General features: G+C 57.8%; 446 protein-coding genes, 7 tRNA genes, 2 other RNA genes and 2 pseudogenes (2 of these 457 running past the window's edge). 222 read left to right on the top strand and 235 right to left on the bottom strand.

Features of this window, described 5'->3' with window-relative positions; translation table 11 throughout:
• The 10 genes and pseudogenes from Q8N04_19785 to Q8N04_19740 all read right to left on the bottom strand — a co-directional run.
• A protein-coding gene (locus Q8N04_19785) for a DMT family transporter (protein MDP3092919.1) crosses the window boundary here: on the bottom strand, nt 1-790 show its 5' portion. Its footprint begins 128 nt before the window's first position; the window shows 790 of its 918 coding nt (coding positions 1-790); its start codon is at nt 788-790; its stop codon lies beyond the left edge, outside the window.
• 64 nt (nt 791-854) lie between these two features.
• Nucleotides 855-1673, bottom strand: coding sequence for a TVP38/TMEM64 family protein (locus tag Q8N04_19780; GenBank protein MDP3092918.1), 819 nt, complete (start codon nt 1671-1673; stop codon nt 855-857).
• 241 nt (nt 1674-1914) lie between these two features.
• A complete protein-coding gene (locus tag Q8N04_19775) occupies nt 1915-2928 on the bottom strand; it encodes a hypothetical protein (GenBank protein MDP3092917.1) in 1014 nt (337 codons plus the stop codon).
• Between the two features lie 485 nt (nt 2929-3413).
• Entirely contained in the window at nt 3414-4061 is a 648-nt protein-coding gene (locus Q8N04_19770) for a tetratricopeptide repeat protein (protein MDP3092916.1), read from the bottom strand.
• 82 nt (nt 4062-4143) lie between these two features.
• Complete coding sequence (locus Q8N04_19765) at nt 4144-4392, bottom strand: hypothetical protein (protein MDP3092915.1); 249 nt, start codon at nt 4390-4392, stop codon at nt 4144-4146.
• 204 nt (nt 4393-4596) lie between these two features.
• Nucleotides 4597-5193 (bottom strand): acyloxyacyl hydrolase, encoded by a 597-nt coding sequence (locus Q8N04_19760; protein MDP3092914.1) that lies wholly within the window; start codon nt 5191-5193, stop codon nt 4597-4599.
• 299 nt (nt 5194-5492) lie between these two features.
• Nucleotides 5493-6044 (bottom strand): hypothetical protein, encoded by a 552-nt coding sequence (locus Q8N04_19755; GenBank protein MDP3092913.1) that lies wholly within the window; start codon nt 6042-6044, stop codon nt 5493-5495.
• Nucleotides 6041-7069 (bottom strand): annotated as a pseudogene (locus Q8N04_19750) (DUF3179 domain-containing protein). Before Q8N04_19750 ends, Q8N04_19755 begins: the two are co-directional and overlap by 4 nt.
• Nucleotides 7066-7647, bottom strand: a complete 582-nt coding sequence (locus Q8N04_19745) for a hypothetical protein (GenBank protein ID MDP3092912.1) — start codon at nt 7645-7647, stop codon at nt 7066-7068. The pseudogene Q8N04_19750 and the gene Q8N04_19745 overlap by 4 nt, the downstream one beginning before the upstream one ends.
• Nucleotides 7648-7691: 44 nt before the next feature.
• Nucleotides 7692-7946: a hypothetical protein gene (locus Q8N04_19740; protein MDP3092911.1), complete on the bottom strand. Its 255-nt coding sequence runs from the start codon at nt 7944-7946 to the stop codon at nt 7692-7694.
• Nucleotides 7947-9124: 1178 nt separating this feature from the next.
• Here Q8N04_19740 and Q8N04_19735 point away from each other — a divergent pair.
• The gene (locus tag Q8N04_19735) at nt 9125-9322 is read left to right on the top strand and encodes a hypothetical protein (protein MDP3092910.1); all 198 of its coding nucleotides are present in this window, start codon (nt 9125-9127) and stop codon (nt 9320-9322) included.
• Nucleotides 9323-9385: 63 nt separating this feature from the next.
• Here the strand turns inward: Q8N04_19735 and Q8N04_19730 are convergent, their stop codons facing one another.
• Complete coding sequence (locus tag Q8N04_19730) at nt 9386-9982, bottom strand: lytic transglycosylase domain-containing protein (protein MDP3092909.1); 597 nt, start codon at nt 9980-9982, stop codon at nt 9386-9388.
• Nucleotides 9983-11150: 1168 nt separating this feature from the next.
• On the opposite strand from Q8N04_19730, the gene Q8N04_19725 reads away from it, so the two are divergent.
• Entirely contained in the window at nt 11151-11528 is a 378-nt protein-coding gene (locus Q8N04_19725; GenBank protein MDP3092908.1) for a hypothetical protein, read from the top strand.
• Nucleotides 11529-11746: 218 nt separating this feature from the next.
• The gene (locus Q8N04_19720; protein MDP3092907.1) at nt 11747-12682 is read left to right on the top strand and encodes a GGDEF domain-containing response regulator; all 936 of its coding nucleotides are present in this window, start codon (nt 11747-11749) and stop codon (nt 12680-12682) included.
• A 12-nt stretch (nt 12683-12694) separates the two neighbouring features.
• Here the strand turns inward: Q8N04_19720 and Q8N04_19715 are convergent, their stop codons facing one another.
• Nucleotides 12695-13483, bottom strand: coding sequence for a right-handed parallel beta-helix repeat-containing protein (locus Q8N04_19715; protein MDP3092906.1), 789 nt, complete (start codon nt 13481-13483; stop codon nt 12695-12697).
• A gap of 250 nt (nt 13484-13733) precedes the next feature.
• Between Q8N04_19715 and ybgF the strand changes: the two genes are divergently transcribed.
• Entirely contained in the window at nt 13734-14234 is a 501-nt protein-coding gene (gene ybgF, locus Q8N04_19710; GenBank protein ID MDP3092905.1) for a tol-pal system protein YbgF, read from the top strand.
• A gap of 35 nt (nt 14235-14269) precedes the next feature.
• Here ybgF and Q8N04_19705 read toward each other — a convergent pair whose 3' ends face one another.
• Nucleotides 14270-14779, bottom strand: coding sequence for a DUF2726 domain-containing protein (locus Q8N04_19705; protein MDP3092904.1), 510 nt, complete (start codon nt 14777-14779; stop codon nt 14270-14272).
• A gap of 17 nt (nt 14780-14796) precedes the next feature.
• Nucleotides 14797-15978, bottom strand: a complete 1182-nt coding sequence (locus tag Q8N04_19700) for an anhydro-N-acetylmuramic acid kinase (protein MDP3092903.1) — start codon at nt 15976-15978, stop codon at nt 14797-14799.
• A gap of 188 nt (nt 15979-16166) precedes the next feature.
• Here Q8N04_19700 and Q8N04_19695 point away from each other — a divergent pair, with 188 nt between their 5' ends.
• From Q8N04_19695 to Q8N04_19680, 4 genes are all read left to right on the top strand, one after another.
• Nucleotides 16167-17072 carry a metal ABC transporter substrate-binding protein gene (locus Q8N04_19695; GenBank protein ID MDP3092902.1) on the top strand — a complete coding sequence of 302 codons (906 nt, stop codon included), beginning with the start codon at nt 16167-16169 and terminating at the stop codon, nt 17070-17072.
• Between the two features lie 46 nt (nt 17073-17118).
• Nucleotides 17119-17910, top strand: coding sequence for a metal ABC transporter ATP-binding protein (locus tag Q8N04_19690; protein MDP3092901.1), 792 nt, complete (start codon nt 17119-17121; stop codon nt 17908-17910).
• A gap of 14 nt (nt 17911-17924) precedes the next feature.
• On the top strand, nt 17925-18749 hold the full coding sequence (locus Q8N04_19685) for a metal ABC transporter permease (GenBank protein ID MDP3092900.1): 825 nt from the start codon (nt 17925-17927) through the stop codon (nt 18747-18749).
• Between the two features lie 278 nt (nt 18750-19027).
• The gene (locus Q8N04_19680; protein ID MDP3092899.1) at nt 19028-19669 is read left to right on the top strand and encodes an outer membrane beta-barrel protein; all 642 of its coding nucleotides are present in this window, start codon (nt 19028-19030) and stop codon (nt 19667-19669) included.
• 172 nt (nt 19670-19841) lie between these two features.
• Here the strand turns inward: Q8N04_19680 and Q8N04_19675 are convergent, their stop codons facing one another.
• From Q8N04_19675 to Q8N04_19625, 11 genes are all read right to left on the bottom strand, one after another.
• A complete protein-coding gene (locus tag Q8N04_19675; protein MDP3092898.1) occupies nt 19842-20273 on the bottom strand; it encodes a GNAT family N-acetyltransferase in 432 nt (143 codons plus the stop codon).
• 338 nt (nt 20274-20611) lie between these two features.
• Nucleotides 20612-21034 (bottom strand): hypothetical protein, encoded by a 423-nt coding sequence (locus Q8N04_19670; protein MDP3092897.1) that lies wholly within the window; start codon nt 21032-21034, stop codon nt 20612-20614.
• Nucleotides 21035-21081: 47 nt separating this feature from the next.
• Nucleotides 21082-22047, bottom strand: coding sequence for an RluA family pseudouridine synthase (locus Q8N04_19665; protein MDP3092896.1), 966 nt, complete (start codon nt 22045-22047; stop codon nt 21082-21084).
• 258 nt (nt 22048-22305) lie between these two features.
• Nucleotides 22306-22722 (bottom strand): PilZ domain-containing protein, encoded by a 417-nt coding sequence (locus tag Q8N04_19660; GenBank protein MDP3092895.1) that lies wholly within the window; start codon nt 22720-22722, stop codon nt 22306-22308.
• 241 nt (nt 22723-22963) lie between these two features.
• The gene (locus Q8N04_19655) at nt 22964-23386 is read right to left on the bottom strand and encodes a F0F1 ATP synthase subunit epsilon (GenBank protein ID MDP3092894.1); all 423 of its coding nucleotides are present in this window, start codon (nt 23384-23386) and stop codon (nt 22964-22966) included.
• 131 nt (nt 23387-23517) lie between these two features.
• The gene (gene atpD / locus Q8N04_19650; protein ID MDP3092893.1) at nt 23518-24960 is read right to left on the bottom strand and encodes a F0F1 ATP synthase subunit beta; all 1443 of its coding nucleotides are present in this window, start codon (nt 24958-24960) and stop codon (nt 23518-23520) included.
• A 27-nt stretch (nt 24961-24987) separates the two neighbouring features.
• The gene (atpG, locus tag Q8N04_19645) at nt 24988-25866 is read right to left on the bottom strand and encodes an ATP synthase F1 subunit gamma (GenBank protein MDP3092892.1); all 879 of its coding nucleotides are present in this window, start codon (nt 25864-25866) and stop codon (nt 24988-24990) included.
• A gap of 50 nt (nt 25867-25916) precedes the next feature.
• Nucleotides 25917-27434: a F0F1 ATP synthase subunit alpha gene (gene atpA / locus Q8N04_19640; GenBank protein MDP3092891.1), complete on the bottom strand. Its 1518-nt coding sequence runs from the start codon at nt 27432-27434 to the stop codon at nt 25917-25919.
• Nucleotides 27435-27436: 2 nt separating this feature from the next.
• Nucleotides 27437-27976, bottom strand: a complete 540-nt coding sequence (gene atpH / locus Q8N04_19635; GenBank protein ID MDP3092890.1) for an ATP synthase F1 subunit delta — start codon at nt 27974-27976, stop codon at nt 27437-27439.
• Between the two features lie 129 nt (nt 27977-28105).
• The gene (locus tag Q8N04_19630) at nt 28106-28897 is read right to left on the bottom strand and encodes a mechanosensitive ion channel family protein (GenBank protein ID MDP3092889.1); all 792 of its coding nucleotides are present in this window, start codon (nt 28895-28897) and stop codon (nt 28106-28108) included.
• A gap of 11 nt (nt 28898-28908) precedes the next feature.
• A complete protein-coding gene (locus Q8N04_19625) occupies nt 28909-30558 on the bottom strand; it encodes an AsmA family protein (protein ID MDP3092888.1) in 1650 nt (549 codons plus the stop codon).
• 217 nt (nt 30559-30775) lie between these two features.
• Between Q8N04_19625 and Q8N04_19620 the strand changes: the two genes are divergently transcribed.
• A complete protein-coding gene (locus tag Q8N04_19620) occupies nt 30776-31003 on the top strand; it encodes a DUF433 domain-containing protein (protein MDP3092887.1) in 228 nt (75 codons plus the stop codon).
• 268 nt (nt 31004-31271) lie between these two features.
• Here Q8N04_19620 and Q8N04_19615 read toward each other — a convergent pair whose 3' ends face one another.
• Nucleotides 31272-31760: an RHS repeat domain-containing protein gene (locus Q8N04_19615; protein ID MDP3092886.1), complete on the bottom strand. Its 489-nt coding sequence runs from the start codon at nt 31758-31760 to the stop codon at nt 31272-31274.
• A gap of 109 nt (nt 31761-31869) precedes the next feature.
• A complete protein-coding gene (locus tag Q8N04_19610) occupies nt 31870-32664 on the bottom strand; it encodes a hypothetical protein (protein ID MDP3092885.1) in 795 nt (264 codons plus the stop codon).
• A 721-nt stretch (nt 32665-33385) separates the two neighbouring features.
• Here Q8N04_19610 and Q8N04_19605 point away from each other — a divergent pair.
• From Q8N04_19605 to Q8N04_19580, 6 genes are all read left to right on the top strand, one after another.
• Nucleotides 33386-33475: transfer RNA gene (locus Q8N04_19605), tRNA-Ser, on the top strand.
• 310 nt (nt 33476-33785) lie between these two features.
• Nucleotides 33786-33885: signal recognition particle sRNA small type (gene ffs, locus Q8N04_19600), an RNA gene on the top strand.
• 122 nt (nt 33886-34007) lie between these two features.
• Entirely contained in the window at nt 34008-35885 is a 1878-nt protein-coding gene (gene dnaX, locus Q8N04_19595) for a DNA polymerase III subunit gamma/tau (protein ID MDP3092884.1), read from the top strand.
• Entirely contained in the window at nt 35882-36205 is a 324-nt protein-coding gene (locus tag Q8N04_19590; GenBank protein MDP3092883.1) for a YbaB/EbfC family nucleoid-associated protein, read from the top strand. The genes dnaX and Q8N04_19590 overlap by 4 nt, the downstream gene beginning before the upstream one ends.
• 51 nt (nt 36206-36256) lie before the next feature.
• The gene (gene recR, locus Q8N04_19585) at nt 36257-36859 is read left to right on the top strand and encodes a recombination mediator RecR (GenBank protein ID MDP3092882.1); all 603 of its coding nucleotides are present in this window, start codon (nt 36257-36259) and stop codon (nt 36857-36859) included.
• 91 nt (nt 36860-36950) lie between these two features.
• Complete coding sequence (locus tag Q8N04_19580) at nt 36951-37436, top strand: TraR/DksA C4-type zinc finger protein (GenBank protein MDP3092881.1); 486 nt, start codon at nt 36951-36953, stop codon at nt 37434-37436.
• A gap of 21 nt (nt 37437-37457) precedes the next feature.
• Here the strand turns inward: Q8N04_19580 and Q8N04_19575 are convergent, their stop codons facing one another.
• Entirely contained in the window at nt 37458-38615 is a 1158-nt protein-coding gene (locus tag Q8N04_19575) for a hypothetical protein (GenBank protein ID MDP3092880.1), read from the bottom strand.
• A 628-nt stretch (nt 38616-39243) separates the two neighbouring features.
• A tRNA-Val gene (locus tag Q8N04_19570) sits at nt 39244-39318 on the bottom strand.
• 160 nt (nt 39319-39478) lie between these two features.
• Here Q8N04_19570 and trmFO point away from each other — a divergent pair.
• The 5 genes from trmFO to Q8N04_19545 all read left to right on the top strand — a co-directional run bounded on the left by trmFO (nt 39479) and on the right by Q8N04_19545 (nt 44421).
• Nucleotides 39479-40795 carry a methylenetetrahydrofolate--tRNA-(uracil(54)-C(5))-methyltransferase (FADH(2)-oxidizing) TrmFO gene (gene trmFO / locus Q8N04_19565; GenBank protein ID MDP3092879.1) on the top strand — a complete coding sequence of 439 codons (1317 nt, stop codon included), beginning with the start codon at nt 39479-39481 and terminating at the stop codon, nt 40793-40795.
• On the top strand, nt 40768-41724 hold the full coding sequence (xerC, locus tag Q8N04_19560) for a tyrosine recombinase XerC (protein MDP3092878.1): 957 nt from the start codon (nt 40768-40770) through the stop codon (nt 41722-41724). Before trmFO ends, xerC begins: the two co-directional genes overlap by 28 nt.
• Before the next feature lie 190 nt (nt 41725-41914).
• Nucleotides 41915-42808 carry an acetylglutamate kinase gene (argB, locus tag Q8N04_19555; GenBank protein MDP3092877.1) on the top strand — a complete coding sequence of 298 codons (894 nt, stop codon included), beginning with the start codon at nt 41915-41917 and terminating at the stop codon, nt 42806-42808.
• A 27-nt stretch (nt 42809-42835) separates the two neighbouring features.
• The gene (locus Q8N04_19550) at nt 42836-43690 is read left to right on the top strand and encodes a M28 family peptidase (GenBank protein MDP3092876.1); all 855 of its coding nucleotides are present in this window, start codon (nt 42836-42838) and stop codon (nt 43688-43690) included.
• Entirely contained in the window at nt 43687-44421 is a 735-nt protein-coding gene (locus tag Q8N04_19545) for a hypothetical protein (protein ID MDP3092875.1), read from the top strand. The genes Q8N04_19550 and Q8N04_19545 overlap by 4 nt, the downstream gene beginning before the upstream one ends.
• Here Q8N04_19545 and Q8N04_19540 read toward each other — a convergent pair.
• A complete protein-coding gene (locus tag Q8N04_19540) occupies nt 44411-44947 on the bottom strand; it encodes a gamma carbonic anhydrase family protein (GenBank protein ID MDP3092874.1) in 537 nt (178 codons plus the stop codon). The two genes, Q8N04_19545 and Q8N04_19540, sit on opposite strands and share 11 nt — an antisense overlap.
• A gap of 86 nt (nt 44948-45033) precedes the next feature.
• Here Q8N04_19540 and rimO point away from each other — a divergent pair, with 86 nt between their 5' ends.
• Nucleotides 45034-46497 carry a 30S ribosomal protein S12 methylthiotransferase RimO gene (gene rimO / locus Q8N04_19535; GenBank protein MDP3092873.1) on the top strand — a complete coding sequence of 488 codons (1464 nt, stop codon included), beginning with the start codon at nt 45034-45036 and terminating at the stop codon, nt 46495-46497.
• A 66-nt stretch (nt 46498-46563) separates the two neighbouring features.
• A complete protein-coding gene (gene purU / locus Q8N04_19530) occupies nt 46564-47430 on the top strand; it encodes a formyltetrahydrofolate deformylase (protein ID MDP3092872.1) in 867 nt (288 codons plus the stop codon).
• Between the two features lie 64 nt (nt 47431-47494).
• Here the strand turns inward: purU and Q8N04_19525 are convergent, their stop codons facing one another.
• The 4 genes from Q8N04_19525 to Q8N04_19510 all read right to left on the bottom strand — a co-directional run bounded on the left by Q8N04_19525 (nt 47495) and on the right by Q8N04_19510 (nt 52960).
• A complete protein-coding gene (locus Q8N04_19525) occupies nt 47495-48994 on the bottom strand; it encodes a DegQ family serine endoprotease (GenBank protein ID MDP3092871.1) in 1500 nt (499 codons plus the stop codon).
• A gap of 110 nt (nt 48995-49104) precedes the next feature.
• Entirely contained in the window at nt 49105-50508 is a 1404-nt protein-coding gene (locus tag Q8N04_19520) for an ATP-binding protein (GenBank protein MDP3092870.1), read from the bottom strand.
• On the bottom strand, nt 50508-51179 hold the full coding sequence (locus Q8N04_19515) for a response regulator transcription factor (protein MDP3092869.1): 672 nt from the start codon (nt 51177-51179) through the stop codon (nt 50508-50510). Before Q8N04_19515 ends, Q8N04_19520 begins: the two co-directional genes overlap by 1 nt.
• 110 nt (nt 51180-51289) lie before the next feature.
• Nucleotides 51290-52960 carry an FAD-binding protein gene (locus tag Q8N04_19510; GenBank protein MDP3092868.1) on the bottom strand — a complete coding sequence of 557 codons (1671 nt, stop codon included), beginning with the start codon at nt 52958-52960 and terminating at the stop codon, nt 51290-51292.
• A 181-nt stretch (nt 52961-53141) separates the two neighbouring features.
• Between Q8N04_19510 and gcvP the strand changes: the two genes are divergently transcribed.
• The 4 genes from gcvP to arfB all read left to right on the top strand — a co-directional run bounded on the left by gcvP (nt 53142) and on the right by arfB (nt 57554).
• Nucleotides 53142-56030: an aminomethyl-transferring glycine dehydrogenase gene (gene gcvP / locus Q8N04_19505; protein MDP3092867.1), complete on the top strand. Its 2889-nt coding sequence runs from the start codon at nt 53142-53144 to the stop codon at nt 56028-56030.
• Between the two features lie 16 nt (nt 56031-56046).
• Nucleotides 56047-56634 carry a hypothetical protein gene (locus Q8N04_19500; GenBank protein MDP3092866.1) on the top strand — a complete coding sequence of 196 codons (588 nt, stop codon included), beginning with the start codon at nt 56047-56049 and terminating at the stop codon, nt 56632-56634.
• Nucleotides 56635-56822: 188 nt separating this feature from the next.
• A complete protein-coding gene (locus Q8N04_19495) occupies nt 56823-57047 on the top strand; it encodes a hypothetical protein (GenBank protein MDP3092865.1) in 225 nt (74 codons plus the stop codon).
• Nucleotides 57048-57143: 96 nt separating this feature from the next.
• Nucleotides 57144-57554: an alternative ribosome rescue aminoacyl-tRNA hydrolase ArfB gene (gene arfB / locus Q8N04_19490; protein MDP3092864.1), complete on the top strand. Its 411-nt coding sequence runs from the start codon at nt 57144-57146 to the stop codon at nt 57552-57554.
• Between the two features lie 163 nt (nt 57555-57717).
• On the opposite strand, the gene Q8N04_19485 is transcribed toward arfB, so the two are convergent.
• The 4 genes from Q8N04_19485 to Q8N04_19470 all read right to left on the bottom strand — a co-directional run bounded on the left by Q8N04_19485 (nt 57718) and on the right by Q8N04_19470 (nt 60873).
• Nucleotides 57718-58497, bottom strand: coding sequence for an enoyl-ACP reductase (locus Q8N04_19485; GenBank protein MDP3092863.1), 780 nt, complete (start codon nt 58495-58497; stop codon nt 57718-57720).
• A gap of 179 nt (nt 58498-58676) precedes the next feature.
• Nucleotides 58677-59324: a hypothetical protein gene (locus Q8N04_19480; protein MDP3092862.1), complete on the bottom strand. Its 648-nt coding sequence runs from the start codon at nt 59322-59324 to the stop codon at nt 58677-58679.
• Between the two features lie 187 nt (nt 59325-59511).
• Nucleotides 59512-60216: a hypothetical protein gene (locus tag Q8N04_19475; GenBank protein ID MDP3092861.1), complete on the bottom strand. Its 705-nt coding sequence runs from the start codon at nt 60214-60216 to the stop codon at nt 59512-59514.
• Between the two features lie 150 nt (nt 60217-60366).
• Nucleotides 60367-60873, bottom strand: coding sequence for a mismatch-specific DNA-glycosylase (locus Q8N04_19470; GenBank protein ID MDP3092860.1), 507 nt, complete (start codon nt 60871-60873; stop codon nt 60367-60369).
• Between the two features lie 264 nt (nt 60874-61137).
• Between Q8N04_19470 and Q8N04_19465 the strand changes: the two genes are divergently transcribed.
• The gene (locus Q8N04_19465; GenBank protein MDP3092859.1) at nt 61138-61356 is read left to right on the top strand and encodes a hypothetical protein; all 219 of its coding nucleotides are present in this window, start codon (nt 61138-61140) and stop codon (nt 61354-61356) included.
• Nucleotides 61357-61431: 75 nt separating this feature from the next.
• On the opposite strand, the gene Q8N04_19460 is transcribed toward Q8N04_19465, so the two are convergent.
• The 12 genes from Q8N04_19460 to Q8N04_19405 form a co-directional block, all read right to left on the bottom strand.
• Entirely contained in the window at nt 61432-61947 is a 516-nt protein-coding gene (locus tag Q8N04_19460) for an NUDIX hydrolase (protein ID MDP3092858.1), read from the bottom strand.
• Between the two features lie 10 nt (nt 61948-61957).
• Complete coding sequence (gene gcvT, locus Q8N04_19455; protein ID MDP3092857.1) at nt 61958-63058, bottom strand: glycine cleavage system aminomethyltransferase GcvT; 1101 nt, start codon at nt 63056-63058, stop codon at nt 61958-61960.
• Between the two features lie 12 nt (nt 63059-63070).
• On the bottom strand, nt 63071-63445 hold the full coding sequence (locus tag Q8N04_19450) for an FKBP-type peptidyl-prolyl cis-trans isomerase (GenBank protein ID MDP3092856.1): 375 nt from the start codon (nt 63443-63445) through the stop codon (nt 63071-63073).
• A 74-nt stretch (nt 63446-63519) separates the two neighbouring features.
• Complete coding sequence (locus tag Q8N04_19445; GenBank protein MDP3092855.1) at nt 63520-64746, bottom strand: FIST N-terminal domain-containing protein; 1227 nt, start codon at nt 64744-64746, stop codon at nt 63520-63522.
• A gap of 16 nt (nt 64747-64762) precedes the next feature.
• A complete protein-coding gene (locus Q8N04_19440; GenBank protein MDP3092854.1) occupies nt 64763-64990 on the bottom strand; it encodes a hypothetical protein in 228 nt (75 codons plus the stop codon).
• Nucleotides 64991-65172: 182 nt separating this feature from the next.
• Entirely contained in the window at nt 65173-66366 is a 1194-nt protein-coding gene (locus Q8N04_19435) for a P1 family peptidase (GenBank protein ID MDP3092853.1), read from the bottom strand.
• The gene (locus Q8N04_19430) at nt 66356-67753 is read right to left on the bottom strand and encodes an MBL fold metallo-hydrolase (protein MDP3092852.1); all 1398 of its coding nucleotides are present in this window, start codon (nt 67751-67753) and stop codon (nt 66356-66358) included. The genes Q8N04_19435 and Q8N04_19430 overlap by 11 nt, the downstream gene beginning before the upstream one ends.
• A complete protein-coding gene (locus tag Q8N04_19425) occupies nt 67750-68601 on the bottom strand; it encodes a TIGR00730 family Rossman fold protein (GenBank protein ID MDP3092851.1) in 852 nt (283 codons plus the stop codon). Before Q8N04_19425 ends, Q8N04_19430 begins: the two co-directional genes overlap by 4 nt.
• 67 nt (nt 68602-68668) lie before the next feature.
• Nucleotides 68669-69094 carry a hypothetical protein gene (locus Q8N04_19420; GenBank protein MDP3092850.1) on the bottom strand — a complete coding sequence of 142 codons (426 nt, stop codon included), beginning with the start codon at nt 69092-69094 and terminating at the stop codon, nt 68669-68671.
• Nucleotide 69095: 1 nt separating this feature from the next.
• Nucleotides 69096-69458 carry a hypothetical protein gene (locus Q8N04_19415; protein ID MDP3092849.1) on the bottom strand — a complete coding sequence of 121 codons (363 nt, stop codon included), beginning with the start codon at nt 69456-69458 and terminating at the stop codon, nt 69096-69098.
• Between the two features lie 39 nt (nt 69459-69497).
• Nucleotides 69498-70013, bottom strand: a complete 516-nt coding sequence (locus Q8N04_19410; GenBank protein ID MDP3092848.1) for a GNAT family N-acetyltransferase — start codon at nt 70011-70013, stop codon at nt 69498-69500.
• Nucleotides 70010-70564: a DUF502 domain-containing protein gene (locus Q8N04_19405; protein ID MDP3092847.1), complete on the bottom strand. Its 555-nt coding sequence runs from the start codon at nt 70562-70564 to the stop codon at nt 70010-70012. The genes Q8N04_19410 and Q8N04_19405 overlap by 4 nt, the downstream gene beginning before the upstream one ends.
• A 239-nt stretch (nt 70565-70803) precedes the next feature.
• On the opposite strand from Q8N04_19405, the gene Q8N04_19400 reads away from it, so the two are divergent.
• Nucleotides 70804-71064 (top strand): Trm112 family protein, encoded by a 261-nt coding sequence (locus Q8N04_19400; GenBank protein MDP3092846.1) that lies wholly within the window; start codon nt 70804-70806, stop codon nt 71062-71064.
• 787 nt (nt 71065-71851) lie between these two features.
• Here Q8N04_19400 and Q8N04_19395 read toward each other — a convergent pair.
• The 4 genes from Q8N04_19395 to Q8N04_19380 all read right to left on the bottom strand — a co-directional run bounded on the left by Q8N04_19395 (nt 71852) and on the right by Q8N04_19380 (nt 77727).
• Nucleotides 71852-72220 carry a hypothetical protein gene (locus Q8N04_19395; GenBank protein MDP3092845.1) on the bottom strand — a complete coding sequence of 123 codons (369 nt, stop codon included), beginning with the start codon at nt 72218-72220 and terminating at the stop codon, nt 71852-71854.
• Nucleotides 72221-72300: 80 nt separating this feature from the next.
• On the bottom strand, nt 72301-72630 hold the full coding sequence (locus Q8N04_19390) for a hypothetical protein (GenBank protein MDP3092844.1): 330 nt from the start codon (nt 72628-72630) through the stop codon (nt 72301-72303).
• Nucleotides 72631-72914: 284 nt separating this feature from the next.
• Complete coding sequence (locus Q8N04_19385) at nt 72915-74204, bottom strand: nitrate oxidoreductase subunit beta (protein ID MDP3092843.1); 1290 nt, start codon at nt 74202-74204, stop codon at nt 72915-72917.
• A gap of 85 nt (nt 74205-74289) precedes the next feature.
• The gene (locus Q8N04_19380) at nt 74290-77727 is read right to left on the bottom strand and encodes a molybdopterin-dependent oxidoreductase (protein ID MDP3092842.1); all 3438 of its coding nucleotides are present in this window, start codon (nt 77725-77727) and stop codon (nt 74290-74292) included.
• A 555-nt stretch (nt 77728-78282) separates the two neighbouring features.
• Here Q8N04_19380 and Q8N04_19375 point away from each other — a divergent pair.
• A tRNA-Gly gene (locus Q8N04_19375) sits at nt 78283-78357 on the top strand.
• Between the two features lie 421 nt (nt 78358-78778).
• Here Q8N04_19375 and Q8N04_19370 read toward each other — a convergent pair.
• The 3 genes from Q8N04_19370 to Q8N04_19360 all read right to left on the bottom strand — a co-directional run bounded on the left by Q8N04_19370 (nt 78779) and on the right by Q8N04_19360 (nt 84833).
• A complete protein-coding gene (locus Q8N04_19370) occupies nt 78779-82363 on the bottom strand; it encodes a DEAD/DEAH box helicase (GenBank protein ID MDP3092841.1) in 3585 nt (1194 codons plus the stop codon).
• Nucleotides 82364-83464: 1101 nt separating this feature from the next.
• Nucleotides 83465-84544 (bottom strand): tyrosine-type recombinase/integrase, encoded by a 1080-nt coding sequence (locus Q8N04_19365; protein ID MDP3092840.1) that lies wholly within the window; start codon nt 84542-84544, stop codon nt 83465-83467.
• A gap of 16 nt (nt 84545-84560) precedes the next feature.
• The gene (locus Q8N04_19360) at nt 84561-84833 is read right to left on the bottom strand and encodes a helix-turn-helix domain-containing protein (GenBank protein MDP3092839.1); all 273 of its coding nucleotides are present in this window, start codon (nt 84831-84833) and stop codon (nt 84561-84563) included.
• 228 nt (nt 84834-85061) lie between these two features.
• Here Q8N04_19360 and Q8N04_19355 point away from each other — a divergent pair, with 228 nt between their 5' ends.
• Together Q8N04_19355 and Q8N04_19350 are read left to right on the top strand one after the other, a co-directional pair.
• Nucleotides 85062-85355, top strand: coding sequence for a DUF1778 domain-containing protein (locus tag Q8N04_19355; GenBank protein ID MDP3092838.1), 294 nt, complete (start codon nt 85062-85064; stop codon nt 85353-85355).
• Nucleotides 85352-85870: a GNAT family N-acetyltransferase gene (locus Q8N04_19350; protein MDP3092837.1), complete on the top strand. Its 519-nt coding sequence runs from the start codon at nt 85352-85354 to the stop codon at nt 85868-85870. Before Q8N04_19355 ends, Q8N04_19350 begins: the two co-directional genes overlap by 4 nt.
• A 485-nt stretch (nt 85871-86355) precedes the next feature.
• On the opposite strand, the gene Q8N04_19345 is transcribed toward Q8N04_19350, so the two are convergent.
• From Q8N04_19345 to Q8N04_19320, 6 genes are all read right to left on the bottom strand, one after another.
• On the bottom strand, nt 86356-87153 hold the full coding sequence (locus tag Q8N04_19345) for a metallophosphoesterase (protein MDP3092836.1): 798 nt from the start codon (nt 87151-87153) through the stop codon (nt 86356-86358).
• Nucleotides 87154-87328: 175 nt separating this feature from the next.
• A complete protein-coding gene (locus Q8N04_19340) occupies nt 87329-87685 on the bottom strand; it encodes a helix-turn-helix transcriptional regulator (protein ID MDP3092835.1) in 357 nt (118 codons plus the stop codon).
• Nucleotides 87686-88178: 493 nt separating this feature from the next.
• A complete protein-coding gene (locus Q8N04_19335) occupies nt 88179-88358 on the bottom strand; it encodes a hypothetical protein (GenBank protein ID MDP3092834.1) in 180 nt (59 codons plus the stop codon).
• A 463-nt stretch (nt 88359-88821) separates the two neighbouring features.
• Entirely contained in the window at nt 88822-90027 is a 1206-nt protein-coding gene (locus Q8N04_19330) for a site-specific integrase (protein MDP3092833.1), read from the bottom strand.
• Nucleotides 90011-90331, bottom strand: a complete 321-nt coding sequence (locus Q8N04_19325; GenBank protein ID MDP3092832.1) for a hypothetical protein — start codon at nt 90329-90331, stop codon at nt 90011-90013. Before Q8N04_19325 ends, Q8N04_19330 begins: the two co-directional genes overlap by 17 nt.
• A gap of 113 nt (nt 90332-90444) precedes the next feature.
• Nucleotides 90445-91209: a hypothetical protein gene (locus Q8N04_19320; protein ID MDP3092831.1), complete on the bottom strand. Its 765-nt coding sequence runs from the start codon at nt 91207-91209 to the stop codon at nt 90445-90447.
• A gap of 350 nt (nt 91210-91559) precedes the next feature.
• On the opposite strand from Q8N04_19320, the gene Q8N04_19315 reads away from it, so the two are divergent.
• Nucleotides 91560-92216 carry a hypothetical protein gene (locus Q8N04_19315; protein MDP3092830.1) on the top strand — a complete coding sequence of 219 codons (657 nt, stop codon included), beginning with the start codon at nt 91560-91562 and terminating at the stop codon, nt 92214-92216.
• A 201-nt stretch (nt 92217-92417) separates the two neighbouring features.
• On the opposite strand, the gene Q8N04_19310 is transcribed toward Q8N04_19315, so the two are convergent.
• The 10 genes from Q8N04_19310 to Q8N04_19265 form a co-directional block, all read right to left on the bottom strand.
• Nucleotides 92418-92843 (bottom strand): hypothetical protein, encoded by a 426-nt coding sequence (locus Q8N04_19310; GenBank protein ID MDP3092829.1) that lies wholly within the window; start codon nt 92841-92843, stop codon nt 92418-92420.
• A gap of 99 nt (nt 92844-92942) precedes the next feature.
• Nucleotides 92943-93371: a hypothetical protein gene (locus Q8N04_19305; GenBank protein ID MDP3092828.1), complete on the bottom strand. Its 429-nt coding sequence runs from the start codon at nt 93369-93371 to the stop codon at nt 92943-92945.
• Nucleotides 93372-93701: 330 nt separating this feature from the next.
• Complete coding sequence (locus Q8N04_19300; protein MDP3092827.1) at nt 93702-94481, bottom strand: hypothetical protein; 780 nt, start codon at nt 94479-94481, stop codon at nt 93702-93704.
• A 38-nt stretch (nt 94482-94519) separates the two neighbouring features.
• Nucleotides 94520-94972 (bottom strand): ankyrin repeat domain-containing protein, encoded by a 453-nt coding sequence (locus tag Q8N04_19295; GenBank protein ID MDP3092826.1) that lies wholly within the window; start codon nt 94970-94972, stop codon nt 94520-94522.
• A gap of 29 nt (nt 94973-95001) precedes the next feature.
• Nucleotides 95002-98019, bottom strand: coding sequence for a type I restriction endonuclease subunit R (locus Q8N04_19290; protein MDP3092825.1), 3018 nt, complete (start codon nt 98017-98019; stop codon nt 95002-95004).
• 523 nt (nt 98020-98542) lie between these two features.
• Nucleotides 98543-100039, bottom strand: coding sequence for an ATP-binding protein (locus Q8N04_19285; protein ID MDP3092824.1), 1497 nt, complete (start codon nt 100037-100039; stop codon nt 98543-98545).
• A complete protein-coding gene (locus Q8N04_19280; GenBank protein ID MDP3092823.1) occupies nt 100036-101469 on the bottom strand; it encodes a restriction endonuclease subunit S in 1434 nt (477 codons plus the stop codon). Before Q8N04_19280 ends, Q8N04_19285 begins: the two co-directional genes overlap by 4 nt.
• The gene (locus Q8N04_19275; GenBank protein ID MDP3092822.1) at nt 101469-102389 is read right to left on the bottom strand and encodes a DUF4868 domain-containing protein; all 921 of its coding nucleotides are present in this window, start codon (nt 102387-102389) and stop codon (nt 101469-101471) included. Before Q8N04_19275 ends, Q8N04_19280 begins: the two co-directional genes overlap by 1 nt.
• A complete protein-coding gene (locus Q8N04_19270) occupies nt 102386-102904 on the bottom strand; it encodes a hypothetical protein (GenBank protein MDP3092821.1) in 519 nt (172 codons plus the stop codon). Before Q8N04_19270 ends, Q8N04_19275 begins: the two co-directional genes overlap by 4 nt.
• A gap of 44 nt (nt 102905-102948) precedes the next feature.
• Nucleotides 102949-105093: a class I SAM-dependent DNA methyltransferase gene (locus Q8N04_19265; protein MDP3092820.1), complete on the bottom strand. Its 2145-nt coding sequence runs from the start codon at nt 105091-105093 to the stop codon at nt 102949-102951.
• A 527-nt stretch (nt 105094-105620) separates the two neighbouring features.
• Here Q8N04_19265 and Q8N04_19260 point away from each other — a divergent pair.
• Nucleotides 105621-106580, top strand: coding sequence for a pyridoxal-phosphate dependent enzyme (locus Q8N04_19260; GenBank protein ID MDP3092819.1), 960 nt, complete (start codon nt 105621-105623; stop codon nt 106578-106580).
• Nucleotides 106581-106606: 26 nt separating this feature from the next.
• On the opposite strand, the gene Q8N04_19255 is transcribed toward Q8N04_19260, so the two are convergent.
• The 4 genes from Q8N04_19255 to Q8N04_19240 form a co-directional block, all read right to left on the bottom strand.
• A complete protein-coding gene (locus Q8N04_19255; GenBank protein ID MDP3092818.1) occupies nt 106607-108799 on the bottom strand; it encodes a DUF3488 and transglutaminase-like domain-containing protein in 2193 nt (730 codons plus the stop codon).
• Nucleotides 108789-109907 carry a DUF58 domain-containing protein gene (locus tag Q8N04_19250; protein MDP3092817.1) on the bottom strand — a complete coding sequence of 373 codons (1119 nt, stop codon included), beginning with the start codon at nt 109905-109907 and terminating at the stop codon, nt 108789-108791. Before Q8N04_19250 ends, Q8N04_19255 begins: the two co-directional genes overlap by 11 nt.
• A 39-nt stretch (nt 109908-109946) precedes the next feature.
• Nucleotides 109947-110888 (bottom strand): MoxR family ATPase, encoded by a 942-nt coding sequence (locus tag Q8N04_19245; protein ID MDP3092816.1) that lies wholly within the window; start codon nt 110886-110888, stop codon nt 109947-109949.
• A gap of 135 nt (nt 110889-111023) precedes the next feature.
• Entirely contained in the window at nt 111024-112343 is a 1320-nt protein-coding gene (locus tag Q8N04_19240) for a hypothetical protein (protein MDP3092815.1), read from the bottom strand.
• Between the two features lie 132 nt (nt 112344-112475).
• Here Q8N04_19240 and Q8N04_19235 point away from each other — a divergent pair, with 132 nt between their 5' ends.
• From Q8N04_19235 to Q8N04_19225, 3 genes are all read left to right on the top strand, one after another.
• A complete protein-coding gene (locus Q8N04_19235) occupies nt 112476-113480 on the top strand; it encodes a ChaN family lipoprotein (protein MDP3092814.1) in 1005 nt (334 codons plus the stop codon).
• Between the two features lie 105 nt (nt 113481-113585).
• Nucleotides 113586-114506: a hypothetical protein gene (locus Q8N04_19230; GenBank protein MDP3092813.1), complete on the top strand. Its 921-nt coding sequence runs from the start codon at nt 113586-113588 to the stop codon at nt 114504-114506.
• A gap of 125 nt (nt 114507-114631) precedes the next feature.
• On the top strand, nt 114632-114823 hold the full coding sequence (locus Q8N04_19225) for a hypothetical protein (protein ID MDP3092812.1): 192 nt from the start codon (nt 114632-114634) through the stop codon (nt 114821-114823).
• A 64-nt stretch (nt 114824-114887) separates the two neighbouring features.
• Here Q8N04_19225 and Q8N04_19220 read toward each other — a convergent pair whose 3' ends face one another.
• Nucleotides 114888-115577, bottom strand: a complete 690-nt coding sequence (locus Q8N04_19220) for an arylesterase (protein MDP3092811.1) — start codon at nt 115575-115577, stop codon at nt 114888-114890.
• A gap of 74 nt (nt 115578-115651) precedes the next feature.
• On the opposite strand from Q8N04_19220, the gene Q8N04_19215 reads away from it, so the two are divergent.
• Together Q8N04_19215 and Q8N04_19210 are read left to right on the top strand one after the other, a co-directional pair.
• Nucleotides 115652-116335 carry an ABC transporter ATP-binding protein gene (locus Q8N04_19215; GenBank protein MDP3092810.1) on the top strand — a complete coding sequence of 228 codons (684 nt, stop codon included), beginning with the start codon at nt 115652-115654 and terminating at the stop codon, nt 116333-116335.
• On the top strand, nt 116332-119004 hold the full coding sequence (locus Q8N04_19210) for an FtsX-like permease family protein (GenBank protein ID MDP3092809.1): 2673 nt from the start codon (nt 116332-116334) through the stop codon (nt 119002-119004). The genes Q8N04_19215 and Q8N04_19210 overlap by 4 nt, the downstream gene beginning before the upstream one ends.
• Nucleotides 119005-119037: 33 nt before the next feature.
• Here Q8N04_19210 and Q8N04_19205 read toward each other — a convergent pair whose 3' ends face one another.
• From Q8N04_19205 to Q8N04_19145, 13 genes are all read right to left on the bottom strand, one after another.
• Nucleotides 119038-119538 (bottom strand): PilZ domain-containing protein, encoded by a 501-nt coding sequence (locus Q8N04_19205; GenBank protein MDP3092808.1) that lies wholly within the window; start codon nt 119536-119538, stop codon nt 119038-119040.
• A 145-nt stretch (nt 119539-119683) separates the two neighbouring features.
• Nucleotides 119684-119875 (bottom strand): hypothetical protein, encoded by a 192-nt coding sequence (locus Q8N04_19200; protein ID MDP3092807.1) that lies wholly within the window; start codon nt 119873-119875, stop codon nt 119684-119686.
• A gap of 47 nt (nt 119876-119922) precedes the next feature.
• Nucleotides 119923-120291, bottom strand: a complete 369-nt coding sequence (locus Q8N04_19195) for a VOC family protein (GenBank protein MDP3092806.1) — start codon at nt 120289-120291, stop codon at nt 119923-119925.
• Nucleotides 120288-122882, bottom strand: coding sequence for a M1 family metallopeptidase (locus Q8N04_19190; protein ID MDP3092805.1), 2595 nt, complete (start codon nt 122880-122882; stop codon nt 120288-120290). The genes Q8N04_19195 and Q8N04_19190 overlap by 4 nt, the downstream gene beginning before the upstream one ends.
• A 146-nt stretch (nt 122883-123028) precedes the next feature.
• Entirely contained in the window at nt 123029-123730 is a 702-nt protein-coding gene (gene rpiA, locus Q8N04_19185) for a ribose-5-phosphate isomerase RpiA (GenBank protein MDP3092804.1), read from the bottom strand.
• Entirely contained in the window at nt 123727-124800 is a 1074-nt protein-coding gene (glk, locus tag Q8N04_19180; GenBank protein MDP3092803.1) for a glucokinase, read from the bottom strand. Before glk ends, rpiA begins: the two co-directional genes overlap by 4 nt.
• 21 nt (nt 124801-124821) lie before the next feature.
• On the bottom strand, nt 124822-125574 hold the full coding sequence (pgl, locus tag Q8N04_19175; protein ID MDP3092802.1) for a 6-phosphogluconolactonase: 753 nt from the start codon (nt 125572-125574) through the stop codon (nt 124822-124824).
• Between the two features lies 1 nt (nt 125575).
• Nucleotides 125576-127279, bottom strand: a complete 1704-nt coding sequence (locus Q8N04_19170) for a glucose-6-phosphate isomerase (GenBank protein ID MDP3092801.1) — start codon at nt 127277-127279, stop codon at nt 125576-125578.
• Nucleotides 127280-127384: 105 nt separating this feature from the next.
• Nucleotides 127385-128023 (bottom strand): hypothetical protein, encoded by a 639-nt coding sequence (locus Q8N04_19165; GenBank protein ID MDP3092800.1) that lies wholly within the window; start codon nt 128021-128023, stop codon nt 127385-127387.
• Between the two features lie 27 nt (nt 128024-128050).
• Complete coding sequence (locus Q8N04_19160) at nt 128051-128716, bottom strand: L,D-transpeptidase (protein MDP3092799.1); 666 nt, start codon at nt 128714-128716, stop codon at nt 128051-128053.
• A complete protein-coding gene (locus Q8N04_19155; GenBank protein ID MDP3092798.1) occupies nt 128700-129845 on the bottom strand; it encodes a L,D-transpeptidase in 1146 nt (381 codons plus the stop codon). The genes Q8N04_19160 and Q8N04_19155 overlap by 17 nt, the downstream gene beginning before the upstream one ends.
• Before the next feature lie 14 nt (nt 129846-129859).
• Nucleotides 129860-130483, bottom strand: a complete 624-nt coding sequence (locus Q8N04_19150) for a hypothetical protein (protein ID MDP3092797.1) — start codon at nt 130481-130483, stop codon at nt 129860-129862.
• A gap of 121 nt (nt 130484-130604) precedes the next feature.
• Nucleotides 130605-130850, bottom strand: a complete 246-nt coding sequence (locus Q8N04_19145; protein MDP3092796.1) for a hypothetical protein — start codon at nt 130848-130850, stop codon at nt 130605-130607.
• A 416-nt stretch (nt 130851-131266) separates the two neighbouring features.
• On the opposite strand from Q8N04_19145, the gene rpmH reads away from it, so the two are divergent.
• The 12 genes from rpmH to mnmA all read left to right on the top strand — a co-directional run bounded on the left by rpmH (nt 131267) and on the right by mnmA (nt 142021).
• Nucleotides 131267-131404, top strand: coding sequence for a 50S ribosomal protein L34 (gene rpmH, locus Q8N04_19140; GenBank protein ID MDP3092795.1), 138 nt, complete (start codon nt 131267-131269; stop codon nt 131402-131404).
• A gap of 222 nt (nt 131405-131626) precedes the next feature.
• Entirely contained in the window at nt 131627-131962 is a 336-nt protein-coding gene (rnpA, locus tag Q8N04_19135) for a ribonuclease P protein component (protein ID MDP3092794.1), read from the top strand.
• Nucleotide 131963: 1 nt separating this feature from the next.
• Complete coding sequence (yidD, locus tag Q8N04_19130; GenBank protein MDP3092793.1) at nt 131964-132176, top strand: membrane protein insertion efficiency factor YidD; 213 nt, start codon at nt 131964-131966, stop codon at nt 132174-132176.
• Nucleotides 132177-132207: 31 nt separating this feature from the next.
• Entirely contained in the window at nt 132208-133878 is a 1671-nt protein-coding gene (yidC, locus tag Q8N04_19125; GenBank protein ID MDP3092792.1) for a membrane protein insertase YidC, read from the top strand.
• A 72-nt stretch (nt 133879-133950) separates the two neighbouring features.
• Entirely contained in the window at nt 133951-135384 is a 1434-nt protein-coding gene (gene mnmE, locus Q8N04_19120) for a tRNA uridine-5-carboxymethylaminomethyl(34) synthesis GTPase MnmE (protein MDP3092791.1), read from the top strand.
• Nucleotides 135385-135394: 10 nt separating this feature from the next.
• Nucleotides 135395-137281 (top strand): tRNA uridine-5-carboxymethylaminomethyl(34) synthesis enzyme MnmG, encoded by a 1887-nt coding sequence (gene mnmG / locus Q8N04_19115; GenBank protein ID MDP3092790.1) that lies wholly within the window; start codon nt 135395-135397, stop codon nt 137279-137281.
• Between the two features lie 128 nt (nt 137282-137409).
• Nucleotides 137410-137997, top strand: coding sequence for a 16S rRNA (guanine(527)-N(7))-methyltransferase RsmG (gene rsmG, locus Q8N04_19110; protein MDP3092789.1), 588 nt, complete (start codon nt 137410-137412; stop codon nt 137995-137997).
• 58 nt (nt 137998-138055) lie between these two features.
• A complete protein-coding gene (locus Q8N04_19105; protein ID MDP3092788.1) occupies nt 138056-138832 on the top strand; it encodes an AAA family ATPase in 777 nt (258 codons plus the stop codon).
• A complete protein-coding gene (locus tag Q8N04_19100) occupies nt 138810-139658 on the top strand; it encodes a ParB/RepB/Spo0J family partition protein (GenBank protein MDP3092787.1) in 849 nt (282 codons plus the stop codon). The genes Q8N04_19105 and Q8N04_19100 overlap by 23 nt, the downstream gene beginning before the upstream one ends.
• Before the next feature lie 165 nt (nt 139659-139823).
• A complete protein-coding gene (locus Q8N04_19095) occupies nt 139824-140324 on the top strand; it encodes a polymer-forming cytoskeletal protein (protein ID MDP3092786.1) in 501 nt (166 codons plus the stop codon).
• A 90-nt stretch (nt 140325-140414) separates the two neighbouring features.
• Nucleotides 140415-140858 (top strand): polymer-forming cytoskeletal protein, encoded by a 444-nt coding sequence (locus Q8N04_19090; GenBank protein MDP3092785.1) that lies wholly within the window; start codon nt 140415-140417, stop codon nt 140856-140858.
• Nucleotides 140859-140893: 35 nt separating this feature from the next.
• Complete coding sequence (gene mnmA, locus Q8N04_19085) at nt 140894-142021, top strand: tRNA 2-thiouridine(34) synthase MnmA (protein ID MDP3092784.1); 1128 nt, start codon at nt 140894-140896, stop codon at nt 142019-142021.
• Between the two features lie 261 nt (nt 142022-142282).
• Here the strand turns inward: mnmA and Q8N04_19080 are convergent, their stop codons facing one another.
• A complete protein-coding gene (locus Q8N04_19080) occupies nt 142283-142642 on the bottom strand; it encodes a hypothetical protein (protein MDP3092783.1) in 360 nt (119 codons plus the stop codon).
• Between the two features lie 192 nt (nt 142643-142834).
• On the opposite strand from Q8N04_19080, the gene Q8N04_19075 reads away from it, so the two are divergent.
• From Q8N04_19075 to Q8N04_19045, 7 genes are all read left to right on the top strand, one after another.
• Complete coding sequence (locus Q8N04_19075) at nt 142835-144619, top strand: hypothetical protein (GenBank protein ID MDP3092782.1); 1785 nt, start codon at nt 142835-142837, stop codon at nt 144617-144619.
• Nucleotides 144616-145116, top strand: a complete 501-nt coding sequence (locus Q8N04_19070; protein ID MDP3092781.1) for a Rab family GTPase — start codon at nt 144616-144618, stop codon at nt 145114-145116. The genes Q8N04_19075 and Q8N04_19070 overlap by 4 nt, the downstream gene beginning before the upstream one ends.
• A 270-nt stretch (nt 145117-145386) precedes the next feature.
• Nucleotides 145387-146937: a sigma 54-interacting transcriptional regulator gene (locus Q8N04_19065; GenBank protein MDP3092780.1), complete on the top strand. Its 1551-nt coding sequence runs from the start codon at nt 145387-145389 to the stop codon at nt 146935-146937.
• A 230-nt stretch (nt 146938-147167) separates the two neighbouring features.
• Complete coding sequence (locus Q8N04_19060) at nt 147168-147833, top strand: response regulator transcription factor (protein MDP3092779.1); 666 nt, start codon at nt 147168-147170, stop codon at nt 147831-147833.
• Nucleotides 147834-148600: 767 nt separating this feature from the next.
• Nucleotides 148601-149686, top strand: coding sequence for a DUF481 domain-containing protein (locus Q8N04_19055; GenBank protein MDP3092778.1), 1086 nt, complete (start codon nt 148601-148603; stop codon nt 149684-149686).
• 52 nt (nt 149687-149738) lie between these two features.
• Nucleotides 149739-150152, top strand: coding sequence for a large conductance mechanosensitive channel protein MscL (mscL, locus tag Q8N04_19050; protein ID MDP3092777.1), 414 nt, complete (start codon nt 149739-149741; stop codon nt 150150-150152).
• A 56-nt stretch (nt 150153-150208) separates the two neighbouring features.
• Nucleotides 150209-151378: an OmpA family protein gene (locus Q8N04_19045; GenBank protein MDP3092776.1), complete on the top strand. Its 1170-nt coding sequence runs from the start codon at nt 150209-150211 to the stop codon at nt 151376-151378.
• A gap of 171 nt (nt 151379-151549) precedes the next feature.
• Here the strand turns inward: Q8N04_19045 and Q8N04_19040 are convergent, their stop codons facing one another.
• Nucleotides 151550-152791, bottom strand: coding sequence for an ABC transporter substrate-binding protein (locus tag Q8N04_19040; GenBank protein ID MDP3092775.1), 1242 nt, complete (start codon nt 152789-152791; stop codon nt 151550-151552).
• A gap of 255 nt (nt 152792-153046) precedes the next feature.
• Here Q8N04_19040 and Q8N04_19035 point away from each other — a divergent pair, with 255 nt between their 5' ends.
• The 7 genes and pseudogenes from Q8N04_19035 to Q8N04_19005 all read left to right on the top strand — a co-directional run bounded on the left by Q8N04_19035 (nt 153047) and on the right by Q8N04_19005 (nt 158751).
• Nucleotides 153047-153406, top strand: a complete 360-nt coding sequence (locus tag Q8N04_19035) for a hypothetical protein (protein ID MDP3092774.1) — start codon at nt 153047-153049, stop codon at nt 153404-153406.
• A gap of 3 nt (nt 153407-153409) precedes the next feature.
• A complete protein-coding gene (locus Q8N04_19030) occupies nt 153410-155056 on the top strand; it encodes an N-6 DNA methylase (protein ID MDP3092773.1) in 1647 nt (548 codons plus the stop codon).
• A 12-nt stretch (nt 155057-155068) separates the two neighbouring features.
• Nucleotides 155069-156121: pseudogene (locus tag Q8N04_19025) on the top strand (type ISP restriction/modification enzyme).
• Between the two features lie 230 nt (nt 156122-156351).
• Nucleotides 156352-157410 (top strand): DMT family transporter, encoded by a 1059-nt coding sequence (locus tag Q8N04_19020; GenBank protein MDP3092772.1) that lies wholly within the window; start codon nt 156352-156354, stop codon nt 157408-157410.
• Between the two features lie 166 nt (nt 157411-157576).
• A complete protein-coding gene (locus tag Q8N04_19015) occupies nt 157577-157798 on the top strand; it encodes a DUF433 domain-containing protein (protein MDP3092771.1) in 222 nt (73 codons plus the stop codon).
• The gene (locus Q8N04_19010) at nt 157795-158115 is read left to right on the top strand and encodes a DUF5615 family PIN-like protein (protein ID MDP3092770.1); all 321 of its coding nucleotides are present in this window, start codon (nt 157795-157797) and stop codon (nt 158113-158115) included. The genes Q8N04_19015 and Q8N04_19010 overlap by 4 nt, the downstream gene beginning before the upstream one ends.
• A 150-nt stretch (nt 158116-158265) precedes the next feature.
• Entirely contained in the window at nt 158266-158751 is a 486-nt protein-coding gene (locus Q8N04_19005) for a universal stress protein (protein MDP3092769.1), read from the top strand.
• A gap of 386 nt (nt 158752-159137) precedes the next feature.
• On the opposite strand, the gene Q8N04_19000 is transcribed toward Q8N04_19005, so the two are convergent.
• Nucleotides 159138-160220: a HEAT repeat domain-containing protein gene (locus tag Q8N04_19000; protein MDP3092768.1), complete on the bottom strand. Its 1083-nt coding sequence runs from the start codon at nt 160218-160220 to the stop codon at nt 159138-159140.
• A gap of 335 nt (nt 160221-160555) precedes the next feature.
• Here Q8N04_19000 and Q8N04_18995 point away from each other — a divergent pair.
• From Q8N04_18995 to Q8N04_18970, 6 genes are all read left to right on the top strand, one after another.
• A tRNA-Leu gene (locus Q8N04_18995) sits at nt 160556-160638 on the top strand.
• Nucleotides 160639-160697: 59 nt separating this feature from the next.
• Nucleotides 160698-162020 (top strand): trigger factor, encoded by a 1323-nt coding sequence (tig, locus tag Q8N04_18990; protein MDP3092767.1) that lies wholly within the window; start codon nt 160698-160700, stop codon nt 162018-162020.
• A gap of 66 nt (nt 162021-162086) precedes the next feature.
• Nucleotides 162087-162725, top strand: coding sequence for an ATP-dependent Clp endopeptidase proteolytic subunit ClpP (gene clpP / locus Q8N04_18985; GenBank protein MDP3092766.1), 639 nt, complete (start codon nt 162087-162089; stop codon nt 162723-162725).
• Nucleotides 162726-162738: 13 nt separating this feature from the next.
• Nucleotides 162739-163995: an ATP-dependent Clp protease ATP-binding subunit ClpX gene (gene clpX, locus Q8N04_18980; protein MDP3092765.1), complete on the top strand. Its 1257-nt coding sequence runs from the start codon at nt 162739-162741 to the stop codon at nt 163993-163995.
• 183 nt (nt 163996-164178) lie between these two features.
• Nucleotides 164179-164697 carry a TIGR02266 family protein gene (locus tag Q8N04_18975; protein MDP3092764.1) on the top strand — a complete coding sequence of 173 codons (519 nt, stop codon included), beginning with the start codon at nt 164179-164181 and terminating at the stop codon, nt 164695-164697.
• 52 nt (nt 164698-164749) lie between these two features.
• Entirely contained in the window at nt 164750-165277 is a 528-nt protein-coding gene (locus Q8N04_18970) for a TIGR02266 family protein (GenBank protein MDP3092763.1), read from the top strand.
• Between the two features lie 772 nt (nt 165278-166049).
• Here the strand turns inward: Q8N04_18970 and tatA are convergent.
• Both tatA and Q8N04_18960 read right to left on the bottom strand, forming a co-directional pair.
• Nucleotides 166050-166853, bottom strand: a complete 804-nt coding sequence (gene tatA / locus Q8N04_18965) for a twin-arginine translocase TatA/TatE family subunit (GenBank protein ID MDP3092762.1) — start codon at nt 166851-166853, stop codon at nt 166050-166052.
• Nucleotides 166854-166984: 131 nt separating this feature from the next.
• The gene (locus Q8N04_18960; GenBank protein MDP3092761.1) at nt 166985-168241 is read right to left on the bottom strand and encodes a M24 family metallopeptidase; all 1257 of its coding nucleotides are present in this window, start codon (nt 168239-168241) and stop codon (nt 166985-166987) included.
• A 30-nt stretch (nt 168242-168271) separates the two neighbouring features.
• Between Q8N04_18960 and Q8N04_18955 the strand changes: the two genes are divergently transcribed.
• The 4 genes from Q8N04_18955 (at nt 168272) to Q8N04_18940 (ending at nt 171602) form a co-directional block, all read left to right on the top strand.
• On the top strand, nt 168272-168718 hold the full coding sequence (locus tag Q8N04_18955; protein ID MDP3092760.1) for a hypothetical protein: 447 nt from the start codon (nt 168272-168274) through the stop codon (nt 168716-168718).
• Between the two features lie 150 nt (nt 168719-168868).
• Complete coding sequence (locus Q8N04_18950) at nt 168869-169285, top strand: hypothetical protein (protein ID MDP3092759.1); 417 nt, start codon at nt 168869-168871, stop codon at nt 169283-169285.
• A gap of 1 nt (nt 169286) precedes the next feature.
• Nucleotides 169287-170027 carry a gamma-glutamyl-gamma-aminobutyrate hydrolase family protein gene (locus tag Q8N04_18945; GenBank protein ID MDP3092758.1) on the top strand — a complete coding sequence of 247 codons (741 nt, stop codon included), beginning with the start codon at nt 169287-169289 and terminating at the stop codon, nt 170025-170027.
• Between the two features lie 69 nt (nt 170028-170096).
• Nucleotides 170097-171602: an amino acid permease gene (locus tag Q8N04_18940; protein MDP3092757.1), complete on the top strand. Its 1506-nt coding sequence runs from the start codon at nt 170097-170099 to the stop codon at nt 171600-171602.
• 21 nt (nt 171603-171623) lie between these two features.
• On the opposite strand, the gene Q8N04_18935 is transcribed toward Q8N04_18940, so the two are convergent.
• The 8 genes from Q8N04_18935 to Q8N04_18900 form a co-directional block, all read right to left on the bottom strand.
• Nucleotides 171624-172079, bottom strand: coding sequence for a hypothetical protein (locus tag Q8N04_18935; GenBank protein MDP3092756.1), 456 nt, complete (start codon nt 172077-172079; stop codon nt 171624-171626).
• Between the two features lie 62 nt (nt 172080-172141).
• On the bottom strand, nt 172142-172609 hold the full coding sequence (locus Q8N04_18930; protein ID MDP3092755.1) for a phosphate-starvation-inducible PsiE family protein: 468 nt from the start codon (nt 172607-172609) through the stop codon (nt 172142-172144).
• Between the two features lie 78 nt (nt 172610-172687).
• The gene (locus Q8N04_18925; protein ID MDP3092754.1) at nt 172688-173074 is read right to left on the bottom strand and encodes a hypothetical protein; all 387 of its coding nucleotides are present in this window, start codon (nt 173072-173074) and stop codon (nt 172688-172690) included.
• Between the two features lie 9 nt (nt 173075-173083).
• Entirely contained in the window at nt 173084-174367 is a 1284-nt protein-coding gene (locus Q8N04_18920; GenBank protein MDP3092753.1) for an MFS transporter, read from the bottom strand.
• Nucleotides 174364-175467: a beta-N-acetylhexosaminidase gene (nagZ, locus tag Q8N04_18915; protein ID MDP3092752.1), complete on the bottom strand. Its 1104-nt coding sequence runs from the start codon at nt 175465-175467 to the stop codon at nt 174364-174366. The genes Q8N04_18920 and nagZ overlap by 4 nt, the downstream gene beginning before the upstream one ends.
• Nucleotides 175468-175775: 308 nt before the next feature.
• Complete coding sequence (locus Q8N04_18910; GenBank protein MDP3092751.1) at nt 175776-177284, bottom strand: leucyl aminopeptidase; 1509 nt, start codon at nt 177282-177284, stop codon at nt 175776-175778.
• A gap of 51 nt (nt 177285-177335) precedes the next feature.
• Entirely contained in the window at nt 177336-178004 is a 669-nt protein-coding gene (queE, locus tag Q8N04_18905) for a 7-carboxy-7-deazaguanine synthase QueE (GenBank protein ID MDP3092750.1), read from the bottom strand.
• Nucleotides 178001-178690: an HAD family hydrolase gene (locus Q8N04_18900; protein MDP3092749.1), complete on the bottom strand. Its 690-nt coding sequence runs from the start codon at nt 178688-178690 to the stop codon at nt 178001-178003. The genes queE and Q8N04_18900 overlap by 4 nt, the downstream gene beginning before the upstream one ends.
• A 326-nt stretch (nt 178691-179016) precedes the next feature.
• Here Q8N04_18900 and Q8N04_18895 point away from each other — a divergent pair.
• The 6 genes from Q8N04_18895 to Q8N04_18870 all read left to right on the top strand — a co-directional run bounded on the left by Q8N04_18895 (nt 179017) and on the right by Q8N04_18870 (nt 191738).
• Nucleotides 179017-179100 (top strand) — tRNA-Leu (locus Q8N04_18895).
• Nucleotides 179101-179562: 462 nt separating this feature from the next.
• Nucleotides 179563-186717, top strand: coding sequence for a PAS domain S-box protein (locus tag Q8N04_18890; protein ID MDP3092748.1), 7155 nt, complete (start codon nt 179563-179565; stop codon nt 186715-186717).
• Nucleotides 186671-187327: a response regulator transcription factor gene (locus tag Q8N04_18885; GenBank protein ID MDP3092747.1), complete on the top strand. Its 657-nt coding sequence runs from the start codon at nt 186671-186673 to the stop codon at nt 187325-187327. The genes Q8N04_18890 and Q8N04_18885 overlap by 47 nt, the downstream gene beginning before the upstream one ends.
• A 235-nt stretch (nt 187328-187562) precedes the next feature.
• A complete protein-coding gene (locus Q8N04_18880) occupies nt 187563-190886 on the top strand; it encodes a PAS domain S-box protein (protein ID MDP3092746.1) in 3324 nt (1107 codons plus the stop codon).
• Complete coding sequence (locus Q8N04_18875) at nt 190864-191235, top strand: response regulator (GenBank protein MDP3092745.1); 372 nt, start codon at nt 190864-190866, stop codon at nt 191233-191235. The genes Q8N04_18880 and Q8N04_18875 overlap by 23 nt, the downstream gene beginning before the upstream one ends.
• Before the next feature lie 89 nt (nt 191236-191324).
• The gene (locus tag Q8N04_18870) at nt 191325-191738 is read left to right on the top strand and encodes a hypothetical protein (protein ID MDP3092744.1); all 414 of its coding nucleotides are present in this window, start codon (nt 191325-191327) and stop codon (nt 191736-191738) included.
• A 4-nt stretch (nt 191739-191742) separates the two neighbouring features.
• Here Q8N04_18870 and priA read toward each other — a convergent pair whose 3' ends face one another.
• Together priA and Q8N04_18860 are read right to left on the bottom strand one after the other, a co-directional pair.
• Nucleotides 191743-194046, bottom strand: coding sequence for a primosomal protein N' (priA, locus tag Q8N04_18865; protein ID MDP3092743.1), 2304 nt, complete (start codon nt 194044-194046; stop codon nt 191743-191745).
• Nucleotides 194047-194173: 127 nt separating this feature from the next.
• A complete protein-coding gene (locus tag Q8N04_18860) occupies nt 194174-195745 on the bottom strand; it encodes an OmpA family protein (GenBank protein ID MDP3092742.1) in 1572 nt (523 codons plus the stop codon).
• Nucleotides 195746-196350: 605 nt separating this feature from the next.
• On the opposite strand from Q8N04_18860, the gene ndhC reads away from it, so the two are divergent.
• The 16 genes from ndhC to Q8N04_18780 all read left to right on the top strand — a co-directional run bounded on the left by ndhC (nt 196351) and on the right by Q8N04_18780 (nt 214610).
• A complete protein-coding gene (gene ndhC, locus Q8N04_18855; GenBank protein MDP3092741.1) occupies nt 196351-196734 on the top strand; it encodes an NADH-quinone oxidoreductase subunit A in 384 nt (127 codons plus the stop codon).
• Nucleotides 196725-197252: an NADH-quinone oxidoreductase subunit B family protein gene (locus Q8N04_18850; protein MDP3092740.1), complete on the top strand. Its 528-nt coding sequence runs from the start codon at nt 196725-196727 to the stop codon at nt 197250-197252. The genes ndhC and Q8N04_18850 overlap by 10 nt, the downstream gene beginning before the upstream one ends.
• 10 nt (nt 197253-197262) lie before the next feature.
• The gene (locus Q8N04_18845; GenBank protein ID MDP3092739.1) at nt 197263-197760 is read left to right on the top strand and encodes an NADH-quinone oxidoreductase subunit C; all 498 of its coding nucleotides are present in this window, start codon (nt 197263-197265) and stop codon (nt 197758-197760) included.
• Nucleotides 197761-197775: 15 nt separating this feature from the next.
• The gene (gene nuoD / locus Q8N04_18840) at nt 197776-199020 is read left to right on the top strand and encodes an NADH dehydrogenase (quinone) subunit D (protein MDP3092738.1); all 1245 of its coding nucleotides are present in this window, start codon (nt 197776-197778) and stop codon (nt 199018-199020) included.
• 25 nt (nt 199021-199045) lie between these two features.
• On the top strand, nt 199046-201739 hold the full coding sequence (locus Q8N04_18835) for a molybdopterin-dependent oxidoreductase (protein ID MDP3092737.1): 2694 nt from the start codon (nt 199046-199048) through the stop codon (nt 201737-201739).
• 39 nt (nt 201740-201778) lie between these two features.
• Nucleotides 201779-202366, top strand: a complete 588-nt coding sequence (nuoI, locus tag Q8N04_18830) for an NADH-quinone oxidoreductase subunit NuoI (GenBank protein ID MDP3092736.1) — start codon at nt 201779-201781, stop codon at nt 202364-202366.
• Between the two features lie 9 nt (nt 202367-202375).
• A complete protein-coding gene (locus Q8N04_18825; protein MDP3092735.1) occupies nt 202376-202897 on the top strand; it encodes an NADH-quinone oxidoreductase subunit J in 522 nt (173 codons plus the stop codon).
• A gap of 3 nt (nt 202898-202900) precedes the next feature.
• Nucleotides 202901-203203 (top strand): NADH-quinone oxidoreductase subunit NuoK, encoded by a 303-nt coding sequence (nuoK, locus tag Q8N04_18820; protein ID MDP3092734.1) that lies wholly within the window; start codon nt 202901-202903, stop codon nt 203201-203203.
• Nucleotide 203204: 1 nt separating this feature from the next.
• Nucleotides 203205-205181 (top strand): NADH-quinone oxidoreductase subunit L, encoded by a 1977-nt coding sequence (gene nuoL / locus Q8N04_18815; protein MDP3092733.1) that lies wholly within the window; start codon nt 203205-203207, stop codon nt 205179-205181.
• A 36-nt stretch (nt 205182-205217) separates the two neighbouring features.
• Nucleotides 205218-206777, top strand: a complete 1560-nt coding sequence (locus Q8N04_18810; GenBank protein MDP3092732.1) for an NADH-quinone oxidoreductase subunit M — start codon at nt 205218-205220, stop codon at nt 206775-206777.
• 5 nt (nt 206778-206782) lie between these two features.
• On the top strand, nt 206783-208459 hold the full coding sequence (locus Q8N04_18805; protein MDP3092731.1) for an NADH-quinone oxidoreductase subunit M: 1677 nt from the start codon (nt 206783-206785) through the stop codon (nt 208457-208459).
• A gap of 16 nt (nt 208460-208475) precedes the next feature.
• On the top strand, nt 208476-209972 hold the full coding sequence (locus tag Q8N04_18800; protein ID MDP3092730.1) for an NADH-quinone oxidoreductase subunit N: 1497 nt from the start codon (nt 208476-208478) through the stop codon (nt 209970-209972).
• Nucleotides 209973-210080: 108 nt separating this feature from the next.
• Nucleotides 210081-211577, top strand: coding sequence for an ATP-binding protein (locus Q8N04_18795; protein MDP3092729.1), 1497 nt, complete (start codon nt 210081-210083; stop codon nt 211575-211577).
• Complete coding sequence (locus tag Q8N04_18790) at nt 211574-212029, top strand: response regulator (protein ID MDP3092728.1); 456 nt, start codon at nt 211574-211576, stop codon at nt 212027-212029. The genes Q8N04_18795 and Q8N04_18790 overlap by 4 nt, the downstream gene beginning before the upstream one ends.
• 21 nt (nt 212030-212050) lie before the next feature.
• On the top strand, nt 212051-213667 hold the full coding sequence (locus tag Q8N04_18785; GenBank protein MDP3092727.1) for a response regulator: 1617 nt from the start codon (nt 212051-212053) through the stop codon (nt 213665-213667).
• A 43-nt stretch (nt 213668-213710) separates the two neighbouring features.
• Complete coding sequence (locus tag Q8N04_18780; protein MDP3092726.1) at nt 213711-214610, top strand: phosphodiester glycosidase family protein; 900 nt, start codon at nt 213711-213713, stop codon at nt 214608-214610.
• Here Q8N04_18780 and Q8N04_18775 read toward each other — a convergent pair.
• On the bottom strand, nt 214607-215032 hold the full coding sequence (locus tag Q8N04_18775; protein MDP3092725.1) for a rhodanese-like domain-containing protein: 426 nt from the start codon (nt 215030-215032) through the stop codon (nt 214607-214609). The two genes, Q8N04_18780 and Q8N04_18775, sit on opposite strands and share 4 nt — an antisense overlap.
• 43 nt (nt 215033-215075) lie before the next feature.
• On the opposite strand from Q8N04_18775, the gene Q8N04_18770 reads away from it, so the two are divergent.
• The gene (locus tag Q8N04_18770; protein ID MDP3092724.1) at nt 215076-215411 is read left to right on the top strand and encodes a hypothetical protein; all 336 of its coding nucleotides are present in this window, start codon (nt 215076-215078) and stop codon (nt 215409-215411) included.
• A gap of 13 nt (nt 215412-215424) precedes the next feature.
• On the opposite strand, the gene pyrE is transcribed toward Q8N04_18770, so the two are convergent.
• The 26 genes from pyrE to Q8N04_18640 all read right to left on the bottom strand — a co-directional run bounded on the left by pyrE (nt 215425) and on the right by Q8N04_18640 (nt 234353).
• Nucleotides 215425-215997 (bottom strand): orotate phosphoribosyltransferase, encoded by a 573-nt coding sequence (pyrE, locus tag Q8N04_18765; protein MDP3092723.1) that lies wholly within the window; start codon nt 215995-215997, stop codon nt 215425-215427.
• Between the two features lie 43 nt (nt 215998-216040).
• Entirely contained in the window at nt 216041-216586 is a 546-nt protein-coding gene (locus Q8N04_18760) for a DUF2878 domain-containing protein (GenBank protein MDP3092722.1), read from the bottom strand.
• Nucleotides 216580-217872 (bottom strand): cyclopropane-fatty-acyl-phospholipid synthase family protein, encoded by a 1293-nt coding sequence (locus tag Q8N04_18755; GenBank protein ID MDP3092721.1) that lies wholly within the window; start codon nt 217870-217872, stop codon nt 216580-216582. Before Q8N04_18755 ends, Q8N04_18760 begins: the two co-directional genes overlap by 7 nt.
• Nucleotides 217873-217880: 8 nt before the next feature.
• Nucleotides 217881-218672, bottom strand: a complete 792-nt coding sequence (locus tag Q8N04_18750; GenBank protein ID MDP3092720.1) for a DUF1365 domain-containing protein — start codon at nt 218670-218672, stop codon at nt 217881-217883.
• On the bottom strand, nt 218669-219931 hold the full coding sequence (locus Q8N04_18745; GenBank protein ID MDP3092719.1) for an FAD-dependent oxidoreductase: 1263 nt from the start codon (nt 219929-219931) through the stop codon (nt 218669-218671). The genes Q8N04_18750 and Q8N04_18745 overlap by 4 nt, the downstream gene beginning before the upstream one ends.
• 104 nt (nt 219932-220035) lie before the next feature.
• Nucleotides 220036-220539, bottom strand: a complete 504-nt coding sequence (locus Q8N04_18740; GenBank protein MDP3092718.1) for a lipocalin family protein — start codon at nt 220537-220539, stop codon at nt 220036-220038.
• Nucleotides 220540-220573: 34 nt separating this feature from the next.
• Nucleotides 220574-221245, bottom strand: coding sequence for a DUF6134 family protein (locus Q8N04_18735; protein MDP3092717.1), 672 nt, complete (start codon nt 221243-221245; stop codon nt 220574-220576).
• Complete coding sequence (locus Q8N04_18730; GenBank protein ID MDP3092716.1) at nt 221238-222047, bottom strand: DUF1295 domain-containing protein; 810 nt, start codon at nt 222045-222047, stop codon at nt 221238-221240. The genes Q8N04_18735 and Q8N04_18730 overlap by 8 nt, the downstream gene beginning before the upstream one ends.
• Entirely contained in the window at nt 222044-222595 is a 552-nt protein-coding gene (locus Q8N04_18725) for a DUF2878 domain-containing protein (protein MDP3092715.1), read from the bottom strand. The genes Q8N04_18730 and Q8N04_18725 overlap by 4 nt, the downstream gene beginning before the upstream one ends.
• On the bottom strand, nt 222592-223656 hold the full coding sequence (locus Q8N04_18720) for a cyclopropane-fatty-acyl-phospholipid synthase family protein (GenBank protein ID MDP3092714.1): 1065 nt from the start codon (nt 223654-223656) through the stop codon (nt 222592-222594). Before Q8N04_18720 ends, Q8N04_18725 begins: the two co-directional genes overlap by 4 nt.
• 51 nt (nt 223657-223707) lie before the next feature.
• A complete protein-coding gene (locus tag Q8N04_18715) occupies nt 223708-224217 on the bottom strand; it encodes a CbiX/SirB N-terminal domain-containing protein (protein MDP3092713.1) in 510 nt (169 codons plus the stop codon).
• A 29-nt stretch (nt 224218-224246) separates the two neighbouring features.
• On the bottom strand, nt 224247-224618 hold the full coding sequence (locus tag Q8N04_18710; GenBank protein MDP3092712.1) for a hypothetical protein: 372 nt from the start codon (nt 224616-224618) through the stop codon (nt 224247-224249).
• Between the two features lie 12 nt (nt 224619-224630).
• Nucleotides 224631-225584: a DUF523 and DUF1722 domain-containing protein gene (locus Q8N04_18705; GenBank protein MDP3092711.1), complete on the bottom strand. Its 954-nt coding sequence runs from the start codon at nt 225582-225584 to the stop codon at nt 224631-224633.
• Nucleotides 225581-227026, bottom strand: coding sequence for a deoxyribodipyrimidine photo-lyase (locus Q8N04_18700; GenBank protein ID MDP3092710.1), 1446 nt, complete (start codon nt 227024-227026; stop codon nt 225581-225583). The genes Q8N04_18705 and Q8N04_18700 overlap by 4 nt, the downstream gene beginning before the upstream one ends.
• The gene (locus Q8N04_18695) at nt 227026-227448 is read right to left on the bottom strand and encodes a hypothetical protein (protein MDP3092709.1); all 423 of its coding nucleotides are present in this window, start codon (nt 227446-227448) and stop codon (nt 227026-227028) included. Before Q8N04_18695 ends, Q8N04_18700 begins: the two co-directional genes overlap by 1 nt.
• A 9-nt stretch (nt 227449-227457) precedes the next feature.
• Nucleotides 227458-227991 carry a hypothetical protein gene (locus tag Q8N04_18690; protein MDP3092708.1) on the bottom strand — a complete coding sequence of 178 codons (534 nt, stop codon included), beginning with the start codon at nt 227989-227991 and terminating at the stop codon, nt 227458-227460.
• Nucleotides 227992-228000: 9 nt separating this feature from the next.
• Nucleotides 228001-228447 (bottom strand): PDZ domain-containing protein, encoded by a 447-nt coding sequence (locus Q8N04_18685; protein ID MDP3092707.1) that lies wholly within the window; start codon nt 228445-228447, stop codon nt 228001-228003.
• Between the two features lie 34 nt (nt 228448-228481).
• Entirely contained in the window at nt 228482-228946 is a 465-nt protein-coding gene (locus Q8N04_18680) for a DUF4149 domain-containing protein (protein ID MDP3092706.1), read from the bottom strand.
• A 13-nt stretch (nt 228947-228959) separates the two neighbouring features.
• Nucleotides 228960-229898 carry a TIGR01777 family oxidoreductase gene (locus Q8N04_18675; GenBank protein ID MDP3092705.1) on the bottom strand — a complete coding sequence of 313 codons (939 nt, stop codon included), beginning with the start codon at nt 229896-229898 and terminating at the stop codon, nt 228960-228962.
• 26 nt (nt 229899-229924) lie between these two features.
• Nucleotides 229925-230251, bottom strand: a complete 327-nt coding sequence (locus Q8N04_18670) for a hypothetical protein (GenBank protein MDP3092704.1) — start codon at nt 230249-230251, stop codon at nt 229925-229927.
• Nucleotides 230252-230293: 42 nt separating this feature from the next.
• The gene (locus tag Q8N04_18665) at nt 230294-230425 is read right to left on the bottom strand and encodes a hypothetical protein (protein ID MDP3092703.1); all 132 of its coding nucleotides are present in this window, start codon (nt 230423-230425) and stop codon (nt 230294-230296) included.
• Between the two features lie 222 nt (nt 230426-230647).
• Complete coding sequence (locus tag Q8N04_18660; GenBank protein ID MDP3092702.1) at nt 230648-231493, bottom strand: SUMF1/EgtB/PvdO family nonheme iron enzyme; 846 nt, start codon at nt 231491-231493, stop codon at nt 230648-230650.
• On the bottom strand, nt 231490-231858 hold the full coding sequence (locus Q8N04_18655; GenBank protein ID MDP3092701.1) for a hypothetical protein: 369 nt from the start codon (nt 231856-231858) through the stop codon (nt 231490-231492). Before Q8N04_18655 ends, Q8N04_18660 begins: the two co-directional genes overlap by 4 nt.
• 51 nt (nt 231859-231909) lie before the next feature.
• Complete coding sequence (locus tag Q8N04_18650; protein MDP3092700.1) at nt 231910-232965, bottom strand: SUMF1/EgtB/PvdO family nonheme iron enzyme; 1056 nt, start codon at nt 232963-232965, stop codon at nt 231910-231912.
• Between the two features lie 65 nt (nt 232966-233030).
• On the bottom strand, nt 233031-233999 hold the full coding sequence (locus tag Q8N04_18645; protein ID MDP3092699.1) for an SUMF1/EgtB/PvdO family nonheme iron enzyme: 969 nt from the start codon (nt 233997-233999) through the stop codon (nt 233031-233033).
• A gap of 54 nt (nt 234000-234053) precedes the next feature.
• Nucleotides 234054-234353 carry a hypothetical protein gene (locus tag Q8N04_18640; protein ID MDP3092698.1) on the bottom strand — a complete coding sequence of 100 codons (300 nt, stop codon included), beginning with the start codon at nt 234351-234353 and terminating at the stop codon, nt 234054-234056.
• A gap of 137 nt (nt 234354-234490) precedes the next feature.
• Here Q8N04_18640 and Q8N04_18635 point away from each other — a divergent pair, with 137 nt between their 5' ends.
• Complete coding sequence (locus Q8N04_18635) at nt 234491-235414, top strand: MerR family transcriptional regulator (protein MDP3092697.1); 924 nt, start codon at nt 234491-234493, stop codon at nt 235412-235414.
• A gap of 122 nt (nt 235415-235536) precedes the next feature.
• Here the strand turns inward: Q8N04_18635 and Q8N04_18630 are convergent.
• A tRNA-Leu gene (locus Q8N04_18630) sits at nt 235537-235622 on the bottom strand.
• A gap of 67 nt (nt 235623-235689) precedes the next feature.
• A complete protein-coding gene (locus tag Q8N04_18625; protein ID MDP3092696.1) occupies nt 235690-237150 on the bottom strand; it encodes an AAA domain-containing protein in 1461 nt (486 codons plus the stop codon).
• A gap of 158 nt (nt 237151-237308) precedes the next feature.
• Here Q8N04_18625 and rplI point away from each other — a divergent pair, with 158 nt between their 5' ends.
• From rplI to Q8N04_18590, 7 genes are all read left to right on the top strand, one after another.
• Nucleotides 237309-237779 carry a 50S ribosomal protein L9 gene (rplI, locus tag Q8N04_18620; GenBank protein MDP3092695.1) on the top strand — a complete coding sequence of 157 codons (471 nt, stop codon included), beginning with the start codon at nt 237309-237311 and terminating at the stop codon, nt 237777-237779.
• A 23-nt stretch (nt 237780-237802) separates the two neighbouring features.
• A complete protein-coding gene (gene glyA / locus Q8N04_18615) occupies nt 237803-239065 on the top strand; it encodes a serine hydroxymethyltransferase (protein MDP3092694.1) in 1263 nt (420 codons plus the stop codon).
• 30 nt (nt 239066-239095) lie between these two features.
• Entirely contained in the window at nt 239096-239560 is a 465-nt protein-coding gene (gene nrdR / locus Q8N04_18610) for a transcriptional regulator NrdR (GenBank protein MDP3092693.1), read from the top strand.
• 111 nt (nt 239561-239671) lie between these two features.
• The gene (locus Q8N04_18605) at nt 239672-240781 is read left to right on the top strand and encodes a sensor histidine kinase (protein MDP3092692.1); all 1110 of its coding nucleotides are present in this window, start codon (nt 239672-239674) and stop codon (nt 240779-240781) included.
• Complete coding sequence (locus Q8N04_18600) at nt 240768-241439, top strand: response regulator transcription factor (protein MDP3092691.1); 672 nt, start codon at nt 240768-240770, stop codon at nt 241437-241439. The genes Q8N04_18605 and Q8N04_18600 overlap by 14 nt, the downstream gene beginning before the upstream one ends.
• Nucleotides 241440-241585: 146 nt before the next feature.
• Nucleotides 241586-242548 carry a UDP-3-O-acyl-N-acetylglucosamine deacetylase gene (lpxC, locus tag Q8N04_18595; protein MDP3092690.1) on the top strand — a complete coding sequence of 321 codons (963 nt, stop codon included), beginning with the start codon at nt 241586-241588 and terminating at the stop codon, nt 242546-242548.
• A 104-nt stretch (nt 242549-242652) separates the two neighbouring features.
• Nucleotides 242653-243609 (top strand): IS5 family transposase, encoded by a 957-nt coding sequence (locus tag Q8N04_18590; GenBank protein ID MDP3092689.1) that lies wholly within the window; start codon nt 242653-242655, stop codon nt 243607-243609.
• A gap of 328 nt (nt 243610-243937) precedes the next feature.
• Here Q8N04_18590 and Q8N04_18585 read toward each other — a convergent pair whose 3' ends face one another.
• On the bottom strand, nt 243938-244450 hold the full coding sequence (locus Q8N04_18585) for a winged helix-turn-helix domain-containing protein (GenBank protein MDP3092688.1): 513 nt from the start codon (nt 244448-244450) through the stop codon (nt 243938-243940).
• A gap of 314 nt (nt 244451-244764) precedes the next feature.
• Here Q8N04_18585 and Q8N04_18580 point away from each other — a divergent pair, with 314 nt between their 5' ends.
• From Q8N04_18580 to Q8N04_18570, 3 genes are all read left to right on the top strand, one after another.
• A complete protein-coding gene (locus Q8N04_18580; GenBank protein MDP3092687.1) occupies nt 244765-245601 on the top strand; it encodes an inositol monophosphatase family protein in 837 nt (278 codons plus the stop codon).
• 214 nt (nt 245602-245815) lie between these two features.
• A complete protein-coding gene (locus tag Q8N04_18575; GenBank protein MDP3092686.1) occupies nt 245816-246019 on the top strand; it encodes a hypothetical protein in 204 nt (67 codons plus the stop codon).
• Nucleotides 246020-246086: 67 nt separating this feature from the next.
• The gene (locus Q8N04_18570; GenBank protein MDP3092685.1) at nt 246087-246419 is read left to right on the top strand and encodes an arsenosugar biosynthesis-associated peroxidase-like protein; all 333 of its coding nucleotides are present in this window, start codon (nt 246087-246089) and stop codon (nt 246417-246419) included.
• Nucleotides 246420-246456: 37 nt separating this feature from the next.
• Here Q8N04_18570 and Q8N04_18565 read toward each other — a convergent pair whose 3' ends face one another.
• On the bottom strand, nt 246457-248316 hold the full coding sequence (locus tag Q8N04_18565; protein MDP3092684.1) for a RiPP maturation radical SAM C-methyltransferase: 1860 nt from the start codon (nt 248314-248316) through the stop codon (nt 246457-246459).
• A 39-nt stretch (nt 248317-248355) separates the two neighbouring features.
• Nucleotides 248356-248706 (bottom strand): 4a-hydroxytetrahydrobiopterin dehydratase, encoded by a 351-nt coding sequence (locus Q8N04_18560; GenBank protein ID MDP3092683.1) that lies wholly within the window; start codon nt 248704-248706, stop codon nt 248356-248358.
• A gap of 172 nt (nt 248707-248878) precedes the next feature.
• On the opposite strand from Q8N04_18560, the gene Q8N04_18555 reads away from it, so the two are divergent.
• Nucleotides 248879-250240 carry an amino acid permease gene (locus Q8N04_18555; protein ID MDP3092682.1) on the top strand — a complete coding sequence of 454 codons (1362 nt, stop codon included), beginning with the start codon at nt 248879-248881 and terminating at the stop codon, nt 250238-250240.
• A 741-nt stretch (nt 250241-250981) separates the two neighbouring features.
• Here Q8N04_18555 and Q8N04_18550 read toward each other — a convergent pair.
• From Q8N04_18550 to Q8N04_18540, 3 genes are all read right to left on the bottom strand, one after another.
• Nucleotides 250982-251284 carry a hypothetical protein gene (locus tag Q8N04_18550; protein MDP3092681.1) on the bottom strand — a complete coding sequence of 101 codons (303 nt, stop codon included), beginning with the start codon at nt 251282-251284 and terminating at the stop codon, nt 250982-250984.
• Between the two features lie 149 nt (nt 251285-251433).
• Nucleotides 251434-252252: a polyphosphate kinase 2 family protein gene (locus Q8N04_18545; GenBank protein MDP3092680.1), complete on the bottom strand. Its 819-nt coding sequence runs from the start codon at nt 252250-252252 to the stop codon at nt 251434-251436.
• Between the two features lie 126 nt (nt 252253-252378).
• Nucleotides 252379-252726: a hypothetical protein gene (locus Q8N04_18540; protein MDP3092679.1), complete on the bottom strand. Its 348-nt coding sequence runs from the start codon at nt 252724-252726 to the stop codon at nt 252379-252381.
• A 252-nt stretch (nt 252727-252978) separates the two neighbouring features.
• On the opposite strand from Q8N04_18540, the gene Q8N04_18535 reads away from it, so the two are divergent.
• A complete protein-coding gene (locus Q8N04_18535; GenBank protein MDP3092678.1) occupies nt 252979-253464 on the top strand; it encodes a macro domain-containing protein in 486 nt (161 codons plus the stop codon).
• 46 nt (nt 253465-253510) lie between these two features.
• Here Q8N04_18535 and Q8N04_18530 read toward each other — a convergent pair whose 3' ends face one another.
• The 3 genes from Q8N04_18530 to ssrA form a co-directional block, all read right to left on the bottom strand.
• Nucleotides 253511-254749 carry an SUMF1/EgtB/PvdO family nonheme iron enzyme gene (locus Q8N04_18530; protein MDP3092677.1) on the bottom strand — a complete coding sequence of 413 codons (1239 nt, stop codon included), beginning with the start codon at nt 254747-254749 and terminating at the stop codon, nt 253511-253513.
• 235 nt (nt 254750-254984) lie between these two features.
• Nucleotides 254985-255548 carry a heme-binding beta-barrel domain-containing protein gene (locus Q8N04_18525; protein MDP3092676.1) on the bottom strand — a complete coding sequence of 188 codons (564 nt, stop codon included), beginning with the start codon at nt 255546-255548 and terminating at the stop codon, nt 254985-254987.
• A gap of 398 nt (nt 255549-255946) precedes the next feature.
• Nucleotides 255947-256296, bottom strand: a transfer-messenger RNA (tmRNA) gene (ssrA, locus tag Q8N04_18520).
• Between the two features lie 160 nt (nt 256297-256456).
• On the opposite strand from ssrA, the gene Q8N04_18515 reads away from it, so the two are divergent.
• Nucleotides 256457-257128 (top strand): methyltransferase domain-containing protein, encoded by a 672-nt coding sequence (locus Q8N04_18515; GenBank protein MDP3092675.1) that lies wholly within the window; start codon nt 256457-256459, stop codon nt 257126-257128.
• A 70-nt stretch (nt 257129-257198) separates the two neighbouring features.
• On the opposite strand, the gene Q8N04_18510 is transcribed toward Q8N04_18515, so the two are convergent.
• From Q8N04_18510 to Q8N04_18460, 11 genes are all read right to left on the bottom strand, one after another.
• Nucleotides 257199-258533, bottom strand: coding sequence for a hypothetical protein (locus Q8N04_18510; protein MDP3092674.1), 1335 nt, complete (start codon nt 258531-258533; stop codon nt 257199-257201).
• Between the two features lie 95 nt (nt 258534-258628).
• A complete protein-coding gene (locus Q8N04_18505; GenBank protein MDP3092673.1) occupies nt 258629-260587 on the bottom strand; it encodes an N-6 DNA methylase in 1959 nt (652 codons plus the stop codon).
• A gap of 1832 nt (nt 260588-262419) precedes the next feature.
• Nucleotides 262420-264057, bottom strand: a complete 1638-nt coding sequence (locus tag Q8N04_18500) for a hypothetical protein (GenBank protein MDP3092672.1) — start codon at nt 264055-264057, stop codon at nt 262420-262422.
• 9 nt (nt 264058-264066) lie between these two features.
• The gene (locus tag Q8N04_18495) at nt 264067-264705 is read right to left on the bottom strand and encodes a DNA-3-methyladenine glycosylase 2 family protein (GenBank protein MDP3092671.1); all 639 of its coding nucleotides are present in this window, start codon (nt 264703-264705) and stop codon (nt 264067-264069) included.
• A gap of 33 nt (nt 264706-264738) precedes the next feature.
• Complete coding sequence (locus Q8N04_18490; GenBank protein MDP3092670.1) at nt 264739-265125, bottom strand: RidA family protein; 387 nt, start codon at nt 265123-265125, stop codon at nt 264739-264741.
• Nucleotides 265126-265149: 24 nt separating this feature from the next.
• On the bottom strand, nt 265150-266100 hold the full coding sequence (locus tag Q8N04_18485; protein ID MDP3092669.1) for an NmrA/HSCARG family protein: 951 nt from the start codon (nt 266098-266100) through the stop codon (nt 265150-265152).
• Between the two features lie 15 nt (nt 266101-266115).
• Nucleotides 266116-266847, bottom strand: a complete 732-nt coding sequence (locus tag Q8N04_18480) for a glucose 1-dehydrogenase (GenBank protein ID MDP3092668.1) — start codon at nt 266845-266847, stop codon at nt 266116-266118.
• Nucleotides 266848-266859: 12 nt separating this feature from the next.
• Nucleotides 266860-267465, bottom strand: coding sequence for a nitroreductase family protein (locus tag Q8N04_18475; GenBank protein ID MDP3092667.1), 606 nt, complete (start codon nt 267463-267465; stop codon nt 266860-266862).
• A gap of 4 nt (nt 267466-267469) precedes the next feature.
• The gene (locus Q8N04_18470) at nt 267470-268885 is read right to left on the bottom strand and encodes an efflux transporter outer membrane subunit (protein ID MDP3092666.1); all 1416 of its coding nucleotides are present in this window, start codon (nt 268883-268885) and stop codon (nt 267470-267472) included.
• Nucleotides 268878-272057 (bottom strand): multidrug efflux RND transporter permease subunit, encoded by a 3180-nt coding sequence (locus tag Q8N04_18465; GenBank protein MDP3092665.1) that lies wholly within the window; start codon nt 272055-272057, stop codon nt 268878-268880. Before Q8N04_18465 ends, Q8N04_18470 begins: the two co-directional genes overlap by 8 nt.
• A gap of 3 nt (nt 272058-272060) precedes the next feature.
• The gene (locus tag Q8N04_18460; GenBank protein ID MDP3092664.1) at nt 272061-273257 is read right to left on the bottom strand and encodes an efflux RND transporter periplasmic adaptor subunit; all 1197 of its coding nucleotides are present in this window, start codon (nt 273255-273257) and stop codon (nt 272061-272063) included.
• A gap of 194 nt (nt 273258-273451) precedes the next feature.
• On the opposite strand from Q8N04_18460, the gene Q8N04_18455 reads away from it, so the two are divergent.
• Complete coding sequence (locus Q8N04_18455) at nt 273452-274321, top strand: lysophospholipid acyltransferase family protein (protein ID MDP3092663.1); 870 nt, start codon at nt 273452-273454, stop codon at nt 274319-274321.
• Nucleotides 274322-274338: 17 nt separating this feature from the next.
• Here the strand turns inward: Q8N04_18455 and Q8N04_18450 are convergent, their stop codons facing one another.
• The 9 genes from Q8N04_18450 to smpB form a co-directional block, all read right to left on the bottom strand.
• Nucleotides 274339-274575: a CDGSH iron-sulfur domain-containing protein gene (locus tag Q8N04_18450; protein MDP3092662.1), complete on the bottom strand. Its 237-nt coding sequence runs from the start codon at nt 274573-274575 to the stop codon at nt 274339-274341.
• Nucleotides 274576-274596: 21 nt separating this feature from the next.
• Nucleotides 274597-275043, bottom strand: a complete 447-nt coding sequence (locus tag Q8N04_18445) for a VOC family protein (GenBank protein ID MDP3092661.1) — start codon at nt 275041-275043, stop codon at nt 274597-274599.
• 55 nt (nt 275044-275098) lie between these two features.
• A complete protein-coding gene (locus tag Q8N04_18440; GenBank protein ID MDP3092660.1) occupies nt 275099-276205 on the bottom strand; it encodes an NAD(P)H-dependent oxidoreductase in 1107 nt (368 codons plus the stop codon).
• Nucleotides 276206-276299: 94 nt separating this feature from the next.
• Nucleotides 276300-276734, bottom strand: a complete 435-nt coding sequence (locus tag Q8N04_18435; GenBank protein MDP3092659.1) for a VOC family protein — start codon at nt 276732-276734, stop codon at nt 276300-276302.
• A complete protein-coding gene (locus Q8N04_18430; GenBank protein MDP3092658.1) occupies nt 276734-277384 on the bottom strand; it encodes a DsbA family oxidoreductase in 651 nt (216 codons plus the stop codon). The genes Q8N04_18435 and Q8N04_18430 overlap by 1 nt, the downstream gene beginning before the upstream one ends.
• Nucleotides 277385-277522: 138 nt before the next feature.
• On the bottom strand, nt 277523-278410 hold the full coding sequence (locus tag Q8N04_18425; protein MDP3092657.1) for a pirin family protein: 888 nt from the start codon (nt 278408-278410) through the stop codon (nt 277523-277525).
• Nucleotides 278411-278425: 15 nt separating this feature from the next.
• Nucleotides 278426-279283, bottom strand: coding sequence for an NAD(P)H-binding protein (locus Q8N04_18420; GenBank protein MDP3092656.1), 858 nt, complete (start codon nt 279281-279283; stop codon nt 278426-278428).
• A 23-nt stretch (nt 279284-279306) separates the two neighbouring features.
• Entirely contained in the window at nt 279307-279750 is a 444-nt protein-coding gene (locus Q8N04_18415; GenBank protein MDP3092655.1) for a DoxX family protein, read from the bottom strand.
• 184 nt (nt 279751-279934) lie between these two features.
• Entirely contained in the window at nt 279935-280408 is a 474-nt protein-coding gene (gene smpB / locus Q8N04_18410) for an SsrA-binding protein SmpB (protein MDP3092654.1), read from the bottom strand.
• A gap of 58 nt (nt 280409-280466) precedes the next feature.
• Between smpB and Q8N04_18405 the strand changes: the two genes are divergently transcribed.
• Entirely contained in the window at nt 280467-280973 is a 507-nt protein-coding gene (locus Q8N04_18405) for a DUF721 domain-containing protein (GenBank protein MDP3092653.1), read from the top strand.
• Here Q8N04_18405 and Q8N04_18400 read toward each other — a convergent pair.
• From Q8N04_18400 to hisS, 9 genes are all read right to left on the bottom strand, one after another.
• On the bottom strand, nt 280897-281511 hold the full coding sequence (locus Q8N04_18400; protein MDP3092652.1) for a hypothetical protein: 615 nt from the start codon (nt 281509-281511) through the stop codon (nt 280897-280899). The two genes, Q8N04_18405 and Q8N04_18400, sit on opposite strands and share 77 nt — an antisense overlap.
• 32 nt (nt 281512-281543) lie before the next feature.
• A complete protein-coding gene (gene gyrA, locus Q8N04_18395) occupies nt 281544-284012 on the bottom strand; it encodes a DNA gyrase subunit A (protein ID MDP3092651.1) in 2469 nt (822 codons plus the stop codon).
• Nucleotides 284013-284053: 41 nt separating this feature from the next.
• On the bottom strand, nt 284054-286519 hold the full coding sequence (gyrB, locus tag Q8N04_18390; protein ID MDP3092650.1) for a DNA topoisomerase (ATP-hydrolyzing) subunit B: 2466 nt from the start codon (nt 286517-286519) through the stop codon (nt 284054-284056).
• A gap of 96 nt (nt 286520-286615) precedes the next feature.
• Nucleotides 286616-287740, bottom strand: coding sequence for a DNA polymerase III subunit beta (gene dnaN, locus Q8N04_18385; protein ID MDP3092649.1), 1125 nt, complete (start codon nt 287738-287740; stop codon nt 286616-286618).
• Nucleotides 287741-287767: 27 nt separating this feature from the next.
• A complete protein-coding gene (gene dnaA, locus Q8N04_18380) occupies nt 287768-289108 on the bottom strand; it encodes a chromosomal replication initiator protein DnaA (GenBank protein MDP3092648.1) in 1341 nt (446 codons plus the stop codon).
• 338 nt (nt 289109-289446) lie between these two features.
• Nucleotides 289447-289680, bottom strand: a complete 234-nt coding sequence (locus tag Q8N04_18375; GenBank protein MDP3092647.1) for a hypothetical protein — start codon at nt 289678-289680, stop codon at nt 289447-289449.
• A gap of 22 nt (nt 289681-289702) precedes the next feature.
• Nucleotides 289703-290044 (bottom strand): hypothetical protein, encoded by a 342-nt coding sequence (locus Q8N04_18370; GenBank protein MDP3092646.1) that lies wholly within the window; start codon nt 290042-290044, stop codon nt 289703-289705.
• 21 nt (nt 290045-290065) lie between these two features.
• Complete coding sequence (locus tag Q8N04_18365) at nt 290066-290386, bottom strand: DsrE family protein (protein ID MDP3092645.1); 321 nt, start codon at nt 290384-290386, stop codon at nt 290066-290068.
• Nucleotides 290387-290493: 107 nt separating this feature from the next.
• On the bottom strand, nt 290494-291756 hold the full coding sequence (gene hisS / locus Q8N04_18360; protein MDP3092644.1) for a histidine--tRNA ligase: 1263 nt from the start codon (nt 291754-291756) through the stop codon (nt 290494-290496).
• Nucleotides 291757-291900: 144 nt separating this feature from the next.
• Between hisS and Q8N04_18355 the strand changes: the two genes are divergently transcribed.
• From Q8N04_18355 to Q8N04_18335, 5 genes are all read left to right on the top strand, one after another.
• Complete coding sequence (locus Q8N04_18355; GenBank protein MDP3092643.1) at nt 291901-293388, top strand: FAD-dependent thymidylate synthase; 1488 nt, start codon at nt 291901-291903, stop codon at nt 293386-293388.
• A 13-nt stretch (nt 293389-293401) separates the two neighbouring features.
• Nucleotides 293402-294439, top strand: a complete 1038-nt coding sequence (locus Q8N04_18350; GenBank protein MDP3092642.1) for a tetratricopeptide repeat protein — start codon at nt 293402-293404, stop codon at nt 294437-294439.
• Nucleotides 294440-294819: 380 nt separating this feature from the next.
• Nucleotides 294820-295359, top strand: coding sequence for a hypothetical protein (locus Q8N04_18345; GenBank protein MDP3092641.1), 540 nt, complete (start codon nt 294820-294822; stop codon nt 295357-295359).
• A 260-nt stretch (nt 295360-295619) separates the two neighbouring features.
• Entirely contained in the window at nt 295620-295859 is a 240-nt protein-coding gene (locus Q8N04_18340; GenBank protein MDP3092640.1) for a hypothetical protein, read from the top strand.
• A complete protein-coding gene (locus Q8N04_18335; GenBank protein ID MDP3092639.1) occupies nt 295856-296248 on the top strand; it encodes a putative toxin-antitoxin system toxin component, PIN family in 393 nt (130 codons plus the stop codon). Before Q8N04_18340 ends, Q8N04_18335 begins: the two co-directional genes overlap by 4 nt.
• Before the next feature lie 292 nt (nt 296249-296540).
• Here the strand turns inward: Q8N04_18335 and Q8N04_18330 are convergent, their stop codons facing one another.
• The 5 genes from Q8N04_18330 to Q8N04_18310 all read right to left on the bottom strand — a co-directional run bounded on the left by Q8N04_18330 (nt 296541) and on the right by Q8N04_18310 (nt 303824).
• The gene (locus Q8N04_18330; GenBank protein MDP3092638.1) at nt 296541-296810 is read right to left on the bottom strand and encodes a hypothetical protein; all 270 of its coding nucleotides are present in this window, start codon (nt 296808-296810) and stop codon (nt 296541-296543) included.
• 398 nt (nt 296811-297208) lie between these two features.
• Nucleotides 297209-297550, bottom strand: coding sequence for a P-II family nitrogen regulator (locus Q8N04_18325; protein MDP3092637.1), 342 nt, complete (start codon nt 297548-297550; stop codon nt 297209-297211).
• Between the two features lie 48 nt (nt 297551-297598).
• Nucleotides 297599-300820, bottom strand: coding sequence for a DUF2309 domain-containing protein (locus Q8N04_18320; protein MDP3092636.1), 3222 nt, complete (start codon nt 300818-300820; stop codon nt 297599-297601).
• On the bottom strand, nt 300808-302070 hold the full coding sequence (locus tag Q8N04_18315; protein ID MDP3092635.1) for a proton-conducting transporter membrane subunit: 1263 nt from the start codon (nt 302068-302070) through the stop codon (nt 300808-300810). The genes Q8N04_18320 and Q8N04_18315 overlap by 13 nt, the downstream gene beginning before the upstream one ends.
• Before the next feature lie 47 nt (nt 302071-302117).
• Nucleotides 302118-303824: a proton-conducting transporter membrane subunit gene (locus Q8N04_18310; protein ID MDP3092634.1), complete on the bottom strand. Its 1707-nt coding sequence runs from the start codon at nt 303822-303824 to the stop codon at nt 302118-302120.
• Nucleotides 303825-304198: 374 nt separating this feature from the next.
• Here Q8N04_18310 and Q8N04_18305 point away from each other — a divergent pair, with 374 nt between their 5' ends.
• The 12 genes from Q8N04_18305 (at nt 304199) to Q8N04_18250 (ending at nt 318131) form a co-directional block, all read left to right on the top strand.
• Complete coding sequence (locus Q8N04_18305) at nt 304199-304570, top strand: DUF2294 domain-containing protein (GenBank protein ID MDP3092633.1); 372 nt, start codon at nt 304199-304201, stop codon at nt 304568-304570.
• Entirely contained in the window at nt 304570-306045 is a 1476-nt protein-coding gene (locus Q8N04_18300; protein MDP3092632.1) for a YdiU family protein, read from the top strand. Before Q8N04_18305 ends, Q8N04_18300 begins: the two co-directional genes overlap by 1 nt.
• A 122-nt stretch (nt 306046-306167) precedes the next feature.
• A complete protein-coding gene (locus tag Q8N04_18295; GenBank protein ID MDP3092631.1) occupies nt 306168-307682 on the top strand; it encodes a PQQ-dependent sugar dehydrogenase in 1515 nt (504 codons plus the stop codon).
• A 109-nt stretch (nt 307683-307791) separates the two neighbouring features.
• Nucleotides 307792-311028, top strand: coding sequence for a hypothetical protein (locus tag Q8N04_18290; GenBank protein MDP3092630.1), 3237 nt, complete (start codon nt 307792-307794; stop codon nt 311026-311028).
• Nucleotides 311029-311038: 10 nt separating this feature from the next.
• The gene (locus Q8N04_18285; GenBank protein ID MDP3092629.1) at nt 311039-311758 is read left to right on the top strand and encodes a hypothetical protein; all 720 of its coding nucleotides are present in this window, start codon (nt 311039-311041) and stop codon (nt 311756-311758) included.
• Nucleotides 311755-312510, top strand: coding sequence for an alpha/beta fold hydrolase (locus Q8N04_18280; GenBank protein ID MDP3092628.1), 756 nt, complete (start codon nt 311755-311757; stop codon nt 312508-312510). The genes Q8N04_18285 and Q8N04_18280 overlap by 4 nt, the downstream gene beginning before the upstream one ends.
• 10 nt (nt 312511-312520) lie before the next feature.
• Nucleotides 312521-312688: a hypothetical protein gene (locus tag Q8N04_18275; protein ID MDP3092627.1), complete on the top strand. Its 168-nt coding sequence runs from the start codon at nt 312521-312523 to the stop codon at nt 312686-312688.
• 126 nt (nt 312689-312814) lie between these two features.
• Entirely contained in the window at nt 312815-314500 is a 1686-nt protein-coding gene (ettA, locus tag Q8N04_18270; protein ID MDP3092626.1) for an energy-dependent translational throttle protein EttA, read from the top strand.
• Nucleotides 314501-314593: 93 nt separating this feature from the next.
• The gene (locus Q8N04_18265; GenBank protein ID MDP3092625.1) at nt 314594-315751 is read left to right on the top strand and encodes a hypothetical protein; all 1158 of its coding nucleotides are present in this window, start codon (nt 314594-314596) and stop codon (nt 315749-315751) included.
• Between the two features lie 4 nt (nt 315752-315755).
• Nucleotides 315756-316415 carry an NAD(P)H-binding protein gene (locus Q8N04_18260; GenBank protein ID MDP3092624.1) on the top strand — a complete coding sequence of 220 codons (660 nt, stop codon included), beginning with the start codon at nt 315756-315758 and terminating at the stop codon, nt 316413-316415.
• Complete coding sequence (locus Q8N04_18255; GenBank protein ID MDP3092623.1) at nt 316412-317287, top strand: SDR family oxidoreductase; 876 nt, start codon at nt 316412-316414, stop codon at nt 317285-317287. The genes Q8N04_18260 and Q8N04_18255 overlap by 4 nt, the downstream gene beginning before the upstream one ends.
• A gap of 25 nt (nt 317288-317312) precedes the next feature.
• Entirely contained in the window at nt 317313-318131 is an 819-nt protein-coding gene (locus tag Q8N04_18250; GenBank protein ID MDP3092622.1) for a DUF1295 domain-containing protein, read from the top strand.
• Here the strand turns inward: Q8N04_18250 and Q8N04_18245 are convergent.
• The 4 genes from Q8N04_18245 to Q8N04_18230 all read right to left on the bottom strand — a co-directional run bounded on the left by Q8N04_18245 (nt 318101) and on the right by Q8N04_18230 (nt 321506).
• Nucleotides 318101-318430 (bottom strand): PilZ domain-containing protein, encoded by a 330-nt coding sequence (locus Q8N04_18245; GenBank protein MDP3092621.1) that lies wholly within the window; start codon nt 318428-318430, stop codon nt 318101-318103. The genes Q8N04_18250 and Q8N04_18245 overlap by 31 nt on opposite strands.
• Before the next feature lie 132 nt (nt 318431-318562).
• Entirely contained in the window at nt 318563-318787 is a 225-nt protein-coding gene (locus tag Q8N04_18240; GenBank protein ID MDP3092620.1) for a hypothetical protein, read from the bottom strand.
• Nucleotides 318784-319155 (bottom strand): hypothetical protein, encoded by a 372-nt coding sequence (locus Q8N04_18235; protein MDP3092619.1) that lies wholly within the window; start codon nt 319153-319155, stop codon nt 318784-318786. Before Q8N04_18235 ends, Q8N04_18240 begins: the two co-directional genes overlap by 4 nt.
• A 173-nt stretch (nt 319156-319328) precedes the next feature.
• Nucleotides 319329-321506, bottom strand: coding sequence for a hypothetical protein (locus Q8N04_18230; protein MDP3092618.1), 2178 nt, complete (start codon nt 321504-321506; stop codon nt 319329-319331).
• A 174-nt stretch (nt 321507-321680) separates the two neighbouring features.
• On the opposite strand from Q8N04_18230, the gene traT (Q8N04_18225) reads away from it, so the two are divergent.
• The 8 genes from traT (Q8N04_18225) to Q8N04_18190 all read left to right on the top strand — a co-directional run bounded on the left by traT (Q8N04_18225) (nt 321681) and on the right by Q8N04_18190 (nt 329693).
• On the top strand, nt 321681-322391 hold the full coding sequence (traT, locus tag Q8N04_18225; GenBank protein ID MDP3092617.1) for a complement resistance protein TraT: 711 nt from the start codon (nt 321681-321683) through the stop codon (nt 322389-322391).
• Nucleotides 322391-323143, top strand: coding sequence for a complement resistance protein TraT (traT, locus tag Q8N04_18220; GenBank protein ID MDP3092616.1), 753 nt, complete (start codon nt 322391-322393; stop codon nt 323141-323143). The genes traT (Q8N04_18225) and traT (Q8N04_18220) overlap by 1 nt, the downstream gene beginning before the upstream one ends.
• 105 nt (nt 323144-323248) lie before the next feature.
• Nucleotides 323249-324706 carry a TldD/PmbA family protein gene (locus tag Q8N04_18215; GenBank protein MDP3092615.1) on the top strand — a complete coding sequence of 486 codons (1458 nt, stop codon included), beginning with the start codon at nt 323249-323251 and terminating at the stop codon, nt 324704-324706.
• Nucleotides 324703-326046 (top strand): TldD/PmbA family protein, encoded by a 1344-nt coding sequence (locus Q8N04_18210; protein ID MDP3092614.1) that lies wholly within the window; start codon nt 324703-324705, stop codon nt 326044-326046. Before Q8N04_18215 ends, Q8N04_18210 begins: the two co-directional genes overlap by 4 nt.
• 221 nt (nt 326047-326267) lie before the next feature.
• Nucleotides 326268-326948, top strand: a complete 681-nt coding sequence (locus Q8N04_18205; GenBank protein MDP3092613.1) for a hypothetical protein — start codon at nt 326268-326270, stop codon at nt 326946-326948.
• 21 nt (nt 326949-326969) lie between these two features.
• On the top strand, nt 326970-327329 hold the full coding sequence (locus Q8N04_18200) for a hypothetical protein (protein ID MDP3092612.1): 360 nt from the start codon (nt 326970-326972) through the stop codon (nt 327327-327329).
• Nucleotides 327330-327402: 73 nt separating this feature from the next.
• Entirely contained in the window at nt 327403-329001 is a 1599-nt protein-coding gene (locus Q8N04_18195) for a hypothetical protein (GenBank protein ID MDP3092611.1), read from the top strand.
• 149 nt (nt 329002-329150) lie between these two features.
• Nucleotides 329151-329693 carry a hypothetical protein gene (locus Q8N04_18190; GenBank protein MDP3092610.1) on the top strand — a complete coding sequence of 181 codons (543 nt, stop codon included), beginning with the start codon at nt 329151-329153 and terminating at the stop codon, nt 329691-329693.
• 7 nt (nt 329694-329700) lie between these two features.
• On the opposite strand, the gene Q8N04_18185 is transcribed toward Q8N04_18190, so the two are convergent.
• A complete protein-coding gene (locus tag Q8N04_18185) occupies nt 329701-330171 on the bottom strand; it encodes an LEA type 2 family protein (protein MDP3092609.1) in 471 nt (156 codons plus the stop codon).
• A 99-nt stretch (nt 330172-330270) separates the two neighbouring features.
• Here Q8N04_18185 and msrA point away from each other — a divergent pair, with 99 nt between their 5' ends.
• The 3 genes from msrA (at nt 330271) to Q8N04_18170 (ending at nt 332113) form a co-directional block, all read left to right on the top strand.
• Nucleotides 330271-330894: a peptide-methionine (S)-S-oxide reductase MsrA gene (gene msrA / locus Q8N04_18180; protein MDP3092608.1), complete on the top strand. Its 624-nt coding sequence runs from the start codon at nt 330271-330273 to the stop codon at nt 330892-330894.
• 3 nt (nt 330895-330897) lie between these two features.
• Nucleotides 330898-331338 (top strand): hypothetical protein, encoded by a 441-nt coding sequence (locus tag Q8N04_18175; protein ID MDP3092607.1) that lies wholly within the window; start codon nt 330898-330900, stop codon nt 331336-331338.
• Between the two features lie 178 nt (nt 331339-331516).
• Nucleotides 331517-332113 carry a lytic transglycosylase domain-containing protein gene (locus tag Q8N04_18170; GenBank protein MDP3092606.1) on the top strand — a complete coding sequence of 199 codons (597 nt, stop codon included), beginning with the start codon at nt 331517-331519 and terminating at the stop codon, nt 332111-332113.
• 106 nt (nt 332114-332219) lie between these two features.
• Here the strand turns inward: Q8N04_18170 and Q8N04_18165 are convergent, their stop codons facing one another.
• Complete coding sequence (locus tag Q8N04_18165) at nt 332220-332579, bottom strand: PilZ domain-containing protein (GenBank protein ID MDP3092605.1); 360 nt, start codon at nt 332577-332579, stop codon at nt 332220-332222.
• 182 nt (nt 332580-332761) lie between these two features.
• On the opposite strand from Q8N04_18165, the gene Q8N04_18160 reads away from it, so the two are divergent.
• Together Q8N04_18160 and Q8N04_18155 are read left to right on the top strand one after the other, a co-directional pair.
• Nucleotides 332762-334027: an aminotransferase class I/II-fold pyridoxal phosphate-dependent enzyme gene (locus Q8N04_18160; GenBank protein ID MDP3092604.1), complete on the top strand. Its 1266-nt coding sequence runs from the start codon at nt 332762-332764 to the stop codon at nt 334025-334027.
• 88 nt (nt 334028-334115) lie between these two features.
• Nucleotides 334116-334586: a hypothetical protein gene (locus Q8N04_18155; GenBank protein MDP3092603.1), complete on the top strand. Its 471-nt coding sequence runs from the start codon at nt 334116-334118 to the stop codon at nt 334584-334586.
• On the opposite strand, the gene Q8N04_18150 is transcribed toward Q8N04_18155, so the two are convergent.
• Together Q8N04_18150 and Q8N04_18145 are read right to left on the bottom strand one after the other, a co-directional pair.
• Nucleotides 334583-335449, bottom strand: a complete 867-nt coding sequence (locus tag Q8N04_18150; GenBank protein ID MDP3092602.1) for an NAD(P)-dependent oxidoreductase — start codon at nt 335447-335449, stop codon at nt 334583-334585. The two genes, Q8N04_18155 and Q8N04_18150, sit on opposite strands and share 4 nt — an antisense overlap.
• A 21-nt stretch (nt 335450-335470) precedes the next feature.
• On the bottom strand, nt 335471-336265 hold the full coding sequence (locus Q8N04_18145; protein ID MDP3092601.1) for a 3'(2'),5'-bisphosphate nucleotidase CysQ: 795 nt from the start codon (nt 336263-336265) through the stop codon (nt 335471-335473).
• Nucleotides 336266-336356: 91 nt separating this feature from the next.
• Here Q8N04_18145 and corA point away from each other — a divergent pair, with 91 nt between their 5' ends.
• The gene (corA, locus tag Q8N04_18140; protein ID MDP3092600.1) at nt 336357-337412 is read left to right on the top strand and encodes a magnesium/cobalt transporter CorA; all 1056 of its coding nucleotides are present in this window, start codon (nt 336357-336359) and stop codon (nt 337410-337412) included.
• Nucleotides 337413-337448: 36 nt separating this feature from the next.
• On the opposite strand, the gene Q8N04_18135 is transcribed toward corA, so the two are convergent.
• From Q8N04_18135 to leuC, 3 genes are read right to left on the bottom strand one after another with little or no spacing between them, the layout of a single operon-like run.
• Entirely contained in the window at nt 337449-337805 is a 357-nt protein-coding gene (locus Q8N04_18135; GenBank protein MDP3092599.1) for a hypothetical protein, read from the bottom strand.
• Between the two features lie 16 nt (nt 337806-337821).
• Nucleotides 337822-338445: a 3-isopropylmalate dehydratase small subunit gene (leuD, locus tag Q8N04_18130; protein ID MDP3092598.1), complete on the bottom strand. Its 624-nt coding sequence runs from the start codon at nt 338443-338445 to the stop codon at nt 337822-337824.
• An 8-nt stretch (nt 338446-338453) separates the two neighbouring features.
• Complete coding sequence (gene leuC / locus Q8N04_18125; protein MDP3092597.1) at nt 338454-339857, bottom strand: 3-isopropylmalate dehydratase large subunit; 1404 nt, start codon at nt 339855-339857, stop codon at nt 338454-338456.
• A 133-nt stretch (nt 339858-339990) separates the two neighbouring features.
• Here leuC and Q8N04_18120 point away from each other — a divergent pair, with 133 nt between their 5' ends.
• Together Q8N04_18120 and Q8N04_18115 are read left to right on the top strand one after the other, a co-directional pair.
• Complete coding sequence (locus Q8N04_18120) at nt 339991-340206, top strand: hypothetical protein (GenBank protein MDP3092596.1); 216 nt, start codon at nt 339991-339993, stop codon at nt 340204-340206.
• Between the two features lie 44 nt (nt 340207-340250).
• Nucleotides 340251-340721 carry an MEKHLA domain-containing protein gene (locus Q8N04_18115; protein MDP3092595.1) on the top strand — a complete coding sequence of 157 codons (471 nt, stop codon included), beginning with the start codon at nt 340251-340253 and terminating at the stop codon, nt 340719-340721.
• Between the two features lie 81 nt (nt 340722-340802).
• Here Q8N04_18115 and Q8N04_18110 read toward each other — a convergent pair whose 3' ends face one another.
• Nucleotides 340803-341417, bottom strand: coding sequence for a CBS domain-containing protein (locus Q8N04_18110; protein MDP3092594.1), 615 nt, complete (start codon nt 341415-341417; stop codon nt 340803-340805).
• Nucleotides 341418-341467: 50 nt separating this feature from the next.
• Entirely contained in the window at nt 341468-341752 is a 285-nt protein-coding gene (locus tag Q8N04_18105; GenBank protein ID MDP3092593.1) for a DUF1653 domain-containing protein, read from the bottom strand.
• A gap of 39 nt (nt 341753-341791) precedes the next feature.
• On the opposite strand from Q8N04_18105, the gene Q8N04_18100 reads away from it, so the two are divergent.
• Genes Q8N04_18100 through Q8N04_18085 form a run of 4 tightly spaced genes read left to right on the top strand, consistent with a single transcriptional unit; the run spans nt 341792 to nt 344566 of the window.
• Nucleotides 341792-343183 carry an FAD-dependent oxidoreductase gene (locus Q8N04_18100; protein ID MDP3092592.1) on the top strand — a complete coding sequence of 464 codons (1392 nt, stop codon included), beginning with the start codon at nt 341792-341794 and terminating at the stop codon, nt 343181-343183.
• The gene (locus Q8N04_18095) at nt 343180-343869 is read left to right on the top strand and encodes a tetratricopeptide repeat protein (GenBank protein ID MDP3092591.1); all 690 of its coding nucleotides are present in this window, start codon (nt 343180-343182) and stop codon (nt 343867-343869) included. Before Q8N04_18100 ends, Q8N04_18095 begins: the two co-directional genes overlap by 4 nt.
• A gap of 32 nt (nt 343870-343901) precedes the next feature.
• Nucleotides 343902-344138 carry a hypothetical protein gene (locus tag Q8N04_18090; protein ID MDP3092590.1) on the top strand — a complete coding sequence of 79 codons (237 nt, stop codon included), beginning with the start codon at nt 343902-343904 and terminating at the stop codon, nt 344136-344138.
• Nucleotides 344139-344182: 44 nt separating this feature from the next.
• The gene (locus tag Q8N04_18085; GenBank protein MDP3092589.1) at nt 344183-344566 is read left to right on the top strand and encodes a hypothetical protein; all 384 of its coding nucleotides are present in this window, start codon (nt 344183-344185) and stop codon (nt 344564-344566) included.
• A 22-nt stretch (nt 344567-344588) separates the two neighbouring features.
• Here the strand turns inward: Q8N04_18085 and Q8N04_18080 are convergent, their stop codons facing one another.
• Nucleotides 344589-346136: an HDOD domain-containing protein gene (locus Q8N04_18080; GenBank protein ID MDP3092588.1), complete on the bottom strand. Its 1548-nt coding sequence runs from the start codon at nt 346134-346136 to the stop codon at nt 344589-344591.
• A 90-nt stretch (nt 346137-346226) separates the two neighbouring features.
• On the opposite strand from Q8N04_18080, the gene Q8N04_18075 reads away from it, so the two are divergent.
• A complete protein-coding gene (locus Q8N04_18075; protein MDP3092587.1) occupies nt 346227-347054 on the top strand; it encodes a mechanosensitive ion channel in 828 nt (275 codons plus the stop codon).
• A gap of 70 nt (nt 347055-347124) precedes the next feature.
• Here the strand turns inward: Q8N04_18075 and Q8N04_18070 are convergent, their stop codons facing one another.
• Nucleotides 347125-348198, bottom strand: a complete 1074-nt coding sequence (locus Q8N04_18070) for a cytochrome c peroxidase (GenBank protein MDP3092586.1) — start codon at nt 348196-348198, stop codon at nt 347125-347127.
• A 117-nt stretch (nt 348199-348315) separates the two neighbouring features.
• Between Q8N04_18070 and Q8N04_18065 the strand changes: the two genes are divergently transcribed.
• From Q8N04_18065 to xth, 3 genes are all read left to right on the top strand, one after another.
• On the top strand, nt 348316-349233 hold the full coding sequence (locus Q8N04_18065) for a LysR substrate-binding domain-containing protein (GenBank protein MDP3092585.1): 918 nt from the start codon (nt 348316-348318) through the stop codon (nt 349231-349233).
• Between the two features lie 127 nt (nt 349234-349360).
• Nucleotides 349361-349774 carry a hypothetical protein gene (locus tag Q8N04_18060; protein ID MDP3092584.1) on the top strand — a complete coding sequence of 138 codons (414 nt, stop codon included), beginning with the start codon at nt 349361-349363 and terminating at the stop codon, nt 349772-349774.
• 192 nt (nt 349775-349966) lie between these two features.
• Nucleotides 349967-350740 (top strand): exodeoxyribonuclease III, encoded by a 774-nt coding sequence (gene xth, locus Q8N04_18055; GenBank protein MDP3092583.1) that lies wholly within the window; start codon nt 349967-349969, stop codon nt 350738-350740.
• Between the two features lie 88 nt (nt 350741-350828).
• Here xth and Q8N04_18050 read toward each other — a convergent pair whose 3' ends face one another.
• A complete protein-coding gene (locus Q8N04_18050) occupies nt 350829-350999 on the bottom strand; it encodes a hypothetical protein (GenBank protein ID MDP3092582.1) in 171 nt (56 codons plus the stop codon).
• 159 nt (nt 351000-351158) lie between these two features.
• Here Q8N04_18050 and Q8N04_18045 point away from each other — a divergent pair, with 159 nt between their 5' ends.
• The 16 genes from Q8N04_18045 (at nt 351159) to Q8N04_17970 (ending at nt 366064) form a co-directional block, all read left to right on the top strand.
• Complete coding sequence (locus Q8N04_18045; protein MDP3092581.1) at nt 351159-351473, top strand: metalloregulator ArsR/SmtB family transcription factor; 315 nt, start codon at nt 351159-351161, stop codon at nt 351471-351473.
• Between the two features lie 68 nt (nt 351474-351541).
• A complete protein-coding gene (gene arsB, locus Q8N04_18040) occupies nt 351542-352630 on the top strand; it encodes an ACR3 family arsenite efflux transporter (GenBank protein MDP3092580.1) in 1089 nt (362 codons plus the stop codon).
• Between the two features lie 50 nt (nt 352631-352680).
• On the top strand, nt 352681-353148 hold the full coding sequence (locus tag Q8N04_18035; protein ID MDP3092579.1) for an ArsI/CadI family heavy metal resistance metalloenzyme: 468 nt from the start codon (nt 352681-352683) through the stop codon (nt 353146-353148).
• A gap of 5 nt (nt 353149-353153) precedes the next feature.
• Entirely contained in the window at nt 353154-353594 is a 441-nt protein-coding gene (locus Q8N04_18030) for an arsenate reductase ArsC (GenBank protein MDP3092578.1), read from the top strand.
• Between the two features lie 169 nt (nt 353595-353763).
• A complete protein-coding gene (locus tag Q8N04_18025) occupies nt 353764-355047 on the top strand; it encodes an NAD(P)/FAD-dependent oxidoreductase (GenBank protein MDP3092577.1) in 1284 nt (427 codons plus the stop codon).
• Nucleotides 355048-356036: 989 nt separating this feature from the next.
• The gene (locus Q8N04_18020; GenBank protein ID MDP3092576.1) at nt 356037-356849 is read left to right on the top strand and encodes a zf-HC2 domain-containing protein; all 813 of its coding nucleotides are present in this window, start codon (nt 356037-356039) and stop codon (nt 356847-356849) included.
• Nucleotides 356850-357337: 488 nt separating this feature from the next.
• The gene (locus Q8N04_18015; GenBank protein ID MDP3092575.1) at nt 357338-358354 is read left to right on the top strand and encodes a metallophosphoesterase; all 1017 of its coding nucleotides are present in this window, start codon (nt 357338-357340) and stop codon (nt 358352-358354) included.
• A 16-nt stretch (nt 358355-358370) separates the two neighbouring features.
• A complete protein-coding gene (locus Q8N04_18010; GenBank protein ID MDP3092574.1) occupies nt 358371-358883 on the top strand; it encodes a hypothetical protein in 513 nt (170 codons plus the stop codon).
• A gap of 68 nt (nt 358884-358951) precedes the next feature.
• Nucleotides 358952-359593, top strand: a complete 642-nt coding sequence (locus tag Q8N04_18005; protein MDP3092573.1) for a hypothetical protein — start codon at nt 358952-358954, stop codon at nt 359591-359593.
• A gap of 2 nt (nt 359594-359595) precedes the next feature.
• The gene (locus Q8N04_18000) at nt 359596-359880 is read left to right on the top strand and encodes a hypothetical protein (protein ID MDP3092572.1); all 285 of its coding nucleotides are present in this window, start codon (nt 359596-359598) and stop codon (nt 359878-359880) included.
• A gap of 356 nt (nt 359881-360236) precedes the next feature.
• Nucleotides 360237-361805, top strand: a complete 1569-nt coding sequence (locus Q8N04_17995) for a hypothetical protein (GenBank protein MDP3092571.1) — start codon at nt 360237-360239, stop codon at nt 361803-361805.
• Between the two features lie 72 nt (nt 361806-361877).
• Nucleotides 361878-362366, top strand: coding sequence for a hypothetical protein (locus tag Q8N04_17990; GenBank protein ID MDP3092570.1), 489 nt, complete (start codon nt 361878-361880; stop codon nt 362364-362366).
• A gap of 241 nt (nt 362367-362607) precedes the next feature.
• Complete coding sequence (locus Q8N04_17985; protein MDP3092569.1) at nt 362608-363528, top strand: hypothetical protein; 921 nt, start codon at nt 362608-362610, stop codon at nt 363526-363528.
• A 30-nt stretch (nt 363529-363558) separates the two neighbouring features.
• Nucleotides 363559-364470, top strand: a complete 912-nt coding sequence (ccsB, locus tag Q8N04_17980; protein MDP3092568.1) for a c-type cytochrome biogenesis protein CcsB — start codon at nt 363559-363561, stop codon at nt 364468-364470.
• 216 nt (nt 364471-364686) lie between these two features.
• The gene (locus Q8N04_17975) at nt 364687-365673 is read left to right on the top strand and encodes a hypothetical protein (GenBank protein ID MDP3092567.1); all 987 of its coding nucleotides are present in this window, start codon (nt 364687-364689) and stop codon (nt 365671-365673) included.
• 46 nt (nt 365674-365719) lie between these two features.
• Nucleotides 365720-366064 (top strand): hypothetical protein, encoded by a 345-nt coding sequence (locus Q8N04_17970; protein ID MDP3092566.1) that lies wholly within the window; start codon nt 365720-365722, stop codon nt 366062-366064.
• 146 nt (nt 366065-366210) lie between these two features.
• Here the strand turns inward: Q8N04_17970 and Q8N04_17965 are convergent, their stop codons facing one another.
• The 5 genes from Q8N04_17965 to Q8N04_17945 form a co-directional block, all read right to left on the bottom strand.
• Entirely contained in the window at nt 366211-367767 is a 1557-nt protein-coding gene (locus tag Q8N04_17965; GenBank protein ID MDP3092565.1) for a ferredoxin--nitrite reductase, read from the bottom strand.
• Between the two features lie 24 nt (nt 367768-367791).
• Nucleotides 367792-368226: a response regulator gene (locus Q8N04_17960; protein MDP3092564.1), complete on the bottom strand. Its 435-nt coding sequence runs from the start codon at nt 368224-368226 to the stop codon at nt 367792-367794.
• 161 nt (nt 368227-368387) lie between these two features.
• Nucleotides 368388-369632, bottom strand: a complete 1245-nt coding sequence (locus Q8N04_17955) for a nitrate/nitrite transporter (GenBank protein MDP3092563.1) — start codon at nt 369630-369632, stop codon at nt 368388-368390.
• Between the two features lie 22 nt (nt 369633-369654).
• On the bottom strand, nt 369655-369972 hold the full coding sequence (locus Q8N04_17950; protein ID MDP3092562.1) for a P-II family nitrogen regulator: 318 nt from the start codon (nt 369970-369972) through the stop codon (nt 369655-369657).
• Between the two features lie 23 nt (nt 369973-369995).
• The gene (locus Q8N04_17945) at nt 369996-371132 is read right to left on the bottom strand and encodes a molybdopterin-dependent oxidoreductase (GenBank protein ID MDP3092561.1); all 1137 of its coding nucleotides are present in this window, start codon (nt 371130-371132) and stop codon (nt 369996-369998) included.
• A gap of 820 nt (nt 371133-371952) precedes the next feature.
• On the opposite strand from Q8N04_17945, the gene Q8N04_17940 reads away from it, so the two are divergent.
• From Q8N04_17940 to Q8N04_17915, 6 genes are all read left to right on the top strand, one after another.
• Nucleotides 371953-372411, top strand: coding sequence for a hypothetical protein (locus tag Q8N04_17940; GenBank protein MDP3092560.1), 459 nt, complete (start codon nt 371953-371955; stop codon nt 372409-372411).
• Between the two features lie 616 nt (nt 372412-373027).
• Nucleotides 373028-373477 carry a transcriptional repressor gene (locus Q8N04_17935; protein MDP3092559.1) on the top strand — a complete coding sequence of 150 codons (450 nt, stop codon included), beginning with the start codon at nt 373028-373030 and terminating at the stop codon, nt 373475-373477.
• Between the two features lie 172 nt (nt 373478-373649).
• Entirely contained in the window at nt 373650-375854 is a 2205-nt protein-coding gene (gene katG, locus Q8N04_17930; GenBank protein MDP3092558.1) for a catalase/peroxidase HPI, read from the top strand.
• A 278-nt stretch (nt 375855-376132) separates the two neighbouring features.
• A complete protein-coding gene (locus Q8N04_17925; GenBank protein MDP3092557.1) occupies nt 376133-376555 on the top strand; it encodes a rubrerythrin family protein in 423 nt (140 codons plus the stop codon).
• A gap of 63 nt (nt 376556-376618) precedes the next feature.
• Complete coding sequence (locus tag Q8N04_17920; GenBank protein ID MDP3092556.1) at nt 376619-377890, top strand: anaerobic glycerol-3-phosphate dehydrogenase subunit C; 1272 nt, start codon at nt 376619-376621, stop codon at nt 377888-377890.
• A gap of 10 nt (nt 377891-377900) precedes the next feature.
• On the top strand, nt 377901-378488 hold the full coding sequence (locus Q8N04_17915) for a DUF3501 family protein (GenBank protein MDP3092555.1): 588 nt from the start codon (nt 377901-377903) through the stop codon (nt 378486-378488).
• Nucleotides 378489-379034: 546 nt separating this feature from the next.
• On the opposite strand, the gene Q8N04_17910 is transcribed toward Q8N04_17915, so the two are convergent.
• Nucleotides 379035-379955 carry a hypothetical protein gene (locus Q8N04_17910; protein MDP3092554.1) on the bottom strand — a complete coding sequence of 307 codons (921 nt, stop codon included), beginning with the start codon at nt 379953-379955 and terminating at the stop codon, nt 379035-379037.
• 311 nt (nt 379956-380266) lie between these two features.
• Here Q8N04_17910 and Q8N04_17905 point away from each other — a divergent pair, with 311 nt between their 5' ends.
• Nucleotides 380267-380791, top strand: coding sequence for a PilZ domain-containing protein (locus tag Q8N04_17905; GenBank protein MDP3092553.1), 525 nt, complete (start codon nt 380267-380269; stop codon nt 380789-380791).
• Nucleotides 380792-380847: 56 nt separating this feature from the next.
• Here the strand turns inward: Q8N04_17905 and Q8N04_17900 are convergent, their stop codons facing one another.
• Nucleotides 380848-381153 (bottom strand): hypothetical protein, encoded by a 306-nt coding sequence (locus Q8N04_17900; GenBank protein MDP3092552.1) that lies wholly within the window; start codon nt 381151-381153, stop codon nt 380848-380850.
• A 99-nt stretch (nt 381154-381252) separates the two neighbouring features.
• Between Q8N04_17900 and Q8N04_17895 the strand changes: the two genes are divergently transcribed.
• From Q8N04_17895 to Q8N04_17835, 13 genes are all read left to right on the top strand, one after another.
• Complete coding sequence (locus tag Q8N04_17895; protein MDP3092551.1) at nt 381253-381858, top strand: LemA family protein; 606 nt, start codon at nt 381253-381255, stop codon at nt 381856-381858.
• Nucleotides 381859-381887: 29 nt separating this feature from the next.
• On the top strand, nt 381888-382766 hold the full coding sequence (locus Q8N04_17890; protein ID MDP3092550.1) for a TPM domain-containing protein: 879 nt from the start codon (nt 381888-381890) through the stop codon (nt 382764-382766).
• Complete coding sequence (locus tag Q8N04_17885; GenBank protein MDP3092549.1) at nt 382753-383415, top strand: TPM domain-containing protein; 663 nt, start codon at nt 382753-382755, stop codon at nt 383413-383415. Before Q8N04_17890 ends, Q8N04_17885 begins: the two co-directional genes overlap by 14 nt.
• A 49-nt stretch (nt 383416-383464) precedes the next feature.
• A complete protein-coding gene (gene murJ, locus Q8N04_17880) occupies nt 383465-385081 on the top strand; it encodes a murein biosynthesis integral membrane protein MurJ (GenBank protein MDP3092548.1) in 1617 nt (538 codons plus the stop codon).
• Between the two features lie 8 nt (nt 385082-385089).
• Nucleotides 385090-385614, top strand: coding sequence for a methylated-DNA--[protein]-cysteine S-methyltransferase (locus Q8N04_17875; GenBank protein ID MDP3092547.1), 525 nt, complete (start codon nt 385090-385092; stop codon nt 385612-385614).
• A 3-nt stretch (nt 385615-385617) separates the two neighbouring features.
• Entirely contained in the window at nt 385618-386070 is a 453-nt protein-coding gene (dtd, locus tag Q8N04_17870) for a D-aminoacyl-tRNA deacylase (GenBank protein MDP3092546.1), read from the top strand.
• 117 nt (nt 386071-386187) lie between these two features.
• The gene (locus Q8N04_17865; GenBank protein ID MDP3092545.1) at nt 386188-386754 is read left to right on the top strand and encodes a hypothetical protein; all 567 of its coding nucleotides are present in this window, start codon (nt 386188-386190) and stop codon (nt 386752-386754) included.
• On the top strand, nt 386751-387689 hold the full coding sequence (locus tag Q8N04_17860) for an isoaspartyl peptidase/L-asparaginase family protein (protein ID MDP3092544.1): 939 nt from the start codon (nt 386751-386753) through the stop codon (nt 387687-387689). The genes Q8N04_17865 and Q8N04_17860 overlap by 4 nt, the downstream gene beginning before the upstream one ends.
• 17 nt (nt 387690-387706) lie before the next feature.
• Nucleotides 387707-388696, top strand: coding sequence for a WYL domain-containing transcriptional regulator (locus tag Q8N04_17855; protein MDP3092543.1), 990 nt, complete (start codon nt 387707-387709; stop codon nt 388694-388696).
• A 77-nt stretch (nt 388697-388773) separates the two neighbouring features.
• Nucleotides 388774-390051, top strand: a complete 1278-nt coding sequence (locus tag Q8N04_17850) for an ATP-binding protein (protein MDP3092542.1) — start codon at nt 388774-388776, stop codon at nt 390049-390051.
• A 38-nt stretch (nt 390052-390089) separates the two neighbouring features.
• Nucleotides 390090-390419 (top strand): hypothetical protein, encoded by a 330-nt coding sequence (locus Q8N04_17845; protein ID MDP3092541.1) that lies wholly within the window; start codon nt 390090-390092, stop codon nt 390417-390419.
• 98 nt (nt 390420-390517) lie between these two features.
• Nucleotides 390518-391804, top strand: coding sequence for a PD-(D/E)XK nuclease family protein (locus Q8N04_17840; protein MDP3092540.1), 1287 nt, complete (start codon nt 390518-390520; stop codon nt 391802-391804).
• Between the two features lie 843 nt (nt 391805-392647).
• Nucleotides 392648-393079 carry a VOC family protein gene (locus Q8N04_17835; GenBank protein MDP3092539.1) on the top strand — a complete coding sequence of 144 codons (432 nt, stop codon included), beginning with the start codon at nt 392648-392650 and terminating at the stop codon, nt 393077-393079.
• 34 nt (nt 393080-393113) lie between these two features.
• Here Q8N04_17835 and mtgA read toward each other — a convergent pair whose 3' ends face one another.
• Nucleotides 393114-393848 (bottom strand): monofunctional biosynthetic peptidoglycan transglycosylase, encoded by a 735-nt coding sequence (gene mtgA / locus Q8N04_17830; protein MDP3092538.1) that lies wholly within the window; start codon nt 393846-393848, stop codon nt 393114-393116.
• Nucleotides 393849-393929: 81 nt separating this feature from the next.
• On the opposite strand from mtgA, the gene yihA reads away from it, so the two are divergent.
• Nucleotides 393930-394532, top strand: a complete 603-nt coding sequence (yihA, locus tag Q8N04_17825; GenBank protein ID MDP3092537.1) for a ribosome biogenesis GTP-binding protein YihA/YsxC — start codon at nt 393930-393932, stop codon at nt 394530-394532.
• Here the strand turns inward: yihA and Q8N04_17820 are convergent.
• From Q8N04_17820 to rfaE2, 4 genes are all read right to left on the bottom strand, one after another.
• Nucleotides 394522-395487 carry a peptidyl-prolyl cis-trans isomerase gene (locus Q8N04_17820; protein MDP3092536.1) on the bottom strand — a complete coding sequence of 322 codons (966 nt, stop codon included), beginning with the start codon at nt 395485-395487 and terminating at the stop codon, nt 394522-394524. The two genes, yihA and Q8N04_17820, sit on opposite strands and share 11 nt — an antisense overlap.
• A gap of 80 nt (nt 395488-395567) precedes the next feature.
• Nucleotides 395568-396437, bottom strand: coding sequence for a peptidylprolyl isomerase (locus Q8N04_17815; GenBank protein MDP3092535.1), 870 nt, complete (start codon nt 396435-396437; stop codon nt 395568-395570).
• Between the two features lie 43 nt (nt 396438-396480).
• A complete protein-coding gene (mfd, locus tag Q8N04_17810; GenBank protein MDP3092534.1) occupies nt 396481-399954 on the bottom strand; it encodes a transcription-repair coupling factor in 3474 nt (1157 codons plus the stop codon).
• A gap of 3 nt (nt 399955-399957) precedes the next feature.
• On the bottom strand, nt 399958-400440 hold the full coding sequence (rfaE2, locus tag Q8N04_17805; protein MDP3092533.1) for a D-glycero-beta-D-manno-heptose 1-phosphate adenylyltransferase: 483 nt from the start codon (nt 400438-400440) through the stop codon (nt 399958-399960).
• Between the two features lie 198 nt (nt 400441-400638).
• Here rfaE2 and Q8N04_17800 point away from each other — a divergent pair, with 198 nt between their 5' ends.
• Nucleotides 400639-405030, top strand: a complete 4392-nt coding sequence (locus tag Q8N04_17800) for a PAS domain S-box protein (protein MDP3092532.1) — start codon at nt 400639-400641, stop codon at nt 405028-405030.
• A complete protein-coding gene (locus Q8N04_17795) occupies nt 405030-407336 on the top strand; it encodes a PAS domain S-box protein (protein MDP3092531.1) in 2307 nt (768 codons plus the stop codon). The genes Q8N04_17800 and Q8N04_17795 overlap by 1 nt, the downstream gene beginning before the upstream one ends.
• On the opposite strand, the gene Q8N04_17790 is transcribed toward Q8N04_17795, so the two are convergent.
• The 5 genes from Q8N04_17790 to Q8N04_17770 are packed head-to-tail and all read right to left on the bottom strand — an operon-like array spanning nt 407333 to nt 411088.
• The gene (locus tag Q8N04_17790; protein MDP3092530.1) at nt 407333-408010 is read right to left on the bottom strand and encodes a SprT-like domain-containing protein; all 678 of its coding nucleotides are present in this window, start codon (nt 408008-408010) and stop codon (nt 407333-407335) included. The genes Q8N04_17795 and Q8N04_17790 overlap by 4 nt on opposite strands.
• 54 nt (nt 408011-408064) lie before the next feature.
• Nucleotides 408065-409057 (bottom strand): hypothetical protein, encoded by a 993-nt coding sequence (locus Q8N04_17785; GenBank protein MDP3092529.1) that lies wholly within the window; start codon nt 409055-409057, stop codon nt 408065-408067.
• Nucleotides 409041-409619, bottom strand: coding sequence for a D-sedoheptulose 7-phosphate isomerase (locus tag Q8N04_17780; protein ID MDP3092528.1), 579 nt, complete (start codon nt 409617-409619; stop codon nt 409041-409043). Before Q8N04_17780 ends, Q8N04_17785 begins: the two co-directional genes overlap by 17 nt.
• 55 nt (nt 409620-409674) lie before the next feature.
• Nucleotides 409675-410625: a stomatin-like protein gene (locus Q8N04_17775; GenBank protein MDP3092527.1), complete on the bottom strand. Its 951-nt coding sequence runs from the start codon at nt 410623-410625 to the stop codon at nt 409675-409677.
• A gap of 28 nt (nt 410626-410653) precedes the next feature.
• Nucleotides 410654-411088, bottom strand: coding sequence for an NfeD family protein (locus Q8N04_17770; GenBank protein ID MDP3092526.1), 435 nt, complete (start codon nt 411086-411088; stop codon nt 410654-410656).
• 149 nt (nt 411089-411237) lie between these two features.
• Between Q8N04_17770 and Q8N04_17765 the strand changes: the two genes are divergently transcribed.
• The 3 genes from Q8N04_17765 to Q8N04_17755 are packed head-to-tail and all read left to right on the top strand — an operon-like array spanning nt 411238 to nt 413291.
• Nucleotides 411238-412494: a TIGR02710 family CRISPR-associated CARF protein gene (locus Q8N04_17765; GenBank protein MDP3092525.1), complete on the top strand. Its 1257-nt coding sequence runs from the start codon at nt 411238-411240 to the stop codon at nt 412492-412494.
• Nucleotides 412495-412503: 9 nt separating this feature from the next.
• Nucleotides 412504-412830: a hypothetical protein gene (locus tag Q8N04_17760; GenBank protein MDP3092524.1), complete on the top strand. Its 327-nt coding sequence runs from the start codon at nt 412504-412506 to the stop codon at nt 412828-412830.
• Complete coding sequence (locus Q8N04_17755; GenBank protein ID MDP3092523.1) at nt 412824-413291, top strand: YbgC/FadM family acyl-CoA thioesterase; 468 nt, start codon at nt 412824-412826, stop codon at nt 413289-413291. The genes Q8N04_17760 and Q8N04_17755 overlap by 7 nt, the downstream gene beginning before the upstream one ends.
• Before the next feature lie 205 nt (nt 413292-413496).
• On the opposite strand, the gene Q8N04_17750 is transcribed toward Q8N04_17755, so the two are convergent.
• The 3 genes from Q8N04_17750 to Q8N04_17740 form a co-directional block, all read right to left on the bottom strand.
• Nucleotides 413497-413895: a hypothetical protein gene (locus tag Q8N04_17750; protein MDP3092522.1), complete on the bottom strand. Its 399-nt coding sequence runs from the start codon at nt 413893-413895 to the stop codon at nt 413497-413499.
• A gap of 38 nt (nt 413896-413933) precedes the next feature.
• Nucleotides 413934-414305, bottom strand: coding sequence for an antibiotic biosynthesis monooxygenase family protein (locus Q8N04_17745; GenBank protein ID MDP3092521.1), 372 nt, complete (start codon nt 414303-414305; stop codon nt 413934-413936).
• 160 nt (nt 414306-414465) lie between these two features.
• Nucleotides 414466-414822, bottom strand: a complete 357-nt coding sequence (locus Q8N04_17740; GenBank protein MDP3092520.1) for a thermonuclease family protein — start codon at nt 414820-414822, stop codon at nt 414466-414468.
• 331 nt (nt 414823-415153) lie between these two features.
• Between Q8N04_17740 and Q8N04_17735 the strand changes: the two genes are divergently transcribed.
• Nucleotides 415154-415384, top strand: coding sequence for a hypothetical protein (locus tag Q8N04_17735; protein MDP3092519.1), 231 nt, complete (start codon nt 415154-415156; stop codon nt 415382-415384).
• 195 nt (nt 415385-415579) lie between these two features.
• Here Q8N04_17735 and hemL read toward each other — a convergent pair whose 3' ends face one another.
• Nucleotides 415580-416863, bottom strand: coding sequence for a glutamate-1-semialdehyde 2,1-aminomutase (gene hemL / locus Q8N04_17730; protein ID MDP3092518.1), 1284 nt, complete (start codon nt 416861-416863; stop codon nt 415580-415582).
• A gap of 265 nt (nt 416864-417128) precedes the next feature.
• Here hemL and Q8N04_17725 point away from each other — a divergent pair, with 265 nt between their 5' ends.
• Nucleotides 417129-417392 (top strand): hypothetical protein, encoded by a 264-nt coding sequence (locus Q8N04_17725; GenBank protein ID MDP3092517.1) that lies wholly within the window; start codon nt 417129-417131, stop codon nt 417390-417392.
• A 31-nt stretch (nt 417393-417423) separates the two neighbouring features.
• Here Q8N04_17725 and Q8N04_17720 read toward each other — a convergent pair whose 3' ends face one another.
• Genes Q8N04_17720 through Q8N04_17710 form a run of 3 tightly spaced genes read right to left on the bottom strand, consistent with a single transcriptional unit; the run spans nt 417424 to nt 418802 of the window.
• A complete protein-coding gene (locus tag Q8N04_17720) occupies nt 417424-417816 on the bottom strand; it encodes a YidB family protein (protein MDP3092516.1) in 393 nt (130 codons plus the stop codon).
• A 5-nt stretch (nt 417817-417821) separates the two neighbouring features.
• The gene (locus Q8N04_17715; protein MDP3092515.1) at nt 417822-418376 is read right to left on the bottom strand and encodes a barstar family protein; all 555 of its coding nucleotides are present in this window, start codon (nt 418374-418376) and stop codon (nt 417822-417824) included.
• Between the two features lie 15 nt (nt 418377-418391).
• On the bottom strand, nt 418392-418802 hold the full coding sequence (locus Q8N04_17710; GenBank protein ID MDP3092514.1) for a ribonuclease domain-containing protein: 411 nt from the start codon (nt 418800-418802) through the stop codon (nt 418392-418394).
• Between the two features lie 227 nt (nt 418803-419029).
• On the opposite strand from Q8N04_17710, the gene Q8N04_17705 reads away from it, so the two are divergent.
• From Q8N04_17705 to Q8N04_17675, 7 genes are all read left to right on the top strand, one after another.
• Nucleotides 419030-419644, top strand: a complete 615-nt coding sequence (locus Q8N04_17705; GenBank protein MDP3092513.1) for a hypothetical protein — start codon at nt 419030-419032, stop codon at nt 419642-419644.
• Nucleotides 419641-420288 (top strand): HAD-IA family hydrolase, encoded by a 648-nt coding sequence (locus Q8N04_17700; GenBank protein MDP3092512.1) that lies wholly within the window; start codon nt 419641-419643, stop codon nt 420286-420288. The genes Q8N04_17705 and Q8N04_17700 overlap by 4 nt, the downstream gene beginning before the upstream one ends.
• Nucleotides 420285-421874 carry a pitrilysin family protein gene (locus Q8N04_17695; protein MDP3092511.1) on the top strand — a complete coding sequence of 530 codons (1590 nt, stop codon included), beginning with the start codon at nt 420285-420287 and terminating at the stop codon, nt 421872-421874. Before Q8N04_17700 ends, Q8N04_17695 begins: the two co-directional genes overlap by 4 nt.
• Nucleotides 421871-423340, top strand: coding sequence for a pitrilysin family protein (locus Q8N04_17690; GenBank protein MDP3092510.1), 1470 nt, complete (start codon nt 421871-421873; stop codon nt 423338-423340). Before Q8N04_17695 ends, Q8N04_17690 begins: the two co-directional genes overlap by 4 nt.
• Before the next feature lie 174 nt (nt 423341-423514).
• A complete protein-coding gene (locus tag Q8N04_17685; protein MDP3092509.1) occupies nt 423515-424357 on the top strand; it encodes an MBL fold metallo-hydrolase in 843 nt (280 codons plus the stop codon).
• Nucleotides 424358-424365: 8 nt separating this feature from the next.
• Nucleotides 424366-425292 (top strand): site-2 protease family protein, encoded by a 927-nt coding sequence (locus Q8N04_17680; protein MDP3092508.1) that lies wholly within the window; start codon nt 424366-424368, stop codon nt 425290-425292.
• A 288-nt stretch (nt 425293-425580) separates the two neighbouring features.
• Nucleotides 425581-426129 (top strand): hypothetical protein, encoded by a 549-nt coding sequence (locus tag Q8N04_17675; protein ID MDP3092507.1) that lies wholly within the window; start codon nt 425581-425583, stop codon nt 426127-426129.
• A 49-nt stretch (nt 426130-426178) separates the two neighbouring features.
• Here Q8N04_17675 and Q8N04_17670 read toward each other — a convergent pair whose 3' ends face one another.
• Nucleotides 426179-426778, bottom strand: a complete 600-nt coding sequence (locus Q8N04_17670; protein MDP3092506.1) for an acetate uptake transporter — start codon at nt 426776-426778, stop codon at nt 426179-426181.
• Nucleotides 426779-426933: 155 nt separating this feature from the next.
• Here Q8N04_17670 and Q8N04_17665 point away from each other — a divergent pair, with 155 nt between their 5' ends.
• Together Q8N04_17665 and Q8N04_17660 are read left to right on the top strand one after the other, a co-directional pair.
• Nucleotides 426934-427419 (top strand): DUF1566 domain-containing protein, encoded by a 486-nt coding sequence (locus Q8N04_17665; GenBank protein MDP3092505.1) that lies wholly within the window; start codon nt 426934-426936, stop codon nt 427417-427419.
• A gap of 13 nt (nt 427420-427432) precedes the next feature.
• Nucleotides 427433-428602: an outer membrane beta-barrel protein gene (locus tag Q8N04_17660; protein MDP3092504.1), complete on the top strand. Its 1170-nt coding sequence runs from the start codon at nt 427433-427435 to the stop codon at nt 428600-428602.
• On the opposite strand, the gene Q8N04_17655 is transcribed toward Q8N04_17660, so the two are convergent.
• From Q8N04_17655 to Q8N04_17645, 3 genes are read right to left on the bottom strand one after another with little or no spacing between them, the layout of a single operon-like run.
• Entirely contained in the window at nt 428594-429349 is a 756-nt protein-coding gene (locus Q8N04_17655; protein MDP3092503.1) for a hypothetical protein, read from the bottom strand. The two genes, Q8N04_17660 and Q8N04_17655, sit on opposite strands and share 9 nt — an antisense overlap.
• Entirely contained in the window at nt 429346-430278 is a 933-nt protein-coding gene (locus Q8N04_17650) for an NAD(P)-dependent oxidoreductase (GenBank protein ID MDP3092502.1), read from the bottom strand. The genes Q8N04_17655 and Q8N04_17650 overlap by 4 nt, the downstream gene beginning before the upstream one ends.
• A 4-nt stretch (nt 430279-430282) precedes the next feature.
• Nucleotides 430283-430750, bottom strand: a complete 468-nt coding sequence (locus Q8N04_17645) for a hypothetical protein (protein MDP3092501.1) — start codon at nt 430748-430750, stop codon at nt 430283-430285.
• Between the two features lie 105 nt (nt 430751-430855).
• Between Q8N04_17645 and Q8N04_17640 the strand changes: the two genes are divergently transcribed.
• Nucleotides 430856-432226 (top strand): M20/M25/M40 family metallo-hydrolase, encoded by a 1371-nt coding sequence (locus Q8N04_17640; protein ID MDP3092500.1) that lies wholly within the window; start codon nt 430856-430858, stop codon nt 432224-432226.
• Nucleotides 432227-432393: 167 nt separating this feature from the next.
• Here the strand turns inward: Q8N04_17640 and Q8N04_17635 are convergent, their stop codons facing one another.
• The 6 genes from Q8N04_17635 to der form a co-directional block, all read right to left on the bottom strand.
• Complete coding sequence (locus tag Q8N04_17635; protein MDP3092499.1) at nt 432394-433029, bottom strand: response regulator; 636 nt, start codon at nt 433027-433029, stop codon at nt 432394-432396.
• 284 nt (nt 433030-433313) lie between these two features.
• Nucleotides 433314-435035: a hypothetical protein gene (locus Q8N04_17630; protein MDP3092498.1), complete on the bottom strand. Its 1722-nt coding sequence runs from the start codon at nt 435033-435035 to the stop codon at nt 433314-433316.
• 178 nt (nt 435036-435213) lie between these two features.
• Nucleotides 435214-435513, bottom strand: coding sequence for a zf-HC2 domain-containing protein (locus Q8N04_17625; GenBank protein ID MDP3092497.1), 300 nt, complete (start codon nt 435511-435513; stop codon nt 435214-435216).
• A gap of 2 nt (nt 435514-435515) precedes the next feature.
• Complete coding sequence (locus Q8N04_17620) at nt 435516-436157, bottom strand: RNA polymerase sigma factor (protein MDP3092496.1); 642 nt, start codon at nt 436155-436157, stop codon at nt 435516-435518.
• 64 nt (nt 436158-436221) lie between these two features.
• Complete coding sequence (locus Q8N04_17615) at nt 436222-437193, bottom strand: hypothetical protein (protein ID MDP3092495.1); 972 nt, start codon at nt 437191-437193, stop codon at nt 436222-436224.
• A gap of 153 nt (nt 437194-437346) precedes the next feature.
• Nucleotides 437347-438723, bottom strand: coding sequence for a ribosome biogenesis GTPase Der (der, locus tag Q8N04_17610; protein MDP3092494.1), 1377 nt, complete (start codon nt 438721-438723; stop codon nt 437347-437349).
• Nucleotides 438724-438788: 65 nt separating this feature from the next.
• Here der and Q8N04_17605 point away from each other — a divergent pair, with 65 nt between their 5' ends.
• On the top strand, nt 438789-439475 hold the full coding sequence (locus Q8N04_17605) for an HAD-IA family hydrolase (protein ID MDP3092493.1): 687 nt from the start codon (nt 438789-438791) through the stop codon (nt 439473-439475).
• Here the strand turns inward: Q8N04_17605 and Q8N04_17600 are convergent.
• Nucleotides 439444-440100 (bottom strand): class I SAM-dependent methyltransferase, encoded by a 657-nt coding sequence (locus Q8N04_17600; protein ID MDP3092492.1) that lies wholly within the window; start codon nt 440098-440100, stop codon nt 439444-439446. The two genes, Q8N04_17605 and Q8N04_17600, sit on opposite strands and share 32 nt — an antisense overlap.
• Nucleotides 440101-440256: 156 nt before the next feature.
• Here Q8N04_17600 and Q8N04_17595 point away from each other — a divergent pair, with 156 nt between their 5' ends.
• From Q8N04_17595 to holA, 4 genes are all read left to right on the top strand, one after another.
• Entirely contained in the window at nt 440257-440982 is a 726-nt protein-coding gene (locus Q8N04_17595) for an OmpW family outer membrane protein (GenBank protein MDP3092491.1), read from the top strand.
• Nucleotides 440983-441108: 126 nt separating this feature from the next.
• Nucleotides 441109-443544 carry a leucine--tRNA ligase gene (gene leuS / locus Q8N04_17590; GenBank protein MDP3092490.1) on the top strand — a complete coding sequence of 812 codons (2436 nt, stop codon included), beginning with the start codon at nt 441109-441111 and terminating at the stop codon, nt 443542-443544.
• 31 nt (nt 443545-443575) lie between these two features.
• The gene (locus Q8N04_17585; protein MDP3092489.1) at nt 443576-444298 is read left to right on the top strand and encodes an LptE family protein; all 723 of its coding nucleotides are present in this window, start codon (nt 443576-443578) and stop codon (nt 444296-444298) included.
• 18 nt (nt 444299-444316) lie between these two features.
• A complete protein-coding gene (gene holA / locus Q8N04_17580) occupies nt 444317-445426 on the top strand; it encodes a DNA polymerase III subunit delta (GenBank protein MDP3092488.1) in 1110 nt (369 codons plus the stop codon).
• Here the strand turns inward: holA and rpsT are convergent.
• On the bottom strand, nt 445398-445676 hold the full coding sequence (gene rpsT / locus Q8N04_17575; GenBank protein MDP3092487.1) for a 30S ribosomal protein S20: 279 nt from the start codon (nt 445674-445676) through the stop codon (nt 445398-445400). The genes holA and rpsT overlap by 29 nt on opposite strands.
• Nucleotides 445677-445764: 88 nt before the next feature.
• Between rpsT and pyrF the strand changes: the two genes are divergently transcribed.
• Together pyrF and Q8N04_17565 are read left to right on the top strand one after the other, a co-directional pair.
• Nucleotides 445765-446478 (top strand): orotidine-5'-phosphate decarboxylase, encoded by a 714-nt coding sequence (pyrF, locus tag Q8N04_17570; GenBank protein ID MDP3092486.1) that lies wholly within the window; start codon nt 445765-445767, stop codon nt 446476-446478.
• Nucleotides 446479-446560: 82 nt separating this feature from the next.
• Nucleotides 446561-446637 (top strand) — tRNA-His (locus tag Q8N04_17565).
• A 548-nt stretch (nt 446638-447185) separates the two neighbouring features.
• Here the strand turns inward: Q8N04_17565 and Q8N04_17560 are convergent.
• From Q8N04_17560 to Q8N04_17550, 3 genes are all read right to left on the bottom strand, one after another.
• Nucleotides 447186-447527, bottom strand: coding sequence for a hypothetical protein (locus Q8N04_17560; protein ID MDP3092485.1), 342 nt, complete (start codon nt 447525-447527; stop codon nt 447186-447188).
• 217 nt (nt 447528-447744) lie between these two features.
• Nucleotides 447745-448608, bottom strand: coding sequence for a universal stress protein (locus tag Q8N04_17555; protein MDP3092484.1), 864 nt, complete (start codon nt 448606-448608; stop codon nt 447745-447747).
• 14 nt (nt 448609-448622) lie between these two features.
• Nucleotides 448623-450110 (bottom strand): SulP family inorganic anion transporter, encoded by a 1488-nt coding sequence (locus Q8N04_17550; protein MDP3092483.1) that lies wholly within the window; start codon nt 450108-450110, stop codon nt 448623-448625.
• 583 nt (nt 450111-450693) lie between these two features.
• On the opposite strand from Q8N04_17550, the gene Q8N04_17545 reads away from it, so the two are divergent.
• From Q8N04_17545 to Q8N04_17530, 4 genes are all read left to right on the top strand, one after another.
• Nucleotides 450694-451788 (top strand): glycosyltransferase family 4 protein, encoded by a 1095-nt coding sequence (locus tag Q8N04_17545; GenBank protein ID MDP3092482.1) that lies wholly within the window; start codon nt 450694-450696, stop codon nt 451786-451788.
• A gap of 52 nt (nt 451789-451840) precedes the next feature.
• Complete coding sequence (locus Q8N04_17540) at nt 451841-452464, top strand: XRE family transcriptional regulator (protein MDP3092481.1); 624 nt, start codon at nt 451841-451843, stop codon at nt 452462-452464.
• A 139-nt stretch (nt 452465-452603) separates the two neighbouring features.
• On the top strand, nt 452604-452867 hold the full coding sequence (locus tag Q8N04_17535; GenBank protein ID MDP3092480.1) for a TraR/DksA C4-type zinc finger protein: 264 nt from the start codon (nt 452604-452606) through the stop codon (nt 452865-452867).
• Nucleotides 452868-452896: 29 nt separating this feature from the next.
• A complete protein-coding gene (locus tag Q8N04_17530; GenBank protein ID MDP3092479.1) occupies nt 452897-453949 on the top strand; it encodes a methyltransferase domain-containing protein in 1053 nt (350 codons plus the stop codon).
• Nucleotides 453950-454128: 179 nt separating this feature from the next.
• Here Q8N04_17530 and Q8N04_17525 read toward each other — a convergent pair whose 3' ends face one another.
• Nucleotides 454129-454578 (bottom strand): hypothetical protein, encoded by a 450-nt coding sequence (locus Q8N04_17525; protein ID MDP3092478.1) that lies wholly within the window; start codon nt 454576-454578, stop codon nt 454129-454131.
• Nucleotides 454514-455233, bottom strand: a complete 720-nt coding sequence (locus Q8N04_17520; protein MDP3092477.1) for a DUF433 domain-containing protein — start codon at nt 455231-455233, stop codon at nt 454514-454516. The genes Q8N04_17525 and Q8N04_17520 overlap by 65 nt, the downstream gene beginning before the upstream one ends.
• A 655-nt stretch (nt 455234-455888) precedes the next feature.
• Here Q8N04_17520 and Q8N04_17515 point away from each other — a divergent pair.
• From Q8N04_17515 to Q8N04_17505, 3 genes are all read left to right on the top strand, one after another.
• A complete protein-coding gene (locus Q8N04_17515; protein MDP3092476.1) occupies nt 455889-456242 on the top strand; it encodes a hypothetical protein in 354 nt (117 codons plus the stop codon).
• A gap of 171 nt (nt 456243-456413) precedes the next feature.
• The gene (locus tag Q8N04_17510; GenBank protein ID MDP3092475.1) at nt 456414-456959 is read left to right on the top strand and encodes a hypothetical protein; all 546 of its coding nucleotides are present in this window, start codon (nt 456414-456416) and stop codon (nt 456957-456959) included.
• A 69-nt stretch (nt 456960-457028) separates the two neighbouring features.
• A protein-coding gene (locus Q8N04_17505; GenBank protein MDP3092474.1) for a lipocalin family protein crosses the window boundary here: on the top strand, nt 457029-457566 show its 5' portion. It continues 14 nt past the right edge of the window; only the first 538 of its 552 coding nucleotides appear in the window; it begins with the start codon at nt 457029-457031; the stop codon falls past the right edge of the window.

The raw sequence follows: 457566 nt of genomic DNA, 5'->3' as shown, positions 1-457566 counted from the left end.
CCCGAGGATCGCCACGGTGGCTATGCCCTGGCGCAATGTAATGGGTTCGCCCAAAAATGCGACGCCACCGAGCGCCGCAAGGACCGGCACGATCAATTGCACTGTGGCGGCGCGGGTGGCAGTCAACCCGCGCAACGCGGCGTACCAGACCGCATAGCCCACCCCGGAAGCGAGTGCGCCGGACAGTATCGCGTACGCAATGCCCGGCCCATCCATTCGCACCCACGACCATGTTATCAGGCTCAACAGCCCCGTCAGCGGAAGCGTCCGTAAAAAGTTTCCCGCCGTTGCGCCGGCCCTGTAACGAATAAATCCCCCAGGCGAGACCGGCTGCGAGTATCAAGACCGACCCGCCGAGGGGCGGAGCGGACAGCCCCGGCAGCAGCAGGGCAACCAGGCCGACCAGCGCGAGGACGAACCCTCCCCATTGCCCTGTGCTCATCCGTTCGCCGGCCCACAGTCCTGCGCCGATCATCGTGGCTTGTACGGCGCCAAAGAGCAGCAACGCCCCCGCACCAGTCGGCAACGTCACGTAGGCAAACGAGAAGGCGGCGGCATAGACAAACAGCGCGCCGGCCGACGACCAGGATCCCCCAAGCTCCGAGCGTCCGCGGCGACACCGGACGATCAGCCAGAGCGTGACGGCCCCCGAGACGAGGCGGATGCTGGAAAAGCTCGCCGGGTCGATATCCGTGCTGGTCAGAGCCAGTCTGCAGAACACCGAGTTGCCCGCAAAGGCGGCCAGCGCGAGCAGGGTCAGGATTGTCGTATGCAGCAGCGACGGAGCCATCGGCGGTTCGTGAGCGCCCAAGGTTGATGATTCGCAGGCCGGACGATGGAAAACCGCGACCGCCTTAGCGCAACGGTCCGCCGCAGGAATCGCATCGTGGGGCGCCGTCTACGGCCGCAGCCACCGGTTGCATAAACGGAACCTGCACATGGACCGCGACCGACATCTCGCCGCGCAAGAGACGAACCCACCGCGCGGTGGGGTACCGGAGCACCAGCATCGGAAGGAGCAGCATCACGGCCACCATGGCCAGACCCGACAGAATCAACAGCCACGCGCCTGAGACAACTTGACTGCCCGCATAGGTCAGCGCGAACGTCGGCGGAATCATCCCCACAAAGGTCACCACAGCAAATGTTCGGAGGGACATGTTCGTCAGGCCGGCGCCGTAGCTGACCACATCGAACGAAAAGAGCGGGACCAGCCGAGCCAGGAACACAAAGATCGCCAGATGGCGGTCCGAGCATCGCTCGCAAAACACGACGTTCGTGCGCAGCAGTTTGGTCAGGACCTCATGCCCCAACGCGCGTCCGATGAGAAAGCTTGCGATCGCACCGATCTCCGCGCCGATAACGGAATAGGCTGTTCCTAATGCCATCCCAAATGTGGCGCCGGCGGCGATGACCAGCGGCAGGTCCGGGAGCGGACTGATGACAACAGAGGTCGCCATCAGCGCCATAAAGATTAGCGGCGCCCATGGTCCCGCTTGCTGAAGCCAGCCGGTAATCCGTTCCGGATGCAGAAGTTCGCTGAAATCGAACCAGAAGCTGAGCCCGTACCCGCCAAGGATGAGCAGGAGAAAGGCGGCCCCTTTGAGAAGCGTACGGGGTGGCAGCTGTTTCCGCAGTCGGGTGCGAGCGGAGAGTAAATCCGGACGGGGCATGGAGATCTCCTCAGTAAGGCGTGTCACAATTCTATAGCACGAGTGAAATCGGGATAATTAGCCTGCTTTCGCGTGGCGTCGAGCTCAAACTGGCATGCTTCAAGTCTCTCGGGGGCATTAAGACCTATCCTGCACGATCTCGTGCGTTGGTAACTGTCATACAACTTACAGGACTTGGAATATTGTAGAAACCTAGGGCAAGAAGTTGCCTGGCTCAGCACGATCGCAGGCCATACATCACTCAAAACTTGAAATCGCCACCAAGCCAGAGGTTGGTATTGTTGACCGAGGTGGGTTCGAAGCTAAACTTCCGACTGCCATGTTGACAGCCAAACTTCAGGGTCATCGCGTCGGTGAAACGGTACTGAAATTCCAGGTCGCCTTGATAGACGTTCTCATGGGCGCCGCGATGCACATCGTCCGCCAAGCCGCTCGTAAAATTATTACGCTCATAGTCGAATCCGAGAAGGACGCTGACCCTGTCCATCGCCTGTGCAACCAGTTCGGCTGAGGCATAGTGATTGACATAGGAGATGTCATCATGGAGCTGTGATTGGCGCCGCCCATCGGCTAGACCGCGCTCGTAATGGTACCCCATCAGCAATTGAACCCGCGGAGTGATACTCCATTCGACGTGTGGACCGACCGTCCAGAAGCGTGTGTCGCGTTCGCTGAAGGCTTCGTTGTATTGCCGCAGCCCGTAGCGCCCAAGAAGCCGCACCGTCACGTTCGTGGCCACGCGGCGCTCCAGGTGGGCGCTCCAGAAATGAGTCGTCACGCGTTCATCGACCAGCAGTTCTTTCCCGGAACGGCGTTCATCATTTTTGCCGACGAACAAGTTAGGCCCGTAGAAATAGTACAGCCGTATTGCCGTGTCAGGCGCAACGTCTTGTGTCAGACGCAGACGGTAGGACCCATGGTTGAAGACCGGATTCTCGGCAAAAATGAAGCCTTGCGCCTGCGCCGACAATTCAGTGCGTCCCCAGCGTGATTCGAAAGTCCGCCGGACGTCGATGGACGGCTCATAGACCATGTCGCTCCCCTGACCGGTTCGATCCACGACTGGCTGAGTGGGGTCATTCTGCAAGGACAGTCTGCGTGTGGCGGAGAAAAGACCAACATCGTCGGTGTAAAAAAGGTTGTTCTGGATCTCGCCTGACCATTGAGCTGAGGCGAGCGGGGACTGTAAGAGCACTCCAGCCAACACAAGCGTGCATCGCACAAGGTTCACAAGAGGGCGATAGCGACAGGACACCGTCACGCTCCTGTCTCGCCGGAGTCCGTTGTTTCTTCCCGCGTAAGAGCGCTTGCGCAGACGGCCTGCAGACCGTAGGGCTCATCAGTTCGATTGAATCGGGCACGACTCACACCTGGTTCAAGACCCATCCCCGCACTCATCCTCGTATCCATGCGCAGCAACCGTTTGTCTTTGAATTATCAACCGGCAAGGGCGCCATAAGTATGATGGCTGGTTTTTCATCGGGCAGGGACAGCCGAAATCTTCCCCACAGGTCTTCACAGAGACTCCTGCAAGCCGAAGAACCATCTTCACAAACACGGCGCCGTGATTCTAAGTACGTATCCGAATATGAGGCTTCTACGACGGCGCGTGATGCGCGGCTTCGTGATCGACGTCGAATACTCCCTCTGGTTGCGGTACAGCGAATACGTTTCCGGCCATGATAAGCATCCAACTGACTGCCAGGACAATCTATGGGTGCGACATCCTCATCGGCATCCTCACATCAACGAAACAGAAAGGTACGCTTGCTGCCGGGCTGCAAGCACTCTCAAAATCATGTCGGCGTGGTTGAGGGCCCGGACGCTCCAATGTCGAACCGTTTGAAGATCGGCGAGGTCCGCGTAGTGCGGATCCAGGTGAATCGCCTTCCGATAACTCTCACTTGCCTGGTCCCCGTGACCACCGGCGAACAGGCCGAGCGCCAAACCGGCCCAGGTGCCGGCCATCTGCTGGTTGAGGTCCACGGCAATCCGCCAGGCCTCCATTGCAGGGATCAGCTGCTCCAACTCAAAGAAGGCAAAACCAAGATTGCTCCAGGCCGGCGCAGAGCCGGGATTGAGCGCAACGGATTCTCGGAACTCTACGAGCGCGGCTTCGGGCTGCCCTTGGAGATGGAGAATCATGCCAAGGTTGTTATGGGGCATGGGATTGAGAGGACTGAGCCGGATCGCTTCACGAAACTCCCGGGCCGCACCCTCCAGGTCTCTTTGCTCGAACAACCGCCCTCCGGCGTCAATATGAAGTAGGGACTCATCCTGTGCGGCACGAATCGTCGGTTCTGAAGCCACCTCGAAAGACGCCTCTGCGTGAGAGACGGTGCACCCAAACGTTATCGTGAGCACCACCGCTGCACTCCAAGCAGACATGTACGTCATATCGCTCCCTTCATCACTCACTGATCATTGCAACGGAGAAACACCTATGGGCGTTCGCACCATTGATGCCGCCTCAGCGGCACGCCGTCATGGTCCGTGTCAGCAGCAACACTGTCGCCAGTGCGAAACTCGCAATCCCGACAATGCTACTCCAGAACGCCAGAAAGAGGAGTCGAATATACCCCCCGAGCGTATCTGCTCCATGTGCGAGCGGGAGATAGAGGTCCATCCCTAGGCCGATCACCAGCATGATCGCGGAGAGTTTAATGAACATCCACGCACTCCCTCCAGACAAACATTTCCACTGCATCTCGTGTGTCATAGCGTTCTCCTTTCCTTGGCACCCTGTCGTGTATCCCACTCCCGTCGATGTCTATGCCATTGAGCGCATCTGAGATTCATGAGATTTGCCGCCTTGGTCGACAATTCCCTGATCACATTGCCTTCCTTTGCGGAACTTTCCGAGAACTTGGCGATCTCAAAGCGCCTGCACGAGCAGCGTTCTCACGCCACGATTCCCCAGAGATCAGAAGAATCCCGGCGTGAAGAATGAAATCCCGACATACGGCAGCACGCCGTTGATCCCGGTATTCCGGTCGCCGAGACCGCCGTTCGAAATGTGGTGCAGTCGCACCCCCATCGTCCAGGTGAGGCGATCCGTCACGAAATAGTGGACGCCAGGCCCCGTTTCCAATGTGAACTCGAACTGCGTGCTCTGTTCCGAGATCCGCGGCGCCAGGTTGGTCCAGATCATGCCCGCGCCGGCATCCCAGAACGGCATCCATCGGCCGAAGGAGAGAAAGTTATACTGGATAAGGAACGATCCGCCTGCAGCTTCCGCCGCAAACGGTTTGGTGAATCGGGCAAATACCGGCTGCACCAGGAATTCGACATTCCCTTGCCACCAGCCGGTTCCCAACGGATCTGTCAGCACCACGCCGACTCGCGGCATGACGAAGACGGCGCTTCGATTGGCTGATGACGCATTCCCTAAGGCCGTGGTGGCCTGCGCGTATCCTACGGTCCCGCCGAGTTCAACCGTCCCCTTGGTCATCACATCGCGGGCGGCAAACGACGATTCTGCCGCAGCCTCACCACCATTGATCCAGATCATCGCGCCCATGACCAACACGGCAAAGCGCGCGGCGCAACTCCGACTCCATGCTTCGTCTATTCTTGTTCCCGGATGTCTCTGCCCGCTTAATCTATGGCATCGATGGTTTCTCGTTTCCGTCGCTCGCATGGCCTGCTTCCTCACCTTTCTCATCCATCATTGGATGATGCCATGCTACGTCACGTTCATGGCGTGGGTCTGTGACGTATCTTACAAACGGCTGAACAAATCTCCGGCGGAGACGGTCGAATAAAGATGGAATCTCGGGTTGCGGGAAAAAGGAGATGGCGGAGATTGTCGAGCCGGTTCTAGCCTTGCCGGTCACGGTCCAACGCACTGACCTGCGTGTGACCGGGCACACAGGGAGCGGCATAGCCCATGGCATGCGAGACGGTCGGGAACATACGGGAGACGGCGATGGCCATGGAAAGCTCGACGATGCCGATTTCACCGTAGCGACGAAAGATGGCCTCGCGCCAGATATCTTCTTCACCACAGCCGGTCGCCACCGCTTGGGCAAAGAAATACACCTCTGCCAAATCTGAGGGCAACGCACAGGGGGCTTCATCGAGAAGGGTATGAATCAGGGCCGCACTCACGCCGGCTTGTGTTGCCAGGTGCACTTCCATCGCCATCCACGTACCGCAATCTTCATGTCGAGCGGTGACGATTCGCGCCAGATGATACGCCTCAGGCGAAAGGGCCCGCCGAAACCGTGCAAGAGGCATGACCTTCATGAATGCGAAAAAGTGCGGAAGCGAGACGCGGAGTATGCCGCGCAGATAGGCGAGTGAGATCCCCTGCGCCCGTTCAACCGCACAGAGCCGCCGTTCGAGGAACCAACGGATCACTCGGATCATGGGGACCTCTGTTCAGGCCCTTTGAACACCTGTGTGTCGGGATGAAAGGCATACCAGGCAAACCAGAACGCCATGAGTGAAGGGAGGGGCGTACCGTCGGCATCGAAGACTAAGGCGCTGCGTGATCGCTCGTTGAACTGTATGGTAATGGAACGGCCTCCCACCTGATCGCTGACGGGAGGACGGGCCTTCTTCAGCTCTGAAATGGGATAGGCCTTGGCGATGCCATTGATCTCCACCCCGACGACCCATTCTTTGGGATGATAGCGTGGATCGACATGCGTGGTGTCGAAATACAGCTCTCTATTCTCGGCATAGCCTGAGTAGGGATCTCGATCGTAGTTTCGGAAAGACCCTGTTTTCGTGGAAAGGACAAGTGTTGACGGATGGGCCGCGTGCCATTCCTTCCAGGTTGTATGTTCGAGAACCTTCGGCGTGAGTGTTTCTCCAGTGAGCGGGCCCGCCACCGCATGCATTCCGACCTGCGATCAGAGGCTTTCCGTTTGATGGTCATACATCAGCAGATCGCTCTGATAGAGCAGGCCGGACACGCCAAATGTATGCCGGCTTCCTCGCACATTCGCGTCGAAGGCAATCCCGGTCCCACAGAGCGGACAGTAGGTGACAACAACCGGCTTGCCGCCGACCACATCATTCACGATTTCGTGCCAGTTGAGAATCTTGATTGGATAAGCCTTGGCTTCAGCTCCCTGGGTGAGTCCCAAGACGCGATCAGCATCCTGGAGGAACGTCGCCTCCTCGGCAGAGACGAATCGTGGAGCGAGCAAGGCAGGAATCCCGTCTTTCCCAGGCCCTCCATCGACAATCTGGTCGAGCGGTACGCTGTGCTTGGTCAGATCGAACGAGGTCGCCGGTGTCTTTCCAAGTCCCAGCCAGGCGGAGCAAATAAGCACGGCGCCGATGCCGACCAGGAGCAGCAATCGCCACCGAGGTGGAACGAGATAGGGCCAGAAGACTGTTCTGGTCGGCCGTGGGGGAGAAGGCGATGGATCGATCTGTGTCATGTGACGAACAGATAGATGGCTGCCGCAATCGGTAGCAGCAGAAACAGGATGATCAATGCACCAACGAGCCATGCGCCCCTTGGCCGAAACGCTTCTCTCGATGGTCCAATATGGGTCGGAGTCGTCTCTTTGAAACCTTCGTATTCGTCGCGCAAACACGCGCTCACACACGCCGGAGTGTCTGGGATGTAAGAGGGCATGACTCCGGAAAGGTATCGGTCAAAAGCCTTGAAAAATCGGATGGTCGACACGAGCTTGCGGTATGTTGCCTGATCGAGCGCATTCAACCGGAACGCGTGGGGCAACGCCGTGGCAAAATACATTCCTGCCTCATTTGTGGTAATGGCCAACGCGATGATGAGCTTGGTGCTGTGATCCAGATGTTCGAGATAGAGCTCTTCTTTGAACAGTTCCCAAGCCGTTTCCAGATAGGCCGGTCGATCGCTCATCCCCAGAAATAGATCCGGCACAAACGAGACACCGAGAGTCTGAGTGATATCCAGAAAGACGGTCTGGGTGGCGGTGATCCGTGAGAGGTCAGAACTGATTCTTTCCGGCTGAGTATCCGTTACTGACATGGTCTTCACCCTAGAGTCGCTCTCCCGGCCGGCAACCGGCCTCATCAGGAGTTACCCCTTTCCCATTCTTTGAGTCTCGCCAGCAACCATTCCTTCCGTGGAATACCTGTGGCAAGGATTCGTCCATCTAGGAGAAAGGCAGGAAACACCAGAACCCCGAGTGCATCACAGTTTTCTTTGCTGGCCGCACGGATATCAATATGCCAATCCGGAAGTTCTTGCTGAATTTCTTGGGCTAACGTCCGAGCCGATCGCTCGGACAGGCACCCCTGATGAACCAAAATATCAAGACGGGCCATGGGGTGATTCTAGAGAAATACCTCATGGCAATCTGTGAGGCGGCTTACAATAGGAGGCTGAAACTTGGCAGGAGTAAATGTACGTCCCTCATGCCCCCCTCACGATCCAAGCCCTGGTGAATCAGCTCTCACCATCACGCCGGCTTGATTCGCCATTCATGGTGCGGCATGCCCCTCCCCGAACGACCAATCACCTTTCACTCTTCCAGTACTCTGCTGTTTCCATCACACGCCAGTCTCCTCTTTGGGCTTGACACCCGTGATGGTGACGGCTTGAATACTATCGAGCTACAAACTATAGTATTCGTTCTCTTCGCACACTGCCCTGGAGCCCTGCTATCTTGTGAGCAAGGCCCCGATGTCCCACAACCTCTACTGCTTATTGAACGTGAACACGAAGGCAAGGATCGTGTCGGGACAGTTCAGACGAATTCTTCGAAGTAACTAGGCCGCAGCAGACTATTGGGCTGAATACAGGGGGAAGCTTTGGGCTGGCTTGGACCTGTCTTTGGTGGTGTTACGGCTCTTCTCCTATGGGGAACAGGCCAAACGGTCTTGATAGTACTCGCTGTTCTTAGCGGCATCGGCTGTTTATGGTCGTGGGGAGTCATGCACAACCGATACATAGACTTATGGACTAGTGCGGGGATTGCCCAAGCTACCAACAGCTGAACAACCCCCGGTGATTCACTCTTAATCAGGGCGCACCATGTGTCATGTAGTGACTTGAGTGAAACGCCATAATCAGAATGGATAACCTATGCCGGAGCAAACTTAAGTAGACCAAGAGACAATCCCCAAAACCAGGTACCGTAAAAGGTACCGCTGTACCTTCTGTTTTTCCGTTTACGCATCGTTTACAGTCGATCGCGTAACTAGTTTACGCGTATCAGTCAATCGAAGAAGCGTAAACAACTTTACAGCCCTGGCAGGGAGACTGCATTAAGTTATATATAAAACAATGGGTTCGACAAGTACTGTTTGAAGGAATCCAGTCCCCGCAACCAATCGGCACTCCCCTCCCTGATAACCACGTCACCCATAGAATCCTGGATCCTCTCAAGGCGTCTCTACCGCAAAACTCCTCCCTGGCATGCGAAGATTCGCAAGTTCCTTGGGAGGTCTCTCCATTTGCGATAGGATCACCTTACGCTGACTGGCGGGAAGGGAGCGGGGTCGTGAACTTTATTCGAATCGGCAACCGCGCACTGAATCTTGATCGCGTCACCCATTGCGAAGTGCAGATCTGGCAAGACGCCATATCCGTAAAGATTTACATGGCCGGGACTGCGAATAACACCCCTGTAGTGCTGAATGAGGAAGAAGCCAAAGAATTCTGGAAGTATATTGAGTATGTCGCTGAAAAACCGGTGTGAACCCGCCCTAGCGCCACCCTACCTCTGACTCATCTATCCATTCCCTCAATCGTAGGATCGTGCTTATCGGTAGGCCGTCCCACCCGCCGTTATCAGAAAGTCTGGCTCCTGGGAGCGATAGTCTCGATAGTAGCCCATGACTTTCCTCACATATAACTGGGTTTCTTTGAACGGGGGAATCTGCCGGTACCGATCGACTTTTTTCTCTCCAGCGTTGTAGGCCGCGAGTGCCAGCCGAATATTCCCGTGAAAGCGATCCAGGAGGTAGCGAAGGTGTTTCGCTCCACCGCCAATATTGTCGCGGGTATCATAGAGGTTTCGCACACCATGACGAATTGCCGTTTCGGGAATCAGCTGCATCAATCCCACCGCTCCGGCTTTTGAAATCACAGTTGGGTCAAACGACGATTCGGCCTTCATGACCGCGAGGAGGAGTGCAGGGGACAGCCGATATTCCCGCGCGTAGCGGATCACCGCTTCTTCTAACTCTTGATCTGAGACTGCCGTATGGTATCGAGGCTTGAGGATGATTTCCCCAAAGCGCTGATCCGCCGGGACGTTGGTCACATGTACTGTTCCAGTAGAACTCACGTACCCGTAGAGTTCCCCGTCTGCGAGAACAGCGGGCGCTGCAACGGCAACCATAAACAGGCCGACCATGAGCCTAATCCCGATCCGTCGAGCCCAGACGCCATTCCCGGACGTTTCGGCTCTCCGCCTACAGTTAGAATCATTGAGAGTTGTGGGAATCATTTGCGCTCCCTCCGGTGCTCAGCTTGCCATGGGGGCCCGTTGCGTCAGGGCTCCTCACGCCTGGTCTATCCGCATGGATTGTGCCATTACACAAGAACCATCCGTCAATGAACTATTCAACACTTTCAACCAGATAGATACGCCTACACCTCCAGACTTATGTAGGGGAAGACGTCCATGGAGTAGCCGCTTTTCGTCATTGCGCCACACTTTGTCGCTTCGATGAAATGGCCCGAATATTGTCCAATGAGTGGCCGCGATATGCTCGATCAATGACTCCCGTTGTGCTACGGTTGCTTTGTGATTCGCAAGCTCGGAGACGCACTGGCAAGAGGGTTGAGTAAAAAAGGGGGCATGATGAATCAGCGACCACGGTTCCTTCGAGCCATTGCCCTGTGGGGGGTTCTCTTTTTCATAAATGGCTGCGCGAGTGAATATAATGCCTTCCATACCCAAACGGGAGACCCCATCCTCCTTTCACGGCGAGCCTACTCAAAGGAAACCTGCCTGCAAAAGATTCAAGCAGAGGGTGCTCGCCTTGGAGTTACCTTTCGCTATGTTCATGTGCGAGGCTCATTTTTTGGTCAATCCCTTCTGTGGCCGTTTGAAGGTGGGTATGCCTGTGAGGCAGCCATAGGACCGGAAGGGAAACCTAGGGGCATTTACCCGCTCGAAGACTCGCCGCTGCTTGCGCACAGTGAGTGAACTTCTCCCGCATCCACTACTCAAACGACTGGCACGAAAAATATTTTCCTTCCATACTCACGATTAGTAAGAATTCTTCTCTTTCAGACAAAGTCTCTGTTGACAACACTCCCTATAGCGCAGTAATACTCGATCCTCCACAGAATATGGGGGCGTGCGGGCACAACGCTCCTTCTCGCACTTCTGCTCATGGGAATGCGGGCAAGTCGAAGGGAGGTGGACCCAGGACTCTGGCACAAAGGGGTACAGGCCAGGTCCATGAACAACAGAACAAGAGTGCTGTACCGTCAGCATATGCATGCAGAAAAATCTGTGGTTCTTGCGCCATCCGTTTTACAAAAATCTGTTGGATTAGAAACAAGGAGTACGTATGGAAGACTTGGTGATTGAAGAAGAAGGCACCTCCTCCGCATTGACCATTACTCTCGGTGATTTTCTCGTCTTTATTAATTGGATGAATCAAACTGAAAAGGCTCTTGAGCGCGCGGAAGCTTTACCCACAATGCCTCAGCTCGATTCAGGTAAGGTGCGCGGCTGGATTCAATTGGTTCAGCGCCTGGAAGAGCGCTTCCGTCGGAGCGAGGAAAAGAAATTGGCGATGGAAGCGAATGTCATCGCGCAGGAAGCCCAACTTGGCCAGCTCTTGTCACATCTCCACTCAAATATCGCTTCCTTATATGAAAATCTCGGGCAGTCACAAAAAGCCGAAGAAGTCCGCCGGCGTGCTGAAGCCCTTCATTCCGCATAGCCCCACATAGGACATCCCGGAGAAGCAGCAACACCGCTTACTTCTCCGGGCCCTCCTCACAGTCGCCGCTCCCTAGGTATTCGGCTTTCATCACTCCCTACTATTTCTGACATTTCCTTGTGAAGACATAGACTTTGGCTATACTTGAGCCAGCGCTGCTGACGCCTTGATCGGAAAGGCGCAACTCGACACTGTTTTCTTGCACAGAGGGATCAGGATTGAGCCCTTCAATAATCAAATTGCTGCTCGTCGAAGACAATGATGTCGATGCCCACCTCACTCGGGATATCCTGGCTGAATGGAGCATTGAGCAATTCGACATCACGCACGTCACGCAACTCAGCGAAGCGTTTGCCCATCTTGCACGAGATCGCTACGATGCCATCCTGCTAGATCTGTCCTTGCCCGATGCCTATGGCTTGCCCACCCTGAAACAGGTTCAAGCAACAAGCCCCACCATCCCCATTATTGTCCTCAGCGGAGTCAGCGACCAGGCCCTATCCCTCCAGGCTGTGCAACAAGGCGCCCAGGACTATCTCGTCAAGGGGCAGGGCCATCCTGAATTGCTCGCTCGCTCCATCCGCTATGCCATCGAACGGAAGCGGGCAGAAGAACGGATGACGTACCTGGCGCAGTACGACCAGTTAACCGGCCTGGTCAATCGGACCTTATTCCGCGATCGGCTCATCCAGGCCATGGCGCGAAGCAAACGACTCCAACGCCCGCTCGGCTTGATGTTGTTAGATCTCGACCGGTTTAAAGCGGTCAACGATACGATGGGACACGATGTTGGCGATTTGCTGCTTAAGTCAGTGGCAGACCGGCTCAAACTCTGTGTCCGAGAAGTAGATACAGTAGCCCGAATGGGTGGAGACGAGTTTACGATTATCCTGGAAGGTTGCTCAGCGGAACAGGACATCACGATCGTGGCTCAACGGATTACCGAATCCCTGAGCGAGCCCTTCGAACTGGGCCAGCACCGCCCATCGATTGGCGTCAGCATCGGGATCACCATCTACCCCTCTGACGATCACGATATCGACGACCTCCTGAAACACGCCGATGCCGCGATGTACCGCGCCAAACAAAAAGGTGGCAGCACCTTTCATCTGCACACATCCGATGCCAAGCCGCACTCCCCGCTTGTCTCGTAGCAGTCACCTCTGCTAGCGACCGATGTCTTCCAACGGTTGGTCCGTCACCACATACGCTCCTCGGGGATTACGCACAAGATCATTGGCGGTGACCAATTCGGAGGGAGCCGGATTGGGATGCGCATCAGGCGTTACCACGACCCCCCAGTGCTGATTATCCCGGCAAACATTATCCGCCAACAGGGCGCCTCCATGATGAAACAGCAGGATGCCGCTTAGCATGTTCCCCTCACATTGATTGCGGACGATATCGGGGCAAGTCCCGGCATCACGGACGGCAATACCAAAATGATGATTGTCGAAGCACCGGTTGTCTACTACCCGAGGTTGAGCTCCAGCAAACACGAAAATCCCTGACTCCCGGTTCAGACAAACTTCATTGCCGGAGAAGGTTGCCCGACATTCCGGGCCATACAGCACCACACCTGACAAAATCCCTTCCATGGCGCGACAGTCGGAAATCACGCAGGTGCTATCCAGAACGTTGATGGCCGAATGTTGATCGCTCCCCACATAACGAAATGCGATGCCTGAAACTCGCCCAGATGGAACCCGCTGCATGTATAAGGGCCCACCGCGACGGGAAAAGATCTGCACCTGATCGCGCCCGGCACCAATCAACCGCACCGGACGGTCGGAGATGAAAATCTTATCTTCATAAATGCCTGGTCTAATATAGATCTGATCCTGCTCCTCCGCATGACGAAGCGCGTCACTTGGGAGGGAATAGCAACGCGGATCTCTTGCATCGACAATCAGCGTTTTGCCGCCAGCTGGATTGGATGGTACCGGCTCATCCATGCTTAGCTCCTTCTTTTTGCTCCAGCCGTAACAGCGTAGCATTAAAGTCACACTGGGCAAAAATGGACTCGTACAATTCTGTCATCATTCAGAGCCTCCGGCCGAATTGTGTCAGAATAGTTCTGATCTGAATGCCAGAACACCTCTATTTTTCACCGTTTTGAGGACTCTGCTCTATCTTCCTCGTGGCATACCGATTGCGTTATCCCCCTCTGAAGACCCGAGGGGGCTGGCTAGTTGGAGGAAAACCATGAAGAAGCAATTGCGCATCGGAATCCTCGTTGCAGTGAGCGCCCTGCTCTTTTCGCCAAATATCCCACTGGCGGCTCAAGGCCAAATGCAAGACAGCTCCCGCCGCCTATATGATCGAGTGATGGAAGAATTCAAGCACCGGGACTATGAAGCGGCGCTCGCAGGATTTCGTTTCTTTATCGAAGTGCATGGGCACTCCGCCCTTGCTGCAAATGCCCAATATTGGATCGGAGAATGCCAGTATCGATTGGGGCGCTATAAGGATTCGCTCGCCTCGTTCTATAATGTCGTCTCGTATTATCCACTCAGTCCGAAGCTGGCGGCCTCCACTCTGAAAATCGGGCAAGCCTATACGAAACTCGGCGACCAGGATAAAGCCCGCATGATGTTTGAACGCGTGGTCGACCAGTACCCCGACAGTTCAGAAGCCGAGCTTGCCAGGAAGGCTATCGACACCACCAACGCCAAATCTGACCCGGTCTCACACACGCTTGAATAACACGGGTCCAAGTCCGCCTACGGCCCCTCCAACCACTACAACTCATCCGCCTCGCATCCGAGCATGGATGCGAGCGCTGGAACGGTATAGGACTTCTGCACACGGAGAGTTACAAGCTTAATCCCGGCAGCATCTAGCACCGACTCGATCACCCGCTGTCGGCTTTCTTGACCGCCCCGCGAAGCAATATCTTCCACTTGCACAACCTGCTCAACCTGCCTCGTCCCCGGGTGTACCAGGACAAACGCCACACGCTTCAGCGCAATCTGTCGAAAAGCCTGTGCCCGAACTTCTCCAACCGCCTCAATTCGAACAAAAGCCCAGAGCGGGACTTGCGAAAAGACAAGATACTGATCCTGAACCGCTAGCCGGATAAGGTTATAGAGCAAGACTTCTTGCTCCGTCAGCAACGGAGCGGGGACTACCTTAGTCCCTGCCGGAAAGACTGGGCCCTGACTCTTCCCCTTGTCTGACGAAGGGCTCCGTTTCCATAGCAACAATGCCAGCACAACCACTGCGAGAGAACCAATGAGAATGACTTCCATGCGCTACGTGCGGCCCTTCAAGATGAGATTTTCAGCCGGCGCATCCACCCCGGTCCACCGGGAACAATGCAGCCCAGCAAAGCCAGGTGACTCGCGCCAGTGACAGCAGGAACATTGCCGCACTGGTCCATCACTGTTTGATACGCCAGAATGGCAAACGCGACCGCCTCGAACGCTTTACTATCCCACCCAATCGCGTCGAACGTCGTGACAGGGGCCGGTGAAAATACGTCGGCAAGATGCGTCATAATGGCCCGGTTCCGCACGCCGCCCCCACCGACGATTACTTCGTCGATTCCACCATGAATCCATCGCCTTGCCGTCCCTACAGACTCGGCTGTCCAACGACTGCAGGTAGCCAGGAGGGTTTCGATCGAAAGCTGTCGCGCCTCCTGAATGGCCAGAAGCTCCTCTACCATCGGTGCGCCAAATAGTTCTCGTCCAGTCGATTTGGGAGGATGCTTTGATAAATATGGATGCGCCAGCAACTTCGTCAGCAACCGACCGTCCGGCTTCCCGCGGGAGGCCAGGCGTCCGTCACGATCCATCGAGACCCGTCCGTCCGTCGCCCGGTACATGAGGCCGTCCAAAACCATATTGGCCGGACCGGTATCAAACGCGATGACACCGCCCACTCCTTTCCCGCGCGGCAGATAGGTCACGTTGCTGATGCCGCCAAGATTCACTACCAATCGTGCACGCCGGGGATGGCGGAACACGAGCGCATGCACGCCGGGAGTCAACGGTGCACCCTGGCCACCGGCAGCGATGTCACGCGGGCGAAAGTTAGCCACCGTAGTAATGCCCGTTCGCTCAGCAATCACGGCAGGCTCGGCGATCTGCAGGGTAGACCGGATGGCTCCAACCCCGGCATCCTTCACTCCATGAGGCAAATGGTGAACCGTCTGGCCATGAGAACCGATTAAGTCGATGTCCTTGGGCCGAAGCCCGGCGGTTCGAATCGCACCGAGAGCCGCATTGGCAAACCATTCGCCGAGCAAGGCATTCAAGTGACAAATTTCTGCAACAGACCCCGAGGCCGAGGCCGCAAGAATCCGCTGTTGTAGAGATCGCGGGTACGGCAATGCGTGGAAGGCGATGGTGTGTATATCCAGACCCTTCCGTGATCGCGTGATCTCGACTAGTGCGGCATCAACTCCATCACCAGACGTACCAGACATCAGTCCTACCACTTTCATAATCTTGCTTCCCTTTCTCGATAGGCCTCGCGCAGACGCCGCCGCTACGCTAATGGAAGTCGGGCATGCGGTCAAGCCATTGCGCCACCAGTCCATTTTATGTGAGCGTCGGACCAATTCGTTGACATCACAGAACCCCGATGCTACCGTCCCCGCCCATGTTTGTCCTATTTCGAATGTCTTTCACAATGATTCGCACAGCCGTATGCTGCCTCGTGGCGTTCATGCCGTCGCATGCCCTGGCAACTTCCCTGCCCCCCTTGAACGTCGTCGTCACAATCCCGGTCCTGAAGGATCTCACGCAACAAGTAGGCGGTCCGTACGTCCATGTCACGTCCCTCCTGAGCGGCTATGAGAATGAACACACCTATGCACCGAAGCCCAGTGATTTGATCGCGGTCAGAAAAGCCCGGGTGCTTTTTGAAGTCGGCATCGGGCTAGAGATCTGGGTTTCAGCCCTGGTGAAGAACGCCGGAAGCCCTTCGCTGCTTGTCATCACAACCTCCGATGGCATCGGGTTGATCCGTGATCATGCCGATCTGGAGGTTGTCCAACCGGGCGATCATCAGCATGCCAACGGCGGCAATCCCCATGTGTGGATGGATCCGGAGAGTGTCGCCACGATGCTCCGTCACATTACGGAGACTCTCATCAAGCTAGACCCGGCGCATGCCAACGAGTTTCGCGACAACCAGGCCAAGTATCTCCGACAGTTGGATCAACTTCGGAAAGAGTTGTCCGAACGAGTCAAGCAGCTGACCGATCGGCGTTTTATCGCCCACCATCCGGCCTGGCCCTATCTGGCTAGACGGTTCGGGTTCGACATTGTGGCCACGATTCAAGCCCAATCGGGCACAGAACCATCGGCCCTTCAGATTCAGTCGCTCGTCGCCAAAATTAAAAAGGACCGTATCAAGGTCATCGTCTCCGAAATCCAGTTGAGCCAGCGGATCCCTGAACTCTTGGCGAAAGAAGCCAAAACCCGCGTGATTGTCCTCACAACACTACCGGGCGGACTCCCCGGCACCGAGACCTACCTCGACATGCTTCGCTATAATGTGCTCCAATTGGCCAACGCACTGGAGGCGACATAACGATCGTCCTTGGTGCGGCTCAGCGCCGGAAGGAGCCTAGTTTTCCGTGTCCGAATCATCCAACCCGATTATCCAATTTGACCACGCGACCTTTGGCTTTCCCGGAGTCATTGCGCTCCAGGATATTTCGCTCTCCATCGGCATGGGAGAGTTTGTCGGCGTCATCGGGCCCAACGGCTCAGGCAAGACTACGCTCTGCCGTGCGGTGTTGGGCCTCATGGCGCCACTGAGCGGACATTTGCGTATATTTGATTGCGCCTGCGGCGAGCTACGTTGCCACCACCGAGCCCAGATCGGCTACCTTCCTCAGAAGGGCGTCGTCGATCGGAACTTTCCGGTCACCGTCCTTGAAACCGTCATGATGGGTCGCTACGGCACCTTGGGCCTCTTCAAACGAACGACCAAGAAGGACCAGGCCATTGCCCTCGATGCCCTCGCCCACGTGGGTATGGACGCGCATCGAGATTCAGCACTCGGCCATCTGTCCGGCGGCCAGCAACAGCGGGTATTCATTGCCCGGGCCCTGGCTCAGCAACCGAAAGTCCTTCTGCTTGATGAGCCGACCACCGGCCTTGATATCACCACCCAGCACAACGTCATAGAACTCGTTGCCCATCTGCATAAGGAACTAGGCTTGACCGTGCTCTTGATCACACACGATATCAATATGATTCGCCCGCACGTTGACCGGCTCGTGCTGCTCAAGACCCGCCTGTTTGCCGCCGGTCTCCCTGCCGAAGTGCTGAAACCCGACATCCTCCGACAGGTCTACGGAAAGGATCTGGTGATTACCGAGAAAGATCTCGTGATCGTTGAGGACTATCATCACCGTCATTGAACCGCCTGCTTTCTATGCTTGAACTGTTTACCTATGATTTCATGCAGCGTTCCCTCCTTGCGGCGGCGATGGTGGGAGGGCTCTGTTCGGTTATCGGCGTGTTTGTGGTATTGCGCGGGCTCGCATTCGTCGGGGCGGGAACCGCCCATGCCGCGTTTGCAGGAGTAGCGCTCGGCTACCTGATGGGTTGGCCACCACTGCTCCTTGCGATTATTTTTGGCTTGGCCACGGTCTGGATTACCGGCTGGGTGGAAGAAAAAGGCCGAATGAAGCTGGATGTGTCGATTGGGATTCTCTACACCACCACCATGGCGCTGGCGATTCTCTTCATCGGACTGATGAAAACCTACAACGCAGAGGTCTATGGCTACCTATTTGGCAGTGTATTGTCCGTCACGAGTGAAGAGCTGCGGACTATCGGGGGGCTCAGCATACTGGTGCTGGGCCTGATCCTCCTCTTTTCGAAAGAGCTGTACTTCATCGCCTTCGATCAGGAAATGGCGGAAGCCTCTGGCGTCCCCGCTCGAAAGATCTTTTTCCTGCTCTTAACGTTGGTCGCCCTTACGGTGGTGATTTCGCTCAAAACCGTCGGGGCCATCCTGGTATTTGCCATGATTCTGATTCCGGCTTCGACGGCCTACCAACTCACTCACAGCCTGCGCACCCTGACGATCTACTCCATTCTCATCGGCATCTCGACCTCGGTTTCCGGCGTCCTGATTTCCGCAGTCTGGGATATTCCATCCGGTCCAGCCATTGTACTGTTGGCCACTTCTATCTTCTTTCTCGCAATCTTGTTCTCCCCAAAACGTGAACGGCCCTTGGCTCCGGCCGCCTAAGATCATCAATATCAAGTTGTGATCTTCAAGAATGTCCATTCGACGCTCCCCTAAGTGAAGGCCCATGACTACAGTGACTGTGTTGTTATGGAATCACTCGACAGGCGTCACGCGGGGCCCCTGCCCCGAAATATTCTGATAAGGTGTGGCCGGTGAAGTAAATTGAGTATAAGTTGCGCATTTCTTCTTCCGTTGGTAATTCGGTATAGGATTTGCGAATTAGTCGGTTAGATTATCGTATTTGTCTCACAAATGTTTCAGGGAGAATCTACATGTCTATGAAGTTTCGTCGACGGGTCATGGTCGGTATGTTGCTTGCGTCATGCAGCCTGATCGTTCTTTTAGGCAACCCTGTCTTCGCGCAAGACAGTAAAGACAATTTCGGTGGCATCGAGCCGGGGAAATGGGTCCTCGGAATGCGCGCTGGCTTCGCCCCATTGACACAAAGTCTGACGGCGAATTCCTCTACCGATGTCGGTTCGTTGGTGAACTTTCAGGCCATGTATAGCTTAAATAAATGGCTGCTCGTCGGAATGATGTTGGAGTGGGAACGTCATGCGATCGACCAAGATCGTCCGCAGCGCGACCTGGGACATCAAGACACAGTATCACTGCTGCCAACTGTAGAGCTCCGGCCAGTGAACTTTGGCTCGCTGAGCCCTTATGTCAACATGAGCTTCGGCGTGAATGTGAATGGCTTTGGTGGGAATTCTGGATCCAGAATTAGTCCCAGCAACACCTTGGCCTGGCGATTGGGATGGGGAGCGGATTACATGATCACAAAGCAGTTCGCTTTGAATGCGGAAATGGCCTACAAACGAAATGACGGGCATACCACATCGCCAGTGAATGGAGCGCGGAATGATGACTGGAACGCCTCGTCCTTTGGGTTCCTCTTCGGGGTGAAGATGTATTTCTAAAAGCCGAGAGCATCAGCAGATCATACAAGGCAGGATGTCTTGAACAATCAGACATCCTGCCTTTTCTTTTCTGCAAACGACCCGTTCGGTCAGCCTGCCGTGGCGCGTTCTAACGCGATCCTGAGACAACGATACAGTATCACTGGGTGAAGCGGAAGGACGTGCTGGCGGGTTATTCCATCCGAGCGTTTTGGTTGCGGTTCCAGACCATGCCGGTCTGTTCCTTCGAACTGAATCCCAGCTTTTCGTAGAAGCCCGGCCGGCGGGTGCAGAGCCAGAAAAGCTCCACTTTCTTCAACCGCGGATGATGAAGAATCCGTTGGACGATTTCAGCTCCGATGCCCTGCTTCTGATAGGCTTCGTCCACGATCACATCCCAGATGGTTGCGCGATAGACGAAATCCGTGAGGACGCGGCCAAAGCCAACCAGGTGATCGCCGTCCCAGGCACACAAGGCTACATCGGTGTGGCGAAGCATGTCGCGGGCATCATTCAGCGTCCGCCCCTTGGCCCAGGGTGCCTGCTGAAACAAGGTCAATAATTGTTCTGGTTGGAGAGACTTCTTCTCTGAAAATGTTACCGTGGTCTTGAGCGTAGGGGGCATTGTGTACTAGAGTATCTCCTGTTGAGCGACTGCTTTTGAATTTGAAGTGTACGAGGAAACCGATGTCAACGCAAGTCCGTAGCTGTCCCAAATGCTTCCAGTTGATGTGGCTCAAACAGAGCGAGTTTGAACTCGTCGACGTGGAAACCGTGAGGGCCAAATGTCCCCACTGCGGCTCTACTGTCCGTTTTCGGCTTGTCAGCGAAGGCGACAATGCGGCGGGCCCGAAAATGGGTCACTAAGAGGGGCCGCGACTCGTTTCATCGTTCCCTCCACGGTCACCCAGGCCCCTCTAATCAGATTGGTTTTGCTCTGAGCATTTCAGCGCCCGGCGGGAGCTATAACCCTCGTCCTGAGCCATCCAGTTCAGGTTTGTTTCCAGGAAGTATTTTGTGGAGAGCGGCGCGGTATTCTGCAACCCGCTTTTCGTCTATCCGGCCCACTTCGATTTCTTTATCCCGCTGCATACGCTCCACATGATCGAGCACCGCGAGTAAGGGCTGTACGGCTCCTATTAAATTCCCGACCTCAAAGGCTTCCAATGAGGCCACGAATGATTCGTTCAAGCCTTTGTAGGGCGTACCCGTACTCTGACCGCGCACGCGAGAGACATTCTCTTCATAATCCTCCACAGCCTCTAGCTTGGGCTTCACACCAGTTGGCACCGCCGATAGGTGCACAATGGGCGGCAACTTCGCGGCATAGGCTTTCAGCTGAGCCGAGAGGGCGCCGATTGCATCAAGAATATCAGCAGTTTGCATACCATTCTCCTCTCAGGAGTGGGTGTTCATCCGGTGCAGATCACCACTCATGATTCTTTGTTCACCTTCGATGCTCGTATCTGTTGAAGCGCTTGGGTCACCGTCTCCATATCGGATGGGAACGGGCGAGTAAAGTCCTGTCGCATCCCGGTCGTGGGGTGCGTGAAGCCGAGTGTTCGAGCATGGAGCATGACACGCGGAATCTCCACCTCATCAATCGCGCAGACCTTTCGGCCACCGTATGTCGGATCCCCAAGTATGGGGTGACCGAGGGAGGTGAGGTGGACCCGGAGCTGATGTGTGCGCCCCGTCCGAGGGTAGAGGAGGACATGAGATGCCACTTTGCCATACCGGTGATCCACCTGATATTCCGTCGCAGACTCCCGTGGACTGGTGGTTCTCGTGGATATCTTTTTGCGCTCTTTGGTGTCCCGACCGATCGCCAATTCGATAAGGCCGTGGCCTTTTTTAGGAATGCCCCAGATCAAGGCCTCATACACCCTTGTAATCGTATGCTCCTTGAACTGTGCGGCGAGATGTCGATGCGCTTGATCCGTCTTGGCAATCACCATGACGCCGGAGGTTTCCTTGTCCAGGCGATGGACGAGTCCCGGGCGTTCTTTTCCCCCGATCGCTGAGACGGTTCCTCCGGATGTCTGAAAGTGATGGAGCAGCGCATTGACCAGAGTCCCAGTCCAATTCCCCGGCGCCGGGTGAACCACAATGCCGGACGGCTTGTTGAGCACCAGGAGACTGTCGTCTTCAAAGAGGACTTCCAGGGGGATCGCCTCTCCCTGAAGTGCAAGCGGCTCGGGCTTCGGCACATCCATGGTAATTCTGTCGCCCGGCTTGATCTTCTGGCTTACCTTGACGACCTGCTCGTTGATGCGAATGCGCCCAAGTTCGATCAGGCGCTGCAAGGCGGATCGGGAAATATCTCGTTGATGATTGGCGAGAAAGATATCCAGACGTTTAGGCTGCTCGCCGACAGTGACGATGAATTCTGTGTGCATGAGAGAGAAGCTACTGGAGCCTCTGACGAAAATCAATGTGGCCTATCAGGATATTGCTTACTCTCTTCCTCGGGGACTTCGCACTATCGGCTACCCCCTTCCGGTTGGGCTACCGCCATCTCTCTTTACCAGGGAGCAGGCGCATTCCGCATTCATCCACAAGCACAAGCCTGGCAGTGACAGAGATCAGATTGGAATCGAGATCATTGAAGAGCACGCCGTTGCCATTCTCTGATCCGTCTTGGATGAAGATGGCATCTACATTTTCAACCGGAGACAGATTCGTTCGTGCCCTGCCGGCGCATTGAGTTTCTTAGAGAGTAAGAAGTGATCGAGTCGGAGTCGTGACCGCGGATCGATGAGAACTGACTCCACCCCAAAGCGGCTGCCTTTGATCCACACCACGCGGACCTCATCAATGAAGAGCGGCCCTTCATCGTCAGGCAAGGCAAGACAGAGCGTTAGGCGCATTCCTAGTTCCACTGGCTGATTGCCTTCGATCCCGACGCCTTCTTGAGATATATCGATAGCCGTCCCTTCCCCTACAATCAACAGGTTCTCGGTGAATCCAGAATAGGTCAGATGGCAAGAAACGGTCACTCGTTCTGACCGACGAAGCTCTTTGGCTACATCCGCATACATAACTGCGGTCAATCCTTGAGTTGCGATTCCCATATCCGTTCCCCCTTCAGCTTAGTTATGAATCATCCTCAATCAAAGGATGCCATGCGAACCACCTCCTGTCTGTGACACAAAGGTGGGTAGGGGGTCGCGCGGGTCACGATTCGTCCAGACCCATTCCTATCGGTTATGTTTGGATAGTGAACGGAGAATCACAAATGCTACGCCAGCGAAAGTGAACGTGAGTCAACCTCGACTGTCTGGAGAAGAAATGAATCGAGAAGGTGAGAGCGGTCTAAGCGTGGCTTGGTTTGCGAGCGCGTTCGGCGATCTTCTTACGAAGACGGGCTTTCTCAAGGCTGATTTCGGCTTCTTTGACTTCCGAAGGAAGGCCGCCGGCCTTGAGCCGCTGTTCGGCTTTCTCAACCGCGGCTTGAGCGCGACCGACATCAATATCCTCGGCCTTCTCCGCGATCTCTGCCATGACCGTGACCTTAGTCGGAGTGACTTCGGCATAGCCCCAGAGAATCGCCATGTGGTGAGTCTGATCGCCGACACGATATCGAAGCTCGCCGATCCGAAGCGTGGATAGGAAGTAACAATGGCCTGGCAACACCCCGAATTCGCCTTCCGAGCCAGGCGCGATGACTTCATCCACCTGCTGACTCAGCAGCTGCTTCTCCGGAGTCACCACCTCTAATAAAATCTTTCCAGCCATCTCTTCCTGTTTCCTCGCTCTCTACTCAGAAGGCGGGAGGATCGATGCGTCCTCCCCTGCGCGCATGCAACGAGGGTCTTCCGAGACCGCGCGTTGCGCGAGCAAGGAGGACGCTCGATTCACCCGCCGCCCTATACCTTCACACCCATCTTTTCGGCCTTTGCCACGGCTTCCTCGATCGGACCCACCATGTAGAACGCCTGCTCCGGGAGATGGTCGTACTTCCCCTCGAGGATTTCCTTGAAGCTGCGCACCGTATCCTTCAGCTTCACATACTTGCCTGGCGATCCGGTAAACGCTTCGGCGACATGGAACGGCTGCGACAGGAATCGCTGGATCTTCCGCGCACGAGCCACCGCCATCTTGTCGTCTTCGGACAGTTCGTCCATACCGAGAATCGCGATGATGTCTTGCAGATCCTTATACTTTTGGAGCACGGACTGGACGCCGCGGGCGACCTTGTAGTGCTCTTCCCCGATGACTTGCGGATCGAGAATACGTGAGGTGGAGTCCAGCGGATCGACCGCCGGATAAATACCCAATTCCGCCAACTGCCGGGACAACACGGTGGTGGCGTCCAAGTGGGCGAACGCCGTCGCCGGCGCCGGGTCGGTCAAGTCGTCGGCAGGCACGTAGATGGCTTGCACCGAGGTGATCGATCCACGCTTCGTCGAGGTAATACGTTCTTGTAGCTGTCCCATCTCGGTCGAGAGGGTGGGCTGATAGCCGACGGCGGACGGCATACGTCCGAGCAAGGCCGACACCTCTGAACCGGCCTGGGTGAACCGGAAAATATTGTCGACGAACAGGAGCACGTCCTGATTTTCTTCATCACGGAAGAATTCCGCGACGGCCAAACCGGTCAGTGCCACGCGAAGACGGGCTCCGGGCGGCTCGTTCATCTGGCCATAGATCAATGAGACTTTGGACTTGGTGAAATCGTCCGGATCGATGACTTTCGACTCCTGCATTTCGTGCCAGAGGTCGTTACCTTCACGGGTCCGTTCACCGACGCCGGCAAACACAGAGAAACCGCCGTGATGCAGCGCGATGTTGTTGATCAGCTCCATGATAATGACGGTCTTGCCGACACCGGCGCCGCCGAAGAGTCCGACTTTTCCACCCTTGCTGTACGGCTCCAGCAAATCGACGACCTTGATGCCGGTCTCGAGCACTTCAGTCTTAGTGTCCTGATCTTCGAGTTTCGGAGCGGGTCGGTGGATCGGATAGGTCTTCTTGGCGTTGATCGGACCCTTTTCATCGACCGGTTCACCGAGCACATTGATGAGGCGGCCGAGCGTCTCACGGCCGACGGGCACAGAGATCGGCGCGCCGGTGTCATGGACATCCATTCCGCGCGTCAGACCATCGGTGGTCGACATGGCGATACCGCGGACCCGGTTTTCACCGAGGTGCGTGGCGACTTCCAGCGTGATCCGAACAGCCGGCTTACCGGCAGCCTTATTTTCTTCCTGGATCACTTTCAGCGCGTTGTAGATGTTCGGCAGTTGGCCGGGAGGAAACTCCACGTCCACCACGGGCCCGATGACTTGAACGACTTTTCCTGTGCTCACGGCTGACTCCTTCTTCAACGTAACTGACTATTGCAACGCTTCTGCGCCGCCGACGATATCCATGAGTTCTTTCGTAATCGCGGCCTGCCGGGTCTTGTTGTAGTAGAGCGTGACTTTCTTGATGAGCTGGCCGGCATTCCGTGTCGCGCCATCCATCGCGGCCATACGTGCGCCATGTTCGGCCGCGGCCGACTCCAACAGAATACGATAGGCCTGCACTTGAAAATGCTTCGGCACCAGCACATTCAGCAAATCGGCTTCGTCCGGTTCGTACAGGTAACTGCCGCCGGTCGTCCCCTCGGCTTGAGCTGCGCCGAACTCGGTGGCCGCGTCAATGGGGAACAATTTCTCGACAATCACTCGCTGCTGGATGGCCGATTTAAATTCGTTGTAGACGACGTAGAGCTCGTCAAATGTGCCCTTCACAAAGTTGTCGGTCAGATCGCCGCCGATATCGAGCGCGTGCTCGAAGCTGAGCTTATCGAAGACCCCGGTCCACTCCTGCCGGATCGGCCAGGTCCGCCGTCTGAAGTAATCGCGCCCCTTGCGGCCGACGATGCCGAGATTGACCTGAAGCCCGCGGGCTTCGCACTGACGGACGAACTCGACGGTCTTGCGCGCAATGTTACCGTTGAAGCCGCCGCAGAGTCCGCGATCGCTGGTGATCACCAGCACTTCAATCTTCTTCCCCTCGCGCTTCTGCAAGAGCGGATGGGCCGAACGGTTCACCCGCTGGCTCAGGTTGCTCAAGACTCCGCGCATCTTCAATGCGTAGGGACGCGCCGCCAGGATTCGATCCTGCGAACGCTTGAGCTTCGCCGCGGCCACCATTTTCATGGCCTTGGTAATCTTCTGCGTATTTTTGAAGGCCGCAATCTTGCGGCGCAGACTTTGTAAACTCGGCATCGTCTACTTTTCTTGGCTATCGGCAAAGCGCGCGGGCGCTTCAGCGAAGATTATTTCGCGCCGTATCCCATCTTCTGTTTGAACGTCGTGATGATTTCTTTCAGCCGGGCTCCCACCTTGTCGTCGATCTTGCCGATGCTGGCAATTTCCTTCTTCAAATCGGGATGATGCTGCTGCACATAGTGGAGATAGTCCGCTTCGAACTGCAGCACCTTGTCGACGGGCACATCGTCGAGATACCCGTTGACGCCGGCATGGATCGAGAGCACCTGATCGGCCACCGGCATCGGCTTGTACTGGCCCTGCTTGAGCAACTCGACCATGCGCACGCCGCGCGCGAGCTGCATCTGCGTCGCCTTGTCGAGTTCGCTGCCGAACTGCGAGAAGGCCGCCATTTCGCGATACTGCGCCAGATCGAGCCGCAAGGTACCGGCGACCTGCTTCATCGTCTTGATCTGCGCGGATCCGCCGACGCGGGAGACCGACAAACCGACGTTGATGGCCGGTCGAATACCTGAGTAGAACAAATCGCTGCCGAGATAGATCTGGCCGTCGGTGATTGAAATCACGTTGGTCGGAATGTAGGCCGACACGTCGCCGGCTTGCGTTTCAATGATCGGAAGAGCCGTCAAACTGCCTCCGCCGAGCTTTTCGCTCAACTTGGCCGCCCGCTCCAGCAAGCGTGAGTGCAGATAGAACACGTCGCCCGGATAGGCTTCGCGTCCCGGCGGTCTGCGGAGCAACAACGACAATTGCCGATAGGCCACCGCATGCTTTGACAGATCGTCGTACACGATCAGCGCATGCTTGCCGTTATCGCGGAAATACTCTCCGATCGCCGCGCCGGCGAACGGCGCCAGGAACTGCATCGGCGCCGGATCGCTGGCGGTCGCCGCGACCACGATGCTGTATTCCATGGCGTGGTTTTCTTCGAGTGTCTTGACGACGCGGGCGACGGTCGAACGCTTCTGGCCGACCGCGACATAAATGCAGAATACGCCCAGGCCCTTTTGATTGATGATCGTATCGACCGCGATCGCGGTCTTCCCGGTCTGCCGGTCGCCGATGATCAACTCGCGCTGGCCACGCCCGATCGGGATCATGGCGTCGATCGCCTTGATGCCGGTCTGCAGGGGCTCGCGGACGGATTGACGGGTATTCACACCCGGCGCGACGACTTCGATACGGGACGAATGCTCTGACTTGATCGGTCCTTTGCCGTCGATCGGTTGGCCGATGGCGTTGACCACGCGGCCGATCAGGGCTTCGCCGACCGGGATTTCTGCGATGCGGCCCGTGCGCTTGACGGGATCGCCTTCCTTGATCGCGGTGTCTTCGCCCATCAACACGGCGCCGACGTTGTCTTCTTCGAGGTTCAGCGCGATGCCATAGAGTCCGCCGGGGAACTCCAGCATTTCTCCGGCCATGGCTCCATCGAGCCCGTAGACCTTGGCAATCCCGTCGCCGACCTGGATGACCGAACCGGTCTCCTTGACATCGACTTGCTTGTCGAAGCCCTTGATCTTTTCCTTAATGATCGCACTGATTTCATCTGCCTTGATCTGCATGGCTACTCCTTCGTCAACAGGCTCTGCATGGCGCGCAAGCGACCTCGGACGGTACTATCGACGACCGTGCTGCCGATAGAAATCTGCAGGCCCGCGAGGTGACTGGCGTCGGTCTGAAAGGTGATATCCACGTCTCGCTTCAGGGTGTCGCGAAGGCGTGCTTTGATGCGGTCTTGTTCTGCCGTGGGTAACGCAGCCGCACTCGATACGGTCACTTGCTGAGTCCCCTTGGATTGATCGACGAGTTTCCCGAAGGCGTCGGCGATTTCCGGTAGAAACCCGATGCGATTCTTTTTCACGAGCTGTCCGATGAACGCCTTGCCGGCCGGAGGACAACCGAATCGGCCGCCCAGTTCGGTCAGCACGGCAATCTTTTCGTCCATGCCGAACACCGGGGACGCCACCACGTGTCGGAGAGAGACAGAGTCCTGCATGGCCTGTCCCAGGCCGTTCAGAGTACCCCGCGTCGCTTCGATGGTGGAGGAATCAAGAAGCTCGAAGAGGGCTTTAGCGTAACGTCGCGCAACTGCCGTCTTAATCACGGTCCTTGTCCAATCACTTCCACAATGGGCACACGGATAATTGTCGTGCAGTCCGCACTAAAATAAGCGCGCCAAGCTACCATTGCTTGCGAGGAACTGTCAACTCTTCAGGAAGCCTTTCCGGGAATTTCACCTGATAGGCACAGGCTGCGGAGGCGAGGGGAATTCAATCTGCACCCCGCGAAACCGCTCCACGATCGCCTTGCTGAGTTCGCCCTGCAGCGATCCGTAGTGCACGACTTGAGTCCAGGGCTCGACAGCAATCGTAATGGCTGGCTGTCCCAGCCGGCTCACACCGATCGCCGCTTGCGGATCTTTGAGCACATGTGAGTGGCTCTCCACAATCTCCCGCACAATCGCCAGCGCCTGGTTCAAATCGGTCTTATAGGACACATCCACTGTGAAATGCAGCTGCCGGATCGTGCCGAAGTTGTGCAGAATTTCTCCGACCACTTTGCGGTTCGGAATGACGATCCGCGAGTGATCGGGATGCATGAGGATGGTGGAAAAAATATCGATCATTACGACATCGCCATGGACGCCCAACAGTGAGATGTGCTCTCCGACCTTGTAGGGCTTCGTAAAGATGATCGAGAGTCCCGCCATGACATTGCTCAAGACACCTTGCAGCGCCAGACCGATCCCCACACCGGCCACACCGATTCCTGCGACCAGCGGCGCAATCGGCACACCGAGCGCTTCCAGCGCGATGACGGCCGTAAACAAGAGGACGATGATTTTGACAATGCGGACGAGCAGCATCCGCACCGGCGGCTCCAGTGTCTGCCGCTCAAGCGCCTGCTGCATCAGGTTCCCGGCCCAGCGCGCGCCCAGCGAACCGGCGGCAAAAATGCCGATGGCCACGAGCGCCTGCAGGCCGTACTTCACCGCGTATTGCGTGAGGGTATCCATTGCGAGCATATGTCCCTTCCTTAACGACCGAACAATCCCTTCAGTAACTGCTTCCCTTCCTGCTCCAGATCTTTCGGCTTGGTCGTGCCTTTGAGCAAGCCGCCGATGGCTTCTTCCGCTTTCTGTTTGATCTGCTCCTGCACTTTTCCCGTCAATCCCTTCATATCGAGCCCGTAGGATGGCGCTTCGAGCGTACCGCCAATCAGGAGCGGCAACGTCAGACGACCCTCCTTTACCGCCAGTCGCGCAACCGGGGAAGATCCGGCCACTTGCTGACTCAAAGCCTCCGACAGGCGCAGATTCACCGTCATGTTGAGGGCGTGATCAAATCCGATCGTCCCGCCGCCGGTCGCTTGAAAATCGTGACTATCCATCAAGAGATTTTGCAACATCACGACGCCCTGTCTGATCGCAAGGTCCGTCTCGATGGTCGAGAACGCCGTGGCCTTGGCGTCCCCAACAGAAACGCCGGCGACCTTCAAAATCGCCACGGCTTCCTGAAGAAGATTCACTCCGTCGATCTTGCCGTCTTTCACCGCAACATGGCCGGCGCCGTCCAGCGCCCTTGTCAGGTCCGGCATGGCAAAACCCTGACCCTTCACGGAAAGATCCGCCCCGGCTGTTCCACTGATCGAAACCGGTGTCTCGGCGACTGCATCAATCGCGGGGCCCAGCTGCAGTCCATTGAGGGTCAGCTTCCCGTTGAATGGAGGAGCCACAGCCCCTGACGTGAGCCCGCCCTGCGCAACGACCTTCCCCTCAAAAAGCTGAAAAGAGAGATCGGACAGACGCATATCCTGCCCCTTCACCTCCGCCGCGATCTTGAAGTCTTTCACCTCGACCGGCTTCTTGAGCGGCAACGTCATCGGCAAGTTGGCAGTATTGATGGCCGGCGCCGTCACCGTCAGAGTCATATGCTGCCCTGCGGTCTTTCCGGCAATCGCGAAATTCGTTTTCCCCAGTGCCAATTGCAGATTGATCACATCCAGGTCCGCCGTCTCCTTGAGCGGGCCGAACGTGCCATCGAGCGAAACCGGGAGATTTATAGGATGAACCGTCAGCCCCAGATGGAGACTCGGGCTGCTGCCCAGATGAACGGACTGCAACAGAAACTCCATGTCTTGGAGTACATATTCGACCGGCTTCGCCTGGGAGAAATCGCGGTACGTGACCTTTCCACCGACCAGAGACACCCGATCCACCGCCAGAAGCGCGAGAATTTTCAGCGGCCCATCCGGAGACGGCACCGGTGCGCGCGACGGCGCCTCCGACGCAGCCACTCCCTTGCGCCCCAAGGTCGCGGCATTCAACACTCCGTTCTTATTCTTGATGACCGTGATCACGGGTTCGCGCAGCGTAATCTCCTCGACCTCGACCTGGCCGCTCAACAAGGGCATCAGCTTGACTCCGACATCGACCGAGGTCAGAGAGGCAAACGGACCGGTCCCGAAGGCCGGATCCTCGATGACCGTGAATCCCGCCACCCGCGCGCCCAGCCTGGGCCAAATCGTCAACCGAATATCCTGAAGAGTCACCTTGCGATTCAACGCCTCTTCGATCAGCGGACGATACTGCTCTTGATATTTGTTCAGATCGACGATGAACGGGAGGAGCAGTGCCACCCCGACCAGCACCGCGATCACCACACCGATACCGATCATGATTTTCATCCTGCACCTCCAATTCCAACCTGCAGTATAGGAAACACCCCCTAGAGGGTCAAATGCGAGGGTGAAAGACGTGCTCGCTACGAAGCTGTGGCGCCGGTGCGGGCGGCGAAGGAAATCTGAAACGTGGCAGTGAGGGAGGTCGGGGCAACCCCAACGTCAGCCCCGTTTGTTTCTCCCTTTCTTGATCTTTCCCTGCCCCTAAGCTAGGCTTCTATGCATGTCGTACCAAGACCGCATCACCATTGATCCGAATAAGCGCGGGGGTAAGCCTTGCATCAGAGGCCTTCGAATCACCGTGTACGACGTATTAGAGTACCTCGCATCCGGCATGAGCGAGGCGGATATCCTTCAAGACTTTCCCGATCTCACCCGCGATGACATCCGCGCGTGCCTTGAATTTGCCGCCGACCGTGAGCGCAAGCTCGTCTCGCTCCCACGATCGTGAAGCTGCTCTTTGATCAGAATCTCTCCTTCCGCCTCGTCAAAGCCCTACAAGTCGAATATCCCGACTCTCAACATGTACGCAATGTTGGTCTAGGCGACGCGTCGGATGACGCGGTGTGGCGCTATGCCGCAGAACATGGGTACACAGTGGTGACGAAAGATGCCGACTTCCACCAGCGGAGCTTCCTCTTCGGCGCGCCGCCTAAAATAGTCTGGCTGCGATGCGGAAATGCTTCAACCGGGGTAATCGAGACTCTCTTGCGTCGGCATTACGAGGACTTACTCCGATTCTCCGCCGATGAAGAAGGTTCCTTCCTCGTCATTTGAATAGGCATAGTCTCGGCGCCGGTGCGGGCGGCAAAGGAAATCTGGAAGGTGGCGGTGAGGGAGGTCGGAGTTGTGAGCACGTTGCAGACAAGGATGCCGGGATTGTCCGTCGCCAAAGCCGCGCCGGTCAGATTGGTGCCGGTGAGCGAGACCGTGACCGACGCGCCCGCGTTGCCAGTGTTCGGCGTCAGACCCGTGATCGTCGGCGCGCCGACGCCGCCGGTGTTGCGCGTAATCGACAGCAGATTCCCGACGGCGTCGTACGTATACGTCGCGACATTCCCCTGCCCGTCGATCACTTGCGACAGACGGCCCAAGTCGTCATAGATGTACTGCGCCTGATCGGCCACCGCTAGCGTCGGCATCAACGCACACAGCATCAGCACACAGGCCACGATCGTCAGCACTTTTGAGAACGCCATCTGCTTCATCACAGGTCTTTCATCACCGAGTTGGACTCATTCGCGCTTCACTGGACCGCACCATCCTCGTGTATCTGTCTGAGTGCACAGTCAAGAACGGGCCCCATCTCTCTTCCCGCTATTCTTTAATTTGATGAATTGCGTCTTCCAACTGAAGCCGAAATAACTTGCCCTGATCGGGATCATACTGCAGACCATTTTTCACAAAATACCGAATCGCAATTCTAGGGAAGCGCTCCTTCAGGCTTTCAACGAAGGCAATCTCTGTACTCGTCACAACTCCCACAGACCTGCGTTCTTCCTTGTATGGCAGAGGAATCACTCCATGGAAACTTGATCGAGCCCACTCACGAGAGCGATCGCTGCGCATGAGCTGTAAGATTGTCACGTCCGTTCCCAAAAGGCCTGTCCCATCACTGACACGAATGAGGGATTGAGAATGGCCGTTGATAGAGGGCACCAGATTGTATGGCTGGCTGACTAGCTGATATTCACGTGCTTGCAAGTGCGAACTGCGGTCTGCAACGTACCCCAGTCCTTTGCCTAACATGGGCCACCACCCTGTGTAGCCCCTGTCAAAATCTGCGGGTGGCTCAGGAATGGGACTTTTTTCACTGTCATGCTCCTCGAGAATCCCCCATCGAGTGAGCACCAACTTCCGAAGTTCCTCTCGAACGCTGTCGTAATCCATACTCATGAGAGCGATCACATGATCCGCCCTATAGACTGGAGTTTCTGCGTTCATCAGCAATAACTTTTCTCCCTGTTCACGCAGGATGGAACTCGCCCCCTTAAAGGCATAGGAGTAGGATGGTATCCAGGGAGAAGGAGGGTCATAGTACGGCAGATCCTCCGCATTGACGTTCATCAGTGTTGCCGAGAAGAGAATGGTTGAAATAAGGGCTATACTCATTGGCAAGCCTTTCTCCCATGCAGTTCTTGAGTTTGCAAATCCGGGGTCAGTTCTTGAGTTTGCACCCTCTCCCTACTGATTGGCCATCGGGAGTGCAAGATCAAGAACTGACCCCCATAGTTCACTGCTGACCCAGTTTGCCTCACCATCGTCTTCAATATTGTATTGGCCATTCGATACCACTGACTGCCGAGAGAATCATAAGTGCCCCAGCCAGAAGAGACGTTGCCGCTACGATTTTCACAATCGCCCCGCCTATTACCCAATAGGCTTTCTCTGGTTTAGGATCCATTTCTAGCTTGCTCCGTCTCAAATTATCCGCATCAATGATGCTCCGGATAAAGCTTTTCCAATGCATCAGAACTAAAACTCCAGTAGCGCAAGACATTAGTCCATAGATCACAAGTTGCGAAGTAGCCATCTGCATATGAACCTGCCTATTTGTTTTGCTCTGCGCACTACGTTTGCATTTACTCTCAATCGCCGGGTACTCCCCGAGGGTACAGTCAAAAACCGTCTACTTCCATCCGGCTATTGATAGGTAGGCTTACAGACTTGAATCGCTTGCGTCAAACTCCGGCGGGTCTTCGGCGAGAAACTGACTATAGCTTGGGCTGTACTGGCGTGCTGGTATCGATCAACCGAGTGCGCCAGCGGTGACGGGTCTCGCCTTGCCGCGTACCGGACCGCAGTGCTACAATCCCGCCTCTCGTATGGGCGCGGAGAGGTGCGAGAGTGGTCGAATCGACATGCTTGGAAAGCATGCGTCTCAGCAATGGGACCGTGGGTTCGAATCCCACCCTCTCCGCCATACAGCAAACCGGTGCGCGAACTCCCGAACGTTCACCGGGGATATAGACGTGACGAAGAAATAGGGCGGGGTGGGAGTCGAACAGGGGGATCGTGGGGGATGCGTCCCCCGCGTGGGGAGTGTACGAGGGGGCTGGCCATCTCGTAGGAGCGCGTGCGAAGCACCTCGACGCGACTTCGAATACCCACCCTCTCCGCCATACCATTGACACGTGATGGGTGACGCGTGACGAGTAGTCAGACTCGGAACGTTTGAATCGAATGGTCGTCCCCCTGTCACCAGTCACTTTTCACTGATCACGGGCTTAAGGGGCCGGGCCCTGTGCAACAGAACCCTGTGAACCCCGCCAGGTCCGGAAGGAAGCAACGGTAAGCGGTCAGTTTTGTGTGCCGCAGGATCACCTGGCCCCGCTTTTTTGAGGAATGTGACAAGTGACGGGTGAAGAGTGACGAGAACACTACTTCCTGAGGAACGTCCTAGCCCGCTATAACCCATACTCGTCACGCGTCACTCATCACGGATCACGGTTTTTATGGATTATCAAGTCTCCGCCCGCAAATACCGGCCCGGCACATTCGACGATGTCGTGGGCCAGTCGCACGTGGTTCAGACCTTGATGAACGCGGTCGATACGAAACGCATCGCGCATGCCTATCTGTTTTCCGGCACCCGCGGGGTGGGCAAGACGACGGTCGCCCGTATTCTGGCGAAAGCACTGAACTGCGAACAGGGACCGACCGGCCATCCCTGCAATACCTGCGTCAACTGCGTCGAAATCACCCAAGGCACCTCCGTCGATGTGATGGAGATCGACGGCGCCTCCAATACCAGCGTCGACGACGTGCGGGAGATTCGCGAGAACGTGAAGTTCTCGCCCTTTCGCGGGCACTACCGCGTCTACATCATCGACGAAGTCCACATGCTCTCGAATTCGGCCTTCAACGCGCTATTAAAGACGCTGGAAGAGCCGCCCTCCCATGTGGTGTTCATCTTCGCGACGACGGAAATCCACAAGATTCCGGCCACCATTATGTCCCGCTGCCAGCATTACAATTTCCGGCGGATTGCGCGCCAGGAGATTATCGACCGCCTCCGCCACGTCGCCACACAAGACGGCATGACCATCGAAGACCGCAGTTTCACCGCGCTCGCGCGCGCGAGCGAAGGCAGTATGCGCGACGGGTTGAGCCTGCTCGATCAGGCCGTCGCGTTCGGCGGGAAGACGATCGCCCACGCCGATCTGGAAGTGCTGCTCGGCGCCGTGCCGCAAGAACTGGTGCAGGGCATGAGCGCCGCAATTCTCTCGCAAGACAGCCCGGCCGCGCTGGCAATACTCGCCAACCTGCTCGATCAGGGCCATGACCTGAAGGCCTTTTGCTCCGATGTGGTGGAGCATCTCCGCAACCTCCTGGTCGCCTCAGTCGTCTCTGCCGGCCCTGAATTGCGCGGCCTAATCGAAGCCACGGAAGAAGACATTCACCAATTGGCCCTGGAGGCCAAGAAGCTGACGCCGGAACAACTTCAAGAGCTCCTGACGATCTTTTCGCAGGCTGAAGATTCCTTGCGCTACAGTGCTCATCCGCGGTTCGTGCTGGAAGCGGCGGCGGTACGCGCCACCAGACTTGTCCGGCAGCAGGAGAAGCGCACGGAAGCTCCATCCCAGGCGGCGACTTCGCCGTTGGCACAAAAACCAAGCACCACATCGTCGGCCATACCGCCAACAGCGAAACCTGCATCCGGCACGACTGTCGCCATGACTCGCCCTGCCCCGCTAGTTGGATCAGCACCACAGCCCCCGCGCACCGGCCCGTCATCTGCCTCTGCACGCCCGGCAACGTCGGTTGCATCGAAGCCGGTTATGGCAACTCAAACGGTGCAGGCCACATCGCCTCTCACGCCCAAGCCGGACAAGGCCATGGCGCCTCCGACACCACCAAATAGGACGCAAGCGGCGGCGGTCGATGCCTCCGTCCCTACTAATTCACCGGAACAGCCCGCGCTCAAATGGGAGCTGGTGCAGGAAGAAGTTGCGGCCTCGTTCCCGAATTTCGCTCCGTTTTTAGAGGCCGGCCGGTTTGTCGCTCTGGAAGGAGGGCAGGTCACGATCGGCTTTGCGAAACAGGCGACACTAGCTCGATCCATGATGGAAAAGGAAGATAATCTCCGTGCCTTGTCGACGCTCTGCGAGCGGCAAGTCGGGCAGCCTATTCGCATCCGGGTGATCGAGCTGTCCGCATCGGATCCCCCGGGACTTACGATGGCCCAGGTACGGGCGGCCAAGGAACAGGAACAGCGCATGGTGTTGTTTGAGCGGGCACGAGCGACTCCGGTCGCAAAACAGGCCTTGGACATTTTCGGTGCAGATCTCGCGGCGGTACGCACCGTGGCACAGAAGGAGACCGGCGAATGAAAAATCCCTTTGGCGATATGTCGAACATTTTGAAGCAAGCAAAAGCGATGCAAGATCAGATGGCCAAGATCCAAGAACAGGCCGCGACTAAGATCGCGACCGGCACGGCGGGCGGCGGCAGCGTCACCGTGACGGCCAATGGCGCCATGCAGATTGTGAGCGTGGCCATCGATCCCGAAGTCGGCAAGAGCGGCGATGTGGAAATGCTCCAGGACCTTGTGCTGGCCGCGTCTAACGATGCGCTCCGGAAGGCGAAGGACTTGATGGAGCAGGATATGAAGGCCCTGACGGGCGGGATGAAAATGCCGGGGCTGTTCTAACGCGCCGGATTACGCTCGATATCGTCTCAACGGAATACCACCGATTCAAATATGTCAATCGATCAACGTGGGTTACTCGCTCGGCTCGTGAAAGAACTGGTTCGCCTTCCCGGTGTAGGACAGAAGAGCGCACAACGACTGGCCTTTCACTTGCTCAAGGCAGAACGTGAGGACGCGCTCCGGTTGGCTGATGCCATCCGCGCGGTCAAGGACGGGCTGGCATTCTGCCGGCAATGCCGCAATATTGCCGAAGGCGAGTTGTGCGAATTCTGCCTCGATCCCAAGCGGGACCGGACCAAAATCCTCGTCGTGGAAGAGCCCAGCACGACCTACGCGATTGAACGGGCCGCCGGCTATCGCGGTCTCTATCATGTGCTGCTGGGCACCCTCTCTCCCCTCGACGGCATCGGCCCGGGCGATATTCGGGCAGAGGAACTGGTTGAACGGGTGAAGCTCGGCGGCGTGGATGAAGTTATTCTCGCCACCAGTCCGACGATTGAAGGGGAAGCGACCGCGATCTATCTCACCAGATTGCTGAAGCCCTTTGTCACCCGTGTGTCCCGTATCGCCTACGGTATCCCGGTCGGCATGGATATCGAGTATGCCGATGAAGTCACGCTGCTGAAGTCGATTGAGGGCCGCCGGGACCTGTAGGCTTCATATCCTTCAGGATCATTCCCGTTGACCCATTCTTTGGACGGCTGCTATAGTTCCTCCTCGGTTGGGACTATCGGAGCCAGCATCCATGAAGGCACCTGCACCCCGAAAAAAAACCTCTGCGTCACGGACGACCTCTTCACGCAAGAAGACTGCCGCTCGCACGGTATCCGCCAAGACCAAGAAACCGGCTTCTCCCAAGAAATCGGCTTCTTCAAAAAGTCGTTCGAAGTATCCTGACATTCAACGAGCCCTAGAGCGACAGCGCGCTGATCTGCTTGAAGAAGTGGGAGAAGTGCTGACACAGCACAAAACCCCGGAAGCGTTACCGGATGTGAGCGATCAGGCGTCGGCAGAAGAAGATCAGCGCTTTTCCATGCGGATCATGGAACGCGAGCAGAAGCTGCTCAAGAAGGTCAATGAAGCCTTGGATCGGATGAAGAAGCAGACCTACGGCATCTGCGAGCAATGCGGTGAGGACATTCCCTACAAGCGGCTCAAAGCCCGTCCCGTCACAACGTTCTGTATCGAGTGCAAAACCCTTCAGGAACAGAAAGAACGGGTCCGCCGGTAATCCGGGCTCCCCATCTCTCCTTCACGGTTTTTTCAGAACTTTCAATCGCTCCTTGACCCGGGCAATTCTCCCCTCCTCTTCGGGAATTCCTTCGACAAGCGCCAGAAACGTTTCATATTCGGCGAGTGCCCGTTTCGGATTCGTCGCCTCGTAGGCCTCTGCCAGATTGTAGCGAGCCATGGCGTAGTTCGGCCGTAGGATCACCGCCTTTTCAAACAGACTCATGGCCGCAGCTTTCTCCCCGAGTTTATTGTGGACAGCCCCGAGATTGTTCATCACCTCCGGAACATTCGGCCGGATGGCGAGCGACTGAAGCATTTCAGCCTTCGCCTTTTCAAATTGTCCTTTCGCATCCAACGAGACGCCCAAACGATGGTGGGCTTCTGCCATCCACACTTTGTTGGCGAAGCCGCTTGTGATCGACTTCTGGTAGGCATCGGCCGCAATGTCGTAATGCTTGTCTCCGCAATAGGCTAATTGCGCCGTCTGACCGCGGGCGAACTGCTGCAAGGAGGCAAACGGCTCTTTGTCTTCGCTTCCCTGACTCTCAATCTTCATTCCCGACTTGCCGCCAGCCGGCTCCCGGAGCCTGTCGAGAAATTCCCGCCGGTAGGGCGAAAAGAGTCGGACATAGGGGTCAATCGTGAACGAAGCCGTGAGGAGAATCATATGCTCCCGGTTGCCGGTCACCAGATACTCGACCGTCGTTTTCTCATCGCCGGTATCGAAGATGGCGCTGGAGTCCATATTGGCCTTGGTCGCTAACTGCGAGACGTTCAGATAAAACTCCAATTGTGGCTTCAAGGCTTGCAACGTTTTTCTCAAGACTGGATAGGGTTCGAGATCCAACCCACTCGGGAACATAAAGATCGCTCCCACGAGCATTCCGTCCTCATCGAAAAAATACGATTCATCTGCATGTGAGGGACTGTGCGCAGAGGGATACAGTAATTCCTGACCGCTTCCCCAGGGTCTTACCGTGAATGTTTGGGGCGGGACTTTTTTCAGGACCTCGGGTTTACGATCGCACAACGCAGCCGTCGTCTTGAGCAGAACGAGATCGCTCTCGGATGGGGGAAGATTGGGTCGAATCGGAGGAGGCGGACCGCTACATCCGGCTATCAGACTCAATAGGATACTGCTTATTGCGAGAGTGCCGAATCGGCGGTGCAATGGCATACGGTCTCCGGTCAAGAATCCAGAGTCTGAGGCCAATGAAACTTACACGAATTCGGGAGGCTTTGCGAATAGGCAAGAAAAAGCCCGCTCCGGATGAGGGAACGGGCTTTATGTTTCGATGGGGAGAGTCGACTCAGCGACGTAGACTATCTTGCATGCTATCTTCAGCCGTGTAACCAAATAGGTAGGGGAACGAACTCGTCAAGGCATAGATTGGCCGATTCACCGCGTAATCGACCGCGTGGCCAATCGGGTGAAACAAAAAACCGAGCCAACGAATGGGATTGTCATTTATCGGACTGCCTGCACGAGGATCTGAGTACACCATTGCGGTACTATCCAGCACATTGTAGATACTAGTCGCAGGCGTGTACTCGCTTTCTGCTGCCGTGCCTGCTTGATTCGTCGTCGTACACCCTGTTGCAAGCACCGCTATCAGCACCGCACCAATTGCCCATGATGTTGGTCGCATACGTAACCTCACTTTGTTCGATCCCATCGACAGTGGCCTAAGCGATCCCCGAAATACAGTGTGAAGTGTAGCCGACATCCCTGATTCTGTCCAGAAACTGGACAATTACCTTACGAACCTGGCCGAGCGGCGATGGGGTGCGAAGCAGAAACAGCATGGTGGGCGATACAGGGATCGAACCTGTGGCCTCTTCCGTGTGAAGGAAGCGCTCTACCACTGAGCCAATCGCCCATGCGGGCCAAGTCTAGCACGGAGCAATTCGCGGGTTCAATTGCAAGAGCACCATGATACGAGCCGTAGGCATAGAACCGGCGGCGGCGCCTTGACTTCCCCGAAACTCGGTTTCTAGAATGCGGCCTTCCTATTTTCCCTGAGAGGAGCATGTGTGGGCATGAGAGATGACATCGTCATCATAGGGGGTGGTCTGGCCGGCTCCGAGGCAGCCTGGCAGGCGGCTAACCGGGGCGCGAAGGTGACGCTCTATGAGATGCGTCCCAAGGAGATGACGAAAGCGCACAAGACCGGTGGCTTGGCGGAACTGGTCTGTTCCAATTCCCTCGGGTCAGCCGATCCGCTGAACGCCCCCGGCATCCTCAAAGAAGAAATGCGGCGGCTGGGGTCGCTGATTATCGCCTCGGCCGAACAGGCCAGGGTGCCGGCTGGCTCAGCACTCGCCGTCGATCGCGACCAGTTTTCACTCAAAATCACTCAAGCACTGGAAAGCCATCCGAATGTCCGCATCCTGCATGAGGAGATCACCGAGATCCCGACGGATTGCCTCTGCATCATTGCCACAGGCCCCCTCACGTCGGACAAACTGTCGGCGGCGATCCGTGCGGTGACGCAATCCCACCATTTGTATTTCTTCGATGCCATCTCCCCGATCATCGACGCGGAGTCGATCAATATGGATATCGTCTTCGCCGCCTCGCGTTATGACAAAGGAGGCGCCGACTACCTGAACTGTCCGATGGATGAGGCTCAATACAACGCTTTTTACGACGCCCTGATGGCGGCCGAAAAAGTCCAGCCGAAAGAATTTGAGAAGACCCCCTATTTTGAAGCCTGTATCCCCATAGAAGTCATGGCGGAACGGGGCCGGCAGACCATGCTCTTCGGCCCGCTGAAACCGGTTGGACTCGAAAACCCCAAGACCGGCAAGAGACCGACAGCGGTCATCCAGCTCCGGACCGAAAACATCCATAAGACCTGCTACAACATGGTCGGCTTTCAGACGAAGCTCACCTACCCGGAACAGAAACGGGTGTTTCGCATGATCCCCGGCCTGGAACAGGCGGAGTTCCTCCGCTACGGCAGCCTGCATCGGAATACCTTTATCAACTCCCCCCAGTTGCTCTTGAATACGCTGCAGTTCAAGTCGCGCGGCACCTTATTTTTTGCCGGCCAATTGGTCGGGGTGGAAGGCTATACCGAATCTGCCGCCATGGGTGGCTTCGCGGGTATCAATGCGGCACGCGCCATCGCGGGCCAGCCGCTGGTCACTCCGCCGGCCACGACCGCCCACGGATGCCTGGTGGGCCATGTGGCCTCATCCGACCCGAAACATTTCCAGCCGATGAATACGAATTACGGACTCTTCCCGCCCCTCGCCCAGCCGACCAGGGACAAAGAAAAGAAACGGCAACTCATCGCCCAGCGGGCTCGCGAGGATTTTGAGAGATGGATGACGCAATCCGCGCTTTCATGACGTTTCTCACCGTCGAGCGTCAGGCCTCACCGGAAACCATCCGCAATTACCATTCTGACCTCCAACAGCTGACGACCTTTCTCGCGCAAGCCCGACCGTCGCCGCAGCCGCAGTCCATAGTCGCCATAGGCGACGTGACCGCGGATTCATTGCGCGCCTATCTGCACTGGCTTGACCGCAAGGGTGAAAAGGCCTCCTCTCTCGCACGCAAACTCGCCTGCCTGAGAAGCTTCTACAGATTCCATGTCCGCGAAGGGACGGTCGAAAAGAATCCGGCCGAAGACATTCGAAGTCCCAAGCTCCCGAAGACACTGCCGCGGGTACTGACGAAGGATGATGCGAATGTCTTGATGGAGTTCCCCGAGGGGCGCACGTCGTTGCCGTTGCGAGACCGGGCTATCCTGGAAACGCTCTATTCCACCGGCGCCCGCGTCAGTGAAGCCGTCGGGCTCAACCTCGGCGATCTCAACCGATCCGACGGGCTCGTCCATCTCCGCGGCAAGGGCCGGAAAGAACGCATCGTTCCGATCGGCGATGTCGCGCTCCAGGCAATTCAAACCTATCGGGCCTCGCTGAAACATGCGGCGGGCGATGATCGACCTGCGACCCCTCTGTTCCTCAATCACCGGGGAGGTCGTTTGACCTCACGGAGTGTCGCCCGCCTGGTTGCTCGTTATTCAAGTCGCCTGGATGGCGGATCCGTCAGCCCCCATGCACTCCGCCACTCCTACGCGACCCATCTCCTCGACGAAGGCGCGGACCTGCGTTCTATTCAAGAGATGTTGGGACACGCCTCGCTCAGCACGACACAAAAATACACGCATCTGGCCACCGACCAACTCCTGGCTGTCTATGACCGCGCCCATCCCCGGGCCAAGACAAAGACGGCCAAGACGCCGCCGGCCGGGCAAGACGGTCCCGCAACGTGAACACTGGCTCAACGGCCTCCGATTCAGCCCGAGATGACCATAAACTTGCGAGAAAATTGATACCGGTTCGAGCACAACAGGATTGTGTTTCTGGAGGAAATTGATATAGTCACGGCCCGCAAGCCTGTGCGCGCCGCGGTGAAGGATCGGAATGTGATCCGGGACATCCTCTGAGAACTAGGAGCAGCCCATGAATCGACTGATTAAGAAAGCCAATATCCTCATCGAGGCGCTGCCCTACATCCGCACCTTCCGAGGCAAAACGGTGGTCATTAAGTACGGCGGGCATGCCATGACCGAGACGGCGCTCAAGGAACGGTTCGCGGAAGATATCGTCCTGCTCAAATACGTCGGGCTCAATCCGGTCATCGTGCATGGCGGAGGACCGCAGATCGACAAGATGCTAACCAGACTGGGCATCGAAGCCAAGTTCCGCCATGGCGTCCGGATCACCGACGAAGCCACCATGGAAATCGTGGAGATGGTCCTGGCCGGCAAAATCAATATGGAAATTGTGGAACTCCTGAATCGCCACGGCGGCCGGTCCGTGGGCCTCAGCGGAAAAGACGGCGGGCTGCTTATGGCTCAACCACTCACCGCGAAATCCTGGGCGAAGAGTTTAGGTAAAGATTTAGAAGGCGACGACCAGGGTGATTTCGGGCTGGTCGGCGAAGTACAAGCGGTCGATCCCAGTCTCGTGCTGAAGCTCCAGCAAGACCACTATATCCCCGTCATCGCACCGATCGGAACAGACAAGGAAGGCAACACGTACAACATCAATGCCGACCTCGTGGCCGGCGCCATTGCCGCGTCGCTCCATGCAGAAAAACTCGTGATGATGACCGACATCAAGGGAATCCGTGACGCCAACAACCGCCACCTTTCGACGGTCTCACGAAAAGATGTGCAGCGAATGGTAAAGAAGGGCGTGATCGGCGAAGGCATGTTGCCGAAAGTGCATGCCTGCCTCGACGCCCTGGCCGGGGGGGCCGGGAAAGCGCACATCATCGACGGCCGCATCCCTCATGCCCTCTTGCTGGAAATCTTTACCCGCAAGGGCATCGGCACCGAGATTGTGTCGTAACCCTTTCCAAGCACGAGCACCAGCCGCGTGACTGACGAATTGACGACCCACCTCGCTGCGCTTACCCGCGAGCGCCATCCCGACACATCGCCGGTCGCATTGCGGGAGACAGCCGTCTACTTAACACAGCAGTTCATCCGCTTGGGCCTTGAGGTCACCACGCACCGATTTGAGACCTTGGGACAGACCTACGACAACGTGATCGGAACTAGGGCTGCGCAAAATAGCGCGGCCGCTCCACCGCTGATTCTCGCTGCCCACTACGATACGGTCATTGGATCGCCCGGCGCCGACGACAATGCCAGCGCGCTCACCATCCTTCTCGAAGTCGCCCGTCGACTCACGCAGACCGCACTGGCGCGACCGGTCCGATTCATAACCTTCTGCCTCGAAGAAGAAGATCTGCTGGGCAGTCGCGCGTATGTAGCCCACCTCGCCGAGACCGGCCAGTCCGTCTATGGGGCCATCGTCCTTGAATGCGTCGGATATGCCAACGAGCAGGAAGGCTCGCAGCGAACGCCCCCCGGTATTCCCGTCGCCGTACCTTCTGTCGGAAACTTTCTCGCGCTGATCGGAAACCAGGCGTCAGCCTCCCTGACCTCCGCGTTGTCGCAAGCCATGGCTCCCGCCATCCCCGTCGTTCCGTTGGTCGTACCTGGTAACGGGGAACAGCTTCCCGACACCAGCCGAAGCGACCATACGGCCTTTTGGGAACAGGGCTTCGCTGCCGTGATGGTGACCGACACCGCTAATTTTCGAAATCCGCACTACCATCGATCCACCGATACGGTCGACACCCTTAACCTGAAATTCCTCGCATCCGTGGCTGACGCCGTCACGAATGCAGTGCTGGCGCTTGCCGCCATGCCGGAAAGGCCATGATGCCCAAGCCCCTTAGCCGGCCGACACGAGCCGCCGTCTCCCAGCTCTTTGCCCATTTAGACTATAAGGCGCTCGGCCCGGTCTATTGTTACGAAGGCGGCGATGAGTTCTGGCAAGCCAAGAGAAAGCCCTGTGAGCGACTGGGCAACCGGATCGCTCGTGCGCTCTACGATCGCCTCGACCCGCATGGCCGGAGCCTCTATGTGGGAGCGGGTGTCGCGGAGCTCCCGCCGCTTCTCATGGAAACGCTCGACCTCCAACGAGAAGTCGAGCCCTATAATCTTCGCCGAACCGAGGTCGCCGCCATCAATCGAGCCTGCCGATCCCTGCTGGTTCGATTTCATAGCCTTGATGCAGCCAAGGCCAAGGGACGCTTCGATCATCTCTGGATGGTGAGTGTGCTCAATGATCCGGAACGATTCCCTCACTTGGCCCCGCTGTCTTACGGAACCGCCGATCCGGTGACATTCGACCCGCGCCAATTTGAGCAGCAGCGCCGCATCGTGCGTTCCATCGTCGATGGCGTTATGCCGAAACTGAGCCTGCCGGGTTTGGTGACCACCTCAACGGAAGAAGTGGTCTGGATCGCCGACTGGTGCCATCGCAAGAATATCCCGTACCTCGTTGAACGAGAACAATTTCAGACCGCCCTGGTTGGCGATCCAGTCTGTTTTATGAAGATTGGAGGTGCGGCAGCGAGAACTCGAACCGTACGCCAGGCTAGATCTTAAATCCGGTTCGCTTCGACGAGTCGTCCATGTACTGGCAAGCGTATTTCACGTAATTGGCAGCCGACTCCTTGATCCAGGCGAGTTCGGCATCCGAGACCCCACGCCGCACCCGGCCGGGCGAGCCGAGAATGACGCTCTTCGGCGGAACCACTGTCCCCTCCACCACCAACGCGCCGGCGCCCACGACCGAGTCCTCCCCGATCACGGCGCCGTCCATGATGATCGCGCCCATGCCCACCAGCACCCGATCCTTGATCGTACAACCATGCAAGACCACGCTATGGCCGATGGTGACCTCATTCCCGATGACCAGCGGGTGAGTATCGTGCGTCACGTGCAGCATGCAAAGATCCTGCACATTGGTCCGATTCCCCATGCGGATATAATGCACATCGCCCCGGATCACGGCATTGAACCAGACACTACACTCCTCACCCATGACCACATCGCCGATAACGACAGCGGTGTCCTCGATGAAGCAGGAGTCCGGAATGGTGGGCTTAATACCCTTGAATGTTCGAATCACGGTGCGCACTGTAGGTGAAGCATGGCCTGGATTTCAAGACCAAGACGCGTTGACAGCCTTTTCAACCCTCCCGTAGACTGCCGCTCATGTCTACACCGTTGATCCAGCTTGATCGCAAGAAAGCCACCAAGAAAGCCGCGCAAACCAAGGCACCCGTTGCCGCCCGTAAAACCACCGTCGGTTTTGTCAATCTGGGCTGCTCGAAAAACCAGGTGGACTCCGAGCTCATGCTGGGCACGCTGGTTCACGACGGTTTCCAGCTGACCGACAACCCCAAGAAAGCTGAAGTCGTCATTATTAATACCTGCGGCTTTATCGAAGAAGCCAAGCAGGAATCGATCAATTCGATTCTCGAACATGGCAAACTGAAGAAGAAAGGCGCCTGCCGGGTCCTCATCGCCGCAGGCTGTCTGGCTCAACGCTATCAAGGTGATCTACTCAAAGAACTGCCGGAATTGGACGGCGTGGTGGGCACCGGGGAATTCGGGAAGATCGCAGAAATCTGTCGTAACCTCCTCACGCCCAGCAAACGCCAGCAACGACTCTGGATCAGCGAACCGCCCTACCTCTACGACGCGGACTCTCCGCGCCTACGGCTCGGCAAGCCGCACAGTGCCTATGTGAAGATCGCCGAAGGGTGTAACCGAAATTGCGCCTTCTGCGCCATTCCTATCATGCGCGGGAAACAGCGGAGCCGGTCGATCGAATCCATTGTGGCCGAAGCGGAGCGCCTCGCCGGCGAAGGCGTGAAAGAGCTCAACCTCATTTCCCAGGATACGATCAACTACGGCGTGGACCTGGGTATTCGAGGCGGTCTCACCTCGCTGCTTCGCGCGCTGGTGAAGATTCCGGACATTCGCTGGATCAGACCGTTCTACCTCTATCCCCAACAAGTCACCGATGATCTACTCGACCTCTATGCGGGCGAGGAAAAGATTACCAAATACATCGATATGCCGCTCCAGCACATCAACGACCGAATGCTGAAGCGCATGCACCGTCTGGGGAATCGAGCCGCCATCGAGAAACTCGTGGACCGCATTCGCACCCGCATTCCCGGCCTGACGTTCCGGACCGCCTTCATCGTTGGATTTCCCGGTGAAACGGAGAAGGCTTACCAGGAACTCAAGTCCTACGTGGCGGAATCCGGTTTCGACCGAGTGGCCGCATTTCTCTACTCGGACGAGGAAGATACGACAGCGGTGTCGCTGGACGACAAAATCGAGCGCAGCGTCATGGAAGAACGACGGAACGAACTGCTCGCCATCCAGGAAGGGATTGCCGCGGCACGCGGGCAGGATCGTATCGGTTCGGTCATGGAGGTCCTTGTGGAAGGGCCTTCGGAGGAAACTCCGTTGCTGCTGGAAGGCCGGCACGAAGGCCTCGCACCCGAGATCGACGGCGTCGTCTATATCAACGACGAGCCCGACCTTCTCACCCGCCCGCCCCGGGCGCGCCGAGACGCGCCCCGTCCCGTGCCTGGCGACCTCGTCAAGGTCGAGATCACGGATGCAGCCACGTACGATCTCGTCGGCCACATCGTCTCCTGACCTCACGCCACACCCGATTCCCGATCTGTGACACTCTTTGAAAACTGACGAAAGGGGCGTATCCGCATGGCAGCCACTCGTAAAGATTCCGTGGTGATTCTCATCCACTGCAAAGACCGGAAGGGCATTGTCGCCCGCGTGTCGGGATTCATTCACGACTTCGGCGGCAACATTCTCGACTCGGATCACCACACCGATGAGGAAACGAACGACTTCTTGATGCGGATGGAGTTCGCCACCGAGGGATTGCAGATTCCTCCCGACGAGATTTCCGCCGCCTTCGCCCCCATCGCCAAAATATTTGAGATGCGCTACGAGGTGCATCACTCCAGCCACCGCACGCGCGTCGGCATGCTCGTCTCGAAACAAGATCACTGCTTGGCGGACCTCCTCCAACGGCACCGTCGAGACGAGTTACGCATCGATGTTCCGGTCATCATTTCCAATCATGACACCTGCGCGGAGTGGGCCCACCTGTTCAAGATCCCTTTCGTGGTCTTACCGGTCACCAAGGAAACCAAGCCCCAGCAAGAGCAGCAAGTCATCTCGGCGTTGAAATCTCACTGTGTTGAACTCGTGGTCATGGCCCGCTACATGCAGATTCTGAGCGCCGACTTCCTCGCTCAAATCGGCTGCCCGGTGATCAACATTCATCATTCGTTTCTCCCGGCGTTCATCGGCGCGAACCCCTATCGGCAGGCCTACGAGCGGGGCGTGAAGATCATCGGCGCAACGGCCCACTATGCCACCCAGGACCTCGACGAGGGACCGATCATCGAACAGGATGTGATTCGCGTCGGACACCGGGATACCGTCGATGATCTGGTAAGGAAGGGACGCGACCTGGAAGAGATTGTCCTGGCACGCGCGGTGCGCCGGCATATCGAACATCGGGTGTTGGTGTATGGAAAAAAGACCGTCGTCTTCGATTAGGCAGGATACTGAAAGAGTCTGCTAGCGGGGGATGAGGCGAGCGCCCCATCCCCCGGTCTCTCACCTACACTTTCGCGGTCAGAAATAACGCATTGCCATGGCGATTGATCAAGATCAGAACATGGTCGCCCTTCTTGATCGCTGATGAGGCCTTCTCAAATTCCTTGACCGACTTGACCGGCTGGCGATTGATCTCTCGAATGACATCCCCTGCCATCAAACCGGCCTTTTCGGCGCCGCTCTCCGGCTCGACGCCCGTCACCACCACTCCCTGCGCCTTGCCTTTGATGCCCAACTCCTTCGCGGTCTCCCGGTCGAGATCCTGAACCGCCACTCCGGCAAAAGCATAGTCCGCTTCACCGGCTTCGGCTTTCGCAACCTTCGTCGTATCCAACTGTTCCCCGATCGTCACCGTGAGATCTTTCTCATGGCCGTCACGGATCACCTTGACGGGCACTTTCATCCCGACCCCTGTTCTGGTCACCAGGCGCTGGAGCGCCACCGCATCCTCGACGGATGCGCCTTGATACGCGATGATCACATCGCCCTGCTTGAGACCGGCCTGGTCAGCCGGCCCCTCTTCCTTCACGTCACTGACGAGCGCGCCCTTCGCGCTCTTAATTCCGAATGACTTGGCCAGGTCCTGACTGAGGTCCTGAATCCCGACACCCAGGTACCCACGCACAACCTTTCCGCTCTTGATCAGGCTTTCATAAATCGGCTTGCTCATGCTGGTCGGTACGGCAAATCCCACCCCCTGATACCCGCCGGTCTGTGAAAAGATCGCCGTATTGATCCCGACCAGTTCCCCGCGCGTATTCACCAAGGCACCGCCTGAGTTTCCTGGATTGATGGCGGCATCCGTCTGAATGAAGTCTTCGTACTGCGTGATGCCCATCCGGCCCCGCCCCAGTGCGCTCACGATGCCGAGCGTCACCGTCGAATTCAGCCCGAACGGGTTCCCGACCGCCAGCACATACTCACCGACTTGCAGCTTGGTGGCATCGCCCCACACCACCGTCGGCAGATTCTGTCCATCGATCTTCACCACCGCCAGATCGGTCTTGGGATCGGTTCCGACAATCGTGCCTTTGAAGTCGCGTTTGTCGGGCAAGGTGACCGTGACTTCCTGCGCGCCTTCGATCACATGGTTATTGGTCAGCACATACCCATCCGACGACACAATCACCCCGGAGCCCTGGCCGCCCCCACGATGTCCACGAGGCTCTCCCGGACCCTGCGGCCCGCGATAACCGCGCGGGCCGCCAGGCCCGCCGAAGAACTCTTCCATCCGATCGCGCAGTTCATCGGGAATCTTCCGCCCGTCGGAGACTTTCTCGCCCGTGATCGTCGTAATGTTGACCACCGCCGGGGTGACCGCCTTGGCGACCTCTGTAAACCCGTTCGCCCCCGGGGCGATTGGCAGCGCCACGGCGGTTGCCGCGGGCTGGATTCCGCTGGAGGCGTGGGAAGAGGGCAACGATTGACCACCCCAGGTCAGGACCGCTCCCACCGCGGCAATGGCAAGACCCGCAACGACTGCCTTCTGAACCAACTTCTTCATGGTTTCCTCCTCATGACAATGATACCGGTGAATAGATCGTTCTCGTCTTGATGTACGAGTGACCGTACCAGCCGGTGATGAGAAGGGGATTAGCTGCGAATTAGAAGTCGTTAAGCGGATGGGGTCGCTAGTGGGAGCGTAACCGTAAACGTCGACCCGACGCCCGGCTCACTGGTCACGTCGATACGGCCCTTGTGAGATTCGGCAATCCAGGTGCAAATCGCGAGTCCAAGACCCGTACCTTTCTTCGTATGGGCCCGGGCCCCATCGGTCCTGAAGAAACGATGGAAGATACGGGACAGATCATCGAGCGGGATGCCGATCCCTTGATCTCTGACCGACAGGCGCGCGCTCGGTCCTTCTGTGACGAGCGAGATCTCGACCTTTCCGTTGGGATGAGAGTACTTGATCGCATTCTCCACCAGATTCAGCAACAACTCGCGCAGCCGGAGTTCGTCGCCTTGGACGACGGCCGGCTGCACCGTGCCAAGCGTGACGGCGATGTTGCGATCCTGTCCGAGCAGCGTCGCCTGCCGGTGGATGTCTTCGACGAGCGACTCCAGGCCGACCGGCAGCGCCTCCATTCTCACCTCTCCCATGTCGGCACGGGAGAGGAAGAGCAGCTCGTCGACGATGCGCGTCATGCGATCGATTTCTTCCAGATTGCTTTCGAGGACGACTTGGTAGTCGCCCAACGGGCGGGAGCGCCGGAGCACCAATTCCGTCTCTCCCTTCATGACGGTCAACGGAGTCCGGAGCTCGTGGGACGCATCGCTGGTAAATTGTCGAATCTGGCGGAACGACACATCGAGCCGGCCGATCATGTCGTTGAACATGCTGGCCAAGCGCCCGATCTCGTCGGGAGAGGTCGAGACCGTCAAACGCTGGCTGAGATCGCCGGCGGCGATACGCTGGGCCGCCAGCGTGATGGCGTCGACCGGCCGCAGCGCACGGCCGGCCAGAAACCATCCGCTGGCCAATGACACCGCCAGCGCAATCGGCATCGTCACCAGCAACACCAGCAGCAGCCGGCGCAACGTGTCTTCGATCGATTCCATCGACGTCCCGACTTGTACAATGTAAAGCAAGGTTCCGCGATACATGATCGGCACGGACACGAGTCGGAGCGGCGGCTCCTTCGGATACTTCGCCGATTCAAACATGGATTTCCCGCTGAACGTCATTTCGAGCGCCGTGCGGCTGAGCGGCACTTCATGCTGCTTGATATTGGGAGAACGGAGCGTGATCGTTCCGGAAGGGCTGAAGATCTGGAAGAACTTGTCGATGCGCGCGAGCTCGGGAAACTGCGAGAGTAATTCCTCTTCGTCGATGAGCGGGAGAAACCCCCGCTCCTCAAGCGACCGGACCGCCGTGTTCGCGGTCTCTTCTAAGGATTGATCCACCGCATCGCGAAGACTCCGTGCCGTCACATTGTACAAGACCACGGAGAACACGATGAGGACGAGAGCCAGCGTGCTCCCGTACCAGAGCGTGAGCCGAAGTCGCAGTGGCATCAGTCGACTTTCAGCATATAGCCGCTGCCACGGATCGTATGGATAAGTTTTTTCGACCGGCCCCGGTCGATCTTGTTGCGGAGATAATTGACGTAGACATCGATGACATTGGTGAAGGTGTCGAAGTCCTGATTCCAGACATGCTCGGAAATCATCGGCCTCGTCAGCACCCGCCCGGTGTGCCGCATGAGATATTCCAGCAACGCATATTCCTTCAGCGTCAGCTCAATGCGTATCCCGCCCCGCGCGACCTCGCGGGTCGCCGGATTCAGCACCAAATCATCGATTTGCAGAATGCCGGGGCTCTCCGTCGCGCCCCGGCGCAACAACGCCCGGACTCGGGCCAGCAATTCATCGATCGCAAACGGCTTGGTGAGATAATCGTCGGCACCGGCGTCGAGTCCTTTCACTCGTTGATCGACCTGGGACTGCGCTGTCAGGATCATTACCGGCGTTTGAATCCGCTCACGACGAACGGCTTTAAGAATATCCATCCCTGACATCGACGGCAACATGAGATCCACGACGATCAAATCGTAGTTGGTCGCCAGGGCCATCTCAAGTCCCTTGGCCCCGTCCTCACAGAGATCGACGGCATAACTTTCTTCCTCAAGCGCGCGCTTGATGAAACAGCCGACCTTCGTTTCGTCTTCAACCACGAGGACACGCATACGCACCCCTTATTCGGACGGATTATAACAAACCTACGGGTGATGTTCTCGGCTAGTTGTCGTGTAGGGGATAGGGAGCAGCCCCTCGCTCCACGAAGGGCCGGAATTGACTACTTGGGCGTGTAACGAGTCACCGTCACGGGAGCGTAGGACAGCCGCACCCCGTCGGGCGCCCTGTGAGCCACCGTATGCCGCAGCCAGACGGCGTCGTTGCGGGTGGGAAAGTCGGCCCGATAATGCGCGCCGCGGCTCTCCTCGCGCGCGAGCGCTCCTGCGACAATGGTTTCCGCCAGTTCGACCAAGCATTGGAGCTCCAGCGCCTGGATCAAATCGGTGTTGAAGACTCGCCCCTTGTCCTGCACCGAGACCGCGGCCGCGCGCTGCTGCAGTTCACGAACCTTGCTTCCCGCCGCCGTCATCGACTCCTTTGTCCGGAAGATCCCGAGGTTCGTGCTCAAGGCCTCCCCCAGCTCCTGCCGCACCTGCCAGGCACGCTCTCCCCCACTCTGAGAGAGTAGCCGCTCAACTCTGGCTTGTTCGTCAGCGAGATGCTGCGGCGCCGGAGTCTCATGCCCCGTAGTTCCGGCATATTCACCGGCTCTTGTCCCGGCCCGTCGCCCGAACACGATCGTTTCCAACAGCGAATTGCCGCCAAGGCGATTGGCTCCGTGCACGCTGACGCAGGCACATTCCCCAGCCGCGAAGAGGCCCTGGATCGAGGTCTCGCCCCACTGATTGGCTCTGACTCCGCCCATTTGATAGTGCGCACCGGGCCGGATGGGAATCGGCGTTTCAACCGGATCGAGCCCGGCAAACTCCATTGCGATCTGACGGATTTGCGGGAGCCGTTCTAAGATTTTGTCCCGCCCGAGATGCCGGAGGTCCAGCAACACACACCCATCCACTCCTCGACCTTCGAGAATTTCCTGCCCGATCGCCAGGGAGACCGTCGAGCGGGTCGCCAGCTCCATTTGCTCCGGCGCATACCGCTTCAGGAACCGCTCCCCCAGCGTGTTGAGCAGATAGCCGCCCTCACCCCTCGCCCCTTCCGTAATCAGAATGCCAGTGTCTTTCAATGTGGTCGGATGAAACTGGACAAACTCCATGTCCATGAGCGGCGCCCCGGCGCGATAGGCCAACGCCATTCCGTCGCCGGTATTGATCACGGCGTTCGTGCTGGTCAAAAACACACGGCCGCTGCCGCCGGTCGCAAGGATGACGGCCTTCGCCTGCAGCATCCGTAAGCCGCCATGCACCAGATCCCACGCGATGACTCCCCGACAGACCCCGGCTTCGACCACGAGCGCGGTGACGTACCATTCTTCATAGACCGTAGTGCGCCGTTTGAGAATTTGCTCATAGAGCGCATGCAGCAGCGCGTGTCCGGTGCGATCCGCCGCGTAGCACGTGCGCGGAAAGCCGGCCCCTCCGAACGGTCGCTGGGCGATGCGGCCGTGGGCATCACGACTGAAGATCACGCCCATTCGCTCCAGCTCGAGGATATCTCCTGGAGCCTCCCGGCACATCGCCTCGATGGCATCCTGATCGCCGAGATACAACCCCCCTTTCGCCGTATCGAAGGCATGGGCTTCCCACGAATCACTCTCGCCGAGCGCGGCGTTGATCCCGCCCTGAGCTGCCACCGAATGGCTACGGACCGGATGGACTTTTGAGATCAGGACTACATCCAAATTAGTCGGGGCCGCTAAGGCCGCGCGCATCCCTGCCAGACCGGCTCCGACGATGAGAATGTCATGCACATGTGTTCGTTGAGTCGTCATCAAGCCCCACAGGAATGGGAAGAATGCCCTTTATCTCCTGTACTTACAGAACTATCCACCCCCAAGGCAAGCAGCGGCGACGTCGGGCCGTGGGATATTGGAAATGGAGCAGCGCCATGGTACTCTCCTCCGGCTCATGTGCCATTCGTAAACTATCTGATAGCGAGCGGATCGAACGACCATGCCTCAACCTGATTTTCTGCAACCGACCGATCTCTTCCCGCAGCGCCATATCGGCCCGTCGGAAGACGACATCCGCGACATGCTGGCCGTAGCCGGCATGCCCTCGCTGGAACATCTCTGCGATGTCACGGTCCCCCAGGACATCCAGCTGAGAAAGCCGCTGAACTTGCCGTCGCAGCGAGGGGAGCAGGCCGTGCTGGGCGAGCTGAAACAGATGGCCGCCAAAAATCGTGTCTACCGTTCGCTCATCGGCACGGGCTATTACCATTGCATCACGCCCGGCGTGATCCAGCGGAATATTCTGGAAAACCCCGGCTGGTACACCCAATACACGCCCTATCAGGCCGAAATCGCCCAAGGCCGCCTCGAAGCGCTGGTGAATTTTCAAACGATGGTCGGAGATCTGACCGGGTTGCCCCTGGCCAATGCCTCCTTGCTGGACGAGGCGACTGCCGCCGCAGAAGCCATGGCCATGTGCTTGGCTATCACTCGCTCCCGGGGAGAGGAGCGGACCGAATTCTTTGTCTCGCAGGATTGCCATCCGCAGACCCTCGCGGTGCTCCAAACCCGCGCTGAACCCCTAGGGATCACCATTCGCTCAGGCCCCAATGCCTCGATCAAGTGCACGGATAAAACCTTATGCGGATTGTTGCTCCAATACCCGGGGAGTGACGGCTACGTCGGTGACGTCAGCGGCCTGGTCGCTCAAGCCCATGAGGCGGGAATACTCGTGGTCGTCGCCACAGACCTACTGGCCTTGACACTCTTGCGTGCACCGGGAGAGTTCGGCGCCGACATCGCCGTGGGCTCCAGCCAGCGGTTCGGTGTTCCTATGGGATTCGGCGGACCACATGCCGCGTTCTTAACCACCAAGGAAGAATTCAAGCGCCAGATGCCCGGCCGCATCGTCGGGGTCTCGAAAGATGCGACTGGCAATACGGCCTACCGGTTATCCCTCCAAACACGCGAACAACATATCCGGCGGGAAAAGGCCACGAGCAACATTTGTACGGCCCAGGTGCTCTTGGCCGTCATGGCCGGCATGTACGCGGTGTATCACGGCCCCGACGGTCTGCGCCGCATCGCGCAGCGCGTGCACGGATTGACACTGATGCTCGCCGAGGGCTTGCGCCGTCTCGGCTTCGACGTAGGTCCGGAATTGTTCTTCGATACGTTGCGCGTCCGCGCGCCCAAGAACCAGGCCGATCTGATCCGCGTCAGAGCGACTGAACGGTACATCAATCTCCGGACCCATGAAGACGGATCCCTCGGGCTCTCACTCGATGAAACCAGCACCGAGCACGAAGTCGGAACGCTCTTGGAACTCTTCGTCGGCCATGACCGCCTGCCCTTCCAGGTCATCGACCTCGCCAGCGCGGTTGAGACCGGCTATCCCAATCCATTGGCACGGACTAGTTCCTATCTCACACATGAGATTTTCAATCGCTATCATTCCGAGCATGAGATGTTGCGCTACTTGCATCGGCTTCAGGGGAAGGATCTGTCGCTCACGCATTCGATGATTCCGTTGGGCTCCTGCACCATGAAGCTGAACGCAACAGCGGAAATGCTCCCCGTCACCTGGCCTGAATTTGCCCATCTCCATCCTTTCGCGCCGGTAGAACAGACGCAGGGGTACCAGGAATTGTTCCGGCAGCTGGAGTCCTGGCTGGCGGAGATTACGGGATTTGCCGCCATCTCGCTCCAGCCCAACGCCGGCTCCCAGGGTGAATATGCGGGACTGATGGTGATTCGTGCGTACCACCGGGGACAGGGTGCGCCCCATCGGGATGTGTGCCTCATTCCTGTGTCGGCCCACGGCACCAACCCCGCGAGTGCGGCGATGGCCGGGATGACGGTGGTCGTCGTGGCCTGCGACAAACAGGGAAATGTGGATCTCGCCGACCTGGAAGCGAAAGCCGTGCAGTACCGCGACCGGTTGTCGGCCTTGATGCTGACCTACCCCTCAACGCATGGGGTCTTCGAAGCGGACGTGCGGCGGATCTGCCAGATCGTCCATACTCATGGCGGGCAAGTCTACATGGACGGGGCCAACATGAACGCACAAGTGGGACTCTGTCGGCCCGGCGACATCGGCGCCGACGTCTGCCATCTGAATTTGCACAAAACGTTTTGCATCCCGCACGGCGGCGGCGGCCCTGGCATGGGGCCCATAGGCGTCGCCAGGCATCTCGCGCCCTACCTCCCGGGGCACCCGGTGACGGGGCAGGGAAGCCGCGAGTCGATCGGTCCCGTGTCCGCAGCCCCGCACGGAAGCGCAAGCATTCTGCCCATCTCCTGGGTCTACATCGCCCTCATGGGCCAGGACGGTCTCAAGAAGGCCACGCAAGTCGCCATCCTCAATGCCAACTACATGGCCAAGCGGCTGGAGAAGCACTACTCCATCGTCTATACGGGAACGACGGGACATGTCGCGCACGAATTCATCCTCGATCTGCGCCCCTTTAAAGAAACCTCCGGCGTCGAAGCCATGGACGTCGCCAAGCGCCTCATGGATTACGGCTTCCATGCACCGACCGTATCGTTCCCGGTCGCCGGCACCTTGATGATTGAACCGACGGAGAGCGAAGGGAAAGCGGAATTGGACCGGTTCTGTGACGCGATGATCGCGATTCGTGCGGAGATCCAAGACATCACCGACGGGCGTCAACCCCGTACCAATAATGTGCTCAAGAATGCACCGCACACGGCAACCACCGTCACAGCCACGGACTGGAATCGTCCCTATACGAGAGAGCAAGCGGCATTCCCAACTCCAACTGTCAGAGCCAACAAATTCTGGCCGGCAGTCAGCCGCATCGATGAAGCCTACGGGGATCGCCATTTGATCTGCACCTGTCCTCCGATGGACAGCTACCAACCTTGATCCGTGGCATGGGTTCTTGCCTATACATGGAATGACCGTCACGATCTCCACCCGCACAGCCTTGGCTATCCTGTGTTGTCTCGTGCTGGGGGCACCAGGCAGTTGGGCACAATCCCCGCCGGCCCGCACAACCACTGTCGACATGCAAGCGGGGCAGAGCTATCGCGCCGGCACCCGCGTTCGCGTGCCAAACGGCGTCGCTTCTTTTCTCATTCCAACAGGATGGCGCGGTGAGCAACTGGACAACCTGGCCGCCGTCCTCCTGGTCTCAGAAAAGGAGGCGGGATTTGTCCTCGCCTTCGCAATTCTCAACCAGACAGAGGATGACCTCTTTGCCCTACTCGGAGAACCGCAACCAATTTCCGAGACACTGGTGTTTGAGCCGGCAGGACCCGTCGCCCGCAAGGGGAGCACATTCACGGCAACCTACGTGGCAGGCTCCTTAACTGGTCGAGGCATGGCGATCATGGGACCAGACTTGCAGGGAATTCTTTTTCTCCATGCAAGGCCGCAAAAGGAACCATCGATACCCCTCTCCCTCCTCGACCAACTGGCTGATCATGTGCAATTCATCCCGGCCGCGGGCAGCTCACCGTCTCCGTAAGTTCGCCCTCACCGCGAACGGCCTAACAGTTCTGCCACTCCCGGACAGCCTGACAAACTGCATTCACCCGTTGGCCCCTTCAATTGTACAAAACTGTCGCTTGCCGCTCCCCTTCTTTTGGGGCATTGTGCGATCGACCCCGCTTCGGCGATAACGGATCTTCACCACAGGGAGATGTTGAGACCATCATGCCTCAAATATTGAATTTCAGCGAGCACGCCAACGACGAAGAAGTCAGCTACCTCACCACGCTGTTGCTCTATCATCTCGTCGAGCGCTGCGGCGGTCAAATCCAATTCACCGTGAACGACGTGAATCAAGTCCGCGAAAACCTTTCGACCAAAATGGTTCAAATCCAACTCGGCGACGACGTCCGACTCCGCATCATCGATCGTGTGCCGGAACTGCAATAGTCACAGGTTTCGGCGCCACCCTCCCCATAGTTGTCCCGCGACGGCTCCAAAGAGAACATGACGACTAGGAGCTGACTACAGTAGACTATAGTTCCTATGCTGCACATTTCCTCACACGTCATTATCCCTGATTCAGAAATTCAGCTTCACGCGATGCGTTCGCAAGGAGCCGGCGGACAGAACGTCAATAAGGTCTCGACCGCGATCCATCTCCAGTTTGATATCAAGGCGTCTTCCCTGCCTCCGTTTTACAAGCAGGAATTGTTGAAGCTCAAAGACCACCGTGTGTCGCAGGATGGGGTTATTACGATCAAAGCTCAGCAGCATCGGACGCAGGAACGGAATCGGGAGGATGCGCTGGAACGGCTCTGCCTCTTGATCAAGAGCGTGGCCGTCCCTCGCAAGACGCGACGAGCCACAAAACCGACAAAGGGTTCTCAGACCAGGCGGATCGAAAGTAAAAAGAAGCAGGGACGGCTGAAGGCACTGAGAAGCACGATTGAGTAAGCTACCTCAACCGGAACATCAGAAGCCAGTTATACCCTCGTAGGATGTTCAAAAAGGCCGTTCAGCAAGGCCGCAGCGAGTGAAGGACCGAGGCGTACCCTCTGGGGTACGTTGAGGGTCTGAACGATGCGAGAACGCCGCTGGCGGCCTTTTTCAACATCCGTCAGTCCACCGATGCCAGCGACCCAAGAATGTTATACCCACCATCCACGTAGATCACCTCACCGGTAATACCTCGCCCCAGCGAACTGACGAGAAACAACGCGGTGTCACCGACTTCCCCTTGCTCGGTTGCGCGGCGCAACGGGGCAAACTCTTTGTGGTGATCGACCATTTTGCTGATGCCGGACACTCCCCGGGCAGCCAATGTTTTAATCGGCCCGGCAGAAATCGCGTTCACGCGGATGTTCTTAGGACCGAGATCGTTCGCCAAGTAGCGGACAGTGGCTTCCAGCGCGGCCTTGGCCACGCCCATGACATTGTAGTGCGGCACGACACGTTCTGCGCCGAGGTAGGTCAGCGTGACGACGGACCCGCCATTGGTCATAAGAGGCAGCGCGGCGCGTGTCACGGCGACCAGTGAATAGGCGCTGACGTCTAACGCCGTCGCGAACCCCTGACGCGTGGTGTTCACAAATTGCCCCGTGAGTTCTTCACGAGGGGCAAAAGCAATGGAGTGAACGAGGAAATCGAGCGTGCCGACTTCTTTGCCCACGTTCTGCATCATGGTCGCAATCTGCGCGTCATCGCCGGCGTCACAGGGAAACGCCTTTGCGCCGGGCATCGTCGCGACGAGTTCTTCCACATTCTCCCGCAACCGTTCATTCTGGTAGTTGAACATGAGCGTGGCGCCTTGACTGGCGGCAGACTGGGCAATGGCCCAGGCGATACTGTGCTTGTTGGCGACGCCAATAATGAGCCCTTTTTTGCCACTCAATAACATAATTGTGGGTACTCCTTGCGCTTAACGAGAAGACGACTGTTGCGTGGCACGCCTGAAGGTCTTCACCTCATGACCAATTACGATTGATGTGTGACGATCGAGAAAGCCAGGCAACCGATGGCTGAAGATAGCACGATTTGCGGAGCGGTTCTAGGAGGGTGGGTTGAGAGGGGGGCGACTTAGTTTCCTTTGTTTCCCACGGCATGGAGCTGTGCGACCACCTTGGAGGCTTCCGGAATAAAGTCGTCGAGTTGTTGCGCCCTCGCCAGCGTCAATGCCTCCGTCGCGAGCGTCACGGCATCCTGATGGCGGCCTCGCTTACAATAGCTCTTTGCCAGGCTGATCCGCGCGTTGACGGCTTCCGGCACCTCGTGAATGACATGACGAAGCACCTGTTCACCCTTCTCCGGATCGCCGCCCAGCATAGAAGGAAGTCGTACCAGTAGCGTTCCTCTGGCAGAGAGGGCATCGAGATGATCGGGCTTGAGTTCGAGAGCCCGATTGAGCTCCTTCATCATGCGTCGAAATCCAAACACGGAAGACAGGCTCATCTCGCCGTCGATGCGCATCAATTCCCCGAGATTGCAGAACAAGGCAAAGTGGGCATCGGCAGACTGCTCGTCAGCCGCAACGGCTTGCTCCCCCAAGGACTGCCCCTTCTCGTAGAGAGCCGCTCGAGTAGCTCGGTCCGGCGCAATCCGCCCGTCGTGGCAGGCTTGCAAGGCTCCGGCAATGAAGTCCTGGGTAGTCGGCTGGGCCTCGCCGGAGGTCATGCTCCCAATCCAAAATGCGATTGATGCGAAGATGACAAGACCGACTCGCTGCATGACTCCTCCTAGAGCGGGAAGCACAATCGTCGGTTTTTATACAGCAAGGCCGGTGCCAGGGACAAGCGAGAAAAAGCATCTGAATTTGTTTCATTTTACCATCCGGCTCCGTCTAACTCCAGACGTCCTGTGGCAGGAAGAAAACAGGCTGCGGTGAAAATACAACAACTAGGGGGTGAGGCAAACGTTATCGTGACGTGATGACAAGGGTACTATTCTCAACGTGGACCGATGAAATCTGCGGGGGGAGCTGGAATTTTTCACGATTCTGGGGGGACTCAAACAGCTGGGCAACCACATGGCCGAGCGTAGCTTGTGGAATCGGTAAGGCTCCGAGCTTCCCCGCCGTCGGGGTCAGACGCACATATCCATCTCGGGTCTCCAAGGTCCCATCAAGCTGTAGGGAAATATCTTTCCGGTAGATGTGAAACAGGGCGTAGGCTTTGAGTTGATTGCCGGCCAGATTCATCCGGACGTCTTTCAGCGCGGACTGGACCTCTTCAACGGTCGCCGCACTTCCGGCTGGGACAGAGAGCCCGGCCTGCTGGGCTTGATGGGCTGACGCAATAGCAAGGTTGTCGCGCATCCATTGATTGAGCTCGGCTTCACTCAGCGCGACGTGGGCCGCGCGGTTGGTCTGGATCGACTGTTGGAGCAAGGCCATTTTCTCGGCCACTCGGTCGGCAGCCTGGGGATCCGATTGTATCGGCAAGGCCGGGGCTTGCCGGAGAATCGCGAGCAGCACCCCGAGGGTCATTGTCAGGGACATCCACGGAAGCACGCGGAACATCCGGCCGATCCTATTGCGCTGGGGAGAGACGATATCGACTGGTTCGCTGGTCTCCAGGGAAGCCCGCACTGATGGCGCTGGAACCTTGTACTTCGCAAACACGATCCCGCACCGGAGACACTCAAGGTCTCCCTGCTGATCGACTCCGCACCTCGGACAGGTCCTCACGGGATGCGGTGTGAGTGGCAATGATGCATGCATGCCTCGACTGTAGTCGAGACTGATTGTCCTGACAAAGAAAACGATAAAAACTCACATGTCGGGAACCGCCGATTGGCCGGCGAGGGATTGAAGCGCTCGAAACGCGGCGAGCATGTCTGCATACCCGTAGTGGGCATTGCGGCCGCTGGGATTAGGCAAGAGAAAGATTGGCACCCCGGCAATATCGCTGCTGGTGGGGCCCAAAGGAATCCGTGCCGGTAAAGATAGTTCTGACCCGTACATGATGCGGTAGATCGTGATGCCCAGCAGCGCCACAATGCGTGGCCGATACTTCCGAACTTTTCGGGTCAGGGCCGCCATACCGTTACGATATTCTTGGGGCGAAAGACTGTCGATCCCGCGGCTTGGGCGGCCGACGATATTCGTCAGGCCAAGTCCCCAATCAGGAAGTCTTTGATCTTCCTTGAACGTCAGTGGCTCTGTGACCAGCCGAGACTCATGGAGCAGCTTCCAGAAACGATTGGAAGGGCCGGCGAAATGATGTCCCATCTGAGCAGACCGCAGACCAGGATTGATCCCGACAAAGAGGATCCTCACGCCTGGTTGAATACGGTCGGACAGTCTCGCTCCTCTGTCCACGTCACCCCCGATCTTGATTGAGGCAGTTTAGTGGGGACTCAGCCAATCCGCCACAGGAATAAGAAGGAATTCCCCTTCATTGCTGGATTAGAGGAGCTACGGAACTATCTGAATATATAGATAAACTACACGCGTAGAACATTCGGCATGCGGCTTGCTCAATACCTGGGCAGTGCCCGATTAGCGGCACGAATCTCAACAACCTTTCTGGAGGGATTTACTATGAAGAGCATGTTGATGACAGTCATGGCAGTGGCAGTGGCCGTTTCGTTCAGCGCCCCTTCCTTCGCCGGCGAAGAGAAGAAGGACAAGAAGGATGAGAAGAAGGGTGGCCACGTGATGGTCTATGGCGAAGAGAAGAAGGACAAGAAAGACGAGAAGAAGGGCGGCCACGTGGTGTTCGGCGAAGAGAAGAAGAAGGACGAGAAGAAGGACAAGTAACTTCCGTCCATTTGGCGAGGCTAGCTGGCTTGAGAGGTTTCCCGCTTCACGCGGGAGACCTCTCGGGCGGTTCCCCTACCGCATCGACTCTCTGATATAGACCGCCTGCAATCCCACAATCGTCTTGGCATCCCGGATCGTCCCGTCTTCAATCTTTCTGATCGCGCCGGCCAACGACATCTCAATCACGTCCAGTACTTCATCCCGATCGAGCTGTTGCCTTCCCTGCATGAGCCCCGTCGCTTTGTAGACGTGAATCACTTCGTCGGCAAACCCCGGCGCGGTGAAAATGCTGGAAAGCAGCGAGAGCGTCGTCGCCCGATAGCCGATCTCTTCTTCCAATTCTCGCGCCGCACAGCTCAGCGGATCTTCTCCTGGATTGAGCTTGCCCGCGGGAATCTCATAAATAAACCCGCCGGCTGCGTGGCGGAACTGACGGATCAGCACCACCGTGCCATCGTCTTTCATCGGAACGACGGCCGATGCGCCGGGATGGCGAATCGTTTCCAGATCGACCGTCACGCCGTTCGGCAAGGTGACCGTATCGATGTTCAGCGTGACGATCCGGCCTTTGTAGATATGCTTGGTCACGGCCTGTCCGTTACGTGCTCTTGGGCTTTCGATAGAACGGTGTTTTCACAATCTGCGCGGGGACGGCTTTCCCTCGAATATCAATCGTGATCCGCGTGCCGATGGCCGACAGTGCACATGGCACATAGCCCAGACCAATCCCCTTCTGCAGGATCGGTGAAAGATTTCCGCTGGACACCTCACCGATGGGTTCGGAGGAGCGGGCATCCAGAATCTTGCACCCATGTCGAGGTACAGCCTTTTCCAATAATTCAAATCCGACAAAGCGCTTGGCCGGTCCGCCGTCCTTCTGCGCAACCAGTTTCGCACGCCCGGCGAAATCACCCTTCTCGACGCTCACCGCCCACTCAACGGCCGCCTCGATCGGAGTGGTCGTTTCATCGATGTCGTTGCCGTAAAGGAGATAGCCCATCTCCAGGCGAAGCAGGTCACGCGAGCCTAATCCGGCCGGCTTCAGTCCTTTCGAAGCTCCTGCTTCAACGATCCGCTCCCACAGCAGCCCGATACGATCGGACGGGGCATACAACTCATACCCAAGCTCACCGGTATAACCGGTCCGCGCGATGAGAGTGGGAATCGACGCCAGCGTCGCCTCGCAGGTGTGGTGCAGCTTCAGGGTCGTCACCGCCGCACCGCCCAAGGCAATCATAATCTCCTTGGACAAAGGCCCCTGAAGAGCGATTTGGGCCATCTGATCCGAATAGTCTTCCAGCACGACATTCGTATCTCGCGGATGTGCCTGCAGCCAGGTCAGCACCTTGCCACGATTCGACGCATTGACACAGAGCAGATAGTCCTCCTGCTTCAACCGGTAGACAAAGATGTCGTCCTTGATGCCACCCTCGTCGTTGCACACCATGGAATAGTGCGCCTGGCCGACCGCCAGCTTGGCCGCATCATTCGTCGTAACCGATTGGAGAAACGCCAGTGCGCCGACTCCCGATACCATCAGCCGGCCCATATGGCTCACGTCAAAGAGTCCGGCCTTGCTGCGGACGGTATGGTACTCGTCCAGTACGCCCGAATACTGGATAGGCATCTCCCAGCCGGCAAAATCGACCAACTTAGCCCCGGCAGCGCGATGTTGCGCAATGAGTGGCGTCTGTTTCATCGGTTTGACCGGTTACTGCACTCCAAGTAATTCGACATCGAACACGAGCGTGGCATGAGGAGGAATGAGCCCACCGGCTCCACGTGCCCCGTAGCCGAGGTTCGAGGGGATCGTCAGCTTGCGCTTGCCGCCTATTTTCATCCCTTGCACACCCTCATCCCAACCCTTGATCACCTGGCCCACACCGAGCCGGAACGAGAAGGGCTGTCCACGGTCCACGGAACTATCGAACTTCTTTCCATTCGTGAGCCAGCCGGTGTAATGAACGGAGACCGTCTGTCCCGCCTTCGCGGTGTCACCGGTCCCCACAACTTGATCGATGTATTGCAAACCGGATGGCGTCGTAATCTCTTTCCCTTCCGATGCCGATGATTCGCTCCCGCTCATGCTGCCTCCTACTCCCATAGATGGACTACACGTCACGATGATTGCGCCGAACACGATGGCTCGAAATAGTTTATTCATTGCGCCCCTGCCTTGGATGCCGGTTGGGCAAACAGCGCCATGCTGGCGGTGTACCCGTGAAGAAAGTTGCGCCCGCCGACCGGGCCGATCTCGCCTTGAGCAAAAAACCCGGCCACCGGAATCTGCCCCAATCGCTCCGTCAGTACGCCCGAATCATGATGCGGACGCCCGAACAGCCCCTGACCACGCCCGCAGCAGCTAAACACGAGGGCCCCGAGCGGTGCGTTCGGATGCCGCGCGCGATCGGCCGCGAGTAGCAAATGGAGATCTTCGCTCGCCGACTTGGCATCGCGAAGGTGAAACTGGACCGTCTGTCCTTCCTGCACCACATCGCCGATGGCCACCGCACCGGTCGTTTGGTCGGCGCCCACCAAATTGCGGACGAGAAAGTCGCCCAGTTCAAACCGATTGCGATGCTCGTCGATCACGATGCCGACGTGAAGTGCCCGATGCGCCCGGCGCCGATCGTCGCCTCCGAGAGACTCGAAGACCGTTTGAAGCCGCGTCAATGCCGGCGTGCCGCCCATCTCGTGCACGAGATTGTGCTCCGCTTTCGTGACCACGTAGCGCTCGCCGATCGGGCGGCAACCTTGCGAGATGACCGGTCGCACCTCAATCGGGCCGCTGATCCGAACCCCAACCAACCCGCTCTCAAAGGTTTGCCGTCCGAGAAACAGCCGATTCTCACCGGCATCTTGCCCGCCGCCGGCCAATCCGCCGATCGCCGCTGTGCCCGGATAGCGCTCTTCCAAGAGACTCAGGACATCCTGCATCGGAGTGGAGAACGGATCTGCGAGGAGGAGAAACGTGCCCTCTTGCCCGTCGGACTCAGGCCAGCCTGGCAACGAAAATTGATCCTGGGTTTGCGAGAATGACAGTCGGACGGGAGTGAGGCTGACACCGGGAAGGCAGGCCGTCCACAGGGTGACGGCGGGAGACGTTTCCAATTCCTCCGCCCCGGCAATCACGCCTTCGCCGCTACAGCCGAGCGACACTCTCGCGCCCAACACATCCGTCATCGTCTCGGCGAGCAACTCAGCACGAGACACATGGTGCGAAGAAAAGAACACGAACGCAAGATCGGGCGTGACGCCGCCCAACTTGGCACTCACCTCATCCACCAAATCACGAGCGGCGGCTTCCGTATCGGGATTGCGGGACACCGCGGAAACGAAATGGAACGTTGCGGCCTGGATGGGGGATGTCGGAGACAAGCTGGGCATGGAGATCGTTGTCCCGTTACACGCCGGGATTCATGCGTTCGGATCGGTCACTCGCCAATTTCTTGTAGTACCGCCAGAGATACGAGTGATAGTCGTCGAGCTGCGCCAGCAAGTAATGCAATTCGGTGGGATCTTCCGTCTCCAGCGCACGCGTCATCCGCGTCTTGAGAAACTCGGCAAAGGCCTCCGTCTTCTCCACCGCCGTCAGAAGACGCAATCCGCCGCCAATTTGATACTCATTCATCGAAGCACACTCCTCGGCTCTATAGTTTCAAGGCAGGATAACGAGCCACCGGCGAGAATTGCAAGCGCCCAATTTCACCATATCTATCCGGACTCGCTTCGCGGGCGATGGAGCGCGCTCGTCTAGATCAACTCAGCATTCAGAGGCCTGCGAAGCCCCTCCATTATCCCTTCCCCCGAATATCAGGGTCGTGATCCGGAGGCTAAAGCCCTGAGCCGATCCAGATTGATGGCCTCTACGCGATGGTCATCGCGTCCGACCACCGTCGTCGCCATGGTGAGGGCGTTGAGAATGGCTTCTTCAGTGGCTTCAACCGTCGCCGCGATCATGGGGTTCAGATGGGTGTCGGCGAGATGGGTCAGTGTATAGGTGGGTTCTTTGGGATAGTGCGGGATGACATTGGCAGTGGAGAAGGCGAGGATGAAATCACCGCTGCCATGGCGTGCGGTCGAACCCGTGCGGGCGAGGCCGAGTGCGGCCCGCTTGGCCAGCCGCGTAAGCTGGCGACTATCGAGCGGAGCATCGGTGGCGATGACGATGATGATCGAGCCTTCGCTCTGGCCGGGCGAGAGGGCTTCCGCTACCGCTTGGGGCGCTGCATACTGTTTCCCAACGGGCACACCTCCCACGACAAGTTCCGGTCTCCGGCCGTGGTTCGCATTGACCAACACGCCAATCGTATAGCCGCCTTCTTTTTCAGGCAATGCGCGCGATGCCGTGCCGATTCCGCCTTTGAACCCGTACGAGACCATGCCAGTGCCGGCCCCGACAGTTCCTTCTTTGACCGGGCCGCTGTTCGCGCTGTCGAGCGCAGCGATGACGTCCTGCTCAGACACGTGACGGCCTTGAATGTCATTCAGGCGCCCGTCATCGCATTCGGCCACAACCGGCGTGAGGGTATCATCCTCGATACCGATCGCCGGATATTGTTTGATCATCCAGCTCATGACGCCGTTCGCCACCCGTGGCACATTGAGCGTGTTCGTCAGCGCGATAGGATATTCCAGAAAACCCGACTCCGCTACCCAGGCCAGACCGGTCATCTCTCCCGTGCCGTTGAGGACGAAGGAGCCGGCCGCCACCTTCTTATGCCACACATCTTCGCGCGGAACGATGACCGTCACGCCCGTGCGGACCGGCCCCTGTCCCGGCTTCAACGCCCCCTCCCCGGAGATGAGGGTCTGGTGCCCAACTCGGACGCCAGGCACATCCGTGATCGCGTTAAATTGACCGGGCGCATAGTTCCCGACAATGATTCCCAACTCGCGCACTCGCTGTCGCGCGTCGGTCCCCTCTGCCGCGCCGGCCATCGACCAGCCGCTTAGTCCGGCGAGGCAAACGGCTACTGCCAGCGCCACTCGCCTCCTAGATCTCATAGCTCGATCCTCGATGCGGAATAGTCACGTCGATGGAGGGATGTTCACTCTGAATCGCCACGCCTAACGACAGGGCCTGCTTCTCTTCGCCGTGAACGATAAAGACTTTGCTGGGGAGCGGATTGATGGCACGTACGTAGGCCAGGAGATCGTTACGGTCAGCATGGGCCGAGAGTCCGTTGAATTTCACGACCTGCGCTCGCCGTTTCGTCGGCACCCCAAAGATCGGCACCACGTCCCAGCCTTCGACGAGCTTGCGCCCCAGCGTGTGCTCGGCTTGAAAGCCGACGAACACGATGACGTTGGCTTCATCTTCAATGGCGTGTTTCAAATGATGGAGGACACGGCCTCCCTCACACATGCCTGAAGAGGAGATAATAATCATCGGCCCCTTCATCGCATTGAGTCGTTTGCTGTCGTCCGGCGACGAGACAAAGCGGATATAGCGCGATGCGAAGGGATCGCCGTCTTCCGTAAACGTGCGGTAGGTTTCCTCGTCATAGCATTCAGGATGACGGCGAAACACCTCGGTGGCCCTGGATGCCAGCGGAGAATCAATATAGATGGGGATCGGATCAATACGATCCTCGGCGACGAGTTCTTTGATCCGCATGACGAGCTCCTGCGTTCGCCCGACGGCAAAGGCCGGCACGATGATCTTGCTCTTGTGCGCTTTGGCGTGGGCGATTAGTTCCTCAGCCTTTGTTTTCATCGCCTCGCCGGCTTGGTCGTGCAGACGGTCGCCGTAGGTCGATTCTAGAATGAGCACGTCACAGGAAGGTGGCGGTTCGGGATCGCGCAGAATCGGCATATGCGATCGGCCCAGATCGCCGCTAAAGAGGACGGTGGCCGTATTTCCTCGAACCGTATACTTCACACGGACCGCGGCCGATCCGAGGATATGCCCGGCATCGTGAAACGTCGCCGTGACTCGGGGGGCAATCTTGACCGCATCATGATAACGCTCGCCGACAAAACGCCTGGTGATGTCCTCGACGTCATCGCTATCGAATAGGGGCTGCACGCACTTCTTGCCCCTCCGCCGCTCTTTTTTATTCACATAGCGGCAGTCGCTTTCCTGAATCCTGGCCGCATCCTGCAACATGATCGCGGTGAGATCCGCGGTCGCGCGCGTGAGGTGGACTTTGCCGGAAAAGCGCTGTTGCATCAACATCGGCAGGGCACCGGAATGATCAATGTGAGCGTGCGAGAGGAGGACGGCGGACAATCCCTTGGGGTCAAAGCCGAGTTCACGATTCTGGATTGCCGCTTCTTCCCGCCTGCCTTGAAACATGCCGCAATCCAACAGAAGCCGGCAGATGGACGTCTCGATCAGGTGTCGGCTCCCAGTCACCGAACGCGCCGCGCCATGAAAGGAGAGTTTCATTCCTTCGGCCTCACATCATGATTACGGGCAATTAAATCCCATGCTTCCTGCGCAGTTTCCGCATAGTGGAAGAGCCTCAGGTCTTGAGGCCCAATCAGTCCTTCATCCACAAGGAATTCCCAACTGATCAACCGCTCCCAGAATGCCCGACCAACCAGCACAACGCTGACCCCGGTCACTTTGCCGGTTTGGATGAGAGTCAATGTTTCAAACAATTCATCGAGCGTGCCGAACCCCCCGGGAAATGCAACCAGGGCTTTCGCACGAATGAGAAAGTGCATCTTACGAAGGGCGAAATAACGAAACTGAAAACACAACTCTGGTGTGATGTAGGGATTCGGTCGCTGCTCGTGCGGCAGGGTAATGTTCAACCCGATGGACTTGGCCTGCACGTCTGCCGCTCCACGGTTAGCCGCTTCCATAATGCCCGGCCCCCCGCCGGTCACGATGGCATAATCACATCGCCCGTCGATCTGGCAGGAACTGGATACTAGCCGGGCAAATTCTCGGGCGACATCGTAATACTTGGAGAGCTCTCGTTGGCGCTTGGCGACGGCAACTTGTCGATGGCGTGACGGATCCTCCGGATGTTCAGCCAATTCTCGTTCGGCAGTACGCAAGGCCACCGCTGCGGCGACGGGCTCCTGCAATCGTGCGCTGCCGAATACCACGATTGTGGATTGAATCCCCTGCTCCTTCTGAATGAGTTCGGGCTTGAGCAATTCAAGTCCGAGCCTCAGAGGGCGCAGCTCTTCCCTCTGCATGAATTCGGTATCACGATCGGCAGGGATATAAGACGAAGAAGCGAGAATGTCGTCGGAGAGGGAATGATCTTCAGGAGAATCCATGACCGGCATTATAAACGGAGGAGTAGGGGGGCAGCAAATGGAGAAACGGTCGTGCTCGGGCAAGGGTTCAAAAGGGATACGGATTGAATCGTGGGCCGGAAAGCTGGCGGAGAAAACTTTGATGTGTCACAACCCAATTCTGGTCACAAAGAAGCTCGAACGCATCAACCCCGAAACCGCTGCGAGAGATGATCAAGTCAGGGTCGACTGGAGACCAGGGCTTTACCAACCACCCAAAGTTTACCCGTGAATACTTCATGTCGAGGAAACGATAGGTGGCCACGACTCCAAGGTAGGAGTCGGTAAGCGAATCCGGCGCGCCGAGCTTTCCGATGACATCGCTGAGAGTGGTTTTCCCTGGTTCGATGAACGCCACATCATCTGGAGTGATTGGCGTATTTAACTTAACCCGGATGACGTTACAGCCGGCTGCGGCGAGGCACAAGAGCACGATCAAGAGGCTATGGCAAGCCCACCATCGACGAGTGGCCATATCAATCTCCGAACGGCCAGAACCGAAACTCCATCCCATCTGTACGCTTGGAGACAATGACGTCCTCGACGGTTCCTTCTCGATTCAGAATCACAAACAAATCGTCGCTTTTAATAGAGAGTCGTGAAAAGTTGACAAGAATCAACAGGAGGCTTCCTGCTTTGGCATCGTACCGATAATACTGATAGACATCTCGTCCGTTGACTTGCAGCAATCGATCAGGCGCACCAAGTGCTGCGAGCACCTCGGCTTTTGACGATGTGCCCTTCTTGATGGAGGCGACGGCATCGGCCCTGATTTCATCGCCGAGGGTGCCTCGGCTGAAAGCACATCCTTGCGTGCACATGAGGCCTATGAGTGCCATTCCAAGAACACGTCTTACTGACATATAGCACCTTCCTCCCTACGCTTCGTCCGGACGATCTTTTAGGCTGTGGACATGCCCCAGTACAAAATCGGTTTCAAAGACGGAATAGGATGACGGCTTGAGACCAACCCGTCGATAGACGTCTTGGGCGACGCTGTTTTCTGACTCCACATAGAGGCGTACGCCGCAGACACCAGGATCGGCCCTCGCTCGTTCAATCACCTTCGCGTGCATGGTCCGAAAAACTCTCTGTCGCCGCCAGGACGGATCGACATACACGCTTTGGATCCACCAAAATGTGGCATTGCGCCAATCGCTCCATTCATAGGTGATCATCAGCTGACCGACTACCCGCCTGGTCTGTGGCTGCTCTGCCACCATGAAAAATCCGTGAACGGTCGAGTTCAGCAACGCCCGCGTTCCCCGTTGAAGGCGATCGGCATCCAGTTGCCTCCCCTCAGTTTCTAAGGCCATCGCTTGACTAAATGCGACGAGTCGTTCGAGATCCTCGAGACGCCCCTGCCTGATAGTCCATTCTTGATGAATTGTCATACTGATCGGGGTGGGTGAGGAGGTTGTAACCAGCCGGCCGCTGGCTTGAACAATCCTGCAGAGAATTCCATCTTCATCGCATCCTCTGCTGGCAGATTGAGGGCACGCAATTCCTTTTCCGGGACAAAGGCAAGGTAACCGGTAAACGGATGGATTGCTGTCGGAACAAAAACCATCAATAATCGATCGATCCGTGCGACTTGAAGGACGGAGGGAGCGGTTCCCATAACAAATCCCAACGCCCAGAGTCCGTCACGAGGGAACGGGAAGGCCACCACTGTGCTTTGACCGAATCTCGACCGAAAGTTCAGGATATCGGTCATGCCCTTCATCGTCAGATAGATGCTGCGCACGAGAGGGATTTGTTCCAACTTCTGCTCCACATAAGAGACCAGTCGTTGGCCAATGACATGCGTCGTGAGCGCACCTACTATCAACACTAACGAAACAAGTATGATAAGCCCAAGACCAGGGACGTGGCGAGACACATGATCCCCCACCACGTTATTCAGTACTTCGTCGAGTGTCTGAAAAAGGGCAGCAAGAATCATATAGGTCGCCCACGCTGGCAGGAGCAAGAAGAGACCGGTCGCAAAGACTCGCCAGATATCGCGCAGCATGGCATTCCACTGGGATGAAGTTGGCTGACAGTTGCGCTCAAGTGTAACAGAAACGACAACCCTACAGAAGAACTCCGTGTGCTCTTGAACTCACTGTACGCGGTGCACTATTCTTAGTGATCGCTGGAATTCTCAACGCCATTGTCTGCGCTTGATGAAGGGGAACCGTGATGGCCATAGACAAAGATCTGTTAGCAATTCTTTGCTGTCCTGAAACGAAACAGCCTGTTTCGCTGGCAGATGAGGTTCTCGTTCGACGAATCAACGAGGCGATTGGTCGGGGAGGGCTACAGAATAGGGGCAAACAAGGCGTCACGCAACGAGTCGACGGCGGTCTCGTACGCGCCGATGCGAAGATCTTCTACCCCATTCGTGAGAACATTCCAGTGATGCTGATCGAGGAAGGAATTACCCTCGAACAAGTGGGATGAAGCGGGTTTCTTGCCGGAGTTAATCCAACCCCGTCTAACTGCAGGCGAAGCAACTTGCCGAATTCTCTCCCAAGGGAAGGTGCGCCTTTTCCTTCGGAGCCGTCCAAACTGAGACAGCTTTAGCCTCTTGAAATTCCGAGATCTACACTGTGGGTATCGGTCTTGGAGCCGGTGGAAGTCCCGCAGTGCTGACAGAGGTATTCATAGAGATTGCCCGATGGCAAGACGAGCAGAAGCCGCTCTCTCGTGGGTGTGGCAACGCGACAACGGGGGCAATACAAGAGCGACGCCTGGAGTGCGCCGAATTGATCAGCCGGTTGCGACGCTTTGGCGGGTGAGTTCCTCATCGGCGTGCCGATCGGCCCGGATTTTCTTGGAAGCCATTTGGGCGGAACAGACATAGGATGATTCTATGCAAGGAGAAACCGAGGGTCAACGGAGTCAGGCAGACTCTTGATTGATGTTTGGGATAAATAGATAGAAGGGAATGGCCGACTAGTCACCGGCATCCTGTTCTAGCTCAGATCGTTTGGTATGGACCCGTGACCAGAGGAAGCGCACCGCTTGCACGAGAACGTAGATGAACAACCCGCTGAGGAGACCATACAGGCCAGCTCGGCTCCAAGGCCATATGTCTGGAGCGTGCAGGACAAAGCCTAGCGCGAGATGCCCCCCTGCCCCAAGGCAGAGGGCGAAGATAATCCACTCTCGAGCCAAGGCCATACGACGCGCCTGTAGAAGGGGGGAAGAGGACGTGAACCGGGAAGCACACGCCCCGCACAGTAATCTAGACGGATGTCTTAGCTGACTCGATCTCGGTCGCAGTGATGAGACTGGACAGGTAATCCGATACAAAATTCAGGGCTTCTTCCCTGCCATCCGCTCGGCGCCCTTTTTCACGTCTCTGCACCGACAATTCATGATCGAGATCGGACTTCACTTCACCCAGCACACGCTGAAGCGACGACGGCGTCAGATTGGTGTCCATATCTTCGAGTTCCTGGCACCGATCGAGCACCCAGTTGAGACCTTCGATACGCCCGGCATAGTGCTCTTGCTCCGCTGTATCGATACGGGCCATCGCCGTCGCAAAGGTTTGGGCCTCATAAATGAGGTTGTAGAAGCTAGTGACGGCTCGCTGCAGGCTTGAGTTCATGATGCTCCTTCATCTGAAAAAGTTTAACCTCTCAATTATACATGAGAACCTGCTAGCAACAAGGAAAATTTTCTCGACGGCTAGGTAAAGAGAAGGGAATGGAATTCGTTCATAAAGCCATAGTAGAGCGGCGCAAAATCTTTCAGGCTGTCGGGGCTGGTTTCTTTCAGGCGCTTGAAGAAAAACACCTGGGCACGCGGGTCAAGCTGTTCAAGCAAATGGCTCAATTGCGCCATCGTGTAACTACCTGCCGGAACGCTGAGAATATAGTGAACCAGCCGCTCCACGAACTGTTGCCCTAAATACTCAGTGGCTACGTATTCTTGCGGAATTTTCCCTGACGCCAAAAGCTCATCAAAGGGGACCGCTTGTGCAGCGAATGGAACAGATGGTTTTGGCTGACCAGTCACCCAAGTTCCTCCACGATCATCGCGAGAATAGGAAGCATTTTATGACTGTACGTGAGGCCTGGTAACCCGTCAAGTGTACAGATGGGCCAGTTATCTGGACCAAAAGGCTGATATGGCATGGACAGCGGGGTCAAAGAGAACTACTTCGACAGTCCATTGAGTGACTCCTCAAAAATATGAGGATGAATGAGCAGGAAAGTCCGACCACAGACTTCTCTCAAAATAGGTGAGGGGCGGAGTTCCCGAAGGAACCCCGCCCCTCACTGAAGCGATCCTGACTTAAATTACAGCCAGGTTACGCGCTCGGCCGGCCGAATGTAGATCGGCTCTTCGACCTGAATACGCGCCACTTCCTTGCCCGACTTGTTGAAGCCCAGCACGGTATCGTTATACATCTCGAAACGCTTACCGTGGATCTGGGTCTCGAACACCTTCGGACCAGGGATGACGTCGTACCGGAAGACGATCTGCTGACTGGCTCTCCAGAGCTGGAGCACCGCCAACAGTTCGCGGCTGGGCACGAGATACTTCTCGATGGCGTTGTCCACGCCCGGGCCAAACATCTGCCGCGCATAGCCACGGGGGCTGTGCCGCGGTGGGATGTAGAAGCCGTTGGGCTCAGTGCCCCACTGTGGGTACAGCGGGAGCGCCACCTGCTCCACACGAATCGTGTAGTACAGGGGATGCCACCGATCTTCCGCCCAGAGACCGTCCTCACCGATGCGCACCAGGCTCTGCATACGGATCTTTCCGACGCAGGCCGCCATACAGCGCGTTTCCATCGGCTCGCCACCGGTCAACGGGTCCTTCCCTTCGATGCGCGGATAGCACGCGATGCACTTTTCAGACACGCGTGTCGTGCCACGATACATCGGCTTCTTGAACGGGCACTGCTCCACGCACTTCTTGTACCCGCGGCAACGATTCTGGTCGATCAACACAATGCCGTCTTCCGGCCGCTTGTAGATCGCCTTGCGCGGGCAGGCTGCCAAGCAGCCCGGGTAAGTGCAGTGGTTGCAAATCCGCTGGAGATAGAAGAAGAACGTCTCATGCTCCGGCAGACTGCTGCCCGTCATCTTCCACGGTTCGTCCCGTGAAAATCCGGTCTTGTCGATGCCTTCCACGAGGGCGCGCATCGAGGTCGCCGTATCTTCATAGATGTTCACGAACCGCCACTCTTGGTCCGTCGGAATGTACCCGATCGCCGCCTGGCCCACTTTGGCGCCGGCGTCGAAAATGGTCATACCTTCGAACACGCCGTAGGGCGCATGGTGCTTCCGTCCCACGCGGACGTTCCACACCTGGCCACCCGGGTTCACCTGCTCGATGAGCTGGGTGATCTTCACGTCGTAGAACTGTGGATATCCGCCGTAGGGCTTCGTTTCCACGTTGTTCCACCACATGTATTCCTGACCCTTCGAGAAGAGCCAGGTCGACTTGTCGGCCATCGAACAGGTCTGACAAGCCAAGCACCGATTGATGTTGAACACAAAGGCAAACTGCCACTTCGGATGCCGTTCCTCGTAGGGATACAGCATCTTCCGTCCCAGTTGCCAGTTATAAACTTCTGGCATTGTGAATCCTCCTTGTAGTCATGATCCGAATGTAGTGACTCATTGTTACTGACACATTTCCATTCAAGTTGTCCGACTCGCGGCCTTACACCTTGATCTTGATGTGTTCGCCCTTGAGCCACTTGATCATGAACTCGTTTTCCTGACCCGGCGTGAAGCCTGTCCGGACCGGTTCCCACGGACCACGTGCACCGATACCGCCGTCTTCCGCCTTGGTGATGCGGATGAGACATTCCTTCGGTACCGTGTTGATCGCGTGGTGGTCGACCTGATAGCCCCACTTAAACTTCCAGGCAATCGCGTGCTTACCCGGGAGTGAGTCGGTTTGGTGCATCGGCATCAACCAGTTCCGGGTAAAGGACTGTTGGGCCCCATACCGGAAGTTGGACTGATAACCGGTGTCCACCGCGATGGCGCGTCCGTCCGGACGTGTCTCGTGGCCTTTCACCGACTTCGGCGTCGCCACGTACGGGGCGTGCTTCGCCATCGTCACGTGGTACGGATAGGAGGGGTTGTACTTCGCCCGGATCATCAACCGCGCCACCTTGTAATAGGGATCGCTCGGCTTCCAGCCGCGGTACGGCCGGTCCACCGGGTTGCCGTCCACATAGACGTAGTCGCCGTCGTTGATGCCGCGGTCTTTCGCGGCCTGCGGGTTGATGTGCAACTGGTGTTCGCCGACACCAGGCGTCCGCTTGTCCATGCGGTACGGATCGCCGAAGTTCGACTCATAGATCTGTACCCAGTCGTTCACCGACCATTGGCTGTGCACCCGGTGACGGGTCTTCGGGGTGACGCAGTAGAACTGGTACCCTTTTTCCCACAACGGGTTGCTGTGACGCTTGATCTCGTGCCAGGACAGCTTGATGTTCCGGACGGTCTTGTCATCGTGATGTTGCGCCGTGATCGGAATACCGTAGTCATCCGGACGAACATAGGGGTTCGTCGTAAAGATGGCGTTCGGCAGGTACGGTGTCGCTTCCGGTCCCTCACGGTGAGAGATGAAGTTTTCGCCGTACTCGATGGCTTCCGGCTCGATACGATAGTTCTCGTACCGGCCGCTGCGGGTCCACATGGGCTTCGACTCGTTGGTCTCTTCCCAGAAGGGGTGCCGCGGATAGGTACGGACCATGACCATCCAGCCCTTTTCCGACTTCAGCATGACGTCTGCTGAGTAGCCATAGAAGGTCGAGGAGGCATCGAGCATCCGCTGCGCATAGACGTCAACGCGGTTGGTATAGACCATCGCGAAGTAGTCTTTCATGCGCTTGTCGCCGGTCATGTCCGACAATTTCGCCGCCACGCCTGCGAAGGTATCGAGGTCGTTGCGGGTGTCGTACAAGGGGCGAATACCACCCTTCCAAATCTGCACCCACGGATTGGACACCGTCACGGTCATTTCCGGATAGGTGAACTCCATCCATGAGTTACAGGCAAAGGCGATATCGTTGTGGTTGACGTCCGAGGTCATCTCGATGTCCTGAGTGATCAGGGTCTCGATGTTCGGATCCACGTTGCGCACCATGTCGTAATGGTGCTTGGCGTTGTTGAGCACGTTGACGTTGGTCACCCAACGGAACTTGCTCGGGGTTGGCATATGGGTTTTCCCTGTGAAGACCTTTCGTCCATACTTGGGAGTATTGACGATCAAGGCGGTATCACCGTGGTTCCAATACCCGACCTCTTCGCCGTAGTAGTACGACTTGGTCTTAATTTCCTTACCGTGCGCGTTCGGATCCGTCGTGATGTTGAACGGATCTTCACCGGTGTGCACAGCCAGACCAGCGCCGGACCAGGGGGTGGCGGTCCATGTTCCGGCTTTGTAGTTCCCGGCCCAGGTATGCTGTCCCGTTCCGAACTTCCCGACGTTCCCGGTGATGATGAGCACCATCGCGGCGCCGCGGGCGTTAATGGTCTGATGGAAATAGTGACAGGTGCCTTCACCGTTGTGGATCGCGGCAGGCTTGATCGTGCCTGAGTCGCGGGCCCACCGGACGATGAGGTCCTTCGGAGTACGGCAAATCTGATGCGTGGTATCCAGGTCGTAGTCCTGGAAGTGCACCAGGTACATCTGCCACACCGGCATCGCATCGATCTCACGACCGTTGAGCAGCTTCACGCGGAAGGTGCCGTTGAGGGCTGCGTCGATACCGCTGTTCGTATAATGCCATCCCACCTGTTCACGATGGAGGGGCACCGCCTGCTTCTTGTTGAGATCCCAAACCATCATGCCGCCGAGCCGTTCGATCTGCTCCGGCTTCAACGATTGCATGCGGCCCGAGTAGCTCTTCGAGAAGTCGGGGAAGGCATAGTCCTTCACCACATCCCGCGGATCCAGATACTGGAGGGTGTCGGTACGCACCAGGATGGGCGCGTCGGTGAATGACTTCAAGAAGTCAATGTCGTGCATGTTTTCATCGACAATGATCTTCATGGCGCCCAGGAAGAGGGCGCCGTCTGACTCCGGACGCAACGGCATCCAGTAGTCGGCACGATAGGCGGTCGGATTGTATTCGGGCGTGATGACGACCACGCGGGCGCCGCGCTCGATACATTCCAACTTCCAGTGCGCTTCCGGCATCTTGTTTTCAACGAAGTTCTTCCCCCAGCTGGTGTTCAGCTTGGAGAAGCGCATGTCGGACAGGTCGATGTCGGAACCCTGCGCCCCGGACCACCAGGGGTGGGCTGGGTTCTGGTCGCCGTGCCAGGTGTAGTTCGACCAATAACGGCCGCCCTGCGCCTGTTCCGGGCTGACCTTCCGAATCCAGGTGTCCAACAACGCGTTGATACCACCGTTCATACGGGTGTTGCCCATCTTACCGAGAATACCGAGCACCGGCATACCAGCGCGATGCTTGAAGCACCGGGTACCTGCGCCCTTCATCATTTCGATCATTTCCGGAGCATAGCCCTGCTCGCGGAGACGACGCGCACCGGCCTCACCGCTATACCGCGTGGCAATGATCACCATCGCCTTGGCCGCATAGGTAAAGGCCGTATCCCAGGACACGCGAAGCATGTCGTCCAGGAAGCGGCTGTCAAACTTGTATTTCCGCTTGGTGTCTGGCGTCAGCTCGGGGGAGCCGTCGTCCATCCACGCCTTCCAACCTTTCCGCATCAACGGACCCTTCAAGCGATAGGGACCGTACACGCGGCGATGGAAGGTGAACCCCTTCAAGCACATGCGCGGATTATGTGCGAACGTGCCGCGGTTGCCGTAGAGGTCTTCGTAGGTTTGGTGGTCGTAGTTCTGCTCGACGCGCATCACCACACCGTTCCGGACGAAGGCCCGGATGCGGCAGGCGTGCGTATCGTTCGGCGAACAACACCACGTAAAGGATGAATCGTACCGATATTGGTCGTGATAGACACGCTCCCACGAACGATCCGGGTAGTCACCCAGCGGGTTCCCGACTTCGATGACCGGCTGGAGCGCGGTCAACGCCAGGACCTTGTCTGCCACCGCCACCGCGGCGACCGTTCCCGCAGAGACTTTCAAAAACTGTCTGCGTGACAAAAACATTGTGAACACCTCCTAAGTTGAGGGCTCAAAGAGCCCGCGTACCCTTACTTCCGCACAACTGAACCCCACCACCCCCCTTCCTGATGGATCTGCCCAAGAACCCACTCTCGTGCTTAGCTAAATCAAGCTCGTGATTCTTGATCCCGTTAGACATCTGGTGAATGTTCTTGGACATAGCAGGACTTCAGTATCGCAATATCCAAACCATCGCATTTTCCAAAAACCGCAATGCAATCAAATCTTCAAACTACTGTTATATAAAATGAATATGATCAACCGTCGCAGTAAGATCAGAATTCAATGTAACGCCATCAATGAGTAGTTCATGTACCAATGGCCTTAGTATGGGTAAGGCATACTCGCAACACACTCCATAAAAACAATGTGTTGTATATTATTCAGACTGCAAATATAGCGCGCTACCATTTGGTAACGACTTAGCCCTTTGTGGCCCAATTCATAAGCTGCTTGATTCAACCAATTTCTTGGAATGAGCTGCTTGACAGTACATGCCCGTCTCAGTAGAATCCCCCCTCTTCTTGAGTCCTCTTGAGAGCGGGAATAGCTCAGTGGTAGAGCATCGCCTTGCCAAGGCGAGGGTCGAGGGTTCAAATCCCTTTTCCCGCTCCAATTTTTCCTACACTTACACTTCATCACATTTCCTCCTGAACGTTTATAGACAGTGTTATAGACAGTCTCTTGCCTCAAAAGGCTGGTCTTCTCGGCTCTATCCGCGTTGAAACCTGATCGCAGCCTAGCCTCATCCAACGGGTTTCTTCATCATCATGAAGAACAATAATATTAGCTAGGATGTGGCGCAAAGAGAGGAAGAGGGTCTCATACGCTCTGGAACGGAGCCGGTATCAAGAGAGGCGCAAAGCGATCAAAAAATTAAACTCAACGGTCGCGCTAGACAAACTAGCAATTCATCATCTCCGGAGGGGGGGGTGCACCTTCAACTGCATGCTCTTATGAGACTCTACACTTGACCGGGACAGCGTTGGGCTAGGCGATTATGTTGTGCACAGGACTATTCGGTGGACTCTCACAGCTACGTGTGTCGGAGATAAGGATGGCCCACAATTCTGGTATCTAGGGCATCGAGCTCAAACTCGAAAGTCGAAATATTGTCTGGCCAATCATGAGGTTTCTCGCTTCGCGCAACCATGTAGCCGGCGGAATTGACCCAAATCAGCTGGCCTTCATCCTCAAGCGGCGATACTAGAAGACGAGGGAGTCGATATTCGGTCACCGGGCGCACAAGATCAACAGCGATGACAAATTCTCGGACTGTCTGAGTTCCTTCTAAAGCCAGGCGTCGAACGTCAAACCAGTCACGCACTGTACGCGGATCCAAGACATCGTTGGCATCAGTGTCCTCTGGGAAACGGTCATAGTAGCCACGAGCTACCTCCTCAGCTTGAGAGCGATCAACGGCATCTCCCCGGGCAAGCAAGAATGCGGCGACAGGATCGAGCGTACCCCAAGTAATCAATTCCTTAATCCAGAAGGCGATCCAGGGTAGGCCACTTCGTGGCCAATCGCCGATTTCAAGGGCGTGTATCGGCTGCTCCGCTTCAGCTTCGTCTAGTAAAACACCGATCAGACTGCCTAAACCCCAAGCCCCTCGGTAAATGAAATTCTGCGCGACGAAGTCGTACCAGCCCGGAATCTCATTTGGTTGCGGCTGAGTCGACAAGGTAGTCTTTGCCAACCACCAGCGTAGTAATTTTGGCCAATCTTCGAAGTTCCGTCTACGTCCTAAGGCAGTTGAGATTCGGAAGGAGGGCACCTGCGAGAGAAGAGCGAGAATGTCACGAATGAAACTAAATCGTCGTTCGGGCGCCCACCGAGCATAGTCTGCGCCACTCTGAAGCGCGACGCGAACGGTTTCGACAAGATCCAGAAGACTCGTCGCTGAACGCGGTGACAAACTTGTCTTGTAGATGCGGCGGCGTTGGATTGTGTCCGGGTACTGCGCTTTGATCACACGACCACGTGCCAACCATATCGCAGCCAGGCGTGACTCCTCTTGGGCTGACGCGAATGCATATGTTCGGCGCCAAATTGCGGCGAGTTCCGCCTCAAGTTGATCAGGTGCCAACTCCACAAGCCGCAAGTCCTCCACCTCTTGAATCGCTGCGATCAGGAAGGAATCGAGTGTGTCTAGATATTTGTAAGCCGAGCCAGCTTCTCCATCAATGCCGATAACGGCCGTGCGTTCCAGCCAGGTCGTGAAGTCCTCGGAGTTGCCGCCGCCCGTCAGTTGTATCCATGCGGCTTCAAGGGCACGAAGCAGGTGGGCAAGGGGACTTGATGCTTCATCCTCCGGTGTCCCTTCCCTGGATGCGATGGTCGTCTCCTCGATGCCGGCTACCAATCCTTCATAACCGTCCCATTGTCGGCTGGGAGCCAGCCTGGGGCGGCCAAGGCGACCCCGAATCACAGTCCGCTCTGGCAGGACGACAAGCGCACTACCTTCGGCAGAAACCCCAGGACGTCCAGCTCGACCGATCAGATTTGTAAATTCTTGCAGGCTCATTACTGTTGGCCCGCGATAGACGCTGGGGATCAACAGGAAGTTCACGGGAATATTTACGCCTTCGGAAAGCGTCGAGGTTGCGATGACGATGCGTACAAGGCCTCGATCAATAACGGCCTTTAGCCGTCTAGCGAGAAGGCCAGGCATCTTCCCATGATGGACAGCTATCCCCCGACGAAGCAGTCGATACTCCACAGATTGCGCCGTAAAGTAATCCTCTGCGCAGGCAAGACACCGAACCCATACTTCATTGGTCTCGTCAAGGGTTCGATAGTTGGGAAGCGTATTCTCCGACCAATACTCCATGAGGTCTGCGCATGTTGCAGAGAATGCTTCAACGTTCTGCGTCAATGAGATCAAGACAGACGGTTTCGATCCATCCGGTCTCTCAGCAGCAAGTTGCAGAGCAGCCCATAGGGTTGGAGCCCGCATCTGTACCTCAGGCCCTTGATTCTCATCGATCCCGCCGGGCAGCTGAGGAAACGGACTGAGGACATATGGTGTATCTCCCGGACGTTCGTCGTCGAACTTTAGGGATCGACCATCCATCAAATCATAACGGATGGTGTATTGGCCTGCAGCGCTTACCTCAAGTCGTCCAAGCATCTGCCTAGTGCTGCGATAGGACGATGTGGTCGGGATTGCATCCGTCGAGCTAGTGATCCATCGGGCCAAAGCTGGAGCTGCCCGAGCCGCGACTGCCGAGAGGGCCAGTACCCTAAAGCCGTAATCGTTGCGGGCCCGTAGCAAGCGGGATCCTAGATGTTCAAGACGGAACGCGCGTGACGAGCCATCTTCAAGTCCAGTGAGACGAGCCCGATCTTGTTCGACCATGTGTGCTTCATCAATAACCACCATGCGAACTCGGCCAAGGAAGAGGATGCCGAGATAACGTAACAGGGCGTCAGCCTTCTCGAATGTGCAGATGACGATGGTGGCCCGATCTGTCTGCAGCCAGACGTCGGTTGGACCCCAGTCGACGCCGCCGTAGAGGCCTGTCACCATAATTGGTTCCGCAGCAATACCTTTTAGATCCTGTGCAAGCCTACCTTCGACTTCAGCTGCAAGTGCGCGTGACGGCACAAGATAAAGGACTAAGTTTCCCAGTCCAATCTGAGCAAGCCCAAGCGGAACTTCGGGCGGCGCGGCAAACAAGCCCTGTACCAAGGCTAGAGTCGCAACGGTAGTCTTACCCGATCCGGTCGGTGTGCAAAGAACGAACGAGGAGTTCTCACGCAAGCGTTCGATGCCTGCAGCTTGCGCCGGCCAGATGAGTGCGCGGCGGTTGACAAAGGCGGATCGTGCAAACTGGGTTAATGCCGCGCTAGCTGCAACTGTGGAAACTTCGCGGAGGCGCTCAACCTGAGGCCAGAGGCTAGACTCAACAAACTGTCGGCAGCTTGCAGCTGTGAGTACCGCAAGGAGATACGAATAAGGATCATGGCTGTGGAGAAAGCTCGACGCAAGGTTCTCGAGCTTTGTAAGAGCTCGATCCGTCATGCTTTCTCTACCCATCCGTAGATAGTTACATACTGTTCCGATGCACATGAGAACGTGCTGAAAAGTGTGGGCCGTCAGATCTGCTGCGTCGATCCGATTCGTGCCTCCAAATGCTCGTTGATTCAGCCAAAAGCCGTGCGTCGCTTCTAGTGTCGCCGGAAAATCTGCCCGTAAAAATTCCCGCAATATGATGGACATCGGCTCATCGTTTGGCACATAGCGGAGGTGGCCAAGTGCCATGGCTGGATAGTCTGCGAGCTGATAGGCCGCCCCGGCAAGAAGATGCAGCGGTGCCCCAGGTGGCTTCAAACTGGATTGAGATAACCACTCCAAGATCTCTGCCGCCCGTTTTATGGAATCGCGCCAGCCGCTCGCCCGGTCTGCACGCCGTTCAAGTAGGCCACAATGCAGTAGCAGTATTGCTTCGTCGAGATAAGCATCTACGTCTGCAGGCGCAAAGCTTGCTAGGCCCTCACGCCCCATGTCTCGGCGCAAACGCTGACTGTAGAGCTTGGCTTGTCTTTCGGTCAGGGCACTACCCGCGAGCCTGTGACGGACCTCGCGCGCAACCTCGATAGTGGCTGCGTTCGGCATCTCAAGCTCCTCGGTAGAGCGTGTCGATGATGGTGGTCAGGTCTTCGAACTGGAAACTCCATGCCCTCAAGTCTTCGTGCCTTGGTATAGGCTGGATGGGGTGCGTCTACGGGTAACCACGCCACACGGCCATTCCGAACGGGAATACTCCCACAGGTATATCCGACAGCGTCGTACCGCTTCGCACCCCGATAACCATCCCGCCACAGTTTGAGCAACGCTTCGTGCCACGCCTGAGCATCGGTCGTGGCATACTCAGCTAGGAGATTGATAAGTTCCCGGACACCCGAGGGTCTCATCGAGCCCGCTGCGAGCTTCTCGTGTGCTTCTCGGATCTTATCGTTATTATTTCGAGCAAGACACTTGGCCTCAATGGTCAGAACATCGGTGACGGTGTTCTCACCGTTCACGCGGAACGCTAGGCCGTCATCGCCCGTACGGCCAGGGCGTCGCTCAGCAATGCGATCAGGGTCGTAGGTCTCCCCGGCAAGAACGCGCTCATTGATCGACTCGAGATGCTGAAATTCTTGATCGTGTAGACGGAAGAGAAACGCTGGAACTCTCCAATCTGTATGGCCGTGAGCCCCCCAATGCTCGACCGCGAGAACCGCGAGAGTTTCCCCCCAATAGCCTTGCAGCGTGATGCGATGAAGTAGCGCAGGATAATTCGCTGCTGGATCTGTCATGGGGTCGTTAAAGGGCGAGAGGTTGTCTTCAAACCCGCGCCGGACCCGCCGACGCGCGTCATCGAGCGCTTCCTCTATGTAGGCAATTAGCTCGGCTCGGATCGCAGCCAGACCAGAACGATTCTCGCGCCAAACCCTCAGTCGGTAATGCGGATGCGTACTGACAATGCCTTGATTAATTAACCAAGCGTCGAGAAGCTGGCCCGTAAATCGCCTAAATCGAATCATTGGAAGATGGAAATGCCCAGACGAATCATGTGTCTCTTCCGGCCGCATGGCGGCCTAACTATTCGATAGACCGAATAGCCAAGTTGGGACTAACGGACACGCACAAGTTCGCGATTCTTGCTTGTGCCCAATTACTTGTCAATGGTGTCAACAAGGTCGCTGCGAATTACTAACAGGAATTTATAGATTATTCCCTTTCGAGGACGAACTGCTTATACCGATCGCCCAGCTGCTCCACCGCCCGACGCAGCTTCTTGGCCCACCCTTTTGATCGAACCAAATAGTGCCGTTCCAGTGTATCGGCAGGTTGATGCCCGAGAAGGTATTTCACGACCTCTCTTGGAACCGCCTCTTCCTCCTCTCCGTCACCCAAGTCTTCCAAAATCGATGCAAACCATCGCCGCAAATCATGGAATCGTAGATCTTCAATCTCTGCCGCATCTGTCGCTCGTGACCATGCCTTGCCCAGGGCATGTTTGTCCGACCACTCATAGAACACGCGGTCATCGTTTGGTGACGGCTCGCCGGCAGTGAGCGCCGCATAGGCGAAGCGGTTCAAAGGGAGCAACGTGGGATTCCCTTTCTTTTTGGATCTTGCAGGCGGCAACTGCAGCCAGGGCCCATCGGCTTTCTGCACAATCCAACTTGGCCGGATCGCCCACACTTTTTCTTCTCTCAACCCACAGTTCATCGCCACCATCGCAGCGCGTTGAAGCCGATCCGTCGCGACGGCGAAGATACGAGCGATTTCTTCGGCGGTCGGCATGCGATCGCGCACCCCACTCTTTGGCGCCGAGACCCCTTGCAGGGGATTGGCCGGGATTTCTCCAACTTTCGCAGCAAAGTTCATCAAACTCAGAAGAATCGTCCATTCGCGGGCAATGGTGCCATCCGATGCGCCTTTCTTGCGACGCTTCGCGATATAGGCCTGTCCGTCGCTGTACGAGATGTCCCGCATGGGCTGGGGAAAGGCGGGAACGAGATAGGTCTCGAGCACCCGCTCCGGTCTCTTCAGATCCAGCACACCCCGTTCCTTGAGCTCCGACAGATAGCTCGCCTGAAAGTCGGCCATGGTGGTTCCACCGCTACGCGTGCACCCTCCATTGAGCTGGCCAGTTTTAATGCGCTCAATCATTTTCCCCGCTTCGATCATCTCTTCTGCAGGGTCCAGGTCATAACCAAGGGTGGGCCGGTAGCGTCCCTTCTTCCACCAGAAGTCAAGGTCGCTGGCGAGCCCTTTCTTTGTCGTGCGGTGCCGGATAACCATCGGAGGGAGTCCTTTTTTAGCGATAGCGTGAACTGCGGCGACGAAGCACCGGGCGCGGTGCCTGCGGATTCTCTGCGGCAAGTTGGGGTGGCTCATGCTGCGGCTCAAGACGTTGGGGCACAGCAGATGCGGCCCAGGCGAGGAGCGCTTGTTTCTCATAGCGCCAGTCTTTTGATCCGGGTAATTTTATTCGTGGGATGTCCGCACGCTGATAGAGCGTGCTAGGGGAGTAGCGGAGAAAGGCCGCAGCCTCTTTGAGGGTCATGAATGGGCTGCTCTGGTCAGACATCACAGGCTCCTTCCGCAGTAGGGAAGATGTTCCCTCTAGGAACGAGTATGTGTTGGACTGAGGGGTCGTGGGGATCATAGACACTGCCACCTTGAGGCTATTGCTGGCAGTGTTTTCAGAGGGTGGCTCGGGCCGTGGGCTCAACAGGGGGAGTATCTTCCCATCCGGTCATGTATTTACAACGTGTGTACGGTCATGTACACTTGTCGTATACACAAGGAGGCGGCCATGGTTAAGACGGGAGCACCGGGGACAACAGGGCGAAGTGAAACGATCAACCTGCGCGCCAGTCAGAAACAGAAAGGGCTGATCGACCGGGCGGCGGAAGCGCTGGGAAAGAGTCGCTCTGATTTCATGCTCGAAACCGTCTGCCGGGAAGCGGAAACGGTCCTGCTCGACCGGCGCTACTTTGCCCTCTCCAAGGACGCATTCGAGCGATTTACAGCGATGCTCGACCATCCTCCGGCGAGCAATCCGAAGCTGCGACGCCTCCTTCACACACGTGCACCCTGGGAGCGATGAGCCGCCCCGCTGAAATACGTCCGCCAGAAAAACTGTCTGCGAAGCATGACGTGTCCGCCTTTGAGTCCGGCGAGCCGGTCCTGGATGAATGGCTGCGGCGCCGCGCGCTCAAGAATGAAGCCAGCGGGGCTTCGCGCACCTATGTGGTCTGTGCAGATAAAAAGGTCGTTGGCTACTACACCCTCGCCGTTGGCGCCGTCGCGTTGGTGGAAGCGACGGGGCGCGTGCGGCGCAACATGCCGGACCCTCTGCCGGTCATGGTGCTCGGCCGGCTGGCCGTTGATAAGGAACATCAACGCCGCGGCATCGGAACGGGCCTGCTGCGCGATGCGATTCTGCGGACCGTCCAAGCTTCGGAGATCGCCGGTATCCGAGCTATTCTCGTCCATGCCCTCTCGGAATCAGCGAAGCACTTTTATGAGGAATGGGGGTTTGTGGCATCACCAGTCGATCCATTGACCGTCATGATTACTGTCACCGAGGCGGTCACCATGTTGGGAATGAAGGGACAATAAGACTATTAGGCAGGCTCGCCCCGATCGCTCGTGAAGGTGCTGTGACGGTCAGAGGGGCGGGACCGTCGATCCTGAGGTCTTTGGCTCTGGGATGAGGTTCGAGGGGACTGAGGCAAGGAAACGGGAGCGACTGAGGAGAAGAGAGCGATTACGGATGGCCCATCGGCACAAGGCCGATACCCGCGAGAGTTTAACTGAAGACGCACGTACTCCATACGCCCCAGAGTCGTGGGCACCATCTGGAATCCACGGTCTGTCTTAATGGCTTCCAACGGGGTCCGATTCTCACGCAGTCGATTGGAACGATTGAGCCATTGAGCGGCTTTTCCCGGCTCCCCATACACGTCTTCAGCCTGAGCCTGGATACTTCGACACGTTCCTCTGGAGAAAGGGTGTTGTCGCAAGGCAGATTCATGATCTCCAATGGCACCTGGAATTAGGCTGCAGTCCATCGCCATGTATCTACAAGGGTGAATGCGAGGCGTTCACTGAACCTCGATCACCGCATTCACCTGTGGCATCCCATACTCTGCGGCACCCGTGAAGACGGTGAGATTTGGCAGCACCTGTGCGGTACCGCTATGGTGCGTGTGCCCGCAATACACGGTAAGCTGACAATGCGGTCTCCCCCGCATGGTCTCGAGCAACACATCCCCAACCGCCTGGCAGGCAAAGAACGGGAGCCACTCGTCAGTGCTCACCTGCCCCTGATACCAGCAGGATTCTCGAAAGGGAGGCACATGGGTGAGGAGAATCACGTGCGAATAACGCTCACAAGCCTGGGGTAAGGTCTGACGAAGATACAGGGCAGCTTCGTCACCTAGGCGCATTAGTCGTTCCTGAAGTTGAGGCGATGTCAGCCCCGTCAGCTCCTTGATATAGCGATGGTCGTTCAGCTCCACCGGGGATGTCGCATAGTTCCCGTACCGGCTATCACCCCAGCCATCATGGCCCACTAACGCGGTTGATGGAGTCAGAGGAACAATACCGGCCTCCGGCAGATAGGTCAGCAACGGATGTCCGTGCAGGCGTGCTCGAACAGCCATGCGCACCTCTGTGATCGACCCACGATAGAAGTCGTGGTTCCCAAGAACAAAATAGATGGGTCTATTCAGAGCCTGGTTCATCGCCTCGAGATGACTTAGCAGCGAGGGCGCAATAGAGATATCCCCGGTCACAAAGATGATATCCGGACTGTCCCCTACGATAGAGTCGAAGAAACTCGCGCACTCCGCGTGACTCAAGAAATCCAGATGTATATCAGTGACCCAAACCGCACGCATGGTGCCCTCACGGTGTACATGACCCTACGAAGAGAAGGGCGGGCCTCTCCCCACCCGCCAACCAGAGAATCCGTTTCAGATTGTGGCGGATCCTATTGGGAATAGCTTCGCGGGGTGGCACGGTGTTCGGCTTCATCCTGCTCGCGTGTGACGCTCGCCCTCAGTCGCCCCATGATTAGGCCAGCGTGGGTCTGCGGCCTGAGGGCTTCGACTCCGGGTCGTCTTTGGCAATACCGGATAACACCACCGGCTCACGGTCTGGAAATTGGGCGATCAGAGACAGGTTCCCGCCCATCGCCTCAATGGCCTTTCTGAGCGTGGACAGTAAGAGATCGCTTCGTTGCTCGAGGCGCGACACGCTATCCTGCGTGATCCCCAACTTCTTGGCCATCCGAACTTGCGTGAGCTTGCGCGCGTGCCGCAGTTCACGCAAGGTCATCTCCTCGGCCATCAACTCGGCAGCACGGCTCTCCACCTTCTTGCGTTGGATCGGGCTCAACGGCTTGATTTTCTCATCGACGTTCGTCGCCATGGTTATGCCCTTCCCTTCTTCCGCCGCCCCACGTGCGGTCCGAAATGCTGAAGGAGACGCGTCAACGCTAAAAGCTCCGTTTGCACGTCTTCGTGGAGCGTGTCGAACTCCGGCTCAAGCTCGTCGCCAACTCAACCATCCAACTCACGGCTACAATATGGCATAGAGAGCATATGCCTTAAAAGCCATATTAACGAGGGACGGAACTCCACGACTGCGAAAACCACTCCACTGCTCTCCGGCATGGGTAGGACGTATATGGAACAGGGAGCGAGACAGGGGCGCAGCGACGCCCGTCAACGATCCGCTCGTGTCATGGCCCGTTCCTCAGACACAGGAATGGGTGTGTTGTGAGAGTCGGGGCGCTCACTTCATGAGCTGGGCGCGAACCTTCTTAGGTACAAGGTCGCGCCCATTCTCCAAATAACTGGCAACGGCGGGAGGCAGATCACGCAGGACGAACCCACGCAAGGCCGTCACAAAAATGCTCCCGTCACGCATGTCTGGTGCGCTTCCGGCGTGGTACAGCCGTGAAGTCGTCGTACCATCCGGCCAGCAAGATCGCTTCGTAGAATTGGGCAGCGCCCTCATACGCGCAAATCCGCCAGCGAGTCTTATTGTCCGCGCAGCGGACCGACACCCGAAACCGACCATCCATCAATTGTGTAATCACCGTCTGTTCTCCTTTCGTTCTGTGATTCGTTTGAGCGGGCCATCTCGCCTAAGGCCGATGCGTAGTCCCCGCCGTTTAATGAGATCTTCGATCAGGCTATGCTATTTCTTGCGTAGGTACCGCGGTAGCAATCTGTCCACAGACCCACCGGCACGGTGAGCGTTCAGGCCCAGTGGCCTGCGGAGTCATGATCGGATGCCTGTTACCCGCCGCCGTCGTACGGGCGCCCGTTTCAACGGAGAGGCTCTCAGGCGCACGGTCTGCCTGGTGTCAGCTCTCCACCTCGCCGGCGGATGGCCTCTGCCTGACGGACGCACACCACAAGGGCAGGCAGCCTATAAATGATGGGATCACCCGCAGAACCCAGCACCCCCAACTCAAGCCGCCTTGTGGCACAGAGTGGGGAACTGCCCACCAATGACAGATCGTCCACGGTCAAAGTAGTAATGGAGTTCCGTCAAGCTCAGGGGACCGCCCAGGGGGCAGGCGAGAGATCCGTGTCCAGCGGGCGCCGGCACGCGGGACAGGTCTGGAGGGGAAGGGGCCGTGCACTCGCAACTCCGATATATTTGACGATCTCGTCATGTGCTTGGTCTAACAGGTGGCAATACGTCCGGTACGTGAAGCCCACATCCGTATGGCCGAGCCAACTACTCACTAATTCAATGCGGGCTCCAGCTAGTAGGACGGAGGTGGCAAAGGTATGGCGCAAGTCGTGAATGCGGCGATAGCGGATGCCGAGATCCGCCAGCAGGACTTGCCACACGTCCCGTCGGAACGCGGCGAGACTGAGGGGGGTCTCTCGGTTTTTTCCCGGGAACAGCAAGACGGTTGGCGCCAACCAGCTGGTTTGTTCTTCATACTTGAGAAATTTGACATAGGCTTGCAAGACGAGGAAGAGGTCATCGGTGATGGCAATGACCCGGTCCGACTCGTATTTGGGCGTGTCCTCGATCCCACACGTCCAGGTGGCCTTGATCCGGATCTTTCTCAGTTTCCAATCGATGTCCTCGAGTTTTAAGGCCAACGCTTCGCCAATCCGCATGCCTGTCCTGAGCAAGAGTAACAACAGGCAATGGTAGCGCGGTGCCAGAGTTTTAAACGCTTCCACCAGCTGGCACTCATCTTCGGCGCTAAAGGGGGTAGCACGAAATTTCTTCCACTTTTTCTGTTTCAACAACTTTCTGGCCTGCTTAAGGGGGTTCTTCTTGATCAGATCCCGAGCGATGGCCGCATCGTAGAGCCAGACCAGGACAGAAATGCGACTACTGATGGTCCCGCGCTTCAGTGCGCTCTCCCGCCACTCGATAATGAGGTCTTCAATCAGCTCCAAATCCTCAAGGGCCTCAAGGGGCAGGTGGCCCAGGGCTGGAAAGATGTTGTACTTGAGAATATTGGTGTAGTTGACCATCGCACTGTGCTTCATCCCGCCCCAATACCGACGTTTCACAAACAGTCCTAAGTCGGCCACGGTGGACTGCGGCGTGAGACGCCCCGCTGACTCATCGGGGTCATCGGATGACGGGAAAAGCGGGATGATGGGTGCGGGTTGTGCCTGTACACTCCCCTCGTGACGAGACGCTTGACCAGAGTTCGTGGGCATGTCGTCTCGACCTGGCGCCACGACCTGGTGCTCGGGAGTGAAAACGGGGTTAGTCTTCGGTTTCATTGTCTTGTTCCCTTTCTCCTACATCCATGAGGCTGTCCTGCTGTTGAGGGTCACAGAGATCGTCGGTATGCCGGTCTCGTTTGTACAACGCGGTGACTGCGGGGTAGGACAGCATCTCTCGACACTGGGCGATCTGATCCGTCGACACCAGGCTCTGGGCGTGGGCCGCTTCCAGTAATTCCAGAAGCGTATATGCGGCGAGATGACCGCTCACAGCTGACTCCTTTAACACAAGATCGTTGAGCCACTTCTGAATCATTCCGACATCGAGCCGTGACAGCAATAGAGAGCCAAGTGAGGGCATGATTTGACTCAGGCTACACCGCCGGATGCGACGACCTCTGGATGGACTCCATGTACCCGCATGCCTGAGAAACCATCTCCGACCGAATTCGTTGAGCGTCAGCGATACCGTCATCATGGTTGTGTGACCTGTCCCGTGCGACACCAGGCGTAGGAGGCTGGATGGCTCGTCCGCAACCCGTCGACGATCGTCGAATGCAGAATTTTCGCAAGGGCCCGGCGAATCTTGGTCCGACGTTTCTGGGTGACCTTGTGGCTTGCCAGCATGGCGTCCAGTGTCTTGAGATGGCCTTCGCTGACAGCGATCACAGGTACCGTCTCTAAGACCGGATTTAAGAAGCGTCTGACTGCAGACCGATATTCATAGAGCGTCCAGGCTGCCCACAACTCCTTCCGGGCCTGATACCAACGATAGGCGTAGTCCACAAACAGAATGTCGGCTGGCGGGGAAGGATCCATCCTCAACTCGGCCCCCAACGGCTTGTGTTTAGGCAACGGCTGGGTGGTCGGCCGGAAGGTCAGATCGCCCGCATTGATGTGCTCCAGCCAGGCTGTCCGCGCCGCAATCGCTTCCACTTTCGTGAGAAAGGATTGCACGGAGTCCCTCTTGCGTTTGACCGTGACATTAATGTCGTAGACGATCGTGCCATCGATTAGGGACCGCGACGTAACCCCCTCATCCCCCACCTGCATTCTCGGCACCGGCGGGGGACTCGGCCGTTGGCCTTGCTTCAGAAGCTTGTAGGCCTCACGCTGGCCCTTCTTGGCGTCCTGTTCTTCACAAAATCTCCCGATGTAGATGGTCTTCCCCTTGTACCGAACATTGGCCTCATAGGCGATCCGGTTCTTGAGTACCCGCAGCACGATATGTCCTTTCATAACCCCTTCTCCTTGGTTGACGACCCACGTGGGGCTCACGAGGGTGGCTCGTCTTAAAACCTTCTGTGCAACACTGCTTCTCAATATGAGACGCGCTGGTCAAAAAGTGGGATGGCTCGTCCTGCCAACATCGCGGACCTGTTGGCAGTGTTTTCACCAGGAGAACGTTGGCCTTGCAGGGCACGGCGGAGGGGTCTGGGGAGGGGCAGGGAAAGCCCTAAACACGGTGTCAACCACGTTCCGGGGCAGGCATCCCCACGCGCTGCCGGAGTTCATGTTTCTGGGGACACTCGCCGATAGAGTGGAACGCGTTTTGGATTGGTACGGCAGGAACCACGGAGAGCAGACCGATGAGCGAGCACCACCTGATCCCTGAGCTGCAGGCGCTGTTGGAGGTGGTCGAGACGAAGGAGGCCAACCGACAAGCTCGGCTCAAGATCAGTTCGACTCGACTGAACGACCGTGGTGCCGCCTTCGTCCTTTTACCTGAAGAGACACAGCGTGCCATCGTGAACCTGGTCCGGGAGACGACCAGACTTCCTCGTGATCCCGCCATCAAGGATCTCCAACGGCAACTTGATGAAAAGGATGTTGCTCTTGAGCCCTTGAGGCAAACAAATGAGGAGTTGGCGCTCCTCCTAAATAACAGAGACAACCAACTGAGTGATCGAGGAAAGGAAATTGCGGAATTGCGGGCGATGAACACGAAAATGGAGCGTGAACTAGTTGAGTGCCGAAAACAGAAGAATGTACCGCGGGAACAGCAGGAGGCGACGCTCACTAAAGAACGTCAAGAAGAGCGAGCCAAAACGCGGGAGGCAACCGTAACGTGGACTATTGACCAGCGATATGAAGCTTTTCTCCAGTCAGCGGAGCTTTACAAAGAAGCCGTCTGCGAATGCAAGACTACCCAGATCAATTGCCAGGGCGTTACAAAGCAGGTCGCGAACATTCGCCATAAGCTGTCCGTCATCGACAAAGCAATAAAGAATATTCAGGCACCCTAAGAGGCGAGGGTTGGCCCATAACTACAGTCCCTCTCTCCAACGTCAGTTAGATAGGGTAATCGAAAGTGCTCATCCGCGAAGGCAACGCCTCTGGCAGCAACCATAGGTCGATTATCCTGCCCCCCTCATCTGCATGAGACTCTTCGCTGTGATGCATTCCGCATCAATACGTGGTCGACTGATTCTCATGGAACACCCGTCTCACAAGAGGGGTTGTTCCGGACAGAGCACGAGACGTAATTGCTCAACCAAAACTGCCACGAGATGTGCCTGCGTTAACTCACGATAGCTCAGGTGCCGAACGCTACAATAGAGAGGATAGCGGCCACCTTGAATACTGGTCAGCACCTCATGGTCGGTCAAGGATGGATAGATCCAGAGTGTGGTGTGTGGCGTATCCACTTCGAGTCCGATATACGGGGTGACCTCGTCCATGGCCATTAGTAGATGCGCCGTTACGCCTTCAAGACAGAGTGTATTCACCAGCTCTCTCAAAACTGGCGCCGCGATCTCAGACGCCAGGACTTGAAAGCGCCGGCCTGCGTCTGCGTCGTCCGGTAAGACCCCCCGATCCTGACTCTCACGGATCGCTGCTCTCAAACCCATTAACTCACTGCAGTCGTTCATGTTTCTCCTCCTTCCTCAGATCATTATTCTTGTTGGCTCGAACGGCATGGGAGACGGTGACGCGACTCTCCCGTGAAACTCGCGTCACCATCCTCGGCGTTACTGATTCACGGCGTTGGCTCGGCGTGGCCCGAGAAGACGCAGTAACGCCTCCTCCATCAACCGGCGGAGCGACTCTGGCTTTGCCCGCTTATAGAGAAAGCGGCTTTCATAGCCTTGTTCCTTTCCCGTGAAACGCCGAGCCAGGAAACAGACCGTCATGCCATCTTCTGCAGGCGAAAAAAACAAGCCAACGTCGTTGACGTAGAACCCGAGGCTGCGGGTCTCCTCGTCCGGACCGGTGATCGTGACCTCCAGTCCTGCATCCTCTAAGGCTTCTTTGGCTTCATGAAGCACTGGGAGAATTTGAGCTGTCGCAACTTCTTGAAACCGCTCCCAGCTCACCGCGGATGGCATGAGCAGATCGTTGGCCTGCCATTCCAAAAGCTTAGATCGCAAATAGGTGAACGATGTGGTCGTGGATTCCATGGGGAACCTCCTTCTGTGGGGTAGTGCCGCGTGGCGGTCGGAGATAACGCGGCAATTGTTGTTCAGCCCGACCGCTTCACGCGCCCCAATGGGTGGCCCGTCTTCTGGTGTCCCGGCACGAAGGAGCTTTCAGCAATGGCATGGCGGGAGCGTGTGACTCGGCGGAGATCAGTCGAGGGATGCACTCACGATGAGGAATGTAGGACGATGCAGTTGCGCCGGCTGGGACGGCCTAGTGCATGTATGGGGCGAGCGGGACAATCAGCAGAAAACAGCATGGATGATGATGGCCCGAGCCGAATAGACAACAGGGAGGCAAGGGGGAAATTCCTACACGGTGCGCTCTATAGCTCGACGCAGTCGGTGAGCTTCGTCATCGAGCTTTGCTTTCTGCAGGGCATAGATGGCGTCCCACACGAGGCGTTCGAGTTGCTGAATCTTCGCCTCGCGCTGCGCGATGGCCGCATCCAGTCCCACCCATTGTCGAATGATAGCCCAAGATGCCCTATATTCGTTCAGTAAGCCGACAATGTACTCACCTCCGGGCTGGGATGCCTTCTGAGTCCATTCGCGCTCGGTCGCTTCAATAGGCACGAGCACGGTACTCGGTTCGGCAGCGCAAAATGCCTTGGCAATTTCAAGAGCTTCGGCAAACGGAATATGGACTATTCCGTGCCGATCAACATACGCATAGGGATGCGCTTTGTTCTGATCGACACGGGCACGAACTTTGAGTCGTTCTATAGAATCGGGAGGTCCGGTAAGGACTCCTCTATAGCCACTAACGCCCGGCTCTCCTATAGACTCACATATCTGTCCCAGGACATTGTCCAAGGGCGATGAGGCTTGATACCCATTCTGCTCGTTATGCACCTGAAGCTGGCGTTCGCGTTCTTCGTCTCGCAGCAACGCCTTATGATCTTTCCATCGGACAATGAGGTTCTGAGATTCGACGTAGTCGACGAGGCCTGGGTTCGGCTCGATCCACTCAGCCTTCCATTTCTTTCCTCGTACAAATTGGAGGATGCGCACACGCTGAAGAGGCGCATTGGCCTTGCGAGACTCACGAAGGGCGTAGTCTTTGCCAACCTCAATTTCGGACTTCTGCATAGGCAGCCTCTGTACGCAGGGCTACATAAAAAGTCAGTTCAGTTCTGTGCCCCAGTAGATCCATGATCCTGGTCGGACTTCTTATTCGCTTCCACTAGAGAAAGTAACCGCTCAACTGCATTCTTCGCCTCAAATCCTCTATAAATTTCCTCTTCCCGCACTTGTATCGGCGAGGTTCCATCCGTCTTCTTTGCTCCCATATGCGTGAGTAATTCAACTACATGCGAATGGTCATAGTAGAGTGCTAAATCCAGGGGAGTATTTCCATCTTTGTCTTTCCGATTAATATCGGCCTTCGCCTCGATAAAGACTTGCGCAATGAGAGAGTTTCCTTGCTTGGCTGCTTCATGAAGACCGGTACTACCATACTCATCTGCGGTGTCTGGAGATATGCCTGTTAAAAGCAATTGTCGAACTAGTTCAGCCCGACCGTCAAACGACGCAGTGACAATAGCATCTGGGTCATTAATGTATGAGGGAAGGTCACTCATGATGGGCACTCCAAAAAGAAAGATACTCGTCAGGGTGTAGGGCCGGGGGGATTGTTATACGTGATCCGAAAAACGGTATCGGTCAACCAGCGCTTGAACGACTCGTTGTCCATGAACTGCTTGAAGAGCTCCGTGTCATCTTTGAGCACGGCGGTCATGACTCTCGCCAGCGCCTTGTCATGTTCGATCCGGGCGTTTTGTTTGTCGGAATGCTGGCGAGCGTTTTGATAAGCGCTGTCGGCGGCAACCTTGGCGGGGATTTCTTCGGTAATCAGCTTGTGCACCCGATCTGCGTCGGTCCACGGGATGTTGCCAAATTGGTCGTTAAACGCTTTGAGGATATTGGAGAGCCGGTCGAGTTCAGGCTCAGACTTATGACCGCCTCCACTCGTCGGCACCGGCTCGATCTCGGCATTCTCGTCCGGCAACTGAATCTTCATCACCGCTTTTTTCTCAACGCGGTAACTGTCCATATCAATCGCGTCGAGAATCCCCTTCGAGAGATCTTCCTCCTTTGGAGCCGGCAATTTGGGCACAAGGAAGTTTAGGAAGATCGACAATTTCTCCCACCCGGCGTTGGTGTAGGGCAGAATGGAAGCGAGAAACCCATAGGTGCGCGTGAAGGCCTTGGCCTTTCCCTTAAAATCTACTTGCCCATTCTCGTTGAGCTGCTCTTTGTAGACAGCGACGCAGGCATCCAGGATCGGATCGAGCTTATCCCGATCTGCCCCGCCCAGGTAAAGCGCGACGAGTTGGCCGATCTGTCCTGAATCGTAGACTTGATACCCATCGAGCACGGCCTTCAGATCGTGCAGCTTGTTGGGATCGGTCTCTTCGGCAAGGATCGTCGTGCGGTAGTAGTCGGCAAACGCTTCTTTGATCGTGTCGCTGTCGTTCATGAAGTCGAGCACGAACACGTCATGCTTCTGCGGATGGGCACGGTTGAGGCGTGAGAGGGTCTGTACCGCCTTGATGCCGGAGAGGACCTTATCCACATACATCGTGTGCAACAGGGGTTCGTCATAGCCGGTCTGGAACTTGTCAGCACAAATCAAGAAGCGGTACGGGTCCTCTTGAATCTTGTCCGCGATCTGGCTTGAGGGAAAGCCGTTAAGCGAGGCTTCTGTAACCTTCATCCCGCCGTAGTCATGTTCGCCTGAGAAGGCGACAATAGGATGGTGCGGACTTTTGCGCTCGGCCAGATAGTCTCGGAAAGCATGGAAGTATTCGATGGCCCGATCGATGCCAGTCGTCACCACCATGGCCCTGGCCTGCCCCCCGATCTTATTCAGTGCCAGCACTTGCTCATGAAAATGGTCCACCATAATCTCGGCCTTCAGCCGGATGGCGTGATCGTGGCTCTCGACGTAGCGACGCAGCTTCTTCTTGGCCCGCTTCGTGTCGAACTCCGGATCGCCCTCGACCTTTTTCACGAGCTTGTAGTAGCTCTCGACCGGCGTGTAGTACTTGAGCACGTCCAGGATAAAGCCTTCCTGGATCGCCTGCTTCATCGTGTAGCTGTGGAACGGGCGGTGCCGCACCTTCCCCTCGGCATCCGGCGGCAGCGCCTCGCCGAAGATCTCCAGCGTCTTGTTTTTGGGCGTCGCGGTGAAGGCAAAGTAGCTCGCGTTCGGCAGGAGCTTCTTAGCCTCCATGATTCGGTTGATCTTGTCCTCCGTCGTCTCGTCGTCCTCTTCGGCCCCGGCAGTCGACAGCGCCATGCTAATCGCGGCCGAGGTGCGGCCACCCTGGCTTGAATGGGCTTCGTCGATAATGATCGCAAACTTCTTCCCGCGCTGCTCGCTGCCGATTTCCTCCAGGATGAACGGGAACTTCTGCACCGTGGAGATGATGATCTTCTTCCCCTCGGCAATGAACTTGCGGAGGTCTCCAGAATGCTCGGCATGCCCCACGGTCGCCCCCACCTGGGCAAACTGCTTGATGGTGTCACGGATTTGTTTATCGAGAATACGGCGGTCGGTCACCACGATGATCGACTCGAACACGAGGGTGTCGTCCTTACGCAAGCCGATCAGCTGATGGCCGAGCCAGGCAATGGAATTGGACTTCCCGCTTCCGGCCGAGTGCTGAATCAAATACCGTTGGCCCGCGCCATGCTGCCTTGCATCCGCGAGAAGCCTCCGGACGACATCAAGCTGATGATAGCGCGGCCAAATCTGCACGGCCTTCTTCTTGCCAGTCCTCTCGTGCTTTTCCTCCACCACCTGAGCGTAATTCTCCAGGATGTCGGTGAGGCCGTTGCGGGTCAGAACTCGCTTCCAGAGATAATCGGTCTTGATGCCGTTCGGATTCGGGGGATTCCCGGCCCCATCGTTCCAGCCTTGATTGAAGGGCAGGAACCAGGAGCCTTTTCCTTTCAGGTGAGCACAGAACCGCACTTCGTGATCGTCGAGGGCGAAATGCGCCACACAACGGCCGAACTCGAACAGCTTCTCGCGCGGATCGCGGTCGCGCTTGTACTGCTCCACGGCGTCTTCGACCGTCTGTTTCGTCAGGCTATTCTTTAGCTCGAACGTGGCGATGGGGAGTCCGTTGATAAAGAGACCGAGGTCCAGCGCCCGCTGGGTTTCGTCACGGCTATACCGTAGTTGTCGCGTCACCACAAAACGGTTCGCCGCATTGAGAACCTGCGCCTTCTCATTCCCCTCTGAAGGGGTGCCGAAGAACAGGTCGATATGGTTCGGCCCGTCCTTCACACCATGACGCAGGACCTGGATCGTGCCGTGCCTGGAAATCTCGCCTTGCAGCCGGGCCAAAAACTTCCGCCGAGTCGGGCTGTCATGGTCGAGATCAAGCGCCTCGGCGATGTTCGGCTGGGTCTCGATCAGAAAGGTTCGAAGTTGGGGAAGATCGACACAGAACTCGCGGTCGTAGTCGTCAGAGGAACCAGCAATCCAGCCGCTACCTCCATAGACTGCTTTGGGGTGACCGACGACTGGGTCTTTCAAAGAAGGCTCAATCGGGACACCAGTCATCGCCGCGAAGATAAGACTCTCCAGGCCCTTCTCGCTGGTGTCGGTCTTCATCCTGGTATCACTCCCGCCCCTCACACTCTCCCATCATAGAGCAATCATTTCCTACTGAGACTACGGATCAGACCAGTACTCCTTTGTTAAGTCCTTTGCTAGAACGTCGTCATTCGCCGACATTTAGCAAAGGAATACAGCCTGTTCCGTCAAAGCGTTGGGCAATCCACCTGCAATAGACTATTGTTCTTAAACTTCTCTTTGCTTAATCATGGGATGCCGCTGTCATGGTCTATTCGGGATAAGGCCTCGTACTAAGGATGGACGATGCTATTCGAAAGTCTTAGTTCCTGCAGCACGTCATCTCACCTATTTCGGTGCTTACAGGCAACCTCTAGAAATAGCCATCAAGTATCAAGGACCCTCTGACTTGTTGCTTTCAAAGGAGCAGCCCTTCAGTTCCGCTTATTAGACCCCATTCTAATCAAGCAACCATCAAGCAATGCCAGAAGCTTTAAGCTATGCCCTTTCAATGTGTTACGAGGCACATGTTGTTGCGAAAGAGCTACCGGAAAGCAAGCCATCAAGCAATCTCTTCCTTAGCTGTGGAGACTGCCGCCCAGAACGGCAGATAGGTTCGATTCCGCGTTCCAGCCTCTGGATCCCGTACCAGAATCGCCCCGGCCTCAATGGCCTCGTTGAGTAGACGGGAAGCCAGTGCCGCGTTCCTCTCGTCAATCCCAAAGCGCTCCCGGAGCGAGGTGTTGGTCATGGGCTGACGAGTCACATACCGCAAGCAGGCGTGGAGGTAGCACGCGCGCACACGATCCGCCTTCTCCATATCCTTCAACACGCGATGGCCGAAGAGTACAACGCGCATAGACTCGCCCGGTACCTCAAACAACGGTGCAGGAAGTTGGAATAGCTCGATCTGGAACACAACTTTGTCGATGCCACTGCCACGCTCTTCACAGATACCGACCCTTCGCATGAGCGATGCAAGTTTCTCATTCCGCGAACGCGGCGGCTGATCGAGCAGGCGATCGGTTGGAACTAACGGCCGACCAGGGTTCGTGATCTCCATGCGGTCGTCGAACACCTCGATCATCGGCCCCGCGCCCGTGATCGAGAAGTCTTGGTGGATGAGGGCATTCGCGACAACTTCGCGCACGACAAGCGGCGGAAACATTGGTACCGTCTTGCGCAGCGCCTGCTCAATCACCTCATTTGTCGGAAGCACCGCGATAACACTCTGAATAAGCAGTTCAAAGCCCACTGCATAGCCCGATACAATCGACCGCTCCTTCGTTGTGAGGATGCGTCCCTTCCCGGCGTACTGAACGATGCGCACAACCTTCCGTCGAAGGCCATCGAATTTTGACAGATCCTTGGCGAACAGGACTGCTCCAAGATTTGTAATGCTCCACGAGCCACCCTCAGCCCGCTGAACAAGCCCATCGGCTGCTAGTGCAGCAAGAATGCCCGCCTGATCAGACGGAAGCGGAACCTGCAGGAGGTCGAAATACGACGGAAACGCCAGCAGTTGAAGGACATTCTCGCCTGTCAATCGCTGCGCGGCCATGCCGTCCTCAAAGGCGGTGACGGTGAAGCGCTGCCAAAGGACGCGCTCCTTCTCGGGATGGTCCTTGAGCTTCTTCTTGTACGAGCCGACCCGGATATACGCCTCGCCACTGAACCGAACAGGCTGATGCAGCGCGCTGTCGATCTCCAGGAGTACGACACGAGCGCCATCGATCTCACAGGTGTGAAAGCGGAAGGGAATCTGCGGTTGCAGCAGGCGCGTAAGCCAATGTTCCAGATCTTCGTTACCCTGCTTGACTGTCGCGGGCTCAAAGGTAGTGCCCACAACTCTCCTTGTGCCATCCTCGATGCCCCATAAAACGTAGGCCCGAGGCTTATCGAGCAGCGCAGCCGAGTTCGCCAGCGCAGAGATGTATTCGCCGATCTCAACGGGGTTCGAATTGTTGACCTTGAACTCAACCCACTCGGTTTCACGAGGCAGCGTGCGCAGCTCTCGCACTAAGCCGACGAAGTAGTCATTGGAACGATCCGTTGTCACGCCTCGGCCTCCTCGGTCACCGCATCGAGATCAACGTCTCCCGTTTCCTCGTCGCCCTCGGCCAGAGCCTCCGCGTCATCGAGCAGTTCAGGCTCATCAGTTGCTTCCGGCAGCTTGGCCGCCGCTTCTCGCACATCGAGTTTCCCACTGACCACATCAGCGATCAGGCGGGTGCGGTATTCGCGGAGGAGGGCAATCTCCCGATGCGCACGGTTGATGGCTGCGCTACACGCACAAGTTTCATTCTCTACCGCTGCCAATATCACGTTTTGTTCAGGAGGCGGCGGCAGAATCAATCTGAAGTGCTTGAGATCAGCACAAGTCACTGCACCCTTTGTGCTCCCGGAGTCGTCGCTGATTGAACGGAGCTGCGCATAGGAGCCATGCAAGGCCAGCCGTACATATTCAGCAGATGCAATCTTAGCCTTCGGCGTAATGAAAGCCATATGCTGATTGATGGTAGCTTCAATACGAAGTACCGTCGCCTTCCCACGAGTCTTGCCCTGTCCCGTGATGGCCACCAACACGCTTCCGGACGGGACAATGGGAAGATGGCATTCCCGCAAGGCAGTGTCGGTGACAAATTGATCCGACTGCGTGACACTCTCTTGGTTCGCGTATGCGCTATTGAGCCACGGATAGTAACCGCCACTCCAGTAGGCTGAATTACCGCGTGACGGTGTGGACCCGTTGCCAACGCGAGAGAAATGACCAATCTGCCATACCTCCCAATGCTCCGGTACCTCCCCTAGCCATTCGACGCCGGAAGGCTTGAGACGGACATTCGGATCGATCCCGCGGGTAACAGCCCGGTAGATAATGGCCTGCTTCTGCTCCTCCAGGAGCTTGATCAGTTTCTGCTTGGCAAGGATAAAGCGCTTGATACGCCGTTCGGCATGCTCGAGGAAGCCCACGATGGCTACTTGTTCCGAAAGAGGTGGGACGACTGCAGGCACTGCCCCAAAGTCTGGTGTGTACAGGCGGTTAAAGCCACTCCCGATGCCCTTCGAACGCTGCGCGAACTGATCCACAACAGCCGGGGTCTTGAAGAGATGCTCAAAGAACTTCACGTCAGATTTGTCGATCGTACCAAAGATGCTGTAATCAGGGCTTATCACTCCCGTGTAAGTCGAGAGCGCGAACATTCCAGACCACGCCTGCATGCGATTCATCACCAGATCGCCGGGTCGGCAAACCTTGTACTTCGATAGATCCTCGGCACTCGCAATTCGGTTCGAGGCCTCCGCTTGCGGAATGATTCCCTTCGCTCTGGTCAACGAAAGTAGAGCGCCGCTACCGGTGGCGCTACGCTCATCCTTTTCACGGAATAGCGTCTTGATTCGCCGTACCTCCCAATGCTCCGGCACCTTCCCCAGCCACGGCACTCCGGAGTCCTTATAGGCTGGATAAGGCTTGAGGTCGGCGATCACTAAGCTTCTCCGCCACTGTTACGCAGCCGTGATCGACTACCGGCCTTAAATCGTTCTGGTTTGCCCTTCACAAGCTCCAATTCAAATTGACGGCGGTCCAAGACTTCAAGGAATCGCATGACATCATCACCATCGACCCCTAGCTTGCTCTTAGACTCTTTGACCTCGATCCCCATTCTCTTACAGTGCTTCTTTAGCAAACCTTTATCGAGTTGCTTCGTTTCCTTTTGGGCGCGAATAGAGGCCAAGTAACGTGCTGCACGCGGATGCTGGCCAGCGTATTCTGCGATGGTAGCAAAGTCTACGAACTTTAAATCTTGTTTGATTGCCTCAATGTTCGTGGGCACCGCCGCAAGAACTGCTTGTTGGAGCTCACTTACAAACTCGAAGCCGCTTGGTCGAAGGATGTGAAGATTGTGGGCATCAATGAGCAAGTCGAAATCGACATCGAGCTTGAAGACTTTGTCCTCGACGAGTTTCAACGCATCACTTACGAGATGGATCAGCCGACTCTTAAGCACGCCTTTAAATTGCGTCGCCCTTCTCAGCGCAGTGAGACGTCGCTGCTGCCCGTCTGTGAATCGTGCAAAGTAGCAAAATACCTCGGACGGGTTCCCAAGCGCATGACCATCCACGGGTAGATTATTGGCCGTATGCAGATCATGCATGCGTGCTGCGAGCTGATCAGCCAGAGGCAAATACACATGCTCGGAACTTGAATACTTTTCAGAAGGCTCATATTTACTAGGTGACGTGGCCTGTTTCTGCATCGCAGTCCAAGTCGATTGAGACATTTCACGAAGAGCACCCTGCACATTTCCGTCAACGGACACAAAGGCAAAAGCCTGACCGGCTCCATCATCCTGTCCTATTCCGAACTCGGTGATAACGACATTCTGAAAGTCGAAGCTCAGACTCATTCATTTACCTCGAAATAGACCGTGTCACTTAGGCGATAGGCATTGATGTGTTGCTCCGGCGATAAGCCTACTCGACGAGTTATAAGCACCTGGCTTATTTTTCCGCTCAAGGGATTCGCATCCGAGGGTGGGTAGATCGTGAAGACGCGGTACCCAAGGGCAGCGAACAGCACATTCATGTAATGCAGATTAAGATGCCAGAACAGAAAGACGATAAATGCGAGTGCAACCAGCAAGGCCGCTAAGTCCCGCCACGTTGCCAATTCAGCCGCATAAAAGGGTAGCAACATGGAAAATAGATACACAAGAAGGTGATCTCGATGATCCTCAGCCTTACCGACGACGAGTTCCCGTTGTTCTTTTAATCGTTTTGCGGTTGCAATTCGCAACCACAGAAACACGTTAGGCACAACCACCATGAAGGCGCACAAAGCGAAGAGATACGCGTCAGAGATAAGCTTATTGCCGCGAATGGCCCAAAGAATGAACAGCGGAGAAATGCTGCTCAACACCATTAGCAATCTCGCTATCTTCAAGCCCTCGTTGTGCTTGTGCACTGTCATTTGCCCTTTACCCCAATGATTTCACCCAGAAGCCCCTCGGTCTCCTTCTCCAGGGCCAAGATGTCGGCGCGAATCTCCTCCAGCGTACGAAGCGCCTGCGGTTTGTAGAAATAGCGGGTGAAGCTGATCTCGTAACCGGTCTTGACGCTCTCCGCGTCATACCAGGCATCTGGCACGTGGGGAAGCACTTCGCGGCGAAGAAAGGTTTCGATGCCGCCCTCCTCCAGCAGCGGAATCTGCTCCGTATCACGAAGATCGCTATCAGGCTCGTATTCCACGAGACAGGGTTTGCCTTTGATCGTTGTCTCGAACAGTCCTCGCAGCGGATCGGGCTTTGTCTTCCCTGCCTTATAGATCTTGCTGATAACTTCGGCAGCTTTCTCATCTCGCTTCGCCAGTCGGTCCTTGAGTAGTTTCTTCCGTGACGCCGTCAGCTTAATGTTGTGCTTGTCCGCGTCGGCCTCGACCTCATCTATGAAGGCATTGAAATTCAGATGGGGGCCGGGGCCAAGCAAAGCGGCGACACGCTCCACGAGGTTCGCCACAGGAGCTTCTTCCTCTTCCTCGCAGGCAGCTCGAAACACAGCGAGCGACTTTGCATCCAGCTCGACGCGGAGACGCAGCGGCCGTTCGACCGTCACTTTCCAATAGCCGAAGGCCGCGTTGGGGAAAATCTTCGACTGCTCGGTTTCCTTGAAATCTAGAAAGGTTTGGCAGGTCCGCTGGATCTCTTCCTCGGACAACTCGCAGTTCTTTTTGCCGAGGTTTTTACGAAGCGGCTTATACCACTGCGTCGCGTCGATGAGCTGAATCTTGCCCTTGCGATGTTCAGGCTTCCGATTCGTCAAAACCCAGATATAGGTCGCGATGCCGGTGTTGTAGAACATGTTCAGCGGCAGGGCGACGATAGCTTCGAGCCAATCGTTCTCGATGATCCAGCGGCGAATGTTGCTCTCGCCCTGGCCGGCGTCGCCGGTGAACAGCGACGACCCGTTATGCACCTCGGCGATCCGGCTTCCAAGCTTGGTCCTTCGCTTCATCTTCGAGAGCATGTTAGCCAGGAACAACATCTGGCCATCGCTCGACCGGGTAATGAGCGAATATTCAGCATCGCCCGCGTGCTGAATGACAAAGCGCGGGTCCTTAATCCCGTCCTTTCCGCCCAACCGTTCGAGATCGCTCTTCCAGCTCTTTCCATAGGGCGGGTTGGAGAGCATGAAATCGAATTCCCGCGAGAGAAATGCATCATTGGAAAGCGTAGAGAACTCCGGCCCTCCGACAATATTATCCGCCGCGTCGCCTTCTCCCTTGAGCAATAGGTCGGCCTTCGCGATGGCGTAGGTTTCGGCATTGATCTCCTGGCCGTAGAGATGCGTGGCAACCTTCTTCTTGTGCTCTGTCGCCAGTTGTTGCAGCGTCTCTTCCGCGACCGTCAACATGCCACCGGTCCCGCAGGCGCCGTCGTAGAGCAGATAGGTGCCCGATTCGATCTTGCTCGCGATCGGCAGGAAGATCAGCTTCGCCATGAGCTTCACGGCGTCGCGCGGTGTCCAGTGTTCCCCAGCCTCTTCATTATTCTCTTCGTTAAAGCGCCGGACCAGCTCCTCGAAAATTGTCCCCATCGCGTGATTGTCGAGGCCTGGATGCTTGACTGAACCATCGTTGTTCTTGACGGCATTGGGACTGAGATTGATGTCCGGTGAGAGGAATTTATTGATCAGTGTGCCGAGTACATCGGCTTTGGAGAGACGCGGAATCTGATTACGAAACTCGAACTTTTCTAGGATATCTAGGACATTCGGCGAAAAGCCATCCAGGTAGGCCTCGAAGTCGGCCTTGAGCTGCTGCTGACTCGCTCGCGCCTTGAGGTCGCGAAGTGTGAACTTCGAGGTATTATAGAAAGCTTGGCCCGCTGCCTGCCTGAGCGCCTGGTCTTGATGGACAATCTTTGCTTTGTCTAGCGACTTTTTCATGTCGAGCACGGCTTGCTTCGTAGGCTCAAGCAAGGCATCAAGACGGCGAAGAACCGTCATCGGCAGGATAACGTCCCTGTACTTGCCACGCACATACAGGTCACGCAATATATCGTCCGCGATCCCCCAAATGAAGTTCGCTATCCAGTTCAGATCCCCGTTGCTCATATCCTTAGTACGCTCCAAAGCTTCTCTATTTTTGCCGCCGAAGAATACCCCTTTCCCTGCGAGAAATCACGCAAGGTATGGATGGGTAGATCAGTGCATGCGGGCCGCTTGCCTATGGGCGAAGTCCAACGGCATACTATTCGTCACAGGTAGCCATCCAGCGGCCTGGAGGTACAGGCGAGCCTAAGGCTGTGGTCTTGTGGCCAAGGCTGATGAAATTTTCTCTTGAGCTCGAAATATGTATGACGGCACTCTTGGCTTGGTACGAATGGAGGGCAATGGAGGTGGTAGTAAAAACCCTACTGTCTATATAGACGGTCCCTTTCGTAAGTGCTGGAAAAACCTACGAGTTGATGCAAGGACGATAACGATTAAGTCATTGAAAATATTACATTTAAGGTGCCTTGCCAAGGCGAGGGTCGAGGGTTCAAATCCCTTTTCCCGCTCCATATAGTTCTGGAAATTCTTCCACCCTTCCTATTGAGTTCGACTCTTTCGCCCATGTGCGCATTCTGCTGGTAAGACCTATGGGTGTTGAGGTCTCTTTCGAAGATATCCTGCGAGCAAGGGAAACGCTCCACAACGTTTCTCTCATCACACCAGTCAAGACAAATGTAGAACTTGATGCCTTGGCGTCCGCTACCGTCTTTCTGAAATGCGAGACGGCTCAACGGACAGGATCTTTCAAGTTTCGCGGAGCCTACTACGCAACGTCGGAAATAGCAGCAACGGGCCTTGACCGGACAGTGGCTACTATTTCCTCGGGAAATCACGGACAAGGCCTTGCTTTAGCAGCCTCGCTACTTAACCTTTCCGCATACGTGATTGTCCCGAAACCGTATGTACCGAGAAAGCAGCAGGCCATCGCTCAGCATGGCGCTCACGTGATCGTGGTCGAAGATCGTGCAGCCGCAGAGCAGATTCTTCATGAGACGCTTTCCCAGCGGAAGGCCCGGCAAATCCATGCATTCAATGATCCTCAGGTCATTGCAGGCCAAGGAACCATCATGCTGGAGCTACTTCAACAGGTCAGCGATCTGGATGTCGTGCTGGGACCAGTAGGAGGAGGAGGGCTCCTATCGGGTCTTTGCATAGCGGCCCACCATCTCAATCCACGCTTGTTGCTATATGCCTGCGAGCCGCTCGGAGCGGCAGATGCTATTGAATCGCTTCGTCAAAACGAGGTTGTGCCAATGACCACCCCCCGCACGGTAGCGGACGGTCTTCGGACGAGTCTTGGCAGTCGAACGCTCCCCATCTTGCACCGACATCTTACGGATGTGTTTCTGGTATCCGAAAATGAGATTCTGGATGCAATGAGGTTCTCACAGGAAACTCTCAAGCTAGCCATAGAGCCATCAAGCGCTGTGGCTTTAGCTCCCCTGCTTCGGCGGGAACCGGCACTCGTCGGCCGGCGCGTTGGAGTGATCCTGACTGGGGGGAATGTGGATCTGGATTCATTCTGGCCATCCGTCACCCGTGCATGAAATCGTGCGCAGGATGGATCAGAGTACTATTTTGATGGAGGGTCGAGGAGCGCCAGCTGCCTCAAGCTGTGATAGGCCAAATCGATTTCTTGCTGGGTTAGAATCGCCTTCCCGAATCGACCTCGGCAATACAACTCCGTAATCATCGACACAGATTCAGCTGCGGCTGCCCATTGATTCCCAACGACTAGCGAGAATTCTCTTGGAGTCGTATGCTCCGCCTTTACGATACCGTAGCGGGCAATCTGCTTCAGGACATTACGATAGATCTGCGAAATGACGGCATGATGGCCAGGCCTCGTATTGGAGGACCTCCACCGGCTCCAAGGTTTTCGCTGCACCAGCCATATCGCCAACCCCAGCCCGAGTACGACAAAACTCAGAAATCCTACCATGAGGCGCACGTTTCCTTCGGCGACGCGACTGAGAAGCTGCCCTGCAAGGTCTCCGACCGGCGCCAAAAAAGAAGACACCGAGCTCCAGGCTCGATCGCGGACGACTGTCGTCCCTTCCTTGAGACCCCGCACCACAGCCAACTGATCGGCCGCGTTGTACTGCACAAAGAAGCGGTTCCAACGCAGGCGGAGCGTATCGATCACCCGGCTCGCGGCAAACCACTGTGAATCTCCGACAGGCTCGCTGACGGCCGGAGTGGGATCCATTGTGACCCAGCCGGAATTGGGTAGATGGACCTCTACCCACGCATGGGCGTCCCGCTGCCGTACCAGATAGTAGTTGCCGTACTCGTTCCACTCAGTCGCAAGAAATCCCGTGACCAGCCGTGCAGGGACTCCCACGTTACGCAACAGCACGACCATGGCCGTCGCATAATGTTCGCAGTATCCGGTTTTCCGTTCAAACAGAAACTCTTCGAGCGGACGCGTTTGCTTAACGGGAGAAATGTCGAGGCTGTATCGATAATTTCTGGAGAGATACGCCTCAATCGCCTGAGCCTTCTCATACGCGCTGGTTTTTGATCCCGTGATCTCTCGAGCCAATGCCTCAACACGTTCGGACGATTCAGGAAGTTGTAAAAAATGTTGCGAGAACACCTCCGTGTACAGGGCGGGCTGAAATTGAAGATCGGCGGGCACAACCGTTGCGGGCCGAGAATGCACGGTATACTCGATACGCGACGAGGTCGGAAACGGGAGATAGATGGCGCCGGTCGGATCGGACTGTATCGCGAGAAATTGTCCGCTGACGGATTCAGGATAGGGGGCAGCAAAGAGCACGGCCGTATCGAGCGCTTCGAGCAGAATAGTTTGGCGAATGAACTGACCGAGCGGACGGGGCGAACGCGAAGAGCCATGCCGAACCGTAAATGTTCCGGCCGGCGATTCAGCCAACGCCCGGCGATGCGACAGGCGAGTGGTCCACGACTTGCCATCGTATCGGTCATATGCCATCCCCCGCAAATAGAAGCGGTCGGACTGCAGCCCCGTTCGGTCCGGAAGCTCTACCCGCATCACAATTCCTGGATCCCGCTTAATGGGACCGATCATGCCAAGGTCGACGGTTTCAGAGAACCCCGAGGTACGGAGGCCTTCCCCAGACCCTTTTTGACCAAACCCGGCACTCACACGGGGAATCGTAAAGAAGATCAGCACAGTAAGACACAAAGCACCGACGGCGAGGCCGTTTGCCAGCCAGAATAACTCAGAGGTGATCTGCTGCCGTCCTCTGGGAGTGATCGCCACCCCCTCTGACAGACTCGGCATATTATGCCCCGGATCGGCTTCCTTAGTGAGCTGGTAGAGCAACAGCGTCCAGACACCCATCAGGAGGTACGCAAGAAAGACCGGCAGGTACCAGAGGTCTGTCGTCGAGGCGGCGGACCCCAGAATCGCCATGAGACTGATGGCATAGAGATGAAGGTAGTCTCGCCGCTGATCCAAGTTGAAGAGCTTGACGACCATCAGAATCATGAGAAAGTGCACGCCGGCAGCAAGAAGGTCGGCGGAAATCCATGCCAAATCCACCCAAAACCCGGCGAATGCCATCACAGTCAGAACATTCCACGCGGTAGTCGACAGTCGTATTCGGGCAAGCACGTGGCGAAGGCGATCCACATCAAGGGCGCGAAGGAGGGTGACGATCAGAGACACACCGGTGAGGAGCAGCAACCATTCGGGCAAATTCGTCCCAAGCGCCAGTCCGATAAACGCGGCTGCGGCAAGCAACACGGAAGACAAGCGCAACGCCTGATTAAACGGCATGCTGCCTACCTTGGATCACCGACTCCGACACAATGCCATCGGCTCTCACCCCGTGGAAAACTTTCCTGGCCTCTCCCCACGGCACAAGCACAATGGTGGCTCCCCCTTCAGGATCATACGCACCCTTATCAGGGGACGCCTGACTCTCACGTCCATCAGGGCTCGATCGTTCACAAAGCGCCAATGATTCCATGAGCCGTAAAAGATGGGCTTCACCTTGACCGAACGGAGATGACACCCCTCCGACAACCAGACGGACCTGATAGCCCCTGGCTCCGAAATCCTGCGCCATCGACGCAGTGAGCGACACGGCGTCCTCAAACAGGCGTTCATGGCTGAGCGGAGCCAGTAGAGAGAGCATGAGCGTGACACGCCGCTGATCCTCTGCCTCCGTTTCTCGAACCATGAGTTTCGAGGTACGGGCCGTGGAGAGCCAATGAATCGAGCGCGAATCATCACCCGCATGATATTGGCGCAGATTATAGAGATCGCTTCCGTGCCCTTTTCGCGGCAGGCTCAAATCCTGACCAAACAACGCTATTTCCTGCAGGAATGTACTCTCGACCGGACGAACGGCTGGGGCCACCACAACCGATCCATCAAGCGGGTAGTACGCCTTTTTGAGGAAGAGCCCGAACGGAAACGACGTCCCGACACGAACTCCGTCAAAGCGTAACCGCCCTCGCCTGGTTGCAATCAGAGGGTAGGACAAAATCTGACTGGCTCCGGGCATCAATTGCCACAGGGTGAGGCCGCGATCGATCTCTTGCTCACCCGTGACATCCCAGAGATGCAGGGAAAAACTCGGCAGACGAGTTTTACGGTTGGCCACCACCACCGTCGCCGTCATCGGTTCTCCGGCATACACAAGCTCGGGAAGGTGCCGGTGAAATTCCAATCGACGAAGACAGGACTCCGCCATGATGCCGGACATCAGGATGATGCTCAGCATCATGGCGAGGAGCAGGTAGAAGAGATTATTGCCGGTGTTAATCGCGGCGACCGCGACCGCGAGGGTGAAGAAGAGAAACCGCGTGCCCTCTGTTGTCACTCGCGTCGAACGCCGCCGCATGAGATGCCTGAAGAGACGACGAACGATGGAGAGCATATCGCCAGTATTCCGGGTAAGCGGGAATGTACACCGTCGTTAGACTGGAACGGGGACGGACTCGACCAGATCCTGAATAATCTGCTCCGACTGTTCAAAGCTGCGATGGCGCAGGCCCTGCGAGCGACTCACCATAATGCGATGAGACAGCACCGCAGGGGCCAGCTCTTTGATGTCGTCCGGCAGGCAATAGGCTCGGCCCCGCACAAAGGCCAGCGCCTTGGCCGCCCGACAGAGCGCCAACGCTCCGCGCGTGCTGACTCCCAGCGACAGCAAATCCGACTGTCGAGTCGCCAACACGATCGCCAGAAGATAGTCCATGAGACTCTCTTCCATCAGTACATCATCAACCTGTTGTTGTAGCGCGAGGACATCCTGGCCCGTGGCAACTGGCTGTAGCGCCTCGGCCGGGTGAAGCGATTGTGGCCGCTCAAGCACCTTGCGCTCTTCCTCGGGGGACGGATAGCCGATCTGCACCCGCATTAAGAAGCGGTCGAGCTGGGATTCCGGCAAGGGAAATGTGCCGTGATACTCAGCGGGGTTCTGGGTGGCAATGACCATGAATGGTTGGTGAAGGGGACAGGTCTGGTTGTCGACCGAGATCTGGGCTTCACTCATGGCCTCCAACAAACTACTTTGCGTCTTGGGCGTCGTTCGATTGATCTCGTCGGCCAGCACGATATTCGCGAAGATCGGTCCCGGTACAAATTCAAATCCCTGCTTTTGCCGATTGAAGATGGAGACACCCACAATGTCGGACGGAAGCAGATCGCTGGTAAATTGGATGCGCTTGAAGGAACAGTCCAACGAGCGAGCCAGACTATGGGCCAATGTCGTTTTCCCGACGCCTGGCACATCTTCGAGCAACAGGTGTCCACGAGCCAGAAGCGCCACGACGGTCAGCTCGATGACTCTGGATTTGCCCTTAATCACGCGCGCGATATTCTCCTGAATAGAGGAAACGAGTTGTGTAGATTTCATGAGATTGAATCGCCGTTCCTATTGGGATGGAGGTTCTGGCAAGACACGACGAAAGTCTAACAAAGGGTCTACAGGCGGTCAATTTTTCATCGGTATCTTGCGGAAGGGCTGCAGCAAGCGCCCACGGAAGAGTGGCTATGGCCGGAGATCGTCTGGGACGAGCGTGAGAAACCAGGGCGGACTTTCTTCGCGCATATGCATGAATTGACGAGCGGTACTACTGGCGGGGACACCAGGAAACACGGCTCCTCGCCGGATCCACACATCCCGAAATCCACACGTAGTCTGGACAGTCTGAGTCACCTCACTCGCAGGAAGGCGGGAACGCAGGACGCCGAGTTGGGCGAGTGAGACGGTGTCTCCCAACTTCAGTTGCATCAGACGTTGATAGATATCACCAAATACGACGGGGAGGCTCTCCTGACTAAACGGCTGATTCTGGGGACGGTAGCGGGACTCTTCGAGTAATTGCGCCAGGATCTCCCAGAATACCTGGGAGTCCACCGCACCCAATACCCCAACTAGTGCGCGGCGGGCCAAGAGGCTCAGAAGGGCCACTGGCCCGCGAATGTCAAATTTCCATGCAGGGAAGATTAGGGCTCGTTTCCCGTGCTGTACTTCGAGGGCCGATTCGCCCTCATAGCGCACATGCCGAAATGCACCCTTGCTCCGCCGAAGATCTTCCTGGATGACCGCCTCAGAGAGTCGCGTCGGCTCATAGGCAAACGTCGGGGTCGCGGGAGCCCAGCAGGTGACCAGGGTATACCGTGGCGCCAAATGACCGGCCTCATCCAATTTGTGAAGATCGAACATGTCCTGATTGCCGTAAAAACGAAAGGTCAGGCCCGGTCTCGCTTGTAGTTGGGCAATCCGGTCTCGTCCCGGATGCAGTGGCCCGCCCAGTTTTGAGCGAGGATCCAGGCGATCCACCGCATGCAGGACCAGCTCCTGTTGATGAGTGTGAAGCGTAGGAAGGTAGTGATCGACCAGCTCACCCGCAAATGAAAGATCGCCGGCACCCAGATCGAGCACGGTGGCGACAGGCGTCGTGAGCAGGAGATCGAACGGATTGGTCATCGATTGAAGCGCGCGCGCCACTTCCTCACTGGGAAGATCTGCGGTGGGCCATTTCGAAGCTCGGCCCTGAACGAGACCAAAATAGAGGCACAGTGAGCGGAACGCTTTCGACGGCGGGTATCCGGTTAGACCCTTGAGTGCTGCGCCATCAAGATCCTGAACACGGCGGGCCTGGCCTCGTCCCAACACATGAGCCAGCGCGGTTTTCACCTGATGGGGCATTGAAGCCGTCTGAGACTGCTGCGCCAATTGTCCAATAATCGACGGAAATACAGCAGGCTCCAGGAGACGCCTGGAAGCCTCCCACTTCTCCCCAGAATCACAAACAGCACGATTCACGGCTCGACGAAACTCTGCAATGACGTTGCTCTCAGACATATTCAAGACCGTGGATGCATCGCATGACAGACCTCTCACGTTCACTCTGGAACAGGGAGGATAGTAGTCCGGTTCTTCTCCCGTCAAGACAACAGGCTTGTCGCAACAGACTGGCTGTGTTAGGAAATGCCTATGACTCCTTTCGTTGCCCGCCGTCTTACAACCTCTCGTCTCCTCCCTCTCTTGCTGCTGGTCATCGGCTGCGTTGTTGTCACGGCCTGTGCCGGCGGCACCTCTACGATTCCTGCAAATTCCCCCGTCTCATCCTGGCACGCAGGTCGCGTGATTGATGTAAAAACGGGGCAATCGATCGATCTCCCTACATTCCTTATAAGGCTCACGCGGTCTGACATCGTCTACCTCGGAGAAGAGCACTACAACCGACACCATATTGACGCCGCATTAACCGTCCTGCAAACGTTGCTGTCGAACGGCAGGCGTCCGGTGCTCACGATGGAGATGTTCGGATGGGACGGGCAACCTGCGCTGAATGAATACCTCGCCACACCCGGTCTGGACCGGCAGGCATTTCTTGATCAAAGCCGCTGGAAGCAAAACTGGGGCGGCGCCTTTGATAACTACGAGCCATTGGTCAACTTTTCCCGCGAGCACCGGATCATGCTCCAGGCCATGAATCCTCCCAAGCCACTAATCCGCCAGGTCGTGAAAATCGGCCTTGATGAAGCTCGAAAGGGACAGGACTGGGTTGAATGGGGAATGGATCGTGAGGACATTGTCGATGACCAGGCCTACCGCCTCAGGATTTTGGATCAGCTGAAACGCTGTCATGGTGGGGGGAGCGACGAGGACTATGTCAGAATGTACGAAGCTTCTATGGTGCGCGACGAAGGCATGGCCAAAACGGTGGCGGCGGCACTTCTCACCGCTCGCCAAAGGCCTCAGGACCACGCTGTGATTCTCAGTTATACGGGTGGCGGACACATTCAATATAATCTGCCCATCCCGAAACGCGTCGCACGTCGCATGGACGGGCCGATCGCCCAAGTAACGGTGTACATGGCCTCCTTCGATCACACACGCATTGAGGACATCCAGGATCTCGTCCACGACGGCATCGCAGATTTTGTATGGCTCACCCCCATCAGCCAGCAGGGCCCGCCACAGCGCTGCCGGTAGCATCCGGATTCCGGCTAGAACCCGCGGCCTGCGAGCAAAACCGCGCACGGCTTGACAGTGCCGAACCAGAGAGGCAGACTGCTTCCACATCGAGGATGAGACTCTATGGCCACCATGCGAAACAAAATTCCCTGCAGCGCCGACCGACTCGGTCTTCTGGACCCCCAGATGATCAAGGCAGTGGTCGAAACTTCCGCCTTCCAGATCGGCCATCAATACTTGTCCGAGAATCGGGTTCGCATCGTGGAAGCCGACGACGCGCAGATTTCTTCCGCGGTCATCGGTAACTCAGGGCTTTATGAACAAACCATCCGGTTGAAAGACGGGCACTTAATTTCAAAATGTTCCTGTACCCTTCCCGAAGAACCGATTTGCCGCCACTGCATTGCTGTCTTGCTCGAATACCATCGGTGGTCCCAGCCGCGACAGTCCCGAAAGACCAAGGACATTCCAAGAGACGTCAAGGCAGCCACGCAATCTGAACCTCCGATTAATGGAAACGGAACATCGACAATGGGCCAAAGCTCATCAACCGACGTCAAGCTCAGCGAAGTCATGGTGTTTGTAGAGTGGCTGCAGCCTGCGATGAAGGCGATTGAACAGGTCCAATCGATGCCTCTGCCTCCCCAGATCGCTCCTGGGGAAGTTGCGAACTGGATCCAGACTATCCGTAATCTGGAGGATCGCCGCCGGGATAGCGAAGAGGTCCAGCTGAAGCTGGAATCGGACATGCGGGATCGGGAGGCGTATGTGGCCCGATTAAGTCAGCAACTCCAGGCTTCCGCTGCGGAAGCGAAGGCGGCTCAGGCAACCACACAAACGCTCCAGCAGGAAATCGCAACCTACAAAGTCGTCTTGAGCAAAGTCGCTGAACTTTCAGGAGAAGTCAGCCGCTATGACGGTCAGCTGAAGTCGATGGCACAAGATTTTATCAGTAAGGGTACCCAGCTCGATCGCTTGGCCGGCTCTTGCAAGCAGGTTGCAGAAGCTCTCAACTCCATCGCTAAACAATCGACTCCGCGATAACGTCGCTCGCACAAGCCGCCGATCATCCCCCTCGTAAGTTTATGCGCAAGGATCTTGCGCAGCTCCATACCTTTTTTGTAAACTGCGTTCCTCATTTTCGATATAGCCTTGAGGGAGGAATGATCATGGTGAAGAGATTACTGGAAACGGGAAGCGTGGCTCTCGCGGTCGTACTCACAGTCGCACCGCAGGTCCTGGCGAATGAGGCGCATGGTGACGGCCCCCCAGATTACAGCGGCATTACCGGTTTGTATTATGTCATGATCGGGGGAATTCTGGCGTACGGTGTGTACGACACATTCCTGAAGAAGTCGTAGTCTCTCCCTAGTGTCCGGTTGACAATAGACTCCTGCCTGGCTGAGAAATCGGCGAGGCAGGGGTTTACTTGCTTGCCCCGTTTTTCATCTTCCCCCTGTCTTTCAGAATAGGCAACAGTCTCCCAAACATCATTTCCACAATCGCGCGATAGCCACGGGCTGTCGGGTGAATGCCATCAGCCTGGTTTAACGTAGTGGTGGCCGCCACTCCTTCCAGAAAAAATGGGATGAGCGGCAGGCGATAGCGCGTCGCCAGGTCGGGATACAGGCGTTCGAATGCTGAACGGTAGTCGTTGCCGTAATTGGGGGGAAGTTTCATGCCGGTCAGGATCACTTGCGTGCCGGATTGCTGCAGCTGCTGAATGATGTGCTCGAGATTGGCTTTCGTCTCTTCCACTCGCAGTCCTCTCAGACCGTCATTGGCTCCTAATTCAAGAATCACGATTTCCGGCTTGCCCCGCAAGATCCATGGCACACGGCGCAGACCACCCGCAGTCGTCTCTCCGCTCACACCAGCGTTGATGACCCGATATCGCAGCCCGATCGCATCCAATCGCCGTTGCAACTCTGCCGGATAGGTTTCATCCGCGGCAACGCCGAGTCCGGCGGTCAGACTGTCCCCAAACGCCACGATCCTGGGTCGATCATCGACGGATGGCAGCCCCGCAGCCCGAGCGAGAGGGAGCACGGCGAACAATCCGGTCAGAAGAAACCAGCCAACACACGCGCCTACCCCAAGTGTTCGCAATTTCAACCGACGTTCCATATGCGTACAGTATAATACCATCTTGCGGTCAGCCCCGAGATGAGGAAGGAAATCGCCGATCCATGATTCGCATCACCCAACTGTCAATGAGCCTCGCAGCCGGAGGACGAGCGGTTCCCATACTGGACAATATCTCGTTGGAGATTCCAGACAAACAAATGGTCGCGATCGTCGGACCATCAGGAAGCGGGAAGTCGACGCTCCTCGGATTGATGGCCGGCCTTGATCGTCCGACCGCAGGCTCGATCATGGTAGATGAGGCGGAGCTAACGACGATGTCCGAAAGCGCCCTGGCCAGGTTCAGACGCGCGAAGATCGGCTACATTTTCCAATCGTTCCATCTCATCCCCACACTCACGGCCCTGGAGAATGTCACCGTTCCCCTCGAACTGAGCGGCGAGCGGGGAGGCGATACGCGTGCGGCGGAATTATTGGCCTCCGTGGGACTGACCGACCGCCTCGATCATTATCCCGTACAACTATCCGGCGGAGAACAGCAGCGCGTCGCTGTCGCCCGGGCCTTTGCCTGCCGCCCACCATTCTTATTTGCCGATGAACCGACCGGCAATTTAGATAGCGCGACAGGAGTACAGGTGATCGACCTCCTCCTGGCCATGCATCGAGATTATGGCACCACCCTGGTCCTCGTCACGCACGACCAAGGCTTGGCCGGTGGAATGCAACGAATCGTCGCGTTGCGCGATGGCCGCATCGAATCCGACCAACTGACGGCTCCCATTCCGTGAACACCTTCATCCTAAAACTGGCGTGGCGGGAAACTCGCGCAGCCTGGCGGCATTTTTTTTATTTCCTCACCAGTATCGCGGTGGGAGTGGGCGCCCTTGTGGGAGTCTCACTATTTTCCGCCCATCTTGAGCAGGCCGTCACAAAGGAAGCCCGCGGCTTACTCGGCGGGGACCTTGAAGTTCGCCTCTCCCGACAGATGAGTCAAACAGGCCTCACAGTTCTCACTTCCCTGACAGATCGAGAGATTGCGATGACTCACGTGAGCGAGTTGATCGGCATGGCCGCTCACGTTCCCGGCACACAATCCGTGGGCCAATCGTCACAAATCATTGAACTCAAGGCGGTGGACACGCTCTATCCATTTTACGGGACTCTTCGTGTGGAACCGGATCGCCCGCTGTGGGAACTGTTGCAACTCCAATCAGCCGGTTGCCCAGGACAGCCTTGCTGGGGCGCCGTTGTTCAGGAGTCGCTTCTCATTCGAATGGGATTGACGCTGGGCCAATCACTCACCCTCGGCCAGGCCACCTTCCGTATAACCGGGATCGTGCGCACCGAGCCGGACCGCATGGCGAATGCCTTCAGCTTGGGCCCTCGCGTGTTGATTGCCCAGGGCGGACTCCGCGCCACGGAACTGGTGAAACTCGGCAGTCGTGTACGCGAACGCTATCTGTTAAAAACCCCGGCCGCCACTAAGATTGATCCGCTCCTCTACGAATTGCGGAGCCGCTTGGCGGCGGATTCCGCACGCGTATCGACGTATCGGGATGCACAACCGCAACTGAAACAATTTCTGGAACAATTGACACGGTATCTCGGGCTCATCGGACTGACCGCCTTGTTTGTCGGCGGCATCGGCGTCGCCACCTCCGTGCGCGCGTTCCTTCGAGAAAAGCTGGCAACCATCGCCATCCTGAAAACCGTCGGGGCCGATTCTCCGACCATCATTCGAACCTATGCGACCCAGGCCCTCCTCTTGGGACTGACCGGAAGCATCGCAGGGCTGGCGCTCGGGATCAGTTTAGAACAGGCCGTACCGTGGATGCTGTCTTCGTGGTTCGCCTCAGACATGCTGGGGCAAATCGGTTTTACATCGGGACTCTCGCTGCCTTCACTCCTCCCGCTGGGCAAAGGCCTGGCCCTCGGCCTGCTCACCACGTTGCTCTTTACTTTGTGGCCGTTGCTGGCCATTCGAGCCGTCAAACCGGTCGCGCTGTTGCGGCGTGACACGCTTGCGGCGGACCCATCCTCGACCTCGACCGATCGGACATGGCGCCAACACATCGCGCGACTTGATCGAACGAAACTGCTCACCGCCGGGGTGATCGCCGCAGGACTCGCCCTGCTGTCCATGTGGCAAGCCGGAACGTGGAAAATTGGGCTGCTCTTCATGGCAGCCTTCTTGCTCGCACTCGCACTGTTAGGAAGCGCCGCCTGGCTTGTGATCAGGACACTGGCGGTGGTGGCCCGTCCTAAGCGTCTGGCCGTTCGCCATGCGATCGGCAACATTGTTCGGCCGGGGAGTCAGGCCGTCAGCATGACCATCGCCATCGGCATTGGGGTGATGGTGATCGTCACCGTCGCACTGGTTGAACGAGCCTTGCTCCGACAGATCGGCGAGAGCCGGCCAGCGGATGCCCCAACGTTTTTCTTCATTGATATTCAACCGGACCAGGTGGACGGCATCTCCCGTCTGCTCCGTGACCGGGTAGGACCCCACCCACCAAGTCTGACTCCCCTGGTTCGCTCACGGCTCGTGGCCGTGAACGGCCAACCGATCAAGACCGAAGCCGTATCCGAGGAAGAGGAACGGACCGTCCAAGCGGCCGACAAGGAGCAGCGCCGGAAGACCTGGTACCTTACCAGAGAATATGTACTGACCTTCTTGGATCAGCTCCCGAAGGACAACGTCATCGTAAAAGGCCGGTGGTGGACACCTGGACAGACCTTTCCCATACCCCGGGTCTCGGTCGAGGAGGAAGCAGCAAAGGCCATAGGGCTGGATGTCGGACAGACGGTCGAGCTGGATATTCAGGGCACATCACTGGTCGCAGAGGTTAGCAGCATTCGCAAAGTAGAGTGGGGCAACTTCTCCACCAACTTCTACATGGTCCTGTCGCCCGGCGCGCTGGATGGGGCGCCTCTCACCTATGTCGCGACGGTCCGGGTGCCGCCTTCCGACGAAGTATCGTTGCAACAGGCAATCGTCGCCGGATTTCCTAACGTGACGGCGATCAATATCGGCGATGTCCTCGATAGTTTCGCCCGGGTCCTCGATCGCCTGTCTCTGGCCATTCGAGCCGTCGCGTTCTTCTGCGTACTCACCGGAGGGCTCGTCATGGGAGCGGCCCTCGCGGCAACCCGGTATCGCCGCCTCTATGAATCGGCGGTGTTGAAAGCCTTGGGCGCCACACGGGGGTTGCTCGTCGGATCGTTCGCTATGGAATATCTGGTGCTGGGAATCGTGGGCGGCGCGATCGGCGTCGGATTAGCCAGCGCCTTGTCCTGGGCGCTCCTTCGATGGGTCTTCGAACTCGGCTGGACGCTGCATCCACACGTGTTGCTCATCGGGCTGGGGCTCACAATGGCCCTTACGCTTCTCGTGGGGTTCCTCAGCACCTATCGCCTGCTGGGGCAACGACCGCTGTCCGTCCTCAGATACGAGTGAGTCGCGCACGTGTTAAGGATGCACGCTGATCTCTCAGCGGGGGAGGGCAGGTTCCGGCAACCAGAGATCCAGAATGCTGCGGATACGACGTTGGTCCTGCCGATGCAGTTGGATAAATCGCAGGCCGAGTTCTCCTTGGGACGAAAACCGGACAATCGCCTCCTCCACCGTGATGGGGAAAGACACGCTGGAGTGCTGAAATTCTAGCACCACCCGTGTCCCCGGAACCACCGGACGCTCACAGCGAATCCGGCAGCCGCGAATCGACAAGTCCTGGATAATTCCTTCCTCCCCCAGCTGATGCGGTAATGCATGGAGAGGCTTCAGCCACACGGGAAAATCGACCGCCACTCGATCGAAGTTGCGGCGGGGATTGGAGGCAACTCGGCCGAGGAAAGAACGAAACCGCCGGGCACACAGCTGACAGCGGAACGGATAGATCGTCACATAACCAAAGAGCCTGTCCGTGAACGACCGGCGGGCGGCGAGTCGAGTTTTTGTGGTACCGCAGAACGGGCACGCCACCAGCCTCATGGAACCACCCTTCTGTCCCGTGACGAGTGGTCACCATCGTACGCGTGCGTGCGCTCCTTCGGCTACCCCCTAAAAGTACAAGGTGCCAGGCGTGACCACATCGATGCCGCAAACCTAAAGAACCGGCTCGGCCAACGGCGTGACATCAGGAGTGCAACAATTCGCGCAAGCTCCGACGCTCTCGTTCGCGGAAGGTCACGGCGATCCGCAGCTGCTCCAGATATTGGTCCAATGTTTTTCCGCCGAGATCGATTTTGCGGGAGAGGAAGAACTCCCGCACATCCTGTTCAAGATCAGCAGTGGCGAGGGCGACGATACCGCTCCACCTGCGACGCAACCCGCGGTAGCACCTTCGTAGACCCAGAAGGACATTTGCCGTAAGTCCTACCAGGGTTGCGTCACCTGATGCAGGGTAAGGGCGTTGCCCTCGGAGTCCAGAATCACGGCGAGGCGGCAAACAGGTGTGGAGAGTGGTTCGAGTTTCACCCGCACCCCCTTCGCTCGAAACTGTTCGATCACGTCATCGACGTTCTGCACTTCGAAGGCGATGCTGCCGCCTGCATCGGCACTGGGGGCTCCTCCTTCTTTCAAGTTGGTGAGAGCGAACGTCCCCCCATCAAGATCGTATTCGACCCATTCGAACTCGTGCGACTCGCGGCGAGCCAGGCGAAGGCCGAGGACCTCCTCATAAAACCGTCGGGCCCGAGGCATGTCCGTGACAGGGTACACCGTGAAGGCGATGTGCTTGATCATGAATCCGCTCCGGGTTGTTGTGATCGGAGATAGGTCTGCAATTCGTCGCATTCTCGTTCGCGGAAGGTCACGGCGATCCGCAGCTGCTCTAAATACTGTTCCAGCGTTTTTCCGCCCAGATCGATCTTGCGGGAATGAAAGAATTCGCGCACGTCCTGTTCAAGTTCAGGAGTGGCCAATGCGACAACACCGCCGCACATACGCCGGAGGCCTTGCTTCGGAAAGAGCCGGTCCATCTGGTCCCAGTTTGTTTTCACAAATTCCCAGGCTTGTTCACGCCCGTACACATTCCCCAACACAGCACTAACCACAAACGGCGCATCCTGAATCCGAATCTCACCGTTGATCGTACGGGCGAGGGTACGCGCAAGCAACGCCGGGACTTGAAAAGCCGCGAGCGCAAAGAGATAGCGCCGCTCCTCTTGCGGCGTCGTGGCACTTCGTGAGCGATCGAGAAACTCGTTGTAGCGCACCTCGTCACCGGTGTGGGCCAGGATGGAGACGAGCGCAGGGACGATATTCGGATCAACTCGCGAAGGATCTGTGCTGTACAGCCGGTACTGTTCCGCTGCTTGCGCGTGAGTAGCCGGGTCGTTGCCGAGTTTTCCCAATGCGCCGATGAGCTCCCCTCGCAACTGCTTGACCAATTCGTCCTCGCCAGGCTTCGGCTGCCACGTGAGTTCTGTCACGGCAGGCAGAAGACGCGCACGAACGAAGGCTTCCAGGACTGGCCGATCTTCAGCCGCGATGACGCGGTTCAAGAATGAAAGTGAGTCGAGGATGACGGCCCACACATTCTTATCCCGCTCACCTGTGAACCGGCTGGTCAGGTACAAATAATCGGACAATGGAGTGAGCCCTGAGACCGTCGTCGCCCAAACATCGCTGGCCAGATTGAATCGCTCGCTCGGCGCGAGGCGATCGACTCCGGCTTCCAGAATCCGCTGAAGCAATGGGGATTCGTATCGCACTCGATAGAATCCGTGCCCTGCTTCGTTCGCGAACAGATGCTGGACTCCTTTCGGAAGGCTCACGTGCATCTCGCGATCCGTCAAGAGCAGCCGGCGATGTTCGGTGGTGCCGCCGGAGGTGATCCGGAGAGGCACGGGAATCTGCCATCGCTGTTCGGTCGATTCCGGAGATGCGAGGTAGGTAAATCGCTGCTGAGAGAGTATGAGTTCCGTCTCACTCCGCTGGCGTACCGTCACGAGGGGATAGCCCGGCTGAAAAATCCAGCCGTCCATGAGTTCGGGAACCGCCTGCTTCGCCGCCTGTCCCAACGCCACCCACAGATCATTGGTGTCGGCATTGCCGTATGCATGGGCGCGGAGATACTGACGCACGCCCTCGCGAAAGACAGCCGGCCCGATATGCTGCTCAAGCATGCGAAGGACGGAGGCGCCTTTTTCGTAGGTCAGCACGTCGAACATCGCATCGGCATCTTTGGGAGCGCGAACGGGATACTCGATCGAACGCGTGCTCAGCAGGCCGTCCACGGAGAAGGCCGCGGCTCGCGAGACACCGAACGCGTCCCAGCGTTTCCACTCGGGCTTCCAGGCATCCACCGCCAGCATTTCCATAAACGTGGCGAAGGCTTCGTTCAGCCAGAGCCCGTTCCACCAGGACATGGTCACGAGATCACCGAACCACATATGGGCGTTCTCATGGGCGACGACATCGGCCACTCGCTCCCGCTCCGCATGCGTGCCGGACCGCTCATCCACAAGTAAAGCGGTTTCCCGAAATGTAATGGCGCCGAGATTTTCCATCGCCCCGGAGGCGAAGTCTGGAATGGCGAGAAGATCGAGCTTATCTCCCGGATAGGGGATCCCGTAGTAGTCTTCAAAGAACGTCAGCGAAGCCGCAGCGATTTCATGACCGAACCGCGTGAGGGGCTGTTTCCCAGGAACGGTCCAAAGGCGAAGCGGCGTCTTGCCGACGAACACCGGTTTGGTCGCTTCGAGTTGCCCGACGATGAAGGCGACAAGATAGGTGGACATCTTCATGCTGTCGGCAAACCGCATGACTCTTTTGCCGGATTGAACCGAGTCGGACGCGACGGAGGTGTTCGAAACCGCCGTGAGACTCGGATCGATGAACAGAGTTGTGGCGAACACAGCTTTAAAGTCAGGCTCATCCCAGCAGGGGAAGGCTCGTCGTGCATCGGTCGCTTCAAACTGCGTGGCCGCCATAGTGTGGGGCGTCCCGGACTGATCTTTATACGTACTGCGATAGAATCCGCGCAGGTGGTCGTTCAACGTTCCTTGAAATACCAGTGTCAGATGCGCGTCGCCTACGGAAACAGGACGGGGAAACGTCAGCCGACAACGCTGCATCGCCTGATCGAGCTCGATCATCGCGTCAAGTCGATCGCCCGCCTTTCCGGTAAGCGTCGCGGATGAAATGGTCAGATCGACGGCATTCAGGATGACTATGCTGGTTGATTGCGTCACGGTCAGGGCAATGGTCACGACACCGGAGAATGTCGCGCTGGTGAGGTCCGGCTCCAGCCGTAGCTCGTAGTGATGCGGAAGCACATGCCTGGGTAAGCGATAGGGATCGAGACTGCCGAGCGTATCATCGGTGGTCATATCTTCGCCTTTCGGTCGTGCTGCCGTGGTTGCCGCATATGCCTGAAAAAGTGTTGGAAGAACTGTGTACGCGACTGGAAGAGCCAAAACGACGCGGGCCTCTCCGGCCAGGCGCGTAAGCAGATAACGTCTGCCGACGGGTTCACTCATCTCCCGGGTGCGTGATGGATCTGAACACCGTGAGGGGACCCGACGATCAACATACTGGTTCGATCAATGAACAGACCGGTTTCGACAATGCCAGGGATCTGATTCAATGCGATTTCAAGGTCCTTTGGATGATGAATCCGCGCAATATGCACGTCCACAATCAGGTTCCCTGCTTCAGTTCTGAACGGAACGCCGTTTTTCTCCCTGAGTACCACTCGACTTTTGGTCAGGGACTCGATCTCACGTGCCGTACTCCCCCAACCAAATGGAATGATTTCGATCGGGAGGGGGAATGATCCTCCCAACACGGGGACTTGCTTCGTGTAATCCACCAACACAATGAACTGCTTGGCCGAAGCCGCCACAATCTTTTCTTTTAACAGCGCGCCACCGCCGCCCTTGATCAGGTTGAAACCTGGATCAACCTGATCGGCGCCATCGATCGCCACATCGATCTCCCAACGGTTGTCGGTATCGATCAAGATGATGCCCGCCTCTTTGGCCAGCGCCGCGGTTTCATGCGATGTGGGAACCCCGCGCAGCTTCATTCCAGCTCGAACCCTTTCACCAAGCGCGATAACCATATGCTTAGCCGTTGAGCCGGTCCCGAGCCCCACGACCATCCCGTCTTGAACAAACTCGACCGCTTGCAAGGCGGCGGCTTTTTTCAGTCTATCGAGATCGAGTTGTGTCGTCATGGCGTCGGCCCCTGAGATAGCGCGGCGGCGACTGATGCGGCGCCAAGCAGGGCAGTCTGTTGGTTCATCACAACTCTTACCGGCATGTTGCTCAGCAAGCGCTTGTACCGGCCTTTGTTGATAAAGGCTTTCATGAATGTGCCATCCTGGAGCTTTTTGATCAGCTTCGGGGCCATCCCACCGGCCACATACACACCGTCGAGCGATAACGCTTTGAGCGCCAGATTGCCAGCCTCCGCGCCGTAGATAGACGCAAACAAATCTAACGTCTGCTTGGCAATGTCGGCCTGGCCCTTCAGGCCAGCCTCGGCAATTTCGGCAGCCGGATCACCGGCTTTAATCTTTTCCGCAAGCCACGTCGGTTCATTCTTTTTCGTGTCACGAACATATTCGTAGATCGCATTCAGCCCGGGGCCTGAAAGAATTCGCTCATAACTGACGTGGAGGAATTGGCTGCGCAGGTAGCGCAGCAGTTCGATCTCGTAGTCGTTGTTCGGAGCGAAGTCGGCATGGCCGCCTTCCGACGGCATCGGACGATAGGACTTGCCGTCCCAGAAGAGAATCGCCTCGCCGAGCCCGGTCCCGGCCGCGATGAGCGCCAGTGCCTGGCGTTTTTTCGGAGGATTGCCGGGATTGAGCACCTCCAGTTCATCAGGCCGTAAGAGTAGGATCCCGTAGGCGGTCGCCTCAAGATCGTTGAGCAGTTGCACGCGGGGAATATCGAATCGTTTGGCTATCGCCGCCCCATCCACCACCCACGGCAAGTTGGTCGTCCGGGAGTGATTTTCGATCACCGGGCCGGCAACCCCAAAGCAGGCCGCAGTGAGCTTGATGGGTTCTTCCGGAAGGGATTCCACCTCCGTCTCTTCCTCACTGGACGCCGCGACTTCGATATCGTCCAACAGCATCGGCGGCTTCGGCGGTGTGAGAAATTCTTCCAGAATCTCCTCGAGTGATTTGTAGTCGGCACTATGAAAGGTCTCGAGCCTCACCGGTTCCACCCGCTCGGCGGGCCAATCATAGAGGGCTAGATTCGTCTTGGTTCCACCGATATCGCCTGCCAGAATCATCGTCAGTCCTTCTCGTCTGTCTTATCGCATGAGAGCGGCCGCCGCGGATTCATCGAGCAGCCACAGAAGCCGTCCGCTGTCCGGCTTTACCTGAGCCGCCGGCAGTGCCCGCTCCGCCTGGGTTTGCGACTGGAGCACCGCACGAACCGTCTCCGCCTTCCCGGCGCCGGTCACGAGGAACAGTACCACAGTCGCCCGGTTGATCACACCTAGGGTCAGGGTCAAACGAGAAGGAATCCCTTTCGGCGATAGCCCGACCGTGACCAGATGATTCGCCTCTGACAAGGCGGGCGTCCCTGGAAAGAGCGATGCCGTATGACCATCCTCGCCCAAACCGAGAAGAACCAGGTCCAAACGGGGTATCGCCGGTGAGGGACTATGCGTGAGGGCCCTGACCGTCCGCTCATAATCCGCCGCGGCCAATCTGAGGTCTGCGGATTCGCCTTTCATTCGATGGACCTGTGACGATCCGATCCCCAACGGGCGGAACAATGCCTCCAGGGCGAGTCCATAGTTGCTGTCGGGGTGATCGGGTGGGACGCCGCGCTCATCGCCGAACAGAAAGATCATTCGATCCCACTGACATTGAGTTTTCCATTCAGGTGACGTCAGCGCTCCATAGAGTGCTCGGGGAGTCGATCCTCCGGAAAGAGCAACGACACAAGAACCCTGTGACTGAACGGCCTGATCGGTGATGTCTCGGAATAGGCCGCACGCCTTGTCTAGCCAACCCTGGCCAGGCTGACACACCAGAATATCGGGAGAAGACGACATGTTACCGATGACGACGGCTCGCATGCCGTTCCACCGAGATGGCTTTCCGACGTGGCCGTCGCGGAACAGGGCAGAGTCGGCTGACTATGGCATTGACTGTGGCTACCGGGTTGGCCCCAAGCATGACCCGAATTGCGGGACGGCCGTGAGCCTGCAACGATTCGAGATCGCCGGTCGCCTGGGCCTTTGCCAAAGTGCCGAATGAAAAAGTTTGCGCCGGAATCGGGAGATCCGGCGTCATACGATCGACGAGCTCCAGAAAGACGCCGCTCGCCGGTCCGCCTTTGTGCAACTGTCCGGTCGAATGCAAGTAGCGGGGGCCGTACCCGAACGTTGTCGTGACATGATGCTGCTGCACCAAGGCCTTCCTCAGACGACGGATCGCGGCTGCGAGAGGCTTTGAGGGCGTCGTATACGCCAAGATGGCGACATAGGAACCGGCGGGGAGGTGGCTAGCCAGCCCGGCAGCCGCTTCACGCGGACTACTCACCGTAGTTTCAGGCAGCCGGCCGGTGGCCTGATAGCCATCGAGCACTCGCCTGGTATTGTCTTTACTCTCCTGTACATTCGGCTGATCGAACGGCTGGATACCGAGAACATGGCCTGCAACAGCGGTCGCATATTCCCAACGGAAAAATTCAGCACCGAGATCATACGGATCACGAAGCGCAAACGTGAGAACGGGATGGCCCGCGCGCGCGAGGGCCCCCACCTGACGATCCAAGGCCTCGTTTGTTGCGCCCTTCAGCCTGAGATAAATGAAAAATCGATCGGATCCATACATCCCCGGTGCAAGCACCGGCTCCTGCGCGACCGGGACAATCCCCTTGGTTTCTTTGCCGGTACTTTCAGCTATTAATTGCTCGGCCCACAAGCCAAAGGTATCGATGGGGGAGGACGCGAGAATGGTCACCTTGTCCCTCCCGGCTTTGGCGAGCGCCCCCATCGCCAATCCAAGGTAGGCACCCGGGTTGTCTTCTATCACACGACTCTCGCGACAGCGGTCGGCCATCTTCCCAGCGCGCTCCAATAATCGAGAAATATCCAGGCCCATCAATGCCGCCGGGACTAATCCAAACAACGAGAGGACGGAATAGCGTCCCCCGATATCAGACGGATTGCTGAAAATTTGCCGAAAGCCGTGTTCCCGCGCCATGGTCTCGAGACCAGTGCCTGGATCGGTGATAGCTATGAACTGCTGTCCTCCGCGATTGCCCTTCGCTCCAGCTACAAGCTTCCAGAAGTGGGCGAAGAGCGACATGACCTCGATTGTCCCACCCGACTTGCTGGCCACGAGAAAGAGCGTGCGGGCAGGATGAATCGACTTGGTCACCAGACGAACCCATCCCGGCACGGTCGAGTCGAGTACCCAGAGGCGCGGGGCCCCCTTCTTTGAACCGAACGATGCACGAAAGACTTCGGGGCCGAGGCTGCTGCCGCCCATGCCGAGCAGGACGATATCCCTGATGCTCTCTTTCCTCGCCGTGACAGTTACTGTTTTCAACGCTTGCACGTGCGCACGCATGCCGTCGGGCAAGGTCAGCCACCCCAGCCGATTGGCAATTTCAGCGGGATCAGGCTTCCACAGCCGATGATCTTTGGACCACAGTCTCTCCACAACTTGATTGCGAACGACCGATTCCCTCGCATCGCGGATCAATGCGTCGTACGTCTCGGCAAGATGCTCTCTGAAGGGAATGGCCATGTGGGGCTCTCCTTGGTTGAGTCACCGAAGGCTTATGAGTAGCACGTTACTGCATCTTAGAAATCCAGGCCGAAAAACGCAATGCGGACCGACAGCGGTGACTTGCTATGGCTCGGAGGGGCGACGGATGACCACAGGCATCCCGTCCACGGTGGACCAGGCTAGGGACCGGGCCTGCTCGCTGGAGAGGGTGATACTGAGCGGCGGGGCTGCACTTGATGACTGGACTCCGCCAAGATGCTGTTTCCAGAGACCGAGCTGTTTCCAGGCCTTCCGGCTTGTCGCGTGAATCCATCCTAACGCCCCTTGCTCCCCGGCAGACTCGACGTCGATCGTCATCGCCGGGGCAAATGACAGCCGGTATTCGGTCGGCATGTCGGACAAGGAAATCGGCTCCTGCTCGGTCGTTGCAGACGGATCGATCTTGCGGCGAACCACCGGCGGACGGGCCGTCAAGCGAAAGATGCCCGTCAATCGTGGAAGCTCAGTGGCCGTCCATGCGGCAATGGGAAGCCGGTGAAGCTCCACGCCCCGAGCCTTGATTTGGATGACCCCTGACACAAGATCCATGAGCAGATAGGTTTGAGGCCGCGCGGCCAGCTTGAGTTCTTCTTCGAGAACCCGCGAGCCCTCCTGTAGCGCCACAGGATTGTTCATGTCCAGATCGGGAAACGCCTCACCTTCGGCAGCCCAACCGGGAACCGAGAAAAGAAGAACCACGGAAAGAAGGATGGATAAAGGCATGAACAGCATCTGCACGAGGAGCGTGAACTAAAATATCATGATCGGTGTCCCAACTCGGGCGAGCTGATAGACACTTTTTAGGTCATCGTCATTGAGCCGAATACACCCATGGGTGACGTTCTTGCCGAGCAACCGAGTATAGAGCGTGCCATGAATAAAATAGCCTTTGCCAAACCCGAGCGCATAGTCGCCCAGCACGCCTTGTTCGACTCGGTCGGCGGGATTCTTGGGAACCATGAGCCCTTCTTCAATGAACGCCCAATCCGGTTTCACCCAGGCGGGATGCGTCAATTTGGACTGCACCGTAAATTCTCCACGCGGTGTATCGAAGACCCATTGGGTATTGCTTTCGCCCGGCTTATCGAGCACCACTCCGCTGCCGGTAGAGGCAATGGCATCCAGCACGATCTCTTGGCTGCGTTTGACATAGAGGTGATTTCGCGCGGTGTCCACAAGAATGTAATGTTGGTGGGGCGAAAATTGCGCGAGCTGTTTCTTGAGGCCCTTGTATTGATTTTGCAAACCTCGGAGCACGACTGGATCTACAGCGAGAGGCTGAGGGGCCGAAGCAATGGAGGACTGAAGCTGACTGCTGCTGTACGGAATCAGGGCCACGAGCAGGCCGAAGGAGAGGACCGAAACTATAAGGAGAATGACTCGCTTCATGGAAGTCGTCTCAGGTTTCTTCTCCATGCTCTCCCAGCTGAGCCAAGGCCGTCGCGACCGCGTTGCGCCCGGTCAAGGCGCCGACGATGCTGACCACGCTCCCGGGCTCCACCCGCTCGAACAGCGCGCTCATCTGGACATTGTCGAGCATGACACAACCGAGCGTTTGCGCCATCAACTCATTTTCGACGCCATGGATTTCGATCTGGCCTCCGATCTGCTTCGAGGCAGGGATACGACCAACCTTCTTGCCTTGCACAAATCGACGGCGATCATCCTGGTTCGGGTAATCTAAAACCAGCGCCCGGTAGAACTGCGTCCGGCCCGCTCCGCGCTTATCTATGATGCGATATCGTCCCTCTGGAGTCGCACCGTCACCCTGGAATTGTTTTTCACGAATACCATTGAACCCTAAACGGACAGGATATGATAGCACCCTGCTCCCGTTTTTATAGAGCGTCAGGGTTCTCTCTGCCTTGCTGACGACAATGGCCGTTGATCGGTGAGTGCGGGACCACTCGATCGTCTGCTGCGCCATGGCCTGCCACCTGCGGATGTGCTGCTCATCCGCATACCGCCCAAGTTCGCGGGCAAGAAGTGCGGACTGCACGTGCAAGGCCTTGCCGGCCAAATCAGCAGCTTCAATTGAGCGCTGATAGTCATGCTGATCCAAAAATGATCTGGCCTGCTTCACCAATAAATCGGTTTGGACGGGCTTGCCTCCTAAGACAATGCGGCCATCAATGGCATCAATTTGCGAGGAGAGCGCGCGCAACCGTTCTTCCACACGCAGCACGTTCTGTTGAGCACGATGCTGTTGTGCCTGTCGTTCACCATGCAACTTCGCGAGGGTACTCCCGCCCTCTTCGTGGAGCCGACGAAGCTCCGTTTCAAGATCATTGGTTTCCCACGGCCATCGCACCAGATCATCATCCGACTGTACACGGGCACGGAGCGGCACCCATTGCCGCACGAAACGGGCATATTCTTCAGGAGCGATTTCGGGTGCTTTGAGCGCGACCAATTGCTGATCGATCCGATCAATCGCACTGACCAGTTCAGGCGGAATAGCTTGGGCACAGGCAGAGAGCGCCCCCGCCAGGAAGAATCCCTGGGCGAGAGCGATCAGACCATTTCTCACTAAAGAAGCAGCCATGAATCAATACTACCTTACTTTTTCTTATGCGCAGAAGGTTTTCCCTTCCCCACTTTCGCCAACGCATTCTGCAATTCCGCAGAGACTGCTTGCCCCTTGTCATGGATGGCCTTCGCTTGAGTCTGGGCAGCCGGATAGTCTTCTTTATCGATCGCCAATTGGATCTGATTCAACGACGCCTTTAAGGCCTCCACATCATTCTTGATGGCTTCAAGTGCCGCACGGTCTTTGCCCACCGGAGCGCCGGCCACCAGCTCGACGGCTGACTTTACCGCTTCCTGAGCGACTTGTTGCGCTTGAAGAGCGCCGGCCTTCGCCTCTTCCTTCTTTTTCACTGCGTCGGCCTTCACCCGTTCACCATCGACCTTGGCAGAAGCCGCAAGTTGCTCGGCTTTCCCGTAGTCACGAAAGAGGGCAAACTTTCCATCCTGATCCGTTACTTCTTTTTTCATGGCGGTCAAGGACGCTTCGAGCTTGGCATATTCTTGCGCCGTATAGGTCGCCGCTCCGCTCATCTGCGCTTCCTTCAGGGCCTTTTCCGCTGCATCGATTTGCTCGGCGGGTGGCTTGGCGCAGCCGGCGAGCAAAATCGCTCCAAGCATCAGTGGCGCGAGCCGATTGATCGTGACGTTCATCATAATTCTCCTTGATGGTTTAAGCGGGGGGACTACCGTGCACACTTCGTGCTCCCTCGGCTGAGAAGGTCCCTCACCAAACATGAGCGACCTTCTCAGCCTGGAAGACAAGGGAGGAGAAAACCTAGCCGTTCTTCTTTTCCTTACCCTTCTTCTTGCCCTTGCCGGCCTTCTTCCCCTTTTTACCCTTCTTTTCCTTTTCTCCATCCACTTTCTTTTCAGTCTCAGCCGGAGCACTCATCGCTGGGGCTGCAGGAGCTGTGGCGGCTGGTGCCGCGACTGGAGCTGTTTCCTGCGCATGCAGGTAGGTCCCGGTTGAGAACATGGCAGTGATCGTAAGCGCAAGCATGCTAGCTAAAATTCTACCCATGTGAGAGAACCTCCTGTAATGTAAGTGATTGAATATTGATGCTCACCGAAGCATCGGACCTGCCATCAAACGGTCAAAGCGATAACGCGATCATTCATTTGTTTCTATTGGCAAGCTTGGTGCCATACTTAGTGTTTTCACTTTCTGCAGATATGCCTGATGAAACAGCGTTTTCTAAATGAATAGCGCAGTCAGAGGAGGGGAGCCTGTGGCACTCTGGCTATATCAGATACAAAAGCGCCTCAGAAATGAATGGTTTATAAGCTGAGGCCCTCGCTCCCCCCTCTCATAGATAAATATTTGCACTGAGAATTAATCCTCATTGAAACCGTGGGTAAATTGACTCCTGGCTGCACGGTCAATATAATGCCGAACTCGATTAGCTAAACGATACGTGATTTCCTGGGGGGATTGTTATGTCTTTTACATCTCAGCAGCCTTCAAACCTAAAAAAGAAGCGCGAGCATGGCTTTCGTAAACGCATGAGCACAAAAAACGGACGGAAAGTCCTTGCACGCCGCCGTGCAAAAGGCCGCGCTCGGCTGGCAGTCTAGGGCCGCCATTTCAGCTACCGTTGACGGGCCGGAATCGAAGGTTTGCCTGTAGCTGGTCCGCATGAGTGCCGGTGTGTGTGCAGCCTGGAGAAGGTATGTGTCTCTCCTTGCGCCCTACGTGATTGGATGTCTGCTCGACTCCTGCCGGTGACCGTTGCCAACGTACATGCTTTCATGTCTGGCGAATCTCACGGTATAAGTTCACGTGCCAGAACTGGCGTTATGTTCTTGCGAGTCAGTCGAGATATTGAACAAGTGAAGCGTCATGGGCGTCGCAGCTCGACGCAATGTTTCAATTTACTCGCGAGCCGAACGGAGAATTCTGTCAGTCAGGTGGGAATCGTCGTCGGTAGGCGATTTGGTAATGCGGTCAAGCGCAACCGGTCGAAGCGACGATTCCGCGAGCTGGTCAGAGCCATTTATCCAGACTTGATTCCCGGCTACCACCTGCTGGTATTCCCCAAGCGAGACGCCCTGACTCTTTCATTCGGCGAACTGAAAGAATTGTGGACCGCTACCCTGTCCAAGCATCGCCTTCTGAACATGAGGTCGATCTAGCATGCGCCGTCTCCTCGTAGGGCTGATTCAAGGCTACCGATATGTGATCTCACCATGGTTAAGCCCGGCATGCCGATTCGATCCGACCTGCTCCCTATACGCAATGGATGCCATACGCCAGCGAGGTTGCCTGAAGGGCCTCGGACTGGCCTTGATCCGCTTACTTAAATGCCACCCCTTTCATGCCGGCGGATTTGACCCGGTTAAAAAATAGTTCAACGTTGTTGAGGAAAGTACGTATCTAGATGATGGAGAAACGGGTCATCGCTTTCTTGGTGCTATCGCTGGCGATTATTTTTGGATACGACTATGCGCTGAAAGAGATGGGCTGGCTCCCTCAGCCTTTGCCCACACAAGAAGCGTCCGTATCATCTGAGACGGGACCGATGTCCCCGGCGACCGAACCAACCCCAATGTCGACACCGGCTAGCCCGAACACGGCACAGACGCCTGGACAAAGCCAAATCTCCTCGACAGGGCTTGAAGGACCGGCTTCTGCGCTCACCCCAACGGAAGAGCTTGTGAGCATTGAGACCGATCTGTATCGGGCAAAAGTCTCGACTCGTGGCGCGGTCCTGACAAGCTGGGAATTGAAGCGGTACCAACACACCGCAACCGATTCGGCGCCGGTTCAATTGGTCAGGCAGGGATCGAAGTTTGCCGGCCCATTGGCCATCGTCACGACTGATACAGAATTGACCAAAACGTTGGGGAACGGTCTCTACACCGTTTCACGAGACTTCTCCACCCTCGATACCTCCCATCCTATCGGCCACATCACATTCCAGCTTCGTGACGAGTCGAAGAATCTGTTACTCGAGAAGATCCTGACCTTCCACGCCGACAGTTATCTGGTCGATATCGCAATTCGATCGACCGGTCTGGACGGGGACCTGAGCATCGGCTTAGGAACGAATTTTGGCATTGTGGAATGGGGCGATGGTTTAATCGGCCAAATCGGTTCAGCTTCCTTCGTCGACGAAAAAGTTGACAAGGACGCGCCGGATTCTGAGCTCGAGCGCAAAGGCGCAGTGCATTGGCTCGCCCTCCAAGACAAGTATTTCCTTTCCGTGCTCATCCCAAAGCAAGCCTCCTCCACCGTGGTCAAGAAAGAAGGCGACAAACTGCTTTCTGGAAGCATACGCTTTCCTGCTCAGTCATCCGGCTCCCCGGTGAACCTCCAACTCTATGCCGGCCCTAAAGAGTATGACACCCTCGTGGCGATGCAGATTGGGATCGAAGACACGATCGATTTCGGTTGGTTTGTTTTCGGCAGTTGGGGAGTTGTGAAAGCGGTCGCCAAACCGATTTTCTATGTACTCCGCTTCATCAACGACTACACCCATAACTATGGTGTGACCATTATTCTACTCACGATGATGCTCAAGGTCCTTTTTGTGCCGCTCCAGTACAAGAGCTATAAATCGATGAAACAAATGCAGGTCATCCAGCCGAAAGTCTTGTCGGTTCAAGAGAAGTTTAAGGAGGACCGGGATCGGCTGAACAAGGAGTTGATCAAGCTCTATCGGGACCATAAGGTGAATCCCGTCGGTGGTTGCCTCCCGATGGTTTTGCAGATGCCGGTGTTTGTAGCGCTCTTTAACATTCTCTATATGACCATCGACCTACGCCAGGCGCCCTTCATGGCTTGGATTACAGACCTGTCCGTACAGGACCCCTACTACGTGCTGCCGATTATTATGGGGGTCACAATGGTGGTTCAGCAGAAGATTACTCCGACCACAATGGACCCGACCCAAGCGAAGATCATGTTGATGCTTCCGGCCTTTATGACCTTTCTGTTCATCAATTTCCCGGCGGGTCTAGTGCTGTACTGGCTCACAAATAACGTGCTTACCATTTCTCAGCAGCTGATTACGGATCGCGTGATTTTCGCCAACAAGCCGGTTATTTGAATTATTGGCGTTTTCCCAATGGCCATTCGTCCTGCGACAAGCCTGGGATGACATCGACGATAGAGCGCGACCATGCTGAATGCTGGAGGGTCAGGAGATACGATCTGTGCCATCGCTACCCCGGTGGGCGAAGGCGGGATTGGAATCATACGTATCAGCGGCCCTGAGACCATCTCAATCGCCAGCCGGTTTATCCGCATCCGTTCAGGAATTGCCCTACGCACGATAGAGTCGCATCGCCTCCACCTCGCCGACATCCTGCGAGCGGACGGTTCCTTAACAGGATCCTCCTTGCATTTTCAGACTCCCATTGACGAGGCGCTGGTGGTCTACATGAAAGCACCGCGCTCGTATACGGCGGAGGATGTTCTCGAAATTCATGCACATGGGAGCCGGGCTTCGTTGGCCATGATTTCTGAATCTTGTCTACAGGCAGGATGCCGCCTCGCAACTCCTGGAGAATTTACGAAACGGGCTTTTTTGAATGGCCGTCTGGATTTATCCCAAGCTGAAGGCGTCCTCGCGACAATCAAGGCTACGTCCGAGCAGAGCTTGGCTATCGCACAACGCCACCTTCGGGGAGACCTAAAGCAGGAAGTCGATCATTTGCGATCCGGGCTCTTGGCCATGCTTGCACATCTTGAAGCGGGAATAGATTTTGTTGAAGAAGACATCGAATTCGTGGGTCGGGATGAATTGACGAAGGTGTTACGTGAGACTATGAATGTAGTCGAGGCCGCCCTGAATTCATCGCAGACTGGCCGTGTACTGAGGGAAGGGGCAAGGGTCGTCATCGTTGGCCGACCCAATGTCGGTAAGTCGAGCCTGCTGAATCGATTGTTAGGAGATAGTCGAGCCATCGTGACCGATACTCCCGGGACCACACGCGACCTAATCGAAGAGACCGTTCACTTTGGCGGATGCACGCTATCCCTCGTCGACACAGCCGGGTTACGGGACACCACGGATGCAATTGAGCGAGAAGGTATTCGCCGAACAGAAGAGGCTGTGCGTGACGCTGACCTTCTTATTATTGTGGTTGATGTAACTGACGTCGTCCAGACAGCCCAAATATTGGATATCCCTCCGCTGGACGGCAAAGAAAGTGTCGTCGTGCTCAATAAGATAGACCTGCTCACTCCCGGTCAGGTAGCGGACTTGCCTGACCACCTCTCTTTGCCAGATGGTGTAGTACCGTTGCCGATATCGACCGTGACAGGAGAAGGGCTCGAGACATTGCGAGAGATCATCCAGAGAAGAGTTGGAGTTCGCGGTCTCGAGCCATCTCAAAGTGTCATGATTGCAAATATTCGACACCAGGAGATTCTACTCAGATGCCGTGATTATCTGATGAAGGCCCTTGAATCAATCGAGTCGGGCGCACATCCGGAATGCGTGGCGGTGGATCTACGAGGTGCGGCAGATACGCTTGGTGAAATTACCGGGGTCATTACCTCAGACGAGGTCCTCCATCAAATCTTTTCTCAGTTTTGTATCGGGAAGTAACGGGTGATTTATGGATCAGACGTTCGATGTGATCGTAGTCGGTGGAGGCCATGCGGGGTGCGAAGCCGCTCTCGCGGCAGCTCGTATGGGTGCGCGGACCCTATTACTGACCATGGGAAAAGATCGAATCGCCCAGATGTCTTGCAATCCGGCTGTCGGGGGAATCGCCAAAGGCCACCTGGTGAAGGAAATCGATGCCCTTGGCGGGGAGATGGGCCGGAACACAGATCAAGCCGGCATACAATTTCGCTTTATCAATACAAGCAAAGGACCGGCAGTCAGAGCGTTGCGCGCGCAATGCGATAAGAAGCTATACCGCATGGCGATGCAACAGACCTTAGCTGCTGAGCCCTGCCTCACGATTCAAGAAGGTACAGTTGATCGACTTCTTACCTCAGGGCCGTGCGTAAACGGCGTGGTGACAGGAGACGGGGTTACGGTCAGCGCACTCGCGGTCGTCCTCACATCAGGCACTTTCCTTAAGGGACTTATCCACATAGGCCTGAACCACTTTCCGGCCGGGCGCGCCGGAGAAGCCTCCGCAGAACACCTTTCCGACTGCATGCGCGACCTGGGTTTTGAGCTGGGCCGACTGAAGACCGGTACTCCGCCGCGACTCGATGGCGACTCGATCGATTTCTCGGTCATGGTTCCGCAGCCTGGAGACAACCCTCCCACGCCATTTTCCCATCGTACTGAGCGCATTTTCACGCCTCAGCTTCCTTGCCATTTAACCTACACGAACAAACAAACCCACGAAATCATCCGTGAGAATCTCGATCGCTCACCCCTTTATAGTGGCGTCATCGACTCGGTTGGTCCAAGGTACTGTCCTTCAATCGAAGATAAAGTCGTACGTTTTGCTGAACGAGAACGGCATCAAATATTCATCGAGCCAGAAGGCATTGATATAAAAGAGTTTTATCCGAACGGGATCTCGACAAGCCTTCCGGTTGATGTACAGAGCGAAATACTTCGCACCATCCCTGGCCTTGAGCATGCCAAAATGCTCAAGCCTGGCTATGCGATTGAATATGACTATTTTCCCCCACGTCAACTTCACCCGACTCTTGAAACAAAGTACGTTTCCGGGCTCTATCATGCGGGACAGATCAATGGAACATCTGGGTATGAAGAGGCGGCTGCTCAAGGAGTCATGGCTGGAATCAACGCAGTATTGAAGATTCGAGGATTGGAACCACTCATTCTTGATCGATCGCAAGCCTACATCGGAGTGCTCATCGACGATTTGATTACGAAAGACACGCGCGAGCCATATCGTATGTTTACATCGCGCGCCGAATACCGGCTCCTCCTCAGACATGGGAATGCCGATCTCCGTTTAATGGATATCGGACACCAGGTCGGATTGGTTTCACAGCATAATTACGATCGGCTCCTTAAGAAGCGGGACGGTATCGCCAGCGAAATTGTCCGGCTGAGCACAACCAGGCCAAAGATTACTGATAAAATTTGCACACGGTTGAACTGGATAACCATTGAGGATCGCCACTCGTCCCAAACATTTGCCCAGTTGCTCAAGAGGCAGGAGTATTCATATAGAGACCTCTTGATGAAATTTGACGGTGTATCCATTGATGATGATGAAATCATTGATGAAGTTGAATTGGAAATCAAATATGAAGGCTATATCAGAAGACAACTACAGCAAATTGGACAATTCAAAAGACTCGAACTAAAAGCCATACCATCAGCGTTTGACTATGGAGCCATACAAGGGTTCTCACGTGAAGTACTTGAAAAGTTCTCACGCGTGAGGCCGGCTACAATTGGGCAAGCATCAAGAATTGCAGGGGTAACTCCTGCAGCGATTTCACTTCTCATCGTCGCAATAGAGAAATCTAAACGGCAAGGCCAACTACCAGCAGAAGTTTGACGCGACCACCGAGTTCATCCTACCTTTTCCTTGACCTCACAGTTTCAATCACGTATGTGTTCCACGTGGAACAGAGAGCAGATATCCAATCGCTATTGTCCAGCTCAGCTTCTTCGATCGGGATAAATATGACTGCTGAACAAGTCAGCAAGTTCATGATCTATTTGAAACAGCTTAAAGAGTGGAACAAAACCACGAACCTAACTAGCATCGTCAAAGATGAAGAAGTCGTCATCAAGCATTTCATCGATTCAATTGCTGCTATTAAAGCGGAAAATTTTATAGACGGGAGCCTCATCTTTGACATTGGTTCTGGTGCAGGCTTTCCAGGAATACCGATAAAAATACTACGACCAGACTTAAGACTTGTCCTCGTCGAACCATCAAAAAAGAAATCATCTTTTTTAAGGTATATCATTGGGTTACTGAAATTACGAGACGTTGATATTTTTGAAGGATCATTGGAACAGCTCGCAGATAATTTCATAAATCACGAACAAGCCAACTATATTGTTGCGAGGGGGATAAAGTTTGAATTCATCATTGACCTATCAAGAACCATATTGACTAGCAATGGAAGAATACTCCTATTTCTTTCAACCTTTGTTGATAGATCAAGGATTGACTCAAAAACCATCGTTGAGAATGAATACTCATTTGACCTTCCGATCGGATATGGAACAAGAGTTGTTACAAGCCTCTCTCTTTCATCGTGAATAGCAGAGAGAGACTGTTCCACGTGGAACAGTCTCTCTCTATTAAGAAGGGCGATCAATGGCAAGGGTAGTTGCGGTTGCCAATCAAAAGGGAGGAGTTGGGAAAACAACTACTTCCGTCAACCTTTCAGCCGCAATCGCGCTCCAAGGTAAATCCGTCTTATTGATTGACCTCGACCCACAGGGCAATGCAACCAGTGGAGTTGGGGTTGACCCGCGATCATTGCAAAAAACAATATACAACTGCTTAATAAAGCAAGATATTTGCGAGAATGTCATTCAAAAAACGAGCGTCAATGGGCTATCTATCTTGCCTTCAAACGCCGATCTCGCTGGAGCTGAAATCGAGTTAGCTAATGTTGATGGGCGAGAGTACCATCTCCGTGACGCAATCAAAGAGATCCGCAATGCATACGATGTCATTGTGCTTGATTGCCCACCAGCTCTCGGCATCCTTACGATTAACGCCCTTGCTGCCGCAAAGTCAGTTCTCATTCCAGTGCAATGTGAGTACTATGCGATGGAAGGACTCTCTCGGCTTATAGGCAGCATTGAGCGGGTAAAGCAGTCCATCAATCTCGATCTCTTCATCGAGGGAATCGTGCTGACCATGTTCGACGCGCGCAACACGTTGGCTCGCCAGGTGTCCGAACAAGTCCGAAACCATTTTGGAAGCAAAGTCTACCAAGCCGTCATTCCTCGAAATGTGACGTTGGCTGAAGCCCCGAGCTATGGTCGGCCAGGCATTCTCTATAATGCGGCCTCATCGGGATCACAGGCGTATCTCTCACTCGCAAAGGAGTTTCTCGACCATGGAGAAAAAAGCACTAGGTAGAGGTCTTGATGCATTGCTGCCAGGTGGCCAACCGACCGTCCCAAGCAATGCGGCAGATATTCAGCAGATCAGAATTGATGCGATTGTACCGAATCGCTACCAACCTCGGCAAATCTTCCATCCCGCCGAGCTAGCAGAACTCGCCGCCTCAATAAAAGAAAGCGGCTTGCTTCAGCCAATTTTAGTCCGCCGAAAAGGTGATGGCATTTTTGAACTTATTTCGGGAGAGCGGCGATGGCGCGCCACCAAAGAGGCCGGCCTCGACACCATCCAAGCCGTCGTACGAAATTGCAGCGACCAAGAAGCGATACTTTTCGCCCTCGTTGAAAATCTTCAACGAGAAGACCTCAATCCCATGGAAACTGCCAGAGCGTACTCGCGAATGATGAATGAATTCGGATTGACTCACGACGGCATCGCACAAAAGGTCGGCTGCGACCGCTCCTCTGTGGCTAATTCCGTACGTCTACTCAACCTCCACCACGACGTACAAGCTCTCGTAGAGGCCGGAACCCTTTCGGCAGGACATGCCAAAGTCCTTCTGGGGCTGGATACTCCTGAGACCCAATGCAAAATTGCGAAGACGGTTGCGGCCCGCACCCTCTCCGTTCGCGAGACCGAACGCCTCGTCACCACCTCAAGCCCCACAAGAAAACGGACAAAACCATCAATGCCCACGTCGCATTGGACCGACATAGAATCACGGCTCCAAAAACGTTTTGGAACGCGCGTCACGATCGAAGCGGGACGAAAAAGCGGGAAAGTCATCATCCACTATTATTCCGCACCAGAGCTGGAGGGAATCATCGACAATCTCCTCGCCTAGACAGCCTCGCTCTCGCCACACCTCAGACGCATGCTGAGAAAAGGCATATTTGTTGCTTTTCTCTCAACTAACGCTAAATATCTTCCCTAGACACTCCGATACAGCACCTAACAGGGGTCAACCCAATCATCTTTTGTCCCGAACCCAAGAGGAGGAGCATCGACTATGTGGAAATCAGACAAGCAGGACGGGAAGCGTACGATGGCAGAGGAAGTGGAAGCTGAGGATATCTCGCTCGCTTCAAACCTGGGTCGCCAGGAAGCCTCAGAAGATGTTAGTGCGTTTGTCGGCAAAGGGGTCGAGTTTAAAGGCACCATCTCATACAACGGAACCGTAAGAATTGATGGATCTCTCGACGGAGAAATTCATACGGAAGGCGTCCTCCTCGTGGGCGAAGAGGCAGTGATCACGGCCAAAGTGACGGCCGGGACCATCGTCTGCAAAGGGAAAATCACAGGCGATGTCGTTGCCAAAGAAAAGATTAAGCTTCGCGCCCCAGCCATCGTCAATGGCGGAATAAAGACACCAATGCTTTCTATTGAAGAAGGCGTACTATTTAACGGCACCCTAGAAATGTCACAAGGGATTCGAGAAGTCACTCGCGAAACGCCCCTTCACCCGGTTGGCATCTCAGGCCAAGGCGGCATAAAAAGGATCAACGGCTAACATTTCCGGTGACACAATTAATACGCTCATCGGGGTCCTGAACCCGAGACACCCGGTGAGCCTGCTGTACCTAGAAGGACCTTTGATCGCATGTGGGCAATTGGCGATAAGAAATCTTCCCCATCGGACGACGACAATTTCACTTTTCTTGGGAAAGGGGTGGAATTCAAAGGCGTCGTGAATTTCGACGGCACCGTCCGCATCGACGGGAAACTGGAAGGTGAAATCCACACCACCGGCACACTGATCGTGGGGGAGTTTGCCGTGGTCAAGGGAATTATCTCCGCAGGGACGCTGCTCACCAGCGGAAAGATTAACGGGACCGTTACAGCCACAGAAAGAATCCAAATCCTCAAACAGGGCGTCCTTATTGGGGACATCCGAACTCCCGCCATTGCCATCGAGGACGGAGCACATTTTCATGGTATGTGCGATATGGGCGCCCATCGCTGGGTCGAGGAGCATCCCCAGTCGGCCAAGAATGTCCACGACCTGACTCTCCATCGAAGCAAAATACGCACGCCAGACCTCTAGCCCTTTCGCCGGTCAGACAGTACAATAGCCGCACTATGTCACGTCCAACCGTTCTCCTCGGTATGAGCGGGGGAGTCGATAGCTCCGTAGCCGCCCTCCTTCTGACTCGACAGGGTTTCGAAGTCCATGGCGTCACCCTCCAGGTCTGGGAGCATGAGAGCGAGGAAGTCGCGGCCTCGAAGCGGTGGGAGGAGCGCGGCTGTTGCAAAGTTGGCATCGCGCGATACGTGGCCAAACAACTCAACATCCCGCACGAACTCGTCGACTCCCGCGCCGAGTTCCGCACCGCGGTCATTGATGACTTTGTTTCCGCCTATGCGAACGGCACCACACCAAACCCCTGCGTGCGCTGCAACGAACGCGTGAAGCTTCGCCAACTCATCGAGCTCGCGGACTCAAAAGGCATCTCTTTCGTGGCGACCGGCCATTATGCGCATGTCGACCGAAGCGGCGAGCACCTCTCCCTCATGAAAGGAGCTGATGCCAGGAAGGATCAAAGCTATTTCCTCTACCGCCTCCAGGCATCCTGGCTGAACCGATTGCTATTTCCTGTAGGACAAATGCAGAAAGCCGATGTCTGGCGAGAAGCCGCCTCGCTCGGGCTTCCGGAAGAGGAGATGAAAGAGAGTCAGGAAATCTGCTTTGTCAGTCATGGCGATTACCGGACCTTCCTCCAGGAACAACCCGATCTCCAGAGCACGCCCGGACACTTCGTCGACGAAACCGGAACCACGCTAGGAACCCACGAGGGGATTCCCTTTTATACACCGGGACAAAGAAGAGGGCTTGGCATCGCCACCGGACAACGCCTCTACGTCCAGCGGGTTCAACCGGCTACCAACACAGTCGTTCTTGGACCGGAAGAACACCTGCTCAGCTCCTCCTGTACAGTAAAAGACCTCAATATCCTCGATCCCAGACTTCTAGCCGCGCCGTCCCGAGTCGACTGTAAAGTGCGTTACGCCACACCCCCATCGTCAGCTACGACTATTCCTCTATCTGCCGGAAGGATGATCGTTCAATTTAGCACGCCACAGCGGGCACTCAGTCCCGGGCAATCCGCTGTGTTTTATGACGAGGACCGAGTCCTAGGGGGCGGGATCATTGAGACCATTGAGCCCAAATCCAGCCAAACACCGCTGCCTCCCTCTTCATCAGCCTAGGCTACAGATTCCCTACCCAGCACCTTGTTGACAGCAAATCGCCGGTGTTAACATAGCGGCGCAGAGGCCCTGTGCCCGTAGGGGATGACCCGCACGTTTGCCATCCTCCGCGGACGGCGCAATACATCACTCTCTTATCCTGGACCATGGCGCCATCATGCTCCAGAGCACGTGACCAAGGAGTCGCTTATGTCAACAGAAGCCGCTGACACCCAAGCCCCTTCGCTCGTCGCCGAGTCTTCCACGTCGTCGCATTTCCTATCAGGTGACGACAATGCACAGAACGGCAATCTCGAAAAGATTCGCGACATCCTCTTCGGAGCACAAGTCCGTGATCACGACCGGCGCTTCTCCGCCCTTGAACAAAATCTCGTCAAGGAAGCTGCCGCGCTCAGAGCCGAGCTCACGAAACGATTCGATGCGCTCGAAGCCTTCATGCAGCAGGAAGTAGCCGTCCTGTCCGGTCGCCTGCAACATGAACAGGAAGTCCGCGGCGAAGCCTTGCAGCACCTCGTCAGGGATCTCACCAGCCTCGGAGTCGTGGTCGAACGCAAAGCCACCGACCTGGCCCAACAAACCGATCAGTCCGAACGCACGCTCCGCCACGAAGTCCTGGATCATGTCACCGCCCTCAAGGAAACGATCCGATCCACACAAGACCAACTCTCAGACTCTCTCAATCGTTCCGTCGCAGATCTGCGGCACGCCAAAACAGACCGTACGGCACTCGCAGAGCTATTAGCTGAGCTATCTCAGAAACTCCAGCAGGGCTCGCCCACATCCTAGTCGCCCGCATGCAAGGAGCCCATTTTGATGAATCAACCCCGGCCCAGCCCCCAGCCATCCTCGGCTGATACCGCCGCGAGCCCCGAGTTGAAACAAGAGTGGGCGGAACTTCGCACGCTGCTCCTTGCGCCGGAGCAAACCCAGCTTACCGAACTCCGCAATCGTCTGGAACATACGGAGACCGATGCGCCCTCCGTCAGCAAAGTCCTCGCCGAGGCCATCACCTTACGCGGCAAACAGGACGAGCGACTGACCGCCGCACTCACACCGCATGTTCAGACCGCACTGACGAGTTCTGTACGCCGCAATCCCCATGTGATCGCTGAGGCCATCGCCCCCATCATGGGCCCGGCCATCCGCCAAGCGATCGTCCGCACGCTGCAAGGGATGATGCAGTCGTTCAATCAGACCATCGATCACAGCCTGTCCCCTAAAGGGCTCGCCTGGAGAATAGAGGCCTGGCGAACAGGACGACCATTCGCCGAAATCATCCTCCTGCACACGCTGCGTTTTCGAGTGGAGCAACTCTTTCTCATTCATCGCGACACCGGCCTCCTGCTCCATCACGTCGGATCGGATACCGCCATCATTCATGATCAACAGCTGGTATCCGGCATGCTGACGGCCATTCAAACCTTTGTGCAGGACACCTTCAATACCCCGCGAGGACAGACCCTGAATACCTTGGAGGTTGGAGAATGCCGGGTCTTGATCGAACAAAGTTCCCAGGCCATTCTGGCCTGCGTCGTCAGGGGAACCGCACCGGGCTATCTTCGGGCTCAGGTGCAGCAAACCCTCGAATCGATCCAGCTCGACTATGCCGACGCCTTCGCCGCATTCGACGGAAACCCTTCGAGCTTCGATGCCACGCACGACCGCCTCATGGAATGTGCGCAGACTCAATACGAAACTCCCCGCACGAGAACCTTCCCAATGACCTGGGTGGCCCTCACTGTCATCGCCCTCTCCACAGCCTTCTGGGGCTGGACCACCTATCAAAACAACCAGCGATGGCAACATCTGACGCAGAGAATCCGAACTATGCCCGGAGTCGTCGTGACGACACTGGAACGCGACGGCCGTATCGTCACCCTCGAGGGACTCCGCGATCCAATGGCAGCGGAGCCAGACGATCTCTTGACTCAGGAAGGAATCCCTCGCGAGCACATCATCTCTCACTGGACCCCGTTCCACTCCCTTGATCCTCAATTCGTCGGCAAACGCGCAGCCTCGCTCCTCCGTCCCCCGGGGACCGCAACGCTCCGCTACGACGATGGCCGCCTCACCGCCAGCGGGAATGCGCCGGAAAGCTGGGCCATCCAAGCCAGACAGATGGCCCTCTTACTTCCGGGCGTTCGTGAATATCACGATGAGGAACTCCGCACCGTCTCACGCGCTGATCTCATCGCCCAATTGAACCGAATCAGTTTCTTCTTTGAGAGCGGCTCCTCCACACTCTCCGACGCAGAATCGAGCAAGGTCACGCCGGTCAAACGCCTGATTGAAAACTTGCGCCAGTCCGCTCACTCTGCTTCGGGTGAGACGCTTCTCGTCGAAGCCATCGGCGATGCCGATCCGACAGGAACGGAATCCATGAATTTCCTACTGGCCACCGCCAGAGCTCATGCCGTCATCGCCGCCCTTGGAGGAGCAGCCTCCTACCCGCCGCTCACCCTCAGCGCGAGCGTGGAACCAACCTCGTTCGCCGGGCAGAAACGTGGGGGAACTAAAGGCGGTCAGAATGCGCAGCGGCGGGTCACGCTCCTCGTCACAGCCAAGCCTCTCGTCGGCCGCGCGGACTCCGCACCATGATTCAAAAGAAGATCTGTCTCCTGGGTGGATTCGCCGTCGGAAAGACCAGTCTCATCCGCCGTTTCGTGACGGGCATGTTTTCGGAGCAGTACCACACGACCATCGGCGTGACGATCGAAAAGAAAACGCTCCTCGTCGACGACCGGGACGTGACCCTGATGATTTGGGATCTCTATGGAGAAGACGATTTTCAGAAAATGCGGGAGTCCTATTTGCGAGGCTCATCCGGCTATATCCTCGTCGCCGACGGCATGAGGCGGTCTACCCTGGATACGGCGGAATCCCTGCACCAACTGGCCCAATCCACACTCGGGCCCGTGCCTTTCGTCCTCATCGTGAACAAGGCCGATCAACTCCAGGAATGGGAAATCGACGAGGCGACACTCGCACAGCTGCGACACAAGGGATGGCTCGTGTTCGCGGGAAGCGCCAAGACCGGCGACGGGGTGCCGGAACTCTTTATGCGGCTCACGCACATAATTCTAGAAGCCGCCTAGCGATACAACTGGACTGCCATGGCGCCATCCAGCTCACCCAACTCCCTGCCCCAGAACATGCTGGAGACCCTCCTTCAAAGGCTTGGCACCGCAGTTCTCGAACGAGTCGCAACGGAAAATAGGTTTCGCCTGCTTGGAGATCCGCCCCTCTGGTGGGCCGCAACATTCAAGACGTCACCCGAGTCTCCCATTGACGTCGGAAGCCTCGCTCCTTTTCTGCGACATTTCCTTGATGAAAGCGAATCCGCGTGGAGAGACGATCATGACCGGGTGGTTCGATCGGGACCGTGGAGTCATCGTGACCTGACATCAATCCTGCACCATTTCGAAGCCACCGCACTGACCGCTTCTCATCGACCACTGCTCCTTATCGAGCGTATCGACGAACGCTTCGACCAGATACAGCGGCTCTTACAGCAAGCCCGTGATCAGCGCTTGCACCATCTCGACCAAGTCAAAATCCACGAACGGACCCGGACATCCCTGACCGGGTCACTTGCCATCGCCACCCAGGAGCGCGACGATGTCCTGGCGCTTCTCCAGCATCTGGATCTGGCCGCCATCGTCACGAATCAAGAAGGCCATGTCACCTTCATCAGCCCGCGCTGCCTTGCCTGGATCGAGTGTCCTTCGACGACGGTCATCGGTCAGCCGTGGGAGCAGAGTCTCCCGCTGGAGTCCCCAGACCGAAAGCACCTCCGCCAAACATGGGACGCGCTCATGCCGCAACGCGGCCGACGACCCCTTCGATTGACGAGTAAAACCCCGCGATGGATCGAATATGAAATCCTTGCAGATCCACAATCCGCTGAACGGCGCATCATCCTGCTGCAGGATCGCACAGAGGTCCACCATCTACGGCAGCAGCTCGATCACCAAGCCCAATTCCACGACCTTGTCGGACGCAGTCCTGCCATGCTGCAGGTTTATCAACTCGTCCGCGATGTGGCGCGCGTCGATTCCACCGTCCTCATCGAAGGCGAGACAGGAACCGGGAAGGAACTCGTCGCCAGAGCCATCCATTACTCCAGCCCGCGGAAAGACCGGCCCTTTATTGCCGCCAACTGCGCAGGCTTGACGGATTCACTGCTGGGCAGCCAGCTGTTTGGCCACAAGCGAGGCGCCTTCACCGGCGCGATCGACGATCACCATGGACTCTTCGAATCGGCTGACGGCGGCACCCTGTTCCTGGATGAAATCGGCGACATCCCGACTTCCGTCCAAACCAGTCTGCTCCGGGTCCTTCAGGAAAAAGAAATTACGCGCCTGGGAGAGACCCGTCCACGGAAGGTGAATGTACGCATCCTCGCCGCGACGCATCACAATCTCAACGAAGACGTCATTCGCGGCGCCTTTCGCGCTGATTTGCTCTATCGCATCCGCGTGGCGCGCATCCATCTGCCTCCGCTTCGAGATCGACGAGATGACATTCCATTGCTCACACAGGCCTTGCTCGGCCAAGTCTGTGCCACCACAGGCAAAGCCATCACTGATCTGCATCCAGACAGTCTCCATCTGCTCATGACCTACTCCTGGCCAGGTAATGTTCGAGAGCTGAAAAGCGCCGTCGAATTTGCCGTGATCAGCGCCCGCACTTCCTGCCTCATGCCGTCCGATTTTCCCGAGGAACTGCGCCACACCCAGCGTGACCATCGGCCGCCATCCTCCCAGGAATCGCAGCGCACAGAACCGAAAGCGCAATTGCTTCGAGCACTCCAACAGGCTCAAGGGAACCGGACAGAGGCAGCCAAGCTTCTCGGGATCAGCCGCGCCACACTCTATCGCCGACTCCTCGCCCACCACATCGACGTGGCCGGGTAGCATCGCTCCGATCCGCCTACACCCGCACACATTGTGAGACACACACCGTGAGACAACTCTGTCTCCTGTGACAGCTTCACTGAGACACGTTGAACGCGGTGCTCAGAAACACCCCGCCATTCGAAAAGAATATCTCCATCGGCCATGGCACGAACCTTGATCACAGTTTCTCGGCAGAAGCAGACAATTTTCGCACAAGACATCCGAGCGCAACAGGACTCCCATCGCTCATGAAAACATCCACCACGCCTCCGCCGATTCGAGTCGTTCCGGTCGATGATTCAGCCTTCGCGCGGGAGGGAATCCGGGCCATCCTCAAATTAGATCGTGGCATTCAGGTGGTAGGAGAGGCCGGCAGCAGGGCACGCGCCATTGAAGAAGTCCATCGCACCAAGCCTGATGTGGTGATCATGGATATGCGCTTGCCCGATGGCACTGGGTCCGATGCCTGCCGAGATATTCTTTCGGCTTTTCCCCGTATGCGGATCCTGTTCTTCTCTGCCTACAGCGACGACCGCGACCTCTATAACGCGGTGATGGCCGGCGGGCACGGGTACCTGACCAAAGATGTCGGGGCCAAAGCCCTCCTCCGCGCGATCAAGACGATCGCCGCGGGGCGATCCCTCCTTGGACCGAAAAAGACTGCCCACATCTTGTCGTGGATGAAGCGCACCATCGCGAACACTCCGGCGTTTCTCCCGCCAACCCTCTCGCCGATCGACCTGAAGCTCCTCACGATGCTGGCTGAGGGAGCCACGAACAAGGCCATTGCCACCGCCTTCAAGCAACCCACGAACGCCATCACTAAACTCCTGTCAACACTCTATAAGAAACTACACGTTAGGCGACGGACCCAAGCGGTTCACTATTTCGTCACGCAACTAAGGAAGGTCTGATTAATTCGAAGTTCTGGTCAGGAACCAACCAGATTCCCTGCGTTTCGTACGCTGGTTGATAGAAATCGGGAATTATTCAGACCTTCCCTAAGTCCACATCAAGACCCCTGCGATGTGCGCAGCAACTCCACACGTGGGAAAGGATAGGCCAATGCGTCCCAAGGGCCTCCTGGTTGTTGATCCACATGGTCAGGAGTTTTTACTGGTCCCAGATGAGGGAGTCGAGGCAGGCGGCTACACACTATCGGTACTACAGCGCGATGAAGATCAATGGGTTCGCCTACGGCCTGCATCGTCACGGAAGGTCCGCGAGAGCATGCTTGGGGCCCTCCTCGAATTCTTTGGCAATCTCTGTCGCATTCTTAATCACAGTAGTGATCGTGCAGCGCGGATCAAAAGAGTCACCCCGCAGAGCTCTCGGCACATGTTCGGCCAACACCCTGGCATCCCCAAAACCCCGATGGGGCCACTTGGCCAACATCTCGGCAAGCCAGCCTCAAAACAATCGAGCGCCTTGAGCCATCATGAGCCCAACCCATGAGACAACGGGACATTTCACGAACACATACAGGCATCGCGATTACTCGGATCCCCGAACACCATGTTGCGCCCCTTGCACAACGGCCCCTGCTAACGAGTCCTGGTTGCACAACCATGGTTGGTCGGGTATACAACCCCGTTGCATTCTGGGCCGATTGGCCCTAGTGCTATTTAGGACGCCGAGTCACTACGCTATTTTCGCGTTTCATACACCAAGAGGAGGAAAGATGAAGAACCTGTTCGCCGCATTGGCAATCTTTACAGCCGTACTCTGTGGAGTCGCCACTGCAATGGCAGCCGATGCTCCCGCGCCCCCGCTCGACGTCGTGACCCTCAAGGACGGCAGCAACATCTATGGAGAAGTCATCGAGATGGCAGGCGGCGTGCTCGTCATGAAAACCCCATCCAGCCCTGACAATGTCATCAAGGTGAAGTGGAGCGACGTCGCCAAACTCGCCGTCAACCATCCAATCCCGTTTCATCTCAAAGAAGGTAGTGTGCTGGTGGGGACCGCAACGGCCGGAGCTGACGGCAACCTGAATATCCAATCTGAACCGCTCAAAGGCTCGCTCACCGTTCCGCTTGATGCCATCGGATCCGTCAATCCCTTGGTTCAGCCGCCGGTCATTTACTCAGGCAGTCTCACGGGAGGCTACTCCCAGACCACCGGCAACAGCCATCTCAAGAACGCCAGCTTGCTGGGAGACTTCGTCGCCCGCAGCGAACAACTCCGGCTTTCGATCAATGGGCGCTATGTCTACGGCGACAATGCCAACACACTCATTGCGCGGAACGCCCGCGGCACCATCAAGCTCGACTTCTTCATCACTAAGCGTTTTTACTGGTTTGCCTCGGCCTACTTCGAGAACGATCGCTTCCAGGACCTCAAGATGCGAACCGCTCTGTCGTCCGGTCCCGGCTATCAATTCATCGAACGGGGAGATTTCAACGGCATCTTCAAAGACATGACCTTCTATACGGAAGCCGGCGTGTCCTTCTTCAATGAAGACTTCCGGGTCGCGGACGATCAGTCAAGTCTCCGTGCCCGCGTCTCGATGAAATGGAATTGGCCGCTGCTTGACGATCGCATCACCTTTTACCACTACAACGAGTTTTACCCCTCGATGCAAAACGCCTCGAACTACTTTTTAACCATGGATAACGGGGTCCGATTCAAAATCTGGGAAGGGTTCGTGAGCGGCCTTCAAGTGACGACGCGATACAACAGTCGGCCCGCGCCAGGCACCGGCGACACCGATAATCTGTATCTCTTCACCCTCGGATACAGCTTCGATACGACCAGGAAGCGATAGTGTACACTCTCAGCACGCAACTCACCCTCTCATCCTCTAAGGAGGACAAACGATGTTAAAAGAATTTAAAGAGTTCGCCATGAAGGGAAACGTCGTCGATATGGCTATCGGTGTCATCATCGGCGGCGCGTTCGGGAAAATCGTGTCATCGCTCGTGAGCGATGTGATGATGCCTCCCCTGGGACTGCTGATGGGAAAGGTGGACTTCTCCAGCCTGTTCATCAATCTCTCCGGCACACCGCAGCCCTCGCTGATCGCCGCCAAAGCCGCTGGAGCACCCACCATCAACTACGGGGTCTTTCTGCAGGCCACTTTCGACTTCATCATCCTCGCCTTCGTGATCTTTCTGCTGGTGAAGCAGATGAACCGCTTCAAGAAAGAAGCCCCTCCGGCGCCGCCGGCCGGCCCGACGAATGAAGAAAAGCTGCTCATGGAGATTCGCGACGCCCTCAAGGGGAAGCACTAACACTCAGACCCAAACCACAAGTCCGCATGCAGCGCGTCAACACAAAAGGAGTACGCATGAAATCGATTCGCATATCCATTCTGGGCCTCGGCCTTCTCTCGATCGCAGGCAATGCCGCCGCGCTTGATTGGAACGCCATCTGCTGTGACGGCGGCTATGAATACCGTCATCGTAATCAGTGGGATGCCGACAACCCCTCCAAAGACATGGCCGCTCGTCTCGCCGCGCTGGAAAAGGAACGGCAGCGGCTCGCCGATGAGCTCGCCGCGGCCAAGAAAGAAAACGGAGTGCTCAGCGACCGTGTAAGAGCGCTCGAAAGCCAACTGGCTGATCGTGACCGGGAATTGGCCGCTCTCCGCTCAAGCGCCGGTGACTCTTCGAAGCTCGCGAGCCAACTCTCTTCCACACAAAGCGACCTCAATCAATCGAAAGCCCGCACGGCAGAACTGGAACGGCAGTTGGCCGCCGCCCAGGCGTCTGCAGGCGGCGACAAAGATAAACTGGCAACCGATCTCGCAGCAGCCCAGTCACAACTCACCGCGCTTCAAGCCGGAGCCGTGGACAAAGAGAAACTGGTCACAGAACTCGCCGCAGCCAAACAGCGCAACGCGGACCTCACCTCTCAGCTCGCCGCCATGGGCGGGGCCGCCGGTGATAAAGACAAGATGGCAGCCGAACTCGCCGCCTGCAGACAACGCGTCGCGGAACTCGAGAAGATGTTGGCGGATCGGGACAAAGAGCTCGCGGGCCTCCGTGGTGATCTGTCCTCTGAGATGGCGAAATTGAAAGAAGCGCAGCGCGGCTTGATCCGAGCCTTGAAGCCGCAGATCGACAAGCAGACGATCGCCGTCGATCTGAATAACGAGCGATTGCTCATCAACCTGGCGTCAGGCTACCTGTTCGGCTCGGGAGAAGATCAACTGAAACCGGCGGGCGCCGATGCGCTGAAGCAGGTTGGTGCCATCCTCAAAGATTTCCCTGAATATAAAGTGGCGGTGGACGGACATACGGACAACCGGCCGATCAAGAGCTCGCTGAAAAAGACGTTCCCGACGAACAAGGAACTCTCTGAAGCACGGGCGGCCAACGCGGCTAAAGCCCTGACAGAAGGTGGCTTGGGCGCGGCTACGACACACGGCTATGCCGACACCAAGCCCGTGGGTCCGAATACGACCGACGCAGGCCGGGCAAAGAACCGCCGGGTCGAAATCCGCGTCACCAAGTAAGTCGCTCATCTCCACTGAGCGGGGGCAGGGGGTCGCGATAGGCGGCACTCTGCCCCACATCATCATTATCCAACGCAGAAGTAGCCGCGCCGCGATCGCGGTCTTGCCTACCTAAACTGACGGAGTCAGGATGAGCTCCCTACACGGAAAACCCTCGGCTCTGTAGGGCCCTTACAATTTGCAGTGCTGCTGGTCCGCCGCCCCAATATTAGCGAGGCCCGGCACCGTTGCGAGAATCTTGTAGTGGCCCATCCCCAATTCTTTTCCAAAGGCTTCCCCTACCAGAACATCCTGCACGTGCTGGTGATCCGACGCCCGAAAAATAGACCGTCCTTCCTTCAGCCCATCGAACTCATGCCCTTCCAATGCCTTGATCAGTGCGGCCGTCTCGGTTGAACCAGCGCGCTGGATCGCGTCAAGGATCTGCGTCATCGCGGCATACCCCAAATAACACCGGGAGGTCGGCGTATGGTTGTACTTATCAATCACGCCTTGGATGAATCGCGTTGAACTCTCGGTGTTGATCTTGGGGTCCCAGATGAGGCCCCAAATTCCTGCATTGTTGGCATAACCCAGCGGGCGCCCAATCTGTTCACCGCTGATCATCCCGCCGATCCCGATCTTCTCCTTGGCCAATTCCAGCTTGCCGTACCCCTTCAACGCATGCACGAGATCCCATCCATAGAGATTGAGAATGATCGCCGTTGGCTCCTTGGCCTTCGCCGCGCTGAGCGCCGACACAAAGTCCGTGGAACCAAAAGGCATCAAGGCTTCGCCGACCAACTCCACCTTATGCGCCTCTGCCGCCTCAACCATGGCCTGCGCGGCGGCTTTGCCGTCGAGCGTACTCGTCGTAATCATGTACCAGCGAGTCCCATAGGCCTTCACCAGATGCGGCACCACCGCTTGCGCCAACATTTTTGCGTGGGGCATGAAGACAAATGTGTGGGAATTACATGCGACGCCGCTTAACTCGGGAAGATGAGACCCGGTCACCATGAACAGCTTGTTTTCTCTTTGAGCCAATTCGCTTACTACCAGCGCGCAATCCCCGTTGAACGTACCCATGAGCACATCAACGTGATCCTCCTTGATGAACTTGGTGGCGACTTTCAGAGCCTGCTCAGAATTCGAAGCGTCATCGGCTTCGAGAATCACCACCGGACGCCCCAGCACGCCACCCCGTTTATTAAAAAGATCCACCGCCACATTCGCCCCATGGACGTCATGAATGGAGGAGGTCTTATACGGGCTCGACAATGGATCAAGTATCCCGATCTTAATCGGCTCACCTACTGCAGCGTGAGCTCGGCCGCTGACGTCCAGAACCCGGTCGATCAGATCGCCAAACACCAAGGCGCCGCCGGTTGCGGCTGTCAGCTGAAGAAATCGTCTGCGTGAGAATGCAGTCATATGATCCTCCTGTAATCTTCACGACATTGTACGGCTCTGCGCATATTGCGGCAACGATCCTATCCCAGGCAAGAAGACCCCTCGCACGTCTTCTCCAATCGGAACACCTGGCTCAGTGAAGATCGTCGGACTCACATGGCCAAGCAGTTGATGATATTCCTTGCTGTAGTGGGTTGACACCCTTGCTCGCAAAACGTAGCCTGTCGTTGTTCTTCCCCGGTCGATCAGTCTCACGCACGCAAGGATTCTTCTGTAGTGAGCCACGCACTCATCCAGCACTCCCTCAACCAGTTGCAGGATCTCCGCAAGGTTTCCGGCACCACGCGCGAAACCGTGCTGCGCGAGGCGTTCAAGGACCTGCTCAAAAGCTGGGGCAAGCAGCATAATCTCGTTTTCATCCCGGAATACAAACTCGACACGCTGACCAGGGAGAAACGCTACGTCGATGGCGCGTTGCTCTACGAACTGCGCGTGCCGTTCGGCTACCGGGAGGCCAAGGACAGCACAGATGATCTCGATGAAGAGATCATCAACAAGTTCAAGCGCGGCTACCCAAAAGACAACATCATCTTCGCGGACACCACCCGCGCCGTGCTGATACAGAACGGGCAATGAGTAATGGAGTGCCCGGTCGAGGATGTCGATGCACTCAAGAAGCTGCTCACGCTCTTCTTCAGCTATGAGCGAACCGAGATTGCCGAATTCAGGAAGGCGGTCGAGCAGTTCAAGACCGACTTGCCGGCCGTGCTCGAAGCGCTGCGAGGCATGATCGAGCGCGCGCATACGGAGAATCCCGAATTCCGCAAGGCATCAGAACGCTTCCTCGTCCACGCGCAGGAGGCCATCAACCCCAGCCTCACGGACGCCGATGTGCGAGAGATGCTGATCCAGCATGTGCTGACGGAAGAGATTTTCGCGAAGGTCTTCCCCGACACGCCGTTTCACAAAGACAACAACGTCGCGCGTGAGCTCTACAAGCTGGAAGCCACCTTCTTCACCGGCAACACCAAGTTTCAGTCGCTCAAGGCGCTGGCCCCCTACTACTCGGCCATCAGCGCGGCCGCCGCGCAGATCGAACGCCACAACGAGAAGCAGGCCTTCCTCAAGGTCATCTACGAAAACTTCTACAAGGTCTACAATAAGAAACCGGCCGACCGGCTTGGCGTGGTCTATACGCCAAATGAGATCGTGCGCTTCATGATCGAAAGCGCCGATTGGCTCTGTGAAAAGCACTTCGGCAAGAACCTCATCGACCACGAAGTCGAAATTCTTGACTCGGCCACCGGCACCGGCACATTCATCACCGAACTTCTTGAACACTTCCGGGGTCAGCCAGCCAAGCTGAAACACAAATATCTGCAAGAACTGCATGCCAATGAAGTGGCGATTCTCCCGTACTACGTGGCGAACTTGAACATCGAAGCGACCTATGCGGCCATCACCGGCCAGTATCTCGAATTCCCCAACCTCTGTTTCGTCGATACGCTCGATAACGTCGGGCTCCATACCGCGCAACATATGTCTCAGGGCGCGTTGTTTGGGAGCGTGAGTGAGGAGAACGTCGCGCGCATCAAACGCCAGAATGGGCGAAAGATCAGTGTGATTCTCGGCAATCCGCCGTACAACGCGTGGCAGGAGAATTTCAATCTCAAGAATCCGAACCGGCCCTATCAGCATGTCGATGCCCGTATTCGGGAGACTTACCAGGAGTTAGGAACGGCACAGAATCAGATTGCCCTCTATGACATGTATGTCCGGTTCTTCAGGTGGGCCAGCGACCGCTTAGCTGAGAACGGTGTGCTGGCGTTCATTAGCAACAGAAGTTTTCTCGACAGCCTGACGTTTGATGGTTTCCGAAAGGCCCTCACAACCGAGTTCAACGAAGTATGGGTTGTCGATCTTGGGGGTGATGTGCGGGAGAATCCTAAATTATCTGGTACGACCCATAATGTCTTTGGGATTCAGACGGGGGTAGCCATTAGCTTTCTTGTGAGGCGTCACAGAGCGCAGGGATGCCGCATCTTCTCCTCACGCCGCCCTGAGATGGAAACGGCTGAAGAGAAGCTCGCCTTTCTCGGAAATACAAAGTTGGAAACAGCCGAGCGAGAGGAGACAAAGCCAGATCCCAAGAACAATTGGATTAACCAAACACCCAATGACTTCGATTCGTTATTGCCAGTTCTTGATAAGACCACGAAAGCGGCAAAGAGCAAAAGATCTGAGCGAGCTATCTTCAAGCTCTTTTCGGCGGGTGTGAAAACTTAGCGCGATGAGTGGGTTTATGACTTCTCATCAAAGGCGCTCGAAGCGAAGATGAAATTCTTTGTGGAACAGTATGAGCGGGAGAGAATAACTGGCAAGCATCAAACCAAAAACCTAATTAAGTGGGATCGCGAGCTCGATAAGTACCTCAACCGGGGAATCGAGAAGCATTTTAACAAAGAGGCGATCGTCCCAAGTCTCTATCGACCATTCTGCAAACAGTGGTTCTATTTCGATCGGCACTTCAATGGAATGGTGTACCAGTGGGCAAGCATACTGCCCACGCAGGCGGATACGAATCGTCTCATCATGTACACACAACCAGGTTCGCAGAAGCCTTTCATGGTTGGGTCAGCGGAGACGGTCTGCGACCTGCATTTCGTTGGAGCGGCGGCAGGGTCAGAGTGCCTTCCACTCTATCGATATGACGATGCAGGGAATCGCACGGATAACATCACCGACTGGGCGCTCGACCAGTTCAAGAAGCAGTACCAACCAGGCCGGACCAAGCAAAACCGCCCGATCACAAAAGAAGCGATCTTTCATTACGTGTACGGCGTTTTTCACGACCCGGCCTACCGCGAGAAATATGCGCAGAATCTGAGGAGAGAGTTCCCGCGCATTCCATTCTATGCCGATTTCTGGCAATGGGCCGACTGGGGCAAGGAGTTGATGGAGCTGCACATCGGCTTCGAGCAGGCTGCGCCAGCAAAGCTCACACGTACCGACATCCCTGATGAGAAGTCGCTCAAGGCTGGCATGGCACCCAAGGCGATGCTCAAAGCCGACAAAGATGCGGGCTGTATCGTGATCGACAGCGAAACCACGCTCTCCGGCATCCCGCGAGAGGCCTGGACTTATACCCTTGGCAATCGCTCCGCGCTGGAATGGATTCTCGACCAGTACAAAGAAAAGAAACCCAAGGACCCAACGATCCGCGAGAAGTTCGACACCTACCGCTTCGCGGACTACAAAGAGAAGGTCATCGACCTGCTGATGCGTGTGACCACTGTGAGTATTCGGACCGTCTCAATAGTAAACGAAATGCAAAAACGCGCAAATCGGTAGAAGAAATGATAGAAGATTGAGGGCTAGGTCTTGCGATCCAATATCACGCGGCGAAGAAATCCATTAATTCGCCTTTTCGCGGCACGGGGTGTCCCAGCGCTTGAAACTGATTGAGGGGATCTAACCCCCACTTGCTTCCCGCCACTGCCCGGGGTGGTAATGTCCGGCCAGGCCGTCGGTACCGTCTGATCCGTTGCACCTTCCTTTCATCCTCGGTAAGCTGCCTTTTCATGAGTTCTTCGAAACGGCAAGGAGCGTTCTTCGGGCTTGCTGCTGCCCTGTTGTTCGGCATCAGTCCTCCGTTCGCCAAGCTGTTGCTGCCGGAGAGTGGCCCGATGCTGATCGCAGGCTTGCTCTACCTTGGCGCGGGCCTGGGATTGCTCCTATTTGAGATAACCGGTCGTCCGTTTCAGCGTGGCGTACAAGAGGCCCCGGTTCGTCGGGTCGATGTTGGATTGCTGGCAGGGGTGATTCTTACCGGAGGGATGCTCGGTCCCTTTCTGATGTTGTGGGGACTGGAGCGCCTGTCAGGCGTTCTGACCTCATTGCTCTTGAATCTGGAAGCGCCCTTCACCGTGCTGGTTGCCGTGCTGGTCTTTCGCGAACATTTGGGACGACTCGAACTAGCCGGCGTCCTCGCGATCGTTGTTGCGGCAGGGATACTCACCTATCAGCCCGGCGCGATCCGTGGCGACCTCGTTGGCATTCTTGCCGTGCTGGGGGCCTGTCTCTGCTGGGCGATCGATAACAATCTGAGTCAACGTCTCTCGCTTCGCGATCCACTGGTGGTCACGCGCATCAAGACCCTCGGCGCCGGTCTCGGGATGCTCGGCCTGGCGGTTCTCACCAGCCAACCGTGGCCCTCGGTCAGGATGACGCTGGCGGCATTGCTGCTGGGACTCGTCAGTTATGGGGTGAGTTTGGTGCTCGACATGCGTGCCCTCCGGCTGCTCGGCGCGGCGCGTGAGGCGGGGTTCTTTGCCACCGCTCCCTTCATCGGCGCGCTGGTTGCCGTGCCGGTCTTGGGCGAGCGATGGAACATGCAAGACGCGATCGCTACTGCGCTCATGCTGCTTGGAATCTCACTGCTCCTCCGGGCACATCACGCGCATGCCCACAGGCATGAGGCGTTAGAACATGACCATGTTCATCAGCACGAAGATCATCACGATCACCGGCATGACGGGGAGAATTTTCTTCGTGGACCACATGCGCACCCGCACCAGCACTTGCCCCTCACCCATGATCACCCGCACCTGTCGGAACTGCATCACCGACATGACCACTAGGAGGCAGTGAAGATTGAGGGTCGAGTATGAGTATTGAATTCTTGTGAGTCCCAGATAAGGGGTCGGGTCTTGCCATCCAACATTGCAGGCCTATCCGCGCACGGCGGCCAGAAATTGCTTTCTCCAGCCTGCTGGCTTAGAATTTAAGCCACCTACAGGATTCGTTATGACGACTGCGAAGCCACCCCTCATTACCTCCACGCCTGATATTCTGGGCGGAACGCCGGTCTTTCGCGATACGCGAGTTCCGGTGCAGACCCTCATCGAGTATTTGGAGGGAGGGCAGACAATCGATGAGTTCCTCGACGGGTTTCCCACTGTCACGCGTGAGCAAGTGATTGCCTTCCTCGAAGAAGCCAAAGCCCGAATGCTTCCCGTCGCTTCGTGAAACTTCTCCTTGACGAGTGTATCGACCGTCGATTGGCCAAGGAGATCGACGGCCATGAAGTGGTCACTGTGCCGCAGGTCGGCTGGGCTGGTATCCAGAATGGCGAGCTGCTCAGGCGTGCGCAGGAGCAGTTCGATGTCTTTGTGACGGTTGACAGAAACCTATCCTTTCAACAACATCTCCCGCAATTTACCATCGCTGTCATTGTTCTGCAGGCGCCGACGAATCGCTTGAAAGACCTCCGACCGTTGATACCGCAGCTCCAACGAATGGTGCCAATGGCTCCAAAAGGTCAAGTGACTTGGGTTAGCCTGTAGCGTGTTATGCTCACCTCTTCCGCATGCGGCCTTGAGAGGAGAGCCCTGAAGCGATTTCATCTCGCCTTGCGCCCCCCTGGTATCAGCGAATTCAAGGGGATAATATATAGAACATTGCACCGTTTGCCCCGTCCTGCCAAGGAGGCCGCTATGCGATTTCTTCTGGCCGTTGACGAGTCCGAGAACTCCCATCGCATTGCCCAGTATGTTGGCTCTCTCCTGCGCCGAACCCCTGATGTTGCCGTCACTCTCTTTCATGTGCTCAAGCCCATGCCGCGGGAATTGCTGGAGCATGGCGGATCGGAGAATCCTGCCGCCGAGGCGCAATGGGGCGTGCAGTTGCGTAATGAGCAAGAAGCCTGGATTCGGAAGGAAGGGGAATCCGAGTGCCATGTCTTGAAGAAGGCGTGCGAGACGCTGGCACAATCCGGATTCGACACGAGCCATGTGGTGTTGAGGTATGGCCATGAGGACGATATTGCCGGGAATATTCTCGAAGAGGCGCGAAGGGGACATCATGAAACCATCGTCGTGGGGCGGCATGGAACGTCCCGGATCAAACGGATCTTCGGCGGCGGGGTGACCGATCAATTACTGCGCGACGCAAAAGGCTTTGTTATCTGGGTGGTGGAATGAAATGGTCAATGCCTCTGTCATTGAACAAGAACGTGCCGCGGACGAACAGATAAGAGGCCGGGTCTTGCAATTCAACATTGCGGAGCCTGTCCGCGCGGGCTTGAGAGGAGAGCCTTGAAGCGAGTTCATCTCGCCGTGGGCGCCTCGGATGCGGGGGCTTTTCCGCCGAGCGTGAGAGGGAAGAACCTGGGTCGGGAGGCTTTGTTGGAGCGACTCATCAGCGCACGTCGAACGACCTTCATCCTTATTAAATGATCCTTCCAAGCTCGCTCGTTACTTCTTCAGGGATGGGGGCTGATTGATCTTTCACTGCGCGCGTCCAACGAGGGCCTTCCCAGGCTCGCGCGTTGCGCGAGCACAGAAGATCATCAGGTTCCATCCCTTCCTCAGCTGAACTGATCCCAGGTATCACACTGCTTGATCGCCCAGAAGACGGCTTCCTTCAATTTTTTTAGTGCCTGATTGTCAGGATCCCGCAGTCTCTGCAGCTTCTTATCCAAATCATAGAGTGGTTGGATCGACCGTTTGTCGGGAATCTTGCCCAACGACCAGGCCACTTCGGTCAGCACCATCCAATCTGTTTTCGGATCTTGCAGCTTGGCCAGCAAGGGGAGGACAACTGACGCGTCGCCATGCACGCCGCCCAATTGCCCCAAACCCTTTGCGGCAGAGGCTTGCATGTCTACCATTGTGGACGTATTCATAACATCCACGAGCAGCGGGATCCCTTCCTTCCCGAGGTTGCCCATTGCCACCAGGGCCTGCTTGGCCAGATCGCGATCCTGAAGCACCTGCTTCAGCTTCGGCAGGGCTTCATCCGCCTGCATCTCCCCCAGCAGCGAAATGATTTTCACCTTCCTGGGCAGACTCGTCTCTGAAGAATCCATCAGCTTCAGTAATCGGTCGGCATGGCCCCATTCGGCTGCGAGAATCAAAGGAAACTCATACTTCTCAAGCTGATCCTTCAGACGCGCCATGGCAAAACTGCCGGGATCTCCAGCCTGAGCAGCCTGGGCGGCGGCAGAGGCATCTTCAAAATCAGTGCGGACTTCCTTCTGCCATTTAATCTTCATGCCGCCTAATGCATACGTCAGCTGGCAGGCCGGTCCTTTCCACAGACGAGAGGGTGCGTCAGGCAGATCATTGTCCCCCCCCGACGAGGCCGTGCCCTCCCAGGTCTTGCGCTGTTCGCATTTCACTCGGAATACCGCATCATGCGTCTTCGAGGCATCCTGCACCACGCTGTAGCCGACCTCGCCGAGACGGCGCGACACGACCGAAGACAATGGACCGGGATCACCCGCTCCCTTATCGGTCAGAGCGAGCGTCTCGACGAGCACTACTTGAATCTTATCGAGCTGCGCTTTCTGTTCAGCGGTAAAATATTCCCGATACGCCCCAGCCGGAGCACTCCATAGGATCAGGGCCCAACTGACGATGATGGAGATAAAGACAGAGTAGCGATACATCTCACCACCTCCTTACCCATGCGGAAGCTCGAGATAAACCAGATCTTGCAGCCGCCGGACACCGATATGGTCAGTATACTCTCCCCATCCAGGACGAGCCAGGACCCATCCGTTTCCACCCTCACCTCCCCCTTCAGGCAGGCCAATCCATACAGCCCCCTGCTCATGGTCCTCACTGCTCTCTATTGGTCGCGGTCCAGGCACTCAGAACTGCGTAAACCCCACGGGAGTATGGGTTGACAGTAGGTCGCCTTCGACGGTACAAAAGGCTTACACAATCGCGTGTTTTGCTGTCTCAGCATCCACGGCGACAGCCCCGCGATGCTCCCCACCGTGCGAGCGTGGCGAAACTGGCAGACGCGCGAGACTTAGGATCTCGTGGGTAACCGTGGGGGTTCAAGTCCCTCCGCTCGCACCAAATTTGACGGCAACTCCGTTTGGGCCCGCCCCTTATGGAACGTGGAAGGATATGGACGCATGACGATGAAGATGGAAATGACCGAACTGGGCCCCATGAAGCGGGCATTGAAAATCGAAGTCCCCGCTCAGGAAGTCACGCAGCGTTTCTCGCGCGCCTATACGGAACTGAACCGCCAAGTACGCATCCCCGGGTTCCGCCCTGGGAAAGCCCCACTGAGCCTCCTTGAAAAACGCTACGCCAAAGAAGTCGAGGAAGATGTCATTCGTAGCATCGTGCCGGATTTCTACGACCGCGCCGTCCGCGAGGCCGGCATCAGCCCGGTTCTGGTCGAGATCCCGCCGCTGGAACGGGTCAAAATCAAAAAGGACGAACCCTTCACCTTCACGGCCACAGTCGAAATCAAGCCGACCATTGAACTGCGCGACTACAAAGCCCCCAATCCGATTTCGCTGAAGCCGGACAAACGGACCGTCACCGACGAACAGCTCGATCGGGCCCTTGATGTCCTGCGTGAACAGCAGGCGAGGCTTGAAGCCGCCCCGCCCGGCACCGCATTAGGCGATGGAGATTTTGCCGTCGTTGATCTCGAAGGCTTTCTTGATAGCACGTCGCTTGAGGGAACCAAGAAAGAAGGCCAGCTTCACAAAGTCGGTTCCAAAGCCGCACTCCTCGGCATCGAAATCGACAGTTATTTAGTCGGCAAGAAAGACGGAGACACCGTCGAAATTCCTCAGAACTATCCCAGTAGTCATCCCGATACCCGGGTCGCCGGCAAGACCGTGAAGTTCAGCCTAGCCATCAAAGGCGTGAAGCAGAAAACGCTGCCGGCACTCGACGACGAGTTTGCCAAGGACTGCGGGCCATTCTCGTCACTTCAAGAAATTAAGGACAAACTGCGCAGTGAGATGGAAAAAGCTCTCAAGCGCGACATTGATGAATCCTACAAAGATACGATTCTCAAACGGCTGGCCGAAACGCACCACTTTGACCTGCCGGAAACCCTTGTGACACGTGAATTGGACGCCATCGTCCGGCAGAGACTCCAAGAGCGGCAACGTGGGAAGGCCACCGATCCATCACCCGCTGCCACGGCCGAAGAACTCAAGACCATCCGCGAAGAGAACCGCGACGAAGCCAACCGGCGCGTCAAAGTCGGCCTGATCCTCGAAGCCATTGCCACGAAGGAAGCTATCTCGGTCAGCCAGGAAGATATGAACAACGAAGTCACCAGGCTGGCAACCGAACTCCGCGTCCCGATGGCTGAGCTCGTGAAAATGATTCAAGCCGGCGGCCAGGATTCCATCGAAGAATTGCGCTCGCGCATCCTGGCGGATAAAGCGTTGGACTTTGTATACCGCAACTCTGTGATCCAAGGTTAGACACGGTGCCTGCAAGCGCCTCGAGCGAGGGGCGCGCTCCAAACATTGCGGAAAGGAATTGAATATATGTTGGTCCCGATCGTAGTCGAACAAACCAATCGAGGCGAACGCGCCTACGATATCTATTCCCGTCTCTTGAAAGACCGAATCATATTCTTGGGCGCGCCGATCGATGACATGTTCGCGAATCTTGTCATTGCCCAGCTCTTGTTCCTTGAGGCCGAAGACCCAGAAAAGGACATCAATCTCTATGTGAATTCCCCCGGCGGCAGCGTCACGGCAGGGCTCGGTATCTATGACACGATGCAATATGTAAAACCCCCGATCAACACGATCTGCCTGGGGCAGGCCGCCAGCATGGGGGCCTTGCTCCTCACCGCTGGAGCGAAAGGCAAACGCTACGCGCTCCCGAATGCGCGCGTCATGATTCACCAGCCCCTCGGCGGATTTCAGGGACAAGCCACTGAAATCGACATCCATGCGCGAGAGATTCTCAAAATCCGCGAACGGTTGAACGAGATTATGGCGAAGCACACCGGCCAGCCGATCGAAAAGATCTCTCACGATACCGAACGCGACTATTTCATGTCAGCGGAAGAAGCCAAGACGTATGGCCTGATTGACGAAGTCATTTCCCGACAGACCAAAGGACTCAAGTCTGTGGAGTCTGGGGACACAGCCAAAGACGGCGCCAAGGGTAAGTAACACAGGAGGACGCATGGCCAAGCAGGAGAAGGTGGATCGACATTTGCGGTGTTCCTTTTGCGGGAAAAGCCGCGATGAAGTACGCAAGCTGATCGCGGGGCCGACCGTCTATATCTGTGACGAATGCGTCAATCTCTGCAACGACATCATTGCGGAAGACTGGGAAGAAGCCAAGGAAGAAATCTCCTCCAAGCTCAAAAAACCAGCCGATATCAAGCACCACCTCGATCAATACGTTGTGGGACAAGACCGCGCGAAACGCATTCTCTCCGTCGCCGTCCACAATCACTACAAACGTATTTCCTCCAAGGAAAAAGACGTCGACGATGTCGAACTCCAAAAAGGAAACATCCTCGTGGTCGGCCCGACCGGGACGGGAAAGACCCTGCTGGCCCAGACCCTGGCCAAGTATCTCGATGTCCCCTTTACCATGGCTGATGCCACAACCCTGACGGAAGCCGGGTACGTGGGGGAAGATGTCGAAAACATCATCCTGAAGCTCCTCCAGGCAGCTGATTACGATGTCGAACGGGCTGAACGAGGCATCGTCTACATTGATGAAATCGATAAGATCAGCCGCAAGAGTGACAGTCCCTCGATCACGCGCGACGTCTCCGGAGAAGGTGTGCAACAAGCCCTGCTCAAGCTGATCGAAGGCACCGTAGCCAATGTCCCTCCACAAGGCGGGCGGAAACATCCGCATCAAGAGTTCATTCAGGTCAATACCAGCAACATCCTGTTCATCTGCGGAGGCGCGTTTGTCGGTCTGGAATCCCTCGTCGAGCAGCGCTTAAATCGCAAATCGATGGGGTTTGGGGCTGAAATTCGCGGACGCAGCGAGGCTCGACTGGGAGAAATGCTCGCCCACGTGCAGCCGGAAGATTTCCTCAAGTACGGACTCATCCCGGAGTTTGTGGGTCGCGTCCCCGTCGTCGCGACGCTGGAAGAATTGGATGAGCGGGCGCTGGTTCGGATCTTGACCGAACCACGCAACGCCCTGACGAAACAATATGAGAAATTGCTCTCCTTCGAAAAAGTGAAACTCAAATTTACCGACGGAGCGCTCGGCGCCGTCGCGCGCAAAGCCTATCTGCAGAAAACCGGGGCCCGAGGACTCCGTGCGATCCTCGAAGAAGTGATGCTGGACGTGATGTACGACGCCCCGTCGCAAAAGCAAATCAAAGAAGTCCTCATCACGGAAGATGCGATCTCCGGAAAGAATCCCCCGATTCGCATTTTCGAGCAGGACAAAGACGCGAAGAGCGCATAAACGCGACATTGCAGCCGGGCCGCCCGCGTGGCCCGGCGCACCTCTTTTTCCTTCCTGCGTATCCCCCCAATACTGGTTACCTCGGCCCGCCTTGCGGCTTTTCGGATGATTCTCACGTATTACTCGACAACATAAAATAACCCGCTATATTTGGGGAGTATCAGAATCGCGCTAGGAGGCCCCGTGAAACTCCCTGTATCCCTCAGCCTTCGCCACAAAGGGAAAACCCTCGAACTGGACGCCTCACGAGAAATCGTCAATCTCCTCGGGAACAACGGTGAGGCGATCGGAAGCCTCTCCTGGGATTTCGTCATTGATCAAATCCTCGCCTACCGCAAGCCCGCCCTTCCCAAAGAAACGCGCTCTGAACCCCGCATTAATCTGGCGTTTCGAGTGCGCTACAAGACTCCGGAAGGAGACCGCTACGATAGCCGGGCAGGGGGGATCGGCGGAGGCGGGCTCTTTATCGAAAGCACAACGCCCCTCCCGGTCGGCACCAAACTCGCCATGGACTTCTCCCTTCCTGAACAGCCCGCCGAGTGGATCCAGGCCAAAGGAATCGTAGCCTGGGTCTGTCCCAAGGCGGATCAATACACATTTAGTCCCGGCATGGGCGTTCGATTTACAGACATTCAGCCAGAAGCACGGGATCGCATCTTGGCCATCGTGAAAACCCTCGATGGCGCCGAACGAGCCGCTTGAAGTATCGATTGACTGCCCTCCTTTGCGCCAGACCGACTGAGGTTCTTCATAGATGAAATACCCCGTCGTCACCACCGCCGATCATCAAGGAAAGTATCTCGTGGTCGACGCAGACCAAGAAATAATTCTTATCCACGATCCCTCGGGCACTCTCCTGGGAGGAATCCCTTGGGGACACATCATTGATCGACTCCTGGCGAGTGATGACGATACGCGCTTTGCCCATTGCCGCACACACCCCCGAGCACCGCTCGCCCTGAAAGTCCGCTATTCCACGCCCGAAGGAAAGCAATTTGACAGCCTCACCGGTGGGATCGGCGGGGGCGGGCTCTTCATCGAAAGCGGGACACCACTTGCCCCCGGAACGGAAGTGTCGGTGGAATTTGCCTTACCAGATCGACCCTGGGAGAAGGTCAAAGCCAAGGGCAAGGTGGCCTGGACGAGAAATCGTCCCGAGCGCCACCTCTTGTTTCCTGGAATGGGCGTACAGTTTACGGATATTGATGAGAAAGCTCAGGCACAGCTGGTGGAATTGGTCGAGGCCTTGAACCGGAATCGCGTCCTTCCCGCAGCCCCCTAAGCGTGTGGTCAGCCCAGCGCCGCACTTGACCACTCTCATCGTGGATTGTGACGAATCGCAGTCCTTCTTCAAACTCTCCCTCAGAAAAGAATTGCAGTCGATAGACGATCTCCGCGCGCACATTCGACGAAGACTCTGCCCTCAATTGTTCCCTGAACAATTCCGCAACCCTGGAGTCCCCCGACTCACCTAACACCGCGACTGCGGCTTGGCGGACCTGTGGATCAGGATCATGCAGACTATCCACGAGCGCACTCACTGCGGTGGGAGAGTCAATGCTCTCAAAGGCGTAAATGACGACACGACGGACCTCTGGATCTGCGTGAGCCAACTGCGACCTTGCCAGCGGCCAGGGCTCTTGTACCAAATCAAGAGACGCCAAGGTCTGTGATGCTGCGGAGCGCACAGATTCGGCAGGGTCAATGAGTGCCCCTGCCAGATGCACTCTTGTGCCTAGATCAAGAGGACCTACGCCTCCTAAACTCCGTACGGCTGCCTCGCGAACAATATGCGACTGGTCCCCTAACGCCACGACAAGCGAATCGACCGCCTGCGGACTCCCGATCTTGCCCAACGCTTCGGCAGCGGTTCGCCGAGAGACGGGATCACTGTCATGCAAGAGCCTCAACAGTGATTCTACGGTACGTTGTGGAGAGGGACTCGCGGCCGGCTGATAGCACCCGAGCAGCGAGGCAAAACAGAGACTGAGTAGGACAAACACACGAAACGAGGGCATCATACCAATACTGGGTTCAGATAGCCGGGTGGCGCTTCACACCTGTTTGGGAGGCTCTTCCTCCACCGGAGGCAGTTCTCTGGCAGCTTCCAAAGACTGCTGAAACTCTTTCTGCGCGGAATCCATCTCAAATTGGATGGTCTTCACTTGAGGATCCACGGTATTTCGAACATCGGCGACCGTCTGACGGAATGTTCGCAAGGCGTCGCCCAACCCTTCGCCAAGGCCCTGCATGTCGTTTGGAGACAGGCCCGCTGGGGCTTGAGCCGCTTTCGCCTTCAACGCGGCTTGCTGCGCCTGTACACGCGCGACTGCGTCCTTGTTCACAATGGCTGAAGGGCGCTTCGCTGCTGGCTTCGCTTGCGCTCCCGGTGGAAGCGGCGGATATTGCGCGCGGGACATGGGAGCCGGAGCGGCGGCTCGCTCCTCCATCGACAGGGCCTGTTGCCCGCCACCCGCCTGAATCGGTGGGGCGCCGGTCGGACGAGGACCTTGTGGAGATTGTGGCCCCATGTTGTACATCATCGAAGCCGTGGTTCCTGGCGTGAGTTCAGGACCAGGTACATAGGGGACATTCGTCGCCTTCGGCGCGGCCTGAACCGGTGCGGCCGGCTGAAGATCCGATGCTCTATCAACGTGGGCTGCCTCAACCGTCGCCGTCACGTCAGGCTGAACCTGGGCAACTTCTTGAGGGGGCGGGATCTCATTCACCTCCTTTTTGAACCCTTTCAGAGCTTTACCAACACCCTCGCCGATTTGCGGCAAGCGGCCCGCTCCGAAAATAATCAACACGATCACTAGGATGATGATCAGCTCTGAAATCCCCATTGTCCCGAACATGGTCGCACCCTTCCTGCTCGCAGGTGGTCAAAACCGCTATCGCTCAACCCGCATCCAACACAAAGAATCTAGCTGCCACAATAAGAACCTGTCAAGAAACGGGTGGAGCCGACAGAGTCCTTCGGGCCGAACTAACCAATCGCGACAATTTCCGTCTGTAGCGGCTGGCCGTACGCGACTGCGGCTTCCTCAGAAACATACACATCAAGTTCGCTACGAATCCCGAACTCGTCAGGAAGATAGATACCCGGCTCGATGGAGAAACAGGTCCTGGGCATCAGCCGTCGACTCTCTTGCGTTTCAAGATTATCGATATTGGCTCCGTTCCCATGCACTTCTTCACCGATCGAATGCCCCGTCCGATGCACAAACCGGTCTCCATACCCGGCCTTGGTAATCACCTGACGACAAGCCTCGTCGACCTCCCAACCATAGGGCAATTGCCCGGCTGCCACCCGCTGTTGCACAAACGACAGCGCCGCATCACGACCCCGTCGTACACAATCAAAGATCTCTCGATGGCGCGAGGGAACGTCACGGGCCGTAAATCCGGTCCAGGTGATGTCTCCATATACCGCCCCTGGTTCCGTGCGCTTCGCCCACAGGTCGATCAGCACCAGGCTGTCACGCAATACGGGGGACGACGCAGCCGCCGTCGGACCGTAATGGGGATCGGCGCTATGCGCATTCACGGCGGCAATCGGCGGGCTGGAGGTGATCATCCCCGCATCATGAATCCGTCCGAGAATAAACTGCTGAAGATCATATTCGTCAAGCGCTCTGCCGGCCTGCAGCGATGAGCCGACATGGGCAAACGCCTCATCCACAATCCGGCGTAACGCCGTCACCGCATATTGATGTGATTCGAGTTGCGCATCAGTCCAGACCGCCTCAAATCGTTGCACCAGATCCGCAGCACTGACGACATCCACTCCAAAACTACGAATCAACTCGATGGTACCGGCATCCACACGAGACACATAGGGGACCGCGTTGAGCGGAGAATATTGCATCGCGATGCGGCGCGAGCCCTTTAGAATCGAGGCCAGAAGCGTCCGCTGCTGCTCCCATGATACATACTGCCGGTCCTGGCCGGGCAATTCTTCCAGCACATGCGGCTCAATGCGATGGAGCAATTTGACGGGCGTGCCCTCTGCGGGAATCCAGTAGTACCACCGGCGCGTGACATGGCGCGACGGGTCGAGCAACAACACGCGATAGGCCAGCGGATCGCTTCCGCGAAAATCATAAAAGAGCCAGCCGTCGACCGACCCGCTCTCTCGGATGGCGGCTTGAATAGATGCCACCCGTTCTGCCCATCGTTGAATCATCATCGTGCGGGCATCATATTCGCCGAGGTGGGAAGCCGTCAAATCAAGACGCAGCATAGAACAGGCTGCGTGTTACAATACGCCCTCATGGCTCTTGAGACTCCACCAGATGCTACACCCTATCGCGTCACGCTCTTTTTTGGTCCGGAAGCGGTCGACGGCGATTCCACCACACAGACCTGCGTCTTCAATGTGAAGAAGCGCAGTTGGAAGGCCGGCATCCAAGTCTCCGTCGACATTGCCACCGACCACCTTGCCGGGCTTCAAGAAGCCATGCGACGGACGGCTCCAGTCGCCAGAGCCCTTGAACGGTTATCTGAACAGGATCGTACCGACGCGGCCGCCCGCATCCCGGACCTCGCTGCGCAAGCGATTGCCTGGTGCAAGCTCGACCTGCGTCTGGCCATTGGACTCCCGCAGGAGAATCAGCGAATTCCTGCCGAGGAGCTCGTCGCTGAATTGAATCAAGCCGTCACAACTCGGCAGGAGTATGTCGTCACCTACATTCTCACCGAGCTTGACCTGATGCCGTGAGCGGTTTTCTCGCCATTCGCGTAATTCCCACGGGGCAGGGGGTTTGCAAGCCTCCATGAATTTGTTATAACGCCATGACAGTCTTGTCGTTTCTTTATCAACCGTAGACATGATCCTAGAATCCTGTCTTTGAGAGGAAGGAGGGTCTCCGTGACACACGTTGGATTTATTCGTACGCTCCCACTGATCGCACTTGTGGTTCTCATGACATTCACCTCGCTGGTCGCCACGCCGGCCTGGAGCCAAACGTCATCCGCAGACACCCAGCAGGGCACACCGTCCGGCGCGGGCATGCAAGCAGGCGCCGCCGTTTCAACCATATTGTATTTCCCCTTCAAAGCCGCCTTCGCCATCGGCGGAGGGATCGTCGGCGGGCTGGCCTATTTATTCTCCGGCTTGAACGAGCAAACGGCAAAGAGCATTTGGGTCCCCAGCATGTACGGCACCTATGTCATCACACCAGAACACCTGACCGGTGACCGATCGGTCCGATTCCTTGGTGTCGCAGCTGAAAGCGATTCCACTGGGGGCAGCTCCAACACACCAGCCACAGAACCAGTTCGGTAATATGAAGCCCGTCATCGGCGTGACCCCCGACTTCAATGCCGGTGACCGCAAGGAATGGGGTGGGCGTGAGCCCACCTATTTCCTCCGCGCCCGCTACGTCCGCGCTATCGAAGAACTCGGAGGCATTCCCCTCATTCTTCCCTTAGTAGCCGATGCGGCCGGGCGGCGACGCCTCCTCGAACGCGTGGACGGACTCCTGCTCACCGGCAGCGGACCGGACCTTCCTCCGCGCCTCTACGGGGAACGCCAACGTTACAAGTTTCCCCTGGTCAGCGAACGCCGCGCGAACTTCGAACTTGAGCTGGTGCACCAGGCGCGAACCCGGGATATCCCGCTGCTCGGGATCTGCGGTGGGATGCAGACCGTCAACGTCGCCTGCGGGGGCAGCCTCTTTCAGGACCTGTCATCGCAAATGCCCCAAGCGCTGGCCCATCGACAAGCCACCAAAGCCATCCATCCGTCGCACGCAGTGACCATTACACCCGGAAGTCTCCTGCGAAAGATCGTCGCGAAAGCGACGATGCAGGTCAACAGCTCACACCACCAATCGGTCAAAACCGTCGCGCCTTCGCTGATCGCGAGCGCGATCGCTCCGGATGGCGTCATCGAAGCCGTCGAATCTCCCCGCCACCGATTCTTTCTGGGCATCCAGTGGCATCCTGAATTTCTTTTCGAACGGCATATCGCCCACCGCCGGTTGTTTCAAGCCCTGCTCCGTGCCGCCGGTCGCGCTCGCGCGTGACGCCGATGGAGCAACGGCTTTTGCAATTCACACGGCTTTTTTCACCCCGGCTGCTATACTACGCTCCGTATGACTCTTACTCCTGATCCCGACAAACACTCAGCCGCTCAGACAACGACTCCCTCGGTCACGAGCCGGCTCTTTCGCACCAAATCCATCGAACGCATTCTAGCCGATGCCGACCATCCGCAATATCGCCTCAAACGGACATTGAGTGCCTGGGACCTGACCGCGCTGGGCATCGGGGCCATCATCGGGACCGGCATCTTCGTGCTGATCGGAACGGCGATTGTCGGAGACGCAGGACGGCCGGGAGCCGGTCCCGGGATCGTCCTCTCCTTCATCCTCTCGGGACTGACCTGCGTGCTCGCAGCCTTGTGCTACGCGGAATTCGCCGCGATGATTCCCGTCGCCGGGTCGGCCTACACCTATTCCTATGCCACCTTGGGAGAATTTCTTGCCTGGATCACCGGCTGGAATCTGATTTTGGAATACGGCGTCGCCTGTGTGGCCGTCGCCATCGGCTGGTCCGGCTACTTCAACAATCTGCTGAAGCTGGCTAGCCTCGACCTGCCCGACTGGGCCACACACGCACCCGGAGGGCCTGAGGGAGGCATCGCGAATTTTCCGGCCGCCATCATCGTCCTGCTCGTGACGATCATTCTCGTCATCGGCATCAAAGAAAGCGCGCGGGCAACCGGCATCATCGTCTGCCTGAAGCTGGCGGTGATCTTGTTTTTTATCGCCGTGGGAGCCCCTGCGGTCAGCCCGGACAATTGGTCTCCGTTCATGCCGAACGGCTTCACCGGAGTCACCGCTGCCGCCGCGACCGTCTTCTTCGCCTATATCGGATTTGATGCCGTCACCACGACGGCCGAAGAGGCACGCAATCCGCAGCGCGATCTGCCGATTGGCATCATGACCTCTCTCGGAGTCTGTACCATTCTCTATGTCGCCGTTGCCGCCGTGCTCACAGGGTTAGTACCCTATAGCCAGATCGACATTCACGCTCCGGTTGCGGAAGCGTTACGACTCGTCGGCTACAAGTGGGGAGCAGCCGTCGTGGCCATGGGAGCCGTCGCCGGCATTACCAGCGTGCTGGTCGTCATGATGCTGGGACAGATCCGGGTGTTCTTCGCCATCTCGCGGGACGGACTCCTGGGCCCATGGTTGTCCGTGGTCCATCCACGCTTCGGCACACCACATCATGCAACGATCCTGACCGGCGTCGGCGTCGCAGTCATGGCCGCCTTTGTGCCCATCGGCACCGCGGCCGACATGACCAACATCGGAACGTTCTTCGCGTTCACCCTCGTGTGCATTGGACTCATCGTCCTGCGCTACACCCGTCCTCACCTGGCACGTCCGTTTAGAACTCCGCTGATGCCCTGGATCCCGCTGTTGGGAGCGCTCTCATGCCTCGGCCTGATGTGGCAACTCCCCGCCCTCACCTGGCATCGCTTCGTCTGGTGGACGCTCGCCGGAGTGATTATTTATGGGTTATACGGCATGCGACACAGTAAATTAGCCGATCAGTCAACAGACGCCCGCCTGCCTTCACCGACCAATCACTAGCCAGATTGCTATCAGAAAATACTACTTCGTTTCGGCGGATGGCTCGGAAGCAGGCGCCGGAGCGGAGGAAGTGGCAGTCGGGGAGGAGGCGGTCGGGGCTACGGCTGGAGCACCAACAGCAGCGGACGCTGTTGGTTGAGGCGCAGGAGCGGCACCCGCTGCAGCAGCCGGCGCGGCGGCCGGCTTGGGAGGCGCGGCTGGTTTGGGCGGTGCAGGCTTTTCCGGCTTGATCCCGCCTTCCCAGGAAGGACCGGAATACATCTCTGCCGCAAGTCCCTTGGTCTTCCACTTATCTTCGAAATCGGCGGCGGCTTTGTTGGGAGTCTCGCCCACACCCATCACATCATTCCATGGATAGGCTTTCGGGCTGATCTGGCAGGAGGATTCCGTCCGATTCAAATACAAGGCAATCGGATTGCCTCGATAGGGACCGAGATAGATATGCACACAGCCGACGTATTCAAGCAGCTTCGCCATGCCGGTCTCCAAGAGGGCGCATGATGCCATAACTCCCTGGAAACAGGCAAGTCAAGAACGCCTTACTGACCCACGCGCGCCGATGCTGCGGGCGGGAGCGGTATCTGTTCGGGCCGCTTCCGAATCATGAATACGGCACCAATCAGGGCAATGATCACGGTGACGTTCAGCCCCACATCCATGAGGTATTGATAGAACTGTGTTTCCGTCATGTTTTGCTGATGCGACAGTTCTGCGCTCGCCGTCAAAATCTTCCTGGTACAAGCGATCACGCCAACAGACAGATAGGGCTCCAACTCCAACACTTCCGTCTGTAAAAATCGCACCACGGTCCGGAACAACTCCAGGAGAATAATGACCAAAAGGATATCATTCAACAATCGGAGACCGGCCGGGAGAATTAACACGTGCCCCTTCGGATCGAACTGACCGGCGAGGAACACATACCAGGCATGGATGAACACCAACATACCGAGAATCAACAAACTGAACCCGGCGGTTGCGTATCCCAGGCGGTCCAACCATTCCATGTAACCGCACCACCGCCGCATCAAATCATTCCGATGAGCTCTTGGTTCATCAGTCCCCATACATCACCTCCGTCCAAGCTAGGCCGTACCAGCCTGCCCGGTCTGCTCCGGCTCAGGAGCGCGCATCTGACCAAACTTTAATTCACGCATCGAACTGATCGTCAAGGAATGACCACAGCAACGAATTTCTTTGAAACCCGCGCCGCCATCCATAATCATGACCCGCAATCCGCAGGAATCCGGGTACAACTTCTTCTCATCCAGGACCACCGCCGACGGCAGGGTGCCTCTTTTCCGGCCGGCGGGCGAGCCCATCTCAGCCACGACATCCTGCTCGGTCAGGTCATGATCACAACAGACGATCTTCTCAAACCCGTCACCTCCGCCCATGACTTTTACGACCAACCCGCAGGCATGCGAATGGCGTGTGTGCTCATCGATGAAATCGCCTTTTTTGAGCGCCATCTCGTGATCTCACTCCTGCGCGGCAGCCATACCGCGCCGTTCATCCACCCCAAGAAACACGGCCAGACCGACGAGAAAAAACACCGCCATGGAGAGCACGGCCCAGCGCTGACTCCCGGTCCACGCCGTCACTTCTCCATAGACGATCGGTCCAAGAATCGCGGCAAATTTCCCGGCGACGGAAAAGAAACCAAAAAATTCACCCTGGCGACCCAGCGGCGTAAACCGGCCAAGCAACGTGCGACTCACCGATTGGTTGGCCCCGAGCGCCGCGCCGGCCACCAGGCCAAGCAGATAAAACTGCATCTGCGTCTGTACGGCCGCAGCGCCAATCACTAACCCAATCCAACACAACAGCGTGATCGTGATCGACCGGACCGCCCCGATCCGATCCGCCACAAACCCGAAGCCGACCGAGCCGAAACCCGCCGTAATCTGCGTGACCAGGAAGTAGATAATCAGATCGCTCGGCGTGAAGTCCAGGACTTTATTCGCAAAGATCGCCGACGCTACGATCACGGTATTGATCGCGTCCGAGTAGAGCAGATAAGCGATGAAATAGCGCTTGAGATCGCGATAGGTGGCGAGGTGACGCGCCGTGTCACTCAGCTGCATCGTCACCGCACGCCACACCGACAGACCGGCTGTCACGGGGCGCGGCTGAGCCCTTTCTTGCAGATACAGAAAGGTTGGCAATGTGGCACTCAGAAAGAACACCGCCGTCACGACAAAACTCAGCCGATACGAGGCGAGATTCGCCTCGGTAAAACCACCTGCGATGAAAGGGTAGGCCAGCGCCAGGGAGAGCAATCCCCCGACATAGCCGAATCCCCAGCCATAGCCCGACAGGCGGCCCATCTGCTGCGGCGGCACCAGCTCCACCAGAAACGCACTACAGAACACAAACCCCAAATCGAAGCCGATATTGGCGATCCCGAAGATGAGCAGTCCAAGCGCCACATCGCCGCGATGCACGAACCATAAGAGCGCGGTGCCGACCACACAGAGAAGCGTCGAAACGATCAGCACCTTCCGCTTGTTTGCGCGGATATCCGCCAACGCCCCAAGCACGGGAGACACCAGCGCCACCACCAGCATCGAGAGCGCATACCCCCAAAACCATAACCGTTCCGCCAGACCGGGCGGCGACACATCGGCTGCCACCACCTGGATGAAGTAGACGCTGTAGGCGACTGTCACGATCAGGGTGGAAAAGGAGGAGTTCGCAAAATCGTAGAAGCACCAGGCCCAGAGCTCTCGTCGATCGGCTGGAAAGGAGGGCGGGAGGTTCACACCGTGGCTTTCGCCAATCGTTCACGGGCTTGATGGATGGAACGAAGCAACACGTGATGACTCCGGCACCCGACGATCAGCTTGGCATCCGAAATCACCACCGGCTTGTACGGAACCAGAAACCGCTGTTTCAATCGGGCGATCCTGGCCAGGGATTGCTCCAACCGCTCGGCGCTGATCGAACCATCGGCCACGGCGCTATCCAGCGCCGTGATTGCCGCAATCTCCCGGTTGCGGTCCTTGCAGATCAACGGCATGTCACACCCTGCTTGAATGGCCCGCACGGTGGCTTCTTCAATGCCATAGTGATCGATGATCGCGTGCATCTCCAGATCATCCGTCAATACCACACCGTCATACTTCAGCTCACCGCGTAAAAACTCCGTGATGATGGCCGGAGAGAGCGTAGCCGGCTTTTGATCGTCCAGCGCGCGATAGAGCACATGGGCCGTCATCAGCGTCGCCACTCCGTGAGCGGTCGCATGCCGGAACGGCGGGAATTCGATCTGCTCCAACCGCTCCTTCGATGCCGCCACCACAGGCAATTCTTTGTGCGAGTCCACGCTGGTATCGCCATGACCGGGGAAATGCTTTCCGCAGGCCACCACACGATTGTCCTGTAATCCGCCCACGGTCGCCAAACCCAGCTCACAGACCGGGCCAGGCGTCGACCCGAAGGCCCGATCGCCGATCACCGGGTTGGCAGGATTGCTATTCACATCCAGCACCGGTGACATGTTCATGTTGATCCCGACGGCTCGGAGTTCCTTCGCAATCGTCGCCGCCGCCGCATAGGCCAGCTCCGACGAATTACATCGCCCCAACACCTCACAGGGAGGGAAGATAGTGAAGGTCTTCGGCAATCGTGAGACCCGGCCGCCTTCCTGATCGATTGAAATCAGCAACGGCGAATGGGGGCTGCAGGCCTGCAAGGCATTCGTCAGCTCGACAATCTGCTCGATCGATTCAAGATTGCGCGAGAAGAGAATCACGCCGCCCGGCTTGTACTCCTTGATGAACGCCGCCAGGTCGGGCGTGACCGAGGTCCCCTCGAACCCCACCATGAACAACTGGCCGATCTTCTCGCGCGACATCAACATGGCACTGCCCCTTACACGATTTAGGAGATTGAGGAACCCCTCGCTCTCTGAACATCTACAGTCACAACCCCTCGTAACGTCCCAACTCCAGCATGATCATCAGGATGATCAAAAAGGTCCCTGTTCTCACCCGCCCAACCCCGGCGCGCCAAGACGCGCCGTTCCGCGGGCAAGGCCGCAGACGAGAACGCCGCTGGCGGCCTTTTTCAGCATCCTGCTAGAGCGTTCGATCGATCAAATATTGAATCAGCAATCTGGTGCCAATCCCCGAGGGGCCCATAGGAGTAGGAATTCCGCTCCCAACCGAGTCACAGCGTTCGATCGATCAAATACTGAATCAGCAATCTGGTGCCGATCCCTGAGGGGCCCTTGGGAACATAGGCCCGCTCCCGTTCGCTCCAGTCCGTGCTGGCAATATCGAGATGGACCCACGGACAGTCGCCCACGAACTTGCTCAGGAACAACGCGGCCGTGATCATCCCGCCCCCGCGGCCCCCGATGTTGCGCATGTCCGCCACGTCGCTGCGCAGCTGCTCGAAGTATTCATCCCACAGCGGCATTTCCCACACACGCTCGCCCGCGCGGAGGCCGGCGTTCCGCACCGACTCCTTCACGCCGGCATCGGTTCCGAACATCCCGATGGCAAATTGTCCGAGCGCCACCACGCAGGCGCCCGTGAGCGTCGCAATGTCGATCAATGCCGCCGGTTTGTAGCGGGTGGCGTAGGCCAGCGCATCGGCCAGAATCAGGCGGCCCTCCGCATCGGTGTTCTGCACTTCAACTGTTTTTCCGGAGAGTGTCGTGACGACGTCGCCCGGCTTCATCGCCCGGCCGCCCGGCATGTTCTCAGCCACCGGCAGAATGCTGATGAGATGAAGCGGCAGCTTCAACCGCGCGGCCGCGCGAATCGAGGCCAGCACCTCGGCGCCGCCGGTCATGTCCGCCTTCATATGTTCCATGTTCTCCGCCGGCTTGAGAGAAATTCCGCCGGTATCGAACGTGATCGTCTTCCCGACCAACACAACCGGACGTTCATCCTTCTTCTTCGATCCCTTGTATTCGAGAATGATGAACTTCGGCGGCTCATGACTGCCTTGCGCCACACCCAGCAATGCCCCCATACCGAGCTTTTCAATATCTTTCCGCTCCAGGATCTTGAGCGTGAGCGCCTCTTCCTTCGCGATCGCCTTCGCCTCAGTGGCAATCCGCGAGGGAGTCATGACATTCGACGGATGGTTGCACAAATCTCGCACCAGGACCGCGGCTTCGGCCGTCGCCACGCCGCGCCGGATCCCTTCGGTCATCGACTTGAGCTCGCTCGTCTGAGCCGCCAGGAGCGACATCCCTTTCACATCTTTTCCCGACGCGCCCTCGCTTCGGTAGGCCGTGAACTGATAGCTGCCCAGAATGGCTCCCTCGGCCATCGCCTGGGCCACCTCAACGGCGGTCGAACCCTGTGGGGTGACGGAGGGAACGCCGACCGTGAAGAAACCGGCCTTGGCCTGCCGTACGCGCTTGACCGCATGCCCCACGGCCTGCCGCAGCTGATCCACCGTCACATCCTTCTCTTTCCCCAACCCCACCAGGAGAATCCGCTTGGCGGGCACCTTGCCCTGGGTATGCACCAGCACAAGCTCATTGGCCTTGCCTTCAAATTCTTTCGACTGCAGCAACTCGTGTAAGGCCCCATTCATCGATTTATCGATCATCGTCGCCTGTTTCGAAAAGACATCGCCCTCGCAATGGGTCAGGACCAACACATCGGTTGATTCCGTCTCCACACGCCCGGCCCGTGCATCTACTCGCATGATCTTCATTCACATCTCCTTCTATGATCGTCGTCCGCGACAGAATGAACGAAACCCTCTTCATACGCCCCGCATATCCGGGGCCCAGATATATTTGTGCATCTGCAATTGAAACCTGACTGACAGCCGATCCGCCAGAATCCACTCGGCAAGAGGGCGAAGATCCAATGACCCGAAGACCGGACTGAACAGCACGGGACAGCGATCGGCGAGACGATGTTGCATCACAATCCCGCGCGCCCACTCATAGTCCGCACGCGAGGCCAAGACAAACTTCGCTTCGTCCTTCGCTGTCAGGCAGTCGAGATTCGGCCAATGCATGCGGTCTGTCATTCCGCTCCCCGGGCATTTCACGTCCAGGATGAGTTTCGCCCGTTGGTCGACCGGCCGCACATCGATCGCACCGCTGGTTTCGATCAAGACCGTATAGCCGGCATCGCACAGACGAGCGATCAGTGGAAGCGCCTCCGGCTGCGCGAGCGGCTCGCCGCCGGTCACTTCGACCAGCTGACAGCCAAACTCCCGCACCTTCGTCAGAATCTCGTCGATGGCGAGAGACGTCCCGCCGTAAAAACTATAGTCGGTATCGCACCAGGTACAACGGAGCGGACAACCCGTAAGCCGGACGAAGACGCAGGGCTGCCCCACATACGTCGACTCTCCTTGGATACTATGAAAGATTTCTGTCACCCGGAGCGTCTGTTCTTGGGGTTGGGGGGGAGCATTCATCGCCAGGACACCACCGGCCAGCCATGACGGCGGGCCACACGGCCCATGCCGCGAATCGGATTCACCACCGTCGGATGCCCCACGGCACCCAAGACAGCCTGATCCCCCGGACTGTCGCCGTACGCAAAACAGGCCTCAAGATCTAACTCCAGCTCTTGCGCAAGCCGGTGCACATGCGTGAGCTTCCCCTCGCCGTACGGCAGCGGAGGGACCACCTGACCGGTATAGACGCCCTCTAGCTGTTCAAGCTGACTCGCAACACAACGATCGACTTGGAGCGAATCCGCGATGGGCTCCATCAGAAAATCCAGCGACCCCGTCAGCAAAATGACCAGATGCCCCTCACTCCGGTGTCGCTCGATCGTCGTCATGGCAACGGGAGACACACGCGGGCAGAGGGCTTCGCGACAAAACTCTTCACCCAGCGACTCAATGACTTGCGCAGGCTTTCCCGCCAGATACAATTTGCGTTCACGCAGTGGCTGCAGCGACAGCGCCGGGAGATGCCGGAGCCACCAGGCCACGCTGGCACGCGCCTCCGGCCAACCGACCACACCACGCTGCCGGAGCCAGCGAAAAAATCCCACCTCACTGGCTTCGCCAGGCAACAGCGTATTGTCGACGTCGAAAAACGCGGCGATCGATGCGGCCACACGGCGTTGGGAGACTGAGGGAGCGACCGACATGGTGCAGACGATCTCCTCGACAGATGGAAACAGAGGAACAGCAGCGTGAAAGTGGGGCGATTCTACCGGACGTGTCCTTTATTGACAAGAATTTTGCCCTACTTCTATAATGCGCCTCCCTCGGACCGTCGCACGTCGTTCGTGAAGCGTCCCACGCAGATACGAAACTAGAGTGACGGTCTATTTCGTGACCCAGGTGCAGGAGCTTCAAAAATTCCTGCAACAAGGCCGCAGCGAACGAAAGCCCGAGGCGTACGACTGGGTACGTTGAGGGTTTGAGCGATGCGAGAACGCAGTTGCGGGAGTTTTTCAAGCTCCTGCCGGTAGCCGAAGTGGTGAAATGGCAGACACGCACGTTTGAGGGGCGTGTGGCGCAAGCCGTGCGGGTTCAAGTCCCGCCTTCGGCACCAATTTATGTTCCTCCCCCTGTACGCACGCGAGAGACCCGCTCCTACCACCTAGCCCGTGGATTCGCGGATGAGCGCGCACCAAGTTTCCCCCTGAATCGGACAGCAAACCCTGAATCGCTCAGCGCGGTCTGACCCGCATCCGTACACGCCGTGCCCGGCCTATTTGGATCTAGACATTTGGAGGCGGTCCGTAGGACACTGCGGACCTCGGCCTCCTGATTCTGGATCACTGATGTGGGAGTGTGCGATGCGGTTCCTGCAACCCGATCTGCACCCACAATCCCGGACATCTCATGGCTTCCCTTCCAATGGCTACGCGTCCCTGATGGACCGGAGGTCAACCCCATGGCCTCGCAATGGGGTACATGAGATTACACGTCCGGACCTATTGCATCACCCCTTGAGTACAGCCGACGCCAATCACACGAGTTCCCTACGCATCATCTGGCAAGGAGCCGCGCTATGAGTGGGACCGGACAACTGCCTGAACTGGAATCGCTGCGGACGCAACTCGCCGACGTGGCACGAGAGCTCGCCGAGCGGGATCGAACACTGTATGAGCAGACCACTAACCGTGACCGCCAGCTACAGGACCTGCAAGAACAGTCCGTCTGGCTCCGCACGATAGTTGAGGGGACCGCCGCAGACATCGGCGAGCGGTTTTTCGCGTCCTTGGTGAATCAGCTCACCTCAACCTTGCAGGTGCAGTACGCGGTCATTGGCATCGTCACCGAGGCCGCCCCTCACACGATCCACACAATCGCCGTCTCCTCGGGAGGGACCCTTGTCAGAAACTTTGAATATGCCCTATCCCAGACACCCTGCGAGGCTGCGCTGAAAGAGTCTTTCGCCCGATTTGACAGCCAGGTGCAAGATACTTTCCCCAAATTTGAACTGCCGGGTGGGGTGAGAATCGACAGCTACTGCGGCGTCCCGATACGCATCAAGAGTGGCGCCGTGATCGGCATCCTCGCCATCATGGATACCAAACCGCTCCGCAAGAGCGAATGGATCCAGTCGGTCCTCACCCTGTTCGCTGCGAGAGCAGGAGCCGAACTGCAGCGACAGCAGGCTGAAGCAGCACAGCGGGCGGCGGAGAGTCGGTTGCGCTTCACACAGGTTGCCGTGGATCAATCATTCGATGGAGTGCTGTGGGCCGACGACTCCACACGATTCATCTACGCCAATGACGCCGTCTGCCGGTCGCTCGGGTATTCGCGGGAAGAGCTCCTTGGTCTGACCATCGCCGACATTGCGCCTTGCCATGATCCCGAACATTTTCAACAGCGGCTTGATGAGATCACGCAAGGCGGGGCAGCCACCTACGAATCCGTGCACCGCCGCAAAGACGGCTCGGAATTTCCCATCGAAATCTCGGTGACCTATCTCGAGTACGAGGGGACAGGCTATACCTGCGGCTTTATTCGCGACATCACAGAAAGACAACGCGTCGAGCAGGAGCGACTCAAGGCGCTCACGGATCTCCGTAATATCACAGAAACCGTTCCTGACTTTATGTTCACCCTCGACACCCAGGGGAACATGGTGAAATGGAATCACCGCGTCGAAGAGGTCACGGGATACAGCCCTGAGGAATTACACGGCAAATCCGCGCTCGCCTTTGTCCCCCCTCACGAGCAAGAACAGACGGCGCGCGCGATTCAACGCGCGTTCACGGACGGAAAGGCTGAACTCGAAGGGCATCTCATAACCAAAGACCAGCGGACCATCCCCTATCATTGGACCGGAGCCGTGCTCAAGGATCTTCATGGCCGAATCATCGGCATCACCGGAATCGGCCGAGATGTCTCAGCACAGAAAGAGACTGCCGAGGCCTTACAACGTCAACAACATCATCTCATGGAGGCCCAGGCGCTGGCCCATTTGGGAAGCTGGGAATGGGACATCGAGTCGGGAGACACCGTGTGGTCGGAAGAGCAATTCCGCATCTTCGGCCACGAGCCGGGGGCCATCGCCGTCACGTATGACACGTTCTTGGCCGCGCTGCTTCCTGACGATCACGATCGCGTGCTGGCGGCAGTCAACGACGCCTTGCTCGGGAAATGCCCGCTCGATCTGGAATGCCGAATCGTCCGGCCGAACGGGGACATTCGCGTCATTCACATGCGCGCAGACGTCCAGCGTGACATCACGGCGCATCCGACCGCGATGGCTGGCACCGCCCTCGACATCACCGAGCGGAAGCAAGTGGAAGAAGCCCTCCGGGCGAGTGAAGAACGTTGGCACTTGGCGGTACAAGGCAGCAACGACGGCATCTGGGATTGGAATATCCAGGCTGGGGAGATCTTCTTTTCCGCGCGATGGAAAGCCATGCGCGGTTTCGCAGACTCTGAAGTCAGGAACCACATCGACGAGTGGCGCAGCCATATCCATCCCGACGATCTGGACCGCGTGCTCCAGAGCATCGACCACTATCTAGCCAAACAGACCTCAGCCTTTTGCGAAGAGTACCGGGTCCAGCGCAAAGACGGGTCCTATATGTGGATCTTGGATCGAGGTGCCGCTCTCTGGGCCGACAACGGCACCCCGATTCGTATGACTGGCTCGGAATCGGATGTGACCGATCGCAAATTGATGGAACAAGCCCTGTGCGCGAGCGAAACGCGCTTTGCGGCATTCATGACTCATCTGCCTGGCGCAGCGTTTATCAAAGATGACGCCGGACGCCACGTGTTTGCAAACCAGGGCTTTGAGCAAGTCCTGGGCTTGAAGCGCAACGACTGGTACCTCAAGACCAATGAGGAGCTGTTTCCTCCCGACATCGCCGCGGTGTTCAGCCAACACGACCAGACGCTCAGAATGCAGGAGCACCCCCTGGAAACCGTCGAAACTACGCTCCACGAAAACGAGACTCGTCACTGGCTGGTCAAGAAATACAAAATCCCAGGCGAGCAAACGAGTCCGGGATTCATCGGTGGAATCGCGATCGACATTACAGAGCGGAAACAGGCCGAAGCGGCCCTCTGGACGAGCGAAGAACAGCTACGCTTGGCGATGGAGGGCTCGACCGATGCCCTCTGGGATGCCCGAGTAGGTCCCGACCATCACTGGACCGATCCCGCAGTCCCCTTGTGGTGGTCGCCCCGCATCCGACAGTGGTTACAGCTCTCCGAATCAGAGCTCTTTACGACAGTAGGAGAGTGGACAGACCGATTGCATCCCGACGACGTAGCGCCGGTCATGGCCGCTCTTGCCGCACACATTGAAGGCTGCCACGCTCCCTACGATATCGAATATCGCCTGCGGACAAACTGCGACACCTATCTCTGGGTCCGTGGCCGTGGCCAGGCCCAGTGGGACGAGCAGGGCCGCCCCATCCGCATGTCTGGCTCCTGTCAGGATATTACTGCCCGCAAGCAGGCTGACATGGCTCTTCGGGAAAGCGAGGCGCGGACCCGTTCTATTCTTGAAACGGCATTGGATGCCGTCGTGTCCATCAACGAGAGCGGCCAGATCATCGGCTGGAACCCCCAAGCGGAGGTCATGTTCGGCTATTCCGCTAAAGAGGTACTGGGGCTACCATTAGAACAAACCATTATCCCCGCTCGATACCGCCAAGCCCATACCCAGGGTATGGACCGCATGCTGCAGAGCGGCGATGGCTCAACTATACATCGCCGCTTTGAATTCTTCGCCCTCCATCGAAGCGGGCGAGAGTTTCCTGTCGAATTCGCCATCGCTGCAACCCAATTCGGCGGACGACCAATGTTCAGTGCCTTCATCCGCGATATCACCGACCGCAAGCGGGCAGAGGAAGCGCTGCGGGAAAGCGAAGAACGTTACCGGACCTTGGTCGAACTCTCCCCCTCCGGCGTCTTTGTGTTTAGTGAAGGACGAGCCGTCTACGTCAACTCCATGGCCATGACCATTCTCGGCGCCACGGAATCGAACGACATTCTTGCGCGCGACCCCTTCGAGTTCATTCATCCCGGCTACCATGAGGACGTCACACAGAACCTCCGCCGCGTCTTGGCCGGCGAGACCACCGTGCATCGGGCGGAGCGGGTGTATCTCAAAATGGACGGCAGCCCCATCCACGTGCAAGTCGAAGCCGTGCGGATCACCTGGAACGGCAAGCCGGCCATTCAAGGGTTCTTCTCCGACATCACTGAACGCAGGCAGGCGGAGCATAAGTTACGGCTCACACAATTCACCATCGATCACGCGGTGGATGCGATTTATTGGATTGATCCGCAAGCCACAATTGTGGATGTGAACGAGGCCGCCAGCGAGATGTTGGGATATTCGAAAGACGAGCTGTGCGCGATGACGGTCTACGACTTGAATCCCGATTTCCAGGCGGACAGGTGGCCGGCCTTTTGGGCGGAGACGAAGCAACGCGGAACGGCAACTGTTGAGACGAGGCATCGGGCCAAAGACGGCCGGATCGTCCCTGTCGAGGTGCATATCAGCCATTTGTCCTACGGAGAGAACGAGTATCACTGCGCGTTCGTTCGGAATATCACTGAGCGCAAACGGACTGACGCCGCCCTGCGAGCCAGCGAGGAGCGGCTTCGAACGGTCGTGGAGTCGTCTGCGAATGGGTTGGTGATGGTCGATGGTGAGGGCCGGATCGTCCTGCTCAATCGACAAATCGAGCGGCTCTTCGGCTATCGACGAGAAGCACTCATTGGCCGGCCTATCGAAGTCCTGATTCCTCCTCGCTTCCGCATGCATCATCCGAGCTTGCGGGCCGCCTACCAGAAGACCCCCGAGACGATGATGCCGATCAGAGGGCGCGATCTCTATGGAATGCGTCAAGACGGTGGCGAGTTCCCGGTCGAAATCGAATTGAATCGGATCGAGACCGGCAACGGACCGATGACGCTCGCCTCGGTGATGGATCTTACCGAGCGCAAGCGGGCCGAGGACAAGCAGAAACAGCTGCTCACGGAACTAGCCGAATCGCAGAAACACTTCGAGCAGATCTTCCACTGGACCCCCTCTGCCGTTGCGATCAGCACGCTGGCGGAGGGACGGTTTCTTGATGTGAACGACCAGTTGGTCCAATTGACCGGGTATTCGCGAGAGGAGCTGATCGGTCATACCACGGCCGAATTGCAGTTATGGGCCGAGCCGCTCGAACGGGCCCACGTGATCCAGGAAATTCTTCAACAGCGATCCCTACACAACGAAGAAGGGCTCCTTCGGACCAAGTCCGGCGAGCTTCGCACGATCATGGTGTCCGTCGACCGAATACAGGTGAAGGCTACGCCCTGTCTCATCTATGTGGCCCACGACATCACGGAACGCAAGCAGGCCGAAATCGCGCAAGCACGACAATACGAGGCGCTGCAGGCGATTTTCCGCATGACCGTCGCCCTGTCCCGCGCCTCTTCACTGGAGGAACTCTACGAACAGGGAATCGATGGAGTACAGCGGGCGCTTAAGGTGGATCGGGCCTCCATTCTCCTCTTCGACGAGGACGGCGTCATGCGGTTCAAGGCGTCACGGGGTCTCTCGGAAGAGTATAAGATGGCCGTGGAAGGCCATTCGCCATGGTCGCGCGAGACCGTCAATCCTCAACCGATGCTGGTCGAAGATGTGGTTGCTGACCCGTCTGTCGCTCCGTACCGCAAGATTTTCGTTGGGGAAGGGATTGCGGCGCTGGGGTTCATTCCCCTGGTCTCCGCTGAGGGACTAGTGGGGAAATTCATGCTCTATTACGATACCCCGCATCAGTTTACGGCGGAAGAGATTCAGATCGCGCAGACGATCGCCAGCCACGTCGCGCTCATGATTCAACGCAAGCGGGCAGTGGCGATGCTGCGGCACAGCGAACGCCAGCTGCGGACTGTGCTCGATTCGTTGCCGATCGGCGTCTGGTTTACCGATCGAACCGGCAAAACCCTCCTCGCCAATCCGGCGGCCAAGCAGATCTGGTCGAACATCAAGCACGTCGGGTTGCAGACCCAGGACAATCCATCCGGCTGGTGGGAGACGCTTGAACCGGTCAACGAACCGCATCGCTGGGCCTTGGGCCACGCACTGACCACGGGGAAGTCCTCGCTCAATGAGACCTTGGATCTGGAAGGTCTCGATGGCGGGACAAAGACGATTCGCAATACGACCGTCCCGGTCAGAGACGAGTCAGGAACGGTGTTAGGCGCTGTGATCCTGAACGAAGACTTGACCGAAATCCGCCGCATCCAAGAAGCGTTGAAGCTCACCCAGTTCTCCGTCGATCATGCCGTCGAGGGATTTTTCTGGATTGGTCCCGATGCCAGAATCCTTCACGTCAACGACGCAGCCTGCCGAATGTTGGAGTATTCTCGTGAGGAACTGATGGCCATGACGATGCACGATATTGACCCGCATTTTCCGCCGGAACTCTGGCCGGCCCACTGGGAGGAGTTGAAGCAGAAAGGATCCGTGGCGCTCGAGTCGAAACAGTGGTCGAAAACCGGTCGCGTCCTGGACATGGAGATCACCGTCAGCTACCTCCGGTACACGGGCCGAGAATATCACTGCGCGATTATGCGGGACATCGGAGAGCGCAAGAAGGCAGAGCAGGCGTTGCGCGAGAGCGAGGACCGGTTACAGCGCGCCCTTGAGGCCAGCGGCGCCGGAACCTGGCGGGTGGATCTCCATACCGGATTGGATACGCGCGATACGGGATTGAATCGGCTGCTCGGACTTCCCGCCGAAACCACCGTGCAACCGATGGACGAGTGGTTCACGTTCCTCCACCCAGATGATCGGCCCGCCATGGAGACGGCCTGGCAAAGCGCATCCATCAGCGGCCTGTATGAAGTTGAGCACCGGCTGATCCGAAGCGACGGAGCTATTCGCTGGGTCTATGATCGGGGCCGTTTCGTGCGTGACGAGGCGGGGCAACCGCTGTATGCCACCGGGGCGGTGATCGACATCACCGAACGCAAACGCGTTGAAGAAACGCTTCGTCAACGCGAAGACGATTTGCGGACAGCTCTTGAGGAACGAGAGCGAATCAGCCAAGATCTTCATGACGGTATCTTACAGTCGCTCTACGCGATTGGACTGGGACTGGAAGCGTGTAAGTCTCTTCAGCAGCAGCGCAAGAAAACTGCCAAAGCCATCACCCAGGCTCTTGACCAAGCTGTCGGCCAACTGAATACCGTCATGGGCGAGGTCCGAAACTTCATTGCCGGGCTGGACTCCGATGTCCTTCAAAGCGGGAAGTTTTCGATCGCCCTGTGCGCCATGATCCAGATGCTCGTCGCCAACCACCCGATGCGCTGTCACCTCGCCATCGATGAGACCACGGTGTGCCGCCTCTCGACCGAACAGGCGTTGCATATGATGAATATCATCCGTGAAGCGATCAGCAACGGCCTCCGCCACGGGCATGCGACCAAGGCGACGGTTTCGCTCAAACCCTTGGCTCGTTCGATTCGTCTCACGATCCGCGACAATGGAGAGGGTTTTGAGCCTGCTGATGCGCACAGCCTGGGACATGGATTATCCAACATGCGCGCGCGAGCCAAGAAAATGGGCGGGCATTTCACCATCCAATCCGCCCCGGACCGCGGCACTCGAGTCACCATCGACCTTCCGCAGGAGACCTGCCATGACAACGTTAAAAACCAAACCGATTCGGCTGTTGCTCGTCGATGACCACGAAGTCGTTCGGGTGGGACTAAAGACCGTCCTCGCCCACCAGAACCGCATTACCGTCGTCGGGGAATCCTCGACCGTCGCCGATGCGGTTCGGGATGCGGCACGGCTGAAGCCCGAGGTAATTTTGATGGACGTGCGGCTCCCGGACGGATCCGGCGTGGATGCCTGCCGGGAGATTCTCGCGGCCCACCCCCACATTCGCGTCATTTTCCTCACCTCATACGCCGATGATGATTCAGTCCTCGCGGCGGTATTGGCTGGCGCGCACGGATATGTGCTGAAAGAAATCGACTCCTCCGCGCTGCTCCGCGCGGTGCATGCCGTGGCAGAAGGGCATTCGATCCTCGATCCCAGTGTCACAGAACGGGCCCTCACATGGCTGCGAGGCCTCAGCAAGGGCTCCGCCCCACCGGGAACCGAGCCGTTGTCTCCCCAAGAAGAGCGGGTCCTGGCCCTCGTGGCAGAAGGTCAAACCAACAAGGAAATCGCCACCGCCCTGAACCTTAGCGATAAGACGGTCAAAAATTACTTAGCCAATGTCTTTCAGAAGCTGCGCGTCACGCGGCGGGCCCAAGCCGCTGCGTTTTTCGCAAAAAGGAAACAATAGCTGGAGTCGGACGGCTCTACTTCAGTAGGTCCTATTTTTATTTTGAGACGACGCGTCTACCTCTAGGCTATTCGCATGACTTTCTTTATACTTATCCATAATCTATGGCGAGTTGTGCACCTATCCCTCGTTGCTATTCCCCCGTGATGCTGTTTGGCCCTTCTCTGTATCAATTGGCTCTCCTCTGCTTGGGACAAAGACCAGGCCTGAACACCGGGCCACGGTCGGACCGCGAATGCGTTCTCGAGAAGCGCCACATGCCGGAGCTGGCGGCGTCTGGGAGCCCGGCGTGGATGTAACCGGGAACCTCTTGTTCGGCAGCGCCCTTCTCTCTGGAGCCGCTCTCTGGGCCTTCGTCCGTGAACGACGGCGCAACTTCCTTCAATCGAGGGTGATTGCCGCCACCAACTCCGGCGTGCTGGTCACCGATGCCTCCGTCCCCCGCCATCCGATCATCCAGGCCAATCCGGCATTCCGGCTCCTGACCGGCTACGCGGAGAGCGAGGTCTTGGGACAATCGACTCACTTTCTGAACGGAGCCCACACCGACCGAACCGCGATGGAGAAAATCGGGCTGGCGCTTCAGGACAGCCGGGCCTGTCGCGTCACCGTCCGCCATTATCGGAAGAACGGCACTCCCTTCTGGAACGAAGTCACACTCTCCCCCGTCAAGAATCGGGCGGGGACCGTGATCCAGTTTATCTGGGTGATGAATGATGTCACCCAACGGCAGCAGGCCGAAGAAGCCCTGAAGCACACGCACGACCCTTCGCACCTCTTGGCAGAGCGCATGGCCGAAACCATTCTGGTGATCGGCGAAGATAACCGCATTGCCTACGTCAATGCCGCCGGAATTCGACTCCTTGGCGCCACGTCTCCGGAACAACTCATTGGCAATCCCCTGGCGGCGATCCTGCCTCCTGACCGGCAGGAGGCCGCGCGGCAACGCCTGCAGCACCTGCGCGGCTCAGGGGATCCACGCACCTGTTACGAAGAGCGATTCGTCTGTTTGGATTCGCACACGCTGCACAAAGTCGTCACGGTCATGGTCTCCGCCTCACCCGTGCTCTGGAAGGGGAGGGCTGCGACGCTGTTCTCCTGTTCGGATCTGACCGCAGAACAACAGGCCCGCTCGACCACCCAACGCCTCGAGCAACAATTGACGTCGGCGGAGACCGCGGCTCACCTTGGAAGCTGGGAATGGAATCCTGGAGACCATACCGCGCAGTGGTCGAAAGAGCTGTACCGTATTTTGGGCCATCCAGAGGACACGGTTGCTCCCAGCCATGACCGGTTCCTGTCCTCGTTCCATCCGGACGATCGAGATCGTCTCCATACGGCCCTGACTCAGTATCTTGAGAGCGACGCACCGCTGGATGTGAGCTGCCGTATTGTGCAGCCGAATGGCACCGTTCGCCACGTGCACTGCCTCGGAGAAGCGATTGTCAGAGACACGACGAATCAACCGATCCGCGTAGCCGGCACGCTGCAAGATCTCACTCCGCACGTGATGATGGAGCAGATCGCGCACGATCGGGATGAACAATTCAAGATGGTTGTGGAATCGGCCCCCAACGGCATCCTCCTGACGTCCGAGGACGGAACGATCACGCTGGCGAATGCGACCCTCGAAAAGATCTTCGGATACGGTCACGGCGAACTCATCGGCCACTCGGTCGACATCCTGGTGCCGAATGAATTCAAGACCAGCCACGCCGATCAGCGCCGAAGCTTCTTCGCTGCGCCGGTCTCCCGACCGATGGGCGCCGGCCGTGAGTTTCTCGCGCGAAGAAAGGATGGGAAGGAGATCTCCGTTGAAATCGGACTCGCCCCGCTTCGCACGTCGACCGGAACGCATGTTCTCGCCACCATCGTGGATATCTCCGCTCGCAAAGCCCTGGACGAACTGCTGCGTGAGAAGGACGCCTTGAATCAAGCCGTACTCGATTCACTGACCGCTGAAGTCGCCGTGCTCGACCAGACCGGCCAGATCACGGCCGTCAACGCCGCGTGGCGGCAATTCGGACTGACGGGAGTCGGCGAGGCGGCACCGATCTCCCCGGGACACAACTACCTTGTCAGCCTTAAGAACGCAGCCCACGGAGGGGATGCCACTGCGCAACGCGCGCTTGAAGGGATCGAGGCCGTCCGGGCAGGGACCCGTGAGCGGTTTTCTCTCGAATATCCCTGCCAGACACCCACTGAGGCGCGGTGGTTTGCCATGACCGTCATGCCGCTTCACGGCCCCTGGGACGGACTCGTCGTCACCCACGAAGAGATCTCGGCCCGCAAGCTGGCGGAACAAGAACGAGAACACCTCCTCACGCAAACGCAACATCTCCAAAAGATGCAAGCGATCGGGACCTTGGCCGGCGGGATCGCACATGAATTCAATAACAGCCTGACCGCCGTTCTTGGATTCAGCGAACTGGCCATCAAAGCCATCGCCAAGGATCACAAGGTCCGGCGACACCTCGATCAGATCATTGCCGCAGGACGAAAGTCCCGCGATCTGGTCCATCAGCTTCTTACATTCAGCCAGCAAGGGCGCCATCTCAAACGCCCGCTCTCGTTGCACATCCTCATCAAGGAATCCCTGAAGCTGCTCCGGCCGCTGGTCCCCTCCTGGGTTCAGCTCAACGAACGCATCCACGTGCCGACGCCGCCGGTATCGGCCGATTCCTCCCAGATGCATCAGATGCTGCTCAATCTTGTGGAGAACGCCTTGCACGCCATGCAGAAAACGGGCGGGACACTCACCGTCGCGCTGGAGGAAGTCCAGGTTACACAACTGCGAGTCGGCCCCCAGGCGCGCTTGGAGCCCGGCGCCTACGCGCGACTGATGGTCCAGGACACGGGGGAAGGGATGCCGCCTGACGTTCAAGAGCGCATCTTCGATCCCTTCTTTACTACGAAGGATCTTGGCACAGGGCGCGGCATGGGTCTCGCCGTCGTGCATGGCATCATCACCGCCCATGGCGGAACGATTTTTGTGGACAGCTCCCCGGGAACCGGCACGACCGTCGAGGTCTACTTGCCGATTATCCCCACCCAGAACGCCACGTCCGTTTCTCCCAATGCCGAAGAGCCGCTCCCGCAAGGGCATGAATGCGTCCTCTTTGTCGACGATGAGGAATCCCTTGCCCGTTTTGGAGGGGAGATGCTAGAGTCGCTCGGGTACTATGCCGTGGTGCGTATGAGTGCGTCGGAAGCCTTGCAGGCGTTCCACATGGCCCCTCAGCGGTTCGACCTTCTGATCACCGACGTCACGATGCCGAACATGAGCGGCATTGCCCTGGCGAAAGACTGTCGACAATTGCGTCCCGATCTTCCCATTATTCTCTGTTCGGGATCGGAGCACACGCTGTCCGCAGAAGCCAAGCAAGTCCAAGGCTTAACCAAATGCGTCTTAAAACCGCTGATGCTGCAGGATGTGGCTCGCACCATCAGACAGGTGCTGGACCAAGCAGCCTCGGAGACTCCGTCCCCCCATCAGCGATACCGAGAACTCGCCCGCGAACTTGTTGAGGAACACGATGCCATCAGTCCTAGTCGTTGACGACGAAGATCAAATCCGCCAGCTGATCCGAGAGACCCTGGAACAGGCGGGGTATGACGTACAGGAAGCCAGCAACGGGAAGCAGGGTCTGGAGCGATATCGGACGAAGCCCGCGGATCTCGTGATCATGGACATTCTGATGCCCGATCAAGACGGGCTCGAAAGCATTATGACCCTGCGCCGTGAGTTCCCGGCCTCGCGCGTGATTGCCATTACCGGCGGCAGCGACATGATCGGCATCTTGAATTTTCTCGATGTGGCCAAAATGCTTGGCGCCCGACGAACCCTTCAGAAACCGTTCGATATGCAGACGCTTCTGGATGCGGCCCAATCAGAACTCAGCCACTAGCTCACGCCCACAGCCCTCACTCCACGTTGACATCACGGCATCCTGCCCGGCACACTGCCGCGTCCATGCCTCCAGCTACTCACAGAATCATGCTGCTGAATATCAGCCTCGGCACACTCGTCGTGGCCATAGGATTCTGGCTGCTCTGGGGCACGCTGATGCCCGGGGTAGTCGCCCTGTGGGTCGGGTTGGTCGGATCGTTTTTATATTGGAAGTGCCGCACCATCACGGAGATTTGGGCCTGGTCGACGCTGTTGCTCGGGCTTGAGAGTCTCGCCTGGCCGCTGCAACTGATGATACAGCTCAAATCAGTTCCAGCGGGACCCTCCGATGAAGAAATGGGTACGATCCTCTCCGCGGTGGTGCTTGGTCTGTTCTCATCGGTCTTTTGGATGTCCTTTTCCTACGGCCTGTTCAAACGAAAGCCAGAAACACCGGCACCCTCAACCACCCTCTCCACACCTGAGCTCGCCAAACGGCCCTCACGCCAGAACAAGCGATAGTCTGCTACCCCATATCGACCGGATCGACATCCACGCTGAACTTGAAGATACGACCAGGATACGCTCGCTCCATGGTCTCGAGCGATCGGCGCACTCCGTCCCGCATCGCCGTGCGATCTCCACCTTTCACCATGATGTGCCACCCCAATGTCCCGCTGGATCCAACCCCAGTCGCCGCCACCGGTCCGAGCACGACGATCCCCTGGCTCTGTGGATCAGCCGATAGACTCTGCTGTGACGATGCCATTCCAGATGGTGCCGCAGGATGCCGAACGGATAGGGTCTTGTGTAATTCACTCACCCATCGCTGCGCCGCCACCTCGGTCAGCCGCCGATCTTTCCCTGATACCGTCAGATAGATGAGGTGCTGGACCGGCGGGTACCCCAACAAGCGACGCGCCTGCATCTCCTCAGCGTAAAATCTCGCCGGATCGTGGGCGGCGACCGCTTGCATGACGTGATGCATCGGCAACGAGGTTTGCAAGATGACCCGCCCGCCGGAGGGGGCCGGCCGCGCGAGATTCACCGCATCAACCAACAGCTGGTGGGTCCGTTCAGCCGCACGAAAATCCGGGAGGTGCAGTCCGGAATCGGCATCGACGATTCCAACAAGACCAACCGGCAGAATAGGCTCCCGTTGAAACAATGCCTGCGTCCCGATCAAGATGTCCCAGGTACGGGCATGGACTTGCTGCCACAATCGACGAGCGGACACCACCCCACGAGTCGTGTCGCGATCAATTCGGACAATCCGTGACCCCGGACAAAGCCGGTGGACTTCCTGCTCGATCCGTTCCGTCCCTTCCCCAATCGGACTCAAGCGTGACGCTCCACAGGCTCCGCAGATTTCAGGCAGCGATTCTTTACGTCCGCAATAGCGACAGGCGAGGCGTGCGGACTCCCGGTAATACACCAACGCAACGGCACATGACGGACAGCGCGGCACCCATCCGCAATCGCGACAGACAAGCGCCCCGGCATACCCCCGGCGGTTGAGAAATAAGATCGCGCGATCTTGTTGCGCCACGGTAGCTCGCAGGGCAGCCGTGAGAGTCGCGCTGAATGGCGCTCCGCCGAACTCCCGGCTCATATCCACCAGTTCGATGTGGGGAACACTCTCTGGCTCTTTGTGTTGAGCCACCCGTTCGATCTCGCCCACGCTCCTCACTTCCAGAGACGGATGGGCAGATCCATACACCAATAGAGCAGACTCGTGCTGCGCCCGCATCCAGGCCACCTCTCGTGCATGATAGTGCGGCTCCTGAGGCTCTTTGAGGGCGGAGTCTTCTTCCCCATCAACCCAGATCAATCCGATCGATCGAAGAGGATAAAATATGGCTGAACGGGTCCCTACCACAATCTGCGGAGCGTCCTTCCCATTCAGTTCACCATCAACTCCCGGCACTCCCCGGGGTTGAAGCGTGACGGGGTATAGGGTGGCTTCTTGAAGGACGTGAGCCAACCACTGGGCGCGCACGACTTCACCGATAACAATGAGCACGGATCGCCCTTGGTCCAGGACAAATTGGGCCGCCCTTGCCATGATCCCGACTCGATAATCCAAGGCCCCGTCGATCAGTACCCTTGTCGGGCAAGCCTGCATGAGCCCCTGGACCCGCTGCAGCACTTCTACCGCTGGAGTGAGTGGCACAAATGCATGGATCGGGAGTTCCCTTTCGGGCTCGCTCCGGCGGATGCGAGACGGACGAATGGAGAGAGTCCCCTCGCTCCGGAGAATCCATTGCTGAGCTTCGAGAAACCTAAGCGCCTGACGGTCGCTGTTCCGTCGAGACAACCGAATGGTCGAAGCAGAGAGACCCTTCGTCCTGCGCGCGATTCGTTGGAGTAGTGGAAGATGCACATCCGGGCAAGTGCCTTGCTCCAAGGCCAGCTGTCCCTGTGAAGTGGCCACATAGGACCGTTTGGGTTGAGGAACCGCGCGAGCCGACGGTGCCACAAGCCGTAAACACTGCCCCCATGGAGCGATATATTCTTCGGCGACCTGCCGCGAGAGCTCGAACATCCCGGGAGCAAACCCTGTCAGACCGTCGCCATCTGATACCGCAGCAATGGCCTTGAGTTGCGAGACCTTCACCCCGCTGGGCAAATCGCGCGTCAGTCCTATAACGGCCCCCTCCAACGTCGTCCGCCCAAATGGCACGACCACCCGCTGGCCCACTCCAACCCGGCTCACCAGCGAGGGCGGAATCAGATAGGTGAAGGTTTTCGCCAGATGCCGAGGAACAATCACCTCGGCAAACATGGGTCCATTCGGACAATCGATACGTGGACGAGAATCGATAGGCATCCGGCATTCTAGCAGCGAGCCGAAAGCCAGAACAACGAAGGGAAGGAGGGGAGGGGAGAATGACCGCCGAAGAACTGTTCAATGGGCGGACGCATGTCTCATGCGTCCGCCCATTGAAATGCGAAACTTACTCTAAGGGCCGACCGGTGGGCACAGCCGGATCCTGCGCGGTCGGATCTGGGAGCCCGACCGGCCCTGAAGAGTCAGGGAGGCTGAGAGTCCCTGGCCCGTGGTCCGCCGGGAGAGCATCCTGTCCGATTACTGAAGAGTCAGATGGGCCTCCCGCGGCATCCGATGCCGCAGGGACGGATGACGAGTCGTGAGCGCCTTTCGCACTGAGACTGGCAGGATCGCTATCCGGCTTATCTGCCGTCTTGGGCATAGCCGGCTGTGGAGGATTGGCCTCCGTTGAGGTCGGGGCGTAGAGCAGGACTTCCACACGACGATTACTGGTCCGGCCCTCCTCAGTTGCGTTCGTCGCAACCGGTCGTCCATCACCATAGCCGACGGAAGCCAGGCGAGCCGAATCCAATCCTCCTTTTTCGACCAGATACCGAAGGACACCGCTCGCGCGGGCCTTGGACAGCTCCCAATTGCTCGGATAGCGCGACTTCAAGGTCGGACCGATCTCGACATTGTCTGCATGCCCCTCGACCCGGATCATTCGCGCGTCCCCACTGGTGCGCAAATACTCGATCAATTGATCCAGGATTTTGTATCCTTCCGGCCGAATCGAAGCCTCTCCTGAATCGTATCGGAGAAAATTCGTGATTTCGCCTAGATTCAACCGGCTTTCTCCCGAAGCATCTTGCACCTTCAGCTTCCTCGCAACGAGATCCGACGGAACGGCTGCCACCGTCTTCTCCATCTGAAGGGACTTGGGCTGAGACAGCGGCTGAACAGGAGTCTCGACGGGTAAAACCGCCGGCGCCGAATGCCCTGCGAGCTTGAATCGATCTCCTTTCATGACTCTAGTCGTGGCGCCCTGGATCATGGCGGTCGCCGTCCGATCCTCTGTCGCGATCACTTTCAATTGTCCGATCTTCCGCGGCGGGAGTCCCTGGCTGTGGCGATGCAACTCCAGAATGTCTCCGCTCCTGAGGCCATCTCCCCTCCCACGGTCGAGATAGACCACATCGAACTGCGAGACCAGCGTCATAGGCTTATCGGCCTGGAGCTCAACAATCATTCCCCGAAGTTCCGCCACTTCACTCACTTGGCTGGGCTCTTCTGCAGAAGCCGGCGGCACAAAGCGCATCACGGGATCGCCGGGCGCAACGACGCCGTAACTCCGAACAACCTGAACCGTCGTTAAGGCATGATCCACTTGCGTCGCCTGCACGACCGCCAGCCGTATTATGACAAACCCAAGATATTCGCCCGTGGCCGGGTGAAAGACTTTCCGCACTCGACGATAGACGGTATAGAGATCCCCCGGCGCGACGTCATGCGGATTATCGAGCTTGAGATACAACGCATCATTTTGTCCCAAAATCATTCGATCGCCGGTCGACTGATTATCCCCGGTGATGAGGTTTACAATGCCATCACGAGGCGTCGTTTTTTGAATCGCTCCCTCAGCGAATGCCAAGGCTCCTTCCCCAAATCGTATGGTGCTCGTGTCAACCGGCTGGGCGCCAGAAGGGACCGCGACCACACACAATGTCAGGGCCAAGAAAAGAGACGTAGTCGTTTTCATATATGTTGTCCTTGGTTGAGGCGAGTGGATCCTCGCAAACCATAGCAAATAATAGGGTATTGTCAAGAATTTCTCCTGATTGTACGGTCGTTTGACGGACCTTTTTACAAGGTGCTATCGTACGAAACTCCTATCCGTGCTCTCCTCTAATAGAATTAGCATCAAAGGCCATGACGCCCCCTAAATCACCGGACAATCCAGATCCGAAGAAACAACCACGGATCGAAACCCAAATCCACCGACGCCGGAAGGCGAAGGCCTTCTCCCCTCTGGAAGCAGAATGGGATATCGCTCAAGGGACTCCTCCAACCCAACTTAGGACAGTCCGCACTCCTCAACTCAAACCCGACTCAAAGAAGCCGTAACCAACTCCTTCCCACAGGCTCTTGAGGCATAGATTGTCCTAACCTCTCGGGCTTGGATCTCATACTGAAGAATCGTAAATACGGGAAGCTTCCGCTTTTAACCATGAACGACTCCTAGCGGGACAGGCTAGGGCTTTCGGGTCACTTATCGTAGGTCCTTTGTCCACTTGCTATCCCCCAGAGCGCAGAACTAAGATCTCGACTCTTCTTTCCAGTTCAACATCTTGCGAGATGGGAACGATGACCGGCTTTGATCTTCTGCTCGAGTATCTCACCAGGTATTTCCCGATACTTCTATTCATATTTATTGCTCTGGCCTTTGGGGTCGTCACCCTGGTGATCAGTTATTTCGTACAACCACGGTACCCTGAGCCGGAAAAGCTATCGACCTATGAGTGCGGATCCGAACCGTTTTCAGACGCTCGCATGCCGTTTCCCGTCCGGTATTACGTCTTTGCGATGCTCTTTGTGATCTTCGACATTGAAGTCATATTTCTCTATCCCTGGGCCATCGTATTCGAAAAGCTCGGGATCATTGGGTTGGTTGAAATGATGGTGTTTATCGCGCTGTTCCTGGTCGCGTATGTCTATGCCTGGAGAAAAGGGGCACTTGAATGGGACTGATCCAACTGGGGCGGCCAGACAAGGACAGCTCTCCCGATGTCATTACGACGACTGTCGAAAAAGCTGTGAACTGGGCACGCAAAGGCTCGCTCTGGCCCATGACCTTCGGCCTGGCCTGCTGTGCGATCGAAATGATCGCCGCGGTGTCATCCCGCTATGACATGGATCGCTACGGAGCCGGTGTCTTTCGTGCGTCCCCCAGACAGTCCGACTTGATGATTGTTGCTGGAACGGTCTGTCGCCGCATGGCCCCTGTGATCCGTAAAATTTACGATCAGATGCCCGAACCCAAATACGTCATCGCCATGGGATCCTGCGCTACCTCCGGCAATATCTATGACAGCTATAGCGTCGTCCAGGGTGTCGATCGATTCGTTCCCGTCGATATCTATGTCCCGGGTTGCCCTCCCACGCCAGAGGCGCTGTTCGACGGCATCCTGAAACTGCAAGAGCGGATCATGCAAAAGCGTGTGTTTGTCACACAGCCCGACCAGGTCAAACCAAGCGTGAAGGTCTAGGAACCGCGCGATGCATCAACTGGCACAACGAGTTCAAGACACCTTTCCCGTGGCCTTCCTGTCATCGACGGAATGGCGCGGCGATATCTCCGTCACCGTCACGAGAGACAAAGTGCACGAAGTCGCTCAGTTCCTGCACGATGATCCTGGGATGGACTTTGACTATATCGTCCATGTCAGCTCCGTGGACTGGCCCGATGACGAAGAGCGTTTTGAAGTGGTCTGGGAATTCTATGCGATCCGGAAGCGGCAGCGCATCAGACTCAAGACCCGAGTCCCGGAATCGGATTGTATCGTCGACTCCCTCACCGACATCTGGAAAGGTGCCGACTTCATGGAGCGCGAAGTGTACGACATGATGGGGATCCGCTTCCGCAACCATCCGGACCTGCGCCGCATCCTCATGCCCGACGATTACACCGAAGGCTATCCGCTGCGGAAAGATTTTCCGCTCCGCGGCAAAGGCTGGCGAGACACGTTTGATTTCCTCGACGAAGTGCCGCGATAGGAACGGGATTGGCTCATGGCGTTTGAAGATCAGAGAACCACCGTCTATAAAGTCGACCCGGAACATCCGGAGAGCGAGTCGCTGCCGACGCTTCGCACCGAAGAACTGCTGCTCAACATGGGGCCTCAGCATCCCAGCACCCATGGCGTCCTCAAGGTCATCTTGGAATTAGAAGGGGAACGGCTCGTAAAATCCACGCCGGTCCTAGGATTCCTCCACCGCGGCGTAGAAAAACTGGCTGAGGACGGCACCTATCATCAATTCATTCCCCATACGGACCGGCTCGATTATGTCTGCGCGATGTACAACAACTTCGCTTATTGCCGCGCCGTCGAGAAACTCCTGAATCTCCAAGTGCCCGATCGGGCTGAGTACCTCCGTACCATCGTCGCCGAAGTTCAGCGCATCATCGGCCATCAGTTCTGGCTGGGAACCCAAGCGCTCGACATCGGCGCCATGACCGTGTTCTTCTATTGTTTCCGCGACCGGGAAATCCTCTTGGACTGGTTCGATGAACTCTGCGGAGCTCGCCTAACGACGAGCTGGTACCGGATCGGCGGGGTCGAACGCGATTTCACGCCGTCCTTACTCGACAAACTCAAGAAATTTCTCGACTACTTTCCGCCCAAGATCGATGAGTACATCGTCTTCCTGGAGACCAACCGCATCTGGGTTGCGCGCACTAAAGGCGTCGCCGTCATCTCGGCGGAAGATGCCGTCAGCTTCGGCCTCAGCGGCCCGACCTTGCGCGGATCTGGCGTCGACTATGATCTGCGTAAGTACGAGCCCTATTCGGCCTATCCCAAATGCGAATTCAGCGTTCCCGTGGGAAAGAACGGCGACACGTACGATCGCTATTGGATTCGGGTCATGGAACTCTACGAGAGCGTAAAAATCATCCGGCAATGTCTCGAGCAAATGCAGGAAGGTCCGATTATGGCGGACGTCCCGAGCGTGACGCTGCCGCCGAAAGAACGCGTCTTTACGAATCTCGAGGCCATGATCCAGCAGTTCAAACTGTTCTCCCAGGGTTTCAACGCACCTCCAGGGGAAATCTACTGCGGAACGGAAGCGCATAAGGGTGAGTTGGGCTTCCACATTGTCAGTACAGGCGGCGGAAAACCTTATCGCCTGAAAATCCGCGCCCCTTCCTTCATCCATATGGGCGCATTTGATTACATGTCACGCGGGTATATGATCGCCGACGCCATCACGTTGTTCGGCACGTACGATATCGTCATGGGCGAATGCGACCGGTAGCCAGAGAGAGGCAAGGATCCGAACTATGGGCTTGAAGCCAGCCACCAATCCGGATGTCGAAGCGACGTCGATCGAGCTCAGCATCGACGGGAAGACGGTCTCCGCCAAAGACGGCGTCTCGCTGTATGACGTCATTTCCAGCACGGGCAAGATCATCCCGGCCATGTGCTATCACTATACATTCGACCCCTTCGGCTCGTGCGGTATGTGCCTCGTCATGCAGGAAGGGAAGAAAGCTCCGGTTCGCTCTTGCACGGCCAAAGCCACCGCAGGAATGGTGATCCGCACGGAAGGCGAGGATCTCTTCCTCGCGCGAAAGAAAGCCGTCGAAAAACATCTCTCGGTCCATCCGCTGGATTGTCCGGTCTGTGACGCCGACGGTCACTGCGAACTCCAGGACATGGCGTTTCAGCACGGTGTGACCAATCTGGCCAGCGCAAAACAGAAATTTATTCCGGAAGACACCCGCAGCCTCGTCCTCGACTTCAACATGAACCGCTGCATCGCCTGCGCCGAATGCATCAACGTCTGTAAAGACGTGCTGATGATCGATGCCTTGCAATTCATGAAAAAGGGCGGATTCAACCAGGTCGTCGCGAAAGGCGATCTCCCGCTGTCCTGCGAATTCTGCGGTGACTGTCTTGCCGTATGCCCCGTCGGCGCGATCACAAACAAATATTCGAAATACCTCTACAAGCCCTGGCAGATGAAGAAGACCGCCAGCACGTGCAACTATTGCGGCGACGGCTGCCAGCTCTACCTGGAAACGAAAGACTCCGAAGTCATCCGTGTGACGTCCCCGCTGTCCTGGAAAAACAAATGGGGCGATCGCGAGGAAACCGCCAAGGGACACGGTGGACTCTGCGTGCGGGGACGATTCGGATTCGAGTATCTCGACAGCAAGACTCGGCTCACTCAGCCGCTCGTGCGCGAGGGCAATCAGCTCGTGCCCAAGCCCTGGCTCGAAGCGATGCACCAGGTCGTCGACCGTTTCGCCGAAGTGAAGCAGAAACACGGCTCGGACGCGATTGCCGGATTGATTACCGCCCGTTGCACAAACGAAGAGCTCTATCTGTTCCAAAAGCTCATGCGGACCGTGTTCGGCAGCAATCATCTCGACAGCAGCGCCCGCTACGGACATATGAATTTCGTCCATGCCTCGCGCCATGCCCTGGGCTTCGGCCGGACCCCTAACGACTGGGAAGACCTCACCAAAGCCAAAGCCATTCTGGTGCTCGGCTCCAACATCACCGAGACCAATCCCTTGACTGCTGTCCGCATCAAGGAAGCCATTCGGGTCTACAAAGCCCAGGTGGTCGTGCTCGATTCGACCGTCACGAATATCGGAAAGCTGGCCTCCCATCCATTCCTCATCAAGCCCGGCACGGAGGGATGGGTGATTGATGGGCTCGTTAAAGCCACGCTCGAGCAAGATCTGGTAAACGAAACCGCGGTCGCCCGCTATCCGAAAGCCTTTGAGGCATTGAAAGCCGCCATAGCCACTCTGTCACTCGAACAGATTGCCACGTACACCGGAATTGCCGTCGACGCCTATCGGGACATCGCCGCCATCATGGCCGAAGCTCCGCGCTCGATTTTCTTGTGCGCGGAAGGCATCGTGCGGCGGCCTGATGGCTATCAAAACGTGCTCAAGCTCATCGACCTGGCCTGGATTACCGGCAAGCTCGGCCAGCCCGGTTGCGGCGTCAACACCCTGACCGAGGAGCCGAACGAGCAGGGCGCCGTCGACATGGGCGTTGCGCCTGAATTCCTGCCAGGCCAGAGCCGTTACGACGATACGGCGGCACGGGAACGATTCAGCAAAGCGTGGGAGGTCACATTACCCGCCACTACAACCGGCGCCAACCTGATTGAAATTTTGAAGCGCTGCAAGAGCGGTCAGATCAAGGCCTTGTATGTCATCGGCGAAAATCCCTTGGCCACACTCCCGGCCTCGGTTGAAGTCCGCAGTGCGCTCGAACGCCTCGAACTGCTGGTTGTGCAAGATCCCTTCTTGACCGACACGGGTCGTCAGGCGCATTTTGTCCTGCCTGCTTGCACGTACGCGGAGAAAGAGGGGACATTTACAAATCTGGAGGGGCGCGTGCTGCGTGTGCGCCAGGCCATGGATCCCGTCGGAGAAAGCCTGCCGGACTGGCACATTATGACAGCGCTGGCCAATGCACTGGGAGCCCAGTGGGGATACGAATCGGCCAACGACATTCAAGCCGAGATGATGAAACTCTTGCCTGGGTACTACAACCTCGGCCAGCCGCGTAAAGTGACGCCGGCTCCCGATCAGTACCTGACAAACGGGTACGCCGCCGAAGTGAAGACTCGCTATCGCCCCGCGGCGCCCGTCACCGATTCCAAACGGCCCTTCGCGCTAGTGATGGGACAATTGCTCGCCCATTCTGGCAAGATGTCGACAGAGGCGCCGGGACTGATCAACATTGCGCCAAACACCGGAAAGCTTCGGATGAACGCAGGCGATATGCAACGACTGGGACTCCAGGAAGGCACAAAGGTTCGCGTGACCTCTGAACGGGGTTCGCTCCAACTGGGCGTGCAGCCCGATATTGCGCAGGCACCGAACACCTGCTTCTTCCCGGAGCATTTCAATGAACCCCCGGTCAAAGACTTGATGGCCGTACAGGTCGATGCCGTAACCGGCGTGCCGTCCTTTAAACAGACCTGGGTCAGTATCGAAAAGGCTTAAGGGCGTGACAGACTTTCGTATAGCGGGCGGGAGCCGACAATGAGCGTTGCCACACTGACAAAAAAGATTCTGCATGCAGCCCTGTTCTATGAGATCTGGGATGCCATGAAGGTGACGTTCCGCCATATGTTCCATCGCCCGATCACGTTTCAGTACCCGCGCGAACAGCGGACCCTGCCCGACACCCATCGGGGCGCATTATCACTGCTGCGCTACGACGACGGCCGCGAACGCTGCGTGGGATGCGACCTCTGTGAGGCCGCCTGTCCGTCCCGTTGCATCAAGGTGATCAGTGCGGAGGACCCAGCCCGGCCTCTCCAGCGCTATGCCACGGAGTTTTACATCGACATCACGAAGTGTGTGTTCTGCGGCTACTGCGTGGAAGCCTGTCCCGTCAATGCGCTGGCCATGACCAAGATGTACGAATTCTCCACGCACGACAAGCGCACCCTCCTCTTCGACAAGAAGCGGCTCTACGACATTGGTGAGCGTCATCTCAGTGACGCGAAAAAATATCTTTACGCCCATAACCAGGAGAAAAATGTCGAGGAGAGTCGTGAGTACCGATACTATTTCCCCCAGTCGGTCCTCAAAGCAACGCAATCGACTCCCAAGCATTTGAGCTGAGACATCCCGATGATTGCTGTCTTCTTTTCGTATTTTGCGCTGATGAGTATTGCGGCCGCCGTCATGACGGTCGCGCTCAAAAATCCCGTCCACTGCGGCTTGGCTTTGCTGGCCCTCCTCCTGCACGTCTCGGGCTTTTTCGTCCTGCTCAATGCGGAGTTTCTCTGGGCCGTCCAGGTCATCGTCTACGCCGGAGCCATCCTCGTGCTCTATCTCTTCGTCCTGATGCTCCTGAATCTCAAAACGGACGAGCGCTATTTTCACTCCACCTATCTGTATTTTTTGACCCCGGCCGTTCTGGGATCCCTCTACGTGATATATCTCTTGCTCCACTCGCCTTTTGCCGGAGCGAAAGGCGACGCACCAGCCGTCGCTGTCTTGCAGGACGGGGACACGGCCGCGATCGGGATCAAGATGTTCAGCGACTATCTCCTGCAATTTGAAATCGTGGGAGTCTTCTTGTTGGGTGCCATTATCGGCGCAATCGTGCTGGCGAAAACACCCAAGCCGCTCAACTTGAGGAAAGACTGACGCATGCTTCCGTTAGCCGCCTATGTGGCAGTCAGTGCGGTCCTGTTCGTCATCGGACTGCTCGGCGTCCTGATCAGACGCAATTTTATTATCGTCCTGATGTCCGTCGAGATTATGCTCAACGCCGCCAATATCAACCTCGTGGCTTTTTCTTATTATCTTGAATCCATGGCCGGCCAGTTGGTGGCTCTGTTCATCATTGCGATCGCCGCAGGAGAAGCGGCCATCGGCTTAGCCATTATCATCGTTGTGTTCCGCGGCAAGCTCTCAACCAACGTCGATGAAATGAACCTCTTGAAGTGGTAACGTGTCGGATTTAACTGATCTGCTTATTAAACTGATTCCGGTTTTCCCCCTCCTGGCCGTCATTGCCAACGGTCTCCTTGGCAGCCGGTACTCCCATGAGGTCGCCCATCGTCTCGCCTGGGGATCGGTGGGACTCTCATTCCTCTGTGTCATCGGCGTCTTCGCGGATGTCCTGCGCACCGGAGCCACGCATGAAGTTGTAGCCTATCAATGGATCTTCGGCGGCGACCTCACCATTAACCTGGCCTATCTGGTCGACCCCCTGACCTGCGTCTGGCTCTTGGTGGTCACCGGCGTGGGATTCCTGATTCACGTCTACTCTGTCGGCTACATGCACGGTGAAGCAGGCTTCACGCGCTTCTTCACCTACATGAACCTGTTTATGGTTTCGATGCTGCTGCTCGTCATGGGCAACAACTATGCGGTCCTGTTCATCGGGTGGGAGGGGGTTGGACTCTGCTCCTATCTGCTCATCGGCTACTACTACGATAAAGTCTCTGCCGCCAAAGCCGCCTCCAAAGCGTTCGTCGTTAACCGTATCGGCGATGCCGGGTTCCTGTTGGCCATCTTCCTGATCTTTATTAATTTTAAAACACTCGACTACACAAAGGTGTTTGCCCAGCTGGGGCAACTCTCGCCCGACATGGCCACCGCCATCGCCCTCTGCCTGTTAGTCGGCGCGGTCGGGAAATCCGCCCAGCTTCCTCTGTACACCTGGTTGCCGGATGCGATGGAAGGGCCCACACCGGTCAGTGCGCTGATCCATGCCGCCACCATGGTTACGGCAGGGGTCTATATGATCGTCCGGAACCATGCCATTTTTGACCTCTCTCCCATTGCCATGGAGACCGTCGCAATCGTCGGAGGTTGCACCGCCTTATTTGCAGCGACCATCGGACTGGTGCAAACCGACATTAAACGTGTGCTGGCTTACTCCACCGTCAGCCAACTCGGCTACATGTTTCTCGCGTGTGGAATCGGCGCCTATACTGCCGCCGTCTTCCATGTCATGACCCATGCCTTCTTCAAAGCTCTCTTGTTCTTATCCGCTGGTTCGGTCATCCATGCGCTGTCAGGGGAACAGGACATCCGTAAAATGGGCGGGCTGAGCAAGAAGATACCTTGGACCTATCGGCTCTTCCTCATCGGCACCATTGCGATCGCAGGCATCCCACCGTTGGCCGGGTTCTGGAGTAAAGACGAGATCATGGGCCACGCCTTCGTGAATCACCAGTTCCTCTTCTATGGACTGGCGGCGATCGGTGCGTTCCTCACGTCTTTTTATATGTTCCGGCTGACGTACCTGACCTTCTACGGCGCCTCTCGCATGGACCATCACACAGAAGAGCATGTCCATGAGTCGCCCATGGTGATGGTCGGACCTCTGATGACGCTCGGCGTGTTATCAGTCTTCGGCGGACTCATCTTGGGATTTCCACCGGAACATGGGTGGCTCCATGGGTTCCTCGCCCCCGTTGCAGGCGCTGCCGGCGGACATGAAACCAGTGTTGCGACCACCCTGCTTCTTATGGGAACAGCCACCGGCATTGCGCTGCTCGGATGGGGCCTGGCTCATTTTCTCTATAGTTTAAGTCCTTCGACCGCGGACAACTGGTCAGTCAAATTCCAAGGCGTCTACACAACTCTCTTGAACAAGTATTACGTAGACGAGCTCTATGACTTCCTGTTTGTCGAGCCGACCAAACGGTTGGGGGAATTCCTGGATTGGTTTGATCGGACCGTGATCGATGGTCTCGTCAACGGCGTCGCACAGATGGCCGAATGGGGATCGGCCGGATCCACCTGGCTCGAAAAATACGTGGTCTATGCCGGCCTCAATGTGATTGGATTCGGCAACCATCTGGCCGCTCGCCAGGGACGCAGGCTCCAAAGCGGCATGGTCCATCACTATGCGGCGATTATTGTCGCCGGCCTCTTCTTGCTGGCGTTAGTCGTACAACTGATCGTCCAAAAGTAAGTCACGTCGAGGGATCGTCGGAGTCGTGCAACGATTATGTTAGAAGAACTCGCAGCTGGTTTTCCCATCTTGTCCTGCCTCCTCTTTCTCCCGTTTGTCGGAGCCGCCGTGCTCTGGCTCGTGGATGATGAGGATATGGTTCGGACTTCCGCCCTGACGATCAGCCTGGTCGAACTGGCGCTGGCCGTCTTCGTCTTGCTTCGCTTTGTTCCCGATTCCGCTGCCATGCAATTTGCCGAACATGTTCGATGGATTCCCGCCTTGGGGATCAGCTATCACCTGGCAGTCGACGGCATCAGCGTGCTCTTTGTCGGGTTGACCGCATTCCTGACGGTCCTCGTGATTGTGTATTCCTGGGACACCATTCGCCACCAGGTGAAACTCTACATGATGTGTCTCCTGGCCCTCGAAACGACGACCATGGGCGTCTTCGTCTCGCTGGACCTCATTCTCTTCTTCGTCTTTTGGGAATTGATGCTGATTCCGAGCTACTTCCTGATCAAACTCTGGGGTGGCGGGGCCGAACGTCATCATGCTGCCTTGAAGTATGTGCTCTACACCCTCTTGGGCAGCGTCTTCATGCTCGTAGGCATTGCGCTTCTGGATCTGAACTTTCATCATTGGGCGGTCCTCCGGCATACCGATCAGCTCTACTCATTTGACCTCCTCGATCTGTTGGCTGTCCCCATTCCGGTCGATCAGCAAATCCTCATTTTCTGGCTGATGTTCATGGGGTTTGCTTTCAAAGCCCCGGTGTTTCCATTCCACACCTGGCTGCCTGACGCCCTGCTTGAAGGGCCGATCGGCATGGCCGTGGTTCTCGCTGGGCTCAAGCTCGGGACATTCGGCTTTATCCGCTTCAGCATCCCGTTACTCCCGGAGGCCTCAAAGAGTCACACCGTCGTGACGGTTATCATGTGCCTGGGAATTGCCGCGATTACGTATGGCGCCATCATGGCCCTGATCCAGCCGGATTTCCGCAGACTTCTGGCGTTCAGCAGCATCAGCCATTTGGGCTTTGTGATGATGGGGCTCTTTGCGCTCAACTATCAGGGTCTCCAGGGCAGCCTCCTGACGATGATTAATCTCGGATTCAGCACGGCGGGACTCTTCTTTATCGCCGGGTTCCTCTACTCGCGACAGCAAACCACTCACCTGTCGGCATTCGGCGGGATGGCCCAACAGGTACCGCTCCTCGCGTCATTCTTTTTACTGATCGGACTGGCATCAATCGGCTTGCCCGGCACCAACGGTTTTGTCGGAGAATTTCTGATTCTCCTCGGCACGTTTAAAGCCAATTGGGTGTTCGGCGCCTTCGCCGTCACCGGAGTCGTCTTCGGCGCGGCCTATTTTCTGTGGTACTACGAACGGGCGATCCTGGGCCCTCTCGGGAAAGCCGTGAAGAGTACGATGGCTGATTTGCAGTTGCGAGAAATGGTTATTGCCGTATCGCTCTCCGTCATGATTCTCTGGATCGGGCTCTATCCGTCCCCCTTCCTCCACATCATGAACGGCTCGATCCAGGCGCTGGTAGACCGTCTCGATCATGGAACCGTCGCCGTGCTGACTGAACCAGTTCAACGATTGGATCACTAAGACCCATGGGTGAATACGCATTACTCTACATTCTCTTCGCTCCGTTCTTCGGCGCGCTCGCATTGATCTTCGTCTCCAACCGCCAGGCGCTCCTCGTGCGCGGGATTGCCGCCGGATCAGCGTTTATTTCGCTCATGGCGTCCCTCTATTTGTTCTATTCGTACGACCCTGTCAGAGGCGGATTCCAGTTCATCCAACGGTTTGAATGGTCGCGACAGCTCGGCATCTCGCTCTACCTTGGCGTCGACGGCATCGGCACGCCTCTGGTCCTGGCCTCGTCGATCTTGTTATTCGCGGGCATTTTTGTCTCCTGGCACATCAAAGATCGTGCAAAAGAGTTTTACATCTGGATTCTGATTCTCGCGGCCGCGACCATCGGCGTCTTCATGTCGCTGGACCTCTTCTTCCTCTACTTCTTCTACGAAATGTCGGTCATTCCGATGTACCTCCTGCTGGGTATGTGGGGCAGCCATACCAAGAAGTATCTGGAAATGACCGATCCGGAAGGCGTCAAACAACGCGATTCAGTCGGCTTCATCTTCAATTTCGGATCGAACAGCAAAGAATACGCCGCCATGAAGCTGGTGCTGTTTCTCTCCGCCTTTGCCGTCGCGGCCTTTATGGGTATTCTCCTGATCTACAAATCTTCAGGCTTGAACACGTTTGATATTCTGGTCCTCCGGGAACATGCCAATCTCATGAACATTCCCGTGCTGGGCACGACGCTGGATAAGATCATCTGGGTGCTGATTTTCTTCGGATTCGCCTCCATTGCTCCTCTGTGGCCATTGCATTCCTGGTCGCCTGTAGGACACGCGGCCGCTCCGGCTGCCACCAGCATGTTGCACGCCGGCGTCCTCATGAAGCTCGGGCATTTCTCAATTATCAGAGTCGCCTATGAGATTCTCCCTGAGACCACGCGCGAATTGATGCCGATGGCGGCCGTGCTCTGCATGTTCAGTATCGTCTATGGCGGGTTCGTCGCGTACTACGCGAAAGACACGAAGTACGTCATCGGGTATTCCAGTTCAAGTCACATGGGCTATGTGTTTCTCGGCATGGCGGCACTGGATTACATCAGTCTCAGCGGCGCGGTGATTTACATGTTCGCCCACGCGATGGCCACGGGCATGCTCTTCTCGATGGCCGGGTGGGTCTACGATCAAACCCACACCCGCGATATTCCGTCACTCGGGGGACTGTCGAACAAAATGCCCTTTATCTCCGCCTGCTTCGTGGTGGGATGCATGGCCTCCATCGGCATGCCGGGGACGATCAATTTCATCGCTGAAGTTATGATCATCGTGGGCAGCTGGAACAAATATCCACTCCAAGTGATTGTGGCCGTGCTCGGGATCGTGCTGACGATGGCCTACCTGTTTAAGATGATGCGGAGCCTGTTCTACGGCCCGATGGACCAGAAGTACAGTCACTCGCACGATGCGGTGGCGTTCGTCGACCGTCTCCCGCTCTTAATCATGATTTCCGTCAGCGTGGGATTTGGACTCTTCCCCATGCACCTGTATAACGTGGTTCGCTCGGGAGTCGATCCGCTCATCGCGAAGATTACGCACGTCGTGCCCGTCGTCGAGCTTCAGGCTCCGGAGGGACCGGCAACATCGCTGCACGAACAGTTAGCGGCCCGTGGCGCCCAGCTCCCTGATTCGCCCGTGGCTCAATAGGGTACCAGTCGACACTATGAACTTTGAACTCAATATGACGATTGCCGATCTCCTGTTTCTCCTGCCGGAGATCTTTCTGACGCTGTGGCTCTGCCTGGTCTTGATAGTCGACTTTGCCTTTCCCCGACTGCCTAAGGAACAGCTGGCCTACTTGAGCGTCGTGGGTCTCGTCGTCACCCTGGGCTGCCTCGCCTGGTTCGACTTGACGCATATTTCCGGAGCCCTATTCGGAAACATGTTTGTGCTCGATCGCATGTCCATTTTCTTTAAGATGTTCATCGTCGGCGCAAGCATTCTCGTGATCCTCGCCTCCATCGAATATGTCAACCGCTTTGCCTTTTTCAGGGGGGAGTATTACTTCCTCATCGTCATGTCTGCGCTCGGCATGATGTTTATGGCCTCGGCCAACGATTTACTGTCCCTGTTCGTCACGCTGGAATTTTCCACCTTCGGATTCTATGTGCTCGTCGCCTACCTGCGCGAAGACCTCGCGTCGAACGAAGCGGGGCTCAAGTTTTTTATCCTCGGGGTCTTTGCCGCGGGTCTCCTCGCCTACGGTATCAGCTTGGTCTACGGGGAAACCGGTAAGCTGGTCTTTTCAGACATGGCCTCTGCGCCGGCTACGCCGGGTTTGATCATCGGCTTCCTGTTGATCTTCGCGGCGCTCGGTTTCAAAATCGGCGCAGTCCCGTTCCACTCCTGGATTCCGGACACCTATCACGGTGCGCCCACCCCCGTCACAGCCTTTCTCTCCATTGCCCCGAAGGGCGCAGCCATCGCCATCCTGCTCCGGTTGTTCTTCGTTGCCCTGTTCACCTTTAAACCGATGTGGGTGGTCTTGCTGGCAGCGGTCTCCGTCTTATCGATGACCTACGCGAACATCGTGGCCATCGCCCAAACGAATATTAAGCGCCTCCTCGCCTATTCCGGCATTGCCCAAATCGGAAACGTCCTCATCGGGATGGCAGCGGGCACGAAGATGGGGAATGATGCGATCCTGTTTTATCTTCTCACCTATCTGTTCGCCAATATCGGCGCCTTCGCGGTCGTGATCGCGATGAGCCAGGCCATTGGCAGCGAAGAGATCAACGATTACAGCGGACTCAATCGCCGATCGCCGTTTCTGGCTTTTTCCATGCTGCTGTTCCTCCTCTCGCTGGCCGGCGTGCCGCCCTTAGCCGGGTTTATCGGCAAGATCTACATCTTTGTGGCGGCCATTAAGGAAGGGCTGTATACCCTTATTACCGTCGGGCTCGTAAACATCGTGATTTCCATGTACTACTACCTGATCGTCGTCAAGAAGATGTACATTGCCGAACCGATTGACCCATCACCCATTCGGATTTCCGGTCCGATGAAGGCTGTGGTATATGTCGGCCTTGCCGGAACGCTGTTGATCGGTATCTATCCCCAACCCTTCATCGACTGGGTGGTCTCGGCAACGATGATGTTCTCCCATCTCCCGGCACCTGCCACGACCGGTCTTCCCCCCGTCCCCCCTCTCGGCGGCTAGCCATCTGGCATCCGTCGCAGATCTGCTAAAATAGATGTTGCGGCCTGTGAACGGCCGAGAGTAGAGTGCCCAAAGTTTTCCCTACACCTTTCAACGCGGTTTCTTTCCATGGACACAGTGACGAGCGATCGACCGCCGCTGCCTCCGATCGCCGGAGATCCCACCCCGGAAACAGGCGCCACCCCGGCTCTCAATCCGCCACAACCGGCCAAGCGGACCCTCGTCATACGATTCCGCGAACTGACCATTGAACGCCGGATCCTGGCAGGGTTTAGTCTGGTCTTTATCGGCATCCTCATTATCGGCGCCGTGTCCTACCGCAATACGACCATTCTGATCGAGAACAGCCGCCTGGACACAAGGAGCCACGATCTCCTCCAGCTGTTGACTAACGTGGATGTGGCGATGGATGAGGCGGAAAATAACCATCGCCGTTATCTCGTCACCGGAGAAGTCGTCTACCTGAAGAGCTTCCGGTCACTCACGGAACAGAAACCAACCTATCTGAAGTATCTGAAAGACCTCACCGCAGGGCTCCCGCTGCAAGAGGGTCGAGTCGACACACTCCAGAAACTGATCGAGCAGCAAATCAGTGCGGAAACGGGGGCGATCGCCAAACGGGATGGAGGGGGATTCGAAGCCGTCCGTCGCATCGCGCTTGAAGGCGCCGCGAAACGCGAGCTCACGGCTATTCACCGCATCATCGGGGAAATGGAAGTTGAGGAACGTCAGAGTTTACGCCGGCGCCTCAGCGAATCGACCCTCAGCACAACCAATACCATTGTGCTTCTCGCCTTAGGAGCCCTCCTTCAACTGGTGCTCCTCGCCTCGGTCTATTACCTCATCCGGCACGATATTACCGCTCGTCGAAAGGTCGCAGCGGAACTCCAGCTTCGCGGGGAACTCCTCGAAGCGGCCAACAAAGAGCTTGAGGCATTCAGCTATTCGGTCTCGCACGACCTCCGAGCACCGCTCCGCCACATTGATGGCTATGCCTCGCTCCTCAGCAAATCAGTCGGCGACACCTTGAATGAGAAAGCCAAGCGCTACCTCCAAACGATTTCCGACTCGGCCAAACAGATGGGCCAATTGATTGACGACCTGCTCGTGTTTTCCCGCATGGGACGCCAGGAAATGCTCCATACCACGGTCAATCTCGACCAGCTCATTAAGACCATCCTTTACGATTTACGTCTTGACTTGCAAGGACGGGAAATATCCTGGACAATCGACACACTGCCGGAAGTACCGGGCGACCCCGCCATGCTTCGACAGGTGTTTGTGAATCTGATTTCGAACGCGATCAAGTTTACCGGAACCCGGCCCATCGCGAAGATCGCCATCGGGCTTGAACGGAAGAGCGCAGGGGAGATCACCGTGTTTGTCCGCGATAACGGCGTGGGATTCGATATGCAATATCTCGACAAGCTGTTCGGCGTCTTCCAGCGGCTTCACCGAGCAGATGAATTTGAAGGGACCGGTATTGGCCTCGCCAATGTGCGTCGCATCGTCCATCGCCACGGAGGGCGGGTGTGGGCTGAAGGCATCCCCGATCAAGGCGCGACGTTCTTTGTCACACTCCCAACCAGGAGACCTCGAACATGACGGTTGCAAAACCCATCGTACTGGCCGAAGACAACCCCCGGGATGCGGAACTCGCGCTCGCAGCCATGGAAGAGGAGCATATCTCTGACAAGGTTGTCCTGTGTCACGACGGCGCCGAAGTCTTAGACTATCTCTATTGCAGAGGGCAATTCAAGTCTCGCCTCAAGGGCAATCCCGCGGTTGTCTTTCTGGACCTCAAGATGCCCAAGGTCAATGGTCTTGAAGTGCTCCGCACCATTAAGTCCGACATCAGCCTTCGTCCGATTCCCGTCGTCATGCTGACCTCTTCCCGGGAGGAAAAAGACCTGGCAGAAAGCTATGCCCTGGGTGCCAATGCCTACGTCGTGAAGCCCGTCGAATTTCACCAGTTTCTCACGGCCGTGAGAGAATTGGGCACGTTCTGGGGCGTGATCAATGAACCACCCCCAGAAGGATCGGCGTCCACTAACTAATATGACCCACCCCGAGGCTCTGTGACGACCCCGCTAAGACTCCTCCAGCTGGAGGACAACACCGTCGACGCCGAATTGATCCTGGCGACCCTCAACGAGGGGGGTATTCCCTGTGAGACCAGCCGGGTCGACCGGCGAGACACCTTTGTCGACGCCTTGAAAGCAGGGAAGATCGACCTGATCCTCGCGGATTATTCTCTTCCAGGATTCGATGGGATCACCGCCCTCTCGCTCGCGCAACAACTCAGGCCCGACATCCCCTTCATCTTCGTCTCCGGAACCCTCGGCGAGGAATTGGCCATCGACGCCATGCATCGCGGCGCCACCGATTATATTTTGAAACAGCGCCTCGGACGGCTTGTGCCGTCACTCCAACGCGCCATCAGGGAACTGCAGGAACGGCAGGAGCGCGCCCGCGTGGAAGAAGCCCTGCGACAAAGCGAAAAACAGCTACGGCAAGCCCAGAAGATGGAAGCCGTCGGCCGCCTGGCCGGAGGGCTCGCCCACGATTTTAACAATCTCCTCACCGTCATCATGGGCCATGCCCAGGTCCTGCTCAACGAGATGGAGACGGAACATCCCTTCCGAACCAAAGTCGAAGAAATGCAGAAGGCCGGCGATCGAGCCGCGACGCTGATCCGTCAGCTCCTCACCTTCAGCCGTAAGCAACCGTCGACCCCAAAAGTGCTGAGCGTGAATCCCCTGATCACCAATTTTGAAACCATGATGCGCCGGCTGATTGGCGAAGATCTGGAACTCACCCTCGCCCTGGCACCTCAGGATCTCCGCATCAGCGCTGATCCCGCCCAGATTGAACAAGTCCTCATGAACCTCGTCGTCAATGCGCGGGATGCGATGCCCAAAGGGGGCAAGCTGAGGATCGAGACCGCACAGGTCGAGCTGACCAGAACACCCATGTATCATGCCCAGCTTCCCGCGCTCGGCACATTCATCAAACTCAGCGTCTCCGATACCGGAAGCGGGATGTCGCCCGATACCCTCACCCATATCTTCGAACCGTTTTTCACCACCAAAGAGGAAGGGAAAGGCACCGGCCTGGGTCTGTCGACCGTGTTTGGAATTGTCACCCAGAGTGGAGGGGGCCTCGATGTGACCAGCCGGATTGGACAAGGCAGTCGCTTCGACGTCTATTTCCCCAGCGTCCGATCCAATCTCGATCCGACCGCGTCCGCCCAAACTCCTCGTTCATCACATCGGGGGCGTGAAACCATCCTCCTCGTAGAAGACGATGCCTCCGTGCGCGACCTCGTCCGGGACGAGCTCAAGAAACTCGGCTATCGCGTATTGGAATCCAAGAACGGACTGGAAGCCTGCCTGGTTGCCACACAGCAGATTGGCAATTATCAGCTGCTGCTTACCGATGTGGTCATGCCCGGCATGAACGGGACCGAACTGGCACAACATCTGCGCATCCTCAAGCCCGACCTCAGGATTCTCTTCATCTCGGGGTATGCCGACGATGTCGGCATCGGTGCGACTGATCAGCTGAGCGACTACCTCCAGAAGCCGTTTACGCCGGAAGCCTTGAGCCAACGGATTCGCCACCTCCTCGATCTGGCGCCACTCCCACAGAACGGTTCGCCGCGGAAGGAAGCCTCCACCTCTCACGCATCGTAATCGCGCAGGTCGCCGCATGACGGCGTTACCATGGATAGGCCTCATGGACCTTCAGACGACGCAAACCCCGCACCGTTCCTGCCGCATCCCACGCACGTTCTTTATTTCACTCCTGCTCTGGTCAACAACACCGGCGCTCGCGCAAGAACCGCTATGGGAGCCCCTCCGCCCAGGCCTGACCGCCTCGATCTGGCAACCGGATGCGCGATGTCCCGACATGGACCGATTGTTGGTCATCAAGGTCAATCCAGCCCTCCATCGCTTTTCAGTACACCACTTTGCTCAGGAAGGTCTGCTGCATCCCCCTAGTATTGACGAATGGCAGAAACGAACCCGTCATGAGATTGTGTTCAACGCGGGGCTGTTCAGAGAGAACTTCGCGTACCTCGGCCTGCTCTTTAAAGGCGGGAAGTCACTTGGCAGTCGACGCCACAGCATATGGCAAGGACTGTTCGTCGCAGAACCCCAACCTCCGCTCTCAACACCCAAAGCAGGCGTACTGGATCTGGCCAACGATGTCTTTCATGAAGAGACGCCCGCCTATCTGGAAGCCGCCCAGTCGCTGATGCTGCTTGATCGCAAGGGAACCATACGCGTGCGGCAGACCGGGAAGCGGGCGTACCAAACCGTGGTGGCCGAAGAAAAAGACGGCCACATTCTCATTCTGAAAAGTCTCGGTCTGGTCACCTTACATGGGCTCGGCCAATGCCTGCGGGATACATTCCCATCAATCACACTCGCCATGGCCATGGACGGGGGATCTTCGTCTGATCTCGTCGTCTCAGAGTCCCTCTGGAAAGACCGGGAACCCTCAGACGCCAGGGCCACTTGGAAGGACTTGTTCACCGGCCGGTCAACCGCACATATTCCGCTGCCGGCGATCATCGGCCTCAGTCTTCGCGAGAGCAGCACAGGCCCCGTCAAACCCTCACCGCAACCCTAGCGTCCCGGACGCGCGACGGGGAATCCCGCTTCCGTCCAGGCATTCATGCTTCCCGACACATTGTAGACATGGCGGTAGCCGAGGTCGGCCAACGTCTCGGCGGCAATGTTGCTGCGGTGGCCCGACTGGCAATACACGACAATGTGCTCGTCTAACTGAGCCCCGAGCTCACGATGCCTGGTTTTCATCTCTCGGAAATCAATGTTCAGGTCCGTACCGGGTATCATGCCGGTCCGGTGCTCTTCCGGACTTCTGACATCAACCAACACAAATCCCTTCTTGTCGGGAGTCGATGCTTTGGCCAACCCCGCCTGCAGCTGCTGGACGGTCAGCAGGTAGGAATGGTATGACCACACCTGGCTGGTGACAGCGAGGCTACTCAACAGAAGAGCACCCAGGAGTCCCCATTTCCACCGTTGCATAAGACCTCCTCATGGTTCGCAATACGTTTTTGAGTCGAACATCATGCTGGCTGATCACAAAAAGAAGTTACAAAATGGGTCAAGCGCCCTGTTGCTCCTCCTATCCCTCTTACTGACCGGCTGCGGTGAGAGCACCACCTTGCTGCAAGAGTCCGATCGCGGCGGGGTCGTCGTCTATCCGTTCAAAGGCGAGCAGGGCGCCATGTTGGCCTCGTTCAGAACAGATGCATTGGCCATCATGAAGGAGAAATGCGGCGGGGCCTACTCGATCATCCGGGAGGGAGAAACCAAAGGCCGAGTCCGGGTAGCGGGCCCCGTCGAAGGGGCACAAGAAATCGTTCAAGAACGCCGCTGGGGGATTCACTTTCAGTGCAAGTAGGACGGCGTCAACCTCAGCGCTGAGCACCGTTGGCCCTGGTCAGATCGTCGATCGTCAGAAGACTCACCAGCGTGACTCCTTCCGCTTCCACTTTCTTACGTCCGTCCTGCTCCTGCCGATCGACAATGACCAGTGCATGGGTGACGGTCAATCCGGCACCTCGTGCCGCCGCGACCGCCTTCAGCAACGATCCGCCGCTGGTCAGCACATCATCCACGATGAGCGCTCGCTCGCCGGGCTTGTAGGCCCCTTCGATCAGCTTCCCCAGCCCGTGGTCCTTGGCCTGTTTGCGAACCACGAAAGTCCGCCAATCGCGGGATGGCTGTGCAACATAGGCATAGTCGGAGATTGTCGTGGCAATGGAGATTGCCCCGATCTCCAACCCGCCCAGACAATCCAGCTGAATGTCCCGGAGTGCGTCATAGGCCAGTTGCCCGACCAACCGCCGCGCGCCCGGGTGTGCCATCAGCGCACGACAATCCACATAGAAGGGACTCGTGAGCCCCGATGCCAGCTTGAACCCGCCCTGGGGATCCCACTTAAAAGAGTGGGTCTCGTGAAACGCTGTTGCCAATCGCTCGCGCACGGAACCTCCCTTGGCCAACGTGAATAAACACTGGAGCGTTATTCTACACGGTTGACCGACGGAAGGCAGCACCCGCTGAAGCACAGTAACGGTCCACACGAAACGAGAGCGGCAGAAGCAGGCTCCAAACAATGGCGACCACAAACAGAGACCGCAGGTGAGAGGCCCCTAGGTCAAGCGCTCCAAGCGTGACCCCGGCGTAGTAGCTGACCGGTCCGAAGACCGCGCCTAGGACGGCTGCGAGCCGCGGGCGCGACGAGAGCCAGCTCCATGAGGATCCCAGCGTGGTGGCAAAGACCAGCCATAGGCCCAGCAGCCACAAGGGCGCGAGGAGCCGCCCCCCGACATCATCACCGTGGAACTCCAATACTCCGGCCAGCCCCAAGGCGCTGTCCGCAAGATACCCCACCCCTCCCACGAGACCGATGACCTTCATCGTCGCCAACCGATCTGCCGCCATACGTACGTGGAGCGACAGGATGCAGGCGGCCACCGCCGGCCCGATCCATCCCTTCGAAGAAGCGGCCCCTAGCACCGCGGCCCACCAGGCGAGTTGAAAGGCCGCACCGTTGGCCACCTTGCTCAGCATACGAGAGGGACGCCGCGCCAGCCTGCTTTGGCCAGGAGCAGATGAACATTGCTGATCGAGCGTTCTGCAAACCCTCCTTCGCAATAGCTGAGATAGAACTCCCACAGCCGCACAAAGTCCGGCGGATACCCGAGTGCCGTGATGGCCGTAAGCGCCTGAGCCGCATTCTTGCGCCACGCTTGAAGCGTCGGAACGTAGTGCGCCCCGATGTCTTCCAACTGCACGAGGTTGAGCCCTCCGCTCCTCGCCGATGCAGAGATCAGCGCACTGACCGAAGGAATACAACTGCCGGGAAACATGAAATGCTTGATAAAGTCGACGGACCGTTTGGCCCGCTCGTAGAGCTGCTCGTCGATCGTGATGCCCTGCAGAAGCATCAGTCCGCCTGATTTCAACATCCGATTGCAGACGTTAAAGTAGGCATCGAAATAGTGATGGCCGACCGCCTCGATCATCTCGATGGAGACCAGTTTGTCAAAGCGCACGTTCAACTGAGGGAGGTCGCGATAGTCGGCCTGAATGACCGTCACCCGATCCCGCAGGCCCGCGGCATCCACACGCTGCACCGCCAGATCGAACTGCTGTCGAGAGATCGTTGTTGTCGTCACACGACATCCGTACTGCGAGGCCGCATGAATGGCGAACCCACCCCAGCCGGTGCCGATCTCCAGCACATGATCGCTCGCGGACAGCTGCAACTTCCGGCAAATCCGGTCGCTCTTGGCGCGCGACGCTTCCGCCAGCGTGGCATCCGGACGTTCGAAGTACGCGCAGGAATACATCATCGTCTCATCGAGTACGAGGCGGAAAAATTCATTGCCCAGGTCGTAATGGGCGGCGATGTTCTTCCGGCTGCCCGTCTTCGTATTGCGATTGAGCCAGTGCATGGCCGTGAGTACAGGGCGAGTCAGCGTCGCGAGGCCGCCTTCCACACCGTCCAGCAACTCGCGATTGAGGACGAAGATACGAACCAATGTCGTGAGATCGTCACAGCTCCAGAATCCACGCCGATAGGCATCGGCGACCCCGATCGTCCCGCCCAGTGCGACATCGGCATAGGTATGGGGATCACGGATCGTGATCGTCGCCTGGAGCGGGCAGACCGGGGTCGCCCGACCAAAGGTATGCCGCTCGTGGCCGTCGACCACGCTGACTGAACCATGACGGAGAGATCCCAGCCGGGCAAAGACCGCTCGTCGGGCAAGCCGGTACAATTGCGCCAGCACACGTGAAGGCGGGGAGACTGGACCCGAGACCTGTTCGACCATCACATCTGAGGGAATCATGGTTTCATTCATGAGTGTAGATGACTCGTCGCCACAGGCGACGCCTCCTTCCGTTTCTTCGGATGTGAAAGAAATGGCACCCCCTTCAACCAGAGCTTCAAGGCCTGCCAATGAATCGCACCGATAACCTTGGCCGTCATCAGTGGGTACTGCACCAGCACCTGCGCCAACGCGCTCCCGGACAGCTCCTTCCTCTGCAACACCATCGTCGCGTCAAAGAAGGGATGCCCATCGCGCAAATTCTCCATATGAATCGCCAGTTGTCTCGTCGGCGCCGTGAACCGCCAGTCATAGGCCACGTCCATGCCGATGAAGGGAGAGATATGAAACTCTTTATTGAGATGAAACCGCTTGCGTGAACCGGCCGCAAGATTGTCCCTTTCGCCGAGCACATAACAGTGACGTTCGCCCCACGGGGTATTCGTAATCTCCGCCACAATCGCCTCGACGTGTTCCCCGGACCCGTCGTAACAAAAGAAGAAACTCACCGGATTGAAGACGTAGCCGAAATAGCGGCAATGGGTGAGCAGCCTGATGGGACCGGTCGGCCGCCGGCCAGTACGAGCCTCGACCAGTTGGCGGATCGATTGATCCAGCGGAATCGCAGAATCGCCGACATGATCGGTCCGCTGAAACGAAGCGAGATTCCCTCGCCCAACAGACCAGAGCCAGCGGTCGGTGAAGACAGTCGGGAGTTCTTCCAGATCCAGAAACATCATGAACAGCCGGTAGGTAAACGCATGGGACACCGGCCTGAAGCGGCGATGCCGGACATGTCCTGAGTAGATACAACTGTTCATGACGACAGATCCTTACCGAACGGCTTGCAAACCGCCAGGGCGCTCTTCACACCGTCCTCGTGGAACCCGAACCCCCAATAGGCCCCGCAATAGGATGTCCGGTTCACGCCGCTGATGTCCCCGTGCCGTTTCTGCGCCGCAACGGCGGCAGGGGAATAGACGGGATGGTGATAGGTGATTCGCCGAATGATCTTCTGAGGATCGATCGCCTGCGTATGATTCAACGTGACGCAGAACTCATGGGATGCCGTCAGGCCCTGCAGGCGGTTCATATGATAGGTCACCACCGCGCGATCCGGCTGATTCCTGAGCAGATGATAGTTCCACGCGGCCCAGGCCAGTTTGCGACCGGGAAGGAGCGACGCATCGGTATGGAGGACCGCCTCATTATCTTGATAGGGTATTGCGCCGAGAATCTCTCTCTCCGCGGGCGAGGGATCGGCCAGCATCGCGAGCGCCTGGTCGCTATGAGTGGCAAGAATGACGTGGTCGAATCGCCTCGATGGAGTTTGCCGCCCGTGAACGGTCACCCCGATCTCCACGGAGTCCGGCTGACGGGTGATGGACTCAACCGGCGCATTCAACTGAATCCGATCCCGAAACGGCGCCACCAACTTGTCCAGATAGCGCCGAGACCCGCCCCTGACCACGCGCCAGGTCGGGCGTTGATCGACAGAGAGCATGCCGTGGTTCTTGAAGAACTGCACCAGATAGCGCGCCGGGAACTCCTGCATCGTCGCATGATCCGCCGACCAGATCGCCGCTCCCATCGGAACAATGTACTGCTCGATAAACTCCCTGGAGTAGCTCTTCGCGGTGAGGTACGAACCGAGCGAGGGCCCCGGCTCCGGCTCTTCAAGCAGGGTCAGCGACTCACGATTGAATCGGAGGATATCGCGGATCATGCGATAAAACGAAGGGCGCAGTAGATTGCGTCGCTGGGCGAAGAGGGTATTGAGAGACGTCCCGTTGTACTCCAATCCGGTGCGCTCGCACTTCACGCTGAAACTCATATCGCTCGCTTGCGATTCCACCCCGAGCTTGTCCAGCAGCGCGATGAAGTTGGGATACGTCCAGTCGTTGAAGACGATAAATCCCGTATCGACTGCGAAGGTCCGCCCATCCCTCGCTACGTCAATGGTATTGGTGTGGCCTCCGATGTACCCAGCGGCCTCGAAGACGGTGAGCTCATGATCCCGGTGAAGCAGGTAGGCCGCGACCATTCCGGAGATGCCTGTACCGACAATCGCGATCTTCATACGATCTTCAGCGCCTCGTTGATCAGGTCCGGACCAGGCCAGATCGGAAAATAAGCCGCCACAACATCGACGCCCGGTATGATTCCATTACTTCCTGGCCTACGCTAGTTCCACCTATGCGGGACCCTACGGACCTTGGAAACATCGTAGCCTTCCTGGGCGATGAGCGTGAGAAACCGCTGATAGTCTGGATCAGAAATCTGAGCGGTTCGCGCCATCAACCAGACATAATCACGCGCAGCTCTTCCAATGACCGTCTGACTGTACGAATCGTCTACAAAGATGATGCGATAGTCGGCTTGGATGGGCCAGATGAACTGCATTCCCCAGATTGCGTTCGATTTCCGATCAAGGACATAGCCGGTCGGATGATAGGTCTTGCGCGCGCCCTCAAATCCGCCCTCGCGGAAACTGAAGGTCGTGGCCACGGTGCCATCCCCGGCTAGGCGATAGGACTCCATGGCGTTGTAGGCGGTCGTCTCAATAAAAGTTGGAATATTGGCGATGACATACCAGTCCCCCATGAACCGCTCCAAGTCCACGGCCGTCGCAGTGTGAATGGGTGGGGGGCTGCTGCAGGCTGCGAGTACGAGCAGCACAACGGGCATGAAGAATGATGGCCTCATAGATGACATGTGTACCTCACTGGAGCGTATAGCGAAGGGTATCGCCCTTCTTCGTGGTGGATTGGAGTGCGACCCATCTGCCGTTCAAGGTGTACCAGAGATCGACCGCAAACTTATCCGTCACGATCCGGCGGTGGATCGCTCGCGTCGGGACTCCCTGCACGGGAATCGTCTCTTCACCCACCGCGAGAATAGACACCGGCTGATGTTCGCCGGTCTGCGAATTTAGCAATCGCTCACCCTTGATCCACTCAGGGTTCCAGTAGGCAAAGGTCTTGATACATCCCTCGCCGATCCAGTTCCCGGCCTGTGTCAGCACCTGTAACTGTCCGTTCCGAAAGATTCCGTTCACAAAGAAAGAATCGCCGTTATCATCAGTCTCCGCGTGAATCTCGCGCAGGCACGTTCCCTCCCATGTTTCGACGTTGGTATGCCGATAGGTATAGACCGTGATGTACAGGAACTTGACCTTGAACTGCGCATCTACCCGGACCTGGGTCCGGTCGCCTTCCGAAGAGACATCAAAACGCTGGCGTCCGATTTCATCCTTGCCGAGGAAGACCTTGAAGTCATAGGTCTGCGAGCTGGCACTCCACGCCTGTTGGGAGGCGCTTCCAAGGCACGTCAGGAACCCGAGAAGAGCCACCGCGATACGAAACCCGCTGGTCATGGAACACACGCTAAGCATGACCTCTGTCTCCTGGAATGGAGGCCTGCACGCCCTGTTTCGGCGGACCGGGAATGAAGGCATTGGTCCTTGCGATGTACTCTCGATACGCCGGTCGCCGCTCGACGATGGTCTGCTCCACCAAAGTTACGCCCGAGAATTTCAAGAGCATGTAGGTGAGGAGCAGGGGCCCCGCGACCGTCCACCAGGCCCCGGCCGGCAGCGCAAAGAGGAAGAAGCCCCACCAGATCAGGCACTCGCCGAAGTAGTTGGGATGACGGGTGTAGCGCCAGAGTCCGCAGTCCATCACCTTGCCGTGGTTCGCCGGATCGGCCTTGAACCGTGACAGCTGCCAATCTCCCACACCTTCGAAGATCATGCCGACGGTCCATACTGTCACCGCCAGTACATCCCATGCCCCTCCATCGACCGATACGGTAAGAGCTGGCCACAGGGGTATGGAAATGACCCATGCCAGTCCTGCCTGAAACCAGAAGATGAGTCCAAGACTCTTCAGGGCGAAATTCGGTTCATATTTCTGGCGGATGTCTCGATAACGCCGGTCCTCGGGCTCACCCCAGTTGCGATGGATGATATGACCTGACAGACGCACGGCCCACAGCACAACCAGCGTCAGGATGAGCGTCGTCCGTCCCGTATAGGGCTCCGCACCGGTGGCGTACACCGTCACGGCGGCGAGGAGCATCAAGGCCCACACGCCGTCCACGATGCTCACATCGCGTTTAAGGACGCTGACCACCCATGTCAGCGTCGCCAGACCCATCGTTGAAACCAGTCCTAAGAAATAGAGCGATAGACTCATGACGTCTTCTTCTCCAGCAGGCCGGCATAGCCATCAAAGCGAGCTGACAACGCCAGCAGCAGCGGCGTCAGCACCGCCCAGCCGATGGCCAGAGCCAACAGACCCGCGGGCATATTGCCGAATTCCAGCGCGCCCAGGCGGAGGCCGCCATAGTAGGCGGCAGGACCCCCGGCAGCTCCAAACACAACCGCGATGACCCAGCGCCCCCTCATCCAACGCAACGAAACATTCAAGAGGGTTGCGAAGAGCCCCCACAACGCCACGATCCAATACGGGGCAACGTTCGGGAGCACGATCCCCGAGGAGTACTGCAGCCAGCCCTGCCATACCAACAGACTATCGAAGACAAGTCCCAAGGCGAGTGCCAGGAATACCAGTGTGAGCTCCGCCATTGGCAGGGGAGCACGGAGCACATGCACGACCACCACCCCCGTCGTCACGAGCACGCCGATCCAGGGCTGGTGCGCCGCGGCGCTCCACACACACGCAAACCAGCCGATTTGAAAGAGCACAAAGTTGCTCACGATCATTGTGGTGCTCATCTTCATGAAGCACTCGCCGCCGGTTTTTCGAAGAGATAGTGACTGACCCCCCATTGCCGGCCCTCTTCATAGCCGAACAGCTCGGCACAGGCCATAAAGAAGATACGCCACCGTCCCCACCAGGCTCGCGCCTGGGTCTTGCCGTAGACACGCTCGATCACGGGCCAGAGTGTCTCGCGGGCGGCATCCATATTGGTCAGCCAGGCGTTGGACGTCTTCTCATAGTGCGTGCCGTCCCACCGCCAGCGGGCCACACAGGCGAGTTGGTCCTGACAGGCCAGCGGCAGGCTATCGCTGGGCATCATCCCGCCCGTGAAAAACTGACGACTCATCCAGTCGGCGGGCCCCCGGTCTTCGAACAGGTACGAAGTCGCGCGATGCACGAACACGTGCATGAAGAACTGGCCGCCCGGTCTCAGCCATCGGCGGACGCGCGCAAAGAGGTCGGGCCAGTTACGCATATGTTCGAACATTTCCACCGACACGACTCGATCGAATTGCCCTGGATCGATCTCGAACGTGTTCATGTCGCAGGTCACCACGCGGACCCGGTTCTGTAGGCCGCGTTCTCTGGCCCGGGCCTCGATGTAAGCCCGCTGCGAGCAGGAATTGGAGACCGCCGTGATACGGCTCTGAGGGTAGTGCTCAGCCATCCACAACGTGAGGGAGCCCCAGCCGCATCCGAGCTCCAGAATCGTCTGCCCCTTCATCAGGCCCGCATGCAAGCAGGACTCACGCAAACCGGCGGCTTCTGCTTGGGCTAGGGTCGTCGCGTTGGCGGGCCAGAAGGCGCTGCTGTATTTCAGGTGAGGCCCGAGGACCTGCCGGAAGAACTCGGCCGGAACCTCGTAGTGCTGATCATTGGCTTTCTCCGGTACCACGGCGATGGGCGAACGGCGTATCTCCTCTATAAATCGCATTTCCTGCCGTGCTGCTGCAGCAGCGTCACCTGACCGGATCTCCTGGAGGCGCTGTTTGAGCAACTGCCGAATCCCCCATCGGATCGTTACGTCTGGTAACAGCCCCTGTTCGGCCAGGTTCAAGGCAAGACGAGTGAGATATTGCATAGGCTTAGTCTCCAAGCAGAGGCGAGCATCCGGATGCCGCCTTAGCCATCGTCATGAAAACCGCTTCACCTGCTCCGCCAACGTGCTCGCGACGAGCTGTAGATCGAACGGCCAGGCATATCGCAGTTCGACGCCGGTATATTGCGGCCGCAGATGATCGAGAATTTCCGGAATCTCCACTTCCGAATGCGACCCGCCCGGCGTAAACATCGTGGTGGTGACGGTAATGTGGGTCGCGCCCTTCTTGACAAGTTCCTCCACCGACGCTTCCAACGTCGGTGCACAAAACTCGTTGTACGCCAGGGCGAACAAGACATCCCCTAAGTTAGCCCGCAACTGAGCGGCGACCGCTTCAAGTCCTGATTGATACGGATCCGTCTCCGGCGTCCTCGGCATCTGACGAATCCTGGTATCCAACTCGATCTCTTCCGCCGACGGCGGCAGCTTCGCCGCGCGCCGCTGACCCTCCAGCCGCTTTAGTTTCGTGACCAATTCCTGCGGGCATCCTTTGGGGATGCCACCGTGACCCACTAAAATTACACCGCGTCTTGCGACCGTCATGTCATCACTCCTCCGGTTGATTCTATTGCTCAGTTCGAGCCTGTCGTCACACTCAAGTACTCCTGAAGATTGGTCTTCCCATAGTGACTCGCCGGGTACACGGTCCGAATGAATCCGGCAATTAATGCCATCACCTGCTTCACCGCCGGAGTCTTTTCAGGGTCGGTGGCCGGCAAGAGACGGACGGTAATGGAGCGCTCGTGCCGCTTGAGCTGGACAAAGAAACTGCGCGCGACGCCCTGTTCAATCGCCACCGACTCCAGCAAGGCTTCCTTCCCGCTCCGGCCCACATAGAACTCCTGCACTTTCAGGATGTCGGTTCCCGCCCGATGCATCATCGGAACGAAGGCCTGATAAAGCCCCTGTAGATCTCCGGCTTCTTCTATGACGACATGCGGCATGATGGCTCCTCTCTACACATGATTACGCAACATGAGTTCTTTCGGATGCGGATTGAGATAGACCTGATCTCGGATATAGCCGACGTCGAAGAGATGCACGTAGTGCTTGATCAGCGTGAGCGGCACGATCAGTGGCGTCAGACCCTGATGGTAGTCACGGATCACCCCCAACAGCTCTGCTTTTTGCGAGGCCCCCAATTGCGTCTTGAAGTAGCCCAGAATGTGCTGCAGCACATTGACATGTTTGCGAACCGTCGCCTTCACGGCTAACGCCTTCATGAACAGCTCCCCATACTTGAGGGCCAGCTCTTTGGGCCGATGATCCTCCGCCTGGCCGACCAGGCGGCCGAGGAATTGATAGTGCTGTGCGCTATGGGCCAGCAGGAGATACTTGTGGATCGTGTGAAATCGCACCACCGCCTGTCTCGTGACTCCGTTCTGAAGCAGATCCTGATAGCGGCGATAGCAAAACACTCGTTCGATAAAATTCTCTCTCAACGGCGCATCACAGAGCCGCCCTTCCTCCTCGACCGGAATCAGCGGGAAGTGCTCGATGAAAGCCCGTGCAAATATCCCGACGCCGTTGTGGCTCGGCATCGCCTGTTCCGTATAGACTCGCACCCGCTCGACCCCGCAGCTCGGCGAACCTCTCTTGAAGACGTAGCCGGATAAATCAAGATTTCCGAGTTCCGCGAGGCGGCCCGTGGTCATCTTTTCCAGCGCCCGCGTATGGTCTCGGCCACTCTTGATGGTCAGAAGGCGGGGATGCGCCGGATCGCCCACCAGCCGCATCGCCTCGCGAGGAGTCCCCAGTCCCGCCTCGACTTCCGGACAGACCGGGACCCACTCCACGTAGGGGCCGAGCACATCGGTCAGAAAATTGTCGCGCTTATGCCCTCCGTCGAACCGGACTTCGTCTCCGAGGAGACAGCGGCTGATCCCGAGACGGAGCGGTCCGGTCGTCATGTCGTCACCGTGTGTTTGCCGAGATCCAAATACTCCCGGCGGGCCTGCGCATGATCCACAAGAGGCGAGGGATACTCGACGCCGATCCGGCACCCCGCCCGAACCTGCTCATCGGGCGTCATCAGATGCGGCTCATGAATCCACTTGCCCGTCACGTGCGCCAGCTCCGGGACGTACGCACGGATGTAGTGGCCGTCCGGATCGAACTTCTTGCTTTGCAGCGCCGGATTGAAAATGCGATACCCGCGCATTGCGTCCGTCCCGGTTGCCGCGCACCACTGCCAGTTTCCATTGTTCGCCGCCACATCGGCGTCCAGCAGCTGTTGCATGAAATACCGCTCGCCGCTTTGCCAGTCGAGGCGCAGATCTTTGATGAGGAACGAGGCCACGATCATCCGCACCCGATTGTGCATCCAGCCCGTCTGATGCAACTGCCGCATGCCCGCATCCACGATCGGAAACCCGGTCTTCCCCTGACACCAGGCCTGAAACAACCGGTCCCGTTCGAGCCCCGGTGCGCGGACCGGGGGAACGGCTACGTCACGGAACGGACCCTTCGCCACCCGCGGAAAAGCCGAGAGCACCTGCTGAAAGAATTCTCTCCAGACCAGTTCGTCGATCCAAATGAGTACGTCCGCCCTCGACACGCGTCCGCCTTTCGCGAGAGCAGCCAGGGCCTCATGAACGGCGGTGCGGACCGACAATGTGCCGAAACGGAAATGCGGAGAGAGACGCGAGCTTCCGTCCATACCTGGCCGGTTTCTCCCGTCACCATACGTGTGGACCGATTCCCCGAGAAACTCCTGCAGCCGTAACCGCGCCTGCCGCTCGCCCGGAATGATCCATGGGACGACCCGGTCGTACCCCAGTTCTACCGGAGACGGAAGGGGACGCGTGGCGGATGGCGATGAAACCGCGGTCGATACCTTGGACCTGGGGCTCGCCAGAGGTGCCGGTTTCGAAGCCTGCCACTTGGCCCACCAGCGAGCACGATAGGCACTATACCGTTGCAACGGGTCTCCTGTGGCGCCCCGAATCTCCTCCGCCTCAAAGACCACATGGTCTTTGAAGGTCCTGGTGCGGATGCCCAGCTCGGCAAGCGCCAGCTGCACCCGGCGGTCACGTTCGATCGCCACAGGCTCATAGTCGCGATTCCAATAGACGACGTCGGCCTTCCATTCGCGCGCGGACTGCAGGACTGCTTCCACTGGCTCGCCCAATCGCCACTGCAGCGCGAGTCCCCGGCCGGCCAGTGATGCCGACAGTTCCTGGAGGCAACCCAGCATGAAGTTGACGCAGGCGGAACCGAACTCACGGGACCGGAGCAGCGGCTCATCAAACACAAAGAGCGGCAGGACCTCATCGCACTCCTGGCAGGCCGCCGTCAGCGCCGGTTGATCATGCAGTCGGAGATCCCGCCTGAGCCAGACGATGCCGCGCATCAGAGCAGCTCCTGTGAGGCCCGTTTCGGTTTGTTGTCGGATATCGGCTCATCGACAAAGACAGAACGCCGCCAGATGAGATAGAAGGCAAACAGAAGGGTCGTTGCGATGAACCCGGAACGCACGACATGGAATCCGAACGCGAGCTGGTTCATCACCTCGCTGACGATGCCAAACCCGGCATACGCCAAACCCAATCCCCAGGCCCACGGGCGCAGCCAGAGAAACCCGTACCCGATCAACAGATGCACGGCAGGGGAGTGGAGCTTGATCAGAAACGAGGCCGGCCCCGACACACTGGCCCCGAACAGCTTGAGCGCATAGGCGGGGAATAGCACAATGACAATCAGATCCATCGTGCCGACGATCAGGAACAACCCGCCCCATACTTTGATATCCACTCCCGCCGGCTGTGCGCGCATCCTTCCCTCCTATCGCATCCAGGCGGCGGGCATTCCCTGCCACCAGGTTTTCGGATTCGCGGCCCGCCACTGCGTCTGTTCCACCCAGAGACGGTCCGACTCGGCCTTATCCAGACGATTGGCCATCGACGCACTCACGTCGGACTGTTGCCGCACGCTGGCCTGGATCATTTCCTTGGCCATGCGGGCCAGTCCTCCCGGAGGATCGACCAGGTCCTCGGTGTCGCGATAGGCCAGGTTCAGGTAGAGATGCTCGACCGCCATCCATCGCTCTTCCTGCGACAGATGTTCCAAATAGGCATCGATCGCCTGATACACATAGGTCAGGTGGATGTAATGGGCTGCCGACGGATTGTCATCGATAGCTCGCTGGCAGGCTTCGAGCGCACGACGATAATCGCCGGCTGACAAAAAGAGATTCACCTTTGTGAGAGTAGGCTGCATCGTAACAGCACTCCCTCTTCCGGATTCGGCCGACACCGGCCCGTGACCCAGGAACAACAGCAACGCAAACAGGGCCATGCACGTCCTGCGACAGACCATGATCGACTCCTATTTCGATGGACCGCCGTGCGATCCGGACGGGCCCTTCGGAAGTTTGTCACCGGCGACGCGGGTAATCGACAGTTCCCGCATGCCTCCCTCGCCCTTCACGCCCAGCTTGACCACGGTCCCGACTGTGCCGCGTATCATCTTCACCACCTGCTCATAGCTTTTGCCCGCCGTGGCCGTTCCATCCACCGCCACAATCTCGTCTCCGTGCGCCAAACCCGCCTGGTGGGCCGGGCCTTCCGGATGCACCATACCGACATAGAGCACCGCCGGATCGCCGATCCGCTCAGCCCCGACCTGCAACGAGACCCCGATGACACCGTTCGGCAGCGCTGCTTCGTCTCCATGGGCGTACGGGGAGGGCGTCGCCGAGCTTTCCGCCGCGCGCACCTCCATGCTGCACAACAGCCCCAACATCACACATCCGGCCAGATATGCTGTTCTCATGTTCATGTTGTCCCTCCTTCTAATTTGATCATCACTAACGAATCAGCTCGATCAAGGCACAGCTCGCAAGGAGCACGCTGGAATTCAAATAGACAGACCGTTGATGCACCCGCTGCCAGGAGGCCTGGAGGACCGGATCGATCGCTCCTTGCGACTCCTGCTCCTTCAGCCGATCCCGTATGGCATTACTCTGAGGCGTCAACGTCGAGCGGCAATAGGCTTCGGTCACCAGCACCAGGATCCAGAGCCCACCGGCGATAAGCAACCTTGCACTGCTCGAGTGCATCGCCACCAGTCCGTTCACCGCGATGAACCCGACAACCGCGGTCCCCATCCCCAACCCGTAATAGGCCGGAAACAACTGCCGCACGACTTTCCCGAACGGTTCCCGGTCGAGATTCTTGGCCAGGATAGGCGCCGCCACGAAGGACAAGAGCACCACTTTGCCGACCAGAATAGCCACCGCTAACGCATGGACAAACTGGATGAGGGTATCCATGATCCGTCCTCCTTCATGCCTTCGTGAGAATCGCGCGCAACGCCGGATCCAATGTTGGATACTGAAACGTATAGCCGCCCGCGAGCGCTTTGGCGGGGCTGACCCGCTGTCCGGTCGTCATCAATGTCCCCAATTCCCCCAGAGCCGCTTTGAGCGCGAACCCCGGCACCGGCAGCCAGGATGGACGATGAAGCACCTGTCCGAGCGCATCACAGAACGTCTCCATCGTCACAGCGCCGGGAGCGACGGCATTGACGGGACCGGAAACGCTCGACGTCGCAAGCACCCACTGAATCAATCCTATGTGATCGCGCCGATGAATCCACGACACCCACTGCGTACCCGGCAGGATCGGACCGCCCGCGAACAGCCGGAAAGGCAGCACCATCTTGGGCAACGCACCGCCGTCTTGTTCGAGCACCATTCCGGTCCGCACGATCCCCACGCGAGTCCCGAACGATGCCGCCGCCAACGCCGCCGCTTCCCACTCAAGGCAGAGGTCGGCCAGAAATCCCTGACCGCGCGCGGCCCCCTCTTCCAAAATGCGATTGTCGCTCGCACCGTAGCAGCCGATGCCTGACGCGCTGATTAGGGTGCGGGGTTTGAAGGGCCGGCGGGACAGGGCTTCGACCAACAGGCGCGTCGTCGACACCCGGCTGTCGGTGAGCAGGCGCTTCCGCGCAGTGGTCCAGCGGGCATCGGCAATCGGGGCGCCGGCCAGGTTGATCACGGCATCGGCCGCCTCAAGGGTCTTCTCCCAGGCTCCCCCCTCCCGACTATTCCACCCCACAACGGTTACTGCACTACCGAATACCTGATGGGCTTCTGGCGGCCTGCGTGTCAGCAGCGTGACGGCATGACCGTCCCGGCAAAGTGCCAGACACAAGGGCCGACCGATAAATCCCGTGCCGCCTGTCACCACCACGTTCATGGCCGCCTTCTCCTTATTCACAGGAACACGCCTGACAACTCAGCGGATCAATTGTGCCGGAATGCTCCCCCGCTGTCATCGCCTTCCCGGTTGCCGGAGCCATCAGATTCCCCCTGATCGACTGTCTGCGCGTACTTCCGCTGCTTCGTGCCATACAAAAGATTCGGCGCCGGGCTCTCACGATTCTGAAGAATGACGGGGTCGATGACTTCTCCGCAACTCATGCAGCGCCACGCGGTCAAGCCGATCTGCCCCGTGTCGTCCTGCAAGTCGATGTAGTGCTCCACAACCATCAACCCCCCGCAACGCGCACAGTAGTCATCGACGGAGTGTAGAGAGACTGGATGCTGGTTTGGTCTCCCATCGAATTCCATGGGACCCCTCGATTCCAATACAAGGTGCCACCCATCTGTTGCTCAGTGCCCGAAAGGCCGTCTCGTTTCGGTCTGCCGCCGAACCACAACCATCGGTCGCCACTGGGCCACTTGTCCCACATGCGTCAACACACCCACCGTCATGCCCCACACCATCATCATCGTCATCATCATGTTGTGCTCCTCATGGCTTGCGACAGGACCGCGCCATTGTCGTGAATCCGGCCCTTCTGCCGACCGAGGGGACAGGCCCCTCCGGATTGAGGGACCTGTCGACCTCAGCGAGAGACGCCGTGCGGAGTCGCGGCGCCGCTCTGAGAAGACAGAGACACCACTCTCAGAATTTCTCCATCGCTCCGCTGATCGATTCGCTCGCTCACGCAACACCTCACCCTTCTATTTCTGTTGGCCTTCACCCTCGAGCCCGCGGGCACAGCGGAAGCCTGTGCCGTGGGTTTGCAGCGCAAATCCGCCGCGACCTCTGGCTGAGGCCGTGATGTCGGCGAGCGGGCTGTGCCACGAGCCGCCGCGAATCGAGCGCACCACGCCCTTCTTGTCAGGACCTTGCGGATTCCGATCCGGCGCATGTTTGTAATAGTCCGCGTCATACCAGTCGGACACCCATTCCCGGGCATTGCCGGCCATATCCTTCACTCCGTAGGGCGAGTCGCCGTCGGGCATTGACCCCACCGGGTGCAAGGTCTTCTCCTCTTCCCATTCACGATCAAAGTTGGCACGTTTGATGGTCGCCGGCTCATTACCCCAGGGAAAGAGACGGCCGTCGGTGCCACGCGCGGCCTTTTCCCATTCCGCTTCGGTCGGCAGGCGTTTCTTGGCCCAACTGCAGTAGGCCTTGGCGTCGTACCAGGTCGTCTGCACGACGGGAAGTTGCTCGATCCCCTTCGCAGACTGGAGCGTACCGGTGCCGTACGGATTCGGAGGATTGCGATGGCCCGTGGTCGCGACGAAAGCCAGGTACCGTTCATTCGTCACTTCCACTTGATCGATGGCGAACGCATCGAGATAGACAGATCGCTGCGGCCACTCATCCGCTCGACCTTTTCCTTCCGGATTGCCCATCAAGAATTCTCCGGCTGGAATCGTCACCATGGGAACCGAGTCAAGCTCCTTGGATGCCGGGGCCGCTGCCATAGCGGGCGATTGCATAACCGCCCAAGCGACGGCAATGATTCCCACCAGGACTCTCCGGCTTGCTCCTCTTCTGCCTAGAACTGGTGTCATTTCTTCTGCTCCTTGCTCCCCTCAATGGCGTGGGTCGTATGGATTTTGACTTGGCCGACCAGGCGATCCACCTGACGCTTATCCCCCCGCTCAGCCGCTTCCTGCGCCTGAGTGACGAGGGTCCTGGCCTCGTGCAAATGCTCCTCAATTTCAGCCTGCAGTGCGGGCGACGCCACCGTGCCCCCGAGGGCTGCGCGATGGTAAATTTCCCACGCGTGATCCACGTCGTGTTCCGCTTCATGAACCGCCTTGGCGCTGTCCGGGTGCGAATGGCGGGCCGGATCAAGAGGGCCGGCCTGGACCGTTGCCGCTCCCAGTAACGCGCCGAATGAAATTCCGAGGACAATGCTTGTGTACCGCGTCATGTCTACGCCTCCGTCTCGATCCCACCGCCACGACGGACGGTGCCGATTCATTTAGGACTTCTTCATCGAGTACTCGATCAACGGGCTGAGTTCCAACAATTCGACATTCTTCGGATCAATCGCCAAGCCGCGCGCCACGGCCTGCTGAGCGTCCGAAAACCGCTCGCGCCCCATCTCGACAAGTGCGGTGATGTACGCGTCCCTGATCTGCTGCTCGATTTCCGGCGGGGCGGTCTTGGCACAGCGGAACCCCAGGCCCACGCCATAGCTGTTATTGAGCGGGTGATTCCAGAACCGGTGGGTGGCCTTGACCGTGCCCTCCGGTGCGATCCACGATCCACCGCGAATGACTCGCTTCTCTCCGACCGTCAACCGATCCACATACGTGCCTGTCCCGCCCATCCAGATAGGTTTGGCCGGACCGGTCGGATTCACCATTGTTTCGAGCCGGCCGTAATAGCGGGGGTCATACCAGTCGGCGACCCACTCAAAAACATTCCCGGCCATATTGTACACACCGTAGTAGCTCACGCTCTCCGGATAGGAATCCACCGGCATCGTGGCATCGTGATTCTTGCCGTAGTTCGCTTTCGCCGGATCGAATTCATTCCCCCAGGGATACAGATTGGCTTTGGGTCCGCGAGCGGCTTTTTCCCATTCCGCCTCGGTCGGAAGACGTTTTCCACGATATTCACAGAACGCCTTGGCATCCTCCCAATTCACTCCTGCGACCGGCTGCTCGGGTTTGTTTAAGCGGGGATCGTCCCAGTAGGCCGGTGCCGGATGGCCTTTCGCCCGCATGAAGTCGCCAAACTGCTTATTGGACACCTCATACTTGTCGATCAGATACGAATCCAGGAACACCATGTGGGCCGGCCCCTCATCGTTCAAAGCATCGGCGGACCAGGGCCGGTTCATTCGTCGCTCATAGGCAGTGGACTTCTTGGACGCAGGCACTTCTTTATCAATGCCCATGACAGATGGCCCGTGCGCGACGTACACCATATCCTGGGGAATCAACGACTCTCCCGCCGCACTTCCGCCGATGGGCATCAACGCCCCCGTGAGAAACAGTGCTACCGTCATGGTGCTGGAAAGATTCATCATTAACCTCCCGCGTGACGCTCGGTGCCAGGGGGGCGGCAACGCCGCCCCCCTATCAGTCGATGTGGTTACTTCTTCTTCATGCCCATGCTCTTCTTGATCAGATCACGGCTAGCCAGGTACTCCTTGTTGCCCGGTTCTGAAGCCAGCGCCTTCTCGATGGAGGCCATCGCATCGGCATTCTTCTCCGCGCCCATCGCGACTAACGCTTGAATGAAAGCATCGCGACCGGCCTGCACGGCTTCGTCGGAAACCGTCTGAGCCGACTTGGCGCAACGAAATCCAAGCCCCACGCCATAGGAATTGTTCTCCGGTTGATTCCAGAATCGGTGGCTCGTATGCAGAGACGTTTCGGGAGCAAGCCAGGAACCGCCGCGCAGCACTCTGACCGCACCCTGGTTAGCGAAGTTGTAGCCTTTGTCCGGCCCTTTGGGATTCAGTGCCTGGCTGTCCTTATAGGACTTCGGGTCATACCAGTCATTCACCCACTCGAATACATTGCCGGCCATGTTGTAGACCCCGAATCCGCTCACGCCTTCCGGGTAGGAATCGACCGGCATCGTGCGACCCACATTCTGTCCATAGTTGGCTTTCTTCGGATCGAGCTTGTGGCCCCAGGGATAATGGTTATCGCCTGTCGGCCCCTTGGCAGCCCGCTCCCATTCGGCTTCGGTCGGCAGACGCTTCCCGTCCCACTTGCAGAACGCCTCCGCGTCGGTCCAGCTTACGCCGACGACCGGCTGATTAGCTTTGCTGAGCCGGGGATCGTCCCAGTAAGCCGGTGCTGGATGGCCGGTCCCTTTCATAAAATCCTTGTACCGCGCATTCGATGCTTCGTACTTGTCGATGAGGTAGGCATCGAGGACGACTTGATGCGCCGCTTCATCGGAATGTTCATGACTCCCCATGGTGAACTCGCCTCTCGGGATCGACACCATATCCTTGTCGCCGGTAGGCGATTCCGCCGCCGCCATGGATATGGTCCCCGCCACTAATGCCACTCCCAATCCGACCTGAAGAACCGTTTGACTCCGCATGAGAAACCTCCTTGGTTTGGAAACACCAGCAACGCCCCTGGTTCGCACAACCAGCTAGTATTGACCTTTCGTCTCGTAGTGGTTTGCAACCGGCCTCGCGACACATCGAACCGTCATGGCGTCCTGCCGAAGGTGACGATTGCGCTCAATGACCGGATCGACAACTTCGCCGCATTGCACGCAACGCTTCGCGGCAAACTCCAGTTCACCGGTGCTGTTCAATAGATCCATGCAGAAGTCACTCACCATGAGCCCGCCACATCTGCTGCACGTTGATCCATACTTGGCCGCAGAGAACACTTCTCGCGTTTCCAGCCGATCCGCTCTAACTCCCGCTACTGTCGCTGTTGCCATGGTCATCTCCGTAGGTTGCTGTTCAATGTTTGTATCAACTATGTCTAATGTATAAACCATATTGTCCAATGTGTCAAGTGTTTTAACGTTAAATATTTGACAAACATTGGACGATATAGTACAATTCCTCCATAAAAATGAATGTCCATAGAATTCATAGGGTTGCGAAACTGACAGGCCTCTCGAAGGATGTCATTCGCGTCTGGGAGAGGCGCTACGGGCTTGTCAAACCTTCACGGAGCTCCAATCGCTATCGGGAATACAGCGACGAGGAGGTGGCGCTACTCCGCTTTGTGAAGGCTCAGATGGAGCAGGGCGCAACGATCGGCGGACTGGCAACGGAGGGACACGATGCGCTTGTCGCACGCATGCGTCTCGCGAAACCGATTTCTCCCGAGGAGCAGAAACCTCACGACCGACTGTTGGATGATTTGATTGGATCGCTTGACCCGCTCGATAAGGCGGCATTTGAGCGCAAACTCAACGGGGCGGTGGCGGTCATTCCATTTGAAGAAGCGCTTCAGCGCATTCTACTCCCGCTCCAGCAACGCATCGGCGAACTGTGGCACGCAGGTCACGTCAATATCGCCGTCGAACATTATGTGACGAAACTGGTTCAGCAGAAATTATTTTCGGTCATGAATCAACTGCCCGTGAACGAATTCGGCCCGCGCATCCTCATCGCCTGCCCTGAAGGCGAAACACATGAGATCGGCGCCCAAGCCGTGGCCTATATCGCAGCGACCAGAGGCTGCCACGTTTATTACCTCGGTCCCAATCTCCCTACTTCTGAACTCATAGATTTCTGTGAGCGGATCACACCCGATCTCGTGCTTCTCTCCCTTACCGAGGCACGATCTAACGGCGCGGCAATGCAGCAACTCAAAGATCTTGAGCGGCTCGCCAGCCGCTGGCCGGTGGCCGTCGGAGGCCAGGGGGCCCGCGCCATCGAGCATCTCCTTCGCAAAACCGAAATTGAATTGCTCGACGATCTCACCGCGCTACACAGCCGCCTGATGAGGCTCGTCTCAAATCGTATGCTCGCCGACCGCTCCAACTAGCGAATTCCCTTAGATACATCGTGCGTGCTCTTCATCCCACAAATAGCGTGGACGACGAAAAACACTACGCGCGCGGGAAAAAGAAATGATGTGGATGGCTAGAACTCTCAACCAACGAGGAGTGGTGCCGAAGGCGGGAGTTGAACCCGCATGACCTTGCGGTCGCTGGTACCTGAAACCAGTGTGTCTGCCATTCCACCACTTCGGCAAGAAGGGTCGAGGGGGGGATTATCCTGAATTCACGCTACCGGCGTCAAGCAACTATGTGCGCAGCCTTAAACGACCGCCGGGGATTCGATCCCGGGGATTGCCCAGCCTTCTCCTGCGGCAAGATCGCGAGGATCCCCACTTAGCACAATGCGCTCACGCACCAACCCCGCCGCCGCCAGCAACATCGTGGAATCGATTTGCGGCGCGTCCTCGACGATGAGCACATCGAACCGCACGCGCGCAAACAGCGGATCACTGGCAATCCGCGCCGGCGTGGAGATCACCAGGCGACGATTCTGGATAAAGGCTTGTCGGTTGGTATTTTCTTCTGCCGCCAATAGTTCGCGAATTTTCTTCGTCCCGCCCAATTTCGTGATGGCCTCTTTGAGGTCATCAAATTCCGGTCGCAAATCTTTCGGAACGGCCGCTTCAGGAACCAATTCGTCGATACGGACCTTGGCGATCTCCAGCTCCTTGGTCAGTTCACCGATCTGCTGCTCGTAGAGCACCCGATATTGCTGGAGCGATTCGACGTTCTTTCCAACGGTCTGCATGCCGATCCGGCGCCAGAGGGGGAGATTTTCGTATTCCGTCAGAATTGCCGTGACATCCTTGATCTTCCCCTGAAACTCGCTCAACTGGGTCAACAGTCGCCACTCCAGCAAACGGACTTCATCCAGATCCTTCTGTTTCTGCCCTTTGTAGGCCAGCAGGGGAGTCAGTTCGCGAAACCGGTCATACTTTCGCCGAAGCGAGGCTTTATCTGCCCTGGACTTGGCATAAAACTGATGCATCTGCGCCTCAAACCCGAGTTCATGGATGGAAATTCCGCTCGTTTGAGAGACGATGCTCATCTCGTAACGACTGATCCACGTCTTGTAGGTCAATCCGCTGGCTTTCATGGCTTTCGCGATCGTCCCGACCATCTCATCAGACGAGCGATGATCCGGACCGATGAGTAAAATCCGTTTGTTCGCGCGAATCAGCTCAAGCACGAGCGTGGCGATCTTCTGACGACGCAAGGCCTGATCTTCGAGCCATACCGTGGTCAAGATCGCCGAAGAACCGAGGGCGGCTTGGCTTGGATCACCTGACGACACCAAGAGCGGCACCAGGCGCTCCGACGGGCCGAGATTGTACGCATCCGCCTGGCTGATCATGTCTCGCAGCCGCGTCGCGATGGTACCAAGATGCCCGGCGCGGTCCGGAATGAGCGTCGCGGAAGGAACTGAGGTTCCAATGGCATCCACCGCTTGCACCAGCACCACATTACCCTGACAACTCAGCACCACCCCCTCAGTGGCTTCAATTTCGTCTCCAGGAACAATGGACAGGGGAAGATCGATTGGCAGGAGACATCCGGCCGCGAGGGTGAATTCATACACGTGGAGGCCTCCCACTGTATGAACCAGCCGTCCCCTGGTCACCACAATAGGAATATCCAGTCCGGCGTCGTTCGCTTGCAGGACTTCTTGATCCAGGCTTGCGGCGCACATTTCCAAACAGGCTCTGGCTGTTAACTGCATCTCGCTCCTCTCACCCTCTTCGACCGGTGGGCCATGATATAGGGGCCCCTCGGCACCTGTCCAGGCCGCCAACACAACCCGAAAAAGGATTAGAGAATTGACTTTTCAACCTGATCCCCCGTATCCTCACTTCCTTTCCAACAGAAGGAGTTAGGGCTATGAAAGTCATTTTACAAGAAACGATGGATGGGGTCGGCCATCTCGGCGATCTGCTCGATGTTCGGGACGGATTTGCCCGAAACTTCCTGTTGCCTCGCAAAAAAGCGGTTTTGGCCAACAGCCGCAGTATCAAGGCATTCGAGCACGTGAAGCGTGTCGCAGCGGAGAAGGCGAAAAAAGAGAAGCTCGAAATTGAAGTGCATGCCAAGAATGTTTCTGCTGTCACCCTCACCATTGAGGCACAGGTCGGAAAAGACGACAAGATGTTCGGGTCTGTGACATCCAAAGACTTAGCCGAAGCCTTGGCGGCACAAGGGTTTACTATTGATCGGCGCAAGATCCAGCTGGCCCAGCCTATTAAGGAACTGGGTACCGTCACGGTCCCGATCAAGATGCCACGAGAAGTAACCGCCACCGTGACCGTCCGTGTGGTCAAGAAGCAAGAACAGGAAGCCGCTGCTGAAGCATAACGGGGATACACCGTGGAGGGGTGATGCGCGACGCGATCGGGTCACTAGACGCTCTCAAATCAACTGATCTGGATGTCTACGCCGCAATTGAAGCGGAAGAGACCCGTCAACGTGACAAACTCTTGTTGATCGCGTCTGAGAACTTTGCCAGCCCCGCTGTCTTGGCTGCCCAAGGTAGCTTGATGACCAATAAGTACGCTGAGGGTTATCCCGGCAAGCGCTACTACGGCGGATGCGAGCATGTCGACACCGTCGAAGCACTGGCGATTCAGCGTGCCAAAGAGCTCTTCGGTGCAGACCATGTCAACGTTCAGCCACACTCCGGTTCGTCCGCAAACATGGCGGCTTATCTCTCCGTCCTCAAGCCTGGCGACACTATTCTCGGAATGGACCTCGCCCATGGCGGCCACCTGACTCACGGCAGTAAAGTAAGTTTCTCGGGGATGATCTTCAAGGCCTTCGCGTACGGAGTGGATCGACAGACTGAGACGATCGACTACGATGCCGTGCAAAAACTGGCGGAAGAATGCCGCCCACGAATGCTCGTCGTCGGTGCGAGTGCGTATGCGCGCGTTCTCGACTTTCCCCGTTTCCAACAGATCGCCAAATCAGTCGGTGCCTATCTTATGGTGGATATCGCCCATATCGCCGGACTGATCGCCGCGGGGCTCCATCCCAGCCCGGTCCCCTTCGCCGACTTCGTCACGACGACCACCCACAAGACTCTCCGTGGTCCCCGTGCCGGCATCGTAATGTGCAAAGCCGAGCACGCCAAGGCCGTCGATAAGATTATCTTCCCGGGACTTCAGGGTGGACCTTTGATGCATGTGATCGCGGCCAAAGCCGTGGCCTTCAAAGAGGCCTTGTCGCCCTCCTTTAAAAAATATCAGCAGCAGGTGGTCGCGAACGCCCGTGCCCTTGCACAGGGGCTCGTCGATCGCGGCTACAAGATTGTCTCCGGCGGAACCGACACCCATCTGTTCCTGGTAAACCTCACCAACAAGGGCATTACTGGGAAAGAGGCCGATGCCGCGTTAGACGCCGCAGGAATCATCGTCAATAAAAATGCCGTTCCTTATGACGAAAAGCCCCCGTCCGTGGCCAGTGGCATCCGGCTTGGCACGCCGATTGTCTCCACGCGCGGCATGCGAGAGGCAGACATGAAAGAAATCGTGGCCCTCATCGACCGCGTCCTACAGCACCGCCACGATGCCACCGTCCTGGAAGAGGTCCGTGCTCAAGCGAAGGCGTTGTGCAACCGCTTCCCTATTTTTCACTCCTACTAGCCCACAGGCATAAGGGCAGGGTCGCCACCAGTGAAATGTCCGTTCTGCGACGAGCTCGAAGACAAGGTGGTGGACTCGCGTATGGCCAAGGAAGGCGAGGTCATTCGACGGCGCCGCGAGTGTCTCGGCTGTAAACGCCGCTATACGACCTACGAGCGGGTTGAAGAAATTCTCCCGGTAGTCGTGAAGAAAGACGGGCGGCGCGAGTCGTTCGACCGCACGAAAATCTTGTCCGGCCTCAAGAAAGCCTGCGAGAAAAGACCCATCAGCACGGCCACGATCGAGGACGTCACGGATCGCATCGAGAAGCGGATCCAGGAGATGGGCGAAAGTGAAATTGAAAGTCGGATCGTCGGCGAAGAAGTCATGAAGGAGTTGCACCAACTCGACCAGGTTGCCTATGTCCGGTTCGCGTCTGTCTACCGCGAGTTCAAGGACATTGATCAGTTCATGGACGAACTCAAATCCCTGGCTCAGCAGCGTCGAGAGCGGTGACGGCAGGCTCCTCAGCCCCTCGCTCTGCTTCCTCTCCTTCGTCTCTTCCCTTCGATTTCTCAGCTCAGCAATCAACTTGTACCCCGGCAACCAACACTGGTTCATAGAACCATGACATCTACGAAACGCCGTTCCACCAAAGTCCGGAGTAAGTCGTCGAAGGTTGGCGCCACCAATGTCGCCATTATCGGCGCCGGGCGTGGGGGAACCGCGCTCATGGAGATTTTCGCGAACGATCCGCTCGTGCAAATCGTGGGAATTGCCGAGGTCAACACGCAGGCGCCCGGCGTCACTCTCGCAAAGCAACTCCAGATTCCCGTGACGCGTGACTATCGCAAACTCTTAGCGATGGAGCGGGTAGACCTTGTTATTGATGTATCCGGCGATGCTGAAGTCTGGCAATTCCTGCAGGACTTTCACCGGATGGGCGTCACCATCATCGGCGGAGCCAGCGCCAAGTTCATGTGGGAGCTCATCGGTGCGCGCATCCGTGCCACTGCAGAAATCGAGAACACGCTGAATAAGTACCAGTCTCTCTACCGGCTATATGTCAAAGAAACCGGCGCGGCGGTCACTGAAGAACGGACACGCATCGCCTGCGAAATCCACGATGGGCTCGTCCAAAGTCTTGCGGGTGTCAATTTCAAGCTCGACTTGTGCCAGCAACTTGTGCGCAAGAACCCGAAAGCAAGCCTCGCCACGATCAAGGAAAGCAAAGCCCAGCTGAAACTCGCCATCCAGGAAGCCCGACAAGTCATCTTCAATTTGCGGCCACTCCATTATGACAAAATGGAGCTGATTCCCGCGCTGACCAACTACCTCAAGTCCTACGAAACTCAGGCCCGCATCAAAGCGCAATTCACCGTGACCGGGGATGAACAAATTTTGTTTCCCCGAACGAAGATCTTCCTCTTCCGGATTATTCAGGAAGCCTTGAGCAACGTCCAGAAACATGCGAAGGCCGATCGTGTCTCGATCAAATTAGAGATCAACCTGGAGATGTTGCGGGTGACCATTTCAGACAATGGCATCGGCTTCGATATGGACGCCGTGTTGCGCGATCCGGACAAATGGGATCACTTTGGCATTCGAGGTATTATTGAGAGGGCCAAACTGGTCGGTGGCGAAGGACACATCGATTCCAAGCAGGGGAGAGGCACGACAATCACAGTCGAAGTCCCCCTCATGAATAAGGAGACTAGCGAACATGGACAAGATTAAAGTCCTCATTGCCGATGACCATCGGGTCGTTCGAGAAGGGCTGGCCGCCATTCTCAAAACCAAAGAAGATCTCCATATCGTGGGAGAAGCCCAGGATGGAATGGAAGCCGTTGAAAAAGCCAAAGCGCTGGTTCCCGATGTCATTCTTATGGACGTCAGCATGCCCCGCATGGGGGGCGTCGAAGCCACGAGACAAATCAAACGCGAGTTTCCCCACATCGGAATCGTGGCGCTGACGATGTACGAAGAACAGCAGTACATTTTCGATCTGGTTCGCGCCGGTGCCACCGGCTACCTCCTGAAAGACTCCGAATCCTCCCAAATCGTCGCGGCGATTCGCGCAATCTACCGAGGCGAATCGTTGATTCACCCGTCAGTTGCCAGCAAAATTCTCGCTGAGTTTTCCCTTATGGCGCAGAAGAAGGGCAAAAAGCCGGGGTGGGTGGAACATGACCTCACCGAACGCGAAATCACGGTTCTCCGGTTAGTGGCTGACGGAAAGACCAACAAGGAGATCGCAAACGCACTGGACCTTAGTGAAAAAACCGTGAAAAATCACGTGCGCAACATCTTCCACAAGCTACAGGTCTATGATCGAACCCAGGCGGCGATCCTTGCAATCCGGAAAGGATTGATTGAACTGGACCCACGGCCCTGAACGATCACCACAGCACCGTTCAAGTTTTATTTTTGAAAATCCACAGTTGTACCTTTTTTACAACACATTACAATTCCTCAAATCAAAACTTTATGTCCTTTTATCAATGCCTTGCGATACGCAATCCATGGCAAGCCTCTTGCTAAATGACAGACCGTCATTTGAATTTGGAGGCTCTCGTGAGGAATCAGCAAACCCTAGCCGCTCCGATTACCTGCTCTGGCATTGGGCTTCACTCAGGCCAGCCCGTAACTATTACCCTTAGACCAGCACCTGTAAATACGGGCGTCGTCTTCGTGAACCGGAATGGAAAGTCAGGAGCCTCACTCCCTGCATCTATCGAGCATTTGGTGCCAACCGAACTATGCACTGCGATCAACGGCAATGGATTTCAGGTCAAGACGATTGAGCATGTGCTGGCCGCCCTCTCAGGACTGGGAGTTGATAATGTATACATCGACGTCACGGCCGGAGAAATCCCTGTCATGGACGGCAGTGCCGCACCGTTTGTTCGCTTGATCCATTCCGTCGGCCTGACATCACAATCTCGCCGCCAGCCCTACTTGAAAATCATGGCCCCGATCGAAGTGTGCGACGGCCAAAAGCGCGTGCGCATCGAGCCGTCCTCGACGCCAAAAATTACGTATACCATTCACTACAATCATCCGATGATCAAGACGCAGATCTATACGCACGACTGTTCCGCGGATACCTTTGAGCACGATATTGCAGAAGCCCGCACATTCGGATTCTTGCACGAAGTACAGGCCCTCTGGGCACGCGGCCTCGGACAAGGCGGAAGCCTCGAGAATACCGTGGTACTCTCAGAGAACGGCATCATGAATGAATCCGGCCTTCGCTTCTCAAACGAATTCGTCCGCCACAAGGTCCTGGATCTGATTGGGGACTTTTCACTTCTTGGCATGCCTTTCATCGGCCACCTCATTGCCGAACGGTCGGGGCATGCGCTCCACACTCGTCTTGTCGAGCAAATCTTGGAACAGCCTGAAAAATGGATTCTACTCAACACAGAGTCCACTTCCGCTGAGTCCAGGAAGTCGCTTTCGATCAGCAGGTCACAACCAGCCGTAGCACTTCAGGCCTCATAACGACTCGTCTCTGCTTCAGAGTGATTTCGAACTAGGGAAGGTCTGATTTATTCCCCGTTGGTGATGTGCTATGAGGAATGCAGCACTGAACGGGAGACACGCTCATGCACCAACAGACCTTTGCAGAAGTCTCATTCGAACAGTATCGCAAGCCCACTCGCCGCGAGCAGTTTCTCAACGAGATGCATCGCGTGGTGCCGTGGGCGGAATTGGTGACGGTCATCGAGCCGGTGTATCCCAAAGCCGACGGGCCGGGGCGTCCACCGGTCGGGATCGAACGGATGCTGCGCCTCCATTGCCTGCAACAGTGGTTCAACCTGTCGGACCCAGCCGTGGAAGAGGCGCTGTACGACTCACGTGCCATGCGGCAGTTCGTGGGGATTGATCTGGGCCGCGAGCCCGTGCCCGATGAGACCACGATCTGCAAGTTTCGACATCTGTTGGAAACTCACCGGTTGGGCCAGCAACTTTTTGCACGAATCGGGGAGTATCTGACGACGCAGGGGCTGCAGGTGAGCCGAGGCACCATCGTGGACGCGACCATCATCAGTGCGCCCAGTTCGACGAAGAACCGGACAAAGGAGCGGGATCCCGAGATGCATCAGACGAAGAAGGGCAACCAGTGGTACTTTGGCCTGAAGGCGCATATTGGTGTGGATAGCCAGACCAAGCTGATTCATTCGGTCGCGGCCACGGCGGCGAATGTGCATGACAGCCAAGTGTTACCGGAGTTGCTACATGGTCAAGAGACGCGGGTGTGGGGCGACTCGGCTTATAGTGGGCAACGTGACGTGATCCGGCAACACGCCCCCAAGGCCAAGAGTTTCATCCAGGCGAAAGCGCAGCGGCATCGGCCACTGAGTGAGGAGGAGCGAACCCGGAATCGTACGAAGTCGAAGGTCCGGGCGAAGGTTGAACATGTGTTCTTAGTGATCAAGCGAATCTTCGGCTGGGCCAAAGTCCGCTACCGCGGGTTGGCGAAGAATACCCACTGGCTGCATATCAGCTGCGGGTTGGCAAATCTGTACGTCGCGCGGCGGCGGCTCGTGGCGGGAACGTAGGGAATATGTATCCGGAGGTGGGCAGTGGGCCATCGGAGGATGAGGGCGCCCCATAAAAAGGCTCCTGGACCAGCGGATGCGTACTGGATTTCCTCTGGTGACTACCTCAAAAACAGATTTCCAAGTGGAAACGTGAATTAATCAGACCTTCCCTAGATGGGGGGTGGGTTGCTCGCCTTCACGAAACTCACTCATGAGTAAACGCCGAGAGTGAGTGGCCTCACTCTCGGCGAGTCAAACTCGGCAGGCTACTTCTTCTTCTTCTTTGCTGCTGCTTTCTTCGTTGCCAAGAGTCTCACCCCCCTCCCTTTTAAAGGAATACGACAACCTACACTGCTTGAACCAACACATCCTCGAGCGCCTCAAACGTATTCGGGCCGACTTTCCTAAATCGTTTATCCCGCTTCAGTGAAGTCGCCACAGAGGTCAACGGCGTTTTCCCTTTGATCTGCAGTCCACCTTCAGCAAGCCGTTGCAGCAATTCCTTCGCATGCATGGCACGGTTGGACTCGCGCAAGATCTCATACGTCGCTTCAGGAACACTCTTTCCGACGTACTTGCTGCGACCTAAGAGAATTTCGCGCGACTGATCCGTCACGTCCATGACCGGAAGAGTCCGCACACCCTTGTTGTCATCGGTAATAATCTGACTGGAGAGACTGGCAAGCTTCGCTTTATCGGCTTCTACTCGGTAGAGCGTCTCGGCAAGTTCGAGGTACTTCTTGATCGTCGCAATCTCGTCATCGAGTCGACGTTTCTTTTTCTCAAGTTCCTGGAACCTATTCTTGTAGGCATGGATGCGCTGCTCAAGACCTACAAGAATATCTGTTAGTTCTTCCACGACACCCCCAACAGAAGCATGCTTGCTTTATAGCATTGCATACAAGAACTGTCAACTACCAACGACATACTAAAATACTATGATTATAAAGTAGCTTTCCCTACAGAAGAGAAAGCTGTGACAAGTACATGGACAAGGCTTGTCCGTCGCAGAATAGAAGCTTATCATCTCTGAGTTTATAGATGGTTACGATCTGTTTCTTCCCATGCTTTGAATTAATTGCATGTGCCAACACACCACTCTGCCAACCATTATGACTTCAGAAGCTTGAAGATGGCAGGTAGGCCTTATGAGGCCTTGTGCTATGATTCGCCATGCTTGAACCATCACCCACGAATGAACCACCTGTTACCTTGCTCTTGGAAACAGCCATTCATGCGGCAAGACAAGCAGGCAAGGTCCTCTCGCATTACGTACGAGACGGTTTCCGCGTCGAGAACAAGAGCGCTATCGACCTTGTCACAGAGGCAGATCATGCCGCTGAGCAATGCGTCATCGATGTGATCCTGGCCAGCTATCCCGATCACGCCTTCCTCGCGGAAGAGCGGGGACGCATTGGACAGAGTCAGTCACCCTACGTCTGGATTATCGATCCCCTCGACGGCACCACAAACTTTACACATGGCTTTCCTACATATTGCGTATCGATTGGCCTTGAACACAAGGAGCAGTGTGTACTTGGTGTGGTGTACGATCCCACTCGTGATGAACTCTTTAGCGCTACGCGTGGCGGCGGAGCACGGGTCAATGGTCAGCCGCTCCACGTCTCTCAAACAGCACAGTTAGACCAAGCCCTCCTGGTAACCGGCTTTGCTTACAATATTCGAGAAACTCCGAATAATAACCTCGATCACTTTGCTCGATTTGCACTTCGGGCCCAAGGACTCCGCCGCACAGGATCAGCAGCCCTTGATCTGTGCTATGTCGCGGCAGGACGATTCGACGGATTTTGGGAAGTGAAACTCAGCCCGTGGGATATGGCAGCAGGTGTAGTAATCCTTCGCGAGGCTGGAGGAAGAGTGACGGACTTTTGTGGCCAATCCCACTCCCTCTACGGACAGGAGTTGGTTGCAAGCAATGGCCACCTCCACGATTCTATGATCTCAGTGATTCGGGAATCCCAAGACAGCAGACCACCATCTCTCGGATGAACCCGCCAACTATCTCGGGGAAAGACCCCCTGCCGATGAGCCCGCCACCTCTCCAAGCCGACACGGCACCCCGTATACAGCAAGCCAATCTGTACGCTAAGATTGTGCAACATTCTTGCTGGAGTACATCACCATGGCAACATCAACACCTCCTTCAGGCCCAATGAGTAGTTCCCCGACAGGTGAAAGCCCAAACGACAAAGCGACATGGGACGTGGAACTTTTGCGCGTCCTCGTGAGCCGGAAGGGAACTCAGGTCGATGCGCAATGGGCGATTCATCCCCAATTGAAGCAGGATCTGCTTCCGGAAGAATGGAAAGAAGTGACCGACCTCATGGCCAAGGTCACTGATATCGTCGGCACTCGTTTCTCCGAAGTCCTCCTGAACGTCGAACCTGATCCTCCCGGTCATGCCTGAGCGAACCTGTTCGCCACACCGTTCTCGACGATCTCTACCGAACCTTTGAACCAACCAGGAGGCTCGTATGGACTCATATTATCATTCACACGATCTCGGCAAGTTCGGAGACATGGGCAAGGGCAACAAAGAGCTCTGGGACAAGTTCATGAGCTACTACAGTGCGGTGTTCGCGGAGGGGGCCCTCACGGAGCGGGAGAAATCCTTGATCGCCCTCGCCGTCGCGCATGCCGTGCAATGCCCCTATTGCATCGATGCCTATACGCAGGCATCGCTTGAAAAGGGATCAAATGTTGAGGAAATGACCGAAGCAGTGCACGTCGCCTGCGCGATTAGGGGAGGCGCATCGCTCGTGCATGGTGTCCAGATGCGGAACGTGGCCGACAAATTGTCGATGTAGAAGCGGACGGTTGTTACTGACGACAGGCCGATGCAGTTCAGAGAAATTGGTTTTCTGGAATCGCCAGAGTGAAATACTTCCCACGCTCTTCGTAGAGAATACGACGGCTCGTCAGAATACTCAGGGCATCATTCAGTTCTTCATCTGACAACGACAGATCACTCTTCGCTTCTTTCAATACCGCGAGAATCTGATCCCTGCTCTTCGCAGCCTCATTGCAGGCCTCGATGATACCGGCGGCCGGCCAATCGAACCGCTGCCTGGTCGGAACCTGAGGATCCCGCCCGTCGTAGACCGTGATGTAATCCATAGACTTGGAGTAATACAAAAACGGTCGGTCGCTGCCGCGCGCCCGGCGCTGCCATTCCTCCACCAGACCGACCAGTTCCTGATAGAGATGCGGATCCACCGGCCAGTGATCCAGCTCATAATCGAAATCATAGGCGATCTTCAGCAAATCAAGGCGCGCCGCATCATACACATACTCATAGGCCATCCCCGGCCCTGTAATCCGCACACCATATTCATGCGGACGCGTAAAGTAGGGACTGAACCGCTGTAGCCAGAATTTCCCGGTCGCTTCCGGCGCCTGCAAATGGAAGAGCGAGGGAAGCAAATCGATCTGCCGCCGATAATCCTCGTTCGTCTCACCAGGGAATCCGAGCAGAATATTCCAGGACACCGCGACACGGTAGTAGCTGCTCCACTTCAGACACAGGATGTTCTGCATGGGCGTCACGCCTTTGTCCATCGCCTTAAGCTGCGTCAGGCTGAGACTTTCCAGGCCCGGCTGCATACACTTCACGCCCCCCACCGCGAGCGTGCGGATCTGACTCTTCTGAAGATTGCTCTTGGTTTCGATGAACACATCGAGATCGCAATGCGCCGCGGCAAACTGGCCGAACAAATTCTCGACATACTTCATGTCGATGATGTTATCAACCAGCCTGAACCGGGTCGTGTCGTACCGGCTGGAGAGCGCCGTCATCTCGCGCGCCGCCTGATCCGGCGCTTTCGCCCGGAACTTCATACTCTGGGCATTGAGGCCGCAGAACGTGCAATGGTGCTTCTCCCCCCACCAACAACCGCGCGAGCCTTCGTAGAGGAGAATGCGGTCCAGGCCCTGCGCCGCATCACCGAGTTCGGCCAGCAGATGGTAATAGTCGTCGTAGTCCGGAGGCCCGGTCTTCGCAAAATCGGCAAACAGCGCCGGGTTCGGTGTAAACCGAATCTGACCATGCTCCCGGAAGATCACTCCATTCGGAACCGCGTCAGACGTCCCCTCTAGGACATGGCGCACGAGGGCGGGCACCACCTCTTCTCCTTCGCCCACCACGACATAGTCGATAAAGGGGAACGCCCTGAAGTACTCCATCCCCATCTCGCCGTCGTAGTTCGCCCCGCCGAAGATGATCTTCACCTCCGGATACAGATCCTTGATCATCTTCGCCAACGTCAGGCTCGCGACATTCTGATCGAAAGTCGAGGTAAAGCCGACGAGCTTGTACTGCCCCCAATCGATCGCCGTCATCGCCCAGGTGAGAAACTGCGGCGCCGTTCTCGTCGCCATGTCTTCAAAAAAAGAGATCGACTGCCCGCTCTCCTGAGCCACTTGCTCGAAGACCGGCTTAAAGACCCGGGGGTATTCCGCACGCTTGGGATTGTCGCGAAACAGGAGATAGGAAAAGAGCCACTCGCCAAAGAGCGCCCGCTTTTCGCAGATCATTTCATAGAGAGGGACACCGATCTTGTGGGCGAAACGGACATTCAAATGGTGGCAGTCAACCGGGACCCCCTTCGACTTGAGCAGCGCCGAGAGGGTGCCCAGTTGGATCGACGGGTACTTCGAATAACTGAACGGCATATTGACGAGCGCCACCTGCGCCTGATCGCTCATCTGTTGCCCCGTCCGTTCATCATGGCAAGATTGCTCGAGTTAGGATGCGGCAGCTCGGAATGGCTCAAACTCCCGGTCGGCTTTTGCCGCGAGATAGAAATCGCTCTCCGTCAAACCGTTGATCTTGTGCGTCCAGACCTCCACCTTGCACTTCCCCCAAGCCAGGTAGAGGTCAGGATGATGGCCTTCGGCTTCGGCGATCGCGCTCACTTTATTCACATAGGCCAAAGCCTGAGCAAAATCCTTGAATGTATAGAGCCGTTCAAGATGCCCCGATCCGTTCAGCGTCCAGCCTCGTCCCAATTCTTTCAGCAGAGCCTGCGCACGATCAACGGGAACCGGCGGCACACCACCGCGGCAGGGAATGCACTTATTGTCGGCAAGACCCATAGCGGCCTCCTTTGTGAGAGAAGAGTATTGTAAAGGGGCCATGCGCGGAGAAACAAGACGGGGACAGCCTTCGATCGGACACAAATGGAAGGTAGACACAGCTCAAAACATCAGACAGTCAGCTAGCGCCGCCTTGCCTCACGGCCCATTTCCGCGCATCATGCCGGCAATTATGCCATCCACATCGTCGCAACCGGATCAGTCCGCGCCTCTGCGCGTCGGCTGGTTCACCGCCTCCTGCGTGCTCGTCAGCAATATCATCGGGGGCGGTATCTTCACGACGACCGGCATTATGGCGCGCGACCTCGGAGATCCGCTGCTCATTCTCCTGTTGTGGGTCATGGGAGCCCTCTTCGCCGTCGGCGGCGCGATGATCTATGGCGAGCTAGGCTCCCGTCTGCCCCATGCCGGCGGGGACTATGTCTACTTGAAAGAAGCCTACGGACCGCTCTTGGCTTTCCTCAGCGGCTGGACATCGTTCACCATCGGCTTCGGCGCCGCCGTGGCAGCCTCGGCCATCAGCTTCTCCTCCTATGCGATGCGCGTCGTGCTGATACCGGATGAGTCAGGGTGGATCGCAAAGGGCCTCTCACTCGCCCTCCTCTGGAGTGCCACCCTTATCCATTGTCGAGGCGTTGGAACAGGCGGCCGCCTGCAGTTGCTGCTCACGACCACCAAAGTTGTGGCCATTGGAGGACTCATCCTCGGCGGACTGTCGGCCGTGATCGGACAGGCACACGCTCTCTTCGCCGAACCGATTGTGCAGAGTCCGACGCTAGGCGCAGCCGCCATCGCTCTCGTCATCGTGACCTACTGCTACCTCGGCTGGAACGTCGCCGGCTACATTGCCGCCGACATCGAGAATCCCCAAAAGGCCTTGCCAAGAATCATGATCGGGGGAACAGCATTCGTTGCCGTGATTTATCTCTTGCTGAATGTGGTGTACCTGTCAGCCTTGTCCATCACGGAACTGGCACAGGAACCCATTGTGCCGGTGGCGGAGAAAGTCGCTGCGGCCTTGTGGGGACCGCAAAGCGGGCGACTGGTTGCCGCTATCCTCTGCCTCTCTATCGCGGGAGCGGTCAGCGCGATGACCTGGGCCGGCCCCCGTGTCTACTGGGCCATGGCACGCGACGGCATGATCAGCCCCTGGCTCGCCCAGGTGCACCCTCGAACCAATGTGCCGGCCCGCGCGATCGTCTTCCAAAGCCTCTGGGCTTCGCTGCTGATTCTCAGTGGCACGTTCGAACAACTCCTGGTCTATAGCGGCTTGGTCCTTTCTCTGTTCATGGCCCTGACTCTCTCCACGATCTTCCGCCTTCGTCAGACAGGCTCCACCCATCCACAATATTTTCGCGCGCCGCTCTATCCACTCTTGCCGATCACACTCGTCTGCGGAGCGGCTACCCTGGTTATTTCCAGTGTGCTCGAGCGACCGCTAGAATCCCTTTACGGCGCGGCCACCGTCCTGAGCGGCATCCCGCTCTACTACATCTGGCGCAGGCCTCACAATCCTCAAAGACCATCATCCTGACTCGCTCGTCACAATATTCTCCAACAAGGCGGCAGCGAGCGACATGCCGAGGCGCACTCTTGGTGCACGGCAAAGCATTGAGCGAGACGACAACGATGTTGGAGAATATTTTCACGAGATGAGAAACAGCACGGGCGACCTTGCACTATGATGGGAGGTCGCCCGCGTGTGGCGCTTAGGACGCCGGGAGCAGTATTCCGATGTCGCGGCCCGTACAGACCCGTACGATGAGAAATGCGAGTACGTTTCTAATCGGGGGAGACTTCGTCAATCCCAGGTACTGGTGTTCCTTGCTCTAGCACAGACTCTCCACCATGATCAGGCTGATACCAGATGGTCATTCGTGCCTTCACGGCACGGCCTGGAGAAAGTCGACTAGAACGACCGACGAGAAACCCGCCTCCGCATCGACGGGCCTGACGGACCAGGTGGCGTTGCGTCGCTCATATCCACCCTCCTCTCTGATGAAGTCAGCGAGAAACCTGGATAGCAGCCGCGCGGTCTGCCCGATCTCCCGCACTTCCGAAAATCATAGGCCGCAATTCGGATCTACGCCCATTAGAAAACCATGTCAATGGAGAAAGCCTGAATTTTTCCTCAAGGCAATAAAGCATAACCTATGCCCGAAGACGGTTCGCATTATGTCGGCTCTGTCAGTGACTCGGCTCTGTGGCCGCAAATGAAATGGGGGAACAGCCTTACAGCTGTTCCCCCATTCTTGATGTGACCGTCAGACTCCTTTTAGTAGCCTGATCCTTGGGCTTTCCGCTTTGCCTTCTCGATTTCTTCCGTCATTTTCCCTTCGGCCTGACCCTTGTGTTGGGCCGCTGTCTCCTCCATCTTCCGCTCAGCCTCGGTCTTCACGTTACTGGCCCCCTGCCGGGCGCTGGACGAGGATTCGGTGGCAGAGCGTTTCGCATTCGCCATCTCCTGGTCAAGCTTCTGCTGCATATCACCAGCCGAGGGCACCTGGGCAGACGCCACGAACGCGGACCCGATCACAAGAGTACAGAGAGTGAGAGAAACAAGAATGGCGTGTCGCATCTGAAGACTCCTTCTCAAGAGATTGTAGGTAGAGCGAACTAGCGGCTTGAAGCAGCGTACCGAACAATTTACGTACATTCAAGACCCTACCTTGCGAATAACTTAATCTCCCCAATATCTACTTCATACTACTTCATTTCCTTGTCGTATTAGACGATTTTGAGTGTCGAAAAATCGACGCCTTCAGGGCCCGGTGGCGTCGTGAGCTTCAAACCTTCAAGCGCCTCAACGACACGCTCTGCCACCACCAGATTGCGATACCACTTTCGGTTCGCCGGCACGATGTACCATGGCGCATGTTTCGTACTGGTCGCCGAGATCACGTCTTCGAAGGCTTGCATGTATCCGTCCCACAACTTCCGCTCCTCCAAGTCGCCGGAATTCCATTTCCAGCGCTTTTCCGGATCGGCGATGCGGGCTTCGAGTCGCTCCTTCTGTTCGGCTTTCGAAATATGGAGAAAGAATTTCAGGATCACCGTGCCGTTTTCGTGCAGCAGCTCTTCGAACTCCTTGATCTGATTGAAGCGCCGCTTGACAATAGCATCCGACACCCACCCATGGACCCGCGTAATGAGCACATCTTCGTAATGGGATCGGTTGAAGATACCGATGTGCCCGCTCGGCGGGACTTCACGATGGACTCGCCAGAGAAAATCGTGCGCCAGTTCGTCTTTCGACGGGACCTTGAAGGCCACGACCTTGCATCCCTGGGGATTCACGCCGGACATCACATTCCGAATCGTCCCGTCTTTGCCACTCGTATCCATGCCTTGCAACACGATGAGCACGGATCGTGTGGCATTGGCATACAGACGCTCCTGCAACCCCGCGAGCCGAGCGATAAGTTTTGCCGTATCCGCTTTGGCCTTGTCCTTACCCTGATCCGTCTTCTTGTACTCCCCGGTCTCATCTGGATCGTGTGCTTTCAGCTTAAACTTTCCAACTGATGTCACTTCATACTGTTTCATTCCGGCGCCCTTTCCACGACATGGTCAGACGGATACGCAAAGCTCCGTCCTCATCTATGCACCGCTACCATACGCCGACGGCTTAAGAGATGGAACGGGGGGACGAGGACCGACACCGAAAGAGTTCTACTCTGAGGGGCGATCTTTTTTTATCTGAGAAGGGGGCCGCATGAGTTCGCTGAGACTCAATGACGGCTGAGGGTCTTGAGGCGGAGAAGTGAGCAATGTCAGATTCCCGAAGAGGAAGGCAAATAACCCGCAAGCGGCGACTCCGATCATGATGAGCAACATGCCGGGCCCGTCGCTGGTCCAATGCGCCTTCTGCCCCACACCGAAGAGAAAGATCATCCCGGCCAGCGAGAGCAACGTCAGACCACCGGTGATGATCCGAGTCATGATTCGGATTACGCCGTTCCCGCACACCAGACCCCAAATCAGCAGACCGAGCACCGCACCGATGATAAGAACGTTCATGGTTCCCCCTCCGTGACCGTGATCCCGCACCATAATGGTACGCATAATCCGCGCCATCGCGAAGGGAAAACACGTTTCGCCATGAACCGCCCGCGTAACCCCACTCGCGAGCCTGTACGACGGACAGGCAGCCCTATCGACGATCTCTACCTGAAAGATTTTCCATGCCTTTGCGATTGACCTCGTCGCATCGACGACTTATCTTCTACGGATGACACTTGCAGGATTTATCCTTCACTACAGAAAGGGCTCATGATGATTAAAGAAGTCACCGGTGACATCCTCCTCTCAAAGGCTGGCGCGGTCGCGCATGGCATTGCTCCCAACGACGACTTTAAGCAAGGGCTCGCGTTAGCCCTCCGGGAACAATGGCCCGCCATGTACAAAGACTTCCGCCACTATTGTCAGACCTACAATCCCAAGCCTGGAAGCCTGTGGAGCTGGAAAGGGCCGGGATCGCCCGTCATCATCAACCTGTTTACGCAAGAAGCGCCGGACGGCCATCAGAGCAGGCCCGGGAAAGCGACGGTGCCCAATATCAATCACGTCCTGCATGCGCTGAAGAAAGAAATCCAGGATCAGAAAGTCACGAGCTTGGCCTTGCCGCGCTTGGCCACCGGCGTAGGGGGACTCACCTGGGACGAGGTGCAGCCGTTAATTCAGTCCACACTGAAGGATGCCGGGATTCCGGTCTACGTGTATACGACGTATAAGAAAGGCGTGGCAGCAGGCGAGTAAGGAGAGAAGGGTTTCCGTTTCGTGATCGGAAGGTGTCTGAACTGCCCTACGGCAGTTTGGGCACCTCCTGCGCACAGCGAAATCCGACGTTCGGATCTTGTTCTGTCGGATCGCCCTTTGTTCGAAACGAGGACCGTAGCCGATAGGGGTTGTTGATATAGGATCCTCCGCGCTGAACCTTCGCCGTCCCTTCGCTCGGCCCCCGCGGGTTGATGGCCGGGTTCTTGGCAAAATTGGTATAAAAATCCTCCGCGTACCAATCCATCACCCATTCATAGAGATTGCCGGCCAGGTCGTGGACGCCGTACGCGCTCCTCCCTTTGTCACGATTGCCGATGGGAGAGACGGTCTCGCCACCGCCTTCCTTCAAACCAAACACCGCATGGGCCGGCGTCGGCGCCTCGTTTCCCCAGGGATAGATACGCCCATCCGTCCCGCGGGCCGCTTTCTCCCATTCTGCCTCGGTAGGCAATCGCTTGCCGGCCCAGAGACAATACCCCATCGCATCCATCCAGCTCACCCAGCGTACCGGCCGATCCGCATGAGTCACCGGCGTATCCTTATCCGAAAACCCCCACGGCGGTTCACTCTGAATGGCCTCGACAAACTTGGCGAATCGCCCGTTCGTAACTTCAAATTTGTCGAGATAAAAGGTGTCGACATAGACACGATGCACGGGGGACTCGTCATCGTCACCTTTGTCGCTGCCCATCGTAAACTCGCTGGCCGGCACCAACACCATGGGAGCCCCGTCCTTCCCGGTGATGTCCGCAGGCGGCTGAACCACGGGCTTTGAGGCCACCACACCATTGGCAGGATGCGGACCCTTCGCCGGGGGTTTGATCTCGCTTTCCTGCCCCTTAGGTTTGGGCGGCGATGGCACGGAGTCCGGCTTTGTTGGACCAGATTCCTTCCCCACGTTGTCTACCGGGCCACTCGCAGCCGGCACCTTGACCGGAGGCTTCTGCTCGCCTTCTTGTACCTTCGGCTTGGATGGAGTTTGAGTTGATTCTATTTTTCCGGGAGCCGCTTCTTTACCGGTGCTTTCCGGCGAAGCTCCTGGAATCTGAGCCTTGACCGGAGGTTTCACCTCAGTGTCCTGCGCATGGGGTTTTGGCAGGGTTGGGTTGGGCACTGAGACAGGGGGAATCGCGGGAACCGGTGTTGGAGTCGATTCTGACTTGGGGGCCACCGTCTCATCCGCCCATACGGGGGAGGCGGCACAAGACAATCCCATCACCATCACCATCACCATGAACGTGGTAATCGCTGATCGAATGTCCATCCACCAACCTCTCTTGGATTTCACCGACCCGGCGATAACGCGGCGCACTTCCCTAATACATCTTATCAAGGTACCGAAAAGAGGCCGGCAAATCTAGGGCATCCACCACCACTAGAACTTATTGATGGTCAGATCACAGGCGGGAACACACCTGCCTACGGTCAAGGCAACCTCACTCACAGACACCGCGGCAAGCTCGGACAGCGACAATCGCCATTAGATCGGCAATCGCCGTCTATCCGACTCGATTTACTGTATTGGCGTCAGTATGGTGAAAGAGCTCCTTCTGCCCCTTGATCTTTAACTGCGTGTCCTCTCTATAACTGAAGCTGTCCCGGCCATGCACGGTAATCTTGAGCTCATACCGGACAGTCTTGAACTCCCGGTCGAGAAACTTATTGGAGCAGATCCCATAGGTATCCGACCCCGCATCCGCTGAAATCTCAAAATCCTTCGCATCGGCCTCGACCATTCCTCCGGCCAGCACCGTTACCCCGCGCGGGACGACGAAACAACGCAGCACCTGCTTGGCGGTGGCATCCCAGAGCCAATACCCGGTGTCCTCGTGAAACGGCGTGTCTTCACCGAGTCGCCACGCCACAGTCGAATACCGCAGCCCGTAGAGCTCCTGCTCATGATTCTTCACCGGCCCGAATGGTTCGAACGTCAGCCGTTCCCGAAACGCATTCCGCTCCGTCCCTCGATCGTCTGATGGGGCCACGTCGGCCCCTTTGTCTCCTTCCCACACGCCGGCGAGCGAAGCCAGAGGGCCGAGCTGTTTCGCAAGATCAGTATTCATAGCGCTCCTTTGTCACCGTCAGAAGGTCTCCACGTTGTCCAACTATCGAAACATGGGAGATAGATGACAGACTTCTAGCAAAGTCAGGCAAAGAGAATCAATTTGTAGCAACGGGGGGAGGAGATGACGAGAAGACTTCGGATATCGGTCAAGACCGACAATCCCTGGAGGGAACTGATCCGCTGGCCTCTATTGGAATAGACAGCCGGCGGGTCGCACCTAGTGCAGTATTACACGATGAACTGCCGAAGGGGGTTCTCCCGTCGCCCGGAACCATTTATATTGGCTCCGGGTCGAGCGAGGTGTTGCAAAGACAGGAAACTCACTGGAGGGGTTTCTCCGGCGCCTTCAATCACAATAAATCGAAAAAGAGGCGCCGGGTCGCACAAAGTGCGGTTTGGTGGAGGCGAGGGGAGTTGAACCCCTGTCCGAAGACCTTCAGCACAACGGATCTACATGTTTAGCCGATCGTTTTAGTTTCGCAGCCACCCACGCCCACCGGCTGGCTTAGACTGGCCACTAGCCCAGTATTGTCTCGTCCTCAGCCGCTGAGCACCAGCATTGGACCAGCCCGCTGTATCGCGCTCCGACCACCCCCGCGGGCCTCAGGTGGAGGAACGTCGCAGTTAATTAAGCTGCGAGTGCCAGTTCTTGATTGGCAGTTACATTTTCCCGGAGGATTTACGAGACCCCGAGAGCTCGACATGCACCGCTGACTTTAGTATCCCCGTCGAAACCGGTCGCCCCCTTTCATTCGTAGCGTGAACGGTCTGGCGTTCAAGGAGAGAGATACGCATCATACCGCATGGGTCAAGGGGATACCAGGACCGCGTGAAATGACTCCGGCCATCCGCTCGACGATGATTAGCATAGCCCCGCGATGCAGAAGGGGTTATGCTGAAGACTGAATGGAAACACACTCGCCAGGTTACGACGTCAAGACCACCGGCTACCGCGTGGGAACCGCCACCTTTCAGATTCGGACGCTGCTGGATCAGCGCCAGTTCTCAGACCCTGACGGCTCGGCGGAACTGGCGGGCATTTCCGCAACCTCCTGGCCGAATTTCGGCACGGTGTGGCCGGCTGGGCTGGCGCTGGCAGAAGAGATGAGCCGGTTTCCCTTCGAAGGCAAGAGTATCCTGGAAGTCGGGTGCGGCATCGGCCTTCCGAGTCTCGTCCTGCAACAACGCGGCGCCAATATCACCGCGACCGACTATCATCCGCTGGCGGAAGAGTTCTTACGGCACAACACCGATCTGAATGGACTCGCCCCGATCCCTTTTTTCAAAGCGGCGTGGATGGAGCCACATCTCAATAGCGGCCGATTCGATGTGATTATCGGCAGCGACCTGCTCTACGAACAGGACCATCCCGCCTTACTCGCCGGCTTCCTCGCAGCCCATGCCAACCCATCCTGCCAAGTTCTCTTGGTCGATCCAGGCCGCAGCCAGTGCAGCCAATTCAGCAGCCTCATGGCCGCCCAAGGCTACGCGCGCACCGAGGCGCGTCTCCGCCTGCCGGAGAGAAACACGCCATTCTTCCCGGGACGCCTCTTCAGCTTCGTCCGCGCCCACGCGTAATTGCAGCCTTCTCTCGAACACAGATCCCTGATTCCACCTCACCTAATTTCTATACGCAGTAGGCCTGTGATTATGAGATGAATCGTTCGATGATTTTGCCTGCATCCTGTGCTATTTCACGTTCAAGCACATCGGCTGATGCCCTGGCCTTAGCGGATGCTTCAGCAAGATCGGCGATGACAGATTCTTCAGATGGCTTGAGGCGTACAAATTCAAGGTTTGCGAGATCCTCACTTTCAATCTCCGGGACGCTCGAACCAAATGCGAGAGCCTTCACAACAGGGCGGCCCCATTGCGGATGAGAAAGTGCGGTCACAACATAGCCAATACGTATACCATTGTCTTTTTCTGGGGCAACACGGATGACGTGATTTGAGACGACTTGGTTGTCTAGAGCCTCCGTAGCCAATATTGCTGTCCCGATAATGCCATAGACCTGACCTGAGCATGGCATGAGAATCCACCCGCTCTTGACGCGCCCAAAAAAGTCGTCACCAAAGCGACAATCTGCAAACCTTTTTGTCAAATCAGGAGAGACCTCTAGCAGATCCGCGCTATCACGGTAGATGACGCCGTCTTGTGCAGGAACTCGCTTGTAACGTCCTGGAACCCAAACACAATACCCCTCTTTGACAAGGGTAGTAAAACCTTCCGCGTTCTTCGCGAGGTGGCGGCGAATCGTTATGACGCCCGGATTGTGAACAGATGCATCGAATCGGCGCCGGCCACCAAGAAATGCTTTTGAAGCCTTGACCGTGAAGCCCTTTTCTCCCCAGTCACTGACTTTCAGTGGACCCAATGCTTTTTCAAAGCGGGCTTCGGCCTCCATCGTCAGACGGTAGCCCGCATTGCGAAGCTCGAGGATGCGAGCGACACGGCTGGAAAAGTCTGCGGCAGTCGAATCGTCCACAGTTGGAATTGGTAGCGCTTCCAAGTGGGAGGTTTCGAGATGCTTAATAATGTGGCCGTAGTGGGCACCGACGGTCATGGCTCGCACCTGTGGGGAGTGCAGATAGGCGTAAAGCCAACCCTTATCCCTCTGATCAAGTGCTTCCACGCGCAGTAGGTCGTGCGAAATTAGGGTGTTTTCATGCGGCGCATATGCAAGCGTGGCGCGACCGACTGATCCGGAACATGTAACGAGAATCATGCCAGGCTGAACAAAACGGTTCGCAGCATCGGCAGTGCGTGAGAGAGCTAGCCACTTACGCGGAATTGGCCGAATGTCGTATGCCTGCGTGGCGGCAAGAAAAGGCGTTCCAAAATCACGGCTGACCTGGATACCCTTCAAGCGCCCAGGCATCCAGACCCTGGCAAGTTTGCTAAAGCGGGTCCAGCCCTTGGCTTTGCCTTCAATTGCCAGTCGGATACCAAATCCAGACGACAGATACGTTTCGGCCTCCATCCGCCGATCACCAGCAAGGAGTTGATTCACCCTCACACTGGCATGCTTGAGCGCATGCCAAGGCCATGTCTGTTTTGGTTTCGGGGGTGGTGCGACTAGTCTTGCTCGGAAAGCCACTTGCGGAATTCCTGGGCGATCTGGAGGGTGTTGTCATCAACGATTTTACGTCGGGTCGTTTGTTGTCGGTAGATCGGGGTTCCTTCTTCCCATTCCTTGATCTGTTCCTCGAGTTCTTCGACGATCTCGTTGCCCTTGCGGTCACGAACGTACGTGGTGTTTCCGCGCTTATCATGTCCGACATGATTGGCAACCGCCATAAAGACTGAGTAGTCGTTGATCCGACCAGCAGCTTTTTCAACAGCGATCAATTCGTCAGTCTTGCGCTGAAGCACAAGGACACTTGTCTGGATGCTCACGAAGGGCTGGAATGTATCAGGATGCAGATCCACGCTCGCAAGAATTCTCGTATTTCGCAATATCCACTCTCTCACGTAGCCGAGACCAGGCGAGCCAAGTATGCCGTCTGGCAGAACGATTGCCGCTCGCCCCGTCCCAGGCTTTAAAAATCTAACGCATCGTTCTATGAACAAAATCTCGGGCGGCTGCGATTTCTGAACGGCCCCGGTCTTGTTCCATCGATCGGTGACTTTGTCGTAGGACCAGGTGTGGCCAAGGTCGTACTTCTCAAGAATCGCCGGGTCGGTCACAGGGATTTTTGATCCAAATGGTGGGTTTGTAAACAGGAGATCCACGTTCCCCATGAGATCAATCTTTCGAAGATCGGAATCCCATGTCACCGGAGCTTCCAGCGAGTTTGCTTGAAACAACCCGCCTGCTCCGTCATTGTTCATCACCATATTCATCTTTGAGGCTTTTACTAACTCGGGATTAAAGTCTATCCCGGTGATAGATTGCTCGGCGTATTTCTTGATACGGTCCTTTGCAGCCTTTTCCGCTCGCTCGACCTTGTTACCCCACTTAGCCATTTCCGCGGTGCGAATTTTTTCGATAACATGGTTCATGGCTGTTATGAGAAAGCCACCTGTTCCACATGCGGGATCAAGGATCAACTGTTTCTCTCCAGGATCCAACATCCCGACCGCCATCCTGCAAATATTGCGAGGGGTGAAGAACTCACCTCGGTCGCCCCTGAGGTTGGAACCGACAATTTCTTCATAAGCTCGCCCCTTCACATCAATGTCGCTCTCCAGCAGAGAATACATCTGAAGCTGCGTCACTAAGTATGCAAGTACAATGGGCTTGAGCTCTATGCTCTCTGATTTCTTGAAGATGGTCGGATAGTCGTCCTTGACCTGGCTGAACAGCCCTTCGATCCGTTTTTGGACTTTGAGCGGGCCATTAACGCCATGTCGCTCATTCGCGGCGGTATAAAATTCCACTTCGTCATTATGTCGCTCGTCGTGGATCTTACAAAAGATGAGCTTCAGCAGTTCCCAAAATGCCTGGGGCTTCTGGAGTCCTTGATTCCCCGCGATATAATTGTGGCAGCGGCGGAACGCGAACAAGAGCGCATCAGATGTGGCAGGCTTGAGTTGATCAAAGCGCGGGCGCTCGGCCTCGTCACCCTCGCGGCCAAACCCTGGCACATCAGGAACTTCCTCTACCGTAACCTTTCCACCTTTGACTATGCGTCGGTAGCAGAATCGCTCCATGCCATTGGTCCACATACCGTACTGAACATTAGGGCATGCGGCCATATAGCTCTGGAGCTGTCCGACGCCGTCTTTTTTGTCGGCAGACTTCACCGTCGGAGCCTTGCACTCAACAATCATGTGAGCGTTTTCTTGTTCGTGTTCGGTTTCAGGCGGCAAGATAACAAGATCAGCACGAGGCTTGCGGGTACCAATACGTAACGTGAACTCTACCTCAATATCTACCTTAGCGTAGCCGTACTCGCGGACAAGCGACTTAGCTATTTCCTGACGAACATATTCTTCTGGAGTCTCGAAACGTTGGGTCTTCCCATCGATGAAATCGAGTATCTTCCCCTGCTCAACAATAATTGCGTTTACGCCGATATCTGCACCGCTCATGGAATCAGATCCTTTGGCCATAAGGAAAACACCCTCGATTCCTTGCGCTTGGCCATATCAGACGAAAGTAGGTAGCTATAGAAGAAGGACTCTTACGTCGGTCGCGCAGGACAGTAGCCAGAAGCTCCACAGCCTGTCAATCGTTTCTATTCACCCGGAGACCGATATTGCCAACGACGGCAAGACCTAATCATTTAGGGCTCCACGATCAATGATGATCAGTGCCTCGTAATCGTCAGGAAGATTTTCCAATGAAGCCCACCAGGGTGGTGGTTCGCTCGGATGTGGTGGCTTCCATTCCGTTGTATCTTCGCTCTTCACTGGAGTGAATTGGGTTTTTACCAGGAGGCGCGTTGGATTGAAATCGGTCCCTCGTAAGTCAGGACACTTCGGCCTAATGTCCTCGATCATGGAAATGATTTCTTGGGGAGGGTGAGATCCTTCAACATACGTTGTGCCTCTCACTGCTCTGGTAATGACAAAAGCCGCGACAGGATTTGGTGTCGCACAGCCAACCCACCGACACCCTGACACTTTAGAGATAAAGTCTTCGACGAGTCGTGTCGCTATTCCTCTCCGTCTATGAAGTGGTAAAACCGCTAATGAGTCGATCCACGCAATGGGACCTGAGCCAGAATCGAGTGTCCGAGAATAGAGATAACCCACCATCTCTTCTGAAGCCTGAGCCGCGAACAAATGGTTTGTGCTCGATAGTCTTTCTCGGGTTGTTTTGGGGCCGAGCCGGTACGGTTTCCTTGTCTTTGGATTCTCGCCGAAACTATGGCTAAATACGGTCGAGATCCCTTTCACAAGGTGATCGCTCTCCGACGCGCCAGGCCCAGGATACGAGTAAAATTGATACGCCGATAAATCTTTCAATTGGTCACGACTGGTGAGAGAGGGAAAAGAGCGACGCGCCCTATGACAAGCCTATTTTTCAATGACAAGGAGGGCTTCAAACTCATTGGGTAGATGCTGAAGACTTGTCCACCAGGGCGGCTCAGGGGTATTTCTTCGCGGACACCACTCCCTCTGGTCTGATCGGGACAGTGGGCTAAAGCCGGTCCTGATTCTGAAGTGGTCCTCGTCAATGTGACACCCGCGCAAGTCGAAACAATTTTGACGGATCTCCTTGAGCAACAAGCGCAGCGCATATGGCGGATAGCATGACCCAATGTATGCCTTACCTTGCACTTCCCTAGTCGCAATCAGAGCCGCAATAGGATTTGGGGTTGCGAATCCAAAGCGAGGAGCCATTTTCGTTAGCGAACAAAATCTTCGAACTAGTGAAGTCGCCACTCCACTCCTTCGATACAACGGCAGAACAGCCATAGATTCAATCCAGGCAATCCTGCCTTGAGACGACGGTATTTCCTTCCCAAAAAGATAACCAATACCAGACCGGTCGTCTCCGGCCACAAGAAGATAATCCGTCTCTAATAAGCGTTCTGTGATTGATTTCGGCCCCATTCGATAAGGCCTACCGTCTGGCCTAAACCCAAAGCTTTCATTGAAAATACTGGAAACGAGCTTGACCAGTGATTCGTTGTCAGTCGCAGCATGTGCGGCATAACAAGTTACAGGCGGAACAAATATTTCTTGCTGTGAGCTCACTGCAAGGGGGGATGAGGTATCTGCTTCGCTAAGAGAAAGCGTGAGATGGTCAATTCGAGGTTGAGTAGGGATGCCAGAAAACAAATCCATGAGACCTCGCCAAAAATAAGGGAAGTCAATGATTAATCTTATAGTCCAGTAGGGAATGTCGGTCAACCAGCATTTTACCAGGCAAGTAGCTCAGACTCTTATTGACCATGTGGGTAAAAGCGAGACCGTCACGCGCTTTTAAACCGCGTCACCTTCGCAAAAACGATTGCGGCCAAGGGCAGGGCTAATCCTAACAACAATTGCACAATGAGCAGTGAACCGAGGTGGCTATAGTCGGCGGGTATTTGGATCGCGCCGGTGGCGACATCCTTCACCTCTCGCGTCACCACATAGGCATCGTTCAAGTACTTGGTCCCGAGCTGGCTCAAGGACAGCGCCAGGTTCGTGAACGAAGCCATAACGGCAAAGAAGGTAGCTTTCAAATTCGCCGGCGCTGAGTTGGCAATCCAGGCCAGCATCGGAATCATGGAAATCTGCCCGAGCGGCGATTCCAACGCCGTATCGATCAAAGCAATGAAGCGCGCATCGACGAATCCGCCCGTCATCCGCGCGGTCCATTCGTGCAAACCGTAATACATGCTCACCACCGGCAGCGTGAGCACCGTCCCGATCACCGTCAGAAACCCCACCACATAGGCGATAGATCGCTCGGCCATGAACCGCCGAAAGATAAACATGCCGGCCAGCGTCAACGTACTCCCGATCAGCGAGAGGATCGACAAAAACTGCTGATCGAACTTCAGATCATCGATCATCCACCACGTCGCCCCAGGCCCGGTTCCCGGAATCGCGCGGAAGATGAAGACGACCATCGCGGTCCCGACCAGCGTGTATCGCTTATCCGGCTCCAGCTCACGCACCAGCTTCGCCATCAGGAACAAGACAATGGCCATAGAGCCGGCAAACACGATTTCTTCACTGTAGGGGAATCCGCCCAATCCGACCGTGACGGTAAAGAGTGCAAAGACCAGACTCCCCCCGAGAATCCACCAATTGGGCGTCGTCGCCTCACTCCCGTCACCCCGGACATTCACCATCTCTGTAGCCTGCGCAGGCGAGAAGCCTTCCTGAACCAGCGCGGCCTTATGCCGTCGCTGCAGCACCCAGGCGACGCCGACGCCGAGCACTGACACGAAGGGAATCGCCAACGCCATCAGATACACTTGCTTGTACAGTCGAACCAGCTCCGCCTGCGGCAACCCCTCCGTCCCGCTGAATACATAGACATTGATCATCGCCACCACAATGCCCCCGCCCACAATGGCCACCCGCCCGAGCGTCTGCATCGTCGTGTGCATGAGCTTGCGCGTCGGCTCGTCAAACAGCTGGCCCTTCTCATCGACGCGCGGCACTGCCTCGACCGTCATCGCATCCGCCACTGCATCCTGGATGACATATCCGATGGGCGAAAGAAGCGCACTGATCACAAACCAGACTTCCGCCGGGAGCATCGCCGTCATCGCCTCACGATTGCCGATCAGCGCGGCCATGATCCCGAGACTGACAGCCAGCAAGCCCGCCCCGAGACCGACGAGCCAGCTCTTCCAGCGCCACAAGAGATCCACCGTATGCCCGATGGGCATCTTGAGTGCCCAGGGAATGCCGGCCCAGAATCCGAGCGCAGCGAGAAACGACGCCGACAGCCCTAAGTAGTCTTTGACAAAGAACGTGCCGACGATCCCCGTCAGACCGGAGATCCCGTACGCCATATAGACCATGAGCGGCGGAAGATAGGACAGCCGCATCTCACGACCCAGGGAAAGAATGTTGCGATCAATCCACTCGTAGATGCCGGTCAATTTCATGAGCTCCCTTCACAGTAGCGTCGTCTCCTGTTTCGTCCGATCGGCAGCGCGCCACAAATACCAGGCCGCCGCTGTTCGATACGGCTTCCATCTCTCGCCATACCGCAAGACTTCTTTCGGCGCCGGCATCCTGCGTCGGCGATAGGCGACGCGAAACCCGTTGCGCACACCAAAGTCGTCGACCGGCAAGACATCCGGCCGGCCCAGCTGGAAGATCAGCAGCATCTCGACCGTCCAGCGTCCGACCCCTCGCACCTCGACAAGCCGTTCGACAATCGCCTCATCGTCGAGCGTCTTGATCTCACGGCCGGTCGGGACCGTCCCATCGAGTGTCCTGGCCGCCAGATCGCGCAGTGCCAGAACCTTTGCGCCTGAAAATCCCGCGCCGCGAATGGCATCGGCATGGGCCGTGAGCAGTTCGGCTGGCCGGGGAAACCGCCGGCCGGGAAAGAGTGCGATGAACCGCTTCAGAATGCTTTCGGCCGCCTTTTCATGAAGCTGTTGAAACGCAATCGCCCGGGCCAGGGACTCAAAGGGAGTACGCCGTACTCTCGGAATCAGAGCAAACGGCCCCACCTCGCGAATCAACCGGCGCATCACCGGATCCACGCTGGAGAGATGCCGGATGGCTGAGGCTGATCCCTGCATAGGCAATGAGCCCTCGTCGCCTGGGACGGCTAACTAGTGCGGCGCGATCGCTTCCGCCTCGATCTCGACCAACATATCCGGATCGATCAACCGCTTCACTTCCACCATTGTCGTCGCGGGCCGGATATTCCCGAAGACTTCTCCGTGCGCCCGGCCGACCTCCTGCCACTGATCGATATTGGCCATATAAATTCTGGTCCGCACGACATCGGCGAGCGACACCCCGGCTTGGCGCAACGCCGCCTCGATGGTCTTGAACGTCTGAATCGTCTGCGCATAGGGATCACCCTTGCCCACCAGGCCGCCGGGCGTCATCGCCGTCGTTCCCGACACCTGCACATGGGCACCGACACGCACGGCGCGTGAATACCCGATCGTGGCTTCCCAGGGACCGCCGGTGGAAACATTCTGCCGTGCCATGCTCACTCCTTTGTCAGATCGTCGTTAGGTTAGGGGAATGCGGTTCTTGTTCTGTGCGAGCCACGCCTCAAACGTCAGCAGCGCGGGATTCAGACTCCGCGCCACGGCGGGATTCCGTGGTCCACAAAACGCCTCGTTAAAATCGTGCTTGAACTGAAACATGTTGCCGAGATCATCGGCGCCGGGAAACCCGAACGCCCGATACTGCTCGGGCGTCACCACGTTGTACCGCACCGGCTGACCCAACGTCTTGGTCATAGCCGCAGCCATCTCGGCTCCGGTCAAGTGCTCACCGGCGATGGCCACGGTCTTCCCGATATATTCATGGCCTTTCTTGAAAATCCCGAATGCGCACTTGCCGATGTCTTCTGCAGCGATCCCGGGCAACTTTTTATCGCCCATTGGAAGCGTAAAGGCCAGCGTGCCATCCGGTCCCTTCTTAGGACCCATCCCGAACGAAATCATATTGTCCCAGTAGAACGACGTGAGGAGAAACGTGGTCGGCACGCCGAGCTTCGTAAACTCCTGATCGGCTTCCCCCTTCGCATCGAAATGCGGAACCTTATACTTGCCCATCAGCGTGGGCATGCGATTGTCCGTCAGCGGCACCCACTTGCGTGTATCCTCCAGCGTCGACCAGACGGCATGTTGCACGCCCGCCTTCTTGGCCGCCGTCGCCTGCGCCTTGACCTGGGCATACTCTTTTTCCGGCGAGAAGTGCTCCCAGAAATTCGTCAGGCAGAACACGCCATAAGCGCCGGCAAAGGCGCGTGCCAGGCTGTCTGAATCGTCGAGATTCGCCGCCACCACGTCGGCCCCGAGCTTCGCCAAGGCCTTGGCCTTTTCCGAATTCACATCGCGCGTGATGGCACGAGCCACGAATCCGCTGCCCGGATCGTTCACGATCGCTCTCACCAACCCGCCACCCTGTGCACCAGTCGCACCAACCACTGCAATAATTTTCTTATCCGCCATACATGCCTCCTTCTGTCACATGACAATGCCGCCGCCGGCTTGAATCGTCTGCCCCGTTACCCACCGGGCCTGCTCACTGACAAGAAATGCGACGACCTCGGCAATATCCTCAGGTGTACCCAATCGCTTGAACGGCGATAGCTGTATCCCCATCTGCCGATAGGGTTCGGTCAAAATCCCCGTGTCCGTGAAACCAGGCGCCACCGTATTCACCGTGATCCCGCGCGGGGCCAGTTCCTGCGCGATTCCCTGCGTGAATTGTTCGAGCGCGCCCCGGCTTCCGAGATAGGCTGTGGCTCCGTAGTAGTGCAGCTTCGTCCCCGCACTGGAAATATTCACGATACGCCCCTGGTCGCGCATGACTCTGGCCGCTTCCTGCATCGCAAAGTAGGGGCCCTTCGCATGCAAGGCCATGAGCGCATCAAGGTCCGCTTCCGTTGTATCGAGCAGGGATTTCGGCACGAACTTCCCGGCATTGTTGACGAGGATATCCACCCGGCTGAACTGCGCCATCGTGTCCGTAACCAACCGGCGCGCCTCGGCCACCACGCTCATGTCGGCTTGCACTGCGACCGCTTTCCCGCCCTTGCCCTGAATGCCCGCGACCACCGCGCACGCCTTGCTCTCGCTCCGGAGATAGTTCACCACGACGAGCGCCCCGTCCGCCGCAAGCCGCTCTGCGATGGCCCGACCGATTCCGCTCGATGCGCCGGTGACGATTGCCACCTTTCCATTCAGGGAAGTCATCGACAGGTTCTCTTACACCGGCAGGGACGGAAGGGAACGGCCCCACTGTCCTGAAAAGGTAATCTCAGCCGTCGGCTTCCGTTCTCTCGGCTTCAACTCCCGCTGTTGCAGATAGTCTGGCAGGACGCTCAGCTCGCCGGGGTAGCCCACCGCAATCATGGCGACCGGCTCGTAGCCGGACGGAATCTTGAGTTCGGCCCGCGCCCGCTCAACGTCGAAACCCGCCATGGGATGCGCGACGAGCCCGAGCGCCGTCGCTTGCAACAGAAGATTCTCCGACGCCAGCCCGACATCGTGGAAAGCATGGCGATTGGGGCGTCCATCCTCTTCAAAAGCCATCCGCGCCACGGACAGCATCAGCACGGGAGCGCGATAGGCCCACTTGCGATTGCCCTCCATCAGACAGCCCAGAAGCCGATCATAGTCCGCCAACTCCTCTTTGGTTGCCACGATGAATCGCCAGGGCTGTTCATTGCTGGATGACGGCGCCCAGCGGGCCGCTTCAAAAAGCGCGTGAAGCTGATCCCGCCCCACCGCCTGTTCAGAAAATGCGCGCGGGCTCCATCGCCGTTTCAGCAGGTCGTGGAGAGGAAGCCGCGTCTCAACCGGTTTATCCATCTCGTTATCCTTTGTGAGGCTCCGCCTTCCGGTCCATTTCAGGCGACCATCCGCCGCCTAGCGCCTTATACAATTGCACGACCGACACGACGTGCAACCGGCGCGTTCCGGTCAAGGCCAGCTCGGCCTCGAACAGATTTCTTCGGGATACCAACACATCGAGGTAGTTGGCCAGGCCGCCTTTATAGCGCAGCTCCGCCAGCTTCAGCGCCGACTGCAACGCCGCCACCTGCTGCATCTGCGCCTCGCTCTGCACCCGTGTCGTACGCACCGCGACGAGAGAATCCTCGACTTCGCGAAACGCCGTGAGCACCGTCTTCTCGTACTGGGCCAGCGCTTGCCGTGCCTGAGCCTCGATCGCTTCCTGCTGAAATCCGAGCACCGGCCCACTCAACAGCGGCGCCGCAAACCCCATCCCTCCGACCCCGAAGGAGGCCGGATCGGTAAACAACTTCGAGAGTTGGGGACTCGCGGCACCCAGCAGCCCCGTCAGAGAGATCTTCGGAAATCGTTCGGCCTTCGCCGCGCCGATACGGGCGGTGGCCGCCGCCAATTGCTGCTCCGCGTCAAGCAGATCTGGTCGCCGCTGCAGCAGATCGGAGGGAAGTCCGGCAGGCACCGCCGGCGGCACCATCTGATCATTCAACAAACGGCCGCGAGGAATCGCAAACGGTTTACGGCCAAGCAGCACGCTCAATTGATTTTCCGCCTGGACCATCTGCCGTTCGAGTTCCGCCGCCCGCGCCGCCGCGTTGGCCCGCTCCGCTTCGAATTGATCCGTGTCCAATCGGGACGTCATCCCTTGCTTGAGCCGGGCCTGGGCGATGCGCACCGATTCTTCCCATGAATGCAGGGTCCGCTTCGCAGTATCGAGCTGATCGTCGAACTGCAGCAGATTGAAGTAGCTCTCGGCCACCCCGCTCACCAGCTGCAAGACCACCGCGCGCCGGTTCTCTTCTTTGGAAAGGAGATCCGCGCGGGCCGCTTCGTTGGATCGACGGATACGCCCCCAGATATCGAGCTCCCAGGAGAGATTGCCTTGGAGATAGTAGTTGAACGGGTTGGCGAAGCCGGGGAACAAAAAGATCGTCTTGCGGCCGAGGTTCGGCGCATTGCCTGACGCGGTGATCCCCGGCAGAAAATCGGACCGGGCAATGAGCGCGCGAGCCTGGAACTCTTCGACGGTAGCCACAGCTTTTTGCAGGTCTTTATTTTCAGCCAGCGCCATCTTGATCAGTCCCTGCAGCTGGTCGTCCTTCAACAGTTCCCACCAGGGTAGGTTCGCCAACGACGGCGCATCGGCCGGAGTTTCCGCCATCCGGAAGGTATCGCCGGCATCCGTCTTGGGCCGCTCATAATCCGGCCCGACCGCGCACGACGCGAACAGCAACGAGAGGCCAAGAGCCAGTGGCTTACGCATGATAGGACTCATCCTCCGATGAAGGAGACACGGGTGGTGATTCCAGCGCCGCTTCTTGGGATGCCCGGCGCTGGGTCAACCGGCGGGTCACCACGTAAAACAGCGGCACGAAAAAGATCGCCAGGAACGTCGCCGCGAGCATGCCGCCCATGACGCCCGTGCCGATCGACTGGCGGCTCGACGCACCGGCGCCTCTCGCCACGACCAGGGGAATCATTCCGAAGATAAACGCCATCGAGGTCATGATGATCGGACGGAACCTGAGCTTCGCCGCTTCCATGGCCGCCTCGATCAACGGACGGCCCGCTTCATAGCGCGTGTTGGCAAACTCGACGATCAGGATCGCGTTTTTGGCCGAGAGCCCGATCAAGGTCACCAGCCCGATCTGGAAATAAATGTCGTTTTCAAACCCGCGCAGAAAGACAGCGGTGAGCGCGCCGAAGATGGCGAACGGCACGGCCAGAATCACGGCAAAGGGAACGACCCAGCTCTCGAACTGCGCGGCCAAGACCAGAAATACCATCAGCAGTCCGACCGCGAAGACCACGCCGGACTGCCCCCCCACTCGTCGCTCCTGAAACGAAATATTGCTGTAGTCGATCGAGTAGCCCTGCGGAACCAGGATCTCCTTGCCGACCCGATCCAGCGCTTCGAGCGCCTGGCCCGAACTGAAACCCGGAGCCGCCGCACCCAATACCAGCGCCGTATTGTAGCCGTTGAAATGATTCACCGGATCCGGCCCGCTCTGATACTCCGTCGTCACGACCGTATCGAGCGTGATCATATTCGTGCCTTGCGGTGTTTGCGCACGCACATAGATCTTCGACAAATCCTGGGGCGTGGCGCGATACTCGGCTTCGGCTTCGGTCTGCACATGATACACCCGGCCGAATTTCACAAAGTCGTTGATGTAGAAATTGCCGAAGTAGGCCTGCAACGTGTCGAAGATATCCGAGATCGGAATCCCCAGGGCCTTCGCCCGTTCCCGATTGACGTTCACATACAGCCGGGGAGAGGAGACACGGAAATTCGTCCCGACCCGGCCGATCGCCGGTTCCTTCTGCGCCCGTTCGACGAACTGCTGGGCCACCGCGGCGAACTTCTTAAAGTCCCCGCTGTTAGGATCTTGCAGCTGCGCGGAGAATCCCCCGACCGCCCCCACGCCGCGAATGGCCGGCGCATTGAAGGCCAGGATCAGCGCTTCGGGAATTTTTGCGAACTCGGCGTAGGCCGCACCCACCAGCGCCTTCGCATGATTCTGCGGCTCGGGGCGCTCGTCCCAGAGCACGAGCGGCACAAACATCGTCGCCGCATTCGGCCCGCGCGTGCCGAACACAAAGTTCTGGCCGGACAAGGCATCGGTTGAGTGGACCGCCGGATTCGCTTGGAAATAGCGCTCGATCCGTTCGAGCACCGCATCGGTCCGCTGCTTCGACGCGCCGTCCGGCAACTGCGCCACCACAATGAAATAGCCCTGATCCTCTTCCGGAAGAAAGCTTTTGGGCAACGCCTTGAACAGCCCCGTCGAGACGACCAGCAATACGCCGAAGAGCAGCATGACGAGGACCGGTCTCGCCAGGAACGAGCCCACAATCCTGGAAAATCCCCGCTGCGTACGCCCGAAGTTGCGATCGAAGAAAGCCCAGAAGCCGCCGCGCGCTTCATGCTGCGGGAGGAGCACCATGGCGCATAACGCCGGGCTCAGCGTCAGCGCGACAAATCCTGACACGGTCACGGAGATGGCGATCGTCGCGGCGAACTGTTTATAGAGCGCGCCGGTAATTCCGCCGACAAAACCGACCGGCACAAAGACCGACACCAGCACCAGCACGATCGCAATGATCGGGGAGGTGACTTCGCTCATCGCCCGCTTAGCAGCCACCTTCGCCGAGACACGGTCTTCGCGCATGTGGCGCTCGACGTTCTCGACCACGACGATCGCATCGTCCACCACGATTCCGATGGCCAGTACCATCCCGAAGAGCGTGATGGTATTGATGGAAAAGCCCAACGCATAGAGCCCGATAAAGGTGCCGATCAGTGACACCGGCACGGCGACGGTCGGAATGATCGTGGCGCGCCAGCTCTGGAGAAACACATAGACCACGAGCACGACCAGCACCATGGCCTCCGCCAGCGTCTTGACCACTTCCTTGATCGACACCTCGATAAACCGCGTCGTGTCATAGGGAATGTCGTAGGACACGCCGGGCGGGAAATTCTTGGTCAGCTCGTCCATCTTCGCGCGCGCGCTACGGATCGTGTCCAGGGCGTTGGCCCCCGGCGAAAGAAAGGTCAGAATAAAGGTCGTGGGTGTGCTGTTCCAGCGGCCCTCCAGCGAATACGATTGCGCGCCCAGCTCGATGCGGGCGACGTCTTTGAGCCGCACCGTCGAGCCGTCCTGCAGGGCGCGCACGATGAGTTCCTCGAAATCCTTCACATCGGTCAGCCGGCCTTTGGAAATGATCGGGATCGTCAGCTCCGTGCCTTTCGGCGCCGGTTCCCGCCCAATGGTCCCGGCGGGGTAATCGCGACTCTGTTCGCGGATGATCGCGGCGATGTCGCTCGGAATCAGGCCCAGCTTCGCCATCTGCGGCGGATTGAGAATGACCCGCATGCTGTAATTCTGCTGGCCGAACACCAACGCGTCGCCCACGCCCCTGACCCGCTTCAGATCGTCGACCACACGCAACGTCGCATAATTCGAGAGAAACACCGCATCGTGGCGGGGGTCGGTGGACTTCAGCACGATGACCGCCACCAGGTCGGGAGACATTTTCTTGACGGACACGCCCTGCCGGATCACTTCCGTCGGCAGCTGCGGTTCCGCCAGCTTTTCCCGGTTCTGGGTTTGCACCTGGGCGATGTCGGGATCCGTCCCGATCTCAAAGGTCAGCTTGATAGTCACATGACCGTCATTGCTGCTGGTCGACTCGAAATAGAGCAGATTGTCGATGCCGGGAAGAGTGACCTCAATCGGACGGGCGACGGCTTCGGCGGCCACCTCCGCGCTGGCGCCAGGATAGTCGGCATCGATCTGGACAACCGGCGGCGTGATTTCAGGAAACTGCGCAACCGGCAGAAACTGCAGGGCGAGCAGGCCCATGACGACAATGACGATGGAGACCACCGACGCAAGGATCGGCCGGTCGATAAAGACGTGCGATGTCACGATTTATCCTTGTTTGGGAGTGGAGGGAACAGGATCCGCCACCGGCACCGCCGTCGACTTCCACGGAACTGCCTTTACGGGCGCGCCGGGTCCGATCGTCATCAGGCCGTTGACCACGACACGGTCTCCGGCCTTCAACCCGCCATCGATCATCCATTGATCGCCTTTCCACGTGGAGGCGACAACGTCGCGAATCTGCACCTTTTCCTCGGGACCCACCACATAGACGAAGGGCCCTTGCGGACCTTGCAGCACGGCTCGTTGCGGGATCAGGATGGCATCCGTCTTCGTGTCTCCCGTAAAGCGGACCTTCACGAACTGGCCCGGCAGCAAGGTGCGGTCCGGATTAGGAAATGTGATCCGGGTCTGGCGGGAACCGGTCTCGCTTCGCAACCCTGGCTCGAGCAGATCCAACACGCCCTCATGGGGATAGGCCGTGTCATCCATCATCGTAAGGCGGCCCCGCAGTTGATACACGCCCGGATGGTGAATCTTCTTGGACTCGATGTCGCGCCGCCGCTTCAAGATGAAATTCTCCGGCACATTCACCACCACGAACATCGGATCGACGCGATGGACCACCGTCAACAAATCGGTTTGCGCCGACACCAGCCGTCCTTCGTAGTAGCGGCTCCGTTCGATCAGTCCGCTGATGGGCGCCGTAATGAGCGTGTTGTCCAAATCGAACTGCGACTTGATGAGATCCGCCTTGGCGCCTTGAAGGGCGGCTTTCGCCGAGAGCTCCTGCGCCACGGCATCGTCGACATCTTTCTGGCTGACGGCTTGTTCGGCAAGCAGCGGTTTCACCCGCTCCAGATCCTGTTTCGCCTGCACCAGCTTGGCCTCTGCCTGAGCGATCTTGGCCTTTGCACTGGCGGCCGCCGCCTGGAACGGCACCGGATCGATCTGATACAGCCGGCTCCCTTTTTTGACGTCCCGACCTTCAGGGTAGAGCACCGCTTTGAGCAAGCCGGTAACCTGAGAGCGGATCTCGACCGGGCGGGAAGCTTCCGCCTGGCCGATGAATTCCGGTTCATCGGGAATGGTTTGTGTCATCACGGTGATGACCTCGACCTGGGCCACCGGCGGCGCCGGCGCTGAACCGGCGTCCTGCTTGCAGCCGGAAACCATGATCCACGATGAGATAACCGCCAGGACGATGAATCGGACAAATATGGGTGATGGAGCAGAAACATTCATATTGAAGGTCCCCTACCTACAGAGTCGCTGGGAGTCAGTCTACCCGTTCCCTCTCCTGTTTCTCTACCACCTCAATGCCGTAGGCCGGCATGCGATCTTTACGATTGCGGAAGCCCTTAGACTCACCTATTCTTGGCCCTCAGGCAATCGGCCCGCTTTACCAAGACCGTGCGAGGAGTAGGTGCGCTCCTAAGATGAAAAAAGCCTTTGAGTATGCGCTTGTGCGCTTTGCCGACCTGCTCTTTCATGTTCTGCCACGCTCCTGGGCCATTGGATTAGGCGAACAGCTCAGTGTCGGCGTTTCACATGTCATCACGAAGCGGCGCGACCTCGTGCTGCGCAATCTGGCTCTGGCCTTCCCGGAAAAATCTGACCGTGAACGTGCACAGATTGCTCGGGCAGTCTGGCGCAACCTCGGCAGGCTCGCCGTCGAATTTTCCCGCGTGTCCAACTTTACCGACGGTTCCATCGACCGTTTGGTCGAGGTCGAGGGACGGGAGTACGTCGATGCCGCCATCAAGGAAGGCAAGGGCATCGTCGGCCTGACCGCCCATTTCACGAACTGGGAACTCACCGGCGCACTGGTGCAGCGCGTCTTCGGAAACATGACGGTCATCGCCCGCCCGGTCCACAACGCTTCGGTCGATCGTTGGGTCTATGAAAAGCGCACCGCCAGCGGGTTGAATATCATCCTCCCGAAAGACGCCGTGAAGGCCTCACTTAAATGTCTCAAGAACAAGGGCATCATCGGCATATTGATCGACCAGAGCTTGTCGAGCGGCGGCGTCTTCGTCGACTTCTTCGGCCGCCCTGCCTCCTCGACGACGCTGCCGGCACTGTTGCACATCCGCACCGGCGCGCCAGTCATGTTTGCCTATCTCGTCCGAAACGGGGAGCGCTTTCGCCTCGTGTTTGAGCCCGTGGTCTTTCCACCGGTCGAAGATCCCGCTGCACGGATCCAGATCTACACGCAGGTCATGACCACGCAATTCGAACAAGTGATCCGTCGCTATCCAGAAAGCTGGCTCTGGCTGCACAATCGCTGGAAACGACAACCCGAATAGAAGACGGCCCGACGGCATCAGAGCGCCTTGTGCGACCCATCGCAGAACGGCGGCTTCTTCGTGTGCTTACACTGGCACAACGCCACCTGCTTCTTCTCAGTCGTCGTAAACTCCAGCGGCGTGAATTCGGTGCCCTTGTGCGACCCGTCGCAAAACGGTTGGTTCGTCGAGCGCCCGCACTGGCACCAATAATACGTGCCCGGTTCCAACGACAAGACCGCCGGTTGCTTCGCAGCGATGACTGGCTCTTCCATGCGCTCACCCTCCTCGTGAAATTATAAATAGAGCGGCTTGATCGGGGACACAACCGCTCCCGGATCGTTCTTCCACACAGACTCATCCACGTCGACATACACTTCGACTTCGTTTCCATCGGGATCGCGCAGATACAAACTCTGGCTGACCGTGTGATCGCTCATGCCGTCGATCGTCACGCCGGCTTCTTCCAGTTCCTGCTTCGCCACGCGCAACTCATCCAGGCTATCTCCCACCTTGATACCGATGTGATAGAGACCTCGACGCCGGCCTGTGGCAGGACCGGGCGCATCGCCCACCTGAATCAACAGCAGCTCATGATGGGTTCGCCCGGAAGACAGTGCTGCGGCAGCACCGTTAAAAATCCTCCCGACCTCCTTGAAACCCAACAGGTCGCGATAGAAAGCGAGCGACCGCTGCAAATCCTTCACGTAGAACACGACATGGCCAAGATAGTGCGCTTTCATTCCTGCACCCCACAGACAGGAGATACGATTTGTACATTCTGCTTCTGTTAATGACCTACCCGGTCGGCTCACTATCGAGCTGATGGGCCTTCCTCCCGCCGCGGGCAAGCGGATGTTCAGGAAGCTGACCGCCGATCATGAGCTTCGCCAAATCCACCGCGCGTACAACGAGTTCTTGCGCCCCTTTCCGAAGTGCCTGGCTGCTCTGTACCTCTTTGACATTCCGTTCCATGTCCTCGGCACTCCAGCCCCTCGAATGCGCGATAAACGGAAACTGCGGGAACTGGCAGCCGACTTCGGCAAAAAACGTCATGAGCTGTCCGGCTACGCCTTGGACATTATCTTGGCCGCCCATGATGATGAATGCCGCCACTTTGTTTTTGAGCAGGTGTTTATTCGCGATAGTTTCCTGATTCTGGATACAGTTCATCCGCTCGACCATCTTGTAGTAGAGGCTACTGGCGTTGCCCCAGCGGATTGGGGTTGAAATGAGAATGACATCGGCCCAATGCACGATCGCTTCGTACACACGATCGAGCTGGTCCGTCGGATCCATCTGCGTGATCGAGCAGGGCCAGGTACAGGCCTGGGCCGATTTGGAATAGAATCCTTCACAGGAACGAAAGTTCAATTCGCTGAGCTTGATACATTGCGTCTCCAGCGTTAGCGCATTCCGAGCATGGTCCAGCGCGACCTCTAACATCGCATCGGATGTGCTGTACCGTGGATGCTCCGTTGTCATGGCCGTCGTCGAGATCCCCACGACACGGATCGGGCCGGCCTGGCGCACCACCGGGCGTGCGAGCGGATGAGGCTCGTGCTTCTGCTTCTTTCGTTTCGTCGCCGACGACACATCGATGAAGAGCCGGCCGTTCTCCACTTTAGTCGCATAGGCCGGAACCTGATCCTGTTCGTAGCCCGGTTCTCCCTGACCGTTCTGGCGATGAAATTTCCAGTAGTGCCAGGGACAGACGACATAGTCGCCGTCGAGGGTGCCTTCACCCAACGGACCACCGACATGATTGCAAATTCCTGAGATGGCCGAAAACGCGCCGTCTTTATACGTCAGTGCGATGTTCGTCTTCCCGCAAGAGACGCCTTGTAACGGCCTCTTCCTCAGCTCTTCGACGCTGCCAATATCTGTCCATTGTGTGTCCGGCATAACAGGCTCCCTCGTGGTGAGGTCTCATGAGTGACTGTGCCCTAACGGATATGACCTCATAGATCCGTCAGCCGCTGTTGTAAATTGGCTGTGCTCATGACCTCTTCTCTTTGTTCGATTTGCCGGTGAATGTAATCCCGGCCTTCTGTACTTCCTGATAGGGGAGGAGCCACACGAGCGATTCGTCGCTCAGGTCGCCGACTTGAAAGCGGTTTCCCCAGGGATCGCGAAAATCGCACCGCAAGTCGGACGCTGGCTTCAGTTTGTACTTGTTGAGCAGCTTCTTCCGCACGTCCTTGATCTGTTGCTCGTCCCGAACCATGAGGCCGAAATGCTTCATGCGATCCGGCTGCAACGTGTCCACTTCGAAGATCGCCATGAACTGATGTTCGCCCAGCTTGCACCAGGCCGCGCCTTCACCGCCTCGGAGCATCTTCAGACCGAATACATCCGAATAAAACTTCACCGCCTTCTTCACATCGGTCACTTCAATCACGATGTGGTTGCATCCATAGACTTGTACCGCCATCACACACCTGCCTTTCGTTCAGCGCGGTCCGCCGGCAGCCGCTTCAAAGCCAACACAAAGGTGTCCACCGGTTGTGCTCCCGAGATTGCATAGGTTCCATCGAGGATGAAATAGGGGACGCCGCGAATGCCGAGCTTGTGGCCAGTCGCTTCTTCCGCCTTCACCTCTGCTATACCTTCATCGCTCTGGAGAAACCGTTCCACGATTTCTCTGTGTAATCCGGCTTGCGTGGCAAGTTGGACAAGCGTGGCGATCGATCCGATATCCGCTCCGTCCTCGAAGTAACCACGGAACAGCGAATCGACAACCGCGTCCTGGCATCCTTCCCGTTCGGCAAACCAAATCAGTCGATGCGCCAGGAAGGTATTCGGGGTCCGCGCGATCTTTTCAAACGCAAACAGAATTCGCTCCGACGCTCCGGCCGCCAGCACATGTTCTTCCATCTGCCGGAATGCATCCAAGCTTCCGAACTTGGCTTCGAGATAGGCCGTTCGATCCATCCCGTCCTTCGGCATCGTCGGATTCAACTGGAACGGTCGCCAGGCTATTCGTGCGTCTCCGCCGAACTCCGTTAGCGCTCGTTCCAGTCGCCGTTTCCCGACATAGCACCAGGGACAGACGACGTCGGAGTAGATGTCGATGTGCATCATGCATTCCTTTACTACTCTATCCCGCAGGATGCTCAAAAAGGCCGTTCAGCAAGGCCGCAGCCGACGGAAGCACCGGAGGCGTAGCCCCTGGCTACGTTGAGGATGCTTTCGAGGCGAGAACGACGCTGGCGGGATTTTTCAGCGTCCTGCCAAATGTCCCATCTTGCCGGCCTGATAGTCCCGCGCAGCCTGAACCAGTTCCTCTCGCGTATTCATGACGAACGGACCATAGCGGGCGATCGGTTCATCGATTGGTGTGCCGCTCATGACCAGCAGCCGGCTGTCCGCCCTCGCATCGATCGTGATTTGCGAGCCGTTCCGCTCACAGACGATGAGTTCGGCTTCACCGGCTTCGCGGGACCCATTCACCGAGGCACGGCCCTGCAACACAAAGATCGAGATGTTGTCCCCATCAGGCACCGTCAACGATGCACGACCTCCCGCTTTCACCTGCACGTCATACAATTGAATCGCCGTGAACGTGCGCGCCGGGCCTTTCTGTCCGAGAAACGATCCGGCGATTACTCGCAACGTCCCGCGACCATCCAGATCAACGACCGGAATATCCGCGTTCAGAATCGTCTGGTAGCCCGGCGCCGACATTTTCGACGCGCGCGGCAGATTCACCCACAACTGAATGGCATGGAGCGTGCCGCCCTTCTTCGCAAAGGCCTTCTCGTGAAACTCCTCATGGACGATGCCGGATGCCGCCGTCATCCATTGCACATCGCCGGGACCAATGACGCCGCCGCTGCCGGTCGAGTCACGATGCGCCAGCACACCTTCATACACAATCGTCACCGTTTCAAATCCCCGATGCGGATGTTCTCCCACGCCGCGCGGATAGTCCGTGGGCGGGAAGTACTGCGGCCCCGCATAGTCGAGCATGAGAAACGGATCGACCGCTCGATCGAGGTCGTTGCTCGGAAATACATTCCTCACAGGAAATCCATCGCCGACCATGTGCGCAGATCCGGGCTGATAGACACCGAGTACAGATTTTGTGGTTGTCGTGTCTGTGGCCATGATGCCCTCCTTTTCTTACGCCATCCCTCGCAACGCGTCGGTAAGCGTCACCCTGCCCCGAATAAGCTGTTCAGGACGTTCATACCCAATCGCACCCTTGGCGAATGATGCGTACATCTCTTCGAATAAGGTGGCCGCTTCCGTAGAGAAGCCGAACGACGTGAACGTCGGCACCACCGCACTGAGCGGCGCATGTTGCGTCGACACCGGCTTGCCGAGAATCAGGCCCAAGGCCGCAGCGGCCTCCTCAGGACTGTACTCCTCCGGCCCCGCGAGCTCGACAACCTGTTTGCCCTGGCCGCCCGCGATCAAACGTTCAGCCCCCACACGACCGATATCCCTGGTTGAGATCATAGGAACCTTGGCTGTCGGCGCAATGAATGTCGGCAATACACCCTGACCCTTCGCCATACCGATTCCCGGCGCCCAGTTCTCCATGAAAGAGCAGGGACGCAAGACCGTCATGTTCTTGGCGACAACCCCCAATACCTGTTCCCCATAACGAACGGCCCGGATCGGCCCCGTGCCTTCCGCAATATGGCCGCCGACAGATGACAGAAATACGACATGCGACACCCCGCTGGCTTTCACCGCTTCTGCGGCCTGATCCATGCGTTGCCGTTGTTCAGCCAGCCAAGCCGTCGCGCCGTAGTTCGGCGGAACCAGCAGATAGACGCCGGTCGCACCTGTCAGGGCTTTGGTCATCGCGGGGACATCCTCCAGCGACGCAACGGCGACGTCTGCGCCCTTCGCTTTCCACGCGGCTCCTTTGTCCGCTGAACGCACGACGACCCGCACCGGCTGCTTGCGCGCCAGTAAGGTCTCCGCGACTACCGCTCCCGTATGTCCTGTAGCACCCAGTACGACAAACATTGTGCTCTCCTTTCGCGTTTGTGTCAGAACCGCTCCGCCAGCTTCCCGTCAACCGACCATTTCCCACCGCCGGTGACCAGTAACGCCGCCGCAATGCCGATCACTAAGAGATGATACTCGTATCCTTCACCCTGTTGCTGCCCGAACCAGTTCATAAAAAACCCGTGGGGAAGATGGGCCATCGTGACAGCACCGAGCATGATCACGATGAGAGACCCGGCGCTGAACCTCGTCAGGAATCCACTTACCAGACCGAGACTGCCGAAGAACTCTCCGATAATGACCAAGAGGGCGATGATCCAGGGCAAACCCAGCTTCTGGGTAAAGAACCCCATGGTGCCGTCGAACCCGAATCCGCCATACCAGCCGAGCAGCTTCTGCGCCCCGTGCGGGAACATCACCAACCCCAGCGTGAGCCGCAAGATCGCTCCGGTCCATCCGTCATCCGTTTGAAAGAACGCTTTCATAAAGCACCCCCATGGTGAGTTCGCTGCCCTATCGCCCCTGAAAGATAGTTCTAACTAGAACTAAAGTCAAGTCGCAAAATTACCCCTGCCGTTAAGGCCCATTACTCACACTAAATCGAATGCTTATGATCGATGGAAATGGCTCTGCATGCGCCGTGAGCCGTGGGGAATCGAGGGCGACAATCTACTTCCGGTCTTTGATGGCCCGTTCGACCTCGCGTCCGGCTTCGCGCGTCTTGATGGTTTCTCGCCGGTCGTAGAGCTTCTTCCCTTTTGCCAATCCAAGTTCCAGCTTCGCACGACCTCGGTCGTTGAAGTACAGGCGGAGAGGGATGAGCGTCAGCCCTTTCTGTTGCGTCTTGCCGAGCAGCTTGTTGATCTCTTTCTTGTGCAGGAGCAGCTTCCGCACCCGCATCGGATCGTGATTCATCATATTGCCATGACTATAGGGGCTGATATGGCAATGGTGCAGAAAGACCTCTCCGTCGCGCACCGACGCATAGCTGTCCAGCAGATTCACGCGTCCGTCCCGAAGAGACTTGACCTCGGTGCCTAACAGCACAATCCCGACTTCGAACTTCTCTTCGATGAAATAGTCGTGATACGCCTTCCGGTTCGTGACGACGGCTTTGTACTGATCCTCTTTTTCTTTCGACATATCGCTCTGACTCGGTCGATGCCTTGACCCTCTTCGCGCTCCAAGCCTAAGATGGCCTATGGTGAGCTCCGGTCCTCTCGTCTCGTTCGGTACGATCCTCTCCAGTGTGGCCAAACAACTCGGTTTGGAAACGCGGCTCATCGAGGTACGCATCCAGCAACAGTGGCCGGCCCTCGTCGGAGAACCGATCGGCTCGCATACCTGGCCCGTCCAGATCCGCTTCCACAAACTCTATCTGCTCGTCGAAAATTCCGTGTGGCTCCAGCAACTGACGTTCCTTAAGCCCGCCCTCTTAGCCAAACTAAATGCCGAGGCCGGATCGGAGCTTCTGACGGACATTGTGCTGCGCGTAGGGGAGATTCCTTCGCAGCAACCGGAGCCCGCTCCGGCGGCTCCGACCCCTCAAAACACCGGTGCGTCCGACCAAGAGCTGGCCGAGTTCGCAGCCCATGCCTCTGCCATTCAGGACCCCGGTATCCGCCAGCGCTTTAGAGAGGTGATATCGAATTATCCTTCTCTGGCGATTCCGCTTCCACCGGAAGGGGATCCGTCACGCGTCCCTTGAACAGCACGCGCGTGGCCGCCGAGAGCTCGCCCGCCTTGGGCAGAGGGCCGACGCCACCTTCCTCCTCCTCATCGTGCAGTCGATAATATCCGCGAACGGACTGCTCGAACTCTTTGGCGATCGTGGCGTCGCCGGCCACATATTTCGCGAGCATCTCGGGATCGGTCCACCCGTCATCATCGAACACATACACGAGCATACGCCGGTACCGGCTGCCGGCATCGTCCGGCGTCGTGGGCCGGATCTTCATAGAGCCGAAATCGTGGGTCTGGTGCCCCACCTTTCGAAACCGGTTCAACAAGGTCTCGATCTGCTGGTCGGTGGTTCCCGGAGGCACATGCGTCGCGACAAGATGGCCACGTTGCGATCCGACGCTATAGGGAGGAATCGACCGGTCCGGGCGACTGAGATACATGCCGCCCCAAATGAGCGCGAACGACCCGACGAAGACCGCGAGCGCCAGTTTCACGACCGTATCCAACGGCTTTTTGGCCTTGGGACCGGCAGGGGGCGTTGAGAAAGGTGCCTGCTCGTGCATGAAAGACTTGTGCGGCGAGACAGGCCGCTGGGCTAGGCCTCCGGTTGATCCTCGGGGACCACCTCTACCACTTCTGCCAACCGGGCCACCCCTATGACGCGATCATCATCGCCGTCGAGGTCCAGCACCCGTACACCTTGGGTATTCCGGCCGACTTCACGAATGTCGTCGACTTTACAGCGCAGCAACTTGCCCTTCGCCGCCATCAACATGATTTCGTCGCCTTCGCGCACCTGGAGGAAGCCGACCGCCAAGCCGTTCCGCTCCGTGGTCTTGACGCTGATGATGCCTTTTCCGCCGCGACCTTGGACTCGGTAATCATTCACCGGCGTGCGCTTCCCATACCCGCCTTCCGTGACAGTCAAAATCGCCGTCGTCGAATCGGGAGTAATCGTTTCCATCCCGATCACTTCGTCGCCTGGTTCCAGCGTAATACCCTTGACGCCGTGGGCGGTCCGGCCCATCGACCGGACATCTTCTTCTTTAAAGCGGATCGTGATGCCTTGCTTCGTACCCAGCAGCATTTCGCGCGACCCGTCCGTCACATGCACCGCAATGAGTTTATCGCCTTGATCCAGCGACAGGGCAATGATGCCTCCCTGGCGCGGATTGCTGTAGGCCGACAGTTCCGTCTTCTTGATTACGCCCTGCTTCGTCGCCATGACGACAAAGCGATCGTCGCGATACTCCTTCACGGGCATCGTGGCCGTCACTTTTTCATCTTTCGACAGCGCCAGCAAATTCACCAGCGCCTTGCCTTTGGCGCCGCGGCTGGCTTCGGGAATCTCGTGCACCTTGAGCCAGAACACTTTCCCGGCATCGGTAAAGAAGAGCAGAGAGTCGTGCGTCGACGCCGTAAACAGCGTCTCGACGAAGTCTTCGTCTTTGATCCCCATCCCGATCTTGCCTTTTCCGCCCCGGCGCTGGGCGCGGTAGAGCGAGACGGCATTCCGTTTGATGTAGCCGGTATGGGAGATCGTGACGACGACTTCTTCTTCGGCGATCAGATCTTCGAGGCTGATTTCCGCTTCTTCTTTGACGATCTGAGTCCGCCGCTCGTCTTTATAGGCCTCGCGGACTTCCGCGAGTTCGTCCTGGATGATCTTCCGCACCAGGGCCGGGCTCGCCAGAATGGACTTCAGATACTCGATCTGCTTCAGCACGTCTTTGTATTCCTCGATCAACTTCTGGCGCTCCAGCTGCGTGAGGCGCTGCAGCCGCATTTCCAGAATGGCGGAGGCCTGAATCTCGCTCAACCCGAATTGACTCATCAATCCCGCGCGGGCTTCGTCGGGCGACTGGGCGCGGCGAATGAGCGCAATCACCGCATCCAGATTGTCGAGGGCAATCTTCAGCCCTTCGAGAATATGGGCGCGCTCCTCGGCCTTCCGGAGTTCGAACGCGGTCCGGCGCACAATCACTTCGCGCCGGTGATCCAGGAAATGGGACAGAATCTGTTTGAGGTTCAGCACTTCCGGACGGTTATTGACCAGCGCGAGCATGATCACGCCGAAGGTCGTTTCCAACTGCGTGTGCTTGAACAAATTGTTCAGCACGATCAGCGGGATTTCGCCCCGCTTGAGTTCAATGACGACACGCACCCCTTCGCGGTCCGACGATTCATCCCGCAGGTCGGCAATACCCTTGATTCGTTCGTCCTGCACCAGCTCGGCAATCTTCTCGATGAGTTTGGCCTTGTTGACCTGGTATGGCACCTCCGTAACGATCAGCCGTTCACGGTCGGTCCGCTCATCCGACTCCACGTTGACCTTGGCGCGCACCTTCAGCAGCCCGCGGCCGGTCTCGTACGCATCCTTGATCCCGCTCATCCCATAGATAAATCCTGCGGTGGGGAAGTCGGGGCCGGGAATCTTCTTCATCAGTTGAGCGATGGTCACATCGGGATTCTCGATCAAGAGCAGCAGCCCGTCGATGACTTCGCCCAGATTATGCGTGGGAATGTTGGTCGCGTAGCCGACCGCAATCCCGCCGGCCCCGTTGATCAGCAGATTCGGGACTCGCGTCGGAAGCACAAGCGGTTCTTGCAAGGACTCATCGTAGTTGGGGCCGAAATCGACCGTCTCCTTGTCGATATCGGCGAGTAGCTCTTCGGCGAGCTTCGTCATGCGCGCTTCGGTGTACCGCATGGCGGCGGCGGAATCGCCGTCCATCGACCCGTAGTTCCCCTGGCCGTCGACCAGCGGATAGCGCATGTTGAAGTCCTGCGCCATGCGAACCAGCGTGTCGTAGATCGCCGAGTCGCCATGGGGATGATAGTTGCCCATGATCTCGCCGACGATCTTGGCCGACTTGCGATAGGCGCGATTGTGGGCCAGGCCCATTTCGTTCATGCCGAAGAGAATCCGGCGATGGACCGGCTTGAGCCCGTCGCGCACGTCCGGAAGCGCCCGCCCTACGATCACGCTCATGGCGTAGTCGAGGTACGACGACTTCATTTCATCTTCGATCGCTATATAACCGAGCCGTTCATCTGCGGGCATTCAGAACTCCTCGTAACAAATGACGCGAATGCGTCACATCACTACACATCTAAATTTCTGACTTCGAGCGCGTGCGCCTGAATGAAATTACGGCGAGGCTCGACCTCGTCGCCCATCAAGATCGTAAAGATTTCATCGACGCCGGGCACATCTTCCAGCTTCACTTTGAGCAGGGTCCTGGTCTCCGGATTCATCGTGGTCTCCCACAACTGCGACGGATTCATTTCCCCCAGACCTTTGTACCGCTGAATGCCCAACCCCTGCTTGCCGATCTCAATGATCGTCTTCACCAGGTCGGCTGTGCCGGAGAACTGCTGCTCCTGCCCCTTCGCTTTCAGCTTGTAGGGCGCGCGTCCCAGCCCGATGGTGGAGGGCGCCAGTTTCTGGAGTTCGCGGAAATCGGCCGACCCGACGACTTCGTGCGTCAGATTCATGCTGAGCACGATGCCGTTGCTCGTGATCCGGCAGATCACTTTGTTGGATTGGTGCTCCTCGTCCTCGACGATGGTCAGCTCCGCGGTCGCCTTGGGATAGATGGCTTCCAACACCCGCTTGGCATTGGCCACCACCGTCCTGAGCGCCGCCTGATCCTTGAGCAGTTCGCGATCCAGGCCGGGCTCGTCCACGAAGGCCCGAAGGATATTGGCTTCATGATGCTTCTTGTTCAGGCGAGACAGAAACGTTTCAAAGGCGACCAGCTTTTTCAGCACCGGCAGGAGCCGGCGGCCCGTGATGTACCCCTGAGTGTTTTCCACATAGACCTCGACCTCCTCGACGGCGAGATCGGCCAGGTGCTCGTTCAGGAGCCCTTCGTCCTTCAAATACTTTTCCGACTTGCCCTTCTTCACTTTGAAGAGCGGCGGCTGGGCGATGTAGATATACCCGCGCTCCAGCAGCTCCGGCATCTGGCGGAAGAAGAACGTCAGCAACAGGGTCCGGATATGGCTTCCGTCGACGTCGGCGTCGGTCATGAGAATAATCTTGTGATAGCGCGCCTTGGCGATGTCGAACGAATCTTTCTCGGGCTTGTCGCCTTCTTCCCGTCGGCGACCGATGCCGGTGCCGAGCGCCATGATCAAGGTGCGGATTTCGTCGCTGGAGAGCATCTTGTCGAACCGGGCTTTTTCCACGTTGAGGATTTTGCCCTTGAGCGGGAGGATGGCCTGGTACTTCCGGTCGCGGCCCTGCTTGGCGGAACCGCCGGCCGAATCTCCCTCGACGATGTAGAGCTCGCTCAGCGCCGGATCTTTCTCCGCGCAGTCCGCCAGCTTGCCGGGCAACGAGCCTCCGTCGAGCGCGCTCTTCCGGCGAATCAGCTCCTTGGCCTTGCGGGCGGCTTCGCGCGCCCTGGCCGCATCGATGGCCTTGCCGATGATCTTTTTGGCGACCGCCGGATTCTCCTCGAAGTAGGTGCCGAGCGCCTCGTTGACCGCCGCTTCGACGATGCCCTTCACTTCGCTATTGCCGAGCTTGGCCTTCGTCTGCCCTTCGAACTGCGGATTGCGCACCTTCACGCTGACGACCGCCGTCAACCCTTCACGCACGTCGTCGCCGCTCAAGGATTCGGTCTCTTTCTTGAGCAGATCGTTGGCGTTCGCGTAGCTGTTGATCGTGCGCGTCAGCGCCGCCTTGAAGCCGACGAGATGCGTCCCGCCTTCTTTCGTATTGATGTTGTTGGCGAAAGAAAACAGATTTTCCGCATAGCTGTCGTTGTATTGCAGCGCCAGCTCCAGGATCATGTCGGGCTTTTCGACATTGACATAGATCGGCTTATGGATCGGCGTCTTGGCTTCGTTGAGATGCTCGACGAAGGAGACGATGCCGCCCTTGTACTTGAAAATCTGTTCTTTTTCTTTGTGCTCATCCTTCAGCGAGATCTCCAGGCCCTTATTCAAAAAGGCCAGTTCGCGCAGCCGTTGCGCGAGAATGTCGAAGCTGAATTCAAGCGTCTCGAAGATTTGTCCGTCCGGCTTGAAGGTGACCTGAGTGCCGCGCCGCTTGGTCTTGCCGGTCATCTGGAGCGGGGCATCGGGTTTGCCGCGCTGATACCGTTGTGTAAACACCTGACCGTCCTGCCAGATTTCCAACTCCAGCCATTCGGAGAGCGCGTTGACCACGGAGATGCCGACGCCGTGCAGACCGCCCGAAACGGTGTACGCGCCCTGCTCGAACTTTCCGCCGGCATGGAGCACGGTCAAAGCCACCTCGGCCGCGGATTTCTTCTGCGTGGAGTGCATGCCGGTCGGAATGCCCCGGCCGTTGTCGACCACGGTGACACTCCCGTCGATGTGAATCGTGACCTCGATCGTCTCCCCGAATCCCGCCATGTGCTCGTCGACGCTGTTGTCGACGACTTCATAGACGAGGTGGTGAAGGCCGTCGACGCCGGTGCTGCCGATGTACATCGCCGGGCGTTTCCGCACGGCATCGAGACCTTCGAGGACTTTGATCTGGTCGGCGTTGTAACTGTCTGACTTGGGCTTGCTGATTGACTCGTTCGTGGCCATCCGTCTCCTACGCTACAGTGACAAGTGACAGGTGATGTGTGACAGGTGAGAAAAGAGTCGTTATCTCGTCACCGATCACTGGTCACCCATCACGGATTAGATTTTAATCGGCATCACGACACACTTGAACCCAGGATTCTCGGCTTCCTGAATCAAGCAGGGGCTGAGCGGCGTGTCCATCTGCAACGTGATGGTTTCGCTGTCCATCACACTGAAGACGTCCAGGAGATACCGGGCGTTGAATCCGGTCTGCAGCGCCTCACCGTCATAGGTCGCCGGCAACTCCTCGGTCGCTTCTCCGTAGTCCGGGTTGCTCGAAAACAGGACCATATGGCCCGGCGCAAAAGAGAGTTTCACGGCGTTCGCCTTGTCCTTCGACAGGACCGACACGCGCCGCAGCGCGCTTTCCAATTCGAGGCGGTTCACACTGATTTTCTTGCCGCCCTCTTTGGGGATGACTTGCTGATAGTTGGGATAGTTCCCTTCCATCAAGCGCGAGGTCATAAGCAGGCCGCTTTTCCGGAAGATCATGAGGTTCTTGGTAAACCCGATCAGCGGTTCGCCTTCGCCCCCCTCTTCCAACAGCCGCCGCATTTCCTGCGCCGCTTTCTTCGGAACAATGGCTTTAATTTCCTGAGGCCCACCCTTGCCGGCTTTGCCCACTTCCTGTTCCGTCACGGCCAGACGATGGCCGTCGGTGCCTACAAGCCGGAGCGAGGTCTTCTTGTCCGTGACAACCAGGGTCACGAGCAGGCCGTTCAGGATATAGCGCGCATCATTGTCCCCCGCGGCAAACAACGTTTTCCGGATCAGTTCCAACAGCCCGGCGCCGGAGAGCGGAATCAAGCCCTCGCGATCGATCACCGGCAGGGCAGGGTACTCGGAACTGGGCAGCCCGACGATCTTGAACTGGCTCTTGCCCGATTGAATCGTCGTCCAATTGTTGTCGCCCGAGGTCAACTCGATCTCGCCGGCCTTCAACTCCTTGATGATTTCATACAGCTTGCGCGCCGAGACGGTCACACCGCCCGGTTGCAGCACCGTGGCCTTATAAAGTCCGCGCATGCCGATTTCCAGGTCTGTCGCGACAATCTCAACGCCGTCCTGTTTGGCTTCCAGCAGAATGTTGGAGAGAATCGGCATGGTGTTCCGTTTCTCCACCACGCCTTGCACACGCTGGAGACCCGTCAACAGTTCATCGCGCCCGATGCGTACCTTCATAGTATCTTCTCCCTCAACAGGACGACCTCAACCCCGTAGGATCTGTTCCTTCAGTTTTTCCAACGTCGTCTGCATGGCCGGATCCGCGTCCTTCGCCTTCGCCACCTGGCGGCAGGCATGGATAATCGTCGTATGGTCCTTGCCGCCGAAATGCCGGCCGATCTCCGGATACGAGGCATCGGTCAGTTCGCGGCAGAGATACATGGCGATCTGCCGCGGATGGACCAGCGTCTTGCTTCGACGGCGGGACTTCAGCTCGTTGATCTTCACGTGAAACTGGGTGCAGACCACATCCTGGATATCTTCCATCGCCACGATCTTCTTCTTGTCGCCGATGAGATCGCGCAGGACCGTCTTGGCCATCTCCAGCGTAATCTTCTGCCCCGTGAGCGACGCAAAGGCTCCCAATCGCACCAGGCTGCCTTCGAGCTCACGAATATTGCTCTTCAGCGTGGTCGAAAGATACTGGATCACATCCTCGGGCAGCTGGATCCCCTCGTCCTCGGACTTCTTCCGCAAGATGGCGATCCGCGTTTCAACATCGGGTGGCTGCAGGTCGGCGATGAGCCCCCATTCGAAGCGGGACCGGAGCCGCTCTTCGATATCCGGCATGTCTTTCGGAAACCGGTCGCTGGAGAGGACGATCTGTTTGTGTCCTTCGTACAACGCATTGAACGTATGAAAGAACTCTTCCTGCGTCCGCTCTTTGCCGGCCAAAAACTGGATGTCGTCGATCATCAGCATGTCGATATGCCGATAGCGCTTCCGCAAGTCCATCATCTTGTCGTAGCGGATCGAGTTGATGACCTCGTTGGTGAATTGCTCGGTCGTCAGATAGGCGATCCGGAGATCGGTTCGTTCCGCCACATGATTGCCGATCGCATTCAGCAAGTGCGTCTTTCCAAGCCCCACCCCCCCATAGATAAAGAGGGGGTTGTACGCTTTCCCCGGCTGTTCAGCAACCGCCATACAGGCGGCATGCGCGAACTGGTTCCCGGCGCCGACGACAAAATTCTTAAAAATGTACTTGGGGTTGAGCTGAATCCCCCGCCGCGGCTTAGGCTGGGTGACGGTCTTGGCAGCCGTCGCGACCGCAGCCTGATCCTGCTGCTTGGCCGATTTCTGATCGACCAGGAAAGAGACGGCGACATCTCCACCTCCACGCGCAGCCGAGACCGCTTCGGCGAGAAGCGGACCATAGTGGGTGCCCAGCCAATCGCCAAAGAACTTATTCGGAACACCAATATGGGCTGTCGAGTCCTCAATCCGATCCAGGTGCACCGGAGTGAACCAGGTGTCGTACACCTGCTTCGGTACCTTCCCTTGGATAAAGTGAAGCGCCTCTTGCCAAACCGTGTCGATACTCATAACCCTTTAAAATTCCTATACACAGGCTTATACACACCTGTGGACAACCTGGCATCCCTCTTCAAAATTCCGAGTAATTTCTCACCTGAAAGGAATCGCTGATTACCACGTACCCCCGTATATTGTCGAGTTGGATTTTCCTTATCCACTTCTACACACACCCTATACCACCCAACTCAGGCGGTTCATCCAGAGGAAATCCACAAACTCATCAGACAGGAGTCTGTCTCTATTGTTCTATCTTTCCAACAACGTACGAGCTATTCCCACTATTCTTCTTACTACTACGACTCCGACTACTCCTACGAGTTTCTTATCTTGGTAAAGATAATAAGAAGTCAGAGCAGGATAACCTTCGTATGGGCAAATACCAAATCCAAGAGATCTTGGTCCGCTACCTTGACGGAAGTTAAAGAGTCGTTTCGACCGTCTTTCCGCACATGCTCGGCAAAACTGGTAGAAGAAGCAGGCAATCCTTCTTCCAGAAGGACATATCCGGACTCCTGAGAGGTGAAAAGACTGGATTCGATCCCCGTTACAGGCTCGCGGAGAAGATACAGACAGGCTGCCACAGAGTTCCCCTTACAGTGAAGATCAAAACACCAGAGTTCGATCGACGTCCGTCAAAAAGTGTCGAATAGAGTCAGCCGTCTGATATTGGACAGCAAACTGACTTTGTATCAACGATCGATCGGCATCCGATTGCACGATAAATGGCATCTCAAGATGTTCAATTGACGGGAGATACTTTTCTAGAATCTCCATATCAACCACATCGTCGAGATCATCTGAAAGCAGTCGAACTGCCTCATTGAGAAGTACCACAGTTGTGTCATGGGTCCCGGCGACAAGTCCGAGCGCAATACGCAGGGCTTCCACTGGCCGGTGGGTTTGACGGGGATCTTCTCTGATCACCACAGCAATTTTCTTCGCCATCGTCTAGTAGAGACCTTTAAATCAGGTGAAGGCTAAAAATTGATCGCAGGCATCGATAATCCCGGAGAGGACAACCAGTCCGCATAACGAGATCTTGGAATGGATCTCATCGGTCGAGACATGATGCTGTTGGCATCCGTAGGCGCAGGCAAAGAGCTTCACACCATCCGTGGCCAGTTCCTGATACCGGGAGTCGGAAATATTCTTCACCCCTTCATCGATGAGGTACAAATACACCTCAGTCTTGCGCTCAAGAGCCGCGCGTGACAGACGATAGACCGTCTCCACGCTTCTATGTGTCGGAGGGACTGAAAGAAGCAGTCCGAGCTTCTTTGAATTCATAGGTAATTCACAGATATTTATATTAAATAATCAACGACTTATAATAATTATCCAGAGGGTGAGCCTACGAATTTTTGAAGGGAAAGTCAACCGCAAAAACTGGTGAATTAGGAGGTCAGAACTCGTGCGGAAAGAGCGGCGACAATCGTTGGAAGAGGAAGATCTTGTTGATCTTTCGTTTCCATATTTCTGAGAATGGCTGAACCTTTATCGAGTTCGTCATCACCGAGAATAAGGGTATAGCGACAAGTAAAACGATCCGCCTGGCGGAGGTGAGCTTTCAAGGTCGCTGAACGGAAATCCGTCACCGCTCGAATACCGGCCAGACGGAGGTCTTGGAGAATCTTCAATCCTTCAAGGGCGGCACGGTCGCCGAAAGCCGCCACATAGACCGTCTTATCTCCGACAGAGGGCGGAGTAACGGTTTCCGGCAGCATCATAGAGATACGCTCAATACCCACCGCAAAGCCGACAGCCGGCGTCTTAGGGCCATCCAAAGTCTCGACCAGACCATCATAGCGCCCACCAGCGCCGACCGCGTTCTGAGCCCCTAAACTGGTGGTCGTGACCTCAAACGTCGTCAGGCAGTAATAATCCAATCCCCTGACCAGTCGATGATTCAGCTGATAGGGAATGCCGATCGCCTGAAGCCCCTCCAGCACCTTCGTAAAATAGGTGGTGGCCGGTTCCGCCATCGAGCCGGCAAGTGTCGGCGCAGCATCTGTGGCGGTTCGACAGGCCGGCACCTTGCAGTCCAGCACGCGCAACGGATTCGTCTCAATGCGCCGGACGCAATTGGCGCAGAGCTGGCTTTCCCGTTGGCGGAGATAGGCCACCAGAACCGGTCGATAGGCCTCCCGGTCGCTCGTGTACCCGAGATTATTGATTTCCAGGGTGAGCGCGGGGAGTTGCAGATCGGAAAGCAACTGCCAGAGCAAGGCGATCGTTTCAACATCCGCCCGCGGATCGGCCATGCCGAAGGATTCCACGCCGAACTGGTGAAATTGCCGCAAACGCCCGGCTTGCGGCCGCTCGTGGCGGAACATCGGCCCGAGGTAGCAATATTTCTGGGGGAGCGGATCGGCCGCGCGATTATGTTCGATGTAGGCCCGGACCGTTCCGGCCGTTCCTTCGGGGCGCAAGGTCAGCGACGTGCCGTCCCGGTCCTGAAACGTATACATTTCTTTTTCGACGATGTCCGTCGACGCCCCGATACTGCGGGCAAAGAGCGTCGTCACTTCGAAAATAGGCACACGGATTTCGTGAAAGCCGAAAGTCGAGGCCCAGAACCGCGCTTTTTCTTCAATGAGGCGCCAGCGCGGGGTCTCTTCCGGAAGCAGATCTTTGACGCCCTTGATGCCTTTGATCATCGTCGATCCTCACCATACGCAAAACGTCGGGACTATAGCGGCGCATTCCGAGCCAAGTCAACGGAGCGGCCTTGCGCCTCAGACAGTCGGGGGGTATAGTTCGGCCCTCGTGATTGCCAGCAGCCTCGTGAGGTCTTCAGCTCGATGAGTCAGGATCAATCCAGCCGGCGCGTGATCGCCGTGGCGCCCATGCCGCCGGAAAAATCCGCCTATGCCCTGGCGCGGTACAGCCGCTCGCCCGACTCCATCGAGAGCAGCATCAAGTGGGTCCACGGCCACTCGTCGGAAAAATTCTGGGACCAGTTTTATTTCGATTACGGCCATGCGTCGATCGCCGACCTGGGCCACGTCATCATCTGTTTTGAAAACATTTCCGAACTCGCCGCCATCCGTCTCGAAGACGAACCGTTGTGGGACGGGCAGGCGAAATCAAGCCGCTATCAAAATTTTGCCTCGGGCAGCTGGTATATCCCGGACTCCCTGCGCGGGACGGAGACCGAAGGCACCTACGAAGGGATCTTGCGGAGCCTGTCCGAAGTCTATCGTCTCCTGCATCCGCAGCTGACCCAGTTTCTCACCGAGCGCGAACCGCGCCCCGAATCGATGAAGCCGGCCGATTACCAACGCACGATTGCTGCGCGGGCGTTCGACGTCACGCGCTATCTCCTGCCGTTGGCGGCGAAGACCAACGTCGGGCAGGTCGTGAGCATCAGGACGTTGGAAAAGCAGATCACGCGCCTGCTCTCTTCGCAATTGCCGGAGCTGCGCCTCATTGCCGACGACCTCAAGGATGCCTGCCAGCGCGCCCCCATGAACGTCTGGGGCGAGTTGAGCGGCCAGGCTGCGGGCATGACCGAGCCGATGGCTCCGACTCTCGCGCGCCATGCCAAGCCGAACGACTATCAATCGTCGGTGTATCAGGAGCTGGGCCGGTACGCGAAAGGGGCGCTCAAGGGATCGGGCCTGGATCAACCGTCAACGTGGGGCGAACAGGAATCAGTCGAGCTGATCGAAGGCCACGACCCGATCGATGAAATCGTCACGACGTTACTGTATCGCGCGACGCACGCGCCTTATCGCAAGATCCTCGCCGTCGTCCGCGACTGGACCGACAAGCAGAAGCAGGACGTGATCGACGTCGGCATGAGTGCACGGGGTCCCTACGACGAACTGATCAAGGAATTCCGCAGCGGCTACGCCTTCACCTTCGACATTCTGATGGACATCGGCGGCTGGCGCGACATGCACCGGCATCGGCGCTGCCAGCAGATCCAGCAGAACTTCACGACGATCCACGGCTACGACGTGCCGCCGCCGTTGGTGCAGGCGGGCCTGGATTCAGAATACCGGCAGGCCATGGATGCCGTCCGCATCGACATCGAACAGCTCAAGAAGACCAGCGCTGAAGGGTCGCTCTATGCCATCCCCTTCGGGTTCAAAGTCCGCTGCCTCTTCAAGATGGACTATGCCGAGGCCGAATACATTGCCAAGCTTCGTTCCGGCGTGAAGGGCCACTGGTCCTATCGCACCGTCGCCTGGCTGATGAAACAGAAGCTGGCCGCGCGGTATCCCATGCTCGGAGACCGTATCCAGGCCACATCCCCCGATATCGAAGACACCTTGACCAGATAGATTCCGATACGCCATGCCCGATCATCAAACACCATGTGAAACAGCGCTCCTCGCCGGGCAATGGGACGTCGCCGAGCAAGAGGCCCTGGCCTGGGCCCGCCATTTTCCGGCGGGAGTCGAAAAAGATCCCCGCCCGCATTTTGCGATGAACGCCGTGCATCTTGTACGCGGACAGTTTGCCGAGGCCTGGCAGGCGCATGCGCGCTGTCTGCACGAAGCCGATGACATTGCCGAGGTCAAGCGGTGGGTCGAAGCCTTCGTCGGGCGGCAGCAGGAGAATGCCCACGCCCATCTAATCATGGGCCTGTTCCTCGCCCAGTCCGGCGAGTCGGAACAATCCATGAAGTCCTACAAAGAGGCGGCGAAGCTCGCCCCTGAGTCCGCCTACCCGCATTACTTTCTCGCGCAGATCCACGAGCGGGCGAATCACCTCGAAATGGCGATCAAAGAATATCGCGAAGCCGTGCGGCTCGCGCCGGACTATGCCCCGGCCCGCACGAATCTCGGCGTGGCCTATCAGGAGCAGGGCCGGCTCGAAATGGCCATTCCGCAATATCGCGAAGTCATCAAGCTCAATCCAGAAGATCATATCGCCCACGCCAATCTCGCCTGCGCCCTGGCGGAACAAGGCAAGATGGAACCGGCCGTGCAGTCGTATAAGACAGCGTTGAAACTGAATCCGAAAGACGCTGAAGTCCACTTCGCGTTGGGCGGGTTGTATGAAACGCGCGGGCGGTTGGATTTGGCCGAACGGTCTTATCGTGATGCGCAGGAGGCCAATCCCGAATTCGGTTCGGCGCATTCGGCGCTCGGCTGGCTCGCGCTCAGAAAGCGGCAGTTCCAGGACGCGCAGGAATTATTCAGCCGCGCATTGAAGTGCAACGATGAAGACCCCCGGGCCTATCACGGCATCGCCGAGCTCTACGCCATCCGCGGCAAGCGCCAGAGCGCGATGGAAAACTACACCAAGGCCGTGAAGCACTACCGCGACCCAGAAATGCGCAACGCGATCATGAATCAGCTGTTCCAAGAAGGCCAGGTTCCGGATTAGCAGGACGCTGAAAAAGTCCGTCAGCTGCGTTCTCACATCGTTCAGATCCTCAACGTAGCCCAGAGGCTACGCCTCCGGTCCTCACTCGCTGCGGCCTTGCTGAACGGCCTTTTTGAGCATCCTGCGGTACTGAACAGCACTTCCCCTTGCTCGCAGAGGCCCCACGATGAAACGGTGGTCCCTCGATGTGCGCAGTCAAAGAAAGAGGCCTCAGACCCTCTTTGTGTTGGGGGGGATGGATAATTCGATGACCACACGTAAGTTTTCAGTCTGTCCTGACGTCTTACGCTGGTCAGTACACTCAGTAGTTAGGCCTATCCAGGTGAATGATGCGAGACCGCTGGTACGCCGATAACCGAGACCTAATCAAGTGGGGCATCTTGCTTCAACTTGCTGGGAGATTTGAGGCGCCGCGCATTTTGCAGTTGGCGTTCTACCGTCCTAGTGAGTTTGGCCAGCTCATCATCGATGGTCAGGCGCACAACATCCCCGAGGAAGTCATCGCCCACTTTCGTAATCTGCGAACGATCGGCAGTATCAGCTCCGAGATTCGCGTAACCGTCTTTGATCCCGTCTTCGAGGACAGGTCTACGCATCTGCTAGCAGTTCTTGCGTTGCTGCCAGCATTCGGGCGAGAGCGGTGCATCGTCTTTCTAGATCCCGACACAGGTCTTGAACCCCAGAACCCAAGTCTGGATCACGTCCTCAATGACGAGGCAGGAACAATTTGGACCAACATGAAGAGTGGCGACGTATTTGCCTTTTACCAACACCAAACAAATCGGGCCGGTCAGCCCTGGATCGAGCCGAAGCGAAGCCAACTAGCCGAGGCACTGCAGGTTCAACACGATGTAATCAAGATAGCTCAGGCTCCCGACATCGCCAATGATGTGGTCTTCTTCTTTATCCAGAAGGCCTAACAAGCGGTTGTAGCGCACAACGCTGTGTGTGTCGCCGCTGAAGGGAATTTTCAGCAGTCGACTAGGGCAGTCCGAGTGAGCGCATGAAACTTTCAACGGTCGTGGTGTAGTCGCTGGGAAGACCCAGCTCTTTGTTGATCTCACCGTGCTTCATGTCCACCGGCATTACCACGACTCGCCCGCCCAATTTGACGGCTTTGGACGCGGGTAGACGAGGTTGGACCTGCGTGCTAGGATTCAGACTTCAAGGGGGAGTGACGATGGCTACCACGGCGAAAAGACAACTGGCCATTCCTGCCGCGCTGTCGAAAGAGTTGGATCAACTCGCTCGGCGTGAAGGGAAAAGTCAGCTCGCGGTCCTGCAGGATCTCGTCTCAGATAACAAACATAAGCGGCTTGAGCAGGAATTCAAAGCGATCCAAGGCTATTGGAGTAAAAAAGCGAAAGCCAAAGGCATTCTCACCGCTCGCGATCTCCAGCGCTACCTCACGAAACCGTGAAGGTCGTTTTCGACACCAACATCTACGTTTCGGCCTTCGTCTTTCCCGGGTCTTCGGCCGGTCGCGCGATACAGCGCATCTTCGACGGCCACGATACGTTGCTGATCTCCAAGCCCATCCTCGACGAACTCCTCACCATCCTGGCGCGCAAGTTCAGCCGTGATGCCGATGCCTTAAGTCGTACGGCTTTGTTTCTGACGGAAGTCGCCGAGCTTGTTCAGCCGAGTGAACGAGTCAGCGTATTTGATGACGATCCGGATAATCGAATTCTCGAGTGTGCAATTGCCGGACAGGCCAACGCTATTGTGACCGGCGATAAGGCGATGCTGGCGGTCGAGATATCTCACGGCGTCCGCATCCTCTCACTAAGTAAGTACTTGCATAGCTGAGAAACGGACTTGGTCCAGAAACATCATCAGAAAAGCGTCTTTAGCTGGGTGGCAGTGTGATTTGAAAGCAAGGCAGCTTGCGGTTGCTCAAACAGGTGATCAACGAGGCCGCAGGCGAGAAGGCACCGGACGCGTAACGGTCATCACCCGCCCACCCCGAGCTGGGGGAACAGCTCTATTCCCGGGTGGGGTACGTTGAGGATTTTTCGAGACGAGAACGAAACTCGGGGAACGATGCGTCTTGGCGCATCGGGGGTTGGGCGGGTGAGAAGGTCGACTGTTCAGTAGCCGATTAAAGTTCGCGGATGGCGCCCTGAAGAACCGTGATCTGGGTCACCGGATCGCCGGAGGATTTCAGTTCGGTGCGGATCTGGTCTTTGAGGTATGAGGAGTAGCCGACGCGGTCGACGAGGAGATCGAGGAAGCGTTCGGCGGGCAGCAGGCTCTGGGTCCGGAGTTCTTCGACTGTGTCGTCGCTGACCGGAATATAGGTGCTTCCGATGTGGAAGACCACGTTGTAGTAACGACCTTTGCCGATGCGTTCGAAGCGTAAGCCCTTCATTGCCGTTTCCCTTCCCTCATGCGAGGGGCCCATTCTAGACAAGTCAGAGCGCGGAAGACAAGGGCGGCTCAGCAGGTTGTTGAGAAAGTCTGCCAGCGGCGTTCTCGCGGCGCTCAGAGGCTCTACGTGCTGAGAGCCTACTTGTGGCGAAGTACCTATCCGCTCGCATGTGATCGAAGCGAGCGGGTCAAGCAAAGCTTGGTATGTACCTCCTCGTCTCTTCGCTCGCTGCGGCCTTGCCCGCGGATCGGCGCGTCTTGGCGCGCCGGGGTTGGGCGGGTGAGAACCGACAACCTTTCTGAACAACCTGCGAATGCCGGTGAAAGAGTCTGTGGGCATATTCGAGGGTCACGGTATTGCCGTGAGAACGTAGTGTGCCAACGACCTGTCATTTCCAGCTAGGCGCTTTTGGTCTTTTTCCCGAAGTATTCCTGTCGGCTCACCGACACGTCCGTGACGAACATGACGCCGGAGTGCTTTTCAAACAGTGGCCGGAGGCCGGAGAGGATGGGCTCGACCTTGTCCTCGGGGACGACGGTCATGATCATCTCAAGGCTTTCCTGCTCACTGAACATGAAATGGGCTTCACGGATGCCGTGATGCCCCTTGCCGGACAAATTGCCGATGATGGTATAGCCGGTCGCTTTGACGCGATCCAGCAACTCAGTCACGAAGGCCTGGTGCTCTCCCGCGACGATCACGCGGATTTCCTTCATCGGATGCAATGTCAACGCGCCCATGTACACTCTCCTTTTCTAGCTACGCCCACGTGTGACCCTTCGCTGTGTTCATTGATGCTTGTCGAGCGGTACCCACTCGCCCGTGGGGCGATACCGATACCATAGCTGGTCATCGGGGTCGAGGGCGACGAGGTGTACCCACTCGTTATGATAAAAATGCCGCAAGACTTCGTGCCGCTCGATGAGCTTGTCGAGGCGCCCACGCGGCGTCTCCACAATCGTCAGCAGCCGCATAGGTTCATGGTAGGGCACCTCGCCGTTCATCACCGTCTGTCTGGCCAGTCCCAACCGGAGATCGCTCCACGGGCCCATCATAATGCCGATGCGCCCGACGACGTTATGATAGATCTTGCTGCCGCTGCCGTACACGTCGTTGTCCACCGCGGAAAAATAATGCTCCATGTTGATCCATTGCGCCACGACCTGCGGCGCGGTCAGCAGCACTTCGAGCAAACGATTACTGGGGTCTTCGCGGTAATCGTACGAATGCAGGAAGACGCGCCCTGCCAGGTCGAGTCCTTTGCTCAGTTCCCGCCGCCCGATCAGGAACGCGGTATTGCTCGACAGGCCCCACTCAGGACGCACCTGGCTCCAGTCCACACTCCGTTGCCGCACGTGGGCCTGCGCATCAGCCTCGCTGAGCGCTTCATGAACATCGGGGAAACGCGTGCAGCGTTCCTGGCTCGTCAAGGTGGAGGCTTCCCTGAGATCTTCCTGCAACCGCGCCAGGTCCGCGCGATGGGTGGGTGGCACATCTTCCAGATCGAACAGTTGGACGTCGTCCGTCGTCGTGTCCATCTGGGCGGCCAGAAAATGGGTGTCGGGTGGAATCACCAGGTTGTTCTTCGCCAGGCGCTCCCGCACCAGGGGGTTGTTCGCCATCATCGCCAGGACGCGGGCATTCGGTTTGCCTTCGTTACCGCCGCAGGCGCCGCAGTCCAAGGCCGATTCGTAGGGATTGTTGTCCGACGTGCTGCCGTGGGCGCAAAAGAGGACCAGCCGGGCCAGGTTCTTCGTCAGTCCCATCATCCGCAGCGCCGTGTCGACCGTGAGCGTCTGCTCTTCGACGGTGAAGCCGGTGCGGGTAATCCGCTCTTTCTGCCGGGATGCGGATCGCGCCGTCAGATCGTACTGCCGCCGGAGGATGTCGACGAGGGTGCGCAGCAAGTCGGGCGAGAGCTCGGCCGGTTTTGCTGCGTCCACGAGCGACACGTCCAATTCAGGCTGTCCACCCAGCGCCTGTTGGCGCAAGGCCTCGACGAGAGCCGGGGTGATGCGCGCGCTGCGCAATCCCGCATGTTCCTGCAGGACCTTCCGGACGACCGCCTGGTGTTCGGTTGCCAGCATTTCCGCGGTCTCCGCCGGGGCCATCTTGTCGACGGTCAGTGTCGTCGCGATAGCCGGCACAAACAGGCGCCGCAACCACGAGGTCCAGCGTTGATAGAGCGACGGCAAGAGGGTCTTGCCGAAGATCGGGAGGCTGTAAAACCAGCCCAGTGATTCCACCATGACATAGGGGGTCACGATGTTCTCTTTGAGATCGTGCAGCAATGTATGGCCGGCATGGACCCATTTGGTACGGGCTTCGTGTTTCGACACTTTGTGATCGAGGTAACTCCGGGGAATTTCGCGGACCTCGTTCTTCGCGCGCATGATCACGGGGAACTGCTCGGTGTCGTGTTCCTTCCCCCAGGCGCGATAGCGAATGAAGGCGGCGAAGAATCCGGCGAAGCCGTAGGTCTCGTGCGGACCGGTGGACTCCAGATGGCGGCGGAACGGCTCGGAGCGCACATCGATGCAATAGACCGATTGCGAATAGGGCCGGCTCGTTCCCGGCGGGTCCGTAGCGACGGGTCGTTGCGATACCGGTGTCCGCAATTGGCCGAGCAGGCGCTCCTGGTACGCGGCTTCCAACGCTTTGAGCCACACCGGGCCATGGTCTGATTCGGGAAACGACTCCATCCAATCGAAGAGCTGCTTCAGCGTGGCATGCGGGGTCTGGGCCAAGACGGTTGGATCCAGGTCCAAGGAACGCGCCAATGCCACGAGCCGCTTGGCGGCGCCGCGGCGGGCGGCAATTTCCTGCCGCGGGACCACGTCGGTGCCGTACCGCTCCATCACGCGGCCCCATCCGTTGCCCTTGTGATGCCGGAGCCGGTCTACTTCTTCGGCATAGAGCGCCGGCAGCCGGCCGGCGATCCGCTGGCGCCGCAAGTAGTATTCGTCGGGGTGCTCGCGCATATAAGCGACGACGGCGTCGTAACGGCCGTCGAGGCCGAGTTCGTCGCGGCAGGTCTTCTGAACCAGCTCGCTGGCGTACCACAAGCGAATGGCGAGGAATTTGACGAGTCCGACCGGATAGGACTTTTGCCAGGGATAGTCCCGTTCTTCCGCGCGCCACTTGATGAAGCCGGCCCAGCCCGGCAGCGCGGTCAATTGCAGCGATAAATAATCCTGGCGCAGCTCTGACGGAATGCCGAGCCGGTCGAGACTCTGGAGCAACGCGTCTTCTGGATAGTCGGGAAGCTGCGCGATTTTTCTGCGACTGTCCGGGATGCCGCAAGGCGACCATTCTTTCGCGGCCAGCGCGCGCCAGGCGCTGTACAGCCCGTTCTCCCGTCCCGGCATCGGCCAGGCGGCATGGCCTTCGTCCAGAAAGGCTTCGCACCATTTAATGAGTTCGTGGTTGATCTGCTGGACGATTTGCGTGCCGAAGGTGTCGTCGCACCAGTGCGACAGCGTGAGCCACCGGCCCAGCGCCGCCTGGTCGCCCTCCACGATGAGATGAATCCGTTTGCGGAGATCGGGGAACGCCCACTCGGAAGACAGGCTGGCTGCGACGACGTCGATCACGGCTTGCGCAGGATCGTGCAGTTGATCGTCGAGAGGTTCGGCGACCGGGGCACAGAGTCCCTCCGTCAGGCAGGCGCGCAGCACGTCGCCATGCGGGAGTCGGCGCGAGCCGATCGTGACCTCCCGGTTCAAGACGAGCGGCTGCAAGGCGGCGTCGAGATGGGCGAGCTGGATTCGGCCCGATTTCAGATACTCCCGATAGAGCGTGCCGGGGAGATAGCTGTGCCCTCCCATGAATTGCTTGCCGCGGCGAGCCGTCTCCTCGAATGGCAGGTACTCGAGACCATGGAGGGGATTGTGGTGGACGAAGGTGCACATCGGCCAATACTGCGCGATTACCTCGCCGGCGAGCTGAACGACTCCGCGCAGCTCCATCCGTCTGGATTCGATGTCGATCGTCGGTTCTACCTGTTCCATACGAGCGGTCCTGAGTGGGCGCCGGCCGGAGGCGTTGTCCGGTCCGGTCCAAAGAGGCTGATCGGCATCACGCCCAGCGCGAGCAGGGTCAAGATGAGAATCATCAGCGCCGCCAGCTCCGTGTGGAGGACTTCGGCATACCGTAAATCGGTCCGACGCGCACCGAACAGCAGTCTCTGCACGAGATCGAGAATGTACCAGGATGCCGCGAGCCAGGCGCAGACCAACACGACGATGCCGGCGGAAAAGGCCGCCGTCGACGAGAGCAGCAAGCCCATGAAGCCTGCGAAGACGCCGAACGGCGGCAAGCCCATGGCTGCGAGGGCCAGCAGCGACAGCAGCACGGCGTATTGCGGCATGGTCGAGGCCAGTCCGCTGATAGCCTGGGGGTCCACGTCGTCGCCGTAGCGGGTGCGGATGATCTGCCAGGCGACCAGGAGCCCGCACATGACGAGACCGACGGCGCCGACGAAGAGCGCGGCGCGCGGCGTCGCCGTGCGCGCGGTCGCGATGCACCACCAGAGCATCGAAAAGAATGAGAGACTGCTGTAGGCGAGCAGCAGCCGCACGCGCGACTGCACCAGAGCCTTGACCGCGCCATACACGGTCCCGGCGAGGGCCAGGCAACTGATCATCCAGGCCACAGTATCCGGCAGCGTCGCCGCGAGCGGGGCCAGGCTATGCAGGCCGAGGGCCGGAAAGAGCAGGACCATGAACGAGGGCAAATTGCCGGGCAGGCGGGTCAGCGCGGTGAGATGCCCGTCGTGAAACGGCACGACGGGCAAGAGAATGGTGCAGGCCAGCAACGCCGCCATCGAAGCCAGCGGCGGAGCGGCGATCAACGTGAGCAACAGGCAGAGGGCGCCGAGGCTGTAGGCCCCGAGGCCCCACCAGGAGATGGGCCAGAGAGGCGTGTGGTGGCGATAGAGCAACACAATGACGAAGCCATGGATGGCCATCAGGAACAGTTTGTCGACGACAGGTTGACTGGTCAGCGCGCCGATTCCCAGGCTCAGAAATAGCAGAGTCAGGACCCAGGAGGTCCGATGGTCCGGGTGATGCGGTTGGCCCAGGAGCGACATCCCGGCGGCGAGCGGCAGCAAAAAAAGCAGGAGCAGGCCTTCGGGCGGGGCGGTCAGAAATCCGGCGAATCCCGCGAGGGAAGCCAGGCTGACGGCGCAGACGCCGACCGACCAGGCCATGAGCCGGTGGGGATGGGCCCAGAATGCCAGGCTTGCCGCAGCGCCCACTAGGGGGATACCCGATAATATCCAGGAAACGAGAGAGAGGTCCATTGTCAGAACCACCCCCGTTCGCGTTTATCGAAGCGATGGATGACACCCGTGACCGTCCGGCCGAGTTGCTGATAGAGTTCGTCGACGTACAACCGGTTCATGAACAAGACGTACAACCCGTTCTGTCCGCCCTCGATCCATCGGGAAGCCCATGCGGGCAGCCAGATCGTTCGCCCATGGGTGCGCAGATAGAGATAGCACCAGCCGAGGACGGTCAGGATTGTCGCTAGCAGGACGATGCTGTCGAAGAGCCAGTTCGGAAGATCCGCGGCTTGAAAGTAGGACGCGACTTCTGCGGGATTCGGATACAGGAAGGCCGTGAATGACTCGACGGCAAAGAGATACATGAACACCACAAAGAGCAGCGTGACGAGCATGGCGGCCGACACTTCCCAGGAGGGCACCGCGCGCAAGCGGGTGAGCGTCAGAATGGCCTGTGACGAGGTGAGCCAGATAAAGAAGAGGAAGATGACGGTGCCTTGGGATTCCAGTAAGGGAATGCGCAGGACGCCGTGGGTGACCAGCAGGATCAGCAGGGGAATCAGCAACGTGGACACGAATCCTGTCGACCACGTGAGCGGGGAAAGGCTGTCTTCTTTGTCCGGCTGGTCGGTGTGCGGGAAATGCGCTTCCTGTCTGGCCTTGTGGATTACGTTGCCGCTATTCAGGAACATCGTCGCCTTGAACAGCCCGTGGGCGATCAGGTGAAAGACGGCGAGTGAAAATGCGCCCAGCCCGCACTCCATGATCATGTAGCCCATCTGACCGACCGTCGAGAAGCCGAGCGTTTTCTTGATGTCGTTCTGAGCCAGCATCATGGTGGCGCCCAGGACCGCCGTCAATGACCCCACGACGAAGGCCACATGCAGCGTCGTGGAGCTGAGCCCGAACAGAGGGGCCAGACGGTTGATCAAGAAGCCGCCCGCGTTGATGATGCCGGCGTGCAGCAAGGCGGTCGCCGGCGTGGGGGCATAGAGATAGTGAGGCAGCCAGATATGCAGCGGGAATTGCGCGGACTTGCTCATCCCGCCGATGAACAGGAGCAGCGTCACCGCCGTGGCGCCGCTTATGTCGAGCCCCGGCAGGGGAGAGAGCATCACAGCCGATTCGGCGGCCTTGGCGAACAGCGCCGGGAACTCTAGGGTTCCGTAGAGGGCATGGGCCAGGACGATTCCCGCAAGAAACGCCGCGTCTCCGACCCGCAACAGCGTGAAGGTTTTGAAGGCGCCCTCCAACGTCCCTTGATGGGTATGGTTATGGGCCAGGAGATACAGCAGGTAGCTCAGGAGTTGCCAGAAGAGAAAGAGCATCATGAGATTGGCGCTGGAGACCAGGCAGAGCAGCACGAACATGGCCAGGCCGATGAGCGTGAAATAGCGCGGTTCGTGCGGGTCTTGGTACATGTACCCGATGGAGTAGGCATAGATGATCGTGCCGACTCCGGAGATCAGCACCATCATGACCGCGCTGAGCCGGTCGATGTAGAAGCCGATCGGAAAGGTGAGCGAAGCCGTCGAGGCGGGGTCGTAAAAGCGGACGCTGATCGGTCCCTGGACTGCCACGAGGTAGAGGGTGGCCACCGCGCCGCAAAACGCCGCGCCGATCGGGAAGATGGCGAGCTGGATCCGTGCACGGCGCGACGCGTCATCGCCCACGGCGACGATCAGCGCCGTCAGGAGCGGAAGCAGCGGGATCAGCCAGGCATACACAGACACCTCACGGGTTCAGAGAACACAAAAGCCAACCGCGCACCTCGACGAATTGTCGCCGCCGCACGGTTGGCTTGTACTGCGTCCGACCCGAAACGAGCCGGTCACCCTACTGCCTTTGTCGTATCCAATGCGATGGTTCCGCCTATCCCAGGTGAACGAGGTCGACAGGGAACGCCATCGGACGCATTCATGCCCCTTTATCCGGTATCTGTCCCTGGGTAGTCAAGGCATCGGGTACATTGTCCACCCCACCCTAGGCCTTCGGGCCCACGCATCATGCCGTTCGGCCCAACGGGGCGGCTTTATCCTTGTGGCCGCCTAAGCGGCCCTTCTATAATCGGTCTCTACCATCTGGCTGGAAGGGCTGCGTGATGAACAAGGGACTGACTAAAGGCGAGATCGAAGCGGCGATCCGTAATGCCATCATCAAGTTCGAACAGGACTTTATGGGGCGCGGTCCGGAGGATGTGCGGGCCTATATCGTGCGGGATCTCGTTGTCGTTCGCCTGAAAGGCGTCCTGACGCCGGCTGAGCGGCAGCTTGCCAAAAGCGCAGAAGGCGTCGACATGGTCAAACGAATCAGACAAACGCTCATCGCCCAGGGCCGCGATCGGCTCTTCGAGCAGGTTGCCGACATCACCGGGGCGAAGGCGCTGGCACTTTTTACCGATATCGATGTCCAGATCGGTGAGAAGGTCCTCGTCTTTACGGTGGATCGCGACTTGGAAGGTCTTGGTCGGTAATGGCTCGCCGTGCGTTGGAAACCCTTTCGTTCGATAACTCCTATGCGCGTCTGCCTGAATCGTTCCATGCCAAACTGAACCCTACGCCGTTTTCGACGGCTCCCTATCTCATCAGCTTCAATCGTGCGGCAGCGGAACTGATCGACCTGGATCCGGCAGAGGCGTTGCGTCCGGAATTCGCCGGGGTCTTCGGCGGGAGCCTGCTGGTACCGGAGATGGAGCCGTTGGCGATGCTCTATTCCGGCCATCAATTCGGCACCTATGTTCCGCAGCTCGGCGACGGCCGCGCGATCCTCTTGGGCGAAGTCCGGAATGAGCGGGGCGAGAAATGGGATCTGCAACTCAAGGGCGCGGGGATGACGCCCTTTTCACGCGACGGCGACGGCCGCGCCGTGCTGCGTTCCACGATTCGCGAATATCTCTGCAGCGAGGCCATGCACGGGCTCGGTATTCCGACCACGCGGGCGCTCTGCGTCGTCGGCAGCGACCATCAGGTCTATCGGGAACAGGTGGAGACCGGCGCGATTGTGCTGCGCATGGCGCCCTCGCACGTCCGGTTCGGCTCGTTCGAAGTCTTTTACTATCGGAAGCAGCACGAGCAATTGAAAGTCCTGGCCGACTATGTGATCGCCCAGCACTATCCCCATCTGGTCGACGCGTCCGACAAGTACGCGTGGTTCTTTACTGAGGTGGTCGAGCGGACAGCAAGGTTGATCGCCCAATGGCAGGCCGTCGGCTGGGCTCACGGCGTGATGAATACCGACAACATGTCGATCCTCGGGATTACGCTCGACTACGGACCCTTCGGCTTCATCGACGACTACGATCCCGGCTTCATTTGTAACCACTCCGACCACAACGGCCGCTATGCGTTCAACCGACAGCCCTATATCGGTCTCTGGAATCTGAGCTGTCTCGCGCAAGCGTTGCTGCCCTTGGCCGGGAAGGACGCGCTGAAAGCCGCCTTGGACTCCTACACGCCGCTCTGCGAGCGCCGGTATATGGAGCTGATGCAGCAGAAGGTCGGATTGATCCAGGAGCAGGACGACGATGCGGCCTTGATTCAGGATCTGCTGGGTCTCATGCAGCAGAGTCACGTCGATTACACCAACTGTTTCCGTGCCCTGGGCGCATTTTCATCGGCCGCGGGCTCGCTCAACGAACCGCTCCGCGATGTCTTTCTGGACCGTGCGGCCTTCGATGCCTGGGCTGCGCGCTATGCCGGGCGGTTGCGGATAGAGCAGAGCCGGGACGAGGAGCGGCACACGCGGATGAACCGGGTCAATCCCAAATATATCCTGCGCAACTATCTCGCCCAGACCGCCATTGAGAAGGCGCAGCAGAAGGACTATTCGGAAGTCGATCGCCTGCTGGCGCTGTTGCAAGATCCCTACAGCGACCAGCCCGGCATGGACGCCTATGCCGCCGCGCCTCCCAACTGGGGCAAGCATGTATCGGTGAGTTGCTCGTCCTGAGAGGGGTTTCTGCCGGGGCACTCTTTATGCTCTAGCTAGAAGCTGTGTTGAATGGGGGGCGGCTCGACTCACTGGACCGGTGGGTTCATAGGGCGGCCTCCCGCCGCGCAAGGAGCATGAGCGTGAAGGTTCAGACGACGTCACAGATCAGCAGGAGTCTGCTCGTCTCGGTCTGGTTCCTGATGGTGCTCGCCGCCTGTGCGCAGGACGGGGGCGGCTCGACTTCACCGGCTCCCTCGGCCACCCCGCCTCCGGCAACCGGGACTTCTGCAACCGTCACGCTGGCGAGTCCGGCGCAGAATGCCACGGTCCCGGTCGGTCCTGTCACCGTCTCGTTCGCGACGCAGTTCTTCACGATCGGCACGCCCGGTCAGCCCCATTTGCACTTCTATCTTGATGGCGATCCCGTGCCCTACCGGTTTTACGACGGACCGGCGATCACGGATGACAACGGCGTGCTCTACAATGGCGTCCATACGCATTTCGTCCATTGGAAATCAGCGACGTCTTTCGACATCTTCGGACTGTCATCCACCGCTCATACCGTTCGGTTCGTTCTCGCCGATCAGAACAACAATGACTTGCCGAACCAGGAGGCGACCAAGACGCTCACCTTCTCAGTCAGCCAACCGCCGGCCGGTGATTTGACTCTTCAGTCCGTCCTGCCGGGTCTGAATTTTCCGGTAGGGCTCTCGTTGGCACCGGATGGCCGCGTGTTCTTCAACGAACGCCTGACGGGGAAGATTCGCATCATCGATCCGCAATGGCAGCTCGTGCCGACGGAGTTTTGCCAGATCGCGATCGCCACGAGCGGGGAGCAGGGTCTGCTCGGTCTGACCCTCGATCCGGACTTTGCGGCGAACCATTTTGTGTACGCCTATCATTCGGTCTCCGGCCCTTTGCGCAATCGGGTGGTTCGTTACACCGAGTCCGCCGGGTCCTGCACGAATCAGCAGATCATTCTCGACAATCTGCCGGCCAGTACCAACCATAACGGCGGGATCATCAGGTTCGGGCCGGATGGGAAGCTCTATGTGGTCATCGGCGATGCGGAAAATACGGCGAATGCTCCGAATGTGACGTCGCTGGCAGGAAAAGTTTTGCGCGTAAACCCCGACGGGTCGGCTCCGTCCGACAACCCGTTCTTCTCAAACCCGAACTCCGATGCCAAGAAGGTCTTCAGCCTCGGTCATCGCAATAGCTACGGATTTACCTTTCATCCCCACACCGGTCATCTGTGGGAAACCGAGAACGGCCCCGGTGATAACGATGAAATCAATCGCGTCGTGGCCGGGGGGAACTTCGGCTGGCCGACGGTCGGAGGAATTGCCAACAATCCGAGCTTCCTCAATCCGATCCTGGCCTACACGCCGACGATCGCCCCGACCGGGATCATCGCCATACCCGAAGACTCCACAGTCTATCCTGCGCCCTATAGGAATAATCTGTTGTTCACTGCCTGGAACGATGGACTGATCCGCCGTGTGGTCTTGAGCGGGGCCGATCTCACGCAGTTGGGCAGCACCAGTACGGCTTACAACGGCGGCCGGGGTGGGCTCCTCAGCATGATGCTGGGGGCCGACGGGTCTGTCTATGTCTCCAACGCCGGGGGCATCTTCAAAGTCGTTCCCCTGTAGTCCACTATCCGCTCTATCCTCTTCCAATCGGTCCCCTGAAACTCCTTGCAGTCTCCTCCTCTGTCTGATGTAGAGTGACGGGACGGTCATCTCTGGAGGAGTGCAACCTGTGGCGAAATCGCGCGGTGATTCGAAGCTGGCGGTGGCGGGCGCGTTGACGCTCGTGCTGGCCATTGCCGGTGTGTTGTTGGTGAAAGATCCGCTGCGCAGTTCGCGGCCGGTCGGCACCGGGCTGGACATGAAGCAGAGCACCGGCGAGCAGTTGGTCCGGGCGCGGCTGTGGGAAGATCCGGTGGCGGCGGTCGAGCGGGCTATCCGGGAGAAGGGGGCGCCCCAAGCGGCGTCCGGGGCGGCATCCTCCTTGGCCCAACGGCTCAGCACGCTTCGGGAGGCGATCGCCGAGCGGGTCAAGAGCGGGCAGCGCCTCACGGTTTTATTGACGACCACAACCGGCGGGCCGTATGTGGAAAGCACCGAGTCGCGGCTCCGTGACCGCTACGCAATCGGCACGGCGCTTGGCGTCGCCTGCTACGTTCCGGAAGACGAGACCCATCTCTCCTTTGTCGACTGGGATCCGCAAGGATCCGTCCGGGGGCTTCCTTATGAATGGTATCGACTGAGAAAAACCCGTAACTGTGGTGAGCCCGGATCGCGCGCGGACAGCGTCCTGGTCGTCTGGCTTCCCGACGAAGCCTTGAACCGCGGCTTCCTGGCCACCTTGACGTCGCTGTCCCAGGGGCTGGCCTGTCAGGAAGCGGCCAAAGGCGAGTGTGCGCTCACGGGCGACAAGCGCAGACTGGTTCGGCTGAATCCCGCAATACAACAGGCCGTCACGTTCAAAATTATCGGTCCGCGCAGCTCTTCGGCCTATCGCGCGCTGCTGGATGAGGCGGGGACGCTGTACGGCATTCCGCATGACGGGCTCGGGGTCTGGCCGAACGCCGACGGATCGATCGAGCTGTATTCGCCCTGGGCCAGCGCGATGAAGGGGCTGCTGGCCTACGGGCTCAAGGCGGAGTCGGGCAAAGGCGCGGCGTGCGCAACCTATGCAGACTGCGAACAGGAGTTTTATCGTCGGCTGGCCGATGCGAACATCCGGCTCGTCTACGACGTCGGCTCGGACGATCGGCGGTTTGAATCGCTGATCGCTGAATTGGACCGGCGGCAGGTCCGGCTCGGTTGGGATGCCGTGATGCTCATCGGGGAGTGGGACTCTTTCTACGGACGAGCCCTGCCCATCGAGTTCCGCGCGGCCGCCTGCGCCAAGGTGGCGACGTTCTCGGAAGAGGATCTCCGGCAGATCCAGGTGCCGGCGGACATCAAACGCTTGTGCCCGAGCATCCCGCAGGCCGTGGATCTGCAGATTCAGCGGCCCGCCGACTACGAAGCGCTCGCGCTCAACGTCTTTCGCTACAGCTATCTGGGCGGACTGGACGGAGAAGTGCCGGGCGACGACGCGGCGAGAGCCGCCCGGGCTGCCAAGGCGGCGGCCGGCAATCCGGCCGGAGACGCGACTCGGGACCGCCCGGAGGGCACCAGCCAGCTCGATTATGTGCGCGCGCTGGTTGCGCGCATCCATGACGAAGGTGAGGGCGCCAGAGCGATCGGGATCATGGGGACGGATCCCTACGACGCCTTGCTCATCATCAAGGCCCTCCGTCCGTTTTTCCCGCACGCGATCTTTTTCACGCTGGATCTCGACGCGCGTCATCTTCATCCGAGCGAGTACAAGTCGACACGCAACATGCTCGTCGCCTCGCCGTTCGGGTTGCAGCTGGATGGAAGTCTCCAGCGCGATGTCCCGCCGTTTCGCAGCAGCTATCAAACGTCGGCCTATTTTGCCGCGCTGCAGGCCGTGGGCCATGTCACCTGCGAATCCAACGGGCACCAGCCGCAGAGGGGACCCTGCACATCGGCGTACCACGCGGCGATGACGCCGGAGGATCGTCTCTACGATGCCGGATCCTATCCGAGGCTTTTTGAAGTGGGCCGGAACGGGGCGGTGGACCTGAGTGTGGTCGACCGGGAGGGCGTGCGAACGATCCATCCGTTGCGCCCAGACCTTGCCTCTACGGATCAGTATGGACAGCTGAAGCAAGGGGTCGGGTTTGACAATACGGCCATTGCGGCCGGAGTCGTGATCGCGCTCTTGATTGCCATGATGGTCGTCTGGAGCAATCAAGGACTCTGGCTCTGGGTCAGGGAGAATCCAAAAATATTGGGAGGGCTGGGGATCCTTCTCCTGGCATCCCTCTCGGCCTTCCTGGCACTCGGCGGCGCGACGATGCTGCTCGCGGGTCATGACGAAGGTGAGCCGTTTTCCTGGACCGCCGGCGTCAGCATCTGGCCGAGCGAACTGTTGCGCTTCTTCGTCGTGCTCCTCTGCCTCATCCTCCTGGCGAAGGGCATGCGCGATCTGACGAAGAACAGCGACCTCATCGGGCAGGACTTTCTGTTTCAAGATGAGTCCGCCGGTAAACGGTTTTCCCCCGTGACTTTCTGGCTCAACCTCAAGCGGGTTTCCCATCCGGCCGCGACGATGACGGCCACGACGGTGGATCAGGCCTGGTCCTGGTATCGCGAGGCCGGCAAGCCCGCGCAGCGTGCGGCGCGAACGGTCATGTTGTTCTTTCTCTATCTCGCCGTCATGTGGCCGCTGGAAAAATGGGTCCTGGATGAGGAAATGATCCATCCCTGCCGGGGGCGTCTGAGTTGCACCGTCGATTGGGTTCTGACGCTCGGCAGCGTCGCGCTCGTGGTCCTGCTCAATCTGGCGGTCTTCGATGCGGTGATGCTCTGTCGGCGGTGGATCGGCTGGGTGACCGCCTCGACCGGCGGCTGGTCCGATCAGGTGCAAGAGGAATATCTCCGGGACTATGGACTGGGGCAGGCCCAAAAAGCGGAGTTTGAGAAGTTGAAGTATCTGGCGGTGGTGGATCTGATCGGGCAGCGGACCGAAGTGGTGAATCGCCTGATTCGTTATCCCTTCATCGCTCTGTTGATCATGATCGCGGGACGGAACGACTATTTCGATATCTGGAATTACCCCGTCTTGCTCCTGTTCTCCTGGGCGCTGAACGTGTTGCTGGCCCTGCTGGCGGCGTTTCTTCTGTACCAGGCGGCGAGCAAGGCAAAAGCCGCCATGTTGACGGGGCTGAGCCGGCAGATGGTCCAGGCTCTGGGAGTCGGGCAGGATCGTGATGTCCGGATGAAACAGGTCCAGTTCATCATCGACGAAGTCGAAGCCAACGAGCAGGGCGCATTCGTCCCGCTCTACCAGCAGCCGGTGATCGAATCATCGCTCTATGGCATCGTCGCATTGTTGCAATATTTGTATATGAGGTAAGGGATCACTCATGCGCGACGAACAGATCAGTGGGTTGCGGACGCGAATCACAGGCGGTACGGACGGTAAGGGTGGAGGTCGAGGGCCTCTTGTCATTCTTCTCCATGGTTTCGGTGCGCCGGGGGACGATCTCGTTCCGTTGGCCGATGCTCTGAACGTGCCGGCCGGTGCGAGGTTTGTGTTTCCCGAGGGCCCGCTCTCGCTGAGCTTCGGACCCGGCAATGCGCGAGCCTGGTGGCTGATCGATATGGCGCGCATTGCCCAGGATCGGGCGGCCGGACGGGTGCGCGATCTGTCGCAGGATGTTCCCAAAGGCCTCGCGCCGGTGCGTGAGACGATGCTGAGTTTTTTGAAAGAGATCGAGCAAAAGTTCGACGCCGATCCGAAGAAGACCGTGCTCGGCGGATTCTCTCAAGGTGCCATGCTCTCGTGCGACCTCATCCTTCACACCGACCGGCCCTACGCCGGACTTGTCCAACTGTCCGGCAACATCCTGGCACAGCCGATCTGGGGGCCGCTCCTGCCGAAGCGCAAAGGCCTGCCGGTCTTTCAAAGTCACGGGGTGCAGGACGAGATTCTGCCCTACGTCGGGGCGGAACGATTGCGAGACACGCTGGCCCATGCGGGCCTGTCCGTTGAATGGCACAATTTCCGTGGAGGCCATGAGATTCCGAGAATAGTGCTGCAACGGTTGGGGCTCTTCATCACCAAGGCGGTCACTTCTTCATGAGCGGCCCACACTCGTTCGAACTTGCAGGCCCTGACGGCAAGCTGATTCGCGGCGATCGCGCGATGGGGAAGGATCGTCAGGTTCTTTTCATCACCGGCTTTCTCTCCAAGCGCTGGGGGAATAAGAGCAAGGCCTTGGTGCAATGGTGTCAGGAACAGGGTTGGGGATTCTGCTGTTACGATGTGCGCGGGTTCGGCGATTCGGAGGGCCGGTTCACGGACTACACCCTGTCCGATTGGATCGCCGATGCACGGACGATTCTCACCACACTCAAAGGCGGTCCACCCGTTACGATCGTTGGCAATTCTCTGGGAAGCTGGATCGCCTGGCTGATTGCGCAAGAGTTCGAACTCGTCGACCGGCTCATTCTCATCGCCCCGGCGTTCAATATGATGGGTGTTCGCGCCACGCAGATTGCGCCGGAGCGACGGCAGGCCTGGCAGAACACCGGCTGGATGCCCTGGGATGACGATCCGTTGCATAAAGATTGGCCGCTGTCGTGGAAGTGGGTCGAGGAAAGCGAGGCCTACTGGCAGACCACGTTCGATCGGCTCAGGCCGGTACCGACGACGATCCTGCACGGATTACAGGATACGGTGATCCTGCCAGACGGGAGCCGGGAGTTCGCCCGTCTCCTGTTGGCCAAAGCCCCGACCTATCCGATCGACCTGCACCTGATTCCCGGCGACCATCGGCTGAGCAGCCCCGAGCATGTCGAGCGATTTCACCGGTTGGTACTGAGCCAACCATAAAGGAACCACGATGCTGACCCTGATCCATAAAGAGTGCGGCGGTCCGGCGCTGGATGAATCACCCGTCGGCGAAGTCTGCGCGATTCCCGTCAATCAATTCCCCTTTCCCTGCTTTACTTGTCTGGAAGAAATCGTCGACGAATCGGAAGTCCGGCTGTCGCAAGAAATGGGCTTTTGAACGGGCTGGTCCAGTCATGCCGCCGGGAGGCAGAGGGCAGCAGGGGTTGAGTTGTGCGGGAATGAGGCTGTCTGATAAGTTGTGCGGCTCAGGAACGTGAATTATTAGCGGAGGATTCCAAGGATCATGGCCACGACCAACGACAAACAAGTCATTTTCTCTCTCGTCAATGTCGGCAAGGTGTTCCCGCCGAAGAAGCAGGTGTTGCGCGAGATCTACCTCGGCTTCTACTACGGCGCGAAGATCGGTGTGCTCGGCTTGAACGGATCAGGCAAAAGCTCCCTGCTCAAGATCATTGCCGGCGTGGACCCCAATTACACCGGGGAAATCACCCGCTCGAAAGGCTACAGCATCGGCTTGCTCGAACAGGAGCCGCAGCTTGACCCAAACAAGACAGTCAAGGAAGTCGTCGAAGAGGGGAAGGCCGAGCTGGTGGCGTTGCTCCATGAATATGAAGCAGTGAGCAACAAGATCGGCGAAGTGGGTCCCGAGGAAATGGAAAAGCTGATCGACAAGCAGGCGCAGATCCAGGAAAAGATCGAGGCGGCCAACGGCTGGGAATTGGAAAATGAACTTGAGGTCGCCATGGACGCGCTCCGCTGTCCGCCGGCGGATGCCAAGGTCGGGGTGCTCTCAGGCGGTGAGAAGCGCCGCGTGGCGCTCTGCCGTCTCATGATTCAGGAGCCGGATATTCTGTTACTCGACGAGCCGACGAACCACCTCGATGCCGAATCCGTGCAATGGCTGGAGCAGCATCTGCAGCAATACAAGGGCACGGTCATCGCGGTGACGCACGATCGCTACTTCCTCGACAACGTGGCCGGCTGGATTCTGGAGCTCGATCGCGGACACGGGATTCCCTTCCAGGGCAATTACACCTCCTGGCTGGAGCAGAAGAAGAACCGGTTGGAGAAGGAAGAGAAGGCCGAATCGAAGCGGCAGAAAACCCTTGAACACGAGTTGGAATGGATCCGTATGTCGCCCAAGGCGCGGCAGTCGAAGGGGAAGGCGCGTTTGAACCGGTATGAGGAACTCGTCAATCAGAAGCAGGACCAGGTCGCGGACGATCTCGAAATCTACATTCCGCCGGGACCGCGCTTGGGCGATGTGGTCATCGAAGCCAATGGGATCGGCAAGGCGTTCGGCGACAAGGTGCTCTATGAAAATGTGAATTTCAGTTTGCCCAAGGGCGGCATTGTCGGTGTGATCGGCCCGAACGGCGCCGGCAAGACGACCATGTTCAAGATGATTCTCGGCAAAGAAAAACCGGATTCCGGGACGATCAAGATCGGCGAAACCGTGAAGCTCGGCTACGTGGATCAGGATCGCAGCCTCGACGGCAACAAGACCGTGTACGAAATCATTTCCGATGGCCAGGACACGATCAAGCTCGGAAAAGTCGAAGTGAATGCCCGGGGTTATTGCGGACGATTCAACTTCGCCGGGACCGATCAGCAGAAGAAAGTGAAGGAGCTCTCCGGCGGCGAGCGCAATCGCGTGCATCTGGCCCGCATGCTGAAAGAAGGGGCCAATCTCATCATTCTCGACGAGCCGACGAACGACCTCGATGTGAATACATTGCGTGCGTTGGAAGAAGGGTTGGAGAGTTTCGCCGGCTGCGCGGTCGTCAGCAGTCACGATCGATGGTTTCTCGACCGTTTGGCGACGCATATTCTGGCCTTCGAGGGCGACAGCAAAGTGGTGTGGTTCGAGGGGAATTACAGCGACTACGAAGCGGACCGCAAGCGGCGCCTGGGCAAAGAAGCCGACCAACCGCACCGGATCCGGTATCGCAAGCTGACCAGGAATTAATCTCGGCTCCCATCCGAACGGCCGGTGAGTCCGTATTGCTAGAAGGATGGTTCGCTCTACGCACAATCATATGGTCTTGAGGTCGACGGGGCGATGAATATCCCGTCGGCCTTTGTCACTCTTCTTCTCCTTGGACTTGCGGGTTGTGTTTCGGCTACGCCAAGTCCCTCCGCACCGGTGGTTGCTTCACCCACCCACGCCAATCAAACACTTGACCAGGAAGCCCAGCGTGACGGGCGATTCATCGGCTTGGCCATTTCCGGCGGGGGCCGCCGGGCCGCCGTATTCGGGGGGGCGCTGCCAGCGGCCTACTATGCGCTCGATGGCTATCGCACGATCGAGTTTGCCAACGGCTTTTTGGAACGGATGGGGCATGACTTTCAGAGCGAAATGCGCGGTCGCTTCTTGTCGCCGGGTAACCTGCTCGCATATTGGTTCACGGATGCGACAAAGTCGGACACCGTCGTGCATGTACTGGACGATCAGCTGTTTCACGGTGCGACCTATGCCGACTTGAATCCTGCTCGACCGAAACTCCTCCTGAATGCCACCGATGCTCTCACGGGCGAGCCCTTCGTGATTTCCGACGAGAGCTTTGCCGGGCTTGCGTTACCATTACCGTCCTTCAGTGTGGCTCGGGCGGTATATATGTCGGCCGCGTATCCTGGCGTGTTCAATCCGGTCCCGTTGTATGGCAATACATCCTCGTCCGACTCGGCCACGCGTCCCGCCGTCTTAGCCTATGACGGCGGTCCCGTCGACAATCTGGGGGTGAAGACGCTGGTGAACCTCCTGCGGAACGCCGATCAGGGCGCGCCGATCGCCGCGAGATTTCCCGGGGGCTGTCTGATCATTTCCGTGGATGCCACACCGCGCATCGCCGGCGAGCAGGATCAACCCTTGTCCGCGTCCACCGTCTTGCTGAAAAGTCAGCGCCGTGAAGTGTTGGAGGGTGTCGGGATCGTTGCGGCTCAACAGGACCACCGGATGTTCAGTACGTTTCCTGTGAATGGAAGCCAGAGCGCCTGCACGTTCTGGCATCTCGCGTTGCGGCAGTTGCCGGACACCGATCCGCTGGGCGCCCGGGTGACCAGAATTAAGACGAGTTTCGGATTGGAATCGACGGATCAAGACGCCCTCATCCGTGCCGCCCATCACCTGATCGAGCAGGGGATCCAGACCCTCCATGACGAGGGTGCTGGTCCGGCATTCTTGCGCGATATCGGCAACCAAACCGCGACGAATCGGTAGGACCATGCCGTCACGTCATATCGTCGTGATCGGGAGCACGGGGTATCTGGGATCCCGGCTCATCCCGAAATTGATCGAACGTGGTCATACCGTCACGGCCATTGTGCGACCCGGGTCGCGCGCACGTAAGCTAACGGGTTGTCGGATCGTCCAAGCCGATCCACTCGATGCGGCTTGTCTTCAGCCCCATCTCCATGCCGGCGATACGGTCGTGCAACTTGTGGGTGTGCCAAAGCCGGCTCCGTGGAAAGGTCCGCAATTCAGGGCCGTCGATCTGGTGGCCGGCCGGGCCTCGATCGATGCCGCGCAGGCGGCTCTTGTCGATCACTTCATCTATGTCAGCGTCGCGCAGCCGGCGCCGATCATGAAAGACTACACCGCGGTCCGGCGCGAGTGCGAAGACCGGCTGCGGGCCAGCCGCCTGCGCGCGACAATCTTCAGGCCCTGGTATATCCTGGGCCCCGGCCACTGGTGGCCCCTGGCGCTGCAACCGGTGTATCGACTGATGGAGATGATCCCCTCAACATGCGAGGCCGCACGGCGGTTGGGTCTGGTCAGCATGGATGACATGCTCGCGGCGCTTCTTTGGGCGATCGAATATCCGTCTGAATCGATTCGGGTGATCGAGGTGCCCGAGATCCGTCGACTAGGAGGCATTTCTTGAAGCCGCTTGTATGGATTACCGGCGCGGGCGGATTGGTCGGGAGCTATCTTCTGCGGACCGCCGACCGGTGGGCGCCCGACTGGGATGTCCGCGGCCTGACGAGACAGGATGTGGATCTCACGGACGAGATGGCAGTTCGCCGCCTCTGGCAGGAGCATCAGCCGGCGGCGGTGATCCACTGTGCGGCGATCAGCCGCCCCGCTGTCTGCGAGCAAGATCCCGGGTTGGCCAGGAAAGTGAACGTCGATGCCACAGCGTTTTTCGTCTCGCTCGCGGGAGACCGGCCCCTGCTGTTCTTTTCGAGCGATCAAGTATTCGACGGCCGGCAAGGCCGGTATGTCGAAACGGACCGGACCAATCCGATCAATCGGTATGGCGAGACGAAAGCCGCCGCGGAGGAGATTGTCCTGAGCAATCCCTGGCACATCGTGATCCGCCTGGCACTGACGGCCGGGACCTCGGCGACCGGCGACCGGAGTTTTGTGGAAGACATGCGGCGAAGCGCCGGACGGGATCAACGCCTCACGCTGTTCACCGATGAGTTTCGCAGTCCGGTACCGGCCGGAGTCGTTGCGCGCGCGGTGTGGGAATTGATCGGCCAGAAGCGGTCCGGTCTCTATCATCTTGGAGGGGCGGAACGGCTGTCGCGAATGGAGATCGGCGAGGCGCTGGCGATGAGCTATCCCGAGCTGGCGTCGCGCCTTCAGCCGGGATCGGTGGCCGCGTATCATGGGCCGTCGCGGCCACCGGATCTGTCGATGCGCTGCGAGAAGCTCCAGCGGCTTCTCTCGTTTCCGATTCCCGGATTCCGTTCATGGCTGATGAGTCGCACATCTCCGGATACGGATGTGTGGGACTATCGGCTGACGTAGGCACGCGTCTTTTCGTGAGGTCTCAATGTCTCATGATCCACTCACGTTGCTCCTTTGGGCCTGGATCGCGATGGCGGGCTGGATGGCTCTGTGGTGGCTGGTCGAGCGCGCCCGGCGCAATGCCTCGCTTGCGGATGTCGGGTGGTGCTTCGGCCTGGTCGCGGTCGTGGCGGGGTACGGATGGTTGGCGACCGGTGAGAGTGAGCGGAAGCTTTTGCTGGTCGTCATGGCATCGGGTTATGGTTTGCGTCTGGGTTGGTACATCCTCTCCAATCGGGTGATCGGGAAAACCGAAGATCAGCGGTATCAACGGTTGCGCCGTGACTGGCGTTTGTCGGAGCCGCTCAGAATGTTCGGATACTTTCAGCTGCAAGCGGCCGCCGTCGTGCTGTTTTCCCTTCCCTTTCTGGCCGTGATGCAGAACCCTCGACCGCCGTTCGGCTTGTGGGAGTTGGCCGGCGTGATCGTGTGGCTGATCGGGATTACCGGGGAGTCCCTTGCGGATCTGCAGCTCGCCCGGTTTCGCTCAAAACCGTGGAATCACGATCGGGTTTGCCGCGACGGACTCTGGTTCTTCTCACGCCATCCGAACTATTTTTTCGAATGGGTGCACTGGTGGGCCTATGTGGTGATGGCGATCGGCAGTCCCGGTTGGCTTCTGACCTGGATCGGTCCGCTGGTCATGGGGATGTCCCTCACTAAGATCACCGGCATTCCCTGGGCGGAGGAACAGGCCATTCGAACGCGCGGCGATGATTATCGTCGCTATCAGGAAACCACGAACGCCTTCATTCCCTGGTGGCCGAAGACGGGTCAGTCTTCTTCTGCGCCATTCAAAAACTGATCGAGCCGGTTCTTAGCGGCTTCATCGATGTGCGACACTTTCCATCCGGCCGTCTTTCCATCCGACCAGCACACCGTCGCCATGTTCACGATCATGTATTTGTAGACGTCGCGATCCGGCAGCGCCAGGTAGACCGTCGTTTCCGATCCGGCGGGAAGGGGATGTTTCATGCTGGTCCGCCACCCTGATTCTGAGAGATCCCAGACCTTTCCCTGTTCGAGCGTGCCGTTCCAGAAATATAAGAAAGTGCATTGGGTCGGAACGCGGGTCGCGCTGCGGACACTGTACGTCTTGACCATGAATGCCTCCTCACCGGGGTGAATCCTGTTCTGAATCATGGCCTGAGTGTACGCGCAGAACGGTGATTTGGCGGGCCTCGAAAGGGGGGAGTGGGAGCCTCTGAAGGGGGGAGAGGATTGCGCGCAGGCCGGTTATGGGTTGGTATGTAATTGGGCCAGCCGGGCCCGGGCGATTTCTGCCTGTTTGCTGGAGGGATAGAGGCGGATTACGTCGTCGTAGAGCTGCTTGGCGTGCGGCAGGTTCATCTGCCGTTCTTCGAATTCTGCGGTCTCGAGCAGTTCTTTGGCTTTATCGCCGGAGCAGCCCAGCAGAAGACTGCAATAAAGGGCACAGAGTAGGAAGCGGGTCACAGTCATCGTGGTCCTTTCTCATCGCATCCTATTGAGTCGCGGCGGACTTGTTGTTGTGCGACGGCTGATGATTCTACGAGGTCGATGCCGTAACGCGGTGGGGCGATATCTTCACTGTGGCATTGGGGGCAGCGACTGGGCCTGGTGAGCCGCCGCCGGTCACCAAAGACGAAGTCACAATCCTGACAGCGTGATGGTTCCAGGATGAAGCAACGGGTTTTGTCACGGGCGATGGATTTCACGACGTGTTCGAGATGATCCTCGACCTGCCGTTCGGGAATACCGAGCATCTGGGCCAGCTGGTGGGTCGCCAGGCGCGTGCCGATCAACAGTTCAATCATGCGCTGGCGAGGCGTGCGTGGAGGAACGAGCATGGGGTTATCGTAGGCGAGTCGGCGATGGAGTTAAAGCGGAATCTTGCCGATGCGAAAGTTATTCTCTTGGTGAACTGTTGCTTTGAGTCTCCCCCAGAGAGAGGGCCTCGTTTTCTGTAGCCGCTGGTTCCTACTCGACGATCAGAAGCACCTCTTGAAACCCTGGACGCGATCTATCTCGGCGGGGATGCTGCTGCATCTGGCTCATCGGCCAATCGCAAGGTCAGCGTCGTCTCTTCCCGGCATGTGCTCAGTCCGATGCTGCAGTTGACCGTCACCGTCTTTTTGGCCACGACATCGGAGTTGAGCACCTGGGTCCAGCCTCCGATTTCGTAACCCTTCTTGTCCCAATTGAATGTCCTGAAGCGAGTGAAGTTGAAGGCCCCGCTCCATCCCCCACCTTTTGACGCGACATGAGCCTCACCGCCTTGGACACCTTGTGATGCAAACAGCTCCTTTAATTTTTGGGGCGTATTACCGCTGGTACAGTGGGTCTCTGCCACTTCCCCTGACTGGCCTGGAAGAATAATCAGGTTCACGGCAAATGGATCAGGATCACTGCTGATCGAGCCTCCGTTCACATGAAAGGTGGTCGTGCCGGCGCCCTGAATGCGGATTTCGCATGAGGCTGGCTGAGTCAATGTACGAGTTGCATACTGCATCACGTCTTCCCCAACCCATTGGCCATCGTCCCTGCGCCGGAGCGGTACTGTCGCCTGGACGTGGGCATCGAACCCATTCGAACTCATAAACATGCCGAATGGCGGATTCGGAAGATTTAACGGTTCCTGAACGATGTGCGACTTGAATTCAAGGACATACGCAGAAGGGGCTAACTCCCATTCCCCTTCCTTCACTTCGCCGACTCCCGCGCGGGAAACCGCCGTCAACCTAAATCCACTGTGCTGAACCTTTGTCGCCGGGGCCTGGTAGGTGAACGTCGCCGGCCTATTGAGCTCTGATTTGTCCTCCCTCGGCGACACACGGCCATTGCCCTCTCTTGGCTTCTCTTTCGCCTCCTTGAATTTCGCCGGCACGAGCGACTGCTCCTTCTTGGTTCGAAGTTCCGTCTTCACTTGAGTCGATTCGCTTGGAACAAACTTTTTGGTCTTGGTGGGCGGCGTGAACAGGATCTCGACGCAGGTGTTGTCTGTGTTCCATATAGCCTGAGCGCGGACATACTCTGGACCCGAAAACCAGCCCATGATGGACGTGAGCCATGCAATAAGTTGTGCATCTTTTGCCTGAGCCTCTCCTTCCGAAAAGCCTGAGACGGTGATGATCTTGAAATCTTGGAGAATCCCCGTTCGCTGATCGATGCTGAATTCACCTTGGAAGCCGATCGTCTGAGAATGGTGTGGGAGTTCTGAGCCGATATGTTGAAGCGTGACCGCGGCATCAAATTTCACCACCTTTTTCAACTGGGCATCATCGCCGACTTCCCCCTTGAGTGTGGCCTGGATTGTTCGGCGATAGAGCACCGACTGCGGTCCTGGCGTCGCCCGAAACATCATGAAGGACCACTCAAATGTCCCATCTACCATCCCCTTCAGGTCAGGCCCCTCTAGATGAGGGCACTGCTTCGCTTTGGGAGCAATGACCATCTCATAATCTTCTCGAATGCCTTCCGTGGGCCGACCTGTTCTGCCAATGCGCGTCATGGTATCGGTCGTCTTCCAGCCTACCCAGTCGGGAGGAGCATCTTCCCGACGTAGCGGAGGCGGAGGGTTGGGCACCACATCGTAATCATTCTGCGACATGTCAGGAATGGTGTTCTGCGCCAAGAAGAGCAGTTGGCTGGGAGTGGTGTGGGCCAGCACGAGGTGGGGCGATTGAGACCGATCGATGAAGCCGCTGTTCTTGCGTGGCCGTACCGAGATCGGACAATCGGCTGCACCTGGGCCAAGCGAACGTTTGAGGCCCTCCGCCATTTGTTCATCCATTCGACGCGCGAAGCCATCGGCATCCGGGCCGAGGGCCTTCTTTAAGGCCGCTCCCTCGGTGCCCGCAAAGAGCTGGGTACTATCCAGACCAGGCGTCAGTCTCGATAACGCCTCGCAGGGAGTGGTGACTCCCTTGAAGTTTGGAAGCAAGCTCTGATCGAACGGGACCTTTTTCCCCTCGCCCTTCGCTTTCTGGCCTGCTTCGAGCGACTCAAGTTTGGACTTGAGCCGTTCGAATTCGGTCGGTGTGGCCACCGTGGCCGGCGCGCTGGGTGGCGCAGCCGGTGTTGTATAGACTCTCTTCGGATCGTACTCAGGCGGATTCGCGGACGGCAGGTGCTTGTCACCGCCGCCACAATTGGCGGTCAACAGCGCGACGCTTAGAAGGAGAAACAAGCGAGCTGACATCGGGGGCTCCCATACAGGAATGGCCAATGGCTCGAATGGCCGCCATGCTAGCCCATGCGTTGGAATTCTTCAATACGGTCCGTAAGGGGAAACGCTCACGGATCTGCCTAATTTCTCTGTTGCTATTCGAGGCGGCCATTGCGTAAAATCCGTCCCGCTTGGTGTGAGGTATCGATGCGATACGTCCTGCTGCTCAGCCTGATCGCGCTTCCCCTCAGCGCCTACGCCGGCAATATCAAAGATACCGATATCATCGCCAGCAACACGTTCTTCCTGCCTCCGAGCACGCACAAGACCGTCTTCATTCAGGCCCGCAATTCATCCGATAACCAGGGCGTCTCATTTCACGACCTGGTGTCACGGTTGACCGCGAAAGGGTACGAGGTCGTGCAGGATCACAGCGCCGCACACTACATCGTGCTGGCGAATATCGTCTACTGCAACATTACGAAACCAGAGATGCCGGTGGAAGCCATGGTCGCGGGCGGTTACGGGTCTGGATTCGGGTCCAAGATGATGTCCGGCCTGCAAGGCCTGTCCGGCATGGCCAGCATGGCGGGACCGCAGGGCGCCATGGCCGGGGCTGCGGCTTCGATGGGGCTGAATGCCATCGAAGGTATCGGTAGTGCGGTCGGGAGTTTGTTCAGTTCCTCTTCTCCCAAGATGCCGGAAGATGTGAATTACGCCTGCATCGCGGATATCCAGATTACCGAGCAGGGCCAGACCGCTTCAACCCCGGCCCCGGCGAAATCCGGAGCAGGACAGCAGCCCGGTGTGTATCAAGCCCGGCTCGCGGCTGATGTACACCAAAAGAAGCTCGATGAGGCGGAAGCGACTCCTCTATTGCAACAGAAGCTGAGCGCCGCCGTGGCGGGGAATTTCTAATGAGCTGTTCGTCTGATCGCCTCACGCTTTCCGTTTCACGCCTGACGACGATCCTGTTCCTTCTCCTGCTATCGACCGGCTGTTCTAACATCATCCGTTCCGGCCTCATGAACAGCAACACCATCTTCCTGGATCCGAATACCAACCGGACGGTCTATACGCAGCTCCGTAACGCGTCAGAAAATCAGCAGGTGACGTTGAATGAGCTGAATGCCAAGTTGACGGCGAAGGGGTATCAACTGGTCAAGGATCCGGAGCAGGCGAACTATTGGATCCAGGCCAAGGTCATTTACTGCCACAAAGCAGCAGACGGGGTCACACCGGAAAGCGTGGCGAAAGCCGGGGCCGGCGCCGGCATCAGCAGCGGCGGTACGACGATGGCCTCTGCCAGTGATATGTCTGGAGATGGAATGGGTGCGGGCATGATGGGCATGGGTGGAATGGGCGGCATGCCGGACTTCAACGCCATGATGAGGCAGGGCATGGCCGGGGGGGGCGGCTTTCCCGGTATGCAGATGCAACAGGCTCCGAAAGAGGATGGCATCACGTATTTGTGCGTGACGGATGTCCAAATCACTGATCGCAAGCTCGGGAAGCCGATCGGTGCTCCGGTCGGAGGCCAGCATGCGAGCAGCCCCAAAGTGCAGCAGATGCGTATGGTGGGTCACGTTCGACAAAAGGACCTCGACATTCCTGAGGCCACGCCGATTATTCAGGACAAGGTCAACACCGGTATTGCCGGACTGTTCTAGCCGGTCTTCGCTCCCATCCGTTCCGATCCTCTACGTGCGCTCCTCTGATCCTGTTATACTGACTTCATTCGAGATTCGTTCACTCCTCTCAAAGAGGGTCACGCGATGAGCGCTCCCACGTGGGATGATTTCGCTGAACTCGCGCTGAAGCGCATCACGTCATCAGGCGCCGAATACGGCGACATCCGCATCGTGCACAGCTCTATGCAATGTATCAGGGGTGAGGATCGCCGGATCGCGTCGATTCGGGATTCCGATGACGTCGGGTTCGGCGTGCGCGTTCTCTATCATGGAGGATGGGGGTTCGCGGCCAGTTCGATTCTCTCCCTTGAGGAAGTGCCGCGAGTCACTGACCTGGCGATAGAAATCGCCAGAGGGTCCGCGTCGGTCGCGATTGAAAAGGTTATCTTGGCCAAAGAGCCGGTCCATCGCGATCGGGTCGTCACGCCAGTTCGAATCGACCCCTTCACGGTTCCGCTCGGGCAAAAAGCCGAGTTGCTCTTGGCCACAATGGAGTCGCTTCAAGCGCAGTCCGGAGTCGTCCGGAGCAGTGCCGAGCTCTGGGCGAGGCGGGACCGCAAGCTCTTTGCGTCGACTGAAGGGACGCGACTGGAATTCGATCTCCTCGCGTCGAGCGGAGACTGTACGGCGACGGCCCTCCACGACGGGAGATTCGCGAGTCGATCCTTCAATACGCCGCAACTGCGGCGCGGCTATGAATTGATCGAAGAGGCCGGCTTCCTTGGGCACGCGCCGCGCGTGGCGCGTGAGGCGGTCGAGAAGGTGCGAGCGCCGGCCGTGGAGGCAGGCCTGTACGATCTGGTGCTCGATCCTGAACACCTCTCATTGACCATGCATGAATCCTGCGGCCATCCGAGCGAGCTGGATCGGGCGCTCGGCTATGAAGCGAACTATGCCGGGACCAGTTTTCTGACGACGGATAAACTGGGCACGTTCCGGTACGGGTCGCCGCAGGTCAATCTGGTGGCGGATAACACGGAGCCGGAGACCTTGGCGGCTACCGGGTACGATGACGACGGAGTGGCCTGCCAGAAATGGGACATTGTGCGCGAGGGACGCTTCGTCGGTTACTGCACGAATCGGGAAGTCGCGCCGAAGATCGGCGACGCCCGCTCGCGCGGGTCGAATCGTGCCGACAGTTGGGGGACTGTCCCGATCGTGCGCATCGCCAATATCGGGCTGGAGCCAGGCGAGGCGACTGTCGATGAGCTCATTGCGGATGTGAAGCGCGGGATCTATATCGAAGGCCACGGCTCCTATAGCATCGATCAGCGGCGCTATAATTTTCAATTCGGCGGGGATGCCTTCTGGCTGATCGAGAATGGCAGGCGGACCCACATGCTGCGCGACGTGATCTACCACGGTATCACGCCGGAATTTTGGAATAGTTGTGACGGGGTGGCCGACCGGTCGCATCGCCAACGCTACGGTTTTATCACCTGCGGCAAGGGCCAGCCCGGCCAGTCCGGCTGGATGACCCACGCCGCTTCGCATGCCCGTTTCCGCAACATCCGGGTGATTCGTGGCGAGGGACGATCATGACTGTCACCGGCGCCAAGCCTTGGCCGAAGATGACCACCCGCGAGGAGTTTCAGTTTATCGCCGAACTGGTCCTTAAATGTTCGACGGCGGACCACACTCTGGTGACAGTGCATGATCAGGATGGCGGCACGACGCGATTCGCGAACAACCAGGTGATCCAAAACGTCAACACGCGCCGGGGCGGCGTGACGGTGACGGTAGCATTCGGTGCCAGACAGGGCACGGCGACGACGACGGATTTCACGGCCGGTTCGCTGCGCGAGACCGTTAAACGGGCTGAAGCCATTGCGCGCGTGTCTCCCGAGGATCCGGAGTATCTGCCGCCGGTCGGACCGCAGGCATGTGTGGCCTGTCCCACGGCGCGCAGCGAGACGCTCAAAGCCGGACCAGCCTTGCGGCTGGAATATGCGAACGAAGCGATCGGTCAATGCCGTATGGAGAATATGTCGGCTGCGGGCATTGTCTCCTCATCCCGCGCGTCGGTCGGGGTGGCGGCGGACACCGGACTCCTTGCGTTTGAAGAGCGTACGGAAGCGCGATTCAGTATTACCGTGCAAGCCGGTGACGCGACCGGGTGGGCCTCGGCTGCGCACCGATCCATCGATCGGCTGAAAGTGCAGGAACGCACGCTGTCCGCGATCCACAAGGCCACCGTGGGGGCCGAGCCGCAGGAGCTGCCTCCCGGCCGCTATCGAGTCATCCTCGAGCCGGCGGCGGTGGCCGGCCTGTGGGCGTGGATCATCTGGATGCTGGACGCGAAGTCGTACCTGAAAGGCACGAGTCCATTTGCCGGAAAACTGCAGAAGCGGATTCTGGATAAACGGCTCTCGTTGGAGAATTGTCCGGGGCACGCCGATCTGCTCGGTGTCGGCTTTACTGCCGAAGGGCTACCGTCCATGGCGTCGGCATGGATTCATCAAGGCCTCCTGCAGCAACTGTTCTACGACCGGTTTACGGCCCAGGCACAACAGATCGCACCGATCCCGACTATCGAGGCGCCGCGCCTTTCGATGGAGGGGGCGTCGGCAAGTTCTTTGGCGCAACTCATCAAATCAACCGACCGGGCGATTCTTGTCACCAACTTCTGGTATCTCCGCACGGTCAATCCGACCGATCTGACATTGACCGGCATGACCCGGGACGGAACGTTCCTCGTAGAGAAGGGGGAGATCGTGTCTGCCGTGAAAAACTTCCGGTTTCATGAGAGTCCTCTGCGGGCGTTCCAACACGTTGAGTCTTGGACGGCACCGATGGAAGCGGTGACCTCTGAAACGGGAAAGATGCTCGTGCCCGCCGTGGTCCTGCCGGAGTTTCATTTCTCCAGCGTCACGAGATTCTAGGCCTCAGTCGCTCTGATTGTGACGCGTGCTCACGCACCTTGTTTGGGAAAATGATTGACTCACCCTCCCGGTCGGAGTAGACAAGTACGTAGTGGCTCGGAGATATGGCTCTGTCCCTGTTCGAGCCTGCACGATGTTCGAATCCCTCCAGTCAGATCGTCGCAACCCGCTCCACGATGTACTGCGGTCTGGATGGTGAAGTTGATAGAGGAGGTTCCGTCATGTCCCGTCGATTTAGCGACCAACCCATTAACCTGATCGCACGCATTCCTTCTCCTGCGCAGATGTCCGCCGCGCGACCGAAGCAGCGGTCCTTCATCCAACTGGTGATGGAGTCCGGAGCAACCTGTGCGCGCGGAATTGCCGACATGGTGGCGCAGTTCCACCGGTTGGGTCGATCGACGGGCGCACCTATGAAGCGCCAGCCGGCCGGGCCTGTTTCACTGGACCAGTCCGGTGGACCAGAAGGCGCGAAGCCTCAGCCTGCTACGGGGACGGTATATCTGTCCGACGATCGCTTGGCCAGATGGAATGCCCTTCTGGATGCGACGGTCCCGCATATTGAATCAGCGGAGAGGCTGCCGGAGTCCATGCCCGTCCCAGCCGTGACATCAGCACCGCGTGATGAAGTGGTCGCATTGCGCCTGGAGTTGTTGGCTCATCAGCAAGAGGTGGCCCGCCTATCGGTTCAGTTACAAGAATTGAAGGCGATGGTGGGGTCGCAGCAGCAGGTCTTGGTCTATTTAGGGCAAGAGTTGGAAGCGCAGCAGTTGCCGATGGCCATGGCTGCGGCCCAAGCTGCTCCGTCTGCGAAGAAATCCCGGGTGATGCGGGCGAAGTCCGGCGGGAAAGAGCTGTCCGCTTCACGGAAAGTATCACGCGAGCCGTCACTCAATTTGTAACATGATTTATGAGGTGGTTCTGTGCGTAGAGCGGTGATGCTGGGCGGACTCTTCTGTGTGCTGACCGGTTGTGCGTCAACCGCGGGGACTCACGAGGAGTCCCTCGGGATCGGTATTGTCCGGGGAACGTTGGGCGTTCAGCCCGAGGGGCAGATACGGCTCGCGCGGCCGGCGGATACGCAATCCGTGCAGGGGTCTGTACTGTTGCTGGAAGGCGGTGCGTATGTCCTTCGCCTTCTGGATGGTTCGGAGCGCCGTGTGGCGTTGGATGAAAACACCCGCATCGACCGGCCTGCTCATGTCGGCGACAGAGTCGAAGCGTTTTTGGATGACAGCGGACGTGCAGTCCTTATTCGCAACATTGACCACCGCACAGACTAACCCTCAACAGCGTGTCGCCGGCGCTGTCACTCGTTCTCGCCGTTCGGTGAGCCGGCTGAGTCGCGCTGCCTTTGTGGGCCTCGCACTCCTGCTGTCGTGGGGAGGCGCCGCTGAGGCGGCGGAATCCGTCACGCTGTTTACCGATCTCGGAACGCTTCGCCATCCGATCACCACCACGTCCGACCAGGCGCAGCACTATTTCGATCAGGGCTTGCGCCTGGTCTACGCGTTCAATCATGAAGAGGCGATTCGTTCGTTCGAGGAGGCGGCTCGGCTCGACCCGACTGCCGCGATGGCCTATTGGGGGATTGCGCTGGCCTTGGGACCGAATATCAATGCGCCGATGGCCAAGGCCGATGAACGGCGGGCATGGGAGGCGCTGCAGAAAGCCCGGACGCAGGCCGGCCGCGTCAGTTCCGCCGAGCAACGATACATTGAGGCGCTTGGTAAACGATACAGCGCCAAAGGCGGCTCCCGTGTCGCGCTCGATAAGGCCTATGCCTCGGCGATGCGGACTGTCCGGCAGCAGTCGCCGGATGATCCGGATGCCGGAGTCCTCTTTGCCGAGGCGTTGATGGATCTGCGGCCGTGGGATTTCTGGATGTCTGACGGACGTCCGCATCCTGGGACCGACGAGATGGTATCGATGCTGGAAGCGGTCCTCGCCAGATATCCCGATCACCCCGGCGCCTGCCATTACTACATCCATGTCGTCGAAGCGTCGCCGAAGCCGGAGCGGGCTCTGGCCTGTGCTGAACGGTTGGCCGGCCTCATGCCGGGGGCTGGACACCTGGTGCATATGCCGGCGCATATCTATCTTCGCCTCGGCAAGTATCATGAGGCGGCAGAAGGAAACGCCCACGCGGTCCATGTCGACAAAGACTACCTGGCAGGACGGGCGCTGAGCGGAGACTATGCGGATGGCTACTTCACGCACAATCTGCATTTTCTCTGGGCCTCACTGATGATGGAAGGGCGACAGGCGGAGGCGCTGAAGACCGCCCGAGAATTGACGGGGACCATTACCGAAGCGGAAGCACGGAAGGAAAGGTGGAAAGAGTTCTATCTTCCGGCGCCGGTATTTTCGCTGATCCGGTTCGGCCGGTGGGAGGACCTGCTGCACGAGCCGGTCCCACCGAAGGGATTACGGGTGCAAGAAGGTATGTGGCGGCTGGGGCGGGGACTTGCCTCGGCGGCAGTAGGCAGAGTTCCGGGGGCCGAAGGCGAGCATTTTGTGCTGGCTGGCCTGGCGAAGCAGTTCCGCCGCGACCGGAGTCCCGAGGACAAGACCGCGCGGACCATGTTACAAATTGCAGAGCGGCTGCTGGCGGGAGACATTGCCGCACGCCGCCAGAAGTATGACGAGGCCATCAGGATTCTGCGTGAAGGGGTGGCACTGGAAGAATCTCTGGCCTACACGGAGCCTCCCTATTGGCCGATTCCCGTACGCCACTATCTGGGGGCGACGTTGCTGACGGCCGGCCGGCCGGCCGAAGCCGAACAGGTCTACCGGGAGGATCTTCGGCGTCACCCGCAGAACGGGTGGAGTCTCTGGGGATTGACCCAGAGCCTCCGCGCCCAGCATAAAGGGGGCGACGCGGACAAGGCCGACGGACAGTTCAAGTCGGCCTGGACCTATGCTGATGTCACACTGACGGCATCACGATTTTAATCAAGTAGTCCGGAGTGGAAGAGCGAGTCGATTCATTGTGGGCGTACGATCGACGGGCAGGTCAAGGCGGCCTGGGCCTATTGAATCTCTGCCGATGTCACACTGACAGCATCACGAGTTTAATCGGGGCAGTCTGGAGCGGAGGAGCGATGCGATTCATAGTGGGTGTAATGGGGCCGGCCAAGGCGAAGAAGAAAGATCTGGATAACGCGCGGGTACTCGGCGAATTTATCGCCAGGCGCGGCTGGGTGGTGCTTACCGGCGGACGCGACCTGGGTGTCATGGATGCCGCCTGTGAGGGAGCGAAGCGAGTCGGCGGGAGCCTGACGGTGGGAATTTTGCCCACGGCGAAGGACCGGGTGTCGTGTCATGTCGATGTGCCGATCATTACGGAAATGGGCAGCGGCCGTAACAACATCAATGTGCTCACGAGTGATGTGGTGGTGGCGTGCGGTCTAAGTGGGTCCGGCACGGTGTCTGAAGTCGCGTTGGCGGTGAAAGCCGGGAAGCCTGTGATTCTTGTAGATGCCGCTCCGGCCGATGTGGCGTTCTTCCGCAAGCTAGGCAAACGCCTCGTCTCTGCAGCCGGCTCTCCGGAAGAGGCGATCGAGCTCATTATGAAGCAAATGGGCGGCAGGAAGCGCCGGTCTCATTCGGAAGAGCCGACGGAATACGGCGATCTGGCATTGTGAGGGTCCGTTAGGGAGCGAGAACGCCGGAGAGCTCGCCTTTTTCTACCAGCACCCCGCTATTCTCGAAGGGGAGCCGGCCCTCTTTGAGATGCAGCACGCCGCTGATCTCGTAACTCAGGGCCTGAACTTTTCGTAACCCGAGAACCTGTCGCACGACATCGAGGGTAGATGTCGTCGTTTCAATCGACACGACGCTATCGCTCAAACGCGGGACGGTGAACGCCTGGTTCCCGAGACCGCGGGCCAACCGCTTTCCATTCAAATCCAATCGGATGTCCATGCCGGTCACCTGGAGCTCGTAGTCGTTCGGATTCCGGACGCGCAGATCGATTTTGAGCCGCTGCTCGAATGGCGTGCTATCCAGAGGGGTGATATTGCTGACCAGCACGTCCGGTATTTCCCCCTTCGCGAACCAGGAGGCGCAACCGGACAGCGCAGTGAGGGTCGCAACGAAGAGCAGAAGCTTCGAGAAATGCATGTGGACATCATACCCGAAAATCCATCGGAAACCGAGCGCCGTAGTAGACTGTAAGAGTTTCGCGTCAGCCTCGACTGACCACAGAGGAGGGTCTTCGCAATGACAAGACGGAATTTCGGACAAGCAGCATTGGCAGGGATGGTCCTGGTGATGGGGTTGGGCCTTAGTCTGATCCAACCGGAGCGCTCGGCCGCGACCGCTCCAGCCAAGGCCTATTTTGCCGGCGGGTGCTTCTGGTGCATGGAGGAAGCCTTTGAGAAAGTCGACGGTGTCCTCTCGACGGTGTCCGGCTACATGGACGGAACCCTGGCCAATCCGACCTATGAGCAGGTGTCAGCCGGCGGGACCGGGCACGCGGAATCGGTTGAGGTGACCTACGATCCCGCCAAAGTGAGTTACGAGAAGCTCTTGGATGCGTTCTGGCGCAATGTGGATCCGTTGACCCCGAACGCCCAATTCTGTGACCATGGCAATCAGTATCGGGCCGCGATATTTCCTTCGACTCCCGAAGAGCAGAAATTGGCAGAGGCCTCGAGAAAGCGACTTGAAGAGTCGAAAAGATTTCATAGCCCGATCGTGACGCAGATTGTAGCGGCCACGGCGTTTTACCCGGCCGAAGAGTATCACCAGGATTTCTATAAAAAGAATCCCGTGCGCTATAAGTTCTATAAATTCAATTGCGGCCGGACCCAACGGCTGGAAGAGGTTTGGGGGAAGCCCTAGGCGATGCCTGTACGTCAGCCCGATACGCTCGAACGACTGATCAAGGGGATTGCGGTGTTGAACGGACTCCATGCCGTCGATCATGTCCTGCGCGGCGATTTCCACTGGCCAATCGATGACCAGTCGATCGGCTTCATCGTCGTGATCGCCTCGATCTATCTCGTGTTAGGGCTGGGATTGATCGGTTACCGGCGAGGAACAGTGGGCCCGAGATTCTGGGCCGGTATCGGGTTGGGTGGATTGGCTTTTGGCTGGCTCTCGCATTTCAGTCCTTTCACGGACCAGCCTGTAGCCGTGATTTTTCATGCCTATCACGCTCCTGTGATGGGCGGGATCGCCGTGGCGCTTCTCATACTGTTGATGCTCGTGGTGCTGGTGGCGACCGTCCAGGCCTTTGTCTATTGGGGCATGGCCAAAAGTGACGGGGCAAGAGTCCTGCCGTAGTTCTCTTGCCGAGAAATGGTCACGATTGTTCGATCTGCGCATCCTCGTCGCAGGATCCATTAAGATAAAGCCTGAATGTCTTCAGTAAGTTGTGAATCGATCTGGACGGCACGGCTCTTGAGGAGATACTTCGGTAACCCGGGTCCACCCCTGCTGAATGGGTCGGCCAGGTTACTGCGTGACTACTCCAATCTCCATACAGCGGTTTCGCCCCTCCGTTGCGTTTCTGCGCAACGCGGGGATTCTTGTATTGGCCATGGCGATGGTCGGGGCGATTCCTGTTCCCACGAAGTCGGATTTCGACGGGCGCCCGCGATATGACACACAGGAAATCCGTCGGGCGATCGCGTTCTACGCTAAACGGTACCGACTCGATCCGGCGCTCTTGCGTGCGGTCATTAAGACGGAGTCTGATTTTCGTCCGGACGCGGTCTCTCGGAAGGGAGCGGTCGGGCTCATGCAATTGACTCCCGAGACCGCTGCCACCTTACGGGTGGGAGACCTCCACGATCCCATTCAGAACATCGGTGGTGGCGCGAAACAGCTGCGGCATCTGCTGAATCTCTACGACGGGGATCTTTCGCTGACGCTGGCCGCCTACAATGCCGGGGTACATCGGGTGAAGGGAGGCCGGATTCCACGTATTCGCGAAACCCAGCACTATGTGCGCAAAGTGCTCAAGTACTACGAAAGGTATCGATCCAGAAGTCCCCAAGCGACTCCGCCGGATCATTCAGCCAAGCCCCCTTCAATATCGCTGCCCTCTCCATCGTAGGAGACCGTTCGGAAATCCGGGGGGAAGAATTTCCGCTGCTCCGAGCGATCAAACGTAAGAGGTACCGGTGAGGTCGGAGCCCTCCCAGAGTGATGTCAACGGGGCGTTATCGTGCTTTCATCACCAACGTCCGCAGCCGCTCCCGCTGGGCCATGGTAATGTCGATGAACTCCAGTCCGATCTCCTTGTGGTCGATCCAGCGAATGAGCGCCTGATTGATGCGTAGCGGCCATTGATGATCGGGCAGGAAAAGAGACAGTCGCAGAATCATTCCGATCTCGAGTGGAATCGACGAACTCGCGCGACAGCCGCTCGCGGAAATGTCCAGTAGCGTGGCCTCACCCTCGAAGTCGTCTTCGCCGAAGAAGAACAGACGGCAGGAGAGCGGCATCCGCCTTCCTCGTCGATCCTTGTGGTGATCGCTTGCCGGGTCCGGGTTCGCAGGCGGTTGTGGTCGTAATTCCATAACCCTCATGTCCTCTCAGAAATTCCTCCGCCTTGACTGTACCGCGTGTTCTGTCTTTCCGCCTTCCCCAGATGGTGTAGTTCGGACGGGGGGCAACGCCTCCGGAAAGATCCTGACGTCACAGAGAATGTCTAACAGAGGCCCACACGAATGCAAGTACAAACGACTAAGAAGTAACTAGAGTGCCATCAAGGGTGGCGGTGTGGCGGGATCTCGACAAGCAGTTGACCTTCGCCGAGGTCTCTGCGAAAAAGATCGGATTGGAATGGGAGAGAGGAGGAGCAGTGATGAAGCGAACGGGGAATCTCAGGATGGCGCAGCTCGGACCGTCGGAAATCCGAGCCATGACTCAGGCCTGTGTGAACGCCAAGGGGGTGAACATGGCCCAAGGGGTCTGTGACACGCCCGTCCCACTGCCGGTCTTGGAGGGTGCCAAGCGCGCCATGGACCAGGGATTCAATACCTATACGCGATTCGACGGTCTCGCTGAATTGCGGCAGGCGCTGGCCACGAAGCTGGCTCGCTACAATGGCATTCAGGCCGATCCTGAACGCCACATCACGGTGAGTGCCGGGGCGACGGGCTCGTTTCATTGCGCGTGCGCCGCCCTGTTGAACCCCGGCGATGAGGTCATTCTCTTCGAACCCTACTACCAGTACCATGCGACGGCGCTGAAGTCGGTCGATACCGTTCCTGTGCCGGTGCGGATGCAACCACCTGATTGGACTTTCTCGCTCGCCGAGGTGGAAAGGGCCGTTACGAACCGCACCAGAGCGATTGTGGTGAATAGCCCCGGCAATCCATCGGGTAAAGTGTTTTCGCGTGCGGAGCTGGAAGGGATTGCCGAGATCGCGACGCGCCACGACTTGTTCGTCTTCACCGACGAAATCTACGAGTACGTTTTGTATGATGGCCGACAACACGTGAGTCTCGCGACCTTGCCTGATATGGCCGAGCGGACGATCACAATCGGAGGCTACTCCAAGACATTCAGCATTACCGGGTGGCGCATCGGCTACAGCGTCGCGGCGGAGCGCTGGGCGCATCTCATCGGGGCGATGAATGATCTGTTGTATGTCTGTGCGCCTGCGCCATTGCAAATGGGTGTGGCGGCCGGCATTCGCGAGCTGCCGGACTCCTTCTACCGGGAGATGACTCGGGAGTTTCAACGCAAGCGGGACCGCTTTTGCGAGGCGCTCTTGCAGGCGGGGCTCACGCCGTCTGTTCCCCAGGGCGCCTACTACGTTCTGGCGGACGCGAGCCGGCTTCCAGGGAGCACTGGCAAGGCTCGCGCGATGGCGCTATTGGAGATGGCTGGCGTAGCCGCCGTTCCAGGAGAAGCCTTCTTCTCGGGTCCGGAAGGCGCGCGGTTTGTGCGTTTCAGCTATGCGAAAACCGAGTCTGATTTTGACGAGGCTTGTCGGCGGGTGGCGAGGCTCCATCTGTAAGGCCGGTCGGTTCCGATTTTCTTGAAGCGCTTGTCCATCGCGCCGCTGCATGGTAGATAGGGTGAAACATCGGGGAGTCTGTCTGTTTATGCGTCTGATGCTATCTCGGAGTCCCGCGCTGATCGTGGGAATGCTGCTGCTGGCCGCGTGCAGTCATCCGCAAGCCTCACACCTTCTTACGAGCTCATCGCCTGCCGGATCGGCCGCGCATGATTCGGGCGATCGCCGCGTCCTCGCCGGCGAGTGGGACTACGAAGAGCTGGCGGTGGTGCTGCTCACGCTCGATGAGACGGGCAACGGGACCTACGGGTGGAAGAAGGGGCAGCTTCGAACCGTCGCTTTCAGTGGTTTCCATTGGGAGGGCACCTGGCTGCAGGAAGAGAATGACCGAGAGGGTCACTTCGTCGTGGAATTGAGCCCGGATATTTCCGAGGGTGATGGCCGCTGGTGGTATACACGCATCGGCGATGATCGAGCTCCGACGGCAAAAGGGGGGACCTTCCATCTCTCGCGAAAGACGTCCAGTGTAGCCGCCAGCGATACGCCTCCCGCTCCTTAATTTCTCGGGTTAATCGATTCAAACAGCGCCGAATAGTCCTCATCCCGGTGTCCCTCCTGGATGGCTTGCTCGAGGAGGGCGCGCACACCTGCTAGGCCGGCCACGTTCAGTCCCTGATGCCGCGCTTCATCGGCAAACAGGTTCACGTCTTTGAGTAGATGGCTGGTGGGAAAGTTCGGCTTGTCGTACCGGCGTGTCAGCAGTCGGGGGAGCTTTTTCTCGAAGGCCGGCGCAAACAGCGCGCTGGATTTGAGAACGGCCATGAACTGGTCGACGGAGATTCCGGCTCGTTGGATAAGCCCCAGGCTCAGGGCGAAGGCGGAAAGCTCCGCGGCGATCAGATGATTCAGCGCCAGCTTGAGGGCGGCGGCCTGTCCGACGGGCCCGATAAGGGATGGGGCCGGCGTCAATAATGATGAGAATATCGGCTCCCAGCGACGGAGCTGGTCAGCTGTGCCCCCGCCCAAAACGAGTAAGGTGCCGGCCTTGGCCTCAGGGAGGCTGCCCAGGACAGGCGCTTCGAAGTAGTCTCCTCCGCCATCGGCCACCGCGCGTTGGAATGCACGGCTTTCATCCGGGCTGATGGTCCCCATTTGAATAATGGTTCGACCTCGGAGATCTACCGGTCCGGTGGGAGGGAACAGCACAGCGTGAATGGCGGCCGCATCGGTCAAGAAGAGCAACGTACAGTCCGTGGAGGCCACCGCGTCATCAACGGTCGCGGCCACCGTGATGCCCTGCGCGCGGAGGGGATCCGTCTTGGAAGCCGTGCGGTTATGGACCGTGACGGCATGTCCCGAGTCGTGCAGCCGTTCTGCAACGGCTCGTCCGAGTAAGCCAATCCCTACAATTGCTACGCGCATGAGGCCGTCGTCTTTCCTCTGTCAGCGGGCTGATCTCGGGAGTTGTCGTACCTGGGCTGTGAGGTGATCGGGAAATCCCTGCACGGTTGCGATGAATCCCCCAAAACGGGGAAGCGGTTGGTTGTATCGGAGCGGCTGTCCCGCGCCATCGTGCGCTGATCCGCCGGCTTCTTCGAGCAAGAGCGTTCCGGCCGCCACATCCCACTCATTTTCCGGCTCGAAGGTGATGACGCCGTGAATCGTCCCACGGGCTGCCTGCGCCAGCGCCCAGGCGATGGAGCGCATCGGGCGACTCGTCATGTGCGACTCGATCGATTTGAAGCGCCCGACATGGAGTTCCCACGGACTGAGCGCGATCGTCAGCAGTTGGCCGGCCTCCGACTCGTGGCGTGGGGCCGGTGCGCCATTCAGATGGAGGCCCTGGCCGCGGATCGCGGTATAGAGTTCGTTGGTCGACGGATTAAAGATCGCCGCCAGCACCGGCTGTGTGCCTTCCAGCAGCGCCACGGAGATGCAATATTCCGGCTCGTGCCGGATGAAGGCTTTGGTTCCGTCGATGGGATCGATGACCCAGACGCGGGGTTTGGTCAGCCGGGCGTCGGTATCGGGGGTTTCTTCAGACAGCCATCCGTCGTGCGGAAATTGTCCGAGCAGACGATCCATGAGAATGTCATTGACGGCATGGTCGGCCGAGGTGACCGGAGAATCGTCCGGTTTGGTATAGATCTGAAATCCCTCTGCGGCAAGCCGCAAGGCTTCGGCGCCGGCTTCGCGAATCGCGGCGGTGAGGACGCGATATTCCTGTTCCCAAGACATAGTGCAGAGTAGCAAGGTCGCGCTGAGATTGGAAGCCGGCTCATTCGATGGCTTGACCTCCCGGGAGAATCTGCGTACAAGCAGAGCACCTATGAAACTGGTCCAAAAACGTTCGAAGAAAACCGGGTTGCCGCCGGGGACGCTGGTCCACATCGGTGAGAAAAAAGCCGACACGGTGACCATGACGGTCTTCGATTATGCCGGCGCGCGCTGCGATGAGCGGATTGTGACCGATCCGGAAGAGTTGCAGCCGCCCGCCGATGAGTCCGTCACCTGGGTGGATATCGGCGGGGTTCATAAGCTGGATCTGCTCGAAGCCTTCGGAAAACAATTCTCGCTCCATCCCCTGCTGCTCGAAGACATTGCCAACACCGATCAACGCCCGAAGCTGGATGACTATGAGTCCTACCTGTTTCTGGTCATGAAGGTGTTGTCCGTCACGGAGACGCACGATTTACTGGTCGAGCAGGTGAGTTTCGTCATCGGACGGAATTTCGTCTTGTCATTTCAGGAGAACGGGACCGACGTCTTCAAGCCGGTGCGGGAACGGTTGCGCGGGGGCAAGGGCCGTCTGCGGCAGAGCGGCGCCGACTATCTGCTGTATGCCTTGGTGGATGCGATCGTCGACCAGTACTTCCTGGTCCTCGAATCTCTGGGCGAAAAAATTGAATTATTACAAGAGAAAGTAGTGGCGGATCCGAGGCCGGACACGCTGAGGGAAGTTCACGCCCTCAAACGACAGTTGCTCTTCCTTCGCCGGGCGGTGTGGCCGCTGCGGGAAGCGACGAACGGCCTCTCCCGTTCCGATTGCCCCTATCTGCATGAACCGACCAAGGTTTTTTTCAGGGATGTGTACGATCATGTCGTGCAGATCGTCGATACGATCGAAACCTTGCGCGAGATGGTCTCGGCCAGCCTCGATATTTACTTGTCCAGCGTCAGTTACCGTCTCAACACGGTCATGCGTGTGTTGACCGTCATCACAACGATCTTCATGCCGCTGAGCTTTATCGCAAGCATTTACGGTATGAACTTCGAGCACATGCCGGAGCTGAAATCGGAGTGGGGCTATCCGGCGGTGCTGGGAGCGATGGGGCTGATTGCCGCAGGGATGCTGATGGCGTTCCGCCAACGGCGCTGGCTCTAGCAGAGCCGTTGAAACAGCCTGTTTGCAGGTCGCTGCCTACTCCTGGATTTCGACCCGATCCACAAAATAGTCGGTCTCTCCGAAGCAAGTCGTGGGGAGGTAGCGGTATTCCTTGTAGTGGAGGATCACGCGCTTGCCCAGGACTTTATCGAGCTCGGCGGCGACCCGTTCGTCTCGGACGGTGAAGCTCCAAAGTACCGGAGCGACGCCCGGCACCGTCGTCATGGCCAGCTCGCCCTCATACGTTTTGCAGACCCATCCCTTTTGAGAGAACTTCTGGATATAACCCGCTCGACTCCCGTCGGAGTAACTCAGGTTGAAGGCGATGAGGAGATAGGCTGCACCGAGAAAGAGGACGATGGTCAGCAGGAATGTGGGACGCAAGAACTTCATGGGCTAGGTCCTCAGTTCATGACGGAATATCGGCGAACAGCCAGGGCGCTTCGGTTTTCCGCTTTTGTTCGTAGGAGGAAATAGCGGACTCGTGTTGCAGCGTCAGGCCGATCGAATCGAGCCCGCGATACAAACAGTCTTTGCGGAACGGATCAATCGCAAATGTGCAGATCTTGCCGGTTGGCGTGGTGACGGTTTGCTTGCCGAGATCCACCGTCAGCTGGTAGCCGGGCGCGGCCAGGACCTCGTGCATCATCGCCAGGACCTCGTCGGCCGTGAGGACTACGGGCAGGATGCCGTTTTGAAAACAATTATTGTAGAAGATGTCCGCGAAGCTCGGCGCAATCACGCAACGGAATCCCTGATCGAGCAGGGCCCAGGGGGCGTGTTCGCGGGACGAGCCGCAGCCGAAGTTGTCGCGGGTCAATAGAATCGTGGCGCCTTGGTAGCGGGCTTGGTTCAGGAAAAACTGTGGATCCGGCGACCCGTCTTTCTGCTTCTTCCAGTCGAAGAACAATCCCTCGCGCAGTCCCGTGCGCTTGATCGTCTTCAAGTACTGCTTCGGAATGATCTGGTCCGTGTCGACATTGACCCGGTCCAAGGGGGCGACTAAGCCGGTGAGCGTGGTAAAGGCTTGCATGATGTCCTCTAACTCCAATGACGAATATCGATAAAGTGTCCCTCGACGGCGGCGGCGACGGCCATGGCCGGGGATACCAGGTGCGTGCGTCCGCCTGCTCCCTGTCGCCCTTCGAAATTTCGATTGCTGGTTGAGGCGCAGCGTTCCCCCGGCTTGAGCACATCGGCGTTCATCGCCAGGCACATGCTGCATCCGGCCTCCCGCCACTCGAACCCCGCTTCGCGGAAAATCTTGTCGAGTCCTTCCTGCTCCGCCTGCTGCTTCACGAGACCGGAGCCGGGCACCACCATCGCATGCACCGTCTTGGCGACCTGCTTGCCTTTGGCCAGCGACGCGGCGAGACGCAAGTCCTCAATGCGCGAATTCGTGCAGGACCCGATAAATACCTTGTCGATTCTGATGTCCGCGATCGGCATGTTCGCGGCGAGTCCCATGTATTCCAGCGCGCGCTCGGTGGCCTTGCGGGTATTGTCGTCGGTCATCGTGGCCGGGTCCGGGACCCGCTGATCCACTCCGAGCACCATCCCGGGGCTGGTTCCCCAGCTGACTTGCGGGGCAATGTCCTCGGCGCGCATGACCAGCGTGGCGTCGTATGTCGCGTCGGGATCCGTCTTCAATTGTTCCCATGCCCGCACGGCCTGTTCGAACAGCGCGTCCTTCGGGGCCAAGGGACGCCCTTGAATATAGGCGGTGGTCTTTTCATCCGGAGCGACCATGCCGGCGCGGGCTCCGCCTTCGATCGACATGTTGCACAGGGTCATACGGCCTTCCATGCTCAAGGCGCGAATGGCCGATCCCGTATATTCGATGACATACCCGGTCCCGCCGGCCGTGCCGATCTTGCCGATGATGGCGAGAATGATGTCCTTGGCAGAGCAGCGATCTGAAAGGACGCCGTCGACGCGGATTTCCATCGTCTTAGGCCGCTTCTGAACCAGGCATTGCGTCGCCAGCACATGCTCGACTTCGCTGGTGCCGATGCCGAAGGCCAGAGCGCCGAACGCGCCGTGGGTGGAGGTGTGCGAATCGCCGCAGACGATCGTCGTGCCGGGGAGCGTAAATCCTTGTTCCGGGCCGATGACGTGGACGACCCCCTGGCGGATGTCGTTCATCCCGAACAACGTAATATTGAAGTCCCGGCAGTTGTCTTCCAGTGTCTGGATTTGTTTGGCGCTGATGGCATCGGCAATACCGAGACGGCGATCCGTCGTCGGGACATTGTGGTCCGGGACCGCGAGCGTCGCGGCTGGGCGTCGCGGACGGCGACCGGAGAGCTTTAACCCTTCGAAGGCCTGCGGCGAAGTGACTTCATGGACCAGCTGCCGATCGATATACAACAGTGTCGTCCCGTCCGGTTCCTCCCGTACGAGATGCGTGTCCCAAATCTTATCGAATAGTGTCTTGCCTGCCATGACGTGCTCCTCACTAACCGGTACCAGTGGAGTGTAAAGGACCGTCATTATACATAGGGCTCAGGCGGCATGCCAGGGAGGGGCGCATGACATCGGTAGACTTCAGAATTTTCCAGGACTGCCGATACGGATTATGATGAGCGACCACACACTCAATCCCGATCATATCTCGATCCCTCGCTGGACCATTGCCCGGGATACCCGCTCGCTGGGCTGTGTGTTCTGCCATTCCATCATCGTGCGCGTGACAACCGATACCCGGCAAGTGGCGTTCTGTAGCTGTCGGCTCGTCGAATACCGCCTGCTCCCGAAACCGACCCCCCGCAAGGCCAATTCCGCCAAGCCCTAATTCCCTCGCTTGTCTTGCCCGTTCAGACGTGATAGCAGCATGGCATGTCGACCGATGACGTGTCCCACCGCTTTTTGGTTACATGGTCGCAGCTGCTCCTGGATAGCTTTCGGCGCTGGACCGGGCGGGACTTGCTGATCCGAACCGGCACCCCAGACGCGCAGGCGCAAGCGCTATTTGCCGCGCCCTTCGTGGTGGTATCGCATGACACACAGACCGATCCGATGTTGAATTACGGCAACCGGCAGGCTCTCGATCTGTGGGAGTTGTCGTGGGCACAATTGACGAGCACGCCCTCCCGCCTCACCGCGGAGGCCATGAACCGAGATGAGCGCGCCCGCATGTTGGCGGCGGCTGAGCGGCAGGGATATTATTCCGGCTATCGTGGAATCAGAATCTCTTCTACTGGTAAGCGGTTCCTGGTCGAAGATGCCACCGTGTGGAATGTCGTCGATGATCGGGGGATTCGAGCGGGCCAGGCCGCCACATTCGCTCGTTGGACAATGATGGAATAGCGTGGCTCAGTTGGACCGATTCCCGGGAGTCGCATCGGCGGTGACGTGATGCGCGCGGTGGGAGGGGAACGAGACTCGCGGCTAGGTCCAGAGTTCTATGGGGCCGTGGTTGGCCAGACCGCGGAGCAAGTCCTGCTTGGAGATGATGCCGATCGGCTGCCGATTGGCATCGAGGATCGGCAATGCCCCGACCCGCTCGTCCATCATGACCCGGGCGATTTCCCGAATGTCGGTCGTGGGTGCCGCGGAAAGCACGCGAGGGCTCATGATTTCTGCCAACCGTCTATGGGCCGCGGTGCTCTGCACTCCGGCAATGACGAGATCGGGAGCGTGGCGGATCAGATCCCGGTCCGAGACCATTCCAACCAGCGTGCCATGGACTGAGGAAATCGGCAGATGACGGAAGGATCGGCGCGTCATCAAGGTCCACGCTTCGACAAGGGTGGCGTCGGAGGGCAAGGTGATGACCGGGGTCGTCATCAAATCTCTGGCCAGGATGGCCGGCTTTGGAGGCCGCGTCTGCTTGGTCTGTTCTTGATAGGCCTGCTGCGCCGCCAACTTCGTTCGATCCCCGGCCGGGTGGCGGGGATCCTCGCCGGCCTGGCTATCCACGGCGTCGACCAGCGGAGCTCGGGGCGTCACCGGTTTGACCGGATAGGTTTCGGCAACTCCAGTGATGGCTTGGACGACTGCCATGGAAGTCTCTCCTCGCCCGTAGTATCGGTGGACTGCGGGAAATACTTAAGCTAAGAAAGCTGAATAGTTGAGGAGGATGAGGATCGAGGTGGAGCTGGGGGGGGGTAGGCCTTGGGTGGAATGGGGCATTCCGCCACGAATTGGAAACGGGGTTGCGGTCGACCCTCGACCACCACGGTGTCAAGAAACATGACCAGCGGTCTCACCCAGAGCCCCTTTTCTCCATAGAGCGCGCGGTAGACGACGACCTCCTCTTCCGTTTCGGAGTGTTTTGCCACACCCACGACTTCGTAGTCGTTTCCCTTGTAGTGTCGATAGCGGCCTGGTCGGATCATGGTGTATCCTTTCGTGGATCGACTATAAAGGGAAGGTGTATGACAACTCAACGGACACATGACGTGATCGTGATCGGCGGCGGTTCAGCCGGTTATGCGGCGGCACGGACGGCCCGTGAGGCGGGAGCAGACGTGGCGATCGTTGATCAGGGCCCGCTCGGAGGACTCTGCATTCTGCGGGGCTGCATGCCGACGAAGACCATCTTGCGATCGGCTGAGATTGCCGCGGTGATGCGGCGAGCCCCAGAATTCGGCCTATCGCCGGTCGAGGTACGCCCCAGCCTCTCAGCCATTGTCGATCGAAAGAACCGCTTGGTCCGTGAGTTCGCCGACTACCGGATTCAGCAATTGCGCGATCCGGCCTTTGCGCTCTACGAAGCGCCGGCGACTTTTCTTTCCCCCGATCGGCTGCAGGTCGGTTCGACGAGTCTGGCCGCGAAATCCTTCATCATTGCCACCGGATCGGTTCCGCGCGAGGTGGCGATTCCGGGTCTGACGGAGGCGGGTTGTGTCACCAGCGACAGTCTGCTGGATCGACGGGAGCAGCCGGAATCGCTCATCGTACTGGGGGCCGGACCCGTCGGATTGGAGTTTGCCCAGTTCTTCGCGCGCATCGGCACACGGGTCACTCTCGTGCAGCGGGCGTCTCATGTCCTGTCCCATCTTGATGCCGACGTCGGAGTTGCACTCGGACAGGCACTCGCCGCCGAAGGCCTTCGTGTCATGACCGACACGCAGGCGCTCCGTGTACAGAGAGACGGAAAGAAGATGGCGGTGTCTGTCCTGCATAAAGGGGAGGAAGAGGTCCTGGTTGGCGATCTCGTGCTCAACGCGCTTGGCCGGGTTCCGAACATCGCCGGGCTGAATCTGTCGGCGGCCCACGTGACGGTCGATGCCGGTCGTGTGGTCGTGGATGACGGAATGCGGACATCGCAGCCCCACATCTTTGCCGTCGGGGACGTCACGAATCTCTATGATGTTGTCCACATCGCCATTCAACAGGGGGAGCTGGCGGGGTGGAATGCCTGCCATCCGGCCGATTCTCCCAGACGTTTCGACGATCGGCTGGTGGCGGAAGTCATCTTTACCGAGCCGCAAGTCGCTGCGGTGGGTCTGACGGAAAAAGCCTGCCGTGCTCGCGGCCTCTCCTGCCTCACCGGAACCTATCCGTTTGCCGACCATGGAAAGGCCATGTGTCTCGGGAGCACACAAGGGTTTGTGAAATTGATGGCAGACCGCGCAAGCGGGACTGTCCTGGGTGCCGAGATTGTCGGGCCGGAATCCGGAGAGCTGATTCATGAGCTGATTGCGGTGATGTACTATCACGGGACCGTACAGGACCTTCTTCGAATCCCGCACTACCATCCGACGCTGGCCGAGATCGTGACCTATCCGGCCGAATCCATTGTTGAGCAGATGCGACGGTCATGAGCCTTCGAGTCTCGCTACGCGTTGTCACGCTGGTGCTTGCGATGGCCTTGGTGTGCTCCTGCGAGCAACAATCCTGGGAGTCGGCGATGGCGGCGGGGCAGCGCGCGCTCCAGAAGGGGGATTACCCTGAGGCGGAGCATATCTTTGCTGCGGCCGTGAAAAAAGCCGAGTCCGAGTATGGACTCTTGGATCGGCATGTGGCCGTCGCGCTGTCGAGTGAGGCGCAAGCTTTCACGGCGCAGGGCAAGTATGTGGAAGCGGAACCGGCCTATCTTCAGGCCTTGAAGATTTACCAGGATGCGCATGGAGAGCATCATGTCGATGTGGCGGCGACGTTGAATAACCTCGGCGTCTTGCATCGGATGCACGGACAATATGCGGAGGCGGAACCATTACTCATGCGGGCGCTCGCGATCAAAGAGCGTCTTCATGGCCCGGACCATCCCGATGTCGCCCTTACCCTGCACAACCTGGGACTGGTCTATGTGTCGCAAGGGGTTCTGGAGAAGGCGGAACCGCTCTATCGGCGCGCGTTGGCCATTCGCGAGAAGGCGCTTGGAGAGACACACCGGGATGTGGAAAAGAGCCTGGGCGAGCTCATCGGCGTCTTGCAGAAATTGCATCGCGACGCCGATGCGACGCCGTTGGAGAAACGGCTGTCGGCGATCAAGCAACGGCGGAGTTGAAGTCCGGTTCCTGTCCAGTGTAGCGTACTCGTATGACGGTGCAGAGACATGAGACAGAGATCAATTGGCGAATGCAGGGCATGATCGCACGAGCGGTCGGTATCGTGGCCATTGCCCTCGGATTTGTATTTGGTATGCACGGACTCGACGATCCCGCCTCCCATTGGCTGCACACGGCGCTGGGCCTCCTCACTACCGGCATGCTGGCGCAAGGCTATGCCCTATACTGCTCGATCAAACGCATGCAGCAACTGAATTCCCAATCATGATGCGTTACCGGTCAGCTCTTCGCACCGCTATCTGGGGGCTTGTCATGGCCCTCGTTCTCACGTGTACCGCCTGCGGCGGGCCCTGGCGTGACACCTATTTCAAGAAGGGCGTGGATCGACTCACCCAGGACGATGTTCGTGAGAGGTTGGGCAATCCCCATACCACCAAGACGCCGGCGTTGGGAGGGGACAGTACCTGGACGTACCGGGTCCCGATGGGCGACAAAGAGTTGGAGTCGATCACCTCCCCTGGGATCAGCGGCGCGGGCGAATCGGTCGGCGCGCTCTTGGGAAAGCCGGGAGAGGGGCCGAAACCGACATTGTATTGTTATCGGTATACGCTGACGTTCAACGAGCAGAAAGTCCTCAAGTCCTGGAAGCGCGAGGAGTGCGTGCCAGGCACCCGCGAAACTCTGATGGCGCAATAGCCGTGTGGGGCGGCGCCACGGACTAGAGGACTCCCGCCAATCGATTGATACTCAGTGTCGTCTGGCCAAAGAACAGCTGGAAGGCGTGGTAGTCCTTTTGCTGCACCTGCCGGGGGAGTGGGCCGTTGTCGCAATACAGCATGCCGATGGGCCGGGTTCCGACTCGGAGGGGTGCGACGATGGCCGATCCGGGGTTCCACGTTCGGAGAAATTTGGGATTGATGGGGTCTCCGAGAGGGACGGTGAAATCCTCGATCCACACGGCATCGGACCGCTTCATGAGCTGTAAAAAGTGCGGATGCTCCTTCGTCAGCGAGCCGGACAGACTGGCGATATAGGGAGCCGATTCTTCCACTCCGAGTAGCAAGCGCCCCACCAGATGATCGGTATTGTTCGGGTTCAGCAACGCCAGGGCCACCCGGGCAAAGCCGCCGTCCCGGTGCAGGGCATGCACCAGCGTGCTCAGGAGCGTGTTGATATCTTTCGCCTCGCGCAAGGCGGTTTGCAGCAATTGCAGCGTCTCGAGCGGATTCGTCTCAATCGCACTCGGCCCGCGTTTCTGTGGCGCCGCCGTGACGGCGGGAATTTCCACCGGAGGGGGTACGGGAATCGGGCAGCTGGTTTCCGGTTCCGCGGGATCTCCCCAAAGATCGAACGACAAGCCTGCGGAATGGACCAATTGCTTGCCCCGATCCAGTGCGCGCGCCAGGATTTCGCCGAACAAGTGAGATGGCAGACCGCTCCCTGTGAGGAGCCCCCGCTTGGTGGCCTCCATGATGGCTGGGGAGGGGGGACCAGTCATGACATCGATCAATGAAGAGCAGCCGATGACGAGGCCCTTGAACATCTCCTGACTGGAACCCCACCGCTCCTGGCTCTGATGCCCTTCGATTGAAAATAACTCCACGACAAAGGGTGGCAGCGCCCACATCTGCCCGAGAGCTTGCGCAATCCGGAGGCGGGGGACTCCATAGAGTTGCGTTTCTTCGATGATGCGCGCCGCGGGCGTCTTGGCTGTCAGGGGGATTTTGCGGTACGAGACGTAGAGATCCTGAGCTTGACTGGCGATGGCGAGGTCACCGATGGAATAGAGCAAGGTGGCGCTAAAGAGCTGGCTCAACGATGGATATTCGAGCGCCATGCCCAATTCATTGGCATGCACGGCTGCGACGAGGGCCCGAGCGATGACGCCGCTGACGATCTGTTGCTGATTCGGCCATTGATTGAGCTGTTCTACGAGTTGGGAGGCGGTGACAATGGAACGGACCGTATCCAACCCGAGCCAACTGACGGCGTGGGGGATCGAGGTAATGACTTGTTGCGGACTGTAGGCAATGCTATTTGAGATTTGCAGGACCCGGCAGGACAGGGCCGGATCACGACTGATAATCTGAGCGAGGCGATCGGCTCCGGTGAGCCCTCCGGCCAGACTGAGAATTTTCTGGCAGGTTTTCTCCAGGGCTGGTAAGCAAGGGCTAGCCTGGTTGAGGAGTGGCTGCAACGTATTGTGCAGACGGGGACGAAGGGATTCGGCAAGGGCCGACTCCGACGATGTGGACGACGATGACATGGGGCTCCTTCCAAAAAATCCCACGAGTTGTATCGGAGGAATGGCCCTGAATCTTAACCGGTACAGAAGAAAAGACTGAGGATGATTGGTATGCAGCTTGGCTGGATGACTGTTGATAGTTCCGTCGTCTTGGATGGGCTCAAGTCGTTGATTCTGCTGGTGTCGGTCATTCTGATCCGGACGTTGGTCGTACGGGGGATCTCGCGCAACCAGGCCTTGTCGATGGAGGACAAGCGTCGCTGGGTCGTGACGACCAGAAACTCGATGGTCTTCGTCATCCTGATCGGCTTCGTCGTTATCTGGGCGCATGAGCTCGAGGCCTTCGCCGTCTCGATTGTCGCGTTGGCGGCTGCGTTGGTCTTGGCGACGAAGGAGTTGATTCTCTGTTTGAGCGGAGCGGCGTTACGCGTGGGCGGCAAGGTGTACGGCGTTGGCGACCGCATTCAGATTGCCGGACACCGGGGGGTGGTGCTGGATCACGATCTGTTCGCCACAAAATTGTTGGAGATCGGCCCCGGCCAATCTGCACATTTGTATACCGGACGAGTGACGGTGTTTCCGAATAGTCTTCTGTTTACGAATGCGCTCGTCAAAGAAAACCCGGGACAGGAATATGGCCTCTATACACTCGTCGTGCCCTTGAGGTCGGAGGGAGAATGGCAACGAGCTGAGCAGGCGTTGTTGGGTGCGGCAAAGGCCGAGTGTGGGCCGTTTATGGAAGAAGCTGCGCGACAGATGAAACTGCTGGAACAGGCCAATCTCTTGGAAGCTCCCTCGCCGGAACCCCGTATTACCATTCAGCTTCCCGAGCCGGGGAAGATTCAGTTGGTGCTCCGGTTCCCGGCTCCCGATCGGGGCCGCTCGCGAGTGGAGCAAGCCATTCTTCGCCGATACCTCGTCGAGATGAATCAGTCGTAGCTTGAAACAATAGAAGGGCCTCGTCGATGAAACATCGCGAGGCCCTTCCGGAACTGCCGTACGCCAAGAGTTACTTCGGGAATGTCTTCGGGGCCGTGACCTGCTGCCAGCCTTCGCCGTTCAGCGATTTCAGTAACGCCACGACGTCCTGTTGTTCCTGCTCGGTCAGTTCGAGTGGAATGATCGTGTTGTCCTGATGCGGGTTCTTGATGCCCCCCTGGTTATAAAACTTCACCACGGCTTCCAGCGTCTTGAACCGCCCATCGTGCATATAGGGGGCTGTTCTCGCGATCTCCCGCAGCGTCGGTGTCTTGAAGGCGCCGATGTCTTCCGGATTCTTCGTGACCATATAGCGGCCGAGATCCACGGTGTTGGTGTCCCAGCCGATGCCAAGATTATGGAATTTCTCGTCCGTGAAGTTGAAGCCCGAATGGCAGCGAGTGCAACGGGCTTTGCCGCGGAACAGCTCTAATCCGCGCTTCGCCGATTCCGACAAGGCCTTCTCATCACCGCCAAGATCGAATCGGTCGACGGCGCTGTTGCCGGAGAGAATGGTCCGTTGAAAGCTCGCGATGGCCTTGCCCACATCCTCGATCACGATCTCGCGGCCGAATACTTCTTGAAAGAGTTTTCGGTATCCCGGGTTCTTCTTCATCTTTACGATCATTTCGTCATGGTTGTTGAACCCATGCTCGACCGGGCTGACGAACGGCCCAATGGATTGCTCCTCGAGTGTTTCGGCACGGCCATCCCAGAATTGTGCCTTGCTAAATACCCGGTTGAAGGAAGAGGGTGCGCTACGCCCGCCTTTCAATCCGTTGATGCCGGTCGAAACGGCTTTGCCGTCGGTGAAGCCGTTGCCTGGCAGGTGGCAGCTGGCGCAGGCGATTGTGTCGTTTTTCGAAAGGCGCTTGTCGAAAAACAGTAGGCGGCCCAATTCGACTTTCTTAGCGGTCAGAGGGTTGTCCGCCGGTACAAAGGTGTTGGGATCCTCCAAGCCTTGGATCTGAGGGAGTTTGTAATCCGTACCAGAACCGGGTCCGGCTTCAGCGTAGGCGAACTGCGACACCCCCGACCCTCCGACCCCGCTGAGTGCCAGGAACGAAACAACGAACAAAGAGAAATACGATGTGTGTTTCTTCATGAGGAGACTCCTTTCGTGAACGAGCGACTATTTGAATGCTAGGTCATGGCTATAAATTAGTCCAATTGATTGTATTGAGGGTATCGATTTATAATTCTTATCGATCGAGGAAAGGCTATGACGTTCACAGAACTTCGCTATCTTGTCGCGCTGGCTCAGGATCGGCATTTTGGCCGCGCTTCCGAACGATGCTGCGTGAGTCAACCTGCTCTGAGCTTGGCGATCCAGAAGCTGGAGGACGAGCTCGGGACGATGATCTTTGAGCGGCGCAAGCATCACCTCACGTTGACTGTCTTGGGTGAGCGAATTGTTCATCAAGCCCAGCGCGTGTTGGAAGAAGCCGATCAGATTCGAGTGATTGCCGCTCAGGGGAAAGATCAGCTGGTCGGCCCGCTCCGTTTCGGGGCCATTGCAACGGTCGGGCCCTACGTCCTGCCGGATCTTGTCCCTCTGCTGAACAAGCGTGCCCCACTGATGCCGCTGGAAATCGAAGAAAATTTGACGCTTCATCTGGTGGCCATGCTGAAGAGCGGGAAGCTCGATGTGATTATGATCGCGCTGCCGTTGGAGGAGCCCGGGATCGTCACGCGGGCCTTGTATGATGAACCGTTTAAAGCCCTCGTCCCTGTCGGCCATCCGTGGCAGAAAAAGAAGTCAATCGATTCGCGCCAACTGGGGGCGGAGAAAGTCCTCTTGCCGCATGCCGGGCATTGCTTCCGGCAGCAGGTGCTGGATACTTGTCCCGAGCTGAGCCGATCCGATGCTGAGGGATGGCAAGGGAATTCTCTGGAGACGATTCGCCAAATGGTTGCCTCAGGGCTGGGAATTACCGTGTTGCCGTGTAGCGCGTTGACAACGAAACACGAGAACAAGCGGCTGGTTGCGATCGATTTGGCGAAGCCGGTCCCCGGCCGGCGGATCGGATTGGCCTGGCGGAGAGGATTTACTCGTCCTCAGGCGGTTGATGCGGTTTCAGATGCCGTGCGGGCACTGAAGATACCAGGCCTGAAGCGTGTGGCGTCGGAGGGACGATGATCAAGCGGTCTGAGGAGCGTTCATGCTGGACGTATTTGACACCGGTCTCGTTTCGGGGCAGGATGCGAGAAGCCTCGCCTAGGGAATTTCTGTTTGTCCACCTATTCGTATATAGAGGAGAAGCATTATGCAAAAGATAGTATTGGCTGCAATCGCGGCAGTGTATCTGGTCGGTGCCGGTTCATTGGCGCTGGCTGACGATGCGATGAAGAGTGAAATGGGAGCGATGAAGGACCAGATAAAGGCCGATGTGAAAGCGGCTCCCGAGAAGATGAAGGCCGACAAGGATCAGGTGAAAGCTGATATGAAGGCCAAAAAAGAGGAAATGAAGAGCAAGATGAAGGCCCATCGCGAAGAGGCCAAGGCCAAGCGGGCCGCTATGAAAGATAAGATGAAGGCGAAGAAGGAAGGAGTCAAAGGACAAGGCGATGCGGTGCAAACCCAAGCGCAAGATATGAAAGCGGCTGGTCAGCAGATGGGCAGCGATGCCAAAGCCGCCGGGCAGGAGATGAAGGATGCTGTCGGCGCGATGGGGAAATAACTCCTTCCTTGGAGCCTAGTTGGAACGGCCTCTGGCAGATTGCCAGAGGCCGTTGTGTTTATGCGACACGGCACGGTATGGCCTGCCGGAGAGCAAGTCTCCTTCATCTTCTGATAAACAAGTTTCGATCTGTCCAGCTTGTTCCCTCTTCGTGCTTCTGCTAGCATCCTCGCCGGTCAATTGACCCCTACTATGAAAATCGCAACGTTCAACGTCAACTCGCTCCGCAAACGGCTTCCGATCGTGTTGGATTGGCTTGCCCAGCAGAAGCCTGATGTCTTGTGCCTCCAAGAAACCAAAGTGCAGGACAGCGAGTTCCCGTTGTTGGGTCTGGCCCCCTCTGGTTATCAGATCACGTTTCGTGGGATGAAATCGTACAACGGCGTGGCCATCTTGAGCCGGAAGCAGCCGGAGGCGGTGTTCCATGGATTCGACGATGGCGGTGAATCGGAGGATGCCCGGCTGCTCAGAGTCGTGATCGACGGAATTCCGATCGTCAATACGTACGTGCCTCAGGGCTTTGAAATCGATTCGCCCAAGTATCAATACAAGCTGGGGTGGTATGACCGGCTGAGAAAGTATTTCGAGAAACATCTGTCTCCCGGCGAGCCGGCCATCTGGTGCGGCGACATGAACGTGGCGCCGCGTCCCATGGACGTGCACAGTCCGGAGAAGCACCTCAAACATGTCTGTTATCACGAGGATGCGCGGAAGGCCTACGAGCGAACACTGGCGTGGGGATTTCAGGACGTGTTTGTGAAGCTGTACCCAGACCGGCAGCAATATACATTTTGGGATTATCGGGCGCCGAGTTCGTTAGAGGCGAATAAAGGCTGGCGCATCGATCATATCCTGGCGACGGCACCGCTAGTGAAGAAGTGCACGAGGGTTGACGTGGACGTCGAGCCGCGGCGAGCGAAAGACCCATCAGATCATACGTTTCTCTGGGCAGAGTTTTCGGTCTAACCACATGCGCGACGTCCACACCCGCCCGATCCGGTAGCAGGGCAAGTCCTCCCTACCGCCGGATGGGAGCAGATCAACAGCGTGAGTCTCACGCAGCCCGCATGAACGAGTCTTTTCTCGGTCGGCTGCTGAGGCGATTCTGCTGAATCAATGGATCCAAGACCAATCCGCAATTGATGCATCGATGCACGACCGATTTAGGTGCGAGTTCCGGTCGCTGTTCCTCGATCATCAATCCTTTGCACTTTTGACAATTCATCAATCTATCCTCCTCTTGATACCGACGAGTGCGAGAGTGCGATCAATGCTCGGGAGGAAACTTAACATCCGCAGATTAATCCCATGTTAACCGGTAGTTAAAAGTGTCTAATCTTTGCTTGTTTGATTAATCAATATTTGTTGATGTATATTGCCTCCAATGTCGACGAAGCGACGAGTCAAAGCCGCGGCCCTCTTTCATGCTCTATCCGATGAGACGCGGCTTGAGGTTCTCAATAGGCTGAAGCGGGGAGAGCAATGCGTTTGCGAATTAACGGCCGCTCTTCAGGCCGGGCAGTCGAGACTGTCGTTTCATCTCAGGGTATTGAAAGAAGCCGGATTGATTCAGGACCGTCCCGAAGGGCGTTGGATGTATTACTCGTTGAGTCGAGAGGGATTAGAAGACCTTGAGGACTTTATCGGCGAACTCAAGAAGGCAATCACGCATCCCGGGTCTTCAAAGCAATGCGAGTAGCCCATTGTTGTGGATTTAGCATCAACATTTCTTGATTAGTATGGCGTGTTGCCATGAGGGCACTCGTAATGGGTTCAGCGATCAAAGCATCGGCTCCCTCTGAAAAACGGCTGAACGTATTCGAGCGCTACCTGACCGTCTGGGTTGGGTTGTGCATCGTTGCTGGAGTCCTTATCGGGCAGGCATTCCCGTCGTTGGCGCGCACATTTCGGAGCTGGGAGCTCGGGGAGGGAAGCCATATCAACCTTCCCATCGCCGTCCTTATATGGCTGATGATTATTCCGATGATGATGAAAGTTGACCTCACGGCTCTGCGAAATGTAGGTCGCCGGCCGCAAGGACTGTTCGTCACACTTATCGTCAATTGGCTCGTCAAGCCGTTCTCCATGGCCTTCTTCGCTTGGCTGTGCTTTCGGTTCGTCTTTGCGTCATGGATGTCTTCAGCGGAAGCTGATCAATATATTGCCGGCTGCATTATCTTGGCCGCGGCTCCCTGTACTGCCATGGTATTTGTCTGGAGCTATTTGACAGATGGCGATCCGGCCTACACGTTAGTCCAAGTGACAGTGAACGATCTGCTGATGCTGATCCTGTTCGCCCCGATTATCGGGTTCCTGGTGAGCGGGGCGTCCTCGTTGACGGTCCCGTTCGGTGTCCTGCTGTATTCTGTGGTGGCCTTTATTGTGATCCCTCTGGTGACCGGTACGCTGGTTCGGGCGTGGTTCATTACCCGACATGGCAAAACCTGGTTCGAACAGGAACTTCTGCCGCGTTTTGCTCCGGTCACGATAGCGGCGCTGCTCCTGACGCTCGTGTTCATTTTTGCCTTTCAAGCAGACAACATCGTGGCCAAACCTTGGCATGTGGCGTTGATCGCGATTCCGATTCTCTTCCAGGTCTATATGAATGCCTCCCTGGCCTATGGGCTGATGCGGTGGCTTCGGGTGCCGTATGCGGTGGCCGCGCCTGGCGCCCTCATTGGAGCAAGCAATTTCTTTGAACTCGCGGTGGCGACCGCCATCGCCTTATTCGGACCTGAATCGGGAGCGGCGCTGGCGACCGTGGTCGGCGTGCTGGTTGAAGTGCCGGTGATGTTGTCCGTCTGCCACGTCTGCAATCGTACGAGGCATTGGTTCCCCAAAGAGGCGGTAGCCTGAAGGATCTGTGACCGGTTGAATGTTGATTGAGGGAATATAGAGGAGAGACCATGAAACGTTTTCATATCCATATCGGAGTCGAGAAGCTCGAAGAGGCGATCCGCTTCTATAGTGCCCTGTTTGGCGCGGCTCCGGTGAAAACCAAGCCGGATTATGCGAAGTGGATGCTCGAAGACCCGCGTGTCAATTTTGCAATTTCTACCCGCGCGAAAAAGAATGGCGTAGATCATCTCGGAATTCAGGTCGAGGAGGAGGGTGAATTAAACGAGTTGCGCAGCCGTCTTGAGAGGGGGGATATGAAGCTTCTGGAGGAGGGAACCACGACCTGCTGCTACGCGCGATCGGATAAGTCCTGGATACAAGACCCGGCAGGTATTCCCTGGGAGACCTATCGCACGATGGAAGATGCTCAGTTCTTTTCAGAAGGCGCAGGCGATGCTGACGGGGCTTGCTGTGTTCCGGACGTGCCGGCGCAGCGCATCACTTTGAACCCCTCACCCAGCAAGGGAGGGTGCTGAGACTCATGCCGACGGATCCCATCAAGGCTCTCATTCTCTGTACCGGGAATTCATGCCGCTCGATCATGGCCGAGGCCCTCTTGAATGAATTGGGGCAGGGACGCTTCCACGCATGGAGTGCCGGGAGTTTCCCGACCGGGTACGTACATCCGCGATCCATTGAAACCCTCAAGCGCCATGGCATAGATCCCGGCCAGCCCTACAGCAAATCCTGGAACGAGTTTGCCGCTCAACCCCTCGACTTGGTGATTACGGTCTGTGATCAGGCCGCCGGTGAGACTTGTCCGATTTTTCCCGGCAAGCCGACGAAGCTTCATTGGGGGACGCCCGATCCTGCTAAAGTGGTCGGGAATGAGGTCGACACTCAAGCGGCATTCGACCGTGCTTTCTTCTTTCTCAAAGAGCGGGTCGAGCAGCTGATTGCGGCCTCCGAACGTTCGCAATAGGCTCAGAAGCGATCTCGATCTCCTGCCGTCTGTCGCGCGTATGCGACGTGGCCCCCCCACCGATCGCTCGACCGGTACCGTCAATCCTGTTAGAGTTGCCACTTAGAGTTGCCACGCGCGACGATTCCCCTGTGAAATCCAACTGCATTGACGGCTCTAAGGTATTTTCATGTCCGGTCCAGTAATTGATCCGATGGCCACGGCCGATGTCGCCATCATCGGCGCAGGTGCGGCCGGCCTCGCCGCTGCGATTTTTGCTGGAGAAACGGCCGAGCCATCCGGGTCACGATCGATCGTGCTCCTTGATGGGGCCAAGACCATCGGAGCAAAACTTCTCGTGTCCGGTGGAGGCCGCTGCAACGTCACGCATGAGGTGGTGGCGCCGACCGACTTCTTCGGCAATCGCCGCATTATCAAGAATGTGCTGGCCGCATTTTCTGTTGACGCCACCATCACGTGGTTCGCCTCGATGGGTGTTGAACTTAAGCGGGAAGAGACCGGCAAGTTGTTTCCTGTCACTGATAGATCGCGAACCGTCCTGAACGCGCTCGTTGAGCGCTGTCGCGAACTCGGCATCGCTATTCTTTCAGATCATCGCGTGACCAAGATCGCCCGCGTTCCTGATTCGCCGGCGGGATTTGTCGTTCACCATAGTCACGGAGCTCTCGCGGCGAGTCGGGTGATTTTGGCCACGGGAGGTCGATCGATTCCCAAGTCGGGGAGCGACGGGTTGGGCTATGAGCTGGCCCGGCGGCTGGGGCACCATGTCACGCCGACGGTCCCGGCGCTTGCGCCACTCGTGCTGGATGACCGCATGTTTCACAAGAATCTCTCCGGTCTCTCGCAAGAGGTCGAACTCACCACGGTTGTGAAGGGGAAAACGCTCGATGTTCGGAACGGCAGCTTGCTCTGGACTCACTTCGGGATCAGTGGGCCGGTTGTGATGGATGTCAGTCGATTCTGGTGTTTGGCGCAGGAGCAGGGAGAACCAGCCGAGGTCCACGGTAACTTTTTCCCTGGGAAGAATCAGGAGCAGGTACGGCAGTGGTTTATGGAACAGACGAGAGACCATCCCCGTCGCTCTCTTGGGAAGACCCTTGCCCAGCGGCTACCTCAGCGATTCACCGATTCTCTCATTCAGCATGCCGGTTGCGATGGGCAGACGGCCATTGCGCAACTGCCGAGAAAAGATCGGGACCACCTCCTGCCTCTCCTGACGAAATTTCTGTTTCCCATCGTACAGGATCGAGGATGGAACTATGCCGAGGTGACAGCCGGCGGGGTGCCGTTAGAAGAAGTAAATTTCCGCACAATGGAATCGAAGCTGGTGCCGGGTTTCTATCTGGCCGGAGAAATCCTCGATTGCGATGGGCGGATCGGCGGCTTCAACTTCCAATGGGCTTGGGCTACGGGGCATCTTGCCGGTCGAACAGCTGGCTCAGGGGGCGAGTGAAAACCTCCCATACGATTGGTTGGGAGGCCATGGTGTAGTCACGCTGCAAGGTATTTCTGGCAGGGCTAGACCGCGCAAGATATTGAATACACGGTGGAGTTATGGCCATGGAATAAAACTCTGCTCTCAACTGTTACAAGTGTAAGGAAAGTGTTATGGGCTATGGCCTGTCGCGCAAAGGGTTGGGGGCTAAGTTGCATCTGGACACGGACATGGTTGTGGCGCTTTCCTGTTATGTAGTCCCTGCATACGGTCGTATTGCTAATTTGAGAGTGGAGGTTTTGAATCAGGCTATCGGCGTAGATCGCGGGTGCGCTGGCGAATGAATGAAGGGCTGCCAGACACATTGGACGAGCGGAGCTTATCAGAATCATTGGGTAAGGTCTCCATGGACCTCGAAAAGCAGCGAGCAGCCTTTGAGTCGTCCGCACTTTTGTACCTGGATGCGCTGTATGGGTTCGCCCTTGTGCTCACGGGCCGACCGAACGAAGCGGAAGACTTGGTCCAGGACACGTACGTCAGGGCGTTGCAGTTTTATCACCGGTATCAGGAAGGAACAAATTGCAAAGCTTGGTTATTTACGATCATGAAGAGAATTTTCCTGAACCAGATTCCGCAGCGGGCTCGGGAGGTGTTGTGTCCGGACCGAGAAGATCAGGAAGGAGGGGGGGGCAGTGAATTTCTTGAGTACCATTCTGTTCTGGTTGATAATACCTTCGGCGGGAGGGATGAGGTTTTCCGACAGGATGTTGTGAAAGCGCTAGACCTGCTTCCCGATTCGTTTCGAGTCGTGGTCTTGCTGTGTGATGTGGAAGGATTTAGTTACAGTGAGATGGCTCAGATGTTGGACTGTCCAATAGGAACGGTAATGTCCAGGCTCTCGCGAGGAAGGGATATTCTGCGACAGATACTGTGCGCTTATACGAACCAAGGACCACGTGTGAAGTCGGATGTGAAGAGGCTTAGTCACGATGCTTGATTGTCAGGAAATGCAGCGATTTCTTCACTCGTATCTGGACGGAGAGTTGTTCACACGAGATGCGGTGGAGATTCAGTCTCATCTGGATAACTGTTCCGCCTGTACGGCGTTGTATCGGAACGAAAAGCTGTTTCTTGATTTGCTGAGAAAATCGATCCCGCGCTCGCATGCGCCGATCGGGCTCGAGGCAAAAGTGAAGCAGGCTTTAGACACGGTCTGTCGGCGGGAAAAACCGCGAGCATGGTTCAGGCGGATCGCTGTTCCGGCGTCAGCGGTTGCCGTGCTGGCTGGCGTAGTCGTTGTAGCGATGCAGCTGTTTGTTGGCAACCCAGTTGTGCCGGATATTGTTGGCGCGGCTGTGGCAACGCATGAGCGCTATGCATCTAAAAGTCTTCAATTGAACATCCACAGCCATGAGCCAGCTGAAGTATCTCGCTGGCTTCAAGAACAAGCTGGATTTACAGTGTCACTCACTCAGGCCCCGGTGAAGAATCTGAATCTCTTGGGAGGAAGATTGGTTGAAGTGAATGGCCAAAAAGCCGTATTTGTCGCGTATGACGTGGGAGGGCATCCCCTCTCTCTGGTCATCACGGCTGCGCAGGGCGTAAAGCTTTTTGGCGGTCAGGAAATGGTGGACAAAGACGTTCGCTTCTACCAGTCCTCTTACCATGGACTCCAGACGCTGAGTTGGTCGCTCGAAGGAATGGCCTACGTCTTTGTGTCCGATGCCCAGGAGTTGAACAAGCAAGCTTGCCTAATTTGCCATACCAGCAGTAGGGATTTGAAGTCTTCTGGCGGCCACTCTGCCGTGCGGTCCATGTAGCCTCGTTTCCTCTTTGCCTCCGTACCCCACTTCTTCAGTCTCCACAACGGTTTCCTTTTTTCGCTGCCTTACCATGGCGCAAGGACATCGTGTGGCGCGATGAATGTCAGGAAAGTAGAAGGGAGCGGTATGCCGCATTCCTTGCCGCACTTGTCCTCCACCTATCCGATCTGCCGCTGAAAGATTTGTCCCGCATCCATTCTGCTCGTTGAACAGGAATAAAACACGGACCTTGTCTGTTACGGGTATATTACGCGCCTGTGAGCGGAGGGTGCACACTACGAGTCATTCCGCGAACGTCACAGGCGTGTGGATGTGAGAAGTCAAGATGGATGGAGACGAATCATGGCGGCCGATGTTTCAACGAAAGGAGGAAATCGCACGCATAGTGTCGGACCGTCGAGTGCATTGATGCGGTGAGTCGGTGTCGTTAATGGCAACGCTCGAATCCAATCGTAAGGTGTAGGTGGGGAGAATTGGAGGGACCTATGAAGAAACAACATGAAGAAGACCTTGTGGGAGACGGACTCTCTCGCCGGGATTTTATGAAGATGTCTGCGTTTACCGGCCTTGCGGCATCGCTTGGCGGGCTCGTGTCGTTGGATTTCCTGTCTCCTTCCACTGTGCAGGCTCAAAGCGTGGGAGCGGGAATGGGGAAGCCATTCACCTTTGCGGTGATGGCGGATCACCATACGATGGGGCCGAAAAATAACTACATGAAGATGCGGGTTGAGCGGTGCGTGCAAGAGATCAATAATTTAAGCGTTAAGCCCGATTTCATCATGTCACTTGGAGATGTGGTGCATGATGGTTCGGATGAACAAATGAAGTACTTCGATGAGCTGATTGCCCCGCTGAAGGCGCCGGTGAAGTACATCACGGGAGAGCACGATTGGTACCTCGATATGGGGGAATCCTACGGGAAACATTATGGCAAGACGACCTACTCGTGGAATCACAACGGCGTGCATTTCGTGGCGTTGAACACCGTCGTGCTTCGGGACTTCTGGACAGCCAGAGGGCTGTCGGCCCAAGAGCGCATGGATATTGCCGGTACGTTGAATCACCCGTTGCCTGGTCCTTTTCATGTGGGGGAAAAGCAATTGCTTTGGTTGCGCGACGATCTTAAGAGCGTCAAGAAAAACACGCCCATTATCATCTTCTCGCATTCTCCCTTGTACTACTACTACAAGCCCTGGAACTTCTGGACTGAAGACGCCGGTGAAGTCCACCTGTTGTTGGATGGGTACGAACACGTCCAGGTGATTCACGGGCATGTGCATCACATCGTGAAGAACCAGATTGGCAACATCAAATTCGCCAGCAGCCTCTCGACGGGCTGGCCGCATCCCTATCCATCGAGCGGATTGCCGGCGGGTTCACCGAAGATGCCGCGTGCCAATCCAGGCAATGTCTTCGGGGGCCTGGGCTGGGACACGATGGGCGTCGACGACCAAGGCGAAGTAGGCATTAAGTATGAAGAGTGGTCACGGACGAAGGCCTGATTGAAGGGGAGGTGTGATGATGAAAAAAAGTGTATCAGTGAAGCAGATCGCGTTGATGGCGATCGGAGCCTGTGTCATGTCGGTCCCGATGTGGGTCTATGCCCAGCGGGCCATGGATGTGCAAGCGTTGCCGGGACTCTCGTCTGAGGGACAGCGAAAAGACGCTCAAAGCGGGGAGATTCTTGACCGTAAGACGGTTGAAACCGGCACGAAAGAATTGCAGGAAATGATCGCGCTGGGCGACAAGCTCTGGCACAGCCGTGACTTACCGATGAGTGGAAATGGTCAAGCCTGCAACATGTGTCACGCGGATGGCTCGGTGACACATCCGGAAACGTACCCGAAGTATAAGCCGCAGATTGGGCAGGTTGCCACCATCCAGCAGATGATGGGCTGGTGTATTGCGATTCCGAATCAGGGGAAACCGTATGCCTTAGGCAGCAAGGAAATGAATGCCCTTGAAGCCTATATGAACTGGAACAACAGGGGTCAGGTGATGGAGATTGGGGCTGCGCCTTCGAATTCTTGACGCAGATGGCGGGCACAGTCTGCGCCATTGTATCTTTTCTGAGCATTGGACAACGAGGAGATCGCCATATGGAACTGCCAGAATCACAGAGCGACAAGCCGCGTATCAGTTGGTTTTTGGTTATAGGGCTCATCGCTGCTTTGGGGGGATTTCCCTCCAGGGCAGCGGCCTTCCCCGGAGATACGGGAATGGAAATGATCATGAAGCATGGCCCGCCCGCTTTGCCGGGCTCGATCGAGCTCCCGCCTAAAGCTGGATTTCAAGCCGGAAAATCGCCCTCTGTCTTGGTGGTGTGGTTCCAGACTAAGTACCATCCCCTGGCATTGCCTTTGGAACTCGAAGGCCGGGTGGTGGCGTCGTTTCGGTTTGACCGGGATTCTGTGTTAAAGCGAATCAAGCAGGGCGAATCCCATGCAATGTGGGATGACTTACGCAGCGACTTTGAAAACCTATTCACATCGCTCACGACAGACCAATTTCAGCAGTTTCTTACCGCATTGGATCATCAGGGGTGGAGAGTTACCAACATGACCCACCACCAGGAGCCGCCCTATGATCTGTACGAAGTTGCATCGCGGGACGGCAACTTGAAGGCGGAATTCTCGTTCCGAACTCCGGGAGTTCCGTCCCCTTCCGCTACGGACCTGTACTACGGGGGAAAGTTTCCGGATGGTAATTTCTGGTTACGGGTACAGAGAGGGAGGAGTTGATCGTGGCAAACCGACCAGTCGGCGTGTCTTCGGAGACCTTGGAACTGAAGTATAAGATTGAAATGGCTGAGCGCCGCTTCAATGATATGCGGCAATTGGTCGAAGCGAAGGGGTACGACTGGGACATGATCGATCTGAAACGGATGCAGCGGGAACTTGACGACTTGATCAAGAGGTATGAAGAGCGGATGTCGAAGCAGCTTGGCTGTAGGTATCGCTATGGCTCTTCGGCTGTGGCGCCACAGGTGGGAACGCATCCATTCGAGCATCAGGCTCGGGAGAAATAACCATGGCCAGCGGGGCCGGACCTCCTCAAGCGGACGGCACAAGACCCACGCCTGGCCTCGCCTTCAAGGAAGTGCGATGCATGCGGTGCGGGCGTCTGCTCTTGCGATGGGAGATGAGCGGATCGTCTCAAGTCGAAGTCAAATGTCCACGATGCCAGCAGTTGAACCTTTTGAAGCTGGAGCAAGGAAGAGGTTCATAGCCGACGTAGATATGCCAATCGGTAACTTGCACCTGACCCATTGAGACTCAGAAGCCCGTCGAGGCTCAGAAGCCCATCCCGGAGTGATACCCGAGGATGGGCTTTTGTATTCTGCCGTCAAGACCAGAGATCATTGTGACCGAGAGGAGGGTGCCGATGAAAAGGTTAATGAGCTTCGCATTGGGCGTTCTGATTGTGAGCGGGTGTATGGGAGGAGTGGTCTTTGCCGAAGAATGGGAAGACACTTTCCGTGCGGGTCCAAAATTCTCCGGTCCTTCCAGTTTAAGCCCCAAATTCACCATCAACGGCGATTATCGGATTCGTGGTTTCTACAACAATAACCTGACGGACGCGAGCAACTCACGAAAAGATACGAATGCGTTCAACATCCAGCGGTATGTGCTCGATGTCAGCGTCGTCAGCGGAGAAGGACCCATCAGTGTTGAAGGCCACGTTACTCCGTTTCTCACCAGCTCCAACGGAACTGGGCAATCTCGCCTTGGGAAAGTCGCCTTCGGCCCAGACAGCAGTGCCTCAACCAGCTGTACCGGAGTTGGAAACGAAGGGACCGGGACGGGGTGTACCCAAAACACATTCTCGATGTTGCAGGCGTACCTGCAAGTCAATTTTAACAAGGTGAGCCTGAGGGTAGGCCGGCAGATCTTTACTATCGGCAACGCGCTGTTGGTCCAAGACGCGGTCGACGCATTCCGTTTGGACGTGCCGCTCGATTCCTCCTCCACCGTTACCGTGGCGAATCTGAAGATCCTGGATTCAACGCGTGCGGCAGGCGTCGGTGGCGTGTTTGTCGGGAACGGATCGGCCGGCGGGCCCGGAGGGGATACGGATCTGTACATCGCAAACTATCGATATAGTCCGGACAAAGATTTCCGGATCGATGTCTTTGCCGGTTTGTACAAAGATCGTGGCCCGTCGTTTATCAGTCAATTGAATCCCAACCTGGCGGGATTCGGCGGGTCGGCGACTGCGCAAGCCGGCCTCTACGGAGTGGCTGGTGAACTGCGGCGCGGAAACTTTCACAGCACCTTTGAAGCGGATTTGATTCGGGGCACGGTGCAGAACCCGAACGGTCCTGCTCCGCTTCTACAAGGGTATAACCTGCTGCTCAGTGGAGATGTGGACTTGGGAGGAGGGCTTAACGCGGGCGCCACGTTTCTGCACAGCTCCGGCCAGGATGCAGGAGATTTGAGCTCCGGCAAGCGGGCGAACATGAACGGCATCAACGGGAACTACACCATGGGTATCATCACCATGAACGTGGGCGCGCGCTCGCCTGCCCCGATCGATGGGACCTGTCCAAGCTGGGCCGATGCACGGGGGCTCGGGGGACGGCCTGGGTGTTACGGAGGATCGGGACTGACCGCCATCAAGGTGTCGGCCAACTACACACCGCCGACCATGCCGAAGCTCAATATCGAGGGCGATGTCTTGCCGGTGTGGAGCGCTCGCGATCGCGCGATCCAGAGCACGGCCGGCGGCTCCCAGTTTACCAAGGGCGGAAACTTTATCGGCACGGAGCTTGACATCTTTGTCCGCTACCAGATTCTCAAGGACCTCTCGGCGGTGCTGGCCTATGGATGCCTCTTTACCGGGAACTACTTTGAAGCTCCGACCGCGGCCACGGTGGGTGTGGGGAATAATCCGGTGACGCAGAAAGCTGACAATATGCAAGTGGGATTGATCGAAATGAACTATCGATTCTGATCAGGACTGGCTGTGCTCGTACCCCTGCCCTTGCAGCGGGGTATCGAGTCTAGAGAGGAAAGGAGCAGGAGAATGATGACATCGCAATTACGTCGGTCAATCGTTGCGCTCACCGTGTTCGTGCTGATGGTGGCCGTCCACGGAGTGGCATTGGCCAAAGAGTTCACGTTTCGAGCTCAAGAGTTGGGCGGGTCTGGCGGCAAAGGGGAAATCTGGTTACCCAGCTCGGTCGTCATAGACCAGAAAGCCGATCTCGGGGAGCCGTTGTATTTTGTGTTGCAAAATCCCACTCCGACCAATCATGAGTTTGCCGTGGGCGGGCTTCTCATGATTCTGTCGGAGGAGGTGATGAGCGCCCTACGGCCGGACGCATTTACTGGGGCTGTGCCGCCGGCTCAGATCATGGCCCCGATTCGTGTCATGATCAAGGCGGGGGAAACCAAGAAAATTCGGGTAGCACTGACCGGGCTGGAAGGCCCACGGAATCTCGGTGCGCGCTATCCATACTTTTGCCCTACGCACAAGGATATTCAAGTCGGAGGGTTTATTTTCGTTGATTAAGGCTGGTGTATCTCTGACGGGTTGGACGGTGATGATGGGAGAGGCCAAGGCATAGATCAGGTGGAAAAGGGAGAGCCAGCGCTCCGGATTTCGGCGCCCAAGAGGTTTCAGGCGTTCCTCCTGTCTTCTTGCACTGTCGGATGGATCGACTGGCTCTCCCCCCATTGTGCCAGGTTGCACAGGTGTGCCTCTGAAAGGAGTCCGTTCGATCGAGTGGTGAACCGAATAGACAAGGTGGCGCATGATGGTGGCGAAGCCTACAGGCTGGAAACATGTAGTTGTAATCTGTCGGCCCGGAAATGTGGGTGCGGTTGCCGCACTACCGGTTGCACTGACGCTGAAGACTCATTGGCCTGATTGTCGAGTTACCTGTGTGATCCGTGCGACTACGACGGAGGTGCTGCAGCATCAATCGGCTGTGGATGCCGTTGTCTGCGATCCTGGATATGTGTCACTGGTGAAATATTTTCGCCGTCAGCCTCCCACTGCTGTATTCGTTTTCTCTCCATGCTTCGCCGGATTACTCGCGGCGTTTGTCGCACATGTTCCCACGCGCATCGTTGATGGTGCCGGCATGCTGGGATGGTGTAAAGGACTTATCCCGAAGAGACTTTCTCGGTCCCGTCACTCCTTCGATGGAATCGCCATATCGGGAATGCTGCGCTCTTTGGGATTACCGCCTCAGCTGCCGGGGCGTCCCTGGATTGTCCTTGCGCAGAGGGAAAAGCGGCGAGCGCATCGTCGGCTTTGCCGCGCATCACGGCCGCGCGTGCTCGTCCATCCGTCAGCCCTGATTGGCTCGCTGGGCCTGCTAGATTCTAGATGGAGTCTTGTGCTTGCGGGCCTGGAAGCGCAGGCCAGCCCACGGCAATCTCTTTCCCAGTGGGTTGAACGTGGGGTGCTGAACCTGCTCGATAAACTCTCATTACGTGAATGGATTTCGATCCTGGTTGAATGTGACGTCTTCGTGTCGGCGGATGACGAGTCCCTCTTGTTGGCTGACGCGATGGGCATACCCACGGTACGTCTTGCTTCGTCGAGCAGGCGGAGAGAGTCTGTACCGGTGTTGCCCGAGGCCGTGATGTGGCAAGTAGAAGTTGTCCTTCGCCATCGGCTTAGGATTGTCCAGCGAGCCGATGGCCCCTATTCGGAAGTAAGGTGAAGCCGAGGCAGTGATCTGGATATCACCATCATGATGCGATCTTTATTTCTGTTCGATATGACCTTTTGGCTGTATCTGGCCTCTTTTGCCCTCTACGTGGCCTATGTCCTCATCAGACGCCCCACGAGCCAATTCGCCGCTGCCGGACCGTCGTTCGAATCGGGTATTGCCGATGTTGGATGGGCGGGTCAGATCGGCCAGGTCGCCACAGTCGTGACGGCTATCGGATGGCTGGTGAATACGCTGGCCCTTGTGGCCCGGGCGCAGGAACGACTGCAACTCTCCGGCACCTTCGCGCCCTGGTCCAATCAATTTGAAGCGATGGCCTATGTGTCATGGGCCATCATTCTTGGCTACATGCTCCTTGAATTCGCGTATCAGCTTAAAGCGATCGGCGCGTTTGTCGTCGGCATCGGATTTATCGCCATGGGCGCCGCTTCATTGTTGCCATATCGGTATCAGACGGCTGAACCGCTGGTGCCGGCGCTGAACAGTTACTGGATCTACATCCATGTGTCTGTCACGCTCAGCAGCTACGCCGCTTTTGCCGCGGCCGGTGGTCTTGGTGTGATGTATTTGGTGCGGGAGCGGGCGGAGCGGCGAGGAGCTCAATCCAGAATTGTCGCGATCTTGCCAGATTTGGAGACGATTGATGAGCTCGGCTACAAGGCGATTACGGTAGGATTTCCTCTCTTGGCTTTCGGAATCATTCTCGGCGCTATGTGGGCCAATTATGCCTGGGGCGGTTATTGGAGCTGGGACCCCAAGGAAACCTGGTCGCTCATTGTCTGGCTGATTTACGGGGCATACATTCATGCCAGAATGAATCGGGGCTGGGAGGGGAGAAGAGCCGCGCTCTATGCAATTTTCGGGGTGTTGATGGTGGTGTTTTGTTTTTGGGGCGTAAATTTTCTGTTGTCTGGTCTCCATGCGTATGCGTGAACGGCCGAGTCAGGCGATATCCGATATCCCAGGCAAGCCGAGTTATCGTACGGGACCCATCGGGTCATTTTTGCTAGTTTTCATGCCCTGGGTTATTTCAAAGTGGTGGTTGGACTCCTTGGTGAGGGCAGCAAGGATCTGTGGCGCGGGGATAGCTCCTCGCTTTTGTGGCGTTTCGCATGGTAGCTTTTTCGCAGTCATATGGAGTGGACTATCGTGAGCGCGTTTCGAAACCTGACGACTGTTTACTGTCTCCTGGTAGGGCTTTCGGGCTGTGCCACGCTTGCATCGAACAACGCTATTGTCTACCAGGATGCTAAGCTCGCTGTCAGCATAGCGCCGGATCCGACCGTCGATACTTCTACATTTTCCACATTGCATGACCATCCTGCTCAAATCAAACCGGACCATGTCGTGCGTATTCTCAGCCAAATCGGGGTCGAGCGTTCGCGCGGCTTACTTGTATCGATGGTGTTGGGCCCTCAGCATGAGCCTGCCTTTTCTCGGGATGAAGTAGCCGTACTGGCCCCCCATATTTCTACCGCACTGTCGCGGGCCTCGTCGGAAGACCGAGTATTGCTGGCTGTATCGCGGGCAGTAAGTGCGAAGAACCCTGAAACCTTAGAGTGGGCGATATGGGTTCAGGGTGGAAATTTGCATATGTGGCTTACGCGTCACGAGCTTGTCATGGATCATCAGCGGTCTGAATTGACGGCGGCCCTTCAGGGAGGAGCGAGTCGAGGACCTGGCGTGTCTCGCGATTTGCCTGGAGATTTAAACGTAGTGTTTTCTTATCCAGAATACGTCATTGCCATGGAGCCAACAGTGGCCACCCAATTGTTTGGGAACCCTCATGCCCATGTCGTGATCGATTACCGCCGATTTCTTTCTGATGCACGCCGAGGCGGAGCGGAGTTGAATCCGTCCACTCGTAACCAAGACTCGTCAGGGACCGCCATGGCTTCTAGCGCAGCTCTCTCTGCCACTCCTGCCCCAACTGCACCTCCAGTGGATGTCCAGGCGGCGAGTGAGCGCGTGAAAATATTGGAGGCTCAAGTCAACGATCTGCTGGGGGTGGTCAAACAACTCACGAAGGAACTGGCCGAGTCCAACAGGGCGCTCACCGCGCGTGACGAAGAGATCCGCACGCTGAAGGGGCAGGTGAAGCCATCCGACCGGCAGCGCAAATCCTCGTCTCCGTAACAGCCGACCGCCGCATTCTACTCATCCTCAACGTCGTGACAGAGCGATGCCCAATATCTTTTTCATCGTCCGGGTTACCCTTACGGTGCTTGTGCCAGGGGTGTTAATGCTGGCGTCTTGTGCCCAGGAATTCGAGGAATACCTCCAAGTCACGCTCGATCAGGCGACGCAAAATGACATTGCGGAGCGGGTGGGTCCGCCTGTGACGGAACGAACAGATGCAAACGGAAACACGGTATGGATTTATGAATATCGGGTGAACCGTCCGATCCCGGTCTGCCGGGATATTCCTGCCAGTGATTGTGTGCGTGGCAAGCAGGAATGTACCGCCTATCATCTGACATTCAATAGGGAAAAGATCCTGCGCAGTTGGACGACACACCTCTGCTAAAAACTGGCGTACTCAGCCCGTAACCTCTACGGTTTTCAGGATTGCAGGCTCCATCGATGCAGCCTTATCACAGGACAAGCATCGTCCGAGATGAACGACTAAGCCGATGACAGTCCCAACGGTGAAAGCGTTGGATTGGAGTACGACTATGACCGAAGCCTGGCGTTGGACTCGTTGGCGGATTTCCTCGGCTCGCTTCCCCTCGCCCGATGCATCTTCTCTCGAGTGTGATAGAGGACAAGTCCTTCCAAGACGCGAGGAAGTTGATCGCAAGGGACGTCTTCCATGATCTTGACGGCCAGTTTGGGGTGAGGCCCGGAGCAGCCGCCCACATAGAGATCCACCGCATCCACGACTTGTCCGTCGATCTTCGCCTTCTTTCCGAGCAGTCCCACGTCGGCGACCAGGTGATTGCCGCAGCCGGCCGGGCAGCCGGACCAGTGCATCGAGATCGGCTTGATCCGATCCCCCACGGCGGCTTCCAACGCCCGCGCTGTGTCAATCGCCCGACGCTTCGTTTCGATCACAGCCAAGTTGCAATAATCATTGCCGACACAACTGACGAGTCCCTTGTAGAGGGGTGACGGATTGTAGGCAAATTGCGCGATCAGCGGCTCTTCCGCGAGGGCTCCCACTTTCCGATCGGCCACATTGGGAATGATGAGCGCCTGTGAAGGAGCGAGCCGCATCTCCCCTGTGCCGTACCGCTCGGCGAGCGCAGCGATGTTCCGAAGATCGTCCGCGGTAATCCGACCGACGGTCAGCTTGAGCCCTACATAGTTGAAGCCACCTTGCTTTTGTCGGTAGATCCCCACGTGATCTGTCTTGGCGGTTCGGCGGGCGTCGACGCCCGCGGCCTTCAGCGATCGCCCGAGGCGGCCTTCAATCTCCCGGCGAAAGCGAGGTTCGCCCCAGTCATCCAAAAGGAAGGCCAGCCGCGTCGCGTTCCGGCTCTCGCGTGGTCCGAAATCGCGATACAGTTGGATGACTGTGCGACAGACGTCCAGAACCTCGTCCGGCGTCACGAAGATATCGAGGGGGTCGGCGATTCGGTAGCCTCCCGAGCCCAGCTTGCCTCCGGCGAGGACATTGAAGCCCCAGACTTTATCCTGATCGCGCTCCTGATAGGCCGGAACAAGCGCCAAATCCTGTGTCTCCAAGTGAAGGCAATTATCCGGACACCCCGTGATGGCGATGTTGAATTTTCTGGGGAGGTTCGAGTACGCGCGGTTCTCCAGGATGTCCTGCGTAAGGCTTGTCACGACAGTTGTGGCATCCAGGATTTCGTCAGGGCTCAGCCCAGCCACCGGACAGGTCATGATGTTACGGACCGTATCCATGCCGGTTTGCAACGATGTCAGTCCGACGTCCTTCATTTTTGTAAAGACGGCCGGAACGTCGTTGATCCGGATGTGGCGGAGCTGCAGTTGTTGGCGAGTCGTCAGGTCCAGCAAGCCGTTCCCGAACGTGGAGGCAATCTCGGCCAGTGCGCGCATCTGATACGAGGCGGTTCTGCCGCCAGGAATCCTGACCCGAATCATGAAAAAGCCGGGTGTCGGATTGCGCAGAAAGAGGCCATACCACTTGAGCCGCTGGATATTGTCTTCCGAGATGGCCTCCCATCCGGTCTCGGCGTAGTGCGCGATCATCTCTCTGACATCGAGACCGTCGCGCTCCTGTTTGATCCGCTCAATCTTGTTCATCAGTCGCTCGGGCGAATGGACAAGTCATGTGCGTTCACAGCTCGATCGGGAATCGGATGGGACCGGGTGGTTGACACGATCCTTCTCCAACTGCATCGCGAGCCGCACCATGTCCACCACCGTCTGTGGGGTACACGGTTTCCGGAGGAAGGCGAACGCGCCGCGCTCACGGGCGACCTGCTCCAGCGCCGGACCTGCTCCGGAGACGATGATTACCGGAGTGATGGGGAACCGTTTCCTGCTCGCCGCCAGGAGCTCGGCCCCGTTCATCCTCGGCATCTGATAGTCGGTGACGATCACATCGAAGCGCCGCTTTGCGAGTTGCTCGAGAGCTTGCAATCCGTCGCCTGCTGTGCAGACGGCATAACCGGCGTCGATCAGGGCGTCGGCGAGAGCCATTCGCATGTCTGCGTCGTCATCGACTACCAAAACGCGCAACCCACTCACCGCTTTAGGCATCGGATCGCTCCACGTGACGGAATCAACAGGGGGCACTCTTGCTGGAGGCGAACGGGCCTTGTCGCGAGGCCCGGAAACGCCATGTCATCATCTCCTCACACACACGGCGGCAGGCGTCCGCCATGCGACGACGGCCACCTGCAGGACGATCGTGGTTGCAATCAGCCTCCGAAGACCACTTCCATGCGGACCCGATTCGGGTGGTCTTCGGGGAACTGGTCCACCTGCTGCGCCCACGCCAACGCCCACCGGTGTTGGTGCGCCGTGATAACGAGGAGGCCTCCAAGCGCAAGAAGCGCAAACACGAGAAATCCAGTGCCGTAGGAACCGCTGAGATCTTTCAGAATGCCGAGGATCGAGGGAAGAAAGAACCCTCCGACTCCACCCGCCGCCCCGACGATTCCGGTGACGACGCCGATCTGGTCGGCGAACCGCTGCGGTACCAACTGAAAAATCACGCCGTTTCCCATCCCCAACGCCAGCATCCCGAGAAACAAGAGCCCCACGACCGGATACAGCGATGGCAAGAGGCCGACCAATCCGAATAATACGGCGATGAGTCCGTAAATGACCGCCAAGAGTCTCAGCCCGCCTGCTCGATCGGCGAGGAGCCCTCCGACTGGCCTGATCAGACTTCCGGCGAAGACGCAGAGCCCGGTCAATGTCCCGGCGGCGACGGCGCCGACACCATATTGATCGTGAAAGAACATACCGAGAAAACTTGCCAGACCGACGAACCCACCGAACGTGATGGCGTAGAAACCGCAAAACCACCACAGGGCAGCTTCCCGGAGAACCGTGGCTGCCCGCTGAGGCAAGCGCGGAGGCACTTCTCGAGCCAGGTACGAAAAGGCGATGAGGATCGCCAACACCGGAAGCATGGCGAGCCCGAATACGCCATGCCAACCGATGCCGTCGAGCTGAGCCACGCGCGGCGCCGCCAAGACGGCAATGACCGTCCCGCTGTTACCGGCTCCGGCGATGCCCATGGCGAGCCCCTGATGTTCAGGCGGATACCACCGACTGGCCAGCGGAAGCGCGACGGCAAAGCTCGCCCCTGCGACTCCCAGAAGGAAGCCAATCCCCAACAGTTCGGGAAAGCTCTCCGCGCCCCACCAGCCCCACCCCAACGGAATAAGTACCACCGACAGACTCCATAGACCGGTGCGTTTCGCGCCGAACCGATCCGTCAGGACTCCCACGAGGATCCGCATCGCCGCTCCGCTGAGGAGCGGGATGGCCACCATCAGACCCTTCTGGGATGGGGACAATCTCAAATCCTCGGCGATCAGCACGCCCAACGCACCAAGCAACACCCAAACCATGAAGCTCACATCGAAGTAGAGGAAAGCGGCCAAGAGAGAGCCGGGGTGCCCGCTTCGGATGCCCGCGATCAGTTTTTTCATCGGTGGAGTTCCTCCCTGCAGTTCATAATCCCCGCTGTCCGGTTCGGATCGTATAGACTTCCTGCACGTCCTGGATGAAGATCTTGCCGTCGCCCGGATGGCTGGTATAGGCGCTCTCCTTGATCGTCCGCACTGCCCTGAGATAGTCCTGATCCTCGACCACCAGCATGACCATCGATTTGGCCAATTCAGGATACGTCACCGACCCAACCTGCACGCCACCTTGCCGCCCGCGCCCGGTCACTGGAAACTTGGTCAAGGCGTAGAAGTTCTCTTTCTCCAACGCCGCAATCACATCGTTTTCCTTCTCGGGCCTCAGAATGGCGATGACCCTTTTCATAACAATCTGTCCTCCCGAGGAACTCAGCGTATAACCACATCGCCAGACTCGGCTGCGTTGATGCGGGTGGTGTCAGCAACGTCCATCACGAATATCTTCCCATCTCCAAAGTGACCAGGCCCGCTGCGGTTCGCCCGAATCAAGGCCTGGATCACCGTCTCGACCATCGGCCGCTCGACGACGATCGTGGCAAGCAGTTTCGGGAGAAATCGGATCGTCGGGCGGTTTCCGTTTCGATCTCCATCGCACGGATAACGGAGCCCACGCTGTCGGCTTCGTCCCAATACCGGATGCACGCTGTATGTCAGCACGCCGAGTTCTTCCAGTACACGATAAGTCGGCAAGCGGTTTTCCGGACGGACAATCGCCGTGATTTCACAGAGCTCGCCGCAGCTGGCGCTGTCGTCAGGCGGCGACGACATGAGGGACTCGGCCGGAGTGCCGGCGAAGACGAATCCAGCTTCTGCGCTCGCTAATGTGGAGTCGGGCCGAGTCTGACCGGCAGGCGCAGCGGAAGACTCCGGAGGGAGGTCGCCCGTCTGGCCGGCTGGCGGTTCTATCCCGAACCGCTTTTTCCATGCCGCGCTAAGCTGGCCGGTTCGACTCTGCCCGAGGAGACGCTTGATCCCCACAGGATTGTGACGGTAGGCCTTGATGGCCCCGATCCATTTGACGCTCTTATAGCCCTGCAGAAACGGCACCACCAATCGCAGCGGCCCTCCGTACTCCTCCGGAAGCGGGGCGCCATTCAGCGTGGTGGCCAGCAGAACTCGTGGGTCCCGCGCTTCATCTCGTGAGAGGGCTTCGAAATACATCCCGTCACGGGACATCAGGGCATAGTACCCCTCTGCATGAGTGTCGACCGTGAGGTGATCGAGTACGTCTACCAGCCTGATGCCGCCCCACTCAACGGTTTCAGACCAATTGAAAATCTGGCAGATCAGCGGTGATTGGAACGAGACGTGGGGCAGCTCCGCCAAATCGTTCCAGGTGGTTCGTCGAGGATGCTGATCCAGTCCGCAGATCTCAAGTGTAAGTTCGCGAAGACTCACCGGGGCTGGAGGCGGATACAAGGACAGCACCGGCAGAGGTTCCGCCTCGAAGTTCATCGCCGCGAACCGGTCTGCGAATTTTGGATAGTTGATTCCCTCTCGTTTCATGCCTGGCCCTCACGTCGATGGCGATCAAACGCACCACGTGGTATCGATGCCGATGACATGGCCTGCTCCTGTAACAATCGTGGGCGCAGTCTCGATCCCCCCCGCCAACGCATGAGCCCTTTCACTTCTCCCAAGCCCAGAGCCGCTCCTGATTGGGCGCATGAGCGCCCTGAGGCGGTCTCGGTATGCCACGGCCAGTGCGGTGAAAGCCGCATGCCGTCGAATATCGAATCACGGTCGGCGGTTGAGACCTGTGCCGGTTGAGCGAAATTCGCCGTGTTGCGATGCAGCATTGAGATCCCTCCAAGTCAAAATAAGAAAGGCGCCATAGCATCGACTTCAAGGAGGGGCCTCCTCCTCGAAACCAACACCGGCGCCTTTGCCAGGTTACGGGGCTGACAACCTTGTCCAGCCCCAGGATACGCTGTTGACCGTCAAGCGACCCACACAAGCCGGTCATCATCGATCGGCTGGCGGGGACAAAGAAAACAGAAACTTGTCAAACCCTCATCCTCGAGCTACTCAAAGTACGTAACTTAGGACAACTTCCCGCAGGACAAGTAGCTCGCAATACAGGGTGATCCCACTGGTCGTTAAACAGGCAGCATCCTGTAAATATTCCCGTGAATAATTAATCGACCGTTCAAACAAAGCCTTTACGGCCACAAAGTTCATTAACAATCAAGTACTTATATTTTTAATTGGCATGTCGGAATGAAAATTATATCTAACTATTGACTAAATAGTATCTATTACTATATAAGATTATACATTACTTAGTTATGTGATCAGGCATACTAGATTAGGAAGGAGTGACACAATGACCATTCTGTTGAGCAAGTCGCAAGCTATTCGTCGGACTCTTGCTTTAGCGGCTGTGGTTGGGAGCCTGTCCGGCACTTCTGCTTGGGGACATGACGAGCACGCAACGCAGGAAGCTTCTCTTAGGGGGCACGCGAGTCAGACTCCTGAGCAACATGTCGTCCCTCAAGGGGTACAGCCCCATGGACCGGCTATGGACTTGGACGCCGAGAACGTGACGAGGCGCACCCACCAGCACGGCTCCGCCCAACTTGATTCCTGTCCGCAGGTGACGGATCAGGCGGACCTTGAAGGGCTCAAGGAGTGCGTCACCGTGCTGACCCAACAGATCAGCGATTTGCTCAAGCTGATCATGAATCTCTCGGATGCACTGGCCGAGTCACGTAACGAGTTGATGCTGCGAACCGACCAACCTGGCCGGCAGTCGAGCATGCTGATAAGACCACATCGCTCATGAAATGCGCCCGTGGATCAGTAACGCGGGCGGGTGAACTTAACGGTGGGGGCAAATACCGACGGTCACTTCCGGTGCGGAGGGAGAATATGAACACGATGCAGCATCATGCCAGTCGTGCCAATCAACGGACAAACGGGCCAGGTCGGTTCTTGATGGGTCTCGCGCTCACGACGTTGGTGGTTGCGCCGATGATGGCGCAGGCCGAAACATCGGGAGCTGCTCAGCCGAGCACCTGTCGATCAGGGTGGGCGGAAGATTTGAATCGCTGGCCCTTGCGCACGCAAGACCTCTCAGGGTGCGCTGAGAAAGGGCCGAAGTCGCCCATTGTTGTACGGAGACAGCCCCAAGAATCGTCGATCAACTTGTGGCCGTATGTATTTCAACCGCAAGGAGGTGAACCATTGGAGTTCTTTGCGAACGAAGAGGATTCTGATCGGCCGACGAAATATGTTCGGTCAGAGCCGGACTTGAGGATGTGGCCCTTATGGCCGCAATCGTAACGGCCTGCCTCACGGGGCGTTGCGCCCCGTGAGGCTACCTGGCCAAGCCTATTCACGGGAATAAACCAAGGACGATTCCTGTTTAGGAACTAGTCCTGTGCCAGAGGAAAGGTTCTATGAAATCGGGACAAGATATAAAACCTGAGGCGCTCCACCGACAGCTCCAGGAAAAGGGGATGAAGCTGACCCCTCAGCGATTTGCTATCTACCAGATGCTCACGAGCACGGAAACGCATCCCACAGCCGATGAAATCTACCAAGCCATCAAGCCGACCTTTCCAATGCTGTCTCTCAATACCGTGTACTACACCTTATCGTCGCTGAAAGAGGCAGGCCTCGCATGGGAGGTCCCCGTTGAGCACGGCCCTTCACGATACGATGCCAATATGGAGTACCATCATCACTTAGTCTGTCTAGCATGCGGGAAAATCGATGACTTCTACGACGAGGCGTTAGACCGACTCACGCCATCTGGCGGCATCGTGCAAGGGTATGAAATTCGCTCGCACCGCGTGGAGTTTCATGGGTACTGCGCGTCATGTCGATCCAAGGGGAGGTCAGTCTAGTCGCAAGCCAGCAGGGTAAAGAGGCAGGCGCAGTCGCACCCGCTCATTCGAACTCTCAAGTGGCGGTATCGAAAGGGCCGGTCTCGGCAAAAAGTGCCACGTACGTCGGGGGAATTCGTCTACGCTGAACGGGGAAACAGACGATTAACCGCCAACAATAGCGGGGACCAACATGAAGACTGATACGAACGAAGGTAAGTGCCCGGTTACGCAAGCCACTGTTGGAATGCGTTCGAACCGAGACTGGTGGCCGAACCAGTTGAACCTGAAGATCCTGCTCCAGAACTCATCAAAATCCGATCCGATGGACCGGGATTTCGACTATACAAAGGAATTCCAGAGTCTAGATCTGGGGGCGGTGAAACGGGATATCGCCATCTTATTGACGGAATCGCAGGACTGGTGGCCGGCCGATTTCGGCCACTACGGGCCGCTGATGATCCGCATGGCCTGGCATGCTGCCGGCACCTACCGGATCGGCGACGGCCGCGGTGGCGCCGGCACCGGTCTGCAGCGCTTCGCGCCGCTCAATAGCTGGCCCGACAACGCCAATTTGGACAAGGCGCGCCGACTGCTGTGGCCGATCAAGCGCAAGTACGGGCGCAAGATCTCGTGGGCCGACCTTATGATCCTGGTCGGCAACGTGGCGCTCGAATCGATGGGGTTCAAGACCTTCGGCTTTGCGGGCGGGCGCGTCGATGTCTGGGAGCCCGACGAGTCGGTTTACTGGGGTCCGGAGGGCAAGTGGCTTGATGACAAGCGTTACTCCGGCGACCGGCAACTGCAGAGCCCGCTGGCCGCCGTGCAGATGGGGCTGATCTACGTGAACCCCGAGGGACCGAACGGCAACCCCGATCCAGTCGCGGCGGCGCGCGACATCCGTGAAGCGTTCCGCCGTATGGCGATGAACGACGAAGAGACGGTGGCGCTGATCGCCGGTGGACATACGTTCGGCAAGGCGCACGGGGCCGGACCGGCCTCGCATGTCGGGCCCGAACCCGAGGCGGCTCCGGTCGAAGCGCAAGGACTCGGCTGGTGGAGCACGTACTGCAGCGGCAAAGGCCCGGACACGATCACCGGGGGCCCGGAGGTGACGTGGACGCAGACGCCGACGCGCTGGAGCAATCACTTCTTCGGCAACCTGTTCAAGTACGAATGGGAGCTCACCAAGAGCCCGGCCGGCGCCTACCAATGGGTGGCAAAGGGCGCGCCGGAGACCATTCCCGACGCACATGATCCGAACAAGCAGCACCGGTCGACTATGCTGACCACCGACCTGTCACTGCGCCTCGACCCTGCGTACGAAAAGATCGCGCGCCGCTTCCTGCAGGACCCGCAAGGGTTCGCCAACGCGTTCGCCCGCGCCTGGTTCAAGCTGACGCATCGGGACATGGGGCCGCGCGCGCGCTACCTGGGGCCGGAAGTACCGAAGGAAGAGCTGATCTGGCAAGACCCGATTCCCGCGGTTGATCACAAGCTGATCGACGATCATGACATCGCGGCCCTGAAAGCCAAGATCCTTTCATCCGGGCTGACGGTGACGCAGCTCGTCTACACGGCTTGGTCCGCGGCGTCGACCTTCCGCGGTTCCGATAAACGCGGCGGCGCCAACGGCGCGCGCATTCGCCTGGCGCCGCAAAAAGACTGGGAAGTCAACCAGCCTAAGCAACTAGCTACGGTATTGGCGATGCTGGAAGGGCTCCAGCGCGCTTTCAACGGCACCGCCGCCGGCGGCAAGAAAGTATCGCTCGCCGATCTGATCGTGCTCGGTGGCTGTGCTGCGGTCGAGCAGGCGGCCAGAGACGCCGGCCACGCAGTGTCCGTGCCGTTCGCCCCGGGGCGCATGGACGCAGCGCGGGAACAGACCGATGTCGAGTCCTTCGCCGTGTTGGAGCCGGTCGCCGACGGCTTCCGCAATTACGTCAAGGGCGAGCTCGGCGGGCCCACGGAGGCGCTGCTCGTGGACAAAGCGCAGCTGCTGACGCTGACGCCGCCAGAAATGACGGTGCTGGTCGGCGGCCTCCGCGCGCTCAACGCGAATTACAAACAGTCGAGCCACGGCGTGTTCACGGCGCGCCCCGGCGTACTGACCAACGACTTCTTTGTCAACCTGCTCGACATGGGCACGCAGTGGGCACCGATCAGTGCGGAGGCGGACATGTTCGATGGCCGCGACCGCAAGACAGGGCGCGTGAAATGGACCGCCACACGCGTCGATCTCGTGTTCGGCTCCAACTCCGAGCTGCGCGCGCTGGCGGAGGTCTACGCGTGCGACGACGCCGGCGAGAAGTTCGTGCGCGACTTCGCGGCCGCGTGGAACAAGGTGATGAACCTCGACCGCTTCGACCTCCGTACACATGCTCGTCCAGTATGTTGAGGATAACGTCGCCGTCCAGGAAATGGATTTCTAGCGATTGCGGAGCGCAGAGGAAAAGAAATGCCTTTGCGATCACTTGCCGGGAAACTCAATCGAGACGACGTCCTGCAATGCAGGGTGAGCTATTTTCGGAGTGCGGATGCCGACCAAGGGCGACGGCTGAGTGAGACCGTAGAAGCGTTGCGTTCGGGAAAGGCCTAGGCCGTGAGAGCATAAGAAGTGTCGTGAAGAAGCTGTGTCAGGAGACCCCTTACCACCATTATGAGGAGGAGTGAGCCATGGGAAAGACTTTAAAAGAAACCAAAAGTTTCGAGAATCTGAAAGAAGCCTTTGCAGGGGAGTCGCAAGCCAACCGGCGGTACCTCTACTTCGCGCGGCGCGCTGATATTGAAGGGTTTCCGGATGTGGGCGGACTGTTCCGAGACACTTCCGAGGCGGAAACCGGCCATGCCTTTGGCCATCTTGACTTTCTCAAAGATGTTGGCGATCCGGTAACAGGAGTTCCGATCGGCAATACGGACGCGAACCTTAAATCTGCCATTGAAGGGGAGACTTACGAATATACGCAAATGTACCCTGGTATGGCGAAAACGGCGCGCGAAGAGGGATTTCCTGAACTGGGCGAGTGGTTTGAAACCCTTGCGAAGGCTGAGCGGTCTCATGCTAATCGCTTTACCAAGGGACTCGAGTCGATACGGTAATGGCTGACCGACGGACGGGAATGGCATGACGGATGCCATCCCGTTCGAGTGGAAGGGGATGAGATGAAGGGTTTTGATTTCGCTGACCTCAAGCTGGACCGGTCCCTTGTTGAAAAAGAGACCTTCCGGGTCTTCGATATTTGCGACGGATGTCGCCGATGCATCAACCTCTGTCCCTCCTTCAACACGCTCTTAGATCGATTGGACCTCGTTGATAGCGACATCAAGAAACTCACCGCACAGGATACCCAACAGGTTGTTGACGAATGCTATTATTGTAAACTCTGCTTCAATCACTGTCCTTATACGCCGCCGCATCAGTTTGATCTCGACTTTCCCCAGCTGATGGTAACGTGGAAGCGGATTTATGCTGAGGAACGATCGCCATCCTTGAGAGACCGAATCCTTATTCGAACAGATCTGATAGGGAAGGTCGGATCATTCTTGGCGCCGTTGATGAATTGGGCGAACGGTAATCCGCTTATCCGTCGTCTCATGCATACGTTGCTGGGAATCCATCGCGATCGGCACCTCGTTCAGTTTCAATCGGAAACGTTCTCTCGCTGGTGGAGTCGCACGCGTACAGCTCACGGCCGCTCTGCTGGCGCACGTCAGCCGACGGGGAAGGTCGCGCTCTTTTCCACCTGCACGGTGAATTACCACTGCACTGAGATTGGGCAGGCAACAGTCAAGGTCTTGGAAAAGAACGGTGTGGAAGTGGTGTTGCCGGAGCAAGAATGTTGCGGCATGCCCTTCTTCGATACGGGTGACATCGCCATGATTAAGAAGAAGGCGGAAGCAAATCTTCGGAAACTAGAACCGTGGGTTCTGCAGGGGTATGACGTCATCGCCCCGATCCCTAGTTGCAGCCTCATGCTGAAGCGAGAATACCCGCATCTGCTGAAAAGTGATCTTGCCAAGGCGGTTGCGGAACGGACGTTCGATGTCTGCGAGTATCTCATGAGAATGAAACGGCAAGGGGCTCTCAATATGGAGTTTCAGCATCGGCCTTTGAAGATCTCATATCAGGTGCCCTGCCATCTTCGAGACCAAAACATCGGTTTTAAATCCAAAGAACTGATGGAGCTCACGGGGGCGTCGGTCGAGCTTGTGGAGCGATGTTCCGGACATGATGGTACCTGGGGCGTCAAGGTAGAGTTTTTCGATTTGTCCATGAAGATCGCGTCCAAGGCGGTTCGGCAGTTGTCTGAAAACGAACCGGATCTCTTCGTGTCTGACTGTCCCCTCGCCGCGCTCCAGCTTGATCAGGCTAGCGGCAGGAAGACCCCGACGCTTCACCCCATTCAAGTTATTCAGCAGGCATATGGATTGTAGAGGTGCAATTATGCAGCCCTTAGGGATCGAAGATGTGAAAGCTTGCGAGGAGTATGAGCGTGAGCGCACGCTCGTCCGACGTCGAGTGATTGAACTAAAGGAGTATCGCCGAATCACGGTCGGCGAAAGTATTTCGCTTGTGTTTGAGAATCGCGACACACTGCTCTTTCAAATTCATGAGATCCTCCGGGCGGAAGGGATTGTGGATCTTAAGCGGATTCAGGAAGAGGTAGATGCTTACAATGCGCTCTTGCCGGCGGCGGGCGAATTGAGCGCCACGATGTTCATCGAAATTACGGATTCTGAAAAGGTCAAAGAGTCCCTCGATGCGCTTCGCGGCATTGATCAAGGCCAGTGGGTCGCGATATGCATTGGACCGTACAGGATCAACGGTGTTTTCGAAGGGGGGCGGAGTAGCGAGGAAAAGATCAGTGCCGTTCACTATGTGCGCTTTCAGATACCGGAGGAACTCATTGAGCCGATGCGGAATCCGTATGTGCCAGTGGCCATCAGCATTGACCATCCCAACTACACAGCGAGCGCTCGTGTCTCTATGAAGACGCGATTTTCATTCATGGCTGATCTGGGTGTGGACTAGCGCGAGACTTGGAACGAAGGAAACTATACTGACCCACCATCCTTCTGTAGTCTGCCTACCGTAATATGGGTTACACATCGCTCAACGGCACAATTCAGCTGCGGGAGACGATAGACTAGGGCTCTTTGCGGTCAGTACCCTTCTAGGTCTCTCGTCAGCGTTCCGCAAGTGCCTTTGCCTTGCAGAATATCTGAGTCCGCTCTGGACCTAACAAAGCAATAAGCTGTTTCCCAAGAGATTCCCCCGGTGTAATGAAGCGTGTTTGGACGTTCACTCGTGCGAGTTAGTCTCGGATTGTCGGATCCCCTCCAATCTGGAACAGTGTACGCGGCGAACTTTCTGGTACATGAGCGATTAACTCTATTCTCAAGTGGGGTTCAGAGTTTCGGTAGACGCGAGCTGCATAAGTGTTAGCGGTGATGAGAACGTCCAGATCTCAACCTTCTTGTGGAAGAAATCCTCAGTTGCGATGGGCGGATCGGCGGCTTTAACTTCCAGTGGGCTTGGGCGACGGGGTCTGCGTGGGTTTTCCGCAGGACGACACTGTTAAGGTGTGGGCTCAGCCGGAGTAGGAACCGGTTGCACCACGTCGCTTGTAGGATTGGCCGGAGGCAACAGCTCAGCAGCCGGGGGCGGCTCTGCTTTTTCCTTTGAAGCTGGTGTAGGGGTGTCCGCCGGGGGCGGAGGGAGTTCTTGCACCGGCGCCTCTTTGGCCGGTTTCGTCGTTGGAATGAGCGCCTGAGCCGGTTGTGCCCTGAGAGCAACCTTCGCGGTTTTCCCTTCCAACTTGTCGAGAAGCGCTGTGAGATTGGAATCACGGTGGATTCTTGCTCTTGCCCGTTTCAGATGCTGCACGGCATCCAGGTGACGCCCTTTGTCTATCAGCAGTTCGGCCAGTGCGAGATGAGGGAACGGGTCATCCGGTACGACCTGAATTACCCCTTCTAGGAAGGGAGGCGTGAGGGATGGATGTCGGAGCCCCCAATAGGCTTGCGTAAGATTTAAGAGGGCGGTCGGATTACGTGGCGCTAAATCGACCGCCCGCTTGAAGGCCTTGACGGAGACCTCGATCCCGCCACTCTTTTCCTGTTGGACACCAAGGTTGTTCCACAGAGCCGCCACGTAGGCTTTGTCACGGGACGTGGTGATCTGCGTCTTGCCGAGCGTCCGCAGGGCCGACTCTGTTTCAGCGTATTCGTTTCGATCAAGGGCGTCCCTGATGGCCTGATGGACAGGGCGCGGAGCCTCGCCGAATTCGATGAGTCGGGTCCGAGGGATGTCTTGCGGCGGAGTCGGTTCAAGCAGCGCCGGAGGGAAATTGGGCGTGGCATCGATATTCGTCGCGGGCAACGATGCGGGGGTGGGTATCGGCGTTGTCGGGGGCTGTGTCCAGACGTGGTAGAAGACAAACGCTCCTAACAGCACAGCCAGGATCCGTAGTGTGGATGAAATATCGCGACGGTACACAACCCCTCCTTAGCACTTCCACGATATTTGCACGGGGTATGAAATCGTCCAAGAATATTTACGATTATTGATGTCCCTCACCAAGGGAGGATCCCGGACGCGATATGGAAAGGTGGAGGTATGAGTGTGGACCGGCTGCGGAACTTGGCAATCAGCTTGACTGAGCGTCAAACACATTTATAGTGAGTTGCGAGAGCCTGTGCCTGTTGACGAAGATCTTCGGGGCAGGCGTGATGGGTCGAACGGAGCAAGACTCGCAGGCATCGTTCTCGCCCATGGGGCCTCGCACGGTGGGGAAGGGATCGCTTAGGATGGCTCGCCAGCTCACCTGTCCGCAATGCCAGAAGGATACGGTCTTGCGGTCATGCCCACAGTCGCCGCGGGAGCATGTCGCATCCTGGATTTGGATCTCGCCGTTTCACTGCCAGGAGTGCAGCTATCGGTTTCTGGCCTGCCGCATCGGGCTTGAGGAGCCAAAGCATGCCATCGATCGCCGAGAGCATCTCCGGATTCCGGTACGGCTGTTTCTCTCTTTTTCAGGGGGCAAGGTTCGGGGCGAAGGGATTGTGATGGATCTGTCGATGGGCGGCTGCATCATCAAGAGCGACGCACAGGTCCACGTCGATGATATTTTCTATCTTGAAATTGCGATCTCGGATCAGGAATCTCCGATCGAAGTGGCGGCGATGGTTCGATCGATCAGTTCCCGTGGCATTGCCTTCAAATTTCTGCGGAAGGCGCAAGACAACAAGCAGCTGCTCGCCTTCATTCAATCCAACGCCGGGGCGACCTCAACGGTTCTGTCCAAAGCGGTTGCATCTTCGGTCGCCCGCTAACGAATCTCTCCAGCACACCAATATCCAACAAAAGCGTGAGACAGGGAGTACCGACTCTAGGTCGGCGTTTCCCAGGCTGAGGGAAGCGGGTGTTCGTCGATCAAGCGGTTGTGTTCGGTGAGATCGTAGGGCTCGACGGTCAGATCACCTCGATCCATTGGTTCCCCGCACATCGGCGAGCAGAGAAAATCGACAAGAGCCTGGGCCTTCATCTCTGTGGAGAAACGACACAGGCCATACTCCGGCATTCCTGAGGACGGGTGCCAGAAGGCCAACTCGATCGCACTGCCTTGATAGATGCCCAGCGAGCGGTGCCGCACTTGAAACCCGCCCGGTAGATGAGACGACGACTCCAGCGACATCGAGACCTCTTGACGCACATATCTTAATGACTATTGCCATGGTAGCATGATCCCCGGACCGGACTACAGTCCGGACTGAGCCGGGAAAAGGAGGAGTCTATGAGACGTACGTCTGTGAGGAATCTGGCCGTCGGCCTCGTGATCCTGTTCGCAGGAGTGACGTCGGGCTGCGGCTATAACGATCTCCAGGGATTGGACGAAGACACCAAGGCGGCTTGGAGCGAGGTCATCAATCAGTATCAACGCCGGGCCGATCTGATTCCCAACCTGGTTGCGACGGTGAAGGGCTATGCCGAGCATGAAAAGGAGACGCTTGAAGGCGTGGTGAAGGCGCGGGCCCAGGCAACCGGTATCCAGGTTACACCCGAGACCTTGAAAGATCCGGCCGCATTCGAACAGTTCCAGAAGGCTCAGGCCGGACTCACCACAGCGCTGGGACGGCTCATTGCCATCGCCGAGAACTATCCGAACTTGAAAGCCGATCAAAGTTTCCGGGATTTGCAGAGTCAGTTGGAAGGGACGGAGAACCGCATTGCCGTCGCACGCAAGCGCTATATCGATCGGGTGGCGGAGTACAACAAAATGGTCCGCTTTTTCCCGACCAACTTAACGGCAAAGTTTCTTCTCCACATGGAAGAGAAGCCGAATTTCACTGTGGCGGACGAGAAAGCCGTGGCGAAGCCGCCTGAGGTGAAGTTTAACTGAACCCGATCAAAGCGATGCATCTCATCAACATGAGCCGTGTCTGGCGCAAGCCGGCGCGGCTCTTTGTTTTTCTTGCGATGCTCCTGAGCCCGGGCTTGGCCTGGCCGCTCGAGGTGCCACCGCTGACCGGGCGCGTAATGGATCTGGCGCATGTCTTATCGGCGAGTGCTATAGATCGGCTGGCGGCCGATCTTCAGACGCACGAGACGACCAGCGGCAATCAAGTCGTCGTACTGACGCTGCCGTCGCTCGAAGGCGAACCGCTCGAGCCCTTTGCCCATCGCGTCGCCACCACGTGGAAGCTTGGCCGGAAGGGAACGGACGACGGGGCGTTGCTGCTGGTGGCGTTGAAGGAGCGCAAAGTCCGGATCGAAGTGGGCTATGGACTTGAGGGAACCTTGACGGACGCCAAGTCGGCACAGATCATTCGAAACGAAATTGGGCCGCGGTTTCGCTCCGGGGATCTGCCGGGCGGGATTGTCGCCGGGGTCGCTGCGATTCTGAAGACCATCGAAGGCACCTATCAGGCGCCGGAGAGGCCAGCGATGTCCGCAGGCGGCGGGGACATAGTCGGTCAGATCCTGATAGCCCTGATGGTCGGTGTGGTCTTTGGTCTGGCTTTGTCGAATGTGAATCGTCTGGTCGGCGCTTTAGCCGGCACTGCCCTCTCATTGTGGCTGTCCCCCTGGCTGATTCCGGCCATCGCAACGGCCGTCGTCACCTTGCTGCTGGTTCTGGTGTTAGGACGCGCCATGTCGGGCCGAAGGGGCTCTGGCTTTGACGACTGGACCTCGTACAGCAGCCGAGGTGGGGGCTGGGGCGGTGGCTCGTTCGGTGATAGCGGCGGCGGAGGATTCAGCGGCGGGGGTGGAGATTTCGGAGGAGGAGGCGCGAGTGGCGACTGGTAAAGCGGCGGCGTTGTCGGAAGCCGATCGAGAACGCATCCGGCAGGCGGTCCATGCAGCTGAACAGCAGACCAGGGCGGAAATCGTGCCGATGATCGTCGCGCGGTCCGGGCTCTATCGGGACGCCCAACATTGGGCGGGGCTGATCGCCGCGCTCGCGACGCTGGCCGCGTTGCTGACCATCGAGGTCTCCTGGGTTCCCTGGGGATGGCATGCCTCGAATGGTGCCTGGTTGGTTCTTGCTGTCACGCTCGCCTATCTGTGTGGGACCTGGATCGGGATCTGGCCGCCGGTTATCCGCCTGCTGACCTCGCCGATTCGTTTGCGACACAAGGTTGCGCTACGAGCCGAACGGGCCTTTGCGCAACAGGCCATCTCGCAGACCCGCGAGCGCACAGGCGTGCTGATCATGCTGTCAATTTTAGAGAAGCAGATCTATGTCTTGCCGGATCGTTCGTTAGCGGGGCTGGTGTCGGCAGAACGATGGAAGCAGGTCGTGCAAGCGGCGGTCGAGCGCCTGCGAGACGGCGATATTCCCGGGGGGCTCTCACACGCGATTCATGCGTGCGGGGGCGTTCTTGCAGATGCTTATCCGGCACGCCCCGGCGACAACCCCAATGAATTGTCCGATCAGGTCATCGACGAACGGTAATTGTTCCGGTGATAGACGCCTCGCCGTTGTTCCGCTAGAATCCGCATCCATGTCCGAATCGAGCACACCTGCGACTTCCGCACAATCAGCTTCAAGCGATCAACGTTCGGTGGTGAAAGCCGCCGGCATCATCGGCATCGGTACTTTCGCCAGCCGGATTCTCGGATTTATCCGTGACATGGTCATGGCCAGTCTCTTCGGTGCGACGGCAGCGGCCGATGCCTTTTACGTCGCGTTCCGGGTTCCCAGTCTGCTGCGCGAGCTCTTCGCCGAAGGCTCCATGTCGGCGGCCTTCATTCCTGTTTTCACCGAATATCATCAGCAGAAGACCAAGCGTGAGGCGTGGGAACTGGCCAGTGCCGTCTTCACGACGCTTCTGACAATCGTGACGGGGACGGTGCTTCTCGGCATTGCCGTGACTCCCGTCATTGTCTGGTATCTCGCGCCGGGCTTTCATGACGATCCAGCCAAGCTCACCTTGGCCGTTGTCCTCTCACGCGTGATGTTTCCCTATCTCCTGTTCATCAGCCTTGCCGCGCTGGCCATGGGGATCCTGAATTCGCTGCGGGCCTTTGCGGCTCCCGCCTTCTCGCCGCTGTTTCTGAATGTGTTTATGATCGGATGTGCGCTGTTCCTGTCGCCGCAGCTGCCGGAGCCGATTGTCGGCGTCGCCGTCGGCGTCGTCGCCGGGGGCGCGGCGCAGTTTGCGATGCAGCTGCCGGGATTGGCTCGCCGGGGATTTCTGTTCGGCTGGCGCTTCGAACCGGGCCATCCAGGGGTCAAACGGATCGGCCGCCTGATGGTGCCCTCGTTGCTGGGCCTGTCAGTGACGCAGATCAATCTGACCGTGAGCACGATTCTCGCTTCGTTCTTTGTGGGAGGGCCCACCTATCTGTTTTATGGGATGCGGCTGATTCAGTTTCCACTGGGTATCTTCGGCGTGGCGCTGGCGACGGCGATTCTTCCGACCCTCTCTGCCCAGGCCGCGCGGGGTGCGATGAACGAATTACGGACGACGTTCGGATTTGGGCTCCGGATGATTCTCTTCATCATCCTGCCGGCGATGGCCGGCCTGATTCTTTTACGCACGCCGATTGTGCAATTGTTTTTCGAGCATGGGACCTTCACGGCGCATGACACGGCGGAGACGGCGCTGGCAGTGTTGTGTTATGCCGTCGGCCTCTGGGCATTCGGCGGCGTGCGAATCATTGTGGCGGCATTTTACTCCATGCAGGATACCAAGCTTCCGGCGATTTCCGCTGCGGTCGCCGTGGCGGCGAACATCCTGCTCTCCCTGGCGCTGATGCCGATGCTTGGCGCCGCAGGCTTGGCTCTGGCGACGGCACTCGCGGCCATGATAAACGGGAGCCTTCTCATCATCGTCTTGAATCGCCGGCTGGGCGGCGTGGAGTGGGGATCGGTCGGACGGTCGTTCCTCAGGGTTGTGCTCGCCTGCCTCCCGTTGATCGTGACGTGTTTCTGGGCCGCAAGCGCCTCGCTCTGGACCCATCCCGGTGAGTGGATCGAGAAAGCGGTGTTACTGGCCGTCGCGATCGGGTTCAGTGTGGCCGGCTATCTGGGAGTTCACGTCCTGTTGAAATCCGACGAATTGGATGTGGTGTGGGGCATGGTCCGAAGAAAACTCGGTCGAGTAGCCGGCCGGTAAGGACGCGTATGCGACGAGCCGTCTTGTTCAAGTCATCCTGGGGTTGGATGGGGATTGCCGAAGCCGGCAAAGGCGTCGACGGCGTCGCGTTGCCCCAGCCATCGAAGCAGCGGGCGATCGCCGTTCTCCGCGAGCAGGCACCCGCCCCTCTCGTCATGGAACCGTCTCCACAGCTGGAGCTGGCGCAGGGACAGCTGCTCGATTACCTTGGGGGCAAGCGGATGACCTTTGATGTGCCATTGGATCTTTCGCGGGGCACCGCGTTTCAGCGGCAGGTGTGGCGAACATTGTTGAAAGTGCCGTATGGCAAACTTCGGTCGTACCAATGGGTCGCCGCGCGCGTCGGAGGCCGGCAGTATGCCCGTGCGGTCGGCAACGCGGTGGGAGCCAACCCGTTGCCTATAATCGTTCCGTGCCATCGCATTGTGGCCCACGACGCGTCGCTGGGCGGGTTCTCCGGTGGGCTGCCGACCAAGCGCAAGCTTCTGACCCTTGAAGGCACGCTGGTCCAGCTGCAGCGCGGGCGGACGTGATCGATGAAGGCGATTCTGCAGCGGGTGACCAGTGCGTCGGTGGAGGTGGCTGGGACCGTTGTCGGGCGGATCGGAGCGGGATTGCTGGTGTTCGTGGGAGTGGCCAAAGGCGATGGGGAACTGGATTGCCGCTATCTCGTTGAGAAGCTCCGTACCTTCCGGATCTTTTCTGATGAACAGGGAAAGATGAACCGGTCGTTGGTAGACATCGGGGGGTCGGTCCTACTCGTCTCCCAATTTACCTTGCTGGGCTGCACGACGAACGGCCGCCGTCCCAGTTTTGACGATGCGGCGCCTCCGGAGGAGGCAAAGCGGTTGTATGAGCAGGTTGCTGAGGATCTGCGGACGGCGGGGACTTCGGTTCAAACCGGGATTTTCGCCGCACACATGCGGGTGGCCTTGGTGAATGATGGGCCGGTGACCTTCGCATTGGATAGCCGTGACAGGCCTTCTTGACGACGAACGCTCAAGTCCGGAATCGTGGAACCGATAGAAGAGACGTCTGGCGATCCGGGTCACGGCGAGTCTGCTATACTCAGCATAGACGTATGTCGTTTACTCGATGAGGTGGAGATGGGGACGGCAGTTCCTCCACAACATCCCCTCCGGCAGCTGTTCGGCGCTCTGACCGAACGGAGTTTCACCGAGCATCTCGGGTGGCCCGATCTCAATGTGGCGGGTTATGTGTCCAATCTTCTCGTCGACTTTACCCACACCGACCAGTTGTATAAGATTCGCACCAGACAGGATCAGCCCGTCGACACGGTGGTGGATTTGTTGTTCGAGTCCGAGGTGATGCTGGATGCGCAATCCTTCGAACGTCAGCGGGACGTGCACCGGCATATCGGGGACTTCACGTTGTTTATGGCCGGGCTCTTTCCGGAATACTTGCGGCGATTGAAAACAGCCGGATTGATCTATCATAAGGATTTTCTCGTGGAGTACATGAAAACCGGCAAGCGCTCGTACGGCATCGTGGCCGAATTCGGCGAGCATGGCGCCGAGGCCGATCCTCCGCTGTTCCGGAAGCTCTCCGATAACTTCGAGCTTTGTGTCACCGGGCTGGGATTTGTCCGCTCCGATCTCGATCGCATGAGCGATCCTGCCTACCAGCGTGTGAAGGGCCTGTTGCTCAATTGAAATCTGTCCATCCCGTTCTCCTCGTCCATGGCGGTGCCGGTCTTCGTCGCATGACGTCAGCTCAGGCTGGTTGTCTCAAGGCGGCATTGGAAATCGGCTATCATCTTCTGGATCGCGGCGCCCCGGCACTGACCGCTGTCGAGCAGGTCATTTGTGTGTTGGAGCAGAGCGGATTGTTCAATGCGGGCCGCGGCGCGCATGTGCAACTGGACGGGGTGCGCCGTATGGATGCGTCGATCATGGAAGGGCAGGATTTGCAGGCCGGAGCCGTCGCATCGGTCGAAGGCATCGTCCATCCCATTTCAGCGGCGCGGTTGGTGATGGAGCAGACGACGCACGTCTTGCTGGTCGGGAAGCCGGCGTCGGCCTTTGCCCGGCATTGCAAGTTGGAGCGGCAGCCGATTCGGCCTTCGGGTCATGCCGTTCGCAAAGCGACGATGACGCGGGCGTGGTCTCCAAAAACGTTGGAACTCTATCGGGCGATGATGTCGAGCGGGCCGGCATTGCGGAAGCGAGCCGGGAAGGAAACCGTCGGTGCGGCGGCGCTCGATCACACCGGGACGGTCGCGGCCGGGGCCTCGACCGGCGGAATCGACCTGATGTTGCCGGGCCGTGTCGGCGACACGCCGATCATCGGCTGCGGGGTCTATGCCGACAACGAGAGCGGCGCCGTATCCATGACCGGGTTGGGCGAGGGGATTATCCGCATCGCCGTGGCGAAAGAAATCTGTGACCGCCTGGAGCGGGGCGAGCGCCCGGCCTCGGCGGCGACGCATGTCTTGCAGAAACTGGTTCGACGGATCAACGGTGCCGCCGGCTCCCTCGTACTGGCTCCAAACGGGCGATTCGCCATCACCCATGTCACCCCGCGCATGGCTGCCGGTTGGTGGGATGGGAAGGGCGAACCGGTCGTCAAGGACAAGTTTGAACGTTGAACGAGTCACACTGCATTATGCCCAGCCGTAAAGGGCGCAAGCCCAAACCCTACAGCCAAGCCGCACGTGTCAGCCTCATGGCGAGGCGGCTCACGAGGGGAGCAACGGTTGTGGAGTTGGCTGAGGAGTTTCAAATCACCAAGCGGCAGGTGCACCGGGATCTTCAACATCTCGAAGAATCGGGATATCCCCTTGTCCAGGAAGACGGCATATATAAGCTGCCGCATGGCTTCAAGGGGACGGAGATCGTGGTGTCCCCTTACGAGTTGATGTCGCTCTACCTTGCCAAGAGCCATTTGGATTATTTGAAGGGCACACCATTGCTCGACGATTTGGAAACCGTCCTTCACAAAGTGGAAGCGGGACTTCCCGACAGGGTAAAAAACCATATCGAGCGGATTGTCACCTCCTTTGCTCCACTTCAACGGCCAGCCCGTGCCTATGCCGAGAAAAAAAGCATTCTCGATCCCTTGCGTAAAGCGTTGCTCCGCCAGCACACAGTGGTGCTGCGGGGCTATCAGAAACCGGGCGCCGGGCATCCGAACGACTATCGAGTTGATCCCTACGGGCTGGTTCTGTACCAGTATGGTCTGTATCTGGTCGGCTATTCGCATAAGGCAAAAGATATTAGGACTTTCGCGGTGGAGAGGGTCAAAGGGGTCGAACTTGCGGAGGATATGTTCGAAATTCCAGGCTCATTTTCTCTTGCGGAGCGATTTGAACACGGTTTCGGCCTGATTGATGACCCTCTGCAGGAAGTGAAGATCTGGATCTCATCCGATTGGGCATATTTCGTCAAAGAACGACGCTGGCATCCGACTCAGACCCTCCAGACTCGGAAGGATGGCTCCGTGATTCTGACCATGCGGTGCGGCGGTATAGACGAACTGACCGCCTGGGTACTTTCTTTCGGACCAGGGGCTCGGGTGCTCGGTCCGCAAGCGTTGATAGACAACGTGTCCAGCCAACTGACGTTGGCCGCCAGGCCGTATCAATCCTCCCGTTAGCGCTTTCCTGCGACCAGCGACTTATTCTGTCGCACCCCCATGCTAGGCTGCGCTCAACGAATAGAGGAGGCACAGCCATGCAGAGTTTCTTATCCGTCAACCAACAAATTCAGTCGTTCATGAATTCTCATCCGCGCGAAGACGGCTGGAAAATTTATCACTGTTGCACGCCGTTAGTGCGCAGTTTCTTTCTGCGCTATCTCTTGGATTGGCTGCAGGACAAACATCCTGAGTCATTGAAAGCATCGGCCGTTGGAAAAGAGCCAACCGTCCAGGAGTTGCGTGGTGTAGAAGGAAACTCTCAAGCGATTGAACTCGACACCAAATCGGACACTCAAAAAGACCTTGAGAGCGAAGGCTGGATCGGGTCCGTTGAAATCGAATGGAAGGGCTCGGCAATCCATTTCTGCTCGCCATTTATGGAGCAGTGTCTAGCCCATGAACCGCTCACTCTTATCGCCACAAGGTCGAACGCCGCACTCCGACACCTCCTCCACGGACTGAAGGAGTATGGGCTGATGCGAGAGCGACACGACAACCGTGAGGTTCTGGTCGTCAACGGGCCGAATCTGCCCAAACCGCCCGTCTCGTGGGATGAGGTGGTCTTGCCGAGCGGACTCGCGGAAGAGATCCGGGGCAACGTCGAGGGATTTTTCGCGGGAGTGGACAACTATCGAAGGCTCGGTCTGCCGTTCAGGAGGGGGCTATTGTTCGTCGGTCCTCCGGGATGCGGCAAAACGCTGACGATTAGCGCACTGGCCAACAACGTGAAAGCAACGTTCATCACGGTTATACAACGTTCCGATGTGGATGATCAGTGCGTGGAGCGGGCATTCGATTGGGCGGTCATGCATGCACCGGCGGTGGTCGTCATCGAGGATTTGGACAAGCTGCTTGAGAGTCGCGAATGTTCCCTGGCACATTTCCTCCGAACGGTGGATGTCCTGAAGCCGGCATCCGGCATCTTGATTATCGCGACCTCAAATGCGCCTGAGAAGTTGGACCAGGCCTTGCTCCATCGGCCCAGCCGGTTCGACCGGATTTGGAAGTTTCCCCTGCCTCGCTATGAGCAGCGTCTTGCACTCCTGCGGAAGTGTGGCGGGACGTTTTTCTCCGAAGGGGCCATGGAAGAAGCGGCGCGCAAGTCGGAGCACTTCTCAATGGCCTACGTTCAGGAAATCGTTGTGAATGCGCTCCTCTCCAGTGCGCACAATGGCGACACGCCTGGAGACGAGGCCCTTCTGAAAAGCGTCGAAACGCTTTGCATCCAGCGAAAATCGGCCTCGAAGCCAGGGGAATCAATGGATGAACGAGAGAGCGTCGGATTTTGCCAGTCGAACAATGGAGACCGATAACCGCGAAGACCAGAACTGGAGGTGGAACTGCCGCTTTGATGACCACAGTCAAATTTGCAAATTCCAGCAAGTTTCTCGCCGAGCTGCGGAAAGACAGCCGGCAGGTGGACAGGGGCATTGTCCGAGTCGCAGAGCGCCGACGGGCGAGTGCGATGAGCCCCGTCCTGCTGGTAATCGTCGTCGGGACCGCTCACGTCGGGGCTGACATCTATCGCATCGACTGCCTCTGCGGGGTCCTGTGCGGGGTTGAAGTCGCTGACCGGCAGGTTCTTGCAAAGATGCACAAGCAACTTAAGAATCTCAGGAACGGCTGTGCCGCTTTGGGACTCGATGTGCGGTCTGGGACTATGGAAGATAGTCCTTGCTAGAATTTTCAGTAACCATGAGCGCGCTGTCTGGACATTCGGCTTTGAGGCGGCGCAAGATTACGGACCAGTGGCGGAGGCTTTGACCTAGAGGATTGACAATGGATCTGGCTTCGAACGATCAAGTCAAGGCGGCCCAGGAGCTACTTGAAAAGGCGGGGGAGATACTTCGCGAGGAACAGGAAAGAGACAAGATTACTGCGTGCCGGTTCAATGTCTTTAACGCGCTCGGGGTCGAACGTGCAGAGCTGGCACATTCCCGGTTTCTCGCGTGCTTGCTTGACCCCAAAGGTATCCATGCCCAAGAGGATCTTTTTCTGCGGGCATTTCTCCGAGTTGTCATTCAGGAAGAGACCGAAGGACTCGATTTAGAGAGTTCAGAAGTCAGAACAGAAGTTCCTATCGAGAAAGGTCGGTTGGACATTCTGGTGACCTTGCCTGACAAGCAGATAATCATTATCGAAAATAAAGTAGACGCTGTTGAGGGAGAAGAGCAACTTGAGCGCTACCGAAGTTGGTTGCAGATCCAACCTCATGCAAAATCAGGGAGACCCCACCATCTTGTCTTCTTAACACCAAATGGAAGGCGTCCATCTTCATGCAGCCCGGCTGAAGTGAAAAAAGTGAAACTTGTGTCCTATGGGGACATTGCAGCTTGGCTCGATAGGCTGAAAGACAAGGTTCCTCCTCGCTTGGAAGTGGTCCTGAGCCAGTATGTAAATCTTTGGAGAGATATGCCAATGAATCAGGAAATAATTGCGTTGCTGCGAGACCCTAGAAACTTCGAGACCTCCGAGCGTATCTCAATGGCGGTCGAAGAGATTAAAAATCAGGCGAAGTGGCAGTTCTTGGTTCGGGTTCAAAAAGACCTCAAGAACAGACTGCATCAAAGCAACCTGGGCGACAATTGGGATGTGTTAGACGCGACTCATATTGGGAAGTACGCAAAAGTTGGCATCCTATGGAGAGGCCGAAGAGAGAATTCGTTGCAATTCGCTGTGTTATGCGAGACTCAGGATTCCAGCTGGAACGAAGTAATTATTGGTATTTACCGTGGCGTTCAGATCCAGGAGGATAAGCTGGCCGAGCCGGACAAGGAGGTTTTTCGAATGCTTTCAGAGAAAGATGACCTGAGACTTCGAAAATCCCCATGGTGGATTGGCTACTTTGACCTGAGGGACTTGCTGGGGAGAAAGACAATAGGCGTCAAGGATTTGATAAACGAACATCTCGGCGGAGAGCATCAAATTGGAGAACAGGCGGCAAAGGGACTCTGGGAAATATTCGAGAGGTGTAGGATAGAACTCGAGAATCTCAATCGAAATTATCCCTATTCATCCCTTGATGTTTCGACACGCAAAGACGCACTAACCGGAACCACAGCGTAGGCCAACCAAACGTACCAGGCATGGAACTCGCGTCTTGACATTGACTATTGAGGGAGAGTCTCTGGGATCTTCGGATGTTCTGTTGTGAGCTGCCATCTCCTTGGGCCTAACCCTCCCCACGAACGGGTGGTCCATGCTACGCGTACTATTCCATCTCGCTTTTCCGGTCACCGATCTTGAGGCCACAAAGAAACTCTCCGTGGACGGACTCGGCTGTACGGGTAGGCCGCAGTAGACTTAACGGTTACGTATATGGCCAGTGAGGAGAGCCAAATGTTCTTGCGTGAGGACAAAGTGAATCAGTTTATTGCCGAATTTCTACGCAAGAACAAGTTTGAAATTCTTGGCCAAGCCCTTTGAAGCTCTCATGGTGATGATATCGTGGCCCGTTCCCTGCAAGGGGAGGACGTTACGGATCGAAGCAAAAGGCGATGGATATACTAAGGCTTGGACGCAAGGCGAGATTTACCAGAAGGTGGCACCTGCAGTGTTCAACCAACTCAGGAGTCTATGCGTTAGCAAGAAGAAAGGCAGGACGGATATTTATGGGCTTGCGTTTCAGGAGAATGAGCACTATCGAACATATCTTGACGAAGCTCTAACGGAGCTTCTAGTAGGGCTGGGGCTCCTCATATTCTTTGTGCGTCGAGACGGTACCGTCGAGTTATGTGGCAATCTGATGCTCTCCACATAATTAGTTGTTCGAGCCGATGCCGAGAAACGCCGCCGCATTTCCTATAAGGTCTGTGGCCGGTGCGGCTTTCGGAAACTTGAAAAGGTACAATTGGGCATTCAGGATTTTTCAGTCTCACTAGTCCAGACATAATTCATTTGGATTGAGCAATGTCGAAAACTCTTTTCCATCTTGCCTTTCCGAATTACGATGTGGCGGCGGCAAAACGTTTCTATGTCGATGGGCTTGGTTGTACGTTGGGTCGGGAGTCGAGTCATGCCGTCATGTTCGGACTCGCGGGGCACCAACTCGTGGCCCATCTGACGACGGAACCGCCACCTTCTCAACGAGGGATCTATCCGCGTCACTTCGGACTGGTCTTCCTCGAACAATCAGACTGGGAGGCCTTGGCCGAACGAGCCCGTCAGCAGGGCCTGTCGTTCTATCAACAGCCGCGCGTCCGCTTTCCCGGTATGCGAATCGAGCATCGGACCTTTTTTCTCGAAGACCCGTCGCGTAATTTGCTCGAATTCAAACACTACACTCACGAGTCGGCGATCTTCGGTGAGCGAGATGTCAGCGCCGTCGGCGATTCCGAGTGAAGCCTGTCTTCGCTGGATCGGTCTCAGCCTTGCGTCAATGCGCCGGGGGTGAGGTGGGAATCCTGTTCATGCTTTTCAGGATGCGCTGATGGCGTTTGCTGAGAAACGCCGTCTTTCGGAGCGGGTCGTACCGGCGCGGAGAAGGCAGGATAGCGGCGAGCCATGCCGCCTCCTCTGCGGTGAGGTCTTGGGCGGATTTCCCGAAGTGGTGGCGCGCCGCCGCTTCCGCGCCGTACACGCCGTTTCCCCATTCTGCGACATTGAGATACAGCTCGAGAATCCGCTCCTTGGTCAGATGGTGTTCCAATGACCTGGTGATCAGAGCTTCGCGGGCCTTCCGTATCAGTGAACGCTCGGTCGACAGATACAGGTTCTTTGCCAGTTGTTGTGTGATCGTACTGCCGCCCCGTTTCAGCTCTCCGGCTTCGAGGTTATGGATTGCGGCATCTTTGATCCCTTCCCAGTCAAATCCTTCGTGAATGAAGAATGACGCATCTTCCGCCGCGATGGCGGCATGTTGCAGATGGCGGGACATGCGTGAAAGCGGCACCCAGGTCCACTGTCGCGGGACCGGGTGTCGTTGATTGCGTGCAAGAGTCTGCCGGTGTTCCATCAACGCGGTCGGGCCAGGATTGGTCTTGGCGAGAAGCGCCACATCCGGCAAGGTCAGCAGCCAGGTCAAGGCGAGGAGGCCCAGTGGGATGCCGAGGAGTAAAGTCGTCCAGAGCAGTACCCTGGCGACGGTCCGTTGTTTCTTGGCTTTGGGCATAAGAAGGGGGTGTTACTCGCCCGTCATTCTGCTACTGTGTAGAGGTTCACGGCGGTTGAGTCACGGGGTTGCGTCATTACTATGAAAATTCTTTCATCTGAGTTTATCAAAAGTTGCGCGTCGGCAGAACAATTTCCTCAAGGGGAGTTGCTTGAGATTGCCGTCGCGGGACGATCGAATGTCGGAAAGTCCTCGCTGATCAATTCTCTGCTCAACAGGAGAGGGCTTGCCAAAGTGAGTCGGACGCCCGGTAAGACGAGGGCGGTGAACTTGTTTCAGATTGCCACCTCAGACCCGGCGCTGGCGAAGTTTTATCTGGTGGATCTTCCGGGCTATGGATACGCGAAGGTCTCGAAATCCATTCGTGCGGAATGGGGACCTCTGATCGAGTCCTATGTGGCGGAGCAGCCCTCATTGATCGCGGTCGTCCTGTTAGTGGAATGCCGGGTCGTCACGGAACAGGATCGCCAGACGGTGGCGTGGTTGCAATCGATCGGACGTGCCCCGGTCATTGTGGCGACCAAGGTCGATAAGCTCAAGCCCAGCGAACGGGTCCGGACGCTTCGTCAAACCCACCGCGATCTCGGCTTGCCGGAAGGGCAGCAGCTCATTCCCTATTCAGTGGTCACCGGGGAGGGGCGGGATCCGCTCTGGGGCGTCTTACGGGACCTCGTCAAAACTTAATTTCAATGTACGCCTTGTTTTTCAAGTCGACCAGCCAGGATTGAAAGACGTCTTCGCTCTTTTGCTGGAACACCAGCGACTGGATTTCGAATTTGACTTCATCAAACGGGCGAAACTGTTTCGGTGTCCGCTCATCGACTCGGACGATATGGTAGCCCTCGGAGGTTTCGACGATCTCGGAGATCCCGCCTGGCACCAGCGGGGCGATCGCGCGCTCAATCGCCGGGAGAAGCTCCCCCTGCCTGACCAATCCGAGCCGACCCCCGCGCGAGGCGTTCGGCCCATCTGAATAGCGCAACGCGGCATCCTCAAACTTTTCCCCGCGCTTCAATTCCGCCATCACGAGCCGCGCTTTCTCCAACGCCTCCGCGGTTCCGTCGGCCGAGCGGGGTTGAATCAAGATCTGACTCAGCGTGTATTCTTCCGGAAGCGCGAAGCGCGTCTGGTGCTCCTTGTAATATCGTTTCATCTCCGCGTCCCCGACCATCACGCCGCTCCGGACTTCCCGGTCGACGACTTTGAGGAGCGCGAGCTGATCGCGCACGTTTCGCACGCTCAGCGGATCTTTCTCGTTGACCTTCTCGCCCTGCTGCTTCATCTGCTGGATGGCTTGCTTCACTTCCTGATCCGAGACATCCACGCTCTTGGCTTTGGCTTCCTGCAGCTGCAGCCGTCGCTCGATCATTTTCGTCAGAGCCATGTATTCGGCGGTCTTCAGTCGTTGGCCCAATTCGTCGCCATGATATTGCTGGCGAATGCGCTCCTGCTCGGGGGCCAGCTCACGTCTGACGTCGGATTGCATGATGAGGTCCGTGTTTACGACCGCCACGATCCGATCCTCCAGCTGAGTGGCAGAAAAGGCCGAAGGGGCCGGGCTGAAGCAGAGCAGAGAGATCAGCAGTCCGAACGCGACAGGGACGATTGTGCGGGAAACCGGATTCAGATGCACGGGCACGATGCTCCTCGGTGAGTGCGGGGGAGATCAGCGGATTGTACACGAAATGAAGGGGTCTTGAGGAGACGGAAGCGCGAGCTCTACGGTTTTCCGATGTCTTCGGTGATGTAGCGAGACGCGTCGGCCAGGCGAACGGTCGCCTTGGTTCGGATATCCGCGATCACTTCTTCGAACTGTTTCCGGCGTTTGTCCGCCAGCAATTCCTGACGCAGCCGCTCCCGGGTGGCGAGATCCGCCTGGATGGTCTCTTTTTCCAGCGGACTGACCTTGACCAGGTAGTAGCCCGCGTCGGTTTTGATGGGTTCACTGATCACGCCGTGCCTGAGGGTTTGGACGACGGCATCGACGTCGGGGTTGAGGAGGCCTTTCCGATAGGGGCCGAGATCCCCGCCTTTGGCTTTGGTTTTGTCGTCGATGGAATAGCGCTGGGCGAACTTGGCGAAATCGCCGCCGGCTTCGATCTGCTTCTTCAAATCTTTGGCCGCCGGATAATTATTCAGCAACATCTGCGAGACTTGGACTTTGAGCGGCGCCAGCAGCTGGTGGGCGTGCTTTTCGTAGTAGGCATCCAGCTCGGCCTGGGAGAGCTCGACTTTAGCCCTGAGACGATCTTTCAGGAGTTCGTCCAGCACGAGCTGTTCTTTGTAGCGTTGTGCCCGGTCACGAATCGCATCATTCTGATCCAGTCCCTGGCGACGGGCTTCCTGCATCAGCAGTTCGCGGGTGATCAATTCATCAAGAAACCGTCGCTTGCCGCCTTCCTTGTCATACTTGACCCGAGTGGCCTCGGAGAGTTCGTTCCAACGAACATCGAACTCATATTGCGTGATGGCACGACCATTGACGAGCGCCAGGACCGGCTCTTCCTGCGGCGGCGTGCAGCCGGGCAGGATCCAGAGGGAGCCGGAAAGCAGGGCGGCGAGGGCGAGTGACGAGCGAAAAGTGCGCATGGGCGATGTTCTATTTCCAGTCAGTACGAGAGCGCGGTGTGGTTCAGGCGCCCGATTTCGGCTGTGTCGTTGATTTGTTGGTATCACAGTGTCCCAGGCTTTGCAAGGTTGTGTTGAGTTCGGCAAAGGTCGAACCCCAGTCGTCATGCGGCATCTGGATCTCAAAAGCCTGTGGAGAGAGGAAGCGAAGCCGCTTTTTCAGCCGATCCATCATGGCATGGACGGCCGGTTCAGGGATCGCGGCCTTGGATCCCAGCGTGACGATGGCCGACTGGTGGGTCACCTCGATCGCGTTGATATGGAGCAATTTGGCCAGCACGCGCAGCTGCATCACTTCCAGGAGCCGCTCTACCGGTTCCGGCGGCAGTCCGTACCGGTCCTGGATTTCGCCATGGAGCAGGGCCAGTTCACCGACTTGCTTGCAGGCCGTCAGGCGCTTGTACCACGAGAGTCGATGGTGTGGATCCTCCACATACGCTTCCGGAATGAAGGCCGAGACCGGGACGCGCAGCGTGGGGTCCGGTTCTTCTTCGACCGTATGACCTTTGAGCCGCTGTACGGCGTCCTCGACCATCTTGAGGTACAGGTCCAGGCCGATGGCGGCGATGTGGCCGGACTGCGCTTTACCCAGCAGATTGCCGGCTCCGCGGATTTCAAGATCGGCCGCGGCGATGCGAAAACCGGATCCCAGCTCCGTAAATTGCTGAATCGCCATCAGTCGCTTTTGGGCATCCTCGGTGAGGCGGCCTTCGTCCGGAATGAGCAAGTACGCATACGCCTGTTCCCCGCCGCGTCCTACGCGCCCCCGGAGTTGATAGAGCTGAGCCAGCCCGAACGTGTCGGCCCGATTCACGATGATCGTGTTGGCATTCGGCACGTCGATGCCCGACTGAATGATGGCCGAGGCAATGAGCACATCCACCTCGTGCTTGACGAATTTCAGCATCACCGCTTCAAGCAACTTGGGGTCCATCTGTCCGTGGGCCATCACCATCCGCGCTTCCGGGACCAACTGTTGGAGCCAAGCCCCGGTGGCGGACATCGTCTCCACACGATTGTGAATGAAGTAAGTCTGTCCGCCGCGGCCCAGTTCGCGCAGGATCGCGTCGCGTATGGCCTTATCGTTGGACTTGATGACGGAGGTGCGAATCGCCAGCCGGCTGGCCGGGGGTGTGTCGATGATCGACAGGTCCCGCACGCTCGCCATCGCCATCTGTAGTGTGCGCGGAATCGGCGTGGCGGTAAGGGTGAGCACATCGACCTGCGTCCGCAGTTGCTTCAGCCGTTCCTTATGCTTGACTCCGAACCACTGCTCCTCGTCGATGATGACGAGGCCCAGATTGTGGAACGCCACACTCTTCTGCAGCAGCCGGTGGGTGCCGATGATCACGTCGATGACGCCCGCGGCGAGGTCCTTCAGCGTTGCTTTGGTGTCCTTGGGAGACTGCATGCGGGACAGGACCGCCACTTTCGTCGGGAACGGCGCAAAGCGTTCGGCGAAATTTTCATAATGTTGATGGGCGAGCAGGGTTGTTGGGACCAAGACGGCGACCTGCCGTCCGCTCTCGATTGCCTTGAACGCCGCCCGCATCGCCACTTCCGTCTTGCCGTAGCCGACATCGCCGCAGACCAGCCGGTCCATCGGCTTTCCCGACTCCAGATCCCGTGCGATGTCCTGGATCGCCGTCAGCTGATCCGGCGTTTCTTCGTATTCGAACGCCGCCTCGAATTCGTGGTACAGCGTGCTGGGTCTGCCGTACCCGTCCCGCTTGACCAGTTCACGATTCGCGTAGAGGTCGATGAGATCCTGCGCCATCTCCTCGATATCTTTTTTGACCCGGGCCGTGGTTTTGGCCCAGCTGGTGCCGCCCAGGCGATCAAGCCTGGGTACATGTCCGTCGGCGCCGCTGTATCGCTGGACCTGGCTCAGGCGGTCGAGCGGAACGTAGAGCGTGTCGGCCCCGGCGAATTCCAGGATGAGGAAGTCGCTCTCGAACTCCTGCACGGTCAGCCGTTTGAGGCCGAGATAGCGGCCGATGCCATGCTGTACGTGGACGACATAGTCGCCGACATTCAGATCCTCGAGTGAGGAGAGGAACGTCGCGGTTTTGCTCTTCGGCTGCGTCTTATGGCGCGTGCCTTTGGCAAAGAGTTCTTCTTCCGTCAGGAGCGCGAGGTGAAACGTTTCCGACAGCCAGCCGGCCGACAGGTCGCCATGCATAACGGCGATGGGCGGTTTGCCGCTTTCCCGTTTGGCCCAGGCCGCTGGGGACCATTCCGCGGCCGGCAGATCGTGTTCTCGGAGCAGGGCCAGCAGCCGATCGACTTGTCCGCGGCTGCGCGCGATCAGCACCACACGGTGTCCGCTCCGCAACTGATCGAGGATGGACAGGGTCTGGCTGAACGGGGTTCCGCGAATCCCCAGGCCGGCGCTGGCCGGAATCTGTGCCGGGAACGGCACCACGGGACTCCAGGTGTCGTCGGATGGGGTCAGCGGCTCTAAGGCGAGCGTCGACCAGCCGGCTGCGCCGATTTCAATTTCATCCCAGGTTTGGAAGAGCCGTTCGGGGCTGGGATAAGGATTGGCTGCGTCCCGTTCGCCATGGCGGAGGTAACCGTCTTCGATCTTGGACCAGAGTGTCGCGCAAGTTGCTTGGAGCGTGGCGGGCTGGTCGAAAATAAGAATCGGCTCTTTGGGAAGATAGTCGAACAACGTGCCCATCAGTGGATACAGATCCGGCGCACGCCATTCCGCATCCGGTGCGATCGGGGCATAGGCCTCCGCGCTGTCCTCTGGCCGGAGATATTCCCGCGCCGGCAAGATCGTGGCTTCATCGACCTGCCGGATCGAGGTCTGTGTGGCGGCGTCAAACAGCCGGAGGGCTTCGATCGAATCCCCGAGAAACTCGATGCGGAGCGGATCGGAGTAGGCGGTCGAAAAAATGTCCACCAGGCCGCCGCGAATACTGAATTCGCCGGGAATCTCCACGACCGACACGCGCCGGTAGCCAAGGCGCAGGAGTTTGGCCAACAGCGTATCGCGTTCGACGGTGCCGTTGCGCTCCAACTGGAGGGTGGCGTGGGTCCAGGTGTCTTTCGGCAGGAGACGGTGCATCAGGGCCGCAACCGACGTGACGAGAGTCGTATCCGGGCTGGATTGCAATCGATGGAGCGTCTGCATGCGGTGCGCAACCAGACTGACATGGGGCGCCGTGGCCTCATAGGGCAGCGTTTCCCATTGCGGAAAGAGCGTCAGCCGGTCACTCGGGGCGCCCATGAGCTGATGGCAGAACTGGAGGTCGTCAAAGAGCCGTTCGGCCGTCTCATTGTTGGCCGTCACGACGATCCAGGGGCGGTTCCGGTATGCGGCCAGCGATGGGGCGTTGGTCAGACTGGTGAGCACAAATGCGGCGGTCGATCCATGTAACCCCGTGACACAGGGGCGCGCCGAAGCCTGCTTGAGCGCAGACACGAGCGGGGCAAACCATGCTTCTGCGGGAGAGGGTGTGTGTGACACGGATTAAGCTGAGGCTGAGCGAATACGGTGAATCAATGCCGTTGTGGAGAACCCTGGAACCAGGGGGATGGTCTGTACCCTGCCTCCGCGCGCTTCGACAACGTCCCGACCGATAATGCGATCCAGAGGCCAGTCACCGCCTTTGACCAGCACGTCCGGCTGAACGGCGGTGATAAGCGCCTTGGGATCGGGTTCGGAGAATATCACGACGAAATCGACACATCCTAGCGCGGCCACCACTTCCGCCCGCTGTGCCTCGTGGACAATCGGCCGGTCCGGGGCTTTCTCCAGGCTGCGGACGGAGTCGTCTGAATTGACCCCGACGATCAGGAGATCACCTAAGGCTCTGGCGGCTTGCAGATAGCGGGTGTGGCCGACATGCATCAGGTCGAAACAGCCGTTCGTGAAGACGAACCGGGACCCTCGGGCACGGAGGGGTTTGAGCTGCTCAACCAGTTGTTCTTTGGTCACAATCTTGTTCGGCATGGCGCCCCATCATACCTGTCGCGCCGGCTGATGGGAAGCCACGCGCTGCGGCCCGACTATTTTGCCCAGGATTCCTTAAGTTCGTGAAACAACGACCCGATACAGACGTGAACCGGGAGCAGGGAAAGGTCTGCGCAAGACAGGCCGCATCCACGGTTTGCGCGCGGACAAGAACCGGTGAAGAGGGGATCAACAGGCGTGGGACTGAGAGTTTCGGATCATCGCACGGCATCAGGTCGCGGCTCCCGCGCGTTTACGCACCGGCATCAGTTCATGCTGATCGGACTCATTACCGCGGCCACACTGATGGCGGTGCTTGGGGGGGGCACCTGGCTGGAACGGCGGACAGTGGCGACGTCAGGGGAGGCGGTCTCCATCATGGCGGCGGAAGTGTCCGCCAAGCTCGATCTGCTGCTGAATGAGCGGGTCGGTGACGTGCAGTTCCTGGCAGAATCGCTGGCGATGAACGGGGGAACATCGGCGGCGCGGAGCCATATTCTGTCCACGTTTCATCAAGCCTATCCCCTCTATCTCTGGATCGGCATTGTCGACCCGGCCGGCCGGATCGTCGAAGCCACGATGCCTCAGGCCCGCCGGCTCGATGTCCGGGCCGCCGACTGGTTCCAGGCGGTGCGCGAAGAACGAGTCGGTCTGTACGTGGGCGACATCGCCGTCGATGAGGCGAGTCCCGGCGCAGAGGCCGTCTCTTTCACTGCCCCGATCGTGGATCATCGGGTGGATGCCGCCCGCCGGTCCTTTCGCGGCGCGGTGACGACCCGGGTGAGTGCCAAGCAGCTGGAGCGCTTGGTGACCGAAGCGATTCGGTTGTTCCAACAGAAGACGTCTTTCTTTCATACAGTCGAATATAAAGTGCTCCGGGCAGACGGCGGGGTGTTCATCGATTCGGACGGTGCGCGCCAGGGGCGTTTGAATCTCGCGCAGGGAAACCTGCCGTCGGTTCAACGTGCCGGCTCAGGGGAGTCGGGCTTCGTCGAAGAGCAGCATTTCGTCCGCCGGGTGCCGGTGTTGACGGGGTATGCCCGCACCCAGGGGGCAGAGGGGGTCGAGAGTCCGAAATGGACGGTCCTGCTGCGGGTGGACCGGGCGGAAGTCGTGGAACCGGTCCATCGCTTTCTCTGGACGGCGGGCGCCGCCGGCCTTCTGATCGTCGGGCCGCTCATCGGGCTCTTGCTCAATGTAACCCGTCGCGCCCAGCGGGAGTGGAAGGAGACGCAGGAGGAGCGGATGCATGCGCGCGCGAATGAGCGCCGGCTGCAGACGATCCTGGAGGTGGAGCCGGAGGGAGTGCTGGTGACGGATGACGGTCGTCGTGTTCTGCAGATCAATCCGGCCGGGTGCGCGCTCTTCGATGCCGGGTTTCCGGAAGAGATTCTTGGCCGGGATATCGGCCGCTGGGTGCACGAGGACGATCGTCGGGCGTACGAGGATGCGCATGCCGCCGCGCTCCAAGGCCGGAGCGTCTTGATGAGCGGCCGGCTGCAGGGCCTCTCGGGACAATCGCGCTGGTTTGAGATGACGTCGGTGTTGTTGCCGGGAGAGCAGGGTATCCCGCCGTCGGTCTTGAGCGTGACGCGGGACATTACGGATCAGAAGCATGCGCAGCGCCGTCAGGCGCTGCAGCATGCGGTGGCGAAAGTCCTGGCCGAAGCCTCGACGGTCGAGCAGGCGATCCCTGAGTTGCTGCGCGTGATCGGAACGAGCCTGGAATGGCAGGTCGGCATGTTTTGGCGGGTGCAGGAGAGGGCCAGAACGCTTCGCTGCCTGCACACGTGGGGCGCCCATCCGCATCCGGTGGAGGAGTTTTTGGAGGCCAGTCGCCGGGAGATCTTTTCATCCGGTGTGGGATTTCCCGGTCGCTGTTGGGCGCGGGGCGAGTCGCTCTGGGAGCCGGATGTCCTGCGGGGCCATGACTTCGTGCGAACGGCTGCGGCCTCGAAGAACGGCTTGCATGCCGGTTGTGTATTTCCCGTGTGGCTCCGGGCGAGCGTGTTCGGCATCATGGAGTTTTTCAGCCGGGACGTGCATCCCCGCGATGCGGATCTCTTGCGGACACTGGCGACGATCGGGAGCCAGATCGGGCTCTTTCTGGAGCGGGCGGAGGTCGAAGCCTCCTTGCGAGAGAACGAGAGCCGGACGCGTCTCATCATTGATACGGCGCTGGACGCCATCGTCACGATGGATCGGGACGGGATGATTACCGAATGGAATGCGCAAGCGGAGTTGCTCTTTGGATGGCAGGCGCACGAAGCGATCGGCAGAGATCTGGCCGATACGATCATCCCGGCCGGCCAACGGGCGGCGCATCGCGCCGGGCTGGCCCGCTATCTCAAGACGGGCCAGGTGAGCATTCTCGGGAAACTGGTGGAGGTGCAGGCCTGTCATCGTGATGGCCGGGTGTTCCCGGCGGAGGTCTCCATTGCGCATCTGCGCCTGAATGATACGGTCGTGTTCAGCGCGTTCATCCGGGATATCTCGCAGCGCAAGGAGTCGGAGCAGGCCCTCTCGTCCTATGCGCAGCAGTTGGAGCGCAGCAATCACGATCTCGACGCAGCCCTGGGCCAGGCCCGTGCCGCCACCGAGGCGAAATCAGCGTTTCTCGCCACGATGAGTCACGAAATCCGGACGCCGATGAACGGGGTGATCGGGATGACCGGGCTGCTGCTCGACACGGAGCTGACGGCGGAGCAACGGGAGTATGGCGAAGCGGTGCGGAATTGCGGCGATCATCTGCTGACAATTATTAATGACATTCTGGACTTTTCGAAGATCGAGGCCGGCAAGATGAACTTGGAGATCATCGACTTCGATCTGCGTCATGCGGTCGAAGATGCGTTGGATCTCTTTGGAGAGCGGGCCTCGAGCAAGCATCTGAATCTCGCCTGCCTGTTTCACGCCGAGGTGCCGAGCGCTCTGCGCGGCGATCCCGGGCGCGTGCGCCAGGTGCTGACTAACCTCGTGGGGAATGCCATTAAGTTTACCGAGCAGGGGGATGTCGTCGTTCAGGTGCGGCTCGGCTCGCAGCAGGACGGCGCGGTCGTCGTCCGGTTCGATGTCACGGATACCGGCATCGGCTTGACCGAGGCGCAACAGGCCCGCTTATTCCAGGCGTTCAGCCAGGCCGATGGGTCCACCACGCGAAAGTATGGCGGAACCGGATTGGGGTTGGCCATTTGTAAACGTCTCGTGGAAATAATGGGCGGGGAGATCGGGGTCGCCAGTCAACCGGGAACCGGCAGTGCCTTCTGGTTCACCGCTCGATTTGAACTGCAAGGGGAAGCGGTTGAAGCCGTCGTGCCGGAAGCGCTCTCGGTACGGGGGAAACGTGCGTTGATCGTCGACGATAAGCCGATCAACTGCCGGATCCTTGACCTCCTCATGAGAAAATGGGAGGTCGTGCCCACGGTGGTCAGCGACTACGCGGCCGTCGTTCCTCATCTTCAGGCGCAGATTCGCAAGGGGATCCCGTATGACGTCGCGATCATTGATGCCGATCTGGCCGACGTCGACGGACTCCAGCTTGCGCAAACGGTGGTGGCAATCGGGGCGTCCGCGCCGCGCGTGATCCTGCTGACGTCTGTCGGGAAACGGGGAGACGCGAAAGCGGCCAAGGCGTTGGGCGTGTCGGCCTATCTCACCAAACCGCTCAGGGAAAGTCAGCTCGTGCGTTGTCTGGCGATGGTGTTGGACCCGTCGACGGCTGCCTCCGCCGGAGGCCGGACGCAGCCGGGAGCGGAGTTGGTCACCCGCCATACGCTTGCCGAAGCGGCCACATCGGCGGGGATGAAGATTTTGCTCGCCGAAGACAACATCATCAATCAGAAGGTCGCCGTCCGGATGTTTGAGCGGCTGGGCCATCGGGTCGATGTCGTGGCAAACGGGCTTGAGGCCGTCGAGGCCCTGTCGCGCATCCCGTATGACCTGGTGTTCATGGATTGCCAGATGCCGGAGATGGACGGATTTGAAGCGACCCGCAAGATTCGATCGCGTGAGCGGTCGGGCAGCGGCTCGGGGCTGCATCCCTCTCCGAACGCTCACCACCGGACTCCTATCATCGCGATGACGGCTAATGCGATGCAGGGGGACCGTGAAGCCTGCCTGCAAGCGGGCATGGATGACTATGTCTCCAAGCCGGTGACGAGCGATGCCTTAGCCGTGGTGTTTGAGCGGTGGCGTCCGCGTGGGGTTGAGCCGGTGTCTGCAGCGGCGAGGAGCGATGGCCCCACGATTGACCCGCTGGTGTTTGACGGGCTTCGCGTGTTGAGCGACGAGGATGATCCCGGATTTTTATCCCGGATCATCGGCCATTTTCTTGCCGATACTCCGACCCGGCTGACGGCGCTGGGGGCGGCTTGCCGCAAGGGACGAGCGGAAGATGTCCAGCGGATTGCACACAGTTTAAAGGGGAGCGCAGCGAATCTGGGCGCGTTGGGCCTGGCCAGAATGTGCGACCAGGTCGTTTTGGCCGCCCGTGAGGAACTGGAGACGGTCCCCGCCCTTTTGGCTGAATTGGAACTTGAATTTCAGCGAGCCCGCGGAGAGTTGGAGCAGGATCTCAGGGAGGCGGCCTGATGGCGTGTTTGCGAAAGATGCAGACGATCGTTTCGAAGGGATCATTTGCTCTGCTGGTTGTTATTCTTGGCGCGGCCTTGCTTGGTGCTGTGAGTGTACGATTGGTGGAGCGGGAGCTCATTACACGGACGGGAGTCAGCTTGGCACTTGGGGCGGCTGAGGTTGCAGGGAAGCTTGATGTGATGTTCCTTGAGCGGGATGGAGATATCCACGTCCTCGCAGCAGCTCCCCAGGTGCTGGGCACTGACCCGATGATGATCCGCGCCCACCTGGAAGCGGTTCAACGAGCCTATCCGGTCTATTCGCGGCTTGCGGTTGTGGACCGGGCGGGACATGTTGTGGCCTCTACGGATGAAGGATTGATCGGCCTGGATTTGCATCAGGCCTCGTGGTTCCAGTCGGTATCGCATGCGCCACGTGTGCACGCGGAGACTATCAGCGACTCAGGTCGAAGGGGGGGAGCGTTGACGGCGGTGGTGTTTTCAGCTCCGATCAAGGGCGTGGATGGCACATTCCTCGGTGCCATTATGACCGAGGTTGACCGCGCTATCTGGTACCAGCTCGTGGAAGAGACGGTCCATCAGTTTTCTGTGCAGGCGCAAAACTTTGGGACGGTGCACTACCAAGTGTTGAGCGCCGAGGGCAGCCTCTTGCTGACCTCAGAACAGGACGACTGGGGGCGAAACGTCCAACTGGCAGGGCTGCCGTCGGCGCTCAAGGTGACCATGGGGCGGTCTGGTTACGTTGAAGAAGAGCATCTGATCAGAAAGGTCCCGATCATTAGCGGTTATGCGCGTATGAGCGGAGTCCGATCCAAGGCTTTGCAATGGGGGCTGGTGGTACGTGCCGACCATGCGGATGTGCTCGCCAGTGTTCGCAGCCTGCTGATAAAGCTAGGGTTTGGCGGGATCGTGGGTTTTCTTCTCATGCTTGCCGCGATCTTGTGGGCTGGGGTTGGCCAGCGGAAGGAACATGAGCGATCAAAGCAGGCGGAACGGTCTCTTCGGGAAAGCGAGATGCGGGCCAGAAGCGTCATTGAGAGCGCGTTGGATGCTGTGGTGATGATGGATCGGGAGGGGCGCATCATCGAATGGAACCGGCCTGCTGAACGGATCTTCGGCTGGTCCCGTCAGGAGGCCCTGGGACGCAACCTTGGTGAGACGATCGTTCCGCCGACGCTGCGCGAGGCCCATGCAAATGGCGTGAGACATTACCTGGCAACCGGCGAGGGGCCGGTCTTGAATCAGCGGATCGAGATCACCGGATTACGGAAAAATGGTTCGGAGTTTCCGGTGGAATTGACGATCCTTCCGATCAAGTTTGAAGGAACCACGATCTTCAGTGCGTTTCTTCGTGACATCACCGAGCGGAAGGCAATGGTGAAACAACTGGAGGAAGGGGCTGTCTATTTCCGCATGTTGTCCGAGCTGTTGCCGTTGAGCCTCTTCGAGCTGGATGCGCAAGGGCGGTGTCTGTACCGCAATCGGGCGTTGCAACGCTTGCTCGGTGAACAGCACGAGGACAACCTGATAACCGCGGACGGATCGGTGATCGCTTCTTCCTGGACGGAGTGGATTCGCGATGATGATCGGAAGTCCGTGGCTGAAGCCTGGTCATGTATGTTGGTGACAATGGCGCCGATCCATCTTGAAAGCCGTCTGGCTCTACCTGGATCAGAGCCTTGTTGGGTGCAGGTGTCGGTCTGGCCGCTTGCGACCGATAGTGGTCTGCGCTATTTGGGCGTGATGGAAGATATTACGGTTCGTAAAAAGACCATTGCACATACGATGCAGTTGATGCACCACGGCCAGTTTGAATTAAGGACTCTCGACGAAGCCAGACATCTCGCAGAATTGCTGGCCTACGCTTTCCCCGATCCATCCCGTACGCAGCTGGGCTTGACGGAATTGCTCGTCAATGGAGTTGAGCATGGGAACCTGGGTATTTCCTATGATGAGAAATCCACACTCTTGGACCAAGGCCGGTTCGAGGCTGAACTGATCCGGCGATCGGCGTTACCGGAACATAGGGACAAGCGTGTCCATATCACGGTGGAGCGGACCGACAGGAATCTCGAGATGACGATTTTCGATGACGGCAGCGGGTTTGACTGGAGACAGTATCTCGATCTGGATCATAGGCGGGCAGACGAATCTCACGGCCGCGGTATTGCGATGGCCAAAGCCGTGAGTTTTGACCAGCTAGATTTTCAGGGGTCCGGCAATCAGGTCGTAGTATCGGTCTCACTGAACGGGGTCGATGCCGATGCCGATGCGTGGCCGGAAGAGGAGCGCAGGGTCGCTTAGCGGCCGGAGAAGAGCGCGCGAATCGACGCTCCCCAGCCGAGCGAGAGTTGCCCGGCCTCGGACAGCAGGGGGGCAGATGGCGGCGGAGTGATGAAGGGCGTCAGCGGCATGGGCACCGCCCCACGATGCACCATCGGCAATTCCTGCAACGCTCCCCGGCAGGTTCCGCAGAGATGCCGGCGAGGTTGAATCGTCTTGCGTTGACGGCGATACACCCTTCCGCAATCCTTGCAGCGCCACGCAAATTGCGCCAGCGCCAGCACTTCTTTGTGAAGCGAGTGATAGATCGTAATCGAGACCAGCCCGCTCCGGTTCATCTCGGTCATCTTCCGCACAAAATCAGGGCCATGGTTCGGCTTCCGTTTCAGGATGTCGAACTGCCATTGATGAATCATCTCATGGGCGAGCGTATTCAGCAGTTCCTGCTCGGCATAGGGGGTTCGTTCAGCCAGGCGTGCCATCAGAGGCTCGGACAAGCGTATTTCCCGTTTGGATCGCTGCGGAGTCGATTCGTCGAATTGCCGTGGACGCGGGCCTCCGCGACTGACGAACATGCCGACGGACGACGTCAGGCGGCGGCTCCAGGCAATGGAAATTTCCGGCAGGAGCCCGTCGAAGTAGCGCTCGTTCAGGGTGCGCCACTCTGCTTGTAACCGTTCGATGGAGGGATTCATAGTTACAGGCTCCGTCTTGCCGGGAGCATAGCGACTCAGAGGCGGCAATCGACGTTAGCGGATCTGCTCGAGTACCGCTGCGGCCAGGAGCGGCAACATAATCTCATGATGCCCGGTCAGGGTATAGCCCTTCCCGCCTTTTTGGGTCGGGCGTCTCACCACATTCGTCAGCGGCCGATAGTGCGAGAGGAAATCCATGTTCACTGTGGTGATCTTGGCGAGAGGATGGCCGAGATTACGCCCGAGCGACACCGTTTTCAAAAACACTTCGGGCAGAATGACGGCCGATCCCACATTCAGATAGACCCCGCCTTCCATGCCGGCGACCACGGCGGCCAGCCGTCGAAAATCCAGCAGAGACGTGGCTCCGATGGCGGCGCCATCGGCGGCAGGGTGCATATGGATGATATCCGTTCCGATCGCGACGTGCACGGTGACGGGAATGCCGAGCTTTGCGCCGGTGGCGAGAATGCTCGTCGCGCGGTTGGGAAACTGGCCTTGATAGCGATTGATGTAGTGTCCGACGGCCTCTCCGAGCCCCTGACCGTGTTGTGCGCCGAGCGTGATGGCCTCGTTCAAGATGCGGCCGGTGTCTTCGGCCATGCCGAAGCGGCCTTCGTCGATCTCGGCGTCCACTTCTTCCGAGGTGTGCCCCATGAGCGCCAGCTCGAAGTCGTGGATGATGCCGGCTCCGTTCATGGCCACAGCGGTGACGATGCCGCGTTCCATCAGATCGACGAGCAGCGGCGCGAGGCCCACCTTGATCACATGGGCGCCGATACCGACGATGACCGGCCGCTTCTGGCGATGGGCTGTCGCGATGGCGGTCGCCACGGCGCGCAATGTCTTGACGGCAAGCAGATCGGGCAGCGATGCGAAAAACTGCTCGAACGACCCTCCGCGTGTCCACGGCCGGGCAAAGTCGGCTACCCGCACTTTGCTATGACGTTTTTTCAACGGATACGTCGTCAGATCCGACACATCGATCGGAGGAATCAACGGACGCGCGGGACGTTGCGGGGGAGTCCGGTTAGGACGCTGTGCCAAGGAGTGTTTCCTCTACGAGTTCGCACAGGACATGGCCGAGCGTGATATGGCTTTCCTGGATGCGCGCCGTGACGGTGGAGGGTACGACGAAAGGATGATCGACGAGGCCGGCGAGTTTCCCGCCGGTGCCGCCGGTCCAAGCGATAGTGATCAGGCCGCATTCGCGCGCGGCCTCGATCCCTTTGAGTACATTCGGCGAATTGCCGCTGGTGCTGATGCCGATGGCGATATCGCCTTTCTGGCCGTGAGCTCGTACCTGCCGGGCGAAGAGTTCGTCGAACCCGTAGTCGTTGGCGATGCAGGTGATGGCGGCGATGTCGGTCGCGAGGGCGATGGCCGGCAACGGCTTGCGCTCGCGCTTATAGCGGCCGACAAACTCCGCTGCGATATGCGCGGCGTCCGTGGCGCTGCCACCATTGCCGAACAGCAGGACTTTGTGTCCTTCGCGGAACGCGGTCACCAGCAGTGCGGCGACTTGGGCGATGCGGTCGGCGTGGTCGCGCGCAAATTGTTGTTTGACGGCCGCGCTGTCGGAGAAGGCCTTGAGGACAAAATCTTTCATTAGTCCGCGATTCTAGGCAAGCGCGGTGAGACTGTCAAACGCGGCTGCTCGGACGCTAGGCCTTCGGTGGCGGGGTCGGCGAACCCTGCTTGATGGCGCTCATGGCCAGCGCGATCATGGAGCCGACGTCGGAGACGGTGGCCGGGAGAATGAGCGTGTTATTGGTCCTGGCCAGCTCACCGAATTTCGTGATGTACTGTTCTGCTACGCGCAGCTGGACCGCTTCCTGTCCGCCGGGCACTTGAATGGTCTCGGCCACCTTCCGGAGTCCTTCGGCGGTCGCTTGGGCGATCGCGAGGATGGCTGAGGCGGCGCCTTCGGCTTCATTGATCTGTTGCTGTTTCTTCGCTTCCGAGGCCTTGATCACTTGCTGCTTCTCGCCCTCGGCCTGGTTGATCGCGGCGTCGCGCTCGCCTTCTGACGTGAGAATCACGGCGCGCTTTTCCCGCTCCGCCCGCATCTGCTTTTCCATCGCATTGAGCACGTCCTTGGGCGGCGTGATGTTCTTGATCTCATAGCGCAGGACTTTGACGCCCCAGGGGTCCGAGGCCTTGTCGAGCTCATTCACGACCTGGATATTGATATTGGTCCGTTCTTCAAAGGTCCGATCAAGTTCGATCTTCCCGATCTCGCTTCGCAAGGTCGTTTGGGCCAGCTGGATCAAGGCGAATCCATAGTCGCTGATGCCATAGGACGCGCGCTGCGGATGCAGCACTTTGAGGTACAGGATGCCGTCGACCGACACCTGCACGTTGTCGCGGGTGATGCAAACCTGCTCGGGAATATCGATGGCTGTTTCTTTGAGCGAGTGCTTGTAACGGATGTTATCGACAAAGGGGAGCAGGATGTGAAACCCGGCGTCCAGCGTCGCCGAATATTTGCCGAGACGCTCGACGACATAGGCGCTTTGTTGCGGGACGACGACGGCCAACTTTGAGATGACATAGAGGACGAACAGGGCCAATAAGAGTGTGACGAGAAATCCGCCGCTCATACCACCATCCATAATGTAGTCTCCACGTGATAGGTCTCCGCTATTCGCCCGTGATCAGCAATGTGAGGCCGTCCATGCCGGTGACTTTGCTCCGCTGCCCCTTCGCCAATGGGTTGGGGCCGGTGTTTCTGGCCGACCAGGTGGTGCCTCGGAGTTCGACTTTTCCGACGGCTCCGGCGGCCAGCGTGTCTACGGGAATGGCGATTTCGCCCGTCATCGAATCAACGTCGGGATGTTTCACTTCCGAGGCATTGATGCGGGCCAGCAAGGGGCCGCGAAACAACAACAGGAATGCGACGGCCATGCCGGAGAAGAGCAGCCATTGGGCGGATTCTCCCGGGACGAGTTCCAGCCACGCGATCGCTCCGACCACCAGGGCGGCGAGGCCGAAAAAGAGAATGTAGAATCCCCCGGGGGTCATCATCTCGGCGCCCAACAGGAGCAACCCAAGCAAGAGCCAGTACCACCAGATCATTGTAAAACCTCAGCGTGGGCGGTGAGCGAGGAAAGAGGCCTGCGCAATGGAGGAAAGTCTAAGCCGGTTTCCGGAGACCGTCAAGCAGAACGCATATTACCCGGCCGAGAATTGATCGCCTCTCTGGCCGATGTTATAGTCCGCGCGCAATGGCGCACGAACAACCAACCAAAGCACTGGTGGTCGCGTTTACCGACGATGCGGCGGCGGCGGTCTCTCTCATCAATCGCCTCCAGCCTGAGGCGCTCTGTTTCGTGCTGCCGGAGTCCGCGAAGGACCTGGTGGAGTCGGCCGTGCAACCCCATATCGAGCACATGCCCAGGCGATGGGATTGGGTCACGCTGGCCGATACGGTCGATGTCGCAGCCTGTCATCATGCGCTGGCTGGTGTGTTGCCGGACCTGCTGACAACCTGGGATGTGCACTCCGGCGATCTGGTGCTCGATCTCACCGGGGCGACCCCGGCGATGGCGGGCGCATTGACGCTGGTGACCTTGCCGACGAGTTCCCGGACCGTTGCGCTGCTGCCATGGATTGAGGGGCAGGAGAGCGAGCCGATTATGGTGGGGAGCCGGCCGATGCGCTGGGCACAGGGCAATCTTTGGGATGATATGGCGCTGGTTTCACGTCATGAGGCCGCCGAGCTGTTCAATCGCGGGATGTACTCGGCTGCGATCAGACGGTTTCGTGAGATCGAGACCAGGGTGAGCGGCGGGCAGAAGCCGACGTATCGTGCTTTCGCCGATCTCGCCGAGGGCTATGAGTTCTGGGAGCGATTGCACTACCGGCAGGCGTGGGACAAACTGAAGACTGCGGCGAAAGCGCTGGAGATGGCCTCGTTGTGGGGCGGGCCACCGGGATTGAAGACGGTGCTTCCGTCCATCAAGGCCAACGCGACGTTCCTCGAAAAGCTGGTGCTCGATCCCGCGGCCGTCAAAGACTCCCTCGCCCTTGATTTGCTCGCCCATGCCGGGCGACGGCAGCGTGCCGGCCACGATCCGGAGTCGGCGATGATCGTCCTGATGCGCGCCCTCGAATCGTTCGCCCAGCGGCAGTTGTTCAAGCAGTATCAGATCAAGACCTGGGATGTGCCGCCGGAGCAGCTCCCGCAGGCCATTCAGGAAACCTGCCGGAGGGCTTGGTTAGACGACGTCGACGGCAAGTACAAAGCCCCGTTACAAGGCCAGTTCCGCGTACTGGCGGCGCTGGACGATCCACTCGGCCAGGCCTTCCTGCGTGAATGGCCGACCATGAAGCCGCTGCTCGATGCGGCGAATCATGGCGTGCTCGGCCACGGTTTTGAGCCGGTCAAATCGGAGCGTGTGCAGCAGCTGTACGATGTTGTGGTGAAGCTGACCGGGGTGACAGAGTCATCGTTGCCGAAGTTCCCGGTGTTAGTCCTGTGAGGCTAGGGAATGAAAAGCCGGATCATGTTCATAGAATGCAAAGCGGGGGGATTGGTTGGTGATGCTAGGATTGGTCGCGTCACATTTTCAAAGACGGGTCAGTCTATCTATTACAACGGAAAGACATTCAAGACGTTAAAGGGTAATGGCTTTAAGGCCAACTACTTCGATGAAGAGACTGGTGAGGAGTATTGGATTTCTGGCCCGAAGAAAAACGGTCAGGATAGGCTGTATGGTGAAAGACTACCCATTGAAATAGACGAAGATGTTCGCGAGGAATACTGGACTGTTATCAGGGCCGAACCGGAGAACAGCAAGAAGACGAGGATTTGGTAGAGCGACTAATCTCTCGTTCGTTCGAGAAGCGCTCCGGGCACTTCATTTCAATGGAAATTCGAATCTACTATGAGGATACAGACTGCGGCGGAGTGGTCTACTACGCCAACTACCTCAAGTATTTTGAGAGGGCGCGGACGCACTATCTTGAAGCGCGGGGGCTATCGGTCTCCGGGCTAATGAACCAGGGGACGGTGTTTGTGGTCGTGCGCGCGGAGCTGGACTATCGGTCTCCCGCACGGTACGGCGACACGCTGCTCATCGATACGGTGGTGTCCGATCTGAGCGCCGCCTCCATGACTTTCGCGCATGTGGTGAAAGAAAAGGCGAGCGGACGGGTGATCGTGGAGGGGTCTGCTCGACTGGCCTCGACAGATGGCAACGGCAAGGTGAAACGTCTCGACAAGGCGGTCGTCGCCGTACTACAGTCCGGAGCCGATAAGGAGTCATTGAATGGATAAGCTCGGAACCTGGCTCGCCGTCACCGGCGTTGCGATCGGATTTATCGTCCTCGGCTGGCTGCTGTTCTCAGAAAACCCGTCGGAGAAGAACAAGAAGAAGCCGTAACTCTCCTCTTTCCTGCCCCGGATGTATCTCATGCCGTGCACTCGATGCCCTGGCCGCTGAGCTGTGCTCGTTCCCACTGCCTCACATCGTCGCCAGCTGTTATCCGAGGACGCCGGCCCAGCGTAGCGCCAATAGCACCAGCCCAAGCACCATTAGGCTACTGAAAAACCTGAACGTGAGTCGTATCGTGCGTTCCGTCAGGATCGTATCGAAGGCATAGCCGGTTGTAGCGCCATAGCGGACGGCCAGCGCGGTCAACGGACACTTTAGCCCGTTGCCCGCGAAGACGGCTGCTTCAATAGCGAGGAGCCCTAGCGCACCCCACAGCCAGGGGCCGACGTATCCCGTGGCAGCGGCATAGAGCAGAAGAAAGATCGCAGCGACCATCAAGATGTAGACCGCCGAGTGAACGCCACGGACGAGCGCAAGAATCCGGGCATCACTCACGGTGTTTCCCTTGGTTTCAGTACCCCGATCATCCTGAGATGCTATCGTCACTGGCGGCCGCTCCTGTACCGGTCGACTGCGCGGTGTTGTTAGGGACCGACGCACAGATTTGGGACTGTGAGGCGTGTGAACAAGTGTGGTGAGGCTACGGCAGATGAAGGGTAGCGTTCTAAGGCTTGTTTGAAGTCGGGATGGCTGAAGGCCGCTCGAAAATGGGCCACCGATTCCCATACGGCGTAATTCATGAAAACGGTGCTTCCCGCAATCCCGCGATGTAGCTGAGTGGAGATATAGCCCGGCTGTTGTTTCATCCAGGTGGCGTCATCGGCCCAGGCTTTCAGCAATGCAGGGATATCGGACTCTGCAACGGTAAATACATTCACGAGCACAACCGGTGACGCATCGGCATTGAGTTGGAGAAAAATCGGAACGGTTTCATCGAGAGGTTTCAGTGGAAGCATGCCGATCTCCTTATGAACGGGTGGATAGGTGTGCGACCTATCGATCGATAGATCGGTTCAGGACCAGATGCCTTTGCATCGGGTGCCGGGAAAGACCTCAACGGCATCCTGGCAGGATTGGGACCTGAGGCCAAGTGATTTCTTGCGGGGGAGAACTCAATTAGGACTGTGGCTTTTCGAACCCTTCCTGTTTCAGCACCTCCGCTACGTTTTTTCCATTCACAAATACATCGGCGACGGTACGGCCGTAGACATCCTGGCCATGGGGCACGATACGGATCGGTCCTTCTTTGAGAAGTTGCTCCAGCCGCTGTCGGGCTTCTGGTCCGCGTGGCTCGTTCAGTTCCGGCGTGTCGATGCCGCGTAGTCTGATGCGTTCAGAGCCCACGCGCAATGTATCGCCGTCGACGGTGTGGATGGGTTGGCTGGTGGGAATTCTTCTTCCGGAGATCCGGCCCAACGCCGAGGACTGCGCCTGTTTCCTGTACGGCGCGATTTTGTACCGGCCCTTAGGCAATCGATGGGGTCGGCTCCCTGACGGACGGTGTGGGCGATGCGGCTGCAGCGTCGAAGGAGGAGATGACTCGTTGATCGAGGGCGACCAGCAGAGGTCACAGTTTTTCTGAACCGTTGATTCTCCACTGGACGTAGTGAGTCGGGAGGCTTGGACCGAGTTTAACCAACAGGTTGCCACGGTGAGAACACAGAGCGTCATGCTGGATGTTCGTTTGAGCCGCATGTCTCAGTGCTAAGCAGGGTGCGTGCCATGAGCCACTCGGTTGACAACGATCAAAACGGCGTGCTGGAATGCCGATGTTTCACGAACCACGAATCACGGAGGTTTTACGATGGATATGATGGGACGGGTGGGGCTGATCGAGATTCCAATCTTGATCGCGCCTGATCAAAAAATCTGGTTGGATCGCATGATTAAGGAAAACAAAATCGCCATTCCTCCAGGAGGGACCTTGGAAAAAGGCTCGCTCTATTCGATGTTTATCCGGATGCTCCTGCATAACGCGATGGAAGAGCAAAAGCGGCAGGAAGTCTTGGATATGGAGGACGAGGACGACGAATAGGCGGTCGATGAAAACAATCGCGGGCGGCGTTCTCACGTCGCTCAAGACTTCAACGTACTAGGAAGTACGCCTGAGTTTTTCACTCGCTACGGCCTTGCCGGACGATCGTTTTGATCGACCCGCAAGGCCGTAGCTGTATCGAATGGACTCCGTCTGTATCCCGTGAGATACGAACGACACTTCACGGGAGACGCACTATAAGCTCTTGAAGGCGGAATGCGCGGCGCGGATGGTTTTGTCGATGTCGGCTGAGGTGTGAGCGGTGGAGAGGAACGCGGCTTCGAATTGCGACGGAGCCAGATAGATGCCCTGGTCCAGCATCTTGTGAAAGTACTTGCCGTAGCGCGCTGTATCCGCCTGTTTCACGGTATTCCAATCACTGACAGGCGTGGAAGTAAAGAATGCGGTGAGCATGGAGCCCACGCGGGTTTGGATGAGCGGCACGCCCGCTTTCTTCGCCGCTTCGCCGATGCCGTTCGCCAGGGCCGCGGATTGCGCCTCAAGCTTCTTGTAGACACCCTTCTTCTTGAGCTGTTTCAGCGTTTCGATCCCCGCCGAGACGGCCAACGGATTTCCCGACAAGGTTCCTGCCTGATAGACCGGCCCGGATGGCGCGATCAGATCCATGATGTCTTTCCGCCCGCCGTAGGCGCCGACCGGCAGCCCCCCGCCGATGATTTTCCCGAGGATGGTGAGATCCGGCGTAATGCCATAGAGCGCCTGCGCGCCTCCGTAGTTCACGCGAAATCCTGAAATCACTTCGTCAAAGACGAGAAGAATGTCATTCTCTGCCGTCAGCCGGCGAAGAGCGGAGAGAAATTCCGGGGCCGGGGGCACGACGCCCATATTGCCTGCGATCGGCTCCAGAATAATGCAGGCCAGGTCTTTGCGATGTTCGGCCACCATTCGTCGCACCGTGTCGATGTCGTTATAAGGGGCCGTCAGGGTGTGCTTGGCAAAGTCGGCCGGGACGCCGGGTGAATCGGGGATGCCCAAGGTGGCCAGACCAGAACCGGCTTTGGCGAGTAAGTAGTCGCTGTGTCCGTGGTAGCAGCCCTCGAATTTCAGGATGCTGTCCCGCTTGGTGAAGCCCCGGGCCACGCGAATGGCGCTCATGACGGCTTCAGTTCCGGAACTGACCAGACGCACTTTCTCCATGGACGGGAAGGCGTCGCGGATCATGCGGGCAAGGGTGACTTCCAATTCCGTGGGTGCGCCATAGCTGGTGCCGTTGTCGGCGGCTTTCTTAATAGCCCGGATGACCGCCGGAGCGGCATGCCCCAGGATCATGGGGCCCCAGGAGAGGACATAGTCGAGATAGGTGTTGCCGTCGACGTCGTAGAGCTTGGCTCCTTTGGCGCGCTTGATGAACCGGGGCTGACCCCCGACAGAGCGGAACGCTCGGACAGGGCTATTGACCCCACCGGGAATGAGCAGTTGGGCTGCGGCAAAGAGTTGGGCTGATCGAGTCGTTTTCATGACGGGGGCGCACCCTAACATGCTCCTCTGCACGGGTCAAGAAAGCCGGATTAGAGAAGCGGAGCTGCCGTTCGTTGCCTCATTGAGGGGCAAAAAGTGTCTCATGAGATACGGCCCTATCGATTTAGATACGATTGGCCCAGTTCGGTCATACCAAGAGTGGGGCGAATCACTGGGAATTGAGTGGGTAACGGCGCGGGATATTCCGGCCCAACTTTTGCTGTTCGTGTTGCGTAGCGGTGTATCAGAAAAGTGAGGAGTGACCATGACGGTGGTGTGTTCGTGGTGCCGGCATGAAGGATTAGCCGGAGTCTTTGGAGAAAAAGCTCCTTTTGAGGATCGGCGGGAGACCCATGGGATTTGTCCGTCACATCGGATCCAGGTTCGTGCCGGGTGGATGGAGTCACGCTTCGGTCAGGTTAACGGCACTCAGGGATCAACGACCCAAGAAGTCGGCGGGTATGTCGTGCGTTCCGCAGCCCACCTCTGGGGCGAACTGCGGAATCTCTCGCGGAAAGCCGGGCTATAGGTTCCCCAGCCTTACGTTTCCTGCACGGGTACTATTTTCCCTGAAACATCTTCAGTAATTGATCGAGTCCGCCGGCTTCAATCTTTCCGGTCGGTGTCAGCTTGTCGACGAGATCTGGCAACAAGCCGGCGAGTTGCGTGCCGGCGGCCTCGGTCGAGATCCCGGCTTTGGTCGCCAGTTGTTTGAGCAGGTCGCCGCCGAGGCCCTGTTGAATCTGCTGGGGGGTCACAGGAAGATTCTTGCCGGTACCCACCCAGGAGTTCACGATCTCGCCCAGGCCGTTCTTTTGGAGGGTTTGGACCAGTCCAGCGAGCCCTCCCACCGAGCCATTTTGGCCGAGCAAGCCGGTCAAAGCCTGCATCAAAGGGTTCTGGTTGCTGCTTCCGCCGAGCATGCCGCCGACCGCTTGCCCTAATTGATCCATGAGACTCATTGCGGTGTCCTCCCATTCTTTGCGGGACGAGGCGATCGTCCTTTCGTCGGGGGGGAGAGGTCCGGCATTGGCGCCGGCTCAATCCCCCAATGTTTTCTCCTAGGTGCTTCCTGGTGTGTTACTGCAAAGAGGGCATGAAAGGCAATCGCCTTGGACCCTCCGCCGGCCTGGCCTTTGCTCCAGGCTTCCCCGGCATCGCTCAGAATCTCGAGCAGCGTTTCGTACTCGTCCTCGTCGTCGGCCAAGACGGCTTGTGCATCGGTGAGGAGCAGCACATAGCCCTTGGCCGGCAGCCATTCCAAATCCGCGAGACATTCTTCCATCGCGTCCCAGTTGTGACCGAAATAGTCGGGGAACCCTAAGACGCGAGCGAATTCCGTGAACAGGCCGGCCGGGGTCGAGCATTTTTTGCCGTGGACTACGCGCAGGGCGAATCCGGTCGGGGCTTTGACCAAAGCGGTGGCCGTCGTCCCGGCAGGAAGGACGAGCAAGGACGACCAGGGGGCTTTCGGAGTCTGGAGATAACTCATCAAGGTGCGTGGTGGTGTCATGGAATGATCAGTGTCCTAGTTGAGCGGTGTAAAGGTTCGGTAATGATCGCCTGTATAGTAGGCTTTGCCGGTGCGCTGTTCGATCACCAGCCGTTCCGCATCACGCGACCGACCCCGGATCTTGGGGTTCACGTCATACTCGCGATAGCGGCCGCGCGGCAACCGGCGCTCTCGATTCTGAAATTCCCGCCCGCCGATATATCCGGGCAGCGGGGCTCCGTCCCGTTCCTGCAAACGCTTGAGCAGGTCCTGCGCTTTGAGAGGCGCCATTGAGACGGCATCGTGATCCTGCGTCACCGCTGGCGGTGATTGAATGAGAGGGTCTGCCAGGCCGGTTCCCGCGTTCAGCCCAGCGCAGATCACCAGTCCGAGCAGGAGGGCGGTCACGAGGCATTGTGAGAAACGCCGGATCAGGGGGAAGGGCATGACGAGAATCCTGTTCGTCCGTCTTAAAGACCGATCGACCGTAGCATGCGCATTTTGGGGAGGTCAAACCGCCTTCAGCGGGAGAGGTATGATCGCTTTGCGGTCACTCAGTACGTAGGTTAGAATGTGAGCGGATTGTTCACAGCACGAATCCGGGGCGGGTTGTCATCCGATCGCGATATCAAATCAGAAAGATTCGACTCCATCGTGATGCCCATGAGGGACGCATGACGAGCGCCATGCGAGGAGCCAACATTGTGCTGAACCCGCCCGTCACCCAAGAGAAACGCCAGCACATGCGACGATCATCTGCACTCATCGCTCTGCTTGTCCTGCTGTGCAGTCCCGTGCTGGCGCTTGCCCAGAGTGGATCGCTCGATCAATCTCCGACCGCCGTCGTGAAGCGCTATGTGACGCTCGACAAGAAGGGCGCCCGCATGGACGCCATGTCGTTCGAAACGCTGGTGCCCTACATTGACTGGGCGGAGGAGCCGTTGTGGGGGCGGGTCGTGGTGATTCAAGACGTCACGGTGCCGGAGGATTACCGGAAATGGGAAGTGGTGAACCAGCTCGAAGTGGTGATTCCGGCCACGTTTACGGTTCTTGGCTCGGTGTATTTGGAAACGGCGGCGTTTGTGCCTGAAGCGATCACCGAAGAAGTCCGGTTTCGCGTGAAGGCCGTTCGAAGCAAGTGGCGGATCGTGGAGCCGGTGATTCCGCCACATATCGGGTTAAAGCGGATGATCGACCTGGTGCGCGAAGCGGAGGTCAAAGAAACTGATGCCGAGAAGCGCGGCATCCTGGCGGCCCTGGGAGAGACATTGCGAAAGGTCAAACCATGACGAAGACCCCGGTTGATTTGTTGATTTTTGATTTGGACGGCACGTTGATCGAGTCGAAGTGGGACATCGCCCATTCGGTCAACCTCACGCTGGTCGAGTTGGGGCTGCCGGAACGGCCGCTTGAAGAAATTTTCGGATTCGTCGGCGACGGGGTCAAGAAACTCCTGCGGCTGGCCGTCGGTGAGAGCAACCGGGTGAGTTTCGACGAGGCCCTCGCCGTCTTTCGCGGGCACTATCTCGAACATTGTCTGGACCGCACGGTCTTCTTTCCGGGGATCGAGCCGATGTTGCAGCACTTCTCCGATAAGCACAAAGCCGTGGCGACGAATAAATCGATCGAATACACGCGCGTCATTCTCAACGGGTTGGGCGCGGGGCATTTCCCCTGGGTCGTCGGGGGAGACAACGGGTTTGGCCTGAAACCGGAGCCTGGTATGCTGTTGCATCTGCTTGAGCAGGTGAAGGTCCCTAAAGAGCGAGCCGTTTTGGTGGGCGACAGTACCAACGACATCAACGGCGGGCACAACGCCGGTATTCGGGTCTGCGCCGTCGGCTATGGAATGGGGAATCGGGAGAAGATGGCGGCGTGCGAGCCCGATTGGTTCATCGAACGACCGGAACAACTGATGGAGATATTTACATGATTGCTGAATTGCTTCACGGATCACGTGACGCGTCACGCGTCACGGCGTTGTGCCTCGGGCTGGTCGTCAGCCTGACGCTGTACCTCGTTCCAGCGGTGGCAGAGGGCCCGAGTCTTGCCGACCGGGTGATCGAACACAAACTGGCGAACGGCCTGACCGTGCTGATGGTCGAGCGCCATCAAACGCCGGTGGTCTCGGTCAACATCACGTTCGCGGTGGGCGGGGTGAATGAGCAGGTCGGCCAGACCGGCTTGGCTCACCTGTATGAGCATATGGCTTTCAAGGGGACGCGGACCGTCGGGACGAAGGACTATGACAAAGAGAAGCTGACGCTCGACGAGCTGTCTCGCGTGGGGACCCTCCTCGATCAACGGCAGCGCGAGTTGGCCAAGAAGGGCGCTGCGGTGACGCCGGAGGAGCAGGCCGCGCTTGATACCTTGCAGAAACAGGTCACGGACCTGCAAGCGCAAGCGGGCCAGTATGTGGTCGGCAACGAAATGGCCTTGCTCTATCAGCGCCACGGCGGTGTGGGGCTCAACGCCTCCACCGGGAAAGATCTCACCCGCTATACGATCAGCCTCCCGGCCAACCGGTTGCCGGTCTGGGCGGCCATCGAAGCCGACCGGATGGCGAATCCGGTCCTCCGCGAATTCTACAAAGAGCGCGGCGTGGTGATGGAAGAACGCCGCCTGCGCAACGACGACAGTCCGAACGGACTCCTCTTCGAAACCTTTACCTCGGCGGCCTTTCGGGCGCATCCCTATGGCGTGCCGACCATTGGATGGGGATCGGACATTCTGTCGCTGACTCCGGCAGCGACCGAGGCTTTCTTCAAAACCTACTATGGGCCGAACAACGCGACGATCGCCCTCGTGGGGGATATCAATCCGAAAGAGGTCATTGCCTTGATCGAGGGGACGTTCGGAAAGATTCCGGCCGCGAGCGCCACGCCTGAGATCGTGACGGTGGAGCCGGAGCAGCGGGGCGAGCGCCGCGTCGAGGTCGAGTTCGATGCCGAACCGATCGTGGCGATCGGGTATCACAAGCCGGGCCTGGGCCATCCGGACGACGATGTCTTCGATGTGATCGATGAAATTCTGACCGACGGGCTGACGTCCCGTCTGCAGACTACCATCGTCAGGGGGAAACGGCTGGCCGGGTCCGTCGGGTCCGATGCCAACTACCCCGGCGTGCGCGCCCCGAATCTCTTCATCCTGACCGCCACGCCGCTGGCGCCTCATACGACGGGGGAGGTGGAGACGGCGATCTATGCGGAATTGGAACGGCTCAAGACCGAACCGGTGCCGGCGAAAGAACTACAGAAGATCGTCAACAATATCGACGCGGACCTCGTGCGGGCCCTGCGCTCGAACAGCGGGCTCGCATCGCAGCTGGCGCTGTTTCAGACGGTGGCGGGTGATTGGCGGCATGTCTTGAAATCCCGCGACCGGATCGCCGCGGTCACACCGGCCGATATTCAGCGGGTTGCCAGACAGTATTTCACGAAGTCCAACCGAACCGTAGGCACGCTCGTCAAGCATGCGCGCGAGAAGAATCTGACGGCAGGGAATGAGGTGGCACGATGAGGCAGGCGAAGGGTAAGCGGTTAAGGGTGAGCGGGATCGCAGTGGCCGGCCTGTTCAGCGTATTCATGCTGTCACTCACTGTGACGGCTTGCGCGGGAGGGCCGACGCTCAGCGACCCGCGCGCCATGACGTTCAAGCCGGTGGAGTTTATCCCGCCGGAGCCTAATCGCGTGGTGCTCGACAACGGCATGGTCGTGTATCTCCTCGAAGATCATGAGCTGCCGCTCATTACAGTGACGGCCACGATGAAAACCGGCACCTGGCTTGATCCGGCAGATAAGATCGGCCTCGCGGCGCTCACGGGCGCCCTCATGCGGACGGGCGGCGGCGGCGGGCTCACGCCGGAACAAGTGGATGAAGAATTAGAGTACTTCGCAGGGGATGTCAGTGTGTCGATCGGGCACGAGTCCGGGGCTGCGTCGCTCGATGTGCTGAAGAAGGATCTGAAGCGCGGGCTCCAGATTTTTTCCGGTCTGCTCCGGAAGCCGGCCTTCGAGCCGGCGCGGGTCGAGATTGCGAAGTTGCAGGCGCTTGAGGGCATCCGCCGCCGTCAGGACAATCCCGGCTCCGTGGTGGGGCGAGAGTTCATGAAGTTGTTGTACGGCCCCGACCATCCGTCCGCCCGTGAAACATCCATCGCGTCGGTCACCGGCATTACCCGTGACGATCTCGTGGCCTTTCACCGGAGCACGATCCATCCCAACGGCATCATTTTGGGGGTGACCGGTGATTTCCAGAAAGCGGACATGCTGGCGGCGTTGCGCGAGGTGTTCGGAGATTGGGCCAAGGGAACGGTACCGGAACTGAAGATTGCCGATGTGCCGGACAGTCAGAGCGCGACGCCGGCCATCCGGTTCGTCAACAAAGAGACCTCGCAGACGCATATGCGGGTCGGTCATCTCACGATCCGAGAAAATGATCCGGACTACGTGGCCCTGGCCATCGCCAACGATATCCTGGGAGGGAGTTCTTTCCGGAGCCGGCTCTTCAACGACGTGCGAACGAAGCGCGGGCTGGCCTACTCGGTCGGCAGCCGTTTGATGGCGGGCGTGCATGATCAAGGCGTCTGGCTCATGCGGGCGGAGACGAAGCAGGTCTCCACGCAGGAAGTGGTGAGCCGGTTCATCGCCAATATCGAACGGATGCGGACGGAACTGGTCACGGACCAGGAGCTGGCCGAGGCGAAAGAAGCTTATGTGAATTCGTTCGTGTTTTCGTTCAGCAGCCCCTCGGCGATCGTCAGCCGGCTCGTGGAGCTGGAGAACGACGGATTGCCCAAGGACTTTCTTCAGCAGGTACGGGAGAAAGTGGTCAAGCTGACCAAGGAAGACGTGCTGGCAGCGGCGAAGAAGCATCTGCACCCAGACCGATTGAAGATCATCGCCGTCGGTTCCGGCGACATGCTGCCGAAAGTGCTCTCGACCTTCGGAGAAGTGAAAGAGATCAAGCTCTCCCCGGAGGGATGAAGCGGGAGTGGCCGGTGGTGGGGAGCGTTCTCTTGCCCGCGCCCCGCGCATGCAAGATGCGACGCTAGGCTAGAACGGGCGGTGCTCGGTGCATGCGGGCCGTAAGAACGCTCCCCACCACCGGCCTTGAGAAGAATTGGGTGAGAAAGTCTGTAGACGGAGTGAGAATTCGACATGCCGTTGGAAGATGAACTCTGTGACATTCTGAAAAAGTCCCGCATCGGCCAGGGAATATCGGTGGTTGATCTGGCGAAGATGACGGGTTTGCCGGGTGGCGATATCACGGCGCTGGAGCGCGGGGATCGCCCGCGTGATCGCACGGAAGTGCGGGCGTTGGCCCTGGCCTTAGGCTTGCGGGACGAACCGCTCGCGCAGATAGCGATCGAGCAATGGGTGCCGGTTGTCCAGTCATCGCCAGCCTGGCTCAAGACGATTCAAGGATCGATCAACGGCTACGGGGTACAGGGTTACATTCTCCATGACGGAGGCGAGGCGCTGCTGATCGATATGGCCTACAATGCGCCGGCGATGATCGAGTCTTTGTCTACGCATCGTCTTCGGCTGGTCGGGATTTGTTTGACGCACGGCCATACGGATCATGCCGATGGCATCGAACAGATTCTCCAGTCCCATCCGGCACCGGTCTATCTGGGAGCCGAGGATGTCGAGTTGCTCAGCTGGCGGCCGCCTCAGGCGCAGCTGAGGACGCCGGTTCACGGGCAGACCATTGCTGTCGGCCGTCTGGCGGTTCAGTGCTTGATGACGCCGGGTCATACGCCAGGCGGAATCTGCTACCGGGTGGATGATGCACAGATGCCGGTGTGTTTTGTGGGCGATACGTTGTTTGCGGGATCGATCGGCCGCTCGAATCCCAGTACGCTCTATCGGATCCATCTGGCTTCCGTCCGGGCCACCGTGCTTGGCCTCCCGCCGGAGTATCGGTTGTTGCCGGGCCATGGCCCCGCGACGACCGTCGAAGAAGAATTGGCTCATAACCCTTTCTACGCATCCGCCTAGGAGCGCGCATGAACGGCGACCAGCAGGATGTGGACGCCGACGATGCCGACGAATTCGAAGAATCGACATTTTCGCGCTACCTCCTTCCGATCGGCCTGTTCGGTCTGACGATCTTTACCACGCTGTGGGCGGGTGCCTATCAAGACCATCCCAATCTGTTTCACCCGTTTCGAGGAGCCTGGGAGTTGCTTACCGAGCGGCCGGGTGAACTGGTCAACGGGATTCCCTTTGCGGCCACGCTGCTCCTGATTCTCGTCACCCATGAGCTGGCACACTATGTCTACTCGAAGCGGCATCGTGTTCCGGCGTCGCTTCCGTTGTTCATTCCAGGGTTGCCGCTGTTAGTGGGAACCTTTGGGGCGATCATTCGTGTGCGTGGTCAAATTGTGGAGCGGAAGGCCCTCTTCGATATCGGGATCTCCGGACCATTGGCCGGATTTGCCGTGGCGCTCGTCGCGCTCGTTGTCGGATTGCATTGGTCGCAGGTGGAGGTGGGGATCAGTTCGGCAAGTCCCTTCTATGTCGGGCGATCCATACTCATTGATTGGTGCATCTCCCTGGTCTTGGGGGACTTGCCGAGAGGGGCGAGTGTCAATCTGCATCCGATCGCTGAAGCGGCCTGGTTCGGGCTCTTCGTCACCTGTTTAAACCTGATTCCTATCGGACAACTTGACGGGGGTCATGTTGCCTACGCCCTCTGGGGCGGGAGGCAGCGGACTATCGCCTTCTGGGTCATTCCCGTCCTTCTGGTGCTCGGCTATCTCGGCTGGCAAGGTTGGTGGTTGTGGGTGTTCCTCTCGACCCTGCTTGGAGTCGGCCATCCGCCGATCCCCGATCCGACTTCGCCGCTGGGCTCGACGCGAACCTGGCTTGGACGGGCGACCGTCCTGCTCTTCATTCTCATCTTCACACCGTTTCCTATCGTTGTCCGCTGATGGGGACTCGGGATTGAGCCCCGGCCTTGCGATGGCGATTTACGGCAAATTCTTGTCGGATCGTCCGGTTGGCCCTAGCATGCAGACATGGAGGCGACAGGGGTATCAACGGGCTCATGTCCCAAGTGTCAGGCCGATCGCTCGGAGGCCGCGACTGAGTGCGCCCGGTGCGGGATTATTTTCTCCAAGTATCGGGCCCCGGCGCCCCGCCCGTCGACCGCGACTGCCGGATCATCCACCGGGTCCTTGTGGTGGCTGACTGCCAAAGACTGGATGATCGAATCCGACATGGCGTCCGATTCTCCGACCTTCTACGGGCGGCTGGCCGTCTACCTGGGGCTGCTCTGGTGGGGGCGGATCTTTATCATGACGCCGCTGGAAACCAACTACACCGGCGAATCGTTTCTCCATCTGATCAACCTGCCGTTTCACGAAGCCGGGCATCTGATCTTTAGTCCGTTCGGCCGCTTCATGATGATTCTCGGCGGAAGCCTTGGCCAAGTGCTGATGCCGATGATCTGTCTGGGCACCTTCCTCATCAAGACGCGCGACCCCTTCGGCGCCTCGGTCGCGCTCTGGTGGACGGCCGAAAGCCTTATGGACGTAGCGCCCTATATCAACGACGCCCGCGACATGGAGCTGATGCTGTTAGGCGGCGTGACCGGCAAAGAAACCGACAGCCACGATTGGAATAATCTGCTGACGATGACGGGCTTGCTGCAGTGGGACCACCGCTTGGCCCATCTTACCTACAACATCGGAATTCTTTTGATGCTCGTGTCTTTCGCCTGGGGTGGGGTCATCCTGGCGCGCCACTATCAGCGACAACGGGAATGAGGAGAGGCGTCGTCTCTCCTTCCGCCCTTCCACCGTCTTGCCCGATCAGCTATTTAGCCTTCAGCCTGGATTGATGCAGAAATGGCGGGCCTAACGGTACGAGCTGATGGCCGGTGAAGGCCTGCGTCAAACTCGCAACCGCGTGATAGAAGGCCATCAAGCCGACGACGATATGGAGCAGGCCGGGAATGGTTTCGCCGATGATGTCGAGCCTGGCCAGCACGGTGGAGGAAAACGTGATCGTGATGATGACATGGAGGATGCAGAGGGTGGCATTGCGATAGGCGGTGAGATAGACCATCACCAGGGAGAAGGCCGCATAGACAAAGTTAATCGGGGCAAAGAGCACCATGTCGAGGTGGAAGGATGTGCCTTCGCTGACCAGCTTGGCAATGGAGACGGTGAGCCAGAAGAATCCGTACATGGTGAGCGCGGTGCCGCCGAGCTGCTCGTGATAGCGAATATCGGTAATGCCCGCCAGGATTTGCACGATCCCGCCGAAGATCAACGCGATAACCAGCGTGCCGACTTTATTTGAATCGGGGATGCCGCCGAGTTGGGCCACGCCCAGCGTCAAGGCCCCGACCGCGAGACCGAATAGGCCGATCGCCAACACGTCGATTCGCCGGTGATACTCCACGTCGCTCATAGACCGCCTCCTTCGATAGATTCAACGTCCGACGATCGCTCCGACCGTTCAAAACGGCCCCCAGCATGCAACAGGGGCTATTGAAAAGACAAGCAGCCTCCGGCAGACTGCTTGTGCTCATGCCAGTGGAGTGCCGGACATTGCGGAGGCCGATCATGACGAAGCACGGACCCGTTTCTGCAAAATTATGGGCTATTGGAGTCGGACTGGCGCTGGCACTTGTGACGAATCAGGGTCTTGCTGAGCAGCGGGAGGTTCGATTTGTGCTGGTCCTTGACGGGGCTGCCGTCAAAGACGGCCAGACCGGAATAATCTGGGAGCAGGAGCCGGATCGGGAGCACGATGTGTGGAGCCGTTCGAACGAACGCTGTGCCACGAAAACCGTCGGTGGACAATCGAGCTGGCGCGGGCCCACGATCGATGAACTCAAGACCTTGATTGATCATTCCCAACATGACCCGGCCTTACCGGCCGGCCATCCCTTTTCCAATATCAAGTCGGAGATCTATTGGACCTCGACTCCGCACCCGACGGAGGACATTGTCGCCTGGCAGGTCAGTTTTTTCAGCGGCGAACCGGTTACCGACCAAAAGTCCGGCACCAGGCGCATGTGGTGTGTGTTGGACAGGATGAAACCGTAAAGGCATCCGGCGCATGGTCCCTCTCGTACTTGTCCTATGGGCCGTGCTGGTCGTCCTAGGCGGTCAGGCTCTGGCTGACCCGTTGTCTCCCGGTGAGAGCTCTGCTCCCGCTGCCGAGAGCCCGTCGAATTGGCATTACGGCGTCTACGTCGATCTCAGCTACATCGTCAATTTCAACTTTCCCGAGAATCACCTCTGGCGCAGCCGATCTACAGCCTCGCGCCACAATGAACTGGCGCCCAACATGGGGTACGTCTATGTGCACAAGGATACCAATGAGGCTTCCCGCTGGGGCATGGAGCTTGGCATTCAGGGAGGATATGACTCGAAAGATTTCGGGTATCTCCAAGGAGAGCGCAAGGTCGATGGGGCCGACACCTGGCGGCATTTGCAGCGGGCCAACGTGGCCTATCTTGCCCCGGTCGGGAACGGCCTCACGATTACCGCCGGCCTCTTCAACAGTTTGATGGGCTACGAATCGCTCTACGCGAAGGACAATGCAAACTATACCCGGTCATGGATTGCCGACTACTCGCCCTACATGATGTTCGGGGTGAATGCCAAGTATCCCGTCAATGAGCAGTTGACGGTCGCGGCCTTCGTCATCAACGGCTATTTCCACCTCTCCCATCCAAACGATCAGCCGTCGTACGGCGGACAATGGGCGTACAAAATGACGCCACGGTTGACGGCGACGCAAACCCTCTATTGGGGGCCGGACCAGACCAAGACATCATTCGAATTCTGGCGGCTCTACGGAAACCATATTCTCGAGTGGAAGGGCGACGACCTGACGCTGGCGGTCTCTTACGATATCGGGACCGAACGTATCGCCGGCCAGCCTGGTAGTCCGCGTACCTTCGCTATGGGTGGCAACCTGTTGGCGAAGTGGCACGTGTCCGGTCCCTGGAGCATGGCCGTGCGGCCGGAGTTCTATTGGGATCGCAACGGACGGTGGACCGGGCAAGAGCAGTTCGTGAAAGCGGTCACCTCGACCGTGGAATATAAATTTCTCTACCGGTGGACCAATACCATCGTCCGGCTCGAGCATCGCTATGATGAGTCGACCGGAGCTGGGGGAGGATTTTTTCGCAAGGGAGAGATCAGTCCGGGAACCTTGGGATTGGCTCCCGCGCAACACTTGCTGTTGCTGGGACTGCTCTGGTCATTCGATTCACCGTAGCGTTGAAGGGCGGTGGGGTTGGGGGCGTGCGAGTGAGTGCAGGTGTTCGACGAGTCTTGCGCCGAACGCCTCGATAGCCCGGCCTTTTGCCTCTTTCAGTGCGTCTGCATCTTCCACCAGGACCGCGGCTCCGGTGCGCTGGGCCTGACCCTCAGCCGTCTGTTGGTCGAGCAGCTGGTCGGTCCGCAGATCCCAGAGTATGCCGTCGAGGATAACGAGCGCATCGATCACGGTGCCGGGAGCCAGCCAGGCGCCGATCACCGTCGGGTAGAGGAGGGCATAGGCATTGTTACGCCGATCCACCGCGCCGACTCCATCCACGAGCAAGAGCACGTCGATTCCATATCGTGCGGAGGCTTGTCGAAATTCTTGGCGGGTGAGGGTCCGTACGGTCGGTTCTGCAAGGACCACGACCTCGCGAAGGATCTGGTCGCTACGCCACCGAGCGAGACGTTGCACCAGCTGGTCTTTCTCCGCACTCAGCCACTCCCCTGAGTAAATCGACTGACGGGTGGGGAATTCCGTTCGAACAAAGTAGACACCGAGACGGAACGGTTCTGCGAGGGGGGGCCGAATCTCGATCGCGTCCTTGGACTCGGTGGTCTTGATCTCACGTGCGCCGACGAAACTCATCCGCTGGAGCAATGTGTCCTGCATCCCGGCTCGGTCAAACCCCTGGTGGCTTGAGCAAGCGAAGAGAGTGATGAGAAGGATGGGAACCAGCCATTGAATGCGTTGAGCCCTCATGGAATCCTTTCCGGACGAGTCGATGGCATTACGGTGTGGGACAGTTCCTCCAGCGCGAGCATGAGCGCATGGGTTCCACTCCGGCCTTGGCCGAGCGCCTGCGCCCGTTGATAGAGCCCACGCACCAATGTCAGCCCGGGCAACGTGAGGTTCATGCGTGTGGCCTCGTCCAGCGCAATGCCCATGTCTTTCACGAAGTGCTCGACGAAGAATCCGGGGTCGAAGTTGCGCAGTAGGATTCTGGGGGCCAGGTTATCCAACGTCCAACAGGCGGCGGCGCCTCCGCGGATCGACTCGAGCATCTGCGTCAGATCAAGTCCCGCCTTGAATCCGTACAGCAAACTTTCACACACTCCCACCATCGTCCCGGCGATCACGATTTGATTGCAGAGCTTCGCATGTTGTCCGGCTCCCGGCCCGCCCTGATAGACCATCTTTTTGCCCAAGCATTCGAAGAGCGGACGCAGGCATTCCACCGTTTCACGATTCCCGCCTGTCATGATGGAGAGGGTCGCGTTTCTGGCACCGACATCCCCGCCTGAGACCGGCGCGTCGATCGCCTGGAGTCCTTTGGCTGACGCGGCGGCCGCGATCTCCCGACTCAAGGTCGGCTCGGTCGTGGTCATATCGATCAGGATTGAGCCAGGTCTGGCTCCCGCCAGAACTCCCTCAGCACCAAAGTAGACTTCCCGTACATCGCGAGGAAATCCGACCATCGTGATGATGACCGTCGATTGTTCGGCGACGCCGCGCGGATGATCCGCCCAGAGCGCCCCGCGGTCAAGGAGCGGTTGAGCCTTGGCCCTCGTGCGGGAAAAGACGGTGACGGGATAGCCGGCCTGTTGCAAATGGCCGCACATCGAAACACCCATCACGCCGGTGCCGATCCAGCCGATGGTGGTATGAGAGGGATGGACAGCGTTCGGCATGGTGCTACTCGATAACCGGCAGAATACGTGTGGCGACGGCTTGCACGAAGCCTTCTTGCTCGGTCACGACCTTGAGTCCTTGAAAGCTCAAGTAGTAGCCGCCGTGGCTGGGCGCTTGAATGGTGGCGCTCACTTCGACCCGTTGGCCGTCTTCAATTTCCGGGTCACGGATGAGCGGCCTTCCGCAAATGCCGAGCACGGCCATGGACATCACCCCGGTGTCGTCCTCCAGCTTGAAGAGATAGGCGCCGTAGCAGACATCGATCTCGTTCGGTAATTTATACGGATCGAGCGGTTGCACGTCCCGCGCGGTGCCCTGGAGGGTGACCTGCCGCAAATGATAGATCCGGGGTTCTTCGAGGATCTGCTGGATGGGAATCGGCTCCTCCGCCAGGAGGAATGTCGGAAGCCCCATGATAACGAGAACTGTGGCGGTGCTGAGCTGGAGGAGGAATGGCGTGTACGATCGCATGGCGCGGGCATTCTACCATTGTTTACTCATGAAGAGCCCCGCTCCCCGCTTTCGCTTCACGCCGTAGGCCGCTATAATCCGCGCCCAGAACATGTGGAGGGATGTATGCCGGTGAATAAGCCGCAGCTCAAGAAATATATTGCGGACAGCCGCCCGCGATTTGAAGATCTTTTGGGGCAATTGGTCGAAGTGCCGTCTATCAGCATGGATCCGGCCCGGGCGGGGGAGATGCCGCGTGCCGCGACGCTGGCCGTGCAATATTTGAAGAGTCTTAGCGCCGACGCGCAAGTCGTCGAAACGGGCGGCTATCCGATCATTTCCGGAGGCTGGACAACGGGAGCCGACTACCCGACCGTCACAATCTACAACCATCTCGACGTGCAGCCGGCGCAGGAGCCGGAATGGAAAGAATCGCCCTTCGCGTTCCGCAAAGACAACGGCATCTATCATGGCCGCGGCGCGACAGACGACAAAGGTCCGGCGCTGTCGGCATTGCTCGGAGCCCGTTATGCGATCGAACAGGGCGTTCCGATCAACATTCGCTTTTTATGGGAGCTGGAAGAAGAGATCGGCAGTCCGCATTTCTCCGCTGGTCTCAAAAATCATATCGCGATTCCACGGCCCGACTCCGTCGTGGTGTCGGATACGATTTGGATCGCCAAAGGCAAACCGGCCATGCCCTACGGGCTGCGCGGATTGATCGGCGCGCGCCTGACCCTCAAGACGGGAACGAAGGATGCCCATTCGGGTGTGACGGGTGGAGCGGCTCGAAATCCACTGGCTGAGCTCATGGAAATTGTCCATGCCTGCGTGGATGCCAAGACCGGCAAGGTGAAGATCCCCGGATTCTACAACGACGTGGTCGAGCCCACGAAGGCGGAGATCAAGAGCTTTCTCAAGTCAGGCTTCCGAGTCTCCAAGTTCAAACAGGCCTACGGGTTTCAAACACTGCGCACGCAGGATCCTGCCGAGATCATGCGTCGCATCTGGGCGGCGCCGACCTTTGAAGTACATGGGCTGGCCGGCGGCTATCAGGGCCCCGGGGTCAAGACCGTCGTGCCGGGTCACGGAGAACTGAAAGTCAGCATGCGGTTGGTGCCCAATCAGACGCCCGAGAAGGCCTTTGCGCTGCTGAAGAAATTTGTCGCCAAGCTGAATCCCAACGTCAAGGTCGAGGCGGAGGGCATGTTGCAGCCGTTCCAGGGACTCTTTGAAGGGCCTTATGTCGATGCCGTGAAGCGGGCGGCGAAGGCGGGGTTCGGCAAAGAGCCTGCATTCATTCGCGAAGGGGGATCGATCGGAGCCGTGGTGACGATGCAAAAGGCCTGGAAGGTGCCGATCCTCTTCATGGGCCTCAGCCTCCCCGAGCATGGCTATCATGCGCCGAACGAATACTTCGATTGGGGTCAGGCCTCCAGCGGCATGACCGCCTTCGCGCACTACTTCGAAGAATTAGCGAAGATGGGGAAGACGTAGGATCGCCTGGTCGTCTTCCTGCCCGCGGAACGCGCAGGCTCAGAAGGTGCTCGTTTCGGCGCGCGCCCTCGAGGATCAACCAGGCTGCTCGTGTGAATGATAGGGTGGCTCAATGCGCGCAGTGAAAGCCAGGTCGGTTGTTCCCGTGGGACGAGAGGGGGAAATGGTCACCCGGCTTTCGGATAGGACTGTTCCATGCAGTCAGGACAGATATCCCGTTCCAGTTTCCTCTCGAAGCACTGCTCCAGATAATCTTCGATCCGTTTCCGATAGGTTCCATCCGAGCGGACCCGTTTACATTTTGAGCATATTGCGATCAGGCCGCGCAGGCTTTTCAGCTCTTCGAGTGCCCGTTCGAGGTCTTCAGTCTTCGCGACGAGCTCTTGCTCGCGCGCGATGCGGGCATCGAGCTCCTGTTTCAGACTGAGGGCGGTGGAGACTCGAGCGACGAGTTCGACCGGGGTGAAGGGTTTCCGGAGAAAGTCGGTGGCACCGGCGGTATAGGCGGCTTGCAGATCAGCCGTCTCGGTCTTGGCAGTAATCACAAGGATCGGGGTGTGTTCCAGCCGTTCGAGCGAGCGAATCTTCCGGCAGGCTTCCAGTCCGTCGATATCCGGCATCATCAGATCCATCAGGATCACATCCGGATCGCAGGGAGTGACCCGTCGCCCCATGATGCCGAGCAGTTCCAACGCCTGGCGCCCCGACTCGGCAGTCATGACCGGGCCATAACCGGCCTTGTGCAGAACCATCTGAAGAAGGTGGCGCGTTTCCTCAGAATCATCAACAAGAAGGATGCTCATACGCCTACGAATGCCTCAATATCCGGCCGGTTCCGCGGGCCATCGGGGTCTTTCAGGATGTGGGTCAGTTCTTATCCAATTGGACCATCGTCGCCTGGCCGCTGAAATCTTCCAGGAGATCAGATCATAACGGACGCTGGGGAAAGCACCTAGATATTTCGTAGATTGAGAGACGTGCAGGCGGGGAATCCTGTGGTGCAAAAGCTCGCTCGCTCAGACAAGCAGATTGCGACCTGTGGCGTCCGACAGGCTGAGCCGGCGGACGCCACGGCATGCGGTCTACGTTATGGCTTATGCTCTTCCGCCGTGGCCAGAATCGGCTGGAACATTGGATCGGCGTCCAGCACGGCTTTGAGTAATTCGGAATGGAGGAAATAGCGCCAGACGTCGTCAGTTTTGCCCGGGACTTCGTCAAGCCAGCGTTTGGCTTCCGTGACGTGGTGCAGCAGCTTGGCCTTGTCCCCGTAGTTGGGCATGAAAATCATGCTGTAGGCCATCGTATATTCTGCCAGGAATTTGTCGAGGGGCAGATCGGCCACCGCCAGCGAGGCGTCCGCATCGGCATAGGCCCGGTTGATTTCAGGATCGTGCAGGATTCTGTTCCATGCGGATTTATGCAGGCGAGACCAGGCGAGTTGCAGCAAGGCTTCAGCCTTGGCAGATCTTCGCGTATCGGGAATCTCCTTGGCCAAGGCCTCGTGAGTTTCAATGGCGGCCTGCTGGTCGTTATTCCAGCGATAGGCGACGCCCAATCGGAACCGGTTGTCGAGTTGTTCGGGGCGGACCTTGGCGAGGGCTTCGGCGGCCGGCAAGAGACGGAAGAGGAAATCGGCCGGCGTTGGTTGCGAGAGCCCGCCCATCTCCATCCCGTTCGAGAGATCCGTCCTCGTCGATTGGGCATAGATGTTCCAATAGAACTCGCTGGCGACCAGTGACAGGGCCGGGTCTCTGATCGTGAGATTGTGTCCGTTGCTCCCCTCGCGCAGCAGGACAGCGTAGAGGTTCCTGGTGAGGACGATCAGCGCGTCCGGTTGATTCGGATCGATAATCAGCACGCGGTTGAGCAGGGCTACCCGGTCGCGCAACTCAGGAAATGTGGCGGCTCGTGCTGCCGCTGCGGTGAGTGTCCCTGGCTGATCGCCCGGTCCCCACCACACCATGGATTCCGGCAGCGGCCGGCTGATCTCCGTTGTGAACGGAATCTTCTCCGCGACCATTCCCGCGACGGACGGTTCGGTGACCACCGGCAGATTGAATACGGCGATGTCACCTGGGAAGCCATGTTTCTTCAGCCCTGTGAAGACAACCCACTGCGTCGTGACGGACTTCAGCGACTTGCGCGCCCGCTTGATGGTGTTCGTCCACTTGACTGTCCCTTCGGCATAGGTGACCGGTGAGGCCAGGGGATCCTGATACTGTACGTTCAACAAGACAAGCGTGGTGGGCACGGCCAGGATCTTTCCGTTGGCGTTCAATCGGAAGGAGCTGGCGGGCAAGGCGTGGCTTTTGGTGACGCTGACACGGAGACCGCTGCCCGGAGGAGAGACCCCAAGCTCTTCCATGACGAAGGCCGATGCCGGCATGCGCGCGAGCTCGTCTCTGAAGAAGACCAGCGGGCCGGTGCTCGGCCAGAGGACCGTCATTCCCGTGTCGTCGCGTTTCAACGCGGGCGCATGGGCGGTCTTCAGTCCCTCCCAACAGGATTCATATGAAGGGTCGGTAGCCGGCGGGTAGGCCTTCAATCCCGACGGCGCAGCTGCCAGCAGACGAAATTGACAGGCAAAGTCCAGCTGTCCGACCGTGACGCGGTCTCCCTTGGCGAGGGCTTCGGTATAACGCCGCGCGGCATCGGCAGCCGGGCTAGTGGCATGGTCGGCCGGTTTGGACTTGTGCGAGGTTGCCGCGAAGGCGGCCTCCATTCCGGACCACCCTGCCAGGAGGGCGGTCATCAGAGTAAGCAGGATGGGCGTACGAAGGTTGTTGTGGATACGACAAAGCATCATCATCACCTATTTCCTGGACGCACATAATAAAGGCTAAAGAACGACACTGTAGCATGGCGTCGGACGAATCTGAAAGAGGCCAGGGGAGCGGATTTGGCGATATTCAGCGGTGAGGGCCGCCGATGATGATCCGGCGGCATCCGAGCTGCCCAGGGCGGGAATCCTGAAATGTGTGATGTCGTTAGCGCGGGCGCGCGGCTCGGAGAATGTCGTTTCGCATGCGGGCTCGTTCGGTGTGCGAGAGGACCGGTGCCGGTTGGTGTTGACAGAGGGCGACAGTTTGTCGGAGCGAGGCGACGAACTCTTCGCAGTTGGGGCAGGCGCCGAGGTGCTTGCGCAACTCCTCGCACAGCGTGCCGGGCAATTCATCGTCGATGTAGGCGGACAGTTTTTTTAAGATGGCCACGCAACGTCCTTTCCCATGACGATGGGGACGGGCGGGCTTTCGCTGCACGGATCGGGTCGTCGTCCGCTTGGCCATGGCTAGCGTCCTCCTTGCTTGAACGGGTGGCCGTTGTGCGATGGTTCGGAAGTGGCAATTCCCTGAGCGCTGAGCTCGCGCCGGACAAACAAGCGGGCCCGATGCAGCCGGGATTTCACGGCGCGCTCATTGAGCGCGACGATGCTGCCCACTTCTTTGGCGCTCAACCCTTCCATGTCCCGCAGGACCAGGACCATGCGATAGTGTTTGGGCAGCTTGGCAATCGCCCGATCGAGCGCCTGGCGAAGTTCTTTATTTTGCAGCGCCTCTTCCGGGCTGAGTCCGTCCACCGGAATCTGCAGGCGAAACTCCCCCTCCGAGGTCGGGATAAATTCTTCCAGCGACAGCTCCCGGTCAGGCGCGCCTTTCCGTTTGCGCCGCATGCGTGAGCAGGCCCGCGCCGCAATGGCATAGAGCCAGGTCGAGACCTGCGCGTCTCCGCGGAATGTCTGATAGCCTCGATAGGCATTGAGAAACGTTTCCTGGACCAGATCCTTCGCCGCTTCGGGTTCCCCGCAGAGTCTGGTCGCGAAGCGGTACATCTGATCGACATGGTCTCGATACAACGTATCAAAGCTCGCCGCGGTACGCGCCTCATTGCGTGAGGCCGGTGCGGGTTTCTTGGCGGGCGCTGGATTTTTCATGCTCGTGCCGGAGAGTCTACGGAGAGATCGAAAACACTGTCAAGGACGAGAGGGAGCGTGGAGTCTAATTGAAGTGATGAAAGTCGACAACCGTCCCGTCGCCATTGAGCTCAACGGTGATCGGACTGCCTTCTTTGGCTCCGGCGAGCGCGGATTTCCCGCGATCGGTCGGGAGCGTCTGTTCGCCGGCCGGGGTCCAGAATCTCACCCCGGTGCGTTCCGGGGTGGAGAATTCGAGCGGGCCGGTGATGAACCGGCGTATCGGGGCGGTCCCATGGGCCGGGGTCAAGTCGGCCACGATCGAGTGGTGATGAACATGGAGGGTCATGGTCTGGCCGACCTTGGCGTTTTTGATCCCGATTTTGGCATTGACGTTGATGACGCCGACCGGCGTTTTGAAAAAGATGAAGTTCGATTTCAGTTTGGACACCGTCCCGCTCAAGAGTACATGCGCGTCCGATCCGCTGGGGGGCACTTGGCCGATCTGCAAATCGAATTGGAGGTCATGCACGCCGATGATGGTGCCGGTGTCATCGACTTCCACCGTCACAGGATCACCGTCATGTAGGGTGGACAGTGCCGTCTCATGTGTCCCGGCGTGGAAGGGCTTCTCACCATCCGGGGTCCAGAGTACCAACGATTTCTGCTCCTCTGCGCTCCTCGTGGTGGGACCGGTTAGATAGCGATGGACGAGAGAATCGTCGGCTCGCTTGCGGATCTCAACGGCCATACTGGACCCGTGAATCCAGAAGGAGACGCTCTGCGAGGCGCGCATGTCCTTCAATGTCGATGTCGAACTGAGCGTCAGCAGCCCCACGGGCGTCTTCAGGAACACGATGCCCGGCTTCGCTCTCCAAACCGAACCCTTGAGTGCGATGGACGGGCTGGCCTCATCGTGATCGGTCGCGGCGGACGGATCTGGCTGGGTGGCCGGGGGCGTTTGGGCGAGACTCGACGTGGGGAATCCTTGCAACCAGAGTCCGCTCAGGGAAGCGCAGAAGAGCATGAGGCGAACGATGGTCGATAGTGGCGTCATGATCGTAGGGTAATTTGGTTCAGACAATGATCCGTTCAAGTCTCTATCCAGTTAGTCTGCGAATAACATGAGGCTGGAATCGAGTCAAGTGAATCCCCTTCGCCTCATCTATGACGAGGGAGATCGCCTGGATGAAGTTCGAGCCGGCGGCGGTTATTTCTTACGGACGAGAATACGAATCGGTGTGCCGGAAAACCCGTAGGCATCGCGGAGTTGGTGTTCCAGAAATCCTATATAGGCCGGGCCCACGTCTTGTGGATGCCCGCAAAACAAGGCAAAGGAGGGCGGCTTCGTCGCCACTTGGGTGATGAAGGCGGCCTTCGACGTTTTCGTCGGTTTGCCCTTCCGAACCGGGAGCGGATGAGACTCCAGGATTTTTTGGAGCCATTGGTTGAGCGCCCCGGTCGGCACACGCTTATTGAACGACGCATACACGCTGTTGATATTGGGGAACAGCTGATGCAGGGAATCGGGCTGAGCGGCGGACCCGAATAAGACCGGAGCCCAGGTCAGGAATGGGAAGCGCCGATGGAGTTCACGCTCATATTCCTGGCGGGCTTCGGCATCATTGGCGCGGAGGTCCCACTTGTTCACGAGCAGCATGCAGGCGCGTCCTTGCTTGAGCACTGCTCCGGCGATTTTCGTGTCCTGTTCCGTCACGCCTTCCACCGCGTCGAGCAGCAGGACGGCGACATCGGAGCGGCCGATGGCTCTCAACGAGCGCATGACGCTATATCCTTCGAGCCCCGGTTCGATGCGGCCGCGCCGGCGGATCCCGGCCGTATCCGTAAAAATATAGCGCTGGTCGTCGTGTACGACGAGCGAATCGATCGGGTCGCGTGTGGTGCCGGGCATATCGCTGACGACGACACGTTCCTCACCCAGGACGGCGTTGGTCAATGTCGACTTGCCCACATTCGGGCGGCCGACAAGGGCGATCCGCGGGAGTTGCGTGACTTCAGTGCTCTCATCCGGCGGGGGGAGCAGCGGGTAGAGTTCGTCCAGTAATTCGGACACTCCGATGCCGTGTTCGGCGGAGACTGCGTGGAACTCGGCCTTTCCCAACTGATAAAAATCGGCAATGAGCGGCTCGGCTTTCGGCGTATCAATCTTGTTGATCACGTAAAAGATGGGCTTGGTCACGCCACGCAGGAGCTTCACGACTTCGTGGTCCGGAGGCGTCAACCCCGCCCGGCCATCCAGGATGAACATGAGAATGTCGGCTTCGGCGATGGCCAGTTCGGATTGCCGGCGAATCAAGGTCAACATGCCGTCGGAGGAGGAGAGATCGAGTCCGCCGGTATCGACCAGCCGGAACTTTCGGTCGCGATAGGTCGCGTCCGCGTAGTTGCGGTCGCGGGTAACACCGGGGACGTCATCCACGATGGCGGTCTTGACGCCGAGGATCTTGTTGAACAATGTCGACTTTCCCACGTTTGGCCGGCCGATGATGGCGACCAGCGGCATCGGGGCAGCGGAGCTGAACGGCAGGGTTTTGGTCTTCGTCGGAGAATCGCGCATCTTTTTCATAGATCTGCGACCGTATCACAGGAATTTTGGCAAACACAACCGGCGTCAGGTACACTTCCGGTGTCATGAGGCAATTAGGCATCAATTGGGCTGAAATCGACGACGTCCTGCTCGATATGGACGGCACGTTGCTGGACAGGCATTTCGACAACTTCTTTTTCGAAGAGGAGTTGCCTCGCCGCTACGCGGCCCTGCAGGGCCTCCCGTTCGAAGAGTCGCGCGATCGCTTGATGGCGATGTATCGATCGGTGGAAGGGGAATTGGCCTGGACCGATCTCCATTATTGGACCGAACGGGTGGGGATCGATGTGGTCGCGATGCACAGGGAACTGGACTATATGATCGGGTTTCTTCCCGGCGCGGAGTCCTTCCTCACGGAGGTTCGTCGTCGTGGAAAGCGGATCACGATCCTCACCAACGCGCATGCCTCAGGCGTCAAGGTCAAGACAGCCAAGACCGGCCTGGATCGCTATGTGGATCGGATCGTCGACGCGTTTGAGGTGGGCTATCTTAAGATGCGCCAGGAATATTGGCCGACCTGCCAGCGGCTGGTCGGGTTCGATCCGGCGCGCGCGTTGTTTGTGGACGATGATGAGGCCTGCCTTCATGCGGCGCAACGGTTCGGCCTGACTCAGATTATCCACAGCGCTAAGTCCAGCTCTCAACTCCCTGCCGAGGCGTCGAGCACGTTCACCTCAATTGAGCAGATGACGGCGCTGCTCAACGGCCATCCGTTTCCGACAGGGCGCTGACGTTTATCCGGTTTGGCGTGGCGACTCCGCGGTACAGTTCTCCCCCGATCCGTGGCACTCCCTCCATCACGAAGCGATCGAGTTGCACGATGTGTAGCCCCGCCTCGCTGATGAGCCGATCGATCCGCCGGTTCAGGTTGCAGCCACAGCCGATCACGTTCTGAATCGGGTTCAGTCGATCCTGCCACGTCGCGATGGTGGTCTCGTCGCTCCGGCCATGCTCGAGAAACAGGAATCGTCCCGTTGGCTTCAGCACGCGCCGTACTTCTTGTAAGGCCCGTACTGGGTCAGGGATGGTGCAGAGGGTCCAGGTGCTGACCGCGCAATCGAAGGAGTGGTTGTCATAGGGGAGCCGTTCCGCACTAAGGTGTGTGATTTCAACAGGAAAGTGCACGGCCGCACGTCGTTTCGCTACGCGATCCGGGAGCAGCGGGGCCGGATCGACGGCATGGAGGCGTAAGACGCGTGGCGGGTAATACGCCAGATTAAGCCCGGTGCCTAGCCCGATTTCAAGGACTTCGCCTTCGGCGCTTTTGAGCAAATCCTTCCGTAATCGCTGGAATTCTTTTCCCCTCATGACTCGATCCATGAGGCGGGGGAAGATGTGTTTCGCGTAGAGTCCCATGGAACAGTCTCTCCGGGTAGCTCTTTTGTGGGAGCCTGGTCCCCCCTCTGTACGATAGTCACATCGCCAAGCATACCGTATCCTTACTCTATCAACGCAACCGGACAGAGCGGTTGTCACATCGGGGATTTAGCGAAATAGCGTGGGGGTAAGGATATGAACACGCATCATCAGGGGAAGGGAGCAGACGTGTCCCGTTGGTTCATGATCGGAACATGTGTGTTGATGATTCTGTCCGCATCCGCCGGTCATGCAGAGACCTATATTGCCGGGCAGGTCGGCTTTACTCTGGCCCAGGATACCACTCGCGGCCGGGTGAATGACCCCACGTATTCCGGCTTCCCGACCGGGACGTCGATCTCCAATGTCGGTTTAAACAACTCAATCATGTATGGCATGAAAGTAGGGCACTATTTCGGGTCAGTCCCGTGGCTCGGCGTGGAACTCGAAGGGTTTGTCACGACACCTCATCGCCCTCAGCAACGATTGACCCTTGGGGTCCCAGGAAGCGGCAATGTCACCCTGGAGGAGGGAGGCGCGACGAACCGATTTATTGTGGTGTCGCCTGTTCTGTTGGCGCGCTACCAAGCCGGGGCCTTCGAGCCTTATGTCGGTGTGGGGCCTGGTCTATTTATGCTGCATCAGAAACAGCTGACGTCGGCGGCGAGCGGAACGGCCTATTCTCAGTCCTACACAGGGATCGGTCTCAATACACAGGTTGGACTGCGTTATCGATTGACCGACCATGTCTCAATGTTCGGAGAATGGAAATTCAACTACGCACGTCTGAACCTTCCCGGCCAGGCCGACGTCAACCATTTCGGCATCAATGCGATTGCGACACTCCATCATTTTGTGTTCGGTGTTGCGTATCACTTCTAGCGTTTCTTCGGGGGCCGGCCAATCGGGTCCGGCCGGCCCCCACCCGCTCCACGCTCCCCTCCTCATTGTTGTTGCCTCTGCTGGTCTGTGTTAGAGTTCCACGATTTTTTAATCCCCCGGAGAGTCATGGCAAAAGGGTACGATCATCACGCGCTGGAAGTGAAGTGGCAGGCCTATTGGGAAGAACATCGCCCCTTCCGCGCCTTGCAGGATACCGCTAAGCCGAAGTTTTATTGCCTCGATATGTTCCCCTATCCGTCCGGGTCCGGGCTCCATGTCGGGCATCTGGAAGGTTATACCGCCACGGATATTGTCTCCCGGACCAAGCGCATGCGGGGCTTCAATGTCCTCCATCCGATGGGCTGGGATGCGTTCGGCCTGCCGGCCGAGCAATATGCGGTCAAGACCGGTGTGCATCCCGCCCAAACCACGGCGCAAAACATCGCGACATTCAAACGGCAGATGAAGCGGGTGGGATTGTCCTACGATTGGGAGCGGGAACTCAGCACCACCGATCCCGATTACTATCGCTGGACGCAGTGGATCTTTCTCCAACTCTATAAACGCGGGCTGGCGTATGTCGCCGAGGTTCCGGTCAATTGGTGCCCGGCGCTCGGGACGGTGCTGGCGAACGAAGAAATCGTCGACGGCAAGAGCGAGGTCGGCGGGTTCGATGTCATTCGCAAGCCCATGCGCCAGTGGGTGTTAAAGATTACCGCCTATGCCGACCGGCTGCTCGAAGACTTGAAGCTGGTGGAGTGGCCTGCCAGTACGCTGGAGATGCAAAAGAATTGGATCGGCCGGTCGATCGGTGCGGAAGTGGATTTTGCTCTGGCCGATACCCGGGGCACCGTCCGGGTGTTTACCACCAGGCCCGACACGCTCTTTGGCGCGACATACATGGTATTGGCGCCCGAGCACCCGCTGGTGGATATCGTGACCAGCGTCGCTCAAAAAGCCGCCGTCGTGGCCTATCGCGATGCGGCCGCCAGAAAGAGCGATCTGCAGCGACAGGAACTGGATAAGGAAAAGACCGGCGTGTTCACGGGCGGCTACGCGATCAACCCGGTGAACGGCGAGCGGCTGCCGGTGTGGCTGGCGGACTACGTCCTCATGAGCTACGGCACCGGCGCGATCATGGCGGTTCCGGCGCACGACGAGCGGGACTGGACGTTTGCCAAGACCTATCAGTTGCCGATTCGAGAAGTGATTCAGGGGGGGCAGGTTCAAGAGGCGGCATTCGTCGCGACCGATCGCGGCACGGTCGTGAACTCGGTCATGCGGGACGGGTCCTTGTCTCTGAATGGGATGAAACCGGCTGAGGCGATTCCGGCGATCACGGCCTGGCTCGAGCAGAAGGGCAAGGGAAAGAAGGCGATCAACTATAAGCTGCGCGACTGGCTTTTTGCCCGGCAGCGCTACTGGGGGGAGCCGTTCCCGATTGTGTGGGTCGAGGGCGAGTCACACCCGCTGCCCGAGGAACAGCTTCCGTTGATCTTGCCGGAGACCCACAACTTTAAGCCATCCGGCAGTGGAGAAAGTCCGCTGGCGAATTTGGAAGAATGGCTGGTGACCACCGATCCTGCGACAGGGAAGCCGGCCCGGCGCGAAACGAATACGATGCCGCAGTGGGCCGGTTCCTGCTGGTACTATCTCCGCTTCGCCGATCCAAAGAACGCGAAGCAGCTGGTGGACCCGGCGATGGAGCGGTATTGGCTGCCGGTCGATCTCTACGTCGGAGGCAGCGAACATGCCGTGCTGCATCTGCTCTATTCCCGCTTCTGGCACAAGGTACTGTTCGATATCGGGGTGGTGAGCACACCGGAACCGTTTAAGAAGCTGGTGCATCAAGGTATCGTACTGGGCGAGGACAATCAGAAGATGTCCAAGTCGCGCGGGAACGTGGTGAATCCCGACGATATGATGGATCAGTTCGGCGCCGATGCGGTGCGGCTCTATGAAATGTTTATGGGGCCGCTGGAGGCGATGAAGCCCTGGAGTACGCGCGGGGTTGAAGGGGTGACCCGTTTTTTAGAGCGGGCATGGCGATTGATCGTCACAGAAGAGGGCGGGCTGTCTGCGTCTGTGGTGTCGGCATCGCCCAGTCTTGAGCAACAACGGCTGTTGCATCAGACCATCAAGAAGGTCTCGGAGGATATCGACGAACTCCGTTTCAACACCGCCATTGCTCAAATGATGGTGTTCACCAATGAAATGACCAAGGCCGAACAGCGCCCACGGGCCCTGCTCGAGCCGTTCGTCTTGCTGCTCTCGCCCTTTGCGCCGCATGTGGCGGAGGAGCTCTGGGCTATTCTCGGTCATGCGCCGAGCGTGTCTCAGCAACCCTGGCCGCAGTTTGACCCGGCGTTGACGGTCAGTGACCGGCTCACCATCCCGGTCCAGGTGAACGGCAAGCTTCGCGGCAAGATCGAGGTGGCGGCGGATACCGCGCGTGACGTGGTGGAGCGCGCCGCACGTGAGATTGTGGCGGAGTGGCTGCAAGGCGGTGAGCCGAAGAAAGTGATCTATGTCGAGAAGAAACTCGTGAATTTCGTGGTGTGATAGCGCGATGAGCGGGATAGGCGAGACAAGCGTGAATTGTAAGCTGCGGGAAATACCGGAGCTGTGCTGTGCGCAGACTCATTATGCGGCTGCATCTGATTGGGGCAGGGGCCGTTTTGTCGGGCGCATGTTTCGCGCAATTCCCGGGTGTCTCGCGCTGGTGTTGTTGGCCGGTTGCGGCTATCAGTTCCGTGTAGAGGGAGCCGGGCCGACGATCGGCGGAGCGCCTGCACGGGTCTCGGATCAACCGACCCCGAGATTGGTCATTCGCACGCTGGAGAATAAGAGTTTCGAGCCGAATCTGGAGACCCGCTACACGAACTATCTGCGGCGGGAATTCTCGTCCGGCAGCGGGACCCAGGTCGTTCCGGACAGCGAGGCGGCGGATCTCGTTCTGACCGGACAGATCTTGTCGGTCAGCGTGCCGACCTTAAGCTTCAGTCTGACGCCGACGCCTGGGAATCAGGCGGGATCGGCCACGACGTTGGAGAGCCGGGCAGAAGTGACGGTCGTGGTGAAAATCGAAGAAACGCGGACGAAGAAGCTGGTCTGGACGCAGGTCGCCAAGGGCTCATCAGAGTTCTATATCACCCCCGATCTGCAATTTAACCGTGTCTTGCAAACCCGCGCATTGGAGCAGGCCGGCCGGTTCGCGGCAGAAGATCTTGCGTCACGGTTTCTCCTGCACCTGGAATCTGGCGGGGGGGACAAGCCTGCGGGGGAGGCTTCCACCACGGTGCCAGCCGCCAAGTAGAGTATTTTCGAGGACGTTATGGGAACCGCACTCAGTTCATTGCAACTCCACGCCGCCTTGCGGCAGCAACCTCCTGCGCCCGTGTATCTCGTGGTGGGGGATGAGGATCTCCTGCGCGATGAGGCCGTGGCCACACTCAAGGCCGCGTTGCTCGGAGAAGGCGGGGATTTTAATTTTGATGTGTTCTATGGCGACGAGGCGGCCGGGACCGACATCCTGACCTGTGCGTTGGAAGTGCCGGTGTTTGCTGAATGCCGGGTGGTCCTGGTGAAAGGCGCTGAAAAAATCTCTGCCCGTGAGGCCGAAGTGCTGCTGCCGTACCTCGCCGCTCCGGTGCAGGCGACCGCGGTGATTTTTGTCAGCGCTAAGCTGGACGGGCGGCTGAAGTTTTCCCAGGCGCTCGCCCGCGCCGCCGTGACGGTCGACTGTTCACCGTTACGGGATATGCACTTAGGGCCGTGGATAAATCGGGATGCGCAACGGCTTGGATTGCGGTTGGACGAGAAGGCCGTGGAGGTGCTCAAGGAGACGTCCGGCGGATCGTTGTACGCCGTCCGGCGTGAACTCGAAAAGCTCGCGTCCTATATCACGACCGACCGCTTGGCGACCGCCGCCGATGTCTATCAGCTGCGGGGAGTTGAACCTGGTGCGTCGGTGTTTGATTTGACACTGGCGATTGCGGAGGGCCAACGTGGGCGAGTGCTGTCGATTCTTGCCAGAAATCTTGAGGCTGGCGAGGCGCCGTTGCGCATTCTCGGTTCCTTGGCCTGGCAGTATCGCCGGATTTGGAAAATGAAGGAGCTGCTTCGTGAGGGGGGGCGTGAGGGGGAGGCCGCGAGGACCTTGCGCATGGATCCGATGCAGGTCAAGACGTTCCTGGGCCGTCTGTCAGATGGGCACGTGCGGGATGCGCTGCGATGGTTTTGGGAAGCCGACAGCCAGCTCAAGGGAGGCAGTAGTGGCCAGCCCAAGATGACCATGGAGCGGGTACTGTTGCGGCTCTGTCAGTCTGTCGCGCAGGCGCACGCAACCGCCCCCCACCGACCACCGGCCCCGGCAGGGCGGGGCTCGGCGCGAGTGGTTTCGAATGTCAGAACGATTACGAGCGGGAACCGGACAGGCCGTTGACGTGTTGGGTCAAGCGGGAGATACGGCGGGACGCGGTGTTGGGCTTCAGGGCGCCCTTGGTCACGGCTTTGCTGAGGGCCGAGGTGGCCGCGCGCAAGGCAGTCTTAGCGTCATCCGTCTTCTTGTCGGCCACGGCCGACTGGACTTTCTTGACCAGAGTTTTGACCGCACTCAACGTGGCTTTGTTCCGATCGCGGCGGCGTTCGGCCTGACGGGCACTGCGAAGGGTGGACTTGTGGATTACAGGCATTGTCTATTCCTCCAAAAAAAGAGCAAACTATGTAACATAAGGGATAGTGAGCCGTCAACAATCGGCCGACCCCTTCAAAAGGAATCCTATGGCAAAGATCATTGCGCGTGACCGGTTGATATTCGCTCTCGACGTTCCGTCGGTCGTCGAAGCCGAGCGCCTTCTGGATCGGCTCCAAGGGCATATCTCCTTCGTGAAGGTCGGACTAGAGCTCTATACCGCCGCCGGTCCGGACATGATCAAGCGGGTGCTCGATCGAAAAATGCGGGTGTTTCTCGACCTGAAGTTTCTCGATATCGAAGAAACCGTTCGCCGGGCGACTGCCAAGGTTGCAGCCATGGGCGTCGACTTTCTCACGATCCATGCGAATCGCAAGGCCCTGGCGGCGGCGGTGCAGGGGCGTGAAGGGTCAGCCTTGAAATTGTTGGCGGTCACCGTCCTGACGAATTTCGACAGCCACGATCTCCGCGATATGGGGATTCAGCGAAGTGTGCAGGATCTTGTGACCGCGCGCGCTCTCCTGGCGTCAGAAGTCGGCTGCGACGGGGTCGTCGCGTCGGGAGAAGAGCCAGCGGCCATCCGGCAGAAGGTCGGGCCCCGGTTTCTGATTGTCACGCCCGGGGTGCGCCCTGCAGGAAAGGGAGTGGACGACCATGCGCGGGCGACGACGCCCACCCAGACGATCGCAGCGGGAGCCGACTATCTCGTCATCGGCCGGCCGATTCGGGACGCCGCGGATCCGGTAGCGACGGTGACTGAGATCGTGAACGAGATGCAAGCGGCGTTCGATGCTCGCCCATAGGCCGGGCAGGGCTGAGTTGCGGCGCATCACTGCTCTTTGCTAAGATCCTCTCGCTGCGTGCAGATTCAATTCCTTCCGGATGGTGGGTGTAGCTCAGTTGGTTAGAGCGCTGGATTGTGGATCCGGAGGTCGCGGGTTCGAAACCCGTCACTCACCCCATCTCGTTAGTTTCTGAAGTCGATGATCAAAGGTCTGGTCTCCCCATAAAGCCTTTGGCTTCATCGCTTACCGTCGGCGAGCTACGTTATATTATTTCTGGTCGTTCTTTTGCTTCTCTCCGTTAATCGTTCTCCTGGCACAAATTCAGCACAGCTTGGATAAGACTTAGGATAGGAGGCTTCCAATACTCGCCCCTCGCGCTTTCACACGATTTCGCCGTCGCCGTATTTTCGCCGGTCTCGTAGACTTACTTAATGTGAAAGACAGCAGGACTTGACCTCCCTTCCTTGCTGGAAAAGCTATCTCTGAATGAAATTGAAAGCCAAGCCTGAAAAGAACGAACAAAGGATCAGTCATGCTTGTGATCGGACGAGGCCTTCAGAAGGTATCTTCGCAGGCAGGACGGAAAGCAGAGATTCCTGGGGGTAATTTGAGGTCTTACTTCACGCAGCGACTGGGGCGCTCACGGCAGCGTCTCTCCGGGCAGAGGGAGTTGCCGGGTATCAACACCTGCCAGTAGCCAGGCAGACGACCCGATACCCAATCCGTTACGCACTCTCGACGCACTCGCGGCATCGGGTAATCGTCTGGTCCGCGCTCAGGCGCCGCAGGTCGATCTCCGCCTCGCACAGAAAGCACTGGCCAAATCGCCCTGATTCGATGCGGCGCAAGGCCCCTTCAATTTTGAGTAGAAGCTGTTGGCGCCGGCGCGCGGTTTCCTGCGACATCTGCTGCAACTGCATCGCGTCGACGCGCGAGACCCGGCCGACGCTGGTTTGATCGAGGGCCACCGGCTTGAGATCCTGGGCCGCAGATTCACTGATGGCGAGGATTTCGCCCTGCATTGCGATCAGCTTCGCGCGGAACTGCTCAAGGTCTTCTATATTCATTATGCTGGTCCTTATCCTACTCTGGTCCTCTAGAAGATCCCAACCCTCTTGTGCTGTTGGATACAAGCCCAGTGCTCCTTTACGGAATTCGAGGTCGGCGCGCGGCGAGCCGTTGCGGAGACATTTGATCAGCCACCTTGGGTACACGTCCGTCACACGCCGCGAAATGTTTAGGGCTATGGTTCCTGTTCTCTGGCCTGAGCCGAGGGACAAGGGCCTAACGCAGCAGCAGCGTCGGAATTGTGGCTGCACGCAACAGGTCCGAAGTCTTGCTGCCGAATAAGAGGGTGCGCAGGGGGGAATGGCTGTAGGCGCCCATGATCAGCATATCAATCTCCTGCGCGCGGACGGCCTTGGCGATTATGTTCTCCGCGTCGCCGGGGATCAGTAACGCCAGGACTTCAAATCCTGCCGATTCCAGCGTCGTCTTGGACCAGGCCAGCTGCTTGGGCGCACTCAGGCTTTCCTTGCCGGACATCACCAGATGGATCGGCAGGCCCCGAAAGAGGGGGCTGGCCGCCACCATTTCAATACCCCTGCGCGTCACGGCGCTGCCATCGAAGGCGATCATGACCCGGCGCGGTTCCGTAAATCCTTCGGTCACTGTGAGAATCGGTTTGTGCAGCGCGCGCACCACATGCTCGACGTTCCGCCCCAAGTCACGTTGTGTGGCTTCAGCCGATTCACCGCGCCGACCGAGCACGAACAGGCGCACGCCTTCTTCCTGCTCGACCAGCGTCTCTTCCAGCGCACCGTAGCGCTGGCGCACGTCGGGAGCCTCCACCCCCGCCTCAATGGCGCGCTCCCGCAGGCGGTTGAGCATGATGCGGCCGCGCTCGCGTGCCGCCTTGCTGCGGGACTCGTCGTGATTGGACAGTTCGGTCAACAGGGTTTCCTGTGCATCCATGCCAATGGCCCCGCTGTGGTCATTTCCACTCGCGATTTCGGGATGCCGATCAATGACGTGCAGGAGTTCCAGTGGGGCCTGCAGGCGGCGCGCGGCCCACGCCGCATACTCGGCCACGTAGTCGGCAAAGTGCGAGTGATCGACGCAGGCCAGCACCTTCAGTTCGTGCTTCATGAGGTCTGCTCCTCTCAGTGACCCATCAGTTCTTCCACGGCATCAGGTTTGTCATGGACCGCAAAGCGATCCACCATCGTGGCGCTGGCCTGGTTGAGCCCGATGACTTCGACGTCCGTGCCCTCGCGGCGGAACTTGATGACGACTTTGTCCAACGCACTCACGGCAGTAATGTCCCAGAAGTGGGCCCGGCTCACGTCGATACGTACTTTCTCGATCACTTCCTTGAAATCGAAGGCGTTGAGGAAGCGCTCCGCCGAGGCAAAGAACACCTGTCCGGTGACGACATAGATGCGGAGACGGCCTTCGTCCTCCGCTTTCGAGCCGACATGCAGGATCCGCCCGATCTTGTGGGCGAAGAAGAACCCGGACAACAGCACGCCCACGAGTACCCCCTTGGCCAGATCATGGGTGGCGACGACCACCACCACCGTGGCCATCATCACGACGCTGGAGCTTTTCGGATGCTCCCGCAGGTTGCGGATGGAGGCCCAGTTGAACGTGCCGATGGACACCATGATCATCACGGCGACCAGCGCGGCCATCGGGATACGGGCCACCCAGTCCCCGATGAACACCACCATTAGCAGTAGGAACACTCCGGCCGCGAGAGTGGAGAGCCGCCCACGCCCCCCGGATTTCACGTTGATAACCGATTGGCCGATCATGGCGCAGCCCGCCATGCCGCCGAGGAAGCCCGTTGCGATGTTGGCGAGGCCCTGCCCCACACATTCACGGTTCTTGTTGCTCGGCGAGTCCGTCAGGTCATCGATGATGGAGGCCGTCATCATGGATTCCAGAAGTCCCACCACGGCGAGGGTGGCAGACACTGGGAAGAGGATCGTCAGCGTCTCCCAATTCAGGGCCACATCCGGGAGCAGGAACACCGGCAGGCTGTGAGGGAGCTGGCCCATGTCCCCCACAGTCCGGATATCCAGACCGAGGCCGATGGACACGGCCGTCAGCACGACGATCGTCACCAGCGGTGAGGGGACGGCTTTCGTGAGGTACGGGAAGAGATAGATGATGGCCAAGCCACCGGCGACCATCGCATAGACGTTCCAGCTCACGCCGGTCAGTTCCGGCAATTGTGCCATGAAGATCAGGATGGCCAGCGCATTCACGAAACCGGTGATGACGGATCGCGACACGAAGCGCATCAATGAACCCAGGCGCAGCCAGCCTGCGAGGATTTGCAGCACTCCGGTCAGCACGGTGGCGGCCAGCAGATACTGCAGACCATGTTCCTTGACCAGCGTGACCATCAGCAGTGCCATGGCGCCCGTGGCGGCTGAGATCATGCCGGGCCGGCCTCCGGCGAAGGCGGTGATGGCGGCGATACTGAACGAGGCGTACAGACCCACCTTGGGGTCCACCCCTGCAATGATCGAGAAGGCAATGGCCTCGGGGATCAGCGCCAGCGCCACCACAAGTCCCGCGAGCAGATCGTTTCGGAGGTTGGAACACCAGTCCTGGTACAGGGATGTCACTGACTTCTCCATTTCTTTGTGCTAGCCAGGTCGGCGTCAGCTGGGGACTCCTGCGAACGCAGACCGATCTTCCCGACCAGCGGAATAAACAACGAGACCCGGACAGTCCGGGCCATGGGAGATGCATGTGATCAGCGTGAAATCTCGTGCGAGCGACTGACGGGTGCAGCGGACTCGCCTGAGGATGAGGCTTCTGATGAAGGTTACAAGGGAGGAGGCTCCGATCAATGTCCTGTGTCGTTCATGAGAATGGGTGAATTCTATCTGAATTGCTGTGATCCCGCAATGATGCGCACTATTCGCCGCAACTATCCGATAGTCCTCTCCCCGTCAGGTCTGCGCTGAGTACTTGCCCGGCCACCTCAATTGTCAGGGGCAATCGTGTGAGTGCCTGCATGTCCATAGGCTGCTACTGACCAGCGTGTATGTTACGGCAACATTTCCCATACTAGACATATGTCCAGTACTACTGTACATATGTCCACATCCAGAATGTAACGAAGATATATCCTGGTCCAGCGTCGCGGAGAGAGCAGTCGGCACCTACGATCCTTCCGGACGCGACCGCGGGATCAACGTTCGCATGAAGATTGTGATGACAGAAGCAGCGGGCTCCGTAGGCGGCCAGGAATTGGCGGTCTTATTGTACGCAGAAGGTTTGCGCGCGCGTGGACACGAACTCGATTTAGTGGTCCAGCCGGACGCCCCGATTCGTAGAATGGCTGTGGAACGAAAGATCTCCGCCCTTACCGTCCCAATGCGCCGAGGGAGTTTTGTCTCCGCACTTTTCGCTATCCATGGCCTCCTGCGTCGGCACAAGCCTGACATCCTGCATGTGAACAGCTCTCGCGACAGCTGGATCGCGTCACTGGCCGCGCGCCTGGTTCGGCCAAGGCCGAAGGTTGTGCGCAGCCGCCATATCTCCGTGCCACTGAACAGAAACCTGCTCACGCGCCTGCTCTATCGGACACTCTTCGACTTTGTGATTGTGACCGGTGGAGCACTCAATCGACAGGCCTTGATTGAGCGGGACGGACTCGATCCCGATTGCGTGGACGGCTTTCCCATCGGCATCGACACCGCTCATTTTCGGCCAGGCCGACCCGCGCGAGACCTGAAAGAGGAATTGGGCATCCCGAGCGACCATCGCCTGATTGGAATCGTCTCCTATCTTCGCGCATACAAAGGACATCGATACTTTGTCGAGGCGGCGGCTCAGGTCCTTTCGCGGATCAAGAATGCGACGTTTGTGATCATTGGAGAAGGACCGGAAGAACTCAATCTCCGGACACAGATTGCAGAGTTGGGATTGACGGACCGGGTGTTGTTGTTGGGGTATCGCGAGGACCAGGTCGAGGCCATGCGGTCACTCGACGTGTTCGTGCTGCCGTCGGTGGAAGCGGACACCATCCCGCAAGCGCTCATGCAGGCCTTAGCAGTTGGACTGCCGGTGGTGTCTACCTCTTTTGGCTCGATTCCAGACGTCGTCAAACATGGAGAGACGGGCCTGTTGGCTGTGCCACGAGATGCCACGTCCTTAGCGGAGCAGATCGTGGTCATGCTTCAGGACGATGCGCTCCGAGCACGGCTAGGGATGAATGGCCGGCGTCTCATTGAAGACCACTATTCCTTGGACAGGATGCTCACGCGACTCGAAACCGTGTATCAGCGAGTGCTTCGGTCACGGTGAAGGAGAGGCCGAAGAGATCCGAGCGAGCACCGAAAAGAGAGGAACCGGACTGATGGCGAAAGCTGTACGAGGCGGAGGTTCACCTGGCAAGTCCAGGCGAAAGACGCAGAAGCAGAGTGGACAGATCGAACAGTCCCTCGGGGAGGCGATTCGCCGGCTTCGAGACAGTCAGCGCCTTTCTGTGCGGGCGCTGGCCAGCAACTGCGGATTTTCCGCCAGTTTCATTTCACAAGTCGAGCTGAACCAGGCCTCCCCATCGCTGTCTTCCCTGGAACGCATTGCCGCAGGGTTGGGCACGACGCTTGGTCAATTATTTGTCACGGCCGCTCCCTCGGCGCCAGCCCCTATTAAGGCGTCCCACCGCCCCATGCTTCAGAGCGAGTGGTCTCGGGCACAGATTGAATCATTGAGCCATCCGAGCGTCAACAGCAAACTGGAGGCGCTCCTTATCACCTTGAGGCTCGGAGGAAGTAGTGGCGGTCGGCTGCATCTGCGCGAGACAGAACTCCTCGCGATCGTTTTCGCCGGTACAGTTCGGCTGCAGGTGGGGAACACCTCTCATGTGCTCCACCGAGGCGACGCCATTACGATTCCAGCTCACACGCTTCATCGCTGGGAGAACACCGAACCCAAGCCTGCACAATTGCTCAAGATTGTCCCTCGCGGGCACTCCTAGCGATCGAGGAGAGGGAGAGGGGCGACGGACCTTCACGTCACAGAGATGGAGGGTACCGGTAGGTATGCCTCGGCTCCCCTTTATTCGCCTCGGACCAGCGTCACGTGGGAGGAGACCCGAACGGAAGGGCGAGGGAATCATGACAGAATCGGACGCACTGACCGACCCTCAGCGAGCTGAACTACGCTGCGTTCAGGATGGTCACCGCTTGGAATTGGAGCAGCGCCGACTCGACCTGGAACTCCAGCAAATGCTGGCCGCGATCAAGCGGCTTGACAGGCAGCGGTATGGGGTCTGCCTGCGATGCCAGGAGCCGATTTCTTACGAGTGTCTGCTCATCCGCCCGACGACGCCACGGTGCTACGGCTGCCAGGGTGACGTGGAGTCCCGGAAATATTCCTAGCAAGAAACGCTTCACCGAACGGAGACGCCATGTCTATATCCTGCTCCATCCCTTGTAATCTTTGCGGCGGTAGAGACGTTGCGCCGCTTTCGGAGAAAAGCCGGACCGGAAAGCCGCTGCGCACCGTGATCTGTGTGGCCTGTGGCCTTGTGTGGACCGATCCTCGCCCTCATGATGCGGGACAATTCTATCGAGAGAACTATCGCGTCGCCTATAAGAACGCTTATAGGCCTCGCATGAAACACGTCCTGCGCGCCGGCAAAGTGGCGTTGTCGCGCCTGGAGAAGATCCGGTCTCTCCTGTCCAGCCCGAAGGCCGTGCTCGATGTGGGGAGCGGAGGAGGCGAATTCGCCTACTTGCTCGCATCGATGGGCCATCGCGTGAGCGGCATTGAGCCGAATCAGGGATATGCGGAATATTCCGTCGCTCACTATGGGTTGACGGCCCATATCGGCCTGGTCCAGGACAGCGTGCTCCCGCCGGACACTTTCGATGTCATCACCATGTGGCATGTATTAGAACATCTGGAGGATCCACGTGCCGTCTTGGGTCGAGTCCGCTCTTGGCTGAAACCGGACGGCGCACTGATCGTGGAAGTTCCCAATGCGGAGGCGACGTGCCAGTCACCGAAGAGCACGTTTCATGAAGCGCATCTGTACAATTTCAACATGGCGACGCTGGGCAGGCTCGCCAGAATCTGCGGGTTCGAGGAGGCCTCCCGCGCCTTGTCGAGTGACGGCGGAAACCTCACGATGCTTTTCACAAGAAGCCAATCACACCCCGTAGCTCCTCAAGGAGCCACGATCCCTGGCAATTGCGAGCGGATTTCCGCAATTGTACAAGGGCACAGGGCGTGGCGCCACGCCCTGACTCTGACACCGTACCGTCGCACGTACAACCGTCTGCGCAGAGCTTTTATTGAGCGGCGCGAGACAGCCGGTGTGCGAAGCCCAAAGCACCTGCTTGATACCCTCTACCGCAACGCACCCACAACCTGTTCTCCAGAAGCGACTCTGCCCGCGAGCGGTTCACAAACACCTCACGAGTCCAGAAGTTTCTCGCTGCAACAATCCCGACAATAAAGATCTAACCGTGAGCTGAGGTAATGCGATCAAGCAGTGCGGGGCTAATCCAGTCACCGCTATCGAAGATCTACGTATGGTTACCCTTGCCATGCCCGTCTTGCCGACCTCTTTCAGTCACTCTTCCCCCGCATGTTCGACGGGGAATTGCGCCTCGATCGCAAGACGAGAGCGTTGACTTATTGAAAGAGCGGTGAGACCGAGCCATCCTTTGCGATCTTCGCGATGAACGGTTTCGCGTGGCTCTTCAAAAAGCGGGTGATGCGGGGGAGTGCCTTTACGAAGATCTGTGCCATTTCGTCACCTTGCAGATCGCCTGACGTCAGAATAAAGGCCGCGACGCCTGCCTTCATGAGCGCCAGCCGTTCAACATGTCGATACCGGATGCGATGGTCTTTGGTGAGAACAATCCAGCCGCGCTGACCGGCCTCGGTGAGCCAGTGTTCGTCCTTGGCGTCGGGGGGGAAGTGATCGTCGTGGATGTGGAGTGTGGCTCCGGCCTGACGGAGCGCCGTGGCGACACGGTGCTTCCCCAGAGACCGATCGAGGAAGAAGACCGGTTCGTCAGGCCGCTTCGACGGAGAGTTCGCACCTGATGGCTTCTTCGATTTCGAGCCGCCGCCGTCCATAGTCCTCTGCTAAGTCGTCCATCGACTCGCCGGCCTTATAGCGTTCTGCGATCACTGCTGTGGGAATGCCGGTGCCTGCCAGCACTGGCCGGCCAAAGGAGACGAGTGGGTCAATGACGACGGCCCTGGGTTCTTCTTGGAGGTCCCGTTTCCGCGTGAAGGGATAGAGTCTGACCGGGATACCCTTGAGGTCCCGTTCAATGCGATGGAGATGTGCCTGGAGGACTTCCTGGATGGCCAATTGTCCTTCCTGCGAGATGTTGATTAATTGGCTGAATTTCTTGATGAAGAGATTCAGTCCATCGGTGACAAATTCTTGATCGGCCAAGGGATGTCTCGACGGAAATTGCTTCGAGAGGTAATTCATCGCGGTTCTGACTTTTTCCAGCGGAATGTCATGCTTGCGGCAAATGGCATCCAGGACGTGGATTTCCACCAGGTTCATAAAGGAAAGCAACTTCACGGCTGGGTCAGGAACCTGAATGATCGGTTTGGAGAATCGCACGCCGCTGATGCTGCGGTAATGTCGGCCTGAGACCCAGTCCCGGATGGTCGTGCGTGGAATCCGCAAATAATGCGCGGCTTCCATGACGCCGTAGGATGGCACTTCTCGGGCATCAAAGTGTTTGGTGAACGCTGCCGCCTTTGGTTTCATAAGTCTGAGGGCACTGTAGCCTTGTCTTTATTGCCGGTCAAGTGGTGCGTGGCAGCTCAGCAAACAGAGCGCTCGGGCGAGAAGGGGAGACCCTGCCGACGCGGGACAGAGATGGGGTCATTGCTTGACTTTGCACCTCCCTCCCCCTACATTCCGCGCCCCTGGCCCGGCAGCTTTGCCCCGAATGCTCCCCCTCTATCACGTCACGGCCGGTAGCAACGAACAACACACGATCTTTCATGACGAGACCGACCCGCAGCATTTCCTGACCCTGTTCGGACACGAAATCCTCCAACAGTGTGGCGGCTGATTGCAATCATATGGCTTGGCCAAGTGAAAGGCCGACTCCCGGCCCGTTGCTACCTGCTGGGTCATCACGTCGCGGCCCAGTGGATGGTGAAGAGCGCCTCGGTCGCGCTGTGCTGGGCCCCGTGGCGGAGAAAAATGGGTCGCATCTTGTACATGATATTTTCTCTCTCGTAGCGCCCACTCAATCTCGCTCTCTTGGCGCAAGACTCAGGGAGATCGAAGAGGGTGTACCGTTACAGCCTCTTCGATCAGACCTCGGTCAATGAGAGGAATCCAGGCGAGCTATTACTCCGTAGGGGGTGATAGGGTGCCCTGATGGTTGAATGGTTTAAACAAGGAGGTCGTGATGCAAGTGTTTGGACGTATCGGATTCATAGGGCTCGGCATTGCGTTGGTGAGTGCGCTCACGGGAGCGCCGGTCTTCGCAGAAGACAAACCAATCGAAGACGGATCGAAGATCATGATCACATCTCCGAAGGACGGGGATAAGGTCAGCGATAGCTTCGAGCTGAAATATGAGTTGACCAAGGGCTCCGAGGCGGCACATGCCCACGTGTACTTGGATACTCAATACCAGAAGGGCTTTCCCGGATCGTTCAAGGGTCTGACCAAAGGCAAGCACCAGATCACCGTAACCGGTGCGAACAAGGATCACAAGCTAGTCTCCGCCACTCAGACCATCACCGTCGACGTGCAGTAACACGACAGCCAGTCAACCTCACCGGCCGCCAGGGCCTCTTCTCAAAGAGGCCCTGGTACGCGCGCCCATTCCTGATATTCCCGGCCCTTCTTCGGTTGACTCTTTTCTCGCCAGAACGTAGCTTCTCCCCGATTCAGCACATTCAGTTTATTCACGGGACAGAGAGTGGTCATGGATTGGTTCTGGTTGATCGGGTTCCTTGTGCTGTTCGCGGCCAGTGGGGCTGCGTTCTATGTATGGCAGGTGATTGCGGCGCACACGCGGGACGACTTCCGTGCGCAACAGCCCACGCTGCGGGTGACCAACTTGTCTGCGATGCATGCCGGGAATGTACTCACTCTCATTCCACAGCTTGAGAACGTGGGGCGCGGGGTGGCCTACGATTGTGTATTGCATCTCGGTGGGTGGGAGGGCAGCTTTTCGGTGAAGAAAGTCTATCCCCAGGGCCCGCGCTACCAGAAGCACGCGGCTTCGCTCGTGTTGGGGCCGGATACTCCGCTACGGGTGAAACCGCAGAACCATGGCTATCTTCGATTAAGTTATCGGGATCGGTGGGGACTCAAGTATGATTGTTGGTACCCGGTCACTCAGTCGCTCAGCAGCCAGCCGCCGCTTCATAATATTCAGATCGACTTGGAACATCCGGATGTCAACGAGCCGACTCCCTCGTTCTGGGAGATGCGGACACTCCTGCGAAATAGTACGCTTCCGGAGTGAGACTGTTCTCGGCAATGGTCCAGGAGTTGTGGGGGTGCTCTCACTGAGAAGTCTAAACAGGAGCCAGCTGTGAAATCTTTCGCACTCGCGGGCATGACTGCCATCTACATGGTGTTGTCGGCCTGCGCCGGCATGAAGTCTATAGCGCCGCTTCCGACGGCGTCGTCTGTGGATCTCGCCCGCTATGCTGGAACGTGGTACGAGATTGCGCGGCTGCCGATGTGGTTTCAACGGCATTGCGTCGATTCCAAAGCGATCTACACGAGTCGCTCTGACGGCGCGGTCGGGGTTCACAACGAATGTGTGACTGAGAGCGGCGGGCTCGACCAGATCGACGGTGTGGCGACGGTGGTCGATCCGAAGACCAACGCGCGGTTGACGGTGGTCTTTGACGACTTCTTTGCGCGATTGTTCGGCTCATCCCGCGAAGAGAACTATTGGATTATCGATCTCGATCCCGACTATCGCACCTCCGTGGTGGGCACGCCGGATCGGCGTTTTCTCTGGATTCTCTCGCGGACGCCTCACATAGATGATGCGACGTACCAACGGTTGGTCGAACGGGCCAGGCAGCTTGGCTTTCCCGTATCAAACCTGATTCTCGCCA

Source organism: Nitrospira sp. (assembly GCA_030692565.1).
Lineage (GTDB): Bacteria > Nitrospirota > Nitrospiria > Nitrospirales > Nitrospiraceae > Nitrospira_D.
Note: the sequence above shows the minus strand (reverse complement) of the source record. Positions and strands in the feature narration are given on the sequence as shown.

Excerpts from the sequence above, each read along its gene's own strand:
- Q8N04_19780 (MDP3092918.1), bottom strand. The coding sequence starts at position 1,673 with ATGCCCCGTCCGGATTTACTCTCCGCTCGCACCCGACTGCGGAAACAG.
- Q8N04_19770 (MDP3092916.1), bottom strand. The coding sequence starts at position 4,061 with ATGTCTGCTTGGAGTGCAGCGGTGGTGCTCACGATAACGTTTGGGTGC.
- Q8N04_19765 (MDP3092915.1), bottom strand. The coding sequence starts at position 4,392 with ATGACACACGAGATGCAGTGGAAATGTTTGTCTGGAGGGAGTGCGTGG.
- Q8N04_19760 (MDP3092914.1), bottom strand. The coding sequence starts at position 5,193 with ATGGGCGCGATGATCTGGATCAATGGTGGTGAGGCTGCGGCAGAATCG.
- Q8N04_19755 (MDP3092913.1), bottom strand. The coding sequence starts at position 6,044 with ATGATCCGAGTGATCCGTTGGTTCCTCGAACGGCGGCTCTGTGCGGTT.
- Q8N04_19745 (MDP3092912.1), bottom strand. The coding sequence starts at position 7,647 with ATGTCAGTAACGGATACTCAGCCGGAAAGAATCAGTTCTGACCTCTCA.
- Q8N04_19740 (MDP3092911.1), bottom strand. The coding sequence starts at position 7,946 with ATGGCCCGTCTTGATATTTTGGTTCATCAGGGGTGCCTGTCCGAGCGA.
- Q8N04_19730 (MDP3092909.1), bottom strand. The coding sequence starts at position 9,982 with ATGGTCGGCCTGTTTATGGTTGCCGTTGCAGCGCCCGCTGTTCTCGCA.
- Q8N04_19725 (MDP3092908.1), top strand. The coding sequence starts at position 11,151 with ATGGAAGACTTGGTGATTGAAGAAGAAGGCACCTCCTCCGCATTGACC.
- Q8N04_19715 (MDP3092906.1), bottom strand. The coding sequence starts at position 13,483 with ATGGATGAGCCGGTACCATCCAATCCAGCTGGCGGCAAAACGCTGATT.
- ybgF (MDP3092905.1), top strand. The coding sequence starts at position 13,734 with ATGAAGAAGCAATTGCGCATCGGAATCCTCGTTGCAGTGAGCGCCCTG.
- Q8N04_19705 (MDP3092904.1), bottom strand. The coding sequence starts at position 14,779 with ATGGAAGTCATTCTCATTGGTTCTCTCGCAGTGGTTGTGCTGGCATTG.
- Q8N04_19700 (MDP3092903.1), bottom strand. The coding sequence starts at position 15,978 with ATGAAAGTGGTAGGACTGATGTCTGGTACGTCTGGTGATGGAGTTGAT.
- Q8N04_19695 (MDP3092902.1), top strand. The coding sequence starts at position 16,167 with ATGATTCGCACAGCCGTATGCTGCCTCGTGGCGTTCATGCCGTCGCAT.
- Q8N04_19685 (MDP3092900.1), top strand. The coding sequence starts at position 17,925 with ATGCTTGAACTGTTTACCTATGATTTCATGCAGCGTTCCCTCCTTGCG.
- Q8N04_19680 (MDP3092899.1), top strand. The coding sequence starts at position 19,028 with ATGAAGTTTCGTCGACGGGTCATGGTCGGTATGTTGCTTGCGTCATGC.
- Q8N04_19675 (MDP3092898.1), bottom strand. The coding sequence starts at position 20,273 with ATGCCCCCTACGCTCAAGACCACGGTAACATTTTCAGAGAAGAAGTCT.
- Q8N04_19670 (MDP3092897.1), bottom strand. The coding sequence starts at position 21,034 with ATGCAAACTGCTGATATTCTTGATGCAATCGGCGCCCTCTCGGCTCAG.
- Q8N04_19665 (MDP3092896.1), bottom strand. The coding sequence starts at position 22,047 with ATGCACACAGAATTCATCGTCACTGTCGGCGAGCAGCCTAAACGTCTG.
- Q8N04_19660 (MDP3092895.1), bottom strand. The coding sequence starts at position 22,722 with ATGGGAATCGCAACTCAAGGATTGACCGCAGTTATGTATGCGGATGTA.
- Q8N04_19655 (MDP3092894.1), bottom strand. The coding sequence starts at position 23,386 with ATGGCTGGAAAGATTTTATTAGAGGTGGTGACTCCGGAGAAGCAGCTG.
- atpG (MDP3092892.1), bottom strand. The coding sequence starts at position 25,866 with ATGCCGAGTTTACAAAGTCTGCGCCGCAAGATTGCGGCCTTCAAAAAT.
- atpA (MDP3092891.1), bottom strand. The coding sequence starts at position 27,434 with ATGCAGATCAAGGCAGATGAAATCAGTGCGATCATTAAGGAAAAGATC.
- Q8N04_19630 (MDP3092889.1), bottom strand. The coding sequence starts at position 28,897 with ATGCTCGCAATGGATACCCTCACGCAATACGCGGTGAAGTACGGCCTG.
- Q8N04_19625 (MDP3092888.1), bottom strand. The coding sequence starts at position 30,558 with ATGAAAATCATGATCGGTATCGGTGTGGTGATCGCGGTGCTGGTCGGG.
- Q8N04_19620 (MDP3092887.1), top strand. The coding sequence starts at position 30,776 with ATGTCGTACCAAGACCGCATCACCATTGATCCGAATAAGCGCGGGGGT.
- Q8N04_19615 (MDP3092886.1), bottom strand. The coding sequence starts at position 31,760 with ATGAAGCAGATGGCGTTCTCAAAAGTGCTGACGATCGTGGCCTGTGTG.
- Q8N04_19610 (MDP3092885.1), bottom strand. The coding sequence starts at position 32,664 with ATGAGTATAGCCCTTATTTCAACCATTCTCTTCTCGGCAACACTGATG.
- dnaX (MDP3092884.1), top strand. The coding sequence starts at position 34,008 with ATGGATTATCAAGTCTCCGCCCGCAAATACCGGCCCGGCACATTCGAC.
- Q8N04_19590 (MDP3092883.1), top strand. The coding sequence starts at position 35,882 with ATGAAAAATCCCTTTGGCGATATGTCGAACATTTTGAAGCAAGCAAAA.
- recR (MDP3092882.1), top strand. The coding sequence starts at position 36,257 with ATGTCAATCGATCAACGTGGGTTACTCGCTCGGCTCGTGAAAGAACTG.
- Q8N04_19580 (MDP3092881.1), top strand. The coding sequence starts at position 36,951 with ATGAAGGCACCTGCACCCCGAAAAAAAACCTCTGCGTCACGGACGACC.
- Q8N04_19575 (MDP3092880.1), bottom strand. The coding sequence starts at position 38,615 with ATGCCATTGCACCGCCGATTCGGCACTCTCGCAATAAGCAGTATCCTA.
- trmFO (MDP3092879.1), top strand. The coding sequence starts at position 39,479 with ATGAGAGATGACATCGTCATCATAGGGGGTGGTCTGGCCGGCTCCGAG.
- xerC (MDP3092878.1), top strand. The coding sequence starts at position 40,768 with ATGGATGACGCAATCCGCGCTTTCATGACGTTTCTCACCGTCGAGCGT.
- argB (MDP3092877.1), top strand. The coding sequence starts at position 41,915 with ATGAATCGACTGATTAAGAAAGCCAATATCCTCATCGAGGCGCTGCCC.
- Q8N04_19545 (MDP3092875.1), top strand. The coding sequence starts at position 43,687 with ATGATGCCCAAGCCCCTTAGCCGGCCGACACGAGCCGCCGTCTCCCAG.
- rimO (MDP3092873.1), top strand. The coding sequence starts at position 45,034 with ATGTCTACACCGTTGATCCAGCTTGATCGCAAGAAAGCCACCAAGAAA.
- purU (MDP3092872.1), top strand. The coding sequence starts at position 46,564 with ATGGCAGCCACTCGTAAAGATTCCGTGGTGATTCTCATCCACTGCAAA.
- Q8N04_19525 (MDP3092871.1), bottom strand. The coding sequence starts at position 48,994 with ATGAAGAAGTTGGTTCAGAAGGCAGTCGTTGCGGGTCTTGCCATTGCC.
- Q8N04_19520 (MDP3092870.1), bottom strand. The coding sequence starts at position 50,508 with ATGCCACTGCGACTTCGGCTCACGCTCTGGTACGGGAGCACGCTGGCT.
- Q8N04_19515 (MDP3092869.1), bottom strand. The coding sequence starts at position 51,179 with ATGCGTGTCCTCGTGGTTGAAGACGAAACGAAGGTCGGCTGTTTCATC.
- Q8N04_19510 (MDP3092868.1), bottom strand. The coding sequence starts at position 52,960 with ATGACGACTCAACGAACACATGTGCATGACATTCTCATCGTCGGAGCC.
- gcvP (MDP3092867.1), top strand. The coding sequence starts at position 53,142 with ATGCCTCAACCTGATTTTCTGCAACCGACCGATCTCTTCCCGCAGCGC.
- Q8N04_19495 (MDP3092865.1), top strand. The coding sequence starts at position 56,823 with ATGCCTCAAATATTGAATTTCAGCGAGCACGCCAACGACGAAGAAGTC.
- arfB (MDP3092864.1), top strand. The coding sequence starts at position 57,144 with ATGCTGCACATTTCCTCACACGTCATTATCCCTGATTCAGAAATTCAG.
- Q8N04_19485 (MDP3092863.1), bottom strand. The coding sequence starts at position 58,497 with ATGTTATTGAGTGGCAAAAAAGGGCTCATTATTGGCGTCGCCAACAAG.
- Q8N04_19480 (MDP3092862.1), bottom strand. The coding sequence starts at position 59,324 with ATGCAGCGAGTCGGTCTTGTCATCTTCGCATCAATCGCATTTTGGATT.
- Q8N04_19465 (MDP3092859.1), top strand. The coding sequence starts at position 61,138 with ATGAAGAGCATGTTGATGACAGTCATGGCAGTGGCAGTGGCCGTTTCG.
- gcvT (MDP3092857.1), bottom strand. The coding sequence starts at position 63,058 with ATGAAACAGACGCCACTCATTGCGCAACATCGCGCTGCCGGGGCTAAG.
- Q8N04_19450 (MDP3092856.1), bottom strand. The coding sequence starts at position 63,445 with ATGAGCGGGAGCGAATCATCGGCATCGGAAGGGAAAGAGATTACGACG.
- Q8N04_19445 (MDP3092855.1), bottom strand. The coding sequence starts at position 64,746 with ATGCCCAGCTTGTCTCCGACATCCCCCATCCAGGCCGCAACGTTCCAT.
- Q8N04_19440 (MDP3092854.1), bottom strand. The coding sequence starts at position 64,990 with ATGAATGAGTATCAAATTGGCGGCGGATTGCGTCTTCTGACGGCGGTG.
- Q8N04_19435 (MDP3092853.1), bottom strand. The coding sequence starts at position 66,366 with ATGAGATCTAGGAGGCGAGTGGCGCTGGCAGTAGCCGTTTGCCTCGCC.
- Q8N04_19430 (MDP3092852.1), bottom strand. The coding sequence starts at position 67,753 with ATGAAACTCTCCTTTCATGGCGCGGCGCGTTCGGTGACTGGGAGCCGA.
- Q8N04_19425 (MDP3092851.1), bottom strand. The coding sequence starts at position 68,601 with ATGGATTCTCCTGAAGATCATTCCCTCTCCGACGACATTCTCGCTTCT.
- Q8N04_19420 (MDP3092850.1), bottom strand. The coding sequence starts at position 69,094 with ATGGCCACTCGTCGATGGTGGGCTTGCCATAGCCTCTTGATCGTGCTC.
- Q8N04_19415 (MDP3092849.1), bottom strand. The coding sequence starts at position 69,458 with ATGGCACTCATAGGCCTCATGTGCACGCAAGGATGTGCTTTCAGCCGA.
- Q8N04_19410 (MDP3092848.1), bottom strand. The coding sequence starts at position 70,013 with ATGACAATTCATCAAGAATGGACTATCAGGCAGGGGCGTCTCGAGGAT.
- Q8N04_19405 (MDP3092847.1), bottom strand. The coding sequence starts at position 70,564 with ATGATTCTTGCTGCCCTTTTTCAGACACTCGACGAAGTACTGAATAAC.
- Q8N04_19400 (MDP3092846.1), top strand. The coding sequence starts at position 70,804 with ATGGCCATAGACAAAGATCTGTTAGCAATTCTTTGCTGTCCTGAAACG.
- Q8N04_19395 (MDP3092845.1), bottom strand. The coding sequence starts at position 72,220 with ATGAACTCAAGCCTGCAGCGAGCCGTCACTAGCTTCTACAACCTCATT.
- Q8N04_19385 (MDP3092843.1), bottom strand. The coding sequence starts at position 74,204 with ATGCCAGAAGTTTATAACTGGCAACTGGGACGGAAGATGCTGTATCCC.
- Q8N04_19380 (MDP3092842.1), bottom strand. The coding sequence starts at position 77,727 with ATGTTTTTGTCACGCAGACAGTTTTTGAAAGTCTCTGCGGGAACGGTC.
- Q8N04_19370 (MDP3092841.1), bottom strand. The coding sequence starts at position 82,363 with ATGCCGAACGCAGCCACTATCGAGGTTGCGCGCGAGGTCCGTCACAGG.
- Q8N04_19365 (MDP3092840.1), bottom strand. The coding sequence starts at position 84,544 with ATGGTTATCCGGCACCGCACGACAAAGAAAGGGCTCGCCAGCGACCTT.
- Q8N04_19360 (MDP3092839.1), bottom strand. The coding sequence starts at position 84,833 with ATGTCTGACCAGAGCAGCCCATTCATGACCCTCAAAGAGGCTGCGGCC.
- Q8N04_19355 (MDP3092838.1), top strand. The coding sequence starts at position 85,062 with ATGGTTAAGACGGGAGCACCGGGGACAACAGGGCGAAGTGAAACGATC.
- Q8N04_19350 (MDP3092837.1), top strand. The coding sequence starts at position 85,352 with ATGAGCCGCCCCGCTGAAATACGTCCGCCAGAAAAACTGTCTGCGAAG.
- Q8N04_19345 (MDP3092836.1), bottom strand. The coding sequence starts at position 87,153 with ATGCGTGCGGTTTGGGTCACTGATATACATCTGGATTTCTTGAGTCAC.
- Q8N04_19340 (MDP3092835.1), bottom strand. The coding sequence starts at position 87,685 with ATGGCGACGAACGTCGATGAGAAAATCAAGCCGTTGAGCCCGATCCAA.
- Q8N04_19330 (MDP3092833.1), bottom strand. The coding sequence starts at position 90,027 with ATGAAACCGAAGACTAACCCCGTTTTCACTCCCGAGCACCAGGTCGTG.
- Q8N04_19325 (MDP3092832.1), bottom strand. The coding sequence starts at position 90,331 with ATGCCCTCACTTGGCTCTCTATTGCTGTCACGGCTCGATGTCGGAATG.
- Q8N04_19320 (MDP3092831.1), bottom strand. The coding sequence starts at position 91,209 with ATGAAAGGACATATCGTGCTGCGGGTACTCAAGAACCGGATCGCCTAT.
- Q8N04_19315 (MDP3092830.1), top strand. The coding sequence starts at position 91,560 with ATGAGCGAGCACCACCTGATCCCTGAGCTGCAGGCGCTGTTGGAGGTG.
- Q8N04_19310 (MDP3092829.1), bottom strand. The coding sequence starts at position 92,843 with ATGAACGACTGCAGTGAGTTAATGGGTTTGAGAGCAGCGATCCGTGAG.
- Q8N04_19305 (MDP3092828.1), bottom strand. The coding sequence starts at position 93,371 with ATGGAATCCACGACCACATCGTTCACCTATTTGCGATCTAAGCTTTTG.
- Q8N04_19300 (MDP3092827.1), bottom strand. The coding sequence starts at position 94,481 with ATGCAGAAGTCCGAAATTGAGGTTGGCAAAGACTACGCCCTTCGTGAG.
- Q8N04_19295 (MDP3092826.1), bottom strand. The coding sequence starts at position 94,972 with ATGAGTGACCTTCCCTCATACATTAATGACCCAGATGCTATTGTCACT.
- Q8N04_19290 (MDP3092825.1), bottom strand. The coding sequence starts at position 98,019 with ATGAAGACCGACACCAGCGAGAAGGGCCTGGAGAGTCTTATCTTCGCG.
- Q8N04_19275 (MDP3092822.1), bottom strand. The coding sequence starts at position 102,389 with ATGAGTCTGAGCTTCGACTTTCAGAATGTCGTTATCACCGAGTTCGGA.
- Q8N04_19270 (MDP3092821.1), bottom strand. The coding sequence starts at position 102,904 with ATGGTGTTGAGCAGCATTTCTCCGCTGTTCATTCTTTGGGCCATTCGC.
- Q8N04_19265 (MDP3092820.1), bottom strand. The coding sequence starts at position 105,093 with ATGAGCAACGGGGATCTGAACTGGATAGCGAACTTCATTTGGGGGATC.
- Q8N04_19260 (MDP3092819.1), top strand. The coding sequence starts at position 105,621 with ATGGGTGTTGAGGTCTCTTTCGAAGATATCCTGCGAGCAAGGGAAACG.
- Q8N04_19255 (MDP3092818.1), bottom strand. The coding sequence starts at position 108,799 with ATGCCGTTTAATCAGGCGTTGCGCTTGTCTTCCGTGTTGCTTGCCGCA.
- Q8N04_19250 (MDP3092817.1), bottom strand. The coding sequence starts at position 109,907 with ATGCTCTCCATCGTTCGTCGTCTCTTCAGGCATCTCATGCGGCGGCGT.
- Q8N04_19245 (MDP3092816.1), bottom strand. The coding sequence starts at position 110,888 with ATGAAATCTACACAACTCGTTTCCTCTATTCAGGAGAATATCGCGCGC.
- Q8N04_19240 (MDP3092815.1), bottom strand. The coding sequence starts at position 112,343 with ATGTCTGAGAGCAACGTCATTGCAGAGTTTCGTCGAGCCGTGAATCGT.
- Q8N04_19235 (MDP3092814.1), top strand. The coding sequence starts at position 112,476 with ATGACTCCTTTCGTTGCCCGCCGTCTTACAACCTCTCGTCTCCTCCCT.
- Q8N04_19230 (MDP3092813.1), top strand. The coding sequence starts at position 113,586 with ATGGCCACCATGCGAAACAAAATTCCCTGCAGCGCCGACCGACTCGGT.
- Q8N04_19225 (MDP3092812.1), top strand. The coding sequence starts at position 114,632 with ATGGTGAAGAGATTACTGGAAACGGGAAGCGTGGCTCTCGCGGTCGTA.
- Q8N04_19215 (MDP3092810.1), top strand. The coding sequence starts at position 115,652 with ATGATTCGCATCACCCAACTGTCAATGAGCCTCGCAGCCGGAGGACGA.
- Q8N04_19205 (MDP3092808.1), bottom strand. The coding sequence starts at position 119,538 with ATGAGGCTGGTGGCGTGCCCGTTCTGCGGTACCACAAAAACTCGACTC.
- Q8N04_19195 (MDP3092806.1), bottom strand. The coding sequence starts at position 120,291 with ATGATCAAGCACATCGCCTTCACGGTGTACCCTGTCACGGACATGCCT.
- Q8N04_19190 (MDP3092805.1), bottom strand. The coding sequence starts at position 122,882 with ATGACCACCGATGATACGCTCGGCAGTCTCGATCCCTATCGCTTACCC.
- rpiA (MDP3092804.1), bottom strand. The coding sequence starts at position 123,730 with ATGACGACACAACTCGATCTCGATAGACTGAAAAAAGCCGCCGCCTTG.
- glk (MDP3092803.1), bottom strand. The coding sequence starts at position 124,800 with ATGATTCTGGCAGGCGATATCGGTGGAACCAAGACGAATCTAGCCCTC.
- pgl (MDP3092802.1), bottom strand. The coding sequence starts at position 125,574 with ATGTCGTCTTCTCCCGATATTCTGGTGTGTCAGCCTGGCCAGGGTTGG.
- Q8N04_19170 (MDP3092801.1), bottom strand. The coding sequence starts at position 127,279 with ATGGCCATTCCCTTCAGAGAGCATCTTGCCGAGACGTACGACGCATTG.
- Q8N04_19165 (MDP3092800.1), bottom strand. The coding sequence starts at position 128,023 with ATGCCTTTATCCATCCTTCTTTCCGTGGTTCTTCTTTTCTCGGTTCCC.
- Q8N04_19160 (MDP3092799.1), bottom strand. The coding sequence starts at position 128,716 with ATGGAGAAGAAACCTGAGACGACTTCCATGAAGCGAGTCATTCTCCTT.
- Q8N04_19155 (MDP3092798.1), bottom strand. The coding sequence starts at position 129,845 with ATGGCTGCTTCTTTAGTGAGAAATGGTCTGATCGCTCTCGCCCAGGGA.
- Q8N04_19150 (MDP3092797.1), bottom strand. The coding sequence starts at position 130,483 with ATGATGAACGTCACGATCAATCGGCTCGCGCCACTGATGCTTGGAGCG.
- Q8N04_19145 (MDP3092796.1), bottom strand. The coding sequence starts at position 130,850 with ATGGGTAGAATTTTAGCTAGCATGCTTGCGCTTACGATCACTGCCATG.
- rpmH (MDP3092795.1), top strand. The coding sequence starts at position 131,267 with ATGTCTTTTACATCTCAGCAGCCTTCAAACCTAAAAAAGAAGCGCGAG.
- rnpA (MDP3092794.1), top strand. The coding sequence starts at position 131,627 with ATGTTCTTGCGAGTCAGTCGAGATATTGAACAAGTGAAGCGTCATGGG.
- yidD (MDP3092793.1), top strand. The coding sequence starts at position 131,964 with ATGCGCCGTCTCCTCGTAGGGCTGATTCAAGGCTACCGATATGTGATC.
- yidC (MDP3092792.1), top strand. The coding sequence starts at position 132,208 with ATGATGGAGAAACGGGTCATCGCTTTCTTGGTGCTATCGCTGGCGATT.
- mnmE (MDP3092791.1), top strand. The coding sequence starts at position 133,951 with ATGCTGAATGCTGGAGGGTCAGGAGATACGATCTGTGCCATCGCTACC.
- mnmG (MDP3092790.1), top strand. The coding sequence starts at position 135,395 with ATGGATCAGACGTTCGATGTGATCGTAGTCGGTGGAGGCCATGCGGGG.
- rsmG (MDP3092789.1), top strand. The coding sequence starts at position 137,410 with ATGACTGCTGAACAAGTCAGCAAGTTCATGATCTATTTGAAACAGCTT.
- Q8N04_19105 (MDP3092788.1), top strand. The coding sequence starts at position 138,056 with ATGGCAAGGGTAGTTGCGGTTGCCAATCAAAAGGGAGGAGTTGGGAAA.
- Q8N04_19100 (MDP3092787.1), top strand. The coding sequence starts at position 138,810 with ATGGAGAAAAAAGCACTAGGTAGAGGTCTTGATGCATTGCTGCCAGGT.
- Q8N04_19095 (MDP3092786.1), top strand. The coding sequence starts at position 139,824 with ATGTGGAAATCAGACAAGCAGGACGGGAAGCGTACGATGGCAGAGGAA.
- Q8N04_19090 (MDP3092785.1), top strand. The coding sequence starts at position 140,415 with ATGTGGGCAATTGGCGATAAGAAATCTTCCCCATCGGACGACGACAAT.
- mnmA (MDP3092784.1), top strand. The coding sequence starts at position 140,894 with ATGTCACGTCCAACCGTTCTCCTCGGTATGAGCGGGGGAGTCGATAGC.
- Q8N04_19080 (MDP3092783.1), bottom strand. The coding sequence starts at position 142,642 with ATGATCCAGGACTTCGTGGCGGAGCGTGCGTTCGGACTGATCGGTTTG.
- Q8N04_19075 (MDP3092782.1), top strand. The coding sequence starts at position 142,835 with ATGAATCAACCCCGGCCCAGCCCCCAGCCATCCTCGGCTGATACCGCC.
- Q8N04_19070 (MDP3092781.1), top strand. The coding sequence starts at position 144,616 with ATGATTCAAAAGAAGATCTGTCTCCTGGGTGGATTCGCCGTCGGAAAG.
- Q8N04_19060 (MDP3092779.1), top strand. The coding sequence starts at position 147,168 with ATGAAAACATCCACCACGCCTCCGCCGATTCGAGTCGTTCCGGTCGAT.
- Q8N04_19055 (MDP3092778.1), top strand. The coding sequence starts at position 148,601 with ATGAAGAACCTGTTCGCCGCATTGGCAATCTTTACAGCCGTACTCTGT.
- mscL (MDP3092777.1), top strand. The coding sequence starts at position 149,739 with ATGTTAAAAGAATTTAAAGAGTTCGCCATGAAGGGAAACGTCGTCGAT.
- Q8N04_19045 (MDP3092776.1), top strand. The coding sequence starts at position 150,209 with ATGAAATCGATTCGCATATCCATTCTGGGCCTCGGCCTTCTCTCGATC.
- Q8N04_19040 (MDP3092775.1), bottom strand. The coding sequence starts at position 152,791 with ATGACTGCATTCTCACGCAGACGATTTCTTCAGCTGACAGCCGCAACC.
- Q8N04_19030 (MDP3092773.1), top strand. The coding sequence starts at position 153,410 with ATGGAGTGCCCGGTCGAGGATGTCGATGCACTCAAGAAGCTGCTCACG.
- Q8N04_19020 (MDP3092772.1), top strand. The coding sequence starts at position 156,352 with ATGAGTTCTTCGAAACGGCAAGGAGCGTTCTTCGGGCTTGCTGCTGCC.
- Q8N04_19015 (MDP3092771.1), top strand. The coding sequence starts at position 157,577 with ATGACGACTGCGAAGCCACCCCTCATTACCTCCACGCCTGATATTCTG.
- Q8N04_19005 (MDP3092769.1), top strand. The coding sequence starts at position 158,266 with ATGCGATTTCTTCTGGCCGTTGACGAGTCCGAGAACTCCCATCGCATT.
- Q8N04_19000 (MDP3092768.1), bottom strand. The coding sequence starts at position 160,220 with ATGTATCGCTACTCTGTCTTTATCTCCATCATCGTCAGTTGGGCCCTG.
- tig (MDP3092767.1), top strand. The coding sequence starts at position 160,698 with ATGACGATGAAGATGGAAATGACCGAACTGGGCCCCATGAAGCGGGCA.
- clpP (MDP3092766.1), top strand. The coding sequence starts at position 162,087 with ATGTTGGTCCCGATCGTAGTCGAACAAACCAATCGAGGCGAACGCGCC.
- clpX (MDP3092765.1), top strand. The coding sequence starts at position 162,739 with ATGGCCAAGCAGGAGAAGGTGGATCGACATTTGCGGTGTTCCTTTTGC.
- Q8N04_18970 (MDP3092763.1), top strand. The coding sequence starts at position 164,750 with ATGAAATACCCCGTCGTCACCACCGCCGATCATCAAGGAAAGTATCTC.
- tatA (MDP3092762.1), bottom strand. The coding sequence starts at position 166,853 with ATGTTCGGGACAATGGGGATTTCAGAGCTGATCATCATCCTAGTGATC.
- Q8N04_18960 (MDP3092761.1), bottom strand. The coding sequence starts at position 168,241 with ATGCTGCGTCTTGATTTGACGGCTTCCCACCTCGGCGAATATGATGCC.
- Q8N04_18955 (MDP3092760.1), top strand. The coding sequence starts at position 168,272 with ATGGCTCTTGAGACTCCACCAGATGCTACACCCTATCGCGTCACGCTC.
- Q8N04_18945 (MDP3092758.1), top strand. The coding sequence starts at position 169,287 with ATGAAGCCCGTCATCGGCGTGACCCCCGACTTCAATGCCGGTGACCGC.
- Q8N04_18940 (MDP3092757.1), top strand. The coding sequence starts at position 170,097 with ATGACTCTTACTCCTGATCCCGACAAACACTCAGCCGCTCAGACAACG.
- Q8N04_18935 (MDP3092756.1), bottom strand. The coding sequence starts at position 172,079 with ATGGCGAAGCTGCTTGAATACGTCGGCTGTGTGCATATCTATCTCGGT.
- Q8N04_18930 (MDP3092755.1), bottom strand. The coding sequence starts at position 172,609 with ATGGAATGGTTGGACCGCCTGGGATACGCAACCGCCGGGTTCAGTTTG.
- Q8N04_18925 (MDP3092754.1), bottom strand. The coding sequence starts at position 173,074 with ATGGCGCTCAAAAAAGGCGATTTCATCGATGAGCACACACGCCATTCG.
- nagZ (MDP3092752.1), bottom strand. The coding sequence starts at position 175,467 with ATGTTGATGTCGCGCGAGAAGATCGGCCAGTTGTTCATGGTGGGGTTC.
- Q8N04_18910 (MDP3092751.1), bottom strand. The coding sequence starts at position 177,284 with ATGAAGATCATGCGAGTAGATGCACGGGCCGGGCGTGTGGAGACGGAA.
- queE (MDP3092750.1), bottom strand. The coding sequence starts at position 178,004 with ATGAATGCTCCCCCCCAACCCCAAGAACAGACGCTCCGGGTGACAGAA.
- Q8N04_18900 (MDP3092749.1), bottom strand. The coding sequence starts at position 178,690 with ATGTCGGTCGCTCCCTCAGTCTCCCAACGCCGTGTGGCCGCATCGATC.
- Q8N04_18890 (MDP3092748.1), top strand. The coding sequence starts at position 179,563 with ATGAGTGGGACCGGACAACTGCCTGAACTGGAATCGCTGCGGACGCAA.
- Q8N04_18885 (MDP3092747.1), top strand. The coding sequence starts at position 186,671 with ATGACAACGTTAAAAACCAAACCGATTCGGCTGTTGCTCGTCGATGAC.
- Q8N04_18880 (MDP3092746.1), top strand. The coding sequence starts at position 187,563 with ATGCGTTCTCGAGAAGCGCCACATGCCGGAGCTGGCGGCGTCTGGGAG.
- Q8N04_18875 (MDP3092745.1), top strand. The coding sequence starts at position 190,864 with ATGCCATCAGTCCTAGTCGTTGACGACGAAGATCAAATCCGCCAGCTG.
- Q8N04_18870 (MDP3092744.1), top strand. The coding sequence starts at position 191,325 with ATGCTGCTGAATATCAGCCTCGGCACACTCGTCGTGGCCATAGGATTC.
- priA (MDP3092743.1), bottom strand. The coding sequence starts at position 194,046 with ATGCCTATCGATTCTCGTCCACGTATCGATTGTCCGAATGGACCCATG.
- Q8N04_18860 (MDP3092742.1), bottom strand. The coding sequence starts at position 195,745 with ATGAAAACGACTACGTCTCTTTTCTTGGCCCTGACATTGTGTGTGGTC.
- ndhC (MDP3092741.1), top strand. The coding sequence starts at position 196,351 with ATGACCGGCTTTGATCTTCTGCTCGAGTATCTCACCAGGTATTTCCCG.
- Q8N04_18850 (MDP3092740.1), top strand. The coding sequence starts at position 196,725 with ATGGGACTGATCCAACTGGGGCGGCCAGACAAGGACAGCTCTCCCGAT.
- Q8N04_18845 (MDP3092739.1), top strand. The coding sequence starts at position 197,263 with ATGCATCAACTGGCACAACGAGTTCAAGACACCTTTCCCGTGGCCTTC.
- nuoD (MDP3092738.1), top strand. The coding sequence starts at position 197,776 with ATGGCGTTTGAAGATCAGAGAACCACCGTCTATAAAGTCGACCCGGAA.
- Q8N04_18835 (MDP3092737.1), top strand. The coding sequence starts at position 199,046 with ATGGGCTTGAAGCCAGCCACCAATCCGGATGTCGAAGCGACGTCGATC.
- nuoI (MDP3092736.1), top strand. The coding sequence starts at position 201,779 with ATGAGCGTTGCCACACTGACAAAAAAGATTCTGCATGCAGCCCTGTTC.
- Q8N04_18825 (MDP3092735.1), top strand. The coding sequence starts at position 202,376 with ATGATTGCTGTCTTCTTTTCGTATTTTGCGCTGATGAGTATTGCGGCC.
- nuoK (MDP3092734.1), top strand. The coding sequence starts at position 202,901 with ATGCTTCCGTTAGCCGCCTATGTGGCAGTCAGTGCGGTCCTGTTCGTC.
- Q8N04_18810 (MDP3092732.1), top strand. The coding sequence starts at position 205,218 with ATGTTAGAAGAACTCGCAGCTGGTTTTCCCATCTTGTCCTGCCTCCTC.
- Q8N04_18805 (MDP3092731.1), top strand. The coding sequence starts at position 206,783 with ATGGGTGAATACGCATTACTCTACATTCTCTTCGCTCCGTTCTTCGGC.
- Q8N04_18800 (MDP3092730.1), top strand. The coding sequence starts at position 208,476 with ATGAACTTTGAACTCAATATGACGATTGCCGATCTCCTGTTTCTCCTG.
- Q8N04_18795 (MDP3092729.1), top strand. The coding sequence starts at position 210,081 with ATGGACACAGTGACGAGCGATCGACCGCCGCTGCCTCCGATCGCCGGA.
- Q8N04_18790 (MDP3092728.1), top strand. The coding sequence starts at position 211,574 with ATGACGGTTGCAAAACCCATCGTACTGGCCGAAGACAACCCCCGGGAT.
- Q8N04_18780 (MDP3092726.1), top strand. The coding sequence starts at position 213,711 with ATGGACCTTCAGACGACGCAAACCCCGCACCGTTCCTGCCGCATCCCA.
- Q8N04_18775 (MDP3092725.1), bottom strand. The coding sequence starts at position 215,032 with ATGCAACGGTGGAAATGGGGACTCCTGGGTGCTCTTCTGTTGAGTAGC.
- Q8N04_18770 (MDP3092724.1), top strand. The coding sequence starts at position 215,076 with ATGCTGGCTGATCACAAAAAGAAGTTACAAAATGGGTCAAGCGCCCTG.
- Q8N04_18760 (MDP3092722.1), bottom strand. The coding sequence starts at position 216,586 with ATGCTGAGCAAGGTGGCCAACGGTGCGGCCTTTCAACTCGCCTGGTGG.
- Q8N04_18755 (MDP3092721.1), bottom strand. The coding sequence starts at position 217,872 with ATGATTCCCTCAGATGTGATGGTCGAACAGGTCTCGGGTCCAGTCTCC.
- Q8N04_18750 (MDP3092720.1), bottom strand. The coding sequence starts at position 218,672 with ATGAACAGTTGTATCTACTCAGGACATGTCCGGCATCGCCGCTTCAGG.
- Q8N04_18745 (MDP3092719.1), bottom strand. The coding sequence starts at position 219,931 with ATGAAGATCGCGATTGTCGGTACAGGCATCTCCGGAATGGTCGCGGCC.
- Q8N04_18740 (MDP3092718.1), bottom strand. The coding sequence starts at position 220,539 with ATGCCCGTTGTGCTGCTCGTACTCGCAGCCTGCAGCAGCCCCCCACCC.
- Q8N04_18735 (MDP3092717.1), bottom strand. The coding sequence starts at position 221,245 with ATGCTTAGCGTGTGTTCCATGACCAGCGGGTTTCGTATCGCGGTGGCT.
- Q8N04_18730 (MDP3092716.1), bottom strand. The coding sequence starts at position 222,047 with ATGAGTCTATCGCTCTATTTCTTAGGACTGGTTTCAACGATGGGTCTG.
- Q8N04_18725 (MDP3092715.1), bottom strand. The coding sequence starts at position 222,595 with ATGAAGATGAGCACCACAATGATCGTGAGCAACTTTGTGCTCTTTCAA.
- Q8N04_18720 (MDP3092714.1), bottom strand. The coding sequence starts at position 223,656 with ATGCAATATCTCACTCGTCTTGCCTTGAACCTGGCCGAACAGGGGCTG.
- Q8N04_18715 (MDP3092713.1), bottom strand. The coding sequence starts at position 224,217 with ATGACGGTCGCAAGACGCGGTGTAATTTTAGTGGGTCACGGTGGCATC.
- Q8N04_18710 (MDP3092712.1), bottom strand. The coding sequence starts at position 224,618 with ATGCCGCATGTCGTCATAGAAGAAGCCGGAGATCTACAGGGGCTTTAT.
- Q8N04_18705 (MDP3092711.1), bottom strand. The coding sequence starts at position 225,584 with ATGACGACCGGACCGCTCCGTCTCGGGATCAGCCGCTGTCTCCTCGGA.
- Q8N04_18700 (MDP3092710.1), bottom strand. The coding sequence starts at position 227,026 with ATGCGCGGCATCGTCTGGCTCAGGCGGGATCTCCGACTGCATGATCAA.
- Q8N04_18695 (MDP3092709.1), bottom strand. The coding sequence starts at position 227,448 with ATGCGCGCACAGCCGGCGGGAGTGGATATCAAAGTATGGGGCGGGTTG.
- Q8N04_18690 (MDP3092708.1), bottom strand. The coding sequence starts at position 227,991 with ATGGTCTGTCGCAGGACGTGCATGGCCCTGTTTGCGTTGCTGTTGTTC.
- Q8N04_18685 (MDP3092707.1), bottom strand. The coding sequence starts at position 228,447 with ATGAGAACAGCATATCTGGCCGGATGTGTGATGTTGGGGCTGTTGTGC.
- Q8N04_18680 (MDP3092706.1), bottom strand. The coding sequence starts at position 228,946 with ATGGATACCCTCATCCAGTTTGTCCATGCGTTAGCGGTGGCTATTCTG.
- Q8N04_18670 (MDP3092704.1), bottom strand. The coding sequence starts at position 230,251 with ATGGAATTCGATGGGAGACCAAACCAGCATCCAGTCTCTCTACACTCC.
- Q8N04_18665 (MDP3092703.1), bottom strand. The coding sequence starts at position 230,425 with ATGATGATGACGATGATGATGGTGTGGGGCATGACGGTGGGTGTGTTG.
- Q8N04_18660 (MDP3092702.1), bottom strand. The coding sequence starts at position 231,493 with ATGACACCAGTTCTAGGCAGAAGAGGAGCAAGCCGGAGAGTCCTGGTG.
- Q8N04_18655 (MDP3092701.1), bottom strand. The coding sequence starts at position 231,858 with ATGACGCGGTACACAAGCATTGTCCTCGGAATTTCATTCGGCGCGTTA.
- Q8N04_18650 (MDP3092700.1), bottom strand. The coding sequence starts at position 232,965 with ATGATGAATCTTTCCAGCACCATGACGGTAGCACTGTTTCTCACGGGG.
- Q8N04_18645 (MDP3092699.1), bottom strand. The coding sequence starts at position 233,999 with ATGCGGAGTCAAACGGTTCTTCAGGTCGGATTGGGAGTGGCATTAGTG.
- Q8N04_18640 (MDP3092698.1), bottom strand. The coding sequence starts at position 234,353 with ATGGCAACAGCGACAGTAGCGGGAGTTAGAGCGGATCGGCTGGAAACG.
- Q8N04_18635 (MDP3092697.1), top strand. The coding sequence starts at position 234,491 with ATGAATGTCCATAGAATTCATAGGGTTGCGAAACTGACAGGCCTCTCG.
- Q8N04_18625 (MDP3092696.1), bottom strand. The coding sequence starts at position 237,150 with ATGCAGTTAACAGCCAGAGCCTGTTTGGAAATGTGCGCCGCAAGCCTG.
- rplI (MDP3092695.1), top strand. The coding sequence starts at position 237,309 with ATGAAAGTCATTTTACAAGAAACGATGGATGGGGTCGGCCATCTCGGC.
- glyA (MDP3092694.1), top strand. The coding sequence starts at position 237,803 with ATGCGCGACGCGATCGGGTCACTAGACGCTCTCAAATCAACTGATCTG.
- Q8N04_18605 (MDP3092692.1), top strand. The coding sequence starts at position 239,672 with ATGACATCTACGAAACGCCGTTCCACCAAAGTCCGGAGTAAGTCGTCG.
- Q8N04_18600 (MDP3092691.1), top strand. The coding sequence starts at position 240,768 with ATGGACAAGATTAAAGTCCTCATTGCCGATGACCATCGGGTCGTTCGA.
- lpxC (MDP3092690.1), top strand. The coding sequence starts at position 241,586 with ATGACAGACCGTCATTTGAATTTGGAGGCTCTCGTGAGGAATCAGCAA.
- Q8N04_18590 (MDP3092689.1), top strand. The coding sequence starts at position 242,653 with ATGCACCAACAGACCTTTGCAGAAGTCTCATTCGAACAGTATCGCAAG.
- Q8N04_18580 (MDP3092687.1), top strand. The coding sequence starts at position 244,765 with ATGCTTGAACCATCACCCACGAATGAACCACCTGTTACCTTGCTCTTG.
- Q8N04_18570 (MDP3092685.1), top strand. The coding sequence starts at position 246,087 with ATGGACTCATATTATCATTCACACGATCTCGGCAAGTTCGGAGACATG.
- Q8N04_18565 (MDP3092684.1), bottom strand. The coding sequence starts at position 248,316 with ATGAGCGATCAGGCGCAGGTGGCGCTCGTCAATATGCCGTTCAGTTAT.
- Q8N04_18560 (MDP3092683.1), bottom strand. The coding sequence starts at position 248,706 with ATGGGTCTTGCCGACAATAAGTGCATTCCCTGCCGCGGTGGTGTGCCG.
- Q8N04_18555 (MDP3092682.1), top strand. The coding sequence starts at position 248,879 with ATGCCATCCACATCGTCGCAACCGGATCAGTCCGCGCCTCTGCGCGTC.
- Q8N04_18550 (MDP3092681.1), bottom strand. The coding sequence starts at position 251,284 with ATGCGACACGCCATTCTTGTTTCTCTCACTCTCTGTACTCTTGTGATC.
- Q8N04_18545 (MDP3092680.1), bottom strand. The coding sequence starts at position 252,252 with ATGAAACAGTATGAAGTGACATCAGTTGGAAAGTTTAAGCTGAAAGCA.
- Q8N04_18540 (MDP3092679.1), bottom strand. The coding sequence starts at position 252,726 with ATGAACGTTCTTATCATCGGTGCGGTGCTCGGTCTGCTGATTTGGGGT.
- Q8N04_18535 (MDP3092678.1), top strand. The coding sequence starts at position 252,979 with ATGATGATTAAAGAAGTCACCGGTGACATCCTCCTCTCAAAGGCTGGC.
- Q8N04_18530 (MDP3092677.1), bottom strand. The coding sequence starts at position 254,749 with ATGGACATTCGATCAGCGATTACCACGTTCATGGTGATGGTGATGGTG.
- Q8N04_18525 (MDP3092676.1), bottom strand. The coding sequence starts at position 255,548 with ATGAATACTGATCTTGCGAAACAGCTCGGCCCTCTGGCTTCGCTCGCC.
- Q8N04_18515 (MDP3092675.1), top strand. The coding sequence starts at position 256,457 with ATGGAAACACACTCGCCAGGTTACGACGTCAAGACCACCGGCTACCGC.
- Q8N04_18510 (MDP3092674.1), bottom strand. The coding sequence starts at position 258,533 with ATGGAGGCCGAAACGTATCTGTCGTCTGGATTTGGTATCCGACTGGCA.
- Q8N04_18505 (MDP3092673.1), bottom strand. The coding sequence starts at position 260,587 with ATGAGCGGTGCAGATATCGGCGTAAACGCAATTATTGTTGAGCAGGGG.
- Q8N04_18500 (MDP3092672.1), bottom strand. The coding sequence starts at position 264,057 with ATGAAATTGACCGGCATCTACGAGTGGATTGATCGCAACATTCTTTCC.
- Q8N04_18495 (MDP3092671.1), bottom strand. The coding sequence starts at position 264,705 with ATGCAGGGATCAGCCTCAGCCATCCGGCATCTCTCCAGCGTGGATCCG.
- Q8N04_18490 (MDP3092670.1), bottom strand. The coding sequence starts at position 265,125 with ATGGCACGGCAGAATGTTTCCACCGGCGGTCCCTGGGAAGCCACGATC.
- Q8N04_18485 (MDP3092669.1), bottom strand. The coding sequence starts at position 266,100 with ATGGCGGATAAGAAAATTATTGCAGTGGTTGGTGCGACTGGTGCACAG.
- Q8N04_18480 (MDP3092668.1), bottom strand. The coding sequence starts at position 266,847 with ATGACTTCCCTGAATGGAAAGGTGGCAATCGTCACCGGCGCATCGAGC.
- Q8N04_18475 (MDP3092667.1), bottom strand. The coding sequence starts at position 267,465 with ATGGATAAACCGGTTGAGACGCGGCTTCCTCTCCACGACCTGCTGAAA.
- Q8N04_18470 (MDP3092666.1), bottom strand. The coding sequence starts at position 268,885 with ATGCGTAAGCCACTGGCTCTTGGCCTCTCGTTGCTGTTCGCGTCGTGC.
- Q8N04_18460 (MDP3092664.1), bottom strand. The coding sequence starts at position 273,257 with ATGAATGTTTCTGCTCCATCACCCATATTTGTCCGATTCATCGTCCTG.
- Q8N04_18455 (MDP3092663.1), top strand. The coding sequence starts at position 273,452 with ATGAAAAAAGCCTTTGAGTATGCGCTTGTGCGCTTTGCCGACCTGCTC.
- Q8N04_18450 (MDP3092662.1), bottom strand. The coding sequence starts at position 274,575 with ATGGAAGAGCCAGTCATCGCTGCGAAGCAACCGGCGGTCTTGTCGTTG.
- Q8N04_18445 (MDP3092661.1), bottom strand. The coding sequence starts at position 275,043 with ATGAAAGCGCACTATCTTGGCCATGTCGTGTTCTACGTGAAGGATTTG.
- Q8N04_18440 (MDP3092660.1), bottom strand. The coding sequence starts at position 276,205 with ATGCCGGACACACAATGGACAGATATTGGCAGCGTCGAAGAGCTGAGG.
- Q8N04_18435 (MDP3092659.1), bottom strand. The coding sequence starts at position 276,734 with ATGGCGGTACAAGTCTATGGATGCAACCACATCGTGATTGAAGTGACC.
- Q8N04_18430 (MDP3092658.1), bottom strand. The coding sequence starts at position 277,384 with ATGATGCACATCGACATCTACTCCGACGTCGTCTGTCCCTGGTGCTAT.
- Q8N04_18425 (MDP3092657.1), bottom strand. The coding sequence starts at position 278,410 with ATGGCCACAGACACGACAACCACAAAATCTGTACTCGGTGTCTATCAG.
- Q8N04_18420 (MDP3092656.1), bottom strand. The coding sequence starts at position 279,283 with ATGTTTGTCGTACTGGGTGCTACAGGACATACGGGAGCGGTAGTCGCG.
- Q8N04_18415 (MDP3092655.1), bottom strand. The coding sequence starts at position 279,750 with ATGAAAGCGTTCTTTCAAACGGATGACGGATGGACCGGAGCGATCTTG.
- smpB (MDP3092654.1), bottom strand. The coding sequence starts at position 280,408 with ATGTCGAAAGAAAAAGAGGATCAGTACAAAGCCGTCGTCACGAACCGG.
- Q8N04_18405 (MDP3092653.1), top strand. The coding sequence starts at position 280,467 with ATGGTGAGCTCCGGTCCTCTCGTCTCGTTCGGTACGATCCTCTCCAGT.
- Q8N04_18400 (MDP3092652.1), bottom strand. The coding sequence starts at position 281,511 with ATGCACGAGCAGGCACCTTTCTCAACGCCCCCTGCCGGTCCCAAGGCC.
- gyrA (MDP3092651.1), bottom strand. The coding sequence starts at position 284,012 with ATGCCCGCAGATGAACGGCTCGGTTATATAGCGATCGAAGATGAAATG.
- gyrB (MDP3092650.1), bottom strand. The coding sequence starts at position 286,519 with ATGGCCACGAACGAGTCAATCAGCAAGCCCAAGTCAGACAGTTACAAC.
- dnaN (MDP3092649.1), bottom strand. The coding sequence starts at position 287,740 with ATGAAGGTACGCATCGGGCGCGATGAACTGTTGACGGGTCTCCAGCGT.
- dnaA (MDP3092648.1), bottom strand. The coding sequence starts at position 289,108 with ATGAGTATCGACACGGTTTGGCAAGAGGCGCTTCACTTTATCCAAGGG.
- Q8N04_18370 (MDP3092646.1), bottom strand. The coding sequence starts at position 290,044 with ATGGCGAAGAAAATTGCTGTGGTGATCAGAGAAGATCCCCGTCAAACC.
- Q8N04_18365 (MDP3092645.1), bottom strand. The coding sequence starts at position 290,386 with ATGAATTCAAAGAAGCTCGGACTGCTTCTTTCAGTCCCTCCGACACAT.
- hisS (MDP3092644.1), bottom strand. The coding sequence starts at position 291,756 with ATGATCAAAGGCATCAAGGGCGTCAAAGATCTGCTTCCGGAAGAGACC.
- Q8N04_18355 (MDP3092643.1), top strand. The coding sequence starts at position 291,901 with ATGAGTCAGGATCAATCCAGCCGGCGCGTGATCGCCGTGGCGCCCATG.
- Q8N04_18350 (MDP3092642.1), top strand. The coding sequence starts at position 293,402 with ATGCCCGATCATCAAACACCATGTGAAACAGCGCTCCTCGCCGGGCAA.
- Q8N04_18340 (MDP3092640.1), top strand. The coding sequence starts at position 295,620 with ATGGCTACCACGGCGAAAAGACAACTGGCCATTCCTGCCGCGCTGTCG.
- Q8N04_18330 (MDP3092638.1), bottom strand. The coding sequence starts at position 296,810 with ATGAAGGGCTTACGCTTCGAACGCATCGGCAAAGGTCGTTACTACAAC.
- Q8N04_18325 (MDP3092637.1), bottom strand. The coding sequence starts at position 297,550 with ATGGGCGCGTTGACATTGCATCCGATGAAGGAAATCCGCGTGATCGTC.
- Q8N04_18320 (MDP3092636.1), bottom strand. The coding sequence starts at position 300,820 with ATGGAACAGGTAGAACCGACGATCGACATCGAATCCAGACGGATGGAG.
- Q8N04_18305 (MDP3092633.1), top strand. The coding sequence starts at position 304,199 with ATGAACAAGGGACTGACTAAAGGCGAGATCGAAGCGGCGATCCGTAAT.
- Q8N04_18300 (MDP3092632.1), top strand. The coding sequence starts at position 304,570 with ATGGCTCGCCGTGCGTTGGAAACCCTTTCGTTCGATAACTCCTATGCG.
- Q8N04_18285 (MDP3092629.1), top strand. The coding sequence starts at position 311,039 with ATGCGCGACGAACAGATCAGTGGGTTGCGGACGCGAATCACAGGCGGT.
- Q8N04_18280 (MDP3092628.1), top strand. The coding sequence starts at position 311,755 with ATGAGCGGCCCACACTCGTTCGAACTTGCAGGCCCTGACGGCAAGCTG.
- Q8N04_18275 (MDP3092627.1), top strand. The coding sequence starts at position 312,521 with ATGCTGACCCTGATCCATAAAGAGTGCGGCGGTCCGGCGCTGGATGAA.
- ettA (MDP3092626.1), top strand. The coding sequence starts at position 312,815 with ATGGCCACGACCAACGACAAACAAGTCATTTTCTCTCTCGTCAATGTC.
- Q8N04_18265 (MDP3092625.1), top strand. The coding sequence starts at position 314,594 with ATGAATATCCCGTCGGCCTTTGTCACTCTTCTTCTCCTTGGACTTGCG.
- Q8N04_18260 (MDP3092624.1), top strand. The coding sequence starts at position 315,756 with ATGCCGTCACGTCATATCGTCGTGATCGGGAGCACGGGGTATCTGGGA.
- Q8N04_18250 (MDP3092622.1), top strand. The coding sequence starts at position 317,313 with ATGTCTCATGATCCACTCACGTTGCTCCTTTGGGCCTGGATCGCGATG.
- Q8N04_18245 (MDP3092621.1), bottom strand. The coding sequence starts at position 318,430 with ATGGTCAAGACGTACAGTGTCCGCAGCGCGACCCGCGTTCCGACCCAA.
- Q8N04_18240 (MDP3092620.1), bottom strand. The coding sequence starts at position 318,787 with ATGACTGTGACCCGCTTCCTACTCTGTGCCCTTTATTGCAGTCTTCTG.
- Q8N04_18235 (MDP3092619.1), bottom strand. The coding sequence starts at position 319,155 with ATGCTCGTTCCTCCACGCACGCCTCGCCAGCGCATGATTGAACTGTTG.
- Q8N04_18230 (MDP3092618.1), bottom strand. The coding sequence starts at position 321,506 with ATGTCAGCTCGCTTGTTTCTCCTTCTAAGCGTCGCGCTGTTGACCGCC.
- traT (MDP3092617.1), top strand. The coding sequence starts at position 321,681 with ATGCGATACGTCCTGCTGCTCAGCCTGATCGCGCTTCCCCTCAGCGCC.
- traT (MDP3092616.1), top strand. The coding sequence starts at position 322,391 with ATGAGCTGTTCGTCTGATCGCCTCACGCTTTCCGTTTCACGCCTGACG.
- Q8N04_18215 (MDP3092615.1), top strand. The coding sequence starts at position 323,249 with ATGAGCGCTCCCACGTGGGATGATTTCGCTGAACTCGCGCTGAAGCGC.
- Q8N04_18210 (MDP3092614.1), top strand. The coding sequence starts at position 324,703 with ATGACTGTCACCGGCGCCAAGCCTTGGCCGAAGATGACCACCCGCGAG.
- Q8N04_18205 (MDP3092613.1), top strand. The coding sequence starts at position 326,268 with ATGTCCCGTCGATTTAGCGACCAACCCATTAACCTGATCGCACGCATT.
- Q8N04_18190 (MDP3092610.1), top strand. The coding sequence starts at position 329,151 with ATGCGATTCATAGTGGGTGTAATGGGGCCGGCCAAGGCGAAGAAGAAA.
- Q8N04_18185 (MDP3092609.1), bottom strand. The coding sequence starts at position 330,171 with ATGCATTTCTCGAAGCTTCTGCTCTTCGTTGCGACCCTCACTGCGCTG.
- msrA (MDP3092608.1), top strand. The coding sequence starts at position 330,271 with ATGACAAGACGGAATTTCGGACAAGCAGCATTGGCAGGGATGGTCCTG.
- Q8N04_18175 (MDP3092607.1), top strand. The coding sequence starts at position 330,898 with ATGCCTGTACGTCAGCCCGATACGCTCGAACGACTGATCAAGGGGATT.
- Q8N04_18165 (MDP3092605.1), bottom strand. The coding sequence starts at position 332,579 with ATGGAATTACGACCACAACCGCCTGCGAACCCGGACCCGGCAAGCGAT.
- Q8N04_18155 (MDP3092603.1), top strand. The coding sequence starts at position 334,116 with ATGCGTCTGATGCTATCTCGGAGTCCCGCGCTGATCGTGGGAATGCTG.
- Q8N04_18150 (MDP3092602.1), bottom strand. The coding sequence starts at position 335,449 with ATGCGCGTAGCAATTGTAGGGATTGGCTTACTCGGACGAGCCGTTGCA.
- Q8N04_18145 (MDP3092601.1), bottom strand. The coding sequence starts at position 336,265 with ATGTCTTGGGAACAGGAATATCGCGTCCTCACCGCCGCGATTCGCGAA.
- corA (MDP3092600.1), top strand. The coding sequence starts at position 336,357 with ATGAAACTGGTCCAAAAACGTTCGAAGAAAACCGGGTTGCCGCCGGGG.
- Q8N04_18135 (MDP3092599.1), bottom strand. The coding sequence starts at position 337,805 with ATGAAGTTCTTGCGTCCCACATTCCTGCTGACCATCGTCCTCTTTCTC.
- leuD (MDP3092598.1), bottom strand. The coding sequence starts at position 338,445 with ATGCAAGCCTTTACCACGCTCACCGGCTTAGTCGCCCCCTTGGACCGG.
- leuC (MDP3092597.1), bottom strand. The coding sequence starts at position 339,857 with ATGGCAGGCAAGACACTATTCGATAAGATTTGGGACACGCATCTCGTA.
- Q8N04_18120 (MDP3092596.1), top strand. The coding sequence starts at position 339,991 with ATGATGAGCGACCACACACTCAATCCCGATCATATCTCGATCCCTCGC.
- Q8N04_18115 (MDP3092595.1), top strand. The coding sequence starts at position 340,251 with ATGTCGACCGATGACGTGTCCCACCGCTTTTTGGTTACATGGTCGCAG.
- Q8N04_18110 (MDP3092594.1), bottom strand. The coding sequence starts at position 341,417 with ATGGCAGTCGTCCAAGCCATCACTGGAGTTGCCGAAACCTATCCGGTC.
- Q8N04_18105 (MDP3092593.1), bottom strand. The coding sequence starts at position 341,752 with ATGATCCGACCAGGCCGCTATCGACACTACAAGGGAAACGACTACGAA.
- Q8N04_18100 (MDP3092592.1), top strand. The coding sequence starts at position 341,792 with ATGACAACTCAACGGACACATGACGTGATCGTGATCGGCGGCGGTTCA.
- Q8N04_18095 (MDP3092591.1), top strand. The coding sequence starts at position 343,180 with ATGAGCCTTCGAGTCTCGCTACGCGTTGTCACGCTGGTGCTTGCGATG.
- Q8N04_18090 (MDP3092590.1), top strand. The coding sequence starts at position 343,902 with ATGACGGTGCAGAGACATGAGACAGAGATCAATTGGCGAATGCAGGGC.
- Q8N04_18085 (MDP3092589.1), top strand. The coding sequence starts at position 344,183 with ATGGCCCTCGTTCTCACGTGTACCGCCTGCGGCGGGCCCTGGCGTGAC.
- Q8N04_18080 (MDP3092588.1), bottom strand. The coding sequence starts at position 346,136 with ATGTCATCGTCGTCCACATCGTCGGAGTCGGCCCTTGCCGAATCCCTT.
- Q8N04_18075 (MDP3092587.1), top strand. The coding sequence starts at position 346,227 with ATGCAGCTTGGCTGGATGACTGTTGATAGTTCCGTCGTCTTGGATGGG.
- Q8N04_18070 (MDP3092586.1), bottom strand. The coding sequence starts at position 348,198 with ATGAAGAAACACACATCGTATTTCTCTTTGTTCGTTGTTTCGTTCCTG.
- Q8N04_18065 (MDP3092585.1), top strand. The coding sequence starts at position 348,316 with ATGACGTTCACAGAACTTCGCTATCTTGTCGCGCTGGCTCAGGATCGG.
- Q8N04_18060 (MDP3092584.1), top strand. The coding sequence starts at position 349,361 with ATGCAAAAGATAGTATTGGCTGCAATCGCGGCAGTGTATCTGGTCGGT.
- xth (MDP3092583.1), top strand. The coding sequence starts at position 349,967 with ATGAAAATCGCAACGTTCAACGTCAACTCGCTCCGCAAACGGCTTCCG.
- Q8N04_18050 (MDP3092582.1), bottom strand. The coding sequence starts at position 350,999 with ATGAATTGTCAAAAGTGCAAAGGATTGATGATCGAGGAACAGCGACCG.
- Q8N04_18045 (MDP3092581.1), top strand. The coding sequence starts at position 351,159 with ATGTCGACGAAGCGACGAGTCAAAGCCGCGGCCCTCTTTCATGCTCTA.
- arsB (MDP3092580.1), top strand. The coding sequence starts at position 351,542 with ATGGGTTCAGCGATCAAAGCATCGGCTCCCTCTGAAAAACGGCTGAAC.
- Q8N04_18035 (MDP3092579.1), top strand. The coding sequence starts at position 352,681 with ATGAAACGTTTTCATATCCATATCGGAGTCGAGAAGCTCGAAGAGGCG.
- Q8N04_18030 (MDP3092578.1), top strand. The coding sequence starts at position 353,154 with ATGCCGACGGATCCCATCAAGGCTCTCATTCTCTGTACCGGGAATTCA.
- Q8N04_18025 (MDP3092577.1), top strand. The coding sequence starts at position 353,764 with ATGTCCGGTCCAGTAATTGATCCGATGGCCACGGCCGATGTCGCCATC.
- Q8N04_18020 (MDP3092576.1), top strand. The coding sequence starts at position 356,037 with ATGCAGCGATTTCTTCACTCGTATCTGGACGGAGAGTTGTTCACACGA.
- Q8N04_18015 (MDP3092575.1), top strand. The coding sequence starts at position 357,338 with ATGAAGAAACAACATGAAGAAGACCTTGTGGGAGACGGACTCTCTCGC.
- Q8N04_18010 (MDP3092574.1), top strand. The coding sequence starts at position 358,371 with ATGATGAAAAAAAGTGTATCAGTGAAGCAGATCGCGTTGATGGCGATC.
- Q8N04_18005 (MDP3092573.1), top strand. The coding sequence starts at position 358,952 with ATGGAACTGCCAGAATCACAGAGCGACAAGCCGCGTATCAGTTGGTTT.
- Q8N04_17995 (MDP3092571.1), top strand. The coding sequence starts at position 360,237 with ATGAAAAGGTTAATGAGCTTCGCATTGGGCGTTCTGATTGTGAGCGGG.
- Q8N04_17990 (MDP3092570.1), top strand. The coding sequence starts at position 361,878 with ATGATGACATCGCAATTACGTCGGTCAATCGTTGCGCTCACCGTGTTC.
- Q8N04_17985 (MDP3092569.1), top strand. The coding sequence starts at position 362,608 with ATGATGGTGGCGAAGCCTACAGGCTGGAAACATGTAGTTGTAATCTGT.
- ccsB (MDP3092568.1), top strand. The coding sequence starts at position 363,559 with ATGATGCGATCTTTATTTCTGTTCGATATGACCTTTTGGCTGTATCTG.
- Q8N04_17970 (MDP3092566.1), top strand. The coding sequence starts at position 365,720 with ATGCCCAATATCTTTTTCATCGTCCGGGTTACCCTTACGGTGCTTGTG.
- Q8N04_17965 (MDP3092565.1), bottom strand. The coding sequence starts at position 367,767 with ATGAACAAGATTGAGCGGATCAAACAGGAGCGCGACGGTCTCGATGTC.
- Q8N04_17960 (MDP3092564.1), bottom strand. The coding sequence starts at position 368,226 with ATGCCTAAAGCGGTGAGTGGGTTGCGCGTTTTGGTAGTCGATGACGAC.
- Q8N04_17955 (MDP3092563.1), bottom strand. The coding sequence starts at position 369,632 with ATGAAAAAACTGATCGCGGGCATCCGAAGCGGGCACCCCGGCTCTCTC.
- Q8N04_17950 (MDP3092562.1), bottom strand. The coding sequence starts at position 369,972 with ATGAAAAGGGTCATCGCCATTCTGAGGCCCGAGAAGGAAAACGATGTG.
- Q8N04_17945 (MDP3092561.1), bottom strand. The coding sequence starts at position 371,132 with ATGAAACGAGAGGGAATCAACTATCCAAAATTCGCAGACCGGTTCGCG.
- Q8N04_17940 (MDP3092560.1), top strand. The coding sequence starts at position 371,953 with ATGACCATTCTGTTGAGCAAGTCGCAAGCTATTCGTCGGACTCTTGCT.
- Q8N04_17935 (MDP3092559.1), top strand. The coding sequence starts at position 373,028 with ATGAAATCGGGACAAGATATAAAACCTGAGGCGCTCCACCGACAGCTC.
- katG (MDP3092558.1), top strand. The coding sequence starts at position 373,650 with ATGAAGACTGATACGAACGAAGGTAAGTGCCCGGTTACGCAAGCCACT.
- Q8N04_17925 (MDP3092557.1), top strand. The coding sequence starts at position 376,133 with ATGGGAAAGACTTTAAAAGAAACCAAAAGTTTCGAGAATCTGAAAGAA.
- Q8N04_17920 (MDP3092556.1), top strand. The coding sequence starts at position 376,619 with ATGAAGGGTTTTGATTTCGCTGACCTCAAGCTGGACCGGTCCCTTGTT.
- Q8N04_17915 (MDP3092555.1), top strand. The coding sequence starts at position 377,901 with ATGCAGCCCTTAGGGATCGAAGATGTGAAAGCTTGCGAGGAGTATGAG.
- Q8N04_17905 (MDP3092553.1), top strand. The coding sequence starts at position 380,267 with ATGGCTCGCCAGCTCACCTGTCCGCAATGCCAGAAGGATACGGTCTTG.
- Q8N04_17900 (MDP3092552.1), bottom strand. The coding sequence starts at position 381,153 with ATGTCGCTGGAGTCGTCGTCTCATCTACCGGGCGGGTTTCAAGTGCGG.
- Q8N04_17895 (MDP3092551.1), top strand. The coding sequence starts at position 381,253 with ATGAGACGTACGTCTGTGAGGAATCTGGCCGTCGGCCTCGTGATCCTG.
- Q8N04_17890 (MDP3092550.1), top strand. The coding sequence starts at position 381,888 with ATGAGCCGTGTCTGGCGCAAGCCGGCGCGGCTCTTTGTTTTTCTTGCG.
- murJ (MDP3092548.1), top strand. The coding sequence starts at position 383,465 with ATGTCCGAATCGAGCACACCTGCGACTTCCGCACAATCAGCTTCAAGC.
- Q8N04_17875 (MDP3092547.1), top strand. The coding sequence starts at position 385,090 with ATGCGACGAGCCGTCTTGTTCAAGTCATCCTGGGGTTGGATGGGGATT.
- dtd (MDP3092546.1), top strand. The coding sequence starts at position 385,618 with ATGAAGGCGATTCTGCAGCGGGTGACCAGTGCGTCGGTGGAGGTGGCT.
- Q8N04_17865 (MDP3092545.1), top strand. The coding sequence starts at position 386,188 with ATGGGGACGGCAGTTCCTCCACAACATCCCCTCCGGCAGCTGTTCGGC.
- Q8N04_17855 (MDP3092543.1), top strand. The coding sequence starts at position 387,707 with ATGCCCAGCCGTAAAGGGCGCAAGCCCAAACCCTACAGCCAAGCCGCA.
- Q8N04_17850 (MDP3092542.1), top strand. The coding sequence starts at position 388,774 with ATGCAGAGTTTCTTATCCGTCAACCAACAAATTCAGTCGTTCATGAAT.
- Q8N04_17845 (MDP3092541.1), top strand. The coding sequence starts at position 390,090 with ATGACCACAGTCAAATTTGCAAATTCCAGCAAGTTTCTCGCCGAGCTG.
- Q8N04_17840 (MDP3092540.1), top strand. The coding sequence starts at position 390,518 with ATGGATCTGGCTTCGAACGATCAAGTCAAGGCGGCCCAGGAGCTACTT.
- Q8N04_17835 (MDP3092539.1), top strand. The coding sequence starts at position 392,648 with ATGTCGAAAACTCTTTTCCATCTTGCCTTTCCGAATTACGATGTGGCG.
- mtgA (MDP3092538.1), bottom strand. The coding sequence starts at position 393,848 with ATGCCCAAAGCCAAGAAACAACGGACCGTCGCCAGGGTACTGCTCTGG.
- yihA (MDP3092537.1), top strand. The coding sequence starts at position 393,930 with ATGAAAATTCTTTCATCTGAGTTTATCAAAAGTTGCGCGTCGGCAGAA.
- Q8N04_17815 (MDP3092535.1), bottom strand. The coding sequence starts at position 396,437 with ATGCGCACTTTTCGCTCGTCACTCGCCCTCGCCGCCCTGCTTTCCGGC.
- rfaE2 (MDP3092533.1), bottom strand. The coding sequence starts at position 400,440 with ATGCCGAACAAGATTGTGACCAAAGAACAACTGGTTGAGCAGCTCAAA.
- Q8N04_17795 (MDP3092531.1), top strand. The coding sequence starts at position 405,030 with ATGGCGTGTTTGCGAAAGATGCAGACGATCGTTTCGAAGGGATCATTT.
- Q8N04_17790 (MDP3092530.1), bottom strand. The coding sequence starts at position 408,010 with ATGAATCCCTCCATCGAACGGTTACAAGCAGAGTGGCGCACCCTGAAC.
- Q8N04_17780 (MDP3092528.1), bottom strand. The coding sequence starts at position 409,619 with ATGAAAGATTTTGTCCTCAAGGCCTTCTCCGACAGCGCGGCCGTCAAA.
- Q8N04_17775 (MDP3092527.1), bottom strand. The coding sequence starts at position 410,625 with ATGGATGGTGGTATGAGCGGCGGATTTCTCGTCACACTCTTATTGGCC.
- Q8N04_17770 (MDP3092526.1), bottom strand. The coding sequence starts at position 411,088 with ATGATCTGGTGGTACTGGCTCTTGCTTGGGTTGCTCCTGTTGGGCGCC.
- Q8N04_17765 (MDP3092525.1), top strand. The coding sequence starts at position 411,238 with ATGGCGCACGAACAACCAACCAAAGCACTGGTGGTCGCGTTTACCGAC.
- Q8N04_17760 (MDP3092524.1), top strand. The coding sequence starts at position 412,504 with ATGAAAAGCCGGATCATGTTCATAGAATGCAAAGCGGGGGGATTGGTT.
- Q8N04_17745 (MDP3092521.1), bottom strand. The coding sequence starts at position 414,305 with ATGCTTCCACTGAAACCTCTCGATGAAACCGTTCCGATTTTTCTCCAA.
- Q8N04_17735 (MDP3092519.1), top strand. The coding sequence starts at position 415,154 with ATGGATATGATGGGACGGGTGGGGCTGATCGAGATTCCAATCTTGATC.
- hemL (MDP3092518.1), bottom strand. The coding sequence starts at position 416,863 with ATGAAAACGACTCGATCAGCCCAACTCTTTGCCGCAGCCCAACTGCTC.
- Q8N04_17725 (MDP3092517.1), top strand. The coding sequence starts at position 417,129 with ATGACGGTGGTGTGTTCGTGGTGCCGGCATGAAGGATTAGCCGGAGTC.
- Q8N04_17720 (MDP3092516.1), bottom strand. The coding sequence starts at position 417,816 with ATGGATCAATTAGGGCAAGCGGTCGGCGGCATGCTCGGCGGAAGCAGC.
- Q8N04_17715 (MDP3092515.1), bottom strand. The coding sequence starts at position 418,376 with ATGACACCACCACGCACCTTGATGAGTTATCTCCAGACTCCGAAAGCC.
- Q8N04_17710 (MDP3092514.1), bottom strand. The coding sequence starts at position 418,802 with ATGCCCTTCCCCCTGATCCGGCGTTTCTCACAATGCCTCGTGACCGCC.
- Q8N04_17705 (MDP3092513.1), top strand. The coding sequence starts at position 419,030 with ATGACGAGCGCCATGCGAGGAGCCAACATTGTGCTGAACCCGCCCGTC.
- Q8N04_17700 (MDP3092512.1), top strand. The coding sequence starts at position 419,641 with ATGACGAAGACCCCGGTTGATTTGTTGATTTTTGATTTGGACGGCACG.
- Q8N04_17695 (MDP3092511.1), top strand. The coding sequence starts at position 420,285 with ATGATTGCTGAATTGCTTCACGGATCACGTGACGCGTCACGCGTCACG.
- Q8N04_17690 (MDP3092510.1), top strand. The coding sequence starts at position 421,871 with ATGAGGCAGGCGAAGGGTAAGCGGTTAAGGGTGAGCGGGATCGCAGTG.
- Q8N04_17685 (MDP3092509.1), top strand. The coding sequence starts at position 423,515 with ATGCCGTTGGAAGATGAACTCTGTGACATTCTGAAAAAGTCCCGCATC.
- Q8N04_17680 (MDP3092508.1), top strand. The coding sequence starts at position 424,366 with ATGAACGGCGACCAGCAGGATGTGGACGCCGACGATGCCGACGAATTC.
- Q8N04_17675 (MDP3092507.1), top strand. The coding sequence starts at position 425,581 with ATGGCGTCCGATTCTCCGACCTTCTACGGGCGGCTGGCCGTCTACCTG.
- Q8N04_17670 (MDP3092506.1), bottom strand. The coding sequence starts at position 426,778 with ATGAGCGACGTGGAGTATCACCGGCGAATCGACGTGTTGGCGATCGGC.
- Q8N04_17665 (MDP3092505.1), top strand. The coding sequence starts at position 426,934 with ATGACGAAGCACGGACCCGTTTCTGCAAAATTATGGGCTATTGGAGTC.
- Q8N04_17660 (MDP3092504.1), top strand. The coding sequence starts at position 427,433 with ATGGTCCCTCTCGTACTTGTCCTATGGGCCGTGCTGGTCGTCCTAGGC.
- Q8N04_17655 (MDP3092503.1), bottom strand. The coding sequence starts at position 429,349 with ATGAGGGCTCAACGCATTCAATGGCTGGTTCCCATCCTTCTCATCACT.
- Q8N04_17650 (MDP3092502.1), bottom strand. The coding sequence starts at position 430,278 with ATGCCGAACGCTGTCCATCCCTCTCATACCACCATCGGCTGGATCGGC.
- Q8N04_17645 (MDP3092501.1), bottom strand. The coding sequence starts at position 430,750 with ATGCGATCGTACACGCCATTCCTCCTCCAGCTCAGCACCGCCACAGTT.
- Q8N04_17640 (MDP3092500.1), top strand. The coding sequence starts at position 430,856 with ATGCCGGTGAATAAGCCGCAGCTCAAGAAATATATTGCGGACAGCCGC.
- Q8N04_17635 (MDP3092499.1), bottom strand. The coding sequence starts at position 433,029 with ATGAGCATCCTTCTTGTTGATGATTCTGAGGAAACGCGCCACCTTCTT.
- Q8N04_17630 (MDP3092498.1), bottom strand. The coding sequence starts at position 435,035 with ATGATGATGCTTTGTCGTATCCACAACAACCTTCGTACGCCCATCCTG.
- Q8N04_17625 (MDP3092497.1), bottom strand. The coding sequence starts at position 435,513 with ATGGCCAAGCGGACGACGACCCGATCCGTGCAGCGAAAGCCCGCCCGT.
- Q8N04_17620 (MDP3092496.1), bottom strand. The coding sequence starts at position 436,157 with ATGAAAAATCCAGCGCCCGCCAAGAAACCCGCACCGGCCTCACGCAAT.
- Q8N04_17615 (MDP3092495.1), bottom strand. The coding sequence starts at position 437,193 with ATGACGCCACTATCGACCATCGTTCGCCTCATGCTCTTCTGCGCTTCC.
- der (MDP3092494.1), bottom strand. The coding sequence starts at position 438,723 with ATGAAAAAGATGCGCGATTCTCCGACGAAGACCAAAACCCTGCCGTTC.
- Q8N04_17605 (MDP3092493.1), top strand. The coding sequence starts at position 438,789 with ATGAGGCAATTAGGCATCAATTGGGCTGAAATCGACGACGTCCTGCTC.
- Q8N04_17600 (MDP3092492.1), bottom strand. The coding sequence starts at position 440,100 with ATGGGACTCTACGCGAAACACATCTTCCCCCGCCTCATGGATCGAGTC.
- Q8N04_17595 (MDP3092491.1), top strand. The coding sequence starts at position 440,257 with ATGAACACGCATCATCAGGGGAAGGGAGCAGACGTGTCCCGTTGGTTC.
- leuS (MDP3092490.1), top strand. The coding sequence starts at position 441,109 with ATGGCAAAAGGGTACGATCATCACGCGCTGGAAGTGAAGTGGCAGGCC.
- holA (MDP3092488.1), top strand. The coding sequence starts at position 444,317 with ATGGGAACCGCACTCAGTTCATTGCAACTCCACGCCGCCTTGCGGCAG.
- rpsT (MDP3092487.1), bottom strand. The coding sequence starts at position 445,676 with ATGCCTGTAATCCACAAGTCCACCCTTCGCAGTGCCCGTCAGGCCGAA.
- pyrF (MDP3092486.1), top strand. The coding sequence starts at position 445,765 with ATGGCAAAGATCATTGCGCGTGACCGGTTGATATTCGCTCTCGACGTT.
- Q8N04_17560 (MDP3092485.1), bottom strand. The coding sequence starts at position 447,527 with ATGAATATAGAAGACCTTGAGCAGTTCCGCGCGAAGCTGATCGCAATG.
- Q8N04_17555 (MDP3092484.1), bottom strand. The coding sequence starts at position 448,608 with ATGAAGCACGAACTGAAGGTGCTGGCCTGCGTCGATCACTCGCACTTT.
- Q8N04_17550 (MDP3092483.1), bottom strand. The coding sequence starts at position 450,110 with ATGGAGAAGTCAGTGACATCCCTGTACCAGGACTGGTGTTCCAACCTC.
- Q8N04_17545 (MDP3092482.1), top strand. The coding sequence starts at position 450,694 with ATGACAGAAGCAGCGGGCTCCGTAGGCGGCCAGGAATTGGCGGTCTTA.
- Q8N04_17540 (MDP3092481.1), top strand. The coding sequence starts at position 451,841 with ATGGCGAAAGCTGTACGAGGCGGAGGTTCACCTGGCAAGTCCAGGCGA.
- Q8N04_17535 (MDP3092480.1), top strand. The coding sequence starts at position 452,604 with ATGACAGAATCGGACGCACTGACCGACCCTCAGCGAGCTGAACTACGC.
- Q8N04_17530 (MDP3092479.1), top strand. The coding sequence starts at position 452,897 with ATGTCTATATCCTGCTCCATCCCTTGTAATCTTTGCGGCGGTAGAGAC.
- Q8N04_17525 (MDP3092478.1), bottom strand. The coding sequence starts at position 454,578 with ATGGACGGCGGCGGCTCGAAATCGAAGAAGCCATCAGGTGCGAACTCT.
- Q8N04_17520 (MDP3092477.1), bottom strand. The coding sequence starts at position 455,233 with ATGAAACCAAAGGCGGCAGCGTTCACCAAACACTTTGATGCCCGAGAA.
- Q8N04_17515 (MDP3092476.1), top strand. The coding sequence starts at position 455,889 with ATGCAAGTGTTTGGACGTATCGGATTCATAGGGCTCGGCATTGCGTTG.
- Q8N04_17510 (MDP3092475.1), top strand. The coding sequence starts at position 456,414 with ATGGATTGGTTCTGGTTGATCGGGTTCCTTGTGCTGTTCGCGGCCAGT.